This is a genomic window from Anaerotignum faecicola, assembly GCA_024460105.1.
GTDB lineage: Bacteria > Bacillota > Clostridia > Lachnospirales > Anaerotignaceae > JANFXS01.
Window position 1 is genome coordinate 1 of the sequence record JANFXS010000001.1, and the last position, 461,373, is coordinate 461,373.

The 461,373-nt window shown below is 40.6% G+C and carries 392 protein-coding genes, 12 tRNA genes, 2 other RNA genes, 1 pseudogene, 4 riboswitches and 3 other annotated features; of the genes and pseudogenes, 101 read left to right on the forward strand and 306 right to left on the reverse strand.

From position 1 onward, the window contains the following. Positions 1–703 precede the first annotated feature (703 nt). Both NE664_00005 and NE664_00010 read right to left on the reverse strand, forming a co-directional pair. Positions 704–853, reverse strand: a complete 150-nt coding sequence (locus NE664_00005; protein ID MCQ4725051.1) for a hypothetical protein — start codon at positions 851–853, stop codon at positions 704–706. Between the two features lie 116 nt (positions 854–969). Then, complete coding sequence (locus NE664_00010; protein MCQ4725052.1) at positions 970–1,245, reverse strand: LysM peptidoglycan-binding domain-containing protein; 276 nt, start codon at positions 1,243–1,245, stop codon at positions 970–972. A gap of 161 nt (positions 1,246–1,406) precedes the next feature. Here NE664_00010 and lexA point away from each other — a divergent pair, with 161 nt between their 5' ends. The 3 genes from lexA to NE664_00025 are packed head-to-tail and all read left to right on the forward strand — an operon-like array spanning position 1,407 to position 4,865. Then, positions 1,407–2,018, forward strand: coding sequence for a transcriptional repressor LexA (gene lexA, locus NE664_00015; protein ID MCQ4725053.1), 612 nt, complete (start codon positions 1,407–1,409; stop codon positions 2,016–2,018). Positions 2,019–2,036: 18 nt separating this feature from the next. Continuing rightward, positions 2,037–3,968, forward strand: a complete 1,932-nt coding sequence (locus NE664_00020) for an NAD(+) synthase (protein ID MCQ4725054.1) — start codon at positions 2,037–2,039, stop codon at positions 3,966–3,968. 45 nt (positions 3,969–4,013) lie between these two features. Then, positions 4,014–4,865, forward strand: a complete 852-nt coding sequence (locus tag NE664_00025) for a DUF975 family protein (protein MCQ4725055.1) — start codon at positions 4,014–4,016, stop codon at positions 4,863–4,865. A gap of 233 nt (positions 4,866–5,098) precedes the next feature. On the opposite strand, the gene NE664_00030 is transcribed toward NE664_00025, so the two are convergent. The 5 genes from NE664_00030 to NE664_00050 are packed head-to-tail and all read right to left on the reverse strand — an operon-like array spanning position 5,099 to position 9,966. Beyond that, positions 5,099–7,054 (reverse strand): bifunctional 4-hydroxy-3-methylbut-2-enyl diphosphate reductase/30S ribosomal protein S1, encoded by a 1,956-nt coding sequence (locus NE664_00030; GenBank protein MCQ4725056.1) that lies wholly within the window; start codon positions 7,052–7,054, stop codon positions 5,099–5,101. Positions 7,055–7,060: 6 nt separating this feature from the next. Next, positions 7,061–7,735 (reverse strand): (d)CMP kinase, encoded by a 675-nt coding sequence (gene cmk / locus NE664_00035; GenBank protein MCQ4725057.1) that lies wholly within the window; start codon positions 7,733–7,735, stop codon positions 7,061–7,063. Positions 7,736–7,747: 12 nt separating this feature from the next. Then, a complete protein-coding gene (aroH, locus tag NE664_00040; protein ID MCQ4725058.1) occupies positions 7,748–8,107 on the reverse strand; it encodes a chorismate mutase in 360 nt (119 codons plus the stop codon). Continuing rightward, the gene (locus NE664_00045) at positions 8,108–9,349 is read right to left on the reverse strand and encodes an NAD(P)/FAD-dependent oxidoreductase (GenBank protein ID MCQ4725059.1); all 1,242 of its coding nucleotides are present in this window, start codon (positions 9,347–9,349) and stop codon (positions 8,108–8,110) included. A gap of 11 nt (positions 9,350–9,360) precedes the next feature. Next, positions 9,361–9,966 (reverse strand): histidine phosphatase family protein, encoded by a 606-nt coding sequence (locus tag NE664_00050; GenBank protein MCQ4725060.1) that lies wholly within the window; start codon positions 9,964–9,966, stop codon positions 9,361–9,363. A 285-nt stretch (positions 9,967–10,251) separates the two neighbouring features. Between NE664_00050 and NE664_00055 the strand changes: the two genes are divergently transcribed. The 3 genes from NE664_00055 (at position 10,252) to NE664_00065 (ending at position 13,105) form a co-directional block, all read left to right on the forward strand. Further along, positions 10,252–10,452 (forward strand): hypothetical protein, encoded by a 201-nt coding sequence (locus tag NE664_00055; protein ID MCQ4725061.1) that lies wholly within the window; start codon positions 10,252–10,254, stop codon positions 10,450–10,452. A gap of 190 nt (positions 10,453–10,642) precedes the next feature. Continuing rightward, positions 10,643–11,683 carry a hypothetical protein gene (locus NE664_00060; GenBank protein MCQ4725062.1) on the forward strand — a complete coding sequence of 347 codons (1,041 nt, stop codon included), beginning with the start codon at positions 10,643–10,645 and terminating at the stop codon, positions 11,681–11,683. Positions 11,684–12,265: 582 nt separating this feature from the next. Beyond that, positions 12,266–13,105, forward strand: coding sequence for a metallophosphoesterase (locus tag NE664_00065; protein MCQ4725063.1), 840 nt, complete (start codon positions 12,266–12,268; stop codon positions 13,103–13,105). A 519-nt stretch (positions 13,106–13,624) separates the two neighbouring features. Here the strand turns inward: NE664_00065 and NE664_00070 are convergent. The 19 genes from NE664_00070 to NE664_00160 all read right to left on the reverse strand — a co-directional run bounded on the left by NE664_00070 (position 13,625) and on the right by NE664_00160 (position 35,364). Further along, positions 13,625–14,338, reverse strand: a complete 714-nt coding sequence (locus NE664_00070) for an rRNA pseudouridine synthase (GenBank protein ID MCQ4725064.1) — start codon at positions 14,336–14,338, stop codon at positions 13,625–13,627. A 41-nt stretch (positions 14,339–14,379) separates the two neighbouring features. Next, positions 14,380–15,531, reverse strand: a complete 1,152-nt coding sequence (locus NE664_00075) for a D-alanyl-D-alanine carboxypeptidase (protein MCQ4725065.1) — start codon at positions 15,529–15,531, stop codon at positions 14,380–14,382. A 71-nt stretch (positions 15,532–15,602) separates the two neighbouring features. Continuing rightward, the gene (gene putP, locus NE664_00080) at positions 15,603–17,105 is read right to left on the reverse strand and encodes a sodium/proline symporter PutP (protein MCQ4725066.1); all 1,503 of its coding nucleotides are present in this window, start codon (positions 17,103–17,105) and stop codon (positions 15,603–15,605) included. Between the two features lie 1,044 nt (positions 17,106–18,149). Beyond that, positions 18,150–19,310: a UxaA family hydrolase gene (locus NE664_00085; protein ID MCQ4725067.1), complete on the reverse strand. Its 1,161-nt coding sequence runs from the start codon at positions 19,308–19,310 to the stop codon at positions 18,150–18,152. A gap of 22 nt (positions 19,311–19,332) precedes the next feature. After that, positions 19,333–19,605 (reverse strand): UxaA family hydrolase, encoded by a 273-nt coding sequence (locus tag NE664_00090; GenBank protein MCQ4725068.1) that lies wholly within the window; start codon positions 19,603–19,605, stop codon positions 19,333–19,335. Between the two features lie 324 nt (positions 19,606–19,929). After that, positions 19,930–20,361: an ACT domain-containing protein gene (locus tag NE664_00095; protein ID MCQ4725069.1), complete on the reverse strand. Its 432-nt coding sequence runs from the start codon at positions 20,359–20,361 to the stop codon at positions 19,930–19,932. 64 nt (positions 20,362–20,425) lie between these two features. Then, positions 20,426–21,727 carry a phenylacetate--CoA ligase gene (locus NE664_00100; GenBank protein MCQ4725070.1) on the reverse strand — a complete coding sequence of 434 codons (1,302 nt, stop codon included), beginning with the start codon at positions 21,725–21,727 and terminating at the stop codon, positions 20,426–20,428. A 58-nt stretch (positions 21,728–21,785) separates the two neighbouring features. After that, positions 21,786–22,031, reverse strand: a binding site (T-box leader). Positions 22,032–22,185: 154 nt separating this feature from the next. After that, positions 22,186–22,258 (reverse strand) — tRNA-Val (locus NE664_00105). Between the two features lie 27 nt (positions 22,259–22,285). Further along, positions 22,286–22,359: transfer RNA gene (locus NE664_00110), tRNA-Asp, on the reverse strand. Positions 22,360–22,509: 150 nt separating this feature from the next. Continuing rightward, a complete protein-coding gene (locus NE664_00115; protein MCQ4725071.1) occupies positions 22,510–22,779 on the reverse strand; it encodes a hypothetical protein in 270 nt (89 codons plus the stop codon). Positions 22,780–22,808: 29 nt separating this feature from the next. Then, on the reverse strand, positions 22,809–24,221 hold the full coding sequence (locus NE664_00120; GenBank protein ID MCQ4725072.1) for a sodium:alanine symporter family protein: 1,413 nt from the start codon (positions 24,219–24,221) through the stop codon (positions 22,809–22,811). A 259-nt stretch (positions 24,222–24,480) separates the two neighbouring features. After that, positions 24,481–26,178, reverse strand: coding sequence for an FAD-dependent oxidoreductase (locus NE664_00125; protein ID MCQ4725073.1), 1,698 nt, complete (start codon positions 26,176–26,178; stop codon positions 24,481–24,483). A gap of 15 nt (positions 26,179–26,193) precedes the next feature. Then, entirely contained in the window at positions 26,194–27,132 is a 939-nt protein-coding gene (locus NE664_00130; protein ID MCQ4725074.1) for a (4Fe-4S)-binding protein, read from the reverse strand. 65 nt (positions 27,133–27,197) lie between these two features. Continuing rightward, positions 27,198–28,790 carry a potassium/proton antiporter gene (locus tag NE664_00135; GenBank protein ID MCQ4725075.1) on the reverse strand — a complete coding sequence of 531 codons (1,593 nt, stop codon included), beginning with the start codon at positions 28,788–28,790 and terminating at the stop codon, positions 27,198–27,200. 1,170 nt (positions 28,791–29,960) lie between these two features. Continuing rightward, a complete protein-coding gene (locus NE664_00140) occupies positions 29,961–30,881 on the reverse strand; it encodes a copper amine oxidase N-terminal domain-containing protein (GenBank protein ID MCQ4725076.1) in 921 nt (306 codons plus the stop codon). A gap of 165 nt (positions 30,882–31,046) precedes the next feature. Further along, positions 31,047–31,493 carry a GatB/YqeY domain-containing protein gene (locus NE664_00145; protein ID MCQ4725077.1) on the reverse strand — a complete coding sequence of 149 codons (447 nt, stop codon included), beginning with the start codon at positions 31,491–31,493 and terminating at the stop codon, positions 31,047–31,049. Between the two features lie 24 nt (positions 31,494–31,517). After that, positions 31,518–31,694, reverse strand: coding sequence for a 30S ribosomal protein S21 (rpsU, locus tag NE664_00150; protein MCQ4725078.1), 177 nt, complete (start codon positions 31,692–31,694; stop codon positions 31,518–31,520). A gap of 154 nt (positions 31,695–31,848) precedes the next feature. Further along, positions 31,849–34,044 (reverse strand): 1,4-alpha-glucan branching protein GlgB, encoded by a 2,196-nt coding sequence (glgB, locus tag NE664_00155; protein MCQ4725079.1) that lies wholly within the window; start codon positions 34,042–34,044, stop codon positions 31,849–31,851. A gap of 36 nt (positions 34,045–34,080) precedes the next feature. After that, positions 34,081–35,364, reverse strand: coding sequence for an O-acetylhomoserine aminocarboxypropyltransferase/cysteine synthase (locus NE664_00160; protein MCQ4725080.1), 1,284 nt, complete (start codon positions 35,362–35,364; stop codon positions 34,081–34,083). 145 nt (positions 35,365–35,509) lie between these two features. Between NE664_00160 and NE664_00165 the strand changes: the two genes are divergently transcribed. Then, a complete protein-coding gene (locus NE664_00165) occupies positions 35,510–37,261 on the forward strand; it encodes a M3 family oligoendopeptidase (protein ID MCQ4725081.1) in 1,752 nt (583 codons plus the stop codon). Between the two features lie 398 nt (positions 37,262–37,659). Here NE664_00165 and NE664_00170 read toward each other — a convergent pair whose 3' ends face one another. Together NE664_00170 and NE664_00175 are read right to left on the reverse strand one after the other, a co-directional pair. Beyond that, a complete protein-coding gene (locus tag NE664_00170) occupies positions 37,660–38,889 on the reverse strand; it encodes a 6-phosphofructokinase (GenBank protein ID MCQ4725082.1) in 1,230 nt (409 codons plus the stop codon). A gap of 83 nt (positions 38,890–38,972) precedes the next feature. After that, the gene (locus NE664_00175; protein MCQ4725083.1) at positions 38,973–39,761 is read right to left on the reverse strand and encodes an RNA methyltransferase; all 789 of its coding nucleotides are present in this window, start codon (positions 39,759–39,761) and stop codon (positions 38,973–38,975) included. A 116-nt stretch (positions 39,762–39,877) separates the two neighbouring features. On the opposite strand from NE664_00175, the gene aroC reads away from it, so the two are divergent. The 3 genes from aroC (at position 39,878) to xerD (ending at position 42,571) form a co-directional block, all read left to right on the forward strand. Continuing rightward, entirely contained in the window at positions 39,878–40,975 is a 1,098-nt protein-coding gene (gene aroC, locus NE664_00180; protein ID MCQ4725084.1) for a chorismate synthase, read from the forward strand. Positions 40,976–41,019: 44 nt separating this feature from the next. Continuing rightward, positions 41,020–41,553: a stage II sporulation protein M gene (locus NE664_00185; protein ID MCQ4725085.1), complete on the forward strand. Its 534-nt coding sequence runs from the start codon at positions 41,020–41,022 to the stop codon at positions 41,551–41,553. A gap of 136 nt (positions 41,554–41,689) precedes the next feature. Further along, positions 41,690–42,571 carry a site-specific tyrosine recombinase XerD gene (gene xerD / locus NE664_00190; GenBank protein MCQ4725086.1) on the forward strand — a complete coding sequence of 294 codons (882 nt, stop codon included), beginning with the start codon at positions 41,690–41,692 and terminating at the stop codon, positions 42,569–42,571. A gap of 820 nt (positions 42,572–43,391) precedes the next feature. Here the strand turns inward: xerD and NE664_00195 are convergent. From NE664_00195 to metA, 6 genes are all read right to left on the reverse strand, one after another. Then, positions 43,392–45,179 carry an ABC-F family ATP-binding cassette domain-containing protein gene (locus tag NE664_00195; GenBank protein ID MCQ4725087.1) on the reverse strand — a complete coding sequence of 596 codons (1,788 nt, stop codon included), beginning with the start codon at positions 45,177–45,179 and terminating at the stop codon, positions 43,392–43,394. 211 nt (positions 45,180–45,390) lie between these two features. Continuing rightward, entirely contained in the window at positions 45,391–46,659 is a 1,269-nt protein-coding gene (locus tag NE664_00200; GenBank protein MCQ4725088.1) for a hemolysin family protein, read from the reverse strand. Beyond that, positions 46,660–47,319: an ATP-binding cassette domain-containing protein gene (locus NE664_00205; protein ID MCQ4725089.1), complete on the reverse strand. Its 660-nt coding sequence runs from the start codon at positions 47,317–47,319 to the stop codon at positions 46,660–46,662. It abuts the gene before it with no gap. After that, complete coding sequence (locus NE664_00210; GenBank protein MCQ4725090.1) at positions 47,307–48,071, reverse strand: ABC transporter permease subunit; 765 nt, start codon at positions 48,069–48,071, stop codon at positions 47,307–47,309. The genes NE664_00205 and NE664_00210 overlap by 13 nt, the downstream gene beginning before the upstream one ends. A 74-nt stretch (positions 48,072–48,145) precedes the next feature. Beyond that, positions 48,146–49,234 carry a PhnD/SsuA/transferrin family substrate-binding protein gene (locus NE664_00215; GenBank protein MCQ4725091.1) on the reverse strand — a complete coding sequence of 363 codons (1,089 nt, stop codon included), beginning with the start codon at positions 49,232–49,234 and terminating at the stop codon, positions 48,146–48,148. A 14-nt stretch (positions 49,235–49,248) separates the two neighbouring features. Then, positions 49,249–50,175, reverse strand: coding sequence for a homoserine O-succinyltransferase (gene metA, locus NE664_00220; GenBank protein MCQ4725092.1), 927 nt, complete (start codon positions 50,173–50,175; stop codon positions 49,249–49,251). 138 nt (positions 50,176–50,313) lie between these two features. Here metA and NE664_00225 point away from each other — a divergent pair, with 138 nt between their 5' ends. Further along, positions 50,314–50,757 (forward strand): YaiI/YqxD family protein, encoded by a 444-nt coding sequence (locus NE664_00225; GenBank protein ID MCQ4725093.1) that lies wholly within the window; start codon positions 50,314–50,316, stop codon positions 50,755–50,757. On the opposite strand, the gene NE664_00230 is transcribed toward NE664_00225, so the two are convergent. Next, positions 50,744–52,876 carry a DNA topoisomerase 3 gene (locus NE664_00230; protein MCQ4725094.1) on the reverse strand — a complete coding sequence of 711 codons (2,133 nt, stop codon included), beginning with the start codon at positions 52,874–52,876 and terminating at the stop codon, positions 50,744–50,746. The two genes, NE664_00225 and NE664_00230, sit on opposite strands and share 14 nt — an antisense overlap. A gap of 269 nt (positions 52,877–53,145) precedes the next feature. On the opposite strand from NE664_00230, the gene NE664_00235 reads away from it, so the two are divergent. From NE664_00235 to NE664_00255, 5 genes are all read left to right on the forward strand, one after another. After that, a complete protein-coding gene (locus tag NE664_00235) occupies positions 53,146–54,021 on the forward strand; it encodes a DegV family protein (protein ID MCQ4725095.1) in 876 nt (291 codons plus the stop codon). A gap of 124 nt (positions 54,022–54,145) precedes the next feature. Then, positions 54,146–56,119: a toprim domain-containing protein gene (locus tag NE664_00240; protein ID MCQ4725096.1), complete on the forward strand. Its 1,974-nt coding sequence runs from the start codon at positions 54,146–54,148 to the stop codon at positions 56,117–56,119. Positions 56,120–56,461: 342 nt separating this feature from the next. Then, positions 56,462–58,666, forward strand: a complete 2,205-nt coding sequence (locus tag NE664_00245; GenBank protein MCQ4725097.1) for a topoisomerase IV — start codon at positions 56,462–56,464, stop codon at positions 58,664–58,666. 179 nt (positions 58,667–58,845) lie between these two features. Further along, positions 58,846–60,009: an FprA family A-type flavoprotein gene (locus NE664_00250; GenBank protein MCQ4725098.1), complete on the forward strand. Its 1,164-nt coding sequence runs from the start codon at positions 58,846–58,848 to the stop codon at positions 60,007–60,009. A 17-nt stretch (positions 60,010–60,026) separates the two neighbouring features. Further along, positions 60,027–60,185 carry a rubredoxin gene (locus NE664_00255; GenBank protein ID MCQ4725099.1) on the forward strand — a complete coding sequence of 53 codons (159 nt, stop codon included), beginning with the start codon at positions 60,027–60,029 and terminating at the stop codon, positions 60,183–60,185. A gap of 171 nt (positions 60,186–60,356) precedes the next feature. On the opposite strand, the gene gyrA is transcribed toward NE664_00255, so the two are convergent. The 22 genes from gyrA to NE664_00365 form a co-directional block, all read right to left on the reverse strand. Continuing rightward, on the reverse strand, positions 60,357–62,882 hold the full coding sequence (gene gyrA, locus NE664_00260; GenBank protein MCQ4725100.1) for a DNA gyrase subunit A: 2,526 nt from the start codon (positions 62,880–62,882) through the stop codon (positions 60,357–60,359). A 25-nt stretch (positions 62,883–62,907) separates the two neighbouring features. Further along, positions 62,908–64,809: a DNA topoisomerase (ATP-hydrolyzing) subunit B gene (gene gyrB / locus NE664_00265; GenBank protein ID MCQ4725101.1), complete on the reverse strand. Its 1,902-nt coding sequence runs from the start codon at positions 64,807–64,809 to the stop codon at positions 62,908–62,910. A gap of 458 nt (positions 64,810–65,267) precedes the next feature. Then, on the reverse strand, positions 65,268–65,510 hold the full coding sequence (locus NE664_00270) for an RNA-binding S4 domain-containing protein (GenBank protein ID MCQ4725102.1): 243 nt from the start codon (positions 65,508–65,510) through the stop codon (positions 65,268–65,270). A 61-nt stretch (positions 65,511–65,571) separates the two neighbouring features. Then, a complete protein-coding gene (locus NE664_00275) occupies positions 65,572–65,847 on the reverse strand; it encodes an HU family DNA-binding protein (GenBank protein MCQ4725103.1) in 276 nt (91 codons plus the stop codon). After that, positions 65,840–66,655 carry a nucleoside triphosphate pyrophosphohydrolase gene (gene mazG, locus NE664_00280; protein MCQ4725104.1) on the reverse strand — a complete coding sequence of 272 codons (816 nt, stop codon included), beginning with the start codon at positions 66,653–66,655 and terminating at the stop codon, positions 65,840–65,842. The genes NE664_00275 and mazG overlap by 8 nt, the downstream gene beginning before the upstream one ends. Positions 66,656–66,659: 4 nt before the next feature. Beyond that, complete coding sequence (locus tag NE664_00285; GenBank protein MCQ4725105.1) at positions 66,660–66,923, reverse strand: metal-sensing transcriptional repressor; 264 nt, start codon at positions 66,921–66,923, stop codon at positions 66,660–66,662. A 235-nt stretch (positions 66,924–67,158) separates the two neighbouring features. Continuing rightward, entirely contained in the window at positions 67,159–69,699 is a 2,541-nt protein-coding gene (locus NE664_00290; protein ID MCQ4725106.1) for a heavy metal translocating P-type ATPase, read from the reverse strand. A gap of 545 nt (positions 69,700–70,244) precedes the next feature. Then, entirely contained in the window at positions 70,245–70,568 is a 324-nt protein-coding gene (locus NE664_00295) for a thiamine-binding protein (protein MCQ4725107.1), read from the reverse strand. A 24-nt stretch (positions 70,569–70,592) separates the two neighbouring features. Next, complete coding sequence (locus NE664_00300) at positions 70,593–71,084, reverse strand: dihydrofolate reductase (protein ID MCQ4725108.1); 492 nt, start codon at positions 71,082–71,084, stop codon at positions 70,593–70,595. 11 nt (positions 71,085–71,095) lie between these two features. Continuing rightward, positions 71,096–71,926, reverse strand: a complete 831-nt coding sequence (thyA, locus tag NE664_00305; protein ID MCQ4725109.1) for a thymidylate synthase — start codon at positions 71,924–71,926, stop codon at positions 71,096–71,098. A gap of 83 nt (positions 71,927–72,009) precedes the next feature. Further along, positions 72,010–72,609, reverse strand: a complete 600-nt coding sequence (gene recR, locus NE664_00310) for a recombination mediator RecR (protein ID MCQ4725110.1) — start codon at positions 72,607–72,609, stop codon at positions 72,010–72,012. Positions 72,610–72,627: 18 nt separating this feature from the next. Next, the gene (locus tag NE664_00315) at positions 72,628–72,969 is read right to left on the reverse strand and encodes a YbaB/EbfC family nucleoid-associated protein (GenBank protein ID MCQ4725111.1); all 342 of its coding nucleotides are present in this window, start codon (positions 72,967–72,969) and stop codon (positions 72,628–72,630) included. Between the two features lie 31 nt (positions 72,970–73,000). Further along, complete coding sequence (gene dnaX, locus NE664_00320; protein ID MCQ4725112.1) at positions 73,001–74,581, reverse strand: DNA polymerase III subunit gamma/tau; 1,581 nt, start codon at positions 74,579–74,581, stop codon at positions 73,001–73,003. Positions 74,582–74,799: 218 nt separating this feature from the next. Further along, positions 74,800–75,064, reverse strand: an RNA gene (ffs, locus tag NE664_00325) — signal recognition particle sRNA large type. A gap of 147 nt (positions 75,065–75,211) precedes the next feature. Continuing rightward, the gene (locus tag NE664_00330; GenBank protein MCQ4725113.1) at positions 75,212–75,706 is read right to left on the reverse strand and encodes a DNA-deoxyinosine glycosylase; all 495 of its coding nucleotides are present in this window, start codon (positions 75,704–75,706) and stop codon (positions 75,212–75,214) included. Between the two features lie 45 nt (positions 75,707–75,751). Next, on the reverse strand, positions 75,752–75,928 hold the full coding sequence (locus NE664_00335) for a hypothetical protein (GenBank protein MCQ4725114.1): 177 nt from the start codon (positions 75,926–75,928) through the stop codon (positions 75,752–75,754). A gap of 21 nt (positions 75,929–75,949) precedes the next feature. Further along, positions 75,950–76,411 (reverse strand): tRNA adenosine(34) deaminase TadA, encoded by a 462-nt coding sequence (gene tadA, locus NE664_00340; protein ID MCQ4725115.1) that lies wholly within the window; start codon positions 76,409–76,411, stop codon positions 75,950–75,952. Between the two features lie 12 nt (positions 76,412–76,423). After that, complete coding sequence (locus NE664_00345; protein MCQ4725116.1) at positions 76,424–77,764, reverse strand: hypothetical protein; 1,341 nt, start codon at positions 77,762–77,764, stop codon at positions 76,424–76,426. A 144-nt stretch (positions 77,765–77,908) separates the two neighbouring features. Then, positions 77,909–79,195 (reverse strand): TRAP transporter large permease, encoded by a 1,287-nt coding sequence (locus NE664_00350; GenBank protein MCQ4725117.1) that lies wholly within the window; start codon positions 79,193–79,195, stop codon positions 77,909–77,911. Next, positions 79,195–79,695 carry a TRAP transporter small permease gene (locus tag NE664_00355; protein MCQ4725118.1) on the reverse strand — a complete coding sequence of 167 codons (501 nt, stop codon included), beginning with the start codon at positions 79,693–79,695 and terminating at the stop codon, positions 79,195–79,197. The genes NE664_00350 and NE664_00355 overlap by 1 nt, the downstream gene beginning before the upstream one ends. A gap of 354 nt (positions 79,696–80,049) precedes the next feature. Next, positions 80,050–81,144 (reverse strand): DctP family TRAP transporter solute-binding subunit, encoded by a 1,095-nt coding sequence (locus NE664_00360; GenBank protein ID MCQ4725119.1) that lies wholly within the window; start codon positions 81,142–81,144, stop codon positions 80,050–80,052. A gap of 411 nt (positions 81,145–81,555) precedes the next feature. Next, a complete protein-coding gene (locus tag NE664_00365; protein MCQ4725120.1) occupies positions 81,556–82,203 on the reverse strand; it encodes an HAD family phosphatase in 648 nt (215 codons plus the stop codon). A gap of 118 nt (positions 82,204–82,321) precedes the next feature. Here NE664_00365 and NE664_00370 point away from each other — a divergent pair, with 118 nt between their 5' ends. Both NE664_00370 and NE664_00375 read left to right on the forward strand, forming a co-directional pair. Beyond that, positions 82,322–83,824 carry a hypothetical protein gene (locus NE664_00370; protein MCQ4725121.1) on the forward strand — a complete coding sequence of 501 codons (1,503 nt, stop codon included), beginning with the start codon at positions 82,322–82,324 and terminating at the stop codon, positions 83,822–83,824. Between the two features lie 77 nt (positions 83,825–83,901). Beyond that, positions 83,902–84,999 carry an aminotransferase class I/II-fold pyridoxal phosphate-dependent enzyme gene (locus NE664_00375; GenBank protein ID MCQ4725122.1) on the forward strand — a complete coding sequence of 366 codons (1,098 nt, stop codon included), beginning with the start codon at positions 83,902–83,904 and terminating at the stop codon, positions 84,997–84,999. 59 nt (positions 85,000–85,058) lie between these two features. On the opposite strand, the gene NE664_00380 is transcribed toward NE664_00375, so the two are convergent. From NE664_00380 to NE664_00405, 6 genes are all read right to left on the reverse strand, one after another. Further along, on the reverse strand, positions 85,059–86,861 hold the full coding sequence (locus NE664_00380) for a DUF4825 domain-containing protein (protein MCQ4725123.1): 1,803 nt from the start codon (positions 86,859–86,861) through the stop codon (positions 85,059–85,061). Beyond that, complete coding sequence (locus NE664_00385; GenBank protein MCQ4725124.1) at positions 86,851–87,216, reverse strand: BlaI/MecI/CopY family transcriptional regulator; 366 nt, start codon at positions 87,214–87,216, stop codon at positions 86,851–86,853. The genes NE664_00380 and NE664_00385 overlap by 11 nt, the downstream gene beginning before the upstream one ends. An 82-nt stretch (positions 87,217–87,298) precedes the next feature. Beyond that, the gene (locus NE664_00390; protein ID MCQ4725125.1) at positions 87,299–87,520 is read right to left on the reverse strand and encodes a PspC domain-containing protein; all 222 of its coding nucleotides are present in this window, start codon (positions 87,518–87,520) and stop codon (positions 87,299–87,301) included. A 21-nt stretch (positions 87,521–87,541) separates the two neighbouring features. Continuing rightward, positions 87,542–88,228, reverse strand: coding sequence for a DNA repair protein RadC (gene radC / locus NE664_00395; GenBank protein MCQ4725126.1), 687 nt, complete (start codon positions 88,226–88,228; stop codon positions 87,542–87,544). Continuing rightward, a complete protein-coding gene (locus NE664_00400) occupies positions 88,229–88,705 on the reverse strand; it encodes a DUF402 domain-containing protein (GenBank protein MCQ4725127.1) in 477 nt (158 codons plus the stop codon). 135 nt (positions 88,706–88,840) lie between these two features. Beyond that, positions 88,841–90,604, reverse strand: a complete 1,764-nt coding sequence (locus tag NE664_00405; protein MCQ4725128.1) for a Na/Pi cotransporter family protein — start codon at positions 90,602–90,604, stop codon at positions 88,841–88,843. 728 nt (positions 90,605–91,332) lie between these two features. Between NE664_00405 and NE664_00410 the strand changes: the two genes are divergently transcribed. After that, positions 91,333–92,022 carry a response regulator transcription factor gene (locus NE664_00410; protein ID MCQ4725129.1) on the forward strand — a complete coding sequence of 230 codons (690 nt, stop codon included), beginning with the start codon at positions 91,333–91,335 and terminating at the stop codon, positions 92,020–92,022. Continuing rightward, a complete protein-coding gene (locus NE664_00415; GenBank protein MCQ4725130.1) occupies positions 91,997–94,426 on the forward strand; it encodes a HAMP domain-containing histidine kinase in 2,430 nt (809 codons plus the stop codon). The genes NE664_00410 and NE664_00415 overlap by 26 nt, the downstream gene beginning before the upstream one ends. 681 nt (positions 94,427–95,107) lie before the next feature. Here NE664_00415 and gdhA read toward each other — a convergent pair. Beyond that, entirely contained in the window at positions 95,108–96,439 is a 1,332-nt protein-coding gene (gene gdhA, locus NE664_00420) for an NADP-specific glutamate dehydrogenase (GenBank protein ID MCQ4725131.1), read from the reverse strand. 209 nt (positions 96,440–96,648) lie between these two features. Here gdhA and NE664_00425 point away from each other — a divergent pair, with 209 nt between their 5' ends. Both NE664_00425 and NE664_00430 read left to right on the forward strand, forming a co-directional pair. After that, positions 96,649–97,587 carry a TIGR01212 family radical SAM protein gene (locus NE664_00425; GenBank protein MCQ4725132.1) on the forward strand — a complete coding sequence of 313 codons (939 nt, stop codon included), beginning with the start codon at positions 96,649–96,651 and terminating at the stop codon, positions 97,585–97,587. A 27-nt stretch (positions 97,588–97,614) separates the two neighbouring features. Then, positions 97,615–98,154 (forward strand): DUF4364 family protein, encoded by a 540-nt coding sequence (locus NE664_00430; protein MCQ4725133.1) that lies wholly within the window; start codon positions 97,615–97,617, stop codon positions 98,152–98,154. Between the two features lie 146 nt (positions 98,155–98,300). On the opposite strand, the gene NE664_00435 is transcribed toward NE664_00430, so the two are convergent. From NE664_00435 to NE664_00485, 11 genes are all read right to left on the reverse strand, one after another. Continuing rightward, positions 98,301–98,489 carry a PspC domain-containing protein gene (locus NE664_00435; GenBank protein ID MCQ4725134.1) on the reverse strand — a complete coding sequence of 63 codons (189 nt, stop codon included), beginning with the start codon at positions 98,487–98,489 and terminating at the stop codon, positions 98,301–98,303. A gap of 415 nt (positions 98,490–98,904) precedes the next feature. Then, a complete protein-coding gene (gene yihA, locus NE664_00440) occupies positions 98,905–99,504 on the reverse strand; it encodes a ribosome biogenesis GTP-binding protein YihA/YsxC (GenBank protein ID MCQ4725135.1) in 600 nt (199 codons plus the stop codon). Then, positions 99,495–101,828: an endopeptidase La gene (lon, locus tag NE664_00445; protein ID MCQ4725136.1), complete on the reverse strand. Its 2,334-nt coding sequence runs from the start codon at positions 101,826–101,828 to the stop codon at positions 99,495–99,497. Before lon ends, yihA begins: the two co-directional genes overlap by 10 nt. A 488-nt stretch (positions 101,829–102,316) precedes the next feature. Then, positions 102,317–103,936 carry an ATP-dependent protease LonB gene (gene lonB / locus NE664_00450; protein MCQ4725137.1) on the reverse strand — a complete coding sequence of 540 codons (1,620 nt, stop codon included), beginning with the start codon at positions 103,934–103,936 and terminating at the stop codon, positions 102,317–102,319. Between the two features lie 873 nt (positions 103,937–104,809). Further along, positions 104,810–105,161, reverse strand: a transfer-messenger RNA (tmRNA) gene (gene ssrA, locus NE664_00455). Between the two features lie 21 nt (positions 105,162–105,182). Next, entirely contained in the window at positions 105,183–105,656 is a 474-nt protein-coding gene (gene smpB, locus NE664_00460) for an SsrA-binding protein SmpB (protein MCQ4725138.1), read from the reverse strand. Positions 105,657–105,736: 80 nt separating this feature from the next. Next, positions 105,737–106,966 (reverse strand): CapA family protein, encoded by a 1,230-nt coding sequence (locus NE664_00465; protein ID MCQ4725139.1) that lies wholly within the window; start codon positions 106,964–106,966, stop codon positions 105,737–105,739. 479 nt (positions 106,967–107,445) lie between these two features. Next, entirely contained in the window at positions 107,446–107,802 is a 357-nt protein-coding gene (locus NE664_00470; protein ID MCQ4725140.1) for a cupin domain-containing protein, read from the reverse strand. Between the two features lie 31 nt (positions 107,803–107,833). Further along, positions 107,834–108,313, reverse strand: a complete 480-nt coding sequence (rlmH, locus tag NE664_00475) for a 23S rRNA (pseudouridine(1915)-N(3))-methyltransferase RlmH (GenBank protein MCQ4725141.1) — start codon at positions 108,311–108,313, stop codon at positions 107,834–107,836. A gap of 8 nt (positions 108,314–108,321) precedes the next feature. Continuing rightward, positions 108,322–109,113: an MBL fold metallo-hydrolase gene (locus NE664_00480; protein ID MCQ4725142.1), complete on the reverse strand. Its 792-nt coding sequence runs from the start codon at positions 109,111–109,113 to the stop codon at positions 108,322–108,324. 15 nt (positions 109,114–109,128) lie between these two features. Then, positions 109,129–110,391 (reverse strand): UDP-N-acetylglucosamine 1-carboxyvinyltransferase, encoded by a 1,263-nt coding sequence (locus NE664_00485; GenBank protein ID MCQ4725143.1) that lies wholly within the window; start codon positions 110,389–110,391, stop codon positions 109,129–109,131. Between the two features lie 236 nt (positions 110,392–110,627). On the opposite strand from NE664_00485, the gene NE664_00490 reads away from it, so the two are divergent. From NE664_00490 to NE664_00500, 3 genes are read left to right on the forward strand one after another with little or no spacing between them, the layout of a single operon-like run. After that, positions 110,628–110,951, forward strand: coding sequence for a PadR family transcriptional regulator (locus tag NE664_00490; GenBank protein ID MCQ4725144.1), 324 nt, complete (start codon positions 110,628–110,630; stop codon positions 110,949–110,951). Next, positions 110,944–111,876 carry a DUF1700 domain-containing protein gene (locus NE664_00495; protein ID MCQ4725145.1) on the forward strand — a complete coding sequence of 311 codons (933 nt, stop codon included), beginning with the start codon at positions 110,944–110,946 and terminating at the stop codon, positions 111,874–111,876. The genes NE664_00490 and NE664_00495 overlap by 8 nt, the downstream gene beginning before the upstream one ends. A gap of 2 nt (positions 111,877–111,878) precedes the next feature. Further along, entirely contained in the window at positions 111,879–112,490 is a 612-nt protein-coding gene (locus NE664_00500; GenBank protein ID MCQ4725146.1) for a hypothetical protein, read from the forward strand. A gap of 1,429 nt (positions 112,491–113,919) precedes the next feature. Here the strand turns inward: NE664_00500 and clpX are convergent. The 11 genes from clpX to rnr form a co-directional block, all read right to left on the reverse strand. Then, positions 113,920–115,209, reverse strand: coding sequence for an ATP-dependent Clp protease ATP-binding subunit ClpX (clpX, locus tag NE664_00505; GenBank protein MCQ4725147.1), 1,290 nt, complete (start codon positions 115,207–115,209; stop codon positions 113,920–113,922). Between the two features lie 20 nt (positions 115,210–115,229). After that, positions 115,230–115,814 (reverse strand): ATP-dependent Clp endopeptidase proteolytic subunit ClpP, encoded by a 585-nt coding sequence (gene clpP / locus NE664_00510; GenBank protein MCQ4725148.1) that lies wholly within the window; start codon positions 115,812–115,814, stop codon positions 115,230–115,232. Positions 115,815–115,848: 34 nt separating this feature from the next. Next, a complete protein-coding gene (gene tig / locus NE664_00515; protein MCQ4725149.1) occupies positions 115,849–117,162 on the reverse strand; it encodes a trigger factor in 1,314 nt (437 codons plus the stop codon). Positions 117,163–117,323: 161 nt separating this feature from the next. After that, the gene (locus NE664_00520; GenBank protein MCQ4725150.1) at positions 117,324–117,605 is read right to left on the reverse strand and encodes a DUF503 domain-containing protein; all 282 of its coding nucleotides are present in this window, start codon (positions 117,603–117,605) and stop codon (positions 117,324–117,326) included. Between the two features lie 63 nt (positions 117,606–117,668). Further along, positions 117,669–117,740 (reverse strand) — tRNA-Gly (locus tag NE664_00525). Between the two features lie 15 nt (positions 117,741–117,755). Further along, positions 117,756–117,828: transfer RNA gene (locus tag NE664_00530), tRNA-Phe, on the reverse strand. A 29-nt stretch (positions 117,829–117,857) separates the two neighbouring features. Further along, a tRNA-Leu gene (locus NE664_00535) sits at positions 117,858–117,941 on the reverse strand. Between the two features lie 563 nt (positions 117,942–118,504). Continuing rightward, complete coding sequence (locus NE664_00540) at positions 118,505–119,074, reverse strand: hypothetical protein (protein MCQ4725151.1); 570 nt, start codon at positions 119,072–119,074, stop codon at positions 118,505–118,507. Continuing rightward, a complete protein-coding gene (locus NE664_00545; protein MCQ4725152.1) occupies positions 119,074–119,793 on the reverse strand; it encodes a permease prefix domain 1-containing protein in 720 nt (239 codons plus the stop codon). The genes NE664_00540 and NE664_00545 overlap by 1 nt, the downstream gene beginning before the upstream one ends. Further along, positions 119,780–120,124 (reverse strand): helix-turn-helix transcriptional regulator, encoded by a 345-nt coding sequence (locus NE664_00550; GenBank protein MCQ4725153.1) that lies wholly within the window; start codon positions 120,122–120,124, stop codon positions 119,780–119,782. The genes NE664_00545 and NE664_00550 overlap by 14 nt, the downstream gene beginning before the upstream one ends. A 247-nt stretch (positions 120,125–120,371) precedes the next feature. Further along, on the reverse strand, positions 120,372–122,504 hold the full coding sequence (gene rnr, locus NE664_00555; GenBank protein ID MCQ4725154.1) for a ribonuclease R: 2,133 nt from the start codon (positions 122,502–122,504) through the stop codon (positions 120,372–120,374). Between the two features lie 134 nt (positions 122,505–122,638). Here rnr and purE point away from each other — a divergent pair, with 134 nt between their 5' ends. Continuing rightward, complete coding sequence (gene purE / locus NE664_00560; GenBank protein MCQ4725155.1) at positions 122,639–123,160, forward strand: 5-(carboxyamino)imidazole ribonucleotide mutase; 522 nt, start codon at positions 122,639–122,641, stop codon at positions 123,158–123,160. Between the two features lie 1,218 nt (positions 123,161–124,378). Here the strand turns inward: purE and nifJ are convergent. The 5 genes from nifJ to NE664_00585 form a co-directional block, all read right to left on the reverse strand. Beyond that, positions 124,379–127,903, reverse strand: coding sequence for a pyruvate:ferredoxin (flavodoxin) oxidoreductase (gene nifJ, locus NE664_00565; protein MCQ4725156.1), 3,525 nt, complete (start codon positions 127,901–127,903; stop codon positions 124,379–124,381). Positions 127,904–128,446: 543 nt separating this feature from the next. Continuing rightward, complete coding sequence (locus NE664_00570) at positions 128,447–129,523, reverse strand: HD domain-containing protein (protein ID MCQ4725157.1); 1,077 nt, start codon at positions 129,521–129,523, stop codon at positions 128,447–128,449. A gap of 27 nt (positions 129,524–129,550) precedes the next feature. Beyond that, entirely contained in the window at positions 129,551–130,117 is a 567-nt protein-coding gene (locus tag NE664_00575) for a PilZ domain-containing protein (protein ID MCQ4725158.1), read from the reverse strand. A gap of 196 nt (positions 130,118–130,313) precedes the next feature. Then, positions 130,314–131,606: a DUF4349 domain-containing protein gene (locus tag NE664_00580; GenBank protein MCQ4725159.1), complete on the reverse strand. Its 1,293-nt coding sequence runs from the start codon at positions 131,604–131,606 to the stop codon at positions 130,314–130,316. A 23-nt stretch (positions 131,607–131,629) separates the two neighbouring features. Continuing rightward, a complete protein-coding gene (locus NE664_00585) occupies positions 131,630–132,232 on the reverse strand; it encodes a sigma-70 family RNA polymerase sigma factor (protein MCQ4725160.1) in 603 nt (200 codons plus the stop codon). A gap of 214 nt (positions 132,233–132,446) precedes the next feature. Between NE664_00585 and NE664_00590 the strand changes: the two genes are divergently transcribed. From NE664_00590 to NE664_00605, 4 genes are all read left to right on the forward strand, one after another. Continuing rightward, positions 132,447–133,160 carry a TrmB family transcriptional regulator gene (locus tag NE664_00590; GenBank protein MCQ4725161.1) on the forward strand — a complete coding sequence of 238 codons (714 nt, stop codon included), beginning with the start codon at positions 132,447–132,449 and terminating at the stop codon, positions 133,158–133,160. After that, complete coding sequence (locus NE664_00595) at positions 133,157–134,428, forward strand: diaminopimelate decarboxylase (GenBank protein MCQ4725162.1); 1,272 nt, start codon at positions 133,157–133,159, stop codon at positions 134,426–134,428. Before NE664_00590 ends, NE664_00595 begins: the two co-directional genes overlap by 4 nt. Before the next feature lie 62 nt (positions 134,429–134,490). Further along, positions 134,491–134,572, forward strand: a tRNA-Leu gene (locus NE664_00600). 148 nt (positions 134,573–134,720) lie between these two features. Beyond that, on the forward strand, positions 134,721–135,161 hold the full coding sequence (locus tag NE664_00605) for an acetyltransferase (protein MCQ4725163.1): 441 nt from the start codon (positions 134,721–134,723) through the stop codon (positions 135,159–135,161). Positions 135,162–135,422: 261 nt separating this feature from the next. On the opposite strand, the gene NE664_00610 is transcribed toward NE664_00605, so the two are convergent. The 5 genes from NE664_00610 to NE664_00630 all read right to left on the reverse strand — a co-directional run bounded on the left by NE664_00610 (position 135,423) and on the right by NE664_00630 (position 140,562). Next, entirely contained in the window at positions 135,423–135,656 is a 234-nt protein-coding gene (locus tag NE664_00610) for a helix-turn-helix transcriptional regulator (protein MCQ4725164.1), read from the reverse strand. 187 nt (positions 135,657–135,843) lie between these two features. Continuing rightward, positions 135,844–136,371, reverse strand: a complete 528-nt coding sequence (locus tag NE664_00615; protein ID MCQ4725165.1) for a DUF4358 domain-containing protein — start codon at positions 136,369–136,371, stop codon at positions 135,844–135,846. Positions 136,372–136,788: 417 nt separating this feature from the next. Continuing rightward, positions 136,789–139,029 (reverse strand): heavy metal translocating P-type ATPase, encoded by a 2,241-nt coding sequence (locus NE664_00620; GenBank protein ID MCQ4725166.1) that lies wholly within the window; start codon positions 139,027–139,029, stop codon positions 136,789–136,791. A 267-nt stretch (positions 139,030–139,296) separates the two neighbouring features. Continuing rightward, a complete protein-coding gene (locus NE664_00625) occupies positions 139,297–139,653 on the reverse strand; it encodes a metalloregulator ArsR/SmtB family transcription factor (GenBank protein MCQ4725167.1) in 357 nt (118 codons plus the stop codon). Positions 139,654–139,725: 72 nt separating this feature from the next. Next, positions 139,726–140,562 carry an undecaprenyl-diphosphate phosphatase gene (locus NE664_00630; protein MCQ4725168.1) on the reverse strand — a complete coding sequence of 279 codons (837 nt, stop codon included), beginning with the start codon at positions 140,560–140,562 and terminating at the stop codon, positions 139,726–139,728. Between the two features lie 145 nt (positions 140,563–140,707). After that, positions 140,708–140,816, forward strand: a riboswitch (TPP riboswitch). A 66-nt stretch (positions 140,817–140,882) separates the two neighbouring features. Between NE664_00630 and thiW (NE664_00635) the strand changes: the two genes are divergently transcribed. The 6 genes from thiW (NE664_00635) to NE664_00660 all read left to right on the forward strand — a co-directional run bounded on the left by thiW (NE664_00635) (position 140,883) and on the right by NE664_00660 (position 145,179). Beyond that, positions 140,883–141,374, forward strand: coding sequence for an energy coupling factor transporter S component ThiW (gene thiW, locus NE664_00635; protein MCQ4725169.1), 492 nt, complete (start codon positions 140,883–140,885; stop codon positions 141,372–141,374). A gap of 18 nt (positions 141,375–141,392) precedes the next feature. Beyond that, entirely contained in the window at positions 141,393–142,199 is an 807-nt protein-coding gene (gene thiD / locus NE664_00640; protein MCQ4725170.1) for a bifunctional hydroxymethylpyrimidine kinase/phosphomethylpyrimidine kinase, read from the forward strand. After that, a complete protein-coding gene (gene thiM, locus NE664_00645) occupies positions 142,192–143,001 on the forward strand; it encodes a hydroxyethylthiazole kinase (GenBank protein MCQ4725171.1) in 810 nt (269 codons plus the stop codon). The genes thiD and thiM (NE664_00645) overlap by 8 nt, the downstream gene beginning before the upstream one ends. Continuing rightward, positions 142,988–143,614 carry a thiamine phosphate synthase gene (gene thiE, locus NE664_00650; protein ID MCQ4725172.1) on the forward strand — a complete coding sequence of 209 codons (627 nt, stop codon included), beginning with the start codon at positions 142,988–142,990 and terminating at the stop codon, positions 143,612–143,614. Before thiM (NE664_00645) ends, thiE (NE664_00650) begins: the two co-directional genes overlap by 14 nt. A gap of 102 nt (positions 143,615–143,716) precedes the next feature. Beyond that, positions 143,717–144,604 (forward strand): LysR family transcriptional regulator, encoded by an 888-nt coding sequence (locus tag NE664_00655; protein ID MCQ4725173.1) that lies wholly within the window; start codon positions 143,717–143,719, stop codon positions 144,602–144,604. A gap of 149 nt (positions 144,605–144,753) precedes the next feature. Continuing rightward, entirely contained in the window at positions 144,754–145,179 is a 426-nt protein-coding gene (locus NE664_00660) for a hypothetical protein (protein ID MCQ4725174.1), read from the forward strand. A gap of 253 nt (positions 145,180–145,432) precedes the next feature. On the opposite strand, the gene NE664_00665 is transcribed toward NE664_00660, so the two are convergent. Beyond that, positions 145,433–146,236 carry an enoyl-CoA hydratase-related protein gene (locus tag NE664_00665; GenBank protein MCQ4725175.1) on the reverse strand — a complete coding sequence of 268 codons (804 nt, stop codon included), beginning with the start codon at positions 146,234–146,236 and terminating at the stop codon, positions 145,433–145,435. A 143-nt stretch (positions 146,237–146,379) separates the two neighbouring features. On the opposite strand from NE664_00665, the gene NE664_00670 reads away from it, so the two are divergent. The 3 genes from NE664_00670 to NE664_00680 all read left to right on the forward strand — a co-directional run bounded on the left by NE664_00670 (position 146,380) and on the right by NE664_00680 (position 148,704). Then, complete coding sequence (locus NE664_00670) at positions 146,380–147,060, forward strand: N-acetylmuramoyl-L-alanine amidase (protein MCQ4725176.1); 681 nt, start codon at positions 146,380–146,382, stop codon at positions 147,058–147,060. A 94-nt stretch (positions 147,061–147,154) separates the two neighbouring features. Next, positions 147,155–148,333, forward strand: coding sequence for a DEAD/DEAH box helicase (locus tag NE664_00675; GenBank protein MCQ4725177.1), 1,179 nt, complete (start codon positions 147,155–147,157; stop codon positions 148,331–148,333). 65 nt (positions 148,334–148,398) lie between these two features. Further along, complete coding sequence (locus NE664_00680) at positions 148,399–148,704, forward strand: DUF1292 domain-containing protein (GenBank protein ID MCQ4725178.1); 306 nt, start codon at positions 148,399–148,401, stop codon at positions 148,702–148,704. Between the two features lie 582 nt (positions 148,705–149,286). Here NE664_00680 and NE664_00685 read toward each other — a convergent pair. From NE664_00685 to NE664_00835, 31 genes are all read right to left on the reverse strand, one after another. After that, positions 149,287–151,266 (reverse strand): fructose-1,6-bisphosphatase, encoded by a 1,980-nt coding sequence (locus NE664_00685; protein MCQ4725179.1) that lies wholly within the window; start codon positions 151,264–151,266, stop codon positions 149,287–149,289. Between the two features lie 80 nt (positions 151,267–151,346). Next, entirely contained in the window at positions 151,347–152,147 is an 801-nt protein-coding gene (locus tag NE664_00690; GenBank protein MCQ4725180.1) for a hypothetical protein, read from the reverse strand. Positions 152,148–152,259: 112 nt separating this feature from the next. After that, complete coding sequence (locus NE664_00695; protein ID MCQ4725181.1) at positions 152,260–153,081, reverse strand: amidohydrolase family protein; 822 nt, start codon at positions 153,079–153,081, stop codon at positions 152,260–152,262. A 429-nt stretch (positions 153,082–153,510) separates the two neighbouring features. Beyond that, positions 153,511–154,932: an FAD-binding oxidoreductase gene (locus NE664_00700; protein MCQ4725182.1), complete on the reverse strand. Its 1,422-nt coding sequence runs from the start codon at positions 154,930–154,932 to the stop codon at positions 153,511–153,513. After that, positions 154,929–156,119 carry an electron transfer flavoprotein subunit alpha gene (locus NE664_00705; protein ID MCQ4725183.1) on the reverse strand — a complete coding sequence of 397 codons (1,191 nt, stop codon included), beginning with the start codon at positions 156,117–156,119 and terminating at the stop codon, positions 154,929–154,931. Before NE664_00705 ends, NE664_00700 begins: the two co-directional genes overlap by 4 nt. A 17-nt stretch (positions 156,120–156,136) precedes the next feature. Next, on the reverse strand, positions 156,137–156,925 hold the full coding sequence (locus tag NE664_00710; protein ID MCQ4725184.1) for an electron transfer flavoprotein subunit beta/FixA family protein: 789 nt from the start codon (positions 156,923–156,925) through the stop codon (positions 156,137–156,139). Between the two features lie 1,078 nt (positions 156,926–158,003). Beyond that, positions 158,004–158,636 carry an HAD family phosphatase gene (locus NE664_00715; protein ID MCQ4725185.1) on the reverse strand — a complete coding sequence of 211 codons (633 nt, stop codon included), beginning with the start codon at positions 158,634–158,636 and terminating at the stop codon, positions 158,004–158,006. Then, positions 158,633–159,274, reverse strand: coding sequence for a thiamine phosphate synthase (thiE, locus tag NE664_00720; GenBank protein MCQ4725186.1), 642 nt, complete (start codon positions 159,272–159,274; stop codon positions 158,633–158,635). Before thiE (NE664_00720) ends, NE664_00715 begins: the two co-directional genes overlap by 4 nt. Beyond that, positions 159,261–160,100 carry a hydroxyethylthiazole kinase gene (gene thiM, locus NE664_00725; protein MCQ4725187.1) on the reverse strand — a complete coding sequence of 280 codons (840 nt, stop codon included), beginning with the start codon at positions 160,098–160,100 and terminating at the stop codon, positions 159,261–159,263. The genes thiE (NE664_00720) and thiM (NE664_00725) overlap by 14 nt, the downstream gene beginning before the upstream one ends. A 2-nt stretch (positions 160,101–160,102) precedes the next feature. Next, on the reverse strand, positions 160,103–160,603 hold the full coding sequence (gene thiW, locus NE664_00730; protein ID MCQ4725188.1) for an energy coupling factor transporter S component ThiW: 501 nt from the start codon (positions 160,601–160,603) through the stop codon (positions 160,103–160,105). A gap of 399 nt (positions 160,604–161,002) precedes the next feature. Beyond that, positions 161,003–161,962 (reverse strand): SurA N-terminal domain-containing protein, encoded by a 960-nt coding sequence (locus tag NE664_00735; protein ID MCQ4725189.1) that lies wholly within the window; start codon positions 161,960–161,962, stop codon positions 161,003–161,005. A gap of 24 nt (positions 161,963–161,986) precedes the next feature. Continuing rightward, positions 161,987–165,505, reverse strand: a complete 3,519-nt coding sequence (gene mfd, locus NE664_00740; GenBank protein MCQ4725190.1) for a transcription-repair coupling factor — start codon at positions 165,503–165,505, stop codon at positions 161,987–161,989. Between the two features lie 182 nt (positions 165,506–165,687). Further along, complete coding sequence (locus NE664_00745; protein MCQ4725191.1) at positions 165,688–166,431, reverse strand: tRNA1(Val) (adenine(37)-N6)-methyltransferase; 744 nt, start codon at positions 166,429–166,431, stop codon at positions 165,688–165,690. A 1-nt stretch (position 166,432) separates the two neighbouring features. Further along, positions 166,433–167,341, reverse strand: a complete 909-nt coding sequence (locus NE664_00750) for a stage 0 sporulation family protein (GenBank protein ID MCQ4725192.1) — start codon at positions 167,339–167,341, stop codon at positions 166,433–166,435. A gap of 3 nt (positions 167,342–167,344) precedes the next feature. Further along, the gene (gene holB / locus NE664_00755) at positions 167,345–168,328 is read right to left on the reverse strand and encodes a DNA polymerase III subunit delta' (protein ID MCQ4725193.1); all 984 of its coding nucleotides are present in this window, start codon (positions 168,326–168,328) and stop codon (positions 167,345–167,347) included. Between the two features lie 8 nt (positions 168,329–168,336). Next, entirely contained in the window at positions 168,337–168,663 is a 327-nt protein-coding gene (locus NE664_00760; GenBank protein ID MCQ4725194.1) for a cyclic-di-AMP receptor, read from the reverse strand. A gap of 16 nt (positions 168,664–168,679) precedes the next feature. After that, positions 168,680–169,297, reverse strand: coding sequence for a dTMP kinase (gene tmk, locus NE664_00765; GenBank protein ID MCQ4725195.1), 618 nt, complete (start codon positions 169,295–169,297; stop codon positions 168,680–168,682). 202 nt (positions 169,298–169,499) lie between these two features. Next, entirely contained in the window at positions 169,500–170,000 is a 501-nt protein-coding gene (lepB, locus tag NE664_00770) for a signal peptidase I (GenBank protein ID MCQ4725196.1), read from the reverse strand. A 349-nt stretch (positions 170,001–170,349) separates the two neighbouring features. Next, a complete protein-coding gene (locus NE664_00775; protein MCQ4725197.1) occupies positions 170,350–172,083 on the reverse strand; it encodes a phospho-sugar mutase in 1,734 nt (577 codons plus the stop codon). Positions 172,084–172,095: 12 nt separating this feature from the next. Next, on the reverse strand, positions 172,096–173,598 hold the full coding sequence (locus NE664_00780) for a PEGA domain-containing protein (protein ID MCQ4725198.1): 1,503 nt from the start codon (positions 173,596–173,598) through the stop codon (positions 172,096–172,098). Positions 173,599–173,880: 282 nt separating this feature from the next. Continuing rightward, entirely contained in the window at positions 173,881–175,155 is a 1,275-nt protein-coding gene (locus tag NE664_00785; protein MCQ4725199.1) for a LysM peptidoglycan-binding domain-containing protein, read from the reverse strand. Between the two features lie 346 nt (positions 175,156–175,501). Then, entirely contained in the window at positions 175,502–176,482 is a 981-nt protein-coding gene (locus NE664_00790) for a carbon-nitrogen hydrolase family protein (protein ID MCQ4725200.1), read from the reverse strand. A 23-nt stretch (positions 176,483–176,505) separates the two neighbouring features. Then, positions 176,506–177,735, reverse strand: coding sequence for an MFS transporter (locus tag NE664_00795; protein ID MCQ4725201.1), 1,230 nt, complete (start codon positions 177,733–177,735; stop codon positions 176,506–176,508). Positions 177,736–178,342: 607 nt separating this feature from the next. After that, on the reverse strand, positions 178,343–179,785 hold the full coding sequence (locus NE664_00800) for a sigma 54-interacting transcriptional regulator (protein MCQ4725202.1): 1,443 nt from the start codon (positions 179,783–179,785) through the stop codon (positions 178,343–178,345). A 69-nt stretch (positions 179,786–179,854) separates the two neighbouring features. Further along, entirely contained in the window at positions 179,855–180,637 is a 783-nt protein-coding gene (locus NE664_00805) for an SDR family NAD(P)-dependent oxidoreductase (GenBank protein ID MCQ4725203.1), read from the reverse strand. A 684-nt stretch (positions 180,638–181,321) separates the two neighbouring features. Beyond that, positions 181,322–182,107, reverse strand: coding sequence for a nucleotidyltransferase domain-containing protein (locus NE664_00810; GenBank protein ID MCQ4725204.1), 786 nt, complete (start codon positions 182,105–182,107; stop codon positions 181,322–181,324). Positions 182,108–182,123: 16 nt separating this feature from the next. After that, positions 182,124–183,347 (reverse strand): RtcB family protein, encoded by a 1,224-nt coding sequence (locus tag NE664_00815; protein ID MCQ4725205.1) that lies wholly within the window; start codon positions 183,345–183,347, stop codon positions 182,124–182,126. Continuing rightward, complete coding sequence (locus NE664_00820; GenBank protein MCQ4725206.1) at positions 183,348–184,442, reverse strand: slipin family protein; 1,095 nt, start codon at positions 184,440–184,442, stop codon at positions 183,348–183,350. 813 nt (positions 184,443–185,255) lie between these two features. Then, complete coding sequence (locus NE664_00825) at positions 185,256–186,167, reverse strand: WYL domain-containing protein (protein ID MCQ4725207.1); 912 nt, start codon at positions 186,165–186,167, stop codon at positions 185,256–185,258. A 12-nt stretch (positions 186,168–186,179) separates the two neighbouring features. Next, a complete protein-coding gene (locus tag NE664_00830; protein MCQ4725208.1) occupies positions 186,180–187,400 on the reverse strand; it encodes a WYL domain-containing protein in 1,221 nt (406 codons plus the stop codon). Between the two features lie 33 nt (positions 187,401–187,433). Beyond that, on the reverse strand, positions 187,434–188,996 hold the full coding sequence (locus NE664_00835) for a hypothetical protein (GenBank protein MCQ4725209.1): 1,563 nt from the start codon (positions 188,994–188,996) through the stop codon (positions 187,434–187,436). Positions 188,997–189,150: 154 nt separating this feature from the next. Between NE664_00835 and NE664_00840 the strand changes: the two genes are divergently transcribed. Beyond that, entirely contained in the window at positions 189,151–191,016 is a 1,866-nt protein-coding gene (locus tag NE664_00840) for a site-specific DNA-methyltransferase (protein MCQ4725210.1), read from the forward strand. A 300-nt stretch (positions 191,017–191,316) separates the two neighbouring features. Here NE664_00840 and NE664_00845 read toward each other — a convergent pair. From NE664_00845 to NE664_00870, 6 genes are all read right to left on the reverse strand, one after another. After that, positions 191,317–191,396 (reverse strand) — tRNA-Leu (locus NE664_00845). A gap of 279 nt (positions 191,397–191,675) precedes the next feature. Continuing rightward, positions 191,676–191,749: transfer RNA gene (locus tag NE664_00850), tRNA-Arg, on the reverse strand. Positions 191,750–191,775: 26 nt separating this feature from the next. Further along, positions 191,776–191,846, reverse strand: a tRNA-Gly gene (locus NE664_00855). Positions 191,847–191,909: 63 nt separating this feature from the next. Continuing rightward, the gene (locus NE664_00860; GenBank protein MCQ4725211.1) at positions 191,910–192,416 is read right to left on the reverse strand and encodes a metallophosphoesterase; all 507 of its coding nucleotides are present in this window, start codon (positions 192,414–192,416) and stop codon (positions 191,910–191,912) included. Continuing rightward, positions 192,417–193,007, reverse strand: a complete 591-nt coding sequence (rdgB, locus tag NE664_00865) for an RdgB/HAM1 family non-canonical purine NTP pyrophosphatase (GenBank protein ID MCQ4725212.1) — start codon at positions 193,005–193,007, stop codon at positions 192,417–192,419. Further along, on the reverse strand, positions 193,004–193,816 hold the full coding sequence (locus NE664_00870) for an EcsC family protein (protein MCQ4725213.1): 813 nt from the start codon (positions 193,814–193,816) through the stop codon (positions 193,004–193,006). Before NE664_00870 ends, rdgB begins: the two co-directional genes overlap by 4 nt. Positions 193,817–194,037: 221 nt before the next feature. Here NE664_00870 and spoVT point away from each other — a divergent pair, with 221 nt between their 5' ends. Continuing rightward, entirely contained in the window at positions 194,038–194,589 is a 552-nt protein-coding gene (spoVT, locus tag NE664_00875) for a stage V sporulation protein T (GenBank protein MCQ4725214.1), read from the forward strand. An 833-nt stretch (positions 194,590–195,422) separates the two neighbouring features. Here spoVT and NE664_00880 read toward each other — a convergent pair. After that, on the reverse strand, positions 195,423–195,581 hold the full coding sequence (locus NE664_00880; GenBank protein ID MCQ4725215.1) for a hypothetical protein: 159 nt from the start codon (positions 195,579–195,581) through the stop codon (positions 195,423–195,425). Positions 195,582–196,328: 747 nt separating this feature from the next. On the opposite strand from NE664_00880, the gene NE664_00885 reads away from it, so the two are divergent. Continuing rightward, positions 196,329–197,210: a DMT family transporter gene (locus tag NE664_00885; protein MCQ4725216.1), complete on the forward strand. Its 882-nt coding sequence runs from the start codon at positions 196,329–196,331 to the stop codon at positions 197,208–197,210. A gap of 164 nt (positions 197,211–197,374) precedes the next feature. On the opposite strand, the gene pepD is transcribed toward NE664_00885, so the two are convergent. The 3 genes from pepD to pepV all read right to left on the reverse strand — a co-directional run bounded on the left by pepD (position 197,375) and on the right by pepV (position 201,958). Continuing rightward, entirely contained in the window at positions 197,375–198,826 is a 1,452-nt protein-coding gene (gene pepD / locus NE664_00890; GenBank protein ID MCQ4725217.1) for a beta-Ala-His dipeptidase, read from the reverse strand. A gap of 26 nt (positions 198,827–198,852) precedes the next feature. Beyond that, positions 198,853–200,283: a YfcC family protein gene (locus NE664_00895; protein ID MCQ4725218.1), complete on the reverse strand. Its 1,431-nt coding sequence runs from the start codon at positions 200,281–200,283 to the stop codon at positions 198,853–198,855. Between the two features lie 286 nt (positions 200,284–200,569). After that, positions 200,570–201,958, reverse strand: a complete 1,389-nt coding sequence (gene pepV / locus NE664_00900) for a dipeptidase PepV (GenBank protein MCQ4725219.1) — start codon at positions 201,956–201,958, stop codon at positions 200,570–200,572. Between the two features lie 188 nt (positions 201,959–202,146). Between pepV and NE664_00905 the strand changes: the two genes are divergently transcribed. After that, on the forward strand, positions 202,147–203,463 hold the full coding sequence (locus NE664_00905) for a sigma 54-interacting transcriptional regulator (protein MCQ4725220.1): 1,317 nt from the start codon (positions 202,147–202,149) through the stop codon (positions 203,461–203,463). Positions 203,464–203,647: 184 nt separating this feature from the next. Here the strand turns inward: NE664_00905 and NE664_00910 are convergent, their stop codons facing one another. From NE664_00910 to NE664_00935, 6 genes are all read right to left on the reverse strand, one after another. Next, entirely contained in the window at positions 203,648–205,747 is a 2,100-nt protein-coding gene (locus tag NE664_00910) for a CotH kinase family protein (protein ID MCQ4725221.1), read from the reverse strand. Between the two features lie 12 nt (positions 205,748–205,759). Further along, a complete protein-coding gene (locus NE664_00915) occupies positions 205,760–206,431 on the reverse strand; it encodes a DUF4956 domain-containing protein (GenBank protein ID MCQ4725222.1) in 672 nt (223 codons plus the stop codon). A 20-nt stretch (positions 206,432–206,451) separates the two neighbouring features. After that, positions 206,452–207,123 (reverse strand): polyphosphate polymerase domain-containing protein, encoded by a 672-nt coding sequence (locus NE664_00920; protein MCQ4725223.1) that lies wholly within the window; start codon positions 207,121–207,123, stop codon positions 206,452–206,454. 120 nt (positions 207,124–207,243) lie between these two features. Further along, entirely contained in the window at positions 207,244–208,473 is a 1,230-nt protein-coding gene (locus tag NE664_00925; GenBank protein ID MCQ4725224.1) for a HAMP domain-containing histidine kinase, read from the reverse strand. Continuing rightward, on the reverse strand, positions 208,470–209,144 hold the full coding sequence (locus NE664_00930; GenBank protein MCQ4725225.1) for a response regulator transcription factor: 675 nt from the start codon (positions 209,142–209,144) through the stop codon (positions 208,470–208,472). The genes NE664_00925 and NE664_00930 overlap by 4 nt, the downstream gene beginning before the upstream one ends. A 521-nt stretch (positions 209,145–209,665) precedes the next feature. Next, on the reverse strand, positions 209,666–210,784 hold the full coding sequence (locus NE664_00935; protein ID MCQ4725226.1) for a P1 family peptidase: 1,119 nt from the start codon (positions 210,782–210,784) through the stop codon (positions 209,666–209,668). A gap of 445 nt (positions 210,785–211,229) precedes the next feature. Here NE664_00935 and guaA point away from each other — a divergent pair, with 445 nt between their 5' ends. Further along, a complete protein-coding gene (gene guaA / locus NE664_00940) occupies positions 211,230–212,771 on the forward strand; it encodes a glutamine-hydrolyzing GMP synthase (GenBank protein MCQ4725227.1) in 1,542 nt (513 codons plus the stop codon). 197 nt (positions 212,772–212,968) lie between these two features. Here the strand turns inward: guaA and NE664_00945 are convergent, their stop codons facing one another. Then, on the reverse strand, positions 212,969–213,457 hold the full coding sequence (locus tag NE664_00945) for a helix-turn-helix domain-containing protein (protein ID MCQ4725228.1): 489 nt from the start codon (positions 213,455–213,457) through the stop codon (positions 212,969–212,971). A 271-nt stretch (positions 213,458–213,728) separates the two neighbouring features. On the opposite strand from NE664_00945, the gene NE664_00950 reads away from it, so the two are divergent. The 10 genes from NE664_00950 (at position 213,729) to NE664_00995 (ending at position 222,368) form a co-directional block, all read left to right on the forward strand. Next, the gene (locus NE664_00950) at positions 213,729–213,926 is read left to right on the forward strand and encodes a helix-turn-helix domain-containing protein (GenBank protein MCQ4725229.1); all 198 of its coding nucleotides are present in this window, start codon (positions 213,729–213,731) and stop codon (positions 213,924–213,926) included. After that, entirely contained in the window at positions 213,926–214,999 is a 1,074-nt protein-coding gene (locus NE664_00955; GenBank protein ID MCQ4725230.1) for a site-specific integrase, read from the forward strand. Before NE664_00950 ends, NE664_00955 begins: the two co-directional genes overlap by 1 nt. Before the next feature lie 2 nt (positions 215,000–215,001). Further along, on the forward strand, positions 215,002–215,337 hold the full coding sequence (locus NE664_00960; protein MCQ4725231.1) for a hypothetical protein: 336 nt from the start codon (positions 215,002–215,004) through the stop codon (positions 215,335–215,337). Further along, positions 215,327–216,514 (forward strand): helicase RepA family protein, encoded by a 1,188-nt coding sequence (locus NE664_00965; protein MCQ4725232.1) that lies wholly within the window; start codon positions 215,327–215,329, stop codon positions 216,512–216,514. The genes NE664_00960 and NE664_00965 overlap by 11 nt, the downstream gene beginning before the upstream one ends. A gap of 291 nt (positions 216,515–216,805) precedes the next feature. Next, positions 216,806–216,946, forward strand: a complete 141-nt coding sequence (locus NE664_00970; protein ID MCQ4725233.1) for a hypothetical protein — start codon at positions 216,806–216,808, stop codon at positions 216,944–216,946. Between the two features lie 142 nt (positions 216,947–217,088). Further along, entirely contained in the window at positions 217,089–217,337 is a 249-nt protein-coding gene (locus tag NE664_00975; GenBank protein ID MCQ4725234.1) for a DUF6061 family protein, read from the forward strand. A gap of 172 nt (positions 217,338–217,509) precedes the next feature. Then, the gene (gene dcm / locus NE664_00980) at positions 217,510–218,739 is read left to right on the forward strand and encodes a DNA (cytosine-5-)-methyltransferase (protein ID MCQ4725235.1); all 1,230 of its coding nucleotides are present in this window, start codon (positions 217,510–217,512) and stop codon (positions 218,737–218,739) included. After that, positions 218,739–219,551, forward strand: coding sequence for an Eco47II family restriction endonuclease (locus NE664_00985; GenBank protein ID MCQ4725236.1), 813 nt, complete (start codon positions 218,739–218,741; stop codon positions 219,549–219,551). Before dcm ends, NE664_00985 begins: the two co-directional genes overlap by 1 nt. A gap of 18 nt (positions 219,552–219,569) precedes the next feature. Beyond that, a complete protein-coding gene (locus NE664_00990) occupies positions 219,570–220,055 on the forward strand; it encodes a hypothetical protein (GenBank protein ID MCQ4725237.1) in 486 nt (161 codons plus the stop codon). A 57-nt stretch (positions 220,056–220,112) separates the two neighbouring features. Further along, positions 220,113–222,368, forward strand: a complete 2,256-nt coding sequence (locus NE664_00995) for an AAA family ATPase (GenBank protein ID MCQ4725238.1) — start codon at positions 220,113–220,115, stop codon at positions 222,366–222,368. A 241-nt stretch (positions 222,369–222,609) separates the two neighbouring features. On the opposite strand, the gene NE664_01000 is transcribed toward NE664_00995, so the two are convergent. The 3 genes from NE664_01000 to NE664_01010 form a co-directional block, all read right to left on the reverse strand. Continuing rightward, positions 222,610–222,960, reverse strand: a complete 351-nt coding sequence (locus tag NE664_01000; protein ID MCQ4725239.1) for a hypothetical protein — start codon at positions 222,958–222,960, stop codon at positions 222,610–222,612. Between the two features lie 106 nt (positions 222,961–223,066). Further along, positions 223,067–223,558, reverse strand: a complete 492-nt coding sequence (locus NE664_01005; protein ID MCQ4725240.1) for a hypothetical protein — start codon at positions 223,556–223,558, stop codon at positions 223,067–223,069. A 50-nt stretch (positions 223,559–223,608) separates the two neighbouring features. Further along, entirely contained in the window at positions 223,609–223,878 is a 270-nt protein-coding gene (locus tag NE664_01010) for a hypothetical protein (GenBank protein ID MCQ4725241.1), read from the reverse strand. A 748-nt stretch (positions 223,879–224,626) separates the two neighbouring features. Between NE664_01010 and NE664_01015 the strand changes: the two genes are divergently transcribed. The 3 genes from NE664_01015 (at position 224,627) to NE664_01025 (ending at position 229,436) form a co-directional block, all read left to right on the forward strand. Beyond that, positions 224,627–225,268 carry a TetR/AcrR family transcriptional regulator gene (locus tag NE664_01015; protein ID MCQ4725242.1) on the forward strand — a complete coding sequence of 214 codons (642 nt, stop codon included), beginning with the start codon at positions 224,627–224,629 and terminating at the stop codon, positions 225,266–225,268. A gap of 283 nt (positions 225,269–225,551) precedes the next feature. After that, positions 225,552–226,277: a DUF4241 domain-containing protein gene (locus NE664_01020; GenBank protein ID MCQ4725243.1), complete on the forward strand. Its 726-nt coding sequence runs from the start codon at positions 225,552–225,554 to the stop codon at positions 226,275–226,277. Positions 226,278–226,295: 18 nt separating this feature from the next. Continuing rightward, positions 226,296–229,436 carry a suppressor of fused domain protein gene (locus NE664_01025; protein MCQ4725244.1) on the forward strand — a complete coding sequence of 1,047 codons (3,141 nt, stop codon included), beginning with the start codon at positions 226,296–226,298 and terminating at the stop codon, positions 229,434–229,436. 729 nt (positions 229,437–230,165) lie between these two features. Here the strand turns inward: NE664_01025 and NE664_01030 are convergent. The 9 genes from NE664_01030 to NE664_01070 form a co-directional block, all read right to left on the reverse strand. Continuing rightward, positions 230,166–230,312, reverse strand: a complete 147-nt coding sequence (locus NE664_01030; protein ID MCQ4725245.1) for a hypothetical protein — start codon at positions 230,310–230,312, stop codon at positions 230,166–230,168. Positions 230,313–231,025: 713 nt separating this feature from the next. Continuing rightward, positions 231,026–232,336 carry an ATP-binding protein gene (locus NE664_01035; protein MCQ4725246.1) on the reverse strand — a complete coding sequence of 437 codons (1,311 nt, stop codon included), beginning with the start codon at positions 232,334–232,336 and terminating at the stop codon, positions 231,026–231,028. 147 nt (positions 232,337–232,483) lie between these two features. Further along, positions 232,484–233,473: a DNA polymerase III subunit delta gene (gene holA, locus NE664_01040; GenBank protein MCQ4725247.1), complete on the reverse strand. Its 990-nt coding sequence runs from the start codon at positions 233,471–233,473 to the stop codon at positions 232,484–232,486. Continuing rightward, the gene (locus tag NE664_01045; protein MCQ4725248.1) at positions 233,430–235,772 is read right to left on the reverse strand and encodes a DNA internalization-related competence protein ComEC/Rec2; all 2,343 of its coding nucleotides are present in this window, start codon (positions 235,770–235,772) and stop codon (positions 233,430–233,432) included. The genes holA and NE664_01045 overlap by 44 nt, the downstream gene beginning before the upstream one ends. Positions 235,773–235,874: 102 nt before the next feature. Next, positions 235,875–236,105 (reverse strand): helix-turn-helix domain-containing protein, encoded by a 231-nt coding sequence (locus NE664_01050; protein ID MCQ4725249.1) that lies wholly within the window; start codon positions 236,103–236,105, stop codon positions 235,875–235,877. A 460-nt stretch (positions 236,106–236,565) separates the two neighbouring features. Then, positions 236,566–237,516: a GerMN domain-containing protein gene (locus NE664_01055; GenBank protein ID MCQ4725250.1), complete on the reverse strand. Its 951-nt coding sequence runs from the start codon at positions 237,514–237,516 to the stop codon at positions 236,566–236,568. A 13-nt stretch (positions 237,517–237,529) separates the two neighbouring features. Further along, positions 237,530–238,957: a HAMP domain-containing histidine kinase gene (locus tag NE664_01060; GenBank protein ID MCQ4725251.1), complete on the reverse strand. Its 1,428-nt coding sequence runs from the start codon at positions 238,955–238,957 to the stop codon at positions 237,530–237,532. Further along, entirely contained in the window at positions 238,950–239,642 is a 693-nt protein-coding gene (locus NE664_01065) for a response regulator transcription factor (GenBank protein MCQ4725252.1), read from the reverse strand. Before NE664_01065 ends, NE664_01060 begins: the two co-directional genes overlap by 8 nt. Positions 239,643–239,658: 16 nt before the next feature. Next, complete coding sequence (locus NE664_01070) at positions 239,659–240,042, reverse strand: helix-hairpin-helix domain-containing protein (protein MCQ4725253.1); 384 nt, start codon at positions 240,040–240,042, stop codon at positions 239,659–239,661. 108 nt (positions 240,043–240,150) lie between these two features. Here NE664_01070 and NE664_01075 point away from each other — a divergent pair, with 108 nt between their 5' ends. From NE664_01075 to NE664_01085, 3 genes are all read left to right on the forward strand, one after another. Continuing rightward, entirely contained in the window at positions 240,151–241,500 is a 1,350-nt protein-coding gene (locus NE664_01075) for a D-alanyl-D-alanine carboxypeptidase (protein ID MCQ4725254.1), read from the forward strand. An 82-nt stretch (positions 241,501–241,582) separates the two neighbouring features. Continuing rightward, positions 241,583–241,894, forward strand: coding sequence for a thioredoxin (gene trxA, locus NE664_01080; protein ID MCQ4725255.1), 312 nt, complete (start codon positions 241,583–241,585; stop codon positions 241,892–241,894). Positions 241,895–242,309: 415 nt separating this feature from the next. Continuing rightward, complete coding sequence (locus tag NE664_01085; protein ID MCQ4725256.1) at positions 242,310–242,666, forward strand: hypothetical protein; 357 nt, start codon at positions 242,310–242,312, stop codon at positions 242,664–242,666. 289 nt (positions 242,667–242,955) lie between these two features. Here the strand turns inward: NE664_01085 and NE664_01090 are convergent, their stop codons facing one another. Next, positions 242,956–243,795 (reverse strand): hypothetical protein, encoded by an 840-nt coding sequence (locus NE664_01090; protein MCQ4725257.1) that lies wholly within the window; start codon positions 243,793–243,795, stop codon positions 242,956–242,958. 511 nt (positions 243,796–244,306) lie between these two features. Here NE664_01090 and NE664_01095 point away from each other — a divergent pair. The 4 genes from NE664_01095 (at position 244,307) to NE664_01110 (ending at position 248,267) form a co-directional block, all read left to right on the forward strand. After that, complete coding sequence (locus NE664_01095; GenBank protein ID MCQ4725258.1) at positions 244,307–244,753, forward strand: dCMP deaminase family protein; 447 nt, start codon at positions 244,307–244,309, stop codon at positions 244,751–244,753. Positions 244,754–244,757: 4 nt separating this feature from the next. Then, on the forward strand, positions 244,758–245,513 hold the full coding sequence (locus tag NE664_01100; GenBank protein MCQ4725259.1) for an exodeoxyribonuclease III: 756 nt from the start codon (positions 244,758–244,760) through the stop codon (positions 245,511–245,513). Between the two features lie 101 nt (positions 245,514–245,614). Beyond that, positions 245,615–246,916, forward strand: coding sequence for a 4-hydroxybutyrate--acetyl-CoA CoA transferase (locus NE664_01105; GenBank protein ID MCQ4725260.1), 1,302 nt, complete (start codon positions 245,615–245,617; stop codon positions 246,914–246,916). A 376-nt stretch (positions 246,917–247,292) separates the two neighbouring features. Then, entirely contained in the window at positions 247,293–248,267 is a 975-nt protein-coding gene (locus NE664_01110) for a DUF3137 domain-containing protein (protein ID MCQ4725261.1), read from the forward strand. Positions 248,268–248,387: 120 nt separating this feature from the next. Here NE664_01110 and NE664_01115 read toward each other — a convergent pair whose 3' ends face one another. Then, positions 248,388–248,636, reverse strand: a complete 249-nt coding sequence (locus NE664_01115; GenBank protein MCQ4725262.1) for an alpha-hydroxy-acid oxidizing protein — start codon at positions 248,634–248,636, stop codon at positions 248,388–248,390. Positions 248,637–248,992: 356 nt separating this feature from the next. Between NE664_01115 and NE664_01120 the strand changes: the two genes are divergently transcribed. The 4 genes from NE664_01120 to NE664_01135 all read left to right on the forward strand — a co-directional run bounded on the left by NE664_01120 (position 248,993) and on the right by NE664_01135 (position 254,134). Continuing rightward, positions 248,993–250,549, forward strand: coding sequence for a Na+/H+ antiporter NhaC family protein (locus tag NE664_01120; protein MCQ4725263.1), 1,557 nt, complete (start codon positions 248,993–248,995; stop codon positions 250,547–250,549). A 446-nt stretch (positions 250,550–250,995) separates the two neighbouring features. Further along, the gene (locus NE664_01125; protein ID MCQ4725264.1) at positions 250,996–252,870 is read left to right on the forward strand and encodes an ATP-binding protein; all 1,875 of its coding nucleotides are present in this window, start codon (positions 250,996–250,998) and stop codon (positions 252,868–252,870) included. A 16-nt stretch (positions 252,871–252,886) separates the two neighbouring features. Further along, entirely contained in the window at positions 252,887–253,474 is a 588-nt protein-coding gene (locus tag NE664_01130; GenBank protein MCQ4725265.1) for a response regulator, read from the forward strand. Between the two features lie 30 nt (positions 253,475–253,504). Further along, the gene (locus NE664_01135; GenBank protein ID MCQ4725266.1) at positions 253,505–254,134 is read left to right on the forward strand and encodes a hypothetical protein; all 630 of its coding nucleotides are present in this window, start codon (positions 253,505–253,507) and stop codon (positions 254,132–254,134) included. An 859-nt stretch (positions 254,135–254,993) separates the two neighbouring features. Here NE664_01135 and NE664_01140 read toward each other — a convergent pair. The 4 genes from NE664_01140 to NE664_01155 form a co-directional block, all read right to left on the reverse strand. Then, positions 254,994–255,647 carry an HAD hydrolase-like protein gene (locus NE664_01140; GenBank protein ID MCQ4725267.1) on the reverse strand — a complete coding sequence of 218 codons (654 nt, stop codon included), beginning with the start codon at positions 255,645–255,647 and terminating at the stop codon, positions 254,994–254,996. A gap of 240 nt (positions 255,648–255,887) precedes the next feature. Then, the gene (gene ftsH, locus NE664_01145; GenBank protein ID MCQ4725268.1) at positions 255,888–257,747 is read right to left on the reverse strand and encodes an ATP-dependent zinc metalloprotease FtsH; all 1,860 of its coding nucleotides are present in this window, start codon (positions 257,745–257,747) and stop codon (positions 255,888–255,890) included. A 259-nt stretch (positions 257,748–258,006) separates the two neighbouring features. Beyond that, positions 258,007–258,414 carry a hypothetical protein gene (locus tag NE664_01150; protein MCQ4725269.1) on the reverse strand — a complete coding sequence of 136 codons (408 nt, stop codon included), beginning with the start codon at positions 258,412–258,414 and terminating at the stop codon, positions 258,007–258,009. 29 nt (positions 258,415–258,443) lie between these two features. Continuing rightward, the gene (locus NE664_01155) at positions 258,444–259,514 is read right to left on the reverse strand and encodes a stage II sporulation protein P (protein ID MCQ4725270.1); all 1,071 of its coding nucleotides are present in this window, start codon (positions 259,512–259,514) and stop codon (positions 258,444–258,446) included. Between the two features lie 162 nt (positions 259,515–259,676). Here NE664_01155 and NE664_01160 point away from each other — a divergent pair, with 162 nt between their 5' ends. From NE664_01160 to purH, 3 genes are all read left to right on the forward strand, one after another. Further along, positions 259,677–260,855 carry a hypothetical protein gene (locus tag NE664_01160; GenBank protein ID MCQ4725271.1) on the forward strand — a complete coding sequence of 393 codons (1,179 nt, stop codon included), beginning with the start codon at positions 259,677–259,679 and terminating at the stop codon, positions 260,853–260,855. A gap of 177 nt (positions 260,856–261,032) precedes the next feature. Further along, positions 261,033–262,370 (forward strand): NCS2 family permease, encoded by a 1,338-nt coding sequence (locus NE664_01165; protein MCQ4725272.1) that lies wholly within the window; start codon positions 261,033–261,035, stop codon positions 262,368–262,370. Positions 262,371–262,442: 72 nt separating this feature from the next. Further along, positions 262,443–262,519: riboswitch (ZMP/ZTP riboswitch) on the forward strand. A gap of 72 nt (positions 262,520–262,591) precedes the next feature. Further along, positions 262,592–264,148, forward strand: coding sequence for a bifunctional phosphoribosylaminoimidazolecarboxamide formyltransferase/IMP cyclohydrolase (gene purH / locus NE664_01170; GenBank protein MCQ4725273.1), 1,557 nt, complete (start codon positions 262,592–262,594; stop codon positions 264,146–264,148). A 905-nt stretch (positions 264,149–265,053) separates the two neighbouring features. Here the strand turns inward: purH and NE664_01175 are convergent. From NE664_01175 to pdaA, 3 genes are all read right to left on the reverse strand, one after another. Beyond that, positions 265,054–265,578 carry a transcription repressor NadR gene (locus tag NE664_01175; protein MCQ4725274.1) on the reverse strand — a complete coding sequence of 175 codons (525 nt, stop codon included), beginning with the start codon at positions 265,576–265,578 and terminating at the stop codon, positions 265,054–265,056. 4 nt (positions 265,579–265,582) lie between these two features. Next, positions 265,583–266,989 carry a glucose-6-phosphate isomerase gene (locus NE664_01180; protein ID MCQ4725275.1) on the reverse strand — a complete coding sequence of 469 codons (1,407 nt, stop codon included), beginning with the start codon at positions 266,987–266,989 and terminating at the stop codon, positions 265,583–265,585. A 128-nt stretch (positions 266,990–267,117) separates the two neighbouring features. After that, positions 267,118–268,113 carry a delta-lactam-biosynthetic de-N-acetylase gene (gene pdaA, locus NE664_01185; protein MCQ4725276.1) on the reverse strand — a complete coding sequence of 332 codons (996 nt, stop codon included), beginning with the start codon at positions 268,111–268,113 and terminating at the stop codon, positions 267,118–267,120. Positions 268,114–268,545: 432 nt separating this feature from the next. On the opposite strand from pdaA, the gene NE664_01190 reads away from it, so the two are divergent. Then, positions 268,546–268,716 (forward strand): 4Fe-4S binding protein, encoded by a 171-nt coding sequence (locus NE664_01190; GenBank protein ID MCQ4725277.1) that lies wholly within the window; start codon positions 268,546–268,548, stop codon positions 268,714–268,716. A 65-nt stretch (positions 268,717–268,781) separates the two neighbouring features. Beyond that, positions 268,782–269,207 carry an acyl-CoA thioesterase gene (locus tag NE664_01195; GenBank protein ID MCQ4725278.1) on the forward strand — a complete coding sequence of 142 codons (426 nt, stop codon included), beginning with the start codon at positions 268,782–268,784 and terminating at the stop codon, positions 269,205–269,207. Here NE664_01195 and NE664_01200 read toward each other — a convergent pair. The 6 genes from NE664_01200 to NE664_01225 form a co-directional block, all read right to left on the reverse strand. Continuing rightward, positions 269,197–270,060 (reverse strand): DUF58 domain-containing protein, encoded by an 864-nt coding sequence (locus NE664_01200; protein MCQ4725279.1) that lies wholly within the window; start codon positions 270,058–270,060, stop codon positions 269,197–269,199. The two genes, NE664_01195 and NE664_01200, sit on opposite strands and share 11 nt — an antisense overlap. Next, the gene (locus NE664_01205; GenBank protein ID MCQ4725280.1) at positions 270,061–271,038 is read right to left on the reverse strand and encodes a MoxR family ATPase; all 978 of its coding nucleotides are present in this window, start codon (positions 271,036–271,038) and stop codon (positions 270,061–270,063) included. It lies immediately after the preceding gene. Positions 271,039–271,128: 90 nt separating this feature from the next. Next, a complete protein-coding gene (locus tag NE664_01210; protein MCQ4725281.1) occupies positions 271,129–271,719 on the reverse strand; it encodes a hypothetical protein in 591 nt (196 codons plus the stop codon). Between the two features lie 116 nt (positions 271,720–271,835). Beyond that, positions 271,836–272,696: a prolipoprotein diacylglyceryl transferase gene (gene lgt, locus NE664_01215; protein ID MCQ4725282.1), complete on the reverse strand. Its 861-nt coding sequence runs from the start codon at positions 272,694–272,696 to the stop codon at positions 271,836–271,838. A gap of 19 nt (positions 272,697–272,715) precedes the next feature. Beyond that, positions 272,716–273,966: an insulinase family protein gene (locus NE664_01220; protein MCQ4725283.1), complete on the reverse strand. Its 1,251-nt coding sequence runs from the start codon at positions 273,964–273,966 to the stop codon at positions 272,716–272,718. A gap of 10 nt (positions 273,967–273,976) precedes the next feature. Next, positions 273,977–275,191: an insulinase family protein gene (locus NE664_01225; protein ID MCQ4725284.1), complete on the reverse strand. Its 1,215-nt coding sequence runs from the start codon at positions 275,189–275,191 to the stop codon at positions 273,977–273,979. A gap of 213 nt (positions 275,192–275,404) precedes the next feature. On the opposite strand from NE664_01225, the gene NE664_01230 reads away from it, so the two are divergent. Beyond that, the gene (locus NE664_01230; protein ID MCQ4725285.1) at positions 275,405–277,075 is read left to right on the forward strand and encodes a methyl-accepting chemotaxis protein; all 1,671 of its coding nucleotides are present in this window, start codon (positions 275,405–275,407) and stop codon (positions 277,073–277,075) included. Between the two features lie 339 nt (positions 277,076–277,414). Here NE664_01230 and NE664_01235 read toward each other — a convergent pair whose 3' ends face one another. From NE664_01235 to NE664_01245, 3 genes are all read right to left on the reverse strand, one after another. Then, a complete protein-coding gene (locus NE664_01235) occupies positions 277,415–278,191 on the reverse strand; it encodes an HAD-IIA family hydrolase (protein MCQ4725286.1) in 777 nt (258 codons plus the stop codon). 210 nt (positions 278,192–278,401) lie between these two features. Beyond that, positions 278,402–279,088, reverse strand: a complete 687-nt coding sequence (locus NE664_01240) for a polysaccharide deacetylase family protein (GenBank protein MCQ4725287.1) — start codon at positions 279,086–279,088, stop codon at positions 278,402–278,404. A gap of 288 nt (positions 279,089–279,376) precedes the next feature. Beyond that, a complete protein-coding gene (locus NE664_01245; GenBank protein MCQ4725288.1) occupies positions 279,377–280,420 on the reverse strand; it encodes an NlpC/P60 family protein in 1,044 nt (347 codons plus the stop codon). Between the two features lie 594 nt (positions 280,421–281,014). On the opposite strand from NE664_01245, the gene NE664_01250 reads away from it, so the two are divergent. Continuing rightward, the gene (locus tag NE664_01250; GenBank protein MCQ4725289.1) at positions 281,015–282,403 is read left to right on the forward strand and encodes an FAD-dependent oxidoreductase; all 1,389 of its coding nucleotides are present in this window, start codon (positions 281,015–281,017) and stop codon (positions 282,401–282,403) included. 331 nt (positions 282,404–282,734) lie between these two features. On the opposite strand, the gene NE664_01255 is transcribed toward NE664_01250, so the two are convergent. Continuing rightward, positions 282,735–282,989, reverse strand: coding sequence for a hypothetical protein (locus NE664_01255; GenBank protein ID MCQ4725290.1), 255 nt, complete (start codon positions 282,987–282,989; stop codon positions 282,735–282,737). A 115-nt stretch (positions 282,990–283,104) separates the two neighbouring features. Here NE664_01255 and NE664_01260 point away from each other — a divergent pair, with 115 nt between their 5' ends. Next, positions 283,105–283,866: an exonuclease domain-containing protein gene (locus tag NE664_01260; protein ID MCQ4725291.1), complete on the forward strand. Its 762-nt coding sequence runs from the start codon at positions 283,105–283,107 to the stop codon at positions 283,864–283,866. Between the two features lie 322 nt (positions 283,867–284,188). Here the strand turns inward: NE664_01260 and NE664_01265 are convergent, their stop codons facing one another. The 12 genes from NE664_01265 to NE664_01320 form a co-directional block, all read right to left on the reverse strand. After that, on the reverse strand, positions 284,189–285,694 hold the full coding sequence (locus NE664_01265; protein ID MCQ4725292.1) for an IMP dehydrogenase: 1,506 nt from the start codon (positions 285,692–285,694) through the stop codon (positions 284,189–284,191). Positions 285,695–286,044: 350 nt separating this feature from the next. Next, entirely contained in the window at positions 286,045–287,532 is a 1,488-nt protein-coding gene (gene lysS, locus NE664_01270) for a lysine--tRNA ligase (GenBank protein ID MCQ4725293.1), read from the reverse strand. A 34-nt stretch (positions 287,533–287,566) separates the two neighbouring features. After that, positions 287,567–288,052, reverse strand: coding sequence for a transcription elongation factor GreA (gene greA / locus NE664_01275; GenBank protein ID MCQ4725294.1), 486 nt, complete (start codon positions 288,050–288,052; stop codon positions 287,567–287,569). Between the two features lie 171 nt (positions 288,053–288,223). Beyond that, positions 288,224–289,123: a hypothetical protein gene (locus tag NE664_01280; protein MCQ4725295.1), complete on the reverse strand. Its 900-nt coding sequence runs from the start codon at positions 289,121–289,123 to the stop codon at positions 288,224–288,226. Between the two features lie 597 nt (positions 289,124–289,720). Then, complete coding sequence (locus NE664_01285) at positions 289,721–290,020, reverse strand: PepSY domain-containing protein (protein MCQ4725296.1); 300 nt, start codon at positions 290,018–290,020, stop codon at positions 289,721–289,723. Positions 290,021–290,171: 151 nt separating this feature from the next. Beyond that, positions 290,172–291,182, reverse strand: coding sequence for a PepSY domain-containing protein (locus tag NE664_01290; protein MCQ4725297.1), 1,011 nt, complete (start codon positions 291,180–291,182; stop codon positions 290,172–290,174). A 108-nt stretch (positions 291,183–291,290) separates the two neighbouring features. Next, positions 291,291–292,289: an anti-sigma factor domain-containing protein gene (locus tag NE664_01295; protein ID MCQ4725298.1), complete on the reverse strand. Its 999-nt coding sequence runs from the start codon at positions 292,287–292,289 to the stop codon at positions 291,291–291,293. Then, a complete protein-coding gene (locus tag NE664_01300) occupies positions 292,286–293,017 on the reverse strand; it encodes an RNA polymerase subunit sigma (GenBank protein MCQ4725299.1) in 732 nt (243 codons plus the stop codon). Before NE664_01300 ends, NE664_01295 begins: the two co-directional genes overlap by 4 nt. A gap of 139 nt (positions 293,018–293,156) precedes the next feature. Next, entirely contained in the window at positions 293,157–294,326 is a 1,170-nt protein-coding gene (locus tag NE664_01305; protein MCQ4725300.1) for a TolC family protein, read from the reverse strand. 32 nt (positions 294,327–294,358) lie between these two features. Further along, complete coding sequence (locus NE664_01310) at positions 294,359–295,099, reverse strand: copper amine oxidase N-terminal domain-containing protein (protein MCQ4725301.1); 741 nt, start codon at positions 295,097–295,099, stop codon at positions 294,359–294,361. A 166-nt stretch (positions 295,100–295,265) separates the two neighbouring features. Beyond that, positions 295,266–296,261, reverse strand: a complete 996-nt coding sequence (locus tag NE664_01315; GenBank protein MCQ4725302.1) for an ATP-binding protein — start codon at positions 296,259–296,261, stop codon at positions 295,266–295,268. Positions 296,262–296,267: 6 nt separating this feature from the next. Continuing rightward, positions 296,268–297,269: a DnaD domain protein gene (locus tag NE664_01320; GenBank protein ID MCQ4725303.1), complete on the reverse strand. Its 1,002-nt coding sequence runs from the start codon at positions 297,267–297,269 to the stop codon at positions 296,268–296,270. Between the two features lie 450 nt (positions 297,270–297,719). Here NE664_01320 and NE664_01325 point away from each other — a divergent pair, with 450 nt between their 5' ends. Further along, complete coding sequence (locus NE664_01325) at positions 297,720–298,271, forward strand: dihydrofolate reductase family protein (protein ID MCQ4725304.1); 552 nt, start codon at positions 297,720–297,722, stop codon at positions 298,269–298,271. A 120-nt stretch (positions 298,272–298,391) separates the two neighbouring features. Here the strand turns inward: NE664_01325 and NE664_01330 are convergent, their stop codons facing one another. The 12 genes from NE664_01330 to NE664_01385 all read right to left on the reverse strand — a co-directional run bounded on the left by NE664_01330 (position 298,392) and on the right by NE664_01385 (position 309,315). Beyond that, positions 298,392–298,934 (reverse strand): rubrerythrin family protein, encoded by a 543-nt coding sequence (locus NE664_01330; protein MCQ4725305.1) that lies wholly within the window; start codon positions 298,932–298,934, stop codon positions 298,392–298,394. Positions 298,935–298,950: 16 nt separating this feature from the next. Beyond that, the gene (locus NE664_01335; GenBank protein ID MCQ4725306.1) at positions 298,951–299,985 is read right to left on the reverse strand and encodes an undecaprenyl/decaprenyl-phosphate alpha-N-acetylglucosaminyl 1-phosphate transferase; all 1,035 of its coding nucleotides are present in this window, start codon (positions 299,983–299,985) and stop codon (positions 298,951–298,953) included. Positions 299,986–300,006: 21 nt separating this feature from the next. Further along, on the reverse strand, positions 300,007–300,633 hold the full coding sequence (upp, locus tag NE664_01340; protein MCQ4725307.1) for a uracil phosphoribosyltransferase: 627 nt from the start codon (positions 300,631–300,633) through the stop codon (positions 300,007–300,009). A gap of 13 nt (positions 300,634–300,646) precedes the next feature. Further along, entirely contained in the window at positions 300,647–301,075 is a 429-nt protein-coding gene (gene rpiB, locus NE664_01345) for a ribose 5-phosphate isomerase B (protein MCQ4725308.1), read from the reverse strand. A 66-nt stretch (positions 301,076–301,141) separates the two neighbouring features. Then, a complete protein-coding gene (locus NE664_01350) occupies positions 301,142–301,582 on the reverse strand; it encodes a low molecular weight protein arginine phosphatase (GenBank protein MCQ4725309.1) in 441 nt (146 codons plus the stop codon). 4 nt (positions 301,583–301,586) lie between these two features. After that, positions 301,587–302,639, reverse strand: coding sequence for an L-threonylcarbamoyladenylate synthase (locus NE664_01355; protein ID MCQ4725310.1), 1,053 nt, complete (start codon positions 302,637–302,639; stop codon positions 301,587–301,589). Beyond that, positions 302,636–303,136, reverse strand: coding sequence for an SEC-C metal-binding domain-containing protein (locus NE664_01360; GenBank protein ID MCQ4725311.1), 501 nt, complete (start codon positions 303,134–303,136; stop codon positions 302,636–302,638). The genes NE664_01355 and NE664_01360 overlap by 4 nt, the downstream gene beginning before the upstream one ends. Positions 303,137–303,246: 110 nt before the next feature. Then, the gene (locus tag NE664_01365; GenBank protein ID MCQ4725312.1) at positions 303,247–303,723 is read right to left on the reverse strand and encodes a hypothetical protein; all 477 of its coding nucleotides are present in this window, start codon (positions 303,721–303,723) and stop codon (positions 303,247–303,249) included. 302 nt (positions 303,724–304,025) lie between these two features. Then, positions 304,026–305,633 carry a CTP synthase gene (locus NE664_01370; GenBank protein ID MCQ4725313.1) on the reverse strand — a complete coding sequence of 536 codons (1,608 nt, stop codon included), beginning with the start codon at positions 305,631–305,633 and terminating at the stop codon, positions 304,026–304,028. A 552-nt stretch (positions 305,634–306,185) separates the two neighbouring features. Then, entirely contained in the window at positions 306,186–306,539 is a 354-nt protein-coding gene (locus NE664_01375; protein MCQ4725314.1) for a hypothetical protein, read from the reverse strand. 718 nt (positions 306,540–307,257) lie between these two features. After that, positions 307,258–308,118 (reverse strand): peptidylprolyl isomerase, encoded by an 861-nt coding sequence (locus NE664_01380; protein MCQ4725315.1) that lies wholly within the window; start codon positions 308,116–308,118, stop codon positions 307,258–307,260. A gap of 123 nt (positions 308,119–308,241) precedes the next feature. Then, positions 308,242–309,315, reverse strand: a complete 1,074-nt coding sequence (locus NE664_01385) for an undecaprenyldiphospho-muramoylpentapeptide beta-N-acetylglucosaminyltransferase (protein MCQ4725316.1) — start codon at positions 309,313–309,315, stop codon at positions 308,242–308,244. A 212-nt stretch (positions 309,316–309,527) separates the two neighbouring features. Between NE664_01385 and NE664_01390 the strand changes: the two genes are divergently transcribed. Both NE664_01390 and NE664_01395 read left to right on the forward strand, forming a co-directional pair. Beyond that, positions 309,528–310,007, forward strand: a complete 480-nt coding sequence (locus NE664_01390) for a ferritin-like domain-containing protein (GenBank protein ID MCQ4725317.1) — start codon at positions 309,528–309,530, stop codon at positions 310,005–310,007. Positions 310,008–310,083: 76 nt separating this feature from the next. Next, positions 310,084–310,494, forward strand: a complete 411-nt coding sequence (locus tag NE664_01395; protein MCQ4725318.1) for an HIT family protein — start codon at positions 310,084–310,086, stop codon at positions 310,492–310,494. A gap of 45 nt (positions 310,495–310,539) precedes the next feature. Here NE664_01395 and recO read toward each other — a convergent pair whose 3' ends face one another. From recO to NE664_01495, 20 genes are all read right to left on the reverse strand, one after another. Next, positions 310,540–311,289, reverse strand: a complete 750-nt coding sequence (recO, locus tag NE664_01400; GenBank protein MCQ4725319.1) for a DNA repair protein RecO — start codon at positions 311,287–311,289, stop codon at positions 310,540–310,542. A gap of 3 nt (positions 311,290–311,292) precedes the next feature. Further along, entirely contained in the window at positions 311,293–312,201 is a 909-nt protein-coding gene (gene era, locus NE664_01405) for a GTPase Era (protein MCQ4725320.1), read from the reverse strand. A gap of 21 nt (positions 312,202–312,222) precedes the next feature. After that, entirely contained in the window at positions 312,223–312,783 is a 561-nt protein-coding gene (locus NE664_01410) for a uracil-DNA glycosylase (protein MCQ4725321.1), read from the reverse strand. Between the two features lie 17 nt (positions 312,784–312,800). After that, entirely contained in the window at positions 312,801–313,181 is a 381-nt protein-coding gene (gene cdd / locus NE664_01415; GenBank protein ID MCQ4725322.1) for a cytidine deaminase, read from the reverse strand. A 5-nt stretch (positions 313,182–313,186) separates the two neighbouring features. Next, complete coding sequence (locus NE664_01420) at positions 313,187–314,266, reverse strand: DUF3048 domain-containing protein (protein MCQ4725323.1); 1,080 nt, start codon at positions 314,264–314,266, stop codon at positions 313,187–313,189. Between the two features lie 14 nt (positions 314,267–314,280). Then, positions 314,281–314,751: an rRNA maturation RNase YbeY gene (gene ybeY / locus NE664_01425; protein MCQ4725324.1), complete on the reverse strand. Its 471-nt coding sequence runs from the start codon at positions 314,749–314,751 to the stop codon at positions 314,281–314,283. Beyond that, positions 314,748–316,928: an HDIG domain-containing protein gene (locus tag NE664_01430; protein MCQ4725325.1), complete on the reverse strand. Its 2,181-nt coding sequence runs from the start codon at positions 316,926–316,928 to the stop codon at positions 314,748–314,750. Before NE664_01430 ends, ybeY begins: the two co-directional genes overlap by 4 nt. Positions 316,929–316,932: 4 nt before the next feature. Beyond that, complete coding sequence (locus NE664_01435; GenBank protein ID MCQ4725326.1) at positions 316,933–317,955, reverse strand: PhoH family protein; 1,023 nt, start codon at positions 317,953–317,955, stop codon at positions 316,933–316,935. Next, positions 317,924–319,165 carry a sporulation protein YqfD gene (yqfD, locus tag NE664_01440; GenBank protein ID MCQ4725327.1) on the reverse strand — a complete coding sequence of 414 codons (1,242 nt, stop codon included), beginning with the start codon at positions 319,163–319,165 and terminating at the stop codon, positions 317,924–317,926. The genes NE664_01435 and yqfD overlap by 32 nt, the downstream gene beginning before the upstream one ends. Before the next feature lie 13 nt (positions 319,166–319,178). Beyond that, positions 319,179–319,448, reverse strand: coding sequence for a sporulation protein YqfC (gene yqfC, locus NE664_01445; GenBank protein MCQ4725328.1), 270 nt, complete (start codon positions 319,446–319,448; stop codon positions 319,179–319,181). A 399-nt stretch (positions 319,449–319,847) separates the two neighbouring features. Then, on the reverse strand, positions 319,848–320,525 hold the full coding sequence (locus NE664_01450; protein MCQ4725329.1) for a phosphoribosylaminoimidazolesuccinocarboxamide synthase: 678 nt from the start codon (positions 320,523–320,525) through the stop codon (positions 319,848–319,850). Positions 320,526–321,203: 678 nt separating this feature from the next. Further along, positions 321,204–322,352, reverse strand: a complete 1,149-nt coding sequence (locus NE664_01455; GenBank protein ID MCQ4725330.1) for an acyl-CoA dehydrogenase family protein — start codon at positions 322,350–322,352, stop codon at positions 321,204–321,206. Positions 322,353–322,467: 115 nt separating this feature from the next. Further along, complete coding sequence (locus NE664_01460; GenBank protein MCQ4725331.1) at positions 322,468–323,961, reverse strand: leucine-rich repeat domain-containing protein; 1,494 nt, start codon at positions 323,959–323,961, stop codon at positions 322,468–322,470. Between the two features lie 6 nt (positions 323,962–323,967). After that, the gene (locus NE664_01465; protein MCQ4725332.1) at positions 323,968–325,497 is read right to left on the reverse strand and encodes an AAA family ATPase; all 1,530 of its coding nucleotides are present in this window, start codon (positions 325,495–325,497) and stop codon (positions 323,968–323,970) included. Further along, a complete protein-coding gene (locus NE664_01470; GenBank protein MCQ4725333.1) occupies positions 325,494–326,852 on the reverse strand; it encodes a VWA-like domain-containing protein in 1,359 nt (452 codons plus the stop codon). Before NE664_01470 ends, NE664_01465 begins: the two co-directional genes overlap by 4 nt. Positions 326,853–327,028: 176 nt before the next feature. Then, complete coding sequence (locus NE664_01475; protein ID MCQ4725334.1) at positions 327,029–328,438, reverse strand: sodium:alanine symporter family protein; 1,410 nt, start codon at positions 328,436–328,438, stop codon at positions 327,029–327,031. An 81-nt stretch (positions 328,439–328,519) separates the two neighbouring features. Continuing rightward, positions 328,520–328,611, reverse strand: a riboswitch (glycine riboswitch). Positions 328,612–328,842: 231 nt separating this feature from the next. Next, positions 328,843–329,796 carry a ribosome biogenesis GTPase YlqF gene (gene ylqF / locus NE664_01480; GenBank protein MCQ4725335.1) on the reverse strand — a complete coding sequence of 318 codons (954 nt, stop codon included), beginning with the start codon at positions 329,794–329,796 and terminating at the stop codon, positions 328,843–328,845. Between the two features lie 831 nt (positions 329,797–330,627). Next, positions 330,628–330,762, reverse strand: coding sequence for an alanine:cation symporter family protein (locus NE664_01485; protein MCQ4725336.1), 135 nt, complete (start codon positions 330,760–330,762; stop codon positions 330,628–330,630). A 38-nt stretch (positions 330,763–330,800) separates the two neighbouring features. Next, positions 330,801–331,730 carry an AEC family transporter gene (locus NE664_01490; GenBank protein MCQ4725337.1) on the reverse strand — a complete coding sequence of 310 codons (930 nt, stop codon included), beginning with the start codon at positions 331,728–331,730 and terminating at the stop codon, positions 330,801–330,803. A 145-nt stretch (positions 331,731–331,875) separates the two neighbouring features. Further along, a complete protein-coding gene (locus NE664_01495) occupies positions 331,876–333,093 on the reverse strand; it encodes a PLP-dependent aspartate aminotransferase family protein (GenBank protein MCQ4725338.1) in 1,218 nt (405 codons plus the stop codon). Positions 333,094–333,967: 874 nt separating this feature from the next. Between NE664_01495 and NE664_01500 the strand changes: the two genes are divergently transcribed. The 4 genes and pseudogenes from NE664_01500 (at position 333,968) to NE664_01515 (ending at position 339,356) form a co-directional block, all read left to right on the forward strand. Further along, positions 333,968–335,164 carry an aminotransferase class I/II-fold pyridoxal phosphate-dependent enzyme gene (locus NE664_01500; protein ID MCQ4725339.1) on the forward strand — a complete coding sequence of 399 codons (1,197 nt, stop codon included), beginning with the start codon at positions 333,968–333,970 and terminating at the stop codon, positions 335,162–335,164. Positions 335,165–335,644: 480 nt separating this feature from the next. Continuing rightward, entirely contained in the window at positions 335,645–336,883 is a 1,239-nt protein-coding gene (locus NE664_01505) for an amidohydrolase family protein (GenBank protein ID MCQ4725340.1), read from the forward strand. A gap of 120 nt (positions 336,884–337,003) precedes the next feature. Continuing rightward, positions 337,004–338,131 (forward strand): annotated as a pseudogene (locus tag NE664_01510) (DUF819 family protein). A gap of 421 nt (positions 338,132–338,552) precedes the next feature. Next, complete coding sequence (locus NE664_01515; protein ID MCQ4725341.1) at positions 338,553–339,356, forward strand: helix-turn-helix domain-containing protein; 804 nt, start codon at positions 338,553–338,555, stop codon at positions 339,354–339,356. A gap of 240 nt (positions 339,357–339,596) precedes the next feature. On the opposite strand, the gene NE664_01520 is transcribed toward NE664_01515, so the two are convergent. From NE664_01520 to NE664_01570, 11 genes are all read right to left on the reverse strand, one after another. Then, positions 339,597–340,529 carry a hydroxyacid dehydrogenase gene (locus tag NE664_01520; GenBank protein ID MCQ4725342.1) on the reverse strand — a complete coding sequence of 311 codons (933 nt, stop codon included), beginning with the start codon at positions 340,527–340,529 and terminating at the stop codon, positions 339,597–339,599. A gap of 39 nt (positions 340,530–340,568) precedes the next feature. Then, complete coding sequence (locus NE664_01525; GenBank protein ID MCQ4725343.1) at positions 340,569–341,771, reverse strand: PLP-dependent aminotransferase family protein; 1,203 nt, start codon at positions 341,769–341,771, stop codon at positions 340,569–340,571. Positions 341,772–342,172: 401 nt separating this feature from the next. Then, complete coding sequence (lepB, locus tag NE664_01530; GenBank protein ID MCQ4725344.1) at positions 342,173–342,733, reverse strand: signal peptidase I; 561 nt, start codon at positions 342,731–342,733, stop codon at positions 342,173–342,175. A gap of 91 nt (positions 342,734–342,824) precedes the next feature. Beyond that, positions 342,825–343,172 (reverse strand): 50S ribosomal protein L19, encoded by a 348-nt coding sequence (gene rplS, locus NE664_01535; protein MCQ4725345.1) that lies wholly within the window; start codon positions 343,170–343,172, stop codon positions 342,825–342,827. 327 nt (positions 343,173–343,499) lie between these two features. Further along, positions 343,500–344,012 (reverse strand): adenine phosphoribosyltransferase, encoded by a 513-nt coding sequence (locus NE664_01540; GenBank protein MCQ4725346.1) that lies wholly within the window; start codon positions 344,010–344,012, stop codon positions 343,500–343,502. Between the two features lie 11 nt (positions 344,013–344,023). Then, positions 344,024–345,787, reverse strand: coding sequence for a single-stranded-DNA-specific exonuclease RecJ (gene recJ, locus NE664_01545; protein MCQ4725347.1), 1,764 nt, complete (start codon positions 345,785–345,787; stop codon positions 344,024–344,026). Between the two features lie 14 nt (positions 345,788–345,801). Beyond that, entirely contained in the window at positions 345,802–346,737 is a 936-nt protein-coding gene (secF, locus tag NE664_01550; protein MCQ4725348.1) for a protein translocase subunit SecF, read from the reverse strand. Positions 346,738–346,751: 14 nt separating this feature from the next. Beyond that, entirely contained in the window at positions 346,752–348,017 is a 1,266-nt protein-coding gene (secD, locus tag NE664_01555) for a protein translocase subunit SecD (protein ID MCQ4725349.1), read from the reverse strand. Between the two features lie 4 nt (positions 348,018–348,021). Continuing rightward, complete coding sequence (gene scfB, locus NE664_01560; protein ID MCQ4725350.1) at positions 348,022–349,386, reverse strand: thioether cross-link-forming SCIFF peptide maturase; 1,365 nt, start codon at positions 349,384–349,386, stop codon at positions 348,022–348,024. 517 nt (positions 349,387–349,903) lie between these two features. Next, the gene (gene scfA, locus NE664_01565) at positions 349,904–350,044 is read right to left on the reverse strand and encodes a six-cysteine ranthipeptide SCIFF (protein ID MCQ4725351.1); all 141 of its coding nucleotides are present in this window, start codon (positions 350,042–350,044) and stop codon (positions 349,904–349,906) included. A 113-nt stretch (positions 350,045–350,157) separates the two neighbouring features. After that, positions 350,158–350,550: a TIGR04086 family membrane protein gene (locus NE664_01570; GenBank protein ID MCQ4725352.1), complete on the reverse strand. Its 393-nt coding sequence runs from the start codon at positions 350,548–350,550 to the stop codon at positions 350,158–350,160. A gap of 251 nt (positions 350,551–350,801) precedes the next feature. Between NE664_01570 and NE664_01575 the strand changes: the two genes are divergently transcribed. Then, positions 350,802–351,662: a PHP domain-containing protein gene (locus NE664_01575; protein ID MCQ4725353.1), complete on the forward strand. Its 861-nt coding sequence runs from the start codon at positions 350,802–350,804 to the stop codon at positions 351,660–351,662. Between the two features lie 883 nt (positions 351,663–352,545). Here NE664_01575 and NE664_01580 read toward each other — a convergent pair. From NE664_01580 to NE664_01715, 28 genes are all read right to left on the reverse strand, one after another. Next, positions 352,546–352,941 carry a hypothetical protein gene (locus NE664_01580; GenBank protein MCQ4725354.1) on the reverse strand — a complete coding sequence of 132 codons (396 nt, stop codon included), beginning with the start codon at positions 352,939–352,941 and terminating at the stop codon, positions 352,546–352,548. 147 nt (positions 352,942–353,088) lie between these two features. Continuing rightward, positions 353,089–353,616: an ECF transporter S component gene (locus tag NE664_01585; protein MCQ4725355.1), complete on the reverse strand. Its 528-nt coding sequence runs from the start codon at positions 353,614–353,616 to the stop codon at positions 353,089–353,091. Between the two features lie 97 nt (positions 353,617–353,713). Beyond that, entirely contained in the window at positions 353,714–354,478 is a 765-nt protein-coding gene (locus tag NE664_01590) for a 4Fe-4S binding protein (protein MCQ4725356.1), read from the reverse strand. 78 nt (positions 354,479–354,556) lie between these two features. Further along, positions 354,557–354,629: transfer RNA gene (locus tag NE664_01595), tRNA-Val, on the reverse strand. A gap of 22 nt (positions 354,630–354,651) precedes the next feature. Further along, a tRNA-Glu gene (locus NE664_01600) sits at positions 354,652–354,723 on the reverse strand. 11 nt (positions 354,724–354,734) lie between these two features. Further along, positions 354,735–354,808 (reverse strand) — tRNA-Met (locus tag NE664_01605). Positions 354,809–354,888: 80 nt separating this feature from the next. Further along, entirely contained in the window at positions 354,889–355,056 is a 168-nt protein-coding gene (locus NE664_01610; GenBank protein ID MCQ4725357.1) for a hypothetical protein, read from the reverse strand. 9 nt (positions 355,057–355,065) lie between these two features. After that, positions 355,066–355,368, reverse strand: coding sequence for a septum formation initiator family protein (locus NE664_01615; GenBank protein ID MCQ4725358.1), 303 nt, complete (start codon positions 355,366–355,368; stop codon positions 355,066–355,068). Further along, positions 355,346–355,894 carry a spore cortex biosynthesis protein YabQ gene (locus NE664_01620; GenBank protein MCQ4725359.1) on the reverse strand — a complete coding sequence of 183 codons (549 nt, stop codon included), beginning with the start codon at positions 355,892–355,894 and terminating at the stop codon, positions 355,346–355,348. The genes NE664_01615 and NE664_01620 overlap by 23 nt, the downstream gene beginning before the upstream one ends. A gap of 14 nt (positions 355,895–355,908) precedes the next feature. Continuing rightward, complete coding sequence (gene yabP, locus NE664_01625; protein ID MCQ4725360.1) at positions 355,909–356,190, reverse strand: sporulation protein YabP; 282 nt, start codon at positions 356,188–356,190, stop codon at positions 355,909–355,911. A 326-nt stretch (positions 356,191–356,516) separates the two neighbouring features. Continuing rightward, complete coding sequence (locus tag NE664_01630; protein MCQ4725361.1) at positions 356,517–359,966, reverse strand: pyruvate carboxylase; 3,450 nt, start codon at positions 359,964–359,966, stop codon at positions 356,517–356,519. A gap of 224 nt (positions 359,967–360,190) precedes the next feature. Then, a complete protein-coding gene (gene radA / locus NE664_01635) occupies positions 360,191–361,582 on the reverse strand; it encodes a DNA repair protein RadA (GenBank protein MCQ4725362.1) in 1,392 nt (463 codons plus the stop codon). A 375-nt stretch (positions 361,583–361,957) separates the two neighbouring features. Next, positions 361,958–362,371, reverse strand: a complete 414-nt coding sequence (locus tag NE664_01640; protein ID MCQ4725363.1) for an endosialidase — start codon at positions 362,369–362,371, stop codon at positions 361,958–361,960. Between the two features lie 127 nt (positions 362,372–362,498). Further along, a complete protein-coding gene (locus NE664_01645; GenBank protein MCQ4725364.1) occupies positions 362,499–363,176 on the reverse strand; it encodes a TIGR00266 family protein in 678 nt (225 codons plus the stop codon). Between the two features lie 280 nt (positions 363,177–363,456). Beyond that, positions 363,457–365,898, reverse strand: a complete 2,442-nt coding sequence (locus NE664_01650) for an ATP-dependent Clp protease ATP-binding subunit (protein ID MCQ4725365.1) — start codon at positions 365,896–365,898, stop codon at positions 363,457–363,459. 169 nt (positions 365,899–366,067) lie between these two features. Beyond that, entirely contained in the window at positions 366,068–367,105 is a 1,038-nt protein-coding gene (locus NE664_01655; GenBank protein ID MCQ4725366.1) for a protein arginine kinase, read from the reverse strand. Positions 367,106–367,108: 3 nt separating this feature from the next. Further along, positions 367,109–367,570, reverse strand: a complete 462-nt coding sequence (locus NE664_01660; protein MCQ4725367.1) for a UvrB/UvrC motif-containing protein — start codon at positions 367,568–367,570, stop codon at positions 367,109–367,111. Positions 367,571–367,960: 390 nt separating this feature from the next. Next, the gene (locus tag NE664_01665) at positions 367,961–369,235 is read right to left on the reverse strand and encodes a redoxin family protein (GenBank protein ID MCQ4725368.1); all 1,275 of its coding nucleotides are present in this window, start codon (positions 369,233–369,235) and stop codon (positions 367,961–367,963) included. Positions 369,236–369,365: 130 nt separating this feature from the next. Further along, the gene (locus tag NE664_01670) at positions 369,366–370,040 is read right to left on the reverse strand and encodes an RNA pseudouridine synthase (GenBank protein MCQ4725369.1); all 675 of its coding nucleotides are present in this window, start codon (positions 370,038–370,040) and stop codon (positions 369,366–369,368) included. After that, complete coding sequence (locus tag NE664_01675; protein MCQ4725370.1) at positions 370,027–372,087, reverse strand: glycoside hydrolase family 13 protein; 2,061 nt, start codon at positions 372,085–372,087, stop codon at positions 370,027–370,029. Before NE664_01675 ends, NE664_01670 begins: the two co-directional genes overlap by 14 nt. A gap of 653 nt (positions 372,088–372,740) precedes the next feature. Further along, complete coding sequence (locus NE664_01680; protein ID MCQ4725371.1) at positions 372,741–373,334, reverse strand: BofC C-terminal domain-containing protein; 594 nt, start codon at positions 373,332–373,334, stop codon at positions 372,741–372,743. Between the two features lie 331 nt (positions 373,335–373,665). Next, the gene (locus tag NE664_01685) at positions 373,666–375,282 is read right to left on the reverse strand and encodes a polysaccharide biosynthesis protein (GenBank protein MCQ4725372.1); all 1,617 of its coding nucleotides are present in this window, start codon (positions 375,280–375,282) and stop codon (positions 373,666–373,668) included. 209 nt (positions 375,283–375,491) lie between these two features. Continuing rightward, positions 375,492–377,333 (reverse strand): translational GTPase TypA, encoded by a 1,842-nt coding sequence (gene typA, locus NE664_01690; GenBank protein MCQ4725373.1) that lies wholly within the window; start codon positions 377,331–377,333, stop codon positions 375,492–375,494. Positions 377,334–377,708: 375 nt separating this feature from the next. Continuing rightward, a complete protein-coding gene (locus tag NE664_01695) occupies positions 377,709–377,909 on the reverse strand; it encodes a cold-shock protein (protein ID MCQ4725374.1) in 201 nt (66 codons plus the stop codon). A 122-nt stretch (positions 377,910–378,031) separates the two neighbouring features. After that, the gene (gene rnhA, locus NE664_01700) at positions 378,032–378,496 is read right to left on the reverse strand and encodes a ribonuclease HI (GenBank protein MCQ4725375.1); all 465 of its coding nucleotides are present in this window, start codon (positions 378,494–378,496) and stop codon (positions 378,032–378,034) included. Continuing rightward, complete coding sequence (gene ispD, locus NE664_01705) at positions 378,493–379,179, reverse strand: 2-C-methyl-D-erythritol 4-phosphate cytidylyltransferase (protein ID MCQ4725376.1); 687 nt, start codon at positions 379,177–379,179, stop codon at positions 378,493–378,495. Before ispD ends, rnhA begins: the two co-directional genes overlap by 4 nt. A 52-nt stretch (positions 379,180–379,231) precedes the next feature. Continuing rightward, positions 379,232–380,305 (reverse strand): TRAM domain-containing protein, encoded by a 1,074-nt coding sequence (locus tag NE664_01710; GenBank protein ID MCQ4725377.1) that lies wholly within the window; start codon positions 380,303–380,305, stop codon positions 379,232–379,234. An 80-nt stretch (positions 380,306–380,385) separates the two neighbouring features. Continuing rightward, positions 380,386–380,853, reverse strand: a complete 468-nt coding sequence (locus NE664_01715) for a CarD family transcriptional regulator (protein ID MCQ4725378.1) — start codon at positions 380,851–380,853, stop codon at positions 380,386–380,388. A 276-nt stretch (positions 380,854–381,129) separates the two neighbouring features. On the opposite strand from NE664_01715, the gene NE664_01720 reads away from it, so the two are divergent. After that, complete coding sequence (locus tag NE664_01720) at positions 381,130–382,017, forward strand: DegV family protein (protein ID MCQ4725379.1); 888 nt, start codon at positions 381,130–381,132, stop codon at positions 382,015–382,017. Positions 382,018–382,370: 353 nt separating this feature from the next. On the opposite strand, the gene NE664_01725 is transcribed toward NE664_01720, so the two are convergent. The 12 genes from NE664_01725 to NE664_01780 all read right to left on the reverse strand — a co-directional run bounded on the left by NE664_01725 (position 382,371) and on the right by NE664_01780 (position 395,239). Next, complete coding sequence (locus NE664_01725) at positions 382,371–383,837, reverse strand: 4Fe-4S dicluster domain-containing protein (protein ID MCQ4725380.1); 1,467 nt, start codon at positions 383,835–383,837, stop codon at positions 382,371–382,373. A gap of 13 nt (positions 383,838–383,850) precedes the next feature. Then, positions 383,851–385,020 (reverse strand): serine/threonine-protein phosphatase, encoded by a 1,170-nt coding sequence (locus tag NE664_01730; GenBank protein MCQ4725381.1) that lies wholly within the window; start codon positions 385,018–385,020, stop codon positions 383,851–383,853. Positions 385,021–385,022: 2 nt separating this feature from the next. Next, the gene (locus NE664_01735) at positions 385,023–386,741 is read right to left on the reverse strand and encodes a 4Fe-4S binding protein (GenBank protein ID MCQ4725382.1); all 1,719 of its coding nucleotides are present in this window, start codon (positions 386,739–386,741) and stop codon (positions 385,023–385,025) included. Further along, positions 386,742–386,984 carry an NAD(P)H-dependent oxidoreductase subunit E gene (locus NE664_01740; GenBank protein ID MCQ4725383.1) on the reverse strand — a complete coding sequence of 81 codons (243 nt, stop codon included), beginning with the start codon at positions 386,982–386,984 and terminating at the stop codon, positions 386,742–386,744. It lies immediately after the preceding gene. 14 nt (positions 386,985–386,998) lie between these two features. Continuing rightward, positions 386,999–387,583, reverse strand: a complete 585-nt coding sequence (locus tag NE664_01745) for an HD domain-containing protein (protein MCQ4725384.1) — start codon at positions 387,581–387,583, stop codon at positions 386,999–387,001. An 87-nt stretch (positions 387,584–387,670) separates the two neighbouring features. Beyond that, a complete protein-coding gene (purD, locus tag NE664_01750; GenBank protein ID MCQ4725385.1) occupies positions 387,671–388,930 on the reverse strand; it encodes a phosphoribosylamine--glycine ligase in 1,260 nt (419 codons plus the stop codon). A 2-nt stretch (positions 388,931–388,932) separates the two neighbouring features. After that, positions 388,933–389,559: a phosphoribosylglycinamide formyltransferase gene (gene purN, locus NE664_01755; GenBank protein ID MCQ4725386.1), complete on the reverse strand. Its 627-nt coding sequence runs from the start codon at positions 389,557–389,559 to the stop codon at positions 388,933–388,935. Next, on the reverse strand, positions 389,547–390,587 hold the full coding sequence (purM, locus tag NE664_01760; protein ID MCQ4725387.1) for a phosphoribosylformylglycinamidine cyclo-ligase: 1,041 nt from the start codon (positions 390,585–390,587) through the stop codon (positions 389,547–389,549). The genes purN and purM overlap by 13 nt, the downstream gene beginning before the upstream one ends. Before the next feature lie 287 nt (positions 390,588–390,874). Beyond that, on the reverse strand, positions 390,875–392,275 hold the full coding sequence (locus NE664_01765) for a ribonuclease E/G (protein MCQ4725388.1): 1,401 nt from the start codon (positions 392,273–392,275) through the stop codon (positions 390,875–390,877). After that, entirely contained in the window at positions 392,256–392,960 is a 705-nt protein-coding gene (locus NE664_01770) for a TIGR03936 family radical SAM-associated protein (GenBank protein MCQ4725389.1), read from the reverse strand. The genes NE664_01765 and NE664_01770 overlap by 20 nt, the downstream gene beginning before the upstream one ends. Next, the gene (locus NE664_01775; protein MCQ4725390.1) at positions 392,938–394,794 is read right to left on the reverse strand and encodes a TIGR03960 family B12-binding radical SAM protein; all 1,857 of its coding nucleotides are present in this window, start codon (positions 394,792–394,794) and stop codon (positions 392,938–392,940) included. Before NE664_01775 ends, NE664_01770 begins: the two co-directional genes overlap by 23 nt. Before the next feature lie 124 nt (positions 394,795–394,918). After that, positions 394,919–395,239, reverse strand: coding sequence for a hypothetical protein (locus NE664_01780; GenBank protein ID MCQ4725391.1), 321 nt, complete (start codon positions 395,237–395,239; stop codon positions 394,919–394,921). A gap of 126 nt (positions 395,240–395,365) precedes the next feature. Here NE664_01780 and NE664_01785 point away from each other — a divergent pair, with 126 nt between their 5' ends. Beyond that, positions 395,366–396,466 carry a hypothetical protein gene (locus NE664_01785; protein MCQ4725392.1) on the forward strand — a complete coding sequence of 367 codons (1,101 nt, stop codon included), beginning with the start codon at positions 395,366–395,368 and terminating at the stop codon, positions 396,464–396,466. Positions 396,467–396,699: 233 nt separating this feature from the next. Here NE664_01785 and aspS read toward each other — a convergent pair whose 3' ends face one another. The 10 genes from aspS to NE664_01835 form a co-directional block, all read right to left on the reverse strand. Beyond that, complete coding sequence (aspS, locus tag NE664_01790; GenBank protein ID MCQ4725393.1) at positions 396,700–398,448, reverse strand: aspartate--tRNA ligase; 1,749 nt, start codon at positions 398,446–398,448, stop codon at positions 396,700–396,702. A 1,192-nt stretch (positions 398,449–399,640) separates the two neighbouring features. Continuing rightward, a complete protein-coding gene (locus tag NE664_01795; GenBank protein MCQ4725394.1) occupies positions 399,641–400,318 on the reverse strand; it encodes a V-type ATP synthase subunit D in 678 nt (225 codons plus the stop codon). Between the two features lie 5 nt (positions 400,319–400,323). Further along, complete coding sequence (locus NE664_01800; GenBank protein ID MCQ4725395.1) at positions 400,324–401,697, reverse strand: V-type ATP synthase subunit B; 1,374 nt, start codon at positions 401,695–401,697, stop codon at positions 400,324–400,326. After that, positions 401,694–403,469 (reverse strand): V-type ATP synthase subunit A, encoded by a 1,776-nt coding sequence (locus tag NE664_01805; protein ID MCQ4725396.1) that lies wholly within the window; start codon positions 403,467–403,469, stop codon positions 401,694–401,696. Before NE664_01805 ends, NE664_01800 begins: the two co-directional genes overlap by 4 nt. 27 nt (positions 403,470–403,496) lie before the next feature. After that, positions 403,497–403,823, reverse strand: coding sequence for a V-type ATP synthase subunit F (locus NE664_01810; GenBank protein ID MCQ4725397.1), 327 nt, complete (start codon positions 403,821–403,823; stop codon positions 403,497–403,499). Beyond that, entirely contained in the window at positions 403,810–404,784 is a 975-nt protein-coding gene (locus tag NE664_01815; GenBank protein MCQ4725398.1) for a V-type ATP synthase subunit C, read from the reverse strand. The genes NE664_01810 and NE664_01815 overlap by 14 nt, the downstream gene beginning before the upstream one ends. A 24-nt stretch (positions 404,785–404,808) precedes the next feature. Next, positions 404,809–405,369 carry a V-type ATP synthase subunit E gene (locus NE664_01820; protein MCQ4725399.1) on the reverse strand — a complete coding sequence of 187 codons (561 nt, stop codon included), beginning with the start codon at positions 405,367–405,369 and terminating at the stop codon, positions 404,809–404,811. A gap of 36 nt (positions 405,370–405,405) precedes the next feature. Beyond that, positions 405,406–405,885, reverse strand: a complete 480-nt coding sequence (locus NE664_01825; protein ID MCQ4725400.1) for a V-type ATP synthase subunit K — start codon at positions 405,883–405,885, stop codon at positions 405,406–405,408. Positions 405,886–405,887: 2 nt separating this feature from the next. Next, entirely contained in the window at positions 405,888–407,867 is a 1,980-nt protein-coding gene (locus NE664_01830) for a V-type ATP synthase subunit I (GenBank protein ID MCQ4725401.1), read from the reverse strand. Next, positions 407,854–408,180, reverse strand: coding sequence for a hypothetical protein (locus NE664_01835; GenBank protein MCQ4725402.1), 327 nt, complete (start codon positions 408,178–408,180; stop codon positions 407,854–407,856). Before NE664_01835 ends, NE664_01830 begins: the two co-directional genes overlap by 14 nt. A 614-nt stretch (positions 408,181–408,794) precedes the next feature. On the opposite strand from NE664_01835, the gene NE664_01840 reads away from it, so the two are divergent. Next, positions 408,795–409,955: an ROK family transcriptional regulator gene (locus tag NE664_01840; GenBank protein MCQ4725403.1), complete on the forward strand. Its 1,161-nt coding sequence runs from the start codon at positions 408,795–408,797 to the stop codon at positions 409,953–409,955. 970 nt (positions 409,956–410,925) lie between these two features. Here NE664_01840 and NE664_01845 read toward each other — a convergent pair. The 7 genes from NE664_01845 to NE664_01875 form a co-directional block, all read right to left on the reverse strand. Beyond that, positions 410,926–411,453, reverse strand: coding sequence for a GNAT family N-acetyltransferase (locus tag NE664_01845; protein ID MCQ4725404.1), 528 nt, complete (start codon positions 411,451–411,453; stop codon positions 410,926–410,928). 205 nt (positions 411,454–411,658) lie between these two features. After that, a complete protein-coding gene (locus tag NE664_01850) occupies positions 411,659–412,522 on the reverse strand; it encodes an NAD(P)-dependent oxidoreductase (GenBank protein MCQ4725405.1) in 864 nt (287 codons plus the stop codon). A 20-nt stretch (positions 412,523–412,542) separates the two neighbouring features. Then, the gene (locus NE664_01855; GenBank protein MCQ4725406.1) at positions 412,543–413,286 is read right to left on the reverse strand and encodes a nucleotidyltransferase family protein; all 744 of its coding nucleotides are present in this window, start codon (positions 413,284–413,286) and stop codon (positions 412,543–412,545) included. After that, positions 413,286–414,287, reverse strand: coding sequence for an RluA family pseudouridine synthase (locus NE664_01860; GenBank protein MCQ4725407.1), 1,002 nt, complete (start codon positions 414,285–414,287; stop codon positions 413,286–413,288). The genes NE664_01855 and NE664_01860 overlap by 1 nt, the downstream gene beginning before the upstream one ends. Before the next feature lie 15 nt (positions 414,288–414,302). Beyond that, positions 414,303–415,407 (reverse strand): peptide chain release factor 2 gene (gene prfB, locus NE664_01865; GenBank protein ID MCQ4725408.1). Its coding sequence is split into 2 segments (ribosomal slippage): positions 414,303–415,331 and positions 415,333–415,407, totalling 1,104 coding nucleotides; the frame shifts between segments, so codons are not numbered across the junction. A 400-nt stretch (positions 415,408–415,807) separates the two neighbouring features. Further along, positions 415,808–418,384 (reverse strand): preprotein translocase subunit SecA, encoded by a 2,577-nt coding sequence (secA, locus tag NE664_01870; protein MCQ4725409.1) that lies wholly within the window; start codon positions 418,382–418,384, stop codon positions 415,808–415,810. 357 nt (positions 418,385–418,741) lie between these two features. Beyond that, on the reverse strand, positions 418,742–419,161 hold the full coding sequence (locus NE664_01875; protein ID MCQ4725410.1) for a hypothetical protein: 420 nt from the start codon (positions 419,159–419,161) through the stop codon (positions 418,742–418,744). A gap of 118 nt (positions 419,162–419,279) precedes the next feature. On the opposite strand from NE664_01875, the gene malQ reads away from it, so the two are divergent. Then, positions 419,280–420,851, forward strand: a complete 1,572-nt coding sequence (gene malQ / locus NE664_01880) for a 4-alpha-glucanotransferase (protein MCQ4725411.1) — start codon at positions 419,280–419,282, stop codon at positions 420,849–420,851. Between the two features lie 560 nt (positions 420,852–421,411). On the opposite strand, the gene NE664_01885 is transcribed toward malQ, so the two are convergent. Further along, entirely contained in the window at positions 421,412–422,173 is a 762-nt protein-coding gene (locus tag NE664_01885) for a thioesterase (GenBank protein ID MCQ4725412.1), read from the reverse strand. A gap of 151 nt (positions 422,174–422,324) precedes the next feature. Then, entirely contained in the window at positions 422,325–423,788 is a 1,464-nt protein-coding gene (gene cls / locus NE664_01890; GenBank protein MCQ4725413.1) for a cardiolipin synthase, read from the reverse strand. A gap of 160 nt (positions 423,789–423,948) precedes the next feature. Between cls and NE664_01895 the strand changes: the two genes are divergently transcribed. The 4 genes from NE664_01895 to NE664_01910 all read left to right on the forward strand — a co-directional run bounded on the left by NE664_01895 (position 423,949) and on the right by NE664_01910 (position 429,009). Next, positions 423,949–424,410 carry a hypothetical protein gene (locus NE664_01895; GenBank protein MCQ4725414.1) on the forward strand — a complete coding sequence of 154 codons (462 nt, stop codon included), beginning with the start codon at positions 423,949–423,951 and terminating at the stop codon, positions 424,408–424,410. A 527-nt stretch (positions 424,411–424,937) separates the two neighbouring features. Further along, a complete protein-coding gene (locus tag NE664_01900) occupies positions 424,938–425,189 on the forward strand; it encodes a hypothetical protein (GenBank protein MCQ4725415.1) in 252 nt (83 codons plus the stop codon). Positions 425,190–425,430: 241 nt separating this feature from the next. Then, positions 425,431–426,201, forward strand: coding sequence for a prolipoprotein diacylglyceryl transferase (locus NE664_01905; protein MCQ4725416.1), 771 nt, complete (start codon positions 425,431–425,433; stop codon positions 426,199–426,201). A gap of 693 nt (positions 426,202–426,894) precedes the next feature. Next, on the forward strand, positions 426,895–429,009 hold the full coding sequence (locus NE664_01910; GenBank protein MCQ4725417.1) for a methyl-accepting chemotaxis protein: 2,115 nt from the start codon (positions 426,895–426,897) through the stop codon (positions 429,007–429,009). A 326-nt stretch (positions 429,010–429,335) separates the two neighbouring features. On the opposite strand, the gene NE664_01915 is transcribed toward NE664_01910, so the two are convergent. Next, positions 429,336–431,408 carry a heavy metal translocating P-type ATPase gene (locus NE664_01915; protein ID MCQ4725418.1) on the reverse strand — a complete coding sequence of 691 codons (2,073 nt, stop codon included), beginning with the start codon at positions 431,406–431,408 and terminating at the stop codon, positions 429,336–429,338. A gap of 75 nt (positions 431,409–431,483) precedes the next feature. Then, positions 431,484–431,765, reverse strand: a complete 282-nt coding sequence (locus NE664_01920) for a DUF6110 family protein (GenBank protein ID MCQ4725419.1) — start codon at positions 431,763–431,765, stop codon at positions 431,484–431,486. A 410-nt stretch (positions 431,766–432,175) separates the two neighbouring features. On the opposite strand from NE664_01920, the gene NE664_01925 reads away from it, so the two are divergent. Then, a complete protein-coding gene (locus tag NE664_01925; protein ID MCQ4725420.1) occupies positions 432,176–432,763 on the forward strand; it encodes a helix-turn-helix domain-containing protein in 588 nt (195 codons plus the stop codon). A 100-nt stretch (positions 432,764–432,863) separates the two neighbouring features. Continuing rightward, positions 432,864–433,499 carry a copper amine oxidase N-terminal domain-containing protein gene (locus NE664_01930; GenBank protein ID MCQ4725421.1) on the forward strand — a complete coding sequence of 212 codons (636 nt, stop codon included), beginning with the start codon at positions 432,864–432,866 and terminating at the stop codon, positions 433,497–433,499. 460 nt (positions 433,500–433,959) lie between these two features. On the opposite strand, the gene NE664_01935 is transcribed toward NE664_01930, so the two are convergent. The 9 genes from NE664_01935 to alaS form a co-directional block, all read right to left on the reverse strand. Then, positions 433,960–435,300: an MATE family efflux transporter gene (locus tag NE664_01935; GenBank protein MCQ4725422.1), complete on the reverse strand. Its 1,341-nt coding sequence runs from the start codon at positions 435,298–435,300 to the stop codon at positions 433,960–433,962. 612 nt (positions 435,301–435,912) lie between these two features. Continuing rightward, positions 435,913–436,686 carry an ATP-binding cassette domain-containing protein gene (locus NE664_01940; GenBank protein ID MCQ4725423.1) on the reverse strand — a complete coding sequence of 258 codons (774 nt, stop codon included), beginning with the start codon at positions 436,684–436,686 and terminating at the stop codon, positions 435,913–435,915. Then, positions 436,679–437,563 carry an ABC transporter permease gene (locus NE664_01945; GenBank protein ID MCQ4725424.1) on the reverse strand — a complete coding sequence of 295 codons (885 nt, stop codon included), beginning with the start codon at positions 437,561–437,563 and terminating at the stop codon, positions 436,679–436,681. Before NE664_01945 ends, NE664_01940 begins: the two co-directional genes overlap by 8 nt. Before the next feature lie 46 nt (positions 437,564–437,609). Continuing rightward, positions 437,610–438,677: an ABC transporter substrate-binding protein gene (locus NE664_01950; protein MCQ4725425.1), complete on the reverse strand. Its 1,068-nt coding sequence runs from the start codon at positions 438,675–438,677 to the stop codon at positions 437,610–437,612. A gap of 397 nt (positions 438,678–439,074) precedes the next feature. Continuing rightward, positions 439,075–439,324 (reverse strand) — a binding site (T-box leader). Positions 439,325–439,457: 133 nt separating this feature from the next. Then, on the reverse strand, positions 439,458–440,471 hold the full coding sequence (gene dmpG / locus NE664_01955) for a 4-hydroxy-2-oxovalerate aldolase (GenBank protein ID MCQ4725426.1): 1,014 nt from the start codon (positions 440,469–440,471) through the stop codon (positions 439,458–439,460). 13 nt (positions 440,472–440,484) lie between these two features. Then, on the reverse strand, positions 440,485–441,351 hold the full coding sequence (locus NE664_01960) for an acetaldehyde dehydrogenase (acetylating) (protein MCQ4725427.1): 867 nt from the start codon (positions 441,349–441,351) through the stop codon (positions 440,485–440,487). 23 nt (positions 441,352–441,374) lie between these two features. Continuing rightward, on the reverse strand, positions 441,375–442,145 hold the full coding sequence (locus NE664_01965; protein ID MCQ4725428.1) for an IclR family transcriptional regulator: 771 nt from the start codon (positions 442,143–442,145) through the stop codon (positions 441,375–441,377). 675 nt (positions 442,146–442,820) lie between these two features. After that, positions 442,821–442,952, reverse strand: coding sequence for a hypothetical protein (locus NE664_01970; GenBank protein MCQ4725429.1), 132 nt, complete (start codon positions 442,950–442,952; stop codon positions 442,821–442,823). Positions 442,953–443,252: 300 nt separating this feature from the next. Next, the gene (gene alaS / locus NE664_01975; protein MCQ4725430.1) at positions 443,253–445,892 is read right to left on the reverse strand and encodes an alanine--tRNA ligase; all 2,640 of its coding nucleotides are present in this window, start codon (positions 445,890–445,892) and stop codon (positions 443,253–443,255) included. 115 nt (positions 445,893–446,007) lie between these two features. Beyond that, positions 446,008–446,227 (reverse strand) — a binding site (T-box leader). A gap of 123 nt (positions 446,228–446,350) precedes the next feature. Here alaS and NE664_01980 point away from each other — a divergent pair. Together NE664_01980 and gltX are read left to right on the forward strand one after the other, a co-directional pair. Beyond that, entirely contained in the window at positions 446,351–447,784 is a 1,434-nt protein-coding gene (locus NE664_01980) for a PLP-dependent aminotransferase family protein (GenBank protein ID MCQ4725431.1), read from the forward strand. 41 nt (positions 447,785–447,825) lie between these two features. Further along, a complete protein-coding gene (gltX, locus tag NE664_01985; GenBank protein MCQ4725432.1) occupies positions 447,826–449,274 on the forward strand; it encodes a glutamate--tRNA ligase in 1,449 nt (482 codons plus the stop codon). 219 nt (positions 449,275–449,493) lie between these two features. Here gltX and NE664_01990 read toward each other — a convergent pair whose 3' ends face one another. Together NE664_01990 and NE664_01995 are read right to left on the reverse strand one after the other, a co-directional pair. After that, complete coding sequence (locus NE664_01990) at positions 449,494–449,967, reverse strand: threonine/serine exporter family protein (GenBank protein ID MCQ4725433.1); 474 nt, start codon at positions 449,965–449,967, stop codon at positions 449,494–449,496. 1 nt (position 449,968) lies between these two features. Then, positions 449,969–450,733 carry a threonine/serine exporter family protein gene (locus tag NE664_01995; protein ID MCQ4725434.1) on the reverse strand — a complete coding sequence of 255 codons (765 nt, stop codon included), beginning with the start codon at positions 450,731–450,733 and terminating at the stop codon, positions 449,969–449,971. Positions 450,734–451,088: 355 nt separating this feature from the next. Continuing rightward, a riboswitch (TPP riboswitch) is annotated at positions 451,089–451,190 on the forward strand. Between the two features lie 111 nt (positions 451,191–451,301). Between NE664_01995 and tenA the strand changes: the two genes are divergently transcribed. Genes tenA through NE664_02015 form a run of 4 tightly spaced genes read left to right on the forward strand, consistent with a single transcriptional unit; the run spans position 451,302 to position 454,506 of the window. After that, entirely contained in the window at positions 451,302–451,961 is a 660-nt protein-coding gene (gene tenA / locus NE664_02000) for a thiaminase II (protein ID MCQ4725435.1), read from the forward strand. Between the two features lie 3 nt (positions 451,962–451,964). Continuing rightward, positions 451,965–452,717 (forward strand): ABC transporter ATP-binding protein, encoded by a 753-nt coding sequence (locus NE664_02005; GenBank protein MCQ4725436.1) that lies wholly within the window; start codon positions 451,965–451,967, stop codon positions 452,715–452,717. Continuing rightward, positions 452,714–453,457, forward strand: coding sequence for an ABC transporter permease (locus NE664_02010; protein ID MCQ4725437.1), 744 nt, complete (start codon positions 452,714–452,716; stop codon positions 453,455–453,457). Before NE664_02005 ends, NE664_02010 begins: the two co-directional genes overlap by 4 nt. Continuing rightward, positions 453,454–454,506: an ABC transporter substrate-binding protein gene (locus NE664_02015; protein ID MCQ4725438.1), complete on the forward strand. Its 1,053-nt coding sequence runs from the start codon at positions 453,454–453,456 to the stop codon at positions 454,504–454,506. The genes NE664_02010 and NE664_02015 overlap by 4 nt, the downstream gene beginning before the upstream one ends. 96 nt (positions 454,507–454,602) lie before the next feature. On the opposite strand, the gene NE664_02020 is transcribed toward NE664_02015, so the two are convergent. Both NE664_02020 and NE664_02025 read right to left on the reverse strand, forming a co-directional pair. Continuing rightward, complete coding sequence (locus tag NE664_02020) at positions 454,603–456,885, reverse strand: hydratase (GenBank protein ID MCQ4725439.1); 2,283 nt, start codon at positions 456,883–456,885, stop codon at positions 454,603–454,605. A gap of 25 nt (positions 456,886–456,910) precedes the next feature. Next, a complete protein-coding gene (locus tag NE664_02025; protein MCQ4725440.1) occupies positions 456,911–457,852 on the reverse strand; it encodes an AEC family transporter in 942 nt (313 codons plus the stop codon). Between the two features lie 337 nt (positions 457,853–458,189). Here NE664_02025 and NE664_02030 point away from each other — a divergent pair, with 337 nt between their 5' ends. After that, entirely contained in the window at positions 458,190–459,845 is a 1,656-nt protein-coding gene (locus NE664_02030) for a methyl-accepting chemotaxis protein (protein ID MCQ4725441.1), read from the forward strand. Positions 459,846–460,269: 424 nt separating this feature from the next. Here NE664_02030 and NE664_02035 read toward each other — a convergent pair whose 3' ends face one another. Continuing rightward, positions 460,270–461,256, reverse strand: a complete 987-nt coding sequence (locus tag NE664_02035; GenBank protein MCQ4725442.1) for a CotS family spore coat protein — start codon at positions 461,254–461,256, stop codon at positions 460,270–460,272. Positions 461,257–461,373 lie beyond the last annotated feature (117 nt).

Consider the following 461,373-nt stretch of genomic DNA (forward strand, 5'->3'; position numbering starts at 1 on the left):
TCTTATATTAAAGTTCTCCCGCTTAGGATATCTCATTCTTCATAAGATTTCCACTAGCTTCTTTTTTATTTCCGTTGAATTACTTTCGCCCTCTCGGGCTTAGAATTAACTATGGGTTTAGTTTAATCAACTGTTCAGTTTTCAAAGTTCAATGCTTACTCCGGCTCGTTCGCCGTTTCAGTGTGAGTGATATTTTATCACACTCTTTATTATTTGTCAACACTTTTTTCAAACTTTTTTAAGCTCTTTTTCGCCGCTTTTCGGCTTCCGCCGCTTCCGCGCTTTGTTGACACACGAGTATTTATTATACTCTCTTTTCACATTTTGTCAATACCCTTTTTGAAGTTTTTTATCCCTTTGGAATCCCGCATGTTTTCTTTCCTTTTATATAGGCTTTTATTTAAGTCCCATGCTTTCTCCCGCCGGCCTCCTTTGGGTGACACGAGTATCTATTATACTCTCTTTTCGGCTTTTGTCAAGCCCTTTTTTTAATTTCTTTAATCTGGCTTCTCAGCCTGTGCCCTTGCCCTTCTATCCCGCCGGGTTTTCATCCAAGCCCCTTTGCTTCGTTTCGTGGCTGACACGAATACTTATTATACAGATTTTTCCCCTTTTGTCAACACTTTTTGATAAGTTTTTTTAAAAAAATTCCCGGTTAAGAAAACCGGGAATAAAAACGTCTATAAATTAAACTTCTTTGGAATTACTTAGATTTGCTTGTTTTGCTTGTTTTATTTGAGTTGCATTTCTGTGTTTTTTCTGTGTTTAAGTTATATTCCTGTGCAAATTCAGTCCTGTCCATTTTCTTTTCTGTGCTTTTGCTTGTGCTTGATTTTGTTGACTTTTTATCCATAATATAAACACTCCCTATAAATAGTTTTGCGGCAAATCAATAACTGCCCGCGATACTATTATTGTTTTTTAGCCGCAATTTATTCAGCCAAAAACAAAGAATAATTTAGAAAAAAATTATTCATATAATTCATATATAGGAATAATTAAATTTTCTCCGGCAATAATTTTATCGTTTTTCATATTATTAAAATCTTTAATAAGGGCAATATATTCAGAGGTTGAAAAAATATTCGGTTTATATGTTTCTGCAATTTGCCAAAGAGTGTCGTCGCGAAAAATATAAATATTCTTATAGTAAATAATACTATCCTCCTTAGTTTCTCCAAAAGAAAGGCATCCTGCTGCCACAACAAATATAAACGTCATTATAAACAAAACAAATTTTCTCATTTTTCCACCCCTTTTAGCAAAATTCAAACTTATGTTCTAAATATATCAGAACATAAGTTTGTTGTCAATATATTTTTAAAAATCAGGAACATAGGTTTGATTTTATCAAACTATGTGTTATAATTTGTATATTAAAGCTAAAATAACAGAGGTGAATATAAATGACCGGGCTATCCGCAAAACAACAGGAAATTTTAGAATACTTAAAAAAGGAAGTTAGAATGAAGGGGTATCCTCCTTCCGTGAGAGAAATATGCGACGCTATCGGTTTTAAGTCAACATCAACAGTTCATGCGCACTTGTCCAGCCTTGAAAAAAAGGGATTCATCCGTAAAGATCCTTCAAAGCCGAGAGCCATTGAAATACTTGATTCCACCCCTCTTCCCGAATACCATCAGGAAACAGTTAATGTCCCCATAGTCGGCACAGTGACTGCAGGAACGCCTATATTAGCTGTTGAAAATATTGAAGATACGTTTCCTATTCCATTACAGTATGTAAACAATTCCGATTCTTTTATGCTTAAAGTCCGCGGCGACAGCATGATTGAGGCCGGAATATTTGACAAAGATTTAATACTCGTACGTCAGCAGCCAACTGCCGACAACGGTGATATAGTGGTTGCTTTGATAGAAGAATTTGCAACAGTAAAACGATATTATAAAGAAAAAGGGCATATACGCCTTCAACCCGAAAATTCTGCCATGTCGCCTATAATTGTAAACAACTGTACCATTGTAGGAAAAGTTGTCGGACTGTTCAGAAAAATTTAAAATACAGAGGTGTTATGAATGTATGATCTTATACGAGCCGGCGCTGCGGTTCCAAAACTCAAAGTTGCAGACTGCAAATATAATACGGAACAAATTTCCTCGCTTATAAATCAAGCGGACGATGCCGGAATAAAAATATTATGCTTTCCGGAGCTTTCGGTTTCTTCATATACATGCGGGGATTTATTTTTGCAGACGGCGCTGATAAGGGAATGTGAAAACAGCATAAATTTAATCGCCGCCAAAAGCAAACACACGGATATGTTGATAGCCGCCGGGGCTCCCGTAGTATGCGACAACCAGACATTTAACTGCGCCGTACTGATAAATAAAGGAAAAATATTGGGCATTGTTCCAAAAACATACGTTCCGAATTACAGTGAATTTTATGAGAAACGATGGTTCAGCCCGGCCGGCTCTCTTATTTCGGATCAGACTAACTACTGCGGTCAAGATGTTCCTATAGGCAGCGATTTGATTTTTAAATGCAAAAATATTAAAAATCTTTCGGTTGGAATTGAAATATGCGAGGATTTATGGGCTCCAATTCCTCCAAGCAGTTTCCTTGCCACAAACGGCGCAAATGTAATCCTCAACCTTTCCGCAAGCAACGAGCTTGCAGCTAAAAATGATTACAGGCGCGCTCTGGCCGCACATCAGTCTGCGGGAACAATAAGCGCATATATTTATTCTTCCGCCGGAATAGGAGAAAGCACCCAAGACGTTGTTTTCAGCGGTCACAGCATGATATGCGAAAACGGCGTTATGTTGGAAGAAACTAAGAGGTTTTCAAAAGAAAATCAACTTATATATGCCGATATAGATCTCGAATCGATCTGCAACGACAGGAAAAAGAACACCTCATTTATGACTCCTGCATACTCACAAAAACAATACAGAAATATTTATTTTGATATAAGCGAAAGCAGAATCGAAACGCTTAAACGTCCGTTAACTCAAACGCCGTTTGTTCCGGCCGACAATGAAAAATTAAGCGAACGGTGCAAAGATATTTTTAATATACAGGTTACGGGGCTTTCAAAGCGTTTCGTCCATACCGGCTCGAAAAGTTTTGTAATAGGCATAAGCGGAGGCCTTGATTCAACGCTTGCCCTTCTCGTTTCGGCAAAATCATGCGATTTTATAGGAATTGATCGTCAAAACATAATCGGCGTAACTATGCCCGGTTTCGGCACGACAGACCGAACTTATAACAACGCCATAAACCTTATGAAATCTTTGGGAGTAACAATTAAAGAAATATCAATAAAAGAAGCGTGTCTCCAACATTTTAAAGACATCGGCCACGATCCCGACGTCCACGATGTAACTTATGAAAACACTCAAGCTCGGGAACGTACTCAAATCTTAATGGATATTGCAAATAAAGAAAACGCTATTGTTGTCGGAACAGGGGATCTGTCGGAGCTTGCCCTTGGCTGGGCAACATACAACGGGGATCATATGTCAATGTACGGCGTAAATAGCGGCATACCGAAAACGCTTGTGCGTGTGCTCGTTAAACATGTTACTGATTCCGGATACCTTGACAAAAACTCGAACCGTATCTTAAGCGATATTTTAGATACTCCCGTAAGCCCTGAACTCCTTCCGCCTACTAAAGACGGTAAAATTCGGCAGAAAACAGAGGATATCGTAGGTCCCTATGAGCTGCATGATTTCTTTTTGTATTATGTCGTGAGGTTCGGTTTTCCGCCAAAAAAAATACTTTTCTTCGCCGAAACTGTATTCAGCGATATTTACAGCAAAGAAGTAATTTTAAAATGGCTGAAAAACTTCTATCGTCGTTTTTTCTCCCAGCAGTTTAAGCGTTCATGCCTTCCTGACGGGCCTAAAGTCGGCACAATAAGCCTTTCGCCGCGCGGCGACTGGAGAATGCCAAGCGACGCTGTAAGCAGGATATGGCTTGATGAATTGGACAGTTTGTAAATTACTGCCGTTGAATTAAAAACTATATTACAATAGGGTGATATTATGCTGATTAACAGCGAACTTAAATATAAAGCAAACATTAATTTAAAAAAATCTTATTGGGTTTGCGTTGCCGTATGTTTGATATTCAGCATTCTAACAGGCGTTCTGGATGAACTTCCTACAGTTGATAATCTATCGCTTATCCACAATGACGGCACTGTTTTTGAAACACTTTTAACAGTTTCATCATTTTCTGCAATGCCAAACAATGTAATTTCCTATTCGCAGGAACTTGTAATGAACATTTCCGATTTAATAAGAATCGGCGTTCAAACGTCGACATTTCTTATATTTATTTTTGTATTTATATTTGTATTCCTCCTGCGGCTGTTTATTTTATATCCCTTGAACGTTGGTACAAAACGCTTTTTTATGGCCCAGCGCGAAGATAAAATAAGATTTAAAAACATTTTTTATGTTTATCAAATCGGAAAAACTGAAAATACAGTAAAGACGATGTTTTTTGTCGACTTGTATACAACTCTATGGTATTTTCTATTCATTATCCCGGGAGTAATTAAATCTTATGAATATATGATGATACCTTATATATTAAGCGAAAATCCCGGAATTGATGTAAACAGGGCATTTAAAATAAGCAAAGAAATGATGTATGGCAATAAAATGTTTGCATTCACATTCCATTTATCGTTCATAGGCTGGTTTATTCTGTCTGTTTTTACAGGGGGACTGTTGAGTATATTATATGTAAATCCATATTTCGCTTCTGCCGAAGCCGAATTATACGCTGTACTTCGTCAATGGGCCTTAAACAGCGGAACAGCCTCCCGTGATGAACTTCCCGGATACGATAATTTGTATAGCAACGATATATTTGAAACCCCGTTTTAATCGCTAACCAACAGATAAATTTGATCTTGAAACTTTTAAATGAAAAATCTCCTATGCTTTCTTGCCGCTTTACAGCTCAAAATAATCAAGGCATAGGAGATTTTTCATTAATATTAAAACCGTCAAGTTCTTCGGCTATTAAGCTGTTTGCTTAATAAAACCAAAAAACCGCATTTCGGGATATAATACCCGAAACACGGCCTTAAAATTACGCCAAAATGATAACTTATATATTATTCCGCCGTTTCTTCTTCAGAAACTTCTGCTGTAGGAGCATCCGCTTCTTTTTTGCTGAGGCTGATCTTTTTAGCTTCAGTATTAACTTCAAGAACTTTAACTTTTATTATTTCACCGATTTTAAGTTCATCTTCCGGCTTAACAACATGTTTAGAAGAAATCTGAGAAATATGAACAAGCCCGTCAACGCCAACTTCAAGCTCAACAAAAGCGCCGAAAGGAACCATTCTTACAACTTTTCCCTCTACAATTGAGCCAACAGGATATTTTTCAGCCGCTAATGACCATGGGTTAGGCGTAACGTCTTTAAGTGAAAGTGAAATTTTTCCTTTTTCTTTGTCTGCTTCAAGCACAACAACTTCAACCGTGTCGCCTTCTTTTAATACTTCCCTTGGATTTGTAATGCGTCCCCAGCTCATTTCCGATATATGGATTAAGCCGTCAATGCCGCCTAAATTAACAAATGCGCCGAAATCAGTAATCCTGCTGACTGTTCCGGTAACCTTTTTGCCCGCTTCAATAGTAGCGAATAAAGCTTCTTTTTTAGCCGCATTTTCTTTTTCAATAAGAGCTTTCCTTCCGCCGATAATGCGTCGTTTGCTCCTGTCAAGCTCAATAATCTCAAATTCGATTGTCTGGCCCTTATAAACGCTGAGGTCTTCAACAAACCTGTTTGAAATCTGTGAAGAAGGGATAAAAACTTTAACTCCGTTAACAACGGCAATAATACCGCCTTTAACAACCTCTGTAACCTTGCCTTCAACAACTGTTTTTTCTTCAAAAGCTTTCTGTAAATCTTCCATGCCTTTCATAGATTCAAGGCGTTTTCTTGAAAGGAGTACGTTTCCGTCTCCGTCGTTAACGCGCACAACAAAAACTTCTATTTCATCTCCGGGCTGAAGTTCTTTGCTTGGAACTGAATTTACATCGCTGCTGTATTCATCCCTTGGAATAATACCGTCTGATTTATATCCGAGATTAACGGACACTTCTTCATTATTAATATGAATAACAGTTCCCTTAACAATGTCACCTGTATGTAAAGTAACAAATGACTCGTCCAGCATCTGCTGGAAAGACATTTCCTCTTCTCCTTCTATTTTTTGTACTGCATCATTCAGATTCTCGCTCATAGTACCAATGACCTCCTTTATTATTGCCGATGGTGTTGACGCACCAGCAGTTATTCCAATTTTATCATTGTTGTTAAAAATATTCAACACCAAATCTTCAAAAGTTTCAATATTATACGTTTTATCGCAATTTTTTTTACAAATTTCGTATAATTTTTGTGTATTAGAGCTTTTCCTGTCGCCTATAACAATCATTTTGTCAACATTTTTCGATAATTCTATCGCTTCCGTCTGTCTTTTTTCCGTTGCGGAGCAAATTGTATTTGTCACTTTGATATGCGATATACGTCTTTTCAAAACATCAATTATTTCATTAAATCTGCTTGCCCTGAACGTAGTCTGAACAACGGCAGAATATTTTTGTCTTGTATCTAATTCAGCAGTTTCGGCTTCTTTGGCGCTTTCGACAATGACTGCGCTGTTTCTGCACCAGCCGTTAATTCCTATTACTTCCGGATGCAGACTGTCGCCGATAATTATAATTTTACACCCGTTTTCAAAATCTTCTTTTACAATATCATGTATCTTTTTAACAAAAGGGCAAGTACCGTCGATTAGCTTTATCCCCGCCCGTTCTATTTCTTTATACACTTCCTCACCAACCCCGTGAGAGCGGAGAATAACCGTACCGTTTTCGATCTCGTCAATGCTGTTTATTATTTTCACGCCCTTTTTTGCGAGTTCGTCCGTAACAGTCTTATTGTGTATAATCGGCCCGTATGTATAAATATCGCCGTTTCCGACGGCATTATAAACGGCTTCAACCGCCCGGCTCACACCAAAACAGAAACCGGCCGATTTTGCTACAATTATTTCCATAAATATTTACCTGCCTATTTTCTTGTTTACGATTTCAATTATTTCACATGCAACATCTTCTACAGACATATACGTTGAATCAATTTCAACGGCATCGTTGGCTTTCATAAGCGGATTATGTTTTCTGCTCATATCGTTCCTGTCGCGTTCGATTATCTGTTCCTTCACTTTATCAAAAGGAAGCGGACATCCAATTTGCTCCAACTCCCCGCATCTTCTTTTAGCGCGCTCGTCGACGCTTGCATTGAGATATATTTTAACCTCTGCATCTTTAAGCACATTTGTGCCGATATCGCGGCCATCCATTATTACGCTTGTTTCCTTTGCCATTTGCCTTTGCATGTCCGCAAGCTTATTTCTCACTTCCAGTATGAGCCCAACGTCAGACGCGCCCTGCCCGACTTCCTGAGTGCGTATTTTACCCGTAACGTCCTCTCCGTCAAGGAAGATCCTTTGAGTTCCGTTTTCTGTCACAATATCTATATTTAAATTTTCAAGTGAAGAAACGACATCTCCGCTTGATTTAGTATCAATTGATTTTCTTATACAGCTAAGAGCAACGGTTCTGTACATTGCCCCAGTATCAATATAAACAATGCCGAGCTTTTTTGCCAAAATTTTTGCAACCGTACTTTTGCCGCTTCCGGCCGGCCCGTCTATAGCTATGGCAAATTTTTTCATTTGTATATCCTCCTATCTTTTTAAATCGGGCCTCAGCTTTTCCGCACCGCCTATGTAAACATGCACGGCGTCTTTCTGTTTTCTTCCGTTTTCCGCCAAAACTCCGACACGGATACATTTTTCAAGACTGCCGTCAACATACATTTCCTGAAAACACATAAGAGCCGCTTCCGTTATGCCAAGTTCTCTTGCCCCCGCCGCCGGATATGCCTTGTCCAAATCCTTTGTGGCCGTAAAAAATACGGATATTATATCCTCAATATTTAAACTGTTTTCACTTATTATATCCAACAACAGCCTTTTTGTTTCATTTAATATATCCTCTTTTGTATTTGAGCTGCATGTTACAGCCCCTCTTATGCAGTATGCCAATTATTTTCCCTCCATACAAACATTGCTCCCTGCCGCATACCCAGTAGAAAAAGCTATCTGAAGATTGAATCCCCCGGTATATGCGTCAACGTCCAATACTTCTCCCGCAAAGTAAAGCCCTTTAATAAATTTTGATTCCATTGTAGACGGATTAATTTCATCAACTTCCACCCCGCCGCTGGTAACAACAGCCTCATTGTATCCTGACGTTCCCATTATGTTAAGCTCCAAGCCTTTCAAAACGGAAACCAGCTTCCTTCTTTCTTCTTTTGTAATATCGTGTACTTTCTTTTGCCCCGGTATCCCGCTTAACGATAATATTACGGGGATCAATTTCTGCGGAAGAAGGTCGTCCAGCGAATTCGCAAAATTTTTATTTATATATTTATCGAAATCCCTTAATACTCTGCTGTCAAGCGTTTTTTCGTCGAGCGCCGGCTTTAAATCGATGTAAAGCTTTGCACCGTTTCCGAACTTTCCCAAAAGATGCCTGCTTGCGCTTAATATAACAGGCCCGCTCACACCGTAATGTGTAAACAACATTTCTCCGAAATCTTCATAAATCTGCTTTCCCTTATTGTTTTTAATTGTTATTTTTATGTTTTTAAGGCTGAGCCCCATTAAATCGGCGCACCATTTTTCTTCTGCCCTTAAAGGTACAAGGCTCGGATAAAGCGGCGTAACGGTATGACCGCACTTTTTTGCAAAAGCATATCCGTCGCCTGTAGAACCCGTTCCCGGATATGACAGCCCGCCGGTTGCAATTATAACGGAATCGCTGTATACAGTTTCTTCTCTGCATGTAACAATCCCTTTTGCCTTTCCGCTTTCCGTCAGAACATCCTTAACCGCACATCCCAAGTGGATTTTAACTTTATTTTTTCTTACATATTTTTCAAGCGCATGCACAACGTCGGCAGCTTTGTCGCTTACGGGAAAAACCCTGTTTCCCCGTTCAACTTTCGTTTTTACCCCAAGGGAGTTAAAAAACTCTATGGTTTTAGAACTGTCAAACAAATATAAAGCGCTGTATAAAAAATACGGATTTCCCGGTATATTCTCAATAAAATTTTCAACATCGCTGTCGTTTGTTATATTACAGCGGCCTTTCCCGGTTATGTATATTTTTTTTCCGAGTTTGTCGTTCTTTTCATATAAATGCACATTATGTCCGTTTTCAGCGGCCTTTCCCGCCGCAACCATGCCCGCCGCGCCGCCGCCTATAACTATAACCGTTCCCATTTAACCACCCTTTACAAAAGATGCGAATAATCGTTCAAAACCCTGAGCAAATTGCCGTGTTTTCTAACTTCAACAATAGAAACAGACGTATTGTCAATCCACGTTTTGTTATACCATTCGCCTTCAAAAGCCATTAAATATTTAATAATAAGCCTAACTATACCTCCATGCGATACAATGGCAATATTTTTGTCATCTTTTCCGTCAAGGACGTCCCTCAGGCCGATTTTTATCCTTTCGGTAACATGAGCAAATGAAATATCTCCCGGAAAAGTACCGTTTTCAGGATATTTTATAAATTCGTCAAAACTTTTGCCATATTTCGTTGAAATCTCTTTTGCAGTCATTCCTTCCCATTCGCCGAAATTAATTTCCTTAAAGTTTTCATTCGTTTTAATTTCAAGCCCTTTAATATCCGCAATAGGCCTTGCCGTTTCAACAGCCCTTTTCAACGGGGAAGAATATATCTCGTCAATATCAATCTTTTTAAACCTTTCGCCAAGCAGGCTTGCCTGCCGCCTGCCCTCCTGCGATAATTCAATATCGGTCCATCCCTGAAACCGTTTGGCTTTATTCCATTCAGTTTCGCCATGCCTTATTAAATACAGCTTAACCATTATAAATAATCCCCTTATCTATATATACTAATTTTTTATTATACTACATTTTTTCTTAAAAATAAAGCTTGATAAGGCTTGCCGTAACTTCAAATCATTTTGCGCATTGAAAAACAGTTAAAAAAATAACATTATATTAAACTGTGCTTGCATAAACCGGCGTTTTTGTGGCTTTATACAATCTTATTATATGTATCTTGAAACCACTGTTTTTATAATGTATGACACTTTCACGGCCGCAATAAGTATTTATTATATAATCATTTACCTGAGGTGGATAATCTATTGGATTTCGGAAAAACAGAACTATTAGGAAACTCAGCGCCAAAAACAACCGGCATAACTTTTGGCACGGAACATTACTTTGATGACATAAATAAAAAATTCAATCTGAAAAAGATTATGAAAGATGTGTCGCCGTATGATTACTATGGCATGATTTTAAAGAAAGAAAAAGATATGAAATCTGTAATTGACCAAGCTTAGCTTCAGTTTACAAGGGCACACACGCCCCTCAAGGAAAAATTTTCTGCATTTCTGTGTTGCATAAGCTTGTCATAGGATCCGCTATGCCGGCGCATATGCGCCTTGAACTGCAAAAAATTTTTTCCTTATGAGGTCGGAGAGTTTTAGCAGACGTGAAGAATTTGCCCGATTCATATCATGAATTGACGATATGTTAAATCATATTTCAGTAAAAAGCAGCGCCGATAAATGTATAAAAATACTGCTTCTATCTGATAGGGAAACAAGACTTTACAGCAACGCCCCTCAAAAAGATGTTGACAATGCTGCAAACATGATACACAATAAAAAAAACAGGCTATTGTCAACATCAGCTAAATTAGCAATATTAGAAAATATTGTTAAAAAAGGCGTTAAACGTGTTGTCGGCAATGATGTTAAAAAAACTGCTTTTGCATCTGAAATAATGGGGAAATATGATGAAAAATTTGTTAAAGACGTGCTGAATAAATATTACTTCGACCATCCTTATAAAATGGCAATAGGAACTACAATACAAGAATTATGCACAAACCAATTTATTAAAATCTTTGAAGAAACAATATTCAATGAACATATTTCTAAAAAATACATGCATGGAAATTATAAATATACTGAATATTTCAAGGGCCTGTTTAATTCCATATACAATAAAATTTCGGAAGATGTTTCTTCTGCAATCCCTTATATTACATATATAAGAAGTGAAAATAACAATACTGCAGCAACAGCTTTAAATTTAAATGGGTTTAAAAAATATGGCTTAAACATTGATAATAATATACTTATAAAATTAAAAGCAATGGTTGACGACGATTGGGAAAACATTTTCTTTGAAATAGGTAAGGAAAAGGAATTTAGCATTGTTAAAACAATAGACGAACTGATTGAAATTATAAACAAACCAAGCAAAATATTTCATGTAACCACAAACTATTCCTCAATGTACGCTTTTTCCGGTTTAATTACATACAAAATTCCTAAAAATGCATTTGCACTTGCCGTTTCAAAAATACTATTTGTAACAGGTATAATATCAGGAGCTTATACTTTTACGAGCTTAGCCCTTATAGAAGATTTAAGAAAATTAAAAGATAAAGGGTACAATTTTGTGACACTTGAGATTCGATTAAAATTTGATTTTCGGTATGGAGATCCAACAACTGTTCCATGTTGGAATATTATACTCATTACAATCAGAAATTTTTCATAAAGGTGGAAAAATATTGAAAATTCTTAAGCAAAAAAATAATTAAACATTACACAAACAGTAACAATTCATGTAAATTTGAACGCAGAAATTTAGGAAAAGCTCTTATAAATTTTATTATTATGGCAATAACTCTTAAATCAGCTGTTGAAACTAATTTAACTTCGTGGATTGTAATCATGACTAAGTGTACATTTATCATGTCGGTCATTGCTCTTGTGTATATTATAATAGGCCGCGTTTTCCTTCTCGGAAAGGAAAGCCTGCTTAACTGCATTAGCAAATCCCCCAGTGTAAAACGGTATGAAAATATAATGCATTTTAAAATCCCCGCCAAAATATTTGTTCTGATTTTAAAATTTTACTTAGCCGTATATTTTATCGCATCAAAAAACAAAGAAACCGAAATATAACCGCCATGTTTCTCCAAAAATATGGTATATCGAAAATATATACGATGAATTTAAGGTTATTATAAACAAATATTATAGATGTGACAGTAAAAACATAAATTATTTCAAATTGATCAAAATAATAATAAAATATATATATCCGTAAATAATAAAAATACAAAGAGGTGACCTATTGAAAAAGTCAAAAAATCGTTTACTATTAATACTTCTTATATTTACCGTTGTAGTTTCACTGTGTATCCGGCGGGAAAATACATCCCTTACAACAACATATGTAACAGTTTCTTCCGAATCCGCTCTAAATAATATTTCAGGCCTGAAAATCGTCCATATCTCAGATTTGCATAATGCCGAATTCGGCCATGCCAACTCATCCCTTTTAGAAAAAATAAGCTCTGAAAATCCGGATATTATCGCCGTAACCGGAGATATAATCGATTCCCGACGCACAAATACCGATATAGCAGTTGAATTTACCTCAAAAGCTTGTGAAATCGCCCCAGTGTATTATGTTACAGGCAACCATGAAGCAAGAATACCGGAATACGCTTCATTTGAAGCGGAATTAATTAATGCAGGAGCAAACGTATTAAGAAATAATAACATATTATTTGAATTTAACGGCGTTCAAATCAATTTGATAGGAGCGGACGATCCGTCTTTTTCCGACAGAACAGAATCCGATGAAAAAATTTTAGATAATTATTTAAATTCGCTTTCTTCAGACAGCGGCCAGTATAAAATACTTTTATCGCACAGGCCGGAGCTTTTTGAAACTTACGTTAAAAACCGCATGGATATTGTACTTTGCGGCCATGCGCACGGCGGCCAATTCCGCATACCGTTCATAGGCGGAGTTATTGCGCCTAATCAGGGATTTTTTCCTAAATATACAAGCGGAGTTTATACGTCCGGCAATACAAACATGGTTGTAAGCCGCGGCCTCGGAAACAGCATAATCCCATTCAGGATAAATAATCCTCCTGAAATAGTTGTAATAACAATTAATTAGAGCCTTATGATTACAAATCACTAAATATGTTTTTAAGGCAAATTCCTTTAATTTTAAAATGGCACAACATTATTTGAGGATGGCATTAGACCATAACAGCGAGGCTAAACACATTTGACGCCGTTTCCGGCTGAACCTGCCCGCCTTTTTCTTGTTCCTAAACCGCTATGCCATCCTTAACTGTTCAACGACATATTGATAAATTTTTTGTTATCCAAAACGCGAATATGCAGGCTTGCCCGCAGGCACACGTATACAACCCATACGAAAACACAGCGAGAGCATTTCTCAACGAGAAATTCGAGAATCCGATCAAGCATTTGAAACGCCAAATAGCAGAAAAATTTATTATATTGAGCGTATATGACCTTGTAAACCGAAGATATCCTGATACATAAGTCAGTCAAATCGCGTTTCCGCCGAAAAAGCAAATGAACCGCACAATAAAAGGCCGATACAGGAATTGCCGAATTAAAACGGTATTCCATGTACAGCCATTTTAAAATTCCTGCTTAAAACTTAAAGTGATTTCAAATATTTTACCTCTTTTTCAGTAAGAATCCTGAATTTTCCTTTCGGCAGATCCCCAAGCTCCAACTCTCCTGTGGCAACCCTTTTGAGTGTGGCAACAGGGTGTTTAATTGCATCGCACATTTTCCTAACCTGCCTGTTGCGCCCTTCTGTTATTGTGATCCTGCAAACCGAATATTTACCCAAATCTTCTAAGACTTCCAGCTTTGCCGGTTCAGTTTTTCTTCCGTCAACAGTAACTCCCCATTTAAATTTATTAATGCATCCTATATCCGGAGTACCGAAAAGTTTTGCCAAATAAACTTTTTTTACCTGATGTTTCGGGTGCGTCAGTTTATACGTTAAATCGCCGTCGTTTGTAAGCAGGAGAAGTCCCGACGTGTCATAGTCAAGCCTTCCTACAGGCACAACTCTTTCATTAACCCCTTTAATCAAATCTATAACCGTAGGCCGATCAAACTGATCCTTGGCGGTTGTTACAAACCCTTCCGGCTTATGAAGCATTATATAAACCGGTTTCTCTTTGTTCAAAACTTTATTTCCGTTATAAAACACAGAATCAAGTTTGTCGTCAATTTTAGTTCCGAGTTCCGTCACAACAACTCCGTTTACGGAAACTTTGCCCGCCTGTATAAGTTCCTCTGCTTTTCTTCTTGACGCTATGCCACAATCGGCAAGATACTTTTGAAGCCTTACTTCCATTTTTTAATCCCCCTGATAATACTATTTAAACATTGGCTATTTTATAGTATACCGTCTGTTGGGGAATTTAGCCACATATTTATCAATTTTTTGACAGAAGTTTCAAAATCATGCCTTTTTATATTTTCAGCCGCTACAATATCAGTCGAAAAAAGCTGTTCTCCATTAGCCGTATAAACGGAAACCTTTCCGATTTTTTCGCCCTTTCTTACAGGCGCTTCAACAGCTTCCAATAGTTTCTTCTCAACGGTAATGCCTTTAAATTCTTCCTCGCTGAGCATAGCAAATCCATCCTCTGCGGCTATCGCATTGACGCTTCCTTCTTTTGAAGAAATTACCTCAACCGTTCCCATCTCACATCCCTTATCCATAACTTTTTTAAGGGAAAAATTTTCAAAACCATAATTTAAAAGGTTCTTTGTATCAATCCACTTTTGTTCTTTTCCCTTATTTCCCCAGCCGCTGGCAAGCACAACCGTTATAAGCTGCGTCCCGTTTCGTTCCGCCGCTCCGGCAAAGCAATGGCCGGCTTTATTTGTAAAACCTGTTTTAACGCCTATAGCCCCTTCATACTCGTTCAACAGCCTGTTTTTATTGCTTACTGTAAACGATCTTTTGCCATTACAGCTTGAAAAACTATAGCTCGGCGTTGAAATAAGCCTGCAAAAATCTTCGTTTTCCAAAGCGTATCTGGTAATCAAAGCCATATCATACGCTGTAGAATGATTATCGTCTTTATCAAGGCCGTTAGGCGTAACAAATTTTGTGTTCTTCGCTCCAATTTCCCTCGCCTTTTCATTCATTAATTCGGCAAAACCCTCAACGCTTCCTCCGATGTGTTCGGCTATTACAACGGCTGAATCATTACACGATTGAAGCATAAGGGGGTAAAGCAGATCCCCCAATATATATTCTTCCCCGCTTGAAAGTCCCAGCCTAACTTTCGGCGTTACAGCCGCTTTTTTCGATACGATTGCCGTTTCATCCAGCTTTCCGCTTTCCAAAGCTATAATAGCGGTCATAATTTTAGTTGTGCTTGCAACAGACATAGGGGCGTCCATGTTCCTTTCCCAAAGCACCCTTCCTGTTTCCGCATCCATTAACGCCGCCCCCTGGGCCGCAACTTTCAGCTCTTCAGCATAGACATTTACCGAAAAAACTAGTGCAAATATTATCATAATTAATTTTTTCATATAATCACCCAGATATATTATGGGTATTTTATCAAAAAAAATGCACTGTATAAAAACAGTGCGTTTAAAAATCAATTTCTTGAAGACGCTTTAACTTCGTCAAATATCCTGTACATTTCCTCTGAAGGTTCTTTAGTTGCGTTTGAAACAATAAATATAAGCAAAAGCGAAACTATAAATGCCGGAAGCAATTCATAAAGCTGGAATATAGTAATGTCAGCAAACATCTTTTCAAGCATATTCCATGCCAAAACCATAACTGCCCCGCCGATCATACCGGCCATTGCACCATACCTGTTCATCCTTTTCCAAAATACAGACGTTATAACCACAGGCCCAAATGAAGCTCCAAGCCCCGCCCATGCGTTCGAAACAAGCCCGAAAACCGAACTGTCCGGATCAAACGCTATCATTACGCCTATCACTGCAATGGCAATAACCGACAAACGTCCAACAAGAAGTTTCTTTTTGTCATCCGCTTTCTTATCAATATATTGATTATAGATGTCCTCGCTTACCGACGCCGCCGTAACAAGAAGCTGTGAATCGGCGGTGCTCATGCTGGCCGCAAGTATCGCCGCAAGAAATATGCCTGCCAATACGGCCGGGAACATCTGATCAACCATGAGCATAAACACCTGCTCGCTGTCTGCAAGCGGGCTGTTTATAAAATAAAGCCTTCCTATAACTCCGCAAATTACAGACGCTACAAGCGTAATTGCAACCCATACGATAGCAATCCTCCTGGAATGTTTAAGTTCATCAGGATCGTTTATGGCCATAAATCTTGCAAGTATATGCGGCTGTCCGAAATATCCAAGCCCCCAGGCAAGGTTTGTAATTATAGACATTAAAGGCACCATTCCGCCGCCCGTCGCTTTTGTAAGGCTCAAAAAATTCGGATCAATTCCAAGCACGCCTTCCGTAATCGTTTCGACGCCTCCCATCTGCACAACAGCGTATACGGGAACCACCAAAAGCGCAAAAAACATAAGCATTCCCTGTATAACGTCAGTCAGCGAAACTGCCAAGAAGCCGCCTAGGAACGTGTATCCTATTATAACAATAGCGCCTATAACAAGCGCAACCTGATACGGAACATGAAGCAGCATTTCAAAAAGCTTTGCTCCAGTTGAAAACTGAGCCGCCGTATAAACTGTAAAAAATATAATAATAACAAGCGCCGGTATAAGCCTTAATATTCCAGAATGGTCCTCAAAACGCGCTTCAAAGTACTCCGGCAAAGTAAGAGAATTTCCGGCCTTTTCGGTGTAAATCCTGAGCCTTTTAGCAAGCACTTTCCAGTTGGCATATGTTCCTATTCCAAGGCCGATAGCTATCCATCCGGCTTCAACTCCCGCAAGATATGCGGCTCCGGGCAGCCCAACCAAAAGCCAGCCGCTCATGTCCGAAGCTTGAGCTGACAACGCTGTCGCCCATTTTCCAAGCTTCCTACCTCCAAGCACATAATCTTCAAAACCTTCATTCTGCTTAAACGTTAAAAACCCAACGGCAAGCATCGCAAGCAGATAAACGGCAAGTATTATCAGCTTGATAATTTCTGAATTTCCCATTTTTTTCCTCCCTCTCCTGTAATTAAATTTAAAACCTGCAAGTTTTTGAAACTCAGCATGTTCCACAGTTTACAACGCAAGCATTAAATTTTAATATATCCGCAACATTATAGCAAAATTATGCATATATTGCAACCTATTAAAAAATATAATCCTTTACCATAGGAAACGGTAAGGACATAATCGGCATTTTTACATTAACTTTGAATAAAAGAAATATCTATATCAAACAAACCCTTAATAAATGTGAAATTTTATGTGTATCGTTCATTATGAAATTTTTAAATTAATATAAACTTCAATATATTCTTAAATTCGGCGCTTTAATCCGATTGAGTAAAACAGCAATATTGCCGCAAACATTAAAATTATAACCGCAATCCATATTGAAATAATACGGTTAAATCCATATCTTACAATTATGGCAGTCACAAAGAATACGCTAAAATTATGGGCTGTAGATTTTTTATTGCCGCATAACGCCTAAAAACTTTTTTGCCGCTATTTTACAATTACCGTTGCAAATAACCGCTGCCGCCATTCTGCTTCTATAATTTTTACGACAAACAATGACAACAGGCAAAAAAACAGTCTGCAAATATAGACTGTTTTTATTGTAGAATCACTGTTTTTTTCAAGTTTTTGCTTATATTTTATCCTGCTTATCAAATAAACTTATATTACAAGATTATTATTTCACTCTAAAAGTAAAAAATAATAAAAATACAGCTCTTTAACCCCCATCTGCCAAAACATCCTGTGCTTTTTAATTATTTAAAAATTCTGTTGCAACTCCCTTTAAAAACCAGCTTTTACTAACATTCCGTTACTAAAAAGCCGCTTAACAAACCAAAAGAAAACATCCGCATATGTCTATTTACCATCAACATTACATATAGTATATTTTTGCCTGCACATATAAATTTCCATGTTGATTTTACTTAAGGACTTCCTTGATTAAGCATATATAAAAACCACTTAAACTATATAAAAAAGCCTTCAACATGTTTTTAAACATATTTGAAGGCTTTAGTTCCTTACTATTTAACAGAAATTACATTCCCTTGCCATAGAAACGTCATTAAATCCAAGAGCCTCGGCTTTTGATTTCTCGCCGTTTACAACCCTCATCATCAAATCAAAAAGCTCGCCTCCAAGTTCATCCGTTTCTTTCCCTTCGGTTAAAACCGGGCTTGCATCAAAATCAATGTTGTCCGCCATAAGCTTAGCCGTTTCGCTGTTTCCGGTTACTTTTATAACGGGCACAAGGCCGTTGCCCGTAGGCGTTCCCCTACCTGTTGTAAATATAACTATTTGCGCGCCTCCGGCAACCATTGCTGCAATAGAGGCTATATCCTGCCCGGGCGTATCCATTACCACAAGACCTTTCGACGTAACCATCTGCCCATAATCAAAAACGTCCATAATCGTCCTCTCGCCAGCTTTATGTATACATCCGAGAGATTTTTCTTCCAGCGTAGTCAAGCCGCCTTCTTTGTTTCCTGTAGACGGATTGCCAAACCTGAGAAATTCTCCGGCACGCTCAAAATGTTCTTCATTCCGTTTAATAATGTGAAGGAGCCTTTCGGCAGTTTCCTTATCTTTGCATCGAGGTGCGAGTATATCTTCAGTGCCTACAAGCTCGCTTGTTTCGCTTAAAATAACAGTCGCCCCAATATCAACAAGACGGTCGCTTACTTTGCCTACGACCGGATTTGCCGCAAGTCCGCTTGTCGGATCGGAACCTCCACATTCTGTGGCCATTATAAGTTCGGAAATATCGATATCCTCTTTGACAAGCTTGCTTGCGTCACGGCTCATCTGTGTTGCATACCGCGCGGCGATTTCAACCGCCTTTATCGTCCCGCCGACGTCTCTTATTACAACGCTTTCAACCGGTTTATTGGTTTTTTCTTTAATTTTTTCCACAAGAAGATGTGCCTGAACCTGCTCGCATGTATTTCCTATTACAACGGTCCCGTAAACATTCGGGTTTGCCGCATACCCTGACAGGACTTCAAGCGTCATTTCAAAATCTTTTTTCACAATAGCGCACCCGCCCTGATTCGGTATATAAACGGCGCCGGGCACAAGGCTTGCCGTAAATCTTGCAGTTTCGCTTGCGCAAAGCGAGCACGGCAGTATAAGTATATGGTTCCTGATTCCGGCCCTTCCGTCCGGCCTTCTGTATCCTTTAAAATTCATAGCCTGTTCCTCCAATTCAAAATCAATCCATACTGCTGAAAAGGTTGTGCGTATGTACATGCCCGCCTGCCTTTATATCTTCGAGGGCATACCCGATCTTACATCCATACTTAATTACAATTCCTCCCTTTTCAATATCGCTTAAAGCCATTTTATGATATATCGGTATATCGGATACGGCAGTAACCTTAAATTCATCGCCTTTAAACTTATAAATAACAGTTTCCCCTTTGCAAATCGTTTTTGTTACGGTTGCAACATTGTCCTTATCGCTTATTTTTACACAGGAATACATAAACTACCTCCTTATACTATGTTAATAGAATAATATCATTAAGTATTATATACGCACAATATCTATTATAGCAAAAAAACAACCATATGATTTGTTAATATTTACTTTAGTTCATTAATAACGAACCAACAAAAAAACAGGCTTCAGCAAAACTAAAACCTGTTTTTTAATCTCCCCTATTTATGCGGCGCCTGAAAAGCCAAAACATTTTCACAGGATATTCCAAACATTAATTACAATATTTCAAAATAATCCAGTGAATTTTATGCCGCTTTTTTAACCGTTATTATTTATTTTCCAAGCAAATACTTTAAATATATAAATTTAAATTCTCATAACTTCCTCGTGGCTTAAAGGCGTAGTTCCTTCTTTTATTAAAGCCGTTTCAGCTTCAAGATGGTTTCTAACCCTTGCAATTATAACCGCCTTAGAATCATCCTTGCCTATAAAAGTATAAATATATTCAAGATTTATATTGTTCCTGTCAAAAATACCGAGTATTTTATTTAAGGCCCCGGGCTCATCCTGTATTAAAAGCGCAAGGACTTCTGTTTTTTTAACTGTAAAACCGCTGTTTTTCAAATGTTCATAAACTTTATCGGGATTTTCAACCATGATCCTTAAAATCCCAAAATCCGAAGTATCCGCAATATTAAGAGCCCTCATATTAGCCCCGGCCTCTAAAACGGACTGTGTAGCGGCGGCAAGCCGTCCGCTTTTATTTTCCAGAAATATGGATATTTGAGTTGCTTTCACACTATCACGCTCCCTATATTATTCATTATGTAAATTATAACACCAAAAATAACATAATTCTATATTAAAGCACACGTTTATCGGTAACTCTGACGGCTTTGCCTTCGCTTCTTTGAAGCGTCTTAGGCTCGATAAGCGAAACTTTAACGGCAATTCCAAGCGTGTTTTCAATTTCTTTCTTAATTTTTCCTCTAAGTTCCTCAAGCCCACGGATCTCCGATGAAAACATCAAATCTGAAACTTCGACTTGAATTTCAAGCGAGTCCCTGTTGTCCTCCCTGTCTACAATAAGGTGATAGTATGGGGAAGTTTCTCCCATATCAAGAAGTACGCTTTCTACCTGTGACGGGAATACATTAACGCCTCTTATAATAAGCATATCGTCGCTTCTGCCCATTATCCTGTCAATCCTGGCATGAGTACGCCCGCATGAACATTTTTCGGTTATAAGCCTTGTTAGATCCCTTGTTCTGTAACGCAAAAGCGGCATTCCTTCTTTTGTGATTGTGGTAAAAACCAGTTCTCCGACGCTTCCGTCCGGAAGCGTTTCGCCCGTTTCGGGGTTAATAATCTCGGCAATAAAATTGTCCTCCGCTATATGCATGCCGTTCTTAGAAAGACATTCCATTGCAACTCCGGGGCCTGCAATTTCGCTTAACCCATATATATTTAAAGCGTCGATATTCAATCTTTTTTCAAGTTCGCTTCTCATTGCCTCCGTCCATGGCTCCGCTCCGAAAATACCGGCCCTTAAAGGAAGTTTTTTTGTATCCACTCCGCTTTCTTCAAGCGCTTCACTCAGCATAAGCGCATACGACGGCGTGCAGCACAGCGCATCCACTTTTAAATCCTGCATAAGCATAAGCTGACGTTTAGTGTTGCCGGAAGAAGTCGGCACAACGGCGGCTCCAAGCTTCTCAGCGCCGTAGTGCGCGCCGAGCCCTCCCGTAAAAAGGCCGTAACCGTATGAAACCTGAACCGTATCGTTATTTGTTATTCCGGCCATTGTAAGCGCCCTTGCGACACATTCCGCCCACATATCTATATCATTTTGCGTATATAGCACAACTGTCGGTTTTCCCGTCGTACCGCTGGACGCATGTATGCGGCGTATATCTTTTTTATCGCATGCCCTCAATTTATCCGGGTAATTATCTCTTAAATCAGTTTTAATAGTAAAGGGCAGTTTATGGAAATCGTCAAAAGTTTTAATGTCCTCCGGCTTTGCTCCTATTTCATCAAATTTTTTCCTGTAAAACGGCACGTTGTTATATATTCTGTTAAGCATTTCCGAAAGTTTTTCAAATTGAAGCTTTTTAAGTTCTTCCCGTGGCATACATTCGATTTCCTTGTTCCAGTAATTCATAAAAATACACTCCTATCCTATTAAAATGATAATAAAAAAGTCCCATAGGATAAAAATCCTATGGGACGAAAATAATCCGCGGTACCACCCAAATTAGCATAAACGCTCGCTTAACTAAAGGAACAAAACTTCTATTCCTCATTCCTATATCGGGGAAATCCGTGCAGGACTACAAGCAAAAGCCTTCACCCTGCGGCTTAGGAGGGAATTTCATAACAGGCGGCTTACAAACGCTCACAGCTAAAACGTCCGTTCTCTTAAAAGCCTTACTCCGATTACTACTATGCTCCGTCACAGCCAAAATATTTTATTAGTAGAATAATATCACTGCAAATAAAAAAAATCAATACAAAATTCAAAAAATTTTTCAGGATAACAACAGCTTCAGCAGTTTTTAAATTAAATGTTTTGGAAAATAAAAAAGATACGGAAATTTCCGTATCTTTTTAAATGTTTAATGGGAGTTACAGGGCTCGAACCTGTGACATCTTGCTTGTAAGGCAAGCGCTCTCCCAGCTGAGCTAAACTCCCACAAATGCAGATTATATAATCTGCAAACGACTCAGAAGGGGCTCGAACCCTCGACCTCCGGCGTGACAGGCCGGCGCTCTAACCAACTGAGCTACTGAGCCAGAAAAATCCGGCAAATGCTTTGTCGTTTATTTATCTTTCATTTGCTGACGAATGATATAATAACATATATATCCGCAATCTGTCAACACATTTTTTAAAAAAAATATATTTTTTTTAATCCCCGCAATATTTCATACGGGGATTAATTCTTAGTCGATAATTTCAAAGCAGTCTTCATTCAAAATATAATCCTCATCTTCTTTTTCTTCCTTGTATAAATTCAAAAATTTTCTAAGCACGGACATATAGCCGATAAATATGGCAGCCACTGCCACTGCCGCCGCCGATCGTTTTTTATCCTTCCGCACACCCAACCCTACCAATACCCCTGTCAAGCAGAGACAAACTTTCATAATCACAGTATTCGCCATACAGATATTTTTAATATACCTTTTAAAACTTTTAACAAAAACTTTCAAATTGTATTTCCCCCTTATTTATTAAATGCTTATTTATTAAATGCTTTTTTATATAGGCTATAACTCCTTTTCTTTTTATGTAAATACTTCTTTGTTTCATCAAAAACCTGGCCGCTCATCATCATTATTGCTATTAGGTTCGGCACCGACATCATACCGTTAAATGTATCGGAAACTTCCCAAACAAGATCAAGCGACGAAACGCATCCTATAACAACAAATATGATAAATATAAACTTATAATATTTAGTATATTTAAGCCCGAAAAGGTATTCTACGCATCTTTCCCCATAATAGCTCCAACCAATAAGCGTCGAAAATGAAAAGAAAACTATTCCTACAGAAATAAACACTCCCGCAAAATTTCCAAAACCTTCGGAAAAAGCCGATATAGTAAGCGCCGCTCCGTTAAGTAAACTGCCGTCAGCTCCCCGAGAACCGATAACGCCCGTTGTAAGAATTGCAAAGGCCGTAATTGTACACATAACTATCGTATCGGCAAAAACCTCAAATATTCCCCACATAGCCTGGCGGACCGGTTCTTTCGAGTCCGCCGCCGCATGCGCCATTGATGAAGAGCCCAAGCCCGCTTCATTTGAAAACACACCGCGCGCAACTCCAAATCTCATCGCCTGCGATACTGTATACCCCATAACACCGCCGCCCGCCGCTTTTATACCAAACGCCCCGTCGATTATACTTTCAACGGCAAAAGGGATATTCTTATAATTCATAAAAATAAGTATTATTCCCCCGGCTGTATATACCGCCGCCATAAACGGCACAAATTTTTCCGTTACAAATCCAATTCTTTTAATTCCACCCATAATTACGAGAGCCGTAAGCGCCGCAAGTATAATCCCCACTTGCAAATTATCCGTTCCAAATGCAGAATTCAGCGCGCTTGCCGCCGAGTTCGCCTGGCTCATATTTCCCATTCCGAAAGATGCAAAAATACAGAAAACCGCAAACATAACCGCAAGCCATTTAACGCCCAGCCCCCTGTCTATAAAAACCATCGGCCCGCCAATCCAGTCGCCCTTTTCGTTTTTACACCTGTATTTCATGCTTAAAACAACTTCGGCATATTTTGTCATCATCCCGAAAAATGCCGAAACCCACATCCAAAACACGGCTCCAGGCCCGCCTGCAACTATAGCCGTCGATACTCCTGCAATATTGCCCGTTCCCATAGTGGCCGCAAGCGCCGTAGTTAATGCCTGAAACTGTGAAATTGATTTTTTGTCGTTTGATTTTGTAACGCTTTTATTTGTAAATATCGCCTTAACCGTATTGTTCCACCAATAACGCGCCTTAAAAATTTGAAAAAATCCGGTTCTGACAGAAAAGTACATTCCCACAAGGACAAAAAGCGTACACATAAACGGTCCCCAAATAAAAGAGTTAATTTTTCCGTTAAACTCAGAAATTGTCTGCATCATGGCATTTTACCTCCAAAACGTATTTAACAGCCCGTATATTCTATTCATAAAAACGCTTAAAAATTACAAAAACTACCGGCAGATATAATATATAAATCAATAAAATAAAAACGCTTCCGTAAAATACGAAAGCGTTTTTATATATTATGTTATATAAAAAATACATTCTCCATAATACATTTTTTAAGGCCGTTATTTTCTCCGTCAAGCTTTTGCCTGAAAATCATTCCCACACAAATTTCCGATAAACACAATACGTTTATTCTATTTTTATACCGCAGCTATGATGAGGCGCATTATCAAACAAGCCTTTTTTTACGCCGCTGTAAAAATAATATCCTCCGGCTGTATTAATGCAGTCAAAACCATTTTGCGTCAGGAATCTGTATGCGTTATAACTGCGTACCCCTGTTTTACAGCAAACACAGATAATTTTCCCTTTAGCCCCGTTAATTTCGCCTATCCTTTCCCTTAGATCATCAAGCGGAATGTGGTACGCTCCTTCGATATGCCCCTCTTCAAATTCGTTGTCCTTCCTTACGTCTAGTATAAAATACTTTTCCCTATCAAGCCCGTCAATATCACAGTAGTGTATCTGTTTTACCCTTCCTGAAAGCAGGTTTTCAATTAAGTATCCGGCCATATTTACAGGATCTTTTGCCGAAGAAAACGGCGGAGCATAACAAAGCTCAAGCTCTGTAAGATCATGCGCCGTAAGTTTTCCTCTGACCGCGCATGCCAATACGTCGCACCTTTTGTCCGCCCCTTCTTCACCGATAACTTGAGCTCCGAGTATAACGCCGCTGTCCCTGCTGAAAATAACTTTCATTACAAGGTCTTTTGAATTTGGATAGTATGTAGCATGCGAAGGAGGACAAAGTATTGCAATATCATAATTTAAGCCTTCAATTTTAGCCTGTCTTTCGTTAATGCCAGTAGAAGCGGCAGTCAAATCAAATACTTTTAAAACCGACGATCCCTGAGCGCCTTTGTATATGCTGTTTATGCCGCAAATATTATCCGCGGCAATCCTGCCCTGCTTATTAGCCGGCCCGGCAAGCGGAACAAGCGTGTCTTTGCCGGTCACAATATTTTTTATTTCAACCGCGTCGCCGACTGCATAAATATCTTTAATATTTGTCCTCATATTCTCGTCGACGGATATGGAATTTTTGGCTCCCATTTTTATTCCCGAGCCATCCAAAAACGAAGTATCCGGCACAACGCCCACTGCAAGTATAACTATCTGAGAACCAATTTTTCCATACTTATCAGTAACAACAAATATTTCGTCTTCAGTATCTTCAAAGGCCATAACCGACGTCCCAAGACACAGACGCACGCCTTTTTCCTTCATATGTCCCTGAATGTAACATGCCATTTCATAGTCAAACGGAGCAAGGACTTGATCTATTTTTTCAACAACCGTTGTATTTATACCAAGATTTACAAGGTTTTCGGCCATTTCAACCCCTATAAACCCTGCTCCGACTACAACGGCGCTCTTAATTCCATTCTCAACTACATACCGTTTTATATTAATTGTATCGTTAACAGTCCTAAGCGTAAAAATTCTTCCGCTTTCTATCCCGTCAACCGGCGGCCTGAAGGGCCTTGCCCCCGGCGAAAGTATAAGTTTGTCATATTTTTCGCCGTATGTTTCACCTGTCAAAACATTCCTTACACATACGCTCTTGTTATTTGAATCAACCGCGATAACATCCGCATTAACCCTAACATCCACATTAAACCTTCCCGCAAACGCTTCCGGTGTGTTAAGAGTAAGGCTGCTTTCTTTTTCAATTTCACCGCCTATATAATAAGGCAGTCCACAGTTTGCATATGAAATATAACCGCTGCGCTCAAAAATAACAATTTCGGCATTTTCATCAAGCCGGCGTATGCGCGCCGCCGCACTTGCCCCGCCGGCTACGCCGCCTACAATTAAAACTTTCATTTCATTCCCCCGCCTTTAATTTTTCTTTGGTATCTCCTTATTAATTATTTCGTCTTTCCTGTCTAAAATATCACTGTCAAGAACGGCCTTTTCCACAGCCTCAAAACCAAGCCTGTCAATCATATCGGCAAAACGCTCTTTTTTAAATGCATTGTCTTTGTATACAAGTATTATTTTTTCGATAATGTCCATAGCGTCGCTTAATGTATATATTCCGCTGAGGTATTTCCCTTTTTTGCCTTCCCTTCCCCAGCGCCCGCCTATAACAATTTTAACGCCGTTTATTTCTTCGTCAATACATTTAAACGGACAGTTTTTAATGCATTTTCCGCATAAGTTGCATACTTCACGATTAATTTCAATTTTATCGTCCGAATTCTTCCTAGCCGCGTTCATAAGACATCCCGATTCAACAATACATTTTTTGCAGCTTTTGCATTTTTCAACTGATACAGCCGGTTTTCTCTGGCCGATAATTCCTATATCGTTAAGATCCGGCTTAACGCAATTATTAGGGCATCCGCCGACTGCTATTTTAAATTTGTGGGGCAGTTCGACATTCCTGTATCCGGTATAAAACCTGTCATGAATCTCTTTGGCAACGTCTACCGAAGGTATAAGGCCAAAAACACACGTCTTGCCTTTGCATGCGACAACCGGACGCACCCTGTCGCCTGTGCCTCCCGTATATAAGCCGTACTTATCCAAAAATTCCTGAAGCGGCTCAATATTGTCGAACGGTATGCCCTGTATTTCTACGCACATCCTTGAAGTAAAGGCGGCGTTTCCATTCCCGAATTTCTTTGCCGCTTCTCCCACGGCTATAAGCTGTTCGGCTGTCATCATTCCGTTTTCCGTTATAACCCTTCCGTTAAATTCATCGTCAGTATTCCTGTCATGAAGGAACCCCATACCTTTAACCCTGACCTTATCATTTGGATTTACTTTAGCCAAATTAAACTCCTCCTTAAAATTCAAATTTATGTTATTATAAAAAAATTATTTTGTCTGTAACTTTGTCACGTTCTTGAACTTACTACAAGTATATCGTTCTCTCTTATTATTGTATCCCCATTTGGTATTATCCTTTCATTATCCCGCTTTATAATTACGACTAATTCATCTTTTCCATATTTTAAATCGGCAATTCGTTTATTTTTTTTGCCGCTGTTTTTTCCGATGCTGATTTCCGAAAATGTAACGTCCGCTTTTCCATGGAATGCAGGAGCGCTCAAAACAACGGTATCCCCGTCAACTATTTCTGTATTTCCCTTAGGAATAACGGTTTCGCCGCCTCTTAAAAGCGATACTATAAGCATTTCATTCGGAAGGACTATATCTTTGAGTTTCTTGTTCTTCCACGGATGCCCGCCGTTTATATTAAGCTGTATAAACTGTACTTCATCATCGTCTATATAATCGTTGAAAGTTTTGAGTACGTCGGCATTATCGTCAACCATATTCAGTTTTTTTGAAAAAAACGGTATCAGAGTCCCTTGGAAAGCAATAGAAAGAAGTACGATGCAGAACACAATATCAAAAATATCATTTTTAACGTAAGCGTCGCTTACAGTAACCATTATGGCAAAAACTATCGACGCCGCTCCTCTAAGCCCAGCCCATGAAACAAGCACAATCTGATTTATCTTACATCTAAAAGGCATAAGTATAGCCGTTACGGCTGCCGGCCTTGATATAAAAGTTACAAAAACGGCTATAATAAATGCCAGCGGAAAAATTTCCGCCATTCTTGAAGGCGTTGAAAGAAGGCCGAGTAAAAAGAATATGAGCATCTGCATAAGTCCTGTGAACCCATCAAAAAAACTTACAAGAGAGCGTTTATTTTTTATTTCATTATTTCCGAGTATAATCCCTACGATATATGCGCTAAGATATCCGTTTCCTCCCAAAACCGTAGGTAAGGCATATGAGAAAACAGCAACGGCCAATACAAACGCGGCGTCAAAACCGTCTGTTGCAAACCTGAATTTTTTAAGCATCTGAATTGCCAAAAACGCAATAATAACGCCTATTAACGCGCCGTAGGCCAACTGTGCGAAAATCATATACAAAATACTTGCCCCGTCCATTCCGCCCTGCATAAGCGATAATATTATAACAGTAAGCATATAAGAGCATGGGTCGTTGCTTCCGCTTTCAACTTCAAGCATAGACGCCGTATTATATTTAAGATTGAGTCTTTTTGATCTAAGTATTGAAAAAACTGAGGCGGCGTCTGTTGAGCCTATAACGGAACCTAAAAGAAAACTTTCAAGCATATCAAAATTAAGAACATAATGGCAAAATAATCCTGTAATGCCGGCTGTCAGTATAACTCCGGCCGAAGAAAGCATTACAGCCTGAACGGCAATGGGCTTAGCTTCTTCCCATTTAGTACCAAAGCCGCCATAAAACATAATAAAAATAAGGGCGGCCGAACAAATATTTTCAGCAAATTTATAATCTTCAAAATAGATTTTAAATACCCCGTCAACCCCAAAAAATATACCGAGCGCTATAAACGCAAGAAGCATTGGGATACCGAGCTTGCTGGAAAGCTTATTAAACAGTACGCAAATAAAAATTATAATGGCAGTAATCATTAACATCATCGGCAATGGCATCATCTCCTTATTAAAAATAAAAGAGATTGTTAATATTAACCAATCCCTTTTTGCTGATTATATCATAAAAACGCTTTAAATACTACTGTTGTTTATAATTAAATAAAATTTTTATTATGGCCTATATATTTAAAAGTGCCTGCTTATTTTGAAATAATATAAACATAAGGCTCTTTTTTATAAATTCTAAATAATTATTTCTTATTTACCGGCGCAATTCTATATTTTGTTGTTATACTGTATTAAGCAATCCATGCCATTAAACCGAAAATATATGCGATTATAACAGAGCTCCATTCCAATACAAACATTAGTTGCCGCTATATTTTGGCAGAATATCATATTTTCGATATACTGTTATTCTGCGATACTTTAAATAAATGCACAAAATCAGTATTGACAGCCCCGCTTGATTGATAACGTCCTATGCTTTCATGAAATTATATCATCAATTATATTCAAATCGAAATCAAATACAGACCAATAAGCAATACAATAGTTATCTTCAGCATCATTTATGGTAATCCTGCATGTAATAGTAGATAATTCAGGTTCAAAATTATAATTTTTATCAACTGAAACCATAGCGTTATAAAAACAGTATAGTGTCATCACCGTATCAAAATCTGCTCTCATATCTTCAATGAATTGGTTCGGAGCATCTTAATACCAATTTTCCAAACATATTCTCATTGTATCTCGCGTTAATCCGAAAATATTTGAATGTTCAATAAATTTGCTGAAATCACGTTTGTCCATCGGTATTTTTATTGCAATCACATCTTATTCCTATTGATATATGTATTAATTTATATTGTTGTTTTCAACTATGACAGTTCCTGTTTACAGGAACGACACGCTCCCTCCTCAAAGGGAAATTTTTTCGCATTTCCGCATTATATACGCTTGGCATAGGCTCCGCTATGCATGTGCATATGCGCCTTAAACTTCAAAAATTTTTTCCTTTTGAGGTCGAGAGTTTTAACGGACGTCAGCAGCATAATAGCAAGGCAAAGGCTTTAACACGGCTATTGCGCCGCTAACGCCTGTTAAAACCGTGTGCGCTCTTGTAAACTGAAGCTGTCTTCGGTTTACAAGTCAAACCATATTATTTTAAAATATTCATCTTTATAATATAGTAAAACTATTTAATTACCGTCAGTTACTTATGCTGATGTCTACCACCATATTTTCGGCATCCCATTGAACTTCCGCATCAAGCGCCTCCGATATAAATCTAACCGGCACAAATATACTCCCATTTACGTTCTGCGGAGGCGTATCCAGACTAACTTTTCTGCCGTTTATAAATGCTTCAGCCGAATTTAATGTTACAACTATTTCTTTTTCATTGTTTTTTATTGTAACAGAATTATTATTTCCGTTCCAAAGGACTTCTGCATTCAAATTTTCAAATAATCCCCTCACAGGCACAAATACACGGTTGTCAATTATTTCCGGCGCCGTTGTAAGATCAATAAATTCATCATTTACAGCAATTTTAATTTTTTTATTGTCAAGGTCAACAAACGTAATAAAACTCATTTCACTTTCATTTATATCAAGTCCAATAACAATATTTCCAAATTTATTCCAGGTCGAATATGGTTTTATTCTTGCATTGAGATCAAGCCCGGGAAATATTACCTCCAAATCTTTTACATTATTTTTATCAATACCGCAAAAGAGCCCGCTTAAAGTAACCGCACCCGAATATATTTCACGTTGAATGTAAACGTCTGCCGCCGCTTTTGCAGTATTTTGAAAAAGCCCAACGCCATATACTCTATCCGTATTTTTATCAGCCCAAATCAAAATACTAGTGCTTTTTCCCAATGTGCCCACATATATATCATGTTCTTCGTCATTGCTTGCATTGCCGTCATACTTGGATAAATTACTTATTAAAAGTTCCGGCTTAGAACCAAACTCCATATTAAACAAATAAACAAACTGTTCAACCGTAGCGGGAATAAAACCGTCGTCCGTTATAGACGTATCACTGCCGGCAAACGCGGCCTGCGAAAATGATATTATAAATACAATTGCCGCTGCCAAAAATTTCATTATTTTTTTCATAATATTATCCTTTCTGAAATATCCCCATATAAAACTTTAACTGCAATAATTAATATCCTAAATTATAAGACGTTATGTAACAATTAAATGAATATGCATCACAAATATTAAAATTAAATAACATAAAAAGAGGCAAATAAAAATCTGCCCCTTTTAATGCTTAAATTATTTTGTAAGAAGTTCTTTAACAAAACCGCTTACTATTTTGTTATCGGCACGGCCTTTTACTTTAGGTGAAACTGCACCCATAACCTTGCCCATGTCTTTCATAGTTGTCGCCCCAACTTCATTTATAGTATCCTGAACAATCTGCTTGATCTCGCCTTCTGACAACTGTTCAGGCAAATATGCAAGCAAAACTTCAATTTCTTTGTTAAGGTTTTCTATTAAATCCATCCTGCCGCTTTTTTCAAATTCCGGCAGAGAATCACGGCGTTTTTTAAGTTCTTTTGCAATAACGTCAATAACGCCGCTATCGTCAAGCTCAACTTTGTTATCTTTTTCAATTTGAAGCACACCGCTGCGAACAAGCTGTATAGTGTTTTTGCGGATAGTTTCTTTATTTTTCATCGCATCTTTCATATCCTGCAAAAGCTTCTCTTTTAAAGACATAGCAATACTTCCTTTTTAGACTGATTATTTAAATTTACGTTTTCTTGCAGCCTCTGATTTCTTTTTACGTTTTACGCTAGGTTTATCGTAATGTTCTCTTTTACGAACTTCACCCATAATACCATCTCTGGCACAATTTCTTTTAAAACGACGAAGAGCGCTATCTAAGGATTCATTCTCTTTAATTTTTACCTCTGACATGAATTTCCCTCCCTTCGGTTACAAAAGTTCCGTGTTGCAAGGGTTCAGATAATAGTGCCCTATGCCACATACTATAGGATTATACACAAAATATTTGTTCAAGTCAACTAGATTTGAATAATATTTTCAGCATTTAATAACTTTAATGTAAAAATTAATATATTGGTTTTAAAACGACAAAACCAAGCGGCGGCAATGTTATCTCAACGCTGTTTGCGCATCTGTTGCAGCCGCAGAGCCTGTTTTTAATTATGTTTCCGTTAATTCTGCCGGTGCCGCCGTATTTAAAATCATCGCTGTTGAAAACTTCCTTATAATCTTTGTCTGTGGGAACTCCTATAATAAAGTTTTCATATGGGGTTTCCGTAAAATTACAGATGATAGAAAGCTGTTCTTCCCTTTTTATGCCATGTCTTGTAAACGCCACTATGCTCCTTTGGCTGTCGTCGCATTCTATCCACTCAAAGGCTCTCCCGTCAAAGTCCCTTTCCCACAGAGCCGGCTGTTCCAAATATAATTTATTCAAGTCCTTTACATATGTCTGAAGATTTTTGTGATATTCATTTTCCAGTATATGCCAATCAAGACTTCTCGCCTCGCTCCACTCGGAAAACTGCCCTATTTCATTTCCCATAAACATAAGCTTCTTGCCCGGATGTCCGTACATAAAACCGTATGCCACCTTTAAATTGGCCGTTTTCTGCCACATATCTCCCGGAACTTTGTACATCATCGAACCTTTCATGTGTACTACTTCATCATGAGAAAGCACAAGTACAAAGTTCTCGCTGAAAGCGTACATAAGGCTGAATGTAATATAATTATGATGATATTTTCTGTGTACCGTTTCCTTTTTAATATAGCTTAAAAAGTCGTTCATCCAACCCATATTCCATTTAAGGCTGAATCCAAGGCCGTTATAATCGGCGTTTCTCGTAACGCCTTCCCACGACGTCGACTCCTCGGCAATCATCATAACGCCTTTATATTTCTTGTCTATAATAGAATTCATATGCTTTATAAATTCAACGGCTTCAAGGTTTTCCCTTCCGCCGTATTTATTGGGGAGCCATTGTCCGTCACTGCGGCAGTAGTCAAGATATAGCATCGACGCGACAGCGTCAACCCTTAACCCGTCTATATGGAATTCCTTAATCCAGTATAAAGCGTTGGCAATAAGGAAATTTTTTACTTCATTCCTTCCATAATTAAATATATAAGTCCCCCACTCTATATGCTCTCCCAGCCTCGAATCCTCATGTTCATAGAGGGCTGTTCCGTCAAAGCGTGCAAGCCCGTTCATGTCCCGCGGAAAATGTGCGGGAACCCAGTCCATTATAACGCCTATATTATTTTGGTGAAGCGTGTCGATCAAATACATAAAATCCTTCGGAGTTCCGTACCTGCTTGTAGGAGCATAGTATCCGGTTACCTGATACCCCCAGCTTCCGTCAAAAGGATATTCCGTTAAAGGCATAAACTCAACATGTGTATAATTCATTTCTTTAACATATTCAACAAGCTTTTCGGCAAGCTCAATATACGTAAGGAAACGCTCCCCTTCTTCAGGCACGCGCATCCAGCTTCCTAAATGGACTTCATATATATTCATAGGCAGGTTATATATATCGTTTGTTTCCCTAAAATCAATCCATTTTTCATCATTCCAGCAATATCCGCCGGCGTCATAAACAATAGACGCGTTATTCGGCCTAAGCTCTGTAAAATTTCCATACGGATCAGTTTTCTCAACAACAAATCCATTCTGCCATTTAACATGGTATTTGTATATATCAAATTCCTTAACGCCGGGTATAAATAGTTCCCAAATACCGCTTTTACCCAAAAGCCTCATCATGCTTCTGCGCGGATCCCAGTTATTAAAGTTCCCGATAACGCTGACACTTTTGGCATTGGGAGCCCAAACGGCAAAACCGACTCCTTCAACGCCGTTTACAGTGCATAAATGCGAACCGAGCTTTTCATAAATATTGTAGTTGTTTCCTTCTCCGAAAAGGTACATATCATATTCGCTTATAACAGGCGGAAATGTATATTGGTCGTCAGTCGTCCAAATGTTTCCGTCACCGAAATCAACTTCAAGGAGATATTCAAAATACTTTTTCCGGCTGTCCATAATACCTTCAAAGTAACCGTAATCATGCACTAACTTAAGAGCATATGTTTCTTTGCTTTCCTTGTCAATAACATTTATGTTTTCAGCCCCCGGGATCAACTCCCTGACAACAACGCCGCTTTCAGTTTCATGCATGCCCAATATGCTGTGCGGATCGGCATATTCAACCTTTAAGAGCTTTGAAATCTCTTCAACGCCAAAGAAACTTCCCAATATACATCACCCTTTCGCAAGGAACTCAATTAGTATTTATTTACATTTTTCAAAAGCCTGTTCAAAATCAGCAATTAAATCTTCGGTATTTTCAATTCCTACGGAGAACCTGATCATATCGGCCGAAACGCCGCAAGCAACAAGCTCCTCGTCGCTTAACTGCCTGTGGGTAGTGCTTGCCGGCTGAAGCACACAGCTTCTTACGTCCGCAACATGCGTAACAAGAGCCACAAGTTTTAAAGCGTTGATAAATTTACGCCCCGCATCCCTGCCGCCCTTAACTCCGAAAGTTAAAACGCCGCTTGCGCCTTTCGGAAGATATTTTTCTGCAAGGCTGTAATATTCATTATCTTCAAGCCCCGGATATTTAACCCAAGACACCATAGGATGATTTTTAAGATACTTAGCCATAACAAGGGCGTTTTCACTGTGCCTTTCCATCCTCAAATGAAGCGTTTCACTGCCAAGGTTCATAAGGTAGCTGTTAAACGGCGACGGCGTCATACCCATATTCCTCATAAGCTGCGCCCTGCATTTAGTAATAAAAGCAGCTTTTCCGAAATCCCTTACATAACTTACGCCATGATACGTTACATCAGGCTCCACAAGCCCCGGGAATTTGCCGTTATCCCAATTAAAGTTTCCGCCGTCAACAATAACGCCGCCTAACGCCTGCGCATGTCCGTCTATATATTTGCTTGACGAGTAAACTACTATATGCGCCCCAAGCTCCAAAGGCTTGCAGAGCGCTGCCGTTGCAAAAGTATTGTCGACAATAAAAGGTATATCAAGCGTTTTTGAAACCTTTGAAAATTTTTCAAAATCTATAACATTAACAAGCGGGTTTCCGATAGTTTCTCCAAAAATACATTTTGTATTAGGCTTTGCAAGGGCTATAATTTCTTCATAAGAAAGAAGCGGATCAAATACGATAACCTCAATTCCCAGATCTTTGAAAGTACCTGTAAAAAGGGTAAAGCTTCCGCCGTAAATAGTGCTTGAAGCCAGTATACTGTCTCCGGCTTTTGCAATATTAAGTATTGCAAGAGTTGTAGCCGCCATACCGGAAGAAGTCGCTATAGCGGCCACTCCTCCTTCCATTAAAGCCATTTTTTTCTCAAAAGCGTCTGTCGTCGGGTTTGAGAGCCTTGTATACATGCATGTATCCTGTTCAAGATCAAAAACTTTTGCAAGTTCTTCGCATGTGTCATACCTATATGTAGTGCTTTGAACAATAGGCAAAACCCTAGGCTGTGCATTTGACGGCCAATACTCTCCTTGTACAGCCTGGGTTTCCAATTTCCAGTTTTCCCTCATAATCTTCGCTCCTTCTAAAGTAAAATAATAATGTTAATATTATACTTTAATCTGTACATTTTTTCCACCTATTTGTTGCATTATCATGTGTTAAATGTTAACCTTAAATTCAAGGAAAGTATAAAAACATCTTCAAGGAGGTCGACTTATGGACACATGGAGTTTAAAAGAACTTTACGCGTCGTTTGAAAGCCCTGAATTCAAAAACGACGTAAACTTTATTGAAAAAAATATTAAAGCTTTGGAAAAATGGGTATCAGAATCCCTGAATTCAAATGAAAACGCCGTTCAAAAAACAGAATACTATATCAATTTTATGAATAAGTACGGCGATATTTCGTCTAAGATTGCAGAATACTGCCAACTTGTTTTAAGCGCCGACGCTTCCGACGGCAACGCGCTCAAAAACCTTGAATTAACGGAAGAAAAAGAAACTTCTTTGGCCTCCTGTGAAACAAGTTTTGAAAAATGGTTTTCTTCTCTTGAAAACACAGAAGAAATTATTAATTCAAGCCCCCTGCTGAAAGAACATTCATATTACCTTAAAACCATAATTAAAAACAGCAAATACATTTTAACAAACGGCGAAGAAACAATTATAGCCAAAATGCGCGTCACAGGTTCCCTAGCCTTTATGAAATTGTGGGAACTGATAAATTCAACGCTTGAAGTTGAAATGGAAGGCAAAAAATATCCTCTCCCGGAAATCAGGAACATGGCTTATTCATCTGACGCCGCCCTGCGCAAAAAAGCTTATGAATACGAACTTAATGCGCTTAAAACAATTTCTCAAACGTCTGCCGCCTGCCTGAACGCAATTAAAGGCGAAGTTATTACATGCTCAAAAATGCGCGGTTATTCCTCTCCGCTTGAAATGACTCTTTTTAATTCAAGAATGGATTTTGACGTATTAAATCCAATGCTTGAGTCAATGAAAGAATATCTGCCTGTATTCAGGAAATATTTTGCAAAAAAAGCCGAAATGCTCGGCCATAAAAACGGCCTTCCGTTTTACGACCTTTTCGCCCCCATAGGAAAAACGGATATGTCGTTTACTTATGACGAGGCCAAAACTTTTATAATGGAAAACTTTTATAAATTCAGCCCGGCCCTCGGAAATTATGCAAAAAAAGCTTTTGACAACAGTTGGATAGACGTTTATCCGAGAAACGGCAAACGCGGAGGAGCATTCTGCTCTAACCTCCATTCAATAAAAGAAAGCCGTATACTCGCTAATTTCAGCGGGAACTTTAATGATGTTATTACTCTTGCGCACGAGCTAGGCCACGGGTACCACGGCGCTTGCCTAGACAACGAAACATTCCTCAACAGCGATTATCCTATGCCTATAGCCGAAACAGCGTCCACATTCTGTGAAACGCTTGTCAAAAATGCCGCCATGGAAAACGCTGCCGACGAAGAAAAGGCAGTAATACTTGAAACCGATATATCCGACGCGGCTCAAATAATAGTGGATATACTAAGCCGTTTTATATTTGAGGACACTGTTTTTTCAAAGCGGAAAAACGGCTCCCTGACAGAAAGCGAACTCAACGAAATTATGCTTAACGCCCAGAAAGAAACCTACGGATGCGGCCTTAATCCGGATTTTATGCATAAATATATGTGGGTGCTTAAGCCCCACTACTATGACGTAGATTATAACTACTACAATTATCCGTATGCTTTCGGCCTTCTTTTTGCAAAAGGGCTCTACGGCATTTATATGCAAAAAGGCAGTCAATTTGCCGGCGACTATGTAAAAATACTGAGCGCAACCGGAAAATCCGATTTAAAAGACGTTGCCCTTATGGCGGGAATAGACATAACATCGTCTGATTTTTGGCGTTCCTCGCTTGACGTTATATCCCGCGATATAGAAACTTTTTTAAATTTATAGTTAAAAGTTTTCCCTAAAATAAATACGGCGCGAAACAGAATTTCATAACCGACGCCGCATGCTATGGAATTGGGCGCGCTGCAAATTTTATGAATGACTATATTTTTTTTCGGCGATTATTTTCATTTTAGTTCTTCCGGCAGTTTTTAGCAGTTTATGCAAGTCGCCAGTTAATAAAAAATGTATTTGCGTTAATCCGCCGCATAATCGTAAATTAAAGCTATATATTTACCGCCCTATATCTTTATAAAAACAGGCCCCTTCCGAGCACAGAAGGGGCCGATTATCCCGCAAACATATTTTCAGCTTAAAAATGCCGGTTACCTTCAGAATAATAAAACAAATAAACAACGGCGGCGTCTGCATTCCACTGCAAACGCCGCAAAACTTCATCTATATTATAAAAAATCCTTTAAAACAAGGTGTTTCGGAATTCCACATTCATATATAGGTTCAACTTCCCCCATTATAAGCGGCTCAAGGTACTTGAGGCCTTCCTCGGAAACGCCGTTTTTGCTTTCATTCATATAGCTTTCCGGAACAACTTTTTCCTTATTGGCTATCTTCGTTATATCATCCGTTCCGATTTTAAGGCTGTATACATTTCCCTTTTCCCTTTCCGAAGTTACCATAACTCCCGATTTTCCTTCAAACGCCGCCTCAACAGCCGCCTCGCCAATCATAACGCTCTCGTTAATATCGCGGGCGCTCAGCATATGCGCCGCACATCTTTGAAGCACGTTTATTTCTACAGAACGTGTCTTAACCCCTAATTTTTCTTTTATAACCGCTTCAACAACTTTTGCGGCACCTCCGAGCTGGCCATGGCCGAAACTGTCCTTAACGTCGGATTCTGCAATCAGCTTGCCGCCGCTTAATTTAATTCCTTCGCTTACAACTATAACAAGCTGGCGTTTTGTTTCCATTATTCTTTTTATGTCGCCGATTAAGCTGTCATAGTCAAACACATTTTCCGGAAGGTATATAAGATCTGCAAGACATTCTCCGCGGCTGTTCCTTGCAAGCCCGGCGCTTAATGCAAGCCATCCTGCATTTCTTCCCATAACTTCAACAACAACAATGCTGTCCATATCATAAACGGCTGTATCTGCCGCTATTTCTTTAATTGTCGTTGCAATATACTTCGCCGCGCTGCCGAAACCGGGAGTATGATCGATACATACAAGGTCATTGTCTATTGTTTTAGGAACCCCTATAAAAGAAACATCCCCGCCGTTTTCTTCCTGATATTTTTTAAGCTGCAAGATAGTATCCATAGAGTCGTTCCCGCCTATGTAGAAAAAGTACTTAATATTATATTTTTCAAATATTTCAAATATCCTTTTAAAAACTTCCCTGCCTTCTTCTCCGCCCTTTATTTTATATCGGCACGAGCCGAGAAAAGACGACGGCGTAACTTTAAGGAGTTTTAAATTCTGCTTATTGTCCAAAACCGTTTTCAGGTCAACGAGCTTTTCATTTAATATCCCCTCAATCCCGTTCATACCGCCGTAAATTTTCCCAATGGCAAAGTTTTTCGCCGCGGCGCTGTAAACTCCTGCAAGCGTTGCATTAATTGCCGCCGTCGGACCGCCCGACTGGGCGATAATACAATTTCCTATTTTCATAATATAAGCCACACCCTTCTGAAACTTTTGACAATATTAATAAATAAATCATACTAAAAAAATATACAAAAATCAAATATTAATCACTCCATGTCAATCCTCTGCCTTACCGCTTCATACATCAATACGGCGGCGGCAACGGAAGCGTTAAGGCTTTCCGCCTTTCCGGGCATAGGTATTTTAATATATTCGTCTGCCAAATCCAAAGCCTTCCCACTAAGGCCGTTGGCTTCGTTTCCTATCAAAAAACAGCACCCTTTCTTAAAATTAAAGCTATACGGCGTCTTTTCCCCGCCAAGATGCGCCGCATACATTGAAATACCGTTTTCTTTCAAAAATCCGGCACATTCGCATATATCTGCATTTCTTATAACTGGTATATGGAATACGGAACCCATCGTGCTCCTCAAAACTTTAGGGCTGTAAACGTCCACACTCCCGGATGAAATGAAAACCCCACTGAAAGAACAGGCGTCGGCAGTTCTTATGATAGTTCCCAAATTTCCCGGATCGTTAAGGTTTTCGGCCATTATAAACATGCCGTTGCCTCCCGCCGCATCTATAACATCCGGAACACTATAGCTTTTTTGTTTAACAATCGCCATAATGCCTTGGGGGTTGTCAGTACTGCTTATGTCCTTAAACGCCTTATCGCTGAAAATATGTACTTTTGCCCTCTTTTCCAACAGCCCCGCGTCATTTTCATCCGCATATGTTTCCGAAACCGCATAAAACAAAATTTCATAATCATTCGGTATTTCGGACGTAAACCTAAGCCCCTCCGCCGTAAAAAGCTTTTCCTTGTCCCTGTATTTCCTGTTTTCAAGGGATTTTATAAGCTTTGCAATTTTATTCTGACCGCTGTCTATCATAAATCAATCACCCGTTTAAGTATACCATATATATATAACGCCATAAAGAAATATTTTGCCAACATATGCCGACTATGTTAAAATAAATCAAAAACCGTTACAAGGAGGAAACATATATGTCCGGCTCTTCATTCGGCAAAGTATTTCAAGTTACTACTTATGGCGAAAGCCACGGCAAAGCGCTTGGCGTCGTTATTGACGGCTGTCCGTGCGGCGTTCCTTTAAGCGAAGAAGATGTACAGCGCGACCTTGATCTCCGCAAGCCCGGGAGCAACAAATACGGCACAAAGCGCACTGAAAGCGATAAAGCCGTTATACTTTCAGGCATATTTGAAGGGCGCACAACAGGAACGCCCATTTCAATAGCAGTTTTCAACGAGGATCAAAATCCGCGGGATTACAGCCTCATATCGGATATATTCAGGCCGGGCCATGCCGATTATACCTTTGAGAAAAAATACGGGTTCAGGGATTTCCGCGGAGGCGGCCGTTCTTCGGGACGCGAAACATTAAGCCGTGTAGCCGCGGGAGCCGTAGCCAAAAAAATACTTGCCGAAATAGGTATAAATTTTTTAACATATACGAAATCAATTGGAAATATCGAATGTGAAAAAAACGATTTCGGCTCAATTAAGAAAAACCCGCTTTATATGCCTGACAACGCCGCCGCCGAAAAAGCGTCGTTATTCCTTGACGAATGTATAAAAAACAGAAATTCTGCCGGCGGAATAATAGAATGTATAATAAACGGCCTTCCGGCAGGATTGGGAGAACCCGTTTTCGATAAACTCGACGCCTGTTTGGCCAAAGCAATTTTCTCAATAGGGGCCGTAAAAGGGTTCGAAATAGGAAGCGGCTTCAAATCTGCCGTAATGTCAGGTTCTGAAAACAACGACAGTTTTTTTGCTGACGGCAGCGGAAACATTAAAAAAATCACAAATAACTCAGGCGGCGTACTTGGAGGAATAAGCGACGGTTCCCCCCTTATATTCAGGGCAGCTTTTAAGCCAACCCCGTCCATAGGGGCAATGCAGAAAACATCTGACAGTTCGGGCCGAAACAGAGAAATAGAAATAACAGGACGGCACGATCCCGTTATAGTTCCGCGGGCAGTAATAGTTGTCGAAGCAATGGCGGCAATAACTGTTGCAGATTTGCTTATGCAAAATATGTTTTCAAAAATAGAGAATATTAAAAAAATATATCAAGCATAATTTTTCTGTACATGCATACCTTTTTACTACAAGGGGGTATTGCAATGATTATAGTTAAAAATATCAATCATAAGCGGATAATAATTTCTATTATCTGCTTATTCTTTGCTTTAGGCGCGGCGGCGGGAATATTAATCGCAATGAAATATAATCTGGATGCCGCGTCATATTATCCCGAAACATTTGAAAAATCATTCATAACGCTCGGCAAATACATATTCCTTTTATGGCTTGTCGGATTTTCAAGCATAGGCATATTCTGTGTCCCGCCGGTATGTGGGCTATGTGGTTTCAGCTACGGAACCGCATGCGCCGTATTGCTTATGCAAAATAATAAACTTGGATTTCTTGCGTCGGCATTAAAATATGTACTGTTCCTAATCGCAATGTTTCTTACCGCTTCGTCATCGTCGCAGTTATCATTAAACTGTTATAAAATCCACAGAAATCCTAAATCAAACCTTCCGCGCGAAAGGGAACGCGAAATAACGGAACATGTAATTATACTTTTAATTTCCGCCGTCCCTATTTCATTCGCCGCATTAATCGACGTGCATTTAGTCGGCATATTTCTGTAACAACGTGCCCGATTAACAGAAAATTCACACAAAATATATATTTTGTCGAAAAATATTCGAAAAGTATCGACATTTTTTGCAAAAAGTTTTATAATACTTTTCTACACCTCTTTAATTTTTAAAGGAGAAAATAACAGTGGAAAATATATCTGACTTTTCTGACTATTTAAAGCAGGAGAAAAACTCATCGGAAAATACAATAGCTTCATATCTTCGCGATCTGCGGAATTTTTTTGACTATATCAAATCTATAGGCGTAACCAGCGCCGAAAAGGTTAACAGCACGAATATTATATCATATATGTACAGCCTGCAAAAGACAAACCGCGCAAGTTCAACTGTTTCGAGGAATCTTGCTTCTCTGAGGGCTTATTTTACATACCTCTTTACTAAAGGAATTATAAAAGAAAATCCTACGTTAGGGCTTGAGGCGCCGAAAGTTGAAAAAAAGGCGCCTGAAGTTATGTCTCCGTCAAATGTGGAGCTTCTTATGAGCCAGCCCGATGTTTCCGACATTAAAGGTATACGCGACAAGGCCATGCTTGAGGTTTCATATGCTACGGGTATGCGTGTTACCGAACTTATCAATATAAAACTTGAAGATATCAATCTTGAAAAAGAATATATAATCTGCAATGCAAAGGATCGGCCGCGTATCATACCAATCGGATCAAAAGCCGTTAATTCATTAAATGAATATATACAAAAAAGCCGCTCGTTCTTAATTAAAAACAGCGCGGAAAACATTTTATTCGTAAACTGCAACGGCAGCCCTATGACGCGCCAGGGCTTTTGGAAAATAATAAAAACATACGCCAAAAAAGCAAATATCGAAGGCGATATAACACCTCATACGCTAAGACATTCGTTTGCCGCACACTTAATTGAAAACGGCTGTGATATACAAAGCGTGCAGGAAATGCTTGGCCACGCCGATATTTCGACAACTCAGGTTTATGCTAAAATTAACAAAAATAAGTTAAGGGACGTATATTCCAAATCGCATCCACGGGCATAAAACAAATTTTTTAATATAGACAGATAATATATTGAAGTCAGAACAGACACACCATTGTCACATAATTAATTAAAGTAAAAGCCCAATTCTTAAACTGTAAATAATCAGTTTAAAAATCGGGCCTGTTTTTTGCATTAAATAATCTCCTTGGTAATTTAAAATTATAATTTATATATACAGATATTATAAAATTATAAACCACGGACAATATAAATACTTTTTTAGATCAATTTCCGAAGCGGCGCATAAAACTCCGCTGATAAATCGTTAAACTCTATAAAACATCTTTTTTTCCATTTACCGGATAATAGCTATTCACAGTAAATTACTGCCGTATATAGATAGATTTCACAATATAAATTTTTGTCATTCAAATTTTAATTGCGCGCAATCACACTGTATAGTCCCTCTTGCTTAATTGCCATGACGGTTATTAATCTCATATAAATAAATGCTGTTTTGCAGATATTTAACATATCCGTAAAATTAAAATTTTAGTCTTTTGAAATTATTTAAATACATCCATTCCCAATATATCATAAACCGCCCGCAATAAATTCTATAATGTTTTATCGCTTTAATTTTACTTTCACTAATTTGACTTCGTTGGCCGCACGCCGGATTTAATTCAATTTCAATTTAAGTTTGCCAAAGTTTATCCCATAAAACACTTTGCCCGGCAGAGTTTGCACGTTTTTTCATTTCGGAAACCAAAAACATCCCATTCTGCGCTTTGCCCAACATACATCATACAGTTTACATTTATCCCTTAAAATTCGCTTTTACGAATACTTCATGGAATCCTTACGTTTTTCATATATTAAAATTGTTCTTGTTGTCCGCCGGCTATTTTCTCGGCCAGTTCTTCCAAATATAACCACCGCTCCATTTTCTCGCTGAGCCTTTGCTCCAGCGCGTCCTTTTTTTCAATAATCTCATTTAATTTTGCGTAGTCGCTTGAACAGCCCGCCATATCCGTATTACATTTTTCAATCTCTTTTTCCAGATTTTCAACTTCCTGTGCGATTGTTTCATACTCCCTTTGTTCGTTGTAGCTGAATTTCAATTTTCTCTGCTTTGGCTGCTGCTGTTTCTCATCTTTCGGTTTTGCGGCGTTCTCTTTAATTTCGCTTGTCTTATTTGCTTCATAATCGCTGAAATTCCCGGTATATCTTACGATTTCGCCATCGCTCCTTACTTCAAATATAAACTCGGCCGTCTTGTCAAGAAAATACCTGTCATGGGATACCGCAATAACAGCGCCGTTAAAATTTTCAAGATAGTCTTCAAGTATAGTAAGCGTTTCTATATCAAGATCGTTAGTCGGTTCGTCAAGAAGAAGTATATTAGGCGCCTCCATAAGTATGCTCAGAAGATAAAGCCGCCTTTTTTCGCCGCCGCTTAATTTTCCAATCAGGGAATATTGCAGATCCGGATAAAATAAAAATTTCTCAAGCATTTGGCTTGCGGTTATAACACCGTCGGGCGTTTTTATTGAATTATTAATTTCTTTTATAAAGTCTATAACCTTCATACTGTTATCCAGCTTCTGATTTTCCTGGGAAAAATATCCGATTTTAACAGTTCCACCCATTTCAACGCTGCCGCTGTCCGGTTTAAGCTCGCCGCTTATGATATTAAGCAGAGTACTTTTTCCGGCGCCGTTCCTGCCTACAATTCCAATTCTGTCATTTCTAAGCACAGTATAAGTAAAGTCTTTAATTACTTCTTTTTTGTCGAAACTCTTAGAAATATGTTTAAGTTCAACCGTTTTTCTGCCAAGACGGCTTGAAACCGACGACATCTCTATCTTTTCGTCAAACTCAGGACCATTTGCCGCTTTTAATTCCTCATATCTTTCAATACGGCCTTTTGCTTTTGTACTTCTGGCCCTCGCCCCTCTCATAATCCATGCATATTCTTTTTTTAATATAGCCTGTCTTTTTCTTTCGCTGGCTATAGCCATATCTTCCCTTAAAGCTTTCAGTTCGAGGTATTTGGAATAATTCGCCTCATAATTGTAAATCTTCCCCTTATCAAGTTCCGTTATACGGTTTACAACCCTGTTAAGAAAATACCTGTCGTGGGTTATCATAATTAACCCGCCTTTAAACTTTATAAGGTATTCCTCAAGCCACGCAACCATGTCGCTGTCCAAGTGGTTTGTCGGTTCGTCCAGTATAAGAACATCGGCAGGATGTATAAGCGCCGCCGCCAATGCAGTTCTTTTTTTCTGTCCTCCTGAAAGAGCGCCGATTTTTTGTTCGTAATTATTCATTCCAAGCTTAGACAGCATTGTTTTTGCCTCATATTCATTTAACATTCTAAACTCTTCAGGCATATCTTCAAAAACCTGTTCCAAAACAGTATTATTGTCGTTCATAATCGGATTCTGTCTTAAAAAGCTTATTTGTAAATTAGGATTAAACCATGTCTTTCCGCTGTCAGGCTCCTCATAGCCCGCAAGTATTCTTAAAAGCGTACTCTTTCCCGTACCGTTTATTCCGATAATTCCTATTTTGTCTCCCTCGTTAAGATACAAAGAAACGTCTTTCAGCAGTTCTTTCATTCCATAATTTTTATATATGTTTTCAACTGATAGAAGCATAACAATTCTCCTGATTTTAAAATTTGATAATTAAGAATTATACCATAAAAAGAAATTAAAATAAAACATGTTTATGTAAATAAAGACACCGGTTTTACAATAATTGATTTACTGAAAACCGATGTCAAAACAATTAATTCAAAATTTTAAGCAATAAATTTCCTGCCGCTTGTTTATCAGGCTTAAAGGCATATTTCATTTTCCAAACCGCTTATTCTTCTTCGTTTTCCTTAGGAAGGACTTTAACCCTGAGCTTTGTAATACGGTTTTTTTCAACTTCTTCAACCTTGATTTCAAGGCCGTCTGTTGTAACCGTTTCTCCGGCCACTGCAAAACGCCCTAAAAATCCGATGACATATCCGCCTATAGTTTCGACGTCATCGCTTTCCAGCCGTGTTCCGAGCATTTCATTTATATCGTCAATCCTGGTTGTACCGTCTACAAGATATTCGTTTTCATGAACCTGTTCTATATCGTCTTTTTCATCTTCATCAAATTCGTCGGCTATCTCGCCTACAATTTCCTCAACCATATCCTCAACAGTTACAAGTCCCGACGTACCGCCGTATTCGTCAAGTACTATAGCAAGCGCGATCCTGTTTGTTCTCATTTCCTTCAAAAGCTTGCTGATTTCTTTTGATTCATATGTGAAAAACGGTTCCCTCATATATTTTTCAGGCGTAAAATTTTCCTTGTCGTCTACAAAAAATACGTCTTTTAGAAATAGTATGCCGATAATATCGTCAATATCTTCATTATAAACCGGAATCCTTGAAAACTGCTCCTCTTTAAACACTTGAATGACCTCTTCATATCCCGCGTCTTTAGAAACCGTAGCCATTTCCGTTCTCGGAGTCATAACGTCCTTTGCTTTGTAATCACCAAAGTCAAAGACATTATTAATCATTTCCCTTTCGTCAATTTCCAAAACGCCTTCCTCATGGCTGACGTTAACCATCGTTTTAAGTTCAGCTTCGGTTATTGTCGGCGTTTTGTCATCGTTCCGTCCCCCGAGGATTTTAATTATGGCGCATGTTACCACATCAAAAACTTTAACAAACGGCGTAAGCACCTTAATCACAAAATTAATAGGCCTTGCAACGGCAAGAGCAATTTTCTCCGAGTTTTCAGCGGCAAACGTCTTGGGGGTTATCTCGCCGAAAATGAGCACTACAATAGTCATTAAAACCGTTGCGATAGTAACGCCGTATTTCGGGCTTATCTCAATGGCAATAGCGGTAGCCAACGAGGACGCCCCTATATTAACAATGTTATTTCCGACAAGTATTGCGCTTAAAAGTTTTTGAGGGCTTTCCAAAAGTTTCTGCACAATGTCTGCATTCTTTACATTTTCCTCAATCATATTCAGGAGCTTAATCCTGCTTATTGATGCAAGCGCCGTTTCAGACGATGAAAAAAATGCCGATAATGAAACTAAAACGATAAGAACTATAAACAGATACCAACTGCCGGGTTCCACTTAAAAATCACACTCCGTATTCTTCAATAAATTTTCAATATAACTTACGTCGTTTACATTATTTTTGTTTTCAATAATTTTTAAAATCTTCAGCGGCCGGCCGCCAAGTATAACTATATTATCACCCATATTTACAGCCTCCTGTATTTCATGGGTAATTAATACAGCCGTTTTGCCGTGCAGAACGCTTTTAACCATTGGCATCAGCCTTTCTTTAAGTATAATATCGATGCCGTTAAACGGTTCATCCATTATGAACAGATCGCCGCCGTAAACTATCGCCCGTGCAAGGGCAACCCTCCTTTTCATTCCTCCGCTTAATTCTTCCGGATACTTTAACAAAGAATCTTTTAAATTAAGTTTTTCCAATACCTCTTTGCATAATTTATCATCATTATTAACACACAGCAAGTTGTTTAAAACATTAATGCTGTTAATAAGCCGATTTTCCTGAAAAACAACCGAAACCCGCTCTGCTCCGCCAAGATCGGCATATCCCTTATCGGGCTTTAAAAATCCCAGCAGTATGTTGATCAGCGCCGTTTTGCCGCAGCCTGAATTGCCAAGCAGCACTGTTGTTTTTCCTTTTTCAAAAATTATATTAAAATCTTCAAACAATATTGTGTCAAATTTTTTTGATACGCCTTTTAATTCAACCACTTTCTGCCCTCCGCCCTAAACACACCCTGCATAAACTTTTTAAAAAGGTTTTCAAGCAGCAGGCTTAAAACAATTACAACTAACGTCCATGCAAAAAGCTGCGGCGTTTCAAGATATGTTTTGCTGTTATAAAGCCCCCTCCCTATAGAAAAAGCAGGATTGGCAATAACTTCAGCCGCTATTGAAGATTTCCAGGCAAATCCAATGCCCATAACGCATGCGGTATAAAAATTCGGCAGACATTGCGGAATATATATAAGCTTAACTTTTTTAGCAAAGCTAAAATTATAAACCTTCGCCATCTCCAATAGTTTTATGTCCGTTCCTTTAATAGCAGAAAATATATTTCCGCTTATAATCGGCAAAACCATAAGGAACGAAATCAGTATGGGTACATCGGAGCTTTTAACCCAAAGCAGAACCAATATTATAAAAGATGCGACCGGGGTTGATTTTATAACCGTAATAATAGGTGAAAATATATATTCAACCGGTCTTGAAACGCTCATAACCGCTCCTAAAACCGTTCCTGCGAAAACTGCAAATATAAACCCCATCGCAACACGCCCCAGCGAATGAAGCACGCTGAACCAAAATACCGGCTCAAAAACGTTTGAAGCCAAAATGCCGAAAACTGATACAGGCGACGGAAAAAGAAGCTCTTTTCCAATAAAAAGCGATACGGCTTCCCATGCGGCAATCCAAAATAGTACGCATAATAAATTTATTCCGTAATTTTTTTTCCCCTTCAATCCCGTTCTCCTTTATATGCCAAAAGACTCACCAAATATATGTGAGCCTTTCGGTCTGTATTCTTATTTTTTCATCAGTTCCTTATATAATAAAAATCCTCTTCCGGTATAGCCCCGCCGACAGATTTAGGGTTAAATTCATACATTGTCGAAAGGAAATTATCTACAAGCCTAAGCATTTTGCTCCCATCAATAAAAATGATATTGCACCTTGGTATAGATTCTGAGGCAATTTCTTTGTCGTCAACTATACCGTAAGTAACAATATACTCGGAAACTGCATCAATTTCTTCTTCATCGTTTGTCACATCGATAAAATAGTCGTATTCGTCAAGGAACTTGCTGAATTCCTTTTCGTATTCGTCAAGAAAGTCCTTCCTTACGACTATACAGCCCATAGGCAAAGTATTTGCAACGCCTTTTTCCTCGTATGAATATTCGTCCCAAATTTCAGCTACGTCAATGGCGATATTAAGGCCGCTTACTTTTTTCATAGCCGCCGTAGCAAAAGGTTCCGGAAGGAGCGCAATATCGGCATCGCCCGAAACAATGGCGGCAACTGCGTCCGAATGGCTTGAAACAAAGCTTAAAGTGGTATCTGTAATGCCTGCTTTTGACAAAATAAATTCCATTACATACTCTGGTACCGCTCCTTGTCCGGCCATAACAACTGTTTTTCCGCTTAAATCAGCCAATGAAGAAACCGAACTTCCGTTTTCAACAATATATAAGTTGCCCAATGTATTTACTGCCGCAATCAGCACTTCTCCTTCGGTCTTGTTATATAAAGCCGACGCAAGGTTTACGGGAACAGCCGCAACGCTTACATCGCCGTTTATAATTTTAGCCGTGACTTCGTCGGGCGTGTTATAAACTTCAAACGAATAGTTTCCGAAAACAAAACCGTTTTCACTTTCATTCATTAAGGCCGCCGCTCCCATTGCAGTAGGGCCTTTTAAAAGCGCAACATTGATTAAAACTTTTTCACTTTTATCGGCAGTTTCTCCGTCCTGACCGTTTTCCTCTGTGGAATCCGAAGGCGGCTGTTCTTCCTGCTGTGTCTGTCCGTTTGTGTTGTCTTCCGGAGCTTCCGTCTTTGTGCATCCTGCAAACATAGAAACCATAACGGCTAAAGTAAGCATAATACATGCCAGTTTTTTCATATTAATATTCCTCCTTATTCAACGGCGTTTATATTGTCAACATTATAAGGCGTTTCCTGATATACATAGTAGTTGAGCCAGTTGCTGAAAAGCAGGTTTGAATGGGAACGCCAACGCACAATAGGCATTTTTGTCGGGTCGTCGTCTTTAAAATAATGAAGAGGCACGTCTATATCAATGCCTTTTTTTATATCCCTGTCATATTCCGCCTTCAGCGTAAGCGGATCGTATTCCGAATGTCCCATAACGAATATCTGCCTTCCATGCTTCGCAATGGCAATATATACGCCAGATTCCTCGCTTTCAGACAATATAACGACTTTTGGATTTTTAACTATATCCTCGCGCCTTACTTCAGTACGCCTGGAATGAGGCACAAAAAACTCATCGTCAAACCCTTTTAGAAGCTTGTCGCTGTAATTGTTCGTATAATGCGGGAAAACGCCGAAAACCTTTTTATCAAGAATTCTTTTTGGTATCCCGTAATGGTAATACAGCCCTGCCTGGGCTCCCCAGCATATGTGCATTGTGCTTGTAACGTTGCTCTTTGTCCATTCCATTATTTCGGTAATTTCTTCCCAATAGTTCACCTCTTCAAACTCAAAAAGTTCAATCGGCGCCCCGGTAATTATCATTCCGTCAAATTTGCTTCCTTTTATTTCATCGAAAGTATGATAAAAGCTTTTCATATGTTCGGGCGAAGTATTTTTTGGATCATGCGTCTTTGGGGCAAGAAGAGTCACTTCAATCTGAAGAGGCGTATTGCCGATGAGCCTTAAAAGCTGAACTTCCGTAACTTCTTTAAGCGGCATTAGGTTTAAAATAGCTATCCTAAGAGGACGTATATCCTGGTGATAAGCCCTGTCCTCGTCCATAACGAATATTCCTTCTTTGGCCAATATTTCCTGTGCCGGTAGATGTGCTGGTAATTTAATTGGCATAAAACCACTCCTTGTGCATTGCATTAACGCATGTATTATAACAAAATATTTCCAAAAAGGCTATTAAAATTTTATTAATTCTTTTGACGTTAACAAACAATTCATATATTATTAACAATATGTTAAGGAGGAATTTCAATGAAAATATTAGTCGATGCGGACGCATGTCCCGTAAAAAGCATTATAGTTAATATTGCTAAAAAAGAAAATATACCCGTTATCATGTTTTTCGATACGAGCCACTGCTACAACGACGGCTACAGCCTTGTCAAAACAGTTGACAAAGGTCCTGATTCCGTTGATTTCGCAATTATAAACTGCATTGACAAAGGCGATATATGCATAACGCAGGATTATGGGCTTGCCGTTATGGCAATGTCAAAAAGCGCTTTTGCACTGCATCAAAACGGGTTTGAATATACTGATTTAAATATAGGCCGTATGCTTTTTGAACGTCATATAAGCCGCGAAATGAGAAAAAACGGGTTCCGCAGTACAAAAATAAAAAAACGCGCCAAAGAAAACGATATTAAATTCGAAAAATTCTTTTCGGAATTTATAGCCCGAATTAAAGACGTTTAAAATTCGTAATTTCTATGCCACCGCTAAGCTTAGTATTTATAATTATATCGGCGGCGCCTTTTTCGCCTGTCTGTGGAAGGGTACAGCTTACGCCTTCGGCTTTTCCGTATTTTAATATATTTTTAACCATTTTTGAGTCTACGGTATTTCCATAACTGTCAAGCGAATTTTTCCATACAGTAAAATTGCATCCCCTTTTCCATCCGCTGCAGAAAAACGCTTTGCTGTTTTCAAAAATTTCCCCTTTTCCGCATACCGGACATTTGCCAAGGCTTCCTTTTGAACGGCCTTTCCTTTCTTCCTCAAATACTACGTCGATTCCGCTTTTATTGGCATTATCAACAAGAAAATACACAAATTTTTTTATGCTCTCCATAAACCTTTCTTCCTGCATTTTCCCTTTTGCAATAGAAGAAAGCCCCTTTTCCCATCTTCCCGTTGTCTTTGGGCTTTTGAGCTCTTCCGGAAGCACATCCATAAGTTTCCGGCCTTTTTCAGTAGGTATAATGCTTTTTCCCTTCCTTACAACGTATCCCACCGTTAAAAGCCTTTCGATTATAGCCGCTCTTGTTGCCGGAGTTCCAATCCCGCTGTCCTTAATAGCTTCTTTTATACCCTCGTTTTCTATAAAGCGCCCGGCGTTTTCCATTGCCGAAAGCAGACCGGCTTCCGTGTATGGTTTCGGCGGAGTTGTTTTCTTCTTAACAGCTTTTGCCGAAATTATTTGGATTTCCTGTTTTTCTTTTAACGGAGGAATTATTGCTTCATCATCTTTTTTCTGTTTTTTCCCCTTTTCTTCAATTCCCTTATATAAAGCTGTCCATCCTTCGCTTAAAACTGTCGTGCCTTTAGAAATAAGTGTTTCTTCAAGACATTTAACTATAACCCTAGTAATATTATAAACATAAACCGGATAAAAAACCGAAATAAACCGCAAAACAATTAAATTAAAAACCTTTTTTTCGTCATTTGTCAATCTGCCGGTATTAAAATTGCAGTCTGCCGGTATTATCGCATGGTGATCCGTAACTTTTGCATTATCAATTATTCTTTTTGAAAACGGCAGCTCCTTCAATGAAAAAACATATTCCAGACAGTCTTTGTATTCTTCCGTATTTTTAAGCCGGCGCAGTATTGAGCCAACTTTTTGAACCATATCGTCGCTCAAATACCTGCTGTCAGTACGAGGATATGTTATCATTTTCCTTTTTTCATAAAGATCCTGTGCAACCGAAAGTGTTTTCTGGGCCGAAAAACCGAACTTTTTATTACAGTCCCGCTGAAGTTCCGTAAGGTCGTATAAAAGCGGCGGGGGAATACGTTTTTCTTCATTTTCAATTCTTTCGACAACGCCTTTTTTGCCGGCTACTTTTTTTGCTTTTTCTTCCGCCTTTTCCTTTTCAAATATTTTCGTTTCGGTAAATTCCCTTAAAAACCATACGCCCTCAAAATTCCCGTAATCCGCAATAACTTCATAGTATTCTTTTACCTCAAAAGCATCAATTTCTTTCTGACGTTCGACAACTATATTAAGCGTAGGCGACTGAACTCTTCCTATAGATAAAAGGGAATCGTATTTTAAAGTGTATGCCCTTGAGGCGTTTATGCCTACAAGCCAATCGGCTTCGCTCCTGCACTTTGCGCTTTTATAAAGGCTGTCATACTCGCTTCCTGCCTTAAGCGACGCAAATCCGTCTTTTATTGCCTTATCTGTCATGCTTGAAATCCAAAGCCGCTCGAATGGTTTGCTGCATTTTACATATTCGTATATATATCTGAATATCAATTCTCCTTCGCGCCCGCTGTCGGTGGCGCATATAATGCTTTCAATGCGGCTGCTGTTCATAAGCGATTTTAATATATTAAGCTGGCTTTCGGTTTCTTTTATAGCTTTCAGCTTTATATTTTCAGGGATAATAGGCAAATCCTCAGCACGCCATTTCTTCAGGCTTTTCTCATAGTCTTCGGGATCGCAAAGCGTCAGCAGGTGCCCTATGGCCCAGCTAACCACATATTTTTCGCCGTATAAATATCCGTCGCCTTTCTTTACGGCGCCAAGCGCCTTAGCTATGTCGCGCCCCACGGATGGTTTTTCCGCAATCACAAGTATTTTACCCATATTTAACAGCCTTTCATCTACTACAAAATTTAACTGATTGCTTATGAGTATACCATATAAAACCAATTAAGGCCATTCGTAAATTTTATATACGCGTTTCTTATAATTTAAATAATCATTCAATACATAATCAAAAGCGGTATATATTCCGCCCTAAAATTACACGGCTGAATACCATAAATTAAACAATGACATTCCATTCCATTGACACAGCTTAAAATTAAGTATAAAATTACCCCAAAAATCGAAATAGCAAACGGAGGATAAAAATGACGCCTTTTTCAATATTTTCAGACAGTTCCTGTGATCTGCCCGACAATATCATTAAAAAATATAACGTAACCATAGTGCCGTTTTATGTTTCATTGGATCATAAAAAATATATGAGGGAAATTGAGGAGCTTGCTGTCAAGACGCTTACCGATGAAATGGTAAATAACGGAGTTTATCCAAAAACTTCATTCCCTCCGGTATATGATTATATCCGAAAGTTTGAAGCGGAATTAAAAAAGGGATCTGACATAATTTGTTTCTGCCTTACGGAAAAGTTCAGCGGAAGCTATCAAAGCGCGCATAATGCGGCTAATGAACTGAAAGAAAAATATCCCGACCGCAGAATCCACATTATAGACAGCATGCTTGCAACCGGAAGCCAAGGGCTCTTAATTCAGCAGTGCGCCTTAATGCGCGAAAACGGGCTTGACGTCAGCCTTATACTTAACAATATCGAAAAAATCAAAAAAACAGGCCGCGTATTTTTTACGGTCGACTCGCTTGAATATTTAAAACACGGCGGCCGCATCGGCAAAGTTTCCGCTTTGGCCGGACAAATATTAAATATAAAGCCCGTAATTGGCCTTATAAACGGAGAGTTGGTTCCGCTGGGCAAAGCGCGCGGAAATAAAAACGCCGTGAAAGAAATATTGAATTTAACTTTAAAAGAAGTTTCACACTCGCCGGATGATTATGTATATTCTTTTGTAACAAGCGTCCGTTTTAACGAAATTGAAAAAATCAAGACCCATTTATTAGAAGAATATAATATAATTATTGAGGAAACAGATATTATCGGAGCCACTATCGGTTCGCATATCGGTCCGACAGTATTGGGTATATGCTTCATAAAAAAATATGACTGCGTTTAACATAAGCCGACAATTTAAAGCACAAAATATATGTTCTAAAAACTTGACAACATAATTATAATTAATGTATTTTATAATGTGTTGGCCAAAACCCAATTAAAATTATACTAAGCAGGTGGCATTAATGGCAAAAAAAGATAATTCGTACAATAACGAAAGCATAACTTCATTAAAAGGGGCAGACCGCGTTCGCCTTCGCCCCGGGGTTATATTCGGATCCGACGGCATCGAAGGATGCGAACATTCGTTCTTCGAGATACTTTCCAACTCAATAGACGAAGCCCGTGAAGGCTATGGAACAGTTATAGAGGTAACGCGCCACACTGATAAATCCATAACCGTTAAAGACCATGGCCGCGGTATTCCCGTCGATTATAATAAAAATGAAGACAGGTTCAACTGGGAACTTGTATTCTGCGAGCTTTATGCCGGCGGAAAATACCAAAACAATACAGGGGAAAACTATGAGTTTTCCTTGGGATTAAACGGCCTTGGCACATGCGCTACTCAATATTCGTCAGAATATATGGACGTTGAAATACACAGGGACAGTATGAAATACAGCCTTCATTTTGAAAAAGGCGAAAACATAGGCGGGCTTATAAAAGAAACCTGCAATAATAATGATACCGGGACTGAAATAAGATGGCGTCCGGATCTTGAAGTTTTCACTGATATAAATATCCCCCTTCCATATTTCAAGGATGTAATTAAAAAACAGGCAATCGTAAATAAAGGGCTGAAATTTATACTAAAAGACGAGGAAACAGTCTCGGAATTTGAATTTCTTTATCCTAACGGAATTAAAGACTATATTGAAGAACTGAATGAAAATAAGAATATTTCCTCAATTCAGTTTTGGGAAACGGAAACCCGCGGCCGAGACAGGGACGACAAGCCTGAATATAAGCTGAAATTTGAAACGGCTTTCTGTTTTAATAATGAAATAAATACCCTTCAGTATTTTCATAATTCAAGTTTCCTCGAATACGGCGGATCGCCTGACAAGGCTGTAAAAAGCGCTTTCGTATACGCTATAGACAAATATATTAAAGCAAACGGCCTTTATAAAAAAGATGATAAAAAAATCGCATTCACTGACATAGAAGACAGTCTCATATTAGTTATAAATTCATTTTCAACCATAACAAGCTATGAAAACCAGACAAAAAAATCTATAACAAATAAATTTATTCAAGAAGCAATGACTGAATTTTTTAAGCGTCAGCTTGAAATATATTTTATCGAAAATAAAATTGAAGCCGATAAAATAGCTATGCAGATACTGGCAAATAAAAGAAGCCGTGAAACTGCCGAAAAAACAAGGGTATCTATAAGGAAAAAACTTACAGGCAACCTTGACATCAGCAACCGCGTCGAAAAATTTGTCAATTGCAGAACAAAAGATATCGCAAGACGCGAAATATATATTGTAGAGGGCGATTCGGCCCTCGGAGCCTGCAAGCTCGGCCGTGACGCTGAATTTCAAGCAATAATACCCGTACGCGGCAAAATACTTAACTGCCTGAAATCAGATTACGACAAAATTTTTAAAAACGATATTATAACCGATCTGCTTAAAGTCCTCGGCTGCGGAGTTGAAATAAAATCAAAGCATAACTCGGATATAAACAGTTTTGATCTCAGCCAGCTTAAATGGAGCAAAATCATTATATGCACCGACGCCGACGTTGACGGTTTTCAGATCAGGACGCTTATATTAACAATGCTGTACCGTCTTGTTCCTACATTAATAAACGAGAAAAAAGTTTTTATAGCAGAATCGCCGCTTTATGAAATAAATGCCGGTAAAAACACATATTTTGCATATTCGGAAAGCGAAAAAGCATCCGTTATCTCAAAAATAAAAGGGAAATATACAATCCAGCGTTCAAAAGGCCTTGGTGAAAACCAGCCCGAAATGATGTGGGAAACAACAATGAACCCCGCAACCAGAAGGCTTATACAGGTTATGCCCGAAGATATAACCCTCACACAGGAAAAATTTGAACTTTTGCTTGGAGAAAACCTTAAAGGCCGCAAAGAGTATATAGAAGAAAACGGTCATTTATATATTGATTTCAGCGAATTAGCATAGCGCATCCATGGACTGCCGTAAATTAATACTATGACTTTTCGGCAGTCCTTCATAAAAAGCGCTGTTATACAAACATGATTATACAAAATATATGATTTTTATGTATACTATATTTAATATAACATGGTAAAAAAATAATATAATTATAAGTTTAACATATTATTATTGACTCATAATTATACATAAAAAGTTTCTGAAACTGATTATTATAAAAACCTCCCGCTTCATAATTGCAGGAGTTTCATAATTTATTTTAGGCGTTATTCTCAATTTATCATATGACGCCGCATAAACACCGACGCCGTTTCCCAGATAGCGGCGGCGGCCAAAGGAGAATATTACATGGCCAAAAAGAAAAACAAACAGCCCGAAACAGTTGTTGAAGAAAAAATATATGAACAAAACATAACCGATACATTAGAGCTGAACTATATGCCATATGCCATGAGCGTAATAGTTTCCCGCGCAATTCCCGAAATAGACGGCTTTAAGCCTTCGCACCGCAAGCTTCTTTACACAATGTATAAAATGGGCCTTATGAGCGGAAGCCGTACAAAATCATCCAATGTAGTCGGCCAAACCATGCGCCTTAATCCTCACGGCGACAGCGCAATATATGAAACCCTTGTGCGCCTTACCGAGGGCAACAGCGCTCTCCTCCACCCTTTTATAGACAGTAAAGGGAATTTCGGAAAACAGTATTCAAGAGATATGGCGTATGCCGCTCCAAGGTATACGGAAGTTAAGCTTGCGCCGATTTGCAGCGAAATATTTAACGATATAGAAAAAAATACGGTTGAATTTGCCGATAACTATGACGGTTCAACAAAAGAGCCTGTTCTCCTGCCGACAACATTTCCTAATATACTTGTAAATCCAAATCAGGGAATAGCAGTCGGCATGGCCAGTTCCATATGCAGCTTTAATTTGAGCGAAATATGCGACGCGACAGCCGCTTACATCAAAAACCCTAAATGCAATATAGCTGATATTCTTAAAGCTCCTGATTTTTCCACCGGCGGAGAAATTATATATAACGAAAGCGAAATGCGCCAAATTTACGATACCGGCCGAGGCAGTTTCAAAATACGAGCCAAATATAATTTTGACAGCGAAAACAGCTGTGTGGAAATAACGGAAATACCATATACTACGACAATAGAAGCAATAATAGACAAAATTATCAACCTTGTACGGACAGGAAAAATCAGGGATATAACGGACGTCCGCGATGAAACAGACCTCGGCGGCCTTAAAATAGCGATTGACGTCAAAAAGAATACCAAAGTCGACGTTCTAATGCATAAGCTGTATTCACAAACTCCTCTTATGGATTCATTCAGCTGCAATTTTAATTTGCTTATAGACGGCCATCCGAAAACCCTTGGAATTAAAGGTATACTTGACGCATGGATCGATTTCAGGACTTCATCCATTAAAGGCCAGCTTTCATATGATATAAATAAAAAGGAGGCGAAACTTCATCTTCTTGAAGGGCTCCAAAAAATACTTTTAGACATTGATAAGGCAATTAAAATAATCCGTGAAACAGAGCTTGAAACAATGGTTGTCCCAAACCTTATGAAAGGCTTTGGAATTGATGAAATACAGGCCGAATATATAGCTGAAATACGTTTAAGAAACATCAACAAAGAATATATAATGAACCGCTTGAAAGAAATAGACAGCCTCCGTTCGGAAATAAAAAGCCTTACGGAAACGCTTGGTAGCAATACAAAAATTAAAAACCTTATCTGCTCCCAGCTCAAATCCGTTTCAAAAAAATTTCATAAGGATCGTAAAACTTCGATTGTGCCACACAGTGAAATTGATGAAATATCCGCCGAGGATACTATAGAAGATTACGGGATCAAACTCTTCCTTACAGAACATAATTATTTTAAAAAAATCACCCTCGTTTCAATGCGTTCTTCAGGCGAACAAAAGTTGAAAGACGACGATAAGATAATCTCGGAAACGGAAACTACAAACAGAGCCGAGATATTATTTTTTTCCAACATGCAGAACGTATATAAAATGAAAGCTAACGATATAGCCGAATGTAAAGCCAGCATGCTGGGGGAATATCTCAACAACCTTCTCGGCCTTGACAATGAAGAAAAGATTATTTATATGGCGGCGACATACGATTACAGCGGAAATATGGTTTATATGTTTGAAAACGGAAAAGCCGCAAAAGTTCCTCTTAACGCATACTATACAAAAACTAACAGGAAAAGGCTAATAAACGCCTACTCTTCAAAATCTCCTGTATTATATATGGAAAAAATTGATAAAGACATAGATTATATAATAATAAGGGATGCCGACAAAGCCTGCCTTATTAACACTTCGTTGATCCCTCTTTCAGCCACAAAAAACGCTGCCGGAATTCAGGTATATACGCTTAAAAAGAACAGCTCTATATCAAAGATTATGCCTGCCGAAGAATTTGAAAGCGGCAACACAGAATATTACAGAGCTGCAAAACTGCCGTCCACCGGACATTTCCTAAAAGAAGAAGATAAATCTAAAAATATATTATAGCCGCAAAGCAGTTGAACAATATAATAGTTCTAAATTGTTCAACTGCTTATATTTTCACAATGAGTACAATAAATTTATACATATTCTGGCTTTTTCTGAACAATACTATTATAATAGAACCATAATGGTTAAAGCCGACATATGCATCACGTCTTATTAAAACAAAGGAGATGTTATACATGAATGTAACGGAAGTTAAAAAAGGAATTTATGAAGTCGGTGCGGTAGACTGGAATGTCCGCAACTTTCACGGATATTCTACAAACCGCGGTACCTCTTACAACGCTTACCTTATAATTGATGATAAAATAACCCTTATCGATACTGTCAAAGAAATGTTTGCAGGCGAACTTATTGCACGTATCAGCGAGATAATAGACCCTGCCAAAATCGACTATATCATTTCAAATCATGTCGAACCGGATCATTCCGGCTCCCTTGCCATAATTTACGATATGGCTCCCAACGCTACCATAGTAACATCCGATCCAAACGGCTTGAAAGGGCTTGAGGCCCATTACGGAAAAAGTTTCAAATTTATGCCCGTTAAAAACGGGGATATAATTTCCATAGGAAAAAGAAGCCTTTCTTTTCTCCTTACGCCTATGCTCCACTGGCCCGACAGTATGGTAACGTATTGCCCCGAAGAAAAAATCCTTTTTTCAAACGACGCCTTTGGCCAGCATCTTGCATCAAGCAATAAGTTTGACGATCAGAACGATTATGGAATTTTTATGCATGAAGCAAAAAAGTATTATGCAAATATATTAATGCCTTACGGAATTCAGGCGAAAAAAGCCGTAAGCGCTTTAAGAAACTTTGATATTGAAATGTTTGCCACAGGCCATGGCCTGATAGTAAGAAAATATGTTAAAGAACTAATGGACATGTACGAATATTTTGCCGACAGCGCTCCCGAAGAAAGCGCCGTTATTGTCTACGACTCAATGTGGCAGTCAACCGAAACCATTGCAAAAGCCGTCCTCGAAGGGTTTAAAAACAAAGGCGTAAAGGTACAGTTCTGCGATTTAAAAAACGTTCATATTTCCGATATAATGACCGATATATTAAAAGCACAATATATAGCCGTAGGCTCCCCTACGCTTAACAACAACATGCTTCCTACAGTAGCCGCATTTTTAACATATATGAAAGGCCTTTCGCCAAACGGCAAAAAAGCTTTTGCTTTCGGTTCTTACGGCTGGGGAGGACAAAGCGTCGATCAGATTAACGACATCCTGAGTAAATGCAAGTTTGATATAATCCTTGATCCAATCAAGGTTTTATATAGGCCAACAAAAGAAAAACTCAAAGAAATCGAAAAGTTAGTTGAAAACATTTAATTAAAGGAGGAGTTAAAATGGCAAAATATGTATGCACTGTATGCGAATATGTTTATGATGAAGAAAAAGGCGATCCGGATAACGGAATAGCTCCCGGCACAAAATTCGAGGATCTTCCCGACGATTATGAATGCCCTCTTTGCGGCGTTGGTAAAGAAATGTTCGAGAAAAAATAAAGTTTTCAATTTATAACATAAAAAATCTCATGTGAATCAACTTAAAAAGACGGCATTAATTAATGCCGTCTTTTATATATGTTATCGTCGAATATTCTGAAACATGATATGCCTTAAATACCGCTTTTATTGCCTATACAAAATTAACCGGTTTAGTCAAAAGTTTTGTTTTTATATTTTCTCTTCATCATCAAAAGCTTTTGTAATTACTATTTCATCCGAAGATTCCGTTTCGGCGTTTTCTGCACAAACTACGTCGTCCTCATTTATTTTTGCCACTCCGACAACTTTAACGCCGCTATCAAGGTTCATAAGCTTAACGCCCTGGCTTGTGCGCCCATATGTTGATATATCGGCTCCGCGAAGTCTTATTATTACGCCGTCGCTTGTTATAAGCATAACCTCTTCATTCTCATTTACCATAACTATTGAAACGAGTTTGCCTGTTTTTTCAGTTATCTGATGAATTTTAACGCCTATGCCGCCTCTGTTTTGAGTGTTGAACTCGCTCGCAACAGTACGCTTGCCATATCCGTTCTCAGTTACATTAAGAACTTTCATGTCGTCTGTTATAATATCGGCGCATATTACAAAGTCGTCGCCGCGTAGTTTAATTGCCCGTACTCCCGTGGCAACCCTTCCCATAGCCCTCGCATCTTCAGCTTTAAATCTTATGCCCATTGCATTATGAGTAGCCACAAATATATCATCGTTGTCTTCTGTAATAAGAACGCTTATAAGCTCATCTTCATCTTTAAGATTTATAGCGTTCAGGCCGCCTTTTCTGATATTTGCATAACTCATCATATCAGTTTTCTTTATTATACCGTTCTTAGTAACCATAACAAGGTATTTATCCTCGCTGAATTCTTTAACAGGTATCACGGCCGTTATACTTTCCCCGGCAGATATTTCAAGCAAGTTAACCATTGCCATCCCCCTTGCCGTTCTTCCGGCTTCCGGTATCTGGTAACCTTTAATTTTATAAACCCTGCCGAGGTTTGTAAAGAACAATATCGTATCATGGGTCGAAGAAACAAAAAGGCTTTTAACAAAATCTTCTTCCCTGGTCTGCATTCCGATAATGCCCTTTCCTCCCCTGTTTTGGCTTTTATAAGTATCAAGAGGCGTACGTTTAATATAATTGAGGTTTGAAAGCGTTATAACGCTTGTTTCTTCCTCAATTAAATCCTCAATGTCGATTTCACCCGGGTTATTTATTATACTTGTTCTTCTTTCGTCATTATACTTTTCTTTGTAAAGCAAGATTTCAGACTTTATTACGCCGAGAAGCTTGTTTTGATCGCCGAGTATTTCTTTGTAATACTTAATTTTTACCATTAAATCATTATATTCATTATCAATTTTCTCATGTTCAAGCCCTTGAAGCCGTCTTAACTGCATTTCAAGTATAGCCTGCGCCTGAATTTCCGAAAGGCTGAAACGCTCCATAAGACGCTCTTTGGCATTGTCATAGCTTGTGCGTATAATTCTTATAACTTCGTCAATATTATCAATAGCAATCCTGAGGCCTTCAAGTATATGCGCCCTTTTCTCAGCTTTATCGAGATCAAACTTTGTTCGCCTTGTAACAACGTCCTCTTGATGCTTTAGGTATTCCTCAAGTATTTCCTTCAAATTGAGGACTTTAGGTTTTCCATCCACAAGGGCAAGCATAATTGCCCCAAAGCTTTCCTGCAACTGTGTAAACTTATAAAGCTGGTTTAAAATTACATTGGCGTTAACGTCTTTTTTCAGTTCTATTACAATTTCTATATCATCGCCAGCAGAAGCATCATAAATATCGCTTATACCGTCGATTTTTTTATCCTTAACAAGCTCGGCAATTTTTTCGATAAGCCTGAGCTTATTAACCATATAAGGTATTTCCGTAACAACAATCTTTTCACGGCCGTTGGGCATTTGTACTATTTCCGCTAAAGCTCTTACAATAATCTTTCCGCGTCCCGTTCTGTATGCCGCGCGTATGCCGCTTCTGCCCAAAATCGAAGCACCCGTTGGAAAATCCGGACCCTTTATAAATTCCATAAGTTCCTCAACTTCCGTTTCGCGGCCGTCTATTTTGTTGTCAATCATTTTCACAACGCCGTCTACTACTTCACCTAAATTATGCGGCGGTATGTTAGTCGCCATACCCACCGCTATACCTGACGAACCGTTTAAAAGCAGATTCGGTATCCTTGAAGGCAGAACTACGGGTTCCTTTTCATTTTCGTCATAGTTAGGTATAAACTCAACCGTATCTTTTTCAATATCGGCAAGCATTGCGGCGGTTATTTTCGACATCCTTGCCTCGGTATACCTGCTTGCCGCGGCTCCATAACCGTCTATTGAGCCGAAGTTGCCGTGTCCGTCAACAAGCATATACCTCATTGAAAAATTCTGAGCCATCCTAACCATTGCCTGATAAATGGAGCTGTCGCCGTGAGGGTGGTATTTACCCATCGTTTCGCCGACAATACGGGCCGATTTCCTATATCCTTTATTAGGATCAAGGTTCATCTCGTTCATAGCGTAAAGTATACGCCTTTGAACCGGTTTAAGGCCGTCCCTTGCATCCGGCAGAGCTCTGGCAACAATAACGCTCATGGCATAGTCGATATAGCATTGTTTCATTTCCTCATTTATATCAACGGAAACGACTTTGTCAATTTCCTTATTCAATTCGTCACTCATTTAATAATTCCTTTCCGCCATGTGTTTAAAAATCCATATCGGCATACTTGGCATTTTCCGCTATAAATTCACGCCTGGGTTCAACACTGTCCCCCATAAGCATACTGAAAATCTCATCAGCCAAAATAGCGTCGTCGATATCAACCCTTTTTAATATCCTGTGTTCAACAGCCATTGTCGTATCCCTAAGCTGGTCAAAGTCCATTTCGCCAAGGCCCTTATAACGCTGCACTTCTTTAATCCCTGTGCGTCCTATTTCGGCATAAAGCTGTTCAAGCTGTGCGTCGTCATAAACATAATAATGTTCTTTGTTTTTTTCAACCCTATAAAGCGGCGGCTGGGCAATAAAAACTTTGCCGTCCTCGATAAGTTTCGGCATATATCTGTAAAAGAACGTCAGCAGTAATGTCCTTATATGCGCGCCGTCAACATCGGCGTCAGTCATAATAACAATTTTATGATACCTGAGCTTTCCGATATCGAATTCTTCTGAAATCCCTGTTCCGAAAGCAGTAATCATATTTTTAATTTCTTCACTGCTTAAAATCCTGTCCAAGCGCGCTTTTTCAACATTCAGTATTTTGCCCCTAAGCGGCAGTATGGCCTGAGTTTTTGGATTTCTTGCCTTTATAGCGCTTCCGCCTGCGGAATTTCCTTCGACAATATAAATCTCACATTCATAAGGATCCTTGCTGGTACAGTCGGTAAGTTTGCCCGGAAGCCGTGTATTCTCAAGCCCTGTTTTACGGCGTACAAGCTCCCTGGCCTTTTTTGCCGCTTCCCTTGCACGGGATGCAATAAGCCCCTTTTCAAATATAGTTTTGGCTATCGAAGGGTTCTCCTCAAGGAAATATGTTAAATTCTCGCTTACAACACTGTCTACCGCGCCTTTAACTTCGCTGTTTCCGAGTTTTGTTTTCGTTTGTCCCTCAAACTGAGGGTCGCTTACCTTAACGCTTATAACGCACGACAGACCTTCCCTTATATCGTCGCCGGAAAGGTTTTTGTCGGTTTCTTTAAGAAGTCCCATCTTGCGGCCGTAACTGTTAAGCGTTCTTAGCACCCCGCTTCTGAAGCCTACAAGATGAGTTCCGCCGTCAGTAGTATTTATATTATTAACAAAAGTGTATACGCTTTCCGTAAATCCGTCGTTGTGTTGGAATGCCGCTTCAACAAGAGTTCCGTCCCGTTCGCCCTCCGCGTAAAAAATCTTATCGTAAATAGGCGTACGGTTTTTATTAATATACTGCACAAATTCCTTAATGCCGCCCTCATAGTGGAAACTGTTTTTCTGTTCAATCCCGTCGCGGTTATCCACAAGATTTATTTTAATTCCTTTTGTAAGAAATGCAGTTTCCCTGAGCCTTTGCTTTAATGTATCATACTCATAATCCGTCGTATCAAAAATTTCGCCGTCGGCCTTGAATGAAATCAAAGTTCCCGTTTCACTGCTGTCGCCGACAATCTCAAGCTTTGTTACAGGAGTTCCCCTCTCAAATCTCTGTTTATAAATTTTTCCGTCCCTGTAAACTTCAACGTCCAGCCATTCGCTTAAAGCGTTTACAACCGACGCGCCGACGCCGTGGAGGCCGCCCGATACCTTGTATCCCCCTCCGCCGAACTTTCCGCCTGCATGGAGAATAGTGAATACAACTTCAACAGTTGAAATTCCCTTTTGATGATGTATCCCCGTTGGAATACCGCGCCCGTTGTCCTTAACTGTTATAACATTGCCGTTGCTTATTGTCACGTCAATTTCACTGCAGTAGCCGGCCAAAGCTTCGTCAACCGCATTATCGACGATTTCATAAACGAGATGATGGAGCCCTTTGGCGCTTGTTGAACCAATATACATACCGGGACGTTTGCGCACCGCCTCAAGCCCCTCAAGAACCTGTATTTGATTTTCATTGTATTCATTAGCCATTATTTTCTCCCCTTGAAAACAGCGGTAATAGGCAAAAAGCCAATCTTGCGCTAAAATTAAAAATGAGGCGGCAAAAACCGCATGCATATAAAAATTTAAACGTCAATTATAAATATTATTGCCATAAAAACATATGCTTTAAATAATTATGCCGCAAAATGCCGTACCGTGTCCAAAAAATATATTTATTAACTTAACAAAACAGCCCATATCGAAGGCTGTTTTGTCCATACATTTGTTGTAATTATTATACCACAAATTCCATTCATTTACAAGCAAAAAAGCCTTGTAAACGGCGTAAATATAAGCTTTGTCACTTTCAGCACCTTCCCTGCGGAAAGTTAAAAAACAATGTATAAAAGTTATAGTTTACATAAAAAAAAGGACATAAAAACGTATAAATAAAACAATTTTATGCCCTTTTGCCTTAACATACCAAAAAACATATATGCTTGGCGTTATTGAATACTTTTGTACATATTTGCCGCTTCTTCCTTACGCGGATTTTCCGATATACTCAAAACCTCTATTTTTGTTATATTGTTTCCGAAACGCACTTCTATTACATCTCCGATTTTAACGTCAACAGAAGCTTTTGCCGCTTTTCCGTTAACGGACACCCGTCCTGCGTCGCACGCTTCGTTTGCAACGGTTCTTCTTTTAATTATCCTTGAAACTTTAAGGAATTTATCAAGACGCATAGGCTTACCTCCAAAATAATAAAAAAGCCTGTACTTCTTTCGTACAGGCAAAGCAATATTTTTATTCGTTTACAGAATCCTTCAAAGCTTTTCCGGCTTTAAATTTAGGAGCTTTTGATGCGGCAATGCTCATTGTTTCGCCTGTCTGCGGGTTTCTGCCTTCTCTGGCAGCCCTTTCGGCAACTTCAAATGTACCGAAGCCCACTAATTGGATTTTACCGCCTGCTCTAAGTTCCTCCGCAACTACATCTTCAAAAGCTTTCAATGCTTTTTCGGCATCCTTCTTGCTTAATTCAGCCTTTTCAGCCATAGCGGCGATTAATTCTGCCTTATTCATTGTATTTCCTCCCTTGAATAGAATTTAAATTATATTGTTTGGCGTCCTCCCAGATCTCATTCATTTCATCAATGGTTAATTCCTCAATGTTTTTCCCCTTCAAAAGAGCACACCCCTCAATATACCTAAATCTATTTATAAACTTTTCTGATGCATTTGTCAAGGAAAACTCTGCATTTATGCCTAAAAACCTTGAAATATTAACTAATGAGAATAAAATATCTCCAAATTCTTCCGCTGTACCGCCATCATTAAAGTATAGGGCGTTTTTAAATTCCTGTATTTCTTCATCAAGTTTTTCTACGGCCTCCCGTGTATTTTCAAAATCAAATCCTACATCCGCCGCTTTTGACTGTATTTTTTTAGCTCTTATTAAGGCCGGAAGAGCTTTAGGCACCGCTTCCATAATTTCCGTTTGAGTTTTAAATCCCTTTTCTTTTTTCTTTATTTTTTCCCATTTTTCCAGAACATCCTCCGCCGTTTCCGCCGTTTCGCCTGCAAATATATGGGGATGCCTTAATATCATTTTCCTGCTTATGCCGTCTATGACATCGTCAATAGTAAATCCGCCTTTCTCAGCTTCTATCCCGGCATGGAAAACAACCTGCATCAAAACGTCGCCAAGTTCTTCACAAAGGTTATTCATATCGTTTTTATCAATGGCGTCAACTGCTTCATACGCTTCCTCAATCATGGCGGCTCTAAGGCTTTCATGCGTTTGTTCCTTATCCCAAGGACATCCGTTTTCACTTCTTAAAACCTTTATTATATCTACGAACTCATTAAAACTGTACTTTTCTTTCATAATCCACCTATTTTGTCATCTTATCTATCATATCCACAAGCTCATCTATTTTTTTGTCGGAATCTCCATCCTCAAATGCGCTTTTAACGCAGCCCTTCATATGAGCCCTCACAATTTCCCTGTTTGCTTTTCTCAAAATTGCATCCGCCGCCAAAATCTGATTTGAAATGTCAATGCAATATCTGTCGTCCTCAACCATTTTAAGTATACCGTCAAGCTGTCCTCTCGCAGTTTTAATAAGCCTTGTTATAACTGCTTTGTCCGCCTGCATAAAACTCCCCCTAACATATTTTTGCTGTCGGCCTATAAGGCCCAAAACAATGTTTTGAGCCTTATAGTACATTTATAATATTAAATTAAAAAATATTTATTCAATCAGTGTTTAATACTCTTTTTGTGCATAAACAAAGCGCATTTTTTAATCCAAAACATTAAGTTTGGCAAACCTCTTAATACATTTCGGCATAATCTAATTGTTAATATTTTAAATCCGCCCTGCCGATGAATTATTTGATTTCCTTAACTTCATATCCCGCTTCCGTAACGGCATTTATAAGAGTTTCGTCGCTTACATCTTTTGAAAGCTTAACCGACGCGCTCTTGCCTTCAAGGCTTACAACAGCGCTTACGCCGTCTAAACTGTTTAATGCCTTTTCAACCCTGCCCGTGCAGTGCGAGCATGACATTCCTTCAATAATCATTGTTTTTTCTTTCATTCTTGGTTCCTCCTTTTTAATTTCACTTTGTGGATTTTCTATATTTAAAGCTCCAAACGAAGGCTTAAAAAACCTAAGCCTCAGAGCGTTTGTAACAACAAATACAGAACTCAGGCTCATTGCCGCCGCTCCGACCATTGGATTAAGCTTTATTCCAAAGAACGGATATAAAATCCCGGCGGCAACGGGTATTCCTATAACATTGTAGAAAAACGCCCAGAAAAGGTTCTGTTTAATATTTTTTATTGTAGCCCTGCTCAGTTCGATAGCTTCCACCGCGCTTAAAAGATCGCTTTTCATAAGGACTATATCCGCCGATTCGATGGCAACGTCTGTCCCCGCGCCGATAGCAATGCCTACATCCGCCCTTGCAAGAGCAGGCGCGTCGTTGATTCCGTCCCCAATCATGGCAACCTTTTTTCCTTCTTCCTGAAGCCTTCTTATTTCCCGTTCCTTATCTTCAGGCATAACTTCGCTTATAACGCGGCTGATACCGACCTGCCGGCGTATCGCTTCCGCAGTTTTAGCATTGTCGCCTGTAAGCATTACAACTTCAATACCATCTTTTTCAAGAAGCTCAACAGCTTTTCTGCTGTTCTTTTTAACAACGTCGGCAGCGGCGATAATACCGATTATATTTCCGTCTTTGGCAAAATACAACGGCGTTTTTCCCTCAAGGGCAAGGCTGTTGGCCTTTTCTTCAAAATTGCCGGCTTCAATGCCGTTTTCTTCCATAGCTTTCGCATTTCCGGCTACAATACGGCTTCCGTTAAACACACAGTTCAGCCCCCGTCCGCTTACAGCTTGAAAACCGGTTACATCTTCCGCTTCTATCCCTATTTCTTCGGCTTTCTTCATGATAGCTTCGGCCAAAGGGTGTTCTGAATACTTTTCGGCAGAGGCCGCAATTTTTAAAAGCTCATTCTCATTTATTCCTTCGGCGCATATTATATCCGTCACTTTCGGCGCGCCCTCGGTCACGGTTCCCGTTTTATCAAGAACAACCGTTTTAATAAGATGCGCCGTTTCAAGGCTTTCAGCGCTTTTGATAAGTATTCCGTTTTCCGCGCCTTTTCCCGTTCCCACCATAATAGCCGTAGGCGTTGCAAGCCCAAGGGCACACGGGCATGAAATAACAAGCACCGCAATGCCTATTGAAAGCGCAAAGCTTGCACCCTGCCCTAAAAAGAGCCATACGGCCGCAGATGCAATCGCAATACATATTACTATCGGTACAAATACGCCGGCAACCTTATCTGCAAGTTTACTTATGGGAGCCTTTGAACTCGACGCTTCTTCAACAAGTTTAACTATTTGCGCAAGAGTCGTATCCCCGCCGACTTTTGTAGCTTCAAATCGGAAACTTCCGGTCTTATTGATTGTAGCGCAAATAACTTTATCTCCGACAGCCTTTTCTACGGGTATGCTTTCTCCTGTAATAGCCGCCTCGTCAACCGAGGAAGCGCCTTCCGTAATTATTCCGTCAACGGGTATGCTTTCCCCGGGCCTAACAATAACAATATCTCCGGCCGAAACATCCTCAACAGGAACAACCTCTTCTTTTCCGTTTCTGAAAACAGTCGCTTTTTTCGGCGCTAAGTCAAGAAGTCTTTCGATAGCTTCGCTTGTTTTGCCTTTCGATCTTGTTTCAAGGAATTTTCCAAGTGTAATAAGCGCAAGTATCATACCGGCCGACTCAAAGTACAAATCCATCATATTTGCATGGGCCATTTCCATATTCCCATGCCCCAAATAGTATCCCATTTTAAATATTGCGTAAATACTGTATCCGGCCGCGGCAGTCGCGCCTATCGCAATAAGCGAATCCATATTGGGAGCCTTGTTAAAAAGGCTTTTGAAACCGTTTTTAAAGTATTTGTCATTTACATACATTATAGGCAAGGTGAGTATAAGCTGAGTCAAAGCAAACACCATCATATTCTCGCCGTCAGTTAATATCGACGGAAGCGGCGCCCCCATCATATGTCCCATGGAAATATAAAATAGAGGTATCAAAAATGCAAAGGAAATAATAAGCCTGCGCTTCATATTTTTAATTTCATCTTCCGCAATATTTTTAGGTTTTGCATGCGTTTCGGCAGAGCCGGCTTTTGAAGCTCCGTACCCTCCCTTTTCCACAGCCGAAATAATTTCATCAATCCCTGTTTTGCTTTCGTCATAATCGACAACCATGGAATTTTGAAGAAGGTTAACGGCGACACTGTTTACTCCGTCTATCTTAGATACGCTTTTTTCAACATGGGCGCTGCATGCACTGCACGTCATGCCCGTAACGTCAAATTTATCTTTCAAAAAATCACACCCTTTCATACACCCCTCTGGGGGTATAGTATTATTGTATTCGCTTTATTAGTTTTTGTCAATAGATGAATTTTATTCTCTTCAATTAAGGCAATAAAAAATCGAAAAACCTGCCGTAAACTTTTAACCATTAAAATCTGCCGTAAAAATTAAAGCAATAAATTTATTTAAAATATCCCTTCAATTCAAGCAAAAAATATTTCCTATATTTATTCAATAATGAAAATGATTAAATTATGATAATCTTTCATAATTGATAAACGCAGTTAAAAATACAGCCAAAGCCGTAAACAAAACACTATTAAATTCACACTTTTAATATTTGTTGAATTTCGTAAAATAAATGATATGGAAAAACTATTGAAAAAAGTAAATGCGGCGTATCTTTAAATATAAATTAAAGATACGCCGCATTTGTTTTTTATATCCGATTTTAACGCTTTTCACTATATAACACGATAACCCCCCATGCCGTCAGTCCGCATATATCAATAATAAAATAAAAGCCGCATGTTTCAAGCTTTAAACCCTTACAAAACTTGCGGCTTTAAACGCTACTTATTCAATTCGTCACAGTTTTTATCTATGTACTTATCAATTTTGTCATTTATAGTAAGTATTTCCTCATTCGGGTTAAAAAATATTTTCACATAGCTTTTAACTCCCGGAGCGCCCGCCTTAACGGCTATAAGCTGGCATTGCTTAACAATTTCCATCAGCCTGTCGTAATCTCCTTCTACGGTTGTTTCAAAAGGGGAAACGAAAAATTTAAGCCCCGTGCTTTCAATATAGGCAATAACTTCGTCAACAATGCGGACCGTTTCGTTATCGTCAAGCGTATCCGGCAAAACCTGTATCGCAATACTTGCATTAACCATATAAAACACTTCTTTCTTAAAAATCTATATCCTTTTGTAAGTTATAAACCTAAAGCCTAAACCATTATATTCCTTTAATTCGCTTTCACTTTCAACTTTCCACTCCGGAAGTTCGTCAAGGTTGTCAATAAATGTGTCGGCTTCTTCAAACGTTTTATAAATTTTTGTTATATAAGCCGTGTCGCAATATTTAAGCATCTGCCTGTAAACAGTTCCCCCGCCTACCACAAACACTTTTTTGTCTTTGTAATTTTCCGCAATATCAACGGCCTCTTCAATGCTGTGGCAGATTACAGCCCCGCTTTCTTCAAAATTTTTATCTTTTGTTATAACTATATTTATCCTATTTTTAAGCGGTTTGCCGTTTGGAAATGAAAGCAGGGTTTTCCTGCCCATAATTATAACGGAATCCTGAGTCGTTTCCCTGAAAAATTTCATATCTTCAGGCAGATCGGTCAAAAGCCCGCCGTCTATGCCTATGGCCCACCTTTCGTCAACCGCTACAATCTGTATCATAAAAAGCCCTCCTATATGGCAACCGGTATTTTCCCTAAGCTTTTGCCGTAATTGTAGTCTGTAATTTCAAAATCGTCAACCGTAAAATCATAAAAATTTTTAATTTCCTTATTCATTTTGAATTTAGGAGCAGGCAACGGTTCACGGCTTATAAGCTCCTTAACCATTTCAATATGCCTGTCATATATATGCATATCGCTTATAACATGGACAAGTTCCCCTACTTCAAGGCCGCTGACTTGGGCAAACATATGAACAAGCACAGAATACTGAACGACATTCCAGTTATTTGCCATCAGCGTATCCTGGCTGCGTTGGTTCAGTATAGCGTTCAGCTTATTTCCCGTTACATTAAAAGTCATACTGTATGCGCACGGATAAAGGTTCATCTCATGCAGATCCTGGAAGTTATAGATATTTGTCATTATCCTCCTGCTGTATGGGTTGTTTTTAAGGTCGTAAAGAACCCTGTCAACTTGATCAAATTCCCCCTCGGCATATTTATGTTTAACTCCCAGCTGATAACCGTATGCTTTTCCAATTGTGCCGTCCGGGCCAACCCATTCATCCCAGATGTGGCTGTTAAGCTCTGAAACTTTGTTGCTTTTTTTCTGCCAAATCCACAGCAGTTCATCTATAGCGGCTTTCCAATTTGTATATCTAAGGGTTGTAATAGGAAATTCTTTTGAAAGGTCATATCTGTTGACCACTCCGAAACGCTTAATTGTATATGCCGGCGTACCGTCCTCCCACACGGGGCGTACTTTTTCATTTTCCGTTGAATAGCCGTTTTCAATTATGTCCCTACAGTTTTCAATAAATATTTTATCAGCTGTGCTCATCGCAATACCTCCAATTAGGAACCTCAATAAATTTTAAAGGATTTGCCCGTATTTTACGGCAATTTCAAACATGCAACGCCGAATTACATTTCTCGGCGGCCTTCAAGAGCCCTCGATAAAGTAACCTCGTCGATATATTCCAAATCCCCGCCTACGGGAACGCCGTTTGCAATCCTCGTAACTTTAACTCCCAAGGGCTTCAAAAGCTTGTTTATATACATTGCCGTAGCTTCGCCCTCAACATTCGGATTTGTGGCAATTATAACTTCATCTGTATCCTCTTTTCCAACCCTTTCCAAAAGCTCTTTTATTTTAATATCCTGCGGTCCTATTCCAAGCATAGGAGAAATTGCGCCGTGAAGCACATGATAAACTCCGTTAAACTCCCTTGTTTTTTCATACGCCGCCATATCCCGCGGATCTTCCACTACCATTATTATTTTATGGTTTCGTTTTGGATTATCGCAAATATAGCACGGATCATCGTCAGTAAGGTTGCAGCAAACCGAACAATATTTAATGTTTTCCTTTGCGTCCCTAATCGCTTCGGAAAGCGCATACGCCTTTTCCTTAGGCATATTTATTATATAAAACGCAAGCCTCTGCGCGCTTTTGCCGCCTATACCGGGCAGTCCGGAAAGCTCCTCAATCAGCCTTGTTATAGGATTGCCGTAAAAATTCATTGCTTATTCCCCTTTTAATCAGAACATACCGTTTCCAATGCCGCCTGTGATTTTTCCGATTGTGCTGTTTGCAAGTTCGTCAGCCTGGCGTATAGCCTCGTTAACGGCAGAAATCATTAAATCTTCAAGCATTTCCACATCATCCGGATCAACTACTTCCGGATTTATTTTTATGGACTGTATTTCTTTTTTACCAGTAATAACAATTTTAACAGCCCCGCCGCCCGATGTCGTTTCTATAGTTTTTTCGGATAATGAAGCCTGAGCCTCCTCCATTTGTTTCTGCATTTTCTGGGCCTGTTTCATAAGATTATTCATGTTCATACCCATTCCCATACCGCCAAAACCGCCTTTTGCCATTCCAAATTCCTCCTGTTTTAAAATTTTAATATTATTCGAAATCTAAATCCGGTATATAGCTTGACATAAGACTGTCAAATTCAGGATCGTTTCCTTCATCCGGTTCACCATATGTCATTCTTTCCCATGCTTCAAATTCCTCTTTAGTCGTTGTTTTTATGTCAAAATCTTTGCTGAGCTTCGTGTCAAAAGCCTCTTTGATTTTAGGCATACGTTCTTTAATAAGCTTTTCTATAGCCGAATTTGCACAAACTATTGTCACCCGTCCGTCTTCCATATATCCGGGAAAACATTCCTTTAGAAGTTCGGCAGTAATAACATTAAAGCCTGTTCTGATAGCTTCCCAGTTTTCTATCGCATTTTTAATATCTTCCGGGAGGGCTTTTGGCCTCTCCTTTTTAGGAACTTCTTTTTTTACTTCACCTTTTTTTACCCCATCCGAACTGACTGCAAAATTTCCGCTTTTGATCTGCCTTTCAAGCCTGGCGATTTTTGCCGCAAGCCCGGACAAATCCACCGCTTCATTTACAGCGGCAAGCTTTATAATTTCAACTTCCAAAAGTACCCGTGGATTGGATGAATAACGCATTTCCTGCTGTAATGATGAAAAAACTTTAATAAGTTCTATAAGTTCGGCGGAAGAAACGCGCTGCGCCTGCTCTTTTAATTTTATTGTATTTTCCTCAAGCATGTCAAGCACAGCATCCGGCTCATCAACAGTAAGCGCAATAAGAAGGTTCCTTAAATGGACAATATAACTTTCGTTAAACTGCTTTATGTCCCTTCCGGCATTAATAACGTCGTCGATTATGTCCATAGCCTTAGAAATGTTCTTATTGATAATTGCATCCGTTATCTCGAAAAATACGGAATTATCTACCGCACCTGTAACGTCCAGCACTTTCCCGAGAGTAATTTTTTCATTAAAATAGAACGCCATACATTGATCAAGTATGCTAAGACTGTCACGCATAGAACCGTCGGCAAGTACGGCTATATAATGCAAAGCGTCGCTGTCAACTTCCGCATTTTCGCTTTCAATATATTTTTTAAGCGTTGCCGCAATCTCCCCTGTCGTAATGCGCCTGAAATCAAACCGTTGGCACCGCGAATGTATCGTTGCCGGGACCTTTTGCGGATCTGTCGTGGCAAGTATAAACACAACATGTTCCGGAGGTTCTTCAAGCGTTTTAAGCAGCGCGTTATATGCCCCCTGTGAAAGCATATGAACCTCGTCGATTATATAAACCTTAAATTTTCCTTCCGTGGGAGGATATTTAACTTCCTCCCGGATTTCCCTTATGTTATCAACGCCGTTATTTGACGCCGCGTCTATTTCAATAACATTCACACTGCGACCCTCGTCAATAGCCCGGCACATTTCGCATGTACCGCAAGGCTCGCCGTTTTCCGGGCTAAGACAGTTTATTGCCTTTGCAAATATTTTAGCGGTAGAAGTTTTGCCCGTTCCTCTCGTGCCGCAAAAAAGGTATGCGTGCGAAACTCTTTTGGAGGCTATTTGATTTTTGAGCGAACGCACAATATGTTCCTGCCCGACAACACCGCTGAACGTTCCCGGCCTGAATTTCCTATATAAAGCCGTATATGACATAACAACACCTCTAAAACAATATAAAAGAAAAGCGCACAGCCAATATATCTGTGCGCCCGCATGTCTAAACTATAATAACTCCGCTACACGAAATTACTAAGAACAGAAGGCGTTTATAAACGCGTTTTCGGCAAATAGAAAAAATTCTGTTTACCGAAAATAAAGAAATAAAAGTCAAAACAAAAGTATATTTCTTTTCATCCGTTAAATATATGAATCCGTGCGTCTGCTTTCGACACTTTTTCCCTAAGCGTTACCTTTGTCCTTAGCTCGAACCAAGCTACCTTGCGGCACACAGAAGTGGTTACTTAGTGCTGCTTCCTTCCGGATCTGACACGGTTCATAAGTTCCTGTTGCACAAGACTCAGTTGTCAACGCTCTCTTCAAAGGGCAGACCATAAAAAATCAGAGCCTGGAGCAGACGTCACCCCCACTATAGCGGGTTGTGGGTACAGGGAGCCGCTAATTCCCCGGCTAGCACGGAAATTTTATAACTATTTAATTGCCTATAAAACTCAAAATTTATTTATATATCATAAAAGCCTTTCTATAAATAAATTTACAACGCCTAGTTATTATACATTCTTTGCCCTATAATGTCAAGTAATCTGTTTCCGCCAAAAAACGCCCTTATGAAAAAATTATGCTCCAGCTTTCAACAAGCCTGCTGAATGAATATGCGGCGTTTGCCGGGCTTGTTGACGGAAGCTTAAAAGCTTCGCGCCCGCCGGCTGAACTGTTTTTACAGTATTTTTCGTACAGCCTGTAAGCGGTTGATCCGTTTGCGAATATTTTTTCAATATTTGCCGTTTCAAGTATAACTTCAAGGTTATTTGGAACGACATTTTTAATACTGCTGTCGCTTGAGCCTATTATGTCACATTCTGCAATTACATCCCATAAAGCAATCCTGTTTTCAATAAGAAGCTTTTTCTTCCCTTCTATGGTTTCAGGCACAAAGCTCCCAGCCAAAGCGGCAATTACTTTCCAAAACCTGTTTTGCGGATGCCCATAGAAAAAATTGTTCTCCCTTGACTTGACTGAAGGCAAAGACCCAAGTATCAGGATTTTTGACTCACTGTTAAAAACAGGCGAAATTGTGTGCACAATCCGTGTGTATTCCACTTAGGCATCCCCTCCCCCATTCACAATTTATGCCTGACAATACCTTTACTTGTCTTCATCAATATTGTTGATTATAAAAGCAGAAGCGGCTGATAAAAGCAAAAGTGAAGCCTTAAGCATACTTTTTTTCTTAAATCCGGAAATAAGGAAAATACAAAACGACGCCACTAATGTAAATATTCCCATAGCCGAACAAAAACTACTGCATATACACCTTTTCATTTAAACCACCCTTTCAAAAAATTATCCCAGCCTCTTTTTTCTCATATTTTTAAAAAACTCTTTCATAAGGCTGCTACATTCCTCTTTTAAAACATCGGAAATGACCTCAGCCCGATGATTAAGCTTTTCCTGCTGCATCAAATTCAAAACCGAACCGCAGCACCCTGCTTTAACATTTTCAGTGCCAAATACAACAGTAGGAATCCTTGCCTGAACAATAGCACCGGCACACATCGGACACGGCTCAACGGTTACATAAATTGTACAATTCTCTATACGCCAATCCCCAATATATTTTGCCGCTTCATTTATAGCAATTATTTCAGCATGACAAAGCGGGTTTTTTTCGCTGTTGCGCCTGTTATATCCACGTCCGATTATTTTGCCGTCCTGCACAATAACCGCTCCGATAGGCGTTTCATCAAGTTCAAAAGCTTTCTTGGCCTCATTTACAGCTTCACGCATATATATTTCATGTTCCATGTTTAAATTCTCCTACTTTGCAATAAACAGTGTTTTTTCAGGATTTTCAGCCCCTTCAACCTTAATATAATCGGCTTTTCCATCGTCATTAAAGTCTCCAACATAAAACATATCTCCGTAATTTATATCTTCATTTTTAGATACAAGCCCATTTATTGAAAGAGTATACCTTATTGCCGTTCCCGTGTTATCTGCAATATATATTTCTTCCGCATTGTCGCCGTTTGTATCACCGGTGTATATGTATCCATAAAAACTGTCTACGGATATGTTTGTTCTCCATATACAAATAAAGTTATGATCATCCTCTCTATAGATAAACAAGTCTTTGCCGTCTGTCAATATAAACTCGCTCACACCGTCCATATCAAGATCCGCTTCTTTAAACGCTGTGGCCTGCACATTTATATTATAACTTATACTGCTAGTCCAATCTCCATTGCCGTTTTCAGTATAGAATTCACCGCTGGAATCGTTTATCAGCAGAAGGCCGTTTTTAAATGATGATATGCATGTATACGAATCTTTTGTTAACGGCAGCTCTTTATTTGTAATATTATAATTTTCATCAAGAAAAATAACCTTCTCGGAAATAACTCTTGCAGTTCCGCCTTCAACCTGGTTTTCAACAACAGCACCAAGCATTACGGCTATTTTATTCCCATCATAGAATGTTGCCGATACGGCGGCCATCCCCATTGTCGAAGGAAAATTTGACGTGCGCATTAAAGTAAAAGCATTATTTCTGAAACGATACACCATAAGTTTTCCTTCGGCAATATTTAAGTATACTTTATTCCCACGGCTGTCAACCCCTTCCGACATAAAACCGTCAGGCAGGTTCCATGAATTGTTCTTTGTGTATTCTATTTCAGGCAGATCCGATTCATAATTTAAAAATTCCGTTCCTTTTGCAAAAACATTCCTCGTATCAAAACCATATGCACTTGCCGGGTTTCCTTCGGCAGAATAATACATACCCGCCAAATCGTCCCTGATAAAATAGAAATATGCCGTTCCCGCTTTGTTGCCGTTAAAATGTATTAAATCAACCGTATATAAAACAGCTTTTTTTCCGCTGCTGGAACTCAATTCCATACCGTTTTCCCTCACAGCGTCAAACATCGCTTTCGTGCTGTCATTTTCTTGAGGTACAGTGCTTTCAAAATATGCAAAACTGCTTTCATCATAATACCAATAATAGCTCTTTAAAGTTTCATCAATAATATTTTTATATTCCTGCTGTTGTTCAGTTTCAAGGACAAAACGTTCTTCCTGTTCGGCATTACTTCCGGAAGAACACCCTGAAAGTATAAATGCGGCAAGAGCAAGCAGTAGAATAAGCTTTTTCATATCAACACAGTCCTCTTCAAGAAAATATAAATCCTAAATTTTAATGAATACATGTCGATTATACCATAAAACTGTTAAAATAAAAATATTTTTATTTTACAAAAAAAGAGCACAGATCTCTCTGTGCCCTTTGAACAAGCAAATTTACGCAATTCCCATAAGCATCGGGATACCCATCGAAATAGGCTCGATGTAAGTAACAAGTAAAAGCGCGATAATATTTGCAATAAGAAGCCAAACAATAGCTTTTGTAATCTGTTCAACAGATACTTTAGCAATACCGCAGGCAACAAACAAGTTAACGCCAAGCGGAGGCGTTGACATACCGATTGCAAGGTTAACAACCATGATGATACCGAAATGTACAGGGTTAACGCCAAGCTGTGTAACGATTGGTAAGAAAATAGGCGTAAGGATGATGATAGCCGCCGTTGTTTCCATAAGACATCCAACAATAAGAAGAAGGATGTTGATAAGCAGAAGTATAACAATCTTGTTGCTTGAAATTGAAATCATAGCTGCCGCAATAACATCCGGAATCCTTTCAGATGTAAGTATCCAGCCGAAACTTGCAGCCGTTGCAATAATCATCATAACCATTGCTGTGCTCTTACCTGCTGACATAAAAAGTCCAGGTATTTTTTTGATGTCCATTTCCCTGTAAATAACAAGGCCTACAACAAAACCGTAAACAACAGAAACAGCCGCTGCCTCTGTCGGTGTGAAAATACCGCCGTAAATACCGCCAAGTATAATAACAGGCATCAAAAGCGCCCAAAAAGCTTCAATAAATTTTTTACCTACGTTTGCCAATGAGAACTTTGTGGCATTAGCTTTGCCATATCCACGTTTTTTAGCAGTTACATAGCAAACGATCATAAGAGAAATACCTACAAGTATACCAGGGCCGAAACCAGCGGCGAATAATGTTGAAATAGAAACCGAACCAACAACACCGAAGTTAACCATAGGTATAGAAGGAGGAATGATAACGCCGATAGCGCCGGCAACAGCCATAACGGCAGCCGCAAAAGCCTTGTCATAGCCTGCCTCTTCCATAGCAGGTATAAGGATACCGCCGATAGCGGCAACAGTAGCCGGGCCTGAACCTGAAATAGCGGCGAAGAACATACATGTCAAAACGCCAACCATTGCAAGTCCGCCTGTTAAGCTTCCTAAAAGAGAATCACAGAAGTTGATAAGCCTCCTTGAAATACCGCCTGTTTCCATAAGGTTACCTGCAATCATGAAAAGAGGAACCGCAAGAATAGGGAAAGAGTCAACTGCCGTAAATAACCTCTGCACAACAACAATGAGAGGCGTATTGCTTCCTAAAGTAAGCGCAATAAAACTTGATGCGGCCAATACTGCCCAAATCGGAAAACCTAAAATAGCCGTTATAGCGAAGGTAACAAATAAGTATGTAGCCATTATTCAGTAACCTCCTTTTTTTCATCTTTATTAAAGTCTTTTATAACATCATAAATATTCTGTATATACCTTATGATAAACAAGAACATTCCGATAGGGATAGCCGCATACATATATCCCATAGGTATACGCATAGCCGGTGAAAGCTGGCCTTTTGAAAGCTGTGTCTGCACAATATCCAAGCCAAACTTGAATATAACGGCGCAAAGCACAATACTTGCTACCATAACAATAATGTTAAGAACTTTCTGAGCTTTTTTAGGAAGAAGTAAAGCGAACGCTTCTATACCTATATGAGCCCCCTGCCTTACGCCGTAAGCGCCGCCGAGGAAAGCTGTCCAAACAAGAAGATATCTTGAAGCTTCTTCCGACCATGGAAGTGAAGATTTGATTACAAACCTGAATACAACCTGAATAAATACAATAATAGACATAGCCGCAAGTGTAAAAATGCAGCAATAGCCTTCGAAATTGTTTAAAAATTTCTTAAAATTATCCAAAACGCCCCTCCTGACTCTGTTCCGTACATTCCCTCAATATATACGGAAAAGCCTTAATAATAATATAATATCCGATAATTTCTATGAATTTTTGGTGCTCAAGCAGCTTATAATATGTATTAGTACTGTTTGTAAAATGCCTACGAAGTTGTTCCCTATCCCTTAAGAGCCAAACAGTATAAATTAATTCCCTTATTAAATCTTAAACTTCCAATCCTGCACTTAATAAAAACAGATCTGTCAAAAGCAGTATTCCGCTCAAAAACTGCCCAAATGAATATACATCCCTTCGGGCAGTTTAATTACATAAAAACAGTTAAGCCAAATTTTTACCGAAATACAAAAGCCAATCTATTATTTGTTTGCTTCGATAACTTCCTGAACCCTTGCATAAATTTCAGGCGAAACATAGCCTGCCCCTTCCTTAACATAATCAGTATAGATAGATGCCGTAGCTTCCTGGAAAGGTTTTACATCAGGATAATTAACAACCATTCCTCTCTCTTCAAGCATTTTAAGGCCTTCTTCCGTCTGAATATCAATCTGTTCCCTCTGATAAGGAACCGCTTCATCAGTAGCTTCCTTAACTGCCGCCTGATATTCGGCAGGAAGCGACTCAAAATAGTCTTTTGAGATGAAAACAGGCGTCGGGCTGTAAAGATGCCCTGTCATAGATAAATACTTTTGAACTTCATCAAACTTATTTGTTTCAATAATAGGCACAGGATTTTCTTCAGCGTCAATAGTTCCCTGCTGTAAAGCCGTGAAAACTTCACCCATAGCCATAGGAGTAGGGTCTGCTCCCATTACCTGGAATGCCGCCATATGCATCTGGTTTTCCATAGTCCTGATTTTAATTCCCTTGAGGTCCTCAGGTTTTTCAATAGGAAGTTTGTTGTTTGTCACATTCCTGAAACCGTTTTCAAACCATCCAAGGCCAATGATACCCTGTTCCTCAACCGAGTGGAGTATCTCCAAACCGACTTCGCTGTCAACAACAGCACGGGCTATTTCGGTTGTTTCAAAAAGGAACGGAAGGTCAAAAACTAAAAACATGTCCGTAAAACCAGAAAGAGGAGCAGTTGAAACGCAAGTCATCTGCAATGTTCCGAGCTGAATACCTTCAATAAGGTCACGCTCGCTGCCAAGCTGTGAGTTTCCAAAACAATCAAGCGTAACTTTGCCGTCAGTTTTGGCGCTTACAAGCTCGCCTATTTTGTTCATGCCAAGCATATAAGGATGCGCGTCAGGAACGGAAGTTCCGGCAATCATTGCATACTCGCCGGATGAAGTTGATGATTCTTCGCCTTCGGCAGGCGTCTCGCCGTCCGTAGCCGTTTCTTCCTGAGCCGTATCCTCGGCAGGCGCTTCAGTTTTCTCGCTGCATCCCGCAAATACGGCCATACATATTGTTGCTGCCATCGCAATTGCTAAAACTCTCTTCTTCATAAGAACCTCCTCTAAAATAATATTGCTCCAACAGAAGCCGACCGATAATAATGCTACCCTCATAACACTATTATGGCAAAAAATTAACTGTCTAATAGTCAAAATAAAGAGCGATATGCACTTTCCCCTTAATTTTTATATTGCTTTACCCTTAATATAAATGCATAAGCTCAATATAATGTAATAAACAGTTTTCAAACTGCAAGGTCATAACCAAACAGTCCCTGTTTTACCGTTTAAAAGCAGTTACAGTAACTATTTTCCCCTTTGCAATTTCTATAGTTATTCTACACTAAACACACAATATTTGCAAGCAAAATATAAACAAAAATTAATATAAAATTTCTTAATTGTTAAAAGTAAATTTAAAATTTTCGTCAAACTACACAAAAACAAAGTTTTTTTCTTTGTTTATAAGCCATTTTTTGTATAATACTGACAAAAATCTTTTATATAATCATGGCATATAACTCTCATCATAGTTTCTTTATTCCCAGAAAACTCGTCATAAACGCCTACAACCTTCATTCCAGCCCGTTTTGCGCTTTCTGCTGCCGCCGGTAAGTCCTCAAAAACAACACAGCTATTCGGCATGACATTAAGCCGGTTTGCAGTTTCGATATAAATATCCGGATAAGATTTATTTTTTCCGAATTCATCAGAATACACAAACACATCAAAATCATCAAATATACCGTGTTTTTTAAGCACGGCTTCACACATTGCCCTCAGGCATGAAGTTGTAACTGCCATTTTAACGCCCTTTTCCTTCATAGCCTTTATGTATTCGTAAACCCCATTTTTAAGCTTAACGTCCTCGCAATAATGCCTGAAGGCCGCCCCGTTTATTTGCCGGCCGAGTTCTTCGACCGTAGCCGGTATTTTATACCTTTCAATTATATATTCCAAACATTGCCTGTTATTAAATTTAGATACATGCTCAAGATACTCGTCGTCTATTTCATGGCCATATTTTTTTAAAACTTCATTGTCGGCTTTTTTCCATACCCACATGGAATTAATGAGCGTGCCGTCAAGATCGAATATTAACGCATCCATAAAAACCTCCAAATTAATATAATTTAAAATCCTTCGTATACTACGAATTATTTAATTAAGCATACTTGTAAAATATATTTTTTTTGATAGAATAATAGTTATTATAAAGGAGAATAAAATGAATTTAAATAATAACGTCAACATAATAGAGCAACTTTATGAAAATTTTATAAATAACTATAAAGAAACAGTTTCGTCATTTACAGCGGCCGAGAAAAGGGAGTTTGCCAAATTTTCATCCTCTTTTTTTAATAAGTGGTATTTTTCATCCTTATTCGACGATTCCATATTTTCCCCGTCAAACATAATAAACTCTGTCTGCCACTGCGGGGAAAGCTCGGTTAATTCAGCCCGGCTTGTTAAAAACGGCAGCGGTTTTAATATAATATACGTTTCAGACACGTTGGAAAACCACAGTTTTATAAACGACTTAAAAGCATTCTGCACCTGTTTTGAGCCGGCCGGAGTATTTGAAAAAAATGCCCCGCCGCAAAATTATGCGGATAATATACAAAATATGGATCCCTTTTATTGGAACTACCTTTTTGCTTTAGCCGAAAACAACGGTTTAATAAAGCGCATGCTTTCAATAAATACAAACAAATACCAAACCGATCCTTCGGCGTTAAGTTCGTTTTTTTCCATGGACAATACCGAAATGTTGCGACGCCTTTTCGACTCGGCTGTCGGTATTTTTGTAAACGAATTCTATAAGTCGTCGCATGTTCAAGAAAATATTGTTTCTTGGGAAACAGTAATGGATTTCCTTTGCAATGCCGCGTCGGTAGACGAACTTTTTGAAAGTATTCTTACAAGCCTGGGGTTTAATCTGGAGAACATTCCACGCCAAAATAAATGTAACGAAAATTCGGAAGAAGCGGAAATGATTATGACTTCCGCTTACTTCTTGGGCTCCTTAATTTCACAGTGGCTTCTGATGCCTCTTGGCGCATATATGAAACTCATAACGCCTCTGTATACAATGCCGTTTGATTTTGAAGCCGAAGCGGACTATATCCGTCCCTTTCTTCTTACAGGCTGCGATATATCAAGCGAATTATTTTCTCCCTGCAATTTTTTTGCCCTTACATCCATAGGAGAAAAAGTTTTAAACGCTAAAAATAAAAATTCGGTATTTTCAAGCCTTAATGAAATATTCAGCCAAAAACAAATTAATGCGCTTACATTATCATACTTGAAAATGAACAAAATTAAAAGTACAAAAAGCCCTGATGCAAATAAAAAACTTTATAAGCTGAAAGTTTTTTATAAAAATGACAGGAATAAATGGAAAATAATCGCGGCAGAAGAAAAAACCACATTAGAAAGCATATACATTCATACGCTTTCGTTTTTCGGTATCGAAACTTCAAATAAATATGCTTTCTACTTGATGAATAAAGGCAATAATTCAAAAACAGCCGTAAGGATAAACAATCCTGTAAAGTTCCTTATTGACAATGTCAACTGGCTCACTGACAACCTTCTTCTTAAACACTCCAACGACAAATCGTCGGATCTAATATTTACCGCCACAAAAAGCGGAAGTTCAAGGAAGAACATGGCCGAGCCGACACTTATAAGGCAAAGCCGTGAAATAACTTTTGAAGAGCGCTGCTAATTAAACCAAAACAATTATATTCACGCCGTTTCAACGGCGTTCAGGAAATACAACAATATAAAAGGCAGGTTTTAAAAATGGAAAATTTAATTCATCAGCACGGCGGCGATTTAGACGCCATTGAAAGACGGTATGGCATACCTAAAAAGGAAATTGTCGATTTCAGCGGCAATATTAATCCGCTGGGATTTCCGGAAAGCGTAAAGAAAGAACTTGCAGAAAACCTTGACATCGTTTCCTCTTATCCCGATAAAAACTATACGGCCCTGAAAAAAAGCATATCTCAATATACCGGCGCGGACTCGGAAAATATCTTTGTCGGCAACGGCTCAACAGAACTTATAAACATTTTTATCACATCGGTAAACGCGAAAAAAGCCGTTATTCTTGGCCCGGCATATTCTGAATATGAAAACAGCCTGAAAAAATGCGGAAGCGAATTTGAATACTTTCCTCTTGAAGAAAGCCGCGGTTTTGTAATTGACACAGAAAAACTTCTTTCATACCTTACCGACGGAACCGATTTATTTGTCGCCTGCAACCCCAACAACCCGACGGGTACGGCAATAAACGCCGTACAAATGGATAAAATACTCCTTCATTGCAAGAAACATAATATATCGGTAATGGTTGATGAAACATACATAGAATTCAGCGATAACATAAACGAAATATGCTCAATCCCGCTTACAAATAAATATGACAACCTATTTGTTATAAGGGGAGTTTCGAAATTTTTTGCCGCTCCGGGCCTTCGTCTTGGATACGGAATTACATCAAGCGCCGGATTCAAAAAACTTATATCCGAAAATCAAGACCCTTGGAGCGTCAACATACTGGCGTCGTTTGCAGGAGAAAGGTTATTCGGCGATAAAGATTTTGCCGAAAAGACAAAACTGCTTATATCTTCTGAGCGCCGCAAAGCTTTAGATGAGTTCAGGACATGGAAAAATTTAAAAGCGTACGATTCCAGCTCAAATTTTATACTTCTTAAACTTTTAACCGACAAAATAACTTCCGCTGAAATATTTGAAAACCTCATACAAAAAAAATACCTTATCAGGGACGCCGAAACATTTACGTTTCTGGATAATACATATTTGAGGTTCTGCATATTAACCCCACAGCAAAACTGCGGGCTTATAAAAGAATTGAAGGCTCTTATTGAAGATTAACTTTTTTTCAAAATAAAAAGGCATTTCCTCCCGGTGTCCCCAGGAAATGCCTTTTATTTTTAATTATTGCCGTAATTATTTCCCAAATATGAATTTATCTCGTTTAGCAGTGCAGAAAAGCGTCCTGCATCTTTGGAATAATCGAAAAGCCTGCCGAAGATTTCTTCAAATTCATCTCTGTTATACGAATAGCTTGTAACTCCGCCATATTCATCTGAAATTATAAATGTACATTTTCCCATATTTTCAACAGCCGAAAAAAGTATTGCGGCGTTTTTAAACCATATATCAGAATTTAATATATCTCCTGTGCTATATCCTGATCTTTCAGAGTAAAAGGCTTTAAGTTCATACGGCTCGTAGCTTGTCTGAAGCTCCGTGCCGCCATCATGCTTTATACCGTATGGTGTCGGCAAAACCCCGACAATATGCGATACTCTCACGTTATCGCCAATATAATTCGTGCGGTTTTCAGCAACGCTGTTTAAAACTTCTTCTCCCCATAAAACATTTCCGTCGCCTATATAAAAATATGCATAAATCAGACTGCCGTTTCCGCTGCTGTCAACAACATGCCTGCCAATTCTATATCGGCCGTCAATAAGCTTTTTCCCATACATCCCCGATAAATCGGCCTCAAATTTATTTAAAGATACCGTATCCCCGCCGCTGTTTCCCGGTAACGGATTCATTATATCGTTTCCTTTATCCTCAACAGGTTCCAACCGTTCCCACTTGCCGTCTTTCATTATTTCGAGATAATTTGAATCGGTATACCAATAATCTTTTCCGCTTTCATTGACAATGCTTGCCTCGACAATAATTGGCAAGTCGTTTCCGTAAAGCTGTTTTGGCATAAACATATATAACCCCTGTGTTTCCTGCATATTTTCATAAACAGCGTTTCCTGCGTCCTGCACGGCGTCCTTTTTATTTGTAAGCATTGTACAGGCTGTAAGCGAAATGGCTGCCACGGCTAAAGCTGCCGCTAATATTTTCGGTTTCTTGAAACCAAGTATATTTTTAACTCTGGCTTTTGTATTGCTTTCAACGAACGAAGCTGCCGCAAAAAAACCGCTTTGTTTCATGGAAAGCGAAAGGAGAGTTAAAGAATATTCCTTTTTTTCTTCAATGGAATAATCTCTGCATGTACTTTCATCAACGCACATTTCAACATCTTTCGAAAACAGCCAATATCCGAGCCACACGAGAGGATTAAACCAATGGAGCGCCACTGCTGTAAACGCCAACGGCTTTACAATATTATCAAATCTTTTTATGTGCTCGTATTCATGCATAATTACATACCGTTTTTCTTTCTCTGTAAGCCCTGAAGGCAGATAAATACACGGCTTTGCTATTCCAAACAGGAAAGGCCCCGGTATATTTTCACATTCAAATACATTATCGTATAAATTTTTTGCAGGTTTTATAATGCTTTTAACTCGAACTACTTCAGCCGCCACTTTAATTAAAACCGCAAAAACTCCGGCAATCCATATAGCTTCCGCCGCATCCCAAAACATATGCCTGTTTTCTTCCTTTGACAGACCATACTCCAAAGTTTCCGATACATAAGCTTCATCGCCAACGTCCTCATATGCATAATAATGTAAAGGCTCTGTTTGCACATAACCTGTAGTAACCCTAGGCTCATAACGGACGCTGTCAGGCATGATACTGAAAACAGAATCTATTGTAAACGGACAAAGCAGTCTGAAAAACACTATTATCCATAGAAAATAAGCGTATATCTTTGGCAGTTTTTTAAAAAACATACGCAATATCAGCACAATACATATTATAAGCGATGCATAAAAAGACATTTGAAGCACATTTGAAAATAATTTTTCAATTATCATCGCATGCCTCCTCGATTATGCGTTTAATTTCTTCAGCTTCCTCAAAATTCAGCTTTCTGTCTTTCAAAAATGCAGAAAGAAACGCCGGAAGCGAATTATTAAAGCTTCTTTCAACTATAAGCCTGCTTTCAATCATCTGTACCTCTTCCCTTTTGACCAAAGAAGTCACGACGGCATTTTCGTTTTTCAAAATCCCTTTTAAACAAAGTTTCCTCAAAACGGTATATACGGTAGCTTTTTTCCATCCGAGCTTTTCGAAAGAAAGCTTTACAAGTTCGGTTGACTTCACAGGTTCATTATCCCATACGATGCAGGCAAATTTGTATTCGCCTTCGGCAATTTTCAGCCCTTCCATAAAATCCTCCTCCAAACAAAAAAGGTTTATCGCTATAAACCATAGTCTATAGCAATAAACCTTTTTTGTCAACACCGTAAAATTATTTTTCCGTATACTGCCCGTCAATATACCCGGGTTCTTCAGGTATAATAAACACGCATGCAATATAAAGAACAATTCCCATAAAAAATCCTGTAAAAATCGTAAACAACGCCCATATAAGCCTTATAATCGTTACATCAATATTTATATATTCGGCAAGGCCCATGCATACTCCCGAAAGTTTTTTCCCATTTTCAACTCTGTATAACTTCTTAACCATATATATTCCCCTTTCTAACTGTTATGTAATATTTTTAACCAAACCTTTATCAGACATACTTAAATATTCGTTTCCGGCAATTATAATATGATCCGAAACATAAATATCAATCATATTAAGAGCCTTTATTATGTTAACCGTCGTTTCAACATCACTCGGCGTAGGAACAAGGCTGCCGCCGGGATGATTATGCGCAAGTATAACGCTTCTGGAATTATACTTCAAGGCTGATTCAACAACACTTCTCGTATATACATGGGCTTCATTAACGGTTCCCATGCTTATAAGCGCGGTTCCGAGGAGCCTGCTTTGCGAATCAAGGCAAATTAAATAAAAACATTCTCTTTTTTCACTTGAAAGGAGATATTTGCAGTATTCGCCCGCTATATCGCTGCTGTCCATAAGCATCCTCGGTTTCCATCTTTCGCTGTCATATCTTCTTAGTATTTCACATGCAAGTCCAAAAAATACCGCCGTCGCTTCATTTACATCACACCGACGTTTAATATCCAAAGCGTCGGCTTCAAACAACATAGACAAAGAGCCGTATTCGTCCAACAGCTTATGCGCGTCTACATTCGTATTTTTCCTGCGGTCTGTATAATATAAAATCATTTCAAGCAGTTCATGATCCTGAAATCCTTTCGGGCCTTCATTTAAAAATCTCTCCCTCATTCTTTTTCTGTGTCCTTCATGTACCGAAGCCATTTATTCAATACCTCCGCTTTCATTTAAAAGGAACTGAACCCCTTTAGTATATATTATTCCAAGGAGTTCCGACAACCTCCTTAACGCCTTTTTGGCCAAATCGCAGTCGATAAGGCCCATATCAAGCGCATCGGCAATCTCCTCAAGATCCACAACTTTAACCGCGCCGTTCTTATATACAATAACATCCGCCAAAAGGTCTGAAATAATATAACTTCCGTCATCCTCATCACGGCTGACGTCGATTATATCACAATAGTAATACACCAAATTTCCGTTGCTGTCTATAAATTTACTAATTTTGTAACCTTTTTTAAGATAATAGAAAGAAATGCCGCTTGCAAAATCTTTCCTCGGCTTAAGCGTTTTCCATCTTGTTATGATAATATCGCCGTCCGCCTTTTCAATTATGTCGTCCTTTAAAAATACTGTTTCCTCCGGTATAAACCTCCGGCGGTAAAGCTTAATTTCATCCATAAAATTATTCTCCTTTGTTCCGGAAATCCCTCAACTGCCGTATCGGTATTTTTTATATTTTTATGATAATACACATTTCAAATTTCTTCAAGAATAAAGGCCGCTTTTGTAAAAAACAAAAACAGCCGCGCAATTCTAAACCGAGTATTTATTATTATAAAAATCATATGTTAAAGTATATTCTTTCGTAGGTTCATTGTGAAGCTTTTCAGCTAGCACATGGGAATTTGATTCTATATCGCTTCCAGAGCTGTTTTGGATTACATAAAGGGCTATATTCGAACAGTGATCCGAAATACGTTCAAAATTTGTAAGCAGTTCAACAAAAGAAATCCCCGCCTGCACGCTGCATTTTCCATCACAAAGCCTTTCTATATGCTTATCTTTAAGCTTATAATGTATATTGTCAATAACCTGCTCCAAAGGTTCCACGCTGAGAGCCTTCCGCACATCCCTTTCCGTATATGTTTCAACTGCCATTTCAAGTATTTCCTCAACAGCTTTTTGTATAATGCCGTATTCCTTCATTGCCTCTGAAGAAAGCGTTATTTCATTTTCATAATTGTATAAAGCAACTTCCGCAATATTAACGGCATGGTCCGAAATCCTCTCAAAATCCCCTATGCTGTAAAGCATTTCCGTAACGGCCTTGTTATTGTTTTCTCCTATATCTATAGAAGTCAGCTTTACAAGGTAGTTCCCCATTCCGGTTTCAAACCTGTCCATCAAGTTTTCATCGTCATTCAGCTTATTAAAAATGTGCGCGTCAAAATTTATAACAAGCCCGGAAGCCTTTTTAAAATTTTCAAGCGAAAGCTCAGCCATTGCATTTATAAGCTTACGGCACTGCTCAACTGCAAGGTTCGGCGTTTTAAGAAGAAGTTCGTCAAGAATATCAAGTTCCCTTTCATCATAGCTGCCGTCTTTATCCTTTACAAATTTCTTTGAAGCTTTAATAAGCAGATCTATAAAAGGAAGAAGCATTACTGTTGTACATATATTAAACAACGTATGAAAATCGGCAATATTGCCCCTAGTCATTTTTGAATTCCAAAATGAAAAATCAAAAACAGAATTCAGCCCGTATATAATTATGAAAAAAACTATCATTCCCAGTATATTGGAAAGCACGTCAATGAAAACAGCCCTTTTAGCAGGTTTTTTTGAGCCTATAGACGCTAAAATTACCGTAACGCATTTTCCCACGTTCTGTCCCAATATTATCGGCGCCGCAGTTGAAAATGAAATTGCCCCTGTCGAAGCGAGCGCCTGAAGTATTCCGACCGACGCCGAAGAACTTTGAAGCACGGCAGTCATAACACAGCCGAATATAATCCCAAGTATAGGATTTTTAAAATGTATTATAAAATCTGTAAACCATGGCATATCTTTAAGAGGTGAAAGCGTAGCCTCCATGGTGCTCATTCCGAAAAAAATCATTCCGAGGCCAAGAAATATTGTTCCGATATCCTTTGTTTTCTTCTTTTTAACAAAAACATACATGCCCGCCCCGGCTCCTATAAGCATAGGCCCGAAAGACGACGGCTTCAAAATCGAAAGCAGCATGCTCTCTCCGCTAATATCGCCAAGCCTCAATATCTGTCCCGTTACGGTTGTGCCGATATTAGCCCCCATTATAACAGGCACTGCATGAGAAAGCTTCATAATTCCGGCGTTTAAAAGGCCGACAACCATAATTGTAGTTGCAGATGAACTTTGGATAACTCCTGTAACGGCAGTTCCCAGCAGGACGCCTTTAAACCTGTTGTTTGTTATTTTCTCAAGCATCTTTTCAAGTTTGGCTCCTGCAATCTTTTCAAGCGACGCCCCTAGAATACTCATGCCGAACAGGAAAAGGCCAATGCCCGCAAACAGCGGCAGCACACTAATTATGTTCATACAAAATACCTCTTTTTTCTTTTGTTGTTAATAAAAGTTATATTTCTACAAAAGTATATCATTTTTTCAATACAACAACAAATCATAAACCGACTAAAAAACGCCAAAATTTTACATACAAAGCACTTCTTCTTTATATATATTTTACATAAAATTTACATTATTTTTATATTGCAGATATTTAAAATCGGCTGAACAATAGCCTTATCCGCCGCTTATAATAAGCTGCCGCCGTTATTTAAAATCATGAAGCTTAAACTAATGGCTTTTTAAAATTAATTGTTGCGTCCTATCTATTAATCTTTCTTCAAATCTAAAATTTTTCTCTTTTCAATCCTCGCTTCAATTTAAACGTATAACTTCGGTTTACAATAGCACACATGCCACACAAGAAAAATTTTTCCGCATTTTTGTGTTGCCTACGGCAAGAGGTTTTATTGCGCCGCCGGCACAGGCCAAAACATTGTATGCTTTTGTAAACGGAAGCTATATTATTAAAATAAAAAAGCGGCGTCGGACATATGGATATGCATTTGTAAAGGCGCGGGTTTAACGGCATTTTTATTAAGTCTATATACATATACTGCTATTGAAAATTTACTGCGTTTTTGGTACGATGTTTCTGTCTAATTAAGAATTTTTTAAGATACATGGTATAAGTTTTTTAAAAATAATTTGCTATTGTAGAAATATGTAAATTTGCTGTTTATTTCTAAGGAGGAAATAAAATGTTTAACATTTTGGTTTGTGACGACGATAAGTCGATTGTTGACGCTATCGAAATCTACCTTGTACAGGAAAAATATAATGTACTTAAAGCGTACGACGGTTATGAGGCGCTTAAAATACTTGAAGAAAATGAAGTGCATCTTATATTAATGGACGTTATGATGCCTAAAATGGACGGACTTAAAGCCACTATAAAAATCAGGGAAACCCAGAATATACCTATTATAATTTTATCTGCAAAAAGCGAAGATACAGATAAAATATTGGGGCTTAATTTCGGCGCCGACGATTATATTTCAAAACCGTTTAACCCTCTTGAACTTATGGCGAGGGTTAAATCTCAAATGCGCCGTTATACTTCCCTCGGCAGTATAGCTGAAAAGAGCAATATAATTAAGATAGGAGATCTGGAGCTTGACAAAGACGCTAAAGAGGTTCGTGTTTCAAACGAACAGGTAAAACTGACTGCAACAGAATACGGAATATTATTACTGCTTATGGAAAATGCGGGAAAAGTTTTTTCTATTGACGAAATTTATGAAAAAGTTTGGAACGAACTTTCTTTTGCCCCTGAAAATACCGTATCTGTACATATACGCAGAATCCGTGAAAAAATTGAAATTAACCCAAAAGAACCGAAATATTTAAAGGTGGTGTGGGGAATTGGATACAAAATTGAAAAAATCTAATTTCTATTCAAAAGGAATGAAGGCCATGGCTGTCGCTATGTGCCTTATTTTTACAGTTTTAGGTTCAATAAGCTTTTTTGGAATTGTGTGGGCAACAGACAGGTTTTCTTATACATATGGAGCGCCGTATGAAGGGAATGATGTGGAATACACATCTACAAGCGCATTTGCATATGAGTTTACAAATCTTATTGACGAAGCTGTTGATGTGAATATTGTATATAAAAGCGAGGGAAATGTCAGAGAAGGCAACGCCGTTAATGAGGAAGAGCTTTTAAGATCCTTTAAAAATTACTATAATATAGCAGACGGTATCATAACTTCGAGTACAGACATAAGCGACGACTATACTGTTGTTATAACGGATCCCGGAGCTATACCTGAAGATTTGATGTATAACTTCTATGAGTATTCCGACTTGGTAAGCACGAAACTTAGGGGATACAGGAATGTTTATATACAAAGCCAGCTAGATTCGTATATATCAATGAAAAAGAATTTAGACAGCTTTAAAAATTTCTTTTATTATATTGAAAACAGCGACGGATCAAGGGTTGCGGGAAACTGCGACAAAAATTCGATAACGGATGCCAGCCAGTATATTATACTGAGCGGCGAATTTTTATCCGACAAGATGAATTATTACACAGGCTACAACAACTCTGTTATTGCGGACGGAGGATACGTTTTATACGCGGGGATACCGGATACTTTTTCGCCGGGAGATGCGTTTTATGATGAACAGCGCGAGTTTACCGTAAGAAAGGAAATGTTTCCTATTTTCATTGCAGGGCTGATTATAAGCTGTTTTGCAGTAATTATACTTATCGTATATCTTGCGCGCGTTTCGGGGCAGGAAGAAAAAGGAGGTGCGGTATACCTAAGGACTGTAGACAGTATTTATAATGACGTTCATATATGGCTTATAATAATAGGAGGAATGTTCTCCGTTTTCTTAGGCCTAATGCTTTTTGGCGCTTTGCTGTATACATATGAAATGCTGTGGTATCTATGCTTATGCGCCGTACTTACAATTTTAGCCGTTATTGATATGGCTGTGCTTTTAAGTTATATATGTTCTGTTTCAAGGCAGATTAAAGCCAAGAGGTTTTTGTATAATACGCTTGTAGCGGCTCTGTTAAGACGTATAGGCGAAACGCTGGGAGGAAAAAGCTTAACAGGTTGGGTGATCACGCTTCTTGTTTTATACACTGTCGTCTGTATATTCCTTTCAAGTCTTGCAAGGTATGAGGGCGTGTTTATGTTAATGCTTATGGTGTTTGTAACAGTGTCCGTGATAGTACTTATAAGAAATATGGAGTCATTGGTTGCTATAATAAAAGCGGCAAAATATGCTTCTCGGGGCGAGTATAAGAACATTGACGTCAAAAAAATATCATCTACGTTTTCAGCTTTTGCAATAGATATTAACAACATACAGGCCGGATTGCAGGAGTCTATACAAGAGGCGGTAAAAGGCGAAAGGATGAAAGCGGATCTTATTACAAATGTTTCTCATGATTTAAAAACGCCGCTGACATCTATAATAACATATGTCGATTTATTAAAACGGGAAAAGCTTGATAACGATATTGCCGAAGGTTATGTCGACGTGCTTGTTGACAAAAGCCAAAGGCTTAAGCAATTGATTGAGGATTTAATCGAGGCAAGCAAGGCCTCGAGCGGAAACCTGCCTGTGGACAAAACCAGAATAAACTTGAAAGACCTGATATTGCAGGCCTGCGGCGAATTTGAAGAGAGAGCGGAAGCCATAGGGCTTGAGTTTAGGATTTCGTCGGACGGGAATGTATTTGTGGAAGCCGACGGCAAGCACATGTGGAGGATATATGAAAATCTACTTTCAAACGTCATTAAATATGCAATGCCGAATTCGAGGGTATACATTGATATTTATGAAGACAGGAATTTTGGGACTATGATAATGAAAAATGTATCGCATGACGAAATAAAAGTTAACGTTGAAAATCTTGCGGAAAGATTTACAAGGGGAGATTCATCAAGAACTACAGAAGGTTCGGGCCTCGGCCTTTCCATTGCAAAAAGTTTAACGGTGCTTCAGGGTGGAAAATTCGGACTTTCGGTTGACGGGGATATGTTTAAAGTTAAAATTGATATGCCTGCTTGGAAGGAACATACTGATGAGAAGGAAAGCGAAATAAAGGTTGTGATGCCTGAAAGCTCGAATAAAAAGTTTAAGATTTCACCAAGAAGGGCTCCCGGGAGAGAGGCTATACGCCAAAGGCTTTTTAGCCTCACGGAACTTAGTAAAAAAGAAAACAAAACGGATGAAGCAGGGGAAGCCTTTGAAGAGGAAAGTAAATGTACAGAACCGAAAAACATGAATGAACAAAATAAAGACGATACTACCGATAAGCTGCAGTAATCTGCGGCTTATTTTTTATTTAATTTAATTAATAACGTAACTTGCGCACTTATACATTTAAGAAGTTTTGAATGTTTGAATAAAGCTTATATACATATGGTTTTGGTAAGTTTCGATTTATGGAATGTAAAGCTTAAAAGATTTATAGATTGTGCATATAACTTATGTTTGCAAGGGAATTCGTGCCTAACAAGGAAAAATTTCCGCATTTTGGCGTTGCATATGCTTGCCGCCGCTGCGCCTGTGCGTATGCTCATTGAACAGCAAAAAAATTTCCGCGTTGCGAGAGGTCGGATGGTTTTAACAGTGTATGCTATTGTAAACCGAAGCTAACCGCGTTATATGCGTTAAAAATATTTTGCGCGTATGTAGCCATTATCATAAAAGTTCAATTCCGCAATATAACCTACAATAATTTTATATTTTGTTTCCAAATACATACCTGTATTTAGCCTGAAATAGTATGCATATCCATGAAACTCATTTCAAGCGGAAATCCATTTGCCTTGATAAAAAAGCGCAAGGCCGTATATCCGTTTAATCAATAGGCCGCGCGCTGTAAAATAAATATAATATTTTCCTGATATAAAACTTTTTCCGCAAAGCATCCGTTTCATAATTAATATAAATTAAAATAAAAAAGCCACAGTTAAAATACCGCGGCTTTAAATATTTTTTTAATTATACAATTCCCTGTGCCATCATAGCTTCTGCAACTTTCTTGAAGCCCGCAATGTTAGCTCCCATTACGAAATTATTTTCCTGTCCGTATTCTTTAGCGGCAGAAGAAATTTCTGCATATATATTTTCCATAATGCCTTTAAGCTTCGCGTCAACTTCTTCAAACGTCCAGCTTAAACGCATGCTGTTCTGGCTCATTTCAAGGGCGCTCGTTGCAACTCCGCCGGCATTCGCAGCTTTTGCAGGAGCAAAAAGCACCTTCGCTTCGAGGAAAGCGTCAATAGCGTCAAGTGTTGAAGGCATATTTGCACCTTCGCCAACCGCATAGCAGCCGTTTGCAATCAGAGTTTTTGCATCATCAAGATTAAGCTCGTTCTGTGTTGCGCAAGGAAGAGCAACGTCGCACTTAACGCCCCATACGCCTTTTCCTTCCGTATATTGGGCGTTCTTATGATAGTTAAGATAATCTTTAATACGTCCGCGCTTAACTTCTTTAATTTCTTTTACAGCGGCAAGATCGATTCCGTCGGCATCATAAATCCAACCGTTTGAATCGCTCATTGTAACAACTTTAGCGCCCGACTGCTGCGCTTTTTCACATGCATAAATCGCAACGTTTCCCGAACCTGAAATAACGACTGTTTGTCCCTCAAGACTCTTGCCGACCGCTTTAAGCATAGCATTTACAATATAAACGAGGCCGTATCCCGTTGCCTGTGTACGCGCAAGCGAACCGCCGTATGTAAGGCCTTTTCCCGTGAGCACGCCTTCATAAAGCCCGGTAATTTTTTTATACTGTCCGTAAAGAAAACCTATTTCACGAGCGCCAACGCCAATGTCGCCGGCCGGAACGTCCGTGTCTTTACCGATATATTTATAAAGTTCAGTCATAAAGCTTTGGCAAAATGCCATAACTTCCCTGTCGCTCTTGCCTTTAGGGTCAAAATCGGAACCGCCTTTGCCGCCGCCGATTGGAAGCCCTGTAAGCGAATTTTTAAAAATCTGTTCAAATCCAAGGAACTTGATAACTCCAAGATTTACAGACGGATGAAACCTTAAACCGCCTTTGTAAGGCCCGATAGCGCTTGAAAACTGTACGCGGAATCCCCTATTTACCTGTACGTTTCCCTTATCGTCAACCCAAGGCACCCTGAAAACAACAGCCCTTTCAGGCTCTACAAGCCTTTCAAGAAGGTTTGCTTCTTCATACTCAGGGTGTTTCTCAAAAACAGGCCTGAGAGAATTAAGAACCTCCGTAGCCGCCTGATGAAATTCCGGCTCCGCAGGATTCTTTTCGATAAGTTTAGCCAATACTTTGTCAATGTAATTCATATTTCTACCCCCATATAAATTAAATTTGCTTTTGATTATACATATTTTTTTATTAATATACAATAGCTTTTTCCTAATTTTGTATATATTTTTTTAAAATGTGCAAATAATAAATAATATTATAAATTTTTTCCAAATTAAGGTAATAAATTAGTGCTATTTTTGAATTTATGGTTTATAATTATGTGTATAAAAAGGAGAAAACAAAAATGGATATTGTAAATTTTCCATATTATACGCTTAACGCGCATCTAAGAGAAAGATTTGGCTGCAAAGTTGTAAAGCTAAGTATCGACGCCGGGTTCACATGCCCAAACCGCGACGGCAAAATATCTCACGGCGGATGTATTTTTTGCAGTCGAGGCGGAAGCGGAGACTTTGCGGGAAACCGCCTGCTGCCGATAAGCCGTCAGCTTGAAGCACAAAAATCACTGCTTAAAAACAAATGGCCCAGTGCAAAATATATAGCCTATTTCCAAGCGTTTACAAATACATACGCCACTGTGCCGGAACTTCGCAAAAAATATTATGAAGCTTTATCCGTCGACGACGTTATCGGATTATCGGTCGCAACGAGGCCTGACTGCCTTGATGATGAAATAATCGAACTTTTAAGGGAAATCAGCAGAACAAAACTATTGTGGGTGGAACTCGGGCTTCAGACTTCAAATGAAGCTTCCGCAAAATTTATAAATCGCGGCTATAAAAACAACGTTTTTGAATACGCCGTTAACAAGCTTAACTCCGCCGGAATAGAAACCGTTGTCCATATTATACTCGGCCTTCCGTATGAAACGGAAAAAGATATGCTTGAAAGCGTTAGATATGCATGTTCTTTTAATATAAACGGAATTAAACTGCAGCTTCTGCATGTCCTTAAAGACACTCCGCTTTACGAAATATATACAAAGACCCAATTCAAGACTATGTCGCTTGAAGAATATGCGGATATTATCTGCAAATGTCTTGAAATTATCCCTAAAAACATAGTAATACACCGCCTTACAGGCGACGGGCCGAAAAAAGACCTGATAGCCCCTCTATGGAGCGCAGATAAAAAGTCGTCGCTTAACAAATTGAATAAAATAATGCGGAAAAAAAATGTTTTTCAGGGCAATAAACTAATTGAGATAACGGGCCTTAAATGATATACTGTTTTTACAGGAGGTGTAACGATGTCAGACGAAAATAAATTGGCTGAAAATAAGCTTATAATACTTTATTTGCTTAAAAAAATAGACATGCCCCTTTCAAATAACGACATATACCAATTTGTTATGGAAAGGAACATCATGGATTTTATATCTGTCCAACAGTATTTAAGCGATCTTACCGACAGTGTTTTTATACAGGCATTCGAGGAAAACGGCTCGACAAAATACGCTTTGACGCCTTCAGGCGAAAAGGCTGTTGCGCTTTTTGAAGATAATATAGCTCCGTGGCTTAAAACGGCTGCAAACGAATATATTTCAAACAACCGCCGCCGGATACATAACGAAAACGATATAACCGCCGCATATTCTTTGGAGGAAAACGGAGAATATATCGTCAAATGCGGCGTAAGCTCACCGTCGGGCGGTTTAATGATAAACATAAGCGTGTCGGTGCCTGAAAAAGAACAGGCAAAGCTCATATCAAATAATTGGAAAGCAAACACAAGCCCAATTATATCGTCTATTTTTTCGGCTTTAACAAAAAATTACAGCGGTAACTAAAACAAAACCTGACGTCTAAAAAATACGTCAGGTTTTTGAATTTAAAAATCATTTTAACCGCTTACGAAAGTTCAGGAACTATAAAATCAATGCCTTGCCATTTGCGCATGCCGGCCTGTTTAATCCTTATTATGTTTCAAAATATATCAGTCCTGCCCGCTTGGCATAACTATCCACAGCAGTATATATATAATAACCACAGGCCACTTAAAAAGCAGCGTCAAAAGGACTGTTATTATCCTGACAATAGCAGGCTCAAACCCAAAACATTCTGCAATACCGCCGCAGACGCCTGTAAGTTTTTTATTTTTAGATAAATAAAGTCTCCTTGGCATTTAAAAGTCCCCTTACTCCTATAATAAACATGTTTTATAACCACTGATCTCAGCAAAAAAATCATACTCAATCTGAAAATAACGGCACATCGCATAAGTGAAATTCATCACATAAATTCAGGCTGTTAAAATATGCCCTGCATCTTTATATTCATTCACCTGCCGGAGCTTTCATTAATTATTTCCAAAAATTAAATTATGTCAAAAATGTTCGGTTTATTTAAAATAAAGCCGCCATATTTTATCTAACCTTGCTCCTTCTATGAATAAGACTGCTTCGCCGACGTTGAAAACAGGCGCTCCTGTTTTATGGTAAAACCAAAGCCGAATACAATTTCAACTTTGGCTTTGCCACAGCCAAAACCGTTTGTTATTAAAAATATATACGTTTGAAATTATTATTTGTCTGCCGTCTTTAATTATTTTTTTCAATACCGACAATGTTTTCTATAACGTCCCAAAGTTCCTCAACCCCTGCTTTTGAAACGCCTGAAAACGGAATAAGTTTATCCTGTGCCGAAAGGTTAAGCTTCTTTTTTATAACGGAAAGCTGTTTTTGTATCTGGCTTCTGTTAATCTTATCAACTTTAGTGGCGGCAATTATAATATCATATCCGTAATGTTTAAGCCATTCATACATCAAAATATCGTTTTGGCCCGGTTCATGACGAATATCCACAAGCATAACTATCGCTTCAAGTTCTTCCCTCTTTTCAAGATATTCCTCAATCATCCTTCCCCACTTTTCAATCTCACTTTTTGGGGCTTTGGCATATCCGTATCCGGGAACGTCAACGATGTACAAAAGGTTCTCAACATTATAAAAATTTATTGTCCGTGTCTTTCCGGGGCTTGAACTTGTTCTTGCCAATGCTTTCCGGCGTACCATCGCATTTATAAGCGTAGACTTTCCGACATTGCTTTTTCCCACGAACGCAACCTCCGGCAGACCGGTGCCAGGATACTGCGAGTGTTTAACGCCGACGGCTTCAAGGTTTACGTTTATTACTTCCATATACTTTCTCCTCCCGCCATGGCATTGTTAAAAACATCTTCCGCGCCCTTGGCAAATATAAATTCCATGCCTTCTTTTACATTGTCAGGCATATCGATATAGTCCTTCTCATTTTCCGACGGGATAATAACAGTTTTAATACCCGCCTGCTTTGCGGCTAAAATTTTTTCTTTAAGGCCGCCTATCGCAAGCACACGGCCTCTGATTGTAATTTCACCCGTCATAGCCACATCGTTTCTCACCGATACGCCCGTCAGCGCCGAAACTATGGCAGTAGCCATAGTGATTCCCGCTGAAGGCCCGTCTTTCGGGACAGCCCCTTCCGGTATATGTATATGAAGGTCTGTTTCTTTATAAAAGTTCTCGTTCAACTTTATTTCCGAAGCCTTTGAACGTATATAAGTTATGGCTGCCTTTGCAGATTCTTTCATAACGTCGCCCATGTTTCCGGTGAGTTCAAACCTCCCGCTTCCTTTCATTGCGCTGACTTCAACTTCAAGTGTTTCTCCGCCTGCGCTTGTCCATGCAAGGCCGCGAACAACGCCGACTTTAGGGCTTTCATTTGCGGCAAGCCGTCTTACTTTTGGCCTCCCCAGATATTTTTCAATGTTTCCTTCGGTAATTTTAACGCTCTTTATTTCCCCTTCAAGCAGCTCTTTTACAGTTTTCCTGCAAATTCGCCCAATCTCCCTTTCAAGCCCCCTTACGCCGGCTTCCCTTGTATAATTGTTTATAATTGTTTCCATAATGTCCTCGCCGATTTTAAGCTGACGTTTTGAAATACCGTTTAGTTTAAGCTGTTTGGGATATAAATGCTTCAGCGCTATATTGACTTTCTCGTCAAGGGTGTAACCGGATATGTTTATAAATTCCATCCTGTCCCTCAACGGTCCCGGTATACGGCTTACATCGTTTGCAGTGCATATAAAAAGGACTTTTGACAAGTCATACGGTATTTCCAAATAATGATCCCTGAAATTATTATTCTGCTCGCTGTCAAGCACTTCAAGAAGGGCCGAAGCCGGATCTCCATTCAGCGAAACAGAGAGCTTGTCCACTTCGTCAAGCAGTATAAGCGGATTAATTGTCCCGGCCTGTTTAACGGCATTTAAAATACGTCCGCTCATTGCTCCTATATATGTCCTTCTGTGCCCCCTTATTTCAGCCTCATCCTTTATACCGCCGAGGGACATCCTCACATATTTCCGTCCCGTCGCCTTGGCAATGGATTTGGCAACGGAAGTTTTGCCGACTCCCGGAGGCCCGCTTAGGCATATAATAGTAGGGAAATTTTCTCCCGTATTCTGCCTTACCGCTAAATACTCCGTTATCCGTTCTTTAACGTCTTTAAGGCCGTAGTGTTCGGAATCAAGTATCTTTTCGGCTTTTGATATGTTATGTATTTCGCGGCTTTCTTCGGTCCACGGAAGTTCTAATATATATTCGACATAATTTCTCACCACATTTGATTCGGGGGCGGTAACAGACATTTTTGAGAGTTTTTCCGCCTCCCTTTTCACAACGTCTTTAACTGTTTCAGGCATATTTTTATCTTCCGCCGTTTTAATATATTTTTCCGCCAGAGCCTGAATCCCGTCCTTATCGCCTAATTCTTCCTGAATTACTTTAAGCTGTTCCCGCAAATAAAACTCCTTCTGATTTTCTTCAACGCGCTTTCGGACCTTGCCTTCTATTTCGGATTTAAGTTTTATAAATTCTATCTCCCTGTTTAATATATTTATAACCTCACCAAGCCGGGCAAGAGGTTCCGTTCTTTCCAAAAGGCTCTGTTTTTCATAAACGTCTATTGCAAGCCCCGCCGTTATAACGTCGGCGAGTTTTCCGGGAGTTTTGGCCGAAACTGCGCTTATAACGGCTTCAGAGGCCGTCGATTTACTGTTAATCGAAAAATACTCCTCCTGCTTTTCCATAGCCAACGACATAAGCGCGTCTATATGGATATTGCCTTCAAATATATCGTCCTCTTTAACTGACGAAATTTCTCCGTAAAAACAGTCGTTTTCTTTCAGCAAATAATTCAGCTTTCCTCTTGAAAGTCCTTCGGCAATAATATGAGTCATGCTGTTTGGAAGCTTTAACACCTGTTTAACTTTGGCAACAACGCCTATTTCATAAAGATCCAAAAGCCCAGGCTCATTTACCTGCGAATCCTTCTGCATAACCAAAAATATAAGATCGTCCCTCTCCTGCGCCTTTTCGACAGCATTAAGGGAGCTTTGCCGTCCAACCGGAAAACTGACTACCGTATACGGTAAAACAGCCATACCCCTTAAAGGCAGAAGGGGAAATTTAAGTTTGCCCATTTATAAACACCTCTGCAAAAAAATATAAAAAAATAAGCCAATTACTTTTTTAAGGCATAACAAACATACTGCCAAACTGCAAATTGAAATCGAAAACTGCCTAAAAGCGTATATAGCCTAGTTTATACATTATATATCATTTTTCAACAGCTAACAAGGCTAAACTTTAATATAGAAATTTCTTCTTATATTCAATTTGTCGGCCAATAATTATCAGTTTAAACTTTTTCCCTCCCATTATTTCCCGGCGCTTAACAAAATACTTATGAATAAACCTTTCGGCGCATCAGAAACCGCACTGTTTTAAATTTAGGCCTGAATATATCATTATAAAACAGTATAGCCGACTTTAATACAAATCTGTTTAAAAATGTAAAACCTGTATGCCATATTCGGTATTCAAACCGAAAACTGCAATTCGTACTTTTGTTATTTCACCTTAACCGTCAGAAAGCCCTGAAAATTCAGGGCTTTCCAATATTTTTTCTTTAAGCGGTAAGTATTCCTTTATTCTCTTCTATAAAGCAGATATTAAGTATTTCCTCTGCTTTTTCAACGGCAATAATTTCTATATCCATTTTCTCAAAAGATTTTTGGAAGTTGTCTTTCGGTATAATCACCCTTTTTGCCCCAGCCTCGACAGCCGCTTCGATTTTTCTCGGAACTCCTCCTACAGGCAGTACGCGCCCGCAAATTGAAATTTCCCCCGTCATCGCCAAAGACGGATCCGGAATTTTATTTGTTACAGCCGAATAAATTGCGGTAAAAATTGCAATCCCGGCCGACGGTCCGTCCACAGGTATTCCGCCCGGAAAATTCAAGTGTATATTATAATCCGAATAATCTATCCCGTAATCCCTTTCCAAAAGCGTTAAAACATTTTGTACCGAAGATTTTGCAGTGCTCGACCTTTTCATCGTCTGACTGCCGTTTTTTATCTCTTCTTCCTCAACAATGCCTGTGACCTTAAGCCGTCCCTTTCCGTTTTCGGCTTTTTTCGCCCATGCTTCGATAGTCAAAAGCGTCCCTCCGCTTCCGAAAACTCCTAAACCGTTAACACATCCCGGCCTTCCCTTCTCCGGAACTTTAAATTCAATCCTCGGCGAGTATCTGCCCCATTTGACAACTCTCTCAATATCGTCTGTCAAAACTTTGTTTCGCTCGTCCAAAAGCGCAACCGTCGCCGCGGTCTGCATTATATTTACGGCTTCCCTTCCGCTTGAAGCAAACATTGTAACACGTTCTGCCGCATCGCTGCCAAATTCCATCGAAACGCTTTCGGCGGCATTTTCCGCAATGCGCTTAATATGGCATTTTTTAAGGCTGTCAAAAAATATTTCCGTACATCGGCTGCGCAGTGCCGGCGGTATATCCTCCGGAGATCTTGTCGTAGCGCCCACAAGCCTGAAATCAGCCGGAAGGCCGTTTTGGAAAATGTCATGCACATGTTTCGGTATAGTTTTGCTGTCGCTGTTATAATATGCGCTTGTTAAAAAAACCTTCCTGTCTTCAAGCACTTTGAGTAGCTTATTCATCTGCATAGGGTGGAGTTCACCGATTTCATCTATAAAAAGTATGCCTCCGTTAGCCTTTGTAACAGCGCCTTCTTTCGGCTGCGGCACTCCGGCGGCGCCGTATGCTCCCGCACCCTGATAAATAGGGTCGTGTACGGAACCCATAAGCGGATCGGCAATACTTCTTTCGTCAAAGCGTATCGTTGTGGCGTCCATTTCTATAAACGGGGCGTCTTTTGCAAATGGCGACCCCTTAACATTTTTCGCCTCTTCAAGCATAAGCCGCGCTGCCGCCGTTTTTCCTATTCCGGGCGGTCCGTATATAATAACGTGCTGCGGGTTTTTGCCGCACAAAGCGGCCCTCAAAGCTTCAATTCCTTCCTCCTGTCCTATAATATCGCCGAGGGCTTTCGGACGCACTTTTTCTGCCAAGGGTTCTGTCAGTTTAACTTTCCTCATTCTTTGTATACGTTCCATTGCCCTGCTTGATTCAAGCGTTCCTGCCGAACGCGTATTGCGTTGATTTTTAAGCGCCCCATAAAAGTACATGCCGGCAATAACCGTAAATATAAGCTGCCCTATAATAACAACCATAGTCAGAATTTCCAAATAACCACTTCCTTTCCAAAATTATTATGGACAAGTAAATGGGGGATTATCCAACAAAAAAACATTTTATCAGAATATGCCTTTCAGCCTTTATTAAAAACTTGCTCACTATGCCCGACATTACTTTCAGCCGTTTTCCATACCGAAAACGCCATACAGAAAATGAATGTCAAACCAAAAGTGATTTTTCTATGTATGCATTCCGTAATGAAGTATGGCAACCTATAATCATTATAATATTTCAACCATTTAATCCGATTTACAATAGCGCACATGGTTTTAACCGTCAGAAGAGACGCAATAGCCGCGTTAAAGCCACCTGCCGCATGGGTTCCGCGCACCTGCGGCAAGAGTATATAAGGATGAAATACGGAAAATTTTCCCTATAGGGAATGTATGATCTTATAAACCGATGCTACACCTTCAATGTACAAGGGTATATATGCTCCATATGGTAAATTTTTCTGCTCTTCGTCATTGCAAATACTTACCTGCGAACTCTCGAAAATTCCTTCGGAAAACGCCGCGTACCGCCACTCTCACGCGGTTCGCACCATTACCTCCAGGTAAACCGGAACATTTATGCCTTGAATAACAAAAAAATTCCCCTTTGGGATCAAAGAGTCCAGGACGGCATTAGCGTGCTTAAGAGCAAGTAAAAAGCATGCGGACGCCGCAAACTACATCAAATGCTTTCAACGCATCTATTAGACTTCTAATGCCGTCCTCAACCGTATATATCCCTGTACATTTAAGGTAATGCCATATTATATTTTTTTAAAATTTAAAATAAGGCATATAGCTATACAACCGCAAAATTTTCAATACAAAAAAGCCCTGCATATGCAGGGCTTTAAAAAATGGAGATGAGGAGAATCGAACTCCTGTCCGAAAACCCATCCGTAAGAACTTCTCCCATCACAGCTGATTATTTAAAAATTCCCTCAGATAACCGCCGGTCAGCAGGCTGAAACCCTTGGTAGCTTCATAATTCTTTTTTTGCCTCAAAGCTTTGGCAAAAAAGTGCCCCGCATTATCGACGCCGGTTGCTTCAGCCGCGGGAAGCGGAAGTCCGACGGGCAGCGCTTAGGCTGCCATTAAAGAATAATCTTTGTCTTTTCTTTTTAAGTTTTCCGGCTTGATACGCAGTTACCGGCCTGCGGATGGCTATTCCTATTTTCAGAGCTCCCGTCGAAACCATTACATCCCCGTATATACAGCCTGAAATCAATCAGACTGTTAGGTTACGGATTTTAAAATCCTTTTCGGCTTCTCTAAGCTGATCCTTTTTTGCTATAGTCTGACGCTTATCATAAAGCTTCTTGCCTTTCGCTATGCCGATATCCATTTTTACAAGGCTTTTGTAAAAATATACTTTAAGCGGCACAACAGTATATCCGGCTTCCTGTATTGAACGGCCTATTTTGTTAATCTCCGCTTTGTGGAGCAGAAGCCGCCTTGTCCTAAGGGGATCCTTATTAAATATATTCCCCTGTTCGTACGGGCTTATGTGCATATTATAAATAAACGCTTCCCCGCTTTCAATACGGATAAAGCTCTCTTTAAGACTGCACTTTCCCTGCCTTAAACTTTTAACCTCAGTACCCGCAAGAGATAATCCTGCCTGAAAGGTTTCTTCTATAAAATAATCATGATAAGCCTTTTTATTTTGTGCAATAAGGCTTGAGCCTTTTCCTTTAGCCAAAATTATCACCTCCGCGCTGAACTATTATATCACATATAACAATACATTTATATTAAAATTTTATTACAAAATAATATATTTTATTTATTTTGAACTTTTTCAAATATATACTCGTCTTTCATCTGCTCATAAGGCACTTCCCTTCCCAGCAGCAGAGAAGTAGTTTCGCTGTGTATCTGCCACAGCCTGTCAATATCTTTTTTTCTTACAGTTTCCCTAAGCACATTGTCGGGAAGGGAGAGCATTTCGTAAACGCTCCTTACTATAAAGTGATCCTGTTCGTTAACATTTCTGAACTGCGTCCATATGGGCACAAAAGATACCTGTGAAATTTCGGGCCGCATTTCGCCTTCCTTTTTTATATTAATATTTAATATTATGCCGGCGTTTCTCGGCGGAGTCGTCTGCGAAGATATAAAATTCCCCATTGAATAAATAACAAAACAATCCCTTGTTGTTCCGTCGCCATTATCAACTTCTTTAAATTCCATAGGCTGAAGCACATGCGGATGGCTTGCGACAACTATATCCGCCCCCGCTTCAAACATTTTATCCGCCCATTCCTTGTAGGCGTCCCTTGTATACGTTTCATACTCGACGCCCATATGCGGCAGTACGACAATAAAATCTGCCCCTTCCGCTTTAGCCCTGGAAATATCATTCTTGATTAAATTTTCATCAAGCATATTCACAAGGTATCCTTCCGGCGCCGGTATTCCGTTTGTACCGTATGTATATGAAAGAAACGCTATTTTAATGCCGTTAACGTCTTTGATTAATATATTTTCCCTATCCTCGGCGCTTTTATACGTTCCTATATGTTCTATTCCTAAACTGTCAAGCACATCAATAGTTCTTAAAAGCCCCGCGGCACGCTTGTCCATACAATGATTATTAGCCGTCGTAACAATATCAATTCCTGCATTTTTCATCGCTTCGGCGAAGCTGTCTGGCGAATTAAATATCGGATAATCACTGTATCCTCCCGCGCCTTCTCCCGCTAAAACAGTTTCAAAATTTCCTATAACCAAATCAGCGTTATCAAAATATTTTTTAACATCCTGATAATTGTGGTTGAAATCATACTCGCCTGTTTCGCTGTTGTACGCTTCATTATACTGCCAGCTATGGCACATAATATCCCCTATAAACGTGAGCTTAACTTCACTTGTTTCTTCATTTTTTATATCGGAACTTTCTTCAATAATCGATATTTCCGTTTTTATGGCTTCTTCAGCAGTTCCCATGCCTCCTCCTATTCCCGAAAAAGCCATAGAAAACGCTACTGCCGCCGCTTTTAAATTTATCACATTAATCCACCGCCTTATATTTCGGCCCAAAATAAATCCGGAAGCCAAAATGTAAAATACTACTGTCGTCTACGGCGTGAACCCCATTGGCAATCAAAATTGCCCACGTCAAAATAACAATTTTAAATAAAAAAATAATACCTTATTTCAGGATAACTAAATTAACAGCAAAATTTCCGACGCTTTTTTCACAATGTCCTGTTTTTATTTCCGCTTTAACCGTACCGCGTTGAAACACAGGCCTAAACCGCCTGTTTTGAAAAATTTTGTTAAAAAAATAAAGGCGCCTGTATATTCCTTCTTGAAACAATTTAAATTAAATTTGCTATCCCGGCAGGCCGAAACACAGGAAAAATTGTCAAACTGTTTTTTCCTGTATTTTTAGTCTGTAACACCGAACACTTCGGAAACATGGCTTAAACATAAATTTAATTTTAAGATAAACAGATTATACGGCGCCGTTCTAAATCAATATAGAATTATTTTGTTTTGTCAAACATAATAAGAGCCGCGATCACAAGATCCTCGCTGCCCCTGTTTTCCAAGCCGTGGCCTTCGCCCGGAGCGCAATAAGTAACATCGCCCGCTTTAACCTCAACTTCGGTACCGTTATCGTTATAAATTCCTTCTCCTTTAAGCACAACATATGTTTCGCTTTCTCCGTTATGTACATGGTATCCTATGGAACTGTTCGGCGGAAATGTAACAAAATTAAAAAGCCTTCCGGCCGCCGTAAACTCGTCGCCTTCCAAAAGAAGTTCAGCAAATATGCTGTTTAATCCTCCCTGTGCGTTTTTCATTTCAACAGTTTTTCTTGTACCGCTTTTTTTAATCACTTTTAATTCCTCCTTAATATTTAATACCCTATCATTTATGATAAGGTTCGTTTTTATTTATTTTAACGGCTCTATATATCTGCTCCAGAAGAATAACTCTCATCATCTGGTGTGGAAATGTCATTTTGGAAAAACTTAAATGGAAACTGCTTTTTCCGATAACCTCCCCGCTTAGCCCCAAAGAGCCTCCTATAACAAAAGTTATATGGCTTATGCCGCGCGTCATACTTACGTCAACAAGCTTTGCAAATTCCTCCGAAGAAAGGCTTTTGCCGCCGACTTCCAAAGTGATTATAAACGAATCGTCTTTAACAGCCTTTAATATCCGCCGTCCTTCCTTTTCCTTAACTTGTTCCTCCTGCGCCGCGCTCATTGTTTCCGACGCCTTCTCATCCGGGAGCTCTGCTATTTCAAGCTTTATATATTTAGAAAGCCTTTTTGAATACTCTTTAACCGCGTCAACCCAATATTTTTCTTTAAGGCGGCCAACGCAAACAACCGTTATTTTCATACTAAACCTCAAAAATTCAGGCATTGGCTGGGAAAATTCCTTCTTGCAAGCTGAATGTTTATATCTTTTCCAACCTTTATATTATTATCGAACATAACCTGCTCTACAGATCTATACGCAATCTCGGGAGTATTGTTCTCCGCGCTTAAATGCCCCAGAAAAACATGTTTAATCCTGGCGCTCATAATTTCCGCAAGCAGCCTTCCGGCATTTATATTTGCCATGTGCCCATAATCGCCCAATATTCTTTGTTTTAAATTGTACGGATATGATCCGCGTTTAAGCATTTCTATATCATGGTTAGCTTCAAGAAGCAGCACATCGCTGTCTGCAATATTCTCTTTGACACATTCGCTCGCATGTCCGATATCGGTTGCAACCGTAACTTTAAAATCTCCCGCAAAAACGCTGAAACCAACCGGTTCGGCCGCATCGTGGGGTATTTCAAACGGCTTTATGTAAATGTCGTTTAATTCTAATTTTTCCCCGCCGTATATTATTTTCCTGTTTTTTCTTGATATATCTCCAAGACTTCCGGCCATTGCTTCCCATGTTCCTTCCGTAGCGTAAACCGGCAGATCAAACCTTCTTGAAAGTATTCCGACGCCTTTAATGTGGTCAATGTGTTCGTGTGTAACAAAAATACCGTCCAGCGCCCCGCACTCTATATTAATAGCGTTAAGGCCATCCTGAATTTTTTTTCCGCTTACGCCGGCATCAATCAGTATATGAGTATATTCTGTTCCTATATATGTGCTGTTTCCGGAACTGCCGCTTACAATAGGACAAAACCTTACCATATATATTCCTCCCGGTTATTCAATCGGGACTCTTGAAATAGACGCTCCCAAAGCTTTAAGTTTTTTCTCTATTTCTTCGTATCCACGATCTATATATTTAATTTCGCCGATTTCCGTTTCACCGTTGGCGGCAAGGCCCGCAAGCACCATAGCCGCGCCGGCCCTAAGATCTGTAGCCAACACTTTTGAACCCATCAGCTGGTTAACCCCGTTTATGATTGCAACGCGCCCGTCGACGCTTATCTGCGCGCCAAGACGTTTAAGCTCGTCCGTATACTGATACCTTTTTTCCCAAACATTCTCCGTAATTTCGCTTGTGCCTTCCGCAACCGACAAAAGCGACGCCATCTGCGGCTGCAAGTCGGTTGGAAAGCCCGGATATACCATGGTTCTTACGTCAACGGCCGAAAGTTTTTTGCCGACGGCGTTAACCCTTATTGAATCGTCAAATTCCGTTACGTCGGCTCCCATTTCTATAAGCTTTGCCGTAAGCGAATCCATATGTTTCGGTATAAGATTCTTAACAAGAACGTCGCCGCCCGTTATAGCCGCGGCAATCATATACGTTCCGGCTTCGATCTGATCTGGTATTATTGTATATTCGGCGCCGTGTAGTTTCTCAACGCCTACAATCCTTATAACGTCGGTCCCGGCGCCTTTAATTTTCGCTCCCATAATATTCAGGAAGTTTGCAACGTCTACAATATGCGGCTCCTTAGCGGCATTTTCAATGGTTGTGGTGCCCTTTGCAAGGGTTGCGGCAAGCATTATGTTTATTGTTGCTCCTACGCTTACCGTGTCCATATATATAGGCGCTCCTATAAGCTCATCAGCCCAGACCTTAATTACATTCCTTTCTATGGAAACCTCAGCCCCAAGCCTTTGAAAACCCTTTAAATGCAAATCAACAGGCCTTGTGCCGAAATCACAACCGCCGGGCATGGCGACCTCGGCTTTTTTATATCTTCCAAGAAGAGCCCCCAAAAGATAATATGAGGCTCTCATTTTTTTTACTTCATCAAATGTTGCCGAAATATTTTCTATTTTGCAGCTGTTAACTTTTAATGTATGTTTATCAATAAATTCGCATTCAGCGCCGATTTTATTCATAGTTTTATAAAGGCTTACAACGTCCTCGATATAAGGCAGGTTTTCAATAACGCAAATATCGTCTGCCATAATAGCGGCCGGTATTATAGCCACAGCGGCGTTTTTCGCCCCGCTGATGCTTACCTCGCCTTTAAGGCAGTTAGGGCCTTTAATCACAAGTTTGTCCATTAAGTATTCAAACTCCTTCAAATCTTTTCTATATCTTAATATAAAACTTCTATTTTACTAATTATTTATTATAGCATATAAATATAATGCGTGGGAAGGATTATTTTGCCATTATTACATACAAGACGTTATTTTTAAAAATTTCTTAAAATAATCTTACCCAGCTATTAAAGTTTGGCAGGTACTTGACATTACATAGTACACAGTATAATATAATACCAAGGTGGTGATCGGTATTGAATGTGCAATTTAAAAAAGGCGTTTTAGAACTTGTCGTACTTATGTCGGTTACAAAAAAAGATATGTATGGTTATGAGCTTGTAAGCGAAGTATCTAAAATAATAGACGTAAACGAAGGCACAATATATCCTCTTTTAAAACGCTTGACAAATGAACATTATTTTGAAACATATTTAAAAGAATCCACGGAAGGCCCTCCCAGAAAATACTATCATTTAACGGCTGCCGGATTAATTTATAAAGACAACCTGAGAAATGAGTGGCAGGACTTTTCAAGCAAGGTAAATGAATTTATTAAGGAGTGTGAAAGAGATGACTAAGGCGGAATTTTTACATACACTGGAAAAACGCCTTCAGGTGTTGAATGAAAAAGAAAGGGCCGATATATTAAACGAATATTCCCAACATATAGACATGCGTGTTGAAAGCGGGCTTACGGAAGAAGAAACAATAAAGGACTTCGGTAATTTTGACGAACTAGTTTCGGAAATACTTGAAGCATATAACCTGAACCCTGATTTTAACAGGCCGCATATAGACAGCGAAGAAATAACAAAAAAAGTATCGAGCGCATTTTCAAAATTTACCGACATACTAAGCGAAACATTCCAAAGCTTAAAAATACTTATTAAAAACATACCGTATAAAAAACCTTTTTCTCTTATTAAATTTATAATTATGGTATTTGCAATCCTGCTTATATACCTGCTTTGCGTGCTTATTGTTGGCAGGGTTTCAAACTTTGCATATTATATACTCCCCGGCTTTATTGCCGAATTTACGGCAAACGGAATAATAATCGTTTTTCATTTGGTGTATATAATACTTGCAATAACCGTGCTTTACACATATGTAACCAATTCAAATGAAAAAAAGGATGAAACCGCTGAAAACGGAAACGGCACATACAGCGATAGCCAAGGAAAACCTTCAAAAACACGCCGAGTAATCCTTCCCAAAATAAACTTCAGTAAAAAAGAAAGGAGAAAGCATATGGAACTTAACATTGGCAGGCCGATATTAAACTTTATTATTCTAATTACAAAATTAATTATACTTTTCTTCTTGCTGCCGTTAGTATTATTCATCTTCTGCTCAATAATAGGCATAGGAATTTTAATTGTGCTCTGCTTTATGGGCTATCCGGTAATCGGCATAACAATAGGCGCTATAGGGCTTTCGGCATGCGGCGTTACTTTTATATGGTTTATATGGGATTTGCTTTTTAAAAATAAGGAGGCATAATTATGACAATATATAAAAAACTGTTTATCGGATTTCTTTCCGGCCTTGTGCTTATGGGCGCCGGCGCCGGTATTGCATTTGCCGAATTCTCGTCATTTTCATACGGCGGACAGAAAACCATTTCAGATTCCTTTGAAACAAAGACTCTCACGGTTAAAATGGACAGTTCCAAAGAAAGGTACTTTTTCCAGACGTATTACTATCCGGAAACAGGTATTTCAATAGAAACCGACAGCAATGTACCGGCCGACGAAATAATAATCGAAGCATCAGTAAATAAAATGTCCGCCGCCGTACCTGTAATTTCCATTAATAACGATTTAAAAGAAGAAAACATAAACGGCAATCACTCTGTACATGAAAACATGGAATACAGCAGCTATAACGGCAGTTATGTTACTATAAGCCAAATAGGTGAAAACGATGTTGTATTTGATTTATCATTTAATTATCACGGATATAATGGAGTTTCAAACTTTTTCATGGCAAAGGATGAATTCCTAAACTCAGTAAAAGAAAGAAAGATTTACGATTATAATTACAGCGACGTCGAAAAAGTAACCATTAAAGTTGCCCCGGAAAATAAAGATAAGGTAAGCCTTTTATACTGGTAAACTAAAAACTGCATCATAACATAATAAATTAAATAAAAAATTAAGCTGTGACACAGGAACCGTTTTAAAATCACTCCATGCACGGCTTTAATAACGCCAATTTGTCAACACAATACTCCGCATAAGATTACATTTTCAAATGTTACCTAAATATAAGCATAAAACAGCGGCAGGTTCAAAAATAAACCTGCCGCCTTTGAATTTATTTTAATATTAAAAGCAAAATTGCCCACAAAACACCAAACACAGCATTAAGCAAAAGCCCTTTTCGATACTTATTCCATTCCCGCAATTCATTCGTTCTTAAATCCAAGCCTTTTAGATATACCCAAAATGAAATTGCCCCGCTTAATACAAAATATACCGCCGCCGCACATTTATAAAAGTTTCCCGGAACCTGAAAAATATACATAACCAGAAAAACCGAAACTAAAATCAAGGAAGTAAAACGTATGAATTTAAGGCAGTTAGAAAAATAACCGCATTTATATTGATTTTTCTTAAAATTTTTTATCATATCTAATTTAAATCCTCAGACATATAAACAGCAAAGATTCTCCCTAATATGCCGTATTCAACTTTTGATACAATGTACTGGACTACTTTAAACATAGACGTCCGTATCGGATTATACAACGCCAAAATTTACAATCAAAGAAAACTTCGTGCAGGGTGAGCTTTTAATGTATAGTAAACTATCCCGCCGCCGAAAAGATCCCACGATGCAAAAGCTCATGTTGAAGCCTTAACTGAAGCATCATAGCTTAGACCGCAATCGCCTGTTATTTCTGCTTCAATTATCCCATAACTTTTGTAGGATGAGATAAAAATTCTTATGTCGCCGCACCTAAATCTACATATGTATATGAACCTTTAAATTCAGCCGCTTCTTCGCCGTTTTTCATATAAGCCTGTTGCCGGTTCGTCGCAAAAATATTTGTAATATTAATTGCAGATCATACAACAAACTGATTATTCACTGATTTTTTTAAATACACATATCTCAAATATTAATTTTCAATAAGTATCAATATACAATAAATTATACGGCATATATTTAAATATATTTTATTCAGAACATAAAAACAAAATATACATTGAAATTAATGTTCATATAATAATTTATAAATCAAACTATTGGCATAAGTTCTAAATTCATTTTTACAATATAACATAAATTATGATATGTCAATATAAATATATTCCAGTCATATATTATAAACATCATCAATATACATGTTGGTTATAAACTTAATAACTTAATTTAAAAATTTTCCGGTTCAAATCATAAAAAAGTGGGATACCCTCTTTATTATGGGTATCCCAAATCTTTTATTTATTAATTTTTTATTTTATTAATATTTTCATTTATAAAGTTATGATACAAAAACTCTTTATATAAGCTCTACTCATAAACCGATTGTTTATTTTATGAAACTTTCTGTTTCTTGCTCTTTTCCCTTTTTATCGGTTTCCTGTCCTCATTATATACTAAAGCAGGACCGCTGTTTCCCCTTACGCAATCGGCTGTTATAATGCATTTTTCAACCGTTTCATCGCTGGGGATATCATACATTATGCCGCTTATAAAGCTTTCAACAATCGCACGGAGTCCCCTTGCGCCTGTTCCCCTTTCGATTGCAAGCTTTGCAATTTCTTTAAGCGCTTCTTCTTCAAATTCAAGGTATACATTGTCAAGTTCAAAAAGGTATTCATACTGTTTAGTAATGGCGTTTTTGGGTTCCGTAAGTATCTTTACAAGTTCGTCCTCGGCCAAATCGTTAAGCGTAACGACAACAGGAAGCCTGCCTACAAACTCAGCAATCAACCCATATTTAATTAAATCCTGAGGCTGTATACTTTTCAAAAGCTCGTCAAAATTCCTGTCTTTCTTGCTCTGTACTTTTGCTCCGAAACCGATAACTTTTTCGCCCATACGGTTTTCAATAACCTTTTCGATCCCACCGAAAGCCCCGCCGCAAATAAACAATATATTTGTGGTATCAATCTGCAAAAGTTCCTGATGCGGGTGTTTCCTTCCTCCTTGCGGCGGAACTGAAGCAACAGTGCCTTCAAGTATTTTAAGAAGAGCCTGCTGTACGCCCTCTCCGCTGACGTCGCGCGTAATGGAAGGATTTTCACTTTTTTTGGTTATCTTGTCAATTTCATCGATATAAACAATGCCGCGCTCCGCGCGCTCAATATCATAATCAGCCGCCTGTATAAGCTTTAAAAGTATGTTCTCAACATCTTCCCCGACATATCCGGCTTCTGTAAGCGTCGTTGCGTCGGCTATTGCAAAAGGCACGTCAAGAAGCCTTGCAAGCGTTTGGGCAAGAAGGGTTTTTCCAACCCCGGTAGGCCCCACTATAAGTATGTTGCTTTTTTGAAGTTCCACATTTTCATCTGATTTTTTCCCGCCGGTCATAATCCTTTTATAATGATTGTAAACAGCAACCGAAAGTATCTTTTTCGCCCTGTCCTGGCCGATTACATATTCATCAAGCACAGATTTGATTTCCTTTGGCTTCGGAAGTTTATCAAACTTCTTTTCAGACGGATTTTCATAAAACTCCTCCGCTATTATATCGGAACATATTTCAATACACTCGTCGCAAATATATACGTCGGGCCCGGCAATGAGCTTCTTAACCTGATCCTGAGGTTTACCGCAAAACGAGCACCTAAGCTGTTTCTTTTCATCAATTTTAGAGGCCATCCATTCATCTCCTTAAAGGCTTAAACCGGTTTTGAAATGACCGCGTCAATAAGCCCGTATTCCTTAGCCTCGGAAGCAGACATAAAGTTGTCGCGTTCCGTATCCCTTTCGATTTCCTCGTAGCTTTTTCCCGTATTTGCCGCGAGTATTTCGTTGAGTTTCTTTTTAGTTTTAAGAATATTCTCGGCAACAATCTTAATTTCCGTCGCCTGTCCCCTGGCTCCGCCGGACGGCTGGTGAATCATAATCTCAGAGTTAGGAAGCGCATAGCGTTTTCCTTTCTGGCCGCCCGCAAGAAGAAAAGCGCCCATACTTGCCGCCATGCCTATGCATATAGTTGAAACGTCTGGTTTTATATACTGCATAGTGTCATAAATAGCCATACCCGCCGTAACGGAACCTCCCGGGCTATTTATGTATAAATTAATATCTTTGTCCGGATCTTCTGCCGCCAGAAAAAGAAGCTGCGCAACGACAAGGCTTGCCGTAACGTCGTTAACTTCTTCACCCAGAAAAATAATCCTGTCCTTCAATAACCTGCTGTAAATATCATAGGAACGTTCGCCACGGCTTGACTGTTCAATAACATAAGGTACTAAACTCAAATAAATCAAACCTCCTTTTAAATTAAACGGTTAATTATTCTGAAACCTCAACGCTTGCTTTTTCCGTAAGCACGGCGTTGTCTTCAATAAGCCTGAGCGCTTTTTGAACAAGCATATCGCTTGAAACGGCTTTCCTGTCTTCATCCCTGATTATTTCAATCATCTTTTCCGGAGCTATGCCGTAACCTGCACCGATTTTACCGATTTCCTCTTCCAATTCTTCTTTTGAAACTTCAAGCTTTTCAATTTCAGCAATTTTTTCAAGAACAAGCCTTGCTTTAACGCTTTTCTCAGCCGAGATCCTGAATGTAGAACGAAGCTGTTCTGGAGTCGTGCCGAGATACTGGCAGTATTTTTCAACAGTAAGGCCCTGCCTTTGAACATTGTTTGCAAAATCGTTCATCATCTGGTCAATCTTGTTTTCATACATAACTTCCGGAATGTCCATTTCGGCATTCTCAACAGCCATATCAAGAAGCTTGTCGCCCTGGATTTGTTTTGCATTCTGTTCCGCAGTCTTTTTAAGTTTATCCGCAATGCTTGCTTTATATTCAGCCATTGTTTCAAATTCCGAAACATCCTGTGCAAACTCGTCGTTAAGCTCCGGAAGCTCTTTAACGCTTATGCCTTTAAGTTCAACGGCAAAAACAGCGTCCTTGCCTTTAAGTTCTTCCGCATGATATTCTTCAGGGAATTTAACCGAAACGTCAAATTTATCTCCGATAGAATGTCCTGCAATCTGTTCTTCAAAATTATCTATGAACGTATGCGATCCGAGGGTTAAATCATAACTGTCGGCTGTGCCTCCCTCAAAAGCAACGCCGTCTACAGTGCCTGCATAACTGATGTTAACAATGTCGTCCATTTTTGCGGCCCTGTCCTCAACAGTTACCATACGCGAGTTCTGTTCCTGAGCTTTTTTAAGTTCCGCTTCGATATCCTCGTCTTTAACTTCCGTATCTTCTTTTTCAACGGAAAGCCCTTTATACTGGCCGAGCGTTACTTCCGGTTTAACCGTTACTTCAACTTCAAATTTTACGCCCGTTTCCTTATTGATTTCAGGCGCGTCAATAGTCGGCCTTGAAACAACGTCGAGCCCAAGTTCGTTAATTGCCAAATCATATTCTGTGTTGAGAATGAAATTTACGGCTTCATCATAGAAAAATTCAGGGCCGAACTGAGCTTCTATAATCTTCCTCGGAGCTTTTCCCTTCCTGAATCCCGGAATTGAAATACGTTTTTTATTTTTCTCATAAGCATATTTCATTCCTTCTTCAAGTTTTTCCGGGCCAACCTCAAATGTAAATTTAACAACATTATTTTCTTTGCTGACTAATTTTGTATTCATTTCCTAAATTTCCTCCTTAGATTATATCATTTCATGGTACAATTCCATATATTTCCAGCCAAAACAAATTGACCGCATAATTGACGATTATTATATCACACAGCCGCAATAAAATCAACATTAATAAAGCCCCGAAAGCTTAGATATTAAGCCTTTAACGCCTATAATATTTCTTTTGATATATCCGATAAGACAGCGTCTGTGTTACTTTCGATAAAGTTAACGACATTATCTATAATACTGTCTGCATGAGACGCCTCATTTGTGACGCAGGCAAAACCTATTACAATACTTTTATGAATATCCTGCAAATCAACTTCAGCTATTGACACATTAAACTTATGCTTTACTTTTTCTGTAATGCTTTTAACAATCATTCTTTTTTCTTTAAGCGATGAAACCCAGTCGGCCCTTAAACATACAGTGCATGTTCCAATAATCATAATAAACCCGCCTTGCTTGAACTTTATATAAAAAGGACCATCAAATTGATGGTCCAATAGTTAAGCGCGAAACGAGATTCGAACTCGCGGCCCTCGCCTTGGCAAGGCGATGCTCTACCACTGAGCCATTCGCGCATATAAACTTTATAATGCCCAGACTCGGAATCGAACCAAGGACACGAGGATTTTCAGTCCTCTGCTCTACCAACTGAGCTATCTGGGCAAATTGGGCGCCGCCGCAAATATAAAGCGTGCCCGAGACCGGAATCGAACCGGTACGGGTGTTACCCCGCAGGATTTTAAGTCCTGTGCGTCTGCCAGTTCCGCCACTCGGGCAAGGCAAAAATAAAACTAACTGTGACATAAGTTTTATCTAATTGACTGCTTGACTATAATAACAAACCCGTGTCCATTTGTCAATACATAATTTGAATTTTTTTCAAAATAATATTATTTATCCATATTTTTTGTAACCTCAATAAAAATTTCCATGCTTTAGCCGGAAAAATCAATAATAAAAATGTCCAAGTACTTGACACCGGTCTTTCGGATAAATTCTATTAATAAAAACAGATAAATTTTAATTTAAAATTATGCTGTCCAGTTTTACAATTTTTATATATAAAATTTATAAAACTGAATATACCGCACCTTCCCTATGTTTTCGAGATCAGATGCGTCCTTCGCGGCAGTATTATATTGACTTTTGTTTTATCTGTTTGTAATTAAATTACTGCCCAAATGCGGCTGTATCTTCCTGCAATATATTTATATATTCTCTGGGCATGCCGTCTGCTCCCGCCCCAAATCTGCCCGCCTGATTTTTATAAGATTTCCGGCGTACAGATTTTATATATACGTTATATCCAATAAGCCGCCAAAATTTAACACATTCGGAATTATATATTGTTAATCCGCGTCATTTTCAGCATTTCAATGTTTTTCCCCTCTTCGTCCCTTGCCGTTACAATGTAGAAAGTTTCTCCCTGTTCGATTTCCTCAATATTTTCCAAAAAGAAAAATCCGTCGTCGTCTGTTTTAATATCAAATATACGTTCCCTGCCGCTGTCCTTTGATTTTATTGATACGTTTACACTTTTAATTTCATTATTTCCTGTAATTCCCATAATTACGTTATCTTTATAATTGTGTATAAAAAGTATGTCCTCTCCGTCATTCGGCGGAACCAGCCCTGTAATCATTCCGTCCGAAAGCCCCCAAAGCCCGAACATTTTTCGTTCTGCGTTTATAATTGAAAGGCCGTTTTCACATTTGCCGATAATCACCGTATCGCCTTGCGAATTTTTATATTCTTTTAATATTCTTTCAGAAGGTCCGTAGTGAAGCCCCCTTTCACACGCATAGAACACTCCCTCGGAAGTAAAATATCTCCCGAACGTATTCATGTATAAACCCCCAAGCAAAATTACAGAAGCAAATAACAATAAAACCTGTCTTTTCCTTCCCATTATTCATCCTCCCTGCCGCTGTCAAGAGGTATATCAAAGCGAAACTTCCTTCCGTTGTAATCATAATCAATTATAAGCGTCTTCGCGTCATCGGGATAATTTTCCAGAAAAACCTGCGCCTTGCTTACAAAGCCCGCCGAACTTCCTCCGCTTGAATTAAAATATACATTCCCGTCCTCATCGTAGAAATTTCCGCCGCTTAATCCAAAACTCCATCCTATACTTCTTGAAAAAATATCATCCCACACTTTATATCTTACTTCCATCGTTTTATCATCATAATATCTTATTTCTTCTATAAGTATATTTGTATCGTCGATTTTTGCTTTTTCCTCAATTTTGATTTTATACACCATCTCCCCGCCGTCCCAGTCCCTGTATGTCCCAAAAACAGTCGATATAAACATAATGCCTATATTCAATACAGGTATTATGTTAATTATAATCATAAACAGCACAAGCGCCCGCAGTACGCGCCATATGGTTCCTATGACAGCGCCATGTTCTTTATTAAGGCCTTCCCCTATTTCGTCGGCGTTTCCCATAAATTCTACGGCAAGCTTTCCGGCTTCATCTTCTTCCACCCCCTGCGATACGAGATCTTCAAATATATCCTCTATATGTTCAAGCAGTTCGGTTTCTATTTCCCGATGGTCATACTTGAACTTAACATGGGAGAGTACGGTATTTATAAATTTATCCCATTCATACAATGCCATAATATTCCCCTCCAATAACTTTATTAACTGACGAGGTGAACTGTTCCCATTTCTTTTTTTCACTTTCGAGCCTTGCTTTGCCTTGTTGCGTAATTTTATAATATTTTCGTTCTTTACCGTTTTCCGCGGTTTTCCTGTAAGATTTCACCAAATTTTGATTTTCCATTTTATGCAGCACAGGATACAGCGTCCCCTCTTTGAACTTGAAAATGTTTCCGCTTTTTTCATCAATTTTTTTAATTATTTCATATCCATAGCAGTCGCCGTTTTCAAGAAGCGAAAGGAGCATCAAAACTGTACTTCCGCCTATAAGACCCTTATCTATTTCCATATTAACGCCCCCTTTCCTTATACATTGATATTCTATGTATATATTATACATAGTTTCCCTATGTATTGATACAGTAAATCTGCACAAAAAAAGCCTTCCGATTTTGACGTCGGAAAGCTTTTGCGGAAATATTCAAGTATTCCCTTATAAATTGTATTCATTTCAAAACATTTATCTATATGGTATACAGCAATGTATTTCTTTTAAAAATCACTGTACGAATCATTATAGTTTTTAACATAGCTCTTTATTCTTCATAAAATCCAAAATCAATAGTCCGCTGTTCTTTGTCCGCCTTTAAAACTTCAACGCGAACTTTCTGTCCGATATGGTATACTCTGCCATGTTTCTGCCCCTGAACCTGCATTGTGTTTTCATCATATAAATAAAAATCATCTTCAAGCGAGGCAAGCGAAACCATGCCTTCTACCGTGTTTCCGAGCTCTACATATATTCCCCAGCCGGTAACTCCCGATATAATACCGTCAAAAACCTCGCCTATATGGCCGCACATATATTCAACCATTTTAAGCTTGTCAGTTTCTCTTTCGGCGTCGTCCGCAAGTCTTTCCCGGGCAGAACATTGTTTTGCCACGTCGCTTAATATATTTCCGTAATGGCGCAGTCTCTTTTCGTCCAGCCTGCCTTCAATGCTGTCTTTAATTATCCGGTGTATCTGTAAATCAGGATACCTTCTGATTGGAGATGTAAAATGGCAGTAATATTTTGCGGCAAGACCAAAATGACCGAAATTTTCATCTTGGTATCTCGCCTGTTTCAGGCTTCTCAGTATTATCCTGCTTACTATGTGTTCCTCGTCTTTTCCTGCAACGCTGTCAATAATTCCTTGTATATCTTTCGGATGCAGATCGTTCTGCCCCTTTATCCTATATCCAAACGTTCTGAGCATTTTTTTCATACTTTCAACTTTTTCATCATCGGGGCTTTCATGATTTCTGAAAACAAACGGGGTCTGCCTCCAATAATAATCCTCCGCAACAGTTTCGTTTGCCGCAAGCATAAATTCTTCTATAAGGTTAGTTGCGGAATTTCTTTCATACGGCCTTATATCAAGCACATGGCCGTCCCGGTCAAGCTCGATTTTAGCTTCCGGGAAATCAAAATTTACGCTTCCCCGCCTTTGTCTTTTTCTGGCAAGTATCATCCTTAGCTTATTCATATCATTAAGCATGGGGACTAATTCCTTATACCTTTCGCAAAGTTCACTGTCGTTAAACTCTATTATTTTATTAACGTTTGTATATGTCAGCCTTGCATGAGAGTGTATAACGCTTTTAACTATCTTATGATCCACAACAGTACCGTTTCTGTCAATTTCCATTATACAGCTTAATGTAAGCCTGTCCTCATCCGGGTTAAGCGAGCATATGCCGTTGCTGAGCTTATGCGGTATCATAGGTATTACCCTGTCGACAAGATAATAACTTGTGCCCCTTTCAAGAGCTTCCCTGTCAAGTGGCGAGCCTTCCGTGACATAATGGGAAACGTCGGCAATATGAACCCCTAAAAGGAAATTTCCGTTTTCGAGGATGTCAATACTTACGGCGTCGTCAAAATCTTTTGAATCGTCGCCGTCGATTGTAACGGTTACAATGTCCCTTAAATCCTCCCTGCCGTCAATTTCCGCCTGAGTTATGTCAATAGGTATTTTTTCAGTTTGTCTGTAAGCTTCTTCACTGAAATCCTCCGGAAGATCAAACTGACGTATTACAGAAAGTATATCAACTCCCGGATCGTCTATATGCCCTAATATTTCCGTTATAACCCCCTCGGGGCTTCTGCTGCCTTCCGGCCTTTTCGTTATTTTAACAACAACTTTATGGCCGGTAACAGCGCCTTTTGTGTTTTCCTTTGATATAAATATATCCTGCGGAAGCTTTTTATCATCGCATACGACAAATCCAAACCCTTTCAAAAGTTCAAACGTGCCTACTATCCTGTCGGTTCCCTTTTCAAGTATTTTTGTTATCTGCCCCTCGGCCCTTCTTCCGTTTGAAGCGTCTCCGGTAATCCTCACAAGCACCCTGTCCTTGTGCATCGCTCCCATTGTATATTCTGCCGGTATAAAAATATCGCCTTCCCCCTCATCCGGCGTAACAAACCCAAATCCGCGGGCATTTCCCGTAAAAGTTCCCGCGGCAAGGTTTAATTCCTTAGGGAGCATGAGCTTGCCTTTCCTTGTTTCAATGATTTTTCCCTCATGTATAAGTTCGTCTGCAATATCGTCAAATATATGCCTTTCATTGCCCGGCACGTCTAAAACGACGCACATCTCGCCCCTTTTGAGCGGAATGTATCCTTCGCTCTTTATAAAATCAAGTATTTTCCCCTTACGTTCCTGCCTTAATGTTTCATCCATAAATTCACCGCCTTATACTTTAACATGTTGGTTGTTTTTATAATTATACCATAAATTATACAATATAACTCTAAAATTCTTTTCTTAGCAGAAAATACATGATAATATTAATATAAAAACAAGAGGTGATATATATGAATCCAACAGTCGGTATAATTATGGGAAGCGACAGCGACTTGCCGGTCATGTCGGAAGCGGCAAAAATTCTGGACAAGCTGGGGATCTGCTATGAACTTACAATAGTATCGGCGCACAGAACTCCTGACAGGATGTATGAATACGCAAAATCGGCGCATAAAAACGGTATAAAAGTAATAATTGCCGGAGCGGGAGGAGCGGCGCATCTTCCCGGAATGACAGCCGCCTTAACATCAGTGCCGGTTATAGGCGTTCCGGTTAAAACATCAACTTTAAGCGGCGTTGATTCCCTTTATTCAATCTGCCAAATGCCTCCCGGAATACCTGTTGCAACCGTAGCGATAAACGGGGCGCAGAATGCCGGGATACTTGCCGCGCAAATTTTAGGAACATATGATGAAAATATATATAAACGAATCGAGGACTTTAAATTAAGCCTTAAAGAAACAGTTGAAACAAAAGCCGAAAGCCTTGAAAATATTAAATACGAAAAATATTTAGAAAAAATGTCAAAATAATGCTTTTGTAAATACACTAAAACTTCTTGGCCAAATGCTTACGCCTTTAACAATGGCGTAAGCATTTTCAACAGGCGGAAGCTGAAAAGCCGCATGCAAAATAAAACTTTTGTCCCTTCTTATATAAACCTTGTAATACAAACATAAAATTCTATAAATGTAAATTCCGAAACGCGCTAATATGAACAATTTAAAACCTTACTGTATTTTAAGATTTAAAACCGAGGGACATTGTTTGCCGGCAAAACAGACGCCTCCATATTTACTTAATTAATTTTGAAAACCGCAATTATTAAAAATCAGCGGAACTATGGCATAAAATGTTTCACAGACGGAATTTCAAGTTCTCTTTTGAGTATTCATTTCAGACAGTGCAAAAAATCCAGCCATTGTCATGTATATCATTAAAATTAAACCGCACATGTTTTATAAAAAACTTTTACGGCATTAAAAAGCTCCTATTACATACTTAATCTAAGACCGATAAAATATTTTCCTTAAATCAAAATTAGCTTAAAATCGGACGCACGGTTTTAGTCGGGAACAACGGCGCAATAGCAGAGTTAAAGCCGTTTGCCGCGGAATTCGAGCGTCTGCGCTTCCTCGCCATGCTCTTACGCCGTTGCTTCCGAAAGCCCATTACCGACATCATAAGGTAAAAACTTTTTGCTGTGATGTTGTAGAGTTGAAACCGTATGTTCCATTGTAAACCGAAGCTATAACCGAATAATATAAAAGTTTCGGATGATTTGTTATATATTGAAATATTTATTAAAATAATTAGAAATAATTTTATATTTTTAATTCGGTATATTTATTTATGTAAGCTTAAAGAACAAAAATTTAAGGCAGTATTGCAATAATATAAATACATGAATTTCTGTTTTGACAAAATTAAGGAATATAAAAGCAATTTTATAGTATAGCGCATATTATAAATGGGGTGATAATATGGTTATAATAATTATTTTAATTGCTGTGCCTGTTATATATTATGCGTCGTGCAGGAAATGCGGGCGCTGCTGCGGATGCAGAAGCTGCAAAAGGAATTGCCGCTGGAGAATAAAATAAATATTTCAATATACACTTATCTAAATTGAATGCTCCAAAATACAAAATGATTTGATGAAAAAATTATTTAGCAATAATATCTGTTATTTTGTACAATAAAAGGACGCCGGTTTTCCGGCGCCCAAATATGCTAGGATTGTAATTCAATTATTTAACAAGCGCAAGGTAAGATTCCATACGGTCTTTTGCATCCTGTTCAGCTTTTGCAAAGAGTTCGTCTGCAATTTCAGGGAATTTCCTGTAAAGCGAAGTATAACGAACTTCTCCCATAAGGAAGTCTCTAAAGCTTGCCGTAGGCTCTTTAGAATCTAATATAAACGGATTCTTTCCTTCTTTCTTTAATTCAGGATTAAACCTGTAGCAGTGCCAGTAACCTGCTTCAACAGCCTGTTTAGCACGGATCTGCGCATTGCTCATACCGCCTTTTATACCATGGTTGATACATGGAGCATAAGCGATAATTACAGATGGGCCGTCATAAGCTTCAGCTTCTTTAATTGCAGTAAGCGTCTGCTGTGGATCGTAACCCATAGCAACCTGTGCAACATAAACATATCCGTAGCTCATGCACATCATGCCGAGGTCTTTTTTCTTTGTTTTCTTGCCGCTTGCCGCAAACTGCGCAATAGCTGCTGTAGGTGTAGCCTTTGAAGACTGTCCGCCTGTATTAGAGTAAACCTCTGTGTCAACACAGATAATGTTTACGTCCTCGCCTGAAGCGATTACATGGTCAAGACCGCTGTAACCGATGTCATATGCCCAGCCGTCGCCGCCGACAATCCACTGCGACTGCTTAACAAGATAGTCTTTCCTGTTATAAATAGCTTTTAATGTTTCATCGCTGTCAACGCCTGCTGCTTCCATTGCGGCTATAAATTTGTCTGCCCTTTCCCTTGTGCCGTCTGCAACCATGTAGCTGTCAGCCCACTCTTTTGCAGCAGATTTAAGGTTTTCATCAGAAGTCTTTTCAACAAGTTCGTCAACCTGAGCTTTTAACCATTTACGTACAGCTTTAGTACCAAGGTACATACCGTATCCATATTCGGCAGTATCCTCGAAAAGTCCGCTCGCCCATGCAACGCCGTGTCCTCTTTCGTCTGTACAGTATGGGATTTCAGGAGAACCGCCCCAGATGTGCGTACATCCTGCCGAGTTAGCAACCCTCATCCTGTTGCCGAAAAGCTGTGTTATAAGTTTAAGGTATGGAGTTTCACCACAACCAGCGCATGCGCCTGAGAACTCAAGGTATGGTTTGAGGAACTGGCTGCCTTTAACAGTAGTTTTCTGTTTTTCCGGAATTTCTTTATCTTTAACATTAGCGATTGTAAAATCCCATTCGCGTACCATCTTGTCTTTCATTGGTGCAAGAGGTTTAAATACAAGCGCTTTTTCCTTAGCCGGGCATGCTTTTACGCAAACGCCGCATCCCGTACAGTCTAAACCTGAAATTGAAAGGTGATACTGTAATCCTTCAAAACCGTTGGCTTTCTTCATTGCGTAGCCTTCAGGAGCCTTAGCCGCTTCTTCTTCATTAAGAAGTGTAGGACGGATTACGGCATGAGGACATACGATTGAACACCTGTTGCACTGTATACATTTGTCAACGTCCCATTCTGGAACATCAATAGCAATACCGCGTTTTTCCCACTTTGTAAAGGAAGGATCCCAGCTTCCGTCTTCACGTCCGTTAAATGCGCTTACAGGGAGATCGTTGCCTTCCTGACGTCCCATTTTAAAGAGCACGTCCTTAAAGAATTTAGGTATTTCAGGATTATCGGCTTTTGGAGCGTCTTGAGCATTTGCCCATGAAGCCGGAACTTCTATTTTCTGAATCATCTGAACGCCTTTGTCGATTGCGGCACAGTTCATATCAACAATATCCTGGCCTTTAGCGCCATATGTCTTATTAACCTGATCTTTGAGGTATTTAACAGCGTCTTCAACAGGTATAATTTTTGAAATAGCAAAGAAAGCCGCCTGCATAATCATATTGATACGTCCGCCGAGACCGATTTCTTTAGCGATATCAACAGCGTTGAGCGTATAGAAGTTAGCTTTCTTAGCGGCAATTTTCCTCTTAAGTTCAGCAGGAAGGTTAGCTTCAAGCTCTTCTGCCGACCAGATTGTGTTAAGGAGGAAGCTTCCGCCTTCTTTAAGATCCCCGATAAGGTCGTATTTATCAACATATGCCTGGTTATGGCAAGCGATAAAGTTAGCCGCCTTAATCTGATAGGAGCCTTCAATTTTCTTTGGTCCGAAACGAAGGTGTGAAATTGTAACGCCGCCTGATTTCTTTGAGTCATAAGCAAAATAAGCCTGTGCGTTATAATCCGTATGGTCGCCGATAATCTTAACGGCAGATTTGTTAGCGCCTACCGTACCGTCAGAGCCAAGACCCCAGAATTTACAGGAGAAGTTTCCTTCCGGTGTCGAGTCAAAAGGCTCGTCATATACAGGAAGCGAAAGGTTTGTAACGTCGTCTACGATAGACACTGTGAAACCGTTCTTAGGTTCTGCAACAGTAAGGTTTTTGTATACAGCCATAACGTCCATAGGAGTGAAGTCTTTTGAACCAAGACCATAACGTCCGCCTACAATCATAGGTTTTCTGTCGCTGTCGGCAAATGCGTTCTTAACGTCGAGATAAAGAGGTTCGCCCGGTGCGCCCGGCTCTTTTGTCCTGTCAAGAACAGCAATCCTCTTAGCAGACGCCGGGATTGTATCAAGAAGCGCCTTGCTGTTGAAAGGCCTGTAAAGATGTACTTCAACAAGGCCGAGTTTTTTGCCTTTGGCATTCCAGTATTCAATAGTTTCCCTGATAACGCCGCATGAAGATCCCATTGAAATGATAACGTCTTCAGCATCCGGATCGCCGTAATAATTGAAAAGTTTATAATCCGTTCCGGCAATTTCATTAATTTTGTCCATATATTCCTGAACAATGCCCGGAATTGCCTCATAGAATTTATTTACAGATTCCCTTGCCTGGAAGAATACGTCAGGGTTTTCGGCCGAACCCCTGCTCTTCGGATGATCCGGGTTAAGGGCGTTGTCCCTGAAAGCCTGTAAAGCGTCCCAGTCAACAAGTTCTTTAAGATCGTCATAATCAATAAGTTCAATTTTCTGATATTCATGGCTTGTCCTAAAGCCGTCAAAGAAGTGAAGCACCGGTATCCTGCTTTTAATAGCGGCAAGATGCGCGATACAACCCATATGGAAAGCCTGCTGGACAGAGCTTCCGGCAAGCATTGTAAAACCTGTGTTTCTGCATGTCATAACGTCCTGATGGTCGCCGAAAATCGAAAGCGCGTTTGACGCAAGCGCACGTGCGCTTACATGGAAAACGCCCGGAAGGAGTTCTCCGGCAATTTTGTACATATTTGGGAGCATAAGCATAAGTCCCTGGCTTGCAGTGTATGTGGAAGCAATAGCTCCGCCCTGCAGTACGCCGTGAACAGCGCCTGCCGCGCCGCCTTCATGCTGCATTTCCCTAACTTCAACTGTCTGTCCGAAAATGTTTTTCTTTCCGTTTGCGCTCCATTCGTCAACCATTTCAGCCATAACTGATGAAGGAGTGATAGGATAAATTGTAGCTACCTCAGTAAAAGCATAGGACGCATAAGCCGCAGCCGTATTGCCGTCCATTGTTGCTTTTGTCAACTGTTTTTTCATTATTTTCCCCCCTATGAAATATGGTCCTACATTATCAGTGCAGTAACCTGTACTACATTGTTTATATTTTAGCACAATAAAATTCCTTCCACAAGGCGTTTGTTTTTTTTCGTTGTTTTTCACTACAATACAAATACATTAAAACCTATAAACCGTCAAAAATTTTTGAAAACATTTACAAAAATCGCAAATACGAACATAGTTCGTATAATATTGATATTTTTTCATCATTTTATACAAAAATTATTATTTTAAATTAGCTATTTTTAAAAATTAGGCCATAATAATAACAGGCTTCAAATCCCGGCCTTGCCACCTGATTACCAGTTCAAATTTGACGCCTATCTCATTAACACCTTTACATTTTAAGTAAAATTAACTTTAATTAATAGAGTTTTATTTTTCAACGTATTTTGAATTTTGTGCATTTTTTATACTGAAAAGATAAGTTTTTTGTCCGTATATTAAGGACATCAATTATCAATTCACAATCAATCATACCAAAATATCCTCTTTTAATTTTAAAATTATTTCAGTCGGAGTTTATTTTATAAAAATCTGTTTGCAGTAAAGCTCTTCGTCCGTTTTCCTAATATATCCGTTAAAGTCGACGATAGGATAGTCTAAACTGTCTGAAAACATTTTTTTAATAACCGCCGTTTTGCCGCTTGATAACAAAACCTCAGTGTTGACAAGTTCTTTCATCATATTTTTTAGGAAAATATTTACAAGCTGCATATCAAGCCCGCCGAATTCCTGTTCATAAAGCTGCCTGTACACAGTAAAACAATTCTTTTTATCGTCATAGCTTTCTGAAGATACGGCATTATCATATACATTTGAAAGCGACGTTATCCTTCCGAACACCGGTATTTCGTCGCTTTCAACGCCTTCGGGATATCCGCCTCCTCCCATATTTTCGTGATGAGTCCTTACGGCCATGCACACCCTTTCGTCAAACCTTCCATAAAGACTCAGCATGTCATAAGAATAGACCGGATGCTTTTTAAGCATTTCAATTTCTTCTTTTTCCGACATTCCCTTTGAATTAAGAAGAGCCGAAAACAGCTTAATCTTTCCGACGTCGTGCAAAAACCCCGACAATATAAGCATTTTTATATCCTCATCAGACAATTTAAGCCAACTGCCTATTTTAGCGTTCAAAAACGCTACGTTTAAACTGTGGCGGTACAGCTTGTCTTGCTTTTTCCTTGGGGCTTGTATACATTGGAGTATATCGGCGAAGCTGCTTTCTTCAGATTTTTTATATATCGCCCTCATAATCTGCATAGCTTTATCGCTATCAATATATCTGTGTTTAACCCACATTGAAAACAGGCTTTCAATCTCATGGCAAAGCCTTGTGTAACCAAAATTATCTTCAAATAACCTTTCGCGTATAAAAACGGGCGCGTCAAGCCCCGACATAATTTCATCATAATATGTATAATCTATGCTTACCCTGCAATCGTCAGGATTAAACTTTTTGAGCTTGTTGATTTTTTCATCTGTAAGAGTTTCTCCTTTATTAAGAAGAAGCACCCTTCCGCTCGAATCATATACGTCAAAACATAATACAAGACCTTCCCATAAATAGTCTATATCTATTTTCTTTAGCATTTGAAGCCTCTACTCCTCCTTAAAAAATTATATTCTTTGAGCCGTTAAAAACTTGCAGCCATAATTCATAAATCCCGCTTCTTCTTTTTCCACCCTTACAACCTCGCAGTTAAACATAATTTTATTATTATCCATCTCAAGAAGAAGCTGAAATTCACTCCCAATATAAAAACTGTCCTGAAATGATTTTATTAAAACCCCGTTAGCGCTGATATTGCACACTTCAACATCTATTCCCTTATGAAGCTTTACAGGTTTGTTGAGCACAAGTACGTTCTCTACCATTCCGCGCGCTTTGATTTCGTATCTTTTACACGCCCTGTCTTCTCGTTCCTTCCCTTCATAAAGGGCAATACCTATCAAATTTGCCCCAACGGAATTTCTTATATATCCCAGGTACTCATACAAACTGCCGTCAACGACTATCAAAACCGATACGTGTTTAATTCCGCGGCTTTCGAAACAACCGGCGCTTACGCCTATAATGTTGTCCCTTTTGTCATACTCCAATATCTTTGTGTCTGCAATTGTTTTGCCCGTATCGGAATCCCTTATGACGGCCCTGCAATTTTTAAAATCACCGGTATAGATCATTATATTTCCCCCGTTATCCCTGTATTTTACATTGCGCCAAGTTCTGACTGTATAAAAATCTCTTTGGTTTTAAAATATCATATTTAAAATTGGAACGCAATGGACTTTCCCAAAAATTAACCAAAAATTTAATGCTTGAAGTATCGGCATATTTTAAAATAAAAAACGCGCCTTTATTTAAAGGCGCGATAAAAAGTTATACCTTATTTTTTCTTTTTTTCCTAAAATAAATCACAGCTTTAATTAATATAAATAAAACGGCGGCCGCCGCAAGCAACGGCATGGATAAAGCTGCAAGCCCTACAATTATATCCTGAAACCCGTTCACAAGAAAATTTATGCTTTTAATAAAGCTGTCCTTGATACGACCGGCAAAATCCGGTGAAATTTTACCAATCTTGTTCGGCATCTCTTCCTTTATATCAATATTAATTGTTGAAAGCTCCACAAGTTTATCCCAGTTATCAATCATACTGCGGTAGCTTTCTATATACCCCCGCACATCCGCAAGCCTTTCTTCTATTGATACAATATCCTGGACGCTTCCCGCATTTTTAAGCAGTTCTACAAGCCTGCTCTCCTCGGCCAGTTTTGCTTCAAGCTTTGCTTCCGTATCGATATACTGGCCTGTCACATCTTCCACATATTCGTTTTCACTTGAAACTTCTCCTATGCTTTTAATACTATCTTTAACTGAATTATAATTATTTTTATCAACCCTTACAGTCATGCTTCCCGATTTAAGCGATACGTCGTTGTCTGTATCTTCATAATATATATAGCTGTTAAAATTCTGAACATACCCGCCGGCTGCCTCCGCTTCATTTTCTATATTCTCGGCCGCTTCGTCAAAATTTTCAACTTCTATTGATATATACGACGTTTTTATATTTTTTCTTTCGGCAATATTAACGCTGTCTGCATTAAGCGAATTGCCTGAATCATATGCGGCTCCGTCATTCGCTTCGGCCGCTTCGTCATTTTCAGCACCGTAAGTTTCAAGCTTAGCTTCCGCCGGCGCCGCCCCAAGGCTTCTTCCGCCGGACGCCGCATCCATAGCCATTGTTTGCGGTTCCGTTCCTCCCGCTTCGTAACCTGAAGTTTCACTTGACGCTTCTCCCTGCGAAACAGAAATTTCGTTTGTTAAAATATTATTCCCGCCTATTCCTATAACCGCAACAACAAACAGACCGGCGGCTATCGAAACATATTTTTTCCAAATATTGCGTTTATTTTTGTCCTTGCCTGTAAAGTCCGCCCTTTCTACTTTTGCATTTTCAATTTTATCCATAAGCCTTTCATGGTATCCTTCCGGAAGGGGCATATATTCCATTTCCTTTAAGGTTTCAACCATTTCTTTGAGGCTGTCATATTCTTTTTTACAGCTTTCGCATTGTTCCATATGTTTTATGATTTCCTCTTGTTCTTCTTTATTAAGTTCACCGTCAATGTAAAGGCTGATTAATTCCAAAGCTTTTTCGCATTCCATTTATCTTCCCTCCTTCCTATATATTATCTGACGAACGCCCTTTGGTTTTGTTCCCGTTCTTTTACAATTAAGCCTTTAAGTATTTTCCTTGCCCTTGCAAGCCTCGATTTTACCGTTCCCATAGAACAATCCGTTATTTCCGCAATTTCCGTATAGCTTAACCCTTCAATATCCCTAAGGGTAATAATTGTTTTATGTTCTTCGCTCAATTTGTCTATTGCTCTTTTAATTTCCGAAAGCCCCTCTTTCGATAACACTTCTTCTTCAACATTCATTCCGGAATCTGCATATTCCCTTGAATATACTCCGTCGTCACCATCAGCTTCGGCATTAATGGATAAGGTTTCTTTTCCCTTTCTTTTTCTTATCTCGTCAATACATGTATTAACCGCAATTTTATATACCCAGGTTGAAAAAGAAGCCTTACCGTCAAACTTCCCTAAATATTTATATACTTTCAAAAATACTTCCTGCGATATGTCTTCAGCATCCTCTTTATTGGGAAGCATCCTGTAAACAACATTATAAACAAACCGCTCATGGCGTATAATCAATTCGCCGAAAGCAGCGCTGTCGCCGCTCTGCGCCTTTTTTATCAAAGACGTTTCTTCGCTGTGACCGGCCATATCATTTCTCCTTTCCCAAAATAAATTTATATATTATTCCTTTCTCCTTTTTATATACTATATACCTTATTACCTTCGACGTAAACAAAAATACTATGTTCCCATAAATTACAAAAAATAAAAAATTTTACTTCATCTATTTTTTATTATTGACATGCCGAAAAAATAATTATATAGTATTCCTAATAAGAACCACTAAAAGGAGGGGGTATTTATAGAAGGCAAAACAATTATCGATTCCCTGCTTAAATTCAGCCTGACTCGTCAGGAAGCAACCGTATACCACAGGCTTCTACTTTATGGAAAACAAACGGGATACGAAATATCAAAAGCCACCGGCATATCGCGTTCCAATGTATATTCATCGCTGGCTTCGCTTACTGAAAAAGGAGCCGCATACGTTGTAGAGGAGAGCGCAAAAAAATATATGCCCGTCCCTCTCAACGAATTTTGCAGCAACTGCATTAAAGTAATGGAAAACGAAAAAAACTGGCTTTTGAAAAACATTGAAACAAAGAAGGACAACACAGAAAGCTATATAACAATAGAAGGCGAAAACAATATACTTAACAAGGCAAAAAACCTTCTCTCGTCAGCCGAGGAAAGGGCCTATATATCGTGTTCGGCCGATACCCTTAATTTAATTGAGGACGAAATATCATGCCTGATTGATAAGAACCTTCGTGTCGTTATATTGACTGACAGTACATATGCATTGTCAGGAGCGACTGTTTATAAGACTGATTTCAAGGGAAACCAGATCGGTATTATCACAGATTCAAAATATGTGCTTACAGGCGAATACGGCGCCGGAAGCGCCAACACATGTCTTTATTCCGGCCAAAAAAACTTCGTATTGCTTTTTAAAACGGCTCTGTCGAATGAAATTAAATTAATACAGTATACGAAAGGGGTACAAACAAAATGAAAAAAGAACCTTTTGCAACAAAAAGCCAATTAGAAAAAATTATAGAAAAAATTCCCACTCCATTCCATCTTTACGATGAAAAAGGTATACGCGAAAATGTAAAAAAACTTAAAGAGGCTTTTTCATGGAACAAAGGATACAAAGAATACTTTGCCGTTAAAGCAACCCCAAACCCATTCCTTATTAACATACTCAGGGAATACGGCTGCGGCTGCGACTGCTCGTCATATACTGAGCTTATGCTTTCGGAAGCTATAGGAGCCGTCGGCAGTGACATTATGTTTTCATCAAACGATACTCCCGCCGAAGACTTCAAAAAGGCCGCGCAGCTCGGAGCAATCATTAACCTCGATGATATTACCCATATTGAATTTCTTGAAAAAACAATAGGAAAAATACCTAAAACAATAAGCTGCCGCTATAATCCCGGCGGAATATTTAAAATAAGCAACGACATTATGGATAATCCCGGCGACGCAAAATACGGCATGACAACAGAACAGCTTTTCGAGGCTTTTAAAATCCTTAAAGAAAAAGGCGCCGAAGAATTCGGTATCCACGCTTTTCTTGCCAGCAATACCGTTACAAACGAATATTATCCGATGCTTGCAAAAGTCCTTTTTGAAACGGCGGTAAAACTCAGCCGTGAAACAGGGGTGCATATTAAATTTATCAACCTTTCCGGCGGCGTCGGAATACCTTACCGCCCCGATCAGGAGCCGAACGATATAATTGCCATAGGCGAAGGCGTAAGGAAAGTTTATGAAGAAACGCTTGTTCCGGCCGGAATGGGCGACGTTGCCATTTACACCGAACTCGGACGTTTTATGATGGGTCCTTACGGCTGCCTCGTAACCAAAGCCATTCATCAAAAACATATTCATAAAGAATATATCGGAGTAGACGCGTGTGCGGCAGACCTAATGCGCCCCGCAATCTACGGAGCTTACCACCATATAACTGTTATGGGCAAAGAAAACGAACCGCTGTCCCATAAATATGATATTACAGGCTCGTTATGCGAAAACAGCGATAAATTTGCAATAGACCGCATGCTGCCCGAAATCGAAACGGGAGATATACTTGTAATACACGATACCGGCGCACACGGATATTCTATGGGATATAACTATAACGGCAAACTCCGTTCGGCTGAAGTCCTGCTTAAAGAGGACGGTTCGGCAGAACTTATTAGACGCGCCGAAACACCGAAAGACTACTTTGCAACGTTTGACTGCTTTGATATAGGAAAAAAGCTTTTAAAATAAAATTTTACTTGCAATGTTTTATGTAATATGATAAAATAAAATCCGGTTTGAAAACCGGATACGCGGGCGTGGCGGAATGGCAGACGCAGCAGACTCAAAATCTGCCGGGGTTTCCTCGTGTGGGTTCAAGTCCCACCGCCCGCATTAACTTATAAAATATCCCAAGTTTGATTTCAAATAAATCATGATTGGGATATTTTTTTATAACTACAAAAATTTTATGATAATCTTTATTTATTAAAAAAGTAATTGCAATCAAATTTTTTAAACAAATACAGTTAGGCGGTAAAAAATGGATATTATAGAACTCAAAATAAGAAATTCATCTTTTATAAATGAACTTGTAGAAGTCTGGGAAAGCTCTGTCCGCGAAACACATCTATTCCTCACTGAAAACGAAATACAGGAAATAAAAAAATATGTGCCTGAAGCATTACGCAATATCCCAACTCTCATTGCAGCCGTTGATGAAAAAGGCATGCCATCGGCATTTATGGGAATAAGCGGGCAATCTCTCGAGATGCTTTTTATTTCCCCAAACGAGCGCGGCAAAGGCCTTGGAAAAAAATTAATCCGGCACGGCATAAAAAACTATTCTATCAACAAAGTCAGTGTAAACGAACAAAATCCACAGGCAATAGGTTTTTATCAGCGCCTGGGATTTAAAGCCTTCATGAGAACCGAAACAGACAGCGAAGGCAGGCCATACCCGATTATCCATATGTCATTATAAGGCTTTTTAATAAGCTTTCAACACTGTATATCAATAAGTTTTAAGTAATATATTTTAAAATAGTTCGCCTTATATATTTCGATGTTAAAATATATTAAAATAGTATATCTCATAAATATTTTTTTGAGAATTATGCATCCCGCCCATTCATAATCCATAAAATTCATATAAATATAATATATTTATAATTATATCCTCCGACGTATATTTCCGCAGAACACAAATAAAAACCGCGTTTTATAATACCAATGACAGCTCCTATCAGCTTACCATGTCATCGTTTTTCTTATTTGTATCATTGCAGAAAACAAACAAATCATTTGGGCAGCAATTAAGACTGTTGCATATTTCTTCAATAACTTCATACTTTATCGATGCAGTTTCATTATTTACCATCTTATTAAAATTCTGATAGCTCATTCCAAGCCTCTTATTCAGCCAGTATTTTGTTTTTCCATTCTTTTTAAGCAATGTAAGCACATCAAGTTTTAACACGTTAATCCCCCCGTTACTGTAAAATTTTTAATGCAGACAGGAATTATAAAACCTGTCTTAATCTTTTTTATTTCAAAAAACCTAACGGAATCATTATATACCATGTCTTTTAAATATACAATATTTTTTGTTTTTTTATCATTTTATACAAAAATCCACATTATTATTTATATTTTGTGCATATATATTAAACCTCTCCAAAAAATCCGTCTATTGCGTCAACAGCTTTTTGGTTTTGCTCTTTATAATATTTAAGCCGGCTGTTTTTATCCGTTCCATCCATATTTCCCGCTGTATCTTCTCCCAAAATTACAAAAAATGCGTAGTTATCTTTGTCATATATTGTAGCTGCATTGATCCTCAGATTGTCAGAATTATCCAAAACAAGTTTTTCTTTATAATTTTCAAGATCTTCTATTACGTCCTCAATTTTTCCTGTTTCAGCTTCTATGATTATGACTGTATCCTCCTTTTCCTTAGACTGTTCAATAAAAAAGTCCTTAACATTGTCCATGTCAATATCAAGCTCGGATTCGGCTTTGGCTTCATTGTATTCAAAATCAGGTGCGTAACTGTCCCCATAAACTTCTTTTATTGCAATGTAAAGCTGATCCGTCTTTCCGCTGTACGCTGATTCTTTTTCCTCCTCCATTTTCTCAACACACCCAGTTAACGCCAAACACATAAACGATACAAACAATAAATATTTTTTCATAATAACCTCCAAATAACAAATATTTCAAAAATTACATAATTGCCCTTACGGAGTTTAAACAAAACTAACCGATTTTTTATATATCTAATATTTCCCAAATTATAATGCCTCAGCTTATAAAACAGCGTTTAATCTATTGAGTCTAATACTCTTTGAAGTCGACGGGAACCAAAACTTTTTTATATTAAAGCTTCAATTATCAGCCTCCTGACATGCATAAAACAGTATGGATTAATATAATAAAAGATTTAACATAAGAATAATACAAATCTCTTAATCATAAGTATGCTAAATTATTGTAACCACTGATGCATAAAATATTTAATATAATATCCGGCGTTTCAGATTACAAATTAATACAAAAACAGGGACGAAATTTAATCCGCCCCCGTCTAAAAACTATACATATTCCGCATATCATGCTTTTTTTCTCATGGAGTTCAAAATTGCTATAAATGCGACTCCTACGTCGGCAAAAACCGCAAGCCACATACCGGCAATGCCTGCCGCTCCCAAAACAAGAACAATCCCTTTGACGCCAAGGGCAAAAACTATATTTTCCTTAACAATTCTATTCGTATTTCTTGCAATTTTTATGGCCGCCGGAAGTTTCATAAGATTGTCGTTCATTATTACAACATCGGCCGCTTCTATGGCCGCATCACTTCCCATCCCACCCATTGCAACGCCAACTTCAACCCTGCTTAAAACAGGCGCGTCATTTATTCCGTCACCGGCAAAAAGCACGTTTTTGGAATATCCTCCGTTGTATATCTCCTCTATTTTCGAAACTTTGTCGCCCGGAAGGAGCCCGCCGTAAACTTTGTCGGCCCCAACCGCTTCAGCGACAATTTTGCCGTTTTCCTCTGTATCTCCCGTAAGAATAACAGTATTTTTTATACCGAGTTTTTTAAGCTTGCTTATGGCTTCCGCACTGTCCTCTTTTATTTTATCCGATACCGCAACCCTTCCGAGATATCCATTTTCGTCCGCAATATAAACGACGCTTCCCATGCCGGCATACTTTTCAAATTTAACGCCGTATTTTTCCATAAGCCTTCCGTTTCCCGCCAATATTTTCCTTCCGAAAACTGATGCCGTTACGCCATATCCGCTTATTTCTTCATAATCAGAAATGTTATTTATATCAATTTTCTCTTTGCTCCTGTAGCTTTCCGTTATGCTTTTTGCAATGGGATGCGTGCTCATCTTTTCCGCATAAGCGGCAAGTTTAAGAAGTTCTTCTTCATCGGTTCTTTCCGAAGGCTTAATTTCCGTAACTCCGAATACGCCTTCTGTTATAGTTCCCGTTTTATCCATAACGACTGTATCAACGGCGCATAATGCCTGCAAATAGTTGCTTCCTTTTATAAGTATGCCGTTTTTTGACGCCTCGCCGATACCGGCAAAAAATCCGAGAGGAACAGAAAGCACCAATGCGCACGGGCATGAAACAACAAGGAAAACAAGAGCCCTCGAAACCCAAACCTTTAGTTCGGCTCCCGGGATTAAAAGCGGCGGCAGAAACGCCAACACAGCGGCGGCTATAACAACAGCGGGTGTGTAAACCCTTGCAAATTTCGTTATAAACTGTTCTGTCTTTGTTTTCTTAGAAGCCGAATTTTCCGTAAGCTCCAATATTTTCATAACGGTGGAATTAGCAAATTCTTTTGTAACTTTCACCTTTATCATACCGCTTAAATTAATTGCGCCGCTTAATACTTCGCTTCCGGCTTTTATTCCCCGCGGTACGCTTTCGCCCGTAAGAGCCGACGTATCGACAGAACTTTCGCCCTCTTCCACTTTGCCGTCAAGAGGAATCCTCTCTCCCGGCTTAACAATTATAATATCCCCTGCCGTCACGCTTTCGGGAGAAACAGTTTTAACTTCGCCGTCAATCAATTTATTTGCAAAGTCCGGCCTAATGTCCATAAGGCTTTTAATAGATTTTCTTGATTTTTCAACAGCCATATCCTGAAACGTTTCGCCGATTTGGTAAAACAGCATAACAAATACAGCTTCCGGCATTTCGCCAATAGCTATCGCCCCTACAGTTGAAAGCGCCATTAAAAAGTTTTCGTCAAAAACCTGTCCGCGGGATATATTTTTAACCGCCCTGACAAGCACATCAAGGCCGAATATAAGATAAGCGGTCATAAAAAGCGCCGCATTTAAAATATAAGGAACTTCCGGCCTTTCAGTCGCTATCGCCGCTATAAAAAATGCCGCTCCAATTCCATACTTGATAAGGCGTCCTTTTAAGCTTTCATTTTCATCTCCGTGAGAATGTTCATGTGTATGTTCCTTGCCATGTAAATGTTCATGCACTGCCTGCTCCTCTTCATGCGAATGATGATGCCCGCGGCAACATTCCCTTTCGCGCATATGTCCGTCCGCATGCAAGGCATGTTTTGCAGTTGACAGTTGATCTGAACCTTTTAAATTAACTTTTACATCCGGTTCATATTTATTTGTAATTTTCTCAACCATTTCAAATATTCCCGAAACGCTGTTATTGTCAAAATCAACTTTCATTTCCTGTTTAAAAAGGTTTAAATCAACATTTTTAACCCCTTTGATTTTCTTTGTGTCATTTTCGATTTTTGCCCCGCAGTTACTGCATGTGAGTCCTTTAAGTTCAATAACCATACATTCCATATAATCACCTCGCATTAACATTTGCTTTAATGAACAATTATTCATGTATATTTCAATAATAACGGATGCCCAAAAGCTGTTCCTTAAAATTTATTATTTGATGCATACGCTTCTGAAACATCCATTTTTATAATTTATAACTTTCGTCAAAAACCATATGATTTTAAATCGCCGTATCGGAAATATAACCGGAAACAATAATAAAACTTACAGGGCTAAATTAACAAGTTTTTATTTCATGTTGTTTTATTTTCTCCATAAAACATATTAATATCCCTTTTTATGCTTGATATGGCTTATGCCTTGCCTTAAAATATTCTCAACATGGCTGTCGTCAAGAGAATAATAAACTGTTTTTCCTTCCTTGCGGTTTTTTACCAGTTCATTTTGCCTTAGTACCCTAAGTTGATGGCTTACAGCTGACTGCGTCATATCAAGTTTATCGGCAATCTCGCTGACATTCATTTCTTTTTCCAAAAGAAGCTGTAATAGTTTTATTCTGGTTGAATCGCCGAATACTTTAAAAAAGTCTGCCACGTCATATATCAATTCCTCATTTATATCATCTTTAATAATGTTAAACGCATTTCGGCATTCACTGCAGATTTGGCAGTCTAAGCCCATAATGTCCACCTCTTAATATATGAATATTTGTTCATATATTTATATTAATACTGTCAGTTTAATTTGTCAATCCTAAACTACAGAATTTTTTGTAAAAATAAAATATGCCAGAACTATTACGCCCAATACAATTCTATACCAGCCGAATACTTTAAAATCATGTTTTTTTATGTATCCCATTAAAAACTTGATAACTATAACGGAAACTATAAAAGCTACGGACATACCTGTTAACAGAACCATCATTTCTTCACCGGTGAAATTAAAACCAAATCCGGCTATCTTTAAAATGCTTGCCCCAAACATAACCGGCACGGCAAGAAAAAATGTAAATTCCGCCGCAACGGTTCTCGATACGCCTATCATAAGCGCGCCTATAATAGTCGCGCCCGAACGCGACGTACCCGGGAAAACCGCCGCAATCAGCTGGAATATGCCAATCATAACCGCCGTTTGAAGCGTTATGTCCTTAATCCTTGTAATTTTCGGCTTAATATTTTTATTCCTGTTTTCGATTACAATAAATAAAACGCCGAAAACTATAAGCGAAACCGCAACTGTTTGATAGTTATAAAAAAGCTCGTTAAGTTTTTCGTCAAAAAGTATCCCCACTGCCGCTGCCGGCACACATGCAACCGCAATCTTACACCACATAATAAACGTGTCTTTTTTAATCATGACCTTCCCCTTATATTTTTTAAACGGGAAAAGCTTTTTCCAAAAAATAAGCACAACCGCAAGTATAGCCCCTAATTGTATAACAACAAGGAACATTTCAAGAAACTCCGCGCTCGCCTCAAGTTTTACAAACTGATCCAACAGTATCATGTGTCCGGTGCTGCTTATAGGCAGCCATTCTGTAATCCCTTCAACTATGCCGAATAGCACAGCCTTTAAAAACTCCAACATTTTATTTTTCCTCCTGATTTTTTTATAATAATAGTATATATTATACTTCCATTTAAACAATACAAAATTTAACATCTTAAAAATTTTTTAATATAATTTACCAATACTCCTTTACCAGATTACATTTTAATGGTAAAATTATTTAATAAAGTGCTGGGGGTGCTGCCTTAATAAAGTCAGCTGAGAGAAATGTGTTTCAACTCCTTATACCTGATCCGGTTCGTACCGGCGTAGGGAAGCTATATGGAAAGGTATGCAGTCCAAAGCACAGTTATTTAAAGCTGTGCTTTTTTTTGGCCAAAAATAAGAGGTGAATAATTATGAAAACAAAAAAACTCACGCTTTGCGCAATGCTTATTGCAATCGGGATACTTGCCGGTAATTTTATTTACATACCTATCGGCGCATCAAAATGTTTTCCGGTGCAGGCGGCCGTCAACGTTATAGCAAGCGTAATACTCGGCCCCGCTTATGCCGTTTTAACGGCTTTCGGAATATCCCTTGTACGCAATATAATAGGAACAGGCAGTATTATGGCCTTTCCCGGAAGCATGGCAGGCGCATTTTTGGCGTCCATATTATACGCCAAAACAAAGAGTACCGCCGCCGCCGCTTCAGGAGAAGTTATAGGCACCGGCATCATAGGCGCGTTAATCGCCGTTCCGATTAGCAAATTTATATTGGGCAGTGAAGTCGGGGCATTATTTTATGTTGGCCCGTTCATAGTCAGCTCATTAGGAGGCGCCATTATAGGATACCTTATATTAAAATCAACCGAAATTATACGTCTTGGTAAAAAATTCAACGATTAATCAACGGAGGTATATAAAATGAAAAACGTATTGACAATAGCCGGCAGCGATTCATGCGGCGGGGCCGGAATACAGGCTGATATTAAAACTTTCTGCGCTCACGGCACATATGCGATGAGCGTAATAACGGCAGTTACCGTTCAAAACACTATGGGCGTATTCGGGTGTCAGGATATTTCCCCGGAAATTATTTCCGGACAGATTGACGCAATATTTACAGATATAGACGTAAGCGCTGTTAAAGTAGGCATGGTAAGCCAGATAGGAACTATTAATGCAATAGCCGACAAGCTTGAACAATATTCTCCAAAAAATATCGTTATAGATCCCGTTATGATTTCAAAAAGCGGTTTCGACCTTTTAAAGCCCGAAGCAAAAAACGCGCTTATAAAACGTCTTATCCCCCTTGCAAAAGTTCTTACCCCAAACCTCCCCGAAGCCGAAGCCATAACCGGAATAAAAATAGAGAATATTTCCCAAATGGAAGAAGCCGCCGTAAAAATCCACAGCATGGGTGCGGAATATGTTTTTGTTAAAGGCGGCCATCTCGAAAACGACGCCACCGACATACTTTTTGACGGCAGCAAGGTAATTACGCTCCCCGGGAAACGCTTCAACACAAAAAACACACACGGAACAGGATGTACAATCTCGTCGGCAATAGCGGCAAACCTTGCCAACGGCCTTTCCGTTGAAAATGCCGTTAAAAATGCAAAAGATTATATATCGACAGCTATAGAACATTCGTTTTCCATAGGCAAAGGAGTAGGCCCCACAAATCATTTTTATATGTTGTATAAAAAAGCCGGTATGATAAATGAATAAAATCACAGAAAATATTAATAACAGCCTGCTCAAAATCGAACAAACCGCCCCTGTCGTACACCACATAACAAACTTTGTAACAATAAACGACTGCGCGAACGTATCAACAGCATTAGGCGCTTCGCCCGTTATGGCATATAGCCACTATGAATGCGCGCAGATAACCGAAGTTTCAAACGCTCTTGTGCTGAACACAGGCACGCCGGACAAAATGCGTTTTAAGGCGGCTGTACTTTCAGGTAAATGCGCGAATACTAACGGCATACCGATAATACTGGACCCTGTAGGCGCCGGCGCCGTTGCCTTCCGTCAGAATGGAATTTTCGACATTCTAAAAAACGTCAGGCCTTCGGTTATAAAAGGGAATTCGGCAGAAATAAAAACTCTTGCAGGGCTTTCCAATATTTCCAATAAGTGTATTGATTCTGCCGAAAATCAAATTGATATGGAAATAGTAAAAGAATTGGCCGCCGAACTAAAAACCGTAATAGCCGTTACGGGACAAAAAGACATTATAACGGACGGTTTAAGGACAGTTTCCATAAGCCGCGGCACAAATATGTTCACCAGAATAAGCGGAGCGGGATGCATGGCTTCATCGGTAATCGGAGCTTTCCTTTCCGTCAACAAAGATCCGTTTAACGCCGCTGTACAAGCAATATTCCTTGTTGATGCATGCGGTGAAAATGCGGCGGAAATATCCCGCGGCCCCGCCGATTTCAAAGTCAACTTTATCAACGCATTATATTTATTTAGGAATACAGGAACGGACGAGGGAGGCATAGTTTTTGAACAGGGATAATTTGAAAGTGTACCTTGTAACCGACAGCCATTCATTAAATGGGCGCGATTTTTTCGATGTTGTTGAAGAAGCGGTTAAAAGTGGAGTAACAATGGTTCAGCTGAGAGAAAAAGAATTAAACAGCGCCGATTTTTTAAAGAAAGCCAACAAGCTGAAAAAAATAACCGATAAATACAACGTCCCCCTGATAATCAACGACAGGGTTGACATAGCTTTTGACTGTAGGGCCGCCGGGCTGCACATAGGCCAAAAAGATATATCTGTGCGCGACGGCAGACGTATAATGCGCCGCGACCGCGGTCAAATTCTCGGCGTAACGGCAAATACTCCCGAACTTGCAGTCGAAGCGGAAAAAATGGGCGCCGACTATATAGGCGCGGGAGCAGTTTTTCAAACCTCAACAAAGCATAATGCAGAAATCATATCAATAGAAACCCTTTCAAAGATAACGTCAAGCGTTTCCATACCCGTTGTGGCAATCGGCGGCATTACGGCAGAAAACGCCTGCATGCTTAAAGGAACAGGCATAGCCGGGGTTGCCGTTTCAAGCGGTATAATGAACGCTTATGACATTAAAGGCGTTGTTAAAACATTAAAAGAACTTGTATTTTAATATTGATAAACTTAAAAATTAAATATATAATTTATTTGGCGCCGTAGGTTTATTCAAAAAAATTTACGGCGTTAATTTTATTAATTGTTTGGGGGCGTTAGTATGGATAACGACATACCTTTAGATTTGTACAAAATATTTTGTATTGTTGTCAGGACAGGCAACATGTCTTCTGCGGCTAAAGAACTTTTTATCTCCCAGCCGGCAGTCAGCATGTCGATACGCCAGCTTGAAGAACGCATGGGCGCGCCCCTTCTGATCCGTACAACAAAGGGCGTGCATACAACGCCTGAAGGCGGCGTATTGTATGAATATCTCGAACAGGCTTTAGCTCTTATTAAAACTGCCGAAAACAAATATATGGAAATGGTAAACTTAAAAACAGGCGAAATTAAAATCGGCGCAAGCGATACGGTTATTTCCAACCTGCTAATGCCATACCTTGAAGAGTATAACGTCAATAATCCGCATATAAACATCAAAGTCACAAACAAAACGACATATGAATCCCTTAAACTGCTAAAAAGCGGTATTGTCGATATATGCTTTGTAAACCTTCCTATACAAAAAGACTCGGATCTGCTTGTCCTTCCCTTTAAGACAATACAGGACTGTCTTGTTGGAGGTTCAAATTACAAGGAGCTTGCAAAAACAGGGATAGAGCTTAAATCAATAGACAAATATCCCCTCCTTCTTCTTGAAGATCTCAGCAACTCACGCCGATTCTTAAACGACTTTATGCAAAAAAACGGCGTTGTATTAAAGCCTATAATAGAGCTCGGTTCAAGCGATCTTCTTTTGGAGTTTGCCAAAATAAATCTCGGCCTTACTTTTGCAATAAAAGAATTCACAAAAGGCATGATTGACAACGAACAGCTTTTTGAAATCCCCGTAACTCCTGCAATCCCAAAACGCAGCATCGGCCTTGTGAAGCTAAAAAACGTAGCCCTTTCACATGCGGCAAAAAGCTTTGCCGATATGTTTGTTTAAAACTCATTACATTATGCAATTAAATTGAAACATTCCGTTTCATGGAAAGCGTACCCAGTAAGCTATGGCCGTTACCGAATAAGTTACCGAACATGTATAGGCAGCAAGTGTAGTTATAGCGATAAACCTGAAGTCAGGAGGGTATTTTTATGAAAAAAGTATTTAGATTATTATTGATAATTTGTATCTTTTCCTTAACCGGATGTACAAATAAAGCAATATCAGAAGTAAATATTGACTATGGAACATCATCTATCTATACGGAAGATGAAATGAATGACGCTATAGAATTAATTAAGAAAGAATTCAATACTTGGGACGGGTGCAAACTGCACAGCATTTCATATTCAACTGATGATGAATGCAGCGAATCCAACATTGAATGGTTAAACAAGATTGAAACGGCAAATGACAATAAGGAAACTTTTACGCAATGCATTATGTTTACCAGCAATTTCCATTCACCAAAAGAAGGCGGCGGCGCATGGAATGCAGATACGGAATATACCGATTGGCAATGGTGGCTGGCTCGTTCCGATAACGGCCAATGGAAACTAATAACCTATGGATATTAACAAACCTATGACTTTATATTCGTCTTCCGGCCATTTTACAACAACAATTCTCTGCTTTATAATTTTGACAGACACTCCAGCGATTCTGACAAATACTAATTTAAAATCTAAATTAAAATGCGGCAAAAACAAAAAACTCCCGCTTTATATGGCGGGAGTTTTTTACATCCAAAAACATTATAAATATCTGTTTCACATAAAAATTTCGCAGAATTCCGCATTATAAACGTATCTTTAAATCCTGCGTAAATTATTATTTTCCTGTAAATTCAGCTTTCCTTTTGTTAAGGAATGCGTCTACGCCTTCTGTTTTATCTGCCGTAGAGAAAAGGAGGCCTGTAACGTCCCTTTCAAGTTCAAGGGCGTCGTCTAAATCCATTTCTTTGCCTCTATTGATCGCTACTTTGCACATTGCAATAGCAATAGGAGCTTTTGAAAGGATAGTATTCATCATTTCTTTTGCGGCCGACATTAATTCTTCCGGTTCCACAACTTTATTAACAAGGCCAATCCTTAATGCTTCATCAGCCTTAACCTGCCTTGCAGTAAAAATCATTTCCTTTGCATATCCATATCCTACAAGCCTTGTCAAACGCTGCGTTCCACCGAAGCAAGGCATAATGCCGAGGTTAACTTCAGGCTGTCCGAAAACTGCCTTTGTGCTTGCTATCCTTATATCGCATGCCATTGAGATTTCGTTTCCGCCGCCGAGCGCATATCCGTTAACAGCGGCAATAACAGGTTTTTCAAGTTTTTCTATTGAAGAGCATGCAGCCTGACCGAGTTCAGCGCATTTCCTTCCGCCGATAGCGTCAAGAGGTACAAACTGTGAAATGTCGGCGCCTGCAACAAATGATTTTTCACCTGCTCCTGTAATAATAACGCCCTTTACCGCCTCATCTTCTCCGATACATTCCATAGTTTTTTTAATTTCTTCAAGCGTTTCCGCATTTAAAGCGTTAAGAGCCTTAGGCCTGTTGATTGTAACAACGGCAATCGCACCGTCCATTTCAACAATAAGGTTGTTAAGCGTTTCTTTAAGTTCTGCTAATTTCATTATAATATTTCCCCCTTAATTTTCGCATACACGAATAAATATGTACAAAATTATTATATCCCCGCATAAGTTATAAATCAATAATAAACCGCCTTTTTTGGAATAAATTATATAAATATATGCAAAAACAGAAGGTGATTAAGTTGAGATTTAAAAAAACTGCCATAAGCCTGTTTACAATTTTAATAGCGGCGGCCTGCTGTAAAAACTGTATTGACTTTAAAACAGCGGAAACAATGATGCCCCTGGGTCATAAAACAATAGTAATCGACGTTGGACACGGCGGCTTTGATCCGGGCAAAACGGGCACAAACGGAAAAAATGAAAAAGATATAAACCTTGCAATAGCGCTGAAACTCCAAACATATCTTGAACAGGCAGGCGCTGTTGTAATAATAAGCCGCATAACAGACGAGGCATTGGGAGAAAACAAACGCGAAGACATGCGCGAAAGGAAAAACATCGCCGACTCCTCAAACGGCGACCTGCTTATAAGTATACACCAAAACGCTTTTACATCGCCCGGCGCGAAGGGAGCGCAAGTCTTTTACTACAACGGTTCATCCGAAGGCGAAGCATTGGCAAAACATATACAGGAAAGCCTGAAAACGTATGCGGACCCAAATAACAGCCGTCAGATTAAAGCCAATACAGATTATTACATACTCCGCAAACCTGAAATGGCAGCGGCGCTGGTTGAATGCGGTTTTCTGAGTAATCCTGCCGAAGAAAGCCTTTTAAACAGCGATGAATATCAAGAGAAACTTGCATGGGCAATATATATCGGCGTTACAAATTACCTTACTGAAAAAGACACGGCTTAAATTTGTTTACACATTTTAAAAAAACATATATAATCAAAACAGTGTATTTTTTATCTAGTTAATATATGTTTATATGGAAAAGAAAGGGAAAAATATGGATTTTAAAGAACTAGGAATAAACGAAAGCCTTATAAACGGCCTCCATGCCCAAGGCATAAACTCTCCCACACTGATACAGGAAAAAGTTATACCTGAAATGCTTAAAAGAAAAAATATAATAGCCAAAAGCGAGACGGGCAGCGGCAAAACCCTTGCATACCTCCTGCCGATATTTATGACAGCCGATCCCGGCGTAAGAAGCACACAGGCAATAATAATAACGCCAACTCATGAGCTAGCCGCTCAGGTAAACCGTCAGGCACAAATACTTTCCGAAAATTCAGGCTCTGAAATAAAATCCGCCCTTATAATAGGCGGCGCAAGCATAAGCCGGCAGCTTGAAAAGCTGAAGGAAAAGCCTCAAATAGTGATCGGTTCCGCAGGACGCATATTGGATTTAATCAAAAAGAAAAAAATACAGGCGCATACATGCCGTACAATAGTAATCGATGAAGCCGACAGGATGCTTGATCCACTTAATATCGAAAATATAAAAGCTGTTGTAAAAACAACTCTTGCAAGCGAAAGGCAGATAGTTATGCTTTCGGCTTCTATAAGCGGACAAACGAAAAAAGCGGCTTCCGAAATAGCCGGAAATATTATTTCAATAGAAAAAGAAAGAGGTATAATTCCCGAGAATATAGGCCACTATTATATTGTTTGCGACAAGAGAGACAAGATTGTTTTACTGAGGAAAATAATAGCGGGCCTGAAACCGGAAAAAACAATAGTTTTCCTCAACAACCCAAACAGTATTGAAGAAATGGTTGAAAAGCTCAATTATCACGGTCTCAAATCCGGCGGAATATATGGCGCCGCACATAAAAACGACAGGCGTACCGTAATGGATAACTTCCGCGAAGGCAGAATAAATATTCTCGTTTCATCGGATATAGGCGCAAGAGGCCTTGATTTTGACGATGTGAATATTGTGGTAAATATTGATATTTCAGAAGAACCGGTATATTATCAGCACCGGGCCGGAAGAACAGGGCGCAATGGTTCGGAAGGAACGGTTATAAATCTTGCCTCCCCAAATGAAATTAAATGGCTTAAAAAATACGAAAAAGCTTTCGACATCAATATAATTGAAAAAACAATGAGTTACGGAGCTTTATCGGATCCTGTTGAAAAGCATCGTTCTAAAAAAATTAAGAAAATTGTAAAAAAATAATTCGTTTTATGAAAATATATGGTATACTGTATCTATAAACCAATAACCTAAAGGAGGCTATTAATATGAATAACGATAACCACAACTGCGGATGCGGGTGTGATCACGACCATGAGCATGAAGAAATGGAAACAATGACCCTTACCCTCGACGACGATACCGAACTCGAATGTGGAATAATAGGCGTATTTGAAGTTGACGGCAAAGAGTATATCGCCCTTCTTCCGCTTGACAACGAAACAGTGCTTATATATGAATATAAAGAAAACGGCGACGACGTTGAACTCGGACTTATCGAGGACGACGATTTATTTGAAAAAGTAAGCAATACATTCTATGACCTTTGGGAAGAGGAAGAAGAGGAAGAATAATAATATACGGCGGCTTATATAAAGGCATTAATTCATAACTTATTTTATGCCATTATATAAGCCGCCGTTTTAAATTTAACGCATCATATTCAACGTTAAAATATATGTCCGTTCAAAGCCTGACATCCGGACAGTTCAAAAAATATACGTTTCCAATAATTAAAAATTTTTAATCAATTTATAACTTTGCTTTACAATGGCACACACGCCTTACAAGGAAAATTTCCCGAATTTCGGCGCGGCATATTCTCTTTGCCGGATCGGCGGCGCCTTCGCATATGCGCCTTGAACAGCAAAATTTTTTCTTGCGGTAGCGAAAAGTTTTAAGCGTCAGATTAGGCAAAAATGAGCGGGCGCCGCTAATCCGACGCCAAACGACTTTAACACGGCTATTGTGCCGCATCGGCCGTTTAAAACCATGTACGCCATTGCAAACCGAATCTATATACCATATATACTGCATTTCCACCGTATTTCAGATTCTTTCTACATGATCCCAAACCTATTTTTAAACTTATCCTCTTTAGGCCATTATAAAAACAGGCCGCATTACACAAAGCGCGCCTGTTTTATAATAATGTTTTATATCTCCTTAATTATGCCTTTATGATATGCGTCAAGCAGCTTTTCAAGTTCCTGTATGTTGCTTCTAAGCTCTGCTCCTATATCGGTATTTGCCACCCTTATACGTTCCTGCGAATACTGTAAGGCAACTGTCGAAGAATATATATCCTTTTCTTCCGCAATAGCCTTTTCCGTACTTTCAAAAGGTTCATGGCTGACAAGAACAAGGCCGTGGGAGTTATATATCAGCGTATATCCTGCAATACCCGTTACGCTTTGATAAGCCTTTGCAAATCCGCCGTCGATAACAAACAGCCTTCCGTTGGCCTTAATAGGGCTTTCCCCTTTTGCAACTTTAACAGGCACATGCCCGTTAATAATATGGCTCCTTTCAGGATCCATTCCGAAATCAGCCAATATCATTTTGCATATGTCCTCATCGTTCCTTAAAGAATAAAACGGATTGCTTATTTCTTTGTGCGATTCCTTGTCGTCAATAAAATATCTTTCAAAAGTAGTCATTTTCTTTTTGCCGAACACAGGCGAATCCTCTCCGCACCATAAATACCAAATCAGATCCATACATATACGTTTTTCATCGGAATGCGGTTTATTAAAATATCCTTCCCGTACCGCCCTGTCAACGGCGTCAAAATATTCGGCCCCCTTAACCCTTTCGCCCCGGAAGTTCACAATTTTGAGCGTTCCGTCCTCATTCATAGGAACGCAGCCGTGGAACATAAGGTTTGAATTGAATTTTTTATACAGGCTTCCGGCGCTGTATAAAAATCTTATATGCTCCTGGAGTTTTTCACTGTTTACAAAAGAAAACTTTATTTTATCCATAACAAACTGTTCTTCTTCCGTAAGTTCATACGGATTTGACGGATTAACTGTAGGGAAATTAGTGTCGTTAAGCTGGTATTCTTTTCCTTCAATCGTAACCGTTCCTTTTTCAAGATCCATACTGCCAAGGAGCAGCCTGTTTTCCATTTTAAACTCAGGATTACGCATTATAATTTTTGCTTCTTCCTTAAACTGCATAACCGAAATAGCTTTGTGCATTTTTGCAATAAGTTTTGCATCCTTATCGCTTATAAGTTCGTCGGGCTGTGTTTTCGGCATGAAATTTTCACATGGATCGTCGCCGTAAACTTCAATGGCAAATGTAGCAAGCGGTATAAGATTAATGCCGTAATCTTCCTCTATAGTATCGAGATTGGCGTACCGTGCCTGTATTCTCAGGACATTGCATATAAGAGCCTGGCATCCCGCCGCCGCCCCCATCCAGCTTATGTCATGGTTGCCCCACTGTATATCGACAGAATGGTACTTTAATATTAAATCCATTATCTTAGCCGCCTTAGGCCCTCTGTCATATATATCGCCTATCACATGAAGCTGATCTATTGCAAGGCGCTGTATAAGGTTTGATATAGAAATAATAAATCTGTCTGCTTGATAAAGCCGTATTATAGTTTCTATAATTTCATTAAAATACATCTGTTTATTTGTATCGCTTCTGTCCTCGTGCAAAAGCTCCTCAATTATGTAAGCAAACTCCTTTGGGAGCGCTTTCCTTACTTTTGAACGGCTGTACTTAGACCCTAAAACCTTGCATATTGTCACAAGCCTGTATAAAGTAATCTTGTACCAGTCAAAAATCTCTGTTTCTTCCTTTTTAACCTGTTCAAGTTTCTGTTCGGGATAATAGATCAAAGTTGCGAGAGCCTTTTTTTCACTTTCACGCATTTCCGTGCCGAAAATCGCGCTTATCTGATTTTTAATAACTCCCGACGCATTTTTTAACACATGGCTGAAAGATTCATATTCCCCATGTATATCGCTTACAAAATGCTCCGTGCCTTTAGGCAGATTTAATATAGCCTGAAGGTTAATTATCTCAGCGCTTGCACTGTTTATATCAGGGTACTTTTTTGAAAGAAGTTTTAGATATTTCAATTCCTCCTTAGAAAAACCGCTCATATCAGCTACCATAAAATCCCTCCTTATATTTAATATTTAAACTTTATTACCGCAAAATGATCCGCCGTAAAAATAAAAACGGCAGAAAACGGCTAATTTCCTAAGTTCGGGCATTCGCCCGCAACAGCTTTTCTGTTGACATAAAAAAGCGTGCTTGTTACCAGGAAAAAACAGCTTATTGTAATACTTACAATTCCTGCCAATATATCCCCTGCAACTCCCATATTAAAAACAGCAAAAACATAGCTTATTAAATTATTTATAGAATAATCCATAACAAATATTACAAAAACCGGTACCGCAGTTTTCAGAAATCTTCCTTTTGAAAGGATATAGCTGTATTTTAAAGCTTCAACCGTGCCTTTTTTGTCGAGTATAATGGCATAAGAATAAAAATATAATGTTACATAAAAGAATATGGCGGGTATTATAAATAACATAATTCCCGTAAATATTATAAATTCATATATAAGCGAAGCTATAATCAATACCGCCCCACATGAAAAACTTTCTTTTATCGCGTCGAATGAACGCGTAATTTTTCCGTAAAGCAAATCTTCCGTTACCCTTGCAACAGCCATTGTTACAAGAGGAATAAGCGCGCCTTGTACCGCAATTATTACAATATAATACAGTCCAAGCTTTTCAAATGTCCCGTTCACCAACAGATTTTTCATCTGCTCCACATTGGTATACGCGCCTACAATATTATTTGCATCCATAAAATTAAACATTGACACAATAATATATGACAAAAATATATTTATCGGAAGACCTAACAAAATCGAAATATCAAGTATTGATTTAAAACATGTTTTATACACCGTTTTAGAAATTGCCATTAGTTCAAATATATTAAATTCACGTTTTTTAAGTTCCTCAATAGGCAGCATGGTATCCTCCTTTATTTGTTATACTGAATGATATTATACTATTTTTCCCATGAAAATAAAAGGAGTTTTTAACCATGTAATTTCCTTCGGTTTTTGTCGGAATATTCCGCTCCTAAATCTTCAGGCCGTATATCCTCTTGGCGTTTTCATAAAAAACTTTTTCATGTTCGCTTTCGGGAATTAAAAACCTTGCAAACTCCAAATAATTTTCAATATTTACTATGGGCCAGTCCGTCCCGTATATAATGCGGCTGTAATCGCCTATATATCCAAGCCATGTTTTAATCATGTTTATATAATTTAAATTTTCGTTTATAAACTTTCCAACGTCAAACCTGCCTTCAAGTATACCGGAAATATCGGCGTACACATTACGGTTTTTTTCAATCACCGAGGCCGCGTCGCAAAGCCATGGATTTCCGAAATGGCACATAACAAAGTTTACTCCCGGATGGCTGACGGCCGCCTCGTCAACTGTAAGCGGGTGGCTGTACTTTAGCAGGGAACCCCCTTTTTTTGTATTTGCCACTGCTCCGGTATGTATTGCGACAGGCTTATTGTACTTTTCCGCAAGTTTATAAAAAGGTTCGTAAATCTCATCATAAACATAAAAATGGCAGTAACCCGGGTATAACTTTATTCCGACACATTCATCCCTTTTAAGATGAAGTTCAGCCATTTCCACAAAATATTTTAAAGGCCTTTCATTAAAAGTATTGCTGTCAAGGCCGACGCAATAACTCATGTATTCCGGATATATATGGTTTTCAAGCTCCAAATCTAAATTTCCCATAACAATGGCATGACATATATTGTTTTTTTCAAAAACTTCTTTTAAATGCTTTTCACTGTTTATATGCCCGGATGAAGCGGCCACCTCTGAAAAATTTTCATATTCAGGCCTGAAATGTATATGCCCGTCGATAATTTTCATAATTCTCACCTCTGTAAATTAAATATGCCGGATTAAGTATACCACAATTATACAAATTATACACGATAAGAACAGAAGGTTTATTTACAAATGTCTTTTATAAGCCTCAAAATCCATAATTTTAGTTAAACATAGCGCAATAGGGACGCCATACAATTTATTGACGGCTGTTATTCAATATATCCATATGCCGCAATTAAACAAATCAATATTTACAACAGGAATTCGCTGTGACATGGCGCCGTCATTAAACAGACGAGTTACCTCTGCTCCCATTAAACCGAGGCAAAATTCATATTTTCTTCTTAAACTTACATACATATTATCTATGTCTTTTTTTAATCCTAGGGTTTCATAGCGCGTTTTTATGTTTACCGGCGCAAAAAAGAACGGCCTTCTTTTAAAAGCCGTTCCTTTTTGAGGGAAATATTATATTTTATCACAATAAACCTTTCCGGGGTTTAGGATAAACTTTGGATCGAAGGCCGCTTTGATGCCTTCCATAATCTGTATATTCTTTTCGCCGAGGGACTGTTCCAAATATCCTACTTTGGCATGCCCTATGCCGTGTTCGCCCGAAACCTGGCCCCCCATTTCTTCGGCTTTATCATACATCTTTTTCATAACTTTGTTAAGGCGTTCCATCCATACGTCCTCTTCGAGATCGTCCTTACATACATAAACATGGATGTTCCCATCGCCGGCATGGCCGAAACTCCTAATCCTGATTTCACATTCCTTTTCAAGGCCGTTTACAAATTTAACAAAATCGGCAATTCTGTCCCGCGGTACAACAACGTCACATTCGTCCATTGCAGGCGTCGAACTTTTAATAGCCTCAAGGAACGCCCCCCGTGCGGACCAAATCGCTTCCTTCCTTTCTTCGGTATCGGATATAAAAACGTCCTCGGCGCCGCAGTCAAGGCATACTTGCGCAACGCTGTCACAGATACTGTCAGTTTCTTCTTTTGTATTTCCGTCAAAAGAAAGTATTAAATAAGCGTCGGAGCCCTTGTCTGGGAACACCTTTCCCAAATATTCTTCTGCCGCCATTATGACTTCTCTCTGCATAAATTCAAGCGTTGTAGGTATAAGTTTATTTTCAAAAAATTTAGGCACTGTATCAATACATTTGTCAAGATCCGGAAACGGTACAAGAAGGCTTACGCTCCTTTTCGGAAGAGGTATAAGCTCCAAAGTTATTTTCGTTACAAAACCGAGCGTTCCCTCCGAGCCTATCAATATATCAAGCAGGCTGTATCCGGAACTGTTTTTAGCAACATTGCTGCCTAAGTTTATTACTGTCCCGTCGGAAAGCACAACTTCCATGGCCCTTACATAATCCCTTGTAACGCCGTATTTAACAGCCCTCATGCCTCCGGCGTTCGTCATTACGTTGCCTCCGATTGTAGCGCTTTTCTCGCCTGGATCGGGAGGATACAGAAGCCCTTTTTCCTGAACAATAGCCGCAAGCTCCATAAGCATAAGCCCCGGCTCTACCGTTATAGTAAGGTTATTCATATCAATACCGATAACCTTATTCATTTTTGCCGTAGAAAGCATAACTCCTCCGAATTTTGCAACGGCTCCTCCGCAAAGCCCCGTACCGCTGCCCCTCGGTACAACGGGTATGCTTCTTTCCCAGCAATAACGCATTATATTTGAAACTTCTTCAGTGGTGAGCACTTCAACTACGGCTTCAGGAGGATATTTACCATATTCCGGCATTTCGTCATGGTAATAGTCAAGATTTATCGCATCTTTTACAAATACTCTTTCAGGCGAAGTCATATCAATAAGATCCTTTATATTTTCATCGCTGACTTTATTATAAACCGGTTTGTATGTCATGCTAAAGCGCCTCCTTCTTCAAGCCTTTTTGTCATTTCGGGTATTATTTCGTATAAATCTCCCACTATACAATAGTTTGCTATATTAAATATGTTGGCGTTTGGATCGCTGTTTATGGCAATAATACATTCGGAGTTTTTCATTCCTGCCGCAAACTGTATTGCTCCCGATACGCCGCATGTTATAATAAGTTTCGGTTTTACAGTCCTTCCCGAAAGGCCGATCTGTTTTGTATAATGAAGCCAGCCCTTTTCTATTATCGGTCTTGTTCCCGCTATCCTTGCGCCTATCTTATCTGCAAATTCCTGAATCATGTCAAAGTCAGCCTTAACCTTAATCCCACGGCCGACTGCCACAAGCACCTCGGCCTCTGCAATATCTTCCGTTTTAACAACAGGAACGCTTTTTATAACTTCAATAGCGTCCTTAACCATGCTGTCCGCAACGCCGCACCTTACTATCTCAGCCTTTGGATTGTCACGCCGTTCAGCCTTGTTCATGACTTTGCACCTGACTGTGGCAAACTGCGGGCGTGCATTTTGAGTCACTATCTGCGCCATTATATTGCCGCCGAATGCCGGCCTAATCTGGACTAAATCGGAATTTTCTTTTATATCAAGCATTGTGCAGTCAGCCGTTAACCCTGTCCTGAACCTTGTCGCCAAGCTTGGGGCAAGGGAACGGCCTACAGGCGTAGCCCCTACAAGCACAACGGACGGCTTTATTTTATTTATACAGTCCTCAACTACATTCGGATAAACGTCGCCTTTAAAATACCTGAGTCTTTCATCCTCATATATATAAACTTTATCGGCGCCGTAAGCAATAACTTCCTTTGCAATTCCTTCCAGCCCTTCAGCTCCCAATACTACGGCATAAACCTGTTGTTTTACTTTTTCGGCAAGCTCAAGCGCTTTACCTACAAGTTCAAGTCCTACGCTGTGGGCCGCCCCTCCGTCAACTTCTATGAACACAAGTATCCCTTTCCACTCGTCTTTATTCACAGCGCGCACTTTTGCAGTTTCAAAAGAAATTGCTTCGGCAGGACAAGCTTTTATACAAAGCTTGCAGTTTTTGCATCCCGCCCCTACTTCAGGCCTCCCGTCTTTCATTTCTATTGCATAAAACGGACAAGCGTCAACACATTTGCCGCATCCGATACATTTTCCGTTATTTATAACAATCATAATGACGCCTCCCTATTTTAAACATACTTTCCTTTTTTAAGCACATCCATAAAACCGTCGCATTGTTCCATAAAGCTCCCTCTGATAAAAACGCTGTCGCCCTTTGTTTCCGGCGGGAATATCCTTTCAACGCTCGTTCCTGAACCCATAAGTCCGTAATTGCTTTCGTCCCTGTCGCCGAATTCATTTAATGTCAAAGTCGCAACCGGCCTGTCTTTCGTTTGTATTTTCTTTTTATAGGAAGGCAGTCTGGGTTCAAATACGCCTTTTTCAACTGTAATTAAACAAGGATATTTAACTTTCACAGTCTGTGTAAACGTATTTAAGTCCTGCTGAACCGTTATGTACTGTTCGTCAAAATCTATAAGCTTATCAACCCATGCAGCGTGCGGTATATCCAAAAATTCGGAGATTGCCGGGCCAACCTGTGCAGTATCCCCATCGGTTGTCTGTTTGCCGCATATTATAATGTCAAACTCCCCAATCATTTTAATGCCTTGGCTTAAAGTATAGCTTGTGGCAAGCACATCGCTTCCGGCAAAGCGCCTGTCGCTGAAGAGGTAACCGTTATCAACGCCCATTGCATAAGCTTCTTTTATTATTTCCGTTGCCTGCGGCGGCCCCATCGTACATACAGTAACTGTGCCGCCTGTTTTTTCTTTCATTTTAAGAGCAAATTCTATCGCGTATAAATCATACGGATTCATTTTTGAATCCACGCCGTCTCTTTTAAGCGCGCCTGTATTTTGATCTACCTCCACTTTGTTTGTGCCCGGAACCTGCTTGATACAAACAACGATGTTCATATAAATTCCCCTCTCCCAATAAACAATAACATACTCTTACAGTGAAAAATCAGTTCTTGGCCTAATATTTCCAAGTTAGAATACCGCTAAATCAAATTCTTCAGCTCTGCTGCTTAGTTTTAAATTTCGGCTTTTTAATTTAAAAAATGTATTCCATGAAGCATCGAAAGCGGTATTATTTAATTACAAATTGCCTCCTCTTTGTGCGCCTCCTTTTTGCCTGATTTTCCTTAACAGAAATTGTGAAGGAAAAAACTATCTGTCAGGTTGTCAGACCACTATACCAACATACTACATTATTACCAAAAATTTGTAAAGTAGTTTTTGAAAAAAACAAAAAATATTTTGCATGGAAACTGCTTTGTTTACGAAACAACCTTATTTTTAAGGTTTTTAAATACCGTTTTAATATAATAACAATAAAAAACATGCCGAAAAAAGTATTTCAAAGCATGTTTTGGATTGTTTTTCTCAATTTTCGCATGTAAAAAAAATAACAATAAAAGAAAAAATTATACTCTTCAATTATATATAACGTAATATAATAAACACATTATAAATTGTTGCAGATTTTAACCGAAATTAATTTCATGTCAGCTTAAACCGATACTAATTGTTTTAAAATTTATTAACAGCTTCGGCTGATTTTAACATACAGCATAGCTCAATAGCCGCGTTAAAGCCGCTTGACACAGTGTTTGCCGTTCCTGCTCATCTTTATTTTGCTCTTGCGGCACTGCGGCCCGTTAAAACCTTCCGGCCTAACAAGTGAAAAATTTCTTCTGTTCAAGATATATATACACAGGCAATCGGCTCCTACGGCAAGCATATGCAACACTGAAATTCGGAAATATTTCATTGCCATGAGTATATGCTCCTGTAAACCGAAGTTGCCGTCAATATATTAATTATGTCAATTAATATTCGGCCATTGATATATATAAACTTCCGGGGGGCATAGCGCCTTAATATTCCCCAATAATTCCCCTTGCCATGAACAAATCCGGCTTAATTATAAATATAAAAACGGCCGCACAGCAAAGTTCGGCCGTAAATATCTTATACTATTTAATATTCCTTATATAAGCTCTTTATAAGTTTTAATATACATATCGGCCGTTTTAATTATTGTATCCCTATCGTCCTTAGAGCTTTCATCTTCAACGGCAACAGTATAATATCCCCTGCCTTTTGCATTTACAACGCCATGGCATGCATCCTCAAAAACAGCCGTATCCGCTGCCGTTCCCCCCAGCCTTTCGGCCGCGGCGTCATATATTTCGCCGCTTGATTTACTCATGCCAAGTCCCGTGCATGTAAAAATACCGTTTATAAACTTATCTATGCCAAGTCGTTTTACAGCCGGGATAACATAATCTTCTTCGGAAGCGGTAAGAATACACATGTTTGTACCCTTTTTGTATTCCTTTTCCAAAAATTCGTACGCATATGGTTTCAGAGGTATTGTATTTGCATAGCAGTCTTTAACCATTGATATAATCGACGAAATCATGTGATCAAAACTGCATTCAAGCCCTAAATTTTCGGCGAAATATCGGTGGCTTTCTTCAAAAGACATAGTTTTAAAAATTTCTTCAATATCTTCCGGCGGCTCAACGCCGTTGTCTTTAAGAAACTTTTTGCCTACGCCGTTCCAAACGGGCATTGAATCTATCAAAGTGCCGTCAAGGTCAAAAATTATATTTTTCATTTTCCAGTCATCTCCTCAGAAAGCTTAAGGAGTTCTTTTGCGGCGCAATATGCATCATCCGCGGCAAACAAGGCGGAAACTACGGCTACACCGTCCGCTCCGGAGCCTTTAAGTTCCAATATATTATTTTTGTTAATTCCGCCTATGGCAACCACCGGAATAGAAACGCTTTCCGTAATTTTTTTCATTTCTTCAAATGTTACGGCCGTAGCGTCCAATTTAGTATCTGTATGGAACACGGCCCCGACGCCTATATAATCCGCACCGTTTTTTTCAGCCTGCAAAGCTTCTTCAAAGTTGCCTGCCGAAATACCGATAATTTTATCTTCTCCCAGTATCTGCCTTGCCTTCCTTGCCTCCATATCGCTTTGTCCAATATGTACTCCATCGGCGTCGACAGCTTTTGCAACTTCTATATTGTCATTGATAACAAACGGGACTTTGTATCTGTCTGTCACTTCCTTGATTTTTTTAGCTTCGGAAATAAATTCCTTTTCCGAAATGTCTTTTTCCCTCAGTTGGACAAATGTCGCCCCTGCCTTTAAGATTTTTTCAACTTCGTCTTCAAGCTTTCTGCCGTTAAGCCATGTCCTGTCAGTAACGGCATATAAAAGCATCGTTTCTTTATCTAACTTCAATTTTAGCGCCCTCCTTAAAAACATCCGCCGTCATTTTGCTTACATAATCAATAAGGTGCATACGGAAAGACGACGTTCCTCCTTCAGTTTCAACTGTTTTTTTGTAAGCAAGCTCGCCTGCATATCCAAAACTGCTTACGGCAACAGCAGCCGCGTTAAGTATATCGTCGGGATTTGCCGAACAAAAAACGCCGATTAAACTTGAAAGCATGCATCCGGTTCCCGTCACCTTGGACATAATATTGTGCCCGTTTTTGATTATATAAGCTCTGGTACTGTCTGATATTATATCAAATTCACCGCTTATGGCAATAACCGCGCCTGTTTTTCTGCTTAATTCTTTGGCAAATCCGACTGTTTTGTCCAAATTTTCATATGTAACTTTATCGTTTTCATCCGCGTCAACGCCTTTAGCCGCACCGCTTCCGGTAGCTAAAAATTTAATCTCCGATATGTTTCCCCTGATAACGGAAAAATTTACATTTTCCATAAGTTTAAAAAGGACGCTGTTCCTTTTTGCCGCCGCCCCTGCTCCAACAGGATCAAGCACTACGGGATGTCCGATATTGTTGTTCATTTTTCCCGCCCTGATCATGCTTTCCACCAAGTAATCGCTTATATTCCCCATGTTTATAACAAAACCCGCGCATGCTTTTGTTATATCCTCTACCTCGTCGGGATTATCCGCCATTGTAGGGGAACCGCCGGCGGCAAGCGTAATATTGGCGCAGTCATTTACAGTTACGATATTTGAAATATTATGTACTATAGGTTTTTTATTTTCAATATTTTTAAATATAACCTCCGCATTTTTAAATAAATCCATAATTATTCAGCCTCCTTTTGAAGTTTGTAAAGTATACCTGATTTTTTCATTGCCTTTAAGAGTACGACGGCGCACAGCGATCCGAAACATGTGCTTATCATAAATGCCGGAATATATGTAAATACTGCTACGCCCGGTGTTCCATAATAAAATTTGGCAAGAGGATAAGAGCAAAGCGCACCCAGTATCCCTGTACCGAATATTTCACCGCCTACGGCCGCCCACATATTTTTTGTTTTGCCGAAAAGCACAGCCGCCAAGAATGCTCCTATAAGCCCTCCCGGGATTGAAAACAGATCCTCTCCCATAATAACAAGCTTCATAACGGTTAAAAGCACAGAACATACGAAACCGTATACGGGCCCGAGAAGCACAACGCCCGAAACATTAATCAAATGCTGCATTGGAGCCGCATAACCGGGTATCCTGAATATCGGAGTCAGAACAAACCCTAATGCTGCCCATACCGCTGTGAGAACAAGTTTTTTTGTTTTTGAATCCATTTTTATTCCTCCTTATAATAAAAAATTTTTTTATTTTGCAGGCCTTATATTCAATACATATTGATGCTATATTTATTATTTAAATCAAAACAGCCTAATTATAATGTCGAACATACCGCCTGCTATAATTTACATTATTTTCCATAAAAACAGCAAAAAATGGGCCACACCCGCGGTGGTGTGCCCCATAGACTGCAACGTTTATTAAATTATATTTATTATAAATAACCGGGATAAGTTTGTCAATAAAAAATCAACGCCGCTTAAAATTAAAACTGTAAACACTGTATCGAATCCTACGGCCATTCGTCTTAAAAATGTTTCTTCAAAAACTCAATTCATGGTTCCACGCCATATCTTATAAGTTTCACGGCATAAGTAAAAATGTCTGTAATACTCTTATACGTCCACTTCTATTTTATTCCATGCCTCTTCGTTTCTGTATATGCTTGATTCCATCTGCCACTTTTCAAATTCTGCGCTGAAAATATTTTGCCACACCGAATTTGTATAGTCTTCCCTGAGTTTGGCAATAACTTCTTCCCTGCTGCTTTCCTTTATTTCCATAACCCTGAATACGACGAATCCGTTGTTAATTTCTTCGGGTTTTGATATAAAACCCTCCTCAACACCTATAAATTCTCCCCATTCGCCCTCCAGTTCATTTTGATGCAGAGTTATATTTCCGCCGTCTCCCCAAGCGATTTCGGAAACATTATATTCATTGTAAAGCTCTTCAAAATCATCTCCGTTTTGAAGCCGCCCATATACTTCGTTTATTTTTTCCTCTTCGGTACAGAATATACCTTTCAGCTTTATCTGCCTTAATCCTGCCGCTGTGCTTTCATAATAGCTTTTGTAATACGCTTCATACTCAGCTTCGCTTATGGCATAATCCTTAACGACATACTGGCGAACTTTTGAATAAAGCATTTCATCGTTAAGCACTTTCTGCATAAGCTTAATATTGCTTTCAGTGTTTTCCATTCCGTATGCCTCAAGGTATTCCGGAGCCTGACGTGCCGTTTGTTTTTCTTCGTCCTCAGTAAGCGATATATTAAAATCATTAGCCTTCTGCGCCGTAATTTTAACGGCCGTCATAGAATTTAAAGCGCTTTCCTTCACTACATCTACAGCGCTGCGGCCGTCAAAATCCGTTTCCCATATATCATAGCCGCCTATTTCCTCAAAACTTTTTACAGCTTCGTTCAAATATATATTAAATTCTTCCGCGCTGATTTCTTCGCCGTTTATAACCATAAAATCAGGCGGAGTTTCTTCCTTCTCAACAGTGCAGCCTGAAAATACAATTGAGGCCGCCAGCAGCACAGCGGATAATATTAATTTTACATTGTTCATCAAGCCCACCTGCTTTCAAATTAATTATAAATTTTGTATTTCCTTTAACCTCTCCAGTATAATTTTAACATAAGTTATAGAATCAATACCTTCATTTTCATTCGTTTTTATTGTTATATATGGATTTGTAGCCGATGTAAACAAATACCTTCTCGGATTTTCCGCAACAACTCCCACAATAGCGGCAGGATTTATCTTTGCATCGCCTTTAAACGTCACGACAATATTAGCCTGTTTTTGTACAATAGAAAGTATATCAAGGCTGTGCGCGTCATTTTTCACCATAACAATCTCCAAAAGCATCTGTACGCTTTTAGGGATATTCCCGTATCTGTCCTCAATTTCTTCCTGAATATCAAAATAATCGTCTTTATTTGATATAAGGGATATTTTTTTATAGATTTCAAGCTTTTGTTCTTCATTCTTAATATAAAAGGGAGGTATATAAGCATTAACATTCAAATCTACCATCGTTTCAAATTCTTCTTCAATCTTTTCACCACGCAGCTCTTTAACTGCCTCGTCGAGAAGTCTGCAATACATGTCATATCCTACGGCTTCCATATGACCGTGCTGTTCCGCACCCAAAAGGTTGCCGGCTCCCCTGATCTCTAAGTCCCTCATTGCAATTTTAAACCCTGAACCGAATTCTGTAAACTCTTTTATTGTCTGAAGGCGTTTTTCAGACACTTCATTAAGTATTTTATTTTTACGGTACATCAAATAAGCATATGCCATCCTGTTGCTTCTTCCCACTCTTCCTCTAAGCTGGTAAAGCTGGCTAAGCCCCATTCTGTCGGCATCCTGTATAATAATCGTATTTGCGTTGGGTATGTCAAGCCCCGTTTCGATTATAGTTGTGCATACAAGCACGTCGATTTCGCCTTCTATAAAATCTTTCATTATTACTTCAAGTTCGCGTTCAGTCATCTGTCCATGGGCAAAAGAAACCCTTGCCTGAGGCACGAGTTCCTGTATTTTAAACGCTGTTTGTGAAATGCCGTCAACCCTGTTATACAGGAAATATACCTGTCCGCCCCTTGATATTTCCCTCAGTATGGCGTCCTTTATGAATTCCGGGTCGCTTTCCATCACATAAGTTTGGACGGGATGCCTTTCAAGCGGCGGTTCTTCAAGTATACTCATATCGCGTATTCCCGAAAGGCTCATGTGAAGCGTTCTCGGTATAGGAGTTGCGGTGAGCGTTAAAACATCAAGATTTTCTTTCATTGCCTTCATTTTTTCTTTGTGGGCAACGCCGAATCGCTGCTCCTCGTCAATTATGACAAGCCCCAAATCCTTAAACTTGACGTCCTTGCTTAAAATCCTGTGCGTGCCTATTACAATATCGGCAAAGCCCTGCTCCAAATCTTTTATAGTTTGTTTCTGCTGCTTGGGGGTTCTGAACCTGCTCATAAGCTCTACTTTTATCGGATAATCCCTCATACGGCTGACAAAAGTATTGTAATGCTGCTGTGCAAGTATAGTTGTCGGAACAAGGTATGCAACCTGTTTATTATCCTGTACGGCTTTAAAAGCCGCCCGTATCGCAACTTCCGTTTTCCCATACCCAACGTCGCCGCATATAAGGCGGTCCATAACGCGAGGGCTCTGCATATCCTTCTTTACGTCCTCTATGGCCATAAGCTGGTCGTCTGTTTCGGTATAAGGGAAAGTTTCTTCAAACTCTTTCTGCCAAAGGTTGTCCTCAGAATATACAAATCCCACCGCCGCCCTGCGTTTTGCATAAACTGCAATCAGATCTTCGGCAAGTATTTTAACCGCCGCCCTTACTTTTGCCTTCGCTTTGTTCCAGTCGTGTCCTCCGAGCTTATTCAGGCGCACTTTTTCACTGTCGCTGCCTATATATTTCTGTACGGCGTCCATCTGGCTTACCGGTATAAACAGGCTTCCGCCGTCGGCATAGCTTATTTTCATATAATCTTTGTTTGCACCGTCTACGGTTATTTTTTCAAGTCCCCTGAAAACGCCTATACCATGGCTTTGGTGAACAACGTAATCGCCGACTTTAAGATCTGTAAAGCTCTGGATTGTTTTTGTATTCTTATTTTTTTTCTTCGGCTTTTTGTTTTCGCGTCCGTCAAAAATTTCATGGTCGCTGTAAACCGCAAATTTAATGTCCCTGTACTCAAATCCGCGGCTTAAACTTCCTTTTGAAATATATATGCCGCCCGGCTTAAAGTCTATTTTTTCAAGGGTTTCCGAAAATCCTGCGGCAACGCCCTTATCAAGAAGTTCCTTAACCATCCTTTCACCGCGGCTCATGCTTGAAGTAAGCACAACAATGCTGTAGCCGTTTTCCTTAAGGCTTTTAACTTCATCGCAAAACAAATCCGTATGGTTATTAAACGAGGCTGTGCTTTTGACATAAAAAGGTATTATATCCTTAAAGTTAAAATAGCTTATTGTTTTTGATATGGTCGTAAAAACGGCAATCCTGTACCCTTCGCTTATTTTAACTATATCCGTATAATTAAATACATTGTCAGCTTCCCTTTTTAGTACATACCCTTTTAATATACGGCTTTTGATGCTTTCTTCAAATCGCTTGTAAGCAGTCTGCGCCTGATTCATCAACCTTTGAGGATCGTCTAGAAATAAAATCGTATCCTTCGCAAAATAATCAAGTATATTCCCTGTGTCCTCGTAGAAATACTGTATATATGCGGCTATATTTTTAACATATTTTTCTGTTTTTAACCGCTGTATGTCTTCGCCCACATGCTCGTCAAGCTTTTCCGCTTCCTCATCCATGCCTTTTTTTTCAAAAGACGCCCGTGTTTTTTTATACTCCTTCTCCATAAGGCCGACTGCTTTTTCCAATTCCTTATTACCGTATACAACGTCGCCTATGGGAAATATTTTAACGCTTTTCACCCTTTCCATGGATCTCTGTGAATTTGTATCCATTGTTCGTATCGAGTCTATCTCGTCGTCCCACATTTCTATGCGAGCCGCCGTTTCCTCAACAGGGGAATAAATATCTATAATCCCTCCGCGTACAGAGAATTGCCCGGCGCCTTCTACAAGATCTGTCCTCTCATATCCCATAAGTATAAGTTTTTCAATAAAGCCGTCTATATCCAAAACCTGGGCTTCTTCTATATTTATGACATACTTTTCAAAATCCACCCGGCGCATTTTTCTGTCCATAAGGCTTTCAACTGACATAACGGCCACAAGCCGCTCGTTTTCTAAAAGGGAATTTATAATACCTGCCCTCTGCATTTCGGTTTCCTTACTGTGAACGTCGGCGTCATAAAAAATCAAATCCCTTGAAGGATAAAACCTTACATTTTTAACAAAAAATTTCAGATCGTCATAAATTTCCTTTGCTTTAAAATCATTCTCGGCCACAATAACAGCCGGAACGTCGATATTTTCAATCACAGCCCCTATAACATGGAGCCATTGTACATCTATAACGCCCGATACTAGAATGGGAGTAATATCGTTTTTTAAATCTTCCAAAACGGCTTTAAAAGAGTCCAACTCCAAAAGAGGCTTTGATATTGCGCTCAAAAAATCCACTTCCTTCCTGCAAAAAGCAAGCAATTTAACCCTTGTACAAAAATACAAGGGTGGTATAAAAAATATTTATTTGTCGCTATTTGTTTCCGCCTGCCAAATTAACGGCAGGCTTGATCATAAATTGCACGCTTAAACTTATAAAACCCATGCCGATAAAAACAAAGCGGTATTCTTTACCCGTAATATATATCAAACGCTTCTTTCGTATATACGCCTGGGCTTTCATATATAATAAGCGATGGCAATACTTTAACCATAGGCCTGCCGCTTCTTGAAGCTTCAATAAGCACCATTGCCGGCTCCTTATGGGAATACGCCTGTATAAACCGCACTTTCTTTGGCTCAAGTTTATACTTCCTTAAAGTACACATAATATCAGTAAGCCTGTGCGGCCTGTGTATCATATAAAATCTTCCGCCGAATTTAAGAAGTTTGGAGGAAACGCGCGCAATATCCTCCAGATTCACAAGTATTTCATGCCGTGCTACGGCTTTAGGGCTGTAATTATTCGTAAGCCCTCCGCCGCTGTTCATATACGGAGGGTTTGTAGTTATAACGTCAATAGACGACGGCTTAAAAATTGAACCCGCGTCTTTTATATCGCCGTGTATAATCTCAATCTTATCTTCAAGGCCGTTCAGCTTAACGCTTCGGGCAGCCATTTCAGCACTTTCCCGCTGTATTTCAAGGCCGTAGAATTTCTTGCCTTCGGTTTTCGCTTCCATTAAAATAGGAATAATTCCGGTACCCGTGCCGAGATCCACAACAATTTCGTCTTTGCCGGCATTGGCAAAACCGCTTAAAAGCACTGCGTCAACTCCAAAACAAAATCTTTTCGGATCTTGTATAATAAGATAACCGTTCCTGTGCAGGTCGTCAACACGTTCATATTCTTTTATTTCAACAGGATATTCCATATCAATCATCCAAATCCAAATTAAGTATATCTTCGTCAATACATTCAACAGCCGTTTTCCCTTCGCCGTCAGCATGATTTTTATGTTTCTTTTTGCTTTTTATTACTTCAATTTCATTAACATTATAAAAAGCTATTGTAGGCGGATCGTTCTCCTTTTTCCGTACCACGGCCTTAACATTCTGCATCAGAACATTCACGGACATTATTTCTCCTGTTCCGTCAGGCGTTGAAATAATATCGCCCACGTTAGGAAGTCTGCTGTTTAATTCCTCATAAACATCCTCTTCATATTTAAGGCAGCACATAAGCCTTCCGCATATGCCGCTTATTTTGGTAGGATTTAAAGAAAGGTTTTGTTCCTTTGCCATTTTAATTGATACCGGAGTGAAATCTCCAAGGAAAGTAGCGCAGCAAAGCGGACGGCCGCATATACCTATGCCGTTAAGCATTTTGGCTTCGTCCCTGACGCCAATCTGCCTAAGTTCTATCCTTGTTTTGAATATCGACGCAAGTTCTTTGACAAGCTCTCTGAAATCAACCCTTCCGTCGGAAGTAAAATAAAATATAAGCTTGTTGTGATCAAACGTAACTTCAACGTCAACCAGTTTCATATCAAGCCCATGTTTGGCTATTTTCTCTTCGCAAATTCCAAAAGCTTCTTTTTCCTTGATTTTATCTTGTTCTTCCTGACATATATCCATGTCTGTGGCAATCCTGATAACTTTTTTAAGCGGCTGAAAAACTTCGCTGTCTTTGACAAGCATGTTTCCCTTTACGACACTGCCGAATTCAACGCCCCTAGCCGTTTCAACTATAGCAAAATCGCCCTCTTTGATTTTCAGCCCGTCGGGCGCAAAATAGTACACTTTTCCGGCCTTTTTAAACCTTATGCCAACAACTTCTACCATGTATTAATTCTCCTTTATTTTCATAAGCGTCGTTTCCATTGCAAGCTGAAAACTGACATTGCGCCCAACCAGCTTTTTGCCGTACCAAATCGCGTCAAGAGCCCTTATGATACTTTCAAAGCTTTCTTTTTCAGCCTGCTTTGATATTTTATCAGCCTTGTCCTTTTCAATTATATATTTATGGTTTTCCAAAGCTTTTGCGGCAAGTAAATCACGGTACCACAAATACATAATATCAAATATTTCTTCGTTTGCGCCGAACTCTGCTTTGATTTCTCTGCCCCAGCCTAAAATCTCGGCAAGATTTGCACTTTTAACGCCGAAAAGCCTGTCGGAAATATATTCCCTCATTTTATAAAAATTTTCGTCGTTTTTTAGCCGAACGGCTTTGCCTATACTTCCTCCGGCATATTCCGCAAGGAATTGGGCTTCCTCAGTTGGAACGCCGAATTTTTTTGATATATATTCCGAAACTTCCGTATTGCTTAACGGATTTATCTTAAAAACTACGCATCTTGACAAAACTGTAGGCAAAAACATATCCATATTCCCTGCAAGGAGTATAAACACGGCGTATTCCGGCGGTTCTTCAAGAGTTTTAAGAAAAGCGTTCTGTGCCGCCGCCGTCATAGTTTCGGCTTTATCTATTATATAAATTTTGCGGCCGGATTTATATGGCTTAACGGCCACGTTTTCTATAACCTGTTCGCGAATATCCTCAACGCTTAACGCTTTTGTTTTTGACGGCGCAACAAAAAAAACATCCGGATGATTTCCGCGGTCAAACACTCTGCATGAACGGCATGTTCCGCAGGCGTTTCCGTTTTCACAGCTTAGCGCCTTTGCAAATGTCTTTGCAATAAGCTTTTTCCCGCTTCCTTCAGAACCGCAAAATATATATGCGTGCGATACCTTATTATATTTTATTGCCGATTTGAGATTTTTTATAAGCCCGCCGTTGCCTATAATTTCCGAAAAACTATACATATGCGCCCCTAAATTTTGAGGAACTGCTCCACATCAAGCACAAATACCGTGGCGCCGCCGATTTGTACCTCTATAGGACGGCGCATAAAGCCCTCGACATTTGTATACGGAGTACTGTCCCCGACAACTTTCTTTCTTGTTTTGCACCGCTCTTCAAATATTCCCGTTACCTCGTCTACTTTATCGTCTTCAACGCCTATTATAAGAGTTGTGTTGCCAACCCTCAAAAAACCTCCTGTTGAAGCCATTTTGGTAACCATAAGCCCTTTTTGGTTCAAAATACGGATAATATCGTTGGCATCGTCGTCATGTACTATAGCTAAAACAAGTTTCATAAAAACACCCCCAAAGTTAAAGTATTACTTTAATAATTTTAATTACATCTTTATGGATCTCATCTATGCTCTTTTCAGCGTCAATCCTTTTTATCCTTTCAGGATACTTTTTTAAAAGCTCCTTATATCCATTATATACCTTATAGTGGAAATCTATTTTTTCATTTTCTATCCTGTCCAATGTTTTTGATGATTCTTTGCGCAGGATGCCTATTTCCGGCCTTATATCAAAAAAAAGCGTTATATCCGGAATACATCCGCCGACTGCATAGCTGTTTATTTCTTCAATAAGCCTAACGTCAGTCCCCCTTGCATATCCCTGATACGCAATACTGCTGTCCGTAAACCTGTCGCATATAACAACCGTACCTTTTTTTAAAGCCGGCTTTATTTTCTCATCAATATGCTGGGCCCGGCTTGCCGCATATAAAAGCGCTTCGGCTGTATCGGCCATTTCAAGGTTTTTAACGTCAAGTATTATATCCCTTATTTTTTCACTTATGGCAGTTCCTCCCGGCTCCCGCGTAACAAGCACGTCGCGCCCCGATTTTTTTATATAATCCGCAAGCAGTTCTATCTGTGTCGATTTCCCCGCCCCGTCAGTCCCTTCAACAGTAATAAACAAACCCTTCATAAGGCACCTCTATATTTTAATATTGCAGTTTAAAATTTGAAACAGCATAAATCCAATCCATAAATTTTTACAAATTTAATTGCCGCTTTTGACGGTTAACCGTAATCCCGGAATATAAAATACGCCCTGGGACTTATCCTGTTTCAGCGGCCGATAAAAAATAATTATGTTATATTATACCATAAATCATCCAAATCAACAATCAATATAATTCGACACTGTCAAAAGGATAAAATTTCATTACAACCTTTGCAGTAACGTCATCTTTTTCAACAAAACCGATACTCCTGCTGTCAACGCTGCTTCCCCTGTTATCGCCCATAACAAAAATACAGCCGTCTTCAACAACGGCGTCAATATCTCCAGCCGTATCCTGATTTATGTATTCTTCTTCAAGCTTCAGCCCGTTAACATATACGTTTCCGCCTTTTATTTCAATTCTATCGCCCTCAACCGCAATAACCCTTTTAATCATTTCAACCTGCCTGCCATTTATATCGTGCTTAAAAACAACTATATCGCCTTTATCATACATGTCCATATATGCCAAAATACGGCTGACAATTATCCTGTCGCCGTCGCAAAAAGTACGTTCCATCGACGGGCCGTCCACTTTAACGGGAAAGAACACAAGGTATAACAGGGCAAATATCAAAGCCGCTTCAGCGGCGGCTTCTAACCAGCTTTTTAAATGCTTTTTCACTTTCCCTACCTCGTTTTTAATTTTATATTTAAGCCCTAAAGGGCTTACTTTATAAGTATATAATCCTTATTCGGCCTGTTCAAGGTTTTTAGATGTAAAAAAAATTTTTTGTAAAAAAACTCAGTTTTTGATGAGTAGGGAAAATAATTTTATTAAAAATTAAGCCCATGTAATTTATGGTATCCGCCGTATAAATCACGAAAAAGCCGTATTTGAGAAACCGGTTCATAAAGCTTGCCAAAGATAACTCCCCGCAAATTTTAAGCCTTCCGAAACTCCTGCTGTCCGTACATTTCAGACTCTCTAAAAAACGGCCGAAGCTTTATGCCGCGGCCGATTTAAAATCATGTTATAGGTTTTCAATTAAATCTGAAACATATTTTTCAATTCCTTTTAATTTATTTTCGGCATCTTCAAGGCTGCCGCCTTTTACGCCGAAATAAATCTTTATTTTGGGTTCGGTACCGCTGGGCCTTACGCACACCCATGCGTCTCCCAAAAGTGTGTAATGCAGTACGTTGCTCGGCGGCAGGTTTGTCGTTTCGGTTTCACCCGTCAAAATATTTTTAAATACCTTTTCTTTGTAATCCCTAAGCCATTCTACTTTCATGCCGTTAAATTCCGACGGCGGGTTATTCCTAAGGGCTGTCATAATATATTGTATTTTTTCCAGGCCTTCAATTCCTTTAAGCGTTATAGATTTAATTCCTTCACGGTAGAAGCCGTACTTTTCGTAAAGCACGGTAAGCCCCTCATACAATGTCATTCCCTTATTTTTATAATATGCCGCCATTTCCGCAACGAGCATTGCGGCCACAACCGCATCTTTATCCCTTGCATATGTGCCGGAAAGGCATCCGTAACTTTCTTCAAAACCAAATTCAAACGTATTGGAACCAGTTTCTTCAAACTGTTTAATTTTTTCGCCTATATATTTAAATCCTGTTAAAACATCAAAAACTTCAACGCCGTATTCTTTTGCAATGGGGCGAATCATTTCGGTTGTAACTATTGTTTTAACGACGGCTCCGTTGCCGCTTAAAATTCCCTTAGCTTTTTTTTGTCCCAAAACGTAATCGGTTAAAAGCGCGCCTGTCATATTGCCCGTTAAGACAACGTATTTCCCGTCGTTATTTTTTACAACAACGCCAACCCTGTCAGCGTCCGGATCGGTTCCTATAATAACGTCGGCGTCCTCTTTCTCGGCTATTTCGAGAGCAAGTTTAAAAACTTCAGGATCTTCGGGATTCGGATATCCTACCGTTGAGAAGTTCTTATCGGGAAGCTCCTGCTGAGGCACAACAAATACATTTTTAAAGCCAATCTCCTTTAGTATACGCCTTACAGGCTTATTGCCCGTACCATGCAGAGGAGTATAGACTATTTTAATGCTGTCGGCCATCTTTTCAATTATGTCCCTGTTTATTGACTGTTCCTTAAGTTTTTCAGTGTAAGCGTCGTCTATTTTGCTCCCTATAATTTCATAAAGCCCTTTGGCTTTTGCATCTTCCAACGGCATTTCCTTAACTTTGTCATACTCCTCAACCTTATTTACCATAGATATTATGGCTTCGTCTTTAGGATAAGGCACCTGTCCGCCGTCAGGGCCGTAAACTTTGTAGCCGTTATATTCCGGCGGGTTATGGCTTGCAGTTATAACAATTCCCGCATCGCATCCAAGCTCCCTCACCGCAAAAGAAAGTTCGGGCGTCGGCCTTAATTCATCAAAAACGTACGCCTTAATTCCGTTTGCGGCAAGCACTACGCCCGCCCTCTGCGCAAATTTATCGCTTTTATTCCTTGAATCGTAGGCAATGGCAACGCTTAAATCGTTTCTTCCCTTATTTTCTGCTTTTATATAGTCGGCAAGGCCCTGAGTCGCCCTTCCTACCGTATACTTGTTTATTCTGTTTGTGCCGGCTCCAATTATCCCGCGGAGCCCCCCCGTTCCAAACTCAAGATCTTTATAAAACCTCTCCTTTATTTCATTTTCATCGTTCTCAATTCCTTTAAGTTCGGATTTGGTTTCTTCGTCAAAATAACTGCATTCAAGCCAGCTTTTGTACCTTTTCATATAATCCATAAATATCCTCCTCTATCCTTCAAAGTTTATTGTCGCCGTTTTTTCCGGCCCGTCAAGCGTTATATCCATTTTAACATCGTCGTATCCTTCAAGTTCTCCCTTTATTTTATACTTTCCGTAAGGCAGTTTAACCATAACCGGGGAAACTCCTATATATTCGCCGTCAATATATATGTCTGCCCACCCTGGCTCCGAATATATTGTAATGCTTCCCTCGTTTTTCTTTTCTTCGGCAGGCTGTTGAACGGGTTTTTGTTCTTCTATTTCCTTAAGTTCCACATCAAAACTTACAGGTTCTTCCGAAACTGTCGCGTCAGCCGTCCATTTTTCATACCCCGCCTTTGAAACTTCTATTTTCACTTCACCGTAAGGCACTTGCAATATTGCGCTGTTTCCGTCATATTTTTCACCGTTAACCAAAACGGTATATCCCTTAACATTTACATTAAGGTCGATAATTCCTTTTTCATCCTCTTTTTCTTTAACTTCCGAAAGATCTATATTTATCCTTTCCTTCTCCGTTACGTTTATATTTACTATATAATCGTCTATATTATCCCCTGTAAGCGTTACTATATGCTGACCGCTTGAAACTTCTATAAGGCCGGTTTTTTCATCTTGAATAGTTTCACTGCCGTCTATATCTATTTTAAGATTTTCCACCTTTTCTCCGTTTTCAATAACGACATAACCGTGGCCGCTTTCAACAACAGCGCTGAAAACCATTTCCCCCATGCCCTTTATAGTCACCGTATCGGTTTCGGCAATGTCCCCGGGGAATATCTCTTTGCCGTCATATGAAAAAAATGTGTCGCCGCCATAAAGATATTCTTCATTGTTATATATTATCTTGTTCTTTGTTATATCGACAACGGCCCCCGTAACGCTGTCTTTGCTCCAAACGTCCGAGGGTATTTTAACGGAAGAAGCAATTCCGGTATCCCCATTCTCCGTTACGACAACGACATCGCCTTGATTTAAATCAAAATAGCTGATTTTAACATTATTTTCGTCTTTAAGATCCGTACTTCCATCAACGATTACATTCATATTATCTTTGTCGTTTAAATTATAAAGGCTGAGCGTCCTGTCCTTTCCAACTTCTTTAACAACGGCATATACCGAACTTGAATTTTCATCTTTTTCCAGCACGTCGGAAATGTTATTATTATTTTCGGTCGCCCGGTTCGGTTCCGTTCCGGCGGTATTTCCGTTATAGCCGCCCATGCTTGAAATAAAAACAACGGCAAAAATCAAAACAAAAACAATCATGCCGCCTATTATGCTCAATTTGATAATGCCGCTTGAAAAAATCCCGCCGCCGTTGCCTCCTTTGTTGTTTTTTCTTTCCGGCATATCGTTTCCACATCCCTTCTTTGGCTTCAGAGGCTCTCCAAACTGCAATGTATCCTCAAAATCAGTATTAGAAGTTTTTCTTATTTCATTGTTTATATTGTCAATCCTAACTGTTTCGCCAAAATTTTTGCTCTCGTCTTCAAAATTGTAATTTCCCATAAAAACCACCTTTACAATTTTATGATATCCTTCCGACGCCAATGGCCTTGCGGCGTATATCAGGGTTAAAAAAACATATGTATATTTATTGTAATATTTTATAACAAATATATCAAGAAAAATTAACGCCTTAAATTCTTAAAGCTTTCTAAAATATGATTACGCCAAAAAAATATTCCCAATTTCGCAAAGCGTTGGCACAGGTTTTGTTTTATTAAAAAAGCCGCGGCTTTCAAACAGAAAACCGCGGACGCGATATTTTAACATTAAACGCCGCATCAATCACTTCTTTGGTATCATAAGCTTTTGGCCGCTGAAAATATAGTCGCTGTCAGTAATCCCATTAGCCTCCATAATATCGTCAACGCCTTCGTCATTGCCGTAAAATTCCCGGCTTATATACCAAAGGTTATCTCCGTCCTCAACATAGTATACATAATATTCCTCGCCGTTTTCCACAACGGTTGTCCCTGTGTTCTCAGGCGAATTTTTAACAAAAATTCTTTCTTTGTCATCTTCAAGAGCGCTTTCGTTATCTTCCGGTGTTTCCTCGCCGTTATTTTTCCCCTGTTCTTTCTCTTCTTCTTTCCGTTGTACGGCAAATACCTGGGCCGTTGCATTCGTAACAAGCCGGTTCATATCGTCATATGTAGACTTCACGTTTACAAGTTCGGCCTCAAGCCTGCGTATGCTGACTCTGTTGGCCATCAGGCCGGAAAATATAACAAAGCAGACAATACACAGCGCTCCGCATGAGGCCATGAACGCTGCCTGTCTGTTTTTTGTTTCCTTCTGCCTGATTTCCTCTTTTTGCTTCAATATCTCCCTTATGCGCACAGCGGCGTCGGGCCTGTCGCTTTCATTTGCAAGTTTAAAAGCTTTTGCGCGGGCGCGTCCCGTAACTTCAAGAAGCCGCTGCACTGCCGTTTTTCCCGAACCGCCGAAATTGAATTTCCGTTCCTTAACTTCTTCCTTAGGCTTAATAACATTGCTCTCAATTATATAAGTCTGCATATCTTCATTTTTTTCGTAATAAATAAAATAGCCGCGCGACTGCCGCATGGAAACCGCGCCCTTATCATAGCAGTAAAATGCGTCCGAACGCTCTATAGGATCGATTACGAAAAGCACCTGCCACGGCTCCTCAAAGCACCTTCTGTGAAACGTTAAATCCCTCGACATAAGATTTGTGCCAAAATCCGGCTGTACATGTACCCAGCCAACTACCGTCAGGCCCTTAAAATACTTTTCCTTCTGAGATATAATGTAATTCCAGCTGGCTTCTGTAAAACATAAATCGTCGTCATTATATTCCGTTGCCACACCCTCGACCGCACCGCTTATCATTACCACGTTTGTTCCCTCGATTTGAAGGTATTTTCCGATTAAAACGGCAAGTTTCTCGCCTCCGCCGACTTTTGCAAATTGGTATAAATATGTATACACGTAATCCTCAACATATATCTTTATTTCTTTATCTATGTTTCCCATTTGTTTTATATTTGCAGGAAATTTGAATTCCTTTAACTCACCTTCAGCCGGCAAAACATTTCCCATCACAAAGCCTCCTCCTTATTACTGGTGTATGAAGAATATACCACTTTTAGCATGGAAATTTTTGTAAAAACATGAATGATGAGAATTGTTTTTAGCGTCAAATTAAGGCGAACAAGCCCATAAATCCATTAGTTCCAATATATTTTTGCCAAAATTTATAAAAACGCCTTGAAAAACTCTTTTTATGACAGCAAAAACCACATTCCGAAAACATAAGTATATTATCAGGCCGTTGACAACAGAAAAAACCGGATTTTCAAAGGTATTCATATCCTTCATAAAATCCGGTTTCATAAGTATGTTTTTGCAGCGCCCGTTTTATAAAAATGCGTTAAAAACTATCTATTTATTTGTTTAAAAATTCCCTGAGATTTTTCTCATACACTTCAAGATCTACGTCCTCAGGAACAAGGTTTCCTATTTCGCATACTCCAACAGGCTTAACGTCAGCCTCGTATTCGGCAGTATCGGCCGGAGTTTTGCGGAGTTTTTCATATATAGGCGCCTTTGTAACGTCGTCTGCAAAAGGCATAGGGAAATTATAGTCCCTTAAATGCTGTACGTAGTGATCCAAAAACATAGTCCCGTACTGCCTGCTTCTTTCAACAAGGTCAAGATCAAGCGTAACTGTCGCAATAGTAGGCTCCTGCCCAGCTTCCCAAAGGAGATTGCCCTCCGGGCTTACCACGAGAGAATTTCCGTAAAGATGCACATTATTGAAAAATCCAACGCCGTTTGTCGAAACAAGATAAGCCTGGTTTTCAAGCGCGCGCGTAAAATGCACCGGCTTATTAAGAAGATAAAGTTCCTGAGGATCCATAGTAAGTTTAACAAGAACTTCGGCGCCCATTAAAGTTTCGTTCCTGGAAATTTCAGGGAAGTTAAGGTCATAACATATCTGCACGCCTATTTTTGTATTCTTCTCCGGAATATCAAAAACAACATATTTGTTTCCCGGCACGGTAATGTCTTCCGACGGCCTCCATGGAGCCATTTTCCTGTATGTGTCTATAAGCTCGCCTTTAGGATTAAAAATAGGGGCCGTATTATAGAACTTGCCCTCCGGAAGTTCGTCATGTTTTTCAAACATTGTGCCCGGAATAAAATATATGCCGTATTTTTTTGCAAGGGAACCGAAATATTCCGTCATAGGCCCTGGTATATATTCAGGCGTGAAACACTCCATACATTCGACGCCCAAAACAAGTTCGGGCTTATGATAACCGGACATTAAAGCAGCTAGCTTTTCCTCAATAAACCTCAAATTTTCAACAGTATCCTTACTTACAGGCATCTGAATAATGCCGACATTTAAAAACCTTCCCAATTAAAACATCTCCCTTCGATAAATTAAGCGTTCTCTTTTTTAAGTTTATTTATAATTAATATACAGCATATTACACTTACAAAACCTACGGCGCCGCATATGCCCCAGCCTATATTCCAAAGCCCTTTAACGCCGAAAATGATGCCTACCACAATAGGAGCGAATGTCATGCCGGCGTCACCGCAGCCTCCAATAAATCCTGTGGCAACCGGAAGCGTATCGTCGGAAAATACTTCCGGAAGTATAGAATAAAAGCATCCAAGCCCCCAAGAACCGGAAAATGACAAAAGCAGTACACAGAAATAAAATACCGAAAAATTTTCAAGCGGCAATGTCAGCAATAATATAGTTGAAACAACTATAAGTATGCATCCTATCATTAACACGCTTACCCTGCCTATAGCCTTGCTTTTGTTCCTTGCCGCCGCAAAATCCGAAGCCTTGCCGGAAACTACGCAGGCGCTTATAATACCGATTGTTACGGCTGTCATAATTTTTCCTATTTCCATCTCTCCGTAGTTGAGGTATGAACCAAAAAGCGTCATATCCACCGATATGGCCTGTACAAGCCATGTCGTGCTCAAGAAACCGAAAACAAAAAACCATACTAAAGGCATTTTTAGAAGCTTGCCGTAAGATATCGTTTCTCCTTTCGTATCTTCCGCAACCTCTTTTTTCCCGCTTTTTTCTTTTACTGTTATAATCCAAACGACAGAAATAACCGCCTGTAAAATACCAAGAGCATAGAATGATGAAACCCAGCCCCATTTTGTTATAACAAAACCGGCAAAAGTTCCTCCGATACCGCCGCCGCCATAAAATATGCCGTTAAATACAGCCGTAGCAAGGCCAGTTTCGCTTTCGCTTACCCAATCCATTATTATAAGAAGGAACACAGGAAATACAAGCGAAGCAAAACCCTGTATAAATTTTAATATGTACTGTATCATTATACTGTCAACATGAGGCAATATAAAAAGCGGTATTATTGCAACTGTCATCGAAAAAGCGAATACCTTTTTCGCACCGAACTTTTTATATGCAACCCCCGACAGCATCATTGAAAGCACAACGCTTATTGTTTTAATTGTGTCCCCTGCAAGCAGGGCTTCCTGCGTAACCCCCATTTTCTCCGCCATATACGGCACGCTCATGGAGAACTGCGGAAAACCAGCTGACAGTACACACCCTACCAAAGCATTTATAAAAACAATATACCAACCATAAAGCCTATTTCCCTTTACTTTTTCCATAATAATCCCCCGTTAAAAATTAAGTTAAAATTAAAACACTACGTCAAGCCTTCTTTGCCAAACCTCCTTTTTCCATTTGGAGTCGCACCATTAAGTAATTTGAACTTTTTATTTGTAAGCGGTCATTCTATAATTCATACAAATACATACGGCGCAAATATTCCTATTGCTGCCGAATGTATTCCGTTATAAAACTATACCTGATCATGACGCCATATAATGATACTGACGCCGCGCGCTTTAACGTCAGCATTTAACACCGTACATCTTTCAGGCTATTTGGTTATATATTAAGCAAACCGTGTGCCAAAGTTAGTCAAAATACCACTTATATAAATCATTGTATCAATATAAACAAATTATTTACTGTAAAATCGCATTTTAAGCCTCATAATATATACAATTTTACTAATCACTTAAAACATTTAAACTTCAAAAAAATATCCGAACAATTTTTATGCGGCAGAAATTACATTTTAAAAAAAGTGTGCGTTCAATAATATGAACACACACTTTTTTTAGACTAATAAAATACCGTATAATAGCCGTATTCCTTTTAAACAGCAAATGTCAAAATCTTGAACATAGTTCATTTTTTTGAACATATTTAAAATTTTTGCTGATTAAGGCCGTATTTCTGCATTTTATAATAAAGCCCCGTCCTTGAGATTTTAAGTATTGCCGCCGTTTTGTTCCTGCTGCCTCCGGTAATTTCCAGCGCGCGCCGTATGGCTTCCTTTTCCGCTTCGTCCCTGACTTTTTCAAGAGGGTTTTCTTCATCCGACGCAAGCTCCGGTTTTGAAGAAATTGAGTCCACAATAAAATCCGTAAAGCAGTCCATTGTCAAAACGTCGCCGTTACATGCGTTTACCGCCCTTTCGAGTATATTATTAAGCTCGCGCACGTTGCCCGGCCAGTCATACCGCATAAGCATATTCATAACTTCCGGTTCAATGGATTTTACTTTTTTCCCTGTTATTTTATTGAGGTTTTTAAGCTTATTATTTGCAAGAAGAGGTATATCCGAAAGCCTTTCGCTTAACGACGGAACCTTGATTTCAACCACGTTCAGCCTGTAATATAAATCTTCCCTGAACTTTCCCTGTTCGACAAGCTCCTTTAAATTTTTGTTGGTTGCGGCAATAACCCTTATATTAACCGGTATGGTTTTCCCGCCGCCGATACGGGTTATTTCCTTCTCCTGAAGCGCCCTCAAAAGCTTCGGCTGTACATGCCATGGAAGCTGATCAATCTCGTCAAGGAAAAGAGTGCCTTTATCCGCAAGCTCAAATTTGCCTATTTTTCCACCTTTTTTCGCCCCTGTAAAAGCCCCTTCCTCATATCCGAAAAGTTCGCTTTCAAATAAATTGTCCGGTATAGCCGCACAATTTATTTCGACAATATGCTGCATGCGCCGCCTGCTTACATTATGTATGGAATGGGCCACAAGTTCTTTGCCGCATCCTGTCTGTCCTATTATCATAACCGTCGATTCAGATTCGGCCATAGCGTGGATTTGCTTTCTAAGCTCCTTTATCTGCATACTGTCGCCTATTATATCGGAAACACAGTATTTAACACTGTCAAGCTTTTTCATAACGCCGTAAATTGTGTTTATCGTTTCCGTTAAATTTAAAAATCCTTTAAGCGAATAATCGACGATTTGATCCATAAAAGCTTTCAGATCATAATCGTCGCTGAAAATATCATAATCTATCGCCCCTTTAAGTTTTTTATCCGAATATATCGGTTTAATACGCGCTATATTCGTAACGCCAAGGCTGAAATAAAAACAATTTCTTATTTCCTCCCCGCTTTTTAAAACGCTGCATATTTTGCTTAAAGGGTGAACTTCCTCTATGTGCCGCCCTGAAACGTCGTTCGGAACCGGCCTGCCTTCTATCGCATGTATTATCTTAAAAAGATTAGGCGAAAGGTACTTAATGTACCCGCCGCTGTCAACCACAACAAGATTGTCTATTGTGTCAAGTATTTCATTACACTCTTCAAGCGTTAAATCAAAATTGTCATACTTTTTATCCCTGTCCATAACCGCCATGCTCCCAATAATAACATGTATCCCAAAATAAACTTAACTCAAACTGCTTTATACTTTCCCCTAACTTCGGATTAATCCCTGCTGTATCAGCCACAAATTCATCATAACCTTTTGCGGAAGTATTTTAGCGGCCAAATGGCATGCCTTCACATACGGGCCGTATACAGACATATCGCGGCCCTTCAACGCGTCTTTCACAGCTTTTTCAGCAACTTTATCGGGAGAAACCATACCCATAAAATTATTTGCGGCCATAACCGCCCCTATCTCCGCACGCTTATAAAGCCCCGTATCCATCCAACCCGGGCATACGGCGGTAACCGTAATCCCTCTATCCTCAAGCTCTACGTTTAACGCACGCGAATAGCTGCGGACAAACGCCTTTGTGGAGCTATAGATATTCTGGTACGGAAGCGGCTGAAACGAAGCCTGCGACGCAATATTTAAAATATGTCCGCCCCTTCGCATAAACGGTATGCATATAAGCCCCATGGCGACAACGCCGCTTACGTTTAAGTTAATCATATTTACGGATTCTTCAAGGCTAAGGTCGCTGTAAGAGCAAAATTTTGCAAATCCGGCGCTGTTAACAAGGTATCTTATTTCCGGTTTTTTCTTCCTGATTATTTCCCCAAGCTTTTTAACGGAAGAAAAATCCGACAAGTCAACCGAAAAAAGTTTTATATTATTTCCATATTCTTCTTTTAATTTTATTAAATTATCCTTGTTTCTGGCTATCGCCCAAACCTCGTCCAAGTTCCTGTTTTTTATAAAAATCTTAACAAATTCTTTTCCGAGGCCGCTGCTTGCGCCTGTTACAACGGCAATTTTTTTCCGCTCCATAACAAATCCCCTTTGTTTATAATATTTTTCAGTATTAATATTATATTTCCGAAAATACTCAAACATAATCGTATATATTTTACCACATTATTACATTAATAAACAGATGTTTTTGCTTTGCGCTTTTTTATTAGAATTAAGGTTAAAACTATTCCGTCGTTCTGCATTTCCATTAAAAATTCCATTTACGTACAATAGGATTATATATCATGTCCCATATATAAAAACATGCGGCTTCGCTTTACATGGCGCGCATGCCCCGCAATGAAAAATTTTCCGCATTTACGTTCTGCATACGCTTGCCGTAGGATCCGCACCGCCGGCGCGTATGCGCCTTGAAGCGCAAAAATTTTTTCCTTGCGAGGCCGAATAATTTTAACGGACGAGCGGCGTAAGGTCAAGGCAAATACGTACAGGCGTACCGACTCCCACGGCAAGCGGCTTCAGCACGGCTGTTGTGCCGCTGACGCCCGTTAAAACCGCGTGCGCTCTTGTAAACCGAAACTGAGAGTCCGTCCGAAAAATTCATCCGCGCCTCTGCTTTAACCATTCTTAAAAAAATTGTTATGCGAGCTTGCATCCGAACCGCCGTCCTGCCGTATTCGTTCAAAAAGTTCATACCATTGTAAAAATAATCCCGGCTAAAAAACCCACGCCGGCAAATTCGGCATGGGCTGTATGATATTACACTATACAAGCTTGTTGGAAAGCATTTCTTCCAAAAACTATATCGACGAAAATATTATCAAGTTCTTCAAACGACTTATAATTTCTCTCCGGCAGGAAATCGGCAAGACCTTTAAGATCAAGAAGCTGGTTTTCTATATATCGGTTTATACTGTCTATTCTTTTTACGCTGCCGTACTCTTTTGAGTTTCTTTTCAGGCTGAGCAGGTTTAAAACTTCCTCCTTAACGCTCCCGTCTAACTGCGATTCCACAAGTCTTTCAAACTCCATGGGAGACGGCGCGCCCTTTTCAGCAATCCATCTGCATGCAAGCAGAGGGCGCAAAACATAGAAATATTTTTTTATTTTAACTTCGCCGCCTTTCAGGTATTCCCTGTAATTGCCTTTGGCCATGCTTAAGTAATGCCAATAGCCGGCCCTTGAAGTAAAATACATATTTATGATTTTTTCCACTTTCCGCCATTGCGGGCTTGAACAGTATACCACAGGAGAATTGGCCCATTCAAATATCGTAGGGTTTGATTTATGAAGCAGTCTTAAAGCCTTTTTCAAATCCCATCCGTTTATATCAAGCGTTTCATCAAGCTGCCATTCTATTACGTCCTTCGTTTTTTCAAGCTTTAAATAGTATTCAGGTTTGCGCACATATATAAACCTAACGTCATAGTCGCTGTCGCATGAAGCAAATCCCCATGCGCGGCTGCCCGATTCGGCGGCATAAATTATCTTTACATTTTCCTTTTCCTCTATTTCTTCAAGCTTTTGCCTGATTAAATTCCGCACTGCACACACTCCTTCCTTATTCCACGGCTTTAAAATTATAGAGCGGCTTTATTTCTTTTATTATCTTTGCCGTAGGGAAAATATTTTTAACTATATCGTTTTTATCTTTATACGCCATAGGGCACTCGTCAAGCGTAAGGCTATTAACCGACGTAGTGAAAATACCTTTCATTTCATTTTTAAACTCCTCAACGGTAAACGTTTCGTTTGCTTTAGAACGGCTGTAAAGCCTCCCCGCCCCGTGCGGAGCGGAAAAATTCCATTCGGGATTTCCTTTTCCGACACAAATAAGGCTTCCGTCGCGCATGTTAATCGGTATCAGCATTTTTTCGCCGCTCAATGCCGAAACAGCTCCTTTTCTTATGATATTGCTGTTGTGATCCACATAATTATGGACTGTTTCAAAGCTTTCAAAATCATCAGGAGATTTATCAAACATATTTTTCAATATAAGCTCCGCTATTACAGAACGGTTAAGCGCGGCGTAGTCCTGGCATATTTCCATATCCTCAAGGTACATCCTTCGGCAATCTCCCGTAAGATAGCAAAGCTCCTTGGGGACGTCAATCTCTTTTTCTTTCCAATCTTTCATAAGTTCTTTAATTTTACCTTGTATCTCTTTTCTTCTTCCTGCTGCTTTATATTCGGCTATAATCCTATCTTTTTCCTCAAAAAACTTATCCTTTCCCTTCATAATATCATATGCAAGGCTCTGATAATACTCCGCAACCTGCTTTCCCAAGTTCCTGCTGCCCGTATGGATAACAAGGTATTTATTGCCGTTTTCATCACAGTCTATCTCTATAAAATGGTTTCCCCCGCCTAAAGTTCCGATACTTCTTTCAATCCTTTTTGTATTTTTCAACATTCTATAACAATTCAAATCCATTAAGCGCCCATATCTTACAATTCGCCCTTCATGGGTATTCTTACCGCTGGGAACAAATTTTCTTATAACGTCGTCAAGCTTTTCAAAATCTATTTCCATATCCCCAAGCTCTACCGTAAGCATGCCGCATCCTATATCGATGCCAACTATGTTTGGTATAACTTTATCGCCGAGATCCGCCGTAAATCCTATAACGCACCCCGCGCCTGCATGCACGTCCGGCATAATCCTTATGCGGCTTCCCTCGGCAAAACTTTGATTACAAAGCTTTTGTATCTGTTCCAATGCATTCTCCTCAATTTCATCGGCATATGCCACAGCCATGTTATACCTTCCAACTATCTCTTTCATTTACATTCCCTCCCTGAACGCCGCCGAAAGCTGCGCCAACAAATCATTATTCCCATTTAAATTAATGTTTCCCACATGCGAACATATCTTCTCAATATATTCCAGTTCCTTCAGCTTATAAAGGGTTTTATTTTCATCCATAAGCCTTGCCGTATTAAGAAGCGAACGTGTGGACGCTACTTCTTCCCTGCGGGTTATAACGTTTGCCTGAGCCCTTTTTTCGGCTATAAGCACAGTATTCATAATATCGCGTATCTCTCCCGGGAGTATTATATCCTTGACCCCCGCATCCTTTACGCTGATATAATAATCATTCTCCTTTTCTTTCAGCTTTTCAAGCACATACTTAGATATTATGTCTTTATTTTCCAGTATCTCGTCAATTTTATGCCCGCCCGACACTTCCCTTAAAGCGAGCTGTACCATTACATGTATATGATTTTCGTAATTGTCTACGGAAGCTTGTTTTATAAAATCGGTAATACTATAGCTTAAAACAAAATTAACCCTTATGGTTACTTTATCCTGTGTAAGAACCTCCTGTCCGTTTATATTCATTTGTATAAGCCTTGTATCCGCAAACTCTGTCCTGATCCTGTCGTTAAGTTTCCAAAAATAATATGTTCCCGCTTCAAGAAGCCTCTCAAATTTATTGTCAATATATAGCCTTGCTTTTTGATATGGAGCAACGTCTGATTTTATATAAAGCTCTTTCGGAAGCTTTGAAAAAATATATTCAGGTATCTCTTCGGCCGTTTCCGGAATTGACATATCGTATACTTTAAATTCATGTTTATGAAGCAAATTCCAAAAAGCATGTTTGCCGCACAAAAGAAAGCCTGCATATTTGCCGTCGATATAGTGGAGCGCTATTTCCTGATCCTTTACATCAATAACGTCTGCCTCCTCCGATATTATTTCGTCCTTTAAAAGTGTTTCCAATGAACATAATTCCGAAAAAATCGGGCCGTTTATATCCACGGTTTCTATCCTGCGTCCAAAAAACGCATAATATTTACCGTCTTTAAGCGCCTTCACAAAGCTTCCGTTTTTAAAAAGCAATCCTCTTTCTTCATTACTAATTGTTGTCATCATATATAAACCCCCCTAAGGATTATTTCCGCCGCTCCGCCATACATATACGGCGGCTTATAAATTCAGGCGCCGTATGCCAAAGCGGGATATCAATCTGGCTTCGGCATATAAGCGACGGTATCCTTTATAAGGCATGGCCGTATATGTATTTTCCCAAAAGTTATGGCGGTAACACTTTAACAATTTAATACTTGAGCTTTACAGATAACCTAATCCGTATTAAGTCTCCAAAGTCGGAATACATTACGGCACAGCCTCATGCACCGCGGTATGTCGCGCACGGAATATAACCCGTATCATCGCCGTCCGCATATTACGCCCAATCGGAGTAAAGCGTCTCCGCCGGGCGCCGCATCCGGCAGCAGTACGCCAAATACCGGCTACTGACTTTGTATTTAAAGTATAATACTGGAAATAATATTAATCACGGAAAAAAAGTTGCGAAATCAAATACCATGTCGGCCTGCCAAGCTTGCCCAAATTGGGAACAGACAAATCCTGCTTATTGACATAACGTATCTGCTTTAAAAAACTGCCGGAAAATAAAACCTAAAAAAGATATATCTGCAAACGCCTGTATACATAATATTGCCCGTTTTGCAGAACTTTGCAGTATCCCGCCGTTCAATATACAGCTTATTGCGGACTTGCTTAAACATACGGCAGTTTTTAAAACAGTATACCTGACGCTGTAAACTGAAAGGCATATAAAAATTGTCGGGCAAATACTTCCCGACAGTAAAAACAATTCTATAAATTCGTTAAATATTACATTAAAAACGGCGTTTTCAAAATCCGAAAACGCCGTTTTTATTATTTTATATTGCATTTCTTCTGCATGACAAGCCGCTCTTTAATTAGATTTACAAATCCCTCCGGTTCGACCGCTTTCACCTGAGGACCAAACGACAAAACCCGTATTACAAGTTCTGTTTCATCTTCTTTTCTGTAAAACACTTTCATCTTAAAGCGTCCTTCTCCGACTTTTTCCGCCTCTTTTTGAAAATGAGCAAAATGCATCATTACCCTTTCCAACGCATTCCTTTTATCTTCAATTTCAATCACAAAGCTTTTCTTTTCAACCGCGTTTTTTATATCATATGTTTTTTTAAACGCGTCAGCCATACTGCATGAAATAATCTTTCCCAGGTTAAGAACCGAAACTTCGCGTCTGCCCGCCGTATAAAGCCTGAATTTATCGTCTTTTGCCGAATACTCAAGCTTGACCGGGACAATACATGTATTTATAACCCTTCCGTTTTTTCCGCTGTAAGATATATAAAGCCTTCTTTTTTCGTTCAGCCCTCTAAGTATTATCCTGAAATTTTTGATATATGTTTCATCCTGAAAATTATCTCCGTCATTATAACGGTCAAACACAAAATAATCGTCCGTAAGAAACAGAGGCTCGATATCTTCCAATCCTTCCGTTCCAACGCCGAAAAGTTTAAACCTCGGATCTAAACTTACGGCCTTTAGCCAACGTTTTTGTATTTCCGTAAGCGGCATCGACGGCGTATGCTTTATCGGGGTTGTCATATCCCTGCATATAAGCTGCCACTCCTGTTCTTTTATTGACGGTATAATATTAAGCGCGCTTTCTTCAAAGGCATATTTATTTATAATCTCACTCATACGGCTTTCCGTAAGGCCGCCTTCCTGCGCGCATTTAATTATGTCAGCCACTGCGTTATAATACGAACCGTATATTTCATGAAAAATCATGCCGCAACCACCTCAATAAACGCCGTACATATCATACATTTCTTCCAGATCGTTTTTGAACGTGTTCTCAACCGTTCTGTTTGAAAAATCAAGCTGCGTAATCCTGCCGATAAAAGTCCTTATCCATGGTATCATTTCCGAAGTGTCAAAAACGTCTGCATAAAACCTGTACTTGTTTTCGCCAAGAAACTCAACTTCGCCGCATCGTTTTTCGCGTTCCAGCCTGTTTAGTATATATTCCTCGCCGTCGTTTATTTTTATTGTAAATTCCACATGCTCAAGACCGTTTTTGCCGTTACAGCATATTCCCCATATATTGTCTTTTATACTGTTTAATCTTTCAGTCAGCTGTTCGTAGTTTTCACATTCTTTGCCGATCTCAACTTCATTTATAAAGTCTGTCCTGTAAGAATTTATAACTTTGTAATGCTTATCACAGCCAATTAAATACTGCCTTCCCGTTTGCGAGCTTACATAAATTTTAAGCGGAGTTACGTTTATATTGTTTTTATTGCTTTCGCCTTTTTTTATGGTTACGTCGCGTCTTTGCCTTATAGCGTTAAAAAGAACGAAAACAATTCCGCTGTCAAGGGCATATGTAATATAGTGGTGTTTAAACGTAAAATTGCCGTTAAGCTTTCCCATTTTGTCGAGTATAAAGCTTCCTATCACTCCGCACTGCGAAGCTTCCGAAAAAAACGACACCGCATCTTTAAAACCTGATATGTCAAAACTTCCGCGCCGCCTGTATAAAACATTCCTGCCTCTTTTTTCAGATTCCGTAAGTCCAAGGATACAATACTCCTTCAGTTTTTTTCTTACCCCCGACTCGTCAAAAGCCATCGGCTTATCAAAAACAGAAAGATATTCGGCATTAATCTTTTCCATTATTTCTTTCATTGTAAAACATTCATCGGGCTTGTAAAGTATATCCATTATTATAAAATGCAGAGTTATATCCCCGCTTGTGAAGCTTTTGGCTTTAAAAGCTTTATAAAGCGGGTTTCCCGATATAATCCCTGTGTCAATGGATATAAAAACATTTTTTCCGGCCGCCGTCCTGTTAAACCCCATATATCCGCAAAGGTAGCTTTCAATACGCCGGCGCTCATTATCGTACGAACGCAGGCTTTTCCCGCTGAAATCCTCACGGCTTTTAAATCCGTATACATAAAAATCCCGCATATAGCCGCGTATTTTAGAAAAGTTTTTTATAAGTTCGCTATATGCCATGTCAAAATCCCGTCCTTAAAATATAATTGAAAATTACTCCGCTTTCGCAAATTTCCCTTCAAAGAGTATTTCGCCTGTTTCCTTATCCCTTAAAAAATAATAAAACGGCCTGTCGGCTATAAATTTTTTCTGCTCGGGAATACTTCGTACAAGCGAAACAGAAGAAACAGAAGCCGCTCTTGTACCTTTCTCATCAACGCTTATAGCTGTATTTTGAATTATATCAGAAACATAATAATTATACCCTTCCTTCAGCATCGGGCTTAACTCGGCTTCACCTGGTTCAAATATATTTGAAACTCCCATATTTTTAAGCATTTCCTTTATATTTATATTGTTGTCTATTTCAAATTCCGGCATTTGGATATATACGTTTTCTTTTTTGCTTCCGTTGAATATTCTTTCAAGCATGCCGTTGTCAACAGGCTTATCGGATAAAACAAATGTCATGTCGTACGGCGTATAAAGTTCTGCCATATCGCCGGTAATAATATCCATGTTTCTAGCCGTACCGTATGCAAGCGTTAATGCCTTCATCCCTTCTTCTTCATAATATTGGAACAAATCTTCATCTCCGAGAGGCTTATCCATAACCATATAGTCTATGTCAATTTCCGTACCATCCGCATTATGGAATATGCCTTTTTTATTGTCGCCGTCAAATGGACAAATCCATGTCCCCTCAAATAAGGCTGCGTTCAAAAGTACAATTTCAAATTCGGCGTCTTTTACAGGAGATTTAACATAACCGTCTGTTTTTTCCTCGACCCATTCATTAATAGGGCTTATATCGCTATTTTCAATTATTTCTGCCGTACTTTTATAATAATTTTCGGCTGTATCTTTAAATTCCTTTTGCAGCTCGTTTTCAGCCCCATTTATCCATATTGAATTAGCGCTTGTATAAACAGCCGTCGTAAAAGGCGAATTTTCCCAAAGTTCCAAATTTTTGGCTGAACGTCTATTATAGCTTTCAAGCTCCGATATATTTAAAGCATTTAAAATCTGTTCCCGCGTTTTGCCTTCTGTGCCGTTTGCCGTCATCGCAAGAGCTGTTTTAAGGCTTTCAACGGCTATTACGCTGTTCTCTGTTTCAGGAAGTTCATTTAAAAGCGATACGGCGAAAGTATAATCGTTCTCTCTCCGGTTTTTATTGCTTTCGTCACGCCATGTTATTAAAACATTTCCTTCATCCACAGACAGGCCTGTTTCATAGAAAATCCTGTAAAGAAGATCTGAAGGTATGTACATAACACCATCCGAAACTTCGATTTTGTTTTTTAATTTTATTTCAATATTTATTTCACCATAATATAGAGTGTCTTCCGACAAACTTACCGTGTTGCTTTGCGGTCCCCGATCTATTATTGCATACGGGTGCGAATATGCAACTGTATATCCCAATTTTTCGCAAAGTTCCCTCAGAGGAAGGTATACAACGCCGTTTTTCTCATAAGGTTCATTCAAAAATTCTTCCTGTTCCATGCTGTTGATATAAACATTTAAATTTTTTTCACTTGCGTTTTTTGCATAAGCGAATGAAGGAAACGTCATCGAAATTACGACTGCGGCAAATATCAGCTTTTTAAAAAACATATATACTCCTCCTTTGACAATATTGAAATTTATATATTTCAATATTACTATATGGCAATAATTTTGTCAATTTTCCCCATTTCATATCTTTGACGATGAAATTCAATTATGATAAAATATCAGAAATAAACAGGAAAAACGGAGGCATTTTTACATGCGCAAACACGAAAACAATCAAAAATATAAACCAAAAACCGAAACCTGCGACATAAAATTTGAAAAATTTGCCGCCTTATTTCCGTCCGCAGTTACGCAAACAGTTATAAACGGCCGAGTAGTCCGGGCTGTTGACAAGGATATATTATCCGCCGAAATTAACGCCGAAATTGTCGGCGGAACAGACGAGGAATATGTATTTTCATGGCCCGGCAAAAGGCATGCCGCTCTTGATACATTCTCTAAAGCATCCGCGTCCCTTGTGCCATGCAGAAGTGAAAGCGTATTTTTTGATGAAACCGAAAATATATATATCGAAGGCGATAATCTGACCGCTTTAAAACTGCTCCAAAAATCTTATAAAAGCAGCATAAAAATGATATATATCGATCCTCCATATAATACGGGCAATGATTTTGTATATAACGATCGATATGCGCAGAGCGTTTCCGAATTTTCCGCAAAAAGCGGGAAAAGCAAATTTTGCGGCGGCCGCCTTCACACAAACTGGCTTAATATGATGTATCCCCGCCTTTCGGCGGCCCGAAACCTGTTATGCGATGAAGGAGTTATCATAATAAGCATTGATGACAATGAGCTTGCAAATACAGAAAAAATATGCGACGAAATATTCGGAAGCCACAATCATTTAGGCACTTTTATCGTTAATTCAACCCCAAACGCCCGCGATTACGGCCATATAGGGAAAATGCATGAATTCGCCCTCTTTTATGCAAAAGACTGCAAAAAGGCAAAAACTTTCAGCATCCCCGACGCCGAAAAAAAATTCAAATACAGCGATGAAAACGGCGGCTTCAACATACACCCTCTTTACAACAGCAACGAAGCCTTTACAAAGTATAACCGACCGAACCTTTACTACCCATTTTATCTGTATCCTGACAGGCCCTACGGCAAAAACTTTTTTGAAATCGGCTTTGAAAAAACCGCAAACTCCATTGAAATATATCCTCCGAAATCCGTAAAAAATTCGGTGCAGTTTGTATGGCGTTGGGGAAAAGAGAAATCCATGAAATACATGAATAAAGAAATAACCGGCTATATGACAAGCTCCGGAGAATACAGGATTGTACAGAAAATGCGCCGGAAAGATAAAATTATACGTTCTATGCTTACCGATACGAAATATTCAAACAGACGCGGAACACAGGAATTTGAAAAGCTGTTTAAAAACAAATGTTTTTCTTTTCCGAAGCCTCTCGGCCTAATAAGCGATTTTTTAACGGCCGGAACGGATAAAGAAAGCATTGTGCTTGATTTTTTTGCCGGCTCGTCTACAACGGCGCAGGCTGTTATGGAGCTCAACGCCGCAGACGGCGGACACCGAAAATTTATCATGATACAACGCCCCGAAAAAACGGCCAAAGACAGCATCGCTTACAAATCCGGATTTAAAAATATATGTGAAATAGGCAAAGAGCGCATACGCCTTGCAGGGGAAAACATGCGCGAAAGCTGTTCCATGCAAACCGCCGCAGACACAGGGTTTCGTGTTTTTAAACTTCGCGAACCTACCGCGAATGTCAAAAGCTGTATTTTGGCTGATAACGCAAACAACTATGACTATGCTGTATTCAACTTAATGGCCGAATCAGGCGTAAAACTTTCATGCAAAGTCATAGAAAAAACAATATGTTCAAACAGAATATACGAGACTTCCGAAGGCGCCTTAACAGCTTGTTTTGAGGAGTTTATATCCGATGAAGCCGCAAAATACATGGCCTCTGAAAAACCCGAATACTTTATCGTTTCCTCGCCGCCGTCCGAAAATATAAAACGGATTTTTGAGAATGTCAGCCCTGAAACAAAAATCAAAAACATCGGAAAATCCAATAATATTTAATACATGAAAAATTTTTACCTCTGCCGTCCCAACAAAAATCCTCATAATAATCCCGGAAGGGAATATATATCTTTTACTGCTTATTTAATTGTAAAGCATAGCTGTATAATTCGGAACGGAATATTATCATTTACTTTCAAAACAATAAAATCCGTCGGAAAGCAACTTTGAATAAAATAAAATCGTACGGGTTATATCAAATATATAAATGACAGCCGTTTATGAAATTTCAACTCTTTTTGCGATTTATATTTACAAACATAAAAAGACAGGTCCCTTATAAAAGGACCTGTCTTTTTATGCGGATAACAGGAATCGAACCTGCACCCTCTCGGACTGGATTCTAAGTCCAGCGCGTCTGCCAGTTCCGCCATATCCGCATGAAGCAAAATTTCTCATCATATGCATGCCGCAAAGACCTTGCGCCTAATATACATCCTATCTTCCATGCCGCAATGCGATATACCAAAATATTATACATTATAATAATAAAAAGTCAATATATATGCTCCAAAAATCCATTAATCCGTGAAGCAAACATTCCGAATATATAAAAGCTCCGTTTCTGTTAAACCAAAACGACATACGCTTTACATAATAAGAAAACAAAAACGCCGTAAAATCAAAAAAGCCTTCTGGCTTATGCAGAAGGTAATAAATGAACCGGAAGGGATTCGAACCCCCGACCCACGGCTTAGAAGGCCGTTGCTCTATCCAACTGAGCTACCGATCCGAAACGTCATTTTTGAGATTGAAAAAAGCGGGTGATGAGAATCGAACTCACGTGTTCAGCTTGGAAGGCTGACGTTCTACCATTGAACTACACCCGCATATCAACAATAGCTATTCTACAACATAGAATATAAATTGTCAATAACTTTTTTCAAAATTTTCTAAATTTTTTCTGATTTGCCTTTCGATATAAATTTATATGTTTCAAATAAGATGCGCCCGCCTTCCGTAATCTCCGCAATTCCGAAAGTAGGAAAATCCGTTCCCCTCGGCAATGATATGCTTCCCGGATTAAAAACGGCAACCCCCATGCTTTCATCATAAAACGGGCTGTGCGTGTGGCCGAAAAGAGCGGCGTCAGCCCCGTTTTCCTGAGCTAGAAATATAAGATTTAAAACCCCGTAATTAACCCTTTGCCTGTGCCCGTGAACAAGCAGAAACTTTTTACCGCCGATATTCACAGACATTTCAAAGGGAACCTTCCCTGAAAAATCATTATTGCCGGCAACATTATAGAACTTCCTGTCCGGAAAAATCTTTTTTAAATTTTCTACGTCTTCAACAACATCCCCCAAATGGATTACATCCTTTATGCCGCCGAACGTTTTTATAACTTCGGCGGCATTATCCAAATACCTGTGGGTGTCGCTTAATATAAGTATCTTCATTTAAATTAACCCCTTTAATTTTTCCTTCATGGCCTCAAGCGCCTTTCCCCTGTGGCTGATACTGTTTTTAAGTTCAACGTCGATTTCAGAGAGAGTTTTTTCAAACGGCGGATAAAAAAATATCGGATCATAGCCGAACCCGTTTGTCCCCTTCGGCTCATAAGCAATAATTCCCTCGACAGTTCCCCTCGCCGTAATAACCTTTCCGTCCGGGAACGCCGCCGCTATGACGCTTACAAATCTTGCCGTCCTCTCCTTCTCATCAACGCCTTCAAGCATTTCCAGTATTTTTGCGTTTTTAACCTCATAAGGAGTTTCTTCGCCCATAAATCTTGCGGAATGGACTCCCGGCTTTTTTCCTATGTAATCTATTTCGAGGCCCGAGTCGTCGCTTATGCTGACGCATCCGCTCGCTTCCATAACGGCTTTAGCCTTAATAATGGCGTTATCCTCGAAAGTTTTCCCGTTCTCGTCTATATCAATATCTATACCGGCCTCGGTCATTGTCAATATTTCCGCGTTAAGCTCGCTTAGCATGAGCTTTACCTCTTTAACTTTTCCTGCGTTTTTTGTAGCAAATATTATTTTCATTTTTTCCCTCCGTCTGTCCGCTGTACTATTTTCTCTGACAAAAATCTTTTTCTGTATTTTATTTCCGCATACTCGGCAATTCTTTTCATATAAACTGCGTCAAAAAATCCTCCCACGGCCCCTATTACAACAATTCCCTGTATAAATTTCATATATAAAATTTCTTTTGAAATTGATTCGGCGGCTTTTTTAATTAATTCGTCTACAGGCCGGCTTATTTGACAAATCCCTTTTTCTATACACATATTTATTTCATTGTCAATTTCCTTAAATCCACTTCCGCCTGAAAACGCCCCCTGTATAATAAGCAGTATAAAACGCCGCTCATCCTCCGTTTCATAATCAAAACCGAAGCTTAAAGCCGTTTCATATATATTTTTAAGCATAATCGCCGTAAATACGGGTATATCCGGAACACCTACGCCTATAACGCCCATTCCAACGCCGGACACTCCTGAAATTAATATATTCTTTGCCTTGGCCCTTCCGGCTCCTTTGGAAAACTCTTTTAGGGTTTTTCTTGTTTTATACACTTCATCCGCATATTCATTTACAAGGAATGTTTTTTTCATTCCGCTTTTATCATACGTCTTTTCAATAATTCCTGTCCCTTTTTCAAATACGGCGGAAAAAGCCTTTATAAACGCCGCGTCTAATGTTTCCTGAAGTTTCCGGGGAACCTTGCCTTCAAACGCCTTATTAATACGCGATTCTTTTCCGTTTATTCTTTTCAACATAAAGCGGCGTTCCTGTTTTTCCAATTTTTTGATTTCAAGCTTAACCTGATCTTTCTTTTGAAAAAAAATCATTTTCCACCCCCAATTTATAAGACGTTCCCATATAATTTATATAATACCATAAAAATTGCTTTATAATATATTTTTCATCAAAAAAATATAAAGAGAAAATCATGTAAATTTACTTGAATAATAATTTTGTTGCCGCAAATACTATTTCCATAGAATTTCAAATGCAAAAACGCCTTAATTAAAACAGGCTGCATTTTGCAAATTTCATTCTAGGAGGAATAATATTAATGAAAGCTACAGGTATTGTCAGGAGAATAGATGACCTCGGAAGAGTAGTTATTCCTAAGGAAATCAGAAGAACAATGCGTATAAGGGAAGGCGACCCTTTAGAGATATTTACAGACAGGGACGGGGAAATTATATTAAAAAAATATTCGCCTATAGGCGAACTCGGAACCTTTGCCAAAGAATATGCCGAAAGCCTTGCGCAAACGGCGGGACACATAACGTGCATTATAGATAAAGATCAAATAATTGCCGTTTCGGGCGGCGGAAAAAAAGAATTTCTTGAAAAACACATCAGCCCTGCTATGGAAAAATGTTTAAGCTCAAGGAATTCCTTAAATGCAAACAGAAAGGAATCCGCATTCGTGCCAATCCTTGAAGACGACGTTGCCGACGCATATAATTACCAGCTTGTAACTCCCATAATCTCCGAGGGCGACGTACTCGGAGCAGTCGTATTTTTATCAAAGGATCAAAAAATGGGAGAAGTTGAAGGCAAACTTGCTCAAACGGCCGCGGCATTCCTCGGAAAACAAATGGAACAGTAAGAAAAGCGTCGGCTTGGAAATCATTTATAACCTTAAATATTAACTTCAATAAAAATTCCAACATAAAAGCCGCAAATACGCTTCTGAATACAATATATTTTAAGCATAATAAGCTGATTTAAGCAAAATAAAAAATCCGCCGTGCTGCTTCCCCCTGATACAGGGGGATTTTTATATAATTCAATACTACTTGAAATTCCTTTCTGCTCAGTATAATCGGTAAATACCCGAATTAAATGCGCCTTCACTTTTTAAAAAGATCTTAATACATACTTGCCTTTTCAGATACTTTATGTTAATATACATTCAAGATTAATTTTTGGGGTTGAGTTCCGCACATTCCGTCAGAAGTGTCGGGACTCTTTTTTATTGTTTTAAGAAAAGAAAATGCTTTATATAAGTTAAAGCTATGTTTTAATTAACTTATACAGGCTATGCCTTTTTTGAAACCATAAACTCTATCGGCGGCAAAGCCTGTATAATTAAACTTCAATAAATTCCAAAGCTCCGTTAATTATTATAATTTATCCGCCAGCCTAAACAAGTCAAAACCCTTATAGAGGCCCGTCCATGTGAAATAAACAACTGCATATAGAAAACGATGCGCAAACCGCCATACATACGGAGCGCCCACTAAGCACGCGTGGACTGCAAAATTCAGCCGGCTCTAAGCCGCCGCTATCAATCCTATTTCAGATACTCTTCCTTGACATACTGGATTGTATTTGGATTTGTAATAAGACAGCTTATCTCTTTTTGTTTAGTCTTGCCGCCGTTAAAAAGCCAGTTTAAAGAACCTATAAACAGAAATCTGTCGTCTGCCAGCAGAAGCTTTACATGGGACGGCGGTTCATATTTTTTGACAAAAAAGAAAAATTGCACTGTTCCGTAAAAACGTCAATTCCTATATCGCTCTTTACAGCGCCGCAAAACATATTATCATATAAATCATACTCGCAAAAATATGAAATAAGCTTCTTAAAACACGCCATACCAACGCCCCCATTTACTAAAACTCGACAGCATGGATAATAAATATTTTACAATAACATGCAAAGCTAAACATAAATATCCCGCTGCTCCAGCTATGCGTCCCACTGCTTTCAGTTGTATTTTAACTTGCAGAACAAATTCAAAAAAAACAAATCGGATAAGCTCCGCTACAAAATCATCCGTTTCAAATAACCTTATATAAAAGCCTGTTTCGTCATTAAATATATCTTGCTATATTTCCGCTTTATCAGATATATGTAAGCTTTATTGTCATGAAATATATAATTATAATGAACTGAGCTGAATTTTCCTGCTTTATGCCGCTATTTTACCACAATTTGTCACCCAATGTCCACGTAAAATTTATTACTTCCGTCCGCAGTATTATCGTAGCACGATGATATTATTATAAAAATTGCAAGCGGGCGTTCATGTATATATTCCTTATTTCCATTACTATACCGATGTCCCTGACACGGCAGTCCCTTTTGAAAAATACGCGCCGTTCTTTTTTCACTTAATTATTAAATGCATATTCGTCATTTTCTTTTTAAAGCAGTTTTCGAAACAAAATAAAGCTATTGCAATCTATTTACGCCGCGTCTTACGGAGCCTGAATTTAGCCTTAAATATAATTCGATATATTATGGCAAATTAGATTTATAAACCGTATTCTATAAATAAACTAACAAAACTGAAAATAATATGATATACTTTTATATCATCATTATTAAGGAAGGGATTTTATGTCTAACAAAACAAAAGGAATATTATATATTATAACAGCAGCGTTCTTTTTTGCTCTAATGAACACGTTTGTCCGTCTTTCAGGCGATTTGCCGCCTATGCAGAAATCTTTTTTCAGGAATTTTATAGCTTTTTTTGTGGCGCTGTTCCTGCTTTTAAGAACGGAAGAAAAATTTTCATTTAAAAAAGAAAATCTGCCGTTTTTTATATTCCGTGCATTTTTTGGCACAATAGGCATATTCTGCAACTACTATGCCATAGACCATCTGCTTTTATCCGACGCGACAATGTTGAATAAATTGTCGCCGTTTTTTGCCGTTATTGCATCATACTTTATACTGAAAGAACGCCTTTCTTTATCGCAGGCGCTTTGTATAATAATAGCCTTTATAGGAAGCCTTTTTATTATAAAGCCCGGCGCCGGCGGACTTTCCGCAAGCTTTCCTTCTTTTATAGGGCTGATAGGAGGCATTTGCGCCGGAACCGCATATACGTTCGTAAGGCTTTTAAGCAAAAAAGGCGAACGCGGGCCGTTTATAGTATTCTTTTTTTCAGGCTTTTCATGTTTGGCGTCCATACCGTTTTTTGCATTTAATTTTCACCCAATGACATTATTCCAGATTATTTATCTAATATGCGCCGGCCTTGCCGCTGCCGCCGCTCAATTTGCAATAACGGCGGCTTACTCCAACGCCGCTGCAAGTGAAATTTCCATATACGACTACACGCAGGTCATATTCTCGGCGTTACTCGGTTTTATACTGTTTTCGCAGGTTCCCGATATGTACAGCATTTTAGGGTATATAATAATATGCAGTGTATCAATGTTTAATTTTATTAAAGCAAACAAAAAAACGCGTATATACATGAAAAAAGCTTAAAGTCAAATCTTGTAAAAATTTTATGGCGCAATAAAAACATAAAACGCGCCTTATGCAGTATTTTCTGTATAAGGCGCCTCCATATTGCATATTTATTTTAAAAATCCGTCACTAAAGCGGCGTTAGACATTACCCGTAAAGTTTTCAGAATTCTGCCCCGAAGCCTAGAGTCTTTTAAACACTTCCTTAAAAAGCTTCCAGAACTTCTGTACGGAAGATATAGTTACATATTCCCCTACTGTATGTAGATTCCTTATATCGGGTCCGGCTGCAATCATATCAACATATTCCGGGATTTTTTTGCCTATAACTCCACATTCAAGACCTGCATGCAGCACAAGTATTTTTGCCTTTTTACAAAACAACTCCTCATAAACGGAAGAAAAAAGGTCTATAATCTTTGACTTCGGATTAAATTCCCATTCAGGGCAGTTTGACATTATTTCTGTTGTGCCTCCCATCATTTCCGCAAGACGTATAACTTTATAATATGTATCCATATATATACTTTCCACCGAACTTCTTGTCATTGTAAGAATAACGGCATTATCGCCTTCCAATCGCACCGTACCAACGCTTACCGAGCTTTCGACTCCTTCAAGTTCAGCGTGCATCCTTATAATTCCGCACTCCGAAAACATTATAAAATCGTTAATCCTATTTTTTGAATCCTCATTAAGCGTTGTCCCGTTTCCCTTGATAATTCCAGCTGTTACATATAAACCGGGTTCCGTTGAATAATACTCGGCCTTAAATGCACCCTCCATTTTGTTCACAATGTCAACAGTCTTTTTAATATCGTTTTCTCCTACATAGATTACGGCGCTTGCCTCCCTTGGAATAGCATTATATTTAAGCCCTCCGCTTATATCCGAGAGGCTGTAAGCCACTTCCCTTCCGACTGCCGCCAGTATCCGGTTAAGAAGTTTATTGGCATTTGCCCTTCCTCTGTGAATATCTTCGCCCGAATGACCTCCCATCAAACCTTTAACACTTATATGCAAAGCCTTCATACCGTCTACAGCTTTTTCCTTTACTATTGGAATTTCAATCCTTATAACAGGCCCGCCTGCACTCCCGGCTATAAATATACCCTCGTCGTCAGCATCAAGATTTACAAGCGTCCTTCCTTTGAGAAGCCCTGTATCAAACGCCTCAGCGCCTGTCATCCCGCGTTCTTCATCGCTTGTGCATACTATCTCAAGAGGCGGATGGCAAGCCGTTTCGTCAGCAGCCAGCGCAAGAGCAAACGCAATTCCAATGCCGTCATCCGCACCCAAAGTTGTTTCTTTTGCAATAATTTTATCATCCTCTACTTCAAAACTTATAGGTTCCCTCGTAAAATCGTGAGAAGTCCCTTCATTTTTTTCACAAACCATATCCATATGCCCTTGAATTATAACCACAGGCTTGTTTTCATAACCTTTTGTTGCAGGAACCTTTAAAAGGACATTTTTTGCCTCATCCTTGTAATATTCAAAGCCATGGCTTTGTGCAAATTGAAACAAATATTCGCATACCATTTCCTCATTGCCTGAATCCCTTGGTATCCTTGTAAGATCTTCAAAATATTTAAAAACAAGTTTCGGTTCAACATCGTCTAAAATTCTTTCCATAATAAGTTGCCTCCTAAAAAATAAAATCAAAAAAGGATAACCGTGGCTGCCGCAAGCACAACTATTGTAGCCACTACTATAAACAACAGGAATTTTCCTACAAACTTAATCCATACAGAATATGGCGTTTTTGTCATAGCAAGCACTCCCATAAGAAGCCCACATGTCGGCGCTATAAGGGCTATCATTGAATTAGCGGCAGCATACGCTATAACAACAATTTCCCTTCCGACATTCGCAAAGTCCGCCAAAGGAGCCATAATCCCCATTGAAAGCGTAGCAAGCGCCGAACTTGACGGCACAAAGAATGAAAGTACTAGATATACAATATATGTAGCCGTTGAAAAAACAACCGTCGATGTACCCGTTAAAAACTCTTCGCCGGCATGCAGTATGGTATCAGTAATCATAGCGTCGTTCATTAGCACTGTAACTCCCCTTGATACCCCTATAATTATCGCAACCCCCAGAAGGTCTTTTGCCCCTCCGATAAAAGTATCAATAAAATCTTCCTCACACATCCCTGCTATGACAGCCACGATAATGGACGCTACAAGGAATACTCCGGAAAGCTCTCCGAACCACCAATGCATTGTAGGTATAAAAGTAATTCCCAGATCTTCCCACGAAAGCACTCCCCAAAGCATAACAAGAAATGAAATAATAAATACCGCCATTACAAGTTTCCTTTTAAGCGTAAATTCGGGAAGGACATCATAGTTTGCATTCTTGAGAAAAAATTTCCTGTTCTCCTCAGAATGTTCATAGACAAGTGATTTTGTCGGATCTTTACGCACTTTTTCGGCATATCTCATTGTAAATATTATTCCAGCCGGGATATAAATTAAGAGAAGTATTATTCTGATTCCTATGCCTTCGCCCATAGATATTCCCGCAAAACGGCTTGCAATAGCAACGGCAAACGGGTTTGCAATGGAAGCCATAACCCCAAGCGCCGCGCCCATTTTAATAACGCTCAATCCAACCAGTGTGTCATACCCTGCCGCAAGCAACACAGGAATTAATACCGGGAAAAACGGAAGCGTTTCTTCCTCAATGCCAAATGCCGCCCCAGCAAAGCTGAAAACAAGCATGAGTATGGGAATAAGAAGTTTTTCCTGCCCCTTAAGCTTTCTGATAATATGGCCTATAGCCGCGTCTATAGCTCCCGTTTTCATAACAACCGCCAGAAAACCGCCTATAACCAATGTGTACAGTATAATATCAACAGAATCATAAAAACCGTTAATCGGGGCAAGTATAATTGCGCCAATCCCCTGTGGATTTGATTCTATGGCATGATATGTGCCTGCTATAGGCTCAAGTTTAGCGGCTGTCGGATCGACATACTCATAAGCCCCTCCAGGCAACACATACGAAAGTATCGCTACCGCAATCATAATAGCAATAATAATTAAATATGACGATGGCATTTTGAACTTTTTCTTTTCATTCATAATAACACTCTCCTTAATAACATAAGATAATAAAACTTCAATACCACGCCATATTATTAAGCAAATTAAATGCCAAAAAAAAAGCGGCTGCCCGTTCTGCCATAAAGATCCGCAAATATTATTTTGTTTTTAAATTCTTATTTCGCATTTATTCAAAAAAATTTATTATAAAATATGCTATCCTTTTGTTTTGAGTTATTTTCAACTCGATTTTTAAAAAAAATAAGTCAAAATCAACTTATTTTAATCTTGTTTCTAACATATAAGTTGTTTTTGACTCATTTTTTTACAATAATCCTAATTCTACTATGGCATTTGCATAAATCTCCGACATTTTAAGAAGGCTGTCAATCTCTATGAATTCATTAACCCTATGCCAAGCCTGATTTCCACCGGGGAAAATAGCTCCAAACGCCGCAACATTAGGAATAACTTTTGAATAACTGCCACTGCCGCTTACCAACGGATCCGTTTTGTCTTTTGTTACCTGCCTATATGCTTTCAAGAGCGCTTTTATTAAAAAATGTTCCTTTGGAAAGTAAACAGGATCCCAATATGAACATTCAAACTCATCAAAACCGTTGGAATTAAACACCTCTTTCAGCGCATTTGCCGATTCTTCAAAATCGCATGTGACGGGATACCTTATATCCAGCCTCACGCGGGCTTCCCTTCCATCATAATCAATTATGCCGAAATTTACCGTAAATTTCCCAGAAAAACCGTCTTCAAAATTCACTCCCAGCTTTTCCCCATATATGTCGAATCCCAAGTAATTGTTTAAAAAAGCAATAAGTTTTCTGACTTTTCCTTTCCCAAAATGTATGCGGTTTAAAAAGCTTATCAGAGGGCATATGGCGTTAATTCCCATTTCAAGCGCCATACTGTGGGTTTCCATACCGTATGATTCTATTATAACGCCGGTTTCTACAATCCTTACAGACATGTTATGCCTTGTTTCGCATGCAAATAAAGACAGCGTATTTACTATTTCCATTTTTCTTTCCGTTTCAAGGAAAGCTTCGCAGTAACCTGGAACCGTATTTTCACAAGTCCCCCCTTTTATATAAATAATCCTTTCTTCTTCCTCCTGTTCAAAAACCCCTCTGTACTCCATCATGGCAAGACCTTTTTCAGCGTAAACCGCCGGAAAATGCCCGTCAAGCGTAAATCCCGCTATAGGAGGTTTTTCCTTTTTAAGATAGTATTTCATATCCTCATAATAACGTTCTTCATCGGTTCCTATTATAAACCTGACTTTTTTATTAAGTTTTTTCCCACTGTCTTTAACGGCTTTGAGTGCATAAAGCGCGGCTATGAGAGGGCCTTTGTTGTCCATTGTCCCTCTGCCGTAAATCTTTCCATCGATAATCCGCCCTTCAAAAGGCGGAACCGCCCACATATCACCTGCCACACATATATCTACATGCGATATAACGCATACATACAAATCCCCTTCCCCATATTCAATATAACCGCAATATCCGTCAAGCATCTTAACTTTAAAGCCCATGCTCTCAGCCAAAGCAAGCACATACTCAAGGGCTTTGTTCATATCCTCGCCAAAAGGCATACCAACAGTTCCCTTTTGTTTAACGCTTGGTATCCTGATAAGTTCCTGAAGCGAAAATATCATATTATCTTTTTCATTTTGTATCATTTTTTTCAATGTCATAAATTCATTTCCACCCGCCAGTCAATATAAAATTTATATTAACAACAATTATATCAAATACAAACTTTAAGTATATAGTTTAATACAAAATATTTATATTATTAAGCCGCTTTGACTTTATGCAAATAAATATGATAAAATAAATTTTTAAAACAGTTGTCACATTTAGTTTTAATGGGGGTGCAATTTTGTCTGATAATTTATTTTTATTTGAAAACATCTTAAACGCTATCGGATATTACATATGCGTTTACGACAAATACGGCTGTATAAAATACTGTAATAAAGCCTTTAAAAACGCATATCTGCATGGATCCGACACATTTTCAGGCAAACACTTTTCTAAAATAAAAAGCCGCGAATATCAAAATATTACGGGAATTCCAAATATACTTATAACACATTCAAAATCATCTGTTCAAAAAAAAGTTGAAAACAACGGCACATTTTATATTGATACGTCGCCGTGCTTTAACAATGACGGCAGTATCGATTACATAGTTGAAACCATTGCTTCTCCATTCAAAGCTCCTGTACTCCCTTTAAAAGAAGATGTGCCTAATACGCCTGCAACAGATATATTCCTCGGAGATGTAAAAATGAAAGGCATACTTGAAACAATAAACAGGATTTCAAAATTTGATTCCACCATACTTATCACAGGTGAATCTGGAACCGGAAAAAGCATGCTTGCAAACTTCATACATTCAAAAAGCAAACGATGCAACATGCCTTTTGTGACGATAAACTGTGCCGCAATACCAGAAAACCTTATTGAATCCGAGCTTTTTGGATATGTCCCCGGCGCTTTTACCGGCGCAAGCCCAAAGGGCAAAAAAGGCCTTGTCGAAATAGCTGACAAAGGGACGCTTTTTTTGGATGAAGTAGGACTTCTTCCACAAAACTGCCAAGCAAAGTTTCTTCAGCTTATCCAGGAAAAAATATATACGCCCATAGGTGCGGTAAAACCAAAAACAACCGACATACGCATTATATCCGCAACTAATTTAAATTTAAAAAAGGAAATCTCTGAAAATAAATTCCGCGAAGATTTATATTACCGTTTAAGAGTAATAGAATTCTACATGCCTCCTTTAAGCGAACGTCCCGACGCAATAGATCCGCTTATCGATTATTTTTTATGTCAATACAACAGAATGTATAGTATAAACAAGTCTCTTTCACCAAAAGCCCGGGAAATACTCCACAGCTATACATACAAAGGCAATATCCGTGAGCTGCAGTATATAATTGAACGGCTTATAGTAACATCCGCTGAAAACCAGATAATGGCGTCGGATATGCCAAACCTCGCTGAAACCGAACCGACGCCGCAAAACAATTCTATAGAAAATATGGACTTTGAAACTGCAGTCGAAAACTATGAAAAAGAAATACTGTTAAAATATTTTGCTAAATATAAAAGCACCTATAAAATAGCTGCCGCCCTCGGCATAACCCAATCAAAGGTATCAAGGCTTATGAGAAAATACCAAATAAACTAAGCCTTTTCAGGCGTTTTATAAATAGAACTGCGGAGCTCAATAAAAGCCCCGCATTTTTGTTTGCCGCCATAATCCTAAAATCTGTTTTTATGTTATTCCCACTATGAAATCAGAAATTAAAATCATTATCTCCGATGAACCGTATTTTCAATTTATATATAGCCTTTTCTGCAATCCGCTTAAATTAATTCCGCCTTTTAAACTTAAATGCCGTAACAAGCCCTGACATTAAAACTACAGCCGATACTAAAATCAATATTATTGCCGCCTTATCATTTTGTCCGTCCTGCATATCCAGTTCGGGAATATTTCCGGTTACATTTAAAGATGTTCTGTTCTTTGGTTTTATATCTGAAGCCGCATTTCCCCAGTTTCCGTTCTGCATGTTAAATTTGTCCGCCACACTATTCCCATCTCCGCCGCCCGTCTGCATATTGCCGTCTATTGAAACCGTTTGTTCTGCCTGTATTCCGCCGTCAACCGCATCATATTCTCTTTTATTAAAATAGTTATTTTCCGTAGAATTTTCCGTTTTGTTTTCCGAATTTTCAAAATCAGGATTGTTTTTCCAAAATGGATTAAAATTTTGTTCTTTTACGTTTTCAGGGTTCCCTATTCCCGCTCCCATGGACCCCATGGCCGAAATGTCAATATCATAAGATCCGATAAACGGATCGTTTTCATTTTCGCTCCCCTCTTGTACAGACGGTATACTTCCGTCAAGCTGTCCCCTAATGCTTTGCGCCCTCGCAATGGAAAATTCTTTGAGGACATTGAACCCTTTTTCAAATTCATCATATGTGCAGAATTTTGTAGGATCTTTTTGTACATAGGGCGAAATCATGCTGTACACAGAATCCATCATTTCTTCAAAATAACCGCTTTCAAAATATCCCGATATAAATTCATCAAAATAACTGTGATACGTCTGCGTATACCGTTCATCTGCAAATATCCATGCAAGCATCGGACGCGACTCCACAGTACCGCCAAAAACAGGCGTATCAATAGGATAATTTATAAGGCTTTCCGCGTCAATAGACGACTGAAACCCTCCGAACGCAAGATTATAGTCCCAAGGTATCATAGAAAGTTTTCCGTCTTTCTCATATAAATAGTAATTATGGATTATGGAACCTGTATAGCTGTCAAAATTACATACAAAATTATGAACGACAAAATATCTGATAACTTCATCGACGTCAACCACATTTTCAATATCTGTATTTTCATTAAGCAGTTTAATGGAGTTTATAAGGCGTTTTTTGTCTGCATCATCAATATCTGTTTTTGCATTGTCAAATATGTTGCCGTAACTTTCAAACTCATCGTTTGTGTATATAAGGGAAACGTCGTCCCCTCCCATTACGCCGCGGTTTTCATGGAAAGGCGCGCCGTTTTCCCCCTCACTGTCCGTTTCTGAAAATCCGTGCTCAAAGCCTTCTTCCACCGCGGCGACGCTTTTGTCCTCCGCTGTTTCCCCCTTTTCATTAGGAATATCTATTTCTTCCGTTACGGTATCAGCCGTTTCTGCCCGCTGTCCGCTCGGCCCGTCAATATTGCCGCTTTCTTCATGCGACGGCATTTCTGCCTTCATCAAGTTTTCAAAGTTGTGCTGCGCTTTATCTTTAAATCCGTCTTTATTTCTTTCAGGGCCGCCGCCTATATTTGTGCTGTCAGGTTTATAAATCTCGCCGTAATCACTTCCGTAATTGCGTTCAAGGAAACTTTCTTCAACTCCTTCAACTGCAATATAAAGCCCCCATTCCTCTCCGTTGACAGTTATATATACAAAACTGCAAAGCGGAGCGTCAACCCCAAAATATCCCATCATTTGGTATGTAAGGTAATCCTTCATATAAGTATTGTCCTGAATTACATTATTGAGCACCAGTTTATCGAGTCCGTGGTAAGTTTTCGTATCGTCATAGTGGTCGAACTCAATTTTAAAGCTGTATCTGTTATTGCCGTATGCCGCAACCTGCATTAACGAGGTGTTTCCCTTAGCCCTTATAGCTGCATTTTTGTAAGACTCGCCGTCAATTACAATGGCACATTCCGCATATTCTTCATTTTCACACGTTTCAATGAAACTTTCCCAGTCGTCCATAACAATATCCAGCGTGTGTACATATGAATCGTTAAATATCCTGTCCTCATAACCCATTTTGCCGGCGGACGTTTCTATTCCAAACTTTTCACCGTTAATAAAAACAGCGGTTAAAGCAATTACTGCGGCAATGGCAATACAGCATACTTTGTCAATATACTTGTGTGTAGACATCCGCATGCCCCCTTATCCCATATAATCGCCGTTATAGCTTACAAGCACCGCGCTGTTTACCCCCTCCAATTCAGAAACGGCATTAATAAAATCCGTGCCGCCGTCTTTCAGCCTTATTTCAAGGTTAAGTTCTACAGAACCTTTTTGGACGGTCTTGCTTTTAACAACGCATCTTTGCACCATGCCTTCAAGAAATTCCATTACGGCTTTTTCGCTTTGACTGCCACAGCAGTTTATGACAATTATATATGGGTTTAAATATGATTTTTTGTTGCTGAATATAAGAAGGATAAGCCCTATAACAACGCTTCCTATTACGGCAAGAGGAATCATCCCCGCTGCAAGCACAATGCCTACCGCTATCGACCAAAAAAGGAAAGCTATATCAAGCGGTTCTTTAATAGCCGTACGGAAACGCACAATAGAAAGCGCGCCTACCATACCTAGAGAAAGCACTACATTGCTTGTTACCGCCAGTATTACAACCGTTGTTATCATAGTAATGGCAACGAGCGTGACTCCGAAGCTTGAAGAATACATTACGCCTGTAAATGTTTTTTTGTAAACCATAAATATAAAAAGCCCAAGTCCAAACGCAAGCGTTAATGCCAAAGCCATATCAAATACGCTTATACTCGCAACATTTTCAAGAAAGCTTGATTTAAATATATCATTAAAAGTCATATTAATCCTCCTTAATACTATCATCCATATATACGGCAGGCGGCATATTTTGAAAACGCTGTTGTCCGGCGGCCGTCAAGCTGTATTATATCTTTTATTACAGACGGAAGAAACTCATCCCATTTTACTTCAAGTATTATATATTCCCTTCCTGCGGGAACAGTTACGCAATCCGGATTCAGAAAATCCGTACATCCAAGCCCTGTCCTTATGCTGTAATCTATAGTAACCCTAACATTGCCGGGAGAATATACAAATGCTTCCCGCGTATAATCGACTATTGTCTTTGGACGCAGGCCCTGACTTTTCATTTTGCAGTAAAGTTCTTCAACCGTCCCTCTCCCGCTTTCAATCATCCAGTCTGTTATCCCATCTACTATAAGCTGAGCTTCCTTTTTTGAAATCACGGCTTTATCCTTTTTGCCAAGCCCGTTGATTTTACTCTTCTTTTCAAGATGTATAAACGAAGTGTCGTCGTTATAATACCTTATGCGGAATTTTTCACGCCTGTTAACGCCGTCTATTTTCTCTCTCAAAGCTTTATCCGAAGGGCTGTCAAAATAAAGGCTTCTGATTTTATACCGGCCGTCAACGGAGTTTCCGTCCGTTTTTGCCACCGCCCTGAGCCTTTGGCGTACCGCTATCATATCGCATATATTTATTTCATGTTTCCATTCATGCCTAAAATCCATATGGCATCAGTCCTTTTCTTTAATTTTACTTATATTTTACACCCCCAACCTTAACCGTAACTTAGAAAAAAATACCCGCGCCGAACAAAAGCGCAGGTATTGTGTTAACAATTTGTTAATTCAGATTCTTACTTTAAAAGAAATTTCATTTCCTTTCCTATATTCGGCAGTAATTTCTCCTTTTTGAATTTCAACTATAGCCGCCGCAACCGAAAGTCCGACGCCATATCCGCCGTTTTTCTGGGTTCTCGCGCTGTCGCCCCTGTAAAAACGGTCAAAAAGTTTTTCCGGACGCCCTTCCGGCAAAAAACTGCATGTATTTTTAATACAAAATTCGGCCCCGCTGTCATTCCTTTTAAGCTCAATGTCTATACGCCCACCCTTATCCGTATATTTGGCGGCATTATCAAGAAGTATCGAAATCAACTGTATTATATTTTCCTTATTCGCGTATACGGCCACATCCTGTTCTATATCGGCTTTAATTTCCGTGTCGTTAAGCTCCGCAAGCTCATAAAAAGGTTCCAGCATTTCGGCAAATAACCCGCTTAAAGAAAATCTCTCCCGCGGGAAGCCGCCGCCTTCGTCCATTTTTGCAAGTGTAAGCAGGTTTTTCATAAGTCTGTCAAGCCTTTCTGTTTGAGATCTTATATTCCTGCTCCATTTATTCCCGCCGTTGTGCAGTTCCATAGCGTCGACATTAGCCATTATGATGGCAAGCGGGGTTTTTATTTCATGTCCGGCATTTGTAACAAACTGTTTTTGTTTTTCAATATTTGCGGCTATTGGGAATATCGCTTTTTTTGAAAGCGCCGCTACAAGAAGAAGCATAAGCGTCCAACATAAGATACCCACTGAAACGGAAATAACCATTACGATAAATATAGAGTACAGCTGTGATGAAGTATCAAGGAACACTGACATAATCTCACCGCTTACATTTTCTGTCACCTTATATTTAAATCTGCCTTTGCTCCCGCTTTTCCTTCCACCGCTCAATATTTCATCTGCAATTTCTTCCGCTTCCGCCGGCGTTACCGATGAAATACGGCTTACGTCAGTTTTTATTATATTTCCGTCGGAGTCTGAAAAAACAATAAAATACCTTGCCGACATGGCGTCGTCTTTGTCAATAGGCGGAGCAAAAAAATTCGGTTTCCTGCCTTCGCCGGGGTTTATTTTCGGAGGAAACATTCCCATGTTTTCCGTAAGGGCCAAAATCATTCCGTCGCTTTGCTTGTCCGTTATATAATAGTTTGCAGCGTTGATTGCCCCGACTAATACAATCAGAAGTATTGACACTGCCGACATTGCAGTTATTATAAACTTTTTTTGCAGGGTTTTTATCATACCGCGGCCTCCAAAGTATAACCTATATTCCGTTTGGCTTTAATCTCAACCTTCCGGCTTAGCGACGATAATTTTTTCCTTAAATACGATATATAAACCCAAACAACCCCTATTTCCGCATCCGTATCATATCCCCAAACTTTGGCAAGCAGATCTTCAGATGAAAGGTACCTTCCCTGATTCAGCATTAATATCTCCATAAGCCTGTATTCAAGATTTGGCAGCACATATGATTTTCCGCCGCCGCTTAATTCGTAACTGTGAAGGTTAAGGGATACATCGCCGCATGTGAGTATATCCGGCGTAAATTCTTCACGACGACGCAGCATAGCTCTTACCCTTGCCAAAAATTCTCCCATTGCAAATGGTTTCGGCAGATAATCGTCGGCGCCGAGATCAAGGCCATATATCCTGTCCTCAATTTCGCTTTTTGCCGTTAAAAGTAATACCGGCGTATATATACCGTCTTTTCTGAGCTGCTTTAATACCTCAAGCCCGTCTTTTTTCGGCATCATAATATCCAGTATAATTCCATCGTAATGCTCCGCACGAGCGTATTGCAAAGCCTCTTCCCCGTCATAAACGGCGTCAACCGTATATTTATGATACTCAAGTATATCCACAACCGCCTCTGACATAGCCTGTTCGTCTTCCGCAAATAACAGTTTCATATCAAATCACCCTTTTATATTATATCACGCAAACCTTAGCAAAAACTTAGAATATATAAAAAATTCCGTTAGTTTCGGTTTTCAATGGCACACAAGCCCAGCAAGGAAAAATTTTCCGCATTTCCATGTTGCATACGCTTGCCGAATGAGCCGATACGCCGGCGCGTATGCGTTTCCAACCGCAAAAATTTTTTCTTTGTGAGGCCGGAGAGTTTTAATGGGCGTTAGCGACTTAAGAACAATGCGAAAGCGCGCTAGGCGCAGAAAATTAGCAGGGGCTTTAACGCAGATATTTCGCCGCCAACGCCCGTTAAAACCGCATATGCTATTGTAAACCGAAGCTAAACTCATATAAAAAAGCCCTTGTATTTAACAAAGGCTTAGTATGTACTGCTTATGTATTTTTTCAATCTTTTTCCGCGCATATCCGTAAACATTTATTTCGGCTTTTTTACCAGCCAAAGCTAGATATGCATACTGTAATAAAATACTTTAATGCCGCCATTCATAATAATTATCCGTTATTCAGGCTGTGAAGGAGTTCTGCCTTCTTCCCTCAATGTTGCGGCTCCGTCAACGCCTGCAAGCGATTCCGCATTATATCCGGCGCTGTAAATCGCATTTTCCATTGCATTAACCGCAAGCACGCCTATTAAGTTCATATTTGTTGTAACTTCGCCCCATGTTGAAGCCGACGACTCAACATTTCCTACGGACATTGCAAATATCGTGTCGCCGTCCGATACCGTATGAGTCGGCTCTATTGCTCTTGCATAGCCGTCATGGGCCATTTCTGCAAGCTTATTTGCCTCAGACTGCGTAAGTTTGGCGTTTGTCACAATAAGCCCGATTGTAGTGTTCTCTGCCGATGAAGGCATCTCATAGCGGTCGCTCATTGTCCATTCTTCCAAGTCTATGAAAGAATTCGTTTCAGGATCAACCTTTCCCGCTACAATCTCACCTGTATCCGGGTTAATAATTTGGCCGGCAGGATTTGCAACAACTATTGCTCCTACATATAAATCGCCGTACTTATATGCATACGAACCGAGCCCGCCCTTCATATCTCCTGCACCGGCTCCTGTTCCTCCGCCGATATTGCCGTCGCTCCATTCAAGGCCGGCAAAAGCATTCTGCGCCGCTTTATATCCTTCTTCAACTCCCGGACGTACCATGTCCTTTCCGAGAGCGGCGTCTTCACCCATTGCAAGATCAAATATTACTGCCGTTGAAACTATAGGCACAACCGTAACTCCTACGTCTACGCCCATCCCTTTCTCTTCAAGATACTTCATAACCCCGCCGGCAGCGTCAAGTCCAAATGCGCTTCCCCCTGTTAGGCAAACTGCATTTACTGTCTGCACAGTTTTTGTAGGGTCGAGAAGATCTGTTTCACGCGTTCCAGGCGAACCTCCCCTTACGTCAACTCCGCCGATTGCCCCGTCCGGGTTTTCGGCGATTATTACCGTTGTACCCGTAGCATTTTCAAGATCCGTATAGTGCCCGACCTTAATACCCGGAACTTCCGAAAAAGGTACTGGCTGCGCCCCTGTCGCCGGGCTTATTTCACCTGCAAAAACAGTTGAAAATGCCGAAACAGATAAAACCGAAACCAATGCTGCACATAAAAACTTCTTCATAATTAATTCCTCCCTTTTTTATATGTTTCAGACTGCAAAATGCAGTCGGCAAGACAATCATTCCTTCTTCCAACCATTTTCATAAGCGCATAAAATTTGTGTAATATTCAGCCTCCATTCCCAAAAAACGACAAAACAATATAAAATATGCGTAATAAAACACCATATATTAGTGTAAATATATACTTTTTATATGATATAAAACTTGTTTATATTATATCATCGGTATAAAATAAGTCAAACAAAAAGTAAAAAATTTAAAATAAATTTTGCTTTACGATTAAGGTTTGCGGCCGCCATAGGAGATATGCATTTTTAAGCGGAGATATTGTAAAAAAAGGGCTGTTATGATATTATAAAAACAAGTTCTAACAACAGATTAGTAAGCTCTAATCTGCTGAAATGTTGATAGTTAAGTTTATATTAAAAATTTGGAGGAACAACAATGAAAAACGAATTAGTTATTGTTCTTGATTTTGGCGGTCAATATAACCAGCTGATTGCAAGGCGCGTCAGGGAATGTAAAGTATATTGCGAAGTCAAATCTTATAAAACGCCTTTGGATGAAATAAAAAAACTCGGCCCCAAAGGAATTATATTTACAGGAGGTCCTAACAGCGTATATGACGAAAAGTCCCCGCATATTGCAAAAGAAATCTTCGAAATGGGCATACCTATTCTCGGCATATGCTACGGATGCCAACTTATGGCATACACATTAGGCGGAAGCGTTGAAGATGCAAGCGAAAAAAGCGAATATGGAAAAACCGGCGTTATAATCTCGGATTGTGAAAGCAAACTTTTCGACGGCATTGAAACAGACCAGATCTGTTGGATGAGCCACACTGATTATATAAACAAAGTGCCGGACGGTTTTAAAATAACAGCGTCAACCCCTACATGCCCGGTTGCGGCTATGGAATGTGAAGAAAAAAATTTCTATGCAGTCCAGTTTCATCCTGAAGTCAATCACACGCCCAACGGCAAAAAAATGCTTTATAACTTCCTTTATAATGTTTGCCGCTGCAAAGGCGACTGGGTTATGACGCGCTATATAGATGAACAAATCAAGTCTATAAGGGAAAAAGTGGGTTCCGGTAAAGTTCTCTGCGCTCTCTCCGGAGGCGTCGATTCTTCCGTTGTTGCCGCTTTAGTAAGCAAGGCTGTCGGAAGACAGCTTACATGCGTTTTTGTTGATAACGGGTTAATGAGAAAAGATGAAGGCGACGAAGTTGAAGCGGCTTTTAAAGGCGTATTTGACAGTAACTTTGTCCGTGCAAACGCACAGCAGAGATTCCTGGACAAACTTAAAGGCGTAAGCGAACCTGAAAGGAAAAGAAAAATTATAGGTGAAGAATTCATTCGCGTATTTGAAGATGAAGCTAAAAAAATCGGCAAAGTAAGTTTCCTTGTACAAGGCACAATATACCCTGACGTTATCGAAAGCGGTCTTGGCGACAGCGCCGTAATAAAAAGTCATCACAATGTAGGCGGCCTTCCCGATGTAGTAGATTTCGACGAACTTATAGAACCGCTCAGGATGCTTTTTAAAGACGAAGTTAGACAAATGGGCCTTGAACTTGGGCTTCCCGACTCCCTTGTATGGCGTCAGCCCTTCCCCGGTCCCGGACTCGGAATAAGGGTTATAGGCGAAGTTACCGAAGAAAAGCTTTCTATACTTCGCGAAGCCGACGCTATCTTCCGCGAGGAAATAAGGATAGCCGGGCTTGACAGGGATATAAACCAATATTTTGCAGTTATTACAGACATGCGTTCCGTAGGAGTTATGGGCGATGGAAGGACATACGATTATACGCTTGCCCTAAGAGGAGTAACAACCACAGATTTTATGACGGCAGACTGGGCACGAATACCCTATGAAGTACTAGATAAAGTAAGCGTCAGGATCGTTAATGAAGTAAAACATATTAACAGGGTTGTGTATGATATAACTTCAAAACCGCCTGCTACGATTGAGTGGGAATAATTTCAGAGGCCCGAAAAAGCCCGGAATGACTGGGTTTTCTAAGGTTTGATGCCCTCTGTGGCAACGAAATGGCAACATTTTTTCATTATTCATAAAAAGAGAGCTAACTGATTTTGATTAGTCAGTTGGCTCTCTTTTTCTTTTTATTATTATTCTGTGCAACAAACGGCCTCTCCCGTGGCCTACAAGTGAGAGGGTCAAACGAGATCCTGGGGCGGCATCTTCACATAGTTCTGAGCCTTGTCAAACTCCGGGTAGTGGTAGCGCCACTTGTCGTAATCCTCTTTGGAAATCTCGCCCGCCTCCAACATGGTAGCGGCCTGCTGCCATGAACAGAGCATCTCGTGCAGTCGGGCAGCGTCCTTGTTCTTCCGAACATCGACCTTCAAGCAGATTTCTCCATCCATCTCGTTAACCTTGAGCCCGTAGTTATCCTCCAGGGTAAACAGCGTGTGCATCAGCCCTACATAGGAGTCTATGTCCGGAACAGAGAGCGCATGGGGCGAGACATCCAGCACCTCAGCCAGGGCGGCGGTCAGGTCTGCCTTAGGGGTTCTTGATCCTGTTTCGTACTGTGCAAGGCGCACATCAGCAGACTTCTCCGGGAAGCCCAGTGACATGCCAAGATATTTTTGTGTCATCCCCCGCAGGAGACGGAAAAAGTGAATTCGTTCACCAATCGCCATATCATCAACTCCAATCGTTAGCTGTCTTTATAAAAAGCGTAGCAGAAATGCTTAGGAAAGTCAAGAGAATACTAAACAATTTTATTTAATTTATTTTGTGTGCGCTGATTGACACAAGCTATTATGCTTAGTTAGAATAACTGAAGAAACTTTTTTCAAAATTCTTGGGTGCAAAATCTGAAAAAAGTGGCAGTAGAGAGTAAGGAGGTCTTTATGAAAAACAAAATTGGCAGGCAGAAACAACCAACAAGGAAAGGAAGGTATTTTATTTATGCAGAAACAGAGTTTTATGCGAGCAGACGAAGTTGCTCAAGAATTGGGCATCTCCAAATCCCACGCCTACAAGGTAATCCATGGGCTTAACGAAGAATTGCAGGAGAAAGGATATTTGACCATCTCCGGCCGTGTCAATCGAGAATTCTTTAGGGAGAAGTATTACTATACCAAAACAGCAAAGGAGGAGTCATAATGGCCGTTTACAAGGAAGAAAAAACCGGCACCTGGCGAGCAGTTTATCGCTATACCGACTGGAATGGTGAGCGGAAGCAGACCCAGAAACGCGGTTTTAAGACCAAGCGAGAGGCACAGGCCTGGGAGCGTGAACAGATTCATAAAACCAGTGCCGACCGGGATATGAACTTCAAAAGCTTTGTGGAACTTTACACAGCGGATATGAAGACCCGGCTCAAGGAAAACACTTGGGCCACAAAGGAGCATATTATCCGCACCAAGCTGCTCCCCTACTTCGGCAAGCTGAAGATGTGTAACATCACCGCCCAGCAGATTATCACCTGGCAGAACGAGATGATGAACCATAAGGATGAAAATGGGCAACCTTATTCACCTGTGTACCTTAAGACGGTTCACAATCAACTCAGTGCAATCTTTAACCATGCAGTACGGTATTACAATCTCCGTGATAACCCTTGTAAAAAGGCAGGCAGCATGGGGAAAAAGAAAAACCGAGAGATGATGTTCTGGACTAAGGAGCAGTATTTGAAATTTGCCGAGGTGATGATGGATAAACCGCTATCCTTCTATGCCTTTGAGATGCTTTACTGGTGCGGTATCCGAGAGGGAGAACTTCTGGCTCTGACCCCGGCAGATTTTGACTTTGAGAAGCGCACTGTCACCATCAACAAATCCTATCAGCGGCTAAACGGGCAGGATTTGATTACCACTCCAAAAACAGAAAAGAGCAATCGTGTCATCACTATGCCGCAGTTTCTGGCAGAGGAAATTCAGGATTACCTCAAAATGCTCTACGGCATTGGAGCAAATGACCGAATGTTCACCGTCACCAAGAGTTATCTCCACCGGGAGATGGATAGAGGCTCCAAAGAGGCCGGAGTCCCGCGTATCCGAATCCACGATATTCGTCACAGCGCAGTTTCGCTTTTGATCGACATGGGGTTCTCCGCCACAGCCATCGCAGATCGGGTGGGTCATGAGAGCATCGACATCACTTACAATTATGCACACCTGTTTCCGTCCAAACAAACGGAAATGGCAGATAAATTGAATATGGAAAGGGGCAATTAAAAATGTCAGCAAAAAATTTGGATAAGCACAATCGTTGGAGAAACAAGGCCGTATCTTTCCGGGTCTCCCCTGAGGAGGATGCCCAGATTGAAACAGCAGTCAAGCTCATCGGACTGACCAAGCAGGATTATATCATCCGTCGGCTGCTCTGCCGGGATGTGGTGGTGCAGGGAAATCCAAGAGTCTATAAGGCACTGCGAGATCAGCTGGCTGCTGTGCTGGACGAGCTGCACCGTATTGAAGCCGGGCAAGGAGTAAATGAGGAACTGTTGGACACCATTCAGATGATCACAACCATTATGAAAGGAATGCAGGAGGATATTGCCTATGATCGATGAAAAAAAGAAAATGACCACCCATGCTTCATCTGTTGGCGCAGACGATGGGCAGTCAATCTCTAAAAACTCTGACATTAGTATAACCACTTCTAAGGAAGAAATCAACGATGAAGTTGTAAATCCTCAGGAAAGCCTGGAAGAAATGTACCGCAAGATACAGCGCATGAGCGACCCAGCTTACCTGCACACTGTAACCCTGGACGAGCTGATGGACAATGTGTTTGAGGTAAAGTCTGCGGTGATTGAAAACCTGCTCTATACTGGAGCATATATCCTTGCCGGAGCGCCCAAAATCGGCAAATCTTTTCTGGTGGCGCAAATCGCCCACCATGTCAGCACTGGGCAGGATTTGTGGGGCTACAAAGTTCATCAGGGAACAGTCCTCTATCTTGCTTTGGAAGATGACGAAAGCCGTTTGCAACGCAGGATGTTCCGCATGTTCGGTGTGGAGGGGACAAGCTCTCTCCACTTTGCTACCAGTGCCAAGATGATCGGCAGCGGTCTGGATGAACAACTTGAAAAATTTGTCCGTGAACACAGCGACACCAAGCTCATTATCGTGGACACACTTCAAAAAGTCCGGGAGATGGTAAGTGATAACTACAGTTATTCCAGCGACTATGAGGTGATTGGAAAACTAAAACAATTTGCAGACCGGCATGGAGTTTGCATCCTGATTGTCCACCACACCAGAAAGCAGCCTGCGGGAGATAGCTTTGAGAAGATTTCCGGCACCACCGGACTGTCGGGCTGTGCAGATGGGGCACTCATTATGCAGAAAGAAAAACGAACTGACGGAAAGGCCACACTGGAAATTAGTGGACGAGATCAGCCGGATCAGCGGCTGTATTTAAGTAAAGATCAGGAGCGTCTGGTATGGCTCCTTGACCATGCGGAGAATGAGCTTTGGAAGCAACCTCCGGACCCGGTGCTGGAAGCGGTAGCGAAGATCGTATCTGACGAGAACCGCGAGCGGGAAGGCAGCCCTACAGAGCTTGCCGAAGCCCTCCAGTTGAATATGGCAGTGAACCGCCTTACCAAGCATTTGAATGTGAATGCCAGCCGCCTGCTGGAAGAACATCAGGTGAAGTACGAGAACAAAACCAAGCATGCCGGACGGCGTATCAGGCTGACTTATATGGTGATAGAAGCACCTATGGTTGAAGTAATCAAGTAAAGCGCAACGCTTGCAACGGTCGCGACGGTGTTTTGAGGGGGGCTCCTGCACCGTTGCGACCGTCGCCACCGTTGCGGAAAAGAAAATATGAGGTGGTGTTTTGCCACCCCATCTTTTCAGGTGAGCCCTATTTTAGGGCGTACCATGTAAATATTAAGGAGTAGCCCTCATGACTTGAGCCCGGGGCACAGGATGCGAAGTAAAAGCGAAGGATGGGAAAACATTTTGCCCACGCATCTAGCGATGACTACTGCGTTTCACGGTAGCCATCAGGCGTAAGGGTGGAACGATTTGTTCTATGGCATCTTAAAGGGAACGGCGCTTTGGCGTACCCTTTCAAAGCGTTCGCAGAACGCGCAGCCACAGAATGAAATTCTGTGTTCAAGGGGCTTGGGGGCGCTGCCCTCAACAAGCAGACGGCAGGAAATGTGAGTGTGTATTAACACTCGCATTGCTTGCCGGATTTGTGTGTGGATAGCCACACGCATTGCTTGCCAGATTCTAAAATTAACGAAACGGACTTTGTACCGCTACGAAAAATCAACCGAAATTTAAGCATTAGGAGGTAACGGCTATGAGAAAGATTTTGTCCTGTGAGTTCAACTTGGATACCGCCTGCGTGGAGCTGTCTCTGGAGGATGGGATGCTGCTCTCCATTGACTGCACCGCCGTAGAGAACGAGGTGGCAAACAGTATGTATCAACGGTCAGAACTAGACTGGTTGATCTACAACAATCCGCTGGCCTATGCGGAGCTGATTTTGAAGGGTGCTACAGAGAAGTATCTGAAAACTGTAACTTCAAGTAAAACATTTGAGAATTGATCAGAGTTACTGTATAAAAATTGTGGAGCCCAGTCTATTTTTCTGCGGTTAAAAATCATAGAAAAGATTTTCTAACGAAACCGTGAGAAAAATTGCTTTTTGGGTTGAAATGTGCTATCATATAGATAACCCAATTTTGTGTATTTGGATTATTTGATTTGGAGGATATGTTGTGGCTGTTAGTTACAATAAATTGTGGAAATTGCTGATTGATAAAAATATGAATAAAACCGAATTAAAAGAAGCTGCAGGGATTAGTTTTAATGTAATGGCTCGTATGGGGAAAAACGAAACGATTTCTTTTGATAGCATTGAAAAAATTTGTGCTGTTATGGATTGTAACATTGGAGACATTATTGAGATTGTGCAAGAAACCAGCGAAAAACCAACAAAGGAAAAACTTTCTGCCATAGAATTATTTGCAGGAGCAGGAGGACTAGCTCTTGGTATCGAAGAGGCAGGGTTTGATACAATTGGTTTAATTGAATTTGATAAAGCTGCGTCAGATACATTAAAGTGTAATCGTCCGAATTGGCGAGTTATTAACGATGATATTGCCAATATTTCTTGCTTAGATTTGGAAGAGTATTTTAACATAAAAAAAGGAGAGCTTGATTTATTATCAGGTGGTGCACCATGTCAAGCGTTTTCCTATGCTGGAAAAAGATTAGGTTTGGAAGATGCACGAGGTACATTGTTTTATCATTACGCAAAATTTTTGGAACAGCTCCAGCCAAAAATGTTTTTGTTCGAAAATGTGCGAGGTTTGTTGACACACGATAAAGGGCGCACATACAAAACAATTACAGATATTTTTGAGAGCGAAGGTTATACCATACAAAAACAAGTCTTAAATGCTTGGGATTACGGAGTTGCTCAAAAGAGAGAACGCTTAATTACGATTGGAATTAGAAATGATTTAGTCCCAAAAATTAAGTTTGATTTCCCTGCTCCGCATAAATATAAACCGGTATTGAGAGATATTCTTTTAGATTGTCCTCAAAGTGAAGGCTCACAATATTCCGATCATAAACGCAAAATATTTGAGCTTGTTCCCCCGGGTGGTTATTGGAGAGACATTCCCGAAGATATTGCGAAAGAATATATGAAAAGCTGTTGGTATATGGAAGGCGGCAGAACAGGTATTTTAAGAAGATTGAGTTTAGATGAACCTTCACTTACTGTTCTAACTTCTCCAAGTCAAAAGCAGACTGATCGCTGTCACCCATTGGAGCCTCGTCCATTTACAATCCGTGAAAACGCAAGATGTCAGAGTTTTCCTGATGATTGGCAATTCTGTGGAAGTGTAGGACAGCAATACAAACAGGTGGGAAACGCTGTACCGGTTAATTTAGCGTATGAAATAGCAGTAAAAATAAGAGAAGCATTGGAGAGTTTATAATGTGGAATTTAACTTTTATAAGTGAAGAAGATTTTTCAAATCACGTCAAAGCAACGATTGAAAAATACGGAGAGAAACTTGAATCATTTGATTTAAAGCGCTTTAATAAAAATATCATTGATCCGATTAAATTGATTTTTGACAAGACAGTATATCAATCTTCTTGGGAAGAAATTGTAAGTAACGAAATTTTCCGTCAAAGGGACAAGTCTAACAACAACGATATTGGATATTTTCATCAGCGTATTTTCCAATACATTAAAAATTGTCACGTTCCGCCAAATGGTGAAGAAGGCGGTTGGGATGTAATTTACGAAAATGCTGATGGTATTCCTATTCCTGACGCAGGAAATGTACATACCGTTTATGTTGAAATGAAAAATAAACATAATACAATGAATTCTGCTTCAGCAGGTAAAACCTTTATCAAAATGCAGAATCAGTTGTTAAATGACGATGATTGTGCTTGTTTTTTGGTAGAAGCAATTGCACAGCGCTCCCAGAATATCAAATGGGAAACGACAGTTGATAAGAAAAAGGTTGGTCATAAACTTATCCGCAGGGTAAGTCTTGATCAATTCTATGCCTTAGTAACAGGACAGGACGATGCTTTTTATCAGATGTGTATGATATTGCCGTCCGTTATTGAAAAGGCAGTTAAAGAGTTAGAAGGTACGATTGTGCCACACGATACAGTTATTGACGAGCTGAGAGCTATGGCAAGCAAACAGAATGTTGAATCGGAAGATTTGGCCATTGCTATGGCTGCGTATATGCTTGGGTTTGGAACTTACAAGGGATTTACGAAATAAACAGAAGGATTTTATGCTATGGATTTTTCAGAATATTCTGGCATGGAGCTTATTGAGATTTACGGCGAATTACTATCCAAAATGCGTGAGGACAAGCTAATTCGTTCTAAAAATGTTACTGGTGATTTAGGTGAATATATCGTTGTGGATTATTATACCAAAACAAAAGGCTTGCCAAAATTACAATTTGCTCCGCCGTCAACTAAAAACATTGATGCCATTAGTGTAAATGGCGAACGCTACTCTATAAAGTGTATCACAACAAATACAACGGGAGCTTTTTATGGAATCGAAAAAGATACCGATATTAACGCTATTAAGCCCTTGTTTGAGTATGTGGTAATCATCAAACTCAATGAAAAATACCAGCCGGAGTTCATATTGGAACTTGACTGGGAAGCATTTTTTAAGCATAAACATTGGCACTCAAGAATTGGTGCATACAACTTGTTGGTGACTAATTCCTTGATTGAAGATGGCAAAATGATTTATAAGAAAATTTAATCGCCTTTTTCCTACATGTTGTGTTTAGCAAAAGAGTTTATGGGGGAGTGAGACGCAATGCTTAGTGGGCATTTTGAAAACTGTTATGGATTAAAACTGTTTAATCTACCTAATATCAATTTTTCTCGCTGTAACAAAGCTATGATATATGCGCCTAACGGAGTAATGAAAAGTTCGTTAGCAAAGGTATTTGATGACATTTCAAAAGGAGTAGAAACAAGTGACCGCATTTTTAGAGATGCAGTTACTAGTTACTCGGTAACACATTATACAAGTCAGTATGTTTTTAGTTCAGCCAATGCCGCGACAACTCTAGCGACAACGGATAGAATATATGTTGTCAATACATTTACTGATTCATTTGAATTTACTAAAGAAACTGTAAGTACTTTATTGGCAGATGAAACTACAAGAAATGAATATAATGTTCTTATGGCTCAGTTTAGCGACGAAATTCGGCAAATTGAGGATAAACTGAGGACTCTGACTGGTTTAACTAAGCCCCAAATTAAAGGAAAAATAATTGCTGATTTAGGGCTGGACAACACTTCCGATTGGACGGATATTTTTGAAAAAATACATGAGCTCATTGAAAATCGACAGGTACTCGATTATTTGAATGATTGTACTTATTCAGAGTTGTTTAACGATAAAGTGTTGGCCGTATATAGTAAGCGAGAATTTGTTAATTCTATTGAGGAATATATTGAGAATCTTAACACTCTTTTGGAAGATAATCCTATATTGAGCGACGGGTTTACCGATAGAAATGCAGAAACTCTCGGCAAAGAATTGGCAAAACATAATCTCTTTAATGCACAACACACTATTCACTTAAAAGACAGAATTACAGTTATTCATTCACTTGATGAGTGGAGAGCTGCAGTAGATGAGCAATTAGAGCGTATTTATGCAACACCTCAATTAAGTACAGTTTTTCAAAAACTAAAAAAACTACTTACTGCTAATGAAAATGTTTCGCGACTCCGTGATATTATTATCTCCCATCGCGAAATAATTCCTGCGTTGAGAGACATTAATGCCTTAAAGATTCAAACATGGCTTGATTGCTTTTCAAAACTTGACACTCCCTTTGCTGATTACTATGGTAGAATTTCGCAATATACAATTCAAATTCGGGCGTTGTATGAACAGGCTGCTGCACAATCGGCAAGATGGCAAGCGGTAGTTAATGAGTTTAATAGACGATTTCGTGTTCCATTTGAGGTTCAGATTGAAAACAAAGCTAACTTCTTGCTAAAAGATGAAGCACCAAATCTGTCATTCAAATATACTCGAGGGGTTACTGCACAACAGAGTGCTACGCTAAAAAAAGATGATTTAATGGGATCATTGAGTACTGGCGAAAAAAGAGCACTTTATCTGCTGTATATTTTGTTTGATCTTGAAAGAATTAGGCAACAAGCGAGTGCTGGTGGCGGACAGTTCTTAATAATTGCAGATGATATAGCAGATTCGTTTGATTATAAGAACAAGTATGCCATTATTGAGTATCTTAACGACCTCGGTAACACTTCTGGCATTGATTTGCTTATTCTCACACATAATTTTGACTTTTATAGGACAGTAAAACTAAGATTGGGTGTAAATCGCTCGAATTGTTTTATTGCACAGCGTGATGAAGAAGGTGTTACTTCAGTTACGGAATTCAAGTATCAAAAGGACTTTTTTAAGAATGTTGTGATTTCCGGCATCAAAGATGGAAACATTAATAACGATGAAAAGAAGAAACTTTTAATATCAAGTATTCCATTCTACAGAAACTTGTGCGAATATAGTGAAATGGACACCGGACCTACCAGTAGATATGCGAAACTAACCTGTTTCCTACATTTGAAAACCACACCACTTGATACGCAATCTATGAGGGTCTCGGATTTGTGGAATCTAGTCAGTCATTTTCTTAATGGAGTTTCCTTTTCTGGTGTTGATGAGAATTACTATTCAGCAATTATTAGAATCGCAACCCTTTGTGTTGCAGATAATACTAACGAAATGCTTTTGGATCATAAATTGGTTATTGCGATTGCAATTCGGCTTTTAACAGAAAAATTTATGCAGAATATAATTACAGAAAATGGGAAAATCTGCGTAGATGCAAGCAGTAATCAAACAAGAGAATGGTATAAACAAGCAGAGCCGTTCTTAACATCAGAGCAAAAAGCTATAATAGAGGAAGTAAATCTTATCACACCTGAAAGCATACACTTAAATTCCTTTATGTTTGAGCCACTAATAGATATTTCTGATTGGGCATTAAAAGAACTTTTTACCAAGGTTAAAGGACTTTGATTTGCCTTTTCTTTGGCAACACCATGGCAACAAAAAATCAGATAGCCGTTACTATCTGAATAATGGAAAGAATACCAATACTCTGAGCAAAATCTCATAAGCAAATCTGTTTAGAAAACATCTAACGGGAGCGAGTGGGAATAACTGACAGAACCCCGTAAATGCTGATAAAATAAGCGTTTCCGGGGTTGTTTTATGTCCTTTGGAGTTAAAATGGCTCTTTTTTTTATGAATATAGAGTTTACATTTCTTGAATTTCAATAGTGTCAACGATACCAGTTTCTTCTTTCTTAGGATAGTAATCTGGGTTGCTTAAAAGTGTATCATGCAAGGATTCCTTTAATTTGTAACAACAAGGTTTAAATAACAAGTATGTAATGCCTACGCCTATTGCGCCGCCAACAACAGAAATCGCTTTTTTGGAGAAGCCGACAAGTACTTGTTTTGTCATATTAACGCCAAACCATTTTGAAACACTTTTTACAATTGGGCAAATCGTTCCTTTTGTAAGAACGGTATTCATCAATTTCTCCCCCCTTTCCAAAGGCAGTTGCCATTGCTTTAAAGGAGGTATTTGTTCCTTGAATGCCATACATAACTTCTAGACAGATAATTAATAAATTCATAGTTTCGGAATCAAATCCGTGTTCTTTTTCGGTAGTGTCAATTTCCGGAAAACCATATAAGTACATAAGCTTTTAAGCGTCACGCATCATATAACCATAGTATTGAACTAAATCAGCATGTATAGCGGCAACCATAGCAGCACCGCCGTGCGCTCCCAGCGAAGCGGAAATTCCAGAAACGCAGTTTCGCTCAAAATTTATTACTTTGTCTGCAATTTTGTCAATTTCACAAGCAGGTATCTGAGCATAAGCTGGATTATGTGTAATATCCGATTCGATTACTTCGCAAGGATAATTTTTCATTAGTTCCCGCTGTAAAAAATCTTCCCGGTTGACTTTAATTGCGGGAGTTTTTAACCCGATAATAATAAAATCCTCAATATCAACTTCTCCATTACCATTCGTATCAATCGTTTTCAGAATTGAATCTTTAGATTTTGTAAAAGCTGTTTTAGCCTTATCTGTTGTAGAAGGAACCGTTGTTCCAGCATTTTTGACTGCTTGATTTAAGTTATCTTCAAAGTTTTTTGCAGCTGTTGAATTATAATTTACGTTCTCTTTCATCTCCCAATCCCCTTTCCGGAACAGCAGATATAATTTCAGCGAAAATTATCTTATTCTGAATATACTTTGACGGATATTCCGGAAGTTCCCTTTTTCACAACTCTGTTTGTATCAACTAAATGACGTTTGATTTGTTCACACATTTCGTTCATCTGCTCTGATTCATGCTGAAAATATTCTTCACATGGAAAATCATCTTGGGAAACTATTAGATTCTCTTGTAATTTTTTTGTTTTAACAAATTTAGCAGATCGGTTGTTGATTTCCGGATATTTTGAAGCTAATACAGATTGTGTCTGGAAACAAAATTCCGTCTGCATCCTTTTCTCCGTAAATTTCCATACTTGTTCATCAATTTTGAAAAGTAAGGTAATGACATCAGAATCTGTTTCTATATCAAAATCTGTAAATACATTGATACTCACACCCAGAGCATTGGCAAAAAGAAAAATCTTGAAATACTGTTATAGGGCAAGCAGCATTTGAATAATAATTGATAATCCTCAGTCCTTCCACCTGACTTACAGGATAGTAGAGTCACTTGTGTTTAAAGTAATTGAGTAAAACTCTATGTCCGCAACGGCAGAGCCTGTGTTTTGATAACTACTCACAGTGCCGTTGCGTGATTAAAAATATAAGACTACGTTTTGTCCCTAATTCCCTGATATGTACTAAAAACATCAATAATGGGCCATTTTGCCCATTCATCTGCCAAAGGTCGCCATGTTTTATGACATCCCTTAAAACCATAGTGTGTAACAATATGCTCCATTACTGCCAAAGGGAATTGTGTTTTGCCGTATCCTTGCAGAACGTACAGCCACAGAACAAAATTCTGTGTTCAAAAGCGGCTTGGAAACTATGCCTCAACAAGCAGGCGGTATGAAACGTTAGTGTTAATTAACACTCGCATTTCCTGCCGCTATATATTGGGGCATCCAATTTAGAGAGCCGGTTTATAAAAAATTTTAATTAAAAGATAGTTGTATATTTGTTTCCGTTCAGGTATTATATAAATACTAATTTAAAATTTTATTCTTTATATTGTCTGAAGGAGGATAGAAAGATATGGCGCGAAAAACCTATTCCAAACAGGAACGGGAGCAAATACGCGACACACTGCTGAACACGGTAATCCAGTGCATTTTGGACAGGGGGCTTATCCATAGCAGTATTGACGTCCTATGCAAAAAAGTAGGCATCTCCAAGACCTTTTTCTACACCTTTTTTTCCTCTAAGGAAGAACTGGTATTGGAGGCGCTTCGGTATCAGCAGCCCAAACTGCTGCAATATGCCAAGCAGTTGATGAAAGATCCTGCTCTCAGTTGGCGGGAAGGCGTTCGAACCTTTTTAGAAACCTGCGCTTACAGTGAGAAAAATGGAGTCGCCGTGTTGTCTGTTGAAGAAGAACAAGAAGTTTACCGCTGTCTCTCACGAGAAAATTTCCAGACCTTTCGTGAAGATCAAACCAAATTATTCCGCGATTTGCTTGTAGTTTTTGGCCTTCCTGTAGACAGTATAGACCCCCAGTTGTTTGGAAACCTATCACTGGCTATGATGATGGTCTACAAGGCAATTCCAGATACCATGCCCTTCCTTTTTCCGGATGCGGCAGAGGATATGGTAGCGTTTCAAATCAATGCCCTGCTGGATGAAATGCAGAGGGCAAAAGAAAAAACAAACAGAGCGAAAGAATATGAACGGAAATGACCAACGGTTCCATATAAAAGTACGATGCAGCTCAATAGAACAACCACTGAAAAAGGCCGATTTCCCTGGTTCGTATGCCGCTTATGTGCATCTTTTTGCCCTGCGGCAGCCTGTCTTTATGATAGCCCGGCGGATGAAAAGTCAGACAAAAAACATGGGATTATCTTTGGCACAAATCGCTCCGGGCTATCTGGGACAAGGCGTCCGAGAATGGCGGCAAGTCCTCCCCTGATAAGTTGAGGGAGCAGTATCAAAAAAAATTTCAAAGCAAAGGAGAACCAATATGCCTACAAAAGAATGGATAAACCAATATAAATCAATTAAGGACAAACTGGCCTGCAAAATTGACCTGGACGCCTATTTTATAGAAAAGAGCATCGGTAATACGGCAGTGGATGTGCTGGACATAGGCACAGCCTGCTTCCCCACAGGGATAGTCTTTGCCTGCGACCCGTTTGTTGAACTGGAAAATGCAAGGCCTTATCTCCAGACTATCCCCTCCGGAACCTACCCGGTTAGAATCTGTGTAGTACCCAGCGAACAATACGGAGACCGCTACGCCTGCATCAAGGTAGCAGTCAGCGATCAGAAACCGGTTCGGTACGAGCTTGGTATGGTTGGAAACGAGGATCTGAGCGAGGAGTTGGAGGACGGCGAATACTTCGGCTTTGGTGTTGATACCGGTATAGGATGTATTGCAGACATTCAAACACAGAAAGCCTTTCAAACATACTGGAGCAAGCGGCTGGCTGACGACAATGATATCGACCCTTACAACGACCTCTTCTGTGATTTATTGGAAGAAAACGCCAAAGCGCACCCTAAATATCAAAGAGATGGCGGCGATTGGCTCAACTGGACAGTAGCGGATACAGACTGCAACCTTCCTATTTTTGCCTCTGGCTGGGGTGACGGAGTTTATCCGGTCTATTTCGGCTATGACGCTGAGGATACGGTCTGTGGGGTATATGTCCACTTCATTGATATTGAAGAAAGTTACAATAAGTAATCAGAAAGGAGAATATCTATGAATTTGCTGGAACAATGCCGAAAATGGGATGAAAACGATGAGTTTCAAAAGATCGTCGACACATTGGAGGCCATGCCCGCCGGAGAGCGCACTCCGGAAATGGACAGCGAGCTGGCAAGAGCCTACAACAGTCTTGCACAGACGGAAAACCGAGAACTGTTTGAAAAAGCTATCGCTTTGCTGAAGCCCCACGAAGAATATTTCAAAGGGGATCATTGTTGGAACTACCGTATGGGTTATTCCTATTATTATATGGATCAAGAGGGGTTGGCTCTGCGGTATTTTGAACAGGCATTAGAAGCCCGCCCCGGCGACAAGGACACCCAGGAACTCATCGACGACTGCCGCCGCCGTCTTGCCCTTCCCCGGTTTGAGAAGAACTTCCGGGAAAGAACAGAGGAAGCTTGGGCCGCCTTTTCTCAAATCGAAGTTGAGCTGAGGGAAATTATTGATAATGATAAACTTCGTGAACGCGGCAAGGAAATAATGGAAAAATGCGGCAAAGCGTTGGAACTTGCTATTACCGCCCCATCCTTTGAGCTGGGCTTCGACGGGGTGAAATATGAGTTAATCCTCAGCGCCGAGGGCAGTCGATCCGGCCTGTTCCCACTGGTTTACTTCCGGCGTCATGCACCGGCATCTGTGCTGGAGCATTGGAATATTCTGGTTGGCCGTCGCAGCGAAGGCGACTTCTCTCTCCGGATCGGGGACATTGAAGTGCGCGCGGAGGATGTACAGGTCTGGACAGAACCTATAGAAGATGATCGGGTGGCCCTGACACTTTTCTGTGAAAAACTGTTGCCCATACTGCATACAGACGAGAACAAGGTCTGGTGGCTCCTCTCCACCCTCATCGACCAAATGTTGGGTGAAGTCAACGCCATCGCTCTTATCGGCAAATTGGATGTTGCGGAGCATCCCAAGGAAAGAGAGTCCTTTGCACTGTGCACCCTGCGTATGACTCTTCAGGATATGGGATACAGATTTTGGGACGATGCTCAGGACTATCTAGAAAATAGTTATATCGCCTATGAGCTCAAGCCGTTAAAGGATCCGGAAGCTGACTGGCGGTTGGATGTTTACACCGGAGCCAGCCGTCTGCCGATCCTTATCAACGAGTACATAAACGCTGAGAGCGGCGTGATGGACGAGTACCATAAGGATGGCATTACGGCTGGCTTTCTGTGCTATCCGGTAGACGGGTTTGAAGGTGAAAACCGAGCTGAACAGCTCCTGAAATTCCGGGACGCCTTGAAGGAAGCTATTCAGGAATACGCCGGAGATGACGCCGTAACTTTCCTAGGCGGCGCTACAGGATTGTACTATGGCTATCTGGACTTCATCGCCTGGGATCTGCCTATTATTCTGGATACGGCCCGGGATTTCTTCGCCGAAACCGATTTAACTTGGGGCGGCTTCCATGTTTTCCGACGGAATCTTGGGGCAGTTCGCCTGTGGGAACAGGAAAAAGAGCCGGAAGTCAACCCGGAAACCGGCTCCCTTCTATCTAAGCAGGATATTGAAACGCTGGATTCCTTTGACGATGGTGTGTCGGGCTACTTTGGGCAGATGCTCGGCTGGTTGGATGACTTTATCAAACAAGGTGTGCAGGAAAGGAAATTTACTCAACATCAAGCGCAACAGGACCTTCAAATCGCTCTGTGGTATTCTTTCGCCTGCAACAACCTAGACGAATACCGATTTTACTACAAGGCGGCCCAGTGGATGAAACATTCGGAAAAAAACGCCAAAGGCTGTTCTATGTGGTACTACCGCTATTCGGTAGCTTTAATGTACTGTGGGCAGCTGGAAGAAGCGCTTAACTATGCAGAAAAAGGTATTCAAGAGGAACCGGACTACCCATGGATCTGGCTGCAGGCAGGCAAACTTCGCAGCCACTTCGGCGACAAAGTCGGCGCCCTTGATGCAGTAGCCCATGGTCTTGACCTGGAGCCCGGCGATTATGAGTTCCTTACTTTGAAAAAGGAAATTGAGGAGGGCGCGCCGTTGGAACAGATGGAATATCATTGGATCAACCCCGATGCCGATCAAAATCTCCAGCAAGGATTGGATGAAGACGCAGATGATAAACAGCGCTCCATCTCTTGCATAACAGTCAATAAAGAAGGGCTGGAAGGCTTCTGGGAAATCTTTGAGCCAAAACCGGAACAGTACATGCCTAACGCTCCGTTTACCCAATTCCCATATACAGTAAACGACCATACTGTTGAACTGGTATTTCAGATGAATGAAGGCGGAATGTCCAAACTGCATAAGGCTTGGCTGAAACAACTGAAGGCTTGGCTTCAGGATGAATTGTGGTTGGAACGGAAACACCCGGACGGCAGACCGGCTTGCTTGGACGCGGCGCTGGTGGGACTGGATTACCGCATCGGCCTGCTTTACAAGTTGACGGAAACAGATGAATACTTCCAGATTTTTCTCAATCCAGATGGAACAGAGGTTGATGATGCCTTCTGGTCCTCAGCAGAAAGCAATGAACCGGAACTTTATACCGATGATGAAATGTCTGCAATAGAGCAGCATATCAATAGAACATTTGGAGAATTTGACTATGTGTTCCACGAGCTGGTTTCTCCCGACATTCATGTGGACATATGTATGGTGCCGCCTGCCGAGGAGCGGAATTACTGCACATTGGTAACCATGGGAATGGGAGCCCACCTAATGAATGTACCGGAGGAATTATCAGACTACCGCTTGGAGCGTGCAGAACTGGCCATCGCCCTGCCGCCGGAGTGGAAATTGGACAAGGAGTCCATGAATGACGAGCGGTGGTACTGGCCGGTTCGTCTGCTGAAAGATATGGCACGTTTACCCATCCTGTCGGATACTTGGCTTGGCTGGGGGCATACTATGGATAACCAAAAGCCCTTCTCGGAGGATACGGGGCTTTGCGCCGCGATTTTAGTTGGGCTTCAAAACGTCAAAGATGACTGTTGTTTCTGCCCGCTCCCCGACGGTTCGGAGGTCAATTTCTACCAGGTAATCCCTCTGTACCGTCAGGAGCTGGAGTATAAATTGGAACATGACGCCGGCGCCTTGATTGAGCAAATGGAGGATGTCGATTTTGTAGTGTATCCGAACCGACCAAACAGTATGGATAGCAGTAAATAAGAGTACGTTTTAATTGTAAGTATAATCTCAGCGATTGGCGTATCCTGCAATAAAAAATCAAACATGGTTTAAAATCAGGCATGCCGCTGATGTAATAAATTAATTCAGCGCGCCTTATCGGCAACGCCATGCCAACAAAAAATCAGACGGTCTTTGCTATCCAAATAATGAAAATAATGCGAATGCCCCGATCTAAATCCAAAAAGCAAATCTGTTTATAAAACTTTTGACAAGATCTGGCGGAAATAATTGAAAATTTTATATAGCAGGCAGTCTATAAGATTGTCTGCTGTATCTAAATAAATTTAATTGTATATGTTTCAGTAATTTTTGTTGCCAGATATTTATATGGACAATTTAACTAAAATTGTTTTCATAAAAACTATAATTTTGATAATAAGCGGTTTTGAAATGAGTTTTAAATAACAAACATTATCAGAAAAGAATTTGAGTTTATTATTTTCAAGCATTGAAAATCGGTATCTCCTAAGAAACTTTTGACTATTTGCCGAAAAATAATATTATAATAAATCGGACAGGCAGAAATATTGCATGTATAAGATATGAAATAGTATTAAAAGAATATTTCTGAAACTTATGGATACAAAAACGGTATATGTTATAGGTGCCGTTCATATTGCCGCCCGGAATAAAACAGATAATTTTGAGGATAAAGCAAAAAACCGAATACAGATAAAAATAAAAAAATTAAATTTCATATTATTACCTTCAGTTTACAAGGGCATACACAGTTGAGGATATCATTAGCTGCACAATAGCGGCGTCAAAAGCCTTTGACGTAGCTTTAGCTACGCCTTCATACTTTTTCCTTGCTCTTAAACCGCTAATGATGTTCTCAACTCTTTGACTCCACATGGAGAAATTTTTTTGTTAATCAAGGCGCAAATATACAGGCTTGCCCGTAGGCCAGTCAAGTATTTGCAACGCCGAAGAGCAGAAAAATTTGCCATGTGGAGCGTGTATGCCCTTGTAAACTGAAGGTAATTAAGTATGAAATAACATTTACATAATGTCAACAGAAATCCAAAAGTCGATATAATCGGATATAAACTTGTTATTATTGACAAACTTTCTTTAGACGCCAAAAATAAGCCATAGTTTCTGTCTGCAATGGCCACATGGTTTTAACCGGCGGCAGGGGCGCAAATAATCCGAGTTAAATCCGCTTGCCGCCCGTTTTTTCTCTCCTGACTGTTTTTGTCTTGCTCCCGTTCCGCCGCCGGTTAAAACTCTATGACCTCACAATAAAAATTTTTTGCTGTTCAAGGTGAAGCGAATCATACGGCAAGCGTATGCAGCTCCGAAATGCGGAAATTTTTCCTTGCGCGGCATATACGTATTTTAAAACCGAAACCGCCTTTACTCTTTGAAAGACTTTGGCTTGTTAATATTTTTCTGTTCAATAGTCATATATTATACGCAATATAAAATTATGGGGCATTGGAATCATAGTTCTGAAAATAAATAATATTTTCTGTGCCGTATACTTTTCAAAAACGTCGTCTAATCTAAAATATTTACAAAAATTTATTTATCGCTCACCCTCAGTAAATTTCCTCCGCTTTATTTTAATTATCATCAAACATATCTGATATATAATTTATAAACTGTTGTGCGGTACGTCCCGAAATACCGCCATGCCTTTTTTCCCATTTATCAGCTTCGTTCAGCAATTCTCCCTCTTCCAATTTAATACGGCTGTGTTTAGCGGCAATGGCCTTTACTATATTATAATATTCTTCCCTTGACGGCCTGAAATACCCTATTGTAACGCCAAACCTGTCCGAAAGAGAAAGTTTCTCCTGAACGGTATCGGATCTATGTATTTCATCATCCGATCTGTCTGAACGATCTCCCCATGTTTCTTTGATCAAATGCCTCCTATTTGACGTAGCATAAATTAATATATTGTCAGGCCTAGTTTCCAACCCTCCTTCAATAACCGCTTTTAGATATTTGTATTCCGTTTCAAATTCCTCAAAAGACAGATCGTCCATAAATATAATAAAACGATAATTCCTGTTTTTGATTTCCGATATTATTTCCGAAAGAAACTTAAACTCATGTTTATAAATTTCGATCATCCTCAAGCCGTCCATGTAAAATTCATTCAAAACGGCCTTGACGCTCGTAGATTTGCCTGTGCCCGCGTCGCCGTAAAGAAGTACGTTGTTTGCTTTTCCCCCGCGTACGAAAGCCCTTGTATTTTCTATAAGACGCTTTTTTTGATCCTCATATCCCGTCAAATCGTTTAAAACAACATCCCCTGTTGATGTAATCGGCACAAGCTCCGCCCTGTTTTCTTTATATGAAACACGAAACGCTTTATTTAGCCCAAACTTGCCGACGCCATACTTTTTATAAAACCATGTTACTATGTCGTACATTTCGTCAGCATTTTCTGCATTTTCTATAAGCCCGCTTAATTCCCGTACCTTTTGGCTGACGCTTTCATTAAATATATGGCTCTTTTTAACTACCGCCTTGTAATTTCCTAATATTGAAAAGCAATCTATGCCAAGTCCGTTTTCAATGTCGGAAAAATCATAATTAAAAAGCTCTTTAAATATTTTAAAATCATTTTTAGCAAATGCATTTATACTTCCATCATTTGCACCTACTTTTTCCGAAACAAGCGTAAAAGGATTCTCCGCTGCCGCAATCAGGAAAGCTAGGTAATTATGCCAAAGATTTTTGTCGAAACCATATTTCGTTCCGATATTTAAAAGCTTGTTAATCTGAGCAAATATTTCTGAAGTAAGCCCTTCCCTTTCAAAATCTCCGTTATAAAACCTCCGGCATATATCCGACAATCTGTAAAGTATCTCTCCATGTTCAATTCCCCTGTAAATTATAAGCTTCGACGTAAGCCTGTACATCAACGCACCTCCAAACAAATAAAAAACATAATTCAATGAAATTAAACGATATGCCAAACCGTAAGCCTAATCGGAAAATTAACGATTAATTCCATTCCCTTTATATAAACTGTATATTTTCAATCTTTTATTTAAATTGTAAGCCGTTTAATTGCCGTATTTTATTATAAGTATTTCCACCGCATTCCTGTCGCTTAATTCCCCTCTCCTTATGGCAAGGTTTGTTTCGGCGCATTCCCTAAAAGCTTTTTTAAGCGTTTGAGGCGTAAAGTTCTTCCCCTGGGCTATACATTTCTTAACCGCATAGGGATTCTCTCCTATTATTGCGGCTATATTTGCCTGCGGTTCGCCTGCGTCGATTAATGCCCTGCACTGCAGCATAATCCTGAATTGCCGCGAAATCATGCCAAGTATATTTACAGGCTCCTCTCTGGCCATAATCAGATTTTTGTATATTTCAACTGCAAGCCCCGTTTTTCTTGTCCCAATGGCGTCAACCAAATCAAAAACTTTGGACTCAAGGCTTTTGGCACATATTTCATCAATGTCTTTCTCTTTTATCTCAGAGCCTTCAGGCATATATGATATAAGCTTTTTAAGTTCGCTTGAAGCGTTTTCCATGCCGCTTCCAACAGTCCTGATAAAATATACGGCTGTTTTTTTATCTATTTTAAGCCTGCTTCTTTTCGCTTCGGAAACGATCCATGAGGCAAGCTCACTTTCCGCGGGCGTTTTAAATTCTATGCATCTTCCGGCTTTTGAAACAGCTTTATAAAGCGCGCCGGCCTTTTCCGCCTTGTTTTCCGAAAACAGCATGCAAACGCTTTCAGGCATGCTGTTTATAAATTTTGCCATAATCTCCGAATCATTTTTCCTTCCTTTCGAAAAAAGGCCGCTGTCCTTTACAATAACAAGCCTTTTTTCAGCAAAGAATGGTAAAGTTTCCGCTGCGTCTATTACAGCGTTAACATCCGAAGCCCCTTCAAATACGTTTATATTCATATCCGCCCCGGCTCCCTGTGAAAAAATCTCTTTAAGTTTTACCTCATAAAGCTTTTTTAAATATGATTCTTCTCCAAAAAAGATATAGCAGTCAGCCGGTTTCCCGGATTTTATCTCTTCTTTCAGCTTTTCCATATTCCCTCCCGCCTGTATAACTATTTACTGATAATCCTTTGCCGTCGGTAGTAAATGTAACCGCGCCGTCTAAAGAAGTATTATATATTTTTATATCAGTATTAACAAGCCTTTTTAATGTTTCGCCGTTCGGATGGCCATAAACATTGTTTATGCCGCATGAAATAACGGCATATTCCGGTTTTACATTATTTAAAAACCTTTCGCTTGAAGATGTTTTTGAACCATGGTGTCCGGCTTTATAAACGTCGGCCTCAATATCCTGCCCGCCTAAAATCATAAGCCTTTCGTCATATTCGTCTGCATCCCCGGTAAGCAAGAAACTTATTTCCCCAAAAACAAATTTAAGTACGATGGAAGTATGGTTATTATTTTCGTCATCCAGGGTAATTCCGGCATACGGATACAGACATTCAATGTATGAGTTTTCACCAATCTCCGCTATATCCCCTGCCGATATGCGTTCAACGGAAATACCTTTTGCGGCCGCCTCTTTAAGTACGGCAACAAGAATATCCATTTCATTTGTATGCGCATTTGATATGAAAACCTTATTAACATCGTAATATTTTATAAGTTCAATACAGCCGGCTGCATGATCCGTATCCATATGAGTTATAAAAAGCGCGTCAATCCTCTTTATGCCTTTGCTCTCCAAAAACGGTATTACATATTTAATACCGGTATTTTCACCTATTGCAGTATTTTGATTTCCTCCGCCGTCTACAACAAAAGTTTTATTGTCATATGTATTTATAACCGTGCAGTCGCCTTGGCCAACATATAAAAAACTAACCGTGTTGTTTTTCTTTACCAAACTATCGCCTGCAACCGAAACAAACATTAAAACCATACATAAAATAAATCCTGTATTCAGGAGTATTCCCCGCTTCCGTTTAGCATAAAGAAAAATAAAGTTTACATAATATGCGATGCAGAACATAAGCGTCGGTTTGCCTGTAAGCAAAACGGAAATCGGCAGTGATGTAAAAAATGTGCAGACTATAAAATAGAATTTTAGTATTATATATACCGGTCCGCAAAGGAATACGGCGGCTTTGATTGAAAAAAGCCCGGCTATACCCGCAAGCATGCCAAAACAAACGGCAATACCGATTAAAGGCGTCGTAATAAGATTAACTATAAATCCGAGAACAGGTATTTTATAGAAAAACCAACTTACAACAGGAAAACTCGCCGCGCTTGTAAGAAACGACGTTTTTACGGCCGCAAAAGCTTTATCTTTAAGCCTCCGCCCTTTTCCTATGCCGTCCGCAATAAAAATAAGGCCGCTGACTGTAACAAAACTAAGCAGAAATCCTGACCAGAATAACTGATACGGATTTATAATAAGCAAAACAAAAGCTGCAAAACCGACAGAATTGAGAGTATCAGGTTTCCTGTTTATAACATCTCCGAAATATATAACTTCCATCATTATTACGGCTCGGGCCGCCGCCGCTTTGCCGCCCACAAATATCAGGTATACAGCCATAAGCGGCATAACTGCCAAGCTTGCATACCTCTTTTTAAATTTCAGTATTTTCATAAAAAATGCGGAAATCATGACGGAAATTATTGTCGTATGGAGTCCAGAAACTGCAAGCATATGCGCAATTCCCGCATTGCTGTATAAATCCCTTATATTGTCGTCTAAATATGAAGTGTTTCCCGTAACTATGGCTTTTGCAACAGGGCTTATATCTTCGGGAAGGCATATATCAAAAACATTATTTACGCTTTTCCTCAATTTGCTCACAGACTCCATAAAATATCTGTGCTCCTCGCCATATTTTATGACGTCATTTGAAAACATAGTGTAATTATATTTCATGTTTTTCATATAAATGAAATTGTCAAATCCTCCTGGGTTAAAAGCCTTTTGCGGAAGCTGAAGCCGCCCCTTGACAACAAGCAGATCCCCTTCTTTAACATATATACCCTCTTCAAGATAAACAATTACATATTTTTCGGTTTCTTCCGCCTTTCCGTTATTATATATCTCTTTTGTTTTAATTAGAATACGCTGTTCCCCTTTATCCGATATATAGCTTTCATGTACCGCGCCATTTATGGCGGAAGTCCCGTTGTATATTTTATCGGGCATATTTGCATACAATATTAAACATATACCTAAAACAAATAAAATCGGAACCATATACACAAACCGTGCCCTAGTTAAAATACCAGTCACGATTGATATAATAATACTCAACACAATAAGGGCAATACATCCGTTTATACCGATGTATTGCCCTGTAATAATTCCTGCCGCTAAAACGGCCGCGGCCAAAACCATAGGCCGTTTTAAAATTAATTTGTAACTGAAATTCTTTTTTCTCATTTTCTTTAGTAATTTATTGCTTAATAACACTCTTTGCAAATTATCTAGAATAAAATATTATATTTCAAAAAACCTATCGTAACCGACTTCAAAAATTTCCTTCAACGCCTTTAAATCCCCGGCCTTAATACCTACTGACCCTGATTCTATATCCGCAAGCTCGCCTTTTGACAACATACTTCCCATAAGCCTGAGCTTTACGGCAACCTCTGTTTGCGTCATACCTTTTTCAAGCCTGACGGCGCGGATATTTTTCCCCAGCTGTATATCCTGAAAAATCGTCTGCATAAATATCCCCCAATCATAAAGCCTTATAATATCCATTGATAGTTTCAATTTGCAATGGCATACGCGCCCCGCAAGGAAAAATTTTCCGCATTTACATACTGCACACGCTTGCCGTAGGATCTGCTTCGCCGGCGCATATGCGCCTTGAACTGCAAAAAATTTTCTCCGCGCGCGGCCGGATAGTTTTAACGGGCATTAGCGGCGTGAGAGCAAGGCAAAGGCATGCAGGCGCGGATCTCCTACTGCTTTACATAGCTATTGCGCCGCTGACGCCCGTTAAAATCGTGCGCACTCTTGTAAACTGAAACAAAGTGCACATAAAACAATTTACAAACTTGCATTAAATGCATATCAACAATTCACAACATATTAAAATTCATATGCAAATAACTCCGCGTACTATAAACTGCCATATCCATACAGTTGTTTAATAAACGCCGCCGATCCGTGCTTTCTGTCGTTATTCCTTATCGGATATAATTTTTTCCATAGGCCTGAAAGGCTTGTCAAATTCAATGTGCCCTTTATATTCAATCTGCTTTTCGCCTTCAATAAGAAATTGGACTTTCTCAACCTCGTCAAGCTCGCAAAGGGAATTAACAATAGAGTATACTGTAAGCATCTCTCCCGTAGAGCCGCCTGAATGTTTTGAAACAAACTCCTGGCTCAGATCGACGTAACAAATGCCGTCTGCCGTTTGGATATCCCGTATCTTTGTTTCAGTGGGCACTGTTGCCACATGGCTGTCTTCAGACGGCCCCATAATAAGCTGCTCCATTACATATTTTTCAACAGGCTGGTTAGGATTAACCTCAACGCTCCGTTCCTCGGCTACAAGGGCGCTGGCGTCCTCGTTTGCAAAATAAAGCTTAAGTATCCTTGTGGCGTTTGTAGGCTCGGCGTCAATATCCGCGTTAACGACCATATTGCTGCGGTTCATCAACCCAAACGGTTCCCCGTTTGATTTTGTAAGCGGTTCGCCGCCGACATATATCTCCACGTTATCTACGAACTCAAGCCCCGTATATGTCCAAACAAAAGCCGCACGGCAGAACATCTCTTCGCTTGTTTTCATATCTTTATACTCGGCGCCGACATATATTTCAGCCGTATTTCCGTCTAGCACAACATCCGTTACGTTTAAATTTTCGGGAACGGCAACCGAGAGGGATTCGTTTTTCGGCGGAATACGCATTTCGCTTAACGTACTTTCAAGTATTTCTTCCGGCGTTCCGCCGCGCACGTTCCTAAGCTCAAAAACAAGCTTGTTGGTTTCATTTTCTACATAGTATACTTCCTGCATTAAAAGCGGCGGCTGGTTAGTGTCCGAATTGTTTTTCTCTTTTATAAGCAAAGCCGACGACAAAACCAATATTACCAAAGCAATATATATAACCATTCTTTTCTGCATTCAAATCCCTCCTTCAAGATTTACTGTGCATAAGGGGTATCCTTACAACGAAAGTAGTTCCTTCGTTTTCCCTGCTTGAAACCTTTATACTTCCGTTATGCATTAGTATTGTTGAATGGGTAATCGAAAGCCCCAGCCCCGTTCCTCCTGTTTCACGGTCGCGGGTTTTGTCAACCCTATAAAAACGGTCGAATATCCTGCCGATTTCATCGTCTGCAATTCCCACGCCCGTATCGCTTACAGTTATAAACGCATTTTGGTGGTCGCAGTCTAAAATAACTTTTACATGTCCCCCTTCGTCGGTATATTTTATGGCGTTGTCTACAAGGTTTGAAACTGCAAGGGTAAATTTCATAGAATCTATCTCGGCAATAACTTCCTGAACTTCTTCATATTCCAAAACAATGTTTTTCTTCTGGGCCAACGGCATGAGCCTTTTTACAATGTCTCCGACAATATTGTTAAGTCTTTCGGTTTTGAAATTAACCGGTATCTCCTTTTGATCCAAACGCACAAGGGTAAGGAGATCGTTTATAATTTCCGTCATCCTGTCTATTTCACTGTTAATGTCCTGTAGGAACTCAACATACATTTCCCTGGGGGCTTCCGTATTTAAAAGCATTGATTCGCTTAAAACCTTTATTGAGCTGAGCGGCGTTTTAAGCTCATGGCTTACATTGCTTACAAACTGCTGCCTTGATATATCCACCTGTTCCAGTTTTTCGGCCATATTGTTTACCGCCACCCCAAGCTCCATAATTTCACTCTGGCCAAGGTTTGATACCTGTATCCGCCTTTCCAAATGTCCGTCGGCCATCTGGCTTATGGTTTTAACCATTTTTTCAATAGGCTCGGTAATCATCTGAGAAAATATAAAAACTATAATTAAGACAATCAAAACTATTGCGATAGTCATAATATATACTTGTTTGCGGATTACTTCCATTCTGTCCTTAATGTCAGTCGGCATATCCGCAATCAGTACTGCTCCGACATTTTCACCCGTAGAGTCGACTATTGACGCCACTGCGTAAATACTTCCGTTAGGCTGTTCCCTTGCCACATCTTTATTGTCAAGCGCCTCTATTACTTCCGGTATCAGGTATGTTTTATTAATTTCCGTTTTATTGGAATCATTAACCACAGTGCCCATGGAATCCGTTACAATAATCCTGAAATCCCCCTGGCTGCTTGTCTGGGCAATATCCTGCGTAAATTCCGCCGCTTTATCCTTATCAAACATATAATTTGAAATAACTATATGCCCAGATAATATGTTGGCCTGATTTAAAAGTTCTTTTTTTCTTTCCTCAATATAATACTTTTCAGTAGTGCTGAAAACTACATTTGAAAGCAAAAATAACGGTATAATTCCCGTAAACACATAAGTTAAAACAAGAAGTATGCGTATGCCGTGCCTCTTTTTTTCCCTTTTAGCCAAAATAGTAACCCACTCCCCATTTAGTAAAAATATATTTAGGATCGCTTGGGTTTGTTTCGATTTTTTCCCTAAGGCGTCTTACATGCACATCCACGGTTCTCGCATCTCCCGGATAATCAAAACCCCATACAGTATCAAGAAGGTTATCGCGGCTGTATACTTTGCCCGGGTTTTCCATAAAAAGCTCAAGAAGATCAAACTCCTTGGCAGTAAGGTTCGCCTCTTTGCCGTCTATAAAAACCCGCCTTGAATCATACTCTAGGCGCAGGCCTCTTATTTCAAGCACTTTTTTCTTTGAAACTTCTTTAACGTCAACTTTCCTTACGCTTCTTCTTAATATAGCCTTAATCCTCGCTTTAAGCTCAAGTATATTAAAAGGCTTAACTATATAATCGTCCGCCCCATATTCAAGGCCGAGTATTTTATCCATATCTTCGCTTTTGGCAGTTACCATAATTATAGGTATCTGAGAAAAACCGCGCGTCTGCTGGCAAACTTCAAGCCCGTCCATTTTCGGAAGCATAACGTCAAGCACGACAAGGTCAAATTCATTTTCTTTTATAAGGCTGAGCGCCTCTTCGCCGTCATAAGCGGCGGTAACCTCCATTCCGTCCTGTTCAAGGCTGAATTTAATGCCTTTAACAATCAGTTTTTCATCGTCTACAACAAGTATTTTATAACCCATTAATATGCCCTCCAGTCTATTCGACAACAATATAATCTTTAATTTCTTCAAACTTTTTCTCGCCTATTCCTTTTACTTCCATTATTTCCTCAACGGAAGTAAAATTACCGTTTTCTTTCCTGTATTCCAATATTTTTTCGGCTGTTTTTTCTCCGATGCCTTTAAGGCGCATAAGTTCTTCGGCGCCGGCAGTATTTATATTTACGAGGCTTTCCAGATACAGGTCCTCATCAAATTTTTCTTTTATTTCTACGGTATTGTAATATTTTACATCTTTTGGGATAAAATTAACCGTATATGGCTCCACCATGTTAGAATACCACAAACCGCTGGCTATCACAAACACAGAAATAATAAAATATTTATATTTGTTTAAACATGAAAACAATTTATTCTGCATTTTTATGCACGCTTTCTAAATTTTAGTATATTTTTGTATTTATTTGACAATAAAATTCTGATATACTATTTTAACATGAATATCAAAAAAAATATATAGGAGTTAACAATGAAAAAACAACTATTTCTTTTAATATCAATCATAATTTCAATAGTGTTAACCGTCCCGGCATTTGCCGCCGTAATTCCAGAAGATGTTCAAAGACAGGCCGAATCCCTTGAACTCGACGCCGAAAGCGCAATATTGATAGACGCCCTCACAGGCGATATACTTTATCAAAAAGAAATTGACAAAAAGCAGTTCCCGGCAAGCATTACAAAACTTATGACAATACTGCTTGCCCTCGAAAACTGCCCGGATCTCGATGAAACAATAGAATTTTCGCATGACGCCGTTTTCAGCATAGAACCGGGAAGCAGCCATATAGCAATTGACGCCGGAGAAAAAATAACTGTACGGCAGGCGCTGTACGCAATAATCTTGCAGTCCGCAAACGAAGTTTCAAACGGCGTTGCGGAACATATAGACGGTTCAATGGAAGAATTCGCAAAGCATATGACATCGCGCGCCAAAGAACTTGGATGCAAAAACACAAATTTTGTCAACGCCAACGGGCTCCATGACGAAAATCATTACACTACTGCATACGACATGTCTTTAATAGCAAAGGAACTTTTAAAATTCGATTTTTTCCGCGAACTTATAGGCACGACATATTATGAAATACCTCCTACAAACAAACAGCCGGAAACAAGGTATCTTTACGGGCAGAACCAGCTTATAAAGCCCTCGTCCGCATTTTATTACGATTACTGTGAAGGCGGCAAAACAGGATTTACAAACGAAGCCGGAAATACCCTTGTCGCATATGCAAAACAGGGTAACACCGAACTTATCTCGGTTGTTTTAAAATCCACAGGCTACGGAGAATATACCGACACCGCAAAGTTATTTGATTACGGTTTTAATAATTTTGAAACGGTAAACCTTGCGTCTGCCGGTGATTCGGCAGGCAGTGTCAATGTAAACGAAGAACGCAAAAAAGAAACCGTTACCCTTGGAATAGTCAACGCCGTTTTTGAGGAAAATATTTCCGCAACTGTGACAAAGTCACTGACAGGAAGCATAGAAACGCTGTATTCTATACCTGAAGATATAAACGCCCCCGTTTCAAACGGCCAGTTCCTCGGAACCGCAATTTACAGGATCGGCAGCGACGACATCGCAAAAGTTAACCTTATATCAGACAGCTCAATTATGCTTACGGAAAACAGCATACAAAACGCAGGGCAGAATACGGTCAATTTCAAAACGGCGTCAATTTTGCTGGCGGCAGCCGTAATACTAATAATCGCCGTAAAAATTATACTTAATAAAATTGCCCATGAACGCCGCAAAAGAAAACGCCGCGAGCGCATAAAACGCTACAGGCAGACATACGGCAACATTGATAAATAAGCTTAATCAAAAATAGCAGTTCAGGCGTATATATGTTATAATTCAGAGCATAAATATATAATATTAAAAGGAGGAATATCAAATGAGCGCAATTAAAATTGATAAACATAATTTTCAAAAAGAAGTTATAGAAAGCGAAGTTCCGGTACTTCTTGATTTCTGGGCGCCTTGGTGCGGACCATGCAGGATGGTATCGCCTGTCGTAGACGAAGTGGCGCTTGAAAACGCCAACTTCAAAGTAGGAAAAATCAATGTGGACGACGAACCGGAACTTGCCGGAAAATTCGGCGTTATGAGCATTCCCACTCTAGTTGTAATGAAAAACGGAAATGTAATCGATAAATCCGTAGGAGTACAGCCAAAAGAACATATACTGAAAATGATGGAAAAGTAAAAATGTACGATGCCCCGAAAATCCCAAAACGGATTTATCCGGGGCTTTTTTAATTATTACAATAAATTTTTTACACACCACCCCCTTTCCCTAAAACTGCATCAATAACTTATTAAAATATTTTCCGGTTTTGAATAATTAATACACAAAACAGCCGTTCCAAATATTTTTAACAAAATATACAATTTACATGCTAAAATTGACATATATTTTATTGTCTTTGTACGAAACACATTTGTAATCCACCATATTTCGACATCAAAAAAGAAAATTCATTCTGAAATTGTAGAATACTTGGAGATTAATGCACAATATTATCAGAACTTGCGGACGGTTATTATTGTAAGAAATTGTTGCAAAGTGTACAATAAAGCCAGAAAGTACAATTTTATAAAAAACGAGTGGAGGAACTTTAATGGAAATTAATTTTAAACAAAAGCTTACAGAGGATTTTCTGAAACTGAAAACCGACAAAGAAAAACGGGTATATCTTGAAATGATAAATTTTTTTGCGGAAGCCGATGAAAACGATTACAAGAATTACTACACACACAAAATTTTAAATGACAGCGATTTTTACTCAGTGGTGGATATTTTGTATAATCTTGACAACTTCTATATGCTTGAAGATTTTTTAGCACGAAACAAAAATAAATTTACATACAAGGAATACTGCAACAATAAACCTTTCTGCGATATTTCTGACGGCAATATTAACACCTTAATTAAAAGATACTTTAAAACCGAAGATAAATATGCCAAAATAATCTGATTATATTTATTTTTTAACAGCTGCTTATGAAGCGATATATAAAATCCCTTAACGTATTTTAAATCTGTCCGAAAACGCCGATAAAATATATTATAACCGCATACTGAAAAAGGCAATATTGCATCAGCCCCAAAATAACTTGTTTGCCGCCTTATAAATATAGCAAAATATATTGAGTTTCCCGCTTCATATAAAATGCGGCTGCATATAAACTTTAAGTTCAATAAAAAACCTCCAAATCAACCAGTTTGTTTTACTGTAATTTGGAGGTTTTAAAATGCCCGAACAATTATTTTAATATACTACTAAATCTATACTGATATACTTCCAATCTCCCTTCCCCGTCCCTTTTAACAGAAAAAGATACGGTGCAGTAAGGTTCGTAGTCGAACCTCCGTGAAACCCTTCTTTCTACTATTTCATCTTCGTCGTCAATGTAGACATATTTCAGGGCTATTTTATAAAGCTCCTCGTCGCTTATTTTATAAGCCTCGTCATCTAACGGGGCTTTTGACGTATAATCAGGCTCGCCGTTTTTAGTTATTCTCATTACTTTGTTATCGTAAATCAGGGCCCTGTACTTAAAATCAGTTTCAAACTCGCCCTTCTTTAAAACAAAGCAGACAGAACCTCTGTTTCCCGAGCCAATTTGTATTGTTAAATCGTCGTAAACATTAAAATTTTCAATATCAAAATCCGGATCTATATTTGATATAATGTATTGTTCGATTTTGCTTGTATCTTTATCTTCATAAGAATAGCTTATGTCGTCTAAAACTTCATACGTAGTAAATTCAAAATCATTTTCAGCAACATCGGAAAGCGGCCGTATTCCTTCCAAAGAACAATTTAAATCGGCATGCATACATTCCCCTTCCGCACGGTTCAGACAGTACGGAATCTTTCGTTCTTTCTGCCTAACGCCGCCAAATTGTCCGCGGCAAGTTATATTTCCGTACATGCAGCCGTTACCGCACCCATATCCGCATGCCATTGCACCATAGCGTCCGTTTTCGGTTACGTTCAATCCTAAATTTTTCGGACGCCCATATTGCGCCGCGTATACAGGCAGCGTAACAGATGACAAGCACAACGAAAAAGTTAAAAAAGCTAAAATTTTCTTTTTCATAAAACCCACTCCCCCAATGCAGTGTAAATAAACAACAATATGTACCATATTATATCCGCCGCTATTTTATCAGATCATAAACCTAAACAAAATATATTGTCAACTTGTATTTCATATTTTTATTAATCTTTGCAATTTATATTCCTATAATCTGAATCGCTTTATTTTACCAGAAAACTTTGATACCCATAACCTGTAAAAATTCTATACTTTGTCCATTACACACCTTTTATAATCATAATTCAAAACCTGTAAAACTGTTTTGCAGTATAAAAACTTGTTTTTCATACCGTCAATGTATGGTATAATAAATTCGTTACAATAACATGAGTTAATCCCGCCCTTTTAATTTCTTTGCTTAAAATAAGGGCTTTGCAGTTTATATGCCGACAAAGCAGAAAAGAAGAATTTATATATTGCTTTTATTGCGGCATAAGGAGTTTTATTTAAAACAATAATCTGTTTTCCCACGGCGTTTCCGTGGAAATTCTATATTTTAGGGAGGAACATAATGAGAGCAAGCTGGGACCAATATTTTATGGAAATTGCCGAAATAGTTAAAACACGTTCAACATGTCTGCGCCGCCAAGTCGGGGCTGTCATTGTTAAAGACAACCGTATTATAACAACCGGATATAACGGAGCTCCTTCAGGAACCCACCATTGTACTGACGTGGGCACATGCCAAAGGATAGAGCTTAACGTGCCGTCTGGCGAAAGGCATGAATTATGCCGCGCTCTGCACGCCGAGCAAAACGCCATAATCCAAGCCGCTAATATCGGCGTAAGCACGGAGGGCGCAACTCTTTACGTCACTTTGCAGCCATGCGTTATATGTGCGAAGATGTCTATTAATGCGGGCATAAAAAAAATTGTATACAAAGGCGCATATCCGGATCCGCTTTCGCTTGATATGCTGAGTGAAGCCGGAGTTGAACTTATAGTAATGGAGGGCTGATATTATGAAAATGATTTCATGGAATGTAAACGGCCTGCGGGCAGCAGTAGGAAAAGGATTTATCGATACATTCAACAGTTTAGGAGCCGATATTTTTGCAATACAGGAAACAAAACTTCAGGCCGGACAAATAGATCTTGAAACGCCCGGGTATTTTCAATATTGGAACTACGCCGATAAAAAAGGCTATTCAGGAGTGGCTGTTTTTACAAAAAAAGAACCTCTGAGCGTTTCATACGGCATGGGAATAGACGAACACGATCATGAAGGACGCCTTATCACACTGGAATTTGAAAAGTTTTACCATGTTACCGCATACGTGCCGAACAGCCAAGCAGAAAACGCCCGCCTTCAATACAGGGTAAAATGGGACGACGATATGCGCGGATACCTGCTTTCGCTCAGTTCAAAAAAACCTGTAGTATTCTGCGGCGACCTTAATGTTGCCCACGAGGAAATAGATTTAAAAAATCCTAAAACAAATATAGGAAACGCCGGATTTACATATGAAGAACGCGGCAAATTTTCCGAACTTTTAAAAAGCGGATTTATCGATAGTTTCCGCTATTTCTATCCCGATACGCAAGGGGCGTATTCCTGGTGGAGCTACCGCTTTAACGCAAGGAAAAATAATGCGGGATGGCGTATAGATTATTTTGTAGTTTCAGAAAATGCCGAAAAAAATATGAAAAGCGCTAAAATATACCCGGAAATTATGGGTTCTGACCATTGCCCTGTAGAACTTGAAATAGAATTTTAGTTATTACATACAAAAAAGTATTTCAAAACAAGTCATATTATGGTATAATCAGCGGGTAACTTTTTCATTTATACTATTATGCTTATTAAGGAGGAATATTTGTGGGCAAGTTTGAGGAAATGTACAGCAGCAAACTCCGCACGGCAGATGAGATCTCAAAATTACTTCATGACGGTTATGTGTGCGCTTCCCCGATTTGTATGGGCGAACCATTCGGAATAGTCCAGGCCATTGCCAAAAGGTCGGCTGAAGGCAGCCTTCATGATGTTGAAATAAACGGACTTCTCAGTATGCCCGGACCTGATTATTTAAAACCGGAACTTTACGGCAAAATCAAGCACACATCATGGTTTTTTGGTCCTGGCAGCCGAAAAGGCGGACAGGAAGGGCAGTTTGATTATATTCCAGGCAATTACAGCGATTTTTCCATGATTTGGACAAAACGCCGGCTTGACGTATGCCTTCTTACGGTTTCACCTATGGATAAGCATGGATATTTTTCCATGGGGCCGTATGCATGTATAGGCCCGTCAATATTAAGGCAGGCAAAGCATGTTTTCGTTGAGGTTAATAAGCACATGCCTCGGACTTACGGCGAAAACATAGTGCATATATCACAGGTTGAAGCCTTATGTGAAAATGACAGGCCTCTGCCGGAGCTTGCGGTTTCTCTTCCGAGCGAAGAGGAAAAGAAAATGGGGTCGTTTATTGCGGAAATGGTTCCTGACGGAGCGACAATTCAATTAGGTATCGGCGGCGTAGCCGGTGCAATAGGCAAAGCCCTCATAAATAAAAAAGATCTTGGCATACATACGGAAATGTTCTCAGACAGCATGGTCGATCTTATAGAAGCCGGCGTCGTAACAAACGAACGCAAAAACATATTCAGGGGCCGCAGCGTCAGCGCTTTCTGCTTCGGCAGCAAACGGGTTTACGACTTTATAGACGAAAACCTCGGCGTTGAAATGCTCCCGGTTGAATATGTAAACAATCCTTATGTCATTTCACAGCTCGACAACTTTATATCCGTAAACGCAGGCATGGAAGTTGACTTTCTCGGCCAAGTATGCGCCGAAAGCATAGGGCCTGTGCCTTTCAGCGGAAGCGGAGGGCAGTTTGACTATGTCAAAGGCGTTAAAATGAGCAGAGGCGGAAGAAGTTTCATAGCTATGAACTCCACAGCCAAAAACGGGGCAATTTCAAAAATAAAGCCCATGCTTACTCCGGGCGCGGCAGTTACTACACATAAAAACGAAGTTGACTGCATAGTTACCGAATACGGCGTTGCCGAACTTATGGGCAAAACCGTAAGGGAACGCACAAAGGCGCTTATTAATATAGCGCATCCGAAGTTCCGCGAGGAACTGGAATTTGAAGCAAAAAAAATGAATATATTAATTTAAAATACCAAATCCCCTTGGCTTCTAATGCAGAGGGGATTTTAGCCGCGCCATTAAAACGTTTTTTATATATTGAATTTAAAGCGCTTTCTGCGCCATTATACTTTGGCTGCGGCAAATCATCGTCATACTGCTTGTTTCATATCGGCTAATCCGCCGTATGCACGTCTGTATCATTTATGAATATAAAATTTAAAAAACACATGATTTAATCCGGCGTAATACTCAACAAATATATTTAGTTCCGACGCCGCTTTGGTATTTAGGCACGAGCATATGCTCCATCGAAACATGCGGAAAATATACTTTCAATAAAATATTCTTTGTCGAATTTAAATACGCCGATATACTTAAAATCTTTATGAACGGAGGAATAAACATGGCCTTGTCCGATCAAAATATCAGCGGCGAATATCTGGAAAAATTAAGACAAAATGTTATAAAGAAAAGTAAACTGCAATACGTTTTCCCTATTATAACTTTAATTGTACTGTTGCTGTATTCATTTATAAAAAACGGTATATTTTTTTCGTATCTTAGTTCCGAGGGCTTTGGAAATGCCGCGACGCAGGGAGCGTTCTTCAGTCTTATAGGCGGGATTATAATATCAGTTATGATTGCCTGTACAGTATTCTTAATTTACCACATAATGGTATGGAAAAAGGCGTACGATTTATTTGACTTTACTTTCAAGAACAAATATGTCCTGCATGCAGTCAGCGAAGTTCCCGGATTTACGGATTTAAAATACAGCCCACAAGACGGATTTACCTATGAAGAAATTCAAAGCTTAGGAATTGTCCCCTGCGGCCTTAAAACATTATACAAATCCAGCGACAGCCTTAAAGGTAAATTTGAAAATTCAGTTTTTGTTTCCTCCAATATTTCTACTTTGGAAACCGCCGATCATGATCATCATAAAGGCGTAACCGAATTGTTCAGCGGACAAATAGTATCGTTTTTCGTACCCGAAAGTTTAAATTTGGGGAACGGCTATCTTCAGATTTTTGACAGGAAAGCCGCTACGAAAATGAAGAATCAGACTGCACGGAAAAAAATCGAAACGGGCAACGGCATGTTCGACAAAAAATTCTTAATATATACAGACAATATCGAATATTCAAACCGAATACTTTCCTTAAAGACCATCGAAAAAATTTTAGAATTTTCAGAAACCGTAAACGATTTGGTATATATTGTCTTTTTGGGAAACCGAATGTTCGTTTCATGCAGGCAATTCCATCCCCCGTTCGGAACTTTTACAGACGTTTCTGTAGAGGAGCAGACACGGCAAATAAAAAAAGATACATATATTATACGAAAAGCCAAAGAAATAACGTCAGTAATGGAATAAAATTTATTGCTTCAGCCTAAAAATCATCAGTTTACAAAAACCAGCAAGGTAAGCTCTCACAAACATACAATACTTTTGGCACGCTATTCAACGCATCATCAAATAAATGCCGGCGCCGCTTTACACAGCGGCGCCGTTGTCTGTAAAAGCCATTATTCCGCTTTCTTTTGCTCCGTTTATAACAATATTCGCATACTCTTCCTCAGTCATACCGCCGCCACAGCTTGATCCCACACCTCCTATAGGCGCAATGAAAACCGGAATGCCAAATTTATGCCCAAACAGTTCAATGCTCGTGTCAATGCCATTATTTTCGTATATACAATCCATATGTATCTTAACGCGCGATAGGAAAGCCTCACTTTCAATAACTCGCCTGCCGCTTCCCTTTCAGCCAAGCCCCGGAACTTTCCTCTGCATTACGCCCCATTTTACACGAATGGCACACGTTGCAGTGCGGATAAACGGTATTCCTCGTATTCTTTAATACAGTTTCATAATTCACAAAACGCCGCTCCCTTAATTTTGATTATTAATACAAAACGCTGAATAATATGTCAAAATAACGCCTGCCGGATGATTTTATTATACTGTAACACCCGAATAAAACAGCCTAAAATACCTAAAACTACAAATACTTTTAAAAAATAATAGTAATTCATTGAATACATGTCCGCTATGTGATAGTATAAATACATTATATTTTTGAAAGGGGTTTATTTATAATGGAAGCTATTGATGTTGGGTTTTTGTCCCTCCTGCCGCCGATAATTGCCATTGGGCTGGCGCTTATTACAAAGGAGGTAATTTCGTCGCTTATAATCGGCATACTTTCGGGGACATTTATCTATTCGGCCTTTACCGCGGACGGTGTTATCAATATTATTGTAAAAACAATCGAAACAACCGTTACTCTTATGAGCAGCAAATTGGCCGATAATATAGCCATTGTTATTTTCCTTTGTTTCCTCGGCTGTCTTGTTGTTGTCGTAACAAAGGCCGGAGGTTCCAAAGCATACGGCGAATGGGCAAGCAAAAAAATTAAGTCGCGCGCTTCCGCCCAGCTTGCTACCAGCGCATTGGGCGCGTTAATATTTATCGACGACTATTTTAACTGTCTTACAGTCGGAACCGTTATGCGTCCGGTTACGGATAAATACAAAATTTCCCATGCAAAACTTGCATATATAATTGACGCTACTGCGGCTCCCGTATGTATTATCGCCCCGGTTTCCAGCTGGGCGGCGTCCGTAATAAGCCAGATGGGCGACACAGGGCTTAACGGTATGGATTCTTTCGTACGTTCAATACCTTTTAATCTCTACGCCCTGTTAACTATTGTGATGGTCGTAGTCCTTTCCGTAAGCAAGCTCGACTTCGGCCCGATGGAAAAATATGAATATATCGCAAGAAAAACGGGTAACCTCAACTATTCAAAATCAAACGCTGTTTCAAGTTCTTCATCTGACGAACTTGAAAACCTTGAAATATCGCCAAAAGGCAAAGTCCGCGATCTTGTTATACCTATTATTGCGCTTATCATATTTTCAATACTTTCCATGCTTTATGTAGGCGGATATTTCGAAGGCGGAATGACGATAGCGGAAGGTTTCGGCAATACAGACGCCGGCCCTTCGCTTGCATTAAGCAGTTTCGCCGCTTTAATTGTTGCGTTCTTCCTTTTTATACCTAGGAAAATTATAACTTTCCGAACATTTATGGACGGAATGGGCGAAGGCGTCAAATCAATGACGGGAGCAATAATAATACTTACCCTTGCATGGACAATAAGCGGCGTATGCAGGGATCTCCTCTCCACAGGTCCATATGTGAGCAATATTGTTGCCACATCAAATATGCCCACTATGCTTATTCCTGCCATTATATTTGTTGTAGCAGGGTTCCTTTCGTTCTCAATGGGCACAAGCTGGGGAACTTTCGGTATTTTAATACCAATAATCGCTTCCATATGCGAAGCCGTTGCGCCTGAGCTTACTATAATCTCGCTTTCCGCAACACTTGCAGGTTCTGTTTTCGGGGATCACTGCTCTCCGATTTCCGACACCACAATATTGTCAAGCACCGGAGCATCCTGTAACCATATAGACCATGTTTCAACGCAGATACCTTATTCCGTAACTGTGGCGGCATGTTCCCTTTTAGGATATATTGTTGCGGGATTTACAAAAAATCTTATCGCAACATGGATTGTGTCTGCCGGCGCGCTTGTAATTATTATGGTAGCGCTGCACAAGGCGGCCGTAAAAGGCGAAGAAGAATAAATATCCCAAAATTAAAAACCGCGGGCCTAACCCGCGGTTTTTAATTTTTCACCCTTTTCTGCGTTGCGCTATTCCTTATCGGTAAATTATTTTCGGTTTTACAAAGTACGCGCCTTAAATTAATAATATTTTAAATAAAAATTCAACTTTTTTTTGAATTCTGATTTTACGGTTTATTCGTAAATTAATTAACTATTGTAGAACTAAAATCCGTATTTAATATATAATATCTACGTTTTACTCTCTGTTTCTCATTTTTTCTTAAAATATAGCCATTTGAACGCTTATACCGCGGCTGTTATAATAATCCCATAGTAAAGAGTTTCACATATACCTAACCTTCCTTAATACAAGGCCTTGTAATTATTTCAAAGGAAATTCGGGACATTTTTAAAGCGACTCTCTTACGCAAAAATTAATCCCGTGTTCTGCCACAGGAGTTTATCATGAAAAAAAACAAATCTTCACTTAAAAGAAGGATTTCATTAATCTATGTAAGCCTTATATTTATTATTATAGTTCTCGGCGCAATTTCGATTTACAGCCTGAACAATATAAGCCGGTCTGTAAGCAGTTTAATAACGACAAACTATAATAGTATTGAAAGAATTTCAAAAATGGACGCGGCGCTTAAAGAACAGCGGCAGGATATGCTTTTATACATATACAGCGCTGATGAAGAAGATTCAATCTTAAGCTTTCAAAATCATTATTCAAGGTTTATGTCATACTATGATACGGAGTACAACACAATAATTATTCCGGAAGAAATGAGTTTTATTGTTCAAATAAAAACGGAATACTTAAAGTTTGTCGAAATGTTCAACAACCTTCAGACGTTTGACACCAGCAACCCTGAAAGCGGCCAATTCCAGCAAGCGCTTACATATTTTGAAACAACAATAGAGCCGCAATATGAAAAAACCCTTGACGAGCTGGAAAAGCTCAAAAAGTCAAACGAAACCGCTTTATTTGCAAGAAGGGACGAAACATATTCCATAATAAAAAATACCACATTCCTTCTCTTTTTGCTTTTCATATTCACGGCGGCAATATCATTTGTAGCCTTCCGTTATTACATAAATAAACTTTTCGGCCCGATTTATGAAATTACGCAGAACCTTAAATCAATACGCCAGGGGAATTTAAACAAAAAGGCTATAATACAAAATACCGACGAACTCGGAGCGCTTTGCAGCGAATTTAACAATATGACGCAGCGTTTAAGCGAGTTTGAACAAAGCACGCTGGGTTCCTTGATGGAAGAAAGGAACAAAACTTACGCGATAGTTAAAAGTATAACCGAACCAATGCTTATACTTGACGCAAACTATCATGTGACTTTAATGAACGATTCGTTTGAGAAACTTTTAATCCATTCTTCCGACGATAATACTGTAAACAGCCATTTCCTTGATGTTATGGCAGGCAGTTGTTTTTCAGACGTATCGTCAAAAATAAATTATAAGGCGGCCGAGTATTGGAACGGAATTGTTAAAATTACATACGACTGGAAACCTAAATATTATAACGTTATGGTTTCCCCCGTTTCATATCAAAACGGCGAACAGAAAAAATTCGTTATAATAGTTTTCTACGATATAACGGAAATGAAACTTTTGGAAAAAATGCGGACAGATTTTATCGCAACAATTTCCCACGAATTTAAAACGCCTTTAACTTCGATAATAATGGGCGCCGATCTGCTGGGAAATTCGTATATAGGCGATATGAACGACGAACAAAAGGAAATTGTCGAAACAATCAAAGAAGACAGCCAGCAGCTTAATGTGCTTGTAAACGACTTACTGGAGCTTTCTAAGGTGGAATCAAGCAGTATAATGTACCAATTCAAGCCGTTTTTAATTGAAAAGGCAATAGATAAATGCGTTAAACAATTTATGCCGCGCGCAAAAAACCTCGGAATAAAAATCGAAACGTTCCGCAACGGGAACCTTCCAATGGTAAACGCCGATTTTTCAAAAATAGTCTGGGTGCTTAATAATCTTGTGTCAAACGCCCTTAAATACACAACTGACGGCGATACCGTCAAAATCAGTTCCGTCTATTCAAACGGCGTTATAAAGGTATGCGTTGAAGATAACGGCAAAGGTATCCCCGAAGAATTTTTGGAGAAAATATTTGACAAGTACGTTCAAGTTCCGGGATGCGACCTAGAAACAAGGGGCACAGGTCTTGGCCTTGCCGTCGCAAAAGACATTATAACCGCTCACAAAGGGCGTATATGGTGCGAAAGCGATATATCCAAAGGAAGCCGGTTTTATTTCACCCTTCCGGCAGACGGAACCGGCATAAAATAATTATTGGAGAGCTGCTATGAATTTAAAAAACCTGACAAAAAACGCCCTTATAATTGACGACACAAAAAATATACGCCTTATGCTGTCAAAATGCCTTGAACTTGAGGGCTACAAAGTTGAAACGGCAGATAACGGCAAAAGCGGTCTTGAAGAAGCTTTGAAAAACAAATTCGACCTAATATTTCTCGACATAAAACTTCCCGAAATAAGCGGTACGGAAGTTTTAAGAAAGCTTAGAGGCCAAAACATTATGACCCCCGTAATAATTATAACTGCATATCCGACAGTAAAAAATGCAGTTGACTGTACGCAGCTTGGGGCTATTGCATATCTTCAGAAACCGTTTACAACAGAACGTATTCATAATGTTCTTTGTGAACTGCACTTGGAATCATCTAATAATAATACAGATATTGATTTTAGCTACATTAACAACCTAATTGAACGCGGCGAAACCGATAAAGCCATTTCAAGGCTTAAAACCGCCCTTTCATCTTCTCCCGAAGAAAGCAGGATTTACAACATGCTTGGGGAAGCTTACCAATCAGCCGGAAACAGTATATTAGCTGAAAAATTTTTTAAAGCGGCTGAAGCTTTTAAATAAAAGAATCTCAACCAGAAAGGTGGACTCATTATGGCAAACGAAAACGCTAAAAACTTTGTAGAAAAATATGTGCTCAACGACGGTGAAAAGGTGCTTTGGGAAGGCCGTCCGAAATCAATCAAATTTTTTGAAGAACCTCATACAACCCTCAACATTATACGTTGGGCAATAAGCGCGATATTGGTGTTCTGTGCTTTTAAGTATTGGGCGTACGGTTCTGCAATATCTATAGAAGCAAATGTTCATGTCGGAACAACTCTTTTCCTTTTATTCTGCGCAGCGCTTATTGCAATACGTCCGTTCCTTAACATCAGGAACCTCCAAAACAGGATTCACTACATTATAACGGACAAGAGAGTTATCGCTTACAGGAAAAAAGATTCTGAAACAGCTTTCATACAGTGCCGCAATCTTAAAGATTTTACAGAAGCTACAATAGTTTCTAAAGAAGGCAACTTAGGCGACTTATATATCGGCCCTAAAACAAGCGCCGCAGTAAGGTCAAGCCGCCGGGATTTACCTCCTGTTCAAAGGGAAGAAGATTATGTGCTCCCAATGGTATTATACAATATCTTCCTTCCGGAAGAAGCCGCCGCATTCCTCCCAGATTATATCAAAGTGAATAATGCAGGCTTAAAATCAGAAAAAAAAGCAGCATAAACCCAGTTGCTTTTTTATATAACATGTTCTTTGTGCGTTATCCCTCGCACAATTTGAACAAATCCCTACTTCTTAATAACCGGCCGGATATAACACCCAACCCAATATTCGGCCGGACTTCCTTAAAAATGTTAGTGCAAATACAACCTTCCTTATAAAATAAACCACTACCTATCTATAAAAATAATGACATAATAAGAACCTGTATCCATATTAAAATATGGTTACAGGTTCTTATTTCAATATCGGCATAAAATATATAAAGCGATTCCGGCTTAAATATCATTTCGTTTTTCCATACCTGCCATTTAGTAACTGCTATTTATATTGTTTTATGCACAGCTAAAATATAGCGTTCCTTATAGCTTAAATCACAGGGTTTATCTTCATCTGCAAATCATACGCACTGCACGCATGAGATTTTCCCTTTCAGCTTCATTGAGGTTTGTAAGGCTTGCCCGTATATTCGTGCCTTGAATTACAAAAAATTTCTTCTGCTTCAAAACCGATCTTGCATAGCAAAGGTCGGCTTCAATTTACAAGGGCACACACGGTTTTAACGTACGTTAGCGGCGCAATAGCCGTGTTAAAGCCGCTTGCCGTAGGAACCCCCGTCTTTGCCTTGCTCTTGCGCCGCTAACGTACGATGAAACTCTCCGGCCTCACAAGGGGAAAATTTTTTGCGGTTCAAGGCGCATATGCGCCGGCATAGCCGATCCTATGACAAGCTTATGCAACTCGGAAATGGGGAAAATTTTTCCTTGTGTGGCGTGTGTGCCCCTGTAAACCGAAGCTATTATTGCCAGTGTAGCGGATAAAATATACAAACTTAATCTTCCACAAATACGCGGCGGCTTTCTTAAAACAATTCTCCCGCCTCATAAGCCGTATCCACAACAACAACCGCGCCGAAATCTTCAAGCTCCTTACGGCTTCCATATCCGTATGTAACTCCAATCGATTCTATTCCCGCCGCGGCCGCTCCTTCAGTGTCAAAACGCCTGTCGCCTATCAAAACCGCCTTGTCCTTATTGTTTACTTTAAGCTCTTTCAGGCAATCTTCAATTACAAGAGCCTTGTTAGTTATTCCCTTTTTAAGGTCCGCCCCGCCGATATAGTCAAAATATATGTCTATTCCTTTATCCTTTAATATCCTTTCGGCATAATACTTGGGCTTGTTTGTTGCAAGCCCCGTTATTTTTCCCTTTGCCTTAAGCACCGCTAACAGTTCTTCAACGCCGTTGTAAAGACGACATTCTTTCCAGCCTTTTTCATTGTAGTATTCATGATAATATTCCATTGTTTTTTCAGCTTCCTCCAGCGTCATTTTATATACGCTTTGAAACGTACCTATAATAGGCGGGCCTATATACGGCAGAAACTCGTCGGGTTCCACAGGTTGCCTGCCCGTTTTTTCAAAACAGTACCTAACTGCATTTATAATTCCATCCATGGAGTCAATAATTGTGCCGTCCAAATCGAACAATACAACGTCTTTTTTTAACTTTTCCATATTTCCTCTCCTATCGGCTGTATCCGGAAATTTTTTATTACAAACTATTATAATTCAAAAACCGAAAAAATCAAATCAAAAAAATTCTTAAATATAATAAAATCCGTTTGAGAAAATATATATTCTCTCAAACGGAAACAATCGCTTCTTATATCAAAACTGAAAAACCATGTTTATCCTTGAAAAATAAATTATGAACCCATTTCAGAACGCTGCCCGAATAACGCCCCCGCGTTAAATTTATTCTCCCTTTAAAACCCTCATAAATTCTTCACCGGTGATAGTTTCTTTCTCCAAAAGAAATTCTGAAATGCGGTGAAGCGCATCAATGTTGCCGTTTAAAAGTTCAGCCGCCTTTTTATGAGCCGCTGTTATAATTGAAAGCACTTCCCTGTCAATTTCAGCCCCGGTTGCTTCGGAACAAGTTAAAACGCTCCTGCCGTCAAGATACTTATTCTGTATGCTCTCAAGCCCCATCATATCAAATTTTTCGCTCATACCGTATTGCGTTACCATATTCCTTGCAAGCGACGACGCTCTCTCTATGTCGTTTGACGCTCCTGTTGTTGCAGTGCCGAATATAATTTCCTCCGCTGTACGCCCGGCAAGAAGAGTTGTAATCTGCGCCAAAATTTCTTCTTTGCTCATTAGGAATTTTTCTTCTTCGGGCATCTGCATCGTGTATCCGAGGGCTCCCATAGTGCGCGGCACAATCGTTATCTTCTGAACCGGCTGCGAGTCCTTTTGAAGCGCTGTTGCCAGAGCGTGGCCAACTTCATGGTATGCGACAATTTTACGTTCTTCTTCGTTCATTATGCGGTCTTTTTTCTCCTTGCCGGCTATTATAACTTCAACGGCGTCAAGGAAATCGCTTTGGTTTACTTTATCCCTTCCCAAACGTACAGCCCTAAGCGCGGCCTCGTTAACGATGTTTGCAAGATCCGCGCCGGCCCCGCCGCTTGTTGCAAGGGCAATCTGATGAAGATCCACGTCTTTATCAAGTATAACGTCTTTAACATGTACTTTCAATATTTGCTCCCGCCCAGTCAGATCCGGCTTATCTACAATAACCCTCCTGTCGAACCTTCCCGGCCTTAAAAGCGCTTTGTCAAGGACTTCCGGCCTATTTGTCGCGCCTAATATTACAACGCCTTTTGACGCGTCGAAACCGTCCATTTCGCTTAAAAGCTGATTTAAGGTCTGCTCCCTCTCGTCATTTGAACCCATTTGATTGTCCCTGCTTTTGCCTATTGCGTCTATCTCGTCAATAAATACAATACATGGGGCGTTTTCGACAGCCTGCTTAAAAAGATCCCTTACCCTTGAAGCTCCCACGCCGACAAACATTTCCACAAAGTCTGAACCCGAAAGGGAATAAAACGGCACCTTTGCCTCGCCTGCAACGGCTTTTGCAAGAAGTGTTTTTCCTGTGCCCGGAGGTCCCACAAGCAGGGCGCCCTTCGGAAGCTTCGCACCGACTTTTTTATATTTTTCCGAATTGTTAAGAAAATCCACTATTTCAAGAAGGCTCTCTTTCGCCTCTTCCTGCCCCGCAACGTCTGCAAATGTTACGCCCGTTTCTTTCTGCGCATAAATTTTTGCGTTATTTTTTCCGAAAGCCATAGGCCCCCCGCCCATTCTCTTGCTCATGCTCTTCATAAAAATGCTGAAAACTGCATATATAAGCACAAAAGGTAAAACCCATGTTGTTAAAAATTCCAATATAGGCGACGAATTTATTACAGGCGTTGAATAAGTAACGCCATGTGCGTCAAGCTTTTCATAAAGCGCCGGATCGTCAAGCTTTCCCGTGTAATACATCTTTTCCGGATTTTTAAGTCCGTTAACTTCCGTTTTAGATCCCGTTCCCGGCTTAACTGCAATAATAAGCCTGTCCTCGCCGATTTCAACCTCTTCAACTTTGTCCTCTTCAACCATTTGCACAAATTGGCTGTATGGTATTTCCGTTATGGCTCTTGTTGAATTTGAAGCGAGAAATATATTAAAAATACTTGTTACAAAAAGCGCTATAAGCATAAAACGTATAAGGCTTATAGTGTCGTTTGGTTTGCCGTTGTCCGGCGTTTGGCCCGTTGGCATTTTATTTCCCCCTTTAATTAACATGCTTTTGAACTTAATAAAATATATAAAACCGCTTATAGTACATGCTTATGCTTCATCATTTTATATTAATCTAATACGAATAAAATTACAATAAGTCTGCCGAAAAAACCGAAGCAAAACAAGCGCGTTTGAAAGTTCCCCACACATTTGATTTTAAAATCCCCACCATGACATAACGCCGCGGATAAATACCGCCCTTAAAACCAGACGTTCCATTTTTAACGGCGGCAGGATTTTAAGGCAAATTAATTAAAGGCATAATATTAAAGTATACATTCTCGTATATAATTCCCACGGCAAACCATACCGGTGCATAATCAAGGCGTATCAGGCCGTATACGCTTAAAGCTGCGCCTTCATAGTTCCACGGGCATTTTCCTATACTCCTTTCCAATAAATATCCGGTTAAATATTCTGCGCAAAAAATCAGGAGCATATATATCAGCCCCCTTATAAAAAACGGCAGCCCTCCAGACGCAATAAATACCGGTTCCATAAAAACCGCCATGCCGTAGATAAAGAACATCCACAGCGATGTGAAGGCCCTGAGGCTCACGTCTTTTTTCAAAAGCGATATCAGCCCGGTCCATAATATTTCCATTAAAAATCCCATTAAGCCGTAAATTATAAATCTTGTAATCATAGTGATTATTATTTTACAGCCGAAAATTTTTATTCTTCCAAAAGTACCCTTGCCAAAATATCCGCAAGCGGTTCCATGGAATTTAATATTTCTTCTTTTGTATTCGTTTGCGCCCCAACCTCTATAAGCAGGCTTTTTGGCGCCATATGAAGGCTGTACCTGTAAGCGTTAAGATAAACTTTCCTTGTAAAATTCGGATACATGCTGTTTGCCATAAGCTGCATATTGAAGCTTAGGGCAAGGTTATCCTTTAAATATGTATTAGGTAGGCTTGTCAAATCTTCAAGTTTGCCATCCTCATTAAGCCGGCAAAGTCCGTTAAAAAACATTATTTTTGCACACTGTTTGCCACCTACTTCTTCAACAAGATGTACGTCGCTCCTAACCCCGTCCCTGTGCATATCTATAACAACTTCAATAGTTGGGTTATCTTGCAAAACACGGCGTATATCAGGTTCCATTCTTTCATACGCCCCCGTTATCTGCCCCTTGCCGTCAACAACGTCATATTGTCCGTCGTGGTGAAGCACAGGTATTCCGTATTCTGTTTCAAGAATTTCTTTAAGCCTTTCTCCCGCGCCGTATATACCCTCCGTAATCCCTTTCGACGGATCGCTGTCGGCAAACATTTCGTTGGCATGCGTATGGAATATAAGCACTTTCGGCCCTTCCGTATTTTTATCTATTGTAAAATCCATATTTAAAAATTCCTGAGGGTTAATATCACCTTCCAAAAGGTCTGTCCGCTTATCAACTATATAAAAATTGCTTTTCAGGTAATTTACATCGCTAAGCTTCTCCAGATCCTCGGCCGTCAGATTAATTTTAGTTTCTGAGGAATGTATAAATTCAGTTTCAGGTTCTGATCCTTGTTTATCAATAATACTCTGTTCAAAATATGTGCCGCCCTCGTTAAAACCAAAAACCGCTTCCTCTCCTCCGCCCTGTTCGGAAACAGTTTGTCCCATAACTACTGTGGCAACCGCCCTCCCTGGGCCTGCAAAATAATATGTCCCGGCTGATAAAACAGTTAAAACAGCCGTCGTGGCAGTGAAATTTTTTAAAAACCGTTTATACTGAAAGCCGCTGTAACGCGCCATTTTATCCGCCTCCAAATCAAAAGTCCTGTCATAAATATAAATATATGTAAAACTTATTAAGGTATACCAATTTAAAAAAAGGGCAACCATTATATATATTATAAAATCCGGTATCCGCAATAAAACCGTTAATTTTTTTTCATCAATAAAAGGAGAACTCAAATGAAAAAAATTTTACTGATACTTATTATATTTTCCCTATCCGGCTGTAATACTCAGGAAAATGAAACTTCGGCGGTCGACATAACAATGAATGTCCCAAGCCAAACGGAATGTGACGTATATATAAAAACAGAGTCCTCAAAAGCCTTTAAACCGTTTACCGGAATAGAACTCACACAGTACTCAGGCTATAAAACCCCTCTTGACCTTAACCGCGTTTTCAGCGGAAGCAATATGTATGCGGTTACATTATCGGCAGGCAGAACGGTTCCGATATATTTCCTGCTTCAATGTATGACCGCCGCCAAAACTCCGTTCATAACAATAAATACGGATTTTGAAAACCTTCCCGGGGCATTTGAACTGCTGGAAACAGCGAAATCGCTCAGCGCTGTCAACACTCCCGTTATAGTAAACCTTTTTCCGTTGAATCCGAGCTTTTACGGCCATAGTGAAACTTATAAAGAATACTGGACAACCGCGGCAAAAATATTCGGCATATACGCCCCCAATGCAGTTCTTGTTTGTACTTTATCAACAGACGACGCCCCTTTTGAAAGCGAATATCTCCCTGACAGCGAACTTATTGGATATATAGGGCTGTCACATTACCAATATGCCGGAAAGGCCGAATTATTATACTCGGCCATAAATACTTTAAGCCGTAAGAGGCCCGAAACGCCTATTATTATATCCGCTCTCGGAATAAGCCACTATAATACGAAAAACCACACATACAGCCTTGTTGAAGCATGTGAAACGCTTGAAAATATTTACAGTTCCCTGTCGCTTTTCCCTCAGGTAAAAGGCGTCATTTACAGCGATAGGGATCTGTCTTTTTCCGCGCCTCGAATCGTGCCCAGCGACGACTACCGCATAACCACGGAGGAAACACTGTTCAATAAGTATATTGAAAGCTCGTCCCTCTATTCCTCTACCGAAAACAGCGGTTACTATAAACTTCCGATTAAAGGACTGATTTCGGACGGAAAGGCATATGTAAACGGCGATATACTGGAACTGGGAATACCGCTTTCGTATAATTCCCTCGAACGTTTCCAGTATAACAACGATTATATATTGCTGGATTCTTTTAAATTTCCGCAAACGTCATTCGATGAAAATTCAATTTATATTACCGCCGATATTGAAGCAGACAATTTTACGCCAAAGTCATAACGAACGTTTGCCTTCTGCTATTTCATTTTACGCTTACGCTTCAAACTAACAGAAAGCTTCCGCGCTTTTTGCGCTCACGCTTTCTTCCGTCCGTTAAATTAAATTTTGACATTTTCCCCCTTCTCTGATATTATCCATATGTACTGATATTTTTTTCTAAGGAAGGAGAAATAAAAAATGGGGTTTCTTGAAAAACAATTTAAACTGAAAGAAAACGGAACCACTGCAAAAATTGAAGTATCGGCAGGTATAACTACATTCATGACCATGGCATATATACTCATTGTTAACCCGAGTATTCTCAGCGCTACAGGCATGGATCCCAACGCTCTTTTAACGGCCACCGCACTGGCTGCCGCTTTAGGCACATTCTGTATGGCTTTCTTCTCAAACTACCCGTTTGCTCTGGCGCCCGGCATGGGCCTCAACGCATACTTTGCGTTTACAGTAGTTTTACAGTACGGGTACTCATGGCAGACGGCGCTTACCGCCGTATTAATCGAGGGTATTATATTTATACTCCTCTCGGCTGCAAATATAAGGGAGGCAATATTTAATTCGATACCGAAAACCCTTAAAAATGCGACAGGAGTTGCAATCGGGCTGTACATCGCTTTCATCGGCATGCAGAACGCCGGAGTTATTGTTGACAATGGTTCGACCCTTGTAGGCCTTGGCGACGTAAAAAGCGTGCCCGTTGCTTTAGCCCTTATAGGCACAATCATAACTGTCGTACTTGTAATTAAAAAAATTAAAGGCGCCCTTTTATGGGGAATACTTATAACTTACGCTCTTGGCATTATATGCCAGTTTACCGGAATTTATGTTGTCGATCCCGAAGCCGGCGCGTATTCTCTCCTTCCGGGAGGAGTCGTAGCAATGCCGCCTTCATTATCGCCTATATTCTTCAAATTTGATTTTTCAAATATATTCTCACTTGAATTTGTCACGGTAGTATTCTCATTCCTATTCGTTGACCTTTTCGATACTCTCGGAACACTTATAGGCGTTTCCACAAAAGCGGGATACCTTGACAAAGATGGAAAACTTCCGCGCATCAAAGGCGCGCTGATGGCTGACGCCGTTGCAACCACAGCGGGAGCCATACTCGGAACTTCAACGACAACAACATTTGTTGAAAGCGCCTCAGGCGTTGCGGAAGGCGGACGCACAGGCTTAACATCCGCCGTTACGGCAGTATTGTTCCTGCTTGCCCTTTTCTTCTCGCCTATAATAACGGCCATACCTTCATTCGCAACAACTCCCGCACTTATAACAGTAGGCCTTTTCATGATTGAAGCGGTTACAAAAATCGATTTTTCCGACTATACCGAAGGGTTCCCCGCTTTTATAACAATCATAATGATGGTTGTTGCATACAGCATTTCCGAAGGTCTTGTATTTGGCGTTATTTCATACGTTTTATTAAAAGCGCTTTCGGGCAGGGCAAAAGAACTTAACCCGGTTATAGTAGTAATAGCAATACTGTTCTTCATAAAACTTATCGCGGCTTAAAACATATATATAACTCCTTTAGGGCTTGACGCGGAAAGATAAAAAATATAAAATAATGTAAAAAGCATAAAACAATATCCATATAACTGGCGGAAGTGGACAACCACACGGGAGTATGGACTTATAAGCCGTCCGCCTGGGCAAACTGACTGTTTCGTCCCGGGCGGCGGCTTATTTTTGCTCACAACCGCAAATTTAATTATTAAAAGGGGGTTTTTAGAATGAAAAGAGCTTTATTAAGCGTTTCAGACAAAACAGGCATTATCGGATTTGCAAAGGAACTTGCGTCCATGGGCTGGGAAATTATTTCGACAGGCGGCACCCATAAAACGCTTGAAGCTGCCGGGATAAAGGTTACGGGAATTTCCGACGTTACGCATTTTCCCGAATGTCTTGACGGCAGGGTCAAAACGCTTCATCCGGCCATACATGCCGGCGTCCTCGCCGTAAGGGACAACAAGGAACACATGGAACAGCTTAAAAACTTAGGCATAGACACAATAGATATGGTTGTCGTTAACCTTTACCCGTTTAAACAAACAATACTAAAAGAAGGCGTAACAAGGCATGAAGCAATAGAAAATATAGATATAGGCGGCCCTACTATGATAAGGGCGGCGGCAAAAAATTTCCAGGACGTCGCCGTTATTGTAGATCCTGCCGACTACAGCGGAATTATAGCCGAGCTTAAAGAAACGGGCGATGTCAGGCCCGAAACCAAATTCCGTTTAAGCGCCAAAGTGTTTATGCATACGGCGCACTACGATTCGCTTATCGCGAACTATATGATGAAAGAAAGCGGCATTGAAGGATTCCCGGACACAATATCCCTTACATATGAAAAAGTCCAGGATATGCGCTACGGAGAAAATCCGCATCAAAAAGCTGCGTTTTACAAAGAAATAGGATTGTCAAAAGGCATGCTTACAAATGCAGTACAGCTTCACGGAAAAGAGCTTTCTTTTAACAATATAAACGATACAAACGGAGCGTTGGAGCTGCTGAAAGAATATGACGAGCCCACCGTTGTTGCATGCAAGCATGCAAATCCATGCGGCGTTGCAAGCGCGGATACAATACATGAAGCGTATGTCAAAGCCTACACATCAGATCCGGTTTCCATTTTCGGAGGCATAATAGCGGCAAACCGCGAAATTGACAAAGAAACGGCCGAGGAAATATCAAAAATATTCCTTGAAATTGTAATTGCTCCTTCTTTCTCAAAGGAAGCCGTAGAAATAATAAGCAAAAAGAAAAATATAAGGCTTTTGGAACTTAAAGACATATCTGCCAAACAGCCTGAAGGTTCCCTTGATTTAAAGAAAGTCAGCGGCGGAATACTTATACAGGAAGCCGACGTTAAACTTTTTGACGACAAAGACATAAAAGTTGTTACAGAAAAAGCTCCGACACCTCAGGAAATGGAAGACCTTAAATTTGCTTTTAAAATGGTTAAACACACAAAAAGCAACGGCATTGCCATAGCAAAAAATAAGCGTTCAATAGGCATAGGCCCCGGGCAGGTAAACAGGATTTGGGCATGCCAACAGGCTATTGACCATGGTATTAACTCCCTTGGCGAAAACGCCGTCAAAGGTTCATGCCTGGCAAGCGACGCATTCTTTCCTTTTCCAGACTGTATTGAGGAATGTGCAAAAGCCGGCATAACAGCCGTTGTAACTCCCGGCGGCTCCGTAAACGACCAGCTGTCAATAGATGCCTGCAACAAACACGGAATCGCCATGATATTCGTCGGAATGAGGCATTTCAAGCACTGACGCCAAATGAATTTAAATCCCACTGCAAACAGCATATAAGGCTTATATATTCCGTAAGCTTGTATTTAAGTTTTTATTGGCATGAAAGTTCCGTATGGAAAAGTTTTTGTTATTCGCATGTATAAACTTAGAAGAAAATCAAGCGTTTTCCATACATGAGAACATAAAAACTTCTATACAAAACTCGAGTTAACCATAAGCCGAATGTAATTTAATAAGTAAACGTATACTTTGTCCAAATATAATTATTTTGTTTTTTAACGCCAACGTATATAGAATTTAGATTTCCACTATAAAAGTTACCTACATACTCGGCGAAGAATAATTATATCGAAAATCCACTACACAGAAACAAATTATTTTGCGCAACATATCTCTATACTGTGGCTTTTATCAGGCAAACAGCCGCACATACAAAAATTTGCCATAATAAAAGCTGAATTTTTAACACTTTAAATCCTGTTAAAAAATTCAGCTTTTTTATTTTATAATATTTTATAATTCTTACCTTCAATTTACAAGGACATAACACGGCCGACAACAGCATTGGCGGCATAATAGAAACGCCAAAAGCATTTGACGCCGCGGCGGCTTCCGCATACTTTTTCCTTGCTCTAAAACGCTAATGCCGTTTCAACTCTTTGACTCCACATGGAGCAATTTTTGTTACTCAAGGCGCAAATATGCAGGCTTGTCCATAAGCAAGTGTGCAAACCGCGTGAGAATCACGGCGCGGAGCCTTCCCTATAGTGGAATTCGATAGTTCAGTCATGTATTCGCAACACAGAAGCACAGAAAAATTTACTATGTGCAGCATGTATGCCATTGTAAACCGGAAGGTAAACAATCCGCATATAAATACAGCGCCTTGTTTTCAACAATATAACCGCTCCCTAGGCCGTGATTTAACCCTCGTTCCCGCCGTCAATAAAACCGTTTAGTTTTAGGGCTTCAATAATGTCGTTAAGCCCCTCCTCGTTTTCCGCCTCAATAATATGCATATGGCGTCCATGGGTCAACCTAAGGAGCGGCTCGCATCCTGTTTCCTCTATTTTGTGAAGGAAATTTTTAACGTCCTTTCGGCTTTTTATATTCAGCGTTTCCCCGATTATTCCGTAAACAGGGTGTTCAATAGCCGTTGAAACCACATACCCGCCTAGATCCACAATTAAGTTAAGCTCATTTTCGATCTCCGACGCGCCATGGCATACCTTAACGGTGCGGCTCACCCCCTGATTATCAGGCTTATGGAGCAGATACCCCCTGGCAGTTGAAATTATATTTTTATTTCCCGCTTTTATAACAGCCATATCCTTGACTATAACCTGCCTCGTGACGCCGAATTTTTGAGCCAGGGACAATGCGCTGACAGGCGAATCCCTTTCTGACAGTATTTTTAAAATTTCTTCTTTCCTTTTGCCGCTGTCCATCTAATCACCTGATAATATACTTATCCTTTTTTGCCGGCCTCTCATCAAGTTCCTTTTTCTTTTCCTCGTATCCGGGCCTTCCGAACATTGCATATGTGGCGTTTTTACCTTCCTCAACGCCCGGCTGGTCAAAAGCGTTTATTTCCATAAGTTCACCCGCAAAACCGGTTGCAACCTCCAACATGTAAAGAAGCTGTCCTATTGTAAACTCATTTACTTTCGGAAGAGTTATAGTCATATTTGTTTTTCCGCTTTTTAAAAGGGCATATTCTGTGGCTGTCTGCTCCGTTTTAATAAGCTGGTTTTGAGTAACGCCGCCTAGAAAACCAAGGCTGGGTATGTCGCCGTATATTTTAGGTATGGTTATTGTTTCCTTAAATTCGTCAACGCCCAGAATAACGATTATTTTATCAAAAGGCCCCTCTGTATAAAGCTGTACCTGGGAATGTTGATCCGTAACGCCGAGGGCTTTAACGGGCGTTTGGCCGACATAAACTTCTTTTCCGTTATTATCGTACTTTTTGCCAAGAGATTCCGCCCAAAGCTGCGCATACCAGTCCGAAATGTATTTAAGGCTGTCGGCATACGGCATCATAACGGATATATTTTTCCCCTGTCCCATTCCTATATAGCTTAAAACGGCAAACATGTATGCGGGATTTTTGTAAATATCCCCTTCCTTGCATATTTCATCCATATATGCCGCTCCTTTTAAAAGTTCTTTAATGTCGATACCGCACATAGCGGCCGGGAGCAGCCCCACAGGGGTAAGTTCCGAAAAACGCCCGCCTACGCCGCTTGGTATATAAAATGTTTTATATCCTTCTTCTTTTGCCATCCTTATAAGATTGCCGTTTACCTTATCCGTTGTGCAGACAATATGCTTTGCCGCTTCTTCCTTCGGCAGTCTTTCTTCAAGCATTTCTTTTATAATCATAAACTGGCTCATTGTTTCGGAAGTGCTCCCGCTTTTTGAAATACAGTTAAAAAGGCATTTTGTCACATCAACTGTGTCAAACAGATATACAAGCTTTTCAGGATCTACGTTGTCGGCGACATAAAGTTTTGGAAATCCTTTCCGTTTGTCACGGGAAAGCTCATTATAATACGGATGATTTATGGCCTGCTGTACGGCTATCGGCCCCAGTGCGGAGCCGCCTATGCCTAAAACAACAAAAGCTTCTATATCGTCTTTAACCTCATTAACATACTGCAATATTTCCTCCACAACTTCATCTTGATTGTAAGGCAGATCCCTCCAATCCATTTTTCCCGTTTCCCTTTTATCCTTCATAGCTTTCTTTGCAGCGTCAATTTTGCCCTCAAGTTTTCTGATGTCGCCTTCGCATATTCCGTGTTCCCCTACGAAGTCTGTCATCATGTTGTTAAAATCAAGCCTAATTTTATCCATTCATCTAACCCCCATAATATTTTTTAATGGGCACAGACGCCCTAAATCAAGACATATGCCGCCGTTACGGCCAAATAAAAAACAATCGAAACTTCAAAATAAGACGGAAGAAAACGTATTGAACCGCTCTATTCTGTTTCCGGCAGATCATAAAGGGTTTCAAAAACATATCCTTCGGCCTTCAGATCCTTTAGTATACGATCGAGCGCTTGAGTATTAGACGTACTTACGGCATGAAGCAGAGTTATACATCCGTTATGCGTATAATCCATAACCCAGTCGTAAGCCGCCTGCGCTCCCGGCTGGTCGTCTACAAGCCAGTCTTTGTACGCAAAACTCCAGAAAATCGTTTTGTACCCCAACTCATGAGTTTTTTCAAGGGTCCTGATACTGTATTCCCCTTCAGGCGGCCTGAAAAACGGGGGCATGTCCTCCCCTGTAACTTCTTTAAAGTATTGCGCGCATCCGAGTATTTCATTTTCTATTTCTTCATCGGTAAGGGAACTCATCTGCGGGTGAGTTACCGAATGGTTGCCTACGATATGGCCTTCCGCAACCATACGCTTAACAAGTTCCGGTTCCGATTCTATATAGCTTTTTGTAACAAAAAACGCCGCCTTAACGTCGTTGTCTTTTAAAATATCAAGTATTTCGCTTGTGCATCCGTTTTCATAACCTTCGTCAAACGTAAGATATATAACTTTGCGGCTTACATCTCCTAAATAGTATGCCCCATATTGGCTTATATTAATATCCCCCTGTGCGGAAGGCGGCACTTTTTCCGTATTTCTTTTAAACCACCAGCTTTTGCTGTCATTATATCCGACAAGCGGGCTGTTTTGTTCGGGCTGCGGCGGCATTGCAGTTTCTTCGGCGTCCTGTTCGCCGACTTCCTCCTCTTGCAAAACAGTATCATGCAGTTGAACCGTTTCTTCGGCAGTATTTTCAGCCGAAACTACGGGAACCTCCGCAGCCTCTTCATATCCTTCATGGGTTGCTTCCTGCATAAATGGAGCCGCACTGCCTTTAGCGGTTTCACTGCAGACGCCGACGGCCGCCCCGACAGGAGAAACGCTTATAACGGCCGCCAAAGCCGCCGCCGTCAAAGATGAAAAAATCTCCATACAAACACCTCTTTCTCATTTTGTAAAACAAGCCGATATAATCACGCCGACACTCCGTATAATAACAATGGTATACTATAAAACAAAAAAATACATTTAAAAATTCTTAAAAATTACATAAACTAAACGGCTGAAATTATAAAAACAGGTAAAATATGCTTAAACCTATATTTTTTACATGATTTAAGATAACTTTTCCGTTATGAAAATATTTTATGAAAACACAAATAATTCTTTCTCAAACATGGATTTTTTGGTTGGAACCCTTTTATATGCGTACTGTTTCTATAAAAATATATTAACATATTATGATATGATTTTCTACCTAAATTTAAAATCATATTTTTTTAAAATTCTTCTTGCATTAAGGCGTATTTTGATATACAATAAGCCTTGATAATTTAATTTATTTACTCAGGAGGTGTATTCCAAATGGCATACCAGATTGATTCAAGCTGCATCGGCTGCGGCGCTTGTGCTGCAGACTGTCCAACAAGCTGCATTTCAGAGGACGGCGGCGTTTACAAAATCGACGAAGCTAGCTGCATCGACTGCGGCGCTTGCGCAAGCAACTGTCCAGTAGGTTCACCAAAGCAGATCTAATTTACTTATATGATAAAAATCTTATACTTCACAGTATAAGATTTTTTTCGTTTTCGGAGGAAATTATGGATAAACAAACGGAACCGTATATTCACAAAGTCCAGTATTATGAAACGGATAAAATGGGGATAGTACACCATTCAAACTATCTGCGCTGGTTTGAAGAAGCAAGAACCGATATGCTTGAAAAAATAGGTATGGGCTATGACGTTATAGAAGAAAAAGGCGTTATAATCCCGGTTCTTTCGGCATCATGCAAATATAAGAAACCTGTTGAATATGGAAATACCGTTACAGTTTCAGTTAAATTAACCGACTATAACGGCGTCAAATTCAAAATGGTATATAAAATTTGCTCATCTTCATCGAATATTCTCCATGCGGAAGGGGAAACCGAACATTGTTTCCTGAATAAGTGTTTCAAGCCTGTTAATATAAAAAAATATAATAAAGAAATAGCCTTGATATTGGAAAATTATATCACAGTATAATCTTTAAAGTTTCCTGCAAAAGCATGTCGGTGTTTACGGCAGAAAAGCGCGCGCCGCTCTTTCTGCAGTATTCCCCGATACCGTTCTGCATGGATAGTAAAGCTTTTTTATAGCTTTCAATTACAGCTAAGGACACAGTAATATCCTTATGCTCTCCTGTTTCACAGTCCGTAAGACATAGATTGCCGCCTAAAGGCGGATTTACTTCATCTTTTGAAAGCACCTGCACAACATTTACTTCCTGTTTTTTATATCTTAACGTATCGATTACGCCCTCAAACTCTCCGTCGATAAAAAGATCGGAAATTATAAAGCTTATTCCCCTCATTCCTTTTATAAGGCCCGACGATACCGTTTCTTTCAGGCTTGTAACGCCGTCGAATTCCAATCCTTCAAGAAATGAAACGACTTTAGGAAAGCTGTTCTTGGAGGAATTATTGAGCCGCCATTCTTTTATCCCGCCGCTCCAACCGTAAATATTAACCTTATCGCCGTTTTTAAGCGCTATGTATGACAATGAAGCCGCAATGATTTTTGCGTAAAACGCCTTATCCTCATAAAACCCCATAGAACGGCTTAGATCAAGGAATATATTAATTTCGGCCTGTTTTTCCTCCATTGATACTTTTGTTATAAGCTTCCCGCTTCTTGCATAACTGTTCCAGTCCATCCTTCTTATATCGTCCCCCGGGACGTACTGCCTGAAATCGGAATATTCTATGCTCGTTCCCTTCGCGCCGCTTTTCCGTTGGCCCGTCATGGCGGCAATGCTCATTTTTCCTGAAATATTTAAATTAAAATGCTCCAAAAAAGCAATATAGCCTTTTGTAAGGCCCTGAGAAAGCGTTTTCATTTAAAACCCCTCTTTTAACAGCCTACCGATCAAATCGTCGGCTGTTATGCCGTCGGTTACGGCTTCAAAATTTAAAAACAGCCTATGCCTTAATGAATTAAGCGCGGCGTCTTTAACATCATCAAACGCAACATTGTACCTTCCTTTTAAAAGGGCGGTAATTTTTGCCGCCGCCATTATTGCCTGCGCCCCCCTCGGGCTCGAGCCGAAGCGCGCATACTTTTTAATATATTCCGGTGAATTTTCATATTCAGGATGCGTCCTTAATACAAGTTCCATTATATATTCCCCGACAGCCTTTGAAACAGGGACGTCTTTTGCAATATTCCCCATCCTGATTATTTTGCCGCTGTCAAATACTTTTTTAACTTCCGAAAAAGACGATCCTGTCGTTAACATAACAATTTTATACAACTCGTCCTTAGTGGGAAAATCAACGTCAATTTTAAATATAAACCTGTCCATCTGCGCCTCCGGCAGTGGATATGTTCCTTCCTGCTCAATGGGGTTTTGGGTTGCGAGCACAAAAAACGGTTCCGGCAATTTATACGTTTCATTGCCGCTTGTAACTGTTTTTTCCTGCATTGCTTCAAGCAGTGCGCTCTGTGTTTTAGGAGTCGCCCTGTTTATTTCATCAGCCAAAAGAAGGTTTGAAAAAACAGGCCCCTTTTTAAATTCAAAACGGTTTTTTCCGTCTTCCTGAACGACTACGTTTGTACCCGTAACGTCGCTTGGCATAAGATCCGGCGTAAACTGCACCCTTGAAAATTCCAGATCAAGGGCGCGTCCTATTGTTTTAACAAGCTGTGTTTTTCCAAGCCCAGGCTGGCCCTCAAGGAGAACGTTCCCGCCGGCAATCATTGCCGTAAGGACTCCTCTTATAACTTCTTTCTGCCCTATTATGGCCTTTGAAATTTCATTTTCTATTAATCCGAAATCTTCGGCAAAATTTTTAACTTCATTTTCGCTGTAATCCATTGTACACCGCCCTTAATCCGGTTTTAACCGGTTTTTTTACTATAATTATATGGACAATGTAAAATTACGTCAATTAAACATTTCTTAATTTTAAGCCTTGCTGCTTAATATATTTTTACAAATATTTATCAAATCCTCACGGTTAATCTCGTCGCGAACTTTAACATATGCGCCGTAATTTTTAAAATCCGCCTTGTATTCTTCGGCCTTTTCCCCGCTTTGCGGAACGCTTGTCCAACCGCTTGGATCGTACGCCCCTATCATCTCGCCGTTTTCGTCAAATATAGAACCGTAATTAACGGGATCGCATGCGTCTAGTATTTTTTCTTCCCCTTTTTTAAGGACTGCCGGCACGGCTTTTTCTGCCGCGCCCTCGGATTCGGCCGTATTGGCGTTTTTAAGCTCAGACAAGTATTTGTCTTTTTCCCTCAAAGCGTTAAAACTGTTAAATTCAAAATTCCTATATCCCTCGGCAAATTCCGCTGCCTCTTCAATTTCCGCTTCCGGATGCGTCATTTTAAAATATTCTACATCCCTGTATACAACAGCCTCAGCTTCTTTATGGGCAGTAAGCGCGATCCTTTCCGCAAGCTTCTTTTCCGCTTTATTATTGCCGTCTTTAATTTTGGCTCCTGTATTTGAAGGGTTCTGTACGTCTATATTTTCAGTGTGTATCTCCATGGCACAGTCCTCCCTAAAAACACTTTTTATAATATATCGGATAAAAAATCACCCTTCTTAACGTTTATAACGTTAAAAAAGGACGGCGTTCCGCCGTCCCTTTCCGCGTCTATAAATTAAACCGCCTTTTTCAGAGTATTTTTTCTACCAAGCCAAATGTAAACGATAATCCCGGCTGCAATAAGTACCGCTGATAAAACTTGGCTTACGGCAATGCCTGTGTGCCCGATTAAAAGCTGATCGGTCCTCAAGCCCTCAATCCAAACCCTTCCAAGCCCATAGCCTATTATATACAGCGCGCCAATCTGCCCGTCAAAACGCTTATGTTTCCTAAGCAGTATCAAAAATATAAGCCAGCATAAGTTCCATAGGCTTTCATACAGGAACGTCGGATGCACCTGTATATATTCCACTCCGTTAACCGTTACAGTATGCTCAAGCACCTCGGGAGAAATATTTGAAACCTGATCTTTTATATACCTCATTGCAAAAAGGCCGTCAGTGTAGCCCCCAAATGCCTCGCGGTTGAAAAAGTTTCCCCACCTTCCCAACGTCTGACCAAGCATAAGGCTCGGCAGTATTGTATCTGCCATAAGCCAAAAATTCTGTTTTTTAACTCTGGAATAAACAAAACCCGTGGCAATTCCTGCAATAACCGCACCATATATGGCAAGCCCGCCTTCCCTGAAAGCAAATATTTTAAGAGGGTTGTCCTTATACATATCCCATGAGAAAATTACATAATAAAGCCTTGCGCCTATTATACTAAGTATTATGGCATAAAGCGCAAAATCTACATACATATCCGGATCCTGCCCGGAACGCTTTGCCTCGCGAAGGACAAGAAGCGTTGCCAGTATAATTGCAATCCCAATGATAAGTCCGTATTTATAAACCTGAAATCCGAATACCGAAAACGCTACCCTGTTTAATTTTTCAATTTCTATGCCAAGATTAGGAAACCAAACTTCCGGCATTTAAATCCCCCCTAAAATATTATTCAACAACAGAAAGAACGGCGCAGTTACTGTTAAATGAAGTTAAAAGCGTCTCAATATAATCCTTGTCCATGTTCTTAATTACGTTATAACTGTCAAAAAGGTCGCTGTTTAAGCCGCATAATTCAGTCTGAGCCATACATATGGCGTCAATGCTGTTAAAACCTCTTGTAAATCTTCCCAAATGTTTCTTTTTAATCCTTTTAAAAGTTTCATTGTCAATGCCGCTTTTTTTAAGGCAATTAATTTCCCTTATAATGCCGTTTCCAAGTTTTCTTGCATCCCCGCTCTGCCCGGATATAACGCTGAGGCTCACGCCTCCGCCCCAAACATACTGAAGCCCCAAAGGCTGTGAAACAAGTTCCCTGACAAACGCTTTTTCATATGATTTTGAACTTTCCCCCGCTATAATATCCAAAAGCATTTTATAGCCATAAATTTGCTTCACGCCGTTTTCGCCCGGCGAGTGTCTGAAACCTATGTTAAACACAGGAACGGAAAGCCCCATTTTCTTTGAAACAAAATTATTCCCTATTATATCCGTTTCTTTGTATTCTTCCCTGACAACGTCGCTTTCCCTTTCTTTAACCATTTTCTCGGCCGTTTCAAAAACCTTTTTGCAGTCCACATCGCCGCAGACTACTATAGTCATATTCCGCGGCGTATAAAAAGCATTATATGCCTGTGAAAGCGTGTCTGCACAAATCTTTCTAATACTTTCTTCCGTGCCTGCAATGCCATATCTTACAGGATTCTTTTTGTAAAGCTTCTTCAGCATGTTAAAGTATGCGGCCCAGTTCGGATCGTCGTCGTACATTGCTATTTCCTGACCGATTATGCCCTTTTCCCTTTCCACGCTTTCGTCATCAAAATATTCTTCCGTCACCATTTTAAGCAGCGATTCAAAATTATTATAAAAATTTTCCCTGCACGAAAAATAATACGCCGTCTTATTTGCATCTGTAAACGCATTTGAATCAGCCCCGTTTTTCAAAAACTCAGTAAAGAAATCGACGTTCTTTTTTTGAAACATCTTATGTTCCAAAAAATGAGCCGTTCCCAGCGGATGCGAAATTTTGTTTCCGCACGCGCTAAAATTTATATCACAAGACCCATATCTGAATATAACGGCAGCCTGTTTTTGCGAAAACCCATATTTAGGGATTATATAACATTTTGCCCCGGAAGACAACGTATAAATAAACATCCTTTCTTTTAAGGAATTTTCCGTTTTAACCGTAACGCTCATTTTATCCACCTCATACAAGAAAATATTCTGTTTCACACTTCAGTTTTTCAGCCATTTCCTTAACTTCCTTAACGGTTACCGCCTTAATTTCTTCCGCAAATTCTTTAGGCGTATCCGTAATGCCTAAAAGCCGCATTGTAAAACCGTAATTTATAATGCTTGCCGGCGTATCAAAAACAGAATCATAGTTTTTTGAAATATTTTCCTTTGCTTTTAAAACTTCTTCCTCCGTTATACCGCTTTTTATTTCTTCAATAGATTTTTTTATGATGCCCGTAACCTTACTGCGGTCGTTTTTATCAATACCGGCTTCGATAACCATAAGCATTTTATGCTTATTTACAGTTGACCCTATAGAATAACACAATCCTTCTTTCTCCCGTACTTTCGAAAAAAGCAGGCTGCCGCCGCTGCCGCCTATTATTTCGTTTAAAACAAGTATCGAAAGTATATTTTCTTTCGACGCTTCCTCTCCCGTTGAATAACACATACATAATTTGCCTTGATTAAGCCCTTGTTCTTCTTTGACCGTTTTGGCTTCTTTAAATTTAGGTTTAAGGCTTTGCTCGGCGATACGTTTAATATTGCACCTTGTACGTCCGAAAAGACTCTCATATTTTTTCCGTACAGTATTTACATCCTCGCTGCCGACAAAATATACGTCTATAATTCCCGTTGTCAGCAAACTGCTGTAAAATCTTTTCATCATCTGGGGTTTAAGCGCCGCCGCTTCTTCAGCATATCCAAGCCCAGGTATGCTGTATGCGCCGTTTTCCATTTCTTCCGCCATACGTTCAAGGGCATATTCGCTTTTGTTGTCCTTAACCGATTTGATTTCATATATAAGCCTGTCTTTTGCCTTTGAAAAACCCGAACCGGATAAATGAACCGGATAAAATATAACTTCCTTTATAAAGTCCGCCCCGTCGTTAAATGTCCCCGCAACGCTCTCAAAAAATATATAAATAAGCTGCCTGTTTCCTTTTTTTATTATAGAAACGTCAAATACCGCTCCGTTCATTTCTTCAAGCTTAACAGCCATTGCCCTTTGCGACGGGTATTTCCTTGCGCCCGATTTCATAACCTGGGCTGCCAGGGCTGTTTTTGCCGCATTTTCCGCTTTCATTTCGGCCGAAATTAAAACTGCCGTCGTATTTGTTTTAAATTTGCCAGTCTTATAGTAATGAAGATATACCCCTTCGTTTATCTCAAATATTTTAAACATTATTACCGCCCTTTCGTAAAAAGTCCTTTTAATAATTATCCTTCAAAACGGCTTAAAAAATACGTCCCCGCAATACATATCCGCGCTATCCGCAAAATAAAACATAAATCTTGATAGATCATTTTTACTATTGAAAAAATGTCATAATGGTAGTATTATTATATAAGAAATATTATAATTTATATTTTAATAAAACTTATATGGGGGAGAATCATGTTTAGAAACTTAAAAGTCAAGTCAAAACTTTTCGTATCTTTCGGGATAATTATTTTGCTGTACATTATTGCCGTTTTGTTTGCTACAGCAGGTATTTTTAAAGTTGGCGACGGCCTTGGAGATTTTTATAATAATGCATATCCTTCTGTCAGATATGCAATCCAAGCCCAATCGGATACACGCAATATACAGCTTAATGTATACAGGGCGTATGAGATTGACGATCCGGTTACAACACAGGAAATATTAAGTAATATCGAGACTTTGAGCTCAAATATGCAAGATTCGATAAATAACTTAAACAGTTCGTTTACAGGCGATCCCGCGCTTCTTGATAAAGTAAATGAAGCTATGTCCAACACTGCGGCGCCAAGGGCAAAAGTAATGGAATATATATCTGATGATGAAAACATAAAAGCCCTTGCATTAATAGAAGGGGAGTATGCGGATGCCTGCGACAATTTCAACAATGTCCTGCAGGATGTAATCAACGCTTCAATAGCCAGCGCTTCCGATTATTATCAAACGGGAAACAGCGTTGAATTGAACTGCCTTATAATATTGGGCGTTCTTGCATTAATCAGCCTTGCGCTTACTTTTGTGCTGATCGCTGTTCTTACAAAAGCCATTACGTCGCCTATTGCAGAAATCGAAGCGGCTGTCAAAGAGATGTCAAACGGTAATATGCAAAGTGAAATTACATATGAATCAAAGGATGAACTCGGCGAGCTTGCAGAAAATCTCCGCTTTGTTTTACGCACGCTTTCATCTTATATAGAACATATATGTTCACGTTTAGACTCCCTTGCAAACAAGGATTTCAGCGTTGAAATGGATATGGATTATCTTGGAGAATTTAGGTCAATCCAAATCTCAGGAAACCAGATCATAAATTCTTTAAACGATACGCTAAGCCAGATCCAAAACGCTTCCGAACAGGTTTCAAGCAGTTCCGAACAGGTTTCGAGCGGCTCACAGGCTTTAAGCCAAGGCGCAACCGAACAAGCAAGTTCCGTTGAGGAATTGGCTGCAACAATAAATGATCTTTCAAACCAAGTAAGCGAAACATCAAAAGGATCTCAGGCAGTTAATGAATTAATAAATATTACGGCCTCAATTATTGATGAAAGCGGACACCAGATGCAGCAAATGATGGAATCTATGACTAAAATTAACGAAAGCTCCAGCCAAATCGAAAAAATAATTAAGATTATCGAAGACATAGCGTTCCAGACAAATATTCTTTCATTAAACGCTTCTGTTGAAGCAGCCCGCGCCGGAGCTGCCGGAAAAGGTTTTGCAGTTGTTGCGGATGAAGTCGGCACCCTCGCGGCAAGAAGTGCGGAAGCAGTTAAAGACATTGCAGTGCTTATAGGCAATTCTTCCGAAGTTGTTGCAGAAGGTACTCAAATTGCAAACGATACTTTCCAGTCGCTTGAAAAAGTCGTTGAAAATTCAAAACGTATAACGGAAAACATGGAAAAAGTTACAGAAGCTTCAAATATACAAACAGAAGGTATACAGCAGGTTACTTTGGGGGTTGATCAAATATCAGCAGTTGTACAGACAAACTCTGCAACCGCCGAAGAAAGCGCCGCGGCCAGCGAAGAGCTGTTCAGCCAAGCAAGTATCTTAAAAGGCCTTGTATCACAGTTTAAGCTTAAATAATAAAATAAAAAACCCCTTGCCTTTTTATTAAGGCGCGGGGTTTATTTTATTATTTCAAAAACATCAGTATTTAATAATCTTATCAAATATCAAATCATTTATAAGTCGTTTGGCATGGCTTATAACAAATTTAAATTCCAGCCTTATTCCCTTCAGTCAGTTAATTACGACCGCTAATTAAACGCTTCACTTTATAAGACATTATATAGACATTATTTTTTATCCGAAAAACAAAAAATATTAAATTATTTCCATCTTCTAAAATTATGGTTTACCATATTAAAATCTTATGTTCAAAAAGAAATTTTTCATTACCGCACATGATTCTTTTCAATCTAATTATTTAACGGCTATATCGCCTACGCCGTTTAATATAAGCCGCGGCCTGAATGGATAATTGTTTATATTTTTCATCGTCGTAACGCCAGTTAAAACAAGTATGGGATCCAGCCCGCTTTCGATACCCGCAATTATGTCTGTATCCATACGATCGCCAATCATCGCGGCCTCGCCTGAATGTACTCCTAGCATTTTAAGCCCCGTACGCATCATTAAAGGATTCGGTTTCCCAACATAATAAGCCATTTTCCCCGTAGTGGCTTCTATCGGTGCAACGAGGGCACGGCATGCCGGCAATATTCCGTGTTCCGAAGGTCCCGTGAGATCTGTATTTGTTCCTATAAGTTTAGCGCCTTCCATAACAAGGCGCATAGCTTTACATATTTTTTCATAACTGTATGTGTTTGTTTCGCCTACTATTACATAATCCGGATCTATTTCATTTATAGTTATTCCGGCGTCATGAAGCGCATTAAATAGTCCCGGATCGCCTATTACATATGCACTGCATCCCGGATTTTGCCCGCTTATAAATTTAGCAGTTGCAAGAGCGCTTGTATAAAAGTGGCTTTCATCAACATCAAGCCCCATTCTGCTAAGCTTCTGCTGTAATTCTTTCGGCGACTTGCCGCTTGCGTTTGTTAAAAACAGAAATTTCTTGTCCTCTTTATACAGCCATTCTACAAATTCCTTAACTCCAGGAAGAAGGTAATCGCCATGATATATAACGCCGTCCATATCGCATATAAATCCTTTTTTCTGCCTAAGTAAATCCATATATATCGCCTCTCATCTCTTTTTTTACTATTATAGTAAGAGTATATAAATAATTCAATCCAAATCTTGTAAAATATTTATAAACAAAAATTTTTTTCAGTAAAATAGTCTAATTTTATATAATATATTTGTTATCATTTTACAGATATATTATTCAAAAACAAATCCAACAAAAAAGGCGCCGTAAATTAACTGCGCCTTGCCGGCCATTCATGCCGTTGCATCGTTTAGTTTCTGCCGACCTTCGTGATCCATATAATAATTGTCCCTATGTATTAAACTGCTTATCGGAACTATTTCATATCCTTTCTCTTTAAGCCCTTTTATAATGCTGTCGAGAACCTTCGGAGTGTATTTTGCGTCGTTATGGAAAAGTATTATAGAGCCGTTGCCAAGGTGCTTGTGGTTCAAAACTTGGCTTAATTCATGTTCTGTCCCAAGCTCCTTCCAATCTAAACTATCAACATCCCACTGTACCGTATAATATCCCGTTTCCTCGGCCGCCTCAATAACCTTGTTATCATACTCGCCAAACGGAGGCCTGAACAAATCCATTTCATACCCCGTAAGATTTTTAACCTTTTCGTGGGCGTCCATAAGCTCCTTTTTAATCTGTTCTTTTGAAAGCTGGCTCATATGCGGATGCGTTGCAGAATGGTTTCCGAGATCGTGTCCGTCGGCGGCAATCTTTTTAACTTCTTCAGGATATTTATCAACCCAGTATCCGCACATAAAAAATGTAGTCTTAACATCGTTTTCTTTTAGTATCCTCAAAAGTTCATCCGTGTCGTCAGCTCCCCATGCAGCGTCAAAACTAATGGCAACCTTTTTCTCAGGCGTATCTACACAGTAAATAGGCAGTTTCCTCTCGGCCTGTGCAAATGAATTGAAAACCATTTTAGCCGTTGGATTCACAGCAACCAGCGCCGCCAAAACTCCTATTAGTGCGCCGCATGTCACGGCCATTTTTTTGCCCGTCTTTTCATTAGTTGCTTTTTCTTTTATAGTGGCCTTCCGTCCGTTTCTTTTAAAAAGCTTTATGGCTTTCCCAAGATTTATTGTTGTTATCTTCAGTTTTTTTCTGCCGCCACTTGCGTCATGAACTCCGTTCTCTTTGAATTTTAAAGATCTTTTCATGCTATATTCACCTCGTTTAAGTATATTCAAGCATAGGTTTTCCTATTTCTATGAAAATAAAACGGCGTCCGTAAAACTCTCAATAAACGAATAACCATTTTTTACACGTCTTATATCAATATCGGTAACCAGGACTTTCATGACATTCTCTGTCTTTCCTGAACTGCCCATATAACGCGCTAGGGAATGTATTATATAAGGCCTACCGCCGACACAGCCTATATACATCGCCGTGTGGCCTTTAAAACTTAAAACTGTGCCTACAGGAAGCTTTTTAATTAAAAGTTCTTTTCCTTCCCTCTGCATATTTGAAATATCAATACGGCTTACGCCGCTTTTAAGCTGGTTTTCTACATTTCGTCCTATTATTATTCCAAATGTTTTCATAATATCGCATATAAAGAGCGAACAATCGCGCCCTCCAAAATCTCCTCCCCAGCCATAATTGCCTCCGATACAGCTGAAAGCTTGGGAAATAACGTTTTCCAAAGTATATTCCAAATAGCCGTAATTAAATCCTTCGGTAAAAACAGGCCTTATTTTTTCCACTGCCAAAACGCCGGCGCCTTCAACTGCCGGTATCATAAAAAAACCTTCTTTATCCAATGGAATCCTTGTTCCCATATAGAGCTTCGGCAAACCAAACGGCGTTTTTATATCGTCGTTTAAAACAATATAAAATTTGTCCGGCCTAAGATAATATTCCCACAAGTTTCGGCTTGACGTAACTGCAATATCACAGCAAAGGGCATAACCAACAGTACTGACGCCGGCTATGTGGTAATATTTACCGTTATCGCTTATACCTAATATAGCCACAGCTTCAAAAGGATATAAAACGCTTTCGATATTGCTGTCAAATAGCGGCTCTCCAATCCTTTCATCGCAAGGCTGTTTTTTCACCTTTGTTCGTTTTACCACAACTCCCATTCCCATTGAAAACGACAGCTTTTTGAGGTTATTAAGTCCATTTGCAGGCTCGTTAAAGTTCTTCCTGTTTAAACTCAATATCCTTTCTTTGTTTAAAATAACCTTATCTTTGTCTTCAAGCATATTTATCCAAAATGTTTTATTGCCGTAATCTCTCTCCAAAACGCCACCTTCCTTTAAAACCTTTTATCTATATATTTATAGTTCTGCCAACGTTAATTAATGACGTTTTTTTGAATATGCCGTAACTTCGGTTACAATGGCGTACATGATTTTAGCCGACTGCCGCAGTACGCATCGGCGTTAAAACGCTTGCACGGGTTCTTCTGTACGGCAGGCACATCTTTGCCTTGCTTTCATGCCAGTTCCGTCGCTTAAAGCTCTGTAACCTCACAAAGGGAAAATTTTTGCTTTTCAATGTGTATTCACACAGACGCTGAGATTCCTACGGCAAGCGCATGCAGCGCCGAAATACGGAATTTTTTCGCGTGCGCGCCCTTGTAAAGCAAAACTAATATATACCGTCAAAACATAATAAAAATATATCGTTATAATTCTTTAAAATTGAATTATTGACTATTTATTCTCTTTAGTATATAATCATATCCGTATGAGAATGAATATATAAATCCGCTATGGCATTTATATGCCCGGGGCTGATGTTTCTACCAACTGCCGCACAGTTTGGCTATATCATTCCTTTATAGGAATGTTGTAACCTTTTTGCGGCAGTTTTTATATTAAGGAGGAATAAAAATGAAATGCGACGTTGTAATTGTAGGCGCCGGTCCGGCAGGTATATTCACGGCGCTTGAAATGATTAAAAAAAACAGCGGCAGGAAAATCGTACTTGTCGAAAAAGGCAAAGCCATAGAAAACCGGCGATGTCCTAAAAGCGTAACAAAAGAATGTGTAAACTGTAAGCCATACTGCCACATAACGGCCGGTTTTTCCGGCGCGGGGGCGTTTTCAGACGGCAAACTTTCGCTAAGCTGTGAAGTCGGAGGCGATCTCCCAATGCTTATAGGAGAAGAAAAAGCTCAGGAAACAATTAACTACACAGATAATATATATCTTGAATTCGGTGCGGACAGCCATGTTGAAGGAGTAGGAAACAAAGAGGAAGTTAAAGAAATAAGAAAACGCGCAATCCAAGCAGGCCTTAAACTTGTAGACTGCCCTATCAGACATCTCGGCACTGAAAAGGCGCAGGAAATATATTTAGCTATAGAAAAATATCTTTTGGAAAACGGCGTTGAAATTCTTTTCGGTTTTGAGTGTACAAACCTTAACCTTGATGGCAACACATGCCGCGGAGTTTATATAGATAACGGCAGCAAAAGCATAGAGGTTACGGCTGACGATATTGTAATTGCAACAGGCAGGCGCGGGGCAGACTGGCTTGAAAAAATTTGTTCCCAACACAATATAGCCCACCAGCCCGGAACAGTGGATATAGGCGTGCGGGTAGAAGTGCGCAATGAAATTATGGAAAAAGTTAATAACGTACTTTACGAGTCAAAACTTATAGGGTATCCGAAACCATTCAAAAACAAAGTCCGCACTTTCTGTCAAAATCCGGGGGGATTTGTAAGCCAGGAAAATTATGACAATGATCTGGCAGTCGTAAACGGCCATTCGTATAAAGAAATTAAAAGCGACAATACAAACCTCGCTATACTCTGTTCTCATAATTTTAACGAACCGTTTAACCAGCCGATAGAATACGCGCAGAAAGTCGGCGAGCTTACAAATATGCTCGGCGCCGGACATATACTTGTGCAGAGGTTTGGCGACATACTCGACGGAAAACGCACGTGGCAGAAAGAACTCAGCCAAAGCAATCTAAAACCATCCCTTCCAGATGCTGTTGCAGGAGATATTACGGCGGCAATGCCGTATAGGGCTATGATAAATATAATAAACTTTATACATTCCGTAGATCATGTAGTGCCGGGTTTCGCCGCTACGGAAACACTGCTGTATTCCCCTGAACTTAAATTTTACAGCAACCGTGTAAAAATGGATGAAAATTTTAACACAAACATAAATAATCTCTATTGTTTAGGCGATTCCAGCGGTTGGACCCGCGGGCTGATGATGGCTTCCATAATGGGAGTATTAATGGGCCGTCGTCTGGCTTAATAAAAAAGGCCTGCAATCTAAATTAAATTGCAGGCCTTTTTGAATTTACAATAAATTTCATATGTTGAAATTTATTAAACTTCAAATTCCACATGCGTTAAAACATCTTTTAAACGCGGTTTTAATAATCGTTTTCCTCTATTTTAGGCGCGGAACCAAATCTGTCATTATTTTTCCGCAAAATGATTCTATCGCTTTTTCCTAAAAACATAACGTCAAATCCGTTATATTATTCCGCTTTTTAATATTAATCCATTACTTAAGCCATTTTTAGCCGCAATATTATATATCTCTGAAATATCATATATACTGCACTATTTATATACTTTAATCAGCACAGGAAATCATACCAGTCCCAATCCATATCCATAATGCAGGAAATTGTTTCCTCTTCCGGAAGTTCCAAAAGTTCAAATTCCACTTTAAAATCATGATAGATCTCGCCGTCAATCAGCGCCTTTCCCGTAAGGATATAATTTTTTCCGTTTCCTTCAATATACTCACATGTCAAAGTTACGTCGTCATCTTCAATTACAACAATGTCAAGGCCGTTTTTTCTGTGTTCATCGCTAAAATATTCTTTCATACCGCATCGTCTCCTTTAATAAAACTATATCAACTTTTCGTCCGTTTATCAACAAAATTTTCCTTTTACAGCTACCATACTTTTTGATATAATCATATAATATGGAGGAGTATATATGAATTATATTGTTTTGGATTTGGAATTTAATCAGCCCTACAATTTTAAAAACGGTAAACGTACTGTGCTTGAACCGAAAGTTCCGTTTGAAATTATACAGTTCGGGGCTGTTAAGCTTGACAATAACTTTAATATAACAGACAAATTCGATTATTTCGTTAAGCCACAGATTTACAGCCGTCTTCATCCAATAGTTGAAAAAATAACGGGAATAACCATTGACAAGCTTGAAAACGGCAATTCTTTTTTAACGGCTTTTGAAAAATTTACAGCGTTTGCAGGCAGCGAATCAGTGCTCTGTTCCTGGGGTGCGGACGATATAAAATCCCTTTACAGGAACATTATCTACTATAAGTGCAATCAGGAAAAAATCACAAAAAACTATATTAATATACAGGAAATAGCTACAAAGAAACTCAACTTTGAAAGCGGCAACTCAATCGGTCTAAAAGCCGCCGTAGAATTGCTTGAGATACCTCAGGAAATACCGTTCCATGACGCTTTAAACGACGCTTATTATACGGCTCTTGTATTTAAAAAAATCATCCCCGAAACATTTGATATAAAAACATTAAGCCTTTCGGAACTTGAACCGAAAAAATCAGGCCAGTCTAAAACAAATACTAAAGCCCTGCTTAATTATTTTGAAAAATCCCTTGAAAGAAAATTGACAAGCGAAGAAACGGCAATAATTAAAACAGCTTACAAGCTCGGTCAAAAAAGAAGCTATGACGCCAAAAATAAAAAAACGATACTATAATTTAATAGATAAAATTCAACAGACTTATAAAAACATGTTATAATCTTATAAACCGATTTTCCGAAATCATATGCTATCTTCAATGCACATTCATACCCGGCGTATACAGATTGTATTAAACTTTTATAAGGATGTATTTTAAATCAAAATCAAACGCCGCTGTATTTTCAGTTAATAATAAATAACTGTAAGCAGCGGCGTTTTATAAAGTTCACTTTATTTTTTAATTTGAATACAGCATCAATTTACAATATCACACAAGGTTTTAACGGGCGTCCCTTGTAAAGTGAAGCTATTTGCGTCTTACAAAGATAAAACTATATTACTGCTGATGATTTATATTGTCTTTAACAACAACGTCGTGTGCGCCGCCTTCAATAATAGAAACGCTGCTGACAAGCGTCAATTTTGCTTTCTGCTGGAGTTCCGGTATATTTAAGGAACCGCAGTTGCACATAGTAGAACGTATTTTGCTTAATGTAGTTCCAAGATTATCATGGAGAGAACCCGCATACGGCACATAGCAGTCCACGCCTTCAACAAACGAAAGCTTCGCGGCTCCGCCCAAGTCATACCTCTGCCAGTTGCGCGCCCTTGCGCTTCCTTCTCCCCAGTATTCTTTCATATAGTTTCCGTTAATCATAACTTTGTTTGTCGGGCTTTCGTCAAAACGGGCAAAATAACGTCCGAGCATACAAAAATCGCATCCCATTGCAAGCGCAAGCGTAATATGATAATCCAAAACAATGCCGCCATCTGAACAAATAGGCACATATACTCCCGTTTCTTTGAAATATTCATCCCTTGCCCTTGAAACATCTATAACGGCAGTAGCCTGACCGCGTCCGATACCTTTAGTTTCCCGTGTGATACAAATTGATCCGCCGCCGATGCCCACCTTTATAAAGTCTGCCCCGGCGTCTGCAAGAAAACGGAAACCTTCCGCATCGACAACATTTCCGGCGCCTATTTTGACCGTATCGCCATATGTTTCACGCACATACGAAATAACGATCTTCTGCCACTCTGTATATCCCTCGCTTGAATCTATACAAAGTACATCGGCTCCGGCTTCAATAAGCGCCGGTATACGTTCCTTAAAATCCCTTGTATTAATACCGGCGCCAACAATATATCTTTTATGCCCGTCAAGAAGCTCCAGCGGGTTGCCTTTGTGCTGTTCATAATCTTTACGGAAAACAAATGATGTAAGACGGCCTTCTTTATCAATTATAGGAAGCGAATTAAGCTTATTGTCCCAAATAATATTATTCGCCTCTTTTAAAGAAGTTCCTTCAGGCGCCGTAATAAGCTTTTCAAACGGCGTCATAAAATTTTTTACCTTTTCATCCGGCGACATCCTGCTTACACGATAATCCCTGCTTGTCACAATTCCGAGGAGCCTGCCGTTTGCCGTGCCGTCCTCCGTTACGGCTACAGTTGAATGTCCCTTTTCTTCTTTTAAAGCGATAATATCCGCAAGCGTAGCCTCAGGGCCAATATTTGAGTCCGAAACAACAAAACCCGCTTTATATGTCTTAACCCTCCTGACCATTTCAGCCTGATCTTCGATAGACTGAGAGCCGTATATAAACGAAACTCCTCCTTCTTTGGCAAGCGCAATCGCCATATTGTCGTCTGAAACAGACTGCATTATTGCGGAAACGAGCGGTATATTCATTGAAATTGCCGGCTCCTCGCCTTTTTTAAATTTAACAAGCGGAGTTTTTAATGAAACATTATCAGGTATACAGTCTGTTCCGGAGTAACCCGGAACAAGAAGATATTCGCTAAATGTACGCGATGGTTCGTCGTAATAAAAAGCCATATACAAATCCTCCTTAGTATGAATATTATAATTTATTAATGGTTATATGTTATTTTCTATTGCCGAAAACGTTAAAAGGCTACGGCAATAAGTTCTGACTTCCGGACTTAATATTTTTGTCGGCAGCATATCAAAACATGATGTTATATACATATAAAATTTAATTATTCCTATTATATCATATTATTTTTTATTTGGAATAAAAAGCGGATAAAACTTTAATTATTTATGCGCAAAACTTGTTAAATAATTTAATTCCAGAATTTTTGCGGCTTTATTTCACGCATGGCAATTTTTATAAAAAAGTGATAGGCAACGGGCAATTCCCCGCCTATCACTTTTAAATCCGTTTACTGCAACGGCTTCATTGTTGGGAAAAGTATTACATCTCTGATTGAAACAGATTCAGTCAACAACATAACAAATCTGTCAATACCGACGCCAAGTCCTCCTGTCGGCGGCATCCCATATTCAAGGGCGCATACAAAATCGTCGTCAATCATATTCGCTTCGTCGTCCCCTGCTTCACGAAGAGCCTCCTGATGTTCAAATCTCTTTTTCTGATCTATAGGGTCGTTTAATTCGCTGTATGCATTTGCATATTCACGTCCGACTATAAAAAGTTCAAAACGCTCTGTATATTCAGGTTTATCGGCCTTTCTCTTTGAAAGCGGCGATATTTCAACGGGATAATCAATTACAAAAGTAGGCTGTATAAGGTTTTCTTCAACAAATTCTTCAAAGAAAAGGCTTAATATATCGCCCTTTTCGTGGCGATCCTCAAATTGCACGCCTTTCTCTTTTGCAACAGCCTTTGCTTCTTCTGTCGACTTTATTGAGTCAAAGTCAACGCCTGAATATTTCTTAACGGCATCTACCATGGAAATCCTTGTAAAAGGCTTTTCAAGGTCTATTTCATGTCCCCCGTAATTTACCGTCATTTTTCCGTTAACCCTGTCTGCCACAGTCCTGAACATACTTTCCGTTATATCCATCATTCCGTTATAATCCGTGTATGCCTGATAAAGTTCCATAAGCGTAAACTCGGGATTATGCCTTATGGAAACACCCTCGTTCCTAAAAACGCGCCCTATTTCATAAACCCTTTCAAAGCCTCCTACAATAAGCCTTTTAAGCGGAAGCTCCAAAGCTATACGGCAGTACATATCAATATCAAGGGCGTTATGGTGAGTTATAAACGGCCTTGCCGCCGCCCCGCCTGGTATTGTTTGAAGCACAGGCGTTTCAACCTCAAGAAATCCTTTTTCATCAAGGAAATTCCTTATCTCCCTTATGATTGCGGATCTTTTGAAGAAAACTTCCTTAACTTCGGGATTTACAATAAGATCCATATATCTCTGACGGTACCTAAGCTCCTGATCTTTAAGGCCATGGAACTTTTCCGGAAGTATTTGAAGACTTTTGCTCAAAAGCACAACTTCGGTTGCATGTACGGAAATTTCGCCCATTTTAGTTGTAAAAACCGTGCCTTTAACGCCTATAATATCTCCAATATCATATTTTTTAAAATCGGCATAGCTTTCCTCGCCTATATCGTTGCGGCTTACATAAAGCTGCATCCTGCCGTTTCTGTCCTGAATATTTGCAAAACTTGCCTTTCCCATAACCCTTTTAGCCATAAGACGGCCGGCAATGGCAACTTCCTTGCCTTCATATTCGCTGTAGCGTTCAACAATTTCATTTGTATGGGTATCGACAGGATATTTAACTTTTTGGAAAGGGTCTTTGCCTTCGCTTTGCAGTTTTTCAAGCTTTTCACGCCTGACTTTAAGAAGCTCGCTGAGTTCTTCCTGGCTTATCTGGCCTTCATTATTCATATCTTTTGTATTATCTGCCACAGCTTTGTCCTCCTTACTTATTGCTGCTGTTTATCTCAAGCACTTTAAATTCAACATCGCCTTCAGGCGCGGCAATAACAACGGTTTCCCCTATTTTATGTCCCAAAAGCCCAAGACCAACCGGGGATTCGTTTGAAATTTTGCCCTCCATCGGGTCTGCTTCCGCGCTTCCTACGATTGTGTATTCAACTTCTTCATCAAATTCAATATCAAAAAGCTTAACTGTGCATCCAACGCTTATTACGTCCTTACTTACTTCGTCATCGTCTATTACTTCTGCATTACGCAGCATTTTTTCAAGCATTACAATTCTTGCTTCGATTTCAGCCTGTTCTTCTTTGGCGGAGTCGTACTCGGCATTTTCAGATAAGTCGCCTTGCCCTCTTGCCTCTTTAATTTTTTCGGCTACTTCTTTACGCCTGACAGTTTTTAATTCCTCAAGTTCTTCTTCCCTTTTTTTGAGGCCTTCATATGTCAAAACAACTTTCTTTTCTGACATCAATTCCACTCCTTTTTTGTCTATTACAATACAATAAACACCCTGATGGACAGAGTGTTTTTAACGTTCATAAGATTATACCCCGTAATCCTTCAAATGTCAACGCTTATAACGGCCAAAAACATTTATTTCCCAGCCTTTTTATGAAGATAACCGTACTTGCGCCACACTTCAAATTCCGCTTACCTTTACACTGCCGTTAATTAAAAGCGGGGCCAGGTTTTCAATGTTAATTTTGCTTTTTCCTGTTTCAAATATTTTCTGAAATTCTTTTATTTTAATTAAAAAATATGTTTCGGCGCCGTATGCATCCGTTTCATCCGCGCCGATTTTAAATCGGCAGTTATTAAGTATAAGCATATCGCCGCGTTTCTTTAAAATACGCTCCGACTTCCCCTCTATAGAAGACGTATCTACATAAACGGCCCCCTTCTTGAAAATATTGTCAAAATCCTCCATATCCTCTTTGCAGTTTATTATTATGTCGCCGTTTGCCATAATCGGATTATTAACGCTTTCAAAACATTCCGCAAGCAGGCCGCTGTAATCGTAAATCATATCAATCATGCCTGCAAGCTTTTCCTTCCTTTCTGTCTGTATCCACAGTTTATTAACTTCTTCCTTTACAGAATACATTGCGGCATAAGTACTTATGCCGCCGCCGTCTATAATAACAACTTCAGCTTTAGACAGATCTATCCCTTTTGCCTTTGCCGCTTCGTTTATAATTTGATTCATGAAAAATGCCATTGCAATCCCGCCCGTTACCTCCTTAAACCCGTGCATAAACGGTATGCCTTCCCTGTTTATGACAATATCAATCTTTTTATCCATAAGTATGGCGGCTGTCTTTTTAATAAGCCTCAATTCCAAATCCGGATCTTTATTGTCCTTATGAACGGGAAACGTTATTTTAAGGCCACTGCCTCCGTATGCCTTAATTTCTTCCATTTTAACGGGGGCAAAAGCCATAATGTATTTCCTGTATACAGTTTCAGGCAAATTCCTGATAAACGGTTTAAACCAAACTTTACTTCCGTTTTCCAAATATCTTATTTCCGCAAAGTCCATAAAACCACTTCCCAAATAAGCGTTATAATAATTCTATGACGGCTGTCGGCAGCAATATGTAAGCATGCGAAAATAATATAACAAAAATATGCCCGTCTGATATTAAGCTTCTTATCCGGCACATAAAAATATCGTCGTTATCAAACCATGAACTACTGCTATGCCATTCAAGATGTTTTACGGTTTATTTTCCTATCGTCATTTATTTAAATTTTAAATGAAATTCTTTGATTGCCGGAACTTTTCTCGTCATTATTCAAAAGCAAATCAAACGCAAAGAACATGAAGGCGGCGTATCACATTATGCTTACAGAACATAAATTCATCTTCTTTCTTATAATATAATATTGATGAATAAAATTTTTTGCTTTTAAGACTTTCATGTTGCAAAAACAATAAGTTTTGATCAGCCACAGGCAACAAATTGAAATTTTGGCCAAAGATTTGTTGAAAATAAAAATTGAAGGCTTAAAATACAAAGCCTCCAATTTCATAATAAGCCTTATAAAAACAACTTCGCTTAATTCCCTGTTGAATTTATATAGGCTTGTCCCCTATTGATTAAGAAAATACCTCCTATAGGCTAAAACTAAGCAGTCAGTGCCTCCGATAATCCCCTGTCCCGCTTTCTATTTCCGTAATATTGCCAAAACCGTTTATTTCTATATCATACCATTTGTTTCCGTTTACTATGATATAATTATATTCGTATAGGGGGCCTTCTTTGCTTATTTCTTCCGAAACAATTTCTCCTCCTCCGGTTTTAGCCATAGCTATACTTTCAGCCTCTTCGCTGCTTATTCTAAGCATCATAACCGATATTATCCCAATAACGGCAACAAGAATAATAACCACGGCCGCTATTGAAATAATCCCTTTTTTTGACATTTTATTCATTAGCCATTTTCCTCTTTTTCCATAATAAATTCAAAAAATCACGGCGGCGTTTTATTTTTTATTTTCCGTTTTTAAATATACGGCGGCCGATATATTGAGCATGATAATACTACATACTGTTTACAAATTTTTTAAAATTATATATGGAATATTAATCCCAGTCCCAGTGTTCTTTTTCTACTTTGTAAACAGTTCCGTCAATTGCGCTTACGTCAACGTCATATTCAAACATTCCCGCAATTATCTTTACTTCATATTTAAAATCATCGTCATCAAAATCAACTTCCGCAACCCTTGCCCCCGATTCGTTTACGCGGCTGAGAGCTGCATTCTTAGCTTCCTGCACAGTTATAAAGTTTCCTCCTGCCGAACCTGAAGCCTGCTGTGAAACCACAGGATTGGAAACAGGATAAGAGCCGTTCATGCCGAAATACTCTATATCTGTTAAATAAATTTTTCCCGTAACGCTGTTTACTTTGTATTCGTACTTAGCGGTGTCCGCAACAACGTCTATCTCATAGATGTATCCGTCGTCAAGTTCATTCTTTACTACGTATGCGCCCTGCTTATTTATATCGTTAAGAACTGCTTTTTCCGCTTCCTGTTCCGTCATGGCTTTTGCGCCTGTTACAGCCGATATATTCTGGAAATATTTGCTGCTTTTTAAATATGCGTCGCCTGTTACGGCATTTACCATATATTCATACTTTGTGTTGCCCGCTATAATCTCAACTTCATAAAATCCTTCGTCTTCAAATTCTGTCTTTAATACATATGCTCCTTCGGCCTTTACATTTGAAAGAGCGATCTTTTCAGCTTCAGATGGAGTCATAACCTTTATGTCGGCTGTATTCTGCCCGGCTCCCGTCCTTAAATAGCTCATTCCATTAGGCCATGCGGCGCCTGTTGTTGCGTTTACTTTATAATCGTATACTGTCCCTCCTGAAACAAATTCAACTTCATAAACGCCGTCTTCAAAATCGATGTCGTTGTCAACTACGACTCCGTTTGCAACTCCTGCCTGCTGCATTGCAATCTGAGCCGCTTTGTCCGAACCTATAAGCTGAAGGGCGGCATACGCCGTTGTTCCGGCCACACATGAAGCTATAACTGCAGACGATACCAATGTCGCTTTCATTTTCCCTGAAATTGATTTTTTCATAATATTACCTCCTGTATTTGCACAATTTAATTTTTATTTATCTGTTTGTTATAGTATACGGACGCTTTTTTTCAAAAACGGGGTATTAAAAAAATTTTTTTAAAGTTTTTAATTTTCAACATACATTTTCAAATACTCTTTTAATATTTCCCGTGCCATTTCTTCCTTCTGCCGTTCATACATATCGTCGTCGCTTTTGAAATATTCATCTTCGAGGTAGTCCTCAATTTCCTCCATTATATCGTCCATTTTTTCTTCAATTTCTTTTCGTGTTTCCGCGTCGGAAAAAATCATGCTTGCTAATTCTCCCGTAATATCCGAATATTCACCGCCGGTTTCCGTATCGGGCATATAAGCCGAATTATCTTGCGTATACTGCCCGTTTTGCATATTTTGAACGCTCTGCTGAGCCGTTTGCCCGTTTAACGTGTTTCCGTTATTTGGCGTTGTCTGCCCGTTGTTTAATGTATCGCTGCCGTTCTGCAAATCATATCCGTTTAGATGATTCCAATTATCATACATGCCTGTATCTTCGTTTTGTACGGCTTCCGACACCGTTACTACATCGGCCTGTACACGTCCGTAAATACGGAATTTTACTTCTTCAATTATCTTGTTTTCCATTTCAGACGACCAATCGTCATCCGGGGCAACAGCGCTTATAACAATCGTTCCGCCGTCAGTAAGATAGCCCATCGCGACTGCCCTGTCAACAAGCTCCGCACACACTTTCTTGGCGGTTTTAAAGGAATATCCATAACCTGTTTTAAGCACGTCCCCATCTTCATTTAAATCGTCCACATCCAAAGCCATGCCGCCTCGGCTTACAGTTATAATTACATCCGGATTTATATCAAGACGCACAGCCCCATACTCCGCAAAACAAAACCTATATGCAAAAACAGACATTATAACAGCTAAAAACGCTAAAAATCCTATCAGTTTAAAACGCCTGTTAAATCTTTTAGGCCTGTTGTTCATAATTATTACATCGTCAACGGCCTGCCCTACTTCATAATTTAAATTGGCTACCTTTATAAATTCACCGGATTTGGAAAGCACAACCGCATATCCCATCCGACATTCCATAACAAGATAATCCTTCATATTGCGCCGCCTCCTTTCAAGCTGCTGCTGCTTTTAATGTGGCCCCTGATAATTTCAAACCCATTAGTAAATGCCAGAAGGAGCGCAACCATATATTTCCTATGACGTTCAAGGGTTTTCCTGTCAACACCCGCCCCGGCGGAAAGCTCAGCTATAGGCAGCCTTCCCTTCTTAACAAGTTCATCCAAAAGGTAAGGGTTAAGCTTTGCATATTCCAGCGCCCTTTGGCACGCCTGGAGCGTCCTTTTTTGCTTAGGGCAATTTTCAGCTATTTCTGTTAGTTCAATTCCGAATTTATTAAGTTCCACATCAAATTCAAGTATTTCCATCTTAGCAGCCTGCCTAATAGTTATTTCAGCCGCTTCATCCCGTCCGCTGTCAAGCCTCTCGGCCAACGACGTATTTTCCTCGCCCGGCGCATCGTATGAAATAACGTTCATATGCCGCTTTTCTTTCCGGTAATAATCAATAAGCCGGCTTCGTATCGTCCGTGCGGCATATTTAATAAACGGCCCCTTAAACCTTGAATATCCCATAATAGCTTCATGGAACGCAAGCATGGCGATGCTCAGTTCATCATCCCAACCCTCTACAGGGGCCTTGTTTGTAAATTTAAATGTTTCGGATTTTATAAAACCCATATACTGCCTGATTAAATTATCAGCCGCATTTACGTCGTCTTTAGCCGCGTAAACAAGTTCTGCAAGCTGATGCTGTTCTCCTCCCATAGTACCACTCCTTAATAAAAGATTACGCAATAAAAACGGAATTTTTAAGGTAATTTCGCGTTTTTATTTTACCATATAAATCCTAAATAAAAAACGGCTTCTTTTCATTTAAGAAGCCGTTTAATAAATTAATTAATTTTTAATTCCCCGATGAAGCCGAACCGCCGCCCATGCTTGCTCCCGGGTTTTCAAAGGAATATACAAGATATCTGTGATTAACTTTCATTTTATATATACTGTCCTCAAGCTTAATTACATTTTCTTTCGCCTTATCAACGTCAAGCTGTATGCCGTTACCCGTTTCAAGATTCAATTCGGCAACCTTGAGAGCATCGTTTGCGGCTTTAAGGCTGCTTTCAGCGGCCTCAATACTTTCTTCAAGCGTTATTATCTGTGAATATACGGCCCTTCCGGCGTCCATAAGGGAATCCCTTAAATCCTTTAAATTCGAGTTCGCCTGGCTTATTTTATAATTCATCTCGTCAGTAGCATAAGGCGATGTGCTGTTTGCAAGCGTAAAAGCTTTGTTCCTTTCAAGATAATCAATGCTCGACTGCATAGCTTTCAAAGAAGGGTTTTCTGCATTCTTTTGCATTAAAAACCCGTCAAGCGTGCCGATAAGCTGATACGGCTCGTAATCTTCTTCAGGGGAATAGCTTATTTTAAAATTCGTATCTTCGATCCCCATTACAGTTGCAAGGCTCGAATATGCATTTTCCACCGATTTTTTTGCGGATTGTGCATCTGCTTTTGCCTGATCCAACTCAGCCTGAGCGGCGGTAACCTGTGTTTCGGTAGCCGTGCCGAGACTCTTTTTAAGGTTTACCAACGCTAAATCGGCTTCTTTATTGGCAATCGTGATTTCAGACGTTTCAAGCTCCCTTTCGCCGATAACGATAGTATTCATTGTATTTATTATGCCGCCTTCGAGGCTTAAAAGCGCGGCTTCCTTGTTGTACCTGTCGCTCTCCCTTGTCTGTGCAAGGCTTGTAAGCTGCATTATTGATTCATATTCCGGCGTATACGTAAATCCCATAGGCGAGCCTGACGTTGTCAGCCCTCCCAGGCTCTGCTCAAGCGCCCTGCCCTGCGCGCTTAGAAGATCGCTGTTTTCTTCAAGGAGCTTAAGTGTAGAAGAGTTCTTTTTTGCCATTTCATATACTTCGTCAAAGGTATAAACAGGGACCTGCTGTTCCTCAGTTTTTTCAACGGATTCGGGTATGGCTCCCGTAGAAGCTGCGGCAAAAGCCGAGCTGCTGATTGCCATCGACGCGGCTATTGCGGCGGCAAGAGTTTTTTTATAATTCATTCTTTATATTCCCTTCTTTCAATATATGTTTATTATTCATGCTTAATATCAAATGTGTGTACTTCTTCCTTGCCTTCTTCGTTGCTCAAAAGCTTAACCTCAAGAGTAGCTGTTTCCCAGTCCTCGTCAATAAGGTCAAAAAGGAGGAATCCTTCGCGTTCGTCGTCATATTGTATATCGCTTAAAGACCAGCTTTGATCCCAAAGGCGCACAACATTATATTTCGGAACTTCTTCACCGTCTACAACGAGGGTACATTCCGAAGGCACAATCTGGCATCCATAGTTATTGTCGTTTTCGACATTAAGGAAAATTTTTGTATAACTCATTCCTTCATCACGGGTAACTCCTGTTACTTCAACTGTGTGATCGTTCTTTTTGCTCTTAACCGGAAGCTCCTCATATGCCTTTTTCTTTTCAACTTTGTCATAGTTCGGATCATCCTTATCCACATAAACTATTTTTTCAACAGGAACTTCTTTAACATAAGTCCTTTTATCGCTTTGTATGTCTATAGTTCTTGTAGGTATATCGAAATTAACGGTTGCGCCGAGCGTTTCTGAAACATAGCGCAAAGGCACATACGCATACCCGTTGTAATTAAGTATAGGCTGATCTGCCGGCGGTTCTTTATATTCGCCGTCAACCTTAACAACAACGTCGTTGAAAAGTTTCGCCATAATCTCCGGATATGAATCGGCAAACGCAGTAACGGATACCATACATAAAGCTCCGGCAACAAATCCCATTGCAGCACTTTTAGCATTTTTCATAGATTTATCCTCCAAAAATATAATTTAAGATGCGTCATTTCCTTTATAGCAATAATTTTACAGCCTTGAAATAAAAATTACAATTAATAATTCCTTACAATACTATTACAATCACAATTCCAAAACCACTATATATTTTTATACGCATAAACGAAAAAAAAGTTTTCTATTTTCGGAATTTTTTCAGCAGCCTTATGTCTTCCCCAAAAAATTTCAGTGTTGTAAAACTGCCCATAAGCCTTGACGTAATCCTGTCCGAATATTTTTCCGTTAAGTCTTTCAGCCCTAAGTTAGTTGAAATGATAACAGGCTTTTTTGAAATCAGCCTTGAATTTATAATGTTGAAAAGCTCGGAACTTGAGAAAACCGTTGTAAACTCCGTTCCCAGATCATCTATTATAAGCAGTTCCACATCGAGAATATCTTCAACATAATTCCCAGGCTCATCATCCTGAGAGCCGTTAAACCGCTCCTTTTCTATGGCTTTAAAAAGCTGCGGGGCCGTAACATACATAACGGTAACGCCCCTGTCAAGAAGTTCTTTTGCAATACAGTTGCATAAAAAAGTCTTTCCAAGCCCGGGGCTTCCATAAAGAAGAAGATTATTAAAGCTTTTTCCAAAGGCCCGTGTAAAATTAAGGCATATGCCGAGTATGCTCTTTATATTTTCGAGAGGGGAAATTATTTCATTTTCTCCGCATTTATCCGAATAAAAGGAAAGATCAAAATTATCAAAATTTTCATATTTGACAATTTCCTTTATATTTGAACTGCTGTATGCCATATCCACAAGTTTCTGCGAAAAGCATTTGCACCTTTCCTCCCCTATAAATCCGGTATCTCCGCAATTTTGGCATATATGTTTTACTTCAAGATAATCGTCGTCAAAACCGTTTATTTCCATAAGTTCTTTTTTTTCATTTTTTAAGGCTGAAATTATTTCTTTAAGTTCATTATCAAAATTTTCCGTTTCTGCCGGATTTTCCAATACTTTTTTGGCGGCCTCAACTCCCGCCGCGGCAATATCTCTGTCTATTTCTTCAATGCGCGGCACAGCCGCATATACTTCCCTTTTCCTTTGCCTAAGTTCCGCTTCGCTGTTTGTCCTTAGCCTGTCGTAATATTTAAGTATCTCCTTATATATTGCGCTTCTTCCCGCCATGCTGAACTACTTCCCCTCTCTTTGCTGCTGTTCAAATTTTTCAAAGGCTTCAAAATCATAATTTCGCTGTTCGTATCCGGCAAATTTACTTTTTGCCGCCGTCTTTTTAGCCGTTTCCTGAGCGGATGTTTTTGAAGTATCCGCTTTTTCCGCGCGGCTTTGCGTGAATTTCGCCTCAAGCGCCGCAATATCCTCTTTTGTCCTGACTCCCTGTTCAAACCAATCCGCAAGTATTCTGTCGGCGTATCCGAAAACGGCGCGGCCTGTGTTAAGCACAGTTTTTTCGCAGGCCATAACAACAATTTCAACCGGGAAATTATACTCTTTAAGCCACCTTTTCATATATTTTTCTTCCGACGGCACAGGGTTTCTTCCGCTTTGGCCGAAAGCCCGCATTATCTGCCTGAAATCGGTGTTATAAAGCTTTATCCTTTCATCGGCCATTTCAGCCGTTGCAATTCCGCTTTCAGCCCAGTCCACGGCCACTCTTTCAATATAGCGTATATTCCTGTGGTTATTTCCCGTACAGTAAAAAAGAAGCCTGTCAATTACTTCAATGCTTAGCCCCATCCAATGATAAATGGAAAATATGCACGCCAAATCATTATGGCTCAGAAGCCGCCCTAAATATCTTTGAGCCATGTCAAACAGCTTTTTGACTTCGCTGTTTTTTTCCGCATATACGGCCAATTCCATAGGCGAATACTGAGGCGGCTCGTCAAAACGGACTTTTTTAGGCGCCTTGTCTTTTACGGCGGGCGTAACGACGCCGTTTTCAAATGTAACCGCTCCCTGCATTTTCCAATATGTAACGGCTTCATATACCATAGCTTTATCGGCCTTAATATAATCCGCTATTTCGTCGACAGCAACCCCTTTGCCGTTTTCCAAAGCCTTAAAACATATATAAACCCTAAGAAATTCGGCGGGCGTATATACGATATATTTTTCAAGGAAGGAGCCGCCCAGTTTTATGCTTCCAAGTTTTTTCTCTTTACTGTTATCCATCAAAAACACTCCGAAAAATTTATTGATATACAGTATATCATATTCCTAAAAATTTTTAAATACAGCCGTTTAAGTTTACATAAAAAATAGCTTCCATTTATTTACAAGGACGCGCTGTTTTAACGGGCGGCGGCACAATGTCTGCGTTAAAGCCGCTTTCTTGCCGTAGGCTACGCTGCGCCTGCGCGCCTTTGCCTGACTCTTACGCCGCTGACGCCCGTCAAAAATTCCTGCTTCATAAGGAAAAATTTTTTGCGGTTCAAGGCGCATACGCGCCGCCGCCGAACCTACGGCAAGCGTATACATCACGAAAATGCAAAAAATTTTTCCTTGTGGATTATGCTGCCCTTTTAAACTGGAGTTATAAGGTAATTAAATTCTTTTTTTAACCGGCTTGCCATGATATAATAATTATATTTAAAACCATTCCGATGAAAGGCGGCGGTCATATTGCGGAAAACTGTTTTATTTATTGCGGTAAGTCTCGACGGATATATAGCGGACAAAAACGGCGGCGTAGGCTGGCTTTCTGGCCAAAGCAGTGAAAACACCCGATACGATCCGTACTCGGAATTTATTAAAAATATTGACACAGTAATAATGGGGCGAAAAACTTACAGCCAGATAATCACGGAGCTCTCGCCCGGGAAATGGGTTTATGAAGGTTTAAAAAGTTTTGTGATTACACACAGCGCACCTGCTTCATCAGGCGACGTCGAATTTACGTCAGAAAACCCGAAAGCGCTGGTTGACAGGCTTAAAAAGGTTAGCGGCAAAGACATTTGGATTTGCGGCGGCGCCGAAACGGCACGGCAGCTTATAAAAGAAGATATGATTGACGTTTATCATATTTCTATTATTCCGACCATTTTGGGAACCGGCTTACGCCTTTTTGGAACATCTGAAATGGAAATTAAATTAAAGCTTATAAAATCATCAAATTATAACGGCATAGCGGAATTAATATACGAAAGAATGGATAAAACCCCTCAAAACAGATAAAAAGTTCAGTTATTTCTGCGAACATAAAATTATCGTTAAAAGAGCAAAAATTATTAACAAAAAAATAAGCCTCATGGAAACCGCTGTTTCCAACAAGGCTTATTTTTTACTGCTTATATCTTAATAATTACCTGATTTAATTTCAAAAAATGATTTCGGATGGTCGCATACCGGGCACACTTCGGGAGCTTTAGGGCCAATGTGGATATGCCCGCAGTTGCGGCACTGCCAAATTGTATCTCCGTCGCGTGAAAAGACAATTCCCTCCTCAATATTTGCAAGGAGCCTTTTGTATCTTTCTTCATGGGCTTTTTCAATTTTAGCGACTTCCTCAAAAAGAAACGCTATCTTGTCAAATCCCTCTTCTTTGGCCTCCTTAGCCATCTGAGCATACATTTCGGTCCATTCGTAGTTCTCCCCGGCCGCCGCATCTTTAAGGTTTGTCATTGTATCGGGGATCCCGCCGTCATGAAGGAGTTTAAACCAAATTTTGGCATGCTCTTTTTCATTTTCAGCCGTTTCCAAAAATAAAGCCGCGATCTGTTCATAACCGTCCTTTTTAGCCTTGCTTGCATAATATGTATATTTATTTCTCGCTTCTGATTCGCCGGCAAAAGCTGTTTTAAGGTTGGCTTCCGTTTTTGTGCCTTTTAATTCTCTCATATAAATATCCCCTTTCTTATTCTTTATTTTTTCTCATGTTGTTGAAAAAATATATAACAAAACTCAGCAGGAATACCGTTAAAATAATCACTACAAGAGTTTTTGCATCCTTATAGGTAATAAATATAGCCAAAAGCCCGCATAGCAAGCTGATACCGTAAAGTATCATAACGGCCTGCTTTTGTGTAAAACCTTTATCTATAAGCCTGTGATGGAGATGCCCCCTGTCCGGCGACATTATCGGCTGTCCTTTCGCCGCGCGTCTCAAAACCGCAAACAGCGTATCGAAAATAGGCAGCCCTAAAGAAAGCATTGAAACCGCAAGCGCCAAAAACGCATATCCCTTAAACACGCCCATGATACTTGTTACCGCAAGAGTAAATCCTAAGAATGTAGAACCCGTATCCCCCATAAAAATCTGGGCCGGGTTAAAATTTCTCGGAAGGAAACCCAGACAACTGCCTGCAAGCGTTGCAGTTAAAACAACCGACATTTCATCTCCGGTCAATATGCACATTACCATAAGAGAAAGCGACGCTATTGAAGAAACGCCGGCGGCTAACCCGTCAAGTCCGTCTATAAGGTTAACCGCATTAGTAACGCCCACAATCCATAATATGGTTATAGGAATACTCAAATAATGAAGTACTGTTGTAAACGGCCAAAACACAACGTTTATCCGTATGCCGGAAAAAACCACTACGCATGCCGCCAAAATTTGAACTATAAATTTAAACCTTGCCCTAAGATTAAAACAATCGTCGAATATGCCGAGCACGACAATGATCCCCGCCCCGACAATAAATCCTATTATCTGATTTGGGTTATTATGCTTCATAAACCTGTAAAGAAGAAGCAACGTAAGCATAAATCCCAAAACAATGGCAATCCCGCCCATACGCGGCATAGGCTTTGAATGCATCCCCCTTGCCTTCGGATAGTCAATCGCTCCAACTTTAACAGATATTTTTTTTGCAACCGGCGTCATAAGGTTTGAAATTGCAAAAGCAGTTGAAAAAGCCGCTATATATAAAACCCAATCGTGTACCAAATCCAATCTCTCCTAAAAATGCTATTTTGTCCCAAAAATCCTGTCGCCGGCATCGCCGAGCCCCGGAACAATATAGCCATGATCGTTAAGCTTAGGGTCGTACCCTGCCGCATAAATGTCAACGTCGTCATGGGCGGCCTGAACTGCTTTTACCCCGTCCGGAGCGGCAAGTATGCAAAGCATAGTAATTTTTTTAGCGCCTCTTTCCTTCAGGAACCCAATAGCCGCCTCGGCAGTTCCGCCTGTTGCAAGCATTGGGTCAACCAAAAATACTTCGCTTTCACCTATGTCGCTGGGAAGCTTGCAGTAATATTCAACCGGGTTAAGCGTTTCAGGATCCCTGTAAAGGCCTATATGCCCGATTTTAGCCGTAGGAAGTATCTGATTAATAGCGTCGCTCATACCAACGCCCGCACGAAGTATAGGCACTACGGCAAGTTTTTTTGTAATTGTTTTGCCGCTGCATTTTTCAATAGGCGTTTCAACTTCAATGTCCTCAAGAGGAAGATCCCTGGTGGCTTCATATGTTAAAAGAATTGCAACCTCACCTATAAGCTCCTTAAATTCTTTCGTTCCTGTTTCTTTGTTCCTTAAAAGCGTCATTTTATGCTGGATCAACGGATGTTCAGAAATAAATAGTTTACCCATTTTTGGCCTCCAATCAGTCTTCAATCATATTTATCCTGCGTATATGCCTTTCTTCATTGCTAAACGGCGTTTCCAGGAAATTTTTAACAATTTCTACTGCAAGCCCCGCCCCGACAACCCTTGCGCCCATTGCAAGTATATTTGCGTCGTTATGCTGCCTTGTCGCTTTTGCGGAAAAACAGTCGTGGCATAAAGCCGCCCTTACGCCTTTAACCTTGTTTGCCGCTATGGAAATTCCGATTCCCGTGCCGCAGATAAGTATCCCCTTTTCACATTCGCCGTTTACGATTGCGCCCGCAACAGCCTTTGCAAAAACCGGATAGTCGCATGAGTCTTCAGAATATGTTCCAAAATTCTTATACTCTATTTTTGCTTCATCAAGGTATTTTATAACTTCTTTCATAAGCGGGTATCCGCCATGGTCACAGCCTAACGCTATCATTACTAACTTCCTTTCGTAAAAAAATAGTTATAATGATATAATACCATTTATCGTCTGCTTTTTCAATTATTTCATCAATATATCGGCTATTTCGGCAATATATTTTTTTAATGTGATAATGCAGTCCTCATATATGTCCAAACCGCAGCCATACGGATCCGGAACTTCTTCTCCGCCGTGTCCCGAATATTCCGCAATTGTAAATACGGGTACGTTAAGTTCGGCGCATGCCCCTGCAATCGCCTGTTTCTGCCCGTTTGTCATAGTAAGTATAATATCTGCCCATTTTATAAGATCCAATGTTATCTGCGTCGGTTTATGTTTTTTTAAATCAAGCCCAAGCTCTGCGGCGGCCAAAACGGCGTTTTCAGACGCTCCATGCTCGCCTCCTGTATTTATGCCTGCCGATCTTATCTCAATTCCTTCTTTCGGAAAAATGCTTTTGGCTACTGCTTCCGCCATAGGGCTGCGGCATGTATTGCCTGTACATACGAAAAGTATATTCATAAAATCACACCTCTATATAGTTATATCCGGCCGCTTTTTTCAGCCTGTTCATTATTGCAAGCCCTTCACCCTTTTCGGAAAAAACTTCCGAAAACACAATATCGGCGTCAAGATAATCAAACTTTCTTAAAATTTTAAAAAGGTTAGCTCCAATCGAAACCTCATCATTCCTGCTTCCGGCGCTTAAAACTATATCGGCTTTATACAGCGCTTTTGTTTCGTCGGTGGCAAGCACTCCTATTTTAAGGCCGTCGCGCTGTTTTTCCTTTGCCCGTCTGTTAATTTCTTCAACAACTTTGCCCATTTCGCCTTTTACAAGTATAACGCTTGCCTTAGGAGAATAATGGGTGTATTTCATTCCCGGAGCTTTAGGTATAATATTTTTGTCAGGCTTTTTAAGTACGGCAGGGTCAATTTCGGCGTATCCCAAAAGGCCTTCCAGCATTTCTTTTGTTACAGCCCCCGGCCTTAAAATAACCGCCTTGCCGCCCGTAGCGTCGACAATAGTGCTTTCAAGGCCGAAATCGGCTGCCCCGCCGTCGAGTATCATATCTATTTTCCCATCCAAATCAAACTGAACATGGCTTGCGCGAGTCGGGCTTGGCTTTCCGGATGAATTTGCGCTCGGCGCGGCAACGGGGACTTTTGCAAGACGTATAAGCTCCCGGGCAATTTCGTTTGAGGGGAAACGCACTCCCACCGTATCAAGCCCGCCCGTAACATTATCGGGCACGCACGGCCTTTTTTTAAATATCATAGTTAACGGCCCCGGCCAAAACTTATCTATTATCTTTTTTGCGGTGGGCGTTATTTCTTCCGCAATTTCATAAAGCCCTTCAATATCGCCAATATGAAGTATAAGCGGGTTATCGCCGGGCCTCCCTTTAGCCTCGTAAATTTTCCGGCACGCCTCCGCCGAAAGCCCGTTGGCCCCAAGGCCATAAACCGTTTCTGTAGGAAAAGCCACCAGGCCTCCCCTTTGGAGAATACCGGCGGCTTCTTCAATAAATTTATGGTCGCTGTACAAATTATCTATTTTTCTGATAATTGTTTTCATACGTTAGCTCCGCAACATTTTTTATATTTTTTCCCGCTTCCGCATGGACAAGGATCGTTGCGGCCGATTTTAGGAGCTTTAACTACAGTCCTTGCTTTTTTCTGTTCCATGAAAAGCTCTTTTCTTTTTTCTTCGTCAAAAATATTATCCCATTGTTTAAGGCTGTAAAGGTGCTCCGCCTTATACTCAACCATTTTTTTGAAAAGCTTTTCAAAATCAATATCGATCTTAACTTCGCTCTTTTCGTCAAGTTCTTCTACCTTATAAGGATTCGGAAGAATGTCATTAAGGCCGTCTACAAACGCAATAGCATATTCGGCAGTAATATTGAACCTTTTTGCAAGTTCTTCAATAGTGCCTTCGATTTTTGTAACTTTCCCGTTAAGGATATATTCATATATAGCCTGTTCCTTCGGAAGGTAATCGTTCCAAACTGCGTCAACGCTTCTGCCTTCAGCTGTGAAAGCCCTTTTTATCCAGTCTTCATAAATACTCATTGTTAATTTCTCTCCTTTAAATAAATGGTGATGCTTTTGTAAAAAACTGCTTAAAGTTTATAATAATATATTATCCTTTTTAATGCAACAAAAAACATGCCATTTTATGTTTATTGACCCTTTTTTTGTATAACAATGTTTTCAAGGCCTTCCTGCCGCCTTACAATAATTAAATCTACGGGTTCATAAATATGGCGGATCACGACTTTAAGCTGCTCGAGTATAGTTTCATCCGTGATTTCCTTCACAACGGGAGGTTCTCCAAGTACGACCTTTGTTATTCCCGTTTCGTTAACAAAGTTCCCTATACATTCCGAAACATCCTCGTCGCAGTAAAAATGTACCATTCCGCCCTTTTGCGACGCATAATTAAATAATTCTTCCAAAAGCTTCGGCGTTTCGCTGTTATTAAAAATGCTGTCGCCTTGCTGCACATGCAGTATATGTAATTCGCCGTCATTCAAATCGGCAACCCTTGCGCCTTCGTCTATAAGCCTTTTAGAATTGCACTGGGCCGTTATACAAACAAGTATTTTTTCTATCTTTTCATTTGTTTTAATAAAATTGTCCTCTATTTCCCTAATCATGCACTGCCTCCAATCTTAAACAAAAACAGCTCTCGTCAAACCTCATTTAAGGCGGATACAAAAATTGCCGTTTCCTTAAAAATAATTTTCAAGCCGTTATGCCTCATAGAAACCACCAAAACGCCAAAACGCGCTGCTTTCAAAAAGTTGTTTTTCCATGAGCGCTCTATATATGTAAATCGCCGAATTTTCTAAGTTTCATTACAAATATTATATAACTATTTACGTTAACATTGGTGACAAGTCTTTAAACAGAATATGAATAATATGTAAATGCAGACAAAGCCCGCTTTTTATACGTTTCAGCTTCTGTCATTGTTCAGGCAGGCGCGTACAAAATCCCTGAAAAGAGGATGCGGCCTGTTTGGCCTGGACTTAAATTCCGGATGGAACTGTACGCCTACAAACCATGGATGATCCGGTATTTCAACAATTTCAACAAGCTTTTCATTGGGCGAAAGTCCCGTTATTTTCATACCGGCTTCGGTAACTTCTTTCCTGTAAACATTATTAAATTCATACCTATGGCGGTGGCGTTCATAAATAAGTTCTTCTCCGTATGCATCGTATGCAAACGAGCCTTTTTCAAGCCTGCACGGATAAGCGCCAAGCCTCATCGTTCCCCCCATGTCTTCTATATCGCGCTGTTCGGGCATAATGTCTATAACGGGATGAGTTGTGTCTGGCTTAACCTCAGCTGTAAACGCGTCCTCGTATCCGAGCACATTCCTTGCAAATTCGATAACGGCGCACTGCATGCCAAGACATATGCCAAGGAACGGTATCTTATTCTCCCTTGCATATTTAATAGCCGTAATTTTGCCTTCAAGCCCCCTGTCGCCGAACCCGCCGGGAACAAGTATGCCGTCGCTGTCCTTAAAAGTTTCAAAGGCGTTGCTTTCGTCAAGATATTCGGCGTTAATCCATTGTATGTTAACGTCTGCTCCGTTAAATATGCCGGCATGATGAAGCGATTCCACAATAGAAAGGTAAGCGTCATGGAGCTCAACATATTTGCCCACAAGCGCTATATTAACTGTTTTATCCATGCTGCGCTCTCTTTCAAGCACGGCCATCCAGTCGTTAAGATCCGGAGTCCTGTCTTCAAGGCCGAGTTTACGGCATACGGCCCTCGCAAGGCCTTCCTCTTCAAGCATAAGCGGAATTTCATAAAGGCTTTCAGCGTCAAGGTTTTGAATTATGCAGTCCTCTTCGACATTGCAGAAAAGCGAAAGCTTGCTTTTCATGCCCTGGCTTAATTCCTGTTCCGTCCTTAAAACAAGCATATCTGGCTGTATTCCGATTGAAAGGAGTTCTTTCACAGAATGTTGTGTCGGCTTTGTTTTAAGCTCCCCTCCCTTTGAAAGGTAAGGTATGAGCGTGACGTGTATATACATACAATTTTCTTTGCCTATTTCCCTTGAAACCTGACGTATGGCCTCAAGGAACGGATGGCTTTCAATATCGCCGACAGTACCGCCTATTTCCGTTATTACAATATCCGGAGAATCAACTTTTCCCGCCCTGAAAACCCTCTCTTTAATTTCGTTTGTAATGTGCGGTATAACCTGAACCGTAGCGCCGAGGTATTCGCCTTTGCGTTCTTTATTAAGAACAGACCAATATACCTTGCCTGTCGTTGTATTGCTGTTTATATTCAGATTTTCGTCAATAAACCTTTCGTAATGTCCAAGGTCAAGATCCGTTTCCGCGCCGTCCTCCGTGACAAAAACCTCTCCATGCTGGTAAGGGCTCATCGTTCCGGGGTCAAGGTTAATATATGGGTCAAACTTCTGGATAGTAACCTTATACCCGCGGGCTTTAAGAAGCCTTCCGAGGGATGCGGCGGTTATGCCTTTCCCAAGCCCGCTCACAACTCCTCCTGTTACAAAAACATACTTAGTACGCATTTTAAAATCCTCCCAAAATCTTTTCTAAAAGCCATATCGCCGTATAAAATAATAAACCGAACAACTGATTTAAAACATGCCGCCTTAAAAGTGCCTCCCGCCGCCGCCGATAAACAATACCGCTTCGCCGACCCGCATAAAACGGCGCGCAATAAAAAACGCGGCGCCGCACAAGCAAATTCCGTTTAAGAAAATCAGCATACATAAATATATTTTCTTAAACGGAATTTGTGGCGGCGTTCCCACCAAAAAATTAAACAGCCGCCATAAATATAAAGTTCCGTAAAAACGGTAATTTTATAAGCGCGTTAAATTTTCAAAAGGCCGCCGATAAACGCCTACTTTTATATAATATTATCATATTTTTCTGTTTTCCTCAACAAAAATAGCGTCGGATTTTAATTAAAATATATTTTGAATTTTGTTAGCTTTTTAAAAGACTGCATGCAGTTAAGTTGCAGGAGAAGTTAATTTTTTGTTTTTAACGGCGTCCAAAACAAGGCCCTGACGTGAAAACGCTGTTTTTGTAATCCAAACGAGCCTGTCCGTATTTTATAATATGCCGTTAATCTTTTCGGAATTAATATTATCCTCCATGCTTTTTATAATCTTCCTGCAAATATCCTCAAATTTCGACGGCTCTTTGAAATAAGGGCTGAGTTCTTTAAAAAGTATGTTTTTAATAGATTTATTTCCACTGTATGTTTCATTAATTTTATTGTACAAAATAGGAATAATATAAAAAAACTCATTTTCAACAGCATAAGTTAATGCCTTAATCCCATTCTCCGCACTTGTGTCATAAAATAAAAAATCATAAATTTGCCATGACTTTTCATTATTTTCAATAATCCATTCTGTAAATCTCCAAAATTCTTCCATTCTTATATATTTCATATTTTCCATACTCATAACTCCCATTTCATTTATTAAATACATTAACAACAATAATATTATATTGCATTATTATACGCATAATAATTATCAACTCCTGTACCCATCAGTACAAAGTTATGCAAATTTTATAATATTGTTATAATAAACTCATTAAGATATATCTGTTATAAATTGCACAACTTAGAAATTTTGATATGAAACAACTATTTCATCCCATATACGGCCGCTAAATTCTTCGTGAAATAAATCGGCAATATAAGAAATAATATCCGCCGTAAATAAAAAACTTTTGATTTCAAAATTTCTTTGCAAATTTTAAAAAATATGTTGATTTTTAACCGATTTAATGGTATATTGGATACGCTTAATTTTACGATCCATAGCGTTAAAGTTATAAAAGCGGCATTACAGACATCTATACTGTAATGCCGCTTTTACTTTTTCCCGATATCCGATAATTTATATCGAATACACAATAAACGCCGATACTGCCGCCGTTTCCGCGGTTTTAACCGTTTTCCCCAACTTCCGCTAACGTTAGGCGGCTTTCCGTTTCGGATTAAAATTAACGTAATGGAAACAAACCGAAAATATTTCCGGTTAAGAATATGAGATATAAACATTACGGCTTCGAGTATAAAAACCGCTTTGTTTTTATAAAATTAAAAGCCGCGATATAGTTTCATACGCCAAATTACGCTTAAAACTATATACGCGGCCTGATCATTTATTGGGCGCTGTATTCCTGTATTTCTATATTTTCAATTACTATATCCTCAAGCGGTTTATCAGTTTTATCAGTTTCAACCGACGCAATAGCGTCTACAACGTCCATGCCTTCATAAACTTGGCCGAATACAGTGTATCCGTAATCCAAATCCGGCGAACCGCCTACCTCCTCATATTTAGCTTTTACAGCGTCGTCATAGTTCGTCCTCAATATTTTTCCCGTATTTGAGTTATATAAAAGATCATTCCCGCCGTATTGTTCAACAACCTGATTTACATAATCAAAATAACCTTCGGTAATATCTTTTTTCTGCTCAATAAAAAATTGGCTGCCGTTTGTATCCGCGCCGCTGTTGGCCATAGACAGCGCGCCGCGGAAATGATACAGTTTTGATGAAAATTCATCCTCAAATTTTCCTCCGAAAGCGCTTTCGCCGCCCGTACCGTCGCCGTCCGGATCGCCGCCCTGTATCATAAAGTCGTTAATAACCCTGTGGAATATAACTCCGTCGTAGTATCCGCTTTCCGCAAGGCTTATAAAGTTCTCAACGGCTTTCGGCGCTTCTTCAGGGAAGAACCGTACTTTTATATCGCCTTTATTTGTTTTGATTACGGCAATCGTTTCCCCGTCGACCATGTCCGAAAACTGCGGCATGTCCGCCGTTGTCGTTAAAAGATCATTCTTAAATTCGTCATATTCTGCATCAACTTCGGCGTCAATATCCTCTTTTTCCTTGTCAGTTGCGGCATTTTCTTCCTGAACGCCCGTTTCAGCGTTTCCGCCCTCAGCCGTTTTGTCTGTTGAGCAGGCTGTAAACGCCATTACGCACATTGCTGCCAAACAAATAAATTTTTTCATCAATCAATCCTCCAAACCTTATTGCTAACATTGATAAATTCTAACTTGCCGCGGCATGGTTTGTCAAACACATTTTGTTAAAGTATATTACATATTTCTTAAAATTACTTAATTTCCATGATTCTATTCATTTTTCGGCGCATATTCCCTTATAATATTCATCACGTTTTCAACTCCGTTTGTCTGGCCGCTTTTATCCATATTGGCCCTAATGGAGTTTCTGTCGGCATAAAGGGATCTTATTCCTTCGGCAAGGCTTTTTTCACTCATTTTTTCTTCTTCGAGCACAACGGCAAACCCTTGTTTTTCAAAGCTCTTTGCATTTAAAATCTGATCCCCTCTGCTTGCCGAGGCCGAAAGCGGTATTAAAAGCGCCGGCTTTTTAAGGGCAAGGAATTCAGATATGGAATTTGAACCGGCTCTTGACACAACAATATCGGCCGCCGCAAAAATATGCGGCAGTTCTCCCGAAACATATTCAAACTGTTTGTATCCGGCAAGCTGCATTTTCGTTTTATCTAAGTTGCCTTTCCCGCATATATGCACAAGTTGGAAATTTTTTAATATTTCGTCAAGACAGCCTCTCAGGCAGTTATTTATCTTAACGGCTCCAAGGCTTCCGCCCATCATCATCACAACGGGTTTGGAATTATTAAATCCGCATATCTCAAGCCCCTTTTGCCTGTCGCCCTTGAAAAGCCCTTCTCTTATGGGTGTTCCCGTGTTTACGCCTTTTCCGCCTTTAATATATTTAACCGTTTCCGGAAATGTGGTGCACACCTTTTTTGCAAAAGGCATTGCAATCTTATTGGCAAGGCCGGGGGTTATATCGCTTTCATGTATTATAACAGGTATGTTGTTAAGCTTCGCGCCAAGAACTACGGGCACGGCGACAAACCCGCCTTTTGAAAAAACAATATCGGGTTTTATCTTTTTTATTATGGCTCTCGCTTCCGCCACGCCTTTTGTAACTTTGAAAATATCCGTTATATTTTCCTTTGAAACATATCGGCGCAGTTTGCCTGACGACACGCTGAAATACTCAATCCCCTCTTTTGAAATGAGCTCCTTTTCAATGCCGCTTTTAGTGCCGATATATTTTATATCCCAGCCGTCTTTTAAAAGTTCTGGTATCAGCGCGATATTAGGCGTTACATGCCCGGCAGTGCCGCCGCCGGTTAAAACGATTGTTTTCATACAAATTCATCTCCAAAATAGTTTTTTATATATCAAAATACATCCCTGGACTTTCAATATACGGCTCTTATTCAACACATTTTCCTTCTGCCTTTTGCAAATATACTCTTAAACACGCCCATCAATATTATAAAATAACTTGTACGGGTAATCTTTTCAGTCTATCGGAATATAATTTATTAATACTAATTTATTATGCAGGGAGTGTTTAAATGTATCCATATAACACGGAAATGCCGATAAAAAAAGCGGGAAACGAAAATTTATTTGCTCAAAATTCAAATAACGACGAAAAACTTGCCGAACTTATGATTATGGCCATAGAGGAAGAGGCCAACGACGAACAAAAATATAAAGCTCTGGCCGCCGCCGCTGTCAAGGAAGAGGATGTAGAAATATTAAGGAGCATATTCCTTGACGAAAGCCGCCACAAAAAACTTCTCGGCGAAATATATGAAGAGCTTTACGGCGTTGTGCCTCAGGTTAAAGCAAAAGAATATAATTTTGAAGGCGCGGATCTTGCCGCGCAATACAATAAAAATATTCTATCCGAAGTTGAAGCGGCCCGGTTCTACAGGGATCTTGCAAATATGTTCACCGACCAGGAAATTATAAATACGATTATGTCAATACTTAACGATGAACAAAATCATTCCGTATTAAATGTGTACCTATTCCATAACAACCATTAATTGTGGATTATTTTGCATTTTAAATCCATATATGGTATACTTTCCTTGAAGCAATAATTTCAAGGAGGTATTTTTTATGGACGACTGTATTTTCTGCAAAATCATAGACGGGAAGATCCCTTCGGCAACAATACTTGAAAACAGCGAGTTTAAAGTTATACTCGACCGTTTTCCCGGCAATGAAGGCCATGTTCTCATACTCCCCAAAAAACATTACGCCAATATTTTCGAGATAGAACCCGAAACGGCCGGAAAGCTGTTCCAGCTTGCAGTCCTTATTTCAAGGGCAATGAAAGCTTCCCTTGGGTTTGAAAATATGAACGTAGTGCAGAATAACGGCCCTGTCGCCGGGCAGACTGTAAACCATTTCCATCTTCATTTAATCCCCAGGTATGAAGGAGACGGCGTAGATATTAAATGGAAACAGCTGGATCTCACAGACGAACAGATCGAAACAGTAAGAAAAACAATTTCAAACAAACTTTAAATCCACAGCCCCACGAAGCGCTTACGCCTTGCGGGGTTTTTACGTTCAAATATGAAGGCAGTTTTTGGCAAAAGAAAGGGTTTTAAAATTTTGCCCTATGTTTTCCGCTATATATTTTTCAAGTATTGCCCTCAGCTCCACGTTAATTTCTTTTGAAACATTAAAAGCAAATATTTTCCGGCCGCTGTTTCCCATAACATATGTTAAAGCAAGGAAAGTGCCCCTTAATATCGGAACAGCCCCCAAAACTTTTTTCCCGCACTCTCCGCATATAATCCCTCCGTTTGAAGGGCTGAAATAATATACGTCTTTGAATTGTCCCATGCATCTTAAACATTTCCCGTAAAAACCTATAAAACCGCCCAGCTGAAGAAGTTTTATTTCAAATATGCTGACGGCAAGCAGTACGTCGTATCCTGTTTTTTCAATTACGGAAAGGGTCCTTAAAAGCAGTTTCAGCACTTCGCGGCTTTCCGTGCCTTCAAAATGCGTCCTCTCCGTAAGTTCCAGCAAGTATGTGCAGAAAGACAGTTTAATAATATCGTTTCTCAAATCATAAAAACTTTCTATAACGTCGGCCTGGGTAACGGAATAAAACCCTTTGCCTTCATAAACGACAAAGCTGCTGTAGCAAAAAAGCTGAGAAGATGCGGCAAGCTTACTCCTTACGTTCTTGGCGCCTTTGACGTTAAGCGTTAATTTCCCCATTTCTTCCGTAAGAACGACGATACGCTTGCTGCTTTCGCCTGAAATATATTCTTTTAAAACAATCCCTTTTACTTTTTCAACGCTCATATTTTAAATCCTTTTAGGATCGTAACCGAAATTTTTAAGCATAAAATCGCTGTCGCGCCAGTCCTTTTTAACTTTAACCCAAAGCTGGAGGTTAATTTCCGAGCCTAAAAGCGCCGATATATCCTGCCTTGCCCTTATCCCGATCTTTTTTAACATCGCGCCCTGCTTCCCGATTATAATGCCTTTATGGCTTTCCCTTTCGCAATATATCGTAGCTTCCACGTCGACAAGATTCTTGTCGGAACGCTTTTTCATGGAATAAATTTCCACAGCTATGCCGTGCGGTATTTCATCCTGTAAAAGTCTTAAAGCTTTTTCCCTTATTATTTCCGAAGCAATCTGGCGTTCCGGCTGATCAGTAACCATGTCGTCGGGAAAATATTTCGGCCCTTCCGGAAGGTATTTTTTTATAACTTCCAAAAGCCTGTCAGTATTGTCGCCTTCCTTTGCGGAAACAGGCACTATTTCGGCAAATCCGTAAATCTTCCTGTACATATCCGTAATAGACAAAATACTGCTTTTATCTACAGCGTCTATTTTATTTATAACGAGTATAACAGGCGTTTTAATCCCCTTGAAACGTTCTATAACGGCCGCGTCGCTTTCAAACGCCTTTTCGTCCGGCTCGACAAGCATCAAAACGGCGTCAACCTCGTTAAAAGTAGTTTCCGCCGCCTTTACCATATAATTCCCCAGTTTATGTTTAGGCTTATGTATCCCGGGCGTATCGATAAATATAACTTGGAAGTCGTCCTTTGTAAGTATGGACTGTATCCTGTTTCTCGTTGTCTGCGGCTTAGGCGAAACTATGGCTATTTTCTCGCCGATAAGCCTGTTCATAAGTGTCGATTTGCCTACATTCGGCCTTCCGACAAGCGAAACAAATCCAGAAAAAAATTTTTCTTTTGCCAATATTATTGTTCTCCTCTCAAATCAACATATTTCATCAAATTTCATCCGTATGCTTTTAAAATCCTCCCACACCGGACGTTTTTTAAGTTCATCCCTTAAAACGGCCGACGGGTGGAATGTTGCCATCATCCAAACGCCCTTTCGCTGTATCCATCTTCCGCGATCCTTTGTAATTTTAAAATCCCTGTCTATTATGGCTTTTGCGGCGATACGCCCGAGGCATATTATTATTTTCGGCTTTATAAGCGCCGTTTGATACCTTAAATAATTAATACATGCCTGCTGTTCTTCTTCCCTTGGATCGCGGTTATTCGGAGGCCTGCATTTAACTATATTTGCAACATAAACTTCATCAGGGGCAAACCCGGCCGCTACAAGCAGTTTGTCAAACAACTGCCCGGCAGGGCCGACAAAAGGCCTGCCCTGCAAATCCTCCTGCTCTCCCGGCCCCTCTCCTATAAACATAATTTCGGACTGTCTGCTTCCCCTGTCGATAACAACATTATGGCGCCCCTGAGAAAGGCCGCAGCGATAACAGTTCAAGCACCATTCTTCCAGCTGTTCCCAGCTCTTTTCAGACATAAATACCACCTTTTCCGTTACAGTGCGAAAGAATTAGGCAAAAGGCTTTTAACCGTATATTCTTTAACAGCGCCGTTTTTGTCTTTTAGTATAATACTTCCTTCAGGCATAAATTCCACCAAAACCTGCCTGCAAATGCCGCATGGGAACGTCAGATCCCCCGCGGACGATACAACCGCAATTTTTAAAAATTCCCTTTCACCTTCGGAAACGGCTTTAAACACAGCCGTCCTTTCGGCACAGTTTGTCGCCCCATAGGACGCGTTTTCTATATTGCATCCGGTATATATCCCGCCTTTTCCGGTAAGAACCGCCGCCCCAACCTTAAAATTTGAATACGGCGAATATGAGTTTTCCATCGCCTTTTCGGCCGCTTTAATTAAGCCTTCATTATCCAATAAAATCACTCCAGAGTATATTCAATATTATCAGGGAAAACGCATATCCATGTTTTTCCTTTGTTTAATTTTAATACGTTCCCCTTTTCATCATACCACCTTGTCGGAGAAGAGAAGCTGTCTTTCTCCCATGTAATATTTCTTGCCTTACCGTTTGTAATAAACATGCCCGCGCCGCTTCCGACAAGCTCTACGCCGCGCCTACCGGCGTCGTCTCCGGCTATTGCCCATGTTTTTGCATTTTGTATTATTATGTTCTTAACCTTTATCTGTTCTCCCGTCAGTTCGTCAATCTGAGGTTCGCCGCTTTGGAAACGGCTGTAAACCCTTTCCTGCGGATCATATAAAAATCCGCTTATCTGATAGCTTGAATACGGAAGGCTCACACTAGCGGCGTTGACGGCCTCGCCTGTAAGCTGCGTTTCGCTTTCGTAGAAAGAAAACATGCCGGGATAGTTTTCATCAAGATATTTCCTGTATCCCTTCTCTTCCGCTTCTTTCTTTATGTTCCCGGCGCTTGTATACGAACTGTGTTCGTACATTCCCGGCATACCGGCACGCTCGCTGTCACGCCAAAACGCGCCGCTTACCATTCCGTCAATATTTTCAACGCCCCTGTTTTTTATTGCGGCATACCCTGTTTCACTTCCGCCATGGTGCACAAAAACAGCATCGCTGTCCAAGGCAAAGCATGTAAAATATTCCCTTGCGCTTCTTACCGGGCCTATCTTTTCAGCGTCAAAGTCTTGAAAAACAGCCGTTATCCTTGTAATTTCACCCTCGGCAAGAACTTCATAATATATATCGGCCTGCCCTATCCCGCTCTGCGGCAAAGCCTTATGAAGATTATTTATAACAACGGCAAACGGCCTCAGCCTTGCGGTCTCTTTATCAATATATTCTCCCGTGAACGGGCTTTCAGCCATTGATTCATACGGATCCGCTTCCTCGGTAGGTTCTGCTTCCTCTTTTTTATCATAAATGTTTTCGCTCTGAAGTTCCGCGCTTTCTTCAGGCTTATCGTTTCCGCAAGCCACAAAAGAAAGCGCCGCCATGCATGCAAGCATTATAAAAAATCTGCGCATTCAGCCACTCCTTTTTATCTTCCGATGCCCATAGCGTCTAATATCTCCCTTTGCTTGGAAAACATTATTTCCTCGTCTTTTTTTTCCATATGGTCGTATCCAAGAAGATGAAGCATACTGTGGGCTGTCAAAAAGGCAAGTTCCCGCGTAAGGCTGTGGCCGTATTCTTCCGCCTGTGCCGCCGCACGCCCTATTGATATAATAATATCGCCGAGCATTATTTCTCCGTTTTCGTTCAGTTCAGGCCTCTCACCGTCATTAAACGACAAAAGCGGGAAACTTAAAACGTCCGTTTCCTTGTCTATTCCCCTGTAATACTTATTTATATCCCGCATTTCCCCGCCGTTTACTATAGAAAGGCTTATTTCGCAATTCGTATCAAACCCTTCGTATTCAAGGCACTTTAAAGCCGTGTCGTTAAACAACTTTTCGTATTCATCCGTTAGCTCCCAATCTGCCCTGTTATCAATTAAAAGCGTCATCATACACTTCCTTTCCCCTCATCGTCGTTTTTTTCTTTCGCTTTCTGTTCGCGCCTTGTCCTTTCAATATCTTCCTCCTTAGGATATGCCACGCGTTCATGGTACATGCCGTTAAACACTTTCATAAATGATTTTTTAATCGTTTCCAATTCCTTCAAGTCAAGACGACAGTCGTTAAGCTGCCCATCGTTAAGCTTGTCCTTAAAAAGCGTGTCTATTATCTTTTCTATATCCTTAGGCGATCCGCCCGCCGAAGCCGTGCTTCTGACAGCCGCTTCAACCGTATCGGCAAGCATAACTATCGCCGATTCCTTAAACTGCGGTATCGGCCCTGGGTATCTGAAATCTTCTTCCCTTGTTTCAATATTATTTTTTTCCTTAGCCGATTTCATATAGAAATATTTAACGAGGGTTGTGCCCTGATGCTGGCTTATTATATCTATAATTACGTTTGGCAGCCTGTTTTTCTTTGCCATTTCAATTCCGTCGGAAACATGTTTTATTATCATTTTTGCACTTATATAAGGATCCAGCCTGTCGTGTATGTTTTCTCCGAACTGGTTTTCGCTGAAATACAGCGGGTTATTCAGCTTTCCTATATCATGGTAATAAGCGCCTACCCTTGCAAGCTCGCCGTCGCAGAATATATCGTATGCGGCCGCTTCGGCCAAATTTGCCACAACAAGGCAGTGGTGGTATGTTCCCGGGGTTTCAAGCATAAGCCTCTTTATAAGTTCGTTATTTGGATTTGCAAGTTCCATCAGCCTGTATTTCGTATCAACGCCGAATATCCCTTCCCAAATCGGCATGCTCCCTACAACGACAATAACCGTCGCTATTCCGCATACGCCGGCCCACAGGCTTTTTTCAACTAACGGCGCGCCTGTTTCTTTATAGAAGAAAAGCCCTACGGCCATATAAACGGCCATGTGCACAATTCCCATAGCTCCCGAAACAATAAGTATCCTCGACCTTTTATTTGTATACTGCATAAGTATCGCCCCGAAACTTCCAGTTATAAGGCTGTAAACGAGAAAATCCGCCCCGCCGTTAAATATAAAAAGCGACGATATCGACATAAATATATTTAAAATTATGGCGGTCTTTGTTTTTGAAAGAAGGGCCATAAGCATTGCAAAAAGCGAAACCGGTATAAAATAGAAATTATTAAGATCAGCCATTATCCTTATAACGGCAACCGAAAGCATGTATATTGTAAAAATCACCGTTATATTTTTACTGTTAGCAAGGAATTTCTTTTGTTGGGTAACCATATAAAAATATATGGCTATAAATCCCGTTAATACAATGCCTATACTTCCGATAAAAGGCATAACGCTTCCCGAATAGCTGTTATTTATAAGGCCGAGATCCGTCAAAAGCACAAAAGCTTCTTCCGTCACGACTTCGCCCTCGTCTATTATCTTCTGGTTTTTTCGTACAATAACAGGCTCGACTTCATCATATTTTTTCTGCTTAGCCGCCTCTGTCGCTTCTTCATCTATTACGAGGTTCGGTTTTAAAACGGCGCGGCACAAGTCCTTGCCGAAATCCTTCAGGCTTTCCTGCCATAGCGTACCGTCGATAACGGCGTCTGTCTGCGCCTCAACCTTTTCAATCGTTTCGTCCGTTATCCTTTGTTCAAATCCGAATTTCACGGCATTTTTGACGTCCTCCTTAAACTGCTCCTTGCCTGCCGCCGTCAATATATAATAGCTTTCGGCTTCTTCAGCCGTCACCGCAATAGGTATATTAAGCAAAAATTCAAGGTCAAATTTAAGATATCCGCCTAAATCTTCCTCACTTTCGCCGCCGTTTTCCTCTTCCATTTTCTTCTGCGCTTCGGCCTCCATGTCCGAAAGGGTTTTATTGAAATCGCTGAAAAAAAGTTCAAGTTCTTCCATTGCGCTTTCTTCCACATCCGGATCATGCTTATAAAGAAAACTTATTTCTTCGGTCGCTTTTTCCCTGAGCCTGTTTGTAGCCACGGTGTTTTCTATATCCCTTGTAGAAACATACCGCCGCCCCGCTATATCGCCTACTTCAAGTATTTCGGTATCGGATATATAAGATCCGGTTATTATAGCGAACACCGTAGCTGCAAACGCCGTTATAAACATTATATAATAAACAGCCGTGCCGCCGTTTTTCATTTTTGGAAATTTTAAAGGTTTTTCCACTGTATCACTTCCGTTTTCCCCTTATAAAAATATGCTTCGCCTGTATTTCTCTTTCATTTTTCTTTCTGTCGCGGCGTGCGTCGGCTTTTTCATACGCCGCTATGATTTTTTGTACAAGCGGGTGTCTTACAACGTCTTTATTTGTAAGAGTAATCATAGAAATCCCGTCAATGCCGTTTAATATTTTTGTCGCCTCAAAAAGCCCGCTCTTTTTGCCTTCTCCCAAGTCAATCTGAGTAATATCGCCCGTTATAACGGCTTTTGAACCGTATCCAATCCTTGTAAGGAACATCTTCATCTGCTCCGGCGTCGTGTTCTGCGCTTCGTCAAGAACTATAAACGCATTGTCAAGGGTACGCCCTCTCATATATGCCAGCGGAGCGACTTCAATCAAGCCTTTTTCCATATTCGCCTGAAATTTTTCGGCGCCCATAATTTCATAAAGCGCGTCGTAAAGCGGCCTCAAATACGGATCTACTTTCTGCTGCAAATCTCCCGGCAAAAATCCCAGCTTTTCACCCGCTTCAATAGCCGGGCGCGTAAGTATAATCCTGTTTACTTCATTATTTTTAAACGCGGTTATTGCCATTGCCATTGCAAGATATGTCTTGCCTGTTCCGGCGGGGCCTATGCCGAAAATAACAGTGTTGTTCCTAATCATATCGACATAAGTTTTCTGTCCGAGCGTTTTCGGCCTTAACGGCCTTCCGTTAGTTGTAAGGCATATGACGTCGTCATATATCTTTCCGACTTCCCCGATTTTTTCTTCCGCCGAAAGATCAATCAAATACTGAAGGTTCTGTTCCGTTATGTCCTCTTTCTTTTTCGCAATATCAATAAGGCCGTTTATAACTTTAACGGCATTGTCGGCGCTTTTTGCATCTCCTGAGATTTTAACAATATCGCCGCGGTTTACAACGGCAACGCCGAATGCTTTTTCAATTTTTTTGATATTTGAATCATATTGGCCGAACACGCCCGATATATATTCATTCTCAATAGCCACTATTTTCTCCGTCCGCTCCATTTATAATTTCGTCACCTCTTAAATCTTCTAATGGGATTTCTTTTCCTACAGGTTCGGAAACCGTAAGTTCAATTTCGGCTTTCAGGCTCTCTCCCGTATTGAAAAAATTTATTTCTTCGTTTTCTATGTTTCCCCCGTTAAAAATATATTCTTCTTTAATTTTATTAACTTCTTCATAAATGATATTCTTTGCCTCTTCTTCTGTTCTTTCCAAATCCTCCTCGTAAAATTCAGCATATTCAACAGTTTCAAATTTAAAAGGCAGTATATAGTCGCCGATTTTAAATTCCTTCGTATCCTTTCCGGTTTCTTCATAGCTTACGAAATCAACGTCCGCGCTTATACCGTTAATCTTGTAGCCGCCTATAATAAGGCTCCTATTTTTTTCTTTTTTTCCTGTAAAAACTTTTTCGGTATATTTCAAAGGAGCTTCCCTTTCAAAAGAATATGTACTGCGGCCGTAAATTTCGGCGATACTCCTTACATATTTTTTCCCCACTTCCAAATCGGCGTCTTTAATAACAAGCTCGCCGCTGACAAGCAAATCCCCTTCCTCAATAACGTCGCCCTCTTTAACTAAAGGAGCGCCCGATGAAACGGAAATGCTTTCAATAACGCAGTTCTTTGAAGCGGCTATATTGCTTGGCGTTTCAAGGTCTTTTATTTCCGTTTCCGGTATACTTTCAACGACAGTAACGGTAACCTTTGTGCCTTCCGTCGTTATTGCAACCCATGAAATATCTTTAAAATTTGTTATAAGCTTTTTTGTTATGTTTTCTATATCCGCCCTGCTTTTAAGGCTTCCCGGACTTAAACCCATGTCGCTGCAAAAAGAGAGTATATCTTCGCTTTTTACCCTTTCATTTCCTTTAACGTCAACCGTCCATACAAAAGACGACATCACGTAAAGAAGGGTTACAAATACAAATATACCGGCGGTATACGCCTTGCGCCGTTTGCTTTTATCCATAACAAACGGCATACCGTGTTTTTCTAGTATTTTATATCTGCATCTTGTCTTTTGGGAACATTCCTTCAAATTTCTGAAGCCGTTAAGGCTTACGCTCATTATAACCGCCGTGCCGTCATGGTGCAGATCCCAAATATAAATTCCCCTGAGAGCCGCCAAATTTATAAACCTTTCTACAGAAAATCCCGATACTCTTATAATAACATATCCCCTTAAATAATTCCACAAGGTAAGAAACATATTATTCCCCCTGTCAGTTAATATATTGCACAGCCGTAAAAGTTCCCATAAGCGTTATGCTTTCAGGAAGTATGCTTTTAAGGAAAAGACCGCGGCCTTCGATCTTAAGCACGCCTATTCCCGTGCTTATCCTTACGGTTTCGTCGCTGTATTCAATTATGCCCTTATAATTTTCTATAAAAAGTTCTTCCCTTCCCAGTATAGTTATAAGCGGTAAATTTAATATAGATTCTTTCGGAAGTTCCATAGCTTCGGCAAAAGTCCTTTTTATCCCCCTACCCAAATATATTCCCCCTTAAAAACATGAAAACGGCCGTTTCAAGTTTTAATAATCCTATAAATGCAAAGCCTGCCTGTCAACGGAAATCAAATATATTTAATAAATAAACCATACTATGCCCGTTATGACAAAACATATTAAAATAGGCACTACTTTTATAAATATGCCGCAGAGAATATATAAATGATATAAAAAAGCCCCTGTATAAACAGGGGCGCTTCTCATGAAAAAAATTAAATTTCATGTATATAAACCTTTATTTTATTGTCCGTGGGCTGAATTTTATAAAACTCCGATAAAAACAAATATATAAAACCTTTTTATTTCCATATGTTTTCAAGATTTATGCACATATAAAAATACGGCGGAAATACCGCCGTATAAAATAAAATTCCAAATATATTATGCCAATATCATTTTTGTAAGGTCAATAGGATCAACAATAACGCCGTCTTTATAAACGCGCATATTTCCGGACGCTATTTCGTCAATAAGAATAACTTCGCCGTTATAGTAGCCGAATTCAAGCTTAATATCATAAAGGTCAAGCCCTTTTTCCGCAAGAGTATCTTTGATAATAGCGCATATTTCTTTTGTTTCGGCAACAACGGAATTAAACTGTTCGCCTGTCATAATTCCAAGCGCTTCCAAGCCTTCCTTTGTAATAAGCGGATCTCCCCTGCCGTCGTCCTTGCATGTAACTTCGACATATGCGTTTAAAGGAGCGCCTTCATCTATATAATTGCCGTAACGGCGTATAAAACTTCCCGTAGCTTTAAAACGGCAGATAATTTCAAGCCCTTTGCCGAACACCTTTGCCGGAAGCGCTTCCATTGCGGACGCTTCGACGTCGGCGCTTACATAATGCGTTTTAATGCCGGCTTTTTTAAGTATCTCAAAAAAGTATACGCTTGTTTTTAAATTTTCACGGCCTATGCCCTCTATTGATAATCCGACAGTATTTGCCCCCGGATCAAAAACGCCGTTTTCACCTGTCACGTCGTCCTTGAACAAAAGCCTGAAATTGCCGTTATCTAATTTATAAACGTCTTTGGTTTTCCCCTGATACACTTTTTCCATTTAAGAACCTCCTAATATTAGATTTATATTCAGTATATCATCTAAAATACGACATTGTCCATATTTTACAAATAAGAAATTCCATATGCCGGAAAAAAGTTTGTTTTCCAAAGCCTGTCCCCGCCATATATTTTTGAAAATCCAAGCCGCTCTTTTCAAACTATCCCCTGTAAAAATATGTTTATATCTCTCATATAGCTCAGGTTTGCAATGGCACAAACGTCTTGCAAGGAAAAAGTTTCGGCATTTCGTCGTTGCATATAATTGCCGCCGGAGCCGCTGCGCCTGTGTCTATGCGACTCGAACAGCAAAAAATCTTTCCTTATAAGGCCGTAAAGTTTTAAACGGCAACGGCGGCGTAAGGACAAGGCACGGATGCAACGACGCCGCTAACCATGCGTCAAGCGGTTTTAACGCGGCTCTTATACCGTTGCCGTCGTGTGAAAGCATGCGTGCCCTTTGCAGACAGAAGTTATATTGTGTTTAAAAATAACTTACTTTGTGAACTTCTTATAATTGACAAACAAATCCAATTTAACTTCGGCGCACAAGGAATATCCTTTTATATCATGAAACGTATGCTCCGCAAATTAATAAAAATTTAAAAAGGCCGCATATTCTATAAAAATGCGGCCTTCATTCACTGTATCTTAAAATTAATACAATATTCTTTTCATTTTATTTCCCGTCAAGAACGGCCCTTGAAATAACAACCTTATGTATTTCGCTTGTTCCTTCATATATTTCGGTTATTTTTGCGTCGCGGTACATCCTCTCAAGCGGATAGTCTTTCATAAATCCGTACCCGCCATGTATCTGCAATGCCAGGTTTGTAACAAAGCGGGCGTTTTCGGCGGCGTTGTATTTTGCCATGGCCGCAATCTTAGTGTGGTTCTGCCCGGTACTTTTAAGATATGCGGCATAATATACAAGCCATTTTGCCGCTTCCGTTTTTGTAGCCATGTCGGCAATGTACCACTGAAGCCCCTGCAACGAAGCTATAGGCTTTCCGAACTGCACCCTTTCATGCATATATTTGACAGAAAGATCCAATGCGCCTTCCGCAATTCCCAACGCCTGAGCCGCAACGCCGATCCTTGCGCCGTCAAGCGCCGTCATGGCTATATTAAATCCTTTTCCTTCGCGTCCCACAAGATTTTCTTTAGGCACACGGCAGTTATCAAATATAAGTTCCGCCGTTTCACTTGCGCATATGCCGAGCTTATCCTCTATTTTTCCTATGGAAAATCCTGGCATACCTTTTTCCACAATAATGCACGACAGCCCTTTAAGCCCTTTCGACGGATCTGTGAGGGCAAATATAAGCAGATATTTTGCCTGACTTCCTCCCGAAATAAAACATTTTGTACCGTTTAAAACATACTCCCCGGCGCTTTCGTCAAATATTGCCGTTGTTTTTGCACTTCCGGCGTCGCTTCCGGCATTCGGCTCCGTAAGGGCAAATGCGCCCAGAGCGCCGCCGTTTGTTACTTCCGGAAGATATTTCTTTTTCTGATCTTCATTCCCGAACTTCATTATGACGGATGCAAATATTGTATGTATCGATAATATAGCCGCCGTTGCAGCGCATTTTTTTGCTATTTCGGATACCACAATAACTTTTTCAACATCGCCGCACCCGCTCCCACCGTATTCTTTCGGCGTGCCTATGCCCGTAAAGCCTGCCTTCGCCATTTTTTCAAACGTGTCTGCCGGGAACTTTCCTGTCCTGTCAATTTCAGCCGCTATTGGTTCAACTTCGTTTTCTGCAAATTTTGCGGCAAGCTTTTGAAGCATTGTCTGCTGTGGCGTTAAACTAAAGTCCATAAGTAAACCTCCTCTTAAAATATGCCTGTTACAACATGTTGCAAAAGTCCCCGATACTCATTTATTTATATCTAAATCCGTCCCGCTTGAATACGCGGGCAGAAATTCCCTCTAATCAGAGTTCAAACCTTTTTGAAATTGTATTGAAGTTCTTATGTTTATAATTAAGCAGATATCCTGTAGCCTGTCCGCCCGTTCTTCCGGACGCTTCAATATAATCGTCTATAAACTTTTCGGAAATAAGCCCCATATCCCCCATGAAGCCTATAGTTTCTGTATCGCCGTGTTCCGCGGCATTTTTAATTATTTCATATTCACGCCTTAAAAGATATGCCTTATAAACTTCCCTTGCCTGCTTTTTAAGCCCTATTGGGTATTTAAGCCTGTATATAGCCATGTTCCGCCTGCTTGCCTGCTTTTTAAGTTTTTTAAAAAGGCTGTCGTATTCCTCCCAGTTTATATTCCTGCCCTCAATTTTTAAAGCAAACTTCACGGCGCAGGGTTCAGCGGCAACATACAGATACGGCGCTTTAATCCCCTTTATTAAATACTCAATGGTTTCAAGGTTGTTGCACTCATAAAAAACCTTTAAATTGAACTTTCTGAGGCTTTGAGGTATAACAACTGTTTCAAGGTTCCCGCACATTTCAAAAGCGCGTTCTTCCATATATAAAAGCCCATGGCCGAACTCAACCCTCTCAGCGCCGCTGCATACGGAAAACGCCCCGCGTTCCACACGTTTAAGAGATTTCGGAAGGTAAAGCCGTTTTATCCTCCTGCACCTCGAAAACGCATAGCTTCCAATGCTTTCTACACCCTGAGGTATTTCCATTATCTCTATATTGCGGCATTTTCCGAAAGTCCACGCCGCTATCTCTTTCATTCCTCTCGGAAGGCGTATGCTCCTTATCTCAACACAGCCTATAAACGCTCCTTCTCCCAAGCTCCTAAGACTTTTAGGCAGCTCAATCATCCTAATGCTTTTACATTCCCTGAAAGCCCAACTACCGATTTCCTTAAGGCCGTCCGAAAGGAACACGTCTTCAAGATTTCCGCACGCCTCAAAACATTGACTGCCTATTGTCCTGGTACAGGCGGAAACAGTTATCTTCCTAAGCCTGCTGCATACGGAAAACGCGCCTTTTCCGATTTTTGTAACGCTTTCGTTAAAATATACTTCCTCAACGGCCGTACAGAACGAAAAAGCCGTATCGCCTATAGATTTTTTCCCGCCGCCGAAATTTATTTCAGCAAGCGACGTACACCACGAGAAAGATTTATCCCCTATTTTTTTAAGGCTGTCTGGAAACGAAACTTTTTTTATGCCGCCGCATCCCAGAAACGCGCCTTCGCCTATCTCTTTAAGCCCCTCAAAGAAAATTATTTCCGACAGGTTCTCGCATTTTGAAAAAGCGTAGCTGTCTATGGATTTCACCGTTTTCGGAACAACGGCCCTTTTTATTTCCGGCCGCCCATAGAACGCCCCCGCGCCGATTTTTGCAACGGCCGTTCCTTCAAATTCCTCCGGAATACAAATTTCCTCGGCGGCCTCTCCTAAAAAACCGACGACCGTATATCCGTTTTTTTCCTTTTTATATAAAAATTCCATAATCAATCATCCCTGTTTAAGGCTTTCAAGCGCGGAAATTTCTTTCATAATATCCTTCTGCCGTTCATAAAACAGCATATCCTTATTATTTTCAAAATATTTCTCCGCCCCGTATTTGCTTATAAACTTCGCACTGTAAAAATTTGAAGTCATTTCCGTAACAAGCAGAAGCATCTCGTGCCCCTTTGCAAAGACGTCCTCTACAAATACAAACATATTGTCCGCCATGGCCTTTGTTTTTTCAATGCCGTTTTCCATAGCTTTAACCTCGCCGTCGAACTCTGCTTTTATAAAATCAAAGCCTTTTTTATTATCTTTTTCCCCTTTTTGGATAAGATTGAGGCAATACCCCTCAACAGCCGTCAAAGCGCGGCGCAGAGTTTCCTCCCGCTCCCTTGAAATTAAGGATTTGTTATGTTTTATATCAAAATCCGCTTTTCTTGCGTCGACTATTTCTTTTAATATTTCTGTTAATGTACAGCCGTCGCTTTTGTTTCCTATAGAAGCTTTAACGCCTTTAAGTACGCCGTAAAGTTCAGTTATATAGTCGTCGTCCGCAAGGTTTTCCTTCATACGGTCGGTTACTGCTCCGATTAAAAGCCCTATAAGCGTTACCCTTTCATCAAAACGGGCCTCTTTCGCCCTTTCCTTAACTTCGTCAGTATACTTTCCTTCAAGTATATCGATAACTTTGTAATCAGATTTGTATTTATTATATAGGTCGTAATAAACCGAAAAATCTTTTGCAATAGCCTTGTGCTGGACATATTGAAGGCACAGCCCCTCGTTTACTTCTATTCCGAGTTCTTCATACAGGGATATCATTTCGGACAAATCTTCCCAGCCCCTTGCAGTTACAAACGCTTTCCCGTCCACAGTGCTTTCAACGGAATAGAAATTATCCTTCTTAATTTCAAGATAAGTTATTACAGAACCGTGAAGCCCTTTTTTCACGGCATATTCCTTCCAAACCCCGTAATCGGGTTCAACGTCTATTTTTTTAACGCGGTCAAGCGTTACAACGTCAAACTCCCTTACGGACTTGTTATATTCAGGCGGATTTCCGGCCGTAACGATAACCCAGCCGTCCGGTATCCTGTTGTTTCCAAAAGTCTTGTACTGTAAAAACTGCAGCATTGCAGGCGAGAGCGTTTCGGAAATGCAGTTGATTTCGTCAAGGAAAAGTATGCCTTCCTTTAATCCTGTTTCCTCCATATAATTATAAATAGAAGAAACGATTTCGCTCATTGTATATTCCGAAACGGAATATTCCTTGCCGCCGTATATTTTCTTTTCTATATACGGAAGCCCTATAGCGCTTTGACGCGTATGATGCGTCATCGAATATGACACAAGCCCTATATTCAGCTTTTGGGCCGCCTGTTCCATAATCGCCGTTTTGCCTATGCCCGGCGCCCCTATTATCAAAAGCGGCCTCTGCCTTACAACAGGTATGCGGTATTGGCCGTATTTGTCCTTGACAAGATACGCCCTAACCGAATTTTCAACTTCCTTAAACGCTTCTTTTATGTTCATTTTAACTCCTCCGCCAGTTTGTCTTTTTCCAAAACAAGCTTAATCGCCCATGCCGGCGTTTTAGGCCGTTCCGTATCATACCCGAGATAAATAAACGCCGCTTCAAACGGCGGCTTTTTTTCGGGATATATGCCGTACCCGTCGGTAAAATAAATAAGCCCTTTAAACTTTTTAAACTCCTTAGCTTCTATAAGTTCGCAGACCCTTTTAAAAACAGGCCTGAAATCCGTTCCTCCGAAACCCTTCAGTTTCATGTTTCGTATATATTTATCAAATTCATCTTTATTTGTAATCAGCGTTTCTTCCTCAATTTTATCGTCGCATTGGATTATGCGCATATTTATTTTTTTGAAAAAACTTTCTTCGCACATCAGTATCGAATAAGTTTTTTCAAGGAATTTTTGTACAAGCTCGCCTTTAACGCTGCCCGATGTGTCTATAGCGACAACAAAATCGCATATTTTTTCAGTGTCTTTATATTCAAGCGGCTCTACAAGCGGCATATTCCCGTATTTTGTAAGCCCGTATGTATAGTAAATATAGTCAAACTCCTCATCGTTTATAAGCAGATCCTCGCCCCTTACGGAAAACTTCCGTAAAAATTCCCTGTAATCGTATTTATCACGGTTCAGTTCTTTAAGGCTTTGCGTAATGTCTTTCGCCCCGTCCTGATCCTTCGAAACAGTTTCGAGATCAACGTCGAGCTTCCTGCTTATTTCCTCCCATTCCTTCATAAGCTCGTCTATATCCACCGGCTGCCGGTTTTCTTCACCGCCGCTTTCAGGCGGTTCCACTTCGTCGTCAGGCCACCAAAGCCCGTGGTTGTCGCGGTAAAAATAGTCCCTTATTTTTTCCGCCTCGTCATTGCCATAGTTTTTATCCAAAAAATACCTGTAAATCCTCTCGGCGGTAAACGGCTTTATCTCGCTTCTCAGCATGTTAAGCATTTTGTCCTGATACTGCACGCCGTTACATTCAAGTTCCGGCGAATTCATTTGGCTCAGTATGTTCTCAACGGCAATATCGGCCGAAATATTCCAAAGCTCCCTATTCACATCAGGCGAAACAAACATATGGCGGAATATACAGTGAAGTACAGCATGCATATAGGCTCTGTTCAGCGCCTGCGGCTCTTTTTGATATTCCTCGATAACATACTGGCTGCAAAAATAAAGCCTTTGCCCGTTTGTGGCCAGCTGAAAAATAAGATCCTCATTTAAAACGTCAAGCCTTCCGATAGCAGTGTCAAGAAACCTGAAATTTACAAGCATCCTGCTTTTTGTAATGTTAAGTATATCCTTTGCAACGCTGTCAAGCCTCCGTTTTATTTCCGCAATATCAAACTTTTCCGCCATAAACTCACCTCTTTAATCAGTATACCATAAAATAGCAAAAACTTATATATAGTTTTTCCCGTCAAATAAATTATTCATCACATTGCACAAACGGCAAAATAAAAAGGCGGGATTTCCCGCCTCAAACTGTTAAAAAATATTTCCGACAGTTCAATATACATCTTTATATTCTTATGCTACATGTTTTTATGCCTTGAAAAATATTCCCTGCTTTCCTTAACAACCACACCGCTTAAAGCTATCAGCGCTATAAGGTTAGGAAACGCCATAAGCCCGTTAAATATATCCGCTATATTCCAAACGGCCTCAACTGTCATATACGGCCCTATAAACACACAGAAAATATACAGCCACCTGAAATAAGGTATCGGTTTCCGGCTTCCTTTCGCAAGATATTCAAGGCACCTTTCGGAATAATAATCCCAACCGAGTATTGTAGTAAACGCAAAAAATACAAGGCACAGCATAAGTATAAACGCCGCAATCTGCGGTGAAAACGGAAGTCCGTTTTGGAAAGCGTATGTAGTTACCTCAACGCCCTCAAGACCTTCTACTTTCCACGCTCCCGTCACAACTATGGATATACCGGTCATTGTACATATAACAATCGTATCAATAAATGTGCCTGTCATCGACACAAGCCCTTGGCGGACAGGCTCCTTTGTCTGTGCCGCCGCCGCGGCTATAGGCGCGGAACCAAGCCCGGCCTCATTTGAGAATATGCCTCGCGCGATGCCTTTTTGCATTGCTACAGTAATGCTTCCGACTATACCGCCGGTTACGGCCGCCGGGTTAAAGGCGCCCTTAACTATTTCAACAATAGCTCCGGGAACGGCAGTTATGTTTGTTACGACAAGCAAAAGCGCCGATAATATGTACACAGCCGCCATGAACGGAACTATAACCTGCGACACGCTTGCGATCCTTTTAATGCCGCCTATAACTACAAGAGCGACGCATAACGTAACCAGAAGCCCGGCTATAACAACTGAAATCGAATAATCCCTTCCGATTATATTTACAGTATGCAGCGACTGAGGATCAAAAAAGTTATTTACGGCGGAAGAAATTCCATTAACCTGTGTAAACGTACCTATACCCATAAGACCGACGCAAAGTCCGAAAACGGCAAATATCTTTGCCAGCCAAGACCACTGTTTTCCCATTCCCCTTTCAATATAATAGAACGGCCCGCCCAGCGCATGTCCCGTTTCATCCAACACACGGTACTTAACTGCCAGTACGCCCTCGGAAAATTTAGTGGCCATTCCGAAAAACGCCGCTACGACCATCCAAAAAAGCGCTCCCGGCCCTCCCGCGCAAACAGCGGTTGCAACGCCAACTATATTTCCCGTTCCGATAGTTGCGGAAAGAGCCGTACAAAGCGCGCCGAAACTGCTGACTTCGCCCTCGCCGTCGTTTTCGTTGATAAACATGTATTTAAGCGCCCGAGGCAGGTGGAACACCTGCAAAAGTCCAAGCCTTGCCGTAAGCATAATGCCGACAGCCAATATAAATACGATAAGCGGCAGGCCCCAAACCCATCCGTCAACAACAATTATTGCCTGATTAATTTTTTCAAACATACTTTCAATCCTTCCCCTATTAAAATAAAATAAGCCGTGGCACATATGCCGACGGCGTCCGGAGAAAAGACAAAACAAGTATTTGCATACTCTGTCCTTTTGCCTGAGAGATCAGCGTCAAAAACGCATTACACCTTCGGCGTCCGTAATCGGAACTCTCCAGAGAGCCCTTGCCCGCAAACGATACTGTTTGTGTGACAAAGTCATTTGTTCATATTTTTTACTAAAATAAAATACCATATATCCCCGTAATATACAATACTTTTTTATTTATTTATTGTTCATTTTATCATACAATGGCCCTGATTTTTTTCCGCATCATGCCCGGCCGCCTATTTGACCAAATAATCGAAACTTCAACACAACCTTAAAATATCATCTTTAATCACCGTCTTAGGCGCATGTCATCCGTTTTTACGTCTGTATTCCCTTTTTCTTTCCAAATCCCGCATAATCTTTTCCTCATCACGTTTTTTCGCTTCTTCTTCCATAGCTTTAATATCATGCGGAAGTTCAAGCGTTATCCTTCCCAGCTTGCCTGCGCGGAATTCGTCAATAAATATTTTTGCCGTGCGGAGAGTGTCAATTCCTCCGCCCTTTGCCGCAAACCCGCGCGCCCTGCCTATATCCGTAAATATATCATGCGCTTCTTCATCCGGCTTTAATTCGATTTTGTACCTTTGCGCTATTGCCTCCGGATTAAACCGCATAATATATTTAATAAGCTCCAAAGCCATAGTTTCGGCATCGAGTATATCGTCGTTTATAGCCCCGGTGAAAGCCAGTTTAAGGCCTACTTCCCTGTCTTCAAATTTGGGCCATAGAATTCCGGGGGTATCAAGAAGTTCAAACCCTTTTTTTATTTTAATCCACTGCTTGCCCCTTGTAACTCCCGGCTTGTCGCCTGTTTTGGCAGTGGATTTTCCAACGTATTTATTAATAAACGTGCTTTTGCCAACGTTTGGTATTCCCACAATCATAGCCCTGACAGGAACAAAAAGCCTGCCCTTCGCTTTAAGCCGGGCTATTTTTTCCGCCATTAAATCCATTGCCGCATCAGCCGCGTTTTTAACCCCCTTGCCTTTGACTGCATCGGCAAGTATTACTTCAAATCCCTGTTCTTTAAAATATCCGCTCCAAATTTCAGTCGAAGCGGCGTCGGCTAAATCGCTTTTATTTAAAACAACAACTCTGCGCTTGTTTTTGGCAAGCGCGTCAATATCGGGATTTTTGCTGCTGTAAGGTATTCGCGCATCCAAAAGTTCTATAACTACATCTACCAAGCTGATGTTTTCTTCCATCATACGCCGAGTTTTTGTCATATGCCCAGGGTACCAATTTATATTGTTAATATCCATTTTTCTGTGTTTTCCTTCCTCATCTGTTTATTTTTATAAATGTAAAAAATAAAATTTCCGTTTCATTAAATAATGCATGCCAATCATTGCTTATTCTTCCCATTGTCAAACAAACATGATTTTATGTATTGGGGGTTCCTCCTTCAACTCCGAAAAGAATTCATTCGTACCGCATTTTAGCCTATTCGCCCCTAAAACAAAAAAATATTATCTGCCGTTTTTATGCCTAAATTTAATGCCGTTTGTTTTATGCCGCCTTGTTAAATTCAAATACTCAGATTTTTTTGCCGAAATTTCCTTTAGCAATATATTATCATATCCTTCTTGAATTATAAAGGCTTGTTATATGTATCACGAAATTAAAATTAATTATACTCACATATCCTGCAAAAAAGAGGCTGTTTTTAAGCTTTTAAGTCTATATTGCCGATATAAAAGCTTATCGGTCAACATTCTTTGCTTTAAAATAAATATTTCCCGGCGTTATATTTTTAATCAAAAAACCGCCTTATACGTTAAAGTGTATAAAGCGGTTTATTTTCTTCCATGCTAACAATCTGGGCGTATTCATAGAACACATAAAAATTGCGCTCTGTAGTTCCATGCCTATATGACGGGTTTTATAGTCTCTGATAAGTTTTCCTAAATTCCCCTAAGCAAAACTATGGCAAGAAAGTTTTTAGGACTCCTGGATGGCAAGCGTCACATTAGTTTAAGTTTACAATGGCGCACACTGTTTTAACATGCGTTAGAGGCGCAATAGCCGTGTTAAAGCCGCTTGCCGTATGTATCCGCGGTGCCTGTGATCCTTTGAACGGAAGCCTCATGTAATCATGTTCCGTACTGTCCCAAAGCCGGAACAGCAAGAGCTGTTATTGAACAAACTATAATTGTATCGGCAAATACTTCAAAAGTTCTCCCAATTCCTTCCATTATAGGATGTATTGCGCGCGCCGATCGGCGTATAAGAGGCGGCCAATCGATTTAATAAAATCATGTTTAAGTCACCGCAAAAATAAAATAAGCAGAGGCAAAGTCGCAATACATAGCACATCGGTTAAAAATACGGAGGCTGAAGCAAGCTCGGCGTCGGCTCCGTACTCTTGAGCAAATATTGCCGCAGCGCCGCCCGTAGGCATAGCAAAAAGCGCCGTAAGTACGGCAGACGTAAGCTGTCCGCAGTTAAAAACATATGAAGATATAAAATACATTGCCATCGGAACAATACAAAGCTTAGCCGCCGCAATAAGCATAAGACGGCCTTTGTTTTTAAGAAGTTTAAAATTTATTCCCCCTATTTGGCCTCCTATAACAAACATCGTAACCGCAAGGCTTGCATCGGAAAGCTTTTCCAAAACGCCGTTTACCGCTCCCGGAAGCTTTATTCCCGTAAAAAAAAGAAACAGCCCGGCGGCTATCGAAAACATACCGGGACTTATAAGCGATTTAAAATCTATTCCCGTTTTTTCGGAATTTCCGGAAAACTGCATTATAATCGTACCGGCAGTAAATATGAGAATATCCACCGCCATTTCGACTGCAGAAGCATAAAACACAGCTTCAGGCCCAAAAAGCATATTCATTACCGGTATTCCTATCCCGCCCGTATTTGCAAAAAATAAGATAAAAGCAACAAGCCCCGCATATTTCCTGTCAAACCCAATGCAGGATGTGAATACCGCCGAAAAAGCCAACACTAACACAAACAGCAAAAAAACTGCTCCGAATACTTTTATGCCGCCGGACAGTATCTCTTGCGAAAAATCCTGCTGCATAGAATATATAATCACAGCCGGCAGTATGATTTTCATCATAAAGGACGACATTGTTTTAAGCTGACGGTCATCAGCCATTCCGAGCCTTCTGAATATAATCCCCGGAACAGCTAAAGCAAATATTATAAACAAAGAACTGTATACATTAGAATAACCCAATACAATCACGCCTCCAAGAAGTTTTCAGACTGATTCCGCAAAAGCCCGTTAACAGAAAAAGGCGCCAAAATAAATTTGACGCCTGTCTTAATCATAATTTTAAAGCCGCATATATTTTCAGTAAATTTACAGAGCCGTTATTAAATTATTTGCCGTAGGCCTCTTCAAGAGCCCTAAGCACATCGTTTACAAGATCCTGAGTATTTTCAATTCCAACGGAAAATCTTAACATGGAATCTGTAATACCGATAGCATACCTCTGCTCTTTTGTAAGATTGTCATGAGAACTGTGTGGAGGATATGAGAAAGTAGTTCTGTATCCGCCAAGAGTCATGGCATAATGGGCAAGTTTAAGCCCCCTCATAAATTTATTGAATTTGCTTGTAGCAACGTCATAGTCGTTTTCTTCCGGAAGTTCTACCGTAAGCATACCGCCATAGTATCCGCCGAACTGTTTGTCGGCAATTTCGTGGAAAGGATTGCTCTTAAGCCCCGCATAATGAACGGATCTTACATAAGGGCTTTTTTCAAGGGCTTCTGCAAGAGCCATTGCATTTTCAGCCTGTTTTTTTACACGAAGTTCCATTGTCCTCATACCGCGGCATACCAGCCATGACGAGAATGGATCCGCCTGTGAGCCAAGTACAACCTGTACGGCATGGCATTTTTTAACAAGCTCTTTAGGCCCGATAACGGCTCCGGCTACGGCGTCGGAATGTCCGTTGGCAAATTTTGTTAAACTTATAACTTCAAGATCCGCCCCCAATTCCAGAGGCCTTGCAAGGCAGCCTGTCATAAAAGTATTGTCAACAATAAGTATAGCTCCGTTAGCATGAGCAATTTCAGAAAGAGCCTTTAAATCCGCAACGCCGCAAAGAGGGTTTGAAACGGTTTCCGTATAAAGCACAGTCGTATTCGGTTTGATATGTGCCTTAACTTCGTCAAGGTTCGTAAAATCAATAACGTCGGACTCAACTCCGTATTTTCCGAGTATATCCGTAAAAACTTCATTTGATTCTCCGTAAATCGTCTTGTCGGAAAGGATATGATCTCCGCCTTTTGTCATAGCTATGATAGCGGTTGAAATAGCGGCCATACCCGACGAGCAGGCAATTGCATCCTCTCCGCCTTCCGTATATTTAATAAGCTCGGCAAGGGCAGTCCTGTTCGGGTTCCTGTTCCTGTTATAGCAGAAATCGCCGATTTTATACCTTTCAAGGAGATCCGCAACGTCTTCTACGTTATGGGCTGTAGACATATGTATCGGAAGAGCTTCGGGATCTTTGCCCGGGTGCGTAAAATAAGCGCCGGCTTCAAGGATGTTTGTTTCAAACGCAAAATCAGGGTCAAATTCATGTAACATTTCTCATTCCTCCTAAAATTCTTATCTTGCCTCAGCATCTACTTTTTCTATTGATTCAAGCCCTGAAAAACCGGGCTGTAAAATCCTGCGCGGCGTAACAATATGCCGTTTCATTAAACCGCCGATCGCTTTGGCCTAACCGCATACTGAAAATCTCTTTTCCACGCCGTCATATCTTATTAACGACGGCTTTATATCTCTCCCGCTTTTATGGAAAATGCCGCATGGATTTTTACCATTGTGTATCAATAAGTTAATTCTAAACTTTATTGCCGCTATAGAGTCAAGTAAAAAAATAGCTTATTTTTTGTTGATAAAAATCCAGTTTTTGGCATCATAAGGCCAGTTTTTTTTACAAAAACCTGATGTACTAAATTTAAATTAGTAAAATTATATAATATCATGTTAATATAAGAACACTGTTAAATTGAATTTAAGCCATTTCATACAAATATGCCGTATTATACAAATTATACATATTAAACATTTAATTTAAACAATTTATAAATAAAACGGCATTTAAATGACGTTTCAAAAAATCATTGCATATAAATTTTATATTTAGCCACATTTAAAATTATGAACCTGTTTTAGTTTTAATAATCATTTTTATAGAATAACCCATATGCCGCACATTTTTAATCCGTTTCAAAATATTAAATCTTCCGAAAATAACCGCTTAAAGCTTAATTATCACACCACCTGCGGCACTTTGCACATAATAATTTATAAAAATCAAAAAATTTTGTTGACTCTATTGTAAGAACACATAATATAATAAAACTGCAAACTAAAACAGCGCCTTAAAGCGCAGTTAAAACCATAAGAAAAAATACACAACCATATTAAACTTTTAATAAGGAGGAATTCAATTATGGCAATGGAAACAGAAATTCTTTATACCAGGAAATACAAAGAAGGGGCAGTCAACTTACTAAAACCGGAAGCATTCCCTCTTTATACATGTACGGCTTTCACGGCAAACAGCCTAGCGGAAATTAAAGAAGCTTATGCCCAAGGCTATACATATATAAGGACAAACAATCCCAACCGCGACGTGCTTGCTTCTCAGGTTACGGCTCTTGAAGCGCCGGGCCTTGACAGGGATACGCTTATCTTCTCTTCGGGCATGGCTTCAATTTCAACTACGCTCGGTTCTATCCTTAAATCAGGCGACCATGTAATCTGCAATAGGAACATCTACGGCGAAACATTTGACGTATTCGGCAAAATGTTCTCGAGATTCGGCATCGAATCTACCCTCGTTGACATGGGCGACATTGAAAATATCAAAGCCGCTATCAAGCCTAATACAAAAATTATTTACTCAGAAGTATGCGCAAACCCAACGATGAACCTTATTGATATTCCGGAAGTTGCAAAACTTGCCCATGAACATGGCGCGCTCCTTATGATGGACAATACTTTTACAACGGCAGTTTCCATCAAACCGCTCACACTCGGAGCCGACATCGTAATATCGTCAATGACAAAATTCATGAACGGACACTCAGACGCTATACTCGGCTGCATGACCTCAACTCATGAAATTATCGAAACAGTACGCCCAATGAGGATGCTCTTCGGCACTCCGGCGGATCCAATGCCATGCTGGATGATGATCAGGGGGCTTGAAACACTTTATCTCCGCGTTGAAAAACAGCTTTACAACGCTTACAGGCTTGCGGAATTCTTTGAAGCCGATCCTCATGTAATTAAAGTAAACCATCCTTCTCTTGACAGTTTCCCTCAGAAGGATATTGCTAAAAAATTATGGCCGGCAGGCGGAGAACACATGACAGGTATGCTCAGCATAATACTTAACACAGAAGATGAAGCCAAAATTAATAAATTTATGGAAAAACTCCAGTATGTTCATTATGCTACTACTCTCGGCGGTATCAGGACAACCCTCAACCATCCATGCACATCTTCACACAGCCATATGCCTGATGAGGACCGAAGGAAAATGGGCATCACTCCCGGTATGTTCAGGGTTTCAACAGGTATCGAAAATATTGACGATCTTATCAACGACTTTAAACAGGCTTTCGTTGAATTAGACAAATAATTCCCGAAAGTTTTTGCAGAAAACATATTTGATACCAGTTGCAGGCTGACAGAAAATCAGGCGTATCGCCTGGTTTTTTGTCAGTTTTAATATTATTTTACAAAAAGAACTCTATGTCTTTTGCCATTAAGTCTTTATGAGTATACAGATATTTAATATATTAATGGTTGTTCATTATTGATATTTTTAATTAGGTCAAACATAAATATCAGAAGCGTTAAATAAAAATTTTACGTTTCATTTAATGATCTTTTTATTGTTGATACTTAATAAATTTATCATCCACATACAATAAGTATACCGCCATATTAGAATTATTTTATTCTAAACGTACCATTCTAAAAATATGTAACTTTATAAAAAACAAATAGCAGAAATATAAATTTGGGGATATATGTATTGCGTCACTATATTTTGATTCTACCATTAAAAACTGTTTCGTAAAATATCCAACCGTTACGTGAGGAGGAGAAATGTTGTATGGAATTATCTGCATTTAAACTTAAAGGTCTATATGACGGAAAAGGAAATTTTATAGAAAAACCTGTTTTAATTTTAAAAGACGGAATATTTAATGAAATTTTAGACAGTTCATCATATGGAAAACTTGAAACTTTGAATATTTCAGATATTGTTGACTTTTCCGATAAATATGCGATGCCCGGGCTTATCGACTGCCACACGCACCTAATGCTGCCTGGTAACGGCGACACCGCCGAAAAAATATTAGAAACAAAAAGTATCGGTGAAATTGCGCTGATTGCGGGATATAACGCGTCAACGGCCTTAAAAAACGGCGTAACAACCATTAGGGACTGCGGATGCGCGCTCGGCATATCGTTTGATATAAAAAATTTCATACAATCCGGTTATATAAACGGCCCCGATATAATTTTATGCGGCATGCCGATAACTTCCTCATGCGGCCATCTAAACCGTATGGGCGGCATTGCGGACGGAGGCGCGGAAATCACTAAGCTGATAAGGAAACAAAGAATGAACGGAATTGATTTCGTTAAATTAATTGCCTCTTCCGGCGCATCTAAAGGCGTAAAGCCCGGTATTACCTTCACACAAGACGAACTTGACACAGCCGTTTCGGAAGCCCACAGGCTTAACATGAAAGTTTCAGTCCACGCAACGTCTGTTGAAGCAGTTAAAATGGCTGTTAGTGCCGGTGCTGAGCGCATTGAACATGGCTGGTGGATAAATACGGACGGAACCGAAATTATAAAGGATACCGAACTTGCCGAATATATTATACAACATGATATAATGACATGCCCTACCCTTCCCGTTATGGAAAGTTCCATTAATTATTATGCAAAACAGCTTGAAGCGGGATACTCTGAGGACATAAAAAAATCATACGACTCCCTTAAAAGCTATAACGATACGATGCTTAAAGCGTTTTGTTATCAATATTCATGCGGCATTGCCTTTGCAGGAGGAAGCGACTCGGGCTGGCGGCATATGGGCTTTGCCGACGGAATGAAAAATTCAGTTTGCAATATGTATAAATGCGGCGTAACACTTAAAGACATAATAAAAATTTCAACTTACAACTCTGCAAAGTACATAGGCCTTGAAAAAACCCACGGCTCCATTGAATACGGAAAAACAGCCGACTTTTTAGTGATGAACTCAGATCCCGGAAAAGATATTGCGGCATACAGCAGTATATTTCAGGTTTATAAAAGAGGAAAACCAGTTTTATAAAACGGCAGCCTAAAAATTCACTGAACTCAATAATAATCTGGTATTTATGGAGCTTATGAAAGGGGGAAACGATGTTATGATAACGTCAACGTTAGGTTTTATGCTTTTTTGATAACACTAATGGCAATTATTTTTTCACTCAGCAAAAAATTTTCCGATAAACTTCTCTTTAAAATACTGCCTGGTATGGTTTGGCTTATGCTTATTGTCGCTTTGGCGGCGACATTCCATGTCTTTGACGCGCAGTCTGAAGGGGTAATAGCCGCACAGGATTTATTATATTCAACCTTTTTACCCATGATGCTTATTATGTTTATGCTTACCTGTGATATCAGGGATATTATTAAGCTGGGGCCCAAAATGATATTGTCGTTTTTGTCATGAACATTTTCAATATTAATAGGTTTTACAGCGGCATTTTTAATAATGAAAAGGTTCCTTCCCGATAACGCTTGGGCTTCTATTGCCGCATCAACAGGAGCATATATAGGCGAAACAATTAACATGGCGGCTGTAGCATCCGTATTCGGGGTCGAAGGCTTGGACTATGTATATGCAGTAGTTATGGGAACATTTGGATTTACAGTTACTTTGTCAATTTCTATGTGGCTCCTTCCCAGATCAAAAAAATGGAATGAGAAAATGAAAGCTTCAACCGACGGCATTGATGAAATTGCGAAAAAAATAGATGAATCAAAAAAAGAGCTTGATAATTCTCCCCCGGTAATACTTGACTACTGCAAGCTGTTTTCCGTAGGCTTGATAGGCACATTGTTTGTAAACTGGCTTATCCCGCTCATTCCTCCGGTATCCTTTCTGTCAGCAGGCGGCTGGAGGGTAATTCTTTCATCTATCCTCGGCATCCTTCTTGGAATGACCCCTGCGCATAAACTAAAAGGCGCTCAGGAAGTAGCCAATGTATTCCTTTATCTAAGCCTTTGCGTTTCTATGTCGTACTCGGATCTAAGCCAATGCGTAAACGCTCCGGCTTATATTGCTTTAGTTTGCATAATGCTTGTAGTTATGTACGCCATATGGATCTTACTTTGCAGGCTGTTTAAATTTGACCTCTTTACAGCGGAAGTCGGATTAATGGCAAATATAGGCGGCACCGGTTCTGCCCCCGCAATAGCGGCCGCACATAATCCAAACTGGATATCGTTCGGAATACTGCTTGGCTTTTTCGGCGATCTTATCGGAACCGGAGCGGCAATTGCATTCGGCAACTTCCTGCATTATATATCATAATGTAAACTCATATATTAATATATGAGTTTAGTGAATTTAATATTTATTCATAGACACAAAATATAGCTTAATGCTGTTCAAAGCCCCTGCTTTTTTCGGAAAGCACGGGGCTTTTTAATATCTTTATCTGAATGCCAATATCCTTTTTACACGCCTAAAATAAAAAAATCTTTGCACAAATCAATTTTTTAATGTAAAATTAAATATGGATACATCACAAGCGGATAAAATAAGCGCTCATATATCAATAAGCGTTAAATAAAAAGAATAAATTCATTCCGTAAAAAACCCGCTTTATTATAAGGCGGCATATAAATAAACAAATGCTGAAAATATAGAAAAATTTATTATTGATTATGTTTTTAAAACTAATTCTCATTTTAGCTTGCACATCAATGCCAAAGCTTAGGAAAGGTGGTTAATGATGAAGGATCTATATTCTATCGGCGAAGTGGCAAAAATAATGGGTGTATCAATCCAAACACTCAGATATTACAGCAGCATAAATCTCCTGCACCCAATATATACAAATTCCGCCACCGGCTACCGCTATTACTCAGTAAACCAGCTTCATTTTATAGACAGGATAAAATACCTGCAAAAACTTGGCCTCAGCCTTGAAGAGATAAAAAAAGTAATTCTTAACAACGACATTAAAGAGCTTGTAAGCCTGCTTGATAAACATAAAAGCAGATGTATTGAAGAAATAAGCAAACTCTATGATGTAATAGACAGTATAGAATGGTACAAAAATTATTTTACCTATATCAACGAGGATAGCGTAAATGACAATTTTTATTCATTACATATAGAAAAGCGTTACCTTGTCGCCGTGCCTTACGAGGAAAATAAAAATGAAGAAGTGCACATAAAACTGCATGAAATAAAAAACAGCGATAAATTCCGTACTCTCAGATACTTCCGCCAATTCTCCCTTATACTTGATTACGACAGCCTTATGGAATGTAAGCTCGATCGTAAATATTTGGGAATGTTCATCAAGGAACCTCCGAAATTCGAATCTGAACACATAATAGAAATACCCGAAGGCGATTATCTTTGCTTCAAGGCCAGAATATTGTCCGAAACATGGAACCCGTATTTTGCAAAACTCTTTTTCAGCGGCAAAAAATCCCCATCCATAGTTTTAGCCATTGAATATGAAGATAACCTTTATGAATATTCAAGATGCGTTTATGAAGTTCAGATGCTTATAAACAGCTGATATACCGATTAATACTATCATGTTCTATTTAAGAAATTATAAATTATTTATAATTAATAATAAAACGGCAGGCGCATACAGGCTCCTGCCGCATATCGTTACATGGCTGAAAACTTGAAAATCTCTTTCATTTAATAATAACAAAACGTTTTAAACAGCCCGGCAGGATGATGTGTTCAAATACGCAGTCCGCCTGTGAATGATCGGTTCTATAAACCTTAAAACGCATCGTTTTCATTGTTAGTGCAGCAGCTTTTCCGTTTCAAGCCACTCTTTAAGATCGTTATATATGCATCCGAATATCCTCTCGGCGTTTCCCTCGCCCGCAAAGCTGTTGTGAGGGGTGATTATAAGCCTTTCAACGTCCCAAAACCGGCTGTCCTCAGGAAGAGGCTCCTGTTCAAACACGTCGGCAGCCGCCCCCATAAGCCTTCCGGACTCAAGCGTTTCAATAAGAGCCTCAAAATCAACGACCCCGCCTCTTGTTACATTAATAAATACGGCGTCATCCTTCATAACATCAAAGCACTTCTTATCGATAAGATGATATGTATTCTCAAACAGCGGTATACAGTTTACCACAATATCGGCTTTTGCAATTTCATCAAGCATTTTATCCATTTTGTAAACTTCGCTGAAACTGCCGTCATTTTTAGGATACGGGTCGACGCCCGCCACAACGGTGTCAAACGCCCTAAACCTTTTGGCGCAATGCGATCCTATTGAACCTGTGCCTAAAATACACACCCTCCTGTTTATCATTTCATGCAGGTTCCAGTCACATTCCCAAATATGTTTCTCCTGCTGTTTTTTAAGTTTGTCGAATTTTTTATAAATGGACAAAACAGCCCCTATCACATATTCGGAAATAGGCGCGCTGTGTACTCCGGGACAATTTTTTAAAATAATTCCGTTTTCGTCAATATATTTAAGCGGCATTTGATCAATCCCCGTTGAAGTAGTATGTATAAATTTTAATGATTTGAACTTTGAAATATCATTAAAATCAAAGAATTTAAAGCATACCACCGCATCTATATCGGAAAAATCCATATTATAGCTTTCCTGTTCGGATCCGTCAAGGTATATAACTTCAACGTCAAGGCCGTTGAGGCTTTCAAACATTTCTTTTGTAAAACTGTGCTTATTCGCAAAAAGAAGTTTCTTTTTCATCTTGTCAATATTCCTTTCCACCGCACGTATTATCGTTAATCATACTTTCCCTTCAATCATATCGCAAGTAAGCCTGCCCACAATTTCAGCGCCTTTTACTATTTCCTCGTCCGTAGCCGTCGCATAACACATACGCACCATATGGGAAGGCTTGTTTCCGTCAATGGCAAATCCGGAACCCGGAACGCATACAACTCCCCTGTCAATCCCTTTCCATGTAAAATCGACTGCGTCAATCGTATCCGGCATAAACATCATTATAAACATGCCTCCCGTAGGATGACTGAGCCTGCATGAAGGATGCATATATTTCTTAAGGGTCTCAACAATAAGCGATGATTTTCGGCGGTATTCTTCCTGAGCTTTTTTAATATGCCCTTCATAGTCCGTCTTTGTCATAACCCCCCATGCCACATACTGGCCGATCGTATTGCTGTGTACGTCCGTACACTGTTTGCATACGTTCACAAGCTTCCCGAATTCCTTTTTAACCACAAGGTATCCAAGGCGGAAAGACGGGGCTATAACCTTTGAAAGCGAGCTTGTGTAAAATACGCGCCCATCGATATCATATGATTTAATCGGATTTACCGTTTCCCCTTCAAACCGCAGTTCGGCATATGGATCGTCCTCAAAAATAATCACATCGTATTTGCAGGCAAGGTCATAAAGTTTTTTACGTTTTTCAGCGGCCGCCGAAAACCCCGTAGGGTTTTGGAATGAAGGGATTGTATATATAAGCTTTACTTTAGGATTTGTTTTCAGCGCTTCTTCCACAGCGTCCGTATCCATGCCCGTTTCGTCAATGGGCACTCCTATAAGATCGGCTTCGTAGGCGCGGAAAATATTATACATGCTTGCATATGACGGTTCTTCCGTTATAACGGCGTCGCCCTTTTCAAGCCATATTTTGGAAACAACGTCAGCCGCCTGCGTGCCGCCGCTTACTATGTATAAATCGTTCGTTTCAAAATCAAATCCGTATTTTTTGGCAAGCCTTTCTTTAAGGCAGTCAACGAGCGGCGGAAAACCCTGAACGGCTCCGTACATAAGAAGCTGTCCAACCTCATTGCTTTCAAGGGCTTCCTGAAAAAACTGCTTCATCTGCTCAACAGGATATGTAGCCGGAGCCGGATTCCCATTTGCAAACGTAATTAAGCCCGGTTTTAAAGCCGCTTCTGCAAACTGCCTGATAACCGATCCTTCAATATGGTTCATGCGGCCTGCTGTTTGGATTTTCATATTCCATTCCTCCCTGTAAATAAATATTTATTTAAATATATACATAAAATACCTTTGAAAAATAATCAAAAAAGCGTTCATTCATGAAAGTTTTTCGCAACTTCCAGCTATAAATGAACGCCTTTGCTCTTATAAATAATATACTACTCAAAAAACTTGATTGTCAATGTTTTTCAACACAATTATTTAATCTGCACGGCAGAAATTTTCATGCGTTTATCCTTTGCCAAAAAAGCAGACATGTTGTTTTTAACCCAGAATGAAATATAAATTTATTCCATCGCTGAAAATATGCCGTATGAAATTTAAAAATCAATAATAAATACCGCGGCTATATATGAAATATTTCCAACCGTATTAAACCTTGATACTATAAATATCCATATAAAACAATATTTATCCTAAAATATTTTAAACCTTCCTAACGGAAATATCCTTGCGGCGATTTTTCCGTCAATCTGATCCTCAGGCACCGCCCCTATGAGCTGTGAACGGCTGTCGTTTGAATTGTTTCTGTTGTCGCCCATAACAAAGTAGGAATCTTCGGGAACCGTAAAAGGATACTCTATATCCCCAATCTGTTCCATAGGCTCTTTAATATATACCTCATCCAGCCTTTCTCCGTTTAAAACCACAAAATAATTGTAGTCTGCATCCTTTTCAACATCAATAACATCTCCCGGAAGCCCTATAACTCTTTTTATTATAGTTTCATAATCAGCGCCTTTGTCATACCAGCATATAACAACATCGCCCCTTTTCGGACTGCCGACAGTGTATGCCAGCTTATTGACAAACACAGTGTCATTGTGTTCAAATTCAGGCTCCATACTTGATCCCTTCACAACCGCTGTTCCGAATACGAAATTTCTGAATATAAACGCCGTTATAATTACCGCCGCAAAAGTCACGGCCCATTCAATAATCTTTTTTCTTTTTTTTGCTTTACGAAGTTCTCCCATACTGTTCACCTCAACAGGCTGTAAATTAACGCGCCGAAAATTTAAGCTTAAAAGCCCGGCGACAGCGTCGCCGGGCTTTTAACATTGGCAATTATCTTAAAACTTCTTTAACTTTAGCAGCTTTGCCAACCCTGTCCCTTAAATAGTTAAGTTTAGCACGCCTTACGATACCGCGTCTGATAACTTCTATTCGATCGATACGCGGGGAATGGAGAGGCCATGTCCTTTCAACGCCTACTCCCGAAGCAATCCTTCTTACAGTGAAAGTTTCGCGAACGCCGCCGTTCTGCCTTTTGATAACGACGCCTTCAAACATCTGAAGCCTTTCCCTTGTGCCCTCGACAACCTTAGCGTAAACGCGTACTGTGTCGCCGACATTAAACTGTGTTACTTCGCCTTTAAGCTGTGCCTGTTCAATACCTTTAATGATATCGTTCATTTCAATTCCTCCTAAATAACCCGGAATGTTCTTGCCGCATCCATACAGCGACAGCGGACCATCCTTATTGCATGCGTATTAAACGCATAATATTTATTTACTATACCATAAATAATCGGCGCCTGCAAGCTTTTTATTTGGCATAACCGCAATTTGCCGCATAAACCGGGGCAATTTTTATATTTTTAATAATTCAAAATGTTTTCCAAATAATTTAAGCTGAAGCTTGCAAAACGCATTAATTTATAACTTTTAAATATATACCTACATTTCCGTAATATCGCCGATTAACCGTCGCAACGCCGTATTATGCCATAATGATTAAAATCAATATTTTATTATTGTTTCGACGTCATATCCTTCTAAAGCTCCGCGTCCATTAAGATCTTCAAGTTCAACAAGGAACACAAGCTTTTTAACTTCCGCTCCCATTTCTTCAAGAAGTTCGGTAATTGCCTTAGCCGTACCGCCCGTTGCAAGCAAATCGTCGATTACAACAACCCTGTCCCCTTTTTTAACGGCGTCTTCATGTATCTCTATTACCGCCTCGCCGTATTCCAGGCCGTATTTCTTGCTCCTTGTTTTCGCAGGGAGCTTGCCTTCTTTCCTCACCATAACAAACCCTTTTTTTAACTTATAAGCCACAGGCATGCCGAATATAAATCCCCGGCTTTCAGGCCCCACAACATAATCAAAATCAATGCCGTCAAGCGCATTTGCAATCATGTCCACCGATTCGCACAAGGCATCCCCGTCTTTTAAAAGCGTGGTTATATCCCTGAATATAATCCCCGGCTTCGGAAAATCTTTTATATTTCGCACTTTATCCGCTAAATTCATCTTAAAACCTCCTATAACCTAAAATCGCTTATATTAAGCTGCACACTGCTCCTGCCAAGATATGTATTAACACCTATGCTGTAAATAATATCGGCTTTCACTCCGTCAAGGCCTTCCAGAACTCTTGCCGTCTTTTCCCTTCCGTAAATTTCGGCACACTGTTTTTCAAAATCCTCAAGGCCTCCGAAGGAAATGCCTTTAATGGAAATTCCAGTTTTTAAGTCTCTGAAACTAATCTGCATTATGTTTTTTTCCTTGCCTACAAGGCGGATCTTTTCGGCAAATACATTTTTTGTTCCGAAAACGGGAGAAGGGTTTGCTTTTCCAAAAGGCGCAAGCTCTGCAAGTTCATCCGCAAGCTTTAAATTTATTTCCGAAAACTCAAGGGCTTTTTCTATATGGATTGACGGGATCATATCCTCTTTCGTAAGGCTGAATTCCAAGTTAAGCCTCCGCCTTAAAATATCAATATTTTCCTTTTTAAGTGAAAGCCCCGCCGCCATAGGATGCCCTCCGAAACGGCAAAAAAGCTCCTTATTCTTTGAAAGCTCCAAAAACATATTATATCCTTCTATGCTCCTTGCCGAACCCTTAGCCATATCTTCGCCCTTTGTAATCACAACGGTCGGTTTATAATATTTTTCCTTTATCCTTCCCGCAACGATGCCAGCTATGCTTTCGTGGATCTCTTCGTCATAAATTACAATAACGTTGTCTTTTCCTATTTCAGTGTTTTCAATAATATCGACAGCCCTCTGGGCCGCCCTTGCAGTTAAAACCTTCCTTTCGGAATTAAGTTCCACAAGCCTTTGCGCAAGCTTTTCCGCCTGCCGCATATCTTCCGTAATAAACAGCTCCACCGACTCGCCCGCGCTTTCAAGCCTGCCCGTCGCATTTACGCATGGCCCGAGTATAAAACCGACATGATATTCGGTTACGGCTCCTTTTTCTATCCCCGCTTTATCAATAAGGGCGCATAATCCGGGATTTTTGCTTTCGTTTATACATTTCAGCCCGTTTTTTGCCATTATCCTGTTTTCGTCAAGCAAATCCACAATATCGCATATAGTCGCCATCGCCGCAAAACCAAGCAGTTCGTCTTTTAATATAAACGGCTCGCCGCATGCTTCAAAAAAAAGCTTTGCAAATTTAAACGCCATGCCCCCGGCACAAAGAGCTTTAAAAGGATACGGGCAGTCCTTCCGCTTGTGATCCACAACTGCCGCCGCACGCGGAAGTATCTCCTTTTCCTCTTCCCCGTCAAATTCAACGGGCGGTTCGTGGTGATCAAGTATAATAAGCGTCATACCGCTGTTTTCGGCGGCTTTTGCTTCCTCAACCGCCGCAATCCCATTATCACAGGCAAATATAACCTTCACGCCGGCATTTTTAAGCTCCCCTATGGAAGAAATATTCATACCGTACCCCTCCTTTTGCCTGTGGGGCACATAATACATAACGTCGGCGCCGAAATGTTTAAGGGTCTTATAAAGTATAACCGAACTCATAACGCCGTCCACATCATAGTCGCCGTAAACGGCTATTTTGTCTCCTGCGTCCACAGCTTTCATTATCAAGTCTACGGCTTTGTCCATATCCTTAAACAGATAACCGTCATACATCATATCTTCATCACAGCTTAAATATTTAACGGCGCTTTCATACGTCCCTATGCCGCGGTTTGCCAATATATTTGCAATTACAGGCGAAATATGAAGGCTTTCGGCCATTTTGCCTATATCCGCCTTATTACGCCTTAAAAGCCATTTCTTCATATAAGCCTCCCGCTTTATTCGTTTGCATAATCATAATAGTCCCTTGGATCTGGCAAGTCTTTCATTTTTTTTGAAAGCAGGTACCATATTGACCCGGAAAGGAATATTGAGGAATATCCGCCGCTTATTATGCCCACCATTATAGGAAGGGCGAATTCCTTAACCGATTCCACGCCTATAAAGTAAAGCGGCGCGATTGCCAAAAGCGTTGTTATGGACGTGTAAAGCGAACGGCGCATTGTCTGCATAACGCTTAAATCCACAACTTTCGGTATGCCCTCTTTTTTTATAAGCTCCTTATTTTCCCTTATCCTGTCAAATATAACTATCGTAGCGTTTATGGAATACCCCACGACAGTAAGCACTGCCGCTATAAACGCATTATTTACGGGTATCCTAAAAACCGCGTAAAAGCCGACCATAATCAAAACGTCATGGAAAAGCGCGATTATAGAGCTTATCCCCATCCTGAAATCGGCGAACCTTATGGATATATACAAAAGCATAACGGCGCATGCAATAGCCAATGCAATAACGGCGGCTTTCTGCATTTCACCGCTTACGGCGCCGCTTATATCGGAAACGCTTAATATGCTTTCTTCCGTCAAACCGAATTTATCCATAATCGCCTTTGACAGCTCAGTTCTTGTTTGTCCGTCCACAGACTGCATTTTTATCGAAACTTGGTTGGTCCCGATTATCTTCTGCACCTGCGGGCTTTTCTGCCCCGTAACGGATTTTATAACTTCCGCCACGTCGTCGTTATTAAATTCTTTGCCTATGTCAACCGTCATAGCCGTACCGCCGGTAAAGTCTATATCAAAATTCAATATACCCTTAGACTGCACGCCGTTTATAACCATTGCTCCTATCCCTACGGCAATGCATATTATGGAAACGGCAAAGAATTTCATCCTGTTTTCAACTATCTGAATATTTTTGATTTTCAAAACCCTTCGCCTCCTTAAACGCTTTTCAATCCGTTTTTGCCGTCTTTGGGAATAAGCCCGTAAAAAGACGGCTTGTCCAGTCCGGCTCCAATCATCGCTTTTAATATCAGCCTTGTTACTACAATGGCCGTAAACATAGAAAGCGCGATACCTATCATAAGCGTCTGTGCAAATCCGCGTATTGTTCCCGTTCCCATAACATAAAGCACAACGGCCGCAATAAACGTTGTTATATTCCCGTCAAGGATTGCCGACAACGCTCTCGAAAATCCTGTTTTGACTGAATTTTTCATATTCTTGCCTGCCTGCATTTCTTCTTTTATTCTTTCAAAAATAATTACGTTGGCGTCTACAGCCATGCCTATTGAAAGTATAATTCCGGCAATTCCCGAAAGGGTCAGCGTAACGTTAAACATGTTAAGGGCAATTACCTCCAAGCCTATATATATGCATAGCGCCCAGTCCGCCGCAAACCCGCATCCGCGGTAAGAAAAAAGCATAAATAAAAGTACAAGCGCAACGCCTATTACGGCGGCTTTAACGCTTGTTGAAACGGCGTCGGCGCCAAGCCTTGCGCCTACGTTATTCATCTCTATAACCGTAAGGTTAAATGGCAGAGAGCCTTCGTTTATCCTTGCCGCCGTTTCCTGCGCTTCCTCATTTGTAAAACCGCCCGTTATGCTTGCCCTTCCGTCCGTAATAACGGAATTCACCATAGGCGCGCTCACTACTTCCCCATCCATTACAATGGCAATCATCTTGCCCAGATTATTTTTTGTAGCCTCGGCAAAAAGCTCTTTGCCTTCTTCTGTAAATTCCAACGCGATATACGGTTCGCTTTGCCCGTTGCTGCCTGCGTCGCCGACTTCCCTCGACGCTTTCTTAACGTCGGCTCCGGTTAAAAGCACATTGCCGTTTTCATCTATAAACTCAAGCTGCGCCGTCTTTCCGAGTTCTTCAACGGCCGTTTCAACGTCGTCTATTCCCGGTATTTCCACACGCACCCTGTTTTCGCCCTGAAGCGACGCTTCCCCTTCCGACCAGCCTTTCCTGTCAAGCCTGCCCTGTATAAGGGATACTGCCTTTTCCATCTCTTCCGGCGTCACATCCTCTTTTTCGGCCTGATATACGATTGAGGCCCCGCCGCTTAAATCAAGGCCCAGCTTTATATTGCCCATGCTTAAAAGCCTTCCCCCGCCTATGCCGAAAACGGCGACGGCGCACAATATTACAGCCGCGGCTAAAAGCAACGCCAACCCTGCTATGCTTTTACCTTTCATAATGTCATTCCTCCTCAAATGCTTTGGCCTTAATCATTATTGCGCATTCAATCCTCTTTTTCTGGAGGTCGCATCCTATTTTATACGGGTTTAAAAGCCCCCCGCCAAGCTGGTAGGCATTGGCCGCACACCCGCCGCTGCAGTAAAATCTTGCCCAGCATTTTTTACATTCTTCTTTTGCATAAACGTTGCAGTTTGAAAATTCTTCCCTCAGCTTTGGCGTTTTAACTCCGTCAAAAACATCTCCCATTTTAAATCCTTCAAGCCCTACAAACTGGTGGCATGGGTAAAGCTCTCCTGAAGGCGTAACGGCAAGGTATTCCGTACCGGCCCCGCATCCTGACAGCCTTTTGGCGACGCATGGTCCTCCGGAAAGGTCAATATTAAAGTGGAAGAAATTGAAATCCCTCTTTCCGCCTTCCTTATGTCTTTCATAAAGCTCAGCGGCAAGCTTTTCATACTCTCTGCATATCGTTTCTATGTCGTCCTCGCGTATTGCGTAAACATCGTCCTCCGTACCCACAACAGGCTCGACGCTTATCTGCTTAAATCCCAAATCGGCCATATGGAGCACGTCTTTGCTGAAATCAAGGTTATTCCTTGTAAACGTCCCCCTTATATAATAATCAGTCTGCCCGCGGCTTTCGGCAAGTTTTTGGAATTTAGGCACTATAATGTCATAACTTCCCTGCCCGCCCGCACGGGGACGCATTTTATCATTAATTTCTTTCCTCCCGTCTAAGCTTATAACAACGTTCTGCATATTTTCATTGATATAATCCATAATTTCGTCATTAAGAAGTATACCGTTAGTAGTTATTGTAAAGCGGAAATTTTTGTTATGAATTTTTTCCTGGCTGCGGCCGTATTCGACAATTTCCTTAACGACTCCGAAATTCATTAAAGGCTCGCCGCCGAAAAAGTCCACTTCTAAATTATGCCTCGAACCTGAATTTTTTATTATAAAATCAATAGCCGCCTTTCCGACTTCCGCGCTCATAAGCTCCCTTTTGCCGTGATACTCGCCTTCTTCTGCAAAGCAGTACACGCATTTAAGGTTGCAGTCGTGGGCTATATGCAGACAGAGCGCTTTAACGACAGGATCCCTTGCGGCAACCATATCCAAAACGTCGACATAGCCGTCCTCCGTAAATATCATGCCTTTGTTTTTAAGTTCTTCTATTTCGCTTAACGCTTCTTTTATTTCATCAGCGCCGTATGTGTCCGAAAATTTTCTGATAATCTCGTCATCGGAACATTTGCCGAATTCGTCGACCAAATCATATACTATTTTATCAACGACATGTACAGCCCCACTTGCTACGTCAATAATAACATTAACGCCGTTCATACTAAACTTATGTATCATCAAAAACTCCCTTTCGTCATATAAGTTTACAGGCAGTATTATAAAACATGCCTTAATTAACATTCACGTTGTCTTTTTTCGGCCGTTTTCCCTATATATAAGCATGCCCAAATTCTTCCGGAATAAATGCCGTGCAGTTATGAAACCCATTATAACTGCATATGCGCCCTCCAACCGGAGATATGGCCCTGTATCCTTAAAAAAGCGGCCTAAAAAATATATAGTAATACGGCGGCCTTCTTTCCGCATACAAATCTAAATTCGGCGTATGTTGCGTTCAAACAATAAAAAGCCCCGATTTCAGCTAAACCGAGGCTACAATAACTGTTCTGCCAATATTAATTTGCCAAAACAAAACGGAAAAAACCGCATAAAAACAAACTTAACGTTTCTTTAATTGTCGTCGCTTCCTCCGAAAACATGCGCCAGCCGCAATATTTTTTATCTGAAGCCGCCGTTAAAAACAACCGAAAAATAATTGCTCCCGGCTTTGGGACAAAGCGGTTTTCTCAGGAAATTACCTGTTTTCGCAGGACTGGTTAGCTACTGTACAGCTAGTTTTGCAGGCTGACTGGCATGAAGTCTGACATTCGCCGCATCCGCCTTTTGCAACTGTGTTTTTAAGCATTGTTGTGTTGAGTGTTTTAACATGTTTCATATTATATTTCCTCCCTATAAAATCCAGTAATAATATTCTTGTAAGATTATACCACAACGCATACTTTTTGGAAAGTATTTTTTGCTTAAAGCGCCGCAATGAAAATCAGCCTTTTATTTGCCGATTCCCAGTATTCCGCCTATTGCTCCGCCGCATACAGCCGCAACAATGCCCGCTCCGCGTCCGATAGTCATTGCAAAATCGGCGGAAGCCGTTATCATAACGGCGAAAATAATTCCGGCGTATATAAGCCCGGCTCCCATTCCCCAGAAAATTCCGCGGCTGGCCGCGTTTTTCGCGGTAATATAACCGGCCGCAAGCGCTGAAACAGCCGTAGTTATAACCGATACCATAGGTATAACGCTCTCAGATACGTCAGTGTATGTAAGAACCGCCGCAAGCGCAATAAATACCGCAAGCGTGATCACGCATCCAACTGCAAGTCCTTTGGCAAGCCCTTTAAAAACTTTTATGTCCTTTTCCTGTGACGCTTCTTCCTTAACCATAAAATCCCTCCTGATCTTAAAAATTATCAACGCCGCTTTTAAGCCGTTAAATTCTGCCGCGTTTAACTTTAATAAGCTTTGTTTTTAACGTCTTTATCCCTTTGGCGCAAAAAACCTCATATAACCGAAATATCTTTCAACATAAGTTTGTTTTTTCGCCATTAACCGCCCGCATATATAAAAATATATGCTCACGGCATTGATAAAATCCATTTATTATGCTTAAATTATATGTGGAGGTAATAAAACCTATGATTAGAGAAAAATATATTGACCTACATTCACATACAACATATTCAGACGGCACGTTCACCCCTCGTGAACTGGTGAAAGAAGCCGCCGCCAAATCCCTTGCCGCCGTTGCCGTTACGGATCACGATACGGTAAACGGCATTTCCCAAGCGCTTGAAGCCGGAAAGGAATTTAACGTTGAAGTTATAAGCGGCATAGAATTTGCCGCATACTATCCGGAGCCGAACGGCGTAGAAATACACATTGTAGGATTGTTTTTAGATCACACGTCCGAAAAACTTATAAAAAAAACAAATGAAATAACGGAAAACAGACGCAGGCGCAATCTTGAAATGGCAGAGAGGCTTACGTCAATGGGGATGCCCGTTTCATATGCCGAACTTACGGAAGAGGCCGGCGGCGACAGCTATTCCCGCACTCATTTTGCAAACATAATGCTTAAAAAGGGATATGTCAAAACTAAACGGGAAGCATTCGGCAAATATATTTCCCACGGAAAACCGGCGTTTGTGCCGCGTATACTGCCCACGCCGAAAGAATGTATCGATATTATAAAAAACAGCGGCGGGGTAAGCATACTGGCCCATCCAACGCTTTACGGCATGAACTATTTACAAATAAAAAACATGGCAAAATGCCTTAAAGATATGGGCCTTTGCGGAATAGAAACGATGTATTCCACCTACAAGCCCGAACAGCAAAGGGAAATAACAAGAATAGCCGAGGCTCTTAATTTGAAAAAAAGCGGCGGCAGTGATTTCCACGGCGCAAACAAGCCCGATATTTCACTGGGTATAGGAAGGGGAAACCTGAGAATTCCCGAAAAATTCTTAACCGAACTAAAAAACGCCCGCCCTTGAATAATAATATTCAACGCCTGCATTACATTCAGTTTGCAAACACACAAGTGGTTGACGGCATAAAGCGCGGCGTCAAAAATATTTTGCCGCCGCGCTTTATGCCTTGCCCTCAATTTGTTTTGCCAAAACCTTCGGATGCCAATGGAAATTTTTTATTTTGGAATATTCCGTCAATCATGTCATAAAAACTTATTTGCGGATCACATCGGCCCGTCAATTTTCCGAAATGAAACGCGGGAGCCTTCTAACAGTTTACAAGAGCGCACACGATTTTAATGGAAGTCAACGGCTCAATATCTCTATTAAAACCGCTTGCCGTAGGATCGGATACGCCGGAGCCCTTTACCTTGATTTTGCGCCGCTGACGCCCATTTAAACCCTTCGGCCCCACAAGGAAAAAATTTTTTGAAGTTCAAGGCTCATACGCGACGGCGCAGCATATCCTCTATGGCAAACGCAGCCACACAGAAATGCGGAAAAAATTTCCTTGTGGGACGTGCGTTCCCTTGCAAACCGAACTGCATAAACAAAAAAACCTTCCCCGCAAAGCGTATATGCCCCTTCAAGACAAAGGCAAGTAAATTTAATACGGCTGTTAAAACCACATTTCTCTTATAGGCAGTAATGTTATTAACATATCGTATTATATCGGCTTCATCATCATTTCTTGTCATCCGCGCTTTAATACAAAATGTACCGCCGCAGTTTAAGCCGAATAAAAATACTCATAACAGACGTATACTCATTAATCGCCTAAACTTATATATTTTAAAACTCTGTTTCCATAACGGTTTGTTCAACAACTGCTTGTTACTTTACAAAAGGGCAAACATAATTTTTGCTTATCCGCAACATCTCAAATATTCAATCAAACTGCCGTTTGTTATACTCCTAAAATATAAAAGCCGTTGTATTTTCCCGCTCCCTCCAGCCATCTAAGCAATTCCATGCAATCTTTTGGGTTTTCCTTTTTTATTTTTTCAATAATTAGAACTGTCTGCTCCGATGAATAATAGTTAATTCCGAGTAAATCAACCGTACCGAATCCACCGTTATTATATGTTCCTTTACTTAATATTTCACTGTAAACTGCAAAAAACTCATCCATGTCGTCGCCGAAAACGTAAAGCGAATCATCTTTCCAGTGTTCAACCGTTTCAACGGAAACAATTTCCTTAATTTCAGCTCCTTGTTTTAATTTACAATACTGAAACTCTATGAAGTCGGAACCGCCAAATTTTCTCCGTTCATTTTGTGATGAAAATGAAATGAACCGCATAATACCGCCTCCGTAAATAAATCCGCGTTCGTATATTCTCCGAAATAAACCGTACCTTTATACCTTTGGCTTTATAAAGCCCGCTCAAAAATAAAAAGCGTATAATCGCTTTCACCGCCAATTATACGCCTTTCTGTTTTCAATTAACTATTTGGCGTTCAAATATTTGTAAATCTCGGCTTTATCCAAAGCATATCCGATTACAATAAATATAATCAAGCCTCCGGCGCCCTGTACAACATTTGCGGGAACCGATGCAAGGGAAACGGCAAAGCTCCCTTTAATCGCCGCCCCGCCCAAAAAGTATCCGAAAACCATCCACGCAACGCCCAAAAACGACGCCGCCATATTCCTTAATGAGAAAAACTTTCCCCTTCCGCCGTTATAATCCGAAACGCGGCCTATTATATATCCCATAACGCCTTTTATAACGAGAGTAAAGGGAGCCCAATGGGCATATCCGCCAAGGCAGTCTGCAAGCGCGCTTCCTATGCCGCCGGCCGCAAGTCCGTATCCGCTGCCGAAAAATACGCTGCATATAAGTATAACGCTGTCGCCAAGATGAACGTACCCGCTGGTTGCCGGAATAGGAATTGTAATGGCCATCGTAGCCGCGCATACAAGCGCAATTAAAAGCGCTTTAATACAAAGTTCTTTTGTCGTTGTATTTTTCATATTATCAACTCCCGCATATTCATTGATAAAATAATACCACAACGCCAAGCCCCGCACTATATTCTGTATAAAACAACCTCATATTGTACCCATACAATTATATAAAGAATTCGTTTTCCTTCCTTGCCGAGCATACTTCCCTGAGCTTATTTTGTACTGCCGAAAGCACATCTTTATTTAAAGCCCTCGCACTTTCGGGACAGACTTTTGTACATCTCATGCAGGAAATACATTTTTCTTTTTCCGTTATGCTCGGATTGTCGAACGGTATAGCTTTTACAGGACATTCATTTGCACATATTCCGCACTTTACGCACTCTTTTCCTGTTTCGGGCGCAAGATGTATAACGCCGTAAGGCTTATACGGCCTGTTTCCCGGCACGTCTATGCTTACAGGGCTTTTCATCGTCTTTAATTTTTCCAGTAAATCATCCGCAAATTTTTTAATCGAAATTTCATCGCATCCGTCGGGCCTGCCTGTACCGTAAATATGCATTATTGAATGTTCTGCAACTAACGCCGCCGCGGATACGGTAACAAACCCTTTATCTTCAAGAATATCTTTCAATTCGGCAAGGGTATCTTCATACGCCCTGTTTCCGTAAACCGCTGTTGCACACGCCGGCGTATTGTGTCCTTTTAAAAGCATGAACCGTTTTTTTGCTTCATCAGGCACCCTTCCGCCAAATGAAGGAGCTGCAAAAATAACAAAGTCATCCTCGCTGAAAGTTCTCTCAACAGCGTCCACCGTTATATCTATGTACTCCACATCAACGCCAATTCCCGCGCCTAAAATTTCAGCCGCCTTTTTCGTTCCGCCGGTTGGGCTGAAATAAACCGCATATGCTTTTTTAATATCCATAAAACGCCGCCCTTTCTTTTAAACAAACTTAGAATCCCAAATACAACAAAAAAGGCATGGAACAATCCATACCTTTAATGGGAGTTACAGGGCTCGAACCTGTGACATCTTGCTTGTAAGGCAAGCGCTCTCCCAGCTGAGCTAAACTCCCATGGGAGATATTAATTTTTAACTGACCCGTAAGGGAATCGAACCCTTGTTTCAGCCGTGAGAGGGCCGCGTCTTGACCGCTTGACCAACGGGCCTTAAAGGCAAATAGCGGAGAAGGGATTTGAACCCCTGACACCGCGGGTATGAACCGCGTGCTCTAGCCAACTGAGCTACTCCGCCAAATCAGTTACTAGCATATTATACCATTATACAAAAAAATGTCAACACTTTTTTTAATATGCAGACCATATACCGCAAAATTATCCGGCGGAAATCAAAATATCGTTGTGTTCCGCCCGCACATCTATATCGAAATCATCATAATGCCCAGCCCCCATAGCTTTATCAGAATCATCACAATGCCCGGCCTTCATAGCTTTATCGAATATGGCGGCAATATAAAAAGGCATGCCGGATTTTGAAGGCACGCCCGCTGTTTATTCTTCGCGTTCTTTAAAAACAACTTCGTCGGGCATAACAAGCCCAAGCTGCTCCCTTGCAATCTTTTCTATGTAAGCGTCGCTTGTATAATATTCTTCTTCGTTTGTAAGCTTAATATTTTCCTGCCGGGCGGTTTCAACCTGCGCTTCGAGGCGTTCGCCCCGTTCCGTCAGCTCTTTAAGCACAGTCCTCCTGTATGTAACGCCGGCTCCTACCGCAATAACAAATGCCAACAGAAAATATATCCCGAATTTATGCGTATATGATTTTTTATTTTTAGGTTTCTGTGTTTTCTTCATGTTTTTTCCCGCCGCGCCTTTTTACCGCAAAAGCAGACATATTGCGCCCAATCCTTTTTGAGTATATTTTTACATATAATTTAAGTAAATGCAATATTTTTTTATAAAATTTCTTCAGCAAATTTTCCGCTTTTCTGCACGGCGTTCTGAAAATTTTATATAATAACTTAAAAGGCGTCAAAATTATCTCTATAAAAAGTGAAATTACCCATTTTACCGCGTTCACGATAGCTTCCGAAAACATAAGAAAAAACCTGCTTATTGCAGAAAAATATAAAACCATCCCTAAAAACACGCCGCCGATACAGAATCCGCGTATTTCTCCGAAACTTTCATTTAAAAGCACAATAAATACGGCCGCCACAACCCAAATCCAGTATAACGCGTCCTCTATCTGCACAAAAATCTTTTTGTGTTTAACGGCATATCTCAGCACTTTAATCAGATCATACGAGAAAGCCGTTATAAATCCCATAGCGACAGTCGTTAAAAAAAGCCTTGCCTGAAACGAAAGCGAAAGTATCATTCAAAGCACCCTCTTTATTTGAATATACGGCCCAATATACCGCCGGCGCTTTTTGAAAACGCGCCTTCCTCGCCGTATTCAAGGCTGTCAACAGCGCCCGTAATATCAAGCTCGCCCTGGTCAAGGTTCAGCTTTTCAACATGAAGCCCTTCCCCTTTTACAATTATTGTTCCCATGTTCGTTTCACAAACAATGCTTTCCTCATCAAAACTTATTACCTCCGTAACGCCGTCTATTGCAACGCGCCCACGTTCTTCTATAAGCACTTTGTGGCCGCCAAGCCTGCCTTCCGCCATAAATATACCTCCAAAACATGTTTATACAAATATATGCGTATGTTTTAGGAAAATGATTGCCGGACATGTATGTCGTTCCACAATTCTTTCAATCATGAAACATATATTTGTATCAAAACAGACCCTTAAGTTTAAAAATCATAAACAAACCGCGGCCAAACCGACTCGGCATATTTAATACCATACGTTCAGCAAATCTCCTTCGGACTTATGCCCTTGTTTTAAACAATATAAAAAATTGAGTTTATTTCATTCATTCCGAAAATATGTTTTTAAACGCCGAAGTCCCCGCGGCGTCGGCCTTTGGGGACTTCAAAATGTATTTTTTATTCTTCCTTGAAAGTTATAAGAAGTTCTTCCTGAGAAACCCTTTCTCCTTCTTTTACATAAATTTTGTCTACTATGCCGTTTCGCATGGAAACTATGGACGTTTCCATCTTCATGGCCTCAACTGTCATAAGCACGCTATTCTTTTCAACCTTGTCGCCTTCTTTTACAAGTATCTTTCCGACAGTTCCCGGTATAGGCGAACCGATCTGATGCGGATTTCCTTTTTCCGCGTTAAGCTTTTTGTCAGTATTGACCTCAAGCTTCTTATCCTGTACGGAAATTTCACGCATAATGCCGTTGATTTCAAACGTAAGGGCGCGGACGCCGTTTTCATTAGGCTCTCCCATATCCACATATTTAATTATAAGATCCTTGCCCTCGCCGAGTTTAAGCGTCGTTTCCTCACCTTTTCTGAGGCCGAAGAAAAATACATGGCTTTCAAGCCTTGAAACGTCGTTATAATATTCAAGGTGGCGGCAGTAGTCGTCGTAAACCTTAGGATAGAGAGCATAACTTAATACGTTCCTGTCGTTAATCTTTTTGCCCGGCACGTTAATAATTTCGCCCAAATGCTCCCTAATTTCATCAAAGTTTGCCGGCGGAATACTTTTTCCAGCTCTTTCTGTCAAAGGTTCCTGCCCTTTAAGCACAATTTTCTGAAGCTCCTTAGGGAAACCGCCGTCCGGCTGTCCGACCATTCCCATAAAGTAGTCAACTACCGAGTCCGGATATGAAAGTTCTTTTCCATCGGTCAGTATATTGGATTTTGTCAGATTATTTTTAGACATAAAGATTGCAAGATCGCCTACAATTTTAGCTGTCGGCGTAACCTTAATAATGTTGCCCAGAAGTTCGTTGGCCTGTTTATAAAGCTCTTTGATTTCCTCAAAGTTGTCCTCGGAGCCCATTTCTTTAACCTGCGCGAGAAGGTTTGAATACTGCCCTCCCGGAATTTCATATTTATATATCTCGGTATTAGGCGTTTTCATAGGACTTTCAAAGCCTGCATAAATTTTTCTTACACTTCCGTAATATCTGCTCAGCCGAGCAAGATCCTCGGGATTAAGGCCGGTATCGCGTTCCGTCCCCCTCAAGGCTTCAACAACGGAATTCATTGAAGGCTGGCTTGTAAGGCTCGCCATAGCTTCTATCGCCGTATCGACAACGTCAACGCCCGCTTCCGCCGCCATAAGTATAGTACTTACGCCGTTTCCTGTGGAATCGTGCGTGTGGAGATGCACCGGTATTTTAAGTTCGCTTTTAAGGGCCGTAATAAGTTCTTTTGCCGCGTACGGTTTGAGAAGCCCGGCCATGTCCTTAATTGCAAACATATGGCAGCCGAGAGCTTCAAGCTCTTTTGCTTTATTAACATAATAATCCACAGTATATTTTGTTTCGTTAGGATCAAGCACGTTGCCCGTATAGCATATCGCGCCTTCAACTATCTTGCCTGTTTTAAGCGCTTCTTCGATAGGCATTTTCATATTCTCAATCCAGTTAAGGCTGTCGAAAATCCTGAAAACGTCAACGCCCCTTTCAGAAGCAACTTTTATGAAGTTTGCAACGACGTTATCCGGATAATTGCTGTACCCAACGGCATTTGACGCCCTGAGAAGCATTTGTATAAGCGTATTCGGCATCGCTTTTCTAAGCTGTTCAAGCCTCACCCACGGGCTTTCTTTCAGGAACCTGTATGCAACGTCGAAAGTAGCTCCTCCCCAGGCTTCAACCGAAAATGCGTTCTGCATGATTTCGTTTGTAGCGGGAGCGGCTTTCATAAGGTCTATTGTCCTCATGCGGGTCGCCATAAGCGATTGGTGTGCGTCGCGCATTGACGTATCCGTTATATAAAGCTTTTTATCGCCCAAAATTTTCTGCGTAAATCCGGCGGCGCCGAGTTTAAGAAATTCATCCCTTGCCCCGTAATGTTTTTGGTCTTTAACGGCAGGCGATACCGCGCTCATTAACACAGGCTTATCTCCGTTTGTTTCGTTTACAATCCTGTTGCCGATAAATTCCGCAATTCTTGTCGCCCTGTCCCTTCCGATGGAAATCTGGAAAAGCTCCGGCGTGTTTCCGATAAATGTAGTGGTACATTCGCCCTTAATAAACGTTTCATTCTGCAATACGTTTATAAGGAAAGGTATGTTTGTTTTAACGCCGCGCACGCGGGTTTCTTTAAGAGCTCGCACGCCTTTGCGCACTGCCGAGTCAAATGTCCTTCCCGAGGCTATTATCTTAACAAGAAGGCTATCGTAGTAAGGCGTAACTTCCGCTCCCGTATACGCCGTGCCGCCGTCAAGACGAATACCGTTTCCGGCTCCCGAACGGTATACGACAATTTTTCCCGTATCCGGAAGGAAATTATTCGACGGATCCTCCGTCGTTACCCTCATCTGTATTGCATAACCGCTGCATTTAACATCGTCCTGTGATTTAATGTTAATTTCAGGGGAATTAAGCGGGTACCCTTCTTCAATAAGTATCTGCGCCTGTACAATATCTATCCCCGTAATCATTTCGGTAACGGTATGTTCAACCTGTATACGCGGATTCATTTCTATAAAATAATAATTTTGATCCGCATCAACAAGGAATTCAAGAGTCCCGGCATTTTTATATCCCACATGCTTTGCAAGCCTTACGGCGTCTGCAAAAATCTTCTGCCTTACTTCTTCCCTTATAGTAAAAGCGGGGCCGTATTCCACCACTTTCTGATGGCGGCGCTGAACGGAACAGTCCCTGTCATAAAGGTGGACAATATTGCCGTATTTATCTCCGAGTATCTGAACCTCAATATGCTTAGGGCTTTTAAGATATTTTTCAATAAAAATCTTATCGTCGCCAAAAGCTTTTTTGGCTTCGTTAACGGCTTCGGAAAACTCCTTAGGCATTTCTTCTTCGCTGTTTACAATCCTCATGCCGCGTCCGCCGCCGCCGTTGGAAGCTTTAAGCATAACCGGATAGCCGACTTTGCGGGCTATCTCCAAAACTTCTTCAACGCTTTTAATCGCATGATCCACGCCCGGTATAATAGGCACGCCACATTCGATAGCGATTTTCTTCGATGAGATTTTATCGCCCATAGCGTTCATCGTTTCAACGTCCGGGCCTATAAATGCTATTCCGTTGCGCCTGCACGCTTTGACAAAGTCCGGATTTTCCGAAAGGAAACCGTAGCCCGGGTGTATAGCGTCAACGCCTTTGTCTTTTGCAATCTTAATTATTTTCCTGATATCAAGATACGCGTCTACCGGCCCGGCTTCAGGATCAAGTTCATAAGATTCGTCCGTTTTTGTCCTAAACAGCGAATACCTGTCTTCTTTAGAGAAAATACCAACGGTTTGTATGCCGAGCTCGCTTAAAGCCCTGTAAACTCGTATGGCGATCTCGCCCCTGTTGGCAACGAGGACTTTTTTAAATTTCCTGATGTTTACTTCGCTCAATTTGTTTCCCCCTATCAGATTATTTTCAAAAACACATGTGTTATATGTGCAGTACACACTTTGCATAGGAGCGTTGTTAAACGCCGTTTATTATAAGCGGCAAGCCTGCTTATAAAAGCAACTGTATTAATTATATTATAGCCTTGAATATTAGTAAACTATATTTTATTTACACCTGATATAAGTAATACTTATATCTTGTTTATTTTTCATATATTTTTTCATCAATTCCCAAAAACTTCGCTAATAACATCCATTACATATCGGCTTTGCTTTATTTCAATTTTACAATCTGTTTTGGGCTTTGAGCTCCCCGCCGCCGTATAAACTTTTTTAAATCCCATTCGCGCAAGTTCCTTTATCCGTTGATCCTGCCCCGGAACTTTTTTCAGCTCGCCCGTAAGCCCTACGTCGGCGATAAACGCCGACGAGCCGTTTATAGGCTTATTAAAAACCGACGAAGCTATACACATAATAACGGCAAGATTTGACGCCGGCTCTTTAAGCTTAAGCCCTCCCGCCGTTTTGATTACGACGTTTTTATCAAAGAGATTAATCTTGCACCTTTGTTCCAATATTGAAATAAGCGTATTAAGCTGTTCGCGCCTTAAAGCCTCGCCTATGCGCGACGGATAAGGCGTATAACTGCGGCTGACAAGGCTTTCTATTTCAGCTATAACAGGCCTGCTGCCTTCTCGTACTACAGTTATGGCGCTCCCCGAAACTTCCTGGCCCTCTTCCCTTTTTGTGACAAAAAATTCAGATGGGTTGTCAATGGAAATAAGCCCCTTTTCTGTCATAGAGAAAAATCCCATTTCGCCCGTGCTTCCGAACCGGTTTTTGGTGGCGACTATGCTCCTCAATTCTTCATCGTTGTCGCCGTCAAGTATCAAAACCGTGTCTGCAAGATGCTCCAACGCCCTAAGCCCCGCAAGTTCGTCATTTTTATTCATCTGCCCTATTATAATTACGGCCGTGCTTTTGCCGCCCCCTTTTGCAAGGCGCACAAGTTCCCCGGCGCACTCCATTGTCTGCGTTGGGTTTCCTGCCCTTGAAGGAAGAAACGCATTTAACGCAAATGTTTGTATGCTGTCCACAACGATAAGATCCGTCTTTATTTCTTCCGCGGCCGTAAGCACATTGTCCAAGCATGTATCTGAAATAATATAAATATTTTCGTTTATATTATCCAATATCCTGTCAGCCCGCCCTTTTATCTGGCTCTCGCTTTCTTCCCCGCTGGCATAAAGCACTTTAAATCCTTTATCCGCTATATCGTTGCATACGGCCAACGAAAGGGTGCTTTTCCCCACTCCGGGCGGAGACGAAATTATTGTAACGGAATCCCTGACTATACCGCCGCCCACAACCCTGTTAAACTCGTTAATCGAAGTTACAATTCTTTGGCTGGAATTTGTTTCGACATTTTTAAGGCGAGTAAAGCTTGCGCCTGTCCTTGAACCTGTCTGTATCGCCGAAGTCTTTATGCCTGTTTTTCCGCTTGTTTCAATCTTTTCTTCAAATGTATTATATTCGCCGCACTTGTGGCAGACGCCCATCCAACGGGCCGATTTATTTCCGCAGTTGGAACATACATAAATCTTCTTATCTTTCATACGATAAACCCCCGCTTAAAAAATCAAAGCCCCCGTTAAAGCTCGGGGGCTGAAATGTTCATCTCTGTGAAAATCCTTAAAATACTGACGGCGTTTTAAATTCTTAACTTAGCTTATGTGAAAAGAGTTCCAATTCAAAATCCAAAATTCCACCGCCGAACCTCATTGATGAGGAAACGTTTCCGCAAGCCATAAAAACGCCTACTCTGTGCCGGTGCCGAAAATAAAGCGCGCATAAAAACACCTTCTCCTAAACGGACTTCCGCTTAAAATAACGGCGGCGGTTAAAGAATTTAAGCGCGGAAAACGCCGCCTGATGCCACAAAACCGCACTTTTCACACCGCAACAAGCTTTCTTATAACCGTTTAAAACATTCAGTTGGCTTTTTCAAGCACAACGTTCTTTTCTCCGTTTTTAACGTCTACGCTGAAATTAACTTTTCCCGAAAGGTTGCCGCATACGCTGCCGACTATGAAATCATCAACTATAACCCTGTATTCCGTATTCGGTTCAAGCTCCATTATAACATGTATGTCGTCTTTTCCCTCAATAGAGAAGGAAACTTTTTTCCCGTCCATATAAAGGTTATGTATCGCCGCGCCCGGAACAGCCTCCAAAAGTAATTTGCTGTTTTTTTCCAGTCTTGTAATCTCGCTATATGTTTTAACGTAGTATAAATCGCCGTTCACTTCAAAATCAACAACTTTTTTCTTGCTGTCTGTAAGGAAGTTCCCAAAGCTTATAGTGCCGTCTTTTTCAACTCTGATAAATTCTTCTATAACTGACATTTAAAGTGCCTCCCTGTTATTATTAATGCAAAAAACATTACTTTGTTATATCATTATATCAATTTTAAACGCCTTTGTATATAACAAAAAAATGAAATTTTATGTGCGGGAAGTTAAATGTCACAAATTATTTAGCAGGCAAAAACGGCCTTAGGCATCCGGCAACATTGTTTATAGGCATTGTCTGGAGTATAATTTTCCCCGGCCCCTTTACTACGGTATTGAAAACCCCCTCGCCGCCGAAAAGCATATTTTTAACGCCCGGCACGGATACGATTTCAACAGAGCAGCTTTCAGTCATAGCCGCAAGGTAGCCCGTATCTACAACCATGCTTTCTCCCGGGGCAAGTTCATATTCTATAGCCGCCCCGTCAATTTCTATAAACGCCGTGCCGTTGCCCGATAACTTCTGCATAATAAATCCTTCGCCGCCGAATATTGCCGCGCTGAGTTTTTTCTGGAAAAATACGGAAAGTTCAACCCCAGCTTCCGCCGCCAAAAAGCCGCTTTTCTGAACGACAATTCCATTGCCCTTTGATATTTCAAACGCCCTTATCGAGCCCGGAAAGCTTGATGCAAACGCAATCATGCCTTCGCCGCCGACAGCGGTATACCTATTCTGGAATAATGCTTCTCCTGAAAACATCCTCCCAAAAGCCTTGCCTATGCCGCCGTTGCTTGTCGTTTCCATTTTCATGTTTTCCGTCATCCAGCACATGGCCCCTTTTTCAGTTATCATAGCCTCGCCGTTTGACAATGTACATTCAACGACAGGAAGCGTCCCTCCCATAATTTCGTACTTCATATTATCAACCCCCTATAAAGTATATTTTTTTTACATTATACAGTAAAATTCATTAAAACGCCCCATAAAAATTATTTCATTTTTCTTAAAATAAAAAACGCCTTTCGGAACAGATATTTCCGAAAAGCGCATTTTAAATTTTCTATTAATATAATATCCGGCGGCTTTAAGCCGCCATTGTTTATATGGGAATGTAAACTTAACCTATACTGTATACCGCCTAATACGCCTTTAACGCCAAACCGTTTTATTTCAGCACGGTATGTCGGCGTATCTGCCGTTAAGGTTTTTTGTTCATAACTATTTTGTCGTCTTCAGCGCTTACAACAACGGTATCGCCTTTTTTAAACTTTCCTTCAAGGAAGTTTTCGGCAAAAGCGTCCTCAATTTTGCTCTGAAGCGCCCTTCTCAGCGGCCTTGCGCCGTAAGCTTGGTCAAACCCTGTTTTTGCAATAAAATCTATGGCGGTTTCGTCAAACTCCAGATCGATTTCCATATTTTCTTTTGTCCTTGATACGATTTCTTTTGCCATAAGCCTTACAATGTCTTTTACGTTATCTTCGTTAAGGGCATGGAATACAATAATATCGTCTATCCTGTTTATAAACTCAGGTTTAAAGAGGTGTTTAACCTCGTCCATAACGTTCTTTTTCATATCGTCATAGCTTTTTTCACTGCTGCCGTCTGTTGTAAATCCAAGCTTTTTAGGCTCTACGATATTTCTTGCCCCGGCGTTTGAAGTCATAATTATTACAGTATTTTTAAAGTCGACTTTTCTTCCCTGCGCGTCGGTTATATGGCCGTCGTCAAGAACCTGCAAAAGTATATTGAAAACGTCCGGAGAAGCTTTTTCGATTTCATCAAAAAGTACAACCGAGTATGGTTTCCTTCTTACTTTTTCACTTAACTGGCCGCCTTCTTCATATCCCACGTATCCCGGAGGAGAACCAATCATTTTTGAAACGCTGTGTTTTTCCATATATTCGCTCATATCAATTCTTATCATAGCGTTTTCGTCGCCGAAAAGCACTTCTGCAAGGGCCTTGGAAAGTTCCGTTTTGCCGACTCCGGTAGGTCCGAGGAAAAGGAAAGAACCTATAGGACGTTTAGGATCTTTAAGCCCTACCCTGCCGCGGCGGATAGCCTTGCTTATTGCAGTTACGGCTTCGTCTTGGCCGATTACCCTTTCATGCAAAAGTTTTTCCATATTCATAAGCCGCTGGCCTTCTTCTTCCTGTATGCTTTTAACGGGTATTCCCGTCCAGCTGCTTACAACGTCGGCAATCTCGTTTTCGGTAACTTCAAGCCTTGTGTCGATATTCTTTTCTTCCCACTCCTTCTTTGCTTTTTCAAGCTGCTCTTTGATGGAGTTCTGTTCTTTTTTAACCGACGCGGCTTTTTCAAAGTCCTCCGTTTTTATGGCTTCCTCTTTTTCTTTCTCAAGAGATTCCATTTTCCCTTCAAGATCCTTAACGTCCGAAGGCGCCGTGTAGCTTTTCAGCCTTACTTTTGAGGCCGCTTCGTCTATAAGATCGATAGCTTTATCGGGAAGGAACCTGTCCGTAATATATCTCGAACTCATTTTAACCGCCGCTTCTATAGCTTCGTCAGTGATTTTAACTTTATGGTGGGCTTCATACTTGTCCCTGAGTCCGTAAAGCATTTCAACTGCGGCCTCCTCCGAAGGTTCCTCAACCTTTACAGGCTGGAAACGCCTTTCGAGGGCGGCGTCTTTCTCAATATATTTCCTGTATTCTTCCATAGTCGTTGCGCCGATTAACTGTATTTCTCCCCTTGCAAGCGACGGTTTGAGTATATTTGAAGCGTCAATGGCGCCTTCCGCACCGCCCGCGCCTATGATTGTGTGTATTTCATCTATAAAAAGTATCACTTTTCCGTCTTTTTTAACTTCGTCGAGCACGCCTTTGATTCTTTCCTCAAACTCGCCCCTGTATTTTGAACCGGCTATAAGCGAAGAGAGTTCAAGGCATACAACCCTTTTGTTCTTTAATATTTCAGGGATATCGCCTTTGGCTATTTTCTGCGCAAGGCCTTCGGCTATGGCCGTTTTGCCGACGCCCGGATCCCCTACAAGGCACGGATTGTTCTTTGTCCTTCTTGTTAAAATCTGTATAACCCTTTCAATTTCGTTGTCACGCCCAACGATAGGGTCGAATTTATCGTCCTGAGCCATTTTTGTAAAATCACGGCTGTATTTGTCAAGAGTAGGCGTCGAGGAATTTCCCGCCGCTTTCGGCTGTCCCATGCCGGCGCCGCCGGAAGGGCTTTCGCCTTCGCCAAGCATATTCATAATGTCCTCAAACATCCTCTGCAGATTTACTCCCAGACTTAAAAGCAGTTTAACTGCTATACAGTCGCTTTCATTAAGAAGGGCAATTAAAATATGTTCCGTGCCGACATATCCGCTTCCCATATTAACGGCTTCCTGCACGCTCCTGTCAAGTATCCTTTTAACGCGCGGCGTATACCCTGCCACAGATGCCCCCGGAGTTCCCGCTCCTATTACTTCTTCAACCTTTTCCAGTATATCGTTATTGTTAATTCCTTGGCTTTCTATCGCTTTGGCCGAAACGCTGTCGGCAACAGATGAAAGTCCCAGAAGAATATGTTCCGTACCGAGATAGTTATGTCCGAGCTGTCCTGCATATTCCTGCGCTTTTTTAACAACTTCCTGTGCTTTTTGCGTAAATTTTCCCTGCATAAATAAACCTCCTTTGCAGATTGCTTTATTCTGTTTTTGTATAAAGGCCATTTAAGGCCCGTTTATTGCATAATTCCGAATTAGGCCGGCGTACAATTCACCGCCGCGGCAGCAGTGTATAATACAAGCTCTCTAAAATCCTGATTTAGCTGTATCCACCGTACCGGCCTTACTCTCTGCCCGAAAAGACGTCCCTAAGGTATTTTGCCCTTAATTCGTCTCTCTTATTAACATCGGACCCGCTCCCCAAATTGTTTTGTATATTTCCGGGCTGTATATTTATCATTATCGTATAAAGGCTCTTTTTAGGTTTAGGCGCGTCCAACACTCCCGCCATATAACCCTCCCTTATATTGGAAAGGTACGACATTGCTTCCTTTGCGGAAATTTTTCTTGCGTTAGTTATTATACCGTATGAGCGGTAAACTTTGTCCTCAAAATCTGCCGCGTTGCCTTTAATGAAGCGTTCGCGTTCTTTTGTTTCCTGTTCTTCAACAAATTTAACGGCGTTTTTAAGGTTTTCTATTATTTCTTCCTCGCTTCTTCCCAATGTAATCTGGTTTGAAATCTGATAAACGGAACCGTTGGCCTCGCTGCCCTCGCCGTAAGTCCCGCGCACGGTTATGCCGAACTTGCTTAATGCGTTAACAACGCCTACAATTTTGCTTGCCCTCTCAAGCGCCGGGAGATGCACCATGAATGAAGCCCTCAGCCCTGTGCCTATATTTGTAGGGCACGCCGTTATATAGCCGCTGTTTTCATTAAAGGCATATTCAACGCTTTCCTCAATAAGATTGTCTATTTTATCCGCCAAATCAAAAGCTTTGTCAATCTGTTTGCCGGGGAGAATCGTCTGTATCCTTATATGATCCTCTTCATTAAGCATAATGCTTATTGTTTCGTCGTCCTTTATCAGCACGCCGCAGCTTTCATTTTTTGCAACCAGCACGGGGCTTATAATATGGCTTTCCATGAGAGCGCGCTTTTCGTTTGCCGAAAGCGTTTCAACTTCCGTAAACTTAAACTGGCTTCCCAAGGGGGTTCTGTCATTAAGCAGGGCGCCTTTAACGTCGTTAATTACGTTTTCGGCGTCGCTTTTTGACATTCTTCCCGGAAACGGATATTTTTTAATATTCCTTGCAAGCCTTACGCGGCTTGAAATAACAATGCCGCTGTCAACTTCTTTATTTTCATACCATTTAAGCATATGTTATTCCTCCCTGCCTATTTCCCTTATCCTGTCCCTCAGTTTTGCCGCTTCCTCGTATTCCTCATTCTCAACGGCCGCCGCGAGTTTCCTTTTCAGTGTGTCAAGCTCACGCTTTTTCATCATCCGGCCGCCGCTTTTCTGCGGTATTTTGCCTTTATGTTCATTACTGCCGTGAATACTTTTTAAAGTAGGCTGAAGATTGTTATAAAAAGAGTCATAGCAATCGGAACATCCAAGCCTTCCGCTTCTCATAAAATCCTCATACGTCATGCCGCAGTTCGGGCATCTCAGCCCTGCATTTTTATATCCGCCGCCAATCCCTGCCGGAGAAGCGGCCATATTAAACAAATCCTGAAACATATTATTAAAATCGAATGAAAAACCGTTTCCTATATCGCTTGCCGCCGCACATTCGGCACAAAGATGGACTTCCTTAACGTCCCCGTTAATTATTTGTTTCATGTGTACAGTCGCCTGATTTTTTTTACATTTTTCACAAAGCATAATTACACCTCCAAGCTTTTTATTAGCCATCTCATCGCATGAGTGCTAACCAAAGCTAAAAATTATAAGACCTTTTACAGTCTCTATTATTATACATATATTCATATAAAATACAATTTAAACCTTTTTTAACAAAACACCTTCAATTTATTAGCCACCTAAACGCATGACTGCTAATCAATTTCTAATTGTTATAATACACTTTTTTTTGCCAATGTCAATAGTTTTTTTAAATTTTTCAAAAAATTTTTTATAAAGAAGTTTCCTTCCTTTATAAAATATGCTTCCCTATTGCCGCAATTATATAAAAGGCCGTTTTAATATTCTTAAAACGGCTCGATGTACATTTTACTCGATGTCCTTAAATTCTCCTTCCATAGTCTGTTCCACGATATTTTCCATAATATCTTTTGTTAAAGCGCTTGGGGCGTATCCGAATATATTGCCGTTTTTGTCAATCATAAATGTGGTCGGAAAAGCAGAGATGCCGTACTGCGAAAACGTTTCATAGCTTTCGTCGAATACAACCGGGAACGTGTACCCTTCATCCGAAAGAAATTCAATAATGCCTTCGCGGCTTACTTCCCTGCCAAGGTTAGGAGCGGCAACGCCCAGCACTATCAAATCTTCTCCGTTTTCACCATGTTCCTCGTAAAGCTTTTGTATATCGGGCATTTCCGCCTTGCACGGCGGGCACCATGTAGCCCAAAAATTCAGGAACACCACCTTTCCCTTATATTCTGAAAGCGTATGTTCATTACCGTATTGATCGGTCAGCGTAAAATCCGGAGCGGCTATTTCGTCCGAACTGCCGCCGCCGCTTTCGCTTCCGTCGATTTCATTCGCGTCCTCATCGCTATAATTTTCAGTAGGCTGAGCGCCTGAATTATCCCCGAACGACGAAAGGTATCCTGTAAATCCGTTCATAAATCCCGTAAGCGTCATAAAGCCCATTAATATAAGTATAGCGGCCCCAACCTTAACCGCGGCGTTAACAATGTTTTTCCTATGTTTAAAAAATTCGAGGGCTTTTCCCGTAAACAACCCAACGGCTAAAAACGGCGCTACAAAACCGACTGTGTAACAGCCTATAAGCATAAATCCTGTTTTTGAAGCGGAAGCCGAACCCGCCATAAGCAAAACGCCCCCGAGAGCAGGCCCGACACAAGGCGTCCATGCAAAACTAAATGTAAATCCCAATATAAACGCATATAAAGGACCCATCGCGCCGCCGTCGAAAGACAAATGGAACCGCCTTTCCTTTTCTATTGCCATTGAGCGGCCGAAAAATCCGAACTGATAGAGACCGAATACAATCATAATAATACCGCTTATGCGTGCAAAAAGAGTCCTGTTTCCGCTGAAAAAGCGTCCCAACGCCGTAAATCCGACGCCGAGCAGGAAAAATGCAAAACTGATTCCCACAACAAAAAACACTGTATTTAACAATACTTTTTTCCTTGGGTAGCATATTTCGCCGTTTTCATCTACTTCCTTCGCCCCTCCGGCCATATAGCTTACATAAAGAGGAACAAGCGGCAGTACGCACGGCGAAAAAAAGCTGACTATCCCCTGAAAAAACAATGTAAATATCAAAACTAAATTCTCTGCTGAAAATATAATATACCGCCTCCATTATTTAATATTTGCCTTAAAAGCCGTTAAAAGCCAAACCCACACGCCTGAACCGATTTTAAAACTCCTTGAGCTTCTGAAATAAACGCCGACAATATTTAACTCTGCCGTCAGCGCGTCATCTTAATAAAAATTTTTCAAATGCGCCGCTTGTATCCCGGGCAGACAGTTCAACCGTTTCCCCTGTTTGCGGATGCCGGAATTTAAGGCCGCATGCACAAAGGGCAATAGCAAAACGCCCCCTGCGCCTGATAAACGCCGCGTTGTATTTAGCGTCGCCCCAAAGCGGTACGCCCCTTGACGCAAACTGTACCCTGATTTGATGGTGGCGTCCGGTAAAAAGACGTATTTTCACAAGCGAAAGAGTTTCAAATTCCTCGTCATCCACAGTATCCAAAACAGTGTACTCAAGTTTTGCGGCTTTCGCCCCTTTTACGCCTTCTTTGACGACGCGGCTTATATTCGACCTTTGGTCTTTAAACAGGAAATCCGTAAAAATCCCGTTCCTTTTGTCGGGGACGCCGCACAGTACGGCTTCATATTCCTTAACAAATCCGCCCTCCTGCATATCCCTGCTCAGGGCGGCGGCCGTACTTCCGTCTTTAGCGAACAGCGTTATGCCGCTTACCGGCCTGTCAAGGCGGTTTATTATGTTTAACGGCGTATTTAAATATTTTTCCAAATAAGAAACCAAATCCGTATCGCCTGTTTTATCAGCCTGCGACGGCATCCCGCACGGCTTGAAAACGGCGCACAGCCTGCTGTCGTTTAAAAGAATTTTAATGTCCCGCATGAAAAATAACCCCGCTTCTTCCTTCAAGCACAACGTCAATTATCCCGTTGCGAACGCCGAACCTTTCTCCCGAATATCCAAAACCGTTTTTATTCGTCAAATACATTTTTTCCATAAAATCATCATTTCTTACGCCTATGCGCCAGACGGGTATGGAAACCCTTCTCTCCGTTTCATTGTTGTTAAACGCCACTGCAAATTTATCTTTAAAATCAAACCTTCCGTATGAAATCAAACCGTAATCTTCATTTAAAAACATTGTCGATCCAAAATTAAGCGCCGGATATTTTTTTCTAATGCCTATAAGCTCCCTGTGGAATTCTATAAGGCTTAAATCTTCCCGTCCCCAAGGGTATGTGCGCCTGTTGTCCGGATCCGTAAAGCCGCACAGCCCGGCTTCGTCCCCGTAATAAATTGTCGGCGAGCCGACCCATGTCATTTGGAACATAACCGCTTCCCTGAATACGGCCGTATTTATCCCCTCTTCGGCTTCATGGCTTTTTAAACCGCCGAGCCTTCCGCATTTCATGTTCGTTCTTGTCAAAAAACGCGAATGGTCGTGGTTGCTCAGTTCGTTCATCGCCGTAAAAAGAGACTGCCTTGGAAGCCGCGCCATATTCCGAACCATAGTGTCGGCAAACGCCTCTCCGTTATTCAGCAGATCTTCCCTGAAGCTGTCGCCGTGCTTCTCCATGCCGCACAAAAAGAAACTTAAGGGTTCCATAAAAGCGTCGTAATTCATGATTGTATCCCACTCGCGCCCGTTAAGCCATGGCGACGCGTCGCCGTAATGTTCAGCAAGTATCACCGCTTCCGGCTTTGCGCTTTTAACCGCTTTTCTGAACTCCCGCCAAAAATAATGGTTATATTCCGCGCTCCTGCCTAAATCGGCCGCAACGTCTATGCGCCATCCGTCGGCGTTATAAGGCGGCATAAGCCATTTTTTTGCAATGTGCATTACATCGTTAAAAAGTTCCTTCGAACCTTCATAATTGAGCTTAGGGTGGTTAGGGAACCCCCACCAGCCTTCATAGCTGTCGGGCCATTCCCTTTCGTTCTGCCAAATAAAATAATTTTCATACGGGCTGTTTTTATCCTCGTACGCGCCTTTCTCATATCCCGCTTCACGTTTGTAAACGCCCTGCTTGTTGAGCCATTTGTTAAAATCGCCGCAGTGGTTGAAAACGCCGTCCAGTATTACCTTTATTCCCATTCCGTGCGCTTTCCTGACAAGCTCCATGAAAACCTCGTCGCTTGCAATCAGGTTTTTATAATCCGTAGTCCTTTTAATATATTTCCCCGCATTTTTGTTGTCCTTCCCATCAGGCCTCACAGGCACGCCGCCGTCGCGCACAATGCGGCCGATATGCGGATCCACATGGTCGTAATCCTGTATATCGTATTTGTGGTTGCTCGGCGAAACAAATATGGGGTTAAAATATATTGCGTCAATCCCCAGGTTTTTAAGATAACCCAGTTTATTTATTACGCCCCTCAGATCCCCGCCGTAAAAATTCTGTATATCGTTTTCCTCAGGCGGCTCATACCAGTCCTTAACCTTATGCACGGGCTTATCCCAGTAAACGTATTCCCCGTCGCATACGTCGTTTGACATATCGCCGTTTGAAAACCTGTCTACATATATTTGGTACATAACGCTGCCCCTGCTCCAAAGCGGCGTTTTGAAATTTTTTATTATAACGAAATCGGCGTATCTCAGCGGTTCTTTGCTTACGCCCGCTTTTGAATAGTAATGCAAAGTTCCGTTCTGCCTTATTTCAAAATAATACCTTATGTCCTTATCCGACGGCAGAAAAACTCCCCTGTAATAATCAAAAACGCCGTCGCTTTCGCTGAGCTTCATTTTAATACGACCTTCGTCCCAAACAATAAAAGCTTCTTCCGCATTGTTTTCAAGCGTTCTTAGAATAACCGTCACTTTATCGCGCCATGTGGGTTCCTCCGGGTAACGGAAACTGCGGGTTTCATCGCTGAAAACCGCTTCCATATTAAGTTCTTCGCACTTTTCATGTCCTCTGCCAATCATTCGGATACCAACTTTCATCTAATCTAAACATCAGGTAAAATTATTATTAGTATATTATTTATTTTTACGCCGGTCAATCGGATTTATAAATGTTCTGTAATTCATAAACTAAAAAATTCTGTATCTGCACATTGTTGTTATTTAACCGCCGTTATATATCGGATTTTTGCGCAAAACCGCCTTTTTATTTACCGGATTTTCCTGTTTAATCCTAAGCTTTGAATGATGCTCCGGCTTTCTTTTACGCTCAATAAAGCATCGTAATTATATTATTTTGCATTTTAAGCGGATCTGTTAATAAACATCTTATTTTTAATCCCCATTAAATATCCACGCAAGTTATGAATAAAATGAAAAAAGACAGTCCGCCGAAAGACTGTCTTTTCTCACAAAGAGAAGGTATTTCTTATTGGGGATGCATATAAAATGCACCGTGAAAATATTGGGGAATTTTCACTGCTATAAGTATACCACAGTGTTAAAAAATTGTCTATAATTTTTTGAAAAATTTTTAACAAACTTCCCCTTATATTTTTATATAAAATAGCTGATTCCCGAAATTCATCCCAAGCAATAATATGGCATTTCCTTTAGGCTTACGATTACAAAACGTGAATAGCCGCATTAATTTTTTATCCCTTAATATCAAGGCTTTAACTGCTGTAATCCTCAAGCACCCTTGCAAGCGAATCTTTGCCGATAACTTTAATGCCCTGCGTAAGCCTAAGACGTTCTTCCTCGCTCAAAGCGTCTACGGGAATAGAGGTAATTTCTTTTAAATTAACGCCGTTTTGTTCCTGTTCATAAAAAACGGCGATATATCCGTCCTTTTCTCCTACAACATATCTTTGCATACTGGGGCCGTATATAGTTTTTTCCATAACTACCTCTTTTGACGAAAAACTAACAATATCCCATGTTGAGTAGTATTTAAGAAGATCCGAAAGCGTTAAGTCAATAAGAAAATACGACGGCTCCTCCTCAACTTCTTCAGTTACGCCATCGTCGGCAAAATTGTACCTATATACCATTTTCGTTGACGGAGTTATTTTTTCTTCCTTTGAAGCGGCTTCGACAACTTCGGCCTCCGCATCGTCCTCGGCGCTTTCCTGCGATATTCCGGTTTTATTTATGTTTATCTCATCCATGAATTTATTCATTGTATATAAGTATCCGGCGGCGGATCCAACAAACCCCGATGTTAACGTAAGGGCAACAACAGCCGCTTTTTTTCTGTTTATAACCATCTTTTTGCCTCCTTTTCCATCCTTTGTATTTACCTTTGGAAATATTATTGACAAAAATTGGCTCTCTTATACAAAAACACGGCGTATGGTTTCCGTGTTTCCAAATACGCGGTTCTGCCATACGCCATGTTTAAACTATATAAGTTTTAATCGGCTCTCTGAAGCTTTAAAAACATACGTTAAAAGCCCGAAACCTCAAAAAAAGCAAACCATTATCATTATGACGGCACCTTTTGCATCAGGGAGCCGCGTCAGGCATGCGGCGTGCCGAAAATTAAGCCGCACCGTCGGTTTCTCCAAACTCAATAATAAATAACGCATACTAAATATACTACATAAGCCCAAGCCTTGTAAATACAGCTGCAAGTTTGCCGCCCATGGGCATAGCTTTAAGTTCGTTTTTAGTAATCCCTTTAATAAGCAAAAGAACAATTCCGTAAACAAAAATACTTACGGCAATAGCAAAAAGGGTTGAAACAGTGTTTCCCGCCCCTACGAAAAACATCAATTTATATGAAAAATAACAGAACACGCCCATTATTGCCGATGCAAACAAAGGCTTTACAAGAGAGCCGATAAGATCCGGAGTAAATCTTGCGGCTTTTATAAGCGCGCGAAGATTAAGCCCCGACGCTACAATATAACAGAATATAGTGGAAATAACAGCTCCCTTTACATTTATTTCAGGTATAACTATAAGCACATAATTAAGTATTATTTTAACTACGGCCCCAAAAGCCGCATTGACCGCCGGAACCTTAACTTTTCCGATTCCCTGGAGCGTGCCTGTGACAATCTGGCTTAACGCAAGGAAAACAATGGAAACGGAACCTATCGCCAAAAGATCCCCTCCCTTAGGCGTTGAAGGGAACAGCATTAAAAGTATCTGATGCGCGAGAATTCCCATTCCCACGGCGGCCGGTATCGATATAACCATAGCTATTTTTATAGCCATATTTATTTTTCTCTGAACTCCAGCCCTGTCCTTTAACGCCATGGAAGCGGCAATATTCGGCACTGCCGCCGTAGCCATTGAAGTTGAAATTGCAACCGGAAGCGTAGTTAAAACAACATACTTTCCCTGAAGCTGTCCATAAAGACTTTCCGCCTCCTCCGCCGTAAAAGCCCCCGAAGCCAGCAGTCTGTCCATAACCATGCTCATATCCGCTAAATTCGTAATCGAATAAATGGCCGTTCCGATTATAATAGGCACAGCCGTTGAAACGAGAATTTTTGCAATCTTTCCGACGCTTTCCGGGCGGCTGTTGCCCCTTGAACGCCTTTTAACGGCGTCGATAACCGCCGGCCTTATCGCCATATATGTTATTACAACGACAATAAGCCCCGCTAACGCCCCTATTCCTGTTGCGGCCGTTCCTCCCGCCGCTCCCAGCGCAACGCTCTTCCCTACGAAAATCCACGCAAGCAGGACGCTGAAAACAGCGTTAAAAACCTGCTCCACAATTTGGCTTATAGCCGTAGGCGCCATATTGTTCATTCCTTGAAAATATCCCCTCAGCACCGACATTATGCCTACAATAAATATAGTTGGGGCAAGGGTTAAAAGCGTATAATAAGCATCCGGTATTTTGCATATATTTACAGCAATCTGCTCCGCAAATACTATAAGAAGAACCATCAGCGCAAAACTTATGGTTCCGCTGCCGGCAAGCGCCACAAGGAAAACCCTGTGCGCATTTTTATACTGCCTTAGCGCAAGCCTTTCGGAAACCATTTTGCCTATTGCCGCCGGAAGTCCCGCCGAAGAAAGTATCAGCAGAAAATTATAAACCTGATATCCGGCGCTGTATATGGCGTTTCCGTTGTCGCCTATAAGCGTAGTCATAGGCAGTCTGTATAAAAAGCCGATAAACCTTACAATAAGGCCGGCGGCCGCAAGTATAGTCGCCTGTTTTAAAAAGGAGCTGTTTTTATTTTTTTCAGCCATCAGAACACCTCAAATTAACACACGGCTTTATCACAGGCCCCTAAAACTTAGCTGCCGTAAGGCAAAGGCCGATATTAAAACCAATATAAACACTGCCGCTTTGAACATGCCGCGCCTTTACGGATATGTACGGCCGCCGTTTAAATCACAGCCGCTTTTATATATTATCCGCATTTGCGCTTAACAGCTTTCAGCAAAAATGAAGCCAATCAGTTATTCGCATTGTTCGCCCTGTTCCTTGCTTTTTTCCTAGCCTGGGAATCGAGTATCTTTTTCCTCATCCTAAGGCTTGTTGGAGTAACCTCGACAAGCTCGTCGTCGGCTATAAACTCAAGGCACTGTTCAAGGCTCATTTCTATGCATGGCGTCAGTTTAAGTGCGTCGTCCGCTCCGGAAGAACGCATATTTGTAAGCTGTTTTTTCTTGCATACGTTAACTTCCATATCGTCGGATCTGGAATTGCGCCCTACAACCATTCCCGCATAAACCTTTACTCCCGCGCCTATAAAAAGGTCGCCTCTTTCCTGCGCGTTGTAAAGGCCGTAGGCAACGGCTTCGCCGCTTTCAAAAGCAATAAGCGATCCCTGCGAACGCATAGGTATCTCTCCCCTGAACGGTTCATAGCCGTCAAAAAGCGAATTCATTATTCCGTTGCCCTTTGTATCCGTCAAAAATTCGTTCCTGTATCCTATAAGGCCCCTTGCCGGTATTGAAAAAACAAGGCGCGTATATCCTCCCTGGGAAGGATGCATATCCGTCATTTCCCCTTTGCGGCTTCCGAGTTTTTCAATAACATTTCCTACAAATTCTTCCGGAACGTCTATGGTAACTATTTCCATCGGCTCGCATTTTTCGCCGTCTATCTCCCTGTAGAGCACTTCCGGCTTTGCAACCTGGAATTCATATCCTTCGCGCCTCATGGTTTCAATCAGTATTGAAAGGTGAAGTTCGCCTCTTCCCGAAACTTTAAACGTTTCCGTCGATTCAGTATCCTCAACACGAAGGCTCACGTCTGTGTTAAGTTCTTTGTAAAGCCTTTCCCTTAAATGCCTGCTTGTAACAAATTTACCTTCCGTACCTGCAAATGGGCTGTCGTTAACGGAAAAATTCATTGAAAGGGTAGGCTCCGAAATCTTAACAAAGTCAAGCGCCTGCGGATTATCAGTCGAGCAGATAGTATCGCCTATCCTGATGCCCGAAATACCGCTTACAGCGACAATATCGCCGACTGTAGCCTCTTTTACTTCAACCCTCTGTAATCCTTCAAATACATAGAGCTTGCTTATTTTAACTTTTTGGCTGAATTCCGGGTTATGGATATTAACAAGCATACATTCGTCGTTTACATGTATTGTGCCGTTTTCAATCTTGCCTACGCCTATACGCCCCACATATTCGTTATAATCTATCGTTGTAATAAGGGCTTGCAGATTCGCCTGCGGATCTCCTTCCGGAGCCGGTATATGTTCGATTATGGTTTCAAAAAGGCATTTCATGTCATTGTCCTGGCTGTCCGGCGAAAGCGACGCCGTTCCCTGCCTTGCGGAAGCAAAAACGAAAGGCGAGTCAAGCTGTTCGTCGTTTGCATCAAGTTCCATAAAAAGCTCGAGAACTTCGTCCACAACTTCTCCGCATCTTGCCTCGGGCCTGTCCACCTTATTTACGCATACTACAACCGGAAGGCTTAATTCAAGCGCCTTTTTAAGAACAAACTTAGTCTGGGGCATCGGCCCCTCAAAAGCGTCAACTACAAGCACTACGCCGTTAACCATTTTAAGCACGCGTTCCACTTCCCCGCCGAAATCCGCATGTCCCGGCGTATCGACAATGTTAATCTTCACATCTCCGTAGTGTACCGACGTATTTTTTGATAATATTGTAATTCCGCGTTCCCTTTCAATATCTCCCGAGTCCATGACCCTTTCCTGCACCGTCTGATTTGAACGGAACGTCCCGCTCTGTTTCAAAAGCTCGTCAACCAACGTAGTTTTGCCATGGTCAACGTGCGCGATTATAGCCACATTGCGGATATTGTTTCTTTTTGTTTTCATGCTTTCTAACTCCCTGTCTGAACTATACGTTTATTTATACTAGTACTGATACTTCCCTAACTTTAATATTTTATCACAGACATGTATATATAACAATAAAAAATTTGTAAAAAAATGGCTTACGCCTTCTTTCATTCCTTATTAAATAAAACGTCTCATTCGCATTATTATCCAAAACTTCTTGTTTGCATTATTATCCAAAAATCTTAATTTTAACCGCCTTATCGTTTGCATGCCAATTCGCAATTACTTTACGCAACAAAAAAAGCCCCTTGAAACAAGGGACTTTTCTCCGTTTTAAACCGGTGTTGCTAATCGTTTTTTCTATATATCAAATGCAATTAAAAAATGTACAGTTGACTATATTACAAATGATTAAGCACGCACTACGTTAGCTGCCTGTGGTCCTTTAGCGCCCTGAACAACTTCGAATTCTACAGCCTGGCCTTCTTCAAGAGTTTTGTAGCCGTCTGCCTGGATAGCTGAGAAGTGAACGAATACATCGTCTTCGCCTTCAACAGAGATAAATCCGAAGCCTTTTTCTGCGTTAAACCATTTTACTGTACCTTTTTTCATTGATAAATCCTCCTAGCAATTTAAAAAAAATTAAATGTGTCTTGTGACACTTTAGAGAATAGCACATTTGGCATAAAGTGTCAACCAAAATATTATATATTATAGTTAGTATTAACATACATTTAGGCCCTATAACCGACGTCTTTCTTCAAATTGCCCGATAAAATTGCTCCACGCGCCAATTCGTCACATCTTTCGTTCTCAATATTGTCCGCATGCCCCTTCACCCAAATAAACTTAACGTCGTGATAATCAAGCAGGGTAAGCATCCTGTCCCAAAGATCGGCGTTTAACGCCTTGTCTTTTGCGTTCCTCTTCCAGCCGTTGGCCTTCCATTTCCTTGCCCAGCCTTTCTCTATTGCGTCTACAACATATTTTGAATCGCTGTAAAGGGTCACGCTGCATTTTTCTTTAAGCGCTTCAAGCCCTTTTATAACCGCCAAGGCCTCCATTCTGTTGTTTGTGGTTTCCTCAAAGCCTTCCGAAATTTCCTTCCGGTTCCCTTTATAAATAAGGACAACTCCCAACCCGCCTTTTCCCGGATTGCCCGAACACGCCCCGTCGGTATATATGTCAATACTTTTCATTCAGTTTCACCCTTTAAAATAGATTCCCCAAACAGGATATCGTCAGGGGTTGTTATTTTTATATTCCTGTAGCTTCCCATAGTTACATAAACCTTATGCCCGGCAAATTCCATAACCATTGCGTCGTCCGTTGCCGCAAAGCCGTGCGGAAGTTTTTCGTACGCTTCTTTAATCAATTTATAATTAAATCCCTGCGGCGTCTGCATTGCCCAAAGGCTGTCTCTATTGGGAGTTTCCAAAACAATATTTTCATTTGAACACACTTTTACAGTGTCCTTAACGGGAACGGCAAGCGCGCATGCCCCTGTTTTTTCCACCCCCTCTATAACGCTTAAAATATCCTTTTCATTAACAAACGGGCGCACTCCGTCATGTATCAGCACAATATCCGTATCGCCGTCGAGTTCTTTAACGCCGTTATAAACGGAATCCTGCCTTTCCCTTCCTCCGCGGCATATCGTCGTTTTTTTCCAACCGTATTTTTCCGCCATGCCGCCGCAGTATTCAACGTCTTCATCAGGCACAGCCAATATAATCTGCCCTATGTAAACCGAATTTTCAAACTTTGAAACCGTCCTTGCCAATATTTCAATGCCGTTAAGCTTTATAAACTGTTTTTTCACATTTGCGCCCATACGCGTGCCTTTACCGGCCGCTACAATAACCGCGCCGCATTTTTTCATATAAGCTCCTCTTTTAAAAAATGTCAAAAGCCGGCGGTTCCCGGCTTTAATATCAGTCTTTTTTCTTTGTAAATATCATTCTTCCGGCGGCGGTCTGCAAAACGCTTGTTACAATAACATTTATCTGTTCTCCTATAAACTTGTTCCCGCCTTCGACAACAATCATTGTGCCGTCGTTCAAATACGCTATGCCCTGTCCGTATTCCTTGCCGGCCTTTATAACCGTAACCTGCATATCTTCTCCCGGCAGTACCACCGGTTTTATAGCGTTGCTTAATTCGTTTATATTAAGCACGCGCACTCCCTGAAACTCCGCGACTTTATTAAGGTTAAAATCGTTTGTAACAACAAAAGCGTCTATTTTTTCGGCCATTTTCAAAAGCTTGCTGTCAACTTCAAGCTGTTCCTTTGTGGAAAAGTCCACTATTTCCACATTAACGGCCGTTTGTTTTTGTATTTCGTTCAATATGTCAAGCCCGCGCCTGCCGCGGTTCCTTTTAAGCGAGTCCGCCGAATCGGCGATGTGGCGCAGTTCCTCAAGCACAAAATTCGGGATTATAATCTTTCCTTCTATAAATCCGGTTTTTAATATATCAAGTATACGTCCGTCGATAATTACGCTTGTGTCCAGTATTTTCGGCCGTCCGCTTACAGATCCGCCTTTTAACCTGACATTTTCTTTAACTCCGTCCATAAGGCTGCCTATGCCGCCTATTTCATCTTTCTTCCTCCTTGCAACCCTGAGGCCCAGGAAACCGAAAATTATGTTTAAAAGTACGGTAATGCTTGTGCCTATAACTCCGTAGCCGCTTATGGCCATACCTATAAGGTTTGCAATGGCAAGACCCAGTATAATGCCGAAAATGCTGGCCATAAGGTCTTTAAGGCTCATCTTTACAAGCCTTGTTTCAATATTTTCCATCCTTTTGATTATTTCGTCGCTTATAATATGGGCAACCACAAAAAAGAAAATAATGCCGAGCACTATCCCGGCCGCCGCCGGGGCATAAGGCGGTATCACGTCCCCAATCCTGGATAAATTGCTTTTATAAAAGAAATCAAATAGAAAATAGCTTAAAGCAGTGAACGCCATAGTCAAAATGAATTCTATTCCCCGTTTCAGCACTGTTTCTCCTCCTCCAGCCGCTGTATTTTGTAATTTTTGGCATGGCTACATATCTATTATAGGCTATTGTTTACAGTTAATCAATATAAAAGCTTATTTGCAAGAAAATCTTCTGCAAATTGGAAATCAATTCCTTTTGCAAAGGCAATTTCGCTTACCGCAATCTGTTTTGCACTGTTAAGCATCTTTTTTTCCGCGCTTGAAAGTCCGCGTTCCCGCTCCCTAAGCATTAAGTTCCTCGCAACTTCAACAACATCGCAAAGCCTTCCTCCCCTGATCTTCTCAAGGTTTTCTTTATACCGTATGCTCCAGTTGGACTGTATTGCGACAGGTATGCTGAGAACGAGTTCAATAGCTTTCATAATTTCCGATTCATCCGAAACAGGCCTCACGCCTATCTTATCGGTTTTTGAAACGGCCACTTTAATTTTAAGGTTGCCTTTCGGTATCCTTATTACATAATGTACTCCCGTTTCTTCCGTTTCAATATCCGACACAATACCGGCGCCGTACATAGGATATACTATTTTATCCCCTACTTTAAACAAAATTCTCACCCTCTTAGATATAAAACATGACAATATTATAAATGTTTACTTATTATAACAAAAAATCTAAAAAAAGTAAATTTTTAATTATACTAATTTTAGGTATATATGTCAATGTTATATATTACCATATATAGTATTTATTATTCTTGCTTCTTTAATTAACTGTAGTTAATGCCATATTGACAGAAGGGCAGAAAAATGTTAGATTACTATTATATCATTATGTAGTTTTTAAAACGACAATTCGTTATATATACATCAAGGAGGTTTCATATGCCAGGCTTTCAGATTTTCAGCGACGGGGCGTGCGACATTCCATATGAAGATGCGGAAAAAAACGGGATTAAAATAATTCCTTTTTATGTATCTTTAAGCGGCGGAAAATACCAAAAAGAAATTGCCGAGCTGTCTTTGGACGATTATTACAGCAGTTTCTTAAAGGCGAATATTTTCCCTAAAACTTCCCTGCCGTCCGTTCAGGATTACATTGACGCTTTTACTCCATGCCTTGAAAACGGTCTTGATATATTGTGTTTTACAATTACTCATACTCTAAGCGGCTCTGTACAGTCCGCAGTGTCGGCAAAGGAAATACTTGAAGAAAAATATCCAAATTCAAAAATATATATATTAGATTCCCTTCTTGCAACCGGAGCGCAGAGCCTGCTTATTATGGAAGCCGCAAGGATGAAGCGCAGCGGCATGGGTATTGAGGATGTATATGAAAACTGTAAAAAAATTATACCTACAGGCCGCATTATGTTTATGGTCGGCGGCCTTGAGCACCTTGAAAAAGGCGGGCGCATAGGAAAACTCGTTTCCCTTTCGGGCGGCATACTGAAAATCAAACCGTTAATAGAACTTAAAAACGGCGAAATAAACGTAGCCGGAATTGCAAGAAGCCGCAAGGGCGGTATTAAAAAACTTGTCGAGATTACAAAAAACTATTTCAAAAAAAATAACGAACAATACGGCGAATATATATTTAAAATCGGCTATACGAATACTCCCGAAGAAGAGCCGTTATTTAAAAGCGAAATCGAAAACGCCCTGCATAATGCAGATTTTACAGATAAATTCCTTATAGGGGCTACAATTTCATCACATACCGGCCCCGGCACAATAGGCCTGTGCTTCATAAAAAAATATGAAAACCTCTGATATATCGAATCATTGTCGATATATCCGCTTGTCATCATCGAGCGGCGCCATTGAAAATTGAATTTGTATCCGGTAAAATACTTGTATATAAATACTTTCTGTATATATACAAACCTCCGCTTTAGTTTGCCGTGGGCACAAGATTTTAACCGGCGGCAACGGAGCATAGGCACAAGCGCGGCGCATATCCGGCGGCAAGTCCGAAATATGGAAAAATTTCCTTGCAATACGTGTATTACATTATAAACCAACACTGCCAATGTTTAAAAATAAAAAGGCCTAAGCTTATATTTATAATAAGCTTAGGCCTTTAATAATTCAAAGCCATAAATATATGCGCCAAATGCAGCATTTTACATTTTGTACTTTCTTTCAAGATCAAGCTTTTCTATTTCAAGTATCCTTGTCGCCTGCACGCTGTTTTCCTCTTTGCTTAATTTCCCGTACTTGTCCACTTCCGTAACGTCCTTAGGCCCATGGCTCAGCGACGCCGCGCCGCCGATACAGCCGCATCTGCACGCCATTCCTTCTATAAAGTTCCCTTTAAGCCTGCCCATAGAGGCAACCTTAAGCGTCTTGACAACTTCACTTAAACCGTCGCATTTAACAGGCTCAAAATTTGTATCAATGCCAAGCACGTCTATAGCCTGCTTAACCGCTTCCGTAACGCCCCCGCTCCTTGCAAAAAGCCTTCCGTAGTAGGACGCGTTGTCAAGAGACGTTTCCTCGCATTTTGTAAGATCTATTTCATGCGCGTCGAGCATAGCCTGAAGTTCCTCAAAGGTAATAACAAGGTCCACGATACCTTTAATATCATCCTCCTTAATTTCCATTTTCTTTGCCGTACAAGGCCCTATAAAAACAATTTTGCAGTTATCGTCAAGGTGCCTTATCATCTGGGCAATGGCAATCATAGGAGAAACTGTGTTTGAAACATGCCCCATAAGATCCGGATAATTTTTCTGTATATATTTAACGAAAGCCGGACAGCATGAAGTTGTCATCCACTGCCGCTCTTCAATAGTTTCCGAAAATTCTTTGGCTTCATGGCAAGCCACTATGTCGGCTCCCAACGCAACCTCAATAGCGTGATAAAAACCGAGTTTTTCAATCCCGTTTATAACCTGTTCTATTTTTGCGTTTGTAAACTGGCTGCTTATTGAGGGCGCAACAATAGCATATACTTTATACTTTGTATTTCCCTCGGAATTTTTAATAAGTTCAAGCGTGTCCACAACGTACGATTTATCGACTATTGCGCCAAATGGGCATTGGTAAACGCACGCTCCGCATGAAACGCATTTTTCTTCGTCTATATAGGCTTTCTTATTAGTGTCTATAACAATCGCCCCGGCGCCGCAGCTTCTTAAACACGGCCTCTGAACGTCGCTTATGGCCGTAAACGGGCATGCGTCCTTGCACCTTCCGCACTCAATGCACATATGCTGGTTTATATACGCCCTTTGCCCTACAATCATTATTGCGTCTTTAGGGCATACCTCATGGCATTTATGCGCAAGGCATCCCCTGCACGCTTCGGTTACAACATATCTGTCTACAGGGCACTCGTCGCATGCGCTTGTTAATATATGGATTACATTGTCGCCTTCAAGGGGCTCTATTGCGAACTTAGCCCTCTCTTTTACTATGTGCCTTTCTTTATATATACAGCATCTTGTTAAAGGCTCGGGTCCCGGTATAATCGTTTCAGCTATATCGTCAACGACGTCCTCAAGCTTCTCGCCGTTTATATACCTTTTTGCTATTTCTTTATTAACAAGGTATTTTGTATACTGAACATTACTTTCAAATTTTCTCATCAGCCACTCCTTATTATATATAATATACTTTTACTTCCTTGCCCATGTTTTCCATAAGCCTTGCCATTTCCCTAAGCTGATTAATCTTAAATGTAAAATCCATAGGGAAGCTCTCGTTCTGGTGCGCCGGGTTGACTGCTTGTCCAATCCATATATTGAGCTTGTCGCAGTTTTCAATCAAAAGCCTTGCAAGCATGCTTGCGGCGTTCCTTTCATGGAGCTTAGCAAGCACTTTTGAATTAAATTCCGGATTCATATACCCTTTTATAATAGCAAGAGCTTTATTAATCGTTATAACGCCTTCCGTAACAAGTTCAATGCGCGGTATTATTCCGACAGGAGGTATTTCCGGAGTCATCGTAGTCAAATCCACATCCATTTCCGTCCCCAAAGTCCGTGCCACTATGCTTGCGGTCGTCCCGCCGCACACAACAACTTTGCCTTCGGCCTCAAGAATTTCTTTTATTACCTCGTAATCGTTGTCAGGATTTTTAGGAGGGCCCGAAAATAAGTTTATAGTTTCCTGTTCCCTTATTTTAACGGCCAAAACTGTCGTATCGTCCCCGGCTTTATTCTCATAAAGGTTCTGGCACACCTCAAGAACGCTTCCCGTAACTGATGTTGTAGTAACTTCCTTTGTGGAAAAATCCCGCAAATACTCGTTTACATTCTTCCACTGCCATCCCAGGGCAAGGCTGCGCCCTACGCCCGCATGCACAACGCCGTCGCTTACCGCCACAAGAAGGCTGTCCTCGTCAAGCTTAAAAGTGCTTTCAAGTATAGTTTTGCCGTTTATTTCCTTTTTTGTCTTTTTAATAGGAACGTCATGCCCGTTTTTAAACACAAATATAGAAGGATTGTCAAATTCGGCCACATAAACTACACCGTCTTTAAAAACCTTCACAATAGTAAACGTCGAATACGCCAAATGCCTTTGCGAACACACAGGCAAAGTGTGTACTATCGTATCAATGGTTTCTTCAAGGGAGGCCCCTTCCCTCAGCATGGTCGCGGCAATTTTAGAAGTAAGCGTTGCAAGTATGTTGGCCTTCACGCCGCTGCCCATTCCGTCGGCAAGAACAAGTATTTTGCAGTCGTCAAGGGTTACCTGCTCAATATGATCGCCGCATAGTTCCTCGCCGAATTTGTGTATGCTGTTATAAGCCGTGTCTACATAATACAACGCTACTCACCTTCTTTTATAACAACGTCTTTAAGTTTATTAAGAGCGACTTTTGTTTCGGCGGTAGTTTCTCCGAGAAGGCTTGCTATCTCCTGCGCAACCCTCATCTGCTTTTCGATAACATTCTGGGCAATGCTTACCGTATGCATTTTGAGTTTTGCAAGTTCTTCCTTATTTTTTTCCTCTTCAGTTATATCCTGCATGGAAACGAAAAGTTCGTCGCCTTCAATATATATAATATTCTGCATAACGATAATGCCGTAATCTTTCAGATGCATTTTTTTATTAAGCAGGTCCTTTTTGTTTTTAATGGAGTATATATAATCTTCCTCCGAAAGCCCGAGTATTGAAATATGTTTTCCTACGGCTTCTTCATTTGTAATATCGAAAGCCTTTTCGGCTTTCGGATTAAGCTGCGTAATTAAATTATTTTTATCAAGAAGAACTATAATGTTTCTTGAATTAAGAAAAATCATATCCCCTTTTCTTTCCGCTTTTTTCCTAAGGTTCGGCCAGCACATTTCCTCCTCGGCCATACCTTCAAAAACTGCCTGGGCTTTTTCCCGGCATGTGGAATAGCCGCATGCGCCGCAGTCAAATTCTTCAGCCCGCGTTTTCCTTCCCATTCTCATAAGTATTTCTTTCAATTCCCATTCGCTCGCCTTATTGCGCGGCACTTCTATAGGCTTAAACTCACGCCTTAAATCAATACCTTCCCAGTCGACAGGGCCGAGGGCATCCTCTTTTCCCCATCCGTGATGAGCCGCAAAATGAGTTATTTTCTGACGCCGGCAGAAAAGGTCAAGGGATTGTTTCGGAATAAACGGGCCATTTATACAGCTTTCGGTGCATGCTGAAATTGCAACGTAACAGTCGGCAAGCGTTTCGTTTTCCATACTTTCAAATAAATGCTTAACATTATCAAGACCATTTATATTCAAAGTGTCATACCCTTCTTTTTCGAGTATTTCCGTCATACACGGCCAAACGTCGCCTGAAATTGAATAGCTTGTGCCCGTATTCCTTGCAACCCTGTCCGGCATAACGGGTTCAAAGGCTTCATAATCTATGCCGTTTAACCTGAACATGCGTATAATCTCCTGGCATGTTATAAGTGAATTTATAGGCGCGTCGTCCCTTTTGGGAAGCGTTTCGTATTTCTTGCTGAGGCATGGGCCTATATAAACCGTATACACGCCTGGATCTTCCCTTTTAATCGCCGTTCCCAAGGCAATCATAGGCGTAACTACCGGGATAATATATTTTACAAGCTTCGGGTGGTATTTCTGTATAAAAAGATATATTGAAGGGCATGTGCTGCAAATAAAATATTTTTGCTTTCCAGCGTTTTCTTTTATATATTTTATATATTCGTCAAGTATCCTTTCGCTGCCGACGGCTATTTCCTGTACCGAATGGAATCCCATCTTTTTAAGCGCGTGTACATACTGTCCCGGTATCTTAAAAGAACCGAGATAAGCGGAATCTATACACGCCACAACCTTCCTGCCGCTTTTTAACATATTTGTTACGGCTTCAACTTCATTTTCCATATTTCTTGCATGTTTTGGGCAGGAAGTGAAGCACTGGCCGCAGGCGATACATTTTTCCTCGTCGATCTCTGCAATACGGTTTCTGAACCTTATTGCTTTAACGGGACATTCCCTTACGCATTTGTTGCAGTTTTGGCAGTGTTCGGCAGTAAAATTAAATAACCGCAATTACATCACCTTTTCTTTTATAACAGTTTCAAAGAAATTATCGACAGTTTCCGGCTGTACCGAAAAAATCATGCCGTCGACTTCTACGCATACGGCTCCCGTACATTGTCCAAGGCAGAAAGCCGCTTTAATTTTAAATTTTTCTTCCAGCCCGTTGGATTTTATAAGTTCTTCCAACTTATTTATAATTTCATAAGAGCCTTTAAGGTGGCATACGCTCCCTATACAAACCTTAATATCCATGTGAAAATCCCCTTTCATTTTAAGAACCCGTTTTCAACGGCGTTTTCTATAATATTTTCCATATACGTTTTAATTTCTTCCGGCCCTTCAAACGTCGTCCTGTTCCTTTCAAGCACCTGCTCCTTTTTTATGCCGTGTTCTTTCCACGACGCAAAACCGGAAGCCTTATTCAGCATCGTAGGCTGAACCCTGTCAAGTATACGGCAAAATTTTGCCTCCGGGCTGTCCCCGTTTTCAAACTCCATCCATATGTCCATAAATTCCTTTTTCTGCCCTTCCGGAAGGAGGCCGTAAATTTTTTCAGCCGATTCCTTTTCCCTTTTCTCTTTGTCCTTATTGCCTTCAACGTCGTAGCAGTATGTGTCTCCTGCATATATTTCGACAATGTCGTGAAAAAGCATCATTTTAAGCGTTTTAAGAAGATCCGCATCCGGAAAATAACCGCTCAAAACAACAGCCATAACGCATGAATGCCAGCTGTGCTCCGCATCGTTTTCAAAACGGCTCACGTCTGAAATATATGTCTGACGGTATATCTCTTTAACTTTATCAACCTCAAGAAGGAAATCCATCTGTTTATCAAAAACGCTTTTATCCATATTTTACCCATTCCTCCCTTAAAGCTGAAAAAGCACTACAACAAACGCCTTTTTCAGCGGTAATTTCGTCATAATGCTTGTTTCATATTATTTTATGCCAATATCATGCCTGAAATGTTTCTTCTCAAAGTTTACAATTTCAACGCCTTCATAAGCCGTCCTTATGGCGGCGTCAAGATTTGGCCCTATGCCCGTTATTCCGAGAACCCTGCCGCCGTTTGTAACAAATTTCCCGTCTTTAAGGCTTGTGCCCGCATGGAAAACGATAATGTCGCCGCGTTTTTTAATTTCGTCAAGCCCTGTAATCTCATAGCCTTTCTCATAGCTTTCCGGATACCCGCCGCTTGCCAGAACAACGCACACGGCGGCGTTGTCGCTCCATTCGATATTAATTTCGTTAAGCCTTCCTTCAACGCACGCTTCCATAATTTCAAGCAGATCCGTTTTAAGCCTCGGCAGTATTACCTGTGTTTCAGGGTCGCCGAAACGGGCGTTGTATTCAATAACTTTCATGCCTTTTTCCGTAAGCATAAGCCCAAAATAAAGTATCCCCACAAACGGACGCCCCTCGTTGGCCATAGCCGCAACAGTCGGCACAAAAATTTCTTCCATACATTTGGCGGCAACTTCCTTTGTATATATCCGGCTTGGGGAAAACGTACCCATACCTCCCGTGTTAAGCCCCTTGTCAAAATCAAGCGCCCTTTTGTGATCCTGTGCCGAAACCATAGGAACAACAGTCTTTCCATCGCAGAAAGACAGCACCGAAACTTCCTGTCCCGTCAAAAATTCTTCAATAACGACAGTATTGCCGGAATTTCCGAACTTCTTATCAATCATTATTTCGTTCAAAGCCGCGAAAGCTTCTTCCTTTGTATTGCATATTATAACGCCCTTTCCCAATGCAAGGCCGTCGGCTTTAATAACGATTGGCATATCCTGTTTTTCAACATAAGCTTCGGCGTCTTTATAATTATCAAAAACTTCATATTTGGCAGTCGGTATACCGTACTTTTTCATTAGATCTTTTGAAAAAGATTTGCTTCCTTCTATTATTGCGGCGTTCGCCCTCGGGCCGAAAACTTTGAGCCCTTCCTTTTCAAACGCGTCCACTATGCCGCCTACAAGCGGATCGTCCATTCCGATAATCGTAAAATCGATACCGTTCTCCTTTACAAAGGCAATAAGCTTGTCAAACTCCATAACCCCTATATTAACGCACTGCGCAATTTCTGCAATCCCGGCGTTTCCCGGAGCGCAGTATATTTTCTCGATTTTACTGCTTTGTGCAAGCTTCCAAACAATGGCGTGCTCCCTTCCTCCTCCGCCAACAAGCAAAACTTTCATAATTATTTAATCCTCCTAACCCTGCCGTCCGCAACTTCAAGCTTATTTTCGCTTATAAGCTTTACGGCTTCGGGAAATATTTTCCATTCGGCTTCTTCCATAACCCTTTTTTGGAGAGTTTCAGGCGTGTCGCCGTCCTCAATATAAACGGCTTTCTGTAATATAATAGGGCCGCCGTCCGTCTCCTCGTTAACAAAATGCACTGTAGCCCCCGTAACCTTAACGCCTTTTTTAAGGGCGGCTTCATGCACTTTAATTCCGTAAAACCCGTTGCCGCAGAAAGAAGGTATAAGCGACGGGTGTATATTTATAATCCTGTTTTCATATTTCTTTATAAATTCACCGCTAAGAACAGTCATAAAACCGGCGAGTACGATTAATTCCGCGCCGCAGCTTTCAAGATGCGAAATCATTGCATTTGTATATTCTTCAAATGAATTATAATCGTTCTTTTTAATTAAAACGCCTTTTATATTGTGCTTTTTTGCTCTTTCAAGGGCATAAGCGCCTTCCTTGCTGCTTATAACCGTTACTATTTCCGCATTTTTAATATATCCGCTTTCAATGCTGTCGATAACGGCCTGTAAGTTTGTCCCCCCGCCGGAAACAAGAACGCCTATTTTAAGCATACTTCAACCTCTTTTTCCGTATTGGCCGTGATTTTGCCTATAATATACGCTTTTTCTCCCAGTTCTTCAACTGCCGTCAAAGCTGCTTCAGTATTTTCTTTAGAAACGACTATAACCATGCCTATTCCCATATTAAACGTATTATACATGTGGGCTCTGTCGATGTCGCCGCGTTTCTGCATTATATCGAATATCGGCGGCACAGGCCATGTCCCTTCTTCGATTACGGCGCACAGTCCCCTGCCTTTCGGTATACAGCGCGGTATGTTTTCAATAAAGCCCCCGCCCGTAATATTGCTTATGCCTTTAACTTCCACTTTCTTAATAAGCTCCAGTATTTCCTTAACATATATCTTTGTAGGCGTTAAAAGCTCTTCTCCTACGGTCTTTCCGAGCTCCGGCAAAAATTCCTTCGCACATTCTTCAACAGGATCAAACACTTTCCTTACAAGCGAGTAGCCGTTTGAGTGTATTCCGCTTGAAGGAAGGCCAATTATAACGTCGCCTTCAACAATTTTTTCGCCGTTTATAATATCGCATTTATCAACAACTCCCACGGCAAAGCCCGCCATGTCGTATTCCTCGACCGGATAAAATCCCGGCATTTCGGCCGTTTCGCCGCCTATAAGGGCGCACCCGCTCTGCCTGCACCCTTCGGCAACGCCGCTTACTATTTCCGCAATCCTCTCGGGAACATTTTTGCCGCACGCTATATAGTCAAGGAAAAACAGCGGCTGGGCTCCGTTGCAGATTATATCGTTAACGCACATGGCAACGCAGTCTATGCCTACCGTATCGTGCTTATCCTGTACAAAGGCAAGCCTTAACTTAGTTCCTACGCCGTCTGTGCCGCTTATAAGCACAGGCTCTTTCATGTTGAGGCCTCCCAAAGTAAAAAGGCCGCCGAAACCGCCTATATCAGTAAGCACTTCAGGCCTGAAAGTGCTTTTAACATGTTCTCCCATTAATTTAACCGCCTTGTATCCGGCTTCGACGTCAACCCCGGCGTTTTTATAGTCAAGACCCATTGCCAATTTCCTCCTTGGTTTTTAAGAAAAATCACTTGATAAATATCAACAAATTACTTGGTTTTATTTTAATATAGAGAAGTATAAAAGTCAAGGAAAGGCCGTTTCCAAATGCCCCTCCCCTTATATTGCCGTAACTGTAATTCTTTATATTGCGCCGGGTTCATACCTTAGTAAAACGCCGCATCAAAACCGCCTGAACGGCGCGTTTTTTTTGCGCAAAAAACGCCCCCTCGGCTTAACGCTTATGGGGACGCTTAAAAGTTATTTTCAAATATTTATGCGTATCATACCTTTTCTCCGGCTATTTCGTAATAGTTCCCGGCGGAAGTTTCAATCTCTTTAAGTTCGATACTGCCGTTAAATTCTTTTTCTATACTGTCCAATATGCATCGGTTTTTCCCTGATAACGCCCTAAGTATCCCTTTATTTGACGATACCGTTACTTTATTGTATATCGTCTGCGCAAAAAGAGATATAACTTTTTGGCGTATCTCGCCCGCTATGTAATCATAATTAAACACAGTCCCGCTGCCACGGCAGAAACGGCATTCTTCCGTAAGCTTAGCCGCAACGGGCACGCTTGTTTTCTTTCTTGTAACCTGCATCAGGCCCAGTTCCGTAAGGCCCACTACGGTTGTTTTAATCCTGTCCTTTTTAACAGCTCTTTCAAGGGCGGCGAGCAGAAGTTTTTTGTTTTCTTCCTGCTTCATATCTATAAAATCAATTATAATCATTCCCGACAGGTTCCTCAGCCTAAGCTGTTTAGCTATCTCGGCGGCGGCTTCAAGATTGGTTTTAAGTACGGTTTCCTGAAAATCCTTTTTTCCCGTATATTTTCCCGTGTTGACGTCTATTACCACACACGCTTCCGTCTGCTCTATTATTATAAATCCGCCGCTTTTAAGCCATACTTTTTTGTTAAATATTTTTTCGGCCTGGCTTTGCACAAAGAAATTTTCAAACATCGGAATACGGCTGTCATAATATTTAACCCTTTCGGGGTTATGGGCAGCGCCTCTTTTAACCGCCTCGTACTCCGCATAGTTATTGATTATAATTTCATCAACGTCGTCGCCGAACAGATCCCGTGCCGCTTTTATCGCCGTGCTTTCGTCGCTGTGTATAAGCGCCGGGGCTTTTATATGATTTCCTTTGTTAATCGTTTCTTCCGATATTTTAAAAAGTTCTTCCGTTTCGTCTTTAAATTCCTGAAAGGTCTTTCCTTCCCCTTCGGTCCTTATAATCATTCCGTACCCTTCCGGCACAACTTTTAAAGCGATATTCCTTATGCGTTCCCGTTCCTCTTCGCCGTCAATTTTCTTTGATATGCCTATATTGCCGTTATCCCCCGGAATAAGCACTATAAACTTGCCCGGGAAAGAAAGCTTTGACGTCACTCCCGCGCCTTTTGACCCCGACGCGTCCCTCTGAACCTGAACGGCAAGCTGCATGCCCGCCTTTATGTCACGGTTTTTCGGCATAATCATATAAGCGTTTTTTTCGCACCCTATATCTATAAAGCACGCCTGCATGCCTTTATGTACGGAAGCCACGCGCCCAGCGTAAATATTGCCCACAAGGCTCTTTTCTTCCGCGCTTTCATATATAAACTCGATTAGTTCCCCGTTTTCCAAATAACCTACCTTTGTGCACTGGGCCGACGAATCAACCAAAATCCTTTTCATTTTTATCAACACCCTCTGTCAGCGGCACAAGGACGTTACTGCCGTTATCCATTAACAAGTCAATCCGTTTAAATGCCATTTTGTATTTGTTAAATTCCAAACCCAAAAACTTAAAATAGCCTTCCGCAACGCTTTCCGGCTTCAAATTTCTCACGCTTCCGGCGTTAACAAGCATACCAAGGCCGTTTTCTATCGGCCAAAGCCTGATAATATCCGGCTTTATATCCGTTTCGCCGAGGCCTTTTTTTGTCTTTTTCATAACAGTTATTTTTTCCTGATTTAAAAACGGCTGTATGTTTTTTGAAATTTCATTATACGGCATGTCAAAATACGCCTCGTATTCGGCGGCGCATACGCTCGACATAGTGTTTTTAACGCCGTCTTTAAGCAGTATAATTTTTTCAGCCTTCATATCATTAGGCAGGGCGTTATTCAGCTTCTCCATTACAATTTCCGGCTTTACAAACTCCGTAAGCTTAAAATCTCCGTATTCGCCCTCGCTCGTATACCCCAAACTTAAAGGGCTTGCAAAAGAAATAAGCTGATGCGGATTAAACCCCTGCGAATAGGCTATAGGCAGATCCGCTCTTTTCAAAGCTCTCTGAAACGCCTTTAAAACGTCCAAATGGCCTATAAACTTAACGCCTTCCCCTTTTGAAAATTTAAATCTGTACGTTATGTTCATAGCAAACTCCCCCTCCGAAAGCCATTGCGCCGCAGTTTGAACATTTTTCGCGGCAGTTCGGAGTTGTAATCCCCTTAACGGCCTTTTCCCTTTCTTCCATTAAAAATTTACGGCTTACTCCCACGCTTATATGATCCCACGGAAGAATTTCGTCATAGCCGCGCACGCGGTTTGCATAAAACACCGGATCTATGCCGCTGTCCTCAAAAGCTTTAACCCAGCCTTCCCAACAGAACTTGTCTGTCCAGCCGTCGTACCTGCATCCGTTTTCCCACGCCTTATATATAACTGACGCAATTTTTCTGTCGCCCCTTGCCATAACGCCTTCAAGGGAACTCATTTTAGTGTTGTGGTAAGTAAATCGCACCTGTTTTCTTGTTACGCTGTTTTTTGCAATCTGCGCCTTCCTGCCAAATTCCTCGTACGTATCCTGCGCGTCCCACTGAAACGGCGTAAAAGGCTTTGGCACAAAACACGACGCGCTTGCGTTTACCGTAACTGGCCGCGGGCGCTGTTCCTTCGGTATCTCAAAATACTTTTCAACTATTTTATCCGCCAAAGCCCCTATTCCCTTTAAATCTTCCTCTGTTTCCGTGGGAAGGCCCAGCATGAAATAGAGCTTTACTTTTTCCCATCCGCCGTCGAAAGCAAGCTTGCAGCCCTTCAGTATGTCGTCCTCGGTAAGATTTTTATTTATAACGTCCCTTAAGCGCTGTGTTCCCGCTTCGGCCGCAAACGTAAGGCTGCTTTTCCTTACCTCCTGTATTTTTTTCATAAGGTCAAGAGAAAAAGAATCAATCCTCAGGGAAGGAAGGGAAATATTAACGGATTTTTCCCTGAACTCGTCCAAAAGCCCGTCGGCAAGTTCCGGAAAGCAAGTAAAATCGCTTGTGCTTAACGAAATAAGCGAAATTTCGTCGTGTCCGGAGTTCTTTACAAGTTCTTTTGCCTGTTCGAGAAGCCTGCCGGCAGTTTTTTCCCTTACCGGACGGTATATAAATCCCGCCTGGCAGAACCTGCACCCGCGTATGCATCCCCTGAACAACTCCAAAGTCACTCTGTCGTGTACGACTTCTATAAGAGGAACAAGCTGTTTTTCCGGATAAAAAACATTCTCCATGTCGGTTACGATAACTTTCTTTATAACTTCCCTTGCTTTCGGATGATTTGGCCTGAAATAAGAAATCTGCCCGTTTTCCTTGTATCCGACGTCATAAAATTTAGGGATATAAAGCCCGTCCAGCTCCAAAAGGCTTTCTAAAAATTCAGCCCTTGATTTCCCCGCTTTTTTATTGGCCTTATACATCTCGATTATTTCGTCATAAAGCGCCTCGCCTTCGCCAAGATAAAAAACATCCGCAAAATCGGCCAGCGGCTCAGGGTTATAAGCGCAGCTGCCTCCGCATATAATTATGGGATCATCCTCGCCCCTGTCTTTCGAGTAAATCGGTATCCCGGCAAGGTCAAGCATATTTATAACGTTCGTATAGCAGAGCTCATACTGCAAAGTAAATCCGACAAAGTCAAATTTTTTAAGCGGCTGTTGGGTTTCCAGCGTAAACATCGGTATATTGTTTTCACGCATTTTGCTTTCCAAGTCTGTCCACGGCGCAAAAGAGCGTTCACAGTATGTATCGTCCCTTCTGTTAAGGAAATAGTAAAGTATCTGCATACCCAAATGGCTCATGCCCACCTCGTAAACGTCCGGGAAACAGAATGCAAACCGCACGTCCACATCCTCTGGGTTCTTAACAACCATGTTAATCTCGTTGCCGACATACCTTGCCGGCTTTTCAACCTGCATGAGTATCTCGTCGGTCAAAGCGTTTTTCATATTGATTTATCCTCCGTATAAATAAAACAGTTGCTTTTTATTGTACCATAATAAGGCTTTGTTTACTACCCTTTTAGAATTCCTATATTTTCAAAATTTTATCCCTGTTTTTAAGGCTTTGTATTTATTCGTTCGCGCCATCCGTCCCTCCGTCCTCCCCGTTTTTAAACGCCTCAATTTTTTCAATTCCCATTTCTCCAAGCTCCTTCGCATCTTCAACGGTAATATTTTCGTCTATGGCGTTTTTAAGCCTTAGGCTTAATTCAACGGCTTTTCGGCTTTCCATTTTTGAAACCGCAAGGCATGCGATAATAAGTATCAAGCATACGTATACTTTAAGCATAAAACTTTCCGCGCCCGGATTTTGATTTTGGATTTTTAGCCTTTGCCTTGTTCCTGGCGTCGGCCTATGTGTTTTCTTCTTATATGAAAAATTTTTCTTCATTTTTTCACCGCCTCTAAATATTTCTATGCCGTACAGGCCAAAATATTCAATATGGTTGTTGCAAGAAAAGCTTATTTAATATATACTTATTTAAGTTTATTAAAAAATAGGAGGCAGTAAATAATTATGAAAAAGCTGATATTAGGCATTTTATGTATAACCCTTTGTATCGGGGCGTTATCGGGATGCGGCAGTAAAGACGCATCGTCGGACGGCGCTCAGTCAGAGACGGTTTCAAACGAAATATCGGTTGATGAAGTCGGCGTTAAATATACCGTGCCCGACGAATGGAACGAGTTTAAAGAAACACATTTATATCCGCTGACATTGCAAGCCGAAAATATATTTGCCGAAATTATATACGGCTATGCAACCGATGAAGATATTGCGCTTTTAAACAGCGATCCTACTGCAAAAGCATATAAAACAATCACTCCTATATGCGAAATACTTGTTGCAAAAACCGCTACGTTTGAAGAAAATGTGAACGCTGAAACAATCAACGCTTATGAAAATGCTGAAAAAGTAGGGGAACAGGGAGAATACACATATTATTTTTTATGGGGCTTTAAAAACGCCGCGTCAAAGCTGAAAGACAAAGACCTTGAAAACTACAATTTAATGCTTGAATCGGCAGTTAAATTAAAGGATTCCATTTCTACCTATGAATTTGACGATACCCTCATAGGCAAGACGACTGAAATCCTTAACACTACAATATCTTTCAACACTCAAACTATTGAGGGCGCGCCTGTGGACAGCACAATATTTGCTCCTTACGACTTAACGATGCTCCATTTCAGCGGAACTTACACATACCCCGATTACGACGAATTTGAAACTCTTCAGGGAGTATATGAAATCGCGAACCAGTTTAAAGACAAAGTTAATATTATTGAAGCAGTAATAGACGCTCCAAACGAAGAAGCTCAGGAAAAAGCCATTGAAGCAAAGGAAAAAGCCGGGGCGAAAAACATACTTACAATAGTAATGGATGAAACTCTCGGGGCATGGGTTCAGAGTAATTTGAAGGCAATACCGTCAACAATTTTTGTAAATTCCGAAGGCCGTATTGTAGGCGAAATACTCGTAGGCACTCAAAACCAGGAAAAATATTTGGAGGAAATTTCCATAAGGCTCAGGACTGCCGACGGCGTTTCAGAAGAAAACGGCGGTAACGAGCAGGAAACATCTGCCGAACAGGAAACATCGTCACAGGCTGAATAACATATAAAATTAAAAATTTCAAGTGTAGATATAAAAGCTCGTCATACATGGCCGCTCATATCGTCCATACAATAAAAAATTAGACGGTTATATAAATATTAAACGGATAAATCGACTTCGGGGTATTGCCGAAGTCGGCTTTTTCTGTGTTATGACATAAATATTTAAATACGCGAAACATGCAAAAACCGCCGCGCCTCTTTAACTGGGCGCGGCGGTTTGACGTTTGCCGGTTACTGCCTTACTTTAATATGAACTTCTCTAAGCTGATGTTCGGTAACATCTCCCGGCGCGCCGCACATAAGATCCTGTGCGTTGCCGTTCATAGGGAAAGGTATTACTTCCCGTATATTTTCTTCATTCCTTAAAAGCATTATCATCCTGTCAACGCCAGGAGCCATTCCCGCATGAGGAGGCGCGCCGTACTGGAACGCGTTATATAACGCGCCGAATTTCTCTTTGAGATCCTCTTCGGTATACCCCGCGATTTCAAAGGCTTTAATCATTATATCAAGATTGTGGTTCCTTACCGCCCCGCTTGAAAGCTCAATACCGTTGCACACAATGTCATACTGGTATGCAAGTATGTCAAGGGGATCTTTTGTGTTTAAAGCCTCAAGCCCGCCCTGCGGCATGGAAAACGGATTATGCGTAAATATAATTTTCTTTTCTTCCTTGTCATATTCATACATAGGGAAATCATTTACAAAGCAGAAACGGTATGCATTTTTCTCGCATATGTCAAGGCGTTCCCCCAACTCTGTACGCAGCTGGCCCGCAAAATCCGCCGCGCGTTCTTCCTTGTCGGCTATAAAGAATATAGTGTCGCCTTCTTCCAAGCCGGCCAATTCGGCAATCTCGCCTTTCATATCGTCCGGTATAAATTTGTCGATAGGCCCTTTATAGGCCATGCCTTCTTTAACTTCAAGATAGCCGAGGCCGCCCATGCCGATGGAAGTTGCAAATTTCAAAAGTTTTTCATGGAATCCTTTTGACATATCGGCATGAACTTTTACAGCGCGCACCGTTTTGCCGTGAAAAGGCTTAAACGTACACCTCTGGAAAAATTCCGTAATATCTATTATCCGCAAAGGATTCCTTAAATCAGGCTTGTCGGTTCCAAATTCAAGCATTGCCTGCTTGTAGCTTATAACCGGATAAGGCCCTTCCGTCACAGTATATCCCTGCGGGGCAAACTTCTTGAATGTTTCCGTCAAAACCTCCTCGCCTGTACGGAAAACGTCTTCCTGCGTTGCAAAACTCATTTCAAAGTCCAACTGATAAAATTCGCCCGGCGAACGATCCGCGCGCGCGTCTTCATCACGGAAACAAGGCGCAATCTGGAAGTATTTATCAAAACCCGAAACCATAAGCAGCTGCTTATACTGCTGCGGCGCTTGAGGAAGCGCATAAAACTTGCCTTTAAATTTTCTTGAAGGAACTATATAATCCCTAGCGCCCTCAGGCGAAGATGCGCAAAGTATCGGCGTTTGTATCTCAAGAAATCCCATTTCCGTCATTTTCTGCCTCAAAAAGCTTATTACCTGTGAACGGAAAACGATATTATCCTTAACTTTTTTGTTCCTGAGATCAAGATAACGGTATTTAAGTCTCAGATCCTCTCTTATTTCCTTTGAAGTCATAACTTCAAAAGGAAGCTGTTTATAAACTTTTCCCAGTATTTCAACGCTGCGGGCGTCAAGCTCTATTGTACCCGTTGGAATTTTAGGATTATATGTTTCCTCGTCGCGGTGATCCAATATTCCCTCAACGCTGATACAGTCCTCTTTGTTTATGCCGTTTAAAAGTTCGGTATTGCGCATAACCACCTGCAAAACTCCGTACATATCCCTTAAATCAATAAACGACACGCCGCCGTGGTCGCGTATATTTTCAACCCATCCCGCCGCCTTAATTTTCTTTCCGATGTCGCTTTCGGTTATCTTATCAATAGTTTTTGTTCTGTAGATACTTGTTTCCATAAAATTCTCCTTTACAAATTTTTAAACAAAAAAAATCCCGCACATCCAAACTTTAAAGCCAGGACGAACAGGAAAATGTCCGCGATACCACCTGAATTGACGCATAGCGCCCCCTCATTTTAAAGCCGCTTACCGCACGGCATACGTCTTTCCTACCGGCCAAACAGCTTTCGGATTGAAGCTCAAAAGTGTTATTCGCATCAATTCATTTTACAGGGTTTTCACCGTTCCCCGCTCACTGTGAACGATAATTGACGTTACTTCTCTTTCTCAGCGCCTATTAACCATATAACATTTGGTTATAAGTCTAGCATAAAAAAACATCAAAAGTCAAGGCCCAAAACGCTTTTGCCGGATTAAAAATATAATTCGGTTAGTTTTAAGATATATTGTTCTGTTTCCGTTTATAAGCAAAAACATCGAATATAATATCTCTTTGCTTTCCAAAAAATTTACATTTGCTTCAAAACGTAAGTTTTTTTCATTTATTTTCAGGAACAATATTTTTCCGAAATTCGGCTCCGCCATATAAACACGCTTATTTTAAAACACACAATGCCGATATTCCGGTTTTTCTGCCGGCGCGGTATGCTTTAAAATGCAAAACATATAACATATTTACAAACCAACTATATTTATGCATAAACTTATTTTATTATAAATCCGTAAATATTCCGAAAAATTTTTTGAAATACATATTAATTTTTATCCGATTTAATAATATATTTTATATATTTATCTTCATGACCTATATTATTAAGTTCAAATAAAGGAACACTGCCGCATCCGTATGACAGTGTTCCTCTTCCGCCTGTTATATTTCGTATCAAATTCCAACCAAAACCAATTATCATTTAAAAAATATATATTTATTTTTTACTTGTAAATTTATACATTTATACTTACCCTATAGTAAAAGCTATTACGGCATACTTAGCTTCAGTTTACAAAAGCACACGCGGTTTTAACAGGCGTTAACGCCGCCGTTTAGCGGGAAATTTTAAAAGAAAATAAACTTTAATTCTTTATAAAAATTTTGTTTTTCAATAATCCATACATGCTACCGACTCACGCTTTACCGTAATTCCACAAAAAAGCCCTAGATTTTTTATTACAGGGCTTTTTATATATACATTCGCTTCTTTATTCGATTTAATATGCTCTTAAAAAATATTATGCTTAATAAAACCCGTTATGCGCCGTATGCTTCTTCGTCCTGCTTGCGGCGTTCTTCAATGGCTTTCTTCGCAATCATATCTTTTACTTTCATCAGTCTCGTGGTACTTGCCCTGTCGTTTTCCTCAAGCTTCTGTGCAATAAATTTTATCGTATCCGTGTAGTTCGGAATCATAACATTTTCAAGGGCGTTAACTCGGCGCCTCGTCTTCTCGATTTCCTGTGCGAGAAGCTGTGCGCTTTTCTCGCTCTGCGCCAATTTCAAAAGAGGTTCCATCGCTCTGTTAAAGTCTTCCATTGCATTGTCAAGTTCCCCTGATGTAAACGTAAGGCCGTACGGATATATATCTCCCTTATTTCCCTCCGTATTGAATTTGAAAAGCGGAACATTGACGCTCATTATATTCTTTACACCAACGTCAACGGAAACCGACTGTTTAGGCATCATAAGGGCTTCGCCCAAATATTCCTCGCTCATAACAGCCCTTGCAATAATAAAGCTTTTATATGCCGCCTGAAGGGATTTTTCCGCCTCTTCGCGCAGCCTTTTATTCTCTTTTACTATATCAAGAAACTGTTTCATAAGTTCATCCAGCTTATCTTTAAGGAGCTTATGGCCTCTCGTTGCAGTTTTAAGCTGTTTTTTAAGGCGGGTCATTTCCATTCGTGTCGGATTAACATTCAGCCTTGCCACGGCAATCACTCCTTAGGCATATATTTATCAAGGTATTCATCCCTTATACGCTTTAGTTCGCTTCGCGGCAACATTTTCAGAAGGCTCCAGCCCGTTTCAAGCGTCTGTTCAATCGTCCTGTCTGTCCTGAATCCCTGAGAAACATATACCTTTTCAAATTCATCCGCAAATTTTGCATAAATAAGGTCAATTTCCGAAAGCGCGCTTTCGCCGAGTATCGCCATGAGCTCTTTGGCATCCTTGCCCCTTGAATACGCGGCAAAAAGCTGGTTCATGGTATCGGCATGGTCTTCTCTTGTTTTTCCCTTTCCGATACCCTTATCTTTAAGCCTGCTTAGTGAAGGCATAACGTCGATAGGCGGCTGAAGGCCCTTTTTATAAAGATCGCGGCTTAATATAATCTGGCCTTCGGTAATGTAGCCTGTAAGGTCGGGGATAGGGTGCGTTTTATCATCCTCAGGCATAGTAAGGATAGGTATCATTGTAATAGAACCGTCAATCCCCCTCTTTTTGCCTGCCCTTTCATACATTGTCGCAAGGTCTGTGTAGAGATATCCGGGATATCCGCGCCGTCCCGGGACTTCTTTTTTAGCGGCGGAAATTTCACGCAGGGCTTCCGCATAGTTTGTAATATCCGTTATTATAACAAGAACGTGCATATTTTGTTCAAAAGCAAGGTATTCAGCGGCCGTAAGCGCCATACGCGGCGTGGTAATACGTTCGACGGCCGGGTCGTTTGCAAGGTTTACGAACACGACAGAACGGTCTATAGCCCCTGTTTCCTTAAAATCGTTTATGAAAAACTCAGCGTCTTCAAACGTAATGCCGACAGCGGCAAAAACAACGGCGAATTTGCTGTCTGTTCCCCTTACTTTTGCCTGCCTTGCAATTTGTACGGCAAGGTTTGCATGCGGCAGTCCGGAAGCGGAAAATATAGGAAGCTTCTGTCCCCTTACAAGGGTGTTAAGGCCGTCGATTGCCGAAACTCCGGTTTGTATAAATTCCGATGGATAGTCGCGCGCCGCCGGATTTATCGGCGCCCCGTTTATATCAAGCCTTTTTTCAGGTATAATATCAGGCCCGCCGTCTATAGGCTTTCCCATTCCGCTGAAAACTCGGCCGAGTATATCAGGAGACACGCCGAAGTCCATACTTTTTCCGAGGAAGCGAACCTTGCTGTCGGAAAGGTTAATCCCCGTGGCGCTTTCAAAAAGCTGCACAAGGACAGTATTGCCGTTAACTTCCAAAACTTTGCATCTTCTGATTTCGCCGTTTACAAGCTCAATTTCGCCAAGCTCGTCATATTTAACGCCTTCAACGCCGCTTACAAGCATGAGAGGGCCGGCAACTTCCTGAATCGATCTGTATTCCTTTATCATAACTCTTCAGCCTCCCTCTTAATTAAGTCCTTCAATTCGCTTTCAATGCTTGCTTCTATATCGTCAAACGCCTTGTCAACTTCGTTTTCAGGGAAATATTTTGCACGCCCAATTCTTTCAATAACAGGCAGTTTTGTTATTTTTAAAATTGAAACCCCTTCTTTTACAGCCTTTCCGGCTTCCTCATAGAATTTCAATATAAGGCTCAGCATCCTGTACTGCTTATGAAGCGACGTAAACGTATCCACTTCATGGAACGAGTTCTGGTGCAGGAAGTCCTCGCGGATAGAACGAGCCGTTTCAAGTATAAGCCTGTCGCTGTGGGAAAGCGAATCGACGCCGACAAGCTGCACTATTTCGTTGAGTTCAGCCTCCGTTTGGAGAAGGTTCATGGCAAGAGCTCTCTTTGACGAAAAGCTTTCATCTATGTTCTTATCCGCCCACACATCGATTTTATCCTGATAAAGGGAATAGCTCGTCAACCAGTTAATTGCCGGGAAATGGCGTTTATATGCAAGCGACGAATCAAGGCCCCAGAATACTTTGACAATCCTAAGTGTCGCCTGGCTTACAGGTTCCGACGTATCGCCGCCCGGAGGAGAAACGGCCCCGATAGCAGTAAGAGTACCCTGCCTGTCATCGCTTCCCAAACACTGTACACGCCCGGCCCTTTCATAAAACTGCGCAAGACGGCTTCCGAGATAAGCCGGGTATCCTTCTTCACCGGGCATTTCCTCAAGACGCCCGCTCATCTCGCGTAGCGCTTCGGCCCAACGGCTTGTAGAATCGGCCATAAGAGCGACGGAGTATCCCATGTCCCTGAAATATTCCGCTATTGTAATTCCCGTATATATAGACGCTTCACGCGCCGCAACAGGCATGTCGGACGTATTCGCAATAAGGACAGTCCTTTGCATAAGGCTTTCACCGGTGCGCGGGTCTTTAAGTTCCGGGAACTCAAGAAGGACGTCGGTCATTTCGTTCCCGCGCTCGCCACAGCCAATATAAACCACTATATCGGCGTCGGCCCATTTAGCTATTTGGTGCTGCGTAACCGTTTTGCCGCTTCCGAAAGGCCCCGGTATTGCGGCAACGCCGCCTTTTGTTATAGGGAAAAACGTGTCGATAACCCTCTGACCGGTAACAAGAAGGCTGTCCGGGCTTTGTTTCGCTTTATACGGACGTTCTTTACGAACAGGCCATTTCTGCATCATAGGCACTGTAACGTCGACGCCTTTTTCGTTTGTTACAATACAAACCTCTTCTTCAACGGTAAATTCGCCTTCTTTAATAACTTTAACGATACCGTTGAGCTTAGGCGGTATCATTATACGACATTCAACAACAGGCGTTTCCTGTACAACGCCTATTATATCCCCGCCTTTAACAGTATCGCCGACCTTCACAGTAGGCTTAAAGAGCCATTTCTTTTCCCTGTCGAGGGAAGGAACTTCAACGCCCCTTTGGATATTGTCGCCGCTTACCTCATAAAGCTTTTCAAGAGGGCGCTGTATGCCGTCGTATATAGTTGAAATAAGCCCCGGCCCAAGCTCAACCGACATCGGCCTGCCTGTTGAAACAACTTCTTCTCCCGGCCCCAAGCCGCCTGTTTCTTCGTATACCTGTACAGAAGCCCTGTCGCCGTGCATTTCTATAATCTCGCCAATAAGGTGCTTATCGGAAACCCTTACAACGTCAAACATATTTGCGTCCCTCATGCCTTCCGCTATGACAAGCGGCCCCGACACCTTAACTATTGTGCCTGTACTCATATTTTTTCACCACTCTATTCTAAAAAATTAGTCATTTCCGAACAATATATCAACGCCTATGGCACGTTTTGCGGACTGCCTTATCTCATTAAGGCCTATGCCCTTGCTGCCGGATATTCCCGGCACTACAATGATTGCAGGCAGTCTTGAATCCTTATACTTTGAAATAAAGTCCCCCGACATAAGAGCCGCGTCTTCGGTGATATATATTATCGCATATTCCTCCTCAACCAGCCTATGTATGGTCTTTTTGATTTCATCAGCCTCATAAACCGGAAATATATCGATTCCGAGGGCAAGGAACCCCATTACGCTGTCCTTATCCCCCACAACTCCAACCTTATACATAAGCATCCCTCAGCCTTTCCTTAATAATATCAGGGTCAATGCCGTTAACTTTGCTGTTAAGTATAATCCTTACTGTTTTTGCCTCTGTTTCCCTTGCGTAAATATACGCTACAAGCGGTTCAATCGTAAGCGATTTATATTTGGCTTCCTTTATAAAGTCCATAATATAGTTATCACAGCTTTTTTCAAAGGCCGTAAATCCATCGCCCATAACGTCGGTAAGGCGTGCATAGTGGGTATTTTTAAATACGGCCGCCGCGCTTTCGCTGCCGAAGCCCTGCCTGAAAAATTCAAGCCCTATGCTTCCGCCTTCAACAAAAACTTCGGCAAACATTTCAAAAGGCTTTTTCATATTTTTAACGCGCATAAAGCTTTTTAAATTAGTAATATCAGAATTAAGTTCGATATATTTTTTAATAAAATCTATCCCGCTTTTTTCTGCACAGCGCGCCATTTCCTTAAATGCGGCTTTGTCCAAAACAATATCTATCGACTGCCCGCTCATAGTCCTGCCGTAAGTTTCGTAAGCATCGGCCGCCGCTTCGGCCATGTCAGCCGGCAGCATATCAAAAGATTTCCTTGCAAACGCTTCTTTCATAACCGCGGGATCGACAGCACCTCCGCCGACAATATAGTTTTGTCCGTCTATTCCGGAAATTTCACTTTTTAAGAGAACTTTCATATTATGATAATCGTTTTTTAACAGGAAAACATTCATAAAATCCTGTCCGCCGGCAACTTCCGCAACATCTCTGTATGCTTTTGCAAGCTGAGCCGACAAAGCCTCTTCATAATTTTTAACCGTAAGCGGCTCTTCTGCGCTATATCCCGCTTCGGCTAGGATTTTAAGCGCGTCTTCGGCATTCTTTGCATCGGCCATTTGAATATAATTTTTTTCCGTGAGGAGCGAACGCTCAAGCATACTTATACGGGCCACGGCGTAAGGGTAAATCTGTTCTTTTGCCATTTAAAAAACCTCCTTGGCGTTTATTTAACCAAACAGTATTCCTGCCGCAATCTGTTCAATCGTTTCTTTCTCTACAGAAATTATGGATTCAAACGAGTAATTATATTCAATATCGCCGTCTTTAACAATAAATCCGCCGTCTGTCCCGCGCACTTCGTCGGAAACTTCCATTCCCATGTCCCTTATTTCTTTGGCGAGTTTTTCCTTGTCCTTTTTGGAAAGTATAATTTCCCCTTTCGGCGCATTTTTAATCATCGCTTTCATAATTACTTTATATTCGTCGTCGGTTAAGCCGGCAAGCTTTTTCCTTGCGTCTTCAATAACCGCTTCAATACATTCCTGCTTTTTTGAAAGCACCATTTTTTTCGCTTTCATTTCGGCGGCCGATATTTCTTTGGCCTTTGCCTTTTCGGCCTCGGCTTTTGAAAGTTCGTAAAGCGCCGCTTTTTCCTTATCGGCCTTCTGCTTAGCCGATAAAAGCATAGCGTCGGCTTTTTCCCGGGCCTGCGCCGTTATAGAATCCGCCTCGGCTTTTGCGTCCGAAAGTATTTTGTCTATAATATTTTTACCGTTGCCGCTGCTCATAGGAGCCAGTCCTCCTTTTCTGTAATTTTTTATAAATTAAAACTGGATACTGTTAATCATAAGGAACGAAATAAGGAGTGCAAGAACGGCATATGTTTCAACCATAGCTGCAAAAATCATGCCTTTTGCAAGCTCGCTTGGCTTTTTGCCGACAAGCATAATTCCGGCTGCCGCCGCTTTGCCCTGCGCAATGGCGGAGAAAATGCCTACAAGGCCGATAGGAAGGGAAGCGGCAAATATAAACGCGCCCTGTGCAACAGATATGTCAACCATGCCGTCGCCGCCGAGAAGCCCTACTTTAAGCAGTATAATAAACGCAATGAGAAGGCCGTAAATGCCCTGTGTGCCCGGAAGCGCCTGAAGCACAAGCACCTGGCCGAATTTATTCGGATCTTCCGAAACTACTCCCGCCGCTGCCTGGCCCGCAATACCGATACCTATGGCGCTGCCTATTCCGGCCAAAGCCGCCACTGCCGCGCCCAATAAAGCAAAAAACTGTCCGCTTAATTCTAACATAATTATTTCTCCTCCTTAATTATATCAACATATTTTGTTTTCCTTTCAAACGGCCTGAACGGCGTTCCGCCTCCGTCAAAGAACTTGCCGAAAAATTCCACATACTGGAGCCTGCTTGAGTGTACAAAGGATCCCAGCACGTTAATGGCCATATTGAAAGTGTGACCGATTAAAAACGCCGCTATCATAACCACAGCCCCGATAACTCCGCCTCCGGCAAGGCTGCCCAATGTGTTGATAACCTGCGCCACAACGCCTGTGGCAAGGCCGAGGGCCAACAGCCTTGAATATGAAAGCACATCCGACAGATAACTTGTTATGCCGTAAAGGCTTCCGAGGCCTCCTGTAATTTTTCCTATGCCTTTTTTATTTCTTCCGCCTGTCAAAAGTATACCGACAACGCCGACAATACTCATAACTTTTCCAACAGACGCAAGCGCCGGCGCAATGGAGCCCCCCACGCCGAAAAGCACAAGCCCGATTAAAAGCACATACCAAAGGAAAATATCGCAAACTGCGTCGATAGTGTGTCCGTTTTTAATTAATAAATACGCTTTAAGCCCCATTCCCGTAAAAAGATGAATTGCCCCAAGTATGAGAGAAAATACAAGAAGCGTCATAGGCTCGTTTACCGGGTTAAACCAAAGCGGATCAATCGTTATATCAATATTAAATATGCTTTTTGCCGCAACCGGGATGAAATCGCCGAACCAGCCGCCGAACATAACGCCCCAAAAAGCTGTGGAAATTCCGCAGTACATAAACATTTTGACAAGTTTTTTCATCATTCCTTCAAGACGGAATTTCTTCAAAACTATAAAACATCCGACAGTCAGTATAATTCCGTACCCGGCGTCGCTTAACATAAGCCCGAAGAAAATGAAATAAAACGGGGCCAGAAACGGCGTCGGATCAATATCGTTGACAGAAGGCGTGCTGTAAAGATCCGTAATAGCCTCAAACGGTTCGCTTAAAGCGTTCTGCCGCATAAGTATCGGCATTTCTTCGTCTTTTTCACGGTCTTTAATTTCAAAATAACAGTTATTTTTTTCAAGAAGCGATTTAACCTCATCTTCTTTATCCGCCGGAAACCATCCGTCAAAATAAAAGGCAGTTTTTGTTTTTACAATGCTCGAAAGCACTTTCGCTTTGTCCCTTTCGATTACAAGGCTGTCGTGAAGAAACTTAATGTCCTGTTCAGCCTGCTCATAATCCTTAATTTCCTTCACAAGGCTTTCTGATTTTAAATTGATTTTTTTAAGTTCCTTTTCAAATTCGGCAATATTTTCTGAAGCGGTGCCTTTTACGCCGCCGAAAGTTATAACGTTAAAATTATAAAGCCTAAGCGTTTCAAGCACGTCGTCCTTATCGTCGTTATAGCAGACGGCAAAAATGTAATTCATCTGCTCGTCGCCTGAAACTTTGAATATAACGGCCCTTCCGCTTTTTTCATCCACAGCCTTTTCCATTTCCTCAACGCTGACGGAAACCGGCGTTGTGCCCAGAATAATGCTTGTAAACTTGGTTCCGGTCATATCCAGAGGCAAATCATACTTTAACCATGGCCTAAGGCCCGCCGCCGACGTGTTGATTTTGCTTTCTTCATTTTTAAGGCGGGTTATTTCCTTATAAATTTCCAAAACATTATCAACCGTTTGGCTTATAGCCTCCTTATCGGAAAGCTTATTTTCAAAATCGGCCTCTTTCACAGGTTTTCTTGTTTTAAAGAGCGGTTTTTTGCTTTCGCTGTATTTTTCAATAGCGTCTATAGCCTGTTCGGCCTCGGCAATCTTTATATCGAGGGCATAAACCGCTTCCTCGTCGCCGTCCTTTTCAATAAGCGGCGACCACTCTGCGTCAGTAAGCTTTTCGTCCTGACTGTTAATTTCAACAGCCCCCATTTTTATAAGCGCGTCAATGGTTTGGGGCTTTACGGCGTTAAGTCCGACAACGCTGAGTTTTTTTAATTCAACTATCGCCATTTATGCCCACTACCTTTCCTATAACCGCTTTTACAGCCGAAGCCTTTCTTTTGCCGGCTTCTTCCTCAACCATAGAACATTCGGCGTTGGCCTTGGCAATTATTTCTTCAACCTCTTTCCTGCTTTCTTCAACTGCCGCTTTAATAAGACGCTTTTCTGTTTCCTTAGCTTCATTTTTTGCATCCACAAGCATCTGCGCCGCCTTAGCCTCGGCGTCTTTCACAATACTTTCTGCATCGCTTTGGGCTTTAAGCTTAACGGAGTCCGCCTCCTTTTCTGCTTCAACAATGTTCTTGACAACTTCAAAAGCCATTTATATCACCTCTCTTGTGTTTGCAGACATAAATATAACCCGTTATTTATATCCATAATTGTTAAAAAATTAATTTGCTAAAGAATAAGCATCTTCAACAAATAATTATTATAACCTGATTAATATTATAAATATATAACTTACAACCAGATATTTTACAAATAATTGTATCAAATTATCAAAACAGCCTATAAATTCCTATTTTAACTATATAATTCTAATATTAAAGCAAAGCGCTTAATTTGTCAAGTTTATATAATAATTGTTTATGTTTAAAAAGTCCCTCGGCATATTAATTAAACAAAAAAATTAATTCGTTATTTTTTTAACTTTATGGTTGCTTCAGTTTACAGGGCACACACGCCGCACAAGGAAAAATTTTCAGCATTTCCGTGTTGCATACGCTTGCCTAGGGAACCGCTAACGTCCGTTAAAACTGTGTGCGCACTTGTAAACTGAAACTAATCTAAGTTAAAATAAATCTATAATTTTTATAACCGTTTGTTAAACATACGTTAAAATAAAAAAATATGTCTGACCTTGTAAAAGAAACTGTTTGGATATATACTCTTTAATATAACATATTGTCACCATACGCAAAGGGGGCGCCTGCAATGATAAAAGGAAGCAAAGGCCTTATAAGGGATTTAAACACTGCCGCCGTAATAGAAACCATAATTAAATATGCGCCCATTTCACGCATTGATATCGCCAAAGAAACAGGGCTTACAAAAAGCACTGTTTCGACAATCGCCCAAAACCTTATTGACAACGGTATTGTTGAAGAAACAGAAACGGCAGGCAAAAATATAGGCCGCAAAAGCATACCTCTTATGCTTAAAAGCGAGTGCGGCTATGCCGCGGCTATTGAAATATGCCGCGGCACGGTAAGGCTTATGGCTTTTAACATGTGCGGGCAAAAAATATACGCCACAAAAAAGCTTCCGTACATAGACGGAGCTCTGTTTGAAACAATAAAACACGCCGTTGACAGATGCCTTTTATCATTGGGGCAAAGCGACTACGGAATAACAGGCATATGCCTGTCGGTTGACGGAATTGTAAAAAATAACCGTATTATATATCCGCCTTCATACGAAACGCCGATGCGCGGCCTTGCAGACAGCCTTACGGAAGAATACGGCTTGCAGGTGTACATATATAATAAGGCAAACCTTGCCGTATTGGGGGAAAACCTATATTCAATACGTACAGACAATGCCGCGCTTATAAATGTTTCAAACAATATTAATATGGGGCTTATATCAAACGGCAGGCTTTTTACGGGAATCGGAGGGGCCGCATGCAGTATCGGCCACATGGTTATAGAGGCCGGCGGCAAGCCTTGCCCATGCGGGAACCGCGGCTGTTTCAACCAATATGCTTCTGTTTGCGCCATACTGGATATAGTGGGCGAAAGAAAAAATCACGCCGTCAATTTTGAAAGTTTCTGCCATTTGTTTAACTCAAACGATAAAGACGCCCATTTGGCCGCCGCATATTTTATTAAATATATGTCAATAGGGCTTAAAAATGTTATTAATCTGTATAACCCTGAAATAATTGTTATAAACTGCCCGTTAACAACATATTTCGACGAGATATTTCTCCGCCTTAAAAACAGCCTTGATGCAAATAAGGGTATACTATACCGCGCGATGCTCAAAGACGACGCGCAATTTTACGGCGGCGCGGCCGTGTGCATTACAAACTTTTTAAAAATAGAAAATTTCACTCCCGCTTTATGTTATTTTAACCGCCTTAAAATACTTTAAATACACAATATTAAAATTTAAACGCCCTCTCATATAAACCGAAAACTTACTTTTTACGTCGGCCGCCTTCTATCAATCTATTTTCGTCTGCCGGCCGCCATGTATTTTAGTCATAGCCAATATACAATAATACTTGAAAAAAACCATCCTCCAATGCCAAAGCCTTTTAAAATATCCGCCGTCAGCATTGTTGATAACAACGGCGCTTTCAATACATTCTGATTAAACATAGGTTTTAACCCAATGCCCAAGTATTAAGGCAATACTATTTTCAGCTTTTTAATTGTTTAAAACAAGACTTTGCGGCATATTGCCATATGGTTTATGGCTGATGCTTTCCCGTATACCTTTATACGCCGCGAGATCTGTCGGCGTTACGGTTCGGTATATATATTCCTTCATTTAGAGCCCGTAAAATTAATAGTTTTTATACTGATATGAAAATGTTTCCGAAAATTTCGGTTTAACAGTTTAAATAAATACCCTGTTTTACAAAAATATCCCTTTTAGGACACTCTCCCGATATAATTAAACCCACTATGGATACAGGCATATTTGCGCCTTCGCGGATATGTGTCCCGCGCCTTGCGCCTTCATAGCCGCCGATCCGCCTTATCTTCAGTTTACAAGAACGCATACGTTTTTAGCCGGAGCTAAAACCCTACGGCTTCACAAGGGTAAAATTTTTTTAAGCTCAATGTGCAGCGTAGCCTACGGCAATCGCATGCAGCATATAAATGCTGGAAATCTTTTCTTGCCCGGCGTGTTTGCCCATTTAAATTTAAACTGAAGCTTCTCGCCTGTAATATAAAAACGCCATAGATGTTTGGATTATTTTAGCCAACAACTATGGTATCAATACTAGCGACATGTAATAATAACAAGTATTTATTTCCGCGTATAAATTAAAAAATCACCGGATATTTTCGCATTGCGCACTCCGACGTTTCTATTCAGATATACAATAGGGCTATAAATCCTCCTTATCCAGAAAAAATACTTTTTTATTTAAAACCGCCCCGTCAAAACGAACCTCCGCTTTATGAAGCAGGCCTTCAAACCTAAAACCGCACTTTTTTATAACTTTTTCCGAAGCCTTGTTGTAATCATAGCATGTAACCGAAATACCGTCCAACCCCAAATTTTTAATTCCGTATTCCACAACGCATCCCGCACATTCCGTTGCATAGCCTTTTCCCCAGTAATCTTTTCCGATTGCGTATCCGAGGGCTTTAACGTTAGGATTTTCACGCATAACGTCGTCAATAAAGCCTATTGTGCCTATCAGTTTTCCACATTCCTTAATAACTATGCCCCAAACGTTTTCTTTATCTAAAAATACTTCTTTCATAACTTCTTTTGTTTCCCCTATGTTTTCATGCGGCTTCCACCCCGCGTCAATCCCTACCTGCGGGAACGAAGAATATTCAAATATATCCTCCGCATCATTTTCGCTTACAGGCCTTAATATAAGCCTGTCCGTATATAATATTTTCATTTCTCCCTCCAAAAAAAGACGGGATTAACCCGCCTACAAATACGCTTCCAGTTTTTCAACGCTTTTTTCAATCCAAATTTTTGCATCCATATAAACGGCTTAACACCGCAAAGCCTTTATTCCGATAAAAGATATATCCCTAATCGGATAAAAGCTTTATAAGCGGCTTAGCTCCAGTTTGCAAGGACGCACACTGAAAATATCATTATTTTTTATAATACTCTATTATGGCTTGGGTTCCCAAATCTCCCATGCCTTTACTTTCAAGCTCTTTAAATTTAGCGCAAACATCTTCGAGTACGGTTAAACTAAGGCCTTTCGACAAAGCTTCTTCATCGGCAATTTTCATATCCTTAATAAAATGCTTGATAAAAAACCCCGGAGCATAATCCCCTGACGCCATTTTAGGCCCGTTATTTGACATCTGCCAGCTTCCGGCCGCGCCGCTTGAAATTGTATCAAGCATAATATTTACATCTACGCCCATGACTTTCGCATAGCTTACCGCTTCGGCTACGCCGCATACGGTGCCTGCAATGGCAATCTGATTCGCCATTTTTACATGCTGCCCGCTTCCGGCTTTTCCTTCATACCTAATATTTGTACCCATTGCCCCAAATATATCGGCGCATGCGTCAAAGTCCTCTTTACGGCCGCCCACCATAATTGCAAGGGTTCCTTTTTCCGCTCCGATATCTCCACCGCTTACGGGAGCGTCAAGAGCTTTGAGCCCCTTTGCGGCCGCCGCTTCAAATATCCTCTCGGAAAGTTTGGGGCTTGTCGTAGTCATATCAATTATATACGAACCTTCTTTGGCATTTTCAATAATCCCGTTTTCTCCGAAATATACTTCCTCAACGTCCTTAGGGTATCCGACTATAGTTATAACGGCGTCTTTGTTCCGCGCACATTCCCCAACGCTTCCGCACCATTGCGCACCCTGTGAAATAAGCTTATCAGCCTTAGATTTTGTCCTGGTGTAAACCGAAACTTCAAATCCCTTTTTCATCAAGTTAAGCGCCATAGCGCTTCCCATAACGCCAATGCCTATAAATCCGATCTTTTTCAAAAGAATCCCTCCTTTGATCCTTACATTCTTTTGGCCTCAAATATTTTCGACACATGCTCAAGGCTCTGGGGCGTGCCTATATCGTAACATTCCTCTTCAAACATAAAGGCATGCATTTGTTTTCTTTTGCAGAGCCATTCAACGAAATAACCGGGCGCATCCGGCTTGTTTCCTTCCGCTATATATGTCTTAAAAAGAGGTATAGTTTCCCTTCTGTACATGTATGTGGCGTATACTGCAAGGTTGCTTTTCGGTTCCTGCGGTTTTTCTTCAACGTCAATTAAAACGCCGTTTTCATCAATCTCGGCAACGCCAAATTGTTTAAGCATTTCCATATCGCCAAAAGGCTTGACGCATACGCAGTCGGTTTGGATCGCTTTAAAGAACTCGTAATATTTTTTAAGGCTGAATGTAAAAAGGTTGTCCCCCGCAATCACAACCATATCGCTGTCAATGCCTTTTTTGTCTATTGCAAATTGTATATCTCCGATAGCCCCCAGCCTTGTTTCCTCGCTTACGGTTCCGTCGTCGATTACGGACACCGGTTTTGAAAATCTGCTGTCAGCCGCCCATTTTTCAAAATTTGAAGCAAATTTATGGTTGCTGATTACATACACCTCGTCTATATCGGCAATAGTTTCAATCTGTTCCATTATGTAGTCGATAATAGGTTTCCTGTTAATCGGCAAAAGGGCTTTCGGAGTATTTTTTGTTAACGGGTAAAGCCTTGTTGCATATCCGGCCGCCAATATTACTGCCTTCATCAAAATCCCTCCCTGTCTACGTCTAAATCAAAACTCCCAAAATAGTCGCGTTTAATAGCTTCAAATATATCCGGAAGATCCGCCGTAAACCTTCTTCCGTAAAGATAGCCCAGCGGCCCTCCTTCTTCTTCAAACGCAACGCTTAAAGCAAACAAAAACTGGTTGTTGAGACCATACTTTTCTCTGAAAATGCGGTTAATCCTTTCATCGCCGTATTTCCTGTCGCCCACAACGCCATACCCCATTGATTTTAAATGCGCCCTTATCTGATGGCTTTTTCCGGTTATAAGATCTATTTCCAAAAATGAAAATTTGTCCTTAACACAAAGAGGCCTAACCTTTGTATATACCTTTTTAGCTCCCGGAACTTCTTTTTTAAGAACTTTCACACTGTTTGAAACGCCGTCCTTTATATGGTAGCCGAAAAGCTCCTTTTCTTCTTCAAATTCGCCGCGCACCATTGTTACATAGTATTTTTTTAACTTTCTTTCGGCAATAATCCTGTTTAATTCCTGCACCGACCTCAAGTTCTTGCCGGCGATTACAATGCCGCCGGTATTCCTGTCAAGGCGGTTGCAGACGGCAGGAGTAAAGCTTGATTCTTTTGAAGGGCAGTATTGGCCTTTTTGGCTGAGATAGTAGAGCACCTGATCTATAAGGGTATCTTTTTCGCCCGCTTTTTCGGGATGCACAAGAAGCCCCGCCGGTTTTGAAACAATAATTATATTGTCGTCTTCATAGACAATACCGAAATGCCTTTCGGCTTTTGCCACGGCTTTTTCCTCCATAAACGCCCCCATTGTTTCATCCGAAAGGTACATTTGCAAAGAATCCCCGGCCTTAATGATTTCACTGCCCTCGGCTTTTTTGCCGTTATGCTTAATGCGCTTTTTCCTGAGCATCTTGTATACAAAGGATTTCGGAGCGGTATTGAAATATTTAAAAAGGAATTTGTCAAGCCTTTGGTTTTCCTCATTCTGGGTTATATTTATTTCCTTCATATGTTTTACCCCGTTTTAGCTGTGTATCCATCCTAAGTAAGCGTTAATAAAACTGTCTATACCGCCGTCCATAACGGCGTTTATGTTTCCTGTTTCCTCGCTTGTCCTGTGGTCTTTCACCATTGTATACGGCATAAACACATAACTTCTGATTTGGCTGCCCCATCCTATTTCCTTAACGTCGCCGCGTATTTCGGCAAGCTTTTTCATCTGTTCTTCAATTTTCAGCTCAAGGAGCTTGCTTTTAAGCATTTTCATTGCGCGGTCTTTATTGCTGTGCTGGCTTCTTTCGTTCTGGCACTGCACTACAATGCCTGTAGGCATATGCGTAATACGGATGGCCGACGACGTTTTATTAACATGCTGCCCGCCGGCCCCGCTTGCACGGTATGTGTCCACCCTGATATCGTCAGGATCCACAACTATGTCGATGTCGTCGTTAATTTCAGGCATAACGTCGCAGCTTGCAAAAGAAGTGTGCCTTCTTCCCGATGAATCAAACGGCGAAACTCTTACAAGGCGGTGGACGCCTTTTTCACTTTTCAAATATCCGTAAGCGTTTTCTCCGTTAACCTGTATCGTAACGCTTTTAACGCCCGCTTCGTCGCCCGCAAGGTAATCGAGGGTTTCAACGCCAAATCCCCTTTTTTCGGCCCAGCGCATATACATACGCATAAGCATGCTTACCCAGTCGCAGGCTTCCGTGCCGCCGGCTCCAGCATGAAGGGTTATGATTGCGTTTTCTTTGTCATATTCGCCGTCTAAAAGCGTCGATATTTTTAATTTTTCAAATTCCGCTTCAAATTCTTCTTTCAACGCCTTGGCTTCTTCGTAAAGTTCCGGATCTTCCTCTTCCTTCCCCATTTCTATAAGGGTATATATATCCTCGTATTTTCTGACGAGGGAGTCAAAGCCGTTTACCTTGTCCTTAAGCGCGGCTGTCTGCTGGAGAATTTTTTTTGCCTTCTCCATATCGTTCCAAAAGTCCGGATCCCCGGCAATACTTTCAAGTTCGCTTATTTTGTCCCTGGAATTAGCGACGTCAAAGTGAAGCCCCCATTTCCTCTAATTTTTCGTTGTACGGCGAAAGCTCAACGCCGATTTGTTCAAGCTCGAACATTTTAACACATCCTTTTTATTTATTTTTCATAGCTTAAAGCAGCGTAAGGCAGAAACAAAACGTCATCAAAAACACCCTTCTTAACGGCGCCGTTCCAATCCTGTTTTGCAAGGCGCGTAACCTTAACCGGCAAAAACTTGTTTTCATCGGTTTCACTGCTGTTTTAACATTTTAATTCTATAAAGTCAACATATTCATAAAATCATCGGAATAAATTCCTTGCCGCAAACATATTCCCGATTTTTAACCTTCAATCGTCCGTATTTCAAAATACAAACGTCAGCTTTTTTAATTCACTGAATTTTAAACATTATCCAGCGCATGGCATATTATACAAATACAGGCGTTTTCATATTATATTTTCCCGCTGTGCAAAAATCGTAAGGCTCTGTCGGCTATATTATCTTCCGCAGCACTGTTTATATTTTTTGCCGCTTCCGCACGGACATGGATCGTTTCGTCCCACTTTGTCATCTTTCCTTACTTTCGGCTTAGCGCCAAGAGTATCGTCTTTGTTTGTAAACATCTGCTTCTGTTCGATGTCCTCGCGTTTAGGTTCGGCCACTACCCTTACATGATAAAGCCCGCGCACAGTTTCCTGCTGTATATTAAAGCTTAATTCGTTAAACATGTCATAACTTACATATTTATATTCAATAAGCGGATCTCTTTGGCCGTATGCCTGAAGCCCTATCCCCTGACGCATGCGATCCATATCGTCAATATGATCCATCCATTTGGAATCGATTACTTTGAGCATTATTACCCTTTCAATTTCCCTCATACGCTCCGGCGAACCGATTTCCTTTTCTTTCGCTTCATACATTTTTGTTGCGATTTTAAGTATGTCTTCCGTAAATTTTTCTTTCGTAATCGTTTCAATATTTTCTTTTTTAATCGCAAGGTTTCCGAGAGGAATTATCTGGTTAAAATACTCGTTAAAAGCCACAAAGTTCCATTGTGCCGGATCTTCCGGGGCATCCTGCGTGCAAATCTCCACAGCTTTTTCAACAACAGCCTTAATCATATTCATAATACTGTCGCGGAGATCTTCGCCGAAAAGGACGCGGCGGCGTTCGCCGTATATTATTTCCCTCTGCTCGTTCATTACTTCGTCATAGTCGAGAAGATGCTTTCGTATAGCAAAGTTATTGCCTTCAACCTTCTTCTGGGCGTTTTCAATGGCTTTTCCGAGCATGCCGTGTTCAATGGGCTCGTCTTCGTCAAGGCCCAGCGCGTCAATAATTTTCATTGTCTTTTCGGAGCCGAAAAGGCGCATCAAATCATCCTCAAGCGAAATAAAAAACCTTGATTCGCCCGGATCTCCCTGACGTCCGGCGCGTCCTCTCAGCTGGTTGTCTATACGCCTGGACTCATGGCGTTCCGTGCCTATTATTTTAAGGCCGCCAAGCTCCTTAACGCCTTCGCCGAGCTTAATATCGGTTCCGCGCCCGGCCATGTTTGTAGCGATTGTAACCGCGTTCATCTGCCCTGCAAGAGCTACGATTTCGGCCTCTTTCTCATGATATTTGGCATTTAAAACCTGATGCGGTATTCCGCGTTTTTTAAGCATTTTGCTTAATTCTTCACTTTTTTCAATAGTTATTGTGCCTACAAGCACAGGCTGGCCTTTTTTATGCGCCTCTTCAATATCATTAACAACCGCGCGGAATTTTGCCGCCTCGCTTCTGTAAACAACATCTGTTTTGTCAATCCTCTGTATGGGAAGGTTTGTAGGTATAACGACGACGTCCATGTTGTAAATATTCCTAAATTCGGCCTCTTCAGTCTGCGCCGTACCCGTCATGCCCGCTTTCTTTTCATATTTGTTAAAAAAGTTCTGGAACGTTATAGTCGCGAGAGTTTTGCTTTCTTTGTTAACTTTTACATGTTCCTTGGCCTCTATTGCCTGATGCAGGCCGTCGGAATAACGGCGCCCAGGCATAATACGTCCGGTAAACTCGTCTACTATCATAACTTCGTCATCCTGGACAACGTAGTTTTGATCCCTGAACATTTGATAATTGGCTTTAAGCGCGTTATTTATATGATGAAGCAGTTCCATATTATCGGGATCCGTAAGGTTTTCGATTTTGAAAAACTTTTCGGCCTTTTCAACGCCCTGCTGGGTCAGCGTAACGCTCTTTGCTTTTTCGTCTACAACAAAATCGCCCTCTTCGATAAGTTCTTCTTTCATAAGAGGGTTAAGCGCCTCTTCCTCGTTGACAATGCGCCCTTTTGTAAGCGCTTTGGCGAATACGTCCGCAACTTCATAAAGCTGCGTGCTTTTTGAACCGCTGCCTGAAATAATAAGGGGAGTTCTCGCCTCGTCTATAAGTACGGAGTCGACCTCGTCGATAATTGCATAATGAAGGCCCCTTTGAACCATATTTTCCTTCCTTACAACCATATTGTCCCTAAGGTAGTCAAAACCAAGTTCATTATTTGTAGCATATGTTATATCGCAGTTATAAGCCATACGCCTTTCTTCGCTTATCATATTGTTAAGCACAACCCCTACCGTAAGGCCGAGGAACCTGAAGATCTGCCCCATCCAGTCGGAGTCGCGGTTTGCAAGGTAATCGTTGACGGTTACAATATGAACTCCTTCGCCGGTCAAAGCGTTAAGATACGCCGGAAGCGTTCCTACAAGAGTTTTTCCTTCTCCCGTTTTCATTTCCGCAATACGTCCCTGATGAAGTACGATACCGCCGATAAGCTGCACTTCAAAATGGCGCATGCCCATAACCCTTTTAGCCGCTTCCCTGACGTTGGCAAAAGCTTCCGGGAGCAAATCGTCTAAGGATTCGCCGTTTTTATACCTCTCTTTGAATTCGTCGGTTTTCGCCCTCAGCTCGTCGTCGCTTAAAGCTTCAAACGTGCTTTCAAGGGCGTCAATTTTCGCAACAATAGGCTTGATTTTTTTAATTTCCTTCTCACTGTAGTTGCCAAAAATTTTCTCTAAAAAACTCATTATTAAATTCACCTCAAAAAATTTTTTTCATGTAACAGCCGCCTCAGTTTACAACAAAACACACAAAAACAAGGCTGAAACAAATGTTCATTGCGTCTGAATTGTCCCAAAAATGTGTATTCCCTTATAAACTGAGGAATAAAGCCGCAATTAAGCCCTAACATCCATTATACAGTTTAACAGATAAAAACACATGTAGCAATAAAAATAAGAAATTGTTAAAAAATTAGTTACAAAGCATAGAATTTATATTTTCCCGGCTATTAATCATTATGTCTTTTTTATACATAAATTATTATAATATGTATAGGCCGGGGATAAAATCCCCGGCGCTGAACTCTTTATGCGGCGCGGCTTTAATTAAAGCTCGCTCCTTTCAGCGTTAGTATCGCTCCTGTAAGCGCTGTAACCGGAATCGTCGCCGTAAAGGGTGCCGCTTACGCCGCCGTTATATCCCGCGGCGTTGTTATTTCCGTAATTATACACTCCGTTGCCGTATCCGTAGCCGCCTGCGCCGTAATTATACATTCCGCCGTAATATCCGTCTGTACCGACGTACGCGCCGTCATCCCAAAGGCTGTTGTAGCCTGTGTCGTAATCATATCCGTAGCCGTTGTCATAACCATAGCTGTTGCCGTTTCTGTCATAATAATAACCCATTGTATCGTACCCTGTATCGTCTAAAGTCCTGCCCAGGTTTGTGCCTGTGCTTCCGCATCCCGATAATACCGCAATACTCAAAGCAGACGCTGAAAATAAAATTGTTTTATTAATATTCATAATTAACCTCCCAAATACAAATAATTATTGTGTTGCCGATTTATTTTCTGTAAAATAAGAGTTATGATACTGTATTTACTTTTCCACAATATGAATTTTTATAGAAAGAAGGCATTATATGCTAAACAAAAGAAAATGCGGCATACTGCTTCATCCGACTTCAATGCCGTCGCCATACGGCATAGGAGATTTAGGACAAGGCGCGTATGAATTTATAGATTTCTTGGAAAAAAGCGGGCAAAAACTATGGCAGGCGCTCCCTATAGGCCCCACAGGCTACGGCAATTCGCCCTACCAAAGTTTTTCCGCCTTTGCCGGGAATTTCCTTCTTATAAGCCCCGACATGCTTTTTGAAGAAGGGCTTCTTTGCGAACATGATTTTAAAGACAAGCCTCAATTCGACGACAGCAAAGTTGATTTCGGTTCCGTTATAGGCTACAAGACCATACTTTTTAAAAAAGCGTTTCAAAAATTTAACATAAAAGACATACGGTTTAAATCATTTTGCACCCGGAACGCAGGATGGCTTAACGATTACGCCCTTTTCTCGGCATTAAAAGAACACTTTATGGAAATTCGGAAAAACGGTATTGAAAACAGCATGTTTAAATGCTTTGCCGAACGCGCTCCAAAAATTCTCGATATAAACAGCCTTAAAGATTTGTATTTTGGCGGCGTTTGGAACACATGGCCGGAAGAACTTGTTAAAAGGGAACCCGAAACAATAAAAAAATATGAGACCCTTCTTTCGGAAGAAATACGCTTTTTTAAATTCCTGCAATTTAAGTTTTTTACCCAATGGCTTAAATTAAAAGAATATGCGGCGTCAAAAAATATCGAAATTATAGGCGACATACCCATTTTCGCCGCTTATGACAGCGCCGACGTCTGGGCGAATCAGAACCTTTTCGAGCTTAATGAAAGCGGTTTTCCGATTAATGTTGCCGGAGTCCCGCCCGATTATTTCAGCAGTACGGGCCAGCTTTGGGGCAATCCGCTTTATGTATGGAAAAACCATGCCGAAACGGGGTATGACTGGTGGATCAAACGGGTTAAAAACCAACTTTCCCTTTTTGATATATTGAGAATAGATCATTTCCGCGGTTTTGAAAGCTATTATTCCATACCTTTCGGAAACCCCGACGCAACGTGCGGGAAATGGGTGAAAGGCCCCGGACGCGGGCTTTTTGACGCAATAAAAAAAGAACTCGGCTCTCTTCCTATTATTGCGGAGGATCTCGGCGTTATCACCCCTCCCGTCGCAAAACTGCGGCAAAGCCTTAACCTTCCGGGAATGAAAATACTCCAGTTTGCTTTTGACAACAGTGAAAATAATCAATATCTGCCGCATAATTATGACAAAAACTGCGTCGTTTATACAGGCACCCATGACAACGACACAACCGTAGGCTGGTACAATGCCGCCGACGAAAGCGGTCGCGATTATTTCCGCCGATATATGAACAGCAGCGGAAATTCCCCTTCATGGGATCTTATAAGGCTTGCGGTTTCATCATGCGCCGATACGGCAATATACCCTCTTCAGGACGTGCTTTGCCTAGGCGCTTCAGCCCGAATGAATACGCCGGGTACAAACGGGGAAAACTGGCTGTGGAGGTACGCGAAAGGCGAACTGCTCGAAAGCCATGCCGTTTCGCTTAAATACCTTACAAAAATATTTAAAAGGTGATTTTATGCAGACAGAAACAAAATTTCCGGCCTTTGCGGCGTTCCTTCTTTTCGTTCTTTTTATATTGTTTGACGTAAGGGAAGTTTATAGCCTGTCAAATTACGTTAAATTTGCTTTTATGTGCGCTGTTTTTATAATCTCCGTTTTAAACCGCGATATATTTATAACATTGGGCATGATGCTCACCGTAGTATGCGATTATTTCCTTTTGTTCACCCGGGACGTCGTTGCCGGAGTTTCCCTGTTCTGCCTTGTCCACATAATATATACTTTTTATAACAGCGAAAAAAAATTAACGGCGGCCCTGATACTGGCCGCCTCTTTACCCGCTATATATGTCTTAAACGCCACTGTACTGCCGGACGTTATATTATTTTATGCCGTCTGTTTTATTTTAGATATATTTTCCGCATTCAAATATGCCGCGGGCAGGCGCCCTCTTTTTTGCGCGGGGCTCGTTCTTTTCGCATTATGCGACATATGCGTAGCCTTCTACAATCTGACGGGCAGCAATACCGCATTTTTCTTTATATGGGTGTTTTACGCCCCGTCGCAGTTCCTTATTGCGCAATCCCCTTCCAGACAGAAACAACCTCGCTGTAAATTACGCTTTCATCGTCCGCGCCGCAAAAGGCCGTTATAATTTCAGTGTCTTCACCGTCCATGCATTTATATGTTTTTGCAATCACACGGGAACCCCTGTAACATTCACGGCGGTAAGCAACTTTTAACTCGGAAACGAAACCGTTATAATATACGCCGTCCGGCACACAGTCCATAGCCCAGGCTATATACTGCACATTATTCGCATGCCCGTTGGTATCTGTTTCGCTCCTTTTAACAACAAACGTACTTCTGCTTATGAGACTTCCTTCCGAAACCTTCGGCATTTTATATTTTTCTCCTGCTATAGCCGCTTCAAGGCCGCTTTCATATGCTTTCTGCATTTCTTCCGAAACGAAAACGGGCTTCCTTTTTTCCAGATCCATAAAAACCCATCTTGAGTTTGCCCTTATAATTTCACTGCCGCCGTCGTCAAGAACCGTGTAGCTTCTTTCTGCAAGTATCTTTTTTGTTGATGACGCCCATGTCCTGAGTTTTATTTTCTCGCCGCACTTCGGATATCTTAAAACGTCAATGTGCCAGTTCGTTATTATCCAGCCCCTGTTTTCTTTTAAAAGCAGTTCTATAGTATATCCAAGGCTGTCGCTGTGGCGGATGGCCAAATCCTGAAAAAGCGTGGCTAAGCTCGCCGGTTTAAGGCAAAGCCTGTTATTTACTTCATAATATGAAATTTCCTTTTGTTCTTCATAGTATCCCATTTGAATATACCTCCAAATCCCCGCATAGCCGGCTATGTTTATCCGATATTAAGCCCAGAGCGCCTTAAACGGTTCAATACGCCGCATGAAAAAACCGCCTAAATATCCGATCAGACAGTGCGGCCGCTAAACCGCCGATACAATACGCCGCTTAAAGCATCGGCGAAACAAGCCTTGAAAGCGCCTCCTTAAATCTAAAACTCCTGCTTCTTGCATAATACCACTCTTTCGTTATCTCCGTACATTCTTTCAGATCATTGTAAAAATCCTCTTCAAGCATACGGACAGTTTTTGGATCGTATATAAACGCATTAACTTCAAAATTAAGTCCGAAACTGCGTATATCCATATTTGCCGTTCCGACAGTGGCAACAATCCCGTCTATGTAAACGGTTTTTGAGTGTATAAATCCCGTTTCATACTGATAGCATTTAACTCCCGCTTCCAAAAGTTCTCCAAGGTAACTCATGCTGGCCCAATATACAAAGGGATGATCGGGATGCGCCGGTATTATAATACGCACGTCAATATCCGAAAGCGCGGCCACCCTCAACGCTTCAAGTATGCCGTCGTCAGGCGAAAAATAAGGCGTTTCGATCAATATTGTTTTTTCCGCCTCATTAATCATCTTAAAATAGCTGTTTTTAACATTTCGCCACTGGGTATCGGGCCCGCTGCATACAATTTGTGCCGGAAGATATTCTTTGCATTTATATTTAGGGAAATAGTAGCTGTTTTTTTCTATCCTGTCATTGGATGAATAATTCCAGTCCATGAGGAAACGGATATGCAGCTGGGCTACAACCTCGCCCTCGAACCTTACATGGGTATCCCTCCAAAAGCCAAAACGCTTTACCATTCCCAAATACTCCATTCCTATGTTGAATCCTCCGACATATCCCACAACGCCGTCTATAACCGCTATTTTCCTGTGGTTTCGGCAGTTAATGCGCAAAAACGGCGGCACGGGGAAAGCCGCCGCCTGTCCCCCGGCGTCGGTAAGCCTTTTAAAAAAGTTTTTCGGCAGTGTCCTGTTTCCCATGTAGTCGTATAAAACCCTCACCTCAACGCCTTCGGCGGCCTTGTCCGCCAATGCGTCTATAATTCTTTTCCCCAGCTCGTCCCCTCTGAATATATAGTATTCAAGATGGACAAAGTGTTTTGCATTTTCTATATCGCTTATGAGCGAATCAAATTTCTGCACTCCGTCAGTAAAATGTTCCATTTTATTATAATAGGTAAGCCAGCTTCCGCTGTTTATATTTAAAGTTGCAAAGTCATAGAGATATTTGTATTCTTTTCCCAAACCGATGCCGTCGTTGCTGAACGCCTGCATTACGACGCGTTCGGCAAGTTCCTCGTCGTCGTCCACATATTTAAAAAGCGTTTTTTTGTCATTTGCCGTTTTTTCCTCAAAAACTTTTTGTTTTGACGAATTTCTCCCGAATACAAGATATATAAAAAATCCAAGCACAGGTATAAAAAACAGCACAAACATCCACGCCCATGTGCTCGCCGGGTTTCGGCGTTCAAAAAACACTACTATAGCGGCAAGGATTACGTTGCCTACGAAAACCGCCGTTATAATTGAAAGTACAATATTAAGTGTTGACATCCTTTCCCACCTCCGCAATATTAAAAGTATACCAAAACATTACTTAAATTAACAGCTTATTCAAAAAAATTTATTCCTTTTAAATTTACTATTCCCTAAATACAAATATCATGGTAAAATAACTGTTAGGCATCAGATACATTTTAAGGAGGAAATATAAATGCAGTTAAGTGTAGGAGATATTCTTATTATCGCATCAATAATTATTGCTGTGGCTTTATTCGTCATGTTCCGCATAGGGAAAAAGAACTATGCCAAAAACCTTGAGGCTCAGACGTTTATTAACCAGTATAAAATGGTAACGCCGATACTTGTTATTGATAAAAAGTTTGAAAAACCGACTGCCGACAACCTGCCAAAGAATATTTACGAAAAGCTGCCGAAATCGGCCAAGCTTCGCAAAATGCCTATTGTCAAGGCAAAAGTCGGCCCACAGATCACAACTTTGATGTGCGACAAAAATATATATAACAACCTTCCTGTAAAAAAGACTGTGAAAGTCGAACTTGCGGGGGTTTATATATCAAATATAATAGGGCTTAACCTTGAAGCAAAACGGAATAAAACATGGCGCGAAAAACTTTCGGTTTGGCTTTTAAAAAACGGTCCGAAAAAAATGTGACAGTCCGGCGTTCCCCAAAAGGGGCGCCGGTTTTATTTTTTCCGTTAGCTTTAGTTTACAATAGCAGACACGGTTTTGACGGACGTCAGCGGCACAATATCTGTGTTAAATCCGTCTGGCTTAATATCCGCGCGCCGCAGCGCCTTTGCCCTGCTCTTACGACGCTGACGCCAATTCAACCATTCCGACCTCATAGGAAAAATTTTTTTGCAGTTCAAGTCGTATACGCGCCGCGCGGCGGATACTGAGTCAAGCGTGCGCAACGCAAAAATACGGAAATTTTTCCCTTGCAGGGCATGTGCGCCCTTGTAAACTAAAACTCTGAAAAAAACCTAAAAACAAAATATATTTCACCAGTATTGAAAAATTCGTCATATTATTGTAAAATATTTATGATTGTTAACTATTTTAATCAGAGCGCAATTCAGGAGTATATGTGGTCTGCTTGCACTGATTTAACACACTTTGATAATGACGGCATATTATATGCCTGATTATAAAAATGTTAACGGAAAGGGGTATTATGAATGGCAGTTGCATCTTTAGTTCTCGGCATATTGTCAATTATCTGCAGTTTTATAGGCTATCAGCCTGTGGGCATAGTATTAGCGGTAATCGGGATCGTACTCGGTTCAAAGGCATGCTGCGATCCGGCCAACGCTTCATTAGCGCGCGCCGGAAAAATTTGTTCTATCGTAGGCCTTGTTCTATGCCTTCTTATATTTGCCGTATGCGCGCTTTTTGTGGGAGCCGCTTTTACAATCGGCAGCTTTGTTTAAAGCCTGTATTATAATCCTGCCTTTGCAAATGTTTGCGGCAGGATTTGTCTTATTGAAACAAAATCGCATAAATATTTTCCAATACAACTGAAAATATCCGGCTGTGTTTATAACTGCATTTGCCGTATTTTCATGGCATATGCGGTTAATTTTTCACCGTTCACATTTTAGGCCGTGCATAAACCGTTCGGATTTAATGGATATCTGATTTTTGCGCGCTGTTCGTTTACTCGGAGGAAAAATGTATCCTTTTATAAATATATTAAACTATAAAATACCCGTTTACGGCCTGCTTTTTGTATCAGGCCTTATTGTTTCATATTTTTTCGCATACAGAAGGACAATTAAAGGAGGCCTTTCAGCTGACGGCCTCCTTATTATAACGGCATTTGCAATATCCTCAGCTGTTTTCGGCGCCAAGATACTTTATTTATCTGTTTCACTGCCACGCGAATTGCTTATAAGCCTTATAAAAGACGGAAAATTCGATCTTCTTATGCGCGGCGGGTTCGTATTTTACGGCGGCCTTGCAGGCGGGATTGTAGGAGCGGCGCTTGGAGCTAAAATTGCCGGTGTAAGCCTTTTAAGTTATGAAGCGGCTATAGTTCCGTTTATTCCCTTAGGCCACTCCTTCGGACGTATCGGCTGTTTTATGTCTGGCTGCTGTTTCGGCATACCGTATAACGGGATACCGGGCATCTGTTTTCCAAATTCTCTGGCCGGCCTTCCTCCTGACATATCCGTTTTTCCCGTGCAGCTTTTGGAATCGGCGGCAAACTTATTTATATGTATACTTTTAACCGTATACTCAAAAAAACCCCGCCGTAAATATGACATAACCCTGCTTTATCTCGGGCTTTACTCCCTGTGCAGATTCCCGCTTGAATTCCTAAGGGGCGATATGGCGCGCGGCTTGTTCCTTTCAATTTCAACTTCCCAGTGGATAAGCGCCGCCGTTGCCATTTCATGCTTATGTTATTTATTCTTCCGCCATAAAAAACAATTTTTATAATCCCGCCTTATGCGCATGGCATAATAAAAGCTAGCTTCTAATATATAAATGCAAAATTTTTTTAATTATCGCTTTTATACATGAAATATATAAATCCGCTTTTACCGAATTTTTAATTTATGCCTCCGCAATACAATTTACAGGCTGTTCATAAGCAGTAATGATAAAAACATACCAAAAAGCAGCTGCATATAATAATTTAAACCGTTACAATTAACAATCGCTAACTTCTTTTTTTCATACCTTTTCAAGAAAAAAATCTTTACTTAGAATATTTTATCTGCTATAATTTCACCAATTATTTAGTGTACGCTAATTTTAATTATTCAAAAACAATATTTTATAATAGAAAAAATAATATTGCGGTTTTCACAGCCGGATTATATATCCCATATGAAAAACACAGCCTGCAGATAACCAAATAAAATGTCGGCGTCCCCCTTAATATCCTTTCGTTTATCATAGTAAATTTTAAACCAAACAAGCCGAATCCGCTTTATTGGGCGGAGCCTTTTACTTCGCATATTATGAATAAAAAATATTAAATATCACATAATAGGTTCTTTCCTCCGCGCCGACCAAAAAGAAATAATAAACTGATTTATAATCATATTGATACAAAACGTCATGCATTTCAGGCTCTTCAAGAAAATTGCCTAAAAAATAAATAAAAAAAGGAGTAAAAACAAAAAAATGAAGAAAGTTAAATTAACAAAACCAAAAAAGATTTCAACATCACTAATCTTATTTTCAACGGCAATACTTTTCGTACTTAACCTGCTCTCAGCAATGATTATGATTTATATTACAGGCCATGGTATGAATCGGAAACAGGATGCATTTTTACAGCAAACTACATTGAGCGCCCAAAAACAGGTTGAAAATTTTATAGATAAATATACGGGCATTACGGAAGCGCTTGCAAACAACCAACAGTTAAGGGCTTCTTTAAAAGCTGACGGAATTGAAACAACAATATCCGAAAATAAAGATTTTTCAGATATTCTCGAAACCTTAAACGAAACAATGTCTAAATATCCGGATATTCTCGGAATAGGAATCGGCAGTATTGCGGAAGACAGCATTTACAATCAGGACGGACTGCGGCTTAATGTTTCATTAAGCGCCCGCCCATATTTTAGTTCTGCCAGCAAATCTACATACGTTACTCAGCCATACATAGACGAATCTACCGGCGAAATGTGTATTTCTGTCGCTTCTCCGATTGATGATGATAAAGGACTTCACGGCATTTTAATTGTAGATTTAAAGTTGGCGCAATTATCGGAGTTTTTATCCCAAATGTCTTTTGGCGGCTCCGGCCATAGCATACTGCTTTCCGATGACAACACAATTGTCGGATATGAAGAACTAAGCATTATAGGCAAAAATTTCAGCGACTTAAACGCATCAGGCGATATCCTGTCCGAAATAGATTCCCCAAGCGGAAAAGTTATAGCTTATCAGATAAGCGGTGAAAAAAGGGTAGGCGTTATGGCCGAACTGTCTAACGGAGGCTGGAAAGTCCTTACATCTATGTCGTCGGCAGAATATAACTCACAGACCGTAAAAACAATATTGTTCTTATTAATATTATTAATGTTTGTCGCGGTAATTGTGGCCGTTTCCCTGCGCCATATAATAGTAAAAAAACTGCGCCCTCTTTCGGAACTTAACCAAGGGTTAAAAGAAGTAAGCGGCGGCAACCTTAATTTATCGGTTTCATACAGAGCAAGCGATGAAATAGGCGAAATGGCAGATTCAATGAGATCATGCATTTCGAGCCTGTCGTCATATGTAGGCGAAATAAGCGACGTTATGGGAAGGCTTGCAAGCGGCGATCTCACAGTAAAACCAAGCATAGAATTTAACGGCGACTTTATTCCTATACAACGCTCCATATCCAAGTTTATAGATACCCTGACACAGCTTATTCGCGACATTTCACAGGCGTCTGATCAGGTTTCTTCAGGAGCCGGGCAAGTTTCTTCCGGAGCCCAGGCTTTGGCACAGGGCGCAACAGAGCAGGCATCGTCAGTTGAAGAACTTGCGGCAACGCTGTCCGAGCTTTCGTCAACTGTAAAGAACAATTCCGAAATGGCCCGGGCCGCCAGCATAAACGCAAATCAAGTAAACAACGAAATAATAGAAAGCAGTGAAAAAATGAACCATTCGCTTGAAGTAATGGAAGAAATACGCACCGGTGCCGGCAAAGTCAGCGGAATTATCAAGACAATTGAAGATATTGCTTTTCAGACAAATATACTGGCTTTAAACGCCGCCGTCGAGGCGGCGCGAGCCGGTCAGGCAGGAAGGGGCTTTGCAGTCGTAGCCGACGAGGTGCGCAACCTCGCCGCAAAATCCGCCGAAGCATCCAAAGCAACGACAGAACTTATCGGCGGCATGGTTTCATCTATAGAAAAAGGCAGCGGCAGTATGGAACAAACAAAACGGTATATGGATAATGTCGTTGCAAATGCAGATGAAATTACGGCTGTGTTTCAAAAAATTTCGGCCGCTTCGGAAGATCAGTTCACTTCCATTTCACAGGTTACACAAGGTACGGATCAAATTTCAAGCGTAGTGCAGACAAATTCCGCAACAGCCGAACAAAGCGCCGCCGCCAGTGAGGAACTTTCAAGCCAAGCTCTGCTTCTTAAAGAAATGATTGGAAAATTCAAGCTGACCGGATCGGAACCGCTTTCTTCCGAACCGCAAAACAATACGTTACATATACAAAACATCGATTCTATGATGTGCCAAAGCAGCGAAAGCGAAACGTCGCATTACTATGACGGCAAATACTGATTGCCCGGCTTCAAACATCTAAATATTCAAATAAACTATTTTATATAAATCCCATATTATACAAATCACTGCAAAATAAACGGCATGGCTTAAACGCCATGCCGTTATATTATTCGGCTATTTCCTTACATCCGTTGTTTAACACGCATCGCCGCAATATAAAAACCGCTTCAAACAGCTTTTCCAAACGGTCAACATTCAGATATACCTATATCCACTACGGTAAACGCATAACCGGATTTACATTCAATCGGAAAGAACCATGGCACGTTAAAACAGCATTTAAATCGTATAATAACAGCTTTCCGTATTAAACGCCGTCAGCCTTACTGCATAAGATTATTCATACTTTTAAGGCATATTCCAAGAGTTGAGGCATTATGGAAAAGCGCCGATGCCGTGGGTTGTATTACCCCTCCCACGCCAAGAAGTATAAGGCTTCCGTTAACTGCAAGTATAGTTTTATAGTTCATCCCGATTCTTTTCATCATAAGAGCGCTTAAACGCCTTAACGCAACAAGTTCCCAAAGACTTTCAGCAGATATTGTTATATCTGCAATTTCCCTTGCAAGTTCTGCTCCTTCGCTTATGGCAACGCCTGCGTTTGCAGCCGAGAGAGCCGGCGAATCGTTTATACCGTCGCCAACCATTATAACGCCGTTTCCCCTCTCCCTTTCCTTCTTAACAAATTCTGCTTTTTCATCAGGCAACGCTTCCGAATAATATTCGTCCACGCCTATTTTATCCGCAATAGCCGCAGCCGTACGTTCGCTGTCTCCGGTCATCATTACAATTTTCAGGCCTTCGCCTTTAAGCTCTTTGATAACGCTCGCCGCTTCTTCCCTAACCGGATCTTCTATGCATATAACCGCCGCAAGAACACTGTCAACTGCCAAATATAGATGCGAATATTCCGTCGGAAGTTCGTCAAACAGCTTTTCATATCCTTGACGTACAGTGCAGTTTTCATCTTCAAACACAAAATGGTAGCTTCCGATTATGACCCTCTTATCTCCGATATACGATGCAATTCCATGCGCAACAATATAGTCTACTTTCGAGTGCATCTCTTCATGTTCAAGGCGCCTTCTTTTTGCCTCGCGCACAACCGCCTTTGCCATTGGGTGTGGGAAATGTTCTTCAAGGCATGCCGCAACCCTCAGCATTTCCTCAGGGCTTCCCTCTCCGAACGAAATAACTTCCTTTACCTCCGGGCGCGCTTTTGTGAGTGTTCCCGTTTTATCAAACACAATAGTATCGGCGGCCGCAACGGCCTCAATATATTTTCCCCCTTTTATGGTTATACTGCGCGAATTTGCTTCACGTATTGCCGAAAGCACGGTTATCGGCATTGCAAGCTTGAGCGCGCACGAAAAGTCAACCATAAGCACAGAAAGCGCTTTCGTTACATTTCTTGTTACAGCCCATACGGCAGCTGTTCCCAAAAATGTGTAAGGCACAAGGCGATCCGCCAAATGCTCCGCCTTGCTTTCAACTGAAGATTTCAGCTTTTCCGTTTCTTCAATCATTTTTATAATCTTTTCAAATCTTGTGGAGCCTGAAACTTCTTTAATCTTAATAACAAGTTCGCCTTCTTCTATAACCGTGCCGGCGTAAACATATCCGTCCCGGCCTTTTTTCACAGGCAGCGGTTCGCCTGTCATTGATGCTTGGTTAACCATTGCCTCGCCTTCCGTTACAATTCCGTCGAACGGTATAACGCCTCCCATACGTACAACAACCTCGTCTCCACATTCAACGTCGTCCGTATTGGCGAGTATTTCCTGCTCTCCGTGCTTCACCCATACCTTGTTTACATTAAGCGACATGCTGCGAGCCAAATCTCCCACAGATTTTTTATGCGTCCATTCTTCAAGCAGTTCTCCTATTCCCAGCATAAACATAACCGACCCGGCCGTTGCAAAATCTCTTCTCGCAATTGACACTCCTATAGCGACCGCGTCCAAGACAGGCACTTCCAGCTTTTTTCTTAATAGGCATTTAATTCCGTTTCCTATATACCTTATGGACTTAACGGCAGTATTGATAACCCTTACAGGATATGGTATAAAGCATTTCATAAACATACGCATTCCTATTTTTAATATGAGTTTTTCCTTATAGTATGCGTTAATTTCCCTTCCGGAATTTTCCGCTATTCCTTCCGGAAGAGCCGCCGCTTCATATTTAAACCTCCTTAAAGCTTCAATTATTTCTTTCCTAGTGCAGGAATAAACAATCGCCGCATCGGCAGTGCGTTCATAAATCTTAACGCTTAATATCCCGTTAAATCCGTTTAAATAATAATAAAGTGTGTCAGCCTCTTTAAACGACATATTGTTTTGAGCCATATGCACGCGTATACGGCCTTCAATTTCATGTTTAATAATAAATTTCAAAATTATCCCTCCATGCCCTGTCGGGGCTTGAACAAAAAAGCGGAACTGAAAGCAAATCCAGTTCCGCCGCCATTTTTATTCTTCAGCTTTATTTTCAGCGTCTTCTACAACGGCCGCTTCCTTTTCAGCCGCCCTTTTTTCATTGATCTGTTTTGCCTGAGCAACAATATCTTCAGAATTTTCCTGAACCTCCGTTACAGTTTTCATAACGCTGTCCTTAACCCTGAGCGCCGCCGCCGTACACTGCACATACGCCCTTTTGGCGTCTTTGCTGGCAAGAAGTTTAACGCCTGCCGTTCCGAAAGCTACCCCTCCGAGGAACAAACCTAATTTTTTCATTTGCAAATCATTCAACATAAAAAATTCCCCCTTTATTTATGCTTATATCCTGTATACATTGCCATTGCAAAGCAAAAAACTGACGCCCATGCCCAAAACTTATGGTTTTTCATTTTTCTACCCCTCCTGCCAATTTAACATTCAGCCTTTTAAAATATTCGCTCCAACCAAGCGCAATAAGGCATGCAACATAAAATATCTAAACACAACTATAGTTGTGTATCGCTAATAACTAAGTAATTTTAGCACTATTCGCATTTTTTGTCAACATTAAAAGAAATATAGATTTCAGTGATCGTCCGCCTCTTATTTCATATAGAAAAAATTCCGTTTCGGTCATCATAGCATAATAAAAATAAAACTCAACCGAGCGTTTGTTGAAATTAAATTGTAAAACATATAAAATATATTTCATGGAGGTGATAAAAGTGGATTGTTCCAAAACAGGAGCGCTTATTTTAAAACTGCGCAAAGAAAAAGGACTTACTCAAAAAGCCCTTGCGGAAAAAATGAACATCAGCGACAGAGCAATTTCAAAATGGGAACGCGGGATCGGCTGCCCCGATGTATCGCTTCTTAATGAACTTTCGGAAATTTTCGGAGTCAATATCGAAAAAATACTTCTTGGCGATTTAGAACCCAATTTAAATGACGGAGGGAATATGAAAAAGATTAAATTTTATTTATGCCCGGACTGCGGAAATGTATTATCAGGTACAGGCAACGGCGAAATATACTGCTGCGGCAGGAAGCTTGGCGCGCTTATGCCCCAAAAGTCTGTTGAAGGCCACAATATTAATATAGAAGAAGTTGAAACGGATTATTATATAACAATGGAACATGAAATGGAAAAAAGCCACTATATTTCTTTTGCCGCATATGTGTCGTATGACAGGGCAATGATTATAAAAATGTATCCTGAACAGGCTGCCGAAATACGCCTGCCGAAAATGCGCCGCGGCGAACTCTATATCTGCTGTACAAAGCACGGCCTTATAAATGCCGGCAGGATTTGAAAATATATTTCCTAGATGTGGAACTTTTAAAAAAAATATCCGTACAAATTATAAATATAATAAACCGGACTGCCCAACTAACATGAACAGGAGTGAAAATATGAAAAAAGTATCTATTACAGCAGTTATTTCCGCGTTATCGCTCTGTATGGTTTCGCCTGCATTCGCTTCATATATTGAAAAAGGCGACTATACGGCACAAATCAATTCACTGCCTCTGACAGGGCATATATACGAAAATAAAGACCACGCCCACATGTTTCCCCTCAGGGAAACCGCCTGTCTCCTGGGATATGAAGTTGAATGGGAAGGCTCCACGCAGACTGCCACAGTTAAAGACGGGGAAAACTCCGTTTCATTAACAATAGGTAAAGACGAATATAATTCCAACGGCAATAAATCCCAATTAATGGCCGCGCCTGAATTAACCGACGGGCTGACATATGTGCCGTCGTTGTTTTTCAGCAAATTTTTTCCCGTAGATATGGTAAATGCAGAAAATGAATTGATAATTGTTACTTCCGATGAAAAAGGCGATCTTATTAAATCATGCGGAACGATAAAAGACGCCTCAATGAACACGCTTACTTTAAGCCTTGACGACGGCAGTGAAAAATCCTTTATAACGTCCGGCGCCGATATGTCCGGGTGCAACGGCCTTACAATCGGAAAAAATATAACCGTATACTATTACTCCGATTTTCCGGAAAAAGCGGTAAAAGCCGATGAAATATAAAAAGCTTTTCGGCGCGCCTTTAACGTGTAAACCGATATATCTCATTGTGTGCGTTTCTTGCCGCTTTTAACGTCAAAACTGCAAAAAACAAAGGCTGCCGCACATCCGAAAAATGTAAAACGGCAGTTTTTGTTTTTTAAAATGTTTTCAATTAACAAAACGGCATAAAAACAGGGCCCGTTACATTCACTGTTATCTCAAAACATTCCGCCCATATGCCTCATCATTCAATCCGTAAAATACAAATTGCAGTATAAAAATTCATCTGCAAAACCTTTTTTCCCGGAGCGCAGTTTACATACGGGCTACGCTTTGTAAGATTCCTTCAATATAGCGGCGACGCCGTTATTCATGTCCATGCCGTCATTTGCCGCAAAACCAAAAACATATTTCATAAATTTTTTATCCACGTTTTTTAAGGCGTTCTGTATAAATCTTATATCCCTTAAATAAAATAAATTCATTTCTGTTTATCAATTATGTTTTTTCCCTGCCAGCTTCCGCTGAACCATCTTATCAGAAACGCAACGCCCCTGAAACACTCATCCACGGCCATTGCAAGCCAGAACCCCGCAAGCCCCATGCCAAACGCGACGCCTAATATATATCCGCCCAGCACAGAAAAAATCCACATGCTTATAACTCCCAGCACAATCGGAAACATAATATCGCCCACAGCCTGCAAATCCCTTACCATAGTCATATTTACGGCCCTTCCTATTTCAAGGAATATGTCTATAAAAAGCACTGTGCGTCCCAGTTCTACGACATATTCGTCGTCAGTTAAAAACTTGAATATCGGTTCCGAAAAAACATAAAGCAAGGCCGATACCGCAAGGCTCACCGAAAGTGAAATTAAAAGCGTGCGCTGAACCTGTTTTTTTGTATTTTCAACATCCCTCGCTCCCATAAGCCTGCCTACAACGATTTGGCTTGCCTGCGAAATGGCGTTTGTATAAAGATATGAAATCATAACAAGCATATTTCCATATGTTTTGGCCGTTATAACCTGAGTTCCGAAATTATTTACCATTGTCTGTATCGCAAGCTGGCTTCCGGTGTATGACACGCTTTCGGCTCCGGACGGAAGGCCTATTGAAAGCAGGGTTTTAAGCTGGCCTGACGGGAACGGTTTCATATGCCTGAATGTTATCCGTCCGTCAACTTTTATTTTAAATATCGCAATCATAATCAAAAGCCCTATAAATCGGCTTGCAATACTGCTTACAGCCGCCCCTGCAATCCCTATATGCGGTATCAGCACGGCGTTTCCCGCTATGTTCAAAACATTTATAATAAACGAAACGGCCATTGATTCCTTCATAAGGGCGTTGCTTCTGAAAATAGCGGTAAAAGTGTTGTAAAGCCCTTGAAATATAATGCCCGCGCCGATAATGGAAATATAAATAACAGCCTCGTCCATAACGTCGCCCGGAACCCGCATTATTGAAAATATCGGACGTGCAAATCCGACAACCGCCGCGCTTACAATAACGCTTATAACGGCGTTTACAAAAACCGAAAGCGAATAAATTGTTTCAAGCCTTTTTTTGTCATTTGCGCCTTTATAAAGCGAAACAAGTATGGTTGTGGCAATACTTATAACGCTGAAAACAATTACAACCATATTCATTATCTGATTTGCATTTCCTATTGCGGCAACGCCCGTCTGGGAATACCTGCCAACCATAAACTGGTCTACGTTCCCAACAAGCATCTGCAAAAGCAATTCTATGAAGATAGGCCATGTCAGAAGTATTAATGTTTTTCCCCGCTTGGTATCCAACTTGTCTGTTTCCATTTAAAAATCCCCTTTTTATAAAATAAAACCGCAAAACGCAAAATAAAATGCCGTTATGCTTTTAAACGCATACCTTCGGTTTACAAAGGTATGCACGGTTGAGAACGCCTTTTACTCCACACGGTGAAATTTTTTTGTTATTCAAGGCTCAAATATTCCGGCTTGCCCATAGGCAATTCAAGTATCCGCAACGCAAAAGAACAGAAAAATTTGTCATGTGTAACGTATGTGCCTTGTAAACCGAAAACAACTTCCGCCAAAATTAACGGACTTAATACGAACGATAATATTCCTTTTCCCGGAATATGGCGTGAATTGCTTTCACCTAAAATCTACCGCAAGTTATTATATACTAAATTCACATATTTTCAAGCATAAATCTATAAAAAAGCAACGTATTTATGTGTAAAATTAACAAATAAAAATCCATTATGTTTTGTACAAAATTACTTAAACGTAGTATAAGGCGTACTCCTGCACAAATTTAATATCAGCGTCAAAATAATAAAGACGCGATTTCAATATACCCAAAAATACCGTTCGGCTTCCGTTACGGCAATAAAAAAACCGGACAGCGGATAATTCCCGCTTCCGGTTTCTGCGCTTTCATATTCAGTTGCCGCATTCAATGCTTATCTCGTTAAACAGCCCCAGTATTTCATCTATTCCTGTTTTTTCTTTTTCCTCGCCTTTTTTGTCAATAACAATATTGCCCTGGTGCATCATAATAAGCCTGCTGCCGTAATCCACGGCATATCTTAAATTATGGGTTACCATAATTGTGGTCAGGCGTTTTTCCTTAACAATGCTGTTTGTAAGCTCCATTATCAGATCGGCGGTTTTCGGATCGAGCGCCGCGGTATGCTCGTCTAGTATAAGGAATTTTATGGGCGTCATTGTGGCCATTAAAAGCGCCATTGCCTGTCTCTGCCCTCCCGAAAGGGAACCTACCTTTATATCAAGCTTATCTTCCAACCCCAGCTTCAGCTGGCTTAGCTGTTCTTTATAAAAATTTATCCGCGCCCTGTTTGTGCCGGGCTTCAAGCCGAAAGTTTTACCTTTATTGTCCGCAAGCGCCATGTTTTCAAGTATAGTCATGTTTGGGCATGTTCCCATAGACGGGTTTTGATATACGCGGCCTATTATTTTGTTCCTTTGGAATTCCTTTTTTGAAAGTATGCTCTGCCCGTCTATTTTTATATCCCCTTTTTCAATGGGTATACTGCCGCAGATTATGTTCAGCATTGACGTTTTTCCGGAACCGTTGCTTCCTATAACGGAAACAAACTGTCCGTCGTCAACTTTAAGGTCAAAGCCGTTAAAAAGACACATCTCATTAATCGTTCCCGGGTTATAGTATTTATATATTGAATTTAATTCAAGCATCGCCTTTCACCTTCTTTTTCCTGTCCATTGTAGCAACAAGTATTATAAGGAACAGCAGCGCCGTAATAAGCTTCATATCCGACGCTTTAAATCCTTGGGCAATAGCTAACGCCACACACCCCTTATAAAGTATGGAACCTATAAGAACGGCGCTTGTAGGGCGTATAAAACGGCTGTTTTTAAATATATTTGTGCCTATTATAACGCTTGCAAGGCCTATTACGACGGTTCCCGTTCCCATGGATATATCAAAAAACCTCTGCTGCTGGCACATTGCGCTGCCGCCTAGGGCGACAAGGCCGTTTGCTATCGCAAGGCCGACTATTTTAACAAGGCCGTGGTCTTTGGCAAGGCTTGTAACTATAACCGGATTGTCGCCCGCCGCCCTTAAAAGGTATCCCGATTTCGTCCTTAAATATCCGTCAAGCAGATATTTTGCAACCAACGACAATATAAGCGCGATAAAAAACGTCTTATATGCCGTAAATCCATGAGGCATAACGGAATTAACCGCCGGATTGTCAAAAACCGTAGGCTGTGTAAATATCGGCACGTTGGCTTTTCCCGTAATCCTCATATTAATGCTGTAAAGCGCCGTCATCATTATAATTCCCGAAAGGAGATCCCTTACTTTAAACTTAACATGTATAAGCCCCGTTACCGCCCCTGCCAACGCTCCCGCGGCAAATGAGGCGATAAGCGCCGCATATGGGTTTGCGCCGCCCGTTATGAGCACCGCCGTCACAGCCGCCCCCATGGGAAACGTCCCATCCACGGTTAAATCCGGGAAATCAAGTATTTTATATGTTATATAAACTCCCAGGGCCATTATGCCGTATATAAGCCCCTGCTCCAAAACGCCTATCAGTATTCCCATTTTGCCGCGTCCTCCCAAAAGATTTTATTTGCCGCACACCGTTTGCTTATTGTCCGGCTATTGTATCGAATGTTTCAATCGCGCCCGCCGCATATTCCCCGTCTATTTCAATATTGAGGTTTTCAGCCGCCGCTAAATTTATATAAAGCCCCGCTTCGGATATCGTTTCAAAGTTCATTTCGCTTGCTTTGGATTCTCCTTTTAAAACCTTTGCCGCCATTTTTCCGGTCTGCACTCCGAGATCCACAAAATCAAGGCCTACAGCCGCAACGCATCCGTTTTTAACCTGTTCGACTTCACTGCCGAAAACAGGGACTCCCGCGGCGTTTGCTTTTGAAATTACCGTTGCAAGGCTCTGTACAACCGTGTTGTCAGTTAAGTTGTTAAGACAGTCCACTTTTGTAAGAAGGCTGTCAACAGCCATAGGAACGTCTGCCTGAGTTGTTATGCCCACCGTTTCAAGCTCAAAACCGTAGTCGGCAACAGCCGCTTCATATTCTTTTATTGTGGATTCCGAATTTGTTTCGCTTGTAGTATAAATAATTCCAATCGTTTTCGCATCTGGAAGTATTTCCCTAATCATTTCAAGCTGTGCTTCGACGGGAAGTTTGTCGCTTGTTCCCGTAATTTCTCCTACAGGCGTGCCGTCGGCATTTGCAAGGCCTGTCGCAACAGGATTGTTAACCGCCGTAAATACTACCGGAATATCCGTATTCATAGTTGCGGCATATGCGCTTGCCGCGCTGGGCGTCGCAATCGGGCAAATCATGTCAACCCCGTTTGAAACAAAATTGTCTGCAATCTGGCCTGCCGTTCCCGTATCGGCCTGGGCGTTCTGGAAAAGCACCGTAAGGTTTTCGCCTTCCACAATGCCTTCCTGCGCAAGCCCTTCAAGAAGCCCTTCGCGGCAGTTGTCAAGGGAGCCGTGCTCGGCAAACTGTGAAATTCCTATCGTATATGTTTCCCCGCCGGCAGTTTCCTCGCCGCCGCCATTCTCCTCCCCGCTTTCTTCCTGCGTTCCTGTTTGCGCCTGTTCCGGCGTTTCCGACGAACACCCTGCAAATGCGCCTGCCATTGTAAGAGCCAATACTAAAGCCAAAATTTTCTTCTTCATAATAAATATCCCCTTTTCATTGTCTTTTTTAGTTTGCTTGCTTCATGAAACTTAATACTTTCAATATGATTTTTATACGTTATGCATTTTAACTCCGCGCGCCGAAAACGTTAAAAACACATTGAAAAAATACATTAAATTTCATTTTAAAAATGCTGCCTCAATCTCGCCGAAACATACAGATTATGTCTCTGACGACGGGATTAAACATAAAATTTCTTATATAATAGTGAAAATTATATAAATCCCGCAATTTATATAAAGCGCCGTATCCGTTTTAAAGCATTTGTATATGGTAAATACAATTATTGCGGATTTTTAAATATATTTTAAATTTTTAAAGCCGAAAATAAGTACACGTCCCTTTGCCAACAAAAAAACCGCCGCAAGCATTACTGCTTGAGGCGGTTATAAACAAAGTTATAATCGTGGTACCACTCAAATTGCCTTAAAAAAGGCCGCTCATTTCATGTACAACCATACATGCCTAATTTATAACGGGTAAGGTTCCCGGCGGCATCTACTTGCATAAGCTTTCAAGCCGCGCTCAGAAGTCCATTCGGCAAGCAACTTTATACCGCATTCCCACCGCCGGCGGCTCTCTTTGATATCATTGCAGGCTTACTCGTCTTCGTCATCGCTTTATATTCTTTAATTGAGATGTATTCTAACACCGTTTATTAAAATAGTCAATAGTTTTTTTCAATATTTTTTTATTTATTTTTCCGTTTCTTCATGATGCTAAAACCGGCGGAACATAAGGCCGACGGAAAGAGTTGTTTATACGCCTTTTTCCTTCGCAAGCTGATAAGCTACGTCGACAATCATATCTTCCTGCCCGCCTACCATTCTTCTTTTTCCCAATTCCACAAGTATATCCCTCGGGTTAAGCCCGAATTTTTCCGCCGCCCTGTATGTATGAAGAAGAAAACTTGAATAAACCCCAGCATACCCCAGCATAAGCGGAGCTGTTTTTATAACCTGCGGCCTGTGCATAATAGGTTCTACTATTTCTTCTGCGATATCCTGAAGCCCGTACATGTCAAGCCCTGTGTTGTATCCCAGCCTGTCGAACACCGCGGCCAAAACCTCAAGCTGGGTATTGCCGGCGCCCGCCCCAAGGCCGCGGCATGTAGCGTCGATATATGTGGCTCCCGCTTCAACTGCCGCAATAGAGTTTGCAACAGCAAGGCTTAAATTGTTATGCGCATGAAAACCTACCGGAATATTCAGGCCTTCCGCAAGGGTTCCGACACGGCTTGTTACATCCTGAGGAAGCAGGTATCCCGACGAATCGGCAAGGTTTATGTAATCCGCCCCGGCGGCTTCAAAAATCTTGGCCTGTTCAAGCAGTTTTTCCGGCTCCGCCATATGTACCATCATCAAAAATCCCACGGCCATCATGCCCATTTTCTTGGCGGCCTTTATATGCTGTATGCCTACGTCGGCTTCTGTGCAGTGCGTTGCAACGCGCACAACACGGGCCCCGTTTTCATACGCTTCTTCCATATCCTCGATAGTTCCAATACCCGGTATAAGCAGGATTGCCTGTTTTGCATTTTTAACAACTCCGCTCACAGACTTTATCAAATCCATTTCATTATACTTTGAAAAGCCGTAATTAATGGTTGAACCCGTTATGCCGTCGCCATGGGCGCATTCTATAATATCGACTCCCGTTTTATCAAGCCCGCCGGCAATCTTTGCCGCCTGTTCCGGGGAAAAGCTGTGGCTTACAGCGTGACTGCCGTCGCGCAGGGTTGTGTCTACAATGTTTATTTTCCGTTTTTCCATTTTATTTTCCCCCTTATCGTTCGCCCAACATTTTAGCGGCCAGTTTTTCCGCAACTGCTACGGCGGCCGAATTTATTATGTCAAGATTTCCGGAATACTTTGGCAGGAAATCCCCCGCCCCTTCAACCTGTACTATAACCGTAACTTTATTGCCGTCTATGATAGGCGGAACCCTGAGCTTATATCCCGGCGTGTACTGCTGAACTTCGGCAACACGCTTGTTAACGGCTTCAATTATAGCCTTTTCATCAGGATTTTTAACTATCGTATAGATCGTATTGCACATCATAACCGGCGGCTCTGCGGGGTTAAGTATTATTATGGCCTTTGCCCTGTCCGCGCCGCCTATTATTTCAAGGCTCTTTCTTGTCGTCTGGGTAAATTCGTCAATGCTTGCCCTCGTTCCCGGGCCGGCGCTTTTTGAAGAAATGCTTGCCACAATCTCGGCATATTCCACGTCGGCGGTTTCATTTATGGCGTTTACAATGGGTATTGTGGCCTGCCCGCCGCATGTAACCATATTAAAATTGTCGGCATCCTGTATGCTGTCGAGGTTTACGCACGGCACTACATAAGGCCCTACCGCCGCCGGAGTCATATCGATTGCGATCTTGCCTGCCGCTTTAAGCGCCGGGGCGTTTGCCATATGCGCGCTGGCAAGCGTGGCGTCAAATACAATTTTAACATCCGGATCATCGGCGACAGCCTTCACGCCTTCTGTCGAGGTTTTAAATCCAAGCTTTTCGGCCCTTTTAAGCCCCTCGCTTTCAACAATACCCGTCATAAAATCCATTTGAAGGTTTCTGCTTTTCATGACCTTATACATCAAATCCGTCCCGATATTTCCGGGGCCTATAATGCCTACCTTAATTTTTTCCATTCCGCTTTCCCCTTTCCGAAATACTAATCCCTGCATCCGATTTTAAATGAAATATCCTTTGCGCATTTCACAATATCATCTGCAATAACGCTTATCGCATCAGGCGTCATTTTGTTTGCCATGCCCGAAATACTTATTGCGGCCACCGGTTCCTTTTTGCAGTTAAATATCGGCGCGGCTACGCACCTGAGCCCTATTTCTATTTCCTCCCTGTCTTGGGCATAGCCTTTTTTTGCGATTATCGAAAGTTCCTTTTCAAGCTCCGCTTCGTTTTTAATGGAATTAGGAGTTTTAACCGTAAATTCCCTGCCGAGTATATATTTTTCTATATAGCTTTTAGGAAGATATGCAAGCATCGCTTTTCCAACGCCTGTGCATGTCATGGGAGCGCGCTTTCCGACTTGAGAATATGTAATCAGGAAATCAGGCATATCAAACTTGTCTATATATACAACCTCGCCCTCACAATGTGTAGCCAAATGTACTGTCTGACCGTATTTTTGTGAAAGCATTTCACAAAACGGCCTTGCCTCGCTTCTTAAATCCATACGGCTTTCCACCGTTCTGCCCATTTCAAAAAGCTTCATGCCAAGCTTATATTTCTTTGTCGAACCGTCCTGCTCAAGATACCCATAGCTTACAAGGGTATTAACAAGGCCGTAAACAGTGCTTTTACTGAGGTTCATACATTCGGAAATTTCCGAAATGCCCATTTCCCTCCTGTTTGAAAAGTATTCCAGTATATCCAGCGCCCTGGCAACCGACTGTATTATAACCCCTTTAGGATTTGCCATAACAAAACTCCTTTTTTCGGTATAACCGAACTATATTCGTAATTTCTGTATGTTTATATTATTGCACCTTTTAAACCGATATGTCAATGGAGTTTTATATGAAATTATATATAAATATTTCCATTCCCAAATAGCAACATTGCCGAAAAATAAAATTAATCCGCGTTAACCCATACAAATCTGCCGAAATTTATTCTTCTTTATTTCAAACCTTTTGAACATTCATTCCACTGTTATACACGATACGGCGCATTTAAGTTATTATACCAATATATCTTCAATCTGCATGCGGTTTTGGCGTCCCAAAACATACCATAATAAGATATATATAAAACGCTTTGCCGGCTTCGGTTTACCGATGATACTTACGGTTTTCGGTAAGTAAAGGCGAAATATCCGCATTAAAGCCGCTTGGCTTGGGATTTTCCGCGCCCGCGCGTCTTTGCCCAGATTTTGCGCCTTTTCTGCCGTTAAAACTCTTACGGCCTTACCAAGGGAAAAACTTTTGCCGTTCAAAGCGCGGCACGCATCCTATGACAAGCGCATAAATACCGAAATGCGAAATTTTTTCCTTGCGTGGCATATGTGCCATTGTAAACCGAATCCGGCATTGCCGTTTATAGAATTTTTTCATATCTTCATCTTACAATGACACACATGCTCCGAAGGGAATTTTTACTGCCCTTCCGTTCTCCAAATATTCGGCTGGACTATTGAAATTCCCTTCATAGAACGCTGCCCGCCGCGGCTCTTACACGGTTCGTATGATTCTCCGGCGGCAAGCCTATGCGTCTGCTTTTTGAACAATAAAAAATTTTCTCCGTTCGCATCCGAGAAAAGCATCGGCAATTTAAAATCAGAAAAAATGCTCGGGAGCCGTCGAAATTATGCCAAATAAATTCCCCAACGTATATTCCCCCGTAAACCGAATTTATCTTATATTCCACAAAAAAACGGATCGGCGCAAAATACGCCAATCCGTTAAAGCGGCATGAATCCGCAGTATTAAATTTTACCTCCGCAAAACCTCTAAATAATTTCTTCCAAAGCGTCCGCCGCATTTGTATTTCAGACGTAAACATGCTTTTTCCAAAATCGTTACGGCCATTAAATTTGGCTCTTTATAACTTCCAAAGCCTTTTGAAGCGCATCGCCTATTTTAGACGCGTCCTTTCCGCCTGCCTGGGCCATATTCGGCTTTCCGCCGCCGCCTCCGCCGCATACGGCCGCCGCCGCTTTTATAATGCTGCCGCAATGCGCGCCTTTCTTAACGGCGTCGTCCGTTGCCATTGCCACAAGGTTAACCTTGCCTTCGTTTTCGCTTGCGAGCGCTATAACAAGGCTTCCTAGTTTATTTTTAAGCTCGTCGCCCATTGTTTTAAGCCCTGCCCCGTCGGAGCCTTTAACTTCGGCACATATTACGTTTATGCCGTTAATTTCCGTTTTGCCTTCCAATATGTTTCCTGCCGCGTCTCCCGCCATTTTGGCTTTAAGCGCGCTTAATTCCTTGGAAATGGTTTTCTGTTCCGCAATAAGCCCCTCAACGCGTTTAACCATATTGTCCGGCGTTGTCTTAAGGGCCGCGCATACGTTTTTAAGCATATCCTCTTGGCGCTGGTAGAACTTAACGGCTCCCGCGCCCGTAAGCGCCTCAATCCTTCTTACGCCCGATGCAACGCCGCCTTCAGAGACAATTTTAAAACTTCCTATCTGAGCCGTATTTTTAAGGTGCGCACCGCCGCAAAGCTCTATGGAGTATCCGCCCATGTCCACAACGCGCACAATATTGCCGTATTTCTCGCCGAAAAGAGCCGTCGCACCCATTTTGCGCGCGTCGTCTATGGTTTTTTCGCAAGCCGTAATGTCAATGCTTTCGTATATCTTTTCATTTACGATATTTTCGACTTTCCTTATTTCTTCCGCCGTCATTGCCGTAAAGTGGGTAAAGTCAAAACGCAGCCTGTCTGCCGAAACATACGATCCGGCCTGTTGGATATGGGTTCCAAGCACGTCCCTTAAAGCTTTCTGAAGAAGGTGAGTAGCGCTGTGGTTCCTTGAAATCGAAAGCCTGTTTTTAACGTCGTACGACGCCGACGCTTTTTCTCCCACTTTAATGCTTCCGTCCACAACAGAACCTATATGGGCAATTTTGCCGCCTACTACCTTTATGCAGTCGGTCACCTCAACCGTGCCCATATTCGTTTTAATCACTCCGATATCTCCTACCTGGCCGCCCATTTCCGCATAAAAAGGCGTTCTGTCAAGGAATACGGAAACTTCGTCGCCCACCGAAGCGGTTTCCGAAACTTCATTGTTCGCCACGACGGCTATAATTTCGGCGTCATCTACAACGCTTACGTCGTAGCCTGCAAATTCCGTCGTCATATTTGTATCCAACTGATGGTAAACCGTTTCGTCGGCGCCCATATAGTTGCTTTCGGCGCGCGCCGCCCTTGCCCTTTCCTTTTGTATTTTCATTTCCTCGAGGAAAGCGTCCTCGTCAAGGGATATCCCTTCTTCTTCAAGTATTTCCTTTGTAAGGTCGATAGGGAAACCGTATGTGTCGTAAAGGCGGAAACTCATAGCTCCGTCCATCACATTCCTGCCGGCGGCTTTAATTTCGGCTATATCGTTTTTAAGTATTTCCATGCCTTTGTCAATGGTTTTGTAAAAGCTGTTTTCTTCAACCGAAAGCACTTTTTTAATATAGTCTTTCTTCTCCACAAGCTCCGGATAGGCTTCGCCGCTGCACTCTATGACAACGTCGCAGAGGTTTGCCAAAAACTCGCCGTTTATACCGAGAAGCTTGCCGTGGCGTGCGGCGCGCCTTAAAAGCCTCCTTAAAACGTATCCGCGCCCTTCATTTGAAGGAAGCACTCCGTCGGCAGTCATAAACGTAACGGAACGTATATGGTCGGTTATAACGCGCACGCTTACGTCCGTTTTATGGTCTTTCATGTATTCAACGCCCGCAATGCGGCATACCTCGTCCCTTAAAGCCTTAACCGTATCGACGTCGAATATGGAATCTACGCCCTGCATAATCGCCGCCATTCGTTCAAGGCCCATGCCCGTATCTATATTTTTAAACTCGAGATCCGTATAAGTCCCGTCCGGCTCGGCGTTAAACTGTGTGAAAACGAGGTTCCAAAATTCCATATAGCGGTCGCAGTCGCACCCTACCGTACAGCCTTCTTTGCCGCAGCCGTATTTCTCTCCCCTGTCGTAATAAATTTCGGAACATGGGCCGCATGGGCCTGTTCCGTGTTCCCAAAAATTATCTTCTTTACCCATGTAAAAAATTCTGTCTTTAGGGAGGCCCACAACCTCATGCCATATTTTAGCCGCCTCGTCGTCGTCCTTATAAACAGTCACATAAAGCTTATCCTCAGGTATTTCCATAACCTTTGTAACAAATTCCCAGCTCCACGGTATTATTTCCATCTTGAAATAATCTCCGAATGAGAAATCGCCGAGCATTTCAAAGAAAGTTCCGTGGCGCGCCGTTTTGCCGACGTTTTCAATATCGCCCGTCCTTATGCATTTTTGGCATGTCGTAACCCTTTTGCTCGGCGGCGTTTCCTGCCCCGTAAAGAACGGTTTAAGCGGCGCCATGCCGGAGTTTATAAGCAAAAGGCTGTTGTCGTTATGCGGTATCAAAGACGCGCTCGGCAGCCTTAAATGCTGTTTGCTTTCGAAAAACGAAAGGAACTTTTCCCTTACTTCATTAACTCCCATTTGTTTCATACTCAAATTCTCCTTTGTTTTAATAATATCAGTATCCCCGAAATAGGTATTTTTAACAGCCGCACAATGCGGCATAATGAATATCGGAGCATAAAAAAAAGCGCGTCCAATCCCTCTAAGGGACGAGAACACACTCGCGGTACCACCCTAATTATGCAAAAAAGCATCTCTTATCTTCCTTTTAACGCAAGGGAAACGTCCCGCTTTATGCGGGAAGCCCGGAAAAATCCAAAAAGGCTGCTTCGCCGTCATACCTCATAAAAACCTTACAGCCAAAGGGTTTTCTCTCTTAAATGGCAGTTAAGCCGGCTACTTCTCCTTTTTATGGCTTTTAAACCTTTATTCCAACAAAAATGATTATATTTTAATACAACTTTGTTGTCAATAAATATTTATATTAAAAACACAATATATTATAGTATAATTGTATTAATACAAAAACACAGAAAGGAACGGCCATGGACAGTATATTTAATATAAAAGTAGACAAAACGCTTCAGACGCCTCTGTACAGGCAGCTTGGCGACGCAATATTCCTTCTTATCGAAAACGGCGTTCTCAAACCAAATGAAAAACTGCCGCCGATACGCCGCCTTGCGGAAGAAGCCGGCGTTAATAACTCAACGGCGGTTTCAGCCTATAAATACCTTGAAAACAAAAAGGCCGTCTATTCCCAAACAGGCAGCGGCACCTTTGTTTCCCCCATACCGCTTGAAGAAATACCCCCGCCCGTTATAGAAGAGCACATGCGCCTTATAAAACGGCCTGAAGCGGGACCGGGCATTATAAATTTCACAAGCACGTCCCTGCCCCAAGAGCTTTTCCCTGTCGACGAATTCAAGTCCGCCTTCGATTCCCTCCTCGACAGGGAGCGCGGGAACGCCTTTGGCAACATGGACGCCCAAGGTTTTTTCCCATTGCGTGAAAGCCTCTGCAAATATCTGGAAATATACGGCATTAACCAAACTCCCGATAATATACAGGTGCTGTCCGGCGCTCAGCAGGGAATCGATACGGTAAGCAAAGCAATGGCGTCATACGGCGACGTTGTCTTTATGGAGAAGCCTACATTTTACGGCGCGGCCGGCTCCTTTCTTTCAAGAGGATGTCAGATTATCGAAATACCCATGGAGCACGACGGCATGGATATTTCCGCTTTGGAAAACCTCGCAAAGCTGTACCGTCCGAAATTCATATATATAATGGCGTATTTCCAAACCCCCACAGGCGCGACGTATTCCTCCGCCAAAAAGAAAACCATACTGGATCTCGCGGAAAAATATAACTTTTATATAATCGAGGACGATAACCTTTATGACTTCAATTATTCAAAAGAACCTATCGTCCCTTTCAAAGCCCTGGACTACCGCAACAGGGTCGTATACATCAAAAGCTTTTCCAAAATACTTATGCCGGGGCTGAGGGTGGGATTTGCGGCAATGCCGAAAAAAATCATTTCCAGAATGACGACGGCCAAATATACAACCGACATTTCAACAAGCGGTTTTCTTCAAAAAGCGCTTGATATATATTTCAGGGAAAACAACTGGCGGGAACACATAAAATCAATACGTCTTTACGGCATGGAAAAATACAGGATTGCCGTTAAATATGCCGACAGGCTTTTAAAACCTTATGCAAAATACCATAAGCCTAACGGAGGCATAAGCCTTTGGATTGATACGAAAGGAATACCCGCCGACGAGCTTTTAAAAGCCTGCGCGCAAAAAAACGTACTCCTTTCCCATGGCGGCCAATTTTATATAAACGGCGAAAACAGCAGTTATGTGCGCCTTTCGTTTATCAACGTAAGCGACGAAAAACTCGAAGCCGGCATACGGCGCATGGGCGAATGTTTAAAGGGCTTTACAACAGGCGGCAAAAAGGTATAATAATTATATTACTATATTTATGAAATTACGGAGGAAAAACAATGGAAATCAGAACAAGGTTTGCCCCAAGCCCCACAGGGTATATGCACATAGGCAATTTAAGGACCGCCCTTTACGAATATCTTATCGCAAAAGCAAACGGCGGTAAATTTATATTAAGGATAGAAGATACGGATCAGGAAAGGTACGTTGAAGGCGCTGTCGACGTAATTTACAACACCCTTAAAATTACGGGGCTTATCCATGACGAAGGTCCCGATGTTGGAGGCGATTACGGCCCTTATGTCCAAAGCGAGCGCCGCGGAATGTATATGCAGTATGCACAAGAGCTTGTAAAAAAAGGCGAGGCTTACTACTGTTTCTGCACAAAAGAACGCTTGGACGGCCTTAAAGAGAAAAACGGCGAGGGCGACGCGTTTTCCCATTACGACAGGCACTGCCTTTCGCTAAGCCAAGATGAAATAAACAATAATCTTAAAAGCGGCATGCCTTATGTTATACGCCAGAAAATGCCTACGGAAGGCAAAACCACGTTTGAAGATGCGGTTTACGGAACAATCAGCGTTGATAACAGCGAACTGGACGACCAGATACTTATTAAAAGCGACGGCATGCCGACATATAACTTCGCCAACGTCGTAGACGACCATTTAATGAAAATAACCCATGTTGTACGCGGCAGCGAATACCTTTCCTCAACGCCTAAATACAACCTGCTTTACGATGCTTTCGGCTGGGACGCCCCGACTTATGTGCACCTTCCGCCGGTTATGAAAGACGCGCATCATAAGCTTTCAAAAAGGAACGGCGACGCGTCATTCCAGGATCTTATCGAAAAGGGCTATATTTCCGACGCCATTATAAATTATATCGCCCTTTTAGGCTGGAGCCCGTCAGACAACACCGAAATCTTTACGCTTGAAGAGCTTAAAAAGAGTTTCAGCATCAGCGGCCTCAGCAAATCGCCTTCTATATTCGACATACAGAAGCTTACATGGATGAACGGCGAATATATTAAGGCCATGGAATTTGAAAAATACTTTTCCCTTGTGGAACCTAAACTTAAAGAAGCCGTTAAAAACAAGAGCCTTGATTTAAGGAAAATAGCCGCCCTGCTCCAAAAACGCCTTGAAACTTTAAACGACGTAAGCGCCCTTGTTGATTTCTTTGACGAACTTCCGGAATATACTACGGAGCTTTACGTTCATAAAAAAATGAAAACGACGGAAGAAATAGCCCTTTCAAGCCTTAAAGCATGCCTTCCTGTGCTTGAAAATCTTTCGGACTGGGAAGAAACGGCAATCCATGACAGCATGATGGCTCTTGTCGGAGAACTCGGAATTAAAAACGGACAGCTTTTATGGCCGATCAGGACGGCTCTTTCAGGAAAGCCGTCGTCGCCGGGCGGAGCTTTCGAGCTGGCTGACATACTCGGCAGGGAAGAAACAATTAAACGCATTGAAAAAGGAATAGAACTTTTAAGCAAATAAACGCAAAAACAGGCTCCCCAAGGCTTTACCGCCGTTTGAGGGCCTGTTTTTTATTTTAAGACGCTTTCCGCTTTTAATTACAAATACAGTTTTAACTTACAGCCGCAAAACGGCTTTTCAATAAAAGCGCCCTCTTAATTATACATAAATCGGAATTGTATCCGTACAGAGCGCCGCTCTTGCAAATCCAAAGCCATATGCATCCAAAGCCAATATCCGTCACTTTTTCCTTTTTTTTCTCTCGTCCTTAGGCGCAACCCATGCGAACGCCCTATACGGCAGTGAAAATATAAATACAATGCCTATCGCTATGGCTCCGGCCATTTGAAGCGTGCCTACCCCTTCTAAATACGAATGATACAAATCCTGTTCAATCATTGCAAGCATCGTATTATACATCGGGTATCCCGGCACAAGCGGTATTATTCCCGGAATCAAAAACAGCGTGCTTGGGGCCCGCCTTGTATATGAAAGTACCCTTGAACATGCAGACACCACAATGGAACCGCCGAAAACCGATAATGTGGAGTTTGTGGTTTCCCCCATTATATAAAAATACACAACCCAGCCTAACGCCCCGGCTATCCCGCAGTTTATAAGCTCCCTTTTCGGCGCGTTATATATAACCGCAAAACCCATGGTAGCAAGGAACGAAAGCACAAAATTAAACGCAAAAGTCCATATATCCGCCATATCAAATTACCCCCAGTTTTGACGAAACGCTCAAAACAACGCCGACGCTTGCCGCAACGGCAACAGCCGTTATAATGGCTTCCGTAACCCTGCTCGCTCCCGAAAGGAAATCCCCGTTCATAATGTCCCTTACCGCGTTTGTAATCGCAACGCCCGGCACAAGCGGCATTATAGAGCCGGTTATAACCGTTTCATAGCTTATAACCATGCCCAAACAGTAAAATACCATCGTATAAATCGTTATTGAAGCCCCGCCTATAAGCGACGCAAGAAACGGTGACGTCCTTCGCGACATGAGGTTATTGGTAATCCCCAAAAGCACGCCCACTGCAAACGCAACGAGCCCGTCGGTAAAACATCCGTTAAATAAAAGCGCGAAAGCAAAACATACAAGCCCGTGCATTAACAACACCAGCGCGGTGTTAAAGGGCTTGATACCGTCAATTTTTTCAAGCTCGTCAAAACCTTTTACAAGGCTGATTTTCCCTTCTACGAAATTCCTTGAAAGCGAATTGGCCTTCGTTACCTTTTCAAGGTTTATAGACCTTTCGGAAATACGCTTGAATTTCGTTATTGTGCCGCCGTAAAGCGGGCTGTGTATGCTGGCAAAAATCCCCGTCGGCGTTACAAACGTTTCTGGCATGGAATCTTTGCTTACCGAAAGTATCCTTTCGAGAGTATCCTCAACCCTGTGGGTTTCGGCCCCGTTCCTAAGCATCACCTCTCCCAAATCTATGGCAAAAGACAGCAGCATGTTTTCATCCAATTAAAATCCCCCAATCCAGAGCCGGCTTTAACGGCAGAATATAAGCGGCGTTATAAAAACAAAAATCCGCGCCGTTTCGGCAAAAACCGGCCGTATAATAAAAAGTATCAATAAAATTATTTGCATGCCCAAACGGCAAAAATAAACTGTATATACCGTTTTCCTTGTCGGAAAGATTAAGCCTGCAAAAATTCCCGCGCAAATTAACGCCTAAGGGCTTCCCGTTGCCCGGAGCCCGCCTTACAGCGTTAAAACAGCAATATTTATAATATGCAAGTATACCACATTTGTCAAAGCTTTTCTTTTAAAATTTATTTACAATATCCGGAATATGATATATAATCTCCTTAACTAAATAGCGGCCCGGGGGTGCTGCAACAGCTTTGCTGTTGATGCTGAGAGAGTCCCTTTGAACCTGATGGTTAGTACCAACGCAGGAAGTGCCTTAAATAGTAAAACTATTGAGCTTAAAAAAACACTTCCCAACCGGAAGTGTTTTTTGCGTTTATAATCGCCTTACAGGCTGGAACTGCTGTTTAGCAAAAAAATTTACAGGAGGCATTATCTAATGAAAACATCTGAAAGGCTTTACAACTGTATCAAAGAAATATGGGACAGCTACAACAGCCACCCTTTTGTAAAAGGCATAAGCGACGGCACGCTCCCTATAGAAAGTTTCAGGTTCTACATGATACAGGATCATCTCTATTTAATGCAGTATGCGAAAGTATTCGCCCTCGGCGTTATAAAGGCGCGGGAAGAAAAATATATGCGCGCCTTCGCCAAAATGATAGACGAAATACTTAACACCGAAAACGCCGTACACCAAAACTATTTAAGGAAACTCGGCATATCCGCCGACGATATTAAGAATGCAAAAATGAGCCTTGCAAACGAAAGCTATACAAACTATATGATTTCCGTCGGCCTTAAAGAAGGCCTTGCCGAAATAGCCGTCGCCGTGCTTGCATGTTCATGGAGCTATAAACTTATAGGCGACTTTATGAAAACAATTCCCGGATGCGAGAATCATGAATTTTACGGCTACTGGATTAAGTCTTACAGCAGCGCGGAGTACGCCGAAAGCAACGACATAATAATCGATATGGTCGACAGCCTTACTGAAAATTACAGCGAGGAAGAACTTCTGAACCTCGAAAAAATAATAACGGTATGCAGTAAATACGAATATATGTTTTGGGATATGTCATACAAAATGGAGATGTAGCCGATGCTTGAATTTAAAAACGTTACTTTTCAATATGAAGGCGACGGCGCTCCAATGATCCAGAACCTTTCGTTCAGCGTTGCGCCGGGAGATTTTATCTCGCTGATCGGAACGTCAGGATGCGGCAAAAGCACTGTATTCCGCCTTATAAACGGCCTTGAGAAGCCGCGGGAGGGCACGATACTTTTTAACGGAAAAGACGTGTCGTCGGGCAAAAACTACAGCGCGTATATGCCCCAAAAAGATCTGCTTTTTCCATGGCGTACAATAGAAAAAAATATCTGCCTGCCCATGGAGATACAGAAAAAAAGCGCCGCCGAGATGAAAGAAAAAGCCCTGCATATGCTCAAAGAAGTAGGCCTTTTCGATTACCGAGCAAAATTCCCCAAAGAGCTTTCAGGCGGAATGAAGCAGAGGGCTTCTTTTGCAAGGACTCTCCTAACGGGAAGCAGTCTTCTGCTTCTTGACGAACCGTTTTCCGCCCTCGATTCCCTAACGCGTATTTCACTTCAGGAATGGCTGCTCGAGGAATGGCAAAAACACCAAAAAACGATACTTTTTGTAACGCATGACGTTGAGGAAGCCGTTTTCCTTTCAAGAAAAGTTTTCGTAATAAACGAGCGGCCTATAAAAAACTTCGAGATCCACGAAATTAACTTGCCATATCCCCGCAGCAGGGACATGCTTAAAAGCCCTGAAATCGTGGAGCTAAAAGAAAAGCTAATCAAAAACTTAAGGCAGGGGGCGCTCATATGAAAAAGAATATTCCGGCTATAATATTGTTCGCTGCGTTGCTTGCAGTTTGGCAGGCGGCGGCAATGGCTGTTGGGGCTCATTATATACTCCCTTCCCCCGTACAGATAATAAAAAAACTTTGGGACCTGCGCGTTCCGCTTTTTACCGTCCACCTTCCCGCAACTATGGGGGTAACGGCAATAGGGCTTATAATTTCCGTTATTTTCGGCCTGTTTCTTGCGGGCCTTATGGATTTGTATCCGAAAATAGAAAAAGCCCTTTATCCGATTATAATAGCTTCGCAGACAATACCTACGACGGCAATCGCCCCTCTTTTTGTGCTGTGGTTCGGCTACAGCATTTGGAGCAAAGTGCTTGTAACCGTGCTTATAACATTTTTTCCCATAACCATAACCGTTTTTGACGGCCTTAAATCTGCCAAACGGGAAATGGAAGAACTGCTTATAACATACGGCGCGGGCAAAAAAGAAATATTTTTTAAACTTAAAATACCGGGCGCACTGCCGAGCTTTTTCTCCGCCTTAAAAATGGCCGTCCCCCTTTCAATAATCGGCGCGGCAATAGCGGAATGGCTCGGCGCGCAAAGCGGGCTGGGATATTTCAGCAAAAGGATGATGACGCAGCTTGACGGCGCCGGAGTTTTCGCTCCCATTGTGCTTTTAAGCATTGCGGCAATGGCTGTTGTAGCCGTAATCAATGTAATTGAAAACAGACTCATAAAATGGAGGAAAGAATTATGATAAAAAAATTGCTTGCTTTATTAATATCATCGTCGTTTATATTTGCCGCATGCTCTCCACAGGGCGGCTCGGAAGGCCAAAACGCCGAAACGCCAAACGGCGAAAGCACACAGGACAATAAAACAGGCTCCGTTCAGGAACTTGAGGACTTTGAGGTCGTGCTCGACTGGTATCCGAACGCCGTACACAGCTTCATATATGAAGCAATCGAAAACGGCTATTACGCGGAAGAAGGCCTTAACGTTATAATACGTTTCCCATCCAACACAAACGACGCCATTTCCCTTACGGCGGCGGGCAAAGCCGATATGGGCATCTACTATATGCACGACATTATACGCGCAAAAGGCGACCAAGACATTCCCGTAAAATCTGTAGGCGCAATAACGCAGGAGCCGTTAAACATATTCCTGTCTCTTAAAGACAAAAATATTACCGAGCCGAAGGATCTTATAGGCAAAAAAATAGGCCAGTCGGGTTCGGATCTCAGCGAAGCAATTATACGCGTTATGGTCGAAGGAGCCGGCGGAAGTATGGACGACGTTGAAGTTATAGACGTTGGGTTCGATCTTATGAGCTCCATGACAACGGGAAATGTAGACGCAACTATCGGATGCATGGTCAACCATGAAGTGCCCGAGCTTGAGGACGAAGGCTTTGAAGTAAACTATTTTTATCCTAACGAATACGGTATGCCGGATTACTACGAACTTGTTTTTGTTACCGGCGAAAAAAACCTTGAAGAAAACAGGGATAAAATAGAAGGGTTCCTCCGCGCCAGCGCGAAAGGGTTTGAAGATATGAAAAAAGATCCTGCCGGAGCCGTAAAACTGCTTTTAGAAAATCAGAACGCCGAAAACTTCCCGCTTAAAGAAAATGTGGAAATGCAGAGCATAGAAACGCTTCTTCCTGTAATGGAAACCGAAAACGCAAAATTTTTAAGCCAAGACAAGGCTGTTTGGGAGGAAAATATAAACTGGCTTTTACAACAGGGTATACTTGAAAATCCCGTCAGCGCCGAGGATGTTTATGAGGATATAATCGGCTGAGTCCGTTTAATAAAATTCAGACGCATAAAATTTCGTCCATAACATTTTAAAATAAAAAGGCCCGCAGCGTAAAGTTTTACGCCGCGGGATTTTATTTTAGCCCCTGTAGAAATTAATCAGGCATCCTGCAAGAATAATTTTCCTTTCGTCATCCGTAAGTTCACCGAGCTTAAGAACCATCTTTTTCATGCCGTTTCCTACAATATACGCGTCTATTTCTCCTTTTTTCTCTTTTATGGCTTCGGCAATATTGGGGATATATATATAGTCACCGTTTTCAAAAGGCGGCTCGCCGTCTAGTATAAACGGCAGCATTCCCCAATTTATAAGGTTTGAACGGTAGCGTTTTGTAGCGTATTCCCCGGCAATATTCGCCCAGCCGCCGAGAACTTTCTGACAGCTTGCGGCCTGCTCCCTTGCGGAACCGTCGCCCGGCTTTACGGCATAGATCGTACTGCCTATACCGGTTGATTTAACGTCAAACCCGCTGAATTTTTCCGAAATCATTCCGTAAACGCCTTCCAGCTCCTCCAGCGCCGACTGCGGTTGTTCTCCCGCAATCCTTGCCTTTTCCGCCTTCTGCACTTCTTTTGCGCGGCCTACATATTTAGGATCTTTCCTTGAAAGCGTAAATTCCGCAAGGCCGAGAGGGTTTGAACGGTACGACGACGTTTCGCCCGACGGTATAAGCTCGTCGGTTGTCGTTACCGGATCTGTGATAACGGAAACGACTTTAACAATCAAATCTTTAGTCAAACCGCTCATGGAAGGCCAGTCCGTTATATTGGGGCCGAATTTAAGCTCGACGCTTTTATCGGGCTTTCCGAATCCATAATAACAACGGTTGTCATAAACTTCCCGGTTAAAGAAATATTGAGGCCTTCTAAGCTCAAAATCAAGCTCGCTTGCGGCAGTTAAAACGCCTTTGTTCACAGCGGTTGCCGCAATGCTCCTTGCATCCATTAGGGCAACCGAAGCTATTTGTCCGTTTGTTATTTTACTTCCTTCCCTGTTAGGGAAATTCCTTGTTGAATGGCGTATGCTCAGGCAGTTATTGGCCGGTACGTCGCCTGCTCCGAAGCACGGGCCGCAGAACGCCGAACGCACAGTCGCCCCCGACACCATAATATCCGCAATAGAACCGTTTTCAACAAGCTGAAGGAAAACAGGCTGGCTTGAAGGGTAAACGCTCAACGCGAATTCGTCCTGCCCTATCGAATGTCCTTTTAATATATCCCTTGCGTCGCAGATATTTTCATATGTGCCTCCCGCACAGCCTGCTATAACGCCCTGTTCAACGACAAGGCGTCCGTTTTTAACCTTGTCTTTAAGAGTAAATTCCACAGTGTCGCTTTCCAGCTGTTCCCTGCCTTTCTTTTCCACCTCGTCCAGTATATCCATGAGGTTTTCATTAAGGCTTTCGATTGTATAAATATTGCTTGGGTGGAAAGGCATTGCAATCATCGGCTTTACAAGCGACATGTCCACATAAATCATTCCGTCGTAATAAGCGGCGCGGCCCGGCTCCTGTTTTTTATAATCCCCGGCGCGGCCATGCACAGTATACCAGTTTTCGGTTTCACTGTCTGTAATCCAAACCGACGAAAGACATGTGGTTTCGGTAGTCATAACGTCTATACCGTTTCTGAAATCCGTGCTTAAATTTTTAATTCCGTCGCCCACAAATTCCATAACTTTATTTTTAACATAACCGTTTTCAAATACGGCGCCTATAATAGCAAGCGCTATATCCTGAGGCCCTACATAAGGGGCCGGCTTTCCCGCTAAATATACGCCTACGACTTTGGGGCGGTCAATATCGTAAGTTTTATTGAGAAGCTGTTTAACAAGCTCGGGGCCGCCTTCGCCTATGGCCATTGTCCCCAAAGCCCCGTAACGGGTGTGGCTGTCGCTTCCGAGTATCATTTTGCCAACGCCGCTCATCATCTCGCGCATATACTGGTGGATTACGGCCTGATGCGCCGGCACATAAATTCCGCCGTACCTTTTTGCACAGCTTAAACCGAATAAATGGTCGTCTTCGTTAATAGTGCCCCCAACGGCGCAAAGCGAATTATGGCAGTTTGTCAACACATAAGGCATAGGAAATTTTTCAAGGCCGCTCGCCCTCGCCGTCTGTACTATGCCTACATATGTTATGTCATGGCTTGCAAGGGCGTCGAACCTTATTTTAAGCCTGTCGTTGTCGCCTGAAGTATTATGCCCGGCAAGTATTGAATACGCCATTGTATTCTTGGCGGCGTCCTCTTTAGATATTGAAACTCCGCAAGCTTTAAGTTCGGCGGCCGCCTCGTTCCCGTCGGCAATTATCTTGTCGCCGTTTAGGAGATAAGCCCCTGTGTCATATAATTTTACCATTTATAAATCTCCCCCTCTGTATTTATTAAAAATGTGAAATAAGCCAAAGCACAAACGGCATTGTAAAAAGGCACAGTATCGTGCACACCATCGTGCCGCTTGTAGCATATGCATCGTCGCTTCCCGCAATACGAGCCACTATAGGCAGCGACATTCCAGTAGGCGTCGCCATAAAAAGCACAAGCATTGTCAGCAGGTCGCCTTCAATAAACCCGGTCTTTCCGAAAACAAGGTATATAATAACTGGCAGTATCACAAGCTTAAAAGGCACGGCCGTAAAAACTTTCGGGTTGGCCGCCATCTTTTTTAATCCTTTTCTTCCTAAATCCAAGCCTATGTATATCGCCGCAAAATATTTAGTGGTGGAACCGACATTGCTTAAAGTGTCCCAAACAACATTATTTTCCGGCTTTAAATTCAGCAAAAGCACAAGTATGCCAAGCAGGACGGAAATTGTAAGCGGCGTAAAAACCTTTTTTAAATCTATCTTCCTGCTTCCCGACGTATCCACTATCATAGGGCCGAAAACCCAGTAAACAACAGCTTCAACCATAGAGTATACGGCTATCGCCAATCCCGAATTATCCGGAAACATGGCGGCTATAACAGGTATGCCCACATATCCTCCGTTTCCAAACGCCGTCACAAGTATATGCATATTCTTAGCCGGCTGTGAAAGTCCGATAATCCTTGAAAGTATAAACCCCACCGAAATTGCAATTACAAAAAGCAGTATGCAGGCAATTAAAAACTTCCACATTCCAAACAATTCGTCCCTTGTGCCGCCTCCGCCAATCATTGTAAACAGCATGCACGGAAGTATAAGCTTTGCAATTATGTCTGACATACTGTTTATGTTCGTTTCGTTCATCAACCCGCTTTTCTGCGCAAAAAGGCCGATTAAAATAAGCACGGCCAATATTTCCATTTGGCCGATAAGCACCAATATTTCTGTTTCCATCTCCATAACCCCTCAATATAACTCCCCGTTTCCAAACATATGCCTGCAAAGGCCATATATAAATATACTTTATCATAAAAATGTCGATATTCCAAACATTTTTTATAAAAAGCGCACTTATTTTAAAAAATTGCATTTTATTTTAATATTCTTTCTTAATTGAAACATTTTTCATAAATTACCGGCAGATCAATTAAAATAATAATAAACATTCTTAGACTTAAACAATCAAAATTGACAAATAAATTACAAAAACCCTATTGCTTTGCTAGGTAAATGTATTTATAATAAATTATGATAAAAAGATCAATATATAGTTATGAAGTTTTAAGGGAGATGAATTATGAAACATACCATTAAAAAAGAAATCTGGATCCGAATTACATTTATATTCCTAGTTGTAATAGCAAGCGGGGTTATAACGACATTCAGCATGAACAGCATTAAGAGGTATACAGAATCCACCAAACAGGCAACAAAAATCAATTCCCTTGTTTTAAAAGCCGAAAAAGCGCATTGCGTATGGGTTGAAAACCTGTCGTCTGCAATAACCATGGGCACGGAATTTACAGGGAGCATGGATTATGAGACTTGTACCCTCGGCCGATGGCTTTACAATACGGCTCCTTCGGAAATCGGCAGCGACAGGATATTAAGCTTGATGGAAGAAATTAAGCCGCTTCATCAGTCCGTACACGAATCTGCCAAAACAGTTTTGGATCTTAACAAAAAAAGTCCCGAACAGGCCAAACAGCTATACTTAAACACTACAAAGGCAAATGTCAGCGAGCTTATTTCCATACTGGACGAAATCTCAGCGATTACGGACGAACAGGTCCTGTCAAATGAAGACGCCCTTATTAATTCCGTTACAGTCACGGAATTGATCTCCATCGCTTCAATTATAATTATACTGATTGTATGCATACTTTTAGTGATTTACGTAATGAAAAGCATAGTCCATCCAATACAGGAAATAACGCTAAACAGCCGTAAGCTTTCCGAAGGCATCCTTGACTTTGAAATAGACGTAAAAAGCAAAAACGAAATCGGCCTGTTGGCAGAAAGCCTTAACAAGTCAGTTCATAACTTAAAAACGTATATTTCCGATATTTCAATGATATTGGACGAACTTTCAAACGGCAACCTGAAAAAAGAAAGCGAAATACACTACGTCGGCGACTTTATTCAAATCGAAAAAGCCATTTCCACAATAACAAACGGCCTTAACAATACTATGAAACGTATTCAGGAATCCGCCCGCCAAGTTGACAGCGGTTCATTGCAGGTTGCAACCGGTTCACAGCATCTGGCACAGGGAGCAACGGAACAGGCCGCCGAGGTAAGCAATCTGCTTTGCATGATAGACGAAATAACAGAGCAGATAAACAACAGTTCCCAAAGCGCGGATATTACCACGGAAGAAGCCGGAAAAGTCGGCGAAAATATCAGCGTATGCAGCGCGCATATGAATGAAATGATTGAAGCAATGGGCGAAATCAATTCATGCTCAAATGAAGTGCATAACATAATTAAAACTATAGAGGATATTGCATTTCAGACAAATATACTTGCATTAAACGCCGCGGTTGAGGCCGCCCGGGCAGGAAGCGCCGGCAAAGGGTTTGCCGTTGTTGCAGATGAAGTGCGCAACCTTGCCGCAAAAAGCGCCGACGCCGCAAAAAGCACAACCGAATTGATTGAAAAAACGCTTGCCGTAGTAAACAACGGCTCAAGGCTTACAGATTTAACCCGCGATTCGCTCCTTTCCGTTGTGGACGGGGCGGAAACCGTTACGGAACACATAAGGGCTATTTCTCAGGCGTCAAAGGAACAAGAAAACGCCATAACAAATATTAAGGAAAGTATCAGCCAAATTTCAACCGTTGTACATTCAAATACCGCTACTTCCGAAGAAAGCGCGGCGGCAAGCGAAGAACTCGCAAGCCAGGCGCAAATCCTCAAATCGCTTACAGGTCAGTTTAAGCTTAAAAACTAAGACGCGCGTAAAACGTCCGTAATAAATGTTATAAAACCGCCCATATCTTCAGTTTAAAAGAGCGCAAGGTTTTAACGGACAGAAAGGGAGCAATAGATGTGTTAAAGCCGCTTGCCGCAGGATCGCCGCGCCGCACGCTTTTGCCTTGCTCTTTACGCCTTTTCTGACCGTTAAAACTCTACGGGCTCACAAAGAAAATTTTTTTGCAGTTCAAGGAGTGTAACATGCCGACGCAGACGGTTCCCACGGCAAGCGTATGCGGCTCGAAAATGCGGAAAATTTTCATTTCGCGGCTTATATTCCCTTGCAAAATGAAGCTATGCTTTGTATTAAATAAACATAAAAATACGTCCCGCTTAAATCCAAACTTTTCGGCAGGACGTATTTTTATATTTTCTTTATTCTTATTTTTATATATCTTATGTCAGACCATACCCAAAGCTTCAAGTATCCGTTCTTCCTTTTCGCTTAACGCAATACACCGCGACAGTTTCTCAACAACCGCATCGCTTTCACAAACACGCCTTTTATTAAAGCTTTCACTGCATATTTTATAAAACTTCTGCGGGAAAAGAACCATAGCGCCGATAACTTTTATTTCATCGCCGCTTAACGTACTTTCGCCGTTATAGGCCGTAATAATTGATTCTACAGTTTCGGCGGAGCATTTCTCGCTTTTCATACAGCGCCTTATATACGCCGCTATGTCAGCCGCCCTGCAGTCATAGGAGCTTTTCTCAAAACCGGTTATATAAAGGCTTTCTCCGCCGGCCTTAAACCTTACGTTATCCCCCTTAAAATTATTGTGGCATACACTCCTTGCTTGGGCGGCTTCTTTTGCGATTAAGCTGTATGCCGTGGAATTTAAAAATTCCTGGGCGCGTTCCGTCCTTTCAATAAAATACTCATAATTTTTTATTATGATTATATCCACAGGCGAATAATTGCTTACCGAATTAATGCGTTTTTTTATCCTTTTAAGTTCGGCTTTCCTTTTCTGCCATGTTTTCGGCAGTTTGCCTAAGCTTACGTTGCCGTCGGCTTCAACGCCTTTGCTTAATTTATGCATAACTGCCATTGCGGCGGAAACTTTTTTAATTGTGTCGGGATCTTCCTCGTCTATATCGCTTGTTTCAACAAAATCCGAAAGCACAAACGTGTTGTCGCCAATAACATAATACGGCTTTCCGTCAACAGAATTATAATAAAGATCCGTGCCGGTAAACCCATTGTCATACAGACGTTTTTTTATTGAGTTTTCAAATATAATTGTTTTGCCGTCGTTTTGCACTTTCCTTAAACTCATATATCCTTTATCCGTTTTACAAACCAGCCCGCGCCTTGTCCTTGAAGCATTGTAAAGGCGTAGGCCGTATCCGTTGTACAGTGCTTTTTCATATATATCGTCCATAAAAATATCCCCCATGTTAACCGTTATAATGCTTTTTTATTTAGGCCGGCATACCTACCGCCGCCTGTTTACATCTTATGATAAAACATGAGTGAATATTACCTCTCTTTATAGCCT

Bases quoted from the DNA above. Each gene is read 5' to 3' on its own strand.
- NE664_01725 (MCQ4725380.1), bottom strand. From the start codon at position 383,837: ATGAGAAAATTTGAAAGTAATGTTCAGTATACAAAATACCTTGTTAAT.
- NE664_01825 (MCQ4725400.1), bottom strand. From the start codon at position 405,885: ATGTTAGAATTAAGCGGACAGTTTTTTGCTTTATTGGGCGCGGCAGTG.
- NE664_00170 (MCQ4725082.1), bottom strand. From the start codon at position 38,889: ATGAAAATAGGAAATTGTATTATCGCCCAGTCGGGCGGTCCGACGGCG.
- NE664_01250 (MCQ4725289.1), top strand. From the start codon at position 281,015: ATGAAATGCGACGTTGTAATTGTAGGCGCCGGTCCGGCAGGTATATTC.
- NE664_00620 (MCQ4725166.1), bottom strand. From the start codon at position 139,029: ATGGAATGTATGGTTATTGAACTTAAAGGACTCACATGCAGTAACTGC.
- NE664_01875 (MCQ4725410.1), bottom strand. From the start codon at position 419,161: ATGAATATTAATAAAACAATTTTATTTTCAGCGTCTGCTTTGAGTATT.
- NE664_00750 (MCQ4725192.1), bottom strand. From the start codon at position 167,341: ATGGTAGAAGTTGTTGGCATAAGGTTTAAAAAGGCCGGAAAAGTGTAC.
- NE664_00705 (MCQ4725183.1), bottom strand. From the start codon at position 156,119: ATGATTGTTATAAATAACGGAAAATGTATCGGATGCGGCAAATGTGTT.
- NE664_01210 (MCQ4725281.1), bottom strand. From the start codon at position 271,719: ATGGAGATACACACTGAAAATATAGACGTACAGAACCCTTCAAATACA.
- NE664_01320 (MCQ4725303.1), bottom strand. From the start codon at position 297,269: ATGGATAACAGTAAAGAGAAAAAACTTGGAAGCATAAAACTGGGCGGC.
- NE664_00085 (MCQ4725067.1), bottom strand. From the start codon at position 19,310: ATGAATTTTAAAGGATACAGAAGGCCGGACGGAAGGGCCGGAATCAGG.
- NE664_01780 (MCQ4725391.1), bottom strand. From the start codon at position 395,239: ATGAAGAAAAATTTTTCATATAAGAAGAAAACACATAGGCCGACGCCA.
- NE664_00500 (MCQ4725146.1), top strand. From the start codon at position 111,879: ATGACAATATATAAAAAACTGTTTATCGGATTTCTTTCCGGCCTTGTG.
- NE664_01095 (MCQ4725258.1), top strand. From the start codon at position 244,307: ATGAGAGCAAGCTGGGACCAATATTTTATGGAAATTGCCGAAATAGTT.
- NE664_01085 (MCQ4725256.1), top strand. From the start codon at position 242,310: ATGGAAATTAATTTTAAACAAAAGCTTACAGAGGATTTTCTGAAACTG.
- NE664_00480 (MCQ4725142.1), bottom strand. From the start codon at position 109,113: ATGGTAAGGTTTTGTCCTATTGTAAGCGGCAGTTCCGGAAACAGCACA.
- NE664_00595 (MCQ4725162.1), top strand. From the start codon at position 133,157: ATGAAAAAAGAACCTTTTGCAACAAAAAGCCAATTAGAAAAAATTATA.
- NE664_02005 (MCQ4725436.1), top strand. From the start codon at position 451,965: ATGCTTGAATTTAAAAACGTTACTTTTCAATATGAAGGCGACGGCGCT.
- NE664_00660 (MCQ4725174.1), top strand. From the start codon at position 144,754: ATGAAAAAAGTATTTAGATTATTATTGATAATTTGTATCTTTTCCTTA.
- NE664_00300 (MCQ4725108.1), bottom strand. From the start codon at position 71,084: ATGATACAGATTGTAGCGGTTGACGAAAGGTGGGCCATAGGCATAGAC.
- NE664_01180 (MCQ4725275.1), bottom strand. From the start codon at position 266,989: ATGGATAAAATTAGGCTTGATTTTAACAACATGATGACAGACTTCGTA.
- NE664_00570 (MCQ4725157.1), bottom strand. From the start codon at position 129,523: ATGCTAAAGAAAATAGATATAGACTATTTATGGGAAGGTCTTGTATTA.
- NE664_00250 (MCQ4725098.1), top strand. From the start codon at position 58,846: ATGAATGTAACGGAAGTTAAAAAAGGAATTTATGAAGTCGGTGCGGTA.
- NE664_00285 (MCQ4725105.1), bottom strand. From the start codon at position 66,923: ATGCAGGCGGACAAAGCAGTTATAACAAGGCTTATTAAAACTGCGAGA.
- NE664_01835 (MCQ4725402.1), bottom strand. From the start codon at position 408,180: ATGGCTTTTGAAGTTGTCAAGAACATTGTTGAAGCAGAAAAGGAGGCG.
- tenA (MCQ4725435.1), top strand. From the start codon at position 451,302: ATGAAAACATCTGAAAGGCTTTACAACTGTATCAAAGAAATATGGGAC.
- NE664_01815 (MCQ4725398.1), bottom strand. From the start codon at position 404,784: ATGGCAAAAGAACAGATTTACCCTTACGCCGTGGCCCGTATAAGTATG.
- NE664_00070 (MCQ4725064.1), bottom strand. From the start codon at position 14,338: ATGGAAGTAAGGCTTCAAAAGTATCTTGCCGATTGTGGCATAGCGTCA.
- recR (MCQ4725110.1), bottom strand. From the start codon at position 72,609: ATGAATTTTTACGGCAATCCTATAACAAGGCTGATTGAGGAGCTTTCC.
- NE664_01305 (MCQ4725300.1), bottom strand. From the start codon at position 294,326: ATGAATTATAAAAAAACTCTTGCCGCCGCAATAGCCGCGTCGATGGCA.
- NE664_00025 (MCQ4725055.1), top strand. From the start codon at position 4,014: ATGCTGATTAACAGCGAACTTAAATATAAAGCAAACATTAATTTAAAA.
- NE664_00625 (MCQ4725167.1), bottom strand. From the start codon at position 139,653: ATGGGCTTAGACTGCCAAATCTGCAGTGAATGCCGAAATGCGTTTAAC.
- NE664_00860 (MCQ4725211.1), bottom strand. From the start codon at position 192,416: ATGAAGATACTTATATTAAGCGACACCCACAGGTATTTGGATAATGCC.
- scfB (MCQ4725350.1), bottom strand. From the start codon at position 349,386: ATGATACATAAGTTTAGTATGAACGGCGTTAATGTTATTATTGACGTA.
- NE664_01720 (MCQ4725379.1), top strand. From the start codon at position 381,130: ATGCCAGGCTTTCAGATTTTCAGCGACGGGGCGTGCGACATTCCATAT.
- typA (MCQ4725373.1), bottom strand. From the start codon at position 377,333: ATGAAAACAAAAAGAAACAATATCCGCAATGTGGCTATAATCGCGCAC.
- NE664_00430 (MCQ4725133.1), top strand. From the start codon at position 97,615: ATGTCAGACGAAAATAAATTGGCTGAAAATAAGCTTATAATACTTTAT.
- NE664_00910 (MCQ4725221.1), bottom strand. From the start codon at position 205,747: ATGTCTACACACAAGTATATTGACAAAGTATGCTGTATTGCCATTGCC.
- NE664_01355 (MCQ4725310.1), bottom strand. From the start codon at position 302,639: ATGAAAACAATTATCAGAAAAATAGATAATTTGTACAGCGACCATAAA.
- NE664_01655 (MCQ4725366.1), bottom strand. From the start codon at position 367,105: ATGCTTAAATGGTATGAAAATAAAGAAGTTGACAGCGGCATTGTTATT.
- NE664_00930 (MCQ4725225.1), bottom strand. From the start codon at position 209,144: ATGAAACTGTTATTTGCGGAAGACGAACAGGCTATGTCAGAGGCGGTT.
- NE664_01240 (MCQ4725287.1), bottom strand. From the start codon at position 279,088: ATGGTTTTCAATTCATTTGCACAGGCCGAGAGGAAACTGCCTATTTAC.
- NE664_01065 (MCQ4725252.1), bottom strand. From the start codon at position 239,642: ATGGGTTATAAAATACTTGTTGTAGACGATGAAAAACTGATTGTTAAA.
- NE664_01940 (MCQ4725423.1), bottom strand. From the start codon at position 436,686: ATGCTTGAATTAAATTCAATATATAAATACTATAACCCGGGAACGATT.
- NE664_01640 (MCQ4725363.1), bottom strand. From the start codon at position 362,371: ATGTCAGTTATAGAAGAATTTATCAGAGTTGAAAAAGACGGCACTATA.
- NE664_00675 (MCQ4725177.1), top strand. From the start codon at position 147,155: ATGGATTTTAAAGAACTAGGAATAAACGAAAGCCTTATAAACGGCCTC.
- NE664_01670 (MCQ4725369.1), bottom strand. From the start codon at position 370,040: ATGCGGGACATTAAAATTCTTTTAAACGACAGCAGGCTGTGCGCCGTT.
- cmk (MCQ4725057.1), bottom strand. From the start codon at position 7,735: ATGAAAAAATTTGCCATAGCTATAGACGGGCCGGCCGGAAGCGGCAAA.
- NE664_00785 (MCQ4725199.1), bottom strand. From the start codon at position 175,155: ATGGGAAATGTTTTGCCGGCTGAAGGTGAGTTAAAGGAATTCAAATTT.
- NE664_00215 (MCQ4725091.1), bottom strand. From the start codon at position 49,234: ATGAAAAAACTGGCATGTATTATGCTTACTTTAGCCGTTATGGTTTCT.
- NE664_01260 (MCQ4725291.1), top strand. From the start codon at position 283,105: ATGAATTATATTGTTTTGGATTTGGAATTTAATCAGCCCTACAATTTT.
- NE664_01125 (MCQ4725264.1), top strand. From the start codon at position 250,996: ATGAAAAAAAACAAATCTTCACTTAAAAGAAGGATTTCATTAATCTAT.
- NE664_00060 (MCQ4725062.1), top strand. From the start codon at position 10,643: ATGTTAAATCATATTTCAGTAAAAAGCAGCGCCGATAAATGTATAAAA.
- NE664_01830 (MCQ4725401.1), bottom strand. From the start codon at position 407,867: ATGGCGATAGTTGAATTAAAAAAACTCAGCGTTGTCGGACTTAACGCC.
- NE664_00345 (MCQ4725116.1), bottom strand. From the start codon at position 77,764: ATGAAAAAGCTTATTCTACTGCTTGCTCTTGCCGCATTTATACTTTCA.
- NE664_00020 (MCQ4725054.1), top strand. From the start codon at position 2,037: ATGTATGATCTTATACGAGCCGGCGCTGCGGTTCCAAAACTCAAAGTT.
- pdaA (MCQ4725276.1), bottom strand. From the start codon at position 268,113: ATGGAGATTTTTTCATCTTTGACGGCGGCGGCTTTGGCGGCCGTTATA.
- lonB (MCQ4725137.1), bottom strand. From the start codon at position 103,936: ATGGTTGTTATTATAGGGCAGCTTATATTTACGGTTATTGCCGGCATG.
- purE (MCQ4725155.1), top strand. From the start codon at position 122,639: ATGAATCCAACAGTCGGTATAATTATGGGAAGCGACAGCGACTTGCCG.
- NE664_00825 (MCQ4725207.1), bottom strand. From the start codon at position 186,167: ATGATTTTTCATGAAATATACGGTTCGTATTATAACGCAGTGGCTGAC.
- NE664_00290 (MCQ4725106.1), bottom strand. From the start codon at position 69,699: ATGAAAGGGTGTGATTTTTTGAAAGATAAATTTGACGTTACGGGCATG.
- yihA (MCQ4725135.1), bottom strand. From the start codon at position 99,504: ATGGAAGTAATAAACGTAAACCTTGAAGCCGTCGGCGTTAAACACTCG.
- NE664_00615 (MCQ4725165.1), bottom strand. From the start codon at position 136,371: ATGAAAAAATATTTATTGTTTGTATCGTTTATGTGTTTGGCGTTAACT.
- thiM (MCQ4725187.1), bottom strand. From the start codon at position 160,100: ATGGATTTATTTAAAAATGCGGAGGTTATATTTAAAAATATTGAAAAT.
- NE664_01820 (MCQ4725399.1), bottom strand. From the start codon at position 405,369: ATGAGCAGCGGCAACGGTAAAAATATTATAGACAAAATACTTTCGGAC.
- pepV (MCQ4725219.1), bottom strand. From the start codon at position 201,958: ATGACATTGAAAAAAATGATACAAAATGAAAAAGATAATATGATATTT.
- NE664_01370 (MCQ4725313.1), bottom strand. From the start codon at position 305,633: ATGCGTACTAAGTATGTTTTTGTAACAGGAGGAGTTGTGAGCGGGCTT.
- NE664_01435 (MCQ4725326.1), bottom strand. From the start codon at position 317,955: ATGGAGCGGACGGAGAAAATAGTGGCTATTGAGAATGAATATATATCG.
- NE664_01885 (MCQ4725412.1), bottom strand. From the start codon at position 422,173: ATGGGATACTATGAAGAACAAAAGGAAATTTCATATTATGAAGTAAAT.
- NE664_00545 (MCQ4725152.1), bottom strand. From the start codon at position 119,793: ATGGCATTGTATGAATGGGATAAATTTATAAATACCGTACTCTCCCAT.
- NE664_02025 (MCQ4725440.1), bottom strand. From the start codon at position 457,852: ATGGAGATGGAAACAGAAATATTGGTGCTTATCGGCCAAATGGAAATA.
- NE664_00585 (MCQ4725160.1), bottom strand. From the start codon at position 132,232: ATGGCCGGTCACAGCGAAGAAACGTCTTTGATAAAAAAGGCGCAGAGC.
- NE664_01495 (MCQ4725338.1), bottom strand. From the start codon at position 333,093: ATGTTACATGAATTTGACCCTGATTTTGCGTTTGAAACAAACATCCTT.
- NE664_01000 (MCQ4725239.1), bottom strand. From the start codon at position 222,960: ATGGCATTCAAGGAACAAATACCTCCTTTAAAGCAATGGCAACTGCCT.
- NE664_01155 (MCQ4725270.1), bottom strand. From the start codon at position 259,514: ATGGCGCGTTACAGCGGCTTTCAGTATAAACGGTTTTTAAAAAATTTC.
- NE664_01025 (MCQ4725244.1), top strand. From the start codon at position 226,296: ATGAATTTGCTGGAACAATGCCGAAAATGGGATGAAAACGATGAGTTT.
- NE664_01590 (MCQ4725356.1), bottom strand. From the start codon at position 354,478: ATGGATATTAAAAAAGCATATGCGGTTTATTTCAGCCCAACCGGCGGA.
- NE664_00030 (MCQ4725056.1), bottom strand. From the start codon at position 7,054: ATGGAAATAATTGTAGCAAAATCGGCCGGTTTCTGTTTTGGTGTGAGC.
- NE664_00895 (MCQ4725218.1), bottom strand. From the start codon at position 200,283: ATGAATGAAAAGAAAAAGTTCAAAATGCCATCGTCATATTTAATTATT.
- holB (MCQ4725193.1), bottom strand. From the start codon at position 168,328: ATGTATAGTTTTTCGGAAATTATAGGCAACGGCGGGCTTATAAAAAAT.
- NE664_01195 (MCQ4725278.1), top strand. From the start codon at position 268,782: ATGGATAAACAAACGGAACCGTATATTCACAAAGTCCAGTATTATGAA.
- thyA (MCQ4725109.1), bottom strand. From the start codon at position 71,926: ATGAGCACAGCTGATAAAATATTTATTGAAAACTGTAGGGACATAATT.
- NE664_00990 (MCQ4725237.1), top strand. From the start codon at position 219,570: ATGGATTTTTCAGAATATTCTGGCATGGAGCTTATTGAGATTTACGGC.
- NE664_00685 (MCQ4725179.1), bottom strand. From the start codon at position 151,266: ATGGTAGCTGATATGAGCGGTTTTTCTAAGGAGGAATTGAAATATCTA.
- NE664_01330 (MCQ4725305.1), bottom strand. From the start codon at position 298,934: ATGAGAGAATTAAAAGGCACAAAAACGGAAGCCAACCTTAAAACAGCT.
- NE664_01540 (MCQ4725346.1), bottom strand. From the start codon at position 344,012: ATGAATTTAGCGGATAAAGTGCGAAATATAAAAGATTTTCCGAAGCCG.
- NE664_00385 (MCQ4725124.1), bottom strand. From the start codon at position 87,216: ATGGAAGGGCTGAAAATTGCCGAAGGCGAATACAAATTTGCCTGCATC.
- recJ (MCQ4725347.1), bottom strand. From the start codon at position 345,787: ATGAAGAAATGGCTTTTAAGGCGTAATAAGGCGGATATAGGCAAAATG.
- NE664_01110 (MCQ4725261.1), top strand. From the start codon at position 247,293: ATGGCCTTGTCCGATCAAAATATCAGCGGCGAATATCTGGAAAAATTA.
- NE664_01100 (MCQ4725259.1), top strand. From the start codon at position 244,758: ATGAAAATGATTTCATGGAATGTAAACGGCCTGCGGGCAGCAGTAGGA.
- NE664_01960 (MCQ4725427.1), bottom strand. From the start codon at position 441,351: ATGGAAAAAATTAAGGTAGGCATTATAGGCCCCGGAAATATCGGGACG.
- yabP (MCQ4725360.1), bottom strand. From the start codon at position 356,190: ATGGCGGAAGGCAGGCTTGGCGGCCACAAAGTGCTTATAGAAGAACGT.
- purH (MCQ4725273.1), top strand. From the start codon at position 262,592: ATGAAAAGAGCTTTATTAAGCGTTTCAGACAAAACAGGCATTATCGGA.
- NE664_00700 (MCQ4725182.1), bottom strand. From the start codon at position 154,932: ATGACATACAAACCGGTTTATAATAAAGTCAGCGATGAAAATATAAAG.
- NE664_01765 (MCQ4725388.1), bottom strand. From the start codon at position 392,275: ATGAAAAGGATTTTGGTTGATTCGTCGGCCCAGTGCACAAAGGTAGGT.
- NE664_00520 (MCQ4725150.1), bottom strand. From the start codon at position 117,605: ATGATTATTGGAACATGCACTGTATGTTTAAGGGCCGACTGGGTTTCA.
- NE664_01575 (MCQ4725353.1), top strand. From the start codon at position 350,802: ATGATTAGAGAAAAATATATTGACCTACATTCACATACAACATATTCA.
- NE664_01120 (MCQ4725263.1), top strand. From the start codon at position 248,993: ATGGAAGCTATTGATGTTGGGTTTTTGTCCCTCCTGCCGCCGATAATT.
- NE664_01130 (MCQ4725265.1), top strand. From the start codon at position 252,887: ATGAATTTAAAAAACCTGACAAAAAACGCCCTTATAATTGACGACACA.
- malQ (MCQ4725411.1), top strand. From the start codon at position 419,280: ATGCTAAACAAAAGAAAATGCGGCATACTGCTTCATCCGACTTCAATG.
- metA (MCQ4725092.1), bottom strand. From the start codon at position 50,175: ATGCCAATTAAATTACCAGCACATCTACCGGCACAGGAAATATTGGCC.
- NE664_01500 (MCQ4725339.1), top strand. From the start codon at position 333,968: ATGGCAATGGAAACAGAAATTCTTTATACCAGGAAATACAAAGAAGGG.
- NE664_01295 (MCQ4725298.1), bottom strand. From the start codon at position 292,289: ATGAAGGATTATCTTGTTATGGAATGTCGGATGGGATATGCGGTTGTG.
- NE664_01280 (MCQ4725295.1), bottom strand. From the start codon at position 289,123: ATGGACTTTGCGGAAATAAGATATTTGGAAAACGGAAGTAAAGTTTGG.
- NE664_00820 (MCQ4725206.1), bottom strand. From the start codon at position 184,442: ATGATGACAACAATTAGTAATGAAGAAAGAGGATTGCTTTTTAAAAAC.
- purM (MCQ4725387.1), bottom strand. From the start codon at position 390,587: ATGGGTCTTGACTATAAAAACGCCGGGGTTGACGTCGAAGCCGGATAC.
- NE664_01935 (MCQ4725422.1), bottom strand. From the start codon at position 435,300: ATGGAAACAGACAAGTTGGATACCAAGCGGGGAAAAACATTAATACTT.
- NE664_00195 (MCQ4725087.1), bottom strand. From the start codon at position 45,179: ATGCTTCTATCAGTTGAAAACATATATAAAAATTATGGAATGAAAGAA.
- NE664_00350 (MCQ4725117.1), bottom strand. From the start codon at position 79,195: ATGGCTACATACTTATTTGTTACCTTCGCTATAACGGCTATTTTAGGT.
- rdgB (MCQ4725212.1), bottom strand. From the start codon at position 193,007: ATGAAAATAATATTTGCTACAAAAAACGCAGGAAAAGTTAAAGAGGTA.
- NE664_01385 (MCQ4725316.1), bottom strand. From the start codon at position 309,315: ATGAAAACAATCGTTTTAACCGGCGGCGGCACTGCCGGGCATGTAACG.
- yqfD (MCQ4725327.1), bottom strand. From the start codon at position 319,165: ATGTTTCTTACCTTGTGGAATTATTTAAGGGGATATGTTATTATAAGA.
- NE664_01030 (MCQ4725245.1), bottom strand. From the start codon at position 230,312: ATGTGGAGTCAAAGAGTTGAGAACATCATTAGCGGTTTAAGAGCAAGG.
- NE664_00125 (MCQ4725073.1), bottom strand. From the start codon at position 26,178: ATGAAAGTTTTAATTGTAGGCGGCGTAGCCGGCGGGGCAAGTGCGGCG.
- NE664_01680 (MCQ4725371.1), bottom strand. From the start codon at position 373,334: ATGGTTATAAACAGAAAAAAAGCGGCTGTTGTTGCCCTTACGTTAACA.
- NE664_00550 (MCQ4725153.1), bottom strand. From the start codon at position 120,124: ATGGAAATAGATAAGGGTCTTATAGGCGGAAGTACAGTTTTGATGCTC.
- NE664_01900 (MCQ4725415.1), top strand. From the start codon at position 424,938: ATGGCAGTTGCATCTTTAGTTCTCGGCATATTGTCAATTATCTGCAGT.
- tig (MCQ4725149.1), bottom strand. From the start codon at position 117,162: ATGAATACAAAATTAGTCAGCAAAGAAAATAATGTTGTTAAATTTACA.
- NE664_00665 (MCQ4725175.1), bottom strand. From the start codon at position 146,236: ATGAAATTAGCAGAACTTAAAGAAACGCTTAACAACCTTATTGTTGAA.
- NE664_01015 (MCQ4725242.1), top strand. From the start codon at position 224,627: ATGGCGCGAAAAACCTATTCCAAACAGGAACGGGAGCAAATACGCGAC.
- aroC (MCQ4725084.1), top strand. From the start codon at position 39,878: ATGTCCGGCTCTTCATTCGGCAAAGTATTTCAAGTTACTACTTATGGC.
- NE664_00995 (MCQ4725238.1), top strand. From the start codon at position 220,113: ATGCTTAGTGGGCATTTTGAAAACTGTTATGGATTAAAACTGTTTAAT.
- ftsH (MCQ4725268.1), bottom strand. From the start codon at position 257,747: ATGCCAACGGGCCAAACGCCGGACAACGGCAAACCAAACGACACTATA.
- NE664_00960 (MCQ4725231.1), top strand. From the start codon at position 215,002: ATGTCAGCAAAAAATTTGGATAAGCACAATCGTTGGAGAAACAAGGCC.
- NE664_02035 (MCQ4725442.1), bottom strand. From the start codon at position 461,256: ATGGACGATATATATGAAAAAGCACTGTACAACGGATACGGCCTACGC.
- lepB (MCQ4725344.1), bottom strand. From the start codon at position 342,733: ATGGGAGAACTTCGTAAAGCAAAAAAAAGAAAAAAGATTATTGAATGG.
- NE664_01075 (MCQ4725254.1), top strand. From the start codon at position 240,151: ATGAAAAAACAACTATTTCTTTTAATATCAATCATAATTTCAATAGTG.
- NE664_01990 (MCQ4725433.1), bottom strand. From the start codon at position 449,967: ATGGCGGATATATGGACTTTTGCGTTTAATTTTGTGCTTTCGTTCCTT.
- NE664_01265 (MCQ4725292.1), bottom strand. From the start codon at position 285,694: ATGGCTTTTTATTACGACGAACCATCGCGTACATTTAGCGAATATCTT.
- NE664_01205 (MCQ4725280.1), bottom strand. From the start codon at position 271,038: ATGGATTACAGCGAAAATGAAGTTAAAAATTTTGCCGAAGATTTCGGA.
- NE664_00050 (MCQ4725060.1), bottom strand. From the start codon at position 9,966: ATGGTTAAGCTGTATTTAATAAGGCATGGCGAAACTGAATGGAATAAA.
- NE664_01505 (MCQ4725340.1), top strand. From the start codon at position 335,645: ATGGAATTATCTGCATTTAAACTTAAAGGTCTATATGACGGAAAAGGA.
- guaA (MCQ4725227.1), top strand. From the start codon at position 211,230: ATGAAAAACGAATTAGTTATTGTTCTTGATTTTGGCGGTCAATATAAC.
- NE664_01380 (MCQ4725315.1), bottom strand. From the start codon at position 308,118: ATGAAAAAATTTATTTGTTTGGCAGCAATGTGCGTAATGGCGTTTACA.
- NE664_00630 (MCQ4725168.1), bottom strand. From the start codon at position 140,562: ATGTTGGAGTTTTTAAAGGCTGTGCTATTCGGCATAGTTGAAGGGATT.
- dmpG (MCQ4725426.1), bottom strand. From the start codon at position 440,471: ATGGAAAAACGGAAAATAAACATTGTAGACACAACCCTGCGCGACGGC.
- thiM (MCQ4725171.1), top strand. From the start codon at position 142,192: ATGAATAAAATCACAGAAAATATTAATAACAGCCTGCTCAAAATCGAA.
- NE664_01410 (MCQ4725321.1), bottom strand. From the start codon at position 312,783: ATGTCTGAAAAGAGCTGGGAACAGCTGGAAGAATGGTGCTTGAACTGT.
- NE664_01580 (MCQ4725354.1), bottom strand. From the start codon at position 352,941: ATGCGGTTCATTTCATTTTCATCACAAAATGAACGGAGAAAATTTGGC.
- NE664_01160 (MCQ4725271.1), top strand. From the start codon at position 259,677: ATGAAAAAAATTTTACTGATACTTATTATATTTTCCCTATCCGGCTGT.
- NE664_01920 (MCQ4725419.1), bottom strand. From the start codon at position 431,765: ATGTTGAATGATTTGCAAATGAAAAAATTAGGTTTGTTCCTCGGAGGG.
- NE664_01285 (MCQ4725296.1), bottom strand. From the start codon at position 290,020: ATGAATAAAATGTCAAAAAAAGGGATTATTTCAATAGCGGCCGTGGTT.
- NE664_00410 (MCQ4725129.1), top strand. From the start codon at position 91,333: ATGTTTAACATTTTGGTTTGTGACGACGATAAGTCGATTGTTGACGCT.
- NE664_01055 (MCQ4725250.1), bottom strand. From the start codon at position 237,516: ATGCAGAAAAGAATGGTTATATATATTGCTTTGGTAATATTGGTTTTG.
- NE664_00830 (MCQ4725208.1), bottom strand. From the start codon at position 187,400: ATGGCATATAGCGAACTTATAAAAAACTTTTCTAAAATACGCGGCTAT.
- NE664_01570 (MCQ4725352.1), bottom strand. From the start codon at position 350,550: ATGGTTAAGGAAGAAGCGTCACAGGAAAAGGACATAAAAGTTTTTAAA.
- NE664_01190 (MCQ4725277.1), top strand. From the start codon at position 268,546: ATGGCATACCAGATTGATTCAAGCTGCATCGGCTGCGGCGCTTGTGCT.
- pepD (MCQ4725217.1), bottom strand. From the start codon at position 198,826: ATGGAAAGAATTTTAGACGATGTTGAACCGAAACTTGTTTTTAAATAT.
- NE664_00240 (MCQ4725096.1), top strand. From the start codon at position 54,146: ATGGCAAAAAAAGATAATTCGTACAATAACGAAAGCATAACTTCATTA.
- NE664_00780 (MCQ4725198.1), bottom strand. From the start codon at position 173,598: ATGGGAAATTACAATTTTGAAGACGAGAGCAAAAATTTTGGCGAAACA.
- NE664_01045 (MCQ4725248.1), bottom strand. From the start codon at position 235,772: ATGGTTTTGGCCGCGGCCGTTTTAGCGGCAGGAATTATTACAGGGCAA.
- NE664_00745 (MCQ4725191.1), bottom strand. From the start codon at position 166,431: ATGGAATATCCTGTTGAAATAAAAGAATATGAACGTGTTGACGACCTG.
- NE664_00045 (MCQ4725059.1), bottom strand. From the start codon at position 9,349: ATGGGAACGGTTATAGTTATAGGCGGCGGCGCGGCGGGCATGGTTGCG.
- NE664_00375 (MCQ4725122.1), top strand. From the start codon at position 83,902: ATGGAAAATTTAATTCATCAGCACGGCGGCGATTTAGACGCCATTGAA.
- NE664_00495 (MCQ4725145.1), top strand. From the start codon at position 110,944: ATGACTAAGGCGGAATTTTTACATACACTGGAAAAACGCCTTCAGGTG.
- NE664_01010 (MCQ4725241.1), bottom strand. From the start codon at position 223,878: ATGCAGACGGAATTTTGTTTCCAGACACAATCTGTATTAGCTTCAAAA.
- NE664_01140 (MCQ4725267.1), bottom strand. From the start codon at position 255,647: ATGGAAAAGTTAAAAAAAGACGTTGTATTGTTCGATTTGGACGGCACA.
- NE664_01650 (MCQ4725365.1), bottom strand. From the start codon at position 365,898: ATGCAGGGAAAATTTACGCAAAAAGCACAGGAAGTTGTTAAAAAAGCG.
- NE664_00245 (MCQ4725097.1), top strand. From the start codon at position 56,462: ATGGCCAAAAAGAAAAACAAACAGCCCGAAACAGTTGTTGAAGAAAAA.
- radA (MCQ4725362.1), bottom strand. From the start codon at position 361,582: ATGAAAGATAAGAAGATTTATGTATGTTCCAACTGCGGAAATAAATCG.
- NE664_00360 (MCQ4725119.1), bottom strand. From the start codon at position 81,144: ATGAAGAAGAGAGTTTTAGCAATTGCGATGGCAGCAACAATATGTATG.
- NE664_01965 (MCQ4725428.1), bottom strand. From the start codon at position 442,145: ATGGCAAATCCTAAAGGGGTTATAATACAGTCGGTTGCCAGGGCGCTG.
- NE664_01945 (MCQ4725424.1), bottom strand. From the start codon at position 437,563: ATGGGAATACTGATAGGCGTTTTGGAGCAGGGGCTTATATACGGCATA.
- NE664_00120 (MCQ4725072.1), bottom strand. From the start codon at position 24,221: ATGATGCAGACAATTTCTGAGTTTAACGGAAAAATTAACTCTTTTATT.
- NE664_00165 (MCQ4725081.1), top strand. From the start codon at position 35,510: ATGGACACATGGAGTTTAAAAGAACTTTACGCGTCGTTTGAAAGCCCT.
- NE664_01360 (MCQ4725311.1), bottom strand. From the start codon at position 303,136: ATGAGTATTTATGAAGACTGGATAAAAAGGGCTTTCACAGCTGAAGGC.
- NE664_01465 (MCQ4725332.1), bottom strand. From the start codon at position 325,497: ATGAACATAAAAGAAGCGTTTAAGGAAGTTGAAAATTCGGTTAGGGCG.
- NE664_00965 (MCQ4725232.1), top strand. From the start codon at position 215,327: ATGATCGATGAAAAAAAGAAAATGACCACCCATGCTTCATCTGTTGGC.
- rpiB (MCQ4725308.1), bottom strand. From the start codon at position 301,075: ATGATAGCGTTAGGCTGTGACCATGGCGGATACCCGCTTATGAAAGAA.
- NE664_00540 (MCQ4725151.1), bottom strand. From the start codon at position 119,074: ATGGGAAGGAAAAGACAGGTTTTATTGTTATTTGCTTCTGTAATTTTG.
- NE664_00485 (MCQ4725143.1), bottom strand. From the start codon at position 110,391: ATGGACAAACTTGTGATTAAAGGCCCTAACTGCCTTAAAGGCGAGGTA.
- NE664_02015 (MCQ4725438.1), top strand. From the start codon at position 453,454: ATGATAAAAAAATTGCTTGCTTTATTAATATCATCGTCGTTTATATTT.
- NE664_00425 (MCQ4725132.1), top strand. From the start codon at position 96,649: ATGGATATTGTAAATTTTCCATATTATACGCTTAACGCGCATCTAAGA.
- NE664_01050 (MCQ4725249.1), bottom strand. From the start codon at position 236,105: ATGCAGACGATTTTTCAGGATATACAGCTGGGGAAAAATATCCGCGCC.
- NE664_01350 (MCQ4725309.1), bottom strand. From the start codon at position 301,582: ATGAATATACTTTTCGTATGTACAGGCAATACATGCCGCAGCCCTATG.
- NE664_00225 (MCQ4725093.1), top strand. From the start codon at position 50,314: ATGAAAATATTAGTCGATGCGGACGCATGTCCCGTAAAAAGCATTATA.
- NE664_00920 (MCQ4725223.1), bottom strand. From the start codon at position 207,123: ATGGATTTTAGGCATGAATGGAAACATGAAATAAATATATGCGATATG.
- NE664_00090 (MCQ4725068.1), bottom strand. From the start codon at position 19,605: ATGTATTCCTGTGTAAAAATAAGCGATAAGGACAATGTTGCAACCGTA.
- thiW (MCQ4725169.1), top strand. From the start codon at position 140,883: ATGAAAACAAAAAAACTCACGCTTTGCGCAATGCTTATTGCAATCGGG.
- NE664_01135 (MCQ4725266.1), top strand. From the start codon at position 253,505: ATGGCAAACGAAAACGCTAAAAACTTTGTAGAAAAATATGTGCTCAAC.
- NE664_00915 (MCQ4725222.1), bottom strand. From the start codon at position 206,431: ATGACTTTTAATGATATATTTAAATCAAGCTTTCTTGAAAATGTTGCG.
- clpX (MCQ4725147.1), bottom strand. From the start codon at position 115,209: ATGGCCTCTAAAATTGATGAAAAGAAACAGCTTAGGTGCTCGTTTTGC.
- NE664_00435 (MCQ4725134.1), bottom strand. From the start codon at position 98,489: ATGCCAAGGAGACTTTATTTATCTAAAAATAAAAAACTTACAGGCGTC.
- NE664_01785 (MCQ4725392.1), top strand. From the start codon at position 395,366: ATGAAAAAGCTGATATTAGGCATTTTATGTATAACCCTTTGTATCGGG.
- NE664_01020 (MCQ4725243.1), top strand. From the start codon at position 225,552: ATGCCTACAAAAGAATGGATAAACCAATATAAATCAATTAAGGACAAA.
- trxA (MCQ4725255.1), top strand. From the start codon at position 241,583: ATGAGCGCAATTAAAATTGATAAACATAATTTTCAAAAAGAAGTTATA.
- NE664_01150 (MCQ4725269.1), bottom strand. From the start codon at position 258,414: ATGATTACAAGATTTATAATTTACGGCTTAATGGGATTTTTAATGGAA.
- NE664_00950 (MCQ4725229.1), top strand. From the start codon at position 213,729: ATGCAGAAACAGAGTTTTATGCGAGCAGACGAAGTTGCTCAAGAATTG.
- gdhA (MCQ4725131.1), bottom strand. From the start codon at position 96,439: ATGAATTACATTGACAAAGTATTGGCTAAACTTATCGAAAAGAATCCT.
- NE664_00370 (MCQ4725121.1), top strand. From the start codon at position 82,322: ATGAATTTAAATAATAACGTCAACATAATAGAGCAACTTTATGAAAAT.
- NE664_00695 (MCQ4725181.1), bottom strand. From the start codon at position 153,081: ATGAAAATTATCGACGGGCATATACATTTCAGGCCTGAATATGAAAAT.
- NE664_00925 (MCQ4725224.1), bottom strand. From the start codon at position 208,473: ATGATAAAAACCCTGCAAAAAAAGTTTATAATAACTGCAATGTCGGCA.
- dnaX (MCQ4725112.1), bottom strand. From the start codon at position 74,581: ATGTCATATACGGCTTTATATAGGAAATTCAGGCCGGGAACGTTCAGC.
- NE664_00270 (MCQ4725102.1), bottom strand. From the start codon at position 65,510: ATGCGTCTTGATAAATTCCTTAAAGTTTCAAGGATAATTAAAAGAAGA.
- NE664_01740 (MCQ4725383.1), bottom strand. From the start codon at position 386,984: ATGGATATTAAGGTTTGTATAGGGAGCGTATGCCACCTTAAAGGCTCT.
- aspS (MCQ4725393.1), bottom strand. From the start codon at position 398,448: ATGGAAACAAGTATCTACAGAACAAAAACTATTGATAAGATAACCGAA.
- NE664_01615 (MCQ4725358.1), bottom strand. From the start codon at position 355,368: ATGAAGAAAACACAGAAACCTAAAAATAAAAAATCATATACGCATAAA.
- upp (MCQ4725307.1), bottom strand. From the start codon at position 300,633: ATGGGTAAACTATTTATTTCTGAACATCCGTTGATCCAGCATAAAATG.
- NE664_01460 (MCQ4725331.1), bottom strand. From the start codon at position 323,961: ATGGAATTTTTATATAAAAAGGAAAAAAACGGATATACGGTCGTCGGT.
- purD (MCQ4725385.1), bottom strand. From the start codon at position 388,930: ATGAAAGTTTTGCTTGTTGGCGGAGGAGGAAGGGAGCACGCCATTGTT.
- NE664_00835 (MCQ4725209.1), bottom strand. From the start codon at position 188,996: ATGTTTTTTAAAAAGCTGATATTTGCCGCAGTCGTAATTTCGATGACG.
- NE664_02030 (MCQ4725441.1), top strand. From the start codon at position 458,190: ATGAAACATACCATTAAAAAAGAAATCTGGATCCGAATTACATTTATA.
- NE664_00175 (MCQ4725083.1), bottom strand. From the start codon at position 39,761: ATGATAGACAGCGGTCAGAATAAAATTGCAAAGCTTATAAAATCCCTT.
- NE664_00795 (MCQ4725201.1), bottom strand. From the start codon at position 177,735: ATGGAAAAAGTAAAGGGAAATAGGCTTTATGGTTGGTATATTGTTTTT.
- NE664_00295 (MCQ4725107.1), bottom strand. From the start codon at position 70,568: ATGGTTAATGCAAGTATTGCGATACAGGTTTTGCCGGATACGCTTGAC.
- NE664_00365 (MCQ4725120.1), bottom strand. From the start codon at position 82,203: ATGGATGCGTTAATATTCGATCTTGACGGCACGCTCATTAATTCCATG.
- lysS (MCQ4725293.1), bottom strand. From the start codon at position 287,532: ATGAATAATGAAGGCCAGATAAGCCAGGAAGAACTCAGCGAGCTTCTT.
- NE664_00235 (MCQ4725095.1), top strand. From the start codon at position 53,146: ATGACGCCTTTTTCAATATTTTCAGACAGTTCCTGTGATCTGCCCGAC.
- ispD (MCQ4725376.1), bottom strand. From the start codon at position 379,179: ATGAAAAAATGCGGCGCGGTTATTGTAGCGGCCGGTAAAGGCACGCGT.
- NE664_01980 (MCQ4725431.1), top strand. From the start codon at position 446,351: ATGGACAGTATATTTAATATAAAAGTAGACAAAACGCTTCAGACGCCT.
- NE664_00230 (MCQ4725094.1), bottom strand. From the start codon at position 52,876: ATGGGTAAAATACTTGTGATTGCGGAAAAACCATCCGTGGGGCGCGAC.
- NE664_00870 (MCQ4725213.1), bottom strand. From the start codon at position 193,816: ATGATTTTTTTTCAAAAGAAAGATCAGGTTAAGCTTGAAATCAAAAAA.
- NE664_01675 (MCQ4725370.1), bottom strand. From the start codon at position 372,087: ATGATTGGCAGAGGACATGAAAAGTGCGAAGAACTTAATATGGAAGCG.
- NE664_01695 (MCQ4725374.1), bottom strand. From the start codon at position 377,909: ATGAAAAAAGGTACAGTAAAATGGTTTAACGCAGAAAAAGGCTTCGGA.
- NE664_01930 (MCQ4725421.1), top strand. From the start codon at position 432,864: ATGAAAAAAGTATCTATTACAGCAGTTATTTCCGCGTTATCGCTCTGT.
- NE664_01805 (MCQ4725396.1), bottom strand. From the start codon at position 403,469: ATGAGTACAGGCACAATAGTTAAGGTGTCGGGGCCGCTTGTCATAGCG.
- NE664_00010 (MCQ4725052.1), bottom strand. From the start codon at position 1,245: ATGAGAAAATTTGTTTTGTTTATAATGACGTTTATATTTGTTGTGGCA.
- rpsU (MCQ4725078.1), bottom strand. From the start codon at position 31,694: ATGTCAGAGGTAAAAATTAAAGAGAATGAATCCTTAGATAGCGCTCTT.
- NE664_00580 (MCQ4725159.1), bottom strand. From the start codon at position 131,606: ATGGAATGCGAAAAAGCTTTGGAATTAATCAGCCTTTACATTGACGGT.
- NE664_01855 (MCQ4725406.1), bottom strand. From the start codon at position 413,286: ATGAAGGCAGTAATATTGGCGGCCGGATATGCAACAAGGCTTTACCCG.
- gyrB (MCQ4725101.1), bottom strand. From the start codon at position 64,809: ATGGCTAATGAATACAATGAAAATCAAATACAGGTTCTTGAGGGGCTT.
- NE664_00140 (MCQ4725076.1), bottom strand. From the start codon at position 30,881: ATGAAAAAAATAATGAAATTTTTGGCAGCGGCAATTGTATTTATAATA.
- lon (MCQ4725136.1), bottom strand. From the start codon at position 101,828: ATGGGCAAACTTAAATTTCCCCTTCTGCCTTTAAGGGGTATGGCTGTT.
- NE664_01845 (MCQ4725404.1), bottom strand. From the start codon at position 411,453: ATGAAAATATTATATACGGACAGGCTTATATTAAGGCCTGTAAGCGAA.
- NE664_01515 (MCQ4725341.1), top strand. From the start codon at position 338,553: ATGATGAAGGATCTATATTCTATCGGCGAAGTGGCAAAAATAATGGGT.
- NE664_01910 (MCQ4725417.1), top strand. From the start codon at position 426,895: ATGAAGAAAGTTAAATTAACAAAACCAAAAAAGATTTCAACATCACTA.
- NE664_01905 (MCQ4725416.1), top strand. From the start codon at position 425,431: ATGTATCCTTTTATAAATATATTAAACTATAAAATACCCGTTTACGGC.
- NE664_01005 (MCQ4725240.1), bottom strand. From the start codon at position 223,558: ATGAAAGAGAACGTAAATTATAATTCAACAGCTGCAAAAAACTTTGAA.
- NE664_00805 (MCQ4725203.1), bottom strand. From the start codon at position 180,637: ATGGAGCGGAAAAAAATTGCCGTTGTAACAGGCGCAAGCAGCGGCCTC.
- NE664_01230 (MCQ4725285.1), top strand. From the start codon at position 275,405: ATGTTTAGAAACTTAAAAGTCAAGTCAAAACTTTTCGTATCTTTCGGG.
- NE664_01035 (MCQ4725246.1), bottom strand. From the start codon at position 232,336: ATGTACAGGCTTACGTCGAAGCTTATAATTTACAGGGGAATTGAACAT.
- NE664_01310 (MCQ4725301.1), bottom strand. From the start codon at position 295,099: ATGAAAAATGCTAAAAGTGCTGCAATGGGATTTGTTGCCGGAGCTTTA.
- rlmH (MCQ4725141.1), bottom strand. From the start codon at position 108,313: ATGAAAATAACGGTTGTTTGCGTTGGCCGCCTTAAAGAAAAATATTGG.
- gltX (MCQ4725432.1), top strand. From the start codon at position 447,826: ATGGAAATCAGAACAAGGTTTGCCCCAAGCCCCACAGGGTATATGCAC.
- NE664_01090 (MCQ4725257.1), bottom strand. From the start codon at position 243,795: ATGAAAAAGAAAATTTTAGCTTTTTTAACTTTTTCGTTGTGCTTGTCA.
- ybeY (MCQ4725324.1), bottom strand. From the start codon at position 314,751: ATGATGACGCTTTTAATTGATAACAGGGCAGATTGGGAGCTAACGGAT.
- NE664_01290 (MCQ4725297.1), bottom strand. From the start codon at position 291,182: ATGAAAAAATCAATTTCAGGGAAAATGAAAGCGACATTGGTATCGTCT.
- NE664_00710 (MCQ4725184.1), bottom strand. From the start codon at position 156,925: ATGAACATCGTTGTTTGTATCAAGCAGGTTCCGGGCACAAACAAAGTG.
- purN (MCQ4725386.1), bottom strand. From the start codon at position 389,559: ATGCTTAAAATAGGCGTTCTTGTTTCCGGCGGGGGGACAAACTTACAG.
- NE664_00185 (MCQ4725085.1), top strand. From the start codon at position 41,020: ATGATTATAGTTAAAAATATCAATCATAAGCGGATAATAATTTCTATT.
- greA (MCQ4725294.1), bottom strand. From the start codon at position 288,052: ATGTCAGAAAAGAAAGTTGTTTTGACATATGAAGGCCTCAAAAAAAGG.
- lgt (MCQ4725282.1), bottom strand. From the start codon at position 272,696: ATGCCGGAAGTTTGGTTTCCTAATCTTGGCATAGAAATTGAAAAATTA.
- tmk (MCQ4725195.1), bottom strand. From the start codon at position 169,297: ATGAAGGGTTTGTTTATTACTGTTGAAGGGACTGACGGGGCGGGGAAA.
- NE664_01745 (MCQ4725384.1), bottom strand. From the start codon at position 387,583: ATGGATAAAAGCGTTTTTGATAAACAGATGGATTTCCTTCTTGAGGTT.
- NE664_01800 (MCQ4725395.1), bottom strand. From the start codon at position 401,697: ATGATAAAGGAATACAGATCGATTCAGGAAGTTGCCGGCCCTCTCATG.
- NE664_01685 (MCQ4725372.1), bottom strand. From the start codon at position 375,282: ATGGCTGAAAAAAATAAAAACAGCTCCTTTTTAAAACAGGCGACTATA.
- NE664_00880 (MCQ4725215.1), bottom strand. From the start codon at position 195,581: ATGGCGTGTTTTAAGAAGCTTATTTCATATTTTTGCGAGTATGATTTA.
- lexA (MCQ4725053.1), top strand. From the start codon at position 1,407: ATGACCGGGCTATCCGCAAAACAACAGGAAATTTTAGAATACTTAAAA.
- NE664_01235 (MCQ4725286.1), bottom strand. From the start codon at position 278,191: ATGGATTTACTTAGGCAGAAAAAAGGATTTATATGCGATATGGACGGC.
- putP (MCQ4725066.1), bottom strand. From the start codon at position 17,105: ATGGGAAATTCAGAAATTATCAAGCTGATAATACTTGCCGTTTATCTG.
- NE664_00380 (MCQ4725123.1), bottom strand. From the start codon at position 86,861: ATGATAATTGAAAAATTATTTTCAAATGTGCTTCAAATGTCTTTTTAT.
- NE664_00575 (MCQ4725158.1), bottom strand. From the start codon at position 130,117: ATGATCTATACCGGTGATTTTAAAAATTGCAGGGCCGTCATAAGGGAT.
- NE664_00135 (MCQ4725075.1), bottom strand. From the start codon at position 28,790: ATGATGTTAATGATTACTGCCATTATAATTTTTATTTGCGTACTGTTT.
- NE664_01300 (MCQ4725299.1), bottom strand. From the start codon at position 293,017: ATGGGAGGAGAACAGCATCAGCTTGCAGAACTTGTTTACGCGGCTAAA.
- NE664_01470 (MCQ4725333.1), bottom strand. From the start codon at position 326,852: ATGGCGGAAAAGTTTGATATTGCGGAAATAAAACGGAGGCTTGACAGC.
- NE664_00985 (MCQ4725236.1), top strand. From the start codon at position 218,739: ATGTGGAATTTAACTTTTATAAGTGAAGAAGATTTTTCAAATCACGTC.
- rnr (MCQ4725154.1), bottom strand. From the start codon at position 122,504: ATGGATGAAACATTAAGGCAGGAACGTAAGGGGAAAATACTTGATTTT.
- NE664_00775 (MCQ4725197.1), bottom strand. From the start codon at position 172,083: ATGGATTATATGAAAAGGTACAAAAGCTGGCTTGAATGCAGTTATTTT.
- NE664_01175 (MCQ4725274.1), bottom strand. From the start codon at position 265,578: ATGGACAGCGGCAAAAGGAAAGAAGAAATTTTAAAAATACTGTCAGAA.
- NE664_01455 (MCQ4725330.1), bottom strand. From the start codon at position 322,352: ATGGACTTTAGTTTAACGCCACAGCAGACAATGCTTCAAAAGCTTGCC.
- NE664_00275 (MCQ4725103.1), bottom strand. From the start codon at position 65,847: ATGAATAAGGCAGAATTAATCGCCGCTATGGCTGAAAAGGCTGAATTA.
- NE664_01645 (MCQ4725364.1), bottom strand. From the start codon at position 363,176: ATGAAGTACGAAATTATGGGAGGGACGCTTCCTGTCGTTGAATGTACA.
- NE664_00840 (MCQ4725210.1), top strand. From the start codon at position 189,151: ATGCGCAAACACGAAAACAATCAAAAATATAAACCAAAAACCGAAACC.
- NE664_01895 (MCQ4725414.1), top strand. From the start codon at position 423,949: ATGCAGTTAAGTGTAGGAGATATTCTTATTATCGCATCAATAATTATT.
- secD (MCQ4725349.1), bottom strand. From the start codon at position 348,017: ATGAAAGGTAAAAGCATAGCAGGGTTGGCGTTGCTTTTAGCCGCGGCT.
- NE664_00815 (MCQ4725205.1), bottom strand. From the start codon at position 183,347: ATGAAAGAGATAGTTGGAAGGTATAACATGGCTGTGGCATATGCCGAT.
- NE664_00760 (MCQ4725194.1), bottom strand. From the start codon at position 168,663: ATGAAACTTGTTTTAGCTATAGTACATGACGACGATGCCAACGATATT.
- NE664_00145 (MCQ4725077.1), bottom strand. From the start codon at position 31,493: ATGTCTTTAAAAGAGAAGCTTTTGCAGGATATGAAAGATGCGATGAAA.
- NE664_01365 (MCQ4725312.1), bottom strand. From the start codon at position 303,723: ATGATTAGGGAAATAGAGGACAATTTTATTAAAACAAATGAAAAGATA.
- rplS (MCQ4725345.1), bottom strand. From the start codon at position 343,172: ATGAACGATATCATTAAAGGTATTGAACAGGCACAGCTTAAAGGCGAA.
- NE664_00945 (MCQ4725228.1), bottom strand. From the start codon at position 213,457: ATGGCGATTGGTGAACGAATTCACTTTTTCCGTCTCCTGCGGGGGATG.
- NE664_00100 (MCQ4725070.1), bottom strand. From the start codon at position 21,727: ATGAATTACTGGAACAAGGAAATCGAATGTATGCCACGGGAAGAACTT.
- NE664_01840 (MCQ4725403.1), top strand. From the start codon at position 408,795: ATGATAAAAGGAAGCAAAGGCCTTATAAGGGATTTAAACACTGCCGCC.
- thiD (MCQ4725170.1), top strand. From the start codon at position 141,393: ATGAAAAACGTATTGACAATAGCCGGCAGCGATTCATGCGGCGGGGCC.
- NE664_00315 (MCQ4725111.1), bottom strand. From the start codon at position 72,969: ATGGCAAAAGGCGGTTTTGGCGGTATGGGAATGGGTATGAACATGAAT.
- NE664_00005 (MCQ4725051.1), bottom strand. From the start codon at position 853: ATGGATAAAAAGTCAACAAAATCAAGCACAAGCAAAAGCACAGAAAAG.
- NE664_00655 (MCQ4725173.1), top strand. From the start codon at position 143,717: ATGGATAACGACATACCTTTAGATTTGTACAAAATATTTTGTATTGTT.
- recO (MCQ4725319.1), bottom strand. From the start codon at position 311,289: ATGAGCGTTGAAAAAGTAAAAGGGATTGTTTTAAAAGAATATATTTCA.
- tadA (MCQ4725115.1), bottom strand. From the start codon at position 76,411: ATGGAACATGAAATATATATGCGTGAAGCTGTAAATGAGGCCAAGAAA.
- NE664_01375 (MCQ4725314.1), bottom strand. From the start codon at position 306,539: ATGGAAAATATGAAATATATAAGAATGGAAGAATTTTGGAGATTTACA.
- NE664_01620 (MCQ4725359.1), bottom strand. From the start codon at position 355,894: ATGATACTTTCGCTTTCGTTTCAGGCAAGGCTTTTTTTAACGACTGTC.
- ylqF (MCQ4725335.1), bottom strand. From the start codon at position 329,796: ATGGATATTAACAATATAAATTGGTACCCTGGGCATATGACAAAAACT.
- NE664_01450 (MCQ4725329.1), bottom strand. From the start codon at position 320,525: ATGGAAAAAGTGTATCAGGGGAAAACCAAAGACGTTTATAAATTAGAT.
- NE664_01810 (MCQ4725397.1), bottom strand. From the start codon at position 403,823: ATGCTTATGTATAAGGTTGGAGTTGTGGGGGATAAGGACAGCGTAATG.
- NE664_00935 (MCQ4725226.1), bottom strand. From the start codon at position 210,784: ATGAAGAAGTTTTTATGTGCAGCATTGGTTTCGGTTTTATCTGTTTCG.
- NE664_00605 (MCQ4725163.1), top strand. From the start codon at position 134,721: ATGGATATTATAGAACTCAAAATAAGAAATTCATCTTTTATAAATGAA.
- NE664_00390 (MCQ4725125.1), bottom strand. From the start codon at position 87,520: ATGGTTAAGAAGTTATACAGAGTTGAAAATGGGAAAAAACTTTCGGGA.
- alaS (MCQ4725430.1), bottom strand. From the start codon at position 445,892: ATGAAACAAATGGGAGTTAATGAAGTAAGGGAAAAGTTCCTTTCGTTT.
- NE664_01395 (MCQ4725318.1), top strand. From the start codon at position 310,084: ATGGACGACTGTATTTTCTGCAAAATCATAGACGGGAAGATCCCTTCG.
- NE664_01770 (MCQ4725389.1), bottom strand. From the start codon at position 392,960: ATGAACATAACGTACAGATTTAAATTTTCAAAAGGGGAAGGCGTTAAG.
- nifJ (MCQ4725156.1), bottom strand. From the start codon at position 127,903: ATGAAAAAACAGTTGACAAAAGCAACAATGGACGGCAATACGGCTGCG.
- NE664_01390 (MCQ4725317.1), top strand. From the start codon at position 309,528: ATGTATCCATATAACACGGAAATGCCGATAAAAAAAGCGGGAAACGAA.
- NE664_00075 (MCQ4725065.1), bottom strand. From the start codon at position 15,531: ATGAAAAAATTAATTATGATAATATTTGCACTAGTTTTTTCGGTAAAT.
- NE664_01525 (MCQ4725343.1), bottom strand. From the start codon at position 341,771: ATGAAAATCCAAACAGCAGGCCGCATGAACCATATTGAAGGATCGGTT.
- thiW (MCQ4725188.1), bottom strand. From the start codon at position 160,603: ATGGATTCAAAAACAAAAAAACTTGTTCTCACAGCGGTATGGGCAGCA.
- holA (MCQ4725247.1), bottom strand. From the start codon at position 233,473: ATGGAAAAGCTGAAAGAAGAGATAAAATCCGGGAAACCGGCTGACTGC.
- NE664_00405 (MCQ4725128.1), bottom strand. From the start codon at position 90,604: ATGAACATAATTAGTGTGCTGCCGCTGTTTGCGGGCATTGGCCTTTTC.
- NE664_01860 (MCQ4725407.1), bottom strand. From the start codon at position 414,287: ATGAAGGAAATAAATATAACCCAGAATGAGGAAAACCAAAGGCTTGAC.
- radC (MCQ4725126.1), bottom strand. From the start codon at position 88,228: ATGGCTTCGGTACATGAAGGACACAGAAAAAGAATGAGGGAGAGATTT.
- NE664_02010 (MCQ4725437.1), top strand. From the start codon at position 452,714: ATGAAAAAGAATATTCCGGCTATAATATTGTTCGCTGCGTTGCTTGCA.
- NE664_01520 (MCQ4725342.1), bottom strand. From the start codon at position 340,529: ATGAAAAAGAAACTTCTTTTTGCGAATAAGCACAGTTTTACAAAAGAA.
- NE664_00255 (MCQ4725099.1), top strand. From the start codon at position 60,027: ATGGCAAAATATGTATGCACTGTATGCGAATATGTTTATGATGAAGAA.
- NE664_00955 (MCQ4725230.1), top strand. From the start codon at position 213,926: ATGGCCGTTTACAAGGAAGAAAAAACCGGCACCTGGCGAGCAGTTTAT.
- NE664_01950 (MCQ4725425.1), bottom strand. From the start codon at position 438,677: ATGAAGAAGAAAATTTTGGCTTTAGTATTGGCTCTTACAATGGCAGGC.
- NE664_00680 (MCQ4725178.1), top strand. From the start codon at position 148,399: ATGAATAACGATAACCACAACTGCGGATGCGGGTGTGATCACGACCAT.
- NE664_01255 (MCQ4725290.1), bottom strand. From the start codon at position 282,989: ATGAAAGAATATTTTAGCGATGAACACAGAAAAAACGGCCTTGACATT.
- NE664_00800 (MCQ4725202.1), bottom strand. From the start codon at position 179,785: ATGGACAGGGATAAAAAGTATGACAATTTTGATTTAACGCTTGAAGAG.
- NE664_01475 (MCQ4725334.1), bottom strand. From the start codon at position 328,438: ATGTTTGAAAAAATTAATCAGGCAATAATTGTTGTTGACGGATGGGTT.
- NE664_00335 (MCQ4725114.1), bottom strand. From the start codon at position 75,928: ATGAAAAGGTGTATATGCAGTAGTTTTTGTTCGGCTATGGGAATATTT.
- scfA (MCQ4725351.1), bottom strand. From the start codon at position 350,044: ATGAAACATGTTAAAACACTCAACACAACAATGCTTAAAAACACAGTT.
- NE664_01220 (MCQ4725283.1), bottom strand. From the start codon at position 273,966: ATGAGCGTTACGGTTAAAACGGAAAATTCCTTAAAAGAAAGGATGTTT.
- cls (MCQ4725413.1), bottom strand. From the start codon at position 423,788: ATGTCAACACTTAATATTGTACTTTCAATTATAACGGCGGTTTTCGTA.
- NE664_01315 (MCQ4725302.1), bottom strand. From the start codon at position 296,261: ATGGCGGGAAGAAGCGCAATATATAAGGAGATACTTAAATATTACGAC.
- NE664_01225 (MCQ4725284.1), bottom strand. From the start codon at position 275,191: ATGTTTAAAATATTTGAGATAAACGAAGGGGTATATCTTCATTACTAT.
- NE664_00690 (MCQ4725180.1), bottom strand. From the start codon at position 152,147: ATGCTGCCTATTGAGGAACTTAAAAAACGTGAATTTAATATATTTGAA.
- NE664_02020 (MCQ4725439.1), bottom strand. From the start codon at position 456,885: ATGGTAAAATTATATGACACAGGGGCTTATCTCCTAAACGGCGACAAG.
- NE664_01775 (MCQ4725390.1), bottom strand. From the start codon at position 394,794: ATGAAAAACGCTTTGACCGACGAGATACTCATGCAGGTTGAAAAGCCG.
- rnhA (MCQ4725375.1), bottom strand. From the start codon at position 378,496: ATGAAAAGTATTGACATATATACCGACGGGGCGTGTTCGGGCAATCCG.
- NE664_01420 (MCQ4725323.1), bottom strand. From the start codon at position 314,266: ATGCGCAGATTTTTTATAATGCTTGCATGCATGGCGGCGCTTTCTTTT.
- NE664_00975 (MCQ4725234.1), top strand. From the start codon at position 217,089: ATGAGAAAGATTTTGTCCTGTGAGTTCAACTTGGATACCGCCTGCGTG.
- gyrA (MCQ4725100.1), bottom strand. From the start codon at position 62,882: ATGAGTGACGAATTGAATAAGGAAATTGACAAAGTCGTTTCCGTTGAT.
- NE664_00715 (MCQ4725185.1), bottom strand. From the start codon at position 158,636: ATGAAAAATATAATTTTTGACCTTGACGGCACTTTGATAGATTCAATG.
- NE664_00885 (MCQ4725216.1), top strand. From the start codon at position 196,329: ATGTCTAACAAAACAAAAGGAATATTATATATTATAACAGCAGCGTTC.
- NE664_00400 (MCQ4725127.1), bottom strand. From the start codon at position 88,705: ATGGATGAAATTAAGCTTTACCGCCGGAGGTTTATACCGGAGGAAACA.
- NE664_01660 (MCQ4725367.1), bottom strand. From the start codon at position 367,570: ATGAAACAAATAATTAACGGGGACGTTAAGGAAGTCCATCTTTGTGCC.
- NE664_01070 (MCQ4725253.1), bottom strand. From the start codon at position 240,042: ATGCAGAATAAATTGTTTTCATGTTTAAACAAATATAAATATTTTATT.
- NE664_01585 (MCQ4725355.1), bottom strand. From the start codon at position 353,616: ATGAAAAATACAACGACAAAAGAACTTTGTATTAAAGCGCTTTTAATT.
- NE664_01200 (MCQ4725279.1), bottom strand. From the start codon at position 270,060: ATGAAAACGCTTTCTCAGGGCCTTACAAAAGGCTATATTGCTTTTTTG.
- NE664_01165 (MCQ4725272.1), top strand. From the start codon at position 261,033: ATGGGGTTTCTTGAAAAACAATTTAAACTGAAAGAAAACGGAACCACT.
- NE664_00735 (MCQ4725189.1), bottom strand. From the start codon at position 161,962: ATGAACAATGTAAAATTAATATTATCCGCTGTGCTGCTGGCGGCCTCA.